The sequence below is a fragment of the Oceanicoccus sp. KOV_DT_Chl genome, from assembly GCF_900120175.1.
Classification (GTDB): domain Bacteria; phylum Pseudomonadota; class Gammaproteobacteria; order Pseudomonadales; family Dasaniaceae; genus Oceanicoccus.
Window position 1 is genome coordinate 173014 of the sequence record NZ_FQLF01000002.1, and the last position, 461373, is coordinate 634386.

General features: G+C 46.4%; 426 protein-coding genes, 2 tRNA genes, 1 other RNA gene, 24 pseudogenes and 1 riboswitch (2 of these 454 cut by a window edge). Of the genes and pseudogenes, 149 read left to right on the top strand and 304 right to left on the bottom strand.

The genetic code is table 11. The features are described 5' to 3' along the window. The 13 genes and pseudogenes from UNITIG_RS04400 to UNITIG_RS04460 form a co-directional block, all read right to left on the bottom strand. On the bottom strand, nt 1-435 hold the 5' end (the start) of the coding sequence (locus tag UNITIG_RS04400) for a hypothetical protein (protein WP_101757293.1). Its footprint begins 708 nt before the window's first position; only the first 435 of its 1143 coding nucleotides appear in the window; it begins with the start codon at nt 433-435; the stop codon falls past the left edge of the window. Between the two features lie 218 nt (nt 436-653). Continuing rightward, complete coding sequence (locus tag UNITIG_RS04405; protein WP_159931087.1) at nt 654-1397, bottom strand: GNAT family N-acetyltransferase; 744 nt, start codon at nt 1395-1397, stop codon at nt 654-656. Nucleotides 1398-1443: 46 nt separating this feature from the next. Further along, nucleotides 1444-3009 carry a TIGR04141 family sporadically distributed protein gene (locus UNITIG_RS04410; protein ID WP_159931088.1) on the bottom strand — a complete coding sequence of 522 codons (1566 nt, stop codon included), beginning with the start codon at nt 3007-3009 and terminating at the stop codon, nt 1444-1446. Between the two features lie 137 nt (nt 3010-3146). Then, a complete protein-coding gene (gene nadS / locus UNITIG_RS04415; protein WP_101757296.1) occupies nt 3147-3437 on the bottom strand; it encodes a NadS family protein in 291 nt (96 codons plus the stop codon). 2 nt (nt 3438-3439) lie between these two features. After that, nucleotides 3440-3724: pseudogene (locus UNITIG_RS04420) on the bottom strand (type II toxin-antitoxin system RelE/ParE family toxin); the annotation flags it as partial. A gap of 248 nt (nt 3725-3972) precedes the next feature. Next, nucleotides 3973-4701, bottom strand: a complete 729-nt coding sequence (locus tag UNITIG_RS04425; protein WP_101757298.1) for a TIGR03747 family integrating conjugative element membrane protein — start codon at nt 4699-4701, stop codon at nt 3973-3975. A 17-nt stretch (nt 4702-4718) separates the two neighbouring features. Then, entirely contained in the window at nt 4719-6773 is a 2055-nt protein-coding gene (gene traD, locus UNITIG_RS04430) for a type IV conjugative transfer system coupling protein TraD (protein WP_101757299.1), read from the bottom strand. After that, nucleotides 6770-7264 (bottom strand): PFL_4695 family integrating conjugative element protein, encoded by a 495-nt coding sequence (locus tag UNITIG_RS04435; RefSeq protein WP_101757300.1) that lies wholly within the window; start codon nt 7262-7264, stop codon nt 6770-6772. Before UNITIG_RS04435 ends, traD begins: the two co-directional genes overlap by 4 nt. Further along, on the bottom strand, nt 7264-7800 hold the full coding sequence (locus UNITIG_RS04440) for a lytic transglycosylase domain-containing protein (protein WP_101757301.1): 537 nt from the start codon (nt 7798-7800) through the stop codon (nt 7264-7266). The genes UNITIG_RS04435 and UNITIG_RS04440 overlap by 1 nt, the downstream gene beginning before the upstream one ends. Beyond that, complete coding sequence (locus UNITIG_RS04445; RefSeq protein ID WP_101757302.1) at nt 7797-8627, bottom strand: TIGR03759 family integrating conjugative element protein; 831 nt, start codon at nt 8625-8627, stop codon at nt 7797-7799. The genes UNITIG_RS04440 and UNITIG_RS04445 overlap by 4 nt, the downstream gene beginning before the upstream one ends. After that, on the bottom strand, nt 8624-9445 hold the full coding sequence (locus tag UNITIG_RS04450; protein WP_101757303.1) for a hypothetical protein: 822 nt from the start codon (nt 9443-9445) through the stop codon (nt 8624-8626). Before UNITIG_RS04450 ends, UNITIG_RS04445 begins: the two co-directional genes overlap by 4 nt. Before the next feature lie 185 nt (nt 9446-9630). Next, nucleotides 9631-9975 (bottom strand): hypothetical protein, encoded by a 345-nt coding sequence (locus tag UNITIG_RS04455; protein WP_200821199.1) that lies wholly within the window; start codon nt 9973-9975, stop codon nt 9631-9633. A gap of 238 nt (nt 9976-10213) precedes the next feature. Beyond that, nucleotides 10214-11080: a phage integrase N-terminal domain-containing protein gene (locus tag UNITIG_RS04460; protein ID WP_101757305.1), complete on the bottom strand. Its 867-nt coding sequence runs from the start codon at nt 11078-11080 to the stop codon at nt 10214-10216. 283 nt (nt 11081-11363) lie between these two features. On the opposite strand from UNITIG_RS04460, the gene UNITIG_RS04465 reads away from it, so the two are divergent. Then, entirely contained in the window at nt 11364-12323 is a 960-nt protein-coding gene (locus tag UNITIG_RS04465) for a YafY family protein (RefSeq protein WP_101757306.1), read from the top strand. Between the two features lie 889 nt (nt 12324-13212). On the opposite strand, the gene UNITIG_RS04470 is transcribed toward UNITIG_RS04465, so the two are convergent. After that, nucleotides 13213-14382 (bottom strand): helix-turn-helix transcriptional regulator, encoded by a 1170-nt coding sequence (locus tag UNITIG_RS04470; RefSeq protein WP_101757307.1) that lies wholly within the window; start codon nt 14380-14382, stop codon nt 13213-13215. 132 nt (nt 14383-14514) lie between these two features. On the opposite strand from UNITIG_RS04470, the gene UNITIG_RS04475 reads away from it, so the two are divergent. Next, nucleotides 14515-14733, top strand: a complete 219-nt coding sequence (locus UNITIG_RS04475) for a helix-turn-helix domain-containing protein (RefSeq protein ID WP_101757308.1) — start codon at nt 14515-14517, stop codon at nt 14731-14733. A gap of 119 nt (nt 14734-14852) precedes the next feature. On the opposite strand, the gene UNITIG_RS04480 is transcribed toward UNITIG_RS04475, so the two are convergent. The 30 genes from UNITIG_RS04480 to UNITIG_RS04660 all read right to left on the bottom strand — a co-directional run bounded on the left by UNITIG_RS04480 (nt 14853) and on the right by UNITIG_RS04660 (nt 37985). Next, nucleotides 14853-16376: an ISNCY family transposase gene (locus tag UNITIG_RS04480; RefSeq protein WP_101757309.1), complete on the bottom strand. Its 1524-nt coding sequence runs from the start codon at nt 16374-16376 to the stop codon at nt 14853-14855. A 386-nt stretch (nt 16377-16762) separates the two neighbouring features. Then, the gene (locus UNITIG_RS04485; protein WP_101757310.1) at nt 16763-17017 is read right to left on the bottom strand and encodes a hypothetical protein; all 255 of its coding nucleotides are present in this window, start codon (nt 17015-17017) and stop codon (nt 16763-16765) included. A 64-nt stretch (nt 17018-17081) separates the two neighbouring features. Next, nucleotides 17082-17687, bottom strand: a complete 606-nt coding sequence (locus UNITIG_RS04490) for a class I SAM-dependent methyltransferase (RefSeq protein ID WP_101757311.1) — start codon at nt 17685-17687, stop codon at nt 17082-17084. A gap of 93 nt (nt 17688-17780) precedes the next feature. Continuing rightward, nucleotides 17781-18035, bottom strand: a complete 255-nt coding sequence (locus UNITIG_RS04495; RefSeq protein WP_101757312.1) for a hypothetical protein — start codon at nt 18033-18035, stop codon at nt 17781-17783. 90 nt (nt 18036-18125) lie between these two features. Then, nucleotides 18126-18572, bottom strand: a complete 447-nt coding sequence (locus UNITIG_RS04500; protein WP_101757313.1) for a hypothetical protein — start codon at nt 18570-18572, stop codon at nt 18126-18128. A 50-nt stretch (nt 18573-18622) separates the two neighbouring features. Then, nucleotides 18623-19018, bottom strand: a complete 396-nt coding sequence (locus tag UNITIG_RS04505) for a hypothetical protein (protein ID WP_101757314.1) — start codon at nt 19016-19018, stop codon at nt 18623-18625. Between the two features lie 110 nt (nt 19019-19128). Further along, entirely contained in the window at nt 19129-19557 is a 429-nt protein-coding gene (locus tag UNITIG_RS04510) for a hypothetical protein (RefSeq protein WP_101757315.1), read from the bottom strand. A 988-nt stretch (nt 19558-20545) separates the two neighbouring features. Continuing rightward, nucleotides 20546-20896 (bottom strand): hypothetical protein, encoded by a 351-nt coding sequence (locus UNITIG_RS04525; RefSeq protein WP_145999088.1) that lies wholly within the window; start codon nt 20894-20896, stop codon nt 20546-20548. A 143-nt stretch (nt 20897-21039) separates the two neighbouring features. Beyond that, the gene (locus UNITIG_RS04530; protein WP_101757319.1) at nt 21040-21288 is read right to left on the bottom strand and encodes a hypothetical protein; all 249 of its coding nucleotides are present in this window, start codon (nt 21286-21288) and stop codon (nt 21040-21042) included. Between the two features lie 25 nt (nt 21289-21313). Beyond that, on the bottom strand, nt 21314-22015 hold the full coding sequence (locus UNITIG_RS04535) for a tetratricopeptide repeat protein (protein WP_101757320.1): 702 nt from the start codon (nt 22013-22015) through the stop codon (nt 21314-21316). Between the two features lie 75 nt (nt 22016-22090). After that, nucleotides 22091-22366 (bottom strand): hypothetical protein, encoded by a 276-nt coding sequence (locus UNITIG_RS04540; protein ID WP_101757321.1) that lies wholly within the window; start codon nt 22364-22366, stop codon nt 22091-22093. A 447-nt stretch (nt 22367-22813) separates the two neighbouring features. Next, nucleotides 22814-23239, bottom strand: coding sequence for a hypothetical protein (locus tag UNITIG_RS04550; RefSeq protein ID WP_145999089.1), 426 nt, complete (start codon nt 23237-23239; stop codon nt 22814-22816). A 143-nt stretch (nt 23240-23382) separates the two neighbouring features. Next, on the bottom strand, nt 23383-24072 hold the full coding sequence (locus tag UNITIG_RS04555; protein WP_101757324.1) for a hypothetical protein: 690 nt from the start codon (nt 24070-24072) through the stop codon (nt 23383-23385). A gap of 88 nt (nt 24073-24160) precedes the next feature. Then, nucleotides 24161-25039: a hypothetical protein gene (locus UNITIG_RS04560; RefSeq protein ID WP_101757325.1), complete on the bottom strand. Its 879-nt coding sequence runs from the start codon at nt 25037-25039 to the stop codon at nt 24161-24163. Nucleotides 25040-25594: 555 nt separating this feature from the next. Then, the gene (locus tag UNITIG_RS04570; protein WP_101757327.1) at nt 25595-26020 is read right to left on the bottom strand and encodes a hypothetical protein; all 426 of its coding nucleotides are present in this window, start codon (nt 26018-26020) and stop codon (nt 25595-25597) included. A 59-nt stretch (nt 26021-26079) separates the two neighbouring features. Then, nucleotides 26080-26415, bottom strand: a complete 336-nt coding sequence (locus UNITIG_RS04575) for a hypothetical protein (RefSeq protein WP_145999090.1) — start codon at nt 26413-26415, stop codon at nt 26080-26082. 100 nt (nt 26416-26515) lie between these two features. After that, a complete protein-coding gene (locus UNITIG_RS04580) occupies nt 26516-26860 on the bottom strand; it encodes a hypothetical protein (protein ID WP_145999091.1) in 345 nt (114 codons plus the stop codon). Nucleotides 26861-26970: 110 nt separating this feature from the next. Next, complete coding sequence (locus UNITIG_RS23040; protein ID WP_159931089.1) at nt 26971-27321, bottom strand: hypothetical protein; 351 nt, start codon at nt 27319-27321, stop codon at nt 26971-26973. 50 nt (nt 27322-27371) lie between these two features. Continuing rightward, complete coding sequence (locus tag UNITIG_RS04585) at nt 27372-27773, bottom strand: hypothetical protein (protein ID WP_101757330.1); 402 nt, start codon at nt 27771-27773, stop codon at nt 27372-27374. Between the two features lie 80 nt (nt 27774-27853). Continuing rightward, nucleotides 27854-28339 carry a sel1 repeat family protein gene (locus tag UNITIG_RS04590; RefSeq protein WP_101757331.1) on the bottom strand — a complete coding sequence of 162 codons (486 nt, stop codon included), beginning with the start codon at nt 28337-28339 and terminating at the stop codon, nt 27854-27856. A 65-nt stretch (nt 28340-28404) separates the two neighbouring features. Further along, on the bottom strand, nt 28405-28824 hold the full coding sequence (locus UNITIG_RS04595; protein ID WP_101757332.1) for a hypothetical protein: 420 nt from the start codon (nt 28822-28824) through the stop codon (nt 28405-28407). 1438 nt (nt 28825-30262) lie between these two features. Then, nucleotides 30263-30979: a hypothetical protein gene (locus UNITIG_RS04615; protein WP_101757335.1), complete on the bottom strand. Its 717-nt coding sequence runs from the start codon at nt 30977-30979 to the stop codon at nt 30263-30265. 21 nt (nt 30980-31000) lie between these two features. Beyond that, on the bottom strand, nt 31001-31531 hold the full coding sequence (locus UNITIG_RS04620; protein ID WP_101757336.1) for a hypothetical protein: 531 nt from the start codon (nt 31529-31531) through the stop codon (nt 31001-31003). A 105-nt stretch (nt 31532-31636) separates the two neighbouring features. Then, nucleotides 31637-32092, bottom strand: coding sequence for a hypothetical protein (locus UNITIG_RS04625; RefSeq protein ID WP_145999092.1), 456 nt, complete (start codon nt 32090-32092; stop codon nt 31637-31639). Between the two features lie 71 nt (nt 32093-32163). Then, nucleotides 32164-33165: an ankyrin repeat domain-containing protein gene (locus UNITIG_RS04630; protein WP_101757338.1), complete on the bottom strand. Its 1002-nt coding sequence runs from the start codon at nt 33163-33165 to the stop codon at nt 32164-32166. Nucleotides 33166-33598: 433 nt separating this feature from the next. Beyond that, the gene (locus tag UNITIG_RS04635; protein WP_145999093.1) at nt 33599-34180 is read right to left on the bottom strand and encodes a hypothetical protein; all 582 of its coding nucleotides are present in this window, start codon (nt 34178-34180) and stop codon (nt 33599-33601) included. A gap of 245 nt (nt 34181-34425) precedes the next feature. Then, complete coding sequence (locus UNITIG_RS04640; protein ID WP_101757340.1) at nt 34426-34746, bottom strand: VOC family protein; 321 nt, start codon at nt 34744-34746, stop codon at nt 34426-34428. A gap of 494 nt (nt 34747-35240) precedes the next feature. Beyond that, nucleotides 35241-35600 (bottom strand): hypothetical protein, encoded by a 360-nt coding sequence (locus tag UNITIG_RS04650; RefSeq protein WP_101757342.1) that lies wholly within the window; start codon nt 35598-35600, stop codon nt 35241-35243. Between the two features lie 713 nt (nt 35601-36313). Next, nucleotides 36314-37618, bottom strand: a complete 1305-nt coding sequence (locus UNITIG_RS04655; RefSeq protein WP_369809142.1) for a Y-family DNA polymerase — start codon at nt 37616-37618, stop codon at nt 36314-36316. Beyond that, nucleotides 37551-37985, bottom strand: coding sequence for a LexA family transcriptional regulator (locus tag UNITIG_RS04660; RefSeq protein ID WP_235015262.1), 435 nt, complete (start codon nt 37983-37985; stop codon nt 37551-37553). Before UNITIG_RS04660 ends, UNITIG_RS04655 begins: the two co-directional genes overlap by 68 nt. Before the next feature lie 30 nt (nt 37986-38015). On the opposite strand from UNITIG_RS04660, the gene UNITIG_RS04665 reads away from it, so the two are divergent. After that, nucleotides 38016-38684, top strand: coding sequence for an SOS response-associated peptidase family protein (locus UNITIG_RS04665; RefSeq protein ID WP_101757344.1), 669 nt, complete (start codon nt 38016-38018; stop codon nt 38682-38684). A 369-nt stretch (nt 38685-39053) separates the two neighbouring features. Beyond that, nucleotides 39054-40139: a tyrosine-type recombinase/integrase gene (locus UNITIG_RS04675; RefSeq protein WP_101757345.1), complete on the top strand. Its 1086-nt coding sequence runs from the start codon at nt 39054-39056 to the stop codon at nt 40137-40139. A gap of 33 nt (nt 40140-40172) precedes the next feature. On the opposite strand, the gene UNITIG_RS04680 is transcribed toward UNITIG_RS04675, so the two are convergent. The 3 genes from UNITIG_RS04680 to ybgF form a co-directional block, all read right to left on the bottom strand. Continuing rightward, nucleotides 40173-40248 (bottom strand) — tRNA-Lys (locus tag UNITIG_RS04680). Nucleotides 40249-40365: 117 nt separating this feature from the next. Then, on the bottom strand, nt 40366-41010 hold the full coding sequence (gene queE / locus UNITIG_RS04685; protein ID WP_101757346.1) for a 7-carboxy-7-deazaguanine synthase QueE: 645 nt from the start codon (nt 41008-41010) through the stop codon (nt 40366-40368). Nucleotides 41011-41056: 46 nt separating this feature from the next. Next, entirely contained in the window at nt 41057-41899 is an 843-nt protein-coding gene (gene ybgF / locus UNITIG_RS04690) for a tol-pal system protein YbgF (protein ID WP_101757347.1), read from the bottom strand. On the opposite strand from ybgF, the gene UNITIG_RS23045 reads away from it, so the two are divergent. Next, nucleotides 41885-42043 (top strand): hypothetical protein, encoded by a 159-nt coding sequence (locus UNITIG_RS23045; RefSeq protein WP_159931090.1) that lies wholly within the window; start codon nt 41885-41887, stop codon nt 42041-42043. The two genes, ybgF and UNITIG_RS23045, sit on opposite strands and share 15 nt — an antisense overlap. Here UNITIG_RS23045 and pal read toward each other — a convergent pair. From pal to UNITIG_RS04760, 14 genes and pseudogenes are all read right to left on the bottom strand, one after another. Continuing rightward, complete coding sequence (pal, locus tag UNITIG_RS04695; RefSeq protein WP_101757348.1) at nt 42035-42547, bottom strand: peptidoglycan-associated lipoprotein Pal; 513 nt, start codon at nt 42545-42547, stop codon at nt 42035-42037. The two genes, UNITIG_RS23045 and pal, sit on opposite strands and share 9 nt — an antisense overlap. Before the next feature lie 223 nt (nt 42548-42770). Next, nucleotides 42771-44060, bottom strand: coding sequence for a Tol-Pal system beta propeller repeat protein TolB (tolB, locus tag UNITIG_RS04700; protein ID WP_101757349.1), 1290 nt, complete (start codon nt 44058-44060; stop codon nt 42771-42773). After that, complete coding sequence (locus tag UNITIG_RS04705; RefSeq protein ID WP_101757350.1) at nt 44057-44785, bottom strand: energy transducer TonB; 729 nt, start codon at nt 44783-44785, stop codon at nt 44057-44059. Before UNITIG_RS04705 ends, tolB begins: the two co-directional genes overlap by 4 nt. Before the next feature lie 18 nt (nt 44786-44803). Further along, nucleotides 44804-45223 carry a protein TolR gene (tolR, locus tag UNITIG_RS04710; RefSeq protein ID WP_235015263.1) on the bottom strand — a complete coding sequence of 140 codons (420 nt, stop codon included), beginning with the start codon at nt 45221-45223 and terminating at the stop codon, nt 44804-44806. Between the two features lie 120 nt (nt 45224-45343). Continuing rightward, a pseudogene (gene tolQ, locus UNITIG_RS04715) lies at nt 45344-46030 on the bottom strand (protein TolQ); the annotation flags it as partial. A 46-nt stretch (nt 46031-46076) separates the two neighbouring features. After that, complete coding sequence (gene ybgC / locus UNITIG_RS04720; protein WP_101757353.1) at nt 46077-46490, bottom strand: tol-pal system-associated acyl-CoA thioesterase; 414 nt, start codon at nt 46488-46490, stop codon at nt 46077-46079. Continuing rightward, the gene (gene ruvB / locus UNITIG_RS04725; RefSeq protein ID WP_101757354.1) at nt 46490-47542 is read right to left on the bottom strand and encodes a Holliday junction branch migration DNA helicase RuvB; all 1053 of its coding nucleotides are present in this window, start codon (nt 47540-47542) and stop codon (nt 46490-46492) included. Before ruvB ends, ybgC begins: the two co-directional genes overlap by 1 nt. Nucleotides 47543-47619: 77 nt before the next feature. Next, nucleotides 47620-48222 carry a Holliday junction branch migration protein RuvA gene (gene ruvA, locus UNITIG_RS04730; protein ID WP_101757355.1) on the bottom strand — a complete coding sequence of 201 codons (603 nt, stop codon included), beginning with the start codon at nt 48220-48222 and terminating at the stop codon, nt 47620-47622. Between the two features lie 91 nt (nt 48223-48313). Beyond that, nucleotides 48314-48835 carry a crossover junction endodeoxyribonuclease RuvC gene (gene ruvC, locus UNITIG_RS04735; RefSeq protein WP_101757356.1) on the bottom strand — a complete coding sequence of 174 codons (522 nt, stop codon included), beginning with the start codon at nt 48833-48835 and terminating at the stop codon, nt 48314-48316. Between the two features lie 164 nt (nt 48836-48999). Continuing rightward, complete coding sequence (locus UNITIG_RS04740) at nt 49000-49746, bottom strand: YebC/PmpR family DNA-binding transcriptional regulator (protein ID WP_101757357.1); 747 nt, start codon at nt 49744-49746, stop codon at nt 49000-49002. A 110-nt stretch (nt 49747-49856) separates the two neighbouring features. Then, a complete protein-coding gene (gene aspS / locus UNITIG_RS04745; protein ID WP_101757358.1) occupies nt 49857-51632 on the bottom strand; it encodes an aspartate--tRNA ligase in 1776 nt (591 codons plus the stop codon). Nucleotides 51633-51710: 78 nt separating this feature from the next. Beyond that, nucleotides 51711-51953, bottom strand: a complete 243-nt coding sequence (locus UNITIG_RS04750) for an FmdB family zinc ribbon protein (RefSeq protein ID WP_101757359.1) — start codon at nt 51951-51953, stop codon at nt 51711-51713. Between the two features lie 306 nt (nt 51954-52259). Then, a complete protein-coding gene (locus tag UNITIG_RS04755) occupies nt 52260-52724 on the bottom strand; it encodes an HU family DNA-binding protein (RefSeq protein ID WP_101757360.1) in 465 nt (154 codons plus the stop codon). A 357-nt stretch (nt 52725-53081) separates the two neighbouring features. Beyond that, nucleotides 53082-53504: an HIT domain-containing protein gene (locus UNITIG_RS04760; protein WP_101757361.1), complete on the bottom strand. Its 423-nt coding sequence runs from the start codon at nt 53502-53504 to the stop codon at nt 53082-53084. A gap of 111 nt (nt 53505-53615) precedes the next feature. On the opposite strand from UNITIG_RS04760, the gene UNITIG_RS04765 reads away from it, so the two are divergent. Both UNITIG_RS04765 and UNITIG_RS04770 read left to right on the top strand, forming a co-directional pair. Further along, nucleotides 53616-55346: a proline--tRNA ligase gene (locus tag UNITIG_RS04765; protein WP_101757362.1), complete on the top strand. Its 1731-nt coding sequence runs from the start codon at nt 53616-53618 to the stop codon at nt 55344-55346. Nucleotides 55347-55351: 5 nt separating this feature from the next. After that, nucleotides 55352-55933, top strand: a complete 582-nt coding sequence (locus UNITIG_RS04770; RefSeq protein ID WP_101757363.1) for a lytic transglycosylase domain-containing protein — start codon at nt 55352-55354, stop codon at nt 55931-55933. Between the two features lie 41 nt (nt 55934-55974). Here UNITIG_RS04770 and UNITIG_RS04775 read toward each other — a convergent pair whose 3' ends face one another. The 8 genes from UNITIG_RS04775 to UNITIG_RS04810 all read right to left on the bottom strand — a co-directional run bounded on the left by UNITIG_RS04775 (nt 55975) and on the right by UNITIG_RS04810 (nt 64315). Then, nucleotides 55975-57129, bottom strand: coding sequence for an amidohydrolase family protein (locus UNITIG_RS04775; RefSeq protein WP_101757364.1), 1155 nt, complete (start codon nt 57127-57129; stop codon nt 55975-55977). A gap of 297 nt (nt 57130-57426) precedes the next feature. Next, the gene (locus tag UNITIG_RS04780) at nt 57427-57663 is read right to left on the bottom strand and encodes a DUF1145 domain-containing protein (protein ID WP_101757365.1); all 237 of its coding nucleotides are present in this window, start codon (nt 57661-57663) and stop codon (nt 57427-57429) included. 66 nt (nt 57664-57729) lie between these two features. Beyond that, a complete protein-coding gene (locus tag UNITIG_RS04785) occupies nt 57730-59025 on the bottom strand; it encodes a PQQ-binding-like beta-propeller repeat protein (protein WP_101757366.1) in 1296 nt (431 codons plus the stop codon). Nucleotides 59026-59380: 355 nt separating this feature from the next. Further along, nucleotides 59381-59860 carry an NADAR family protein gene (locus tag UNITIG_RS04790; RefSeq protein WP_101757367.1) on the bottom strand — a complete coding sequence of 160 codons (480 nt, stop codon included), beginning with the start codon at nt 59858-59860 and terminating at the stop codon, nt 59381-59383. Between the two features lie 269 nt (nt 59861-60129). Then, a complete protein-coding gene (locus tag UNITIG_RS04795; RefSeq protein WP_101757368.1) occupies nt 60130-61539 on the bottom strand; it encodes a hypothetical protein in 1410 nt (469 codons plus the stop codon). Between the two features lie 199 nt (nt 61540-61738). Next, on the bottom strand, nt 61739-62560 hold the full coding sequence (gene queF / locus UNITIG_RS04800) for an NADPH-dependent 7-cyano-7-deazaguanine reductase QueF (RefSeq protein ID WP_101757369.1): 822 nt from the start codon (nt 62558-62560) through the stop codon (nt 61739-61741). A 21-nt stretch (nt 62561-62581) separates the two neighbouring features. Next, nucleotides 62582-63355, bottom strand: a complete 774-nt coding sequence (locus UNITIG_RS04805) for an ABC transporter permease (protein ID WP_101757370.1) — start codon at nt 63353-63355, stop codon at nt 62582-62584. 24 nt (nt 63356-63379) lie between these two features. Beyond that, on the bottom strand, nt 63380-64315 hold the full coding sequence (locus UNITIG_RS04810; RefSeq protein ID WP_101757371.1) for an ABC transporter ATP-binding protein: 936 nt from the start codon (nt 64313-64315) through the stop codon (nt 63380-63382). Between the two features lie 209 nt (nt 64316-64524). On the opposite strand from UNITIG_RS04810, the gene UNITIG_RS04815 reads away from it, so the two are divergent. Further along, nucleotides 64525-64839, top strand: coding sequence for a hypothetical protein (locus UNITIG_RS04815; protein WP_101757372.1), 315 nt, complete (start codon nt 64525-64527; stop codon nt 64837-64839). A 78-nt stretch (nt 64840-64917) separates the two neighbouring features. Here UNITIG_RS04815 and UNITIG_RS04820 read toward each other — a convergent pair whose 3' ends face one another. After that, the gene (locus tag UNITIG_RS04820) at nt 64918-66303 is read right to left on the bottom strand and encodes an aldehyde dehydrogenase family protein (protein ID WP_369809143.1); all 1386 of its coding nucleotides are present in this window, start codon (nt 66301-66303) and stop codon (nt 64918-64920) included. 204 nt (nt 66304-66507) lie between these two features. Here UNITIG_RS04820 and UNITIG_RS04825 point away from each other — a divergent pair, with 204 nt between their 5' ends. Together UNITIG_RS04825 and UNITIG_RS04830 are read left to right on the top strand one after the other, a co-directional pair. After that, nucleotides 66508-67146 carry a hypothetical protein gene (locus UNITIG_RS04825; RefSeq protein ID WP_101757374.1) on the top strand — a complete coding sequence of 213 codons (639 nt, stop codon included), beginning with the start codon at nt 66508-66510 and terminating at the stop codon, nt 67144-67146. Nucleotides 67147-67174: 28 nt separating this feature from the next. Beyond that, nucleotides 67175-67804 (top strand): glutathione S-transferase family protein, encoded by a 630-nt coding sequence (locus UNITIG_RS04830; protein ID WP_101757375.1) that lies wholly within the window; start codon nt 67175-67177, stop codon nt 67802-67804. A 48-nt stretch (nt 67805-67852) separates the two neighbouring features. On the opposite strand, the gene UNITIG_RS04835 is transcribed toward UNITIG_RS04830, so the two are convergent. The 4 genes from UNITIG_RS04835 to UNITIG_RS04850 all read right to left on the bottom strand — a co-directional run bounded on the left by UNITIG_RS04835 (nt 67853) and on the right by UNITIG_RS04850 (nt 73311). Next, a complete protein-coding gene (locus UNITIG_RS04835) occupies nt 67853-68809 on the bottom strand; it encodes a response regulator (RefSeq protein WP_101757376.1) in 957 nt (318 codons plus the stop codon). Between the two features lie 124 nt (nt 68810-68933). Further along, nucleotides 68934-71270: a DUF748 domain-containing protein gene (locus UNITIG_RS04840; RefSeq protein WP_159931091.1), complete on the bottom strand. Its 2337-nt coding sequence runs from the start codon at nt 71268-71270 to the stop codon at nt 68934-68936. Nucleotides 71271-71421: 151 nt separating this feature from the next. Next, nucleotides 71422-72432 carry a tryptophan--tRNA ligase gene (locus tag UNITIG_RS04845; protein WP_101757378.1) on the bottom strand — a complete coding sequence of 337 codons (1011 nt, stop codon included), beginning with the start codon at nt 72430-72432 and terminating at the stop codon, nt 71422-71424. 267 nt (nt 72433-72699) lie between these two features. After that, nucleotides 72700-73311, bottom strand: a complete 612-nt coding sequence (locus UNITIG_RS04850; protein ID WP_159931092.1) for a HupE/UreJ family protein — start codon at nt 73309-73311, stop codon at nt 72700-72702. A gap of 301 nt (nt 73312-73612) precedes the next feature. Between UNITIG_RS04850 and UNITIG_RS04855 the strand changes: the two genes are divergently transcribed. The 3 genes from UNITIG_RS04855 to UNITIG_RS04865 all read left to right on the top strand — a co-directional run bounded on the left by UNITIG_RS04855 (nt 73613) and on the right by UNITIG_RS04865 (nt 76921). After that, the gene (locus tag UNITIG_RS04855) at nt 73613-75073 is read left to right on the top strand and encodes a ferrochelatase (RefSeq protein WP_101757380.1); all 1461 of its coding nucleotides are present in this window, start codon (nt 73613-73615) and stop codon (nt 75071-75073) included. Nucleotides 75074-75125: 52 nt separating this feature from the next. Further along, nucleotides 75126-76175, top strand: a complete 1050-nt coding sequence (locus UNITIG_RS04860; RefSeq protein WP_101757381.1) for an alpha/beta fold hydrolase — start codon at nt 75126-75128, stop codon at nt 76173-76175. 110 nt (nt 76176-76285) lie between these two features. Then, a complete protein-coding gene (locus UNITIG_RS04865; RefSeq protein ID WP_101757382.1) occupies nt 76286-76921 on the top strand; it encodes a nuclear transport factor 2 family protein in 636 nt (211 codons plus the stop codon). Between the two features lie 5 nt (nt 76922-76926). Here UNITIG_RS04865 and UNITIG_RS04870 read toward each other — a convergent pair whose 3' ends face one another. Beyond that, nucleotides 76927-78051 (bottom strand): DUF3524 domain-containing protein, encoded by a 1125-nt coding sequence (locus tag UNITIG_RS04870; protein ID WP_101757383.1) that lies wholly within the window; start codon nt 78049-78051, stop codon nt 76927-76929. Nucleotides 78052-78147: 96 nt separating this feature from the next. Here UNITIG_RS04870 and UNITIG_RS04875 point away from each other — a divergent pair, with 96 nt between their 5' ends. From UNITIG_RS04875 to UNITIG_RS04895, 5 genes are all read left to right on the top strand, one after another. Next, complete coding sequence (locus UNITIG_RS04875) at nt 78148-78939, top strand: enoyl-CoA hydratase/isomerase family protein (protein WP_101757384.1); 792 nt, start codon at nt 78148-78150, stop codon at nt 78937-78939. 206 nt (nt 78940-79145) lie between these two features. After that, nucleotides 79146-81305, top strand: coding sequence for a molybdopterin-dependent oxidoreductase (locus UNITIG_RS04880; RefSeq protein WP_101757385.1), 2160 nt, complete (start codon nt 79146-79148; stop codon nt 81303-81305). Nucleotides 81306-81465: 160 nt separating this feature from the next. Next, a complete protein-coding gene (locus tag UNITIG_RS04885) occupies nt 81466-82503 on the top strand; it encodes an NADP-dependent oxidoreductase (RefSeq protein WP_101757386.1) in 1038 nt (345 codons plus the stop codon). A 34-nt stretch (nt 82504-82537) separates the two neighbouring features. Continuing rightward, nucleotides 82538-83401 (top strand): SDR family NAD(P)-dependent oxidoreductase, encoded by an 864-nt coding sequence (locus UNITIG_RS04890; protein WP_101757387.1) that lies wholly within the window; start codon nt 82538-82540, stop codon nt 83399-83401. 117 nt (nt 83402-83518) lie between these two features. Continuing rightward, complete coding sequence (locus tag UNITIG_RS04895) at nt 83519-83959, top strand: VOC family protein (RefSeq protein ID WP_101757388.1); 441 nt, start codon at nt 83519-83521, stop codon at nt 83957-83959. Between the two features lie 193 nt (nt 83960-84152). Here the strand turns inward: UNITIG_RS04895 and UNITIG_RS04900 are convergent, their stop codons facing one another. Continuing rightward, nucleotides 84153-86234: a TonB-dependent receptor gene (locus UNITIG_RS04900; RefSeq protein ID WP_101757389.1), complete on the bottom strand. Its 2082-nt coding sequence runs from the start codon at nt 86232-86234 to the stop codon at nt 84153-84155. A gap of 125 nt (nt 86235-86359) precedes the next feature. On the opposite strand from UNITIG_RS04900, the gene UNITIG_RS04905 reads away from it, so the two are divergent. From UNITIG_RS04905 to UNITIG_RS04915, 3 genes are all read left to right on the top strand, one after another. Beyond that, nucleotides 86360-86794: a BlaI/MecI/CopY family transcriptional regulator gene (locus tag UNITIG_RS04905; RefSeq protein WP_101757390.1), complete on the top strand. Its 435-nt coding sequence runs from the start codon at nt 86360-86362 to the stop codon at nt 86792-86794. After that, complete coding sequence (locus tag UNITIG_RS04910; protein WP_101757391.1) at nt 86760-87743, top strand: M56 family metallopeptidase; 984 nt, start codon at nt 86760-86762, stop codon at nt 87741-87743. Before UNITIG_RS04905 ends, UNITIG_RS04910 begins: the two co-directional genes overlap by 35 nt. Nucleotides 87744-88091: 348 nt before the next feature. Continuing rightward, complete coding sequence (locus tag UNITIG_RS04915; protein WP_235015264.1) at nt 88092-89690, top strand: succinylglutamate desuccinylase/aspartoacylase family protein; 1599 nt, start codon at nt 88092-88094, stop codon at nt 89688-89690. A gap of 46 nt (nt 89691-89736) precedes the next feature. Here the strand turns inward: UNITIG_RS04915 and UNITIG_RS23415 are convergent, their stop codons facing one another. The 10 genes from UNITIG_RS23415 to UNITIG_RS04955 form a co-directional block, all read right to left on the bottom strand. Further along, nucleotides 89737-90516 carry a glycosyltransferase gene (locus tag UNITIG_RS23415; protein ID WP_200821200.1) on the bottom strand — a complete coding sequence of 260 codons (780 nt, stop codon included), beginning with the start codon at nt 90514-90516 and terminating at the stop codon, nt 89737-89739. Next, complete coding sequence (locus UNITIG_RS23420) at nt 90483-91292, bottom strand: glycogen/starch synthase (RefSeq protein WP_200821201.1); 810 nt, start codon at nt 91290-91292, stop codon at nt 90483-90485. The genes UNITIG_RS23415 and UNITIG_RS23420 overlap by 34 nt, the downstream gene beginning before the upstream one ends. A 22-nt stretch (nt 91293-91314) precedes the next feature. Beyond that, nucleotides 91315-91545 carry a hypothetical protein gene (locus tag UNITIG_RS24060; protein ID WP_235015265.1) on the bottom strand — a complete coding sequence of 77 codons (231 nt, stop codon included), beginning with the start codon at nt 91543-91545 and terminating at the stop codon, nt 91315-91317. Next, on the bottom strand, nt 91542-92603 hold the full coding sequence (glgC, locus tag UNITIG_RS04925) for a glucose-1-phosphate adenylyltransferase (protein ID WP_235015266.1): 1062 nt from the start codon (nt 92601-92603) through the stop codon (nt 91542-91544). The genes UNITIG_RS24060 and glgC overlap by 4 nt, the downstream gene beginning before the upstream one ends. A gap of 36 nt (nt 92604-92639) precedes the next feature. After that, nucleotides 92640-95108 (bottom strand): glycogen/starch/alpha-glucan phosphorylase, encoded by a 2469-nt coding sequence (locus UNITIG_RS04930; protein ID WP_101757392.1) that lies wholly within the window; start codon nt 95106-95108, stop codon nt 92640-92642. Continuing rightward, nucleotides 95101-97179: a glycogen debranching protein GlgX gene (gene glgX, locus UNITIG_RS04935; RefSeq protein ID WP_101757393.1), complete on the bottom strand. Its 2079-nt coding sequence runs from the start codon at nt 97177-97179 to the stop codon at nt 95101-95103. The genes UNITIG_RS04930 and glgX overlap by 8 nt, the downstream gene beginning before the upstream one ends. Next, nucleotides 97179-99395: a 1,4-alpha-glucan branching protein GlgB gene (gene glgB / locus UNITIG_RS04940; protein ID WP_101757394.1), complete on the bottom strand. Its 2217-nt coding sequence runs from the start codon at nt 99393-99395 to the stop codon at nt 97179-97181. Before glgB ends, glgX begins: the two co-directional genes overlap by 1 nt. Then, nucleotides 99389-101482 carry a 4-alpha-glucanotransferase gene (gene malQ, locus UNITIG_RS04945; protein WP_101757395.1) on the bottom strand — a complete coding sequence of 698 codons (2094 nt, stop codon included), beginning with the start codon at nt 101480-101482 and terminating at the stop codon, nt 99389-99391. Before malQ ends, glgB begins: the two co-directional genes overlap by 7 nt. Before the next feature lie 19 nt (nt 101483-101501). Then, nucleotides 101502-101804, bottom strand: coding sequence for an isoamylase early set domain-containing protein (locus UNITIG_RS04950; protein ID WP_101757396.1), 303 nt, complete (start codon nt 101802-101804; stop codon nt 101502-101504). 445 nt (nt 101805-102249) lie between these two features. Next, the gene (locus UNITIG_RS04955) at nt 102250-103227 is read right to left on the bottom strand and encodes a GGDEF domain-containing response regulator (RefSeq protein ID WP_101757397.1); all 978 of its coding nucleotides are present in this window, start codon (nt 103225-103227) and stop codon (nt 102250-102252) included. 200 nt (nt 103228-103427) lie between these two features. Between UNITIG_RS04955 and UNITIG_RS04960 the strand changes: the two genes are divergently transcribed. Both UNITIG_RS04960 and UNITIG_RS04965 read left to right on the top strand, forming a co-directional pair. After that, nucleotides 103428-104018: a hypothetical protein gene (locus UNITIG_RS04960; protein WP_145999094.1), complete on the top strand. Its 591-nt coding sequence runs from the start codon at nt 103428-103430 to the stop codon at nt 104016-104018. Continuing rightward, complete coding sequence (locus UNITIG_RS04965) at nt 104015-106162, top strand: ATP-binding protein (protein WP_101757399.1); 2148 nt, start codon at nt 104015-104017, stop codon at nt 106160-106162. The genes UNITIG_RS04960 and UNITIG_RS04965 overlap by 4 nt, the downstream gene beginning before the upstream one ends. A 36-nt stretch (nt 106163-106198) precedes the next feature. Here the strand turns inward: UNITIG_RS04965 and secF are convergent, their stop codons facing one another. From secF to UNITIG_RS04990, 5 genes are all read right to left on the bottom strand, one after another. Next, the gene (gene secF, locus UNITIG_RS04970; RefSeq protein ID WP_101757400.1) at nt 106199-107146 is read right to left on the bottom strand and encodes a protein translocase subunit SecF; all 948 of its coding nucleotides are present in this window, start codon (nt 107144-107146) and stop codon (nt 106199-106201) included. A gap of 24 nt (nt 107147-107170) precedes the next feature. Beyond that, nucleotides 107171-109039, bottom strand: a complete 1869-nt coding sequence (gene secD / locus UNITIG_RS04975; RefSeq protein WP_101757401.1) for a protein translocase subunit SecD — start codon at nt 109037-109039, stop codon at nt 107171-107173. A gap of 194 nt (nt 109040-109233) precedes the next feature. After that, complete coding sequence (gene purL, locus UNITIG_RS04980; protein ID WP_101757402.1) at nt 109234-113130, bottom strand: phosphoribosylformylglycinamidine synthase; 3897 nt, start codon at nt 113128-113130, stop codon at nt 109234-109236. A 211-nt stretch (nt 113131-113341) separates the two neighbouring features. After that, nucleotides 113342-114097 (bottom strand): serine hydrolase, encoded by a 756-nt coding sequence (locus tag UNITIG_RS04985; RefSeq protein ID WP_101757403.1) that lies wholly within the window; start codon nt 114095-114097, stop codon nt 113342-113344. 14 nt (nt 114098-114111) lie between these two features. After that, nucleotides 114112-114444, bottom strand: coding sequence for a hypothetical protein (locus UNITIG_RS04990; protein WP_101757404.1), 333 nt, complete (start codon nt 114442-114444; stop codon nt 114112-114114). 84 nt (nt 114445-114528) lie between these two features. Here UNITIG_RS04990 and mltF point away from each other — a divergent pair, with 84 nt between their 5' ends. Continuing rightward, nucleotides 114529-115968, top strand: coding sequence for a membrane-bound lytic murein transglycosylase MltF (gene mltF / locus UNITIG_RS04995; protein WP_101757405.1), 1440 nt, complete (start codon nt 114529-114531; stop codon nt 115966-115968). 9 nt (nt 115969-115977) lie between these two features. On the opposite strand, the gene UNITIG_RS05000 is transcribed toward mltF, so the two are convergent. From UNITIG_RS05000 to UNITIG_RS05010, 3 genes are all read right to left on the bottom strand, one after another. Continuing rightward, the gene (locus tag UNITIG_RS05000) at nt 115978-116391 is read right to left on the bottom strand and encodes a GFA family protein (protein ID WP_101757406.1); all 414 of its coding nucleotides are present in this window, start codon (nt 116389-116391) and stop codon (nt 115978-115980) included. A 51-nt stretch (nt 116392-116442) separates the two neighbouring features. Then, nucleotides 116443-117879 (bottom strand): carotenoid oxygenase family protein, encoded by a 1437-nt coding sequence (locus tag UNITIG_RS05005; protein WP_101757407.1) that lies wholly within the window; start codon nt 117877-117879, stop codon nt 116443-116445. Between the two features lie 232 nt (nt 117880-118111). Next, the gene (locus UNITIG_RS05010) at nt 118112-120418 is read right to left on the bottom strand and encodes a TonB-dependent receptor (RefSeq protein ID WP_159931093.1); all 2307 of its coding nucleotides are present in this window, start codon (nt 120416-120418) and stop codon (nt 118112-118114) included. Nucleotides 120419-120669: 251 nt separating this feature from the next. Between UNITIG_RS05010 and UNITIG_RS05015 the strand changes: the two genes are divergently transcribed. Then, nucleotides 120670-121368, top strand: coding sequence for a TetR/AcrR family transcriptional regulator (locus UNITIG_RS05015; RefSeq protein WP_101757409.1), 699 nt, complete (start codon nt 120670-120672; stop codon nt 121366-121368). A 66-nt stretch (nt 121369-121434) separates the two neighbouring features. Here UNITIG_RS05015 and UNITIG_RS05020 read toward each other — a convergent pair whose 3' ends face one another. From UNITIG_RS05020 to npdG, 8 genes are all read right to left on the bottom strand, one after another. Next, complete coding sequence (locus UNITIG_RS05020; protein WP_101757410.1) at nt 121435-122331, bottom strand: DUF6279 family lipoprotein; 897 nt, start codon at nt 122329-122331, stop codon at nt 121435-121437. Between the two features lie 64 nt (nt 122332-122395). Next, nucleotides 122396-122836: a phosphate ABC transporter substrate-binding protein gene (locus UNITIG_RS05025; RefSeq protein WP_235015267.1), complete on the bottom strand. Its 441-nt coding sequence runs from the start codon at nt 122834-122836 to the stop codon at nt 122396-122398. Between the two features lie 10 nt (nt 122837-122846). Continuing rightward, nucleotides 122847-123026: a hypothetical protein gene (locus UNITIG_RS05030; RefSeq protein WP_101757411.1), complete on the bottom strand. Its 180-nt coding sequence runs from the start codon at nt 123024-123026 to the stop codon at nt 122847-122849. A gap of 17 nt (nt 123027-123043) precedes the next feature. After that, nucleotides 123044-124252: a hypothetical protein gene (locus UNITIG_RS05035; RefSeq protein WP_145999095.1), complete on the bottom strand. Its 1209-nt coding sequence runs from the start codon at nt 124250-124252 to the stop codon at nt 123044-123046. A gap of 139 nt (nt 124253-124391) precedes the next feature. Beyond that, on the bottom strand, nt 124392-127577 hold the full coding sequence (gene cofH / locus UNITIG_RS05040) for a 5-amino-6-(D-ribitylamino)uracil--L-tyrosine 4-hydroxyphenyl transferase CofH (RefSeq protein WP_101757413.1): 3186 nt from the start codon (nt 127575-127577) through the stop codon (nt 124392-124394). Next, nucleotides 127577-128572 (bottom strand): 2-phospho-L-lactate transferase, encoded by a 996-nt coding sequence (gene cofD / locus UNITIG_RS05045; RefSeq protein WP_101757414.1) that lies wholly within the window; start codon nt 128570-128572, stop codon nt 127577-127579. The genes cofH and cofD overlap by 1 nt, the downstream gene beginning before the upstream one ends. A gap of 82 nt (nt 128573-128654) precedes the next feature. Further along, the gene (cofE, locus tag UNITIG_RS05050; protein ID WP_235015268.1) at nt 128655-129410 is read right to left on the bottom strand and encodes a coenzyme F420-0:L-glutamate ligase; all 756 of its coding nucleotides are present in this window, start codon (nt 129408-129410) and stop codon (nt 128655-128657) included. A 44-nt stretch (nt 129411-129454) separates the two neighbouring features. Beyond that, the gene (gene npdG / locus UNITIG_RS05055; protein ID WP_101759191.1) at nt 129455-130138 is read right to left on the bottom strand and encodes an NADPH-dependent F420 reductase; all 684 of its coding nucleotides are present in this window, start codon (nt 130136-130138) and stop codon (nt 129455-129457) included. Nucleotides 130139-130388: 250 nt separating this feature from the next. Here npdG and UNITIG_RS05060 point away from each other — a divergent pair, with 250 nt between their 5' ends. Both UNITIG_RS05060 and UNITIG_RS05065 read left to right on the top strand, forming a co-directional pair. Continuing rightward, a complete protein-coding gene (locus UNITIG_RS05060) occupies nt 130389-131165 on the top strand; it encodes an SDR family oxidoreductase (protein ID WP_101757416.1) in 777 nt (258 codons plus the stop codon). 33 nt (nt 131166-131198) lie between these two features. After that, nucleotides 131199-133157, top strand: a complete 1959-nt coding sequence (locus tag UNITIG_RS05065; protein ID WP_101757417.1) for a pyrroloquinoline quinone-dependent dehydrogenase — start codon at nt 131199-131201, stop codon at nt 133155-133157. A 43-nt stretch (nt 133158-133200) separates the two neighbouring features. On the opposite strand, the gene UNITIG_RS05070 is transcribed toward UNITIG_RS05065, so the two are convergent. Beyond that, nucleotides 133201-135564: a response regulator gene (locus UNITIG_RS05070; protein ID WP_101757418.1), complete on the bottom strand. Its 2364-nt coding sequence runs from the start codon at nt 135562-135564 to the stop codon at nt 133201-133203. A 318-nt stretch (nt 135565-135882) separates the two neighbouring features. Between UNITIG_RS05070 and UNITIG_RS05075 the strand changes: the two genes are divergently transcribed. Together UNITIG_RS05075 and UNITIG_RS05080 are read left to right on the top strand one after the other, a co-directional pair. After that, nucleotides 135883-139254 carry a DUF1631 family protein gene (locus tag UNITIG_RS05075; RefSeq protein WP_159931094.1) on the top strand — a complete coding sequence of 1124 codons (3372 nt, stop codon included), beginning with the start codon at nt 135883-135885 and terminating at the stop codon, nt 139252-139254. 77 nt (nt 139255-139331) lie between these two features. Beyond that, nucleotides 139332-140498: a helix-turn-helix transcriptional regulator gene (locus tag UNITIG_RS05080; protein WP_101757420.1), complete on the top strand. Its 1167-nt coding sequence runs from the start codon at nt 139332-139334 to the stop codon at nt 140496-140498. Between the two features lie 341 nt (nt 140499-140839). Here UNITIG_RS05080 and UNITIG_RS05085 read toward each other — a convergent pair whose 3' ends face one another. After that, nucleotides 140840-141742 carry a VOC family protein gene (locus UNITIG_RS05085; RefSeq protein WP_101757421.1) on the bottom strand — a complete coding sequence of 301 codons (903 nt, stop codon included), beginning with the start codon at nt 141740-141742 and terminating at the stop codon, nt 140840-140842. A 195-nt stretch (nt 141743-141937) separates the two neighbouring features. On the opposite strand from UNITIG_RS05085, the pseudogene UNITIG_RS05090 reads away from it, so the two are divergent. After that, nucleotides 141938-143031: pseudogene (locus UNITIG_RS05090) on the top strand (Rieske 2Fe-2S domain-containing protein). Nucleotides 143032-143101: 70 nt separating this feature from the next. Here UNITIG_RS05090 and UNITIG_RS05095 read toward each other — a convergent pair. From UNITIG_RS05095 to guaB, 4 genes are all read right to left on the bottom strand, one after another. Beyond that, on the bottom strand, nt 143102-144223 hold the full coding sequence (locus UNITIG_RS05095; RefSeq protein WP_101757422.1) for a helix-turn-helix transcriptional regulator: 1122 nt from the start codon (nt 144221-144223) through the stop codon (nt 143102-143104). Continuing rightward, complete coding sequence (gene tadA / locus UNITIG_RS05100) at nt 144220-144711, bottom strand: tRNA adenosine(34) deaminase TadA (RefSeq protein WP_101757423.1); 492 nt, start codon at nt 144709-144711, stop codon at nt 144220-144222. The genes UNITIG_RS05095 and tadA overlap by 4 nt, the downstream gene beginning before the upstream one ends. A gap of 33 nt (nt 144712-144744) precedes the next feature. Beyond that, on the bottom strand, nt 144745-146325 hold the full coding sequence (gene guaA, locus UNITIG_RS05105) for a glutamine-hydrolyzing GMP synthase (protein WP_101757424.1): 1581 nt from the start codon (nt 146323-146325) through the stop codon (nt 144745-144747). A 62-nt stretch (nt 146326-146387) separates the two neighbouring features. Further along, the gene (gene guaB / locus UNITIG_RS05110) at nt 146388-147857 is read right to left on the bottom strand and encodes an IMP dehydrogenase (protein WP_101757425.1); all 1470 of its coding nucleotides are present in this window, start codon (nt 147855-147857) and stop codon (nt 146388-146390) included. A 235-nt stretch (nt 147858-148092) separates the two neighbouring features. On the opposite strand from guaB, the pseudogene xseA reads away from it, so the two are divergent. Beyond that, nucleotides 148093-149445: pseudogene (gene xseA, locus UNITIG_RS05115) on the top strand (exodeoxyribonuclease VII large subunit); the annotation flags it as partial. A gap of 87 nt (nt 149446-149532) precedes the next feature. Beyond that, nucleotides 149533-149895 (top strand): annotated as a pseudogene (locus UNITIG_RS24065) (SirB2 family protein); the annotation flags it as partial. A gap of 62 nt (nt 149896-149957) precedes the next feature. Here the strand turns inward: UNITIG_RS24065 and UNITIG_RS05120 are convergent. Further along, nucleotides 149958-150602, bottom strand: a complete 645-nt coding sequence (locus UNITIG_RS05120; RefSeq protein WP_101759192.1) for a Crp/Fnr family transcriptional regulator — start codon at nt 150600-150602, stop codon at nt 149958-149960. Nucleotides 150603-151175: 573 nt separating this feature from the next. Between UNITIG_RS05120 and UNITIG_RS05125 the strand changes: the two genes are divergently transcribed. The 3 genes from UNITIG_RS05125 to UNITIG_RS05135 all read left to right on the top strand — a co-directional run bounded on the left by UNITIG_RS05125 (nt 151176) and on the right by UNITIG_RS05135 (nt 155130). Next, nucleotides 151176-152390 (top strand): adenylate/guanylate cyclase domain-containing response regulator, encoded by a 1215-nt coding sequence (locus UNITIG_RS05125; protein WP_235015270.1) that lies wholly within the window; start codon nt 151176-151178, stop codon nt 152388-152390. 22 nt (nt 152391-152412) lie between these two features. Next, nucleotides 152413-152763, top strand: coding sequence for a response regulator (locus tag UNITIG_RS05130; protein WP_101757428.1), 351 nt, complete (start codon nt 152413-152415; stop codon nt 152761-152763). Nucleotides 152764-152910: 147 nt separating this feature from the next. Further along, a complete protein-coding gene (locus UNITIG_RS05135) occupies nt 152911-155130 on the top strand; it encodes an ATP-binding protein (RefSeq protein WP_101757429.1) in 2220 nt (739 codons plus the stop codon). 188 nt (nt 155131-155318) lie between these two features. On the opposite strand, the gene UNITIG_RS23425 is transcribed toward UNITIG_RS05135, so the two are convergent. From UNITIG_RS23425 to UNITIG_RS05155, 5 genes and pseudogenes are all read right to left on the bottom strand, one after another. Further along, on the bottom strand, nt 155319-155783 hold the full coding sequence (locus UNITIG_RS23425; protein ID WP_255399440.1) for an aldo/keto reductase: 465 nt from the start codon (nt 155781-155783) through the stop codon (nt 155319-155321). Nucleotides 155784-155863: 80 nt separating this feature from the next. Continuing rightward, nucleotides 155864-155950 (bottom strand): annotated as a pseudogene (locus tag UNITIG_RS25465) (hypothetical protein); the annotation flags it as partial. A gap of 35 nt (nt 155951-155985) precedes the next feature. Next, nucleotides 155986-156162, bottom strand: coding sequence for a hypothetical protein (locus UNITIG_RS23430; protein ID WP_200821203.1), 177 nt, complete (start codon nt 156160-156162; stop codon nt 155986-155988). Between the two features lie 138 nt (nt 156163-156300). Then, a complete protein-coding gene (locus UNITIG_RS05145) occupies nt 156301-157002 on the bottom strand; it encodes a PEP-CTERM sorting domain-containing protein (RefSeq protein WP_145999096.1) in 702 nt (233 codons plus the stop codon). A gap of 801 nt (nt 157003-157803) precedes the next feature. Beyond that, nucleotides 157804-158784: a nitronate monooxygenase family protein gene (locus UNITIG_RS05155; protein WP_101757431.1), complete on the bottom strand. Its 981-nt coding sequence runs from the start codon at nt 158782-158784 to the stop codon at nt 157804-157806. Nucleotides 158785-158965: 181 nt separating this feature from the next. Here UNITIG_RS05155 and UNITIG_RS05160 point away from each other — a divergent pair, with 181 nt between their 5' ends. Beyond that, nucleotides 158966-159268: a TetR/AcrR family transcriptional regulator gene (locus UNITIG_RS05160; RefSeq protein ID WP_101757432.1), complete on the top strand. Its 303-nt coding sequence runs from the start codon at nt 158966-158968 to the stop codon at nt 159266-159268. Then, nucleotides 159268-159537 carry a hypothetical protein gene (locus UNITIG_RS05165; protein ID WP_101757433.1) on the top strand — a complete coding sequence of 90 codons (270 nt, stop codon included), beginning with the start codon at nt 159268-159270 and terminating at the stop codon, nt 159535-159537. Before UNITIG_RS05160 ends, UNITIG_RS05165 begins: the two co-directional genes overlap by 1 nt. Before the next feature lie 64 nt (nt 159538-159601). Here the strand turns inward: UNITIG_RS05165 and UNITIG_RS05170 are convergent, their stop codons facing one another. The 5 genes from UNITIG_RS05170 to UNITIG_RS05195 all read right to left on the bottom strand — a co-directional run bounded on the left by UNITIG_RS05170 (nt 159602) and on the right by UNITIG_RS05195 (nt 164488). Next, nucleotides 159602-160282: a transposase gene (locus UNITIG_RS05170; RefSeq protein ID WP_101757434.1), complete on the bottom strand. Its 681-nt coding sequence runs from the start codon at nt 160280-160282 to the stop codon at nt 159602-159604. A 174-nt stretch (nt 160283-160456) separates the two neighbouring features. After that, a complete protein-coding gene (locus tag UNITIG_RS05175) occupies nt 160457-161032 on the bottom strand; it encodes a hypothetical protein (RefSeq protein WP_101757435.1) in 576 nt (191 codons plus the stop codon). A gap of 13 nt (nt 161033-161045) precedes the next feature. Next, nucleotides 161046-161966 (bottom strand): hypothetical protein, encoded by a 921-nt coding sequence (locus UNITIG_RS05180; RefSeq protein ID WP_101757436.1) that lies wholly within the window; start codon nt 161964-161966, stop codon nt 161046-161048. A gap of 555 nt (nt 161967-162521) precedes the next feature. Continuing rightward, nucleotides 162522-163217 carry a hypothetical protein gene (locus UNITIG_RS05190; protein WP_101757438.1) on the bottom strand — a complete coding sequence of 232 codons (696 nt, stop codon included), beginning with the start codon at nt 163215-163217 and terminating at the stop codon, nt 162522-162524. A 290-nt stretch (nt 163218-163507) separates the two neighbouring features. Next, entirely contained in the window at nt 163508-164488 is a 981-nt protein-coding gene (locus UNITIG_RS05195) for a transposase (RefSeq protein WP_101757238.1), read from the bottom strand. Nucleotides 164489-164613: 125 nt separating this feature from the next. Here UNITIG_RS05195 and UNITIG_RS05200 point away from each other — a divergent pair, with 125 nt between their 5' ends. After that, a complete protein-coding gene (locus UNITIG_RS05200) occupies nt 164614-164757 on the top strand; it encodes a hypothetical protein (RefSeq protein WP_200821204.1) in 144 nt (47 codons plus the stop codon). A gap of 705 nt (nt 164758-165462) precedes the next feature. Here the strand turns inward: UNITIG_RS05200 and UNITIG_RS05205 are convergent. The 9 genes from UNITIG_RS05205 to UNITIG_RS05255 form a co-directional block, all read right to left on the bottom strand. Beyond that, nucleotides 165463-165720, bottom strand: coding sequence for a hypothetical protein (locus tag UNITIG_RS05205; protein ID WP_145999098.1), 258 nt, complete (start codon nt 165718-165720; stop codon nt 165463-165465). Nucleotides 165721-165892: 172 nt separating this feature from the next. After that, nucleotides 165893-166726: a transposase gene (locus tag UNITIG_RS05215; RefSeq protein WP_101757442.1), complete on the bottom strand. Its 834-nt coding sequence runs from the start codon at nt 166724-166726 to the stop codon at nt 165893-165895. A gap of 532 nt (nt 166727-167258) precedes the next feature. Next, nucleotides 167259-167576 carry a hypothetical protein gene (locus tag UNITIG_RS05225; RefSeq protein ID WP_101757444.1) on the bottom strand — a complete coding sequence of 106 codons (318 nt, stop codon included), beginning with the start codon at nt 167574-167576 and terminating at the stop codon, nt 167259-167261. A gap of 34 nt (nt 167577-167610) precedes the next feature. Continuing rightward, entirely contained in the window at nt 167611-170286 is a 2676-nt protein-coding gene (locus tag UNITIG_RS05230; protein ID WP_159931096.1) for a transglutaminase family protein, read from the bottom strand. Continuing rightward, on the bottom strand, nt 170283-173978 hold the full coding sequence (locus UNITIG_RS05235) for a putative Ig domain-containing protein (protein ID WP_101757446.1): 3696 nt from the start codon (nt 173976-173978) through the stop codon (nt 170283-170285). The genes UNITIG_RS05230 and UNITIG_RS05235 overlap by 4 nt, the downstream gene beginning before the upstream one ends. Nucleotides 173979-173995: 17 nt before the next feature. After that, a complete protein-coding gene (locus UNITIG_RS05240; RefSeq protein WP_159931097.1) occupies nt 173996-176311 on the bottom strand; it encodes an Ig-like domain-containing protein in 2316 nt (771 codons plus the stop codon). A gap of 413 nt (nt 176312-176724) precedes the next feature. Beyond that, entirely contained in the window at nt 176725-178257 is a 1533-nt protein-coding gene (gene lysS, locus UNITIG_RS05245) for a lysine--tRNA ligase (protein WP_101757448.1), read from the bottom strand. A 95-nt stretch (nt 178258-178352) separates the two neighbouring features. Continuing rightward, nucleotides 178353-179451, bottom strand: a protein-coding gene (prfB, locus tag UNITIG_RS05250) for a peptide chain release factor 2 (protein WP_101757449.1) whose coding sequence is annotated in 2 segments (ribosomal slippage) — nt 178353-179375 and nt 179377-179451 — 1098 coding nt in all. Because the reading frame shifts where the segments join, the coding sequence is not laid out codon by codon here. A 73-nt stretch (nt 179452-179524) separates the two neighbouring features. Continuing rightward, nucleotides 179525-180088: a heme-binding beta-barrel domain-containing protein gene (locus UNITIG_RS05255; RefSeq protein ID WP_200821205.1), complete on the bottom strand. Its 564-nt coding sequence runs from the start codon at nt 180086-180088 to the stop codon at nt 179525-179527. Nucleotides 180089-180350: 262 nt separating this feature from the next. On the opposite strand from UNITIG_RS05255, the gene UNITIG_RS05260 reads away from it, so the two are divergent. After that, nucleotides 180351-181073, top strand: a complete 723-nt coding sequence (locus UNITIG_RS05260; RefSeq protein ID WP_101757451.1) for a hypothetical protein — start codon at nt 180351-180353, stop codon at nt 181071-181073. 111 nt (nt 181074-181184) lie between these two features. Here the strand turns inward: UNITIG_RS05260 and UNITIG_RS05265 are convergent, their stop codons facing one another. The 6 genes from UNITIG_RS05265 to apbC all read right to left on the bottom strand — a co-directional run bounded on the left by UNITIG_RS05265 (nt 181185) and on the right by apbC (nt 185405). Continuing rightward, the gene (locus UNITIG_RS05265; protein WP_101757452.1) at nt 181185-181421 is read right to left on the bottom strand and encodes a TIGR02647 family protein; all 237 of its coding nucleotides are present in this window, start codon (nt 181419-181421) and stop codon (nt 181185-181187) included. Between the two features lie 34 nt (nt 181422-181455). Continuing rightward, entirely contained in the window at nt 181456-182217 is a 762-nt protein-coding gene (locus UNITIG_RS05270) for a sulfite exporter TauE/SafE family protein (RefSeq protein ID WP_101757453.1), read from the bottom strand. 18 nt (nt 182218-182235) lie between these two features. Further along, nucleotides 182236-183156, bottom strand: coding sequence for a haloalkane dehalogenase (locus tag UNITIG_RS05275; RefSeq protein WP_159931098.1), 921 nt, complete (start codon nt 183154-183156; stop codon nt 182236-182238). Nucleotides 183157-183169: 13 nt separating this feature from the next. Then, complete coding sequence (locus UNITIG_RS05280; RefSeq protein WP_145999099.1) at nt 183170-183472, bottom strand: hypothetical protein; 303 nt, start codon at nt 183470-183472, stop codon at nt 183170-183172. Nucleotides 183473-183655: 183 nt separating this feature from the next. After that, nucleotides 183656-184225: a dCTP deaminase gene (gene dcd, locus UNITIG_RS05285; protein WP_101757456.1), complete on the bottom strand. Its 570-nt coding sequence runs from the start codon at nt 184223-184225 to the stop codon at nt 183656-183658. Nucleotides 184226-184310: 85 nt separating this feature from the next. Next, nucleotides 184311-185405 (bottom strand): iron-sulfur cluster carrier protein ApbC, encoded by a 1095-nt coding sequence (gene apbC / locus UNITIG_RS05290; protein WP_101757457.1) that lies wholly within the window; start codon nt 185403-185405, stop codon nt 184311-184313. 223 nt (nt 185406-185628) lie between these two features. Here apbC and metG point away from each other — a divergent pair, with 223 nt between their 5' ends. From metG to UNITIG_RS05330, 8 genes are all read left to right on the top strand, one after another. After that, nucleotides 185629-187674, top strand: coding sequence for a methionine--tRNA ligase (gene metG / locus UNITIG_RS05295; protein ID WP_101759193.1), 2046 nt, complete (start codon nt 185629-185631; stop codon nt 187672-187674). Between the two features lie 183 nt (nt 187675-187857). Beyond that, nucleotides 187858-188436, top strand: coding sequence for an electron transport complex subunit RsxA (rsxA, locus tag UNITIG_RS05300; protein ID WP_101757458.1), 579 nt, complete (start codon nt 187858-187860; stop codon nt 188434-188436). 13 nt (nt 188437-188449) lie between these two features. After that, nucleotides 188450-189058, top strand: coding sequence for an electron transport complex subunit RsxB (gene rsxB / locus UNITIG_RS05305; RefSeq protein ID WP_101757459.1), 609 nt, complete (start codon nt 188450-188452; stop codon nt 189056-189058). Beyond that, a complete protein-coding gene (rsxC, locus tag UNITIG_RS05310; protein WP_101757460.1) occupies nt 189055-191421 on the top strand; it encodes an electron transport complex subunit RsxC in 2367 nt (788 codons plus the stop codon). The genes rsxB and rsxC overlap by 4 nt, the downstream gene beginning before the upstream one ends. Nucleotides 191422-191432: 11 nt before the next feature. Further along, nucleotides 191433-192485: an electron transport complex subunit RsxD gene (gene rsxD / locus UNITIG_RS05315; RefSeq protein WP_101757461.1), complete on the top strand. Its 1053-nt coding sequence runs from the start codon at nt 191433-191435 to the stop codon at nt 192483-192485. Continuing rightward, on the top strand, nt 192475-193137 hold the full coding sequence (gene rsxG, locus UNITIG_RS05320; RefSeq protein WP_101757462.1) for an electron transport complex subunit RsxG: 663 nt from the start codon (nt 192475-192477) through the stop codon (nt 193135-193137). Before rsxD ends, rsxG begins: the two co-directional genes overlap by 11 nt. Then, nucleotides 193130-193843, top strand: coding sequence for an electron transport complex subunit E (locus UNITIG_RS05325; RefSeq protein WP_101757463.1), 714 nt, complete (start codon nt 193130-193132; stop codon nt 193841-193843). The genes rsxG and UNITIG_RS05325 overlap by 8 nt, the downstream gene beginning before the upstream one ends. Before the next feature lie 277 nt (nt 193844-194120). Next, nucleotides 194121-194876, top strand: coding sequence for a tetratricopeptide repeat protein (locus UNITIG_RS05330; RefSeq protein ID WP_159931099.1), 756 nt, complete (start codon nt 194121-194123; stop codon nt 194874-194876). Between the two features lie 68 nt (nt 194877-194944). Here UNITIG_RS05330 and aceF read toward each other — a convergent pair whose 3' ends face one another. The 6 genes from aceF to UNITIG_RS05360 all read right to left on the bottom strand — a co-directional run bounded on the left by aceF (nt 194945) and on the right by UNITIG_RS05360 (nt 205139). Next, complete coding sequence (gene aceF, locus UNITIG_RS05335) at nt 194945-196573, bottom strand: dihydrolipoyllysine-residue acetyltransferase (protein ID WP_101757465.1); 1629 nt, start codon at nt 196571-196573, stop codon at nt 194945-194947. A 65-nt stretch (nt 196574-196638) separates the two neighbouring features. Beyond that, a complete protein-coding gene (gene aceE / locus UNITIG_RS05340) occupies nt 196639-199287 on the bottom strand; it encodes a pyruvate dehydrogenase (acetyl-transferring), homodimeric type (RefSeq protein WP_101757466.1) in 2649 nt (882 codons plus the stop codon). A gap of 282 nt (nt 199288-199569) precedes the next feature. Continuing rightward, nucleotides 199570-200721, bottom strand: coding sequence for a PleD family two-component system response regulator (locus UNITIG_RS05345; RefSeq protein WP_101757467.1), 1152 nt, complete (start codon nt 200719-200721; stop codon nt 199570-199572). A gap of 157 nt (nt 200722-200878) precedes the next feature. Continuing rightward, a complete protein-coding gene (locus tag UNITIG_RS05350) occupies nt 200879-203737 on the bottom strand; it encodes an insulinase family protein (protein WP_101757468.1) in 2859 nt (952 codons plus the stop codon). A 124-nt stretch (nt 203738-203861) separates the two neighbouring features. Continuing rightward, nucleotides 203862-204749, bottom strand: a complete 888-nt coding sequence (locus UNITIG_RS05355; protein WP_369809144.1) for an AI-2E family transporter — start codon at nt 204747-204749, stop codon at nt 203862-203864. 123 nt (nt 204750-204872) lie between these two features. Next, the gene (locus UNITIG_RS05360; protein ID WP_101757469.1) at nt 204873-205139 is read right to left on the bottom strand and encodes a sulfurtransferase TusA family protein; all 267 of its coding nucleotides are present in this window, start codon (nt 205137-205139) and stop codon (nt 204873-204875) included. Between the two features lie 255 nt (nt 205140-205394). On the opposite strand from UNITIG_RS05360, the gene UNITIG_RS05370 reads away from it, so the two are divergent. Then, on the top strand, nt 205395-206852 hold the full coding sequence (locus UNITIG_RS05370) for a M48 family metalloprotease (protein ID WP_235015271.1): 1458 nt from the start codon (nt 205395-205397) through the stop codon (nt 206850-206852). 26 nt (nt 206853-206878) lie between these two features. Here UNITIG_RS05370 and nadA read toward each other — a convergent pair whose 3' ends face one another. The 14 genes from nadA to UNITIG_RS05435 all read right to left on the bottom strand — a co-directional run bounded on the left by nadA (nt 206879) and on the right by UNITIG_RS05435 (nt 219019). Beyond that, nucleotides 206879-207943, bottom strand: coding sequence for a quinolinate synthase NadA (nadA, locus tag UNITIG_RS05375; protein ID WP_235015272.1), 1065 nt, complete (start codon nt 207941-207943; stop codon nt 206879-206881). Nucleotides 207944-208109: 166 nt separating this feature from the next. After that, nucleotides 208110-209030, bottom strand: coding sequence for an RNA polymerase sigma factor RpoS (gene rpoS, locus UNITIG_RS05380; protein WP_369809145.1), 921 nt, complete (start codon nt 209028-209030; stop codon nt 208110-208112). Next, nucleotides 208993-209127, bottom strand: coding sequence for a hypothetical protein (locus UNITIG_RS24950; protein WP_255399441.1), 135 nt, complete (start codon nt 209125-209127; stop codon nt 208993-208995). Before UNITIG_RS24950 ends, rpoS begins: the two co-directional genes overlap by 38 nt. Nucleotides 209128-209272: 145 nt before the next feature. Beyond that, nucleotides 209273-210067, bottom strand: a complete 795-nt coding sequence (locus tag UNITIG_RS05385) for a peptidoglycan DD-metalloendopeptidase family protein (RefSeq protein ID WP_101757473.1) — start codon at nt 210065-210067, stop codon at nt 209273-209275. A gap of 220 nt (nt 210068-210287) precedes the next feature. After that, complete coding sequence (locus UNITIG_RS05390) at nt 210288-211232, bottom strand: DUF368 domain-containing protein (RefSeq protein ID WP_235015273.1); 945 nt, start codon at nt 211230-211232, stop codon at nt 210288-210290. 56 nt (nt 211233-211288) lie between these two features. Beyond that, entirely contained in the window at nt 211289-211954 is a 666-nt protein-coding gene (locus UNITIG_RS05395) for a protein-L-isoaspartate(D-aspartate) O-methyltransferase (protein WP_101757474.1), read from the bottom strand. 34 nt (nt 211955-211988) lie between these two features. After that, on the bottom strand, nt 211989-213059 hold the full coding sequence (truD, locus tag UNITIG_RS05400; protein ID WP_235015274.1) for a tRNA pseudouridine(13) synthase TruD: 1071 nt from the start codon (nt 213057-213059) through the stop codon (nt 211989-211991). Continuing rightward, the gene (gene ispF / locus UNITIG_RS05405) at nt 213056-213541 is read right to left on the bottom strand and encodes a 2-C-methyl-D-erythritol 2,4-cyclodiphosphate synthase (protein WP_101757475.1); all 486 of its coding nucleotides are present in this window, start codon (nt 213539-213541) and stop codon (nt 213056-213058) included. Before ispF ends, truD begins: the two co-directional genes overlap by 4 nt. Further along, nucleotides 213538-214254, bottom strand: a complete 717-nt coding sequence (gene ispD, locus UNITIG_RS05410; protein ID WP_101757476.1) for a 2-C-methyl-D-erythritol 4-phosphate cytidylyltransferase — start codon at nt 214252-214254, stop codon at nt 213538-213540. Before ispD ends, ispF begins: the two co-directional genes overlap by 4 nt. Next, entirely contained in the window at nt 214251-214538 is a 288-nt protein-coding gene (ftsB, locus tag UNITIG_RS05415) for a cell division protein FtsB (protein WP_101757477.1), read from the bottom strand. Before ftsB ends, ispD begins: the two co-directional genes overlap by 4 nt. Nucleotides 214539-214652: 114 nt before the next feature. Beyond that, the gene (gene eno, locus UNITIG_RS05420; RefSeq protein ID WP_101757478.1) at nt 214653-215942 is read right to left on the bottom strand and encodes a phosphopyruvate hydratase; all 1290 of its coding nucleotides are present in this window, start codon (nt 215940-215942) and stop codon (nt 214653-214655) included. Nucleotides 215943-216019: 77 nt separating this feature from the next. Beyond that, on the bottom strand, nt 216020-216871 hold the full coding sequence (gene kdsA, locus UNITIG_RS05425) for a 3-deoxy-8-phosphooctulonate synthase (protein ID WP_101757479.1): 852 nt from the start codon (nt 216869-216871) through the stop codon (nt 216020-216022). Between the two features lie 9 nt (nt 216872-216880). Next, on the bottom strand, nt 216881-218506 hold the full coding sequence (locus UNITIG_RS05430) for a CTP synthase (protein WP_101757480.1): 1626 nt from the start codon (nt 218504-218506) through the stop codon (nt 216881-216883). 240 nt (nt 218507-218746) lie between these two features. Beyond that, nucleotides 218747-219019, bottom strand: a complete 273-nt coding sequence (locus UNITIG_RS05435) for a hypothetical protein (RefSeq protein WP_101757481.1) — start codon at nt 219017-219019, stop codon at nt 218747-218749. 205 nt (nt 219020-219224) lie between these two features. On the opposite strand from UNITIG_RS05435, the gene UNITIG_RS05440 reads away from it, so the two are divergent. After that, nucleotides 219225-219698, top strand: a complete 474-nt coding sequence (locus UNITIG_RS05440; protein WP_101757482.1) for a MarR family winged helix-turn-helix transcriptional regulator — start codon at nt 219225-219227, stop codon at nt 219696-219698. A gap of 95 nt (nt 219699-219793) precedes the next feature. Here UNITIG_RS05440 and UNITIG_RS05445 read toward each other — a convergent pair whose 3' ends face one another. Both UNITIG_RS05445 and UNITIG_RS05450 read right to left on the bottom strand, forming a co-directional pair. Further along, nucleotides 219794-221500, bottom strand: a complete 1707-nt coding sequence (locus UNITIG_RS05445) for a flagellinolysin (protein ID WP_101757483.1) — start codon at nt 221498-221500, stop codon at nt 219794-219796. A 118-nt stretch (nt 221501-221618) separates the two neighbouring features. After that, nucleotides 221619-222239, bottom strand: coding sequence for a YdcF family protein (locus UNITIG_RS05450; protein WP_101757484.1), 621 nt, complete (start codon nt 222237-222239; stop codon nt 221619-221621). 133 nt (nt 222240-222372) lie between these two features. On the opposite strand from UNITIG_RS05450, the gene UNITIG_RS05455 reads away from it, so the two are divergent. The 3 genes from UNITIG_RS05455 (at nt 222373) to csrA (UNITIG_RS05465) (ending at nt 225464) form a co-directional block, all read left to right on the top strand. Continuing rightward, nucleotides 222373-223188 carry a DUF3014 domain-containing protein gene (locus UNITIG_RS05455; RefSeq protein WP_101757485.1) on the top strand — a complete coding sequence of 272 codons (816 nt, stop codon included), beginning with the start codon at nt 222373-222375 and terminating at the stop codon, nt 223186-223188. Between the two features lie 149 nt (nt 223189-223337). Then, nucleotides 223338-224915, top strand: a complete 1578-nt coding sequence (locus UNITIG_RS05460) for an AMP-binding protein (protein ID WP_101757486.1) — start codon at nt 223338-223340, stop codon at nt 224913-224915. 357 nt (nt 224916-225272) lie between these two features. Next, nucleotides 225273-225464, top strand: a complete 192-nt coding sequence (gene csrA, locus UNITIG_RS05465) for a carbon storage regulator CsrA (protein ID WP_101757487.1) — start codon at nt 225273-225275, stop codon at nt 225462-225464. Nucleotides 225465-225535: 71 nt separating this feature from the next. Here the strand turns inward: csrA (UNITIG_RS05465) and UNITIG_RS05470 are convergent, their stop codons facing one another. From UNITIG_RS05470 to fabV, 28 genes are all read right to left on the bottom strand, one after another. Then, entirely contained in the window at nt 225536-226279 is a 744-nt protein-coding gene (locus tag UNITIG_RS05470) for a GDSL-type esterase/lipase family protein (protein WP_101757488.1), read from the bottom strand. Between the two features lie 44 nt (nt 226280-226323). Then, nucleotides 226324-227523: a multidrug effflux MFS transporter gene (locus UNITIG_RS05475; protein ID WP_101757489.1), complete on the bottom strand. Its 1200-nt coding sequence runs from the start codon at nt 227521-227523 to the stop codon at nt 226324-226326. A 95-nt stretch (nt 227524-227618) separates the two neighbouring features. Continuing rightward, entirely contained in the window at nt 227619-228821 is a 1203-nt protein-coding gene (locus UNITIG_RS05480; protein ID WP_101757490.1) for an acetyl-CoA C-acyltransferase, read from the bottom strand. Nucleotides 228822-228941: 120 nt separating this feature from the next. Then, a complete protein-coding gene (locus UNITIG_RS05485; protein WP_101757491.1) occupies nt 228942-230552 on the bottom strand; it encodes a diguanylate cyclase domain-containing protein in 1611 nt (536 codons plus the stop codon). Between the two features lie 183 nt (nt 230553-230735). After that, a complete protein-coding gene (locus UNITIG_RS05490; protein ID WP_101759197.1) occupies nt 230736-231527 on the bottom strand; it encodes an SDR family oxidoreductase in 792 nt (263 codons plus the stop codon). Between the two features lie 17 nt (nt 231528-231544). Then, nucleotides 231545-232696, bottom strand: coding sequence for an acyl-CoA dehydrogenase family protein (locus UNITIG_RS05495; protein ID WP_101757492.1), 1152 nt, complete (start codon nt 232694-232696; stop codon nt 231545-231547). 27 nt (nt 232697-232723) lie between these two features. Further along, the gene (locus UNITIG_RS24960) at nt 232724-232963 is read right to left on the bottom strand and encodes an acyl-CoA dehydrogenase family protein (RefSeq protein WP_255399442.1); all 240 of its coding nucleotides are present in this window, start codon (nt 232961-232963) and stop codon (nt 232724-232726) included. A 97-nt stretch (nt 232964-233060) separates the two neighbouring features. Next, nucleotides 233061-233900 (bottom strand): acyl-CoA dehydrogenase family protein, encoded by an 840-nt coding sequence (locus UNITIG_RS05500; protein WP_235015275.1) that lies wholly within the window; start codon nt 233898-233900, stop codon nt 233061-233063. A 65-nt stretch (nt 233901-233965) separates the two neighbouring features. Then, entirely contained in the window at nt 233966-234850 is an 885-nt protein-coding gene (locus tag UNITIG_RS05505) for an SDR family oxidoreductase (RefSeq protein WP_101757493.1), read from the bottom strand. Nucleotides 234851-234917: 67 nt separating this feature from the next. Continuing rightward, on the bottom strand, nt 234918-236066 hold the full coding sequence (locus tag UNITIG_RS05510; protein WP_101757494.1) for an acetyl-CoA C-acetyltransferase: 1149 nt from the start codon (nt 236064-236066) through the stop codon (nt 234918-234920). A 61-nt stretch (nt 236067-236127) separates the two neighbouring features. Further along, complete coding sequence (locus UNITIG_RS05515) at nt 236128-237180, bottom strand: acyl-CoA dehydrogenase family protein (protein WP_101757495.1); 1053 nt, start codon at nt 237178-237180, stop codon at nt 236128-236130. 10 nt (nt 237181-237190) lie between these two features. Next, nucleotides 237191-238360: an acyl-CoA dehydrogenase family protein gene (locus UNITIG_RS05520; RefSeq protein WP_101757496.1), complete on the bottom strand. Its 1170-nt coding sequence runs from the start codon at nt 238358-238360 to the stop codon at nt 237191-237193. 48 nt (nt 238361-238408) lie between these two features. Next, entirely contained in the window at nt 238409-239170 is a 762-nt protein-coding gene (locus tag UNITIG_RS05525) for an enoyl-CoA hydratase family protein (protein WP_101757497.1), read from the bottom strand. A gap of 20 nt (nt 239171-239190) precedes the next feature. Continuing rightward, entirely contained in the window at nt 239191-239427 is a 237-nt protein-coding gene (locus UNITIG_RS24080) for a hypothetical protein (RefSeq protein WP_235015276.1), read from the bottom strand. A gap of 14 nt (nt 239428-239441) precedes the next feature. Beyond that, entirely contained in the window at nt 239442-240266 is an 825-nt protein-coding gene (locus UNITIG_RS05530) for a nitronate monooxygenase family protein (protein WP_235015277.1), read from the bottom strand. A 90-nt stretch (nt 240267-240356) separates the two neighbouring features. Further along, on the bottom strand, nt 240357-241157 hold the full coding sequence (locus tag UNITIG_RS05535) for a CoA-transferase subunit beta (protein ID WP_101757498.1): 801 nt from the start codon (nt 241155-241157) through the stop codon (nt 240357-240359). Between the two features lie 20 nt (nt 241158-241177). Then, nucleotides 241178-241882, bottom strand: coding sequence for a CoA transferase subunit A (locus UNITIG_RS05540; RefSeq protein ID WP_255399443.1), 705 nt, complete (start codon nt 241880-241882; stop codon nt 241178-241180). Between the two features lie 2 nt (nt 241883-241884). Then, entirely contained in the window at nt 241885-242052 is a 168-nt protein-coding gene (locus UNITIG_RS24965; protein ID WP_255399444.1) for a CoA-transferase, read from the bottom strand. 141 nt (nt 242053-242193) lie between these two features. Next, entirely contained in the window at nt 242194-242658 is a 465-nt protein-coding gene (locus UNITIG_RS05545) for an Lrp/AsnC family transcriptional regulator (RefSeq protein WP_101757499.1), read from the bottom strand. After that, nucleotides 242651-243202, bottom strand: coding sequence for an Lrp/AsnC family transcriptional regulator (locus UNITIG_RS05550; protein WP_235015278.1), 552 nt, complete (start codon nt 243200-243202; stop codon nt 242651-242653). The genes UNITIG_RS05545 and UNITIG_RS05550 overlap by 8 nt, the downstream gene beginning before the upstream one ends. Before the next feature lie 18 nt (nt 243203-243220). Continuing rightward, on the bottom strand, nt 243221-244651 hold the full coding sequence (locus UNITIG_RS05555) for an AMP-binding protein (RefSeq protein WP_369809179.1): 1431 nt from the start codon (nt 244649-244651) through the stop codon (nt 243221-243223). Continuing rightward, complete coding sequence (locus UNITIG_RS24085; RefSeq protein ID WP_235015279.1) at nt 244549-244812, bottom strand: hypothetical protein; 264 nt, start codon at nt 244810-244812, stop codon at nt 244549-244551. The genes UNITIG_RS05555 and UNITIG_RS24085 overlap by 103 nt, the downstream gene beginning before the upstream one ends. A gap of 219 nt (nt 244813-245031) precedes the next feature. Next, nucleotides 245032-245793 (bottom strand): PEP-CTERM sorting domain-containing protein, encoded by a 762-nt coding sequence (locus UNITIG_RS05560; RefSeq protein ID WP_101757500.1) that lies wholly within the window; start codon nt 245791-245793, stop codon nt 245032-245034. A gap of 42 nt (nt 245794-245835) precedes the next feature. Next, complete coding sequence (locus tag UNITIG_RS05565) at nt 245836-246318, bottom strand: hypothetical protein (RefSeq protein WP_101757501.1); 483 nt, start codon at nt 246316-246318, stop codon at nt 245836-245838. Between the two features lie 270 nt (nt 246319-246588). Continuing rightward, nucleotides 246589-246804 carry a hypothetical protein gene (locus tag UNITIG_RS25470; RefSeq protein WP_369809146.1) on the bottom strand — a complete coding sequence of 72 codons (216 nt, stop codon included), beginning with the start codon at nt 246802-246804 and terminating at the stop codon, nt 246589-246591. 29 nt (nt 246805-246833) lie between these two features. Beyond that, entirely contained in the window at nt 246834-247430 is a 597-nt protein-coding gene (locus UNITIG_RS05570; protein ID WP_369809147.1) for an MBL fold metallo-hydrolase, read from the bottom strand. After that, nucleotides 247381-247842 carry a thioesterase family protein gene (locus UNITIG_RS05575; protein WP_101757502.1) on the bottom strand — a complete coding sequence of 154 codons (462 nt, stop codon included), beginning with the start codon at nt 247840-247842 and terminating at the stop codon, nt 247381-247383. Before UNITIG_RS05575 ends, UNITIG_RS05570 begins: the two co-directional genes overlap by 50 nt. A gap of 16 nt (nt 247843-247858) precedes the next feature. After that, the gene (fabV, locus tag UNITIG_RS05580) at nt 247859-249049 is read right to left on the bottom strand and encodes an enoyl-ACP reductase FabV (protein WP_101757503.1); all 1191 of its coding nucleotides are present in this window, start codon (nt 249047-249049) and stop codon (nt 247859-247861) included. A gap of 174 nt (nt 249050-249223) precedes the next feature. Here fabV and UNITIG_RS05585 point away from each other — a divergent pair, with 174 nt between their 5' ends. The 3 genes from UNITIG_RS05585 (at nt 249224) to waaC (ending at nt 252352) form a co-directional block, all read left to right on the top strand. Continuing rightward, nucleotides 249224-249802, top strand: a complete 579-nt coding sequence (locus UNITIG_RS05585) for a tRNA-(ms[2]io[6]A)-hydroxylase (protein WP_101757504.1) — start codon at nt 249224-249226, stop codon at nt 249800-249802. Nucleotides 249803-250254: 452 nt separating this feature from the next. Next, nucleotides 250255-251169, top strand: coding sequence for a hypothetical protein (locus tag UNITIG_RS05590; protein ID WP_145999100.1), 915 nt, complete (start codon nt 250255-250257; stop codon nt 251167-251169). 121 nt (nt 251170-251290) lie between these two features. Continuing rightward, complete coding sequence (gene waaC / locus UNITIG_RS05595) at nt 251291-252352, top strand: lipopolysaccharide heptosyltransferase I (protein ID WP_101757506.1); 1062 nt, start codon at nt 251291-251293, stop codon at nt 252350-252352. Nucleotides 252353-252539: 187 nt separating this feature from the next. On the opposite strand, the gene UNITIG_RS05600 is transcribed toward waaC, so the two are convergent. The 17 genes and pseudogenes from UNITIG_RS05600 to UNITIG_RS05670 form a co-directional block, all read right to left on the bottom strand. Next, entirely contained in the window at nt 252540-253316 is a 777-nt protein-coding gene (locus tag UNITIG_RS05600) for a type II secretion system protein N (RefSeq protein WP_101757507.1), read from the bottom strand. A 2-nt stretch (nt 253317-253318) separates the two neighbouring features. Further along, the gene (gene gspM / locus UNITIG_RS05605) at nt 253319-253795 is read right to left on the bottom strand and encodes a type II secretion system protein GspM (protein WP_101757508.1); all 477 of its coding nucleotides are present in this window, start codon (nt 253793-253795) and stop codon (nt 253319-253321) included. A gap of 47 nt (nt 253796-253842) precedes the next feature. Further along, entirely contained in the window at nt 253843-255072 is a 1230-nt protein-coding gene (gene gspL, locus UNITIG_RS05610; protein ID WP_101757509.1) for a type II secretion system protein GspL, read from the bottom strand. 49 nt (nt 255073-255121) lie between these two features. Continuing rightward, complete coding sequence (gspK, locus tag UNITIG_RS05615; protein ID WP_101757510.1) at nt 255122-256162, bottom strand: type II secretion system minor pseudopilin GspK; 1041 nt, start codon at nt 256160-256162, stop codon at nt 255122-255124. Further along, the gene (gspJ, locus tag UNITIG_RS05620) at nt 256137-256772 is read right to left on the bottom strand and encodes a type II secretion system minor pseudopilin GspJ (RefSeq protein WP_101757511.1); all 636 of its coding nucleotides are present in this window, start codon (nt 256770-256772) and stop codon (nt 256137-256139) included. Before gspJ ends, gspK begins: the two co-directional genes overlap by 26 nt. Further along, nucleotides 256772-257227, bottom strand: a complete 456-nt coding sequence (gspI, locus tag UNITIG_RS05625; protein WP_101757512.1) for a type II secretion system minor pseudopilin GspI — start codon at nt 257225-257227, stop codon at nt 256772-256774. Before gspI ends, gspJ begins: the two co-directional genes overlap by 1 nt. Continuing rightward, nucleotides 257217-257891: a prepilin-type N-terminal cleavage/methylation domain-containing protein gene (locus UNITIG_RS05630; protein WP_101757513.1), complete on the bottom strand. Its 675-nt coding sequence runs from the start codon at nt 257889-257891 to the stop codon at nt 257217-257219. Before UNITIG_RS05630 ends, gspI begins: the two co-directional genes overlap by 11 nt. Nucleotides 257892-257894: 3 nt before the next feature. Beyond that, a complete protein-coding gene (gspG, locus tag UNITIG_RS05635; RefSeq protein ID WP_101757514.1) occupies nt 257895-258365 on the bottom strand; it encodes a type II secretion system major pseudopilin GspG in 471 nt (156 codons plus the stop codon). A gap of 12 nt (nt 258366-258377) precedes the next feature. Next, the gene (gene gspF, locus UNITIG_RS05640; RefSeq protein WP_101757515.1) at nt 258378-259610 is read right to left on the bottom strand and encodes a type II secretion system inner membrane protein GspF; all 1233 of its coding nucleotides are present in this window, start codon (nt 259608-259610) and stop codon (nt 258378-258380) included. A gap of 17 nt (nt 259611-259627) precedes the next feature. Then, complete coding sequence (gspE, locus tag UNITIG_RS05645; protein ID WP_235015281.1) at nt 259628-261199, bottom strand: type II secretion system ATPase GspE; 1572 nt, start codon at nt 261197-261199, stop codon at nt 259628-259630. A gap of 8 nt (nt 261200-261207) precedes the next feature. Next, complete coding sequence (gene gspD, locus UNITIG_RS05650; RefSeq protein WP_235015282.1) at nt 261208-263268, bottom strand: type II secretion system secretin GspD; 2061 nt, start codon at nt 263266-263268, stop codon at nt 261208-261210. A 104-nt stretch (nt 263269-263372) separates the two neighbouring features. After that, nucleotides 263373-264329, bottom strand: coding sequence for a type II secretion system protein GspC (gspC, locus tag UNITIG_RS05655; protein WP_145999101.1), 957 nt, complete (start codon nt 264327-264329; stop codon nt 263373-263375). Nucleotides 264330-264757: 428 nt separating this feature from the next. After that, on the bottom strand, nt 264758-265483 hold the full coding sequence (locus UNITIG_RS24090; RefSeq protein ID WP_235015283.1) for a sodium ion-translocating decarboxylase subunit beta: 726 nt from the start codon (nt 265481-265483) through the stop codon (nt 264758-264760). Continuing rightward, nucleotides 265449-265619: a sodium ion-translocating decarboxylase subunit beta gene (locus UNITIG_RS24095; protein WP_235015284.1), complete on the bottom strand. Its 171-nt coding sequence runs from the start codon at nt 265617-265619 to the stop codon at nt 265449-265451. Before UNITIG_RS24095 ends, UNITIG_RS24090 begins: the two co-directional genes overlap by 35 nt. Continuing rightward, the gene (locus UNITIG_RS24100; protein ID WP_235015285.1) at nt 265591-266052 is read right to left on the bottom strand and encodes a sodium ion-translocating decarboxylase subunit beta; all 462 of its coding nucleotides are present in this window, start codon (nt 266050-266052) and stop codon (nt 265591-265593) included. Before UNITIG_RS24100 ends, UNITIG_RS24095 begins: the two co-directional genes overlap by 29 nt. Nucleotides 266053-266076: 24 nt before the next feature. Beyond that, nucleotides 266077-267889 (bottom strand): annotated as a pseudogene (gene oadA, locus UNITIG_RS05665) (sodium-extruding oxaloacetate decarboxylase subunit alpha). A 59-nt stretch (nt 267890-267948) separates the two neighbouring features. Further along, nucleotides 267949-268194, bottom strand: a complete 246-nt coding sequence (locus UNITIG_RS05670; RefSeq protein ID WP_200821206.1) for an OadG family protein — start codon at nt 268192-268194, stop codon at nt 267949-267951. A 378-nt stretch (nt 268195-268572) separates the two neighbouring features. On the opposite strand from UNITIG_RS05670, the gene UNITIG_RS05680 reads away from it, so the two are divergent. Next, nucleotides 268573-269547, top strand: coding sequence for a tRNA-dihydrouridine synthase (locus UNITIG_RS05680; RefSeq protein ID WP_101759200.1), 975 nt, complete (start codon nt 268573-268575; stop codon nt 269545-269547). A 20-nt stretch (nt 269548-269567) separates the two neighbouring features. On the opposite strand, the gene UNITIG_RS24105 is transcribed toward UNITIG_RS05680, so the two are convergent. The 3 genes from UNITIG_RS24105 to UNITIG_RS05690 are packed head-to-tail and all read right to left on the bottom strand — an operon-like array spanning nt 269568 to nt 271897. Then, entirely contained in the window at nt 269568-270011 is a 444-nt protein-coding gene (locus tag UNITIG_RS24105; RefSeq protein ID WP_235015286.1) for an AMP-binding protein, read from the bottom strand. Beyond that, nucleotides 270008-271087 carry an AMP-binding protein gene (locus UNITIG_RS05685; protein WP_235015287.1) on the bottom strand — a complete coding sequence of 360 codons (1080 nt, stop codon included), beginning with the start codon at nt 271085-271087 and terminating at the stop codon, nt 270008-270010. The genes UNITIG_RS24105 and UNITIG_RS05685 overlap by 4 nt, the downstream gene beginning before the upstream one ends. A gap of 15 nt (nt 271088-271102) precedes the next feature. Then, nucleotides 271103-271897: a class II aldolase/adducin family protein gene (locus tag UNITIG_RS05690; RefSeq protein ID WP_101757519.1), complete on the bottom strand. Its 795-nt coding sequence runs from the start codon at nt 271895-271897 to the stop codon at nt 271103-271105. 194 nt (nt 271898-272091) lie between these two features. Here UNITIG_RS05690 and UNITIG_RS05695 point away from each other — a divergent pair, with 194 nt between their 5' ends. Then, complete coding sequence (locus UNITIG_RS05695) at nt 272092-272844, top strand: flagellar brake protein (RefSeq protein WP_101757520.1); 753 nt, start codon at nt 272092-272094, stop codon at nt 272842-272844. A gap of 103 nt (nt 272845-272947) precedes the next feature. Beyond that, nucleotides 272948-273937, top strand: a complete 990-nt coding sequence (locus tag UNITIG_RS05700; protein ID WP_159931100.1) for a polysaccharide deacetylase family protein — start codon at nt 272948-272950, stop codon at nt 273935-273937. On the opposite strand, the gene UNITIG_RS05705 is transcribed toward UNITIG_RS05700, so the two are convergent. Genes UNITIG_RS05705 through UNITIG_RS05715 form a run of 3 tightly spaced genes read right to left on the bottom strand, consistent with a single transcriptional unit; the run spans nt 273919 to nt 278000 of the window. After that, nucleotides 273919-274761, bottom strand: coding sequence for a glucosaminidase domain-containing protein (locus UNITIG_RS05705; RefSeq protein WP_101757522.1), 843 nt, complete (start codon nt 274759-274761; stop codon nt 273919-273921). The two genes, UNITIG_RS05700 and UNITIG_RS05705, sit on opposite strands and share 19 nt — an antisense overlap. A gap of 39 nt (nt 274762-274800) precedes the next feature. Further along, nucleotides 274801-277293 carry an ABC transporter permease gene (locus tag UNITIG_RS05710; RefSeq protein ID WP_101757523.1) on the bottom strand — a complete coding sequence of 831 codons (2493 nt, stop codon included), beginning with the start codon at nt 277291-277293 and terminating at the stop codon, nt 274801-274803. 2 nt (nt 277294-277295) lie between these two features. Further along, nucleotides 277296-278000: an ABC transporter ATP-binding protein gene (locus UNITIG_RS05715; protein WP_101757524.1), complete on the bottom strand. Its 705-nt coding sequence runs from the start codon at nt 277998-278000 to the stop codon at nt 277296-277298. A 68-nt stretch (nt 278001-278068) separates the two neighbouring features. Here UNITIG_RS05715 and UNITIG_RS05720 point away from each other — a divergent pair, with 68 nt between their 5' ends. Further along, nucleotides 278069-278731 carry an arylesterase gene (locus tag UNITIG_RS05720; RefSeq protein WP_101759201.1) on the top strand — a complete coding sequence of 221 codons (663 nt, stop codon included), beginning with the start codon at nt 278069-278071 and terminating at the stop codon, nt 278729-278731. A 6-nt stretch (nt 278732-278737) separates the two neighbouring features. Here UNITIG_RS05720 and UNITIG_RS05725 read toward each other — a convergent pair whose 3' ends face one another. Together UNITIG_RS05725 and recQ are read right to left on the bottom strand one after the other, a co-directional pair. Beyond that, nucleotides 278738-279472: a M48 family metallopeptidase gene (locus UNITIG_RS05725; RefSeq protein ID WP_101757525.1), complete on the bottom strand. Its 735-nt coding sequence runs from the start codon at nt 279470-279472 to the stop codon at nt 278738-278740. Then, the gene (recQ, locus tag UNITIG_RS05730) at nt 279469-281292 is read right to left on the bottom strand and encodes a DNA helicase RecQ (RefSeq protein WP_101759202.1); all 1824 of its coding nucleotides are present in this window, start codon (nt 281290-281292) and stop codon (nt 279469-279471) included. The genes UNITIG_RS05725 and recQ overlap by 4 nt, the downstream gene beginning before the upstream one ends. 239 nt (nt 281293-281531) lie before the next feature. On the opposite strand from recQ, the pseudogene bioA reads away from it, so the two are divergent. After that, nucleotides 281532-282745, top strand: a pseudogene (bioA, locus tag UNITIG_RS05735) (adenosylmethionine--8-amino-7-oxononanoate transaminase). Between the two features lie 192 nt (nt 282746-282937). On the opposite strand, the gene csrA (UNITIG_RS05740) reads toward bioA, so the two are convergent. Continuing rightward, nucleotides 282938-283141, bottom strand: a complete 204-nt coding sequence (gene csrA, locus UNITIG_RS05740) for a carbon storage regulator CsrA (RefSeq protein WP_101757526.1) — start codon at nt 283139-283141, stop codon at nt 282938-282940. A 194-nt stretch (nt 283142-283335) separates the two neighbouring features. On the opposite strand from csrA (UNITIG_RS05740), the gene UNITIG_RS05745 reads away from it, so the two are divergent. After that, nucleotides 283336-285642, top strand: coding sequence for a TonB-dependent receptor (locus UNITIG_RS05745; RefSeq protein ID WP_145999102.1), 2307 nt, complete (start codon nt 283336-283338; stop codon nt 285640-285642). 39 nt (nt 285643-285681) lie between these two features. Here the strand turns inward: UNITIG_RS05745 and UNITIG_RS05750 are convergent, their stop codons facing one another. Further along, complete coding sequence (locus UNITIG_RS05750; RefSeq protein WP_101757528.1) at nt 285682-287658, bottom strand: 7TM diverse intracellular signaling domain-containing protein; 1977 nt, start codon at nt 287656-287658, stop codon at nt 285682-285684. Continuing rightward, a complete protein-coding gene (locus tag UNITIG_RS05755) occupies nt 287643-288092 on the bottom strand; it encodes a 7TM-DISM domain-containing protein (protein ID WP_101757529.1) in 450 nt (149 codons plus the stop codon). The genes UNITIG_RS05750 and UNITIG_RS05755 overlap by 16 nt, the downstream gene beginning before the upstream one ends. A 196-nt stretch (nt 288093-288288) precedes the next feature. Between UNITIG_RS05755 and UNITIG_RS05760 the strand changes: the two genes are divergently transcribed. The 6 genes and pseudogenes from UNITIG_RS05760 (at nt 288289) to UNITIG_RS05785 (ending at nt 292945) form a co-directional block, all read left to right on the top strand. After that, a complete protein-coding gene (locus UNITIG_RS05760; RefSeq protein WP_101757530.1) occupies nt 288289-288771 on the top strand; it encodes a hypothetical protein in 483 nt (160 codons plus the stop codon). Nucleotides 288772-288911: 140 nt separating this feature from the next. Next, on the top strand, nt 288912-289187 hold the full coding sequence (locus UNITIG_RS05765) for a hypothetical protein (protein ID WP_101757531.1): 276 nt from the start codon (nt 288912-288914) through the stop codon (nt 289185-289187). Nucleotides 289188-289329: 142 nt separating this feature from the next. Then, a complete protein-coding gene (locus UNITIG_RS05770; RefSeq protein ID WP_101757532.1) occupies nt 289330-290007 on the top strand; it encodes a response regulator transcription factor in 678 nt (225 codons plus the stop codon). Between the two features lie 12 nt (nt 290008-290019). After that, complete coding sequence (locus tag UNITIG_RS05775; protein WP_101757533.1) at nt 290020-291357, top strand: ATP-binding protein; 1338 nt, start codon at nt 290020-290022, stop codon at nt 291355-291357. A 245-nt stretch (nt 291358-291602) separates the two neighbouring features. After that, nucleotides 291603-292438 (top strand): annotated as a pseudogene (locus UNITIG_RS05780) (ion transporter). Between the two features lie 96 nt (nt 292439-292534). Further along, nucleotides 292535-292945, top strand: coding sequence for a secondary thiamine-phosphate synthase enzyme YjbQ (locus UNITIG_RS05785; RefSeq protein ID WP_101757534.1), 411 nt, complete (start codon nt 292535-292537; stop codon nt 292943-292945). A gap of 31 nt (nt 292946-292976) precedes the next feature. Here UNITIG_RS05785 and UNITIG_RS05790 read toward each other — a convergent pair whose 3' ends face one another. Beyond that, complete coding sequence (locus UNITIG_RS05790) at nt 292977-293882, bottom strand: diguanylate cyclase domain-containing protein (protein WP_101757535.1); 906 nt, start codon at nt 293880-293882, stop codon at nt 292977-292979. Nucleotides 293883-294092: 210 nt separating this feature from the next. Here UNITIG_RS05790 and UNITIG_RS05795 point away from each other — a divergent pair, with 210 nt between their 5' ends. Both UNITIG_RS05795 and UNITIG_RS05800 read left to right on the top strand, forming a co-directional pair. After that, on the top strand, nt 294093-296189 hold the full coding sequence (locus UNITIG_RS05795) for a TonB-dependent receptor (protein WP_101757536.1): 2097 nt from the start codon (nt 294093-294095) through the stop codon (nt 296187-296189). 492 nt (nt 296190-296681) lie between these two features. Beyond that, nucleotides 296682-297400, top strand: a pseudogene (locus UNITIG_RS05800) (HAD family hydrolase). A gap of 58 nt (nt 297401-297458) precedes the next feature. Here the strand turns inward: UNITIG_RS05800 and UNITIG_RS05805 are convergent. The 3 genes and pseudogenes from UNITIG_RS05805 to UNITIG_RS25280 form a co-directional block, all read right to left on the bottom strand. Further along, nucleotides 297459-297956 (bottom strand): NADPH-dependent FMN reductase, encoded by a 498-nt coding sequence (locus tag UNITIG_RS05805; protein ID WP_101757537.1) that lies wholly within the window; start codon nt 297954-297956, stop codon nt 297459-297461. 22 nt (nt 297957-297978) lie between these two features. Next, nucleotides 297979-298544, bottom strand: a pseudogene (locus UNITIG_RS05810) (YceI family protein). Between the two features lie 74 nt (nt 298545-298618). Continuing rightward, nucleotides 298619-299121, bottom strand: a pseudogene (locus tag UNITIG_RS25280) (cytochrome b). A gap of 126 nt (nt 299122-299247) precedes the next feature. On the opposite strand from UNITIG_RS25280, the gene UNITIG_RS05820 reads away from it, so the two are divergent. Beyond that, entirely contained in the window at nt 299248-299862 is a 615-nt protein-coding gene (locus tag UNITIG_RS05820; protein ID WP_200821207.1) for a LysR family transcriptional regulator, read from the top strand. Between the two features lie 253 nt (nt 299863-300115). On the opposite strand, the gene UNITIG_RS25475 is transcribed toward UNITIG_RS05820, so the two are convergent. From UNITIG_RS25475 to UNITIG_RS05830, 3 genes are read right to left on the bottom strand one after another with little or no spacing between them, the layout of a single operon-like run. Then, nucleotides 300116-300640 carry an MFS transporter gene (locus UNITIG_RS25475; protein ID WP_369809148.1) on the bottom strand — a complete coding sequence of 175 codons (525 nt, stop codon included), beginning with the start codon at nt 300638-300640 and terminating at the stop codon, nt 300116-300118. 13 nt (nt 300641-300653) lie between these two features. After that, a complete protein-coding gene (locus UNITIG_RS25480) occupies nt 300654-301364 on the bottom strand; it encodes an MFS transporter (RefSeq protein WP_369809149.1) in 711 nt (236 codons plus the stop codon). A 55-nt stretch (nt 301365-301419) separates the two neighbouring features. Beyond that, the gene (locus tag UNITIG_RS05830) at nt 301420-301902 is read right to left on the bottom strand and encodes a YajQ family cyclic di-GMP-binding protein (protein ID WP_101757538.1); all 483 of its coding nucleotides are present in this window, start codon (nt 301900-301902) and stop codon (nt 301420-301422) included. Nucleotides 301903-302011: 109 nt separating this feature from the next. Here UNITIG_RS05830 and cobU point away from each other — a divergent pair, with 109 nt between their 5' ends. Genes cobU through cobS form a run of 4 tightly spaced genes read left to right on the top strand, consistent with a single transcriptional unit; the run spans nt 302012 to nt 305020 of the window. After that, on the top strand, nt 302012-302545 hold the full coding sequence (gene cobU / locus UNITIG_RS05835) for a bifunctional adenosylcobinamide kinase/adenosylcobinamide-phosphate guanylyltransferase (protein ID WP_101757539.1): 534 nt from the start codon (nt 302012-302014) through the stop codon (nt 302543-302545). Next, a complete protein-coding gene (gene cobT, locus UNITIG_RS05840) occupies nt 302538-303596 on the top strand; it encodes a nicotinate-nucleotide--dimethylbenzimidazole phosphoribosyltransferase (RefSeq protein WP_101757540.1) in 1059 nt (352 codons plus the stop codon). Before cobU ends, cobT begins: the two co-directional genes overlap by 8 nt. A gap of 7 nt (nt 303597-303603) precedes the next feature. Next, on the top strand, nt 303604-304224 hold the full coding sequence (locus UNITIG_RS05845) for a histidine phosphatase family protein (protein WP_101757541.1): 621 nt from the start codon (nt 303604-303606) through the stop codon (nt 304222-304224). Between the two features lie 7 nt (nt 304225-304231). Further along, the gene (cobS, locus tag UNITIG_RS05850) at nt 304232-305020 is read left to right on the top strand and encodes an adenosylcobinamide-GDP ribazoletransferase (RefSeq protein ID WP_101757542.1); all 789 of its coding nucleotides are present in this window, start codon (nt 304232-304234) and stop codon (nt 305018-305020) included. Here cobS and bluB read toward each other — a convergent pair whose 3' ends face one another. Continuing rightward, nucleotides 305021-305710 (bottom strand): 5,6-dimethylbenzimidazole synthase, encoded by a 690-nt coding sequence (gene bluB / locus UNITIG_RS05855; RefSeq protein WP_101759203.1) that lies wholly within the window; start codon nt 305708-305710, stop codon nt 305021-305023. A 113-nt stretch (nt 305711-305823) separates the two neighbouring features. Further along, nucleotides 305824-306006: riboswitch (cobalamin riboswitch) on the top strand. 144 nt (nt 306007-306150) lie between these two features. On the opposite strand from bluB, the gene UNITIG_RS05860 reads away from it, so the two are divergent. The 8 genes from UNITIG_RS05860 (at nt 306151) to UNITIG_RS05890 (ending at nt 313832) form a co-directional block, all read left to right on the top strand. Continuing rightward, nucleotides 306151-308046, top strand: coding sequence for a TonB-dependent receptor (locus UNITIG_RS05860; RefSeq protein WP_159931101.1), 1896 nt, complete (start codon nt 306151-306153; stop codon nt 308044-308046). A gap of 121 nt (nt 308047-308167) precedes the next feature. Further along, on the top strand, nt 308168-308788 hold the full coding sequence (gene cobO / locus UNITIG_RS05865; RefSeq protein WP_101757544.1) for a cob(I)yrinic acid a,c-diamide adenosyltransferase: 621 nt from the start codon (nt 308168-308170) through the stop codon (nt 308786-308788). Continuing rightward, nucleotides 308785-309621: an ABC transporter substrate-binding protein gene (locus UNITIG_RS05870; protein ID WP_101757545.1), complete on the top strand. Its 837-nt coding sequence runs from the start codon at nt 308785-308787 to the stop codon at nt 309619-309621. Before cobO ends, UNITIG_RS05870 begins: the two co-directional genes overlap by 4 nt. Next, nucleotides 309618-309890 (top strand): hypothetical protein, encoded by a 273-nt coding sequence (locus UNITIG_RS23435; RefSeq protein ID WP_200821208.1) that lies wholly within the window; start codon nt 309618-309620, stop codon nt 309888-309890. Before UNITIG_RS05870 ends, UNITIG_RS23435 begins: the two co-directional genes overlap by 4 nt. Further along, nucleotides 309815-310615, top strand: coding sequence for an iron ABC transporter permease (locus UNITIG_RS05875; protein ID WP_200821209.1), 801 nt, complete (start codon nt 309815-309817; stop codon nt 310613-310615). The genes UNITIG_RS23435 and UNITIG_RS05875 overlap by 76 nt, the downstream gene beginning before the upstream one ends. 8 nt (nt 310616-310623) lie before the next feature. Beyond that, nucleotides 310624-311424: an ABC transporter ATP-binding protein gene (locus UNITIG_RS05880; protein ID WP_101757546.1), complete on the top strand. Its 801-nt coding sequence runs from the start codon at nt 310624-310626 to the stop codon at nt 311422-311424. Between the two features lie 4 nt (nt 311425-311428). Next, complete coding sequence (locus UNITIG_RS05885) at nt 311429-312382, top strand: ketopantoate reductase family protein (protein WP_101757547.1); 954 nt, start codon at nt 311429-311431, stop codon at nt 312380-312382. Next, a complete protein-coding gene (locus UNITIG_RS05890) occupies nt 312375-313832 on the top strand; it encodes a cobyric acid synthase (RefSeq protein WP_101757548.1) in 1458 nt (485 codons plus the stop codon). Before UNITIG_RS05885 ends, UNITIG_RS05890 begins: the two co-directional genes overlap by 8 nt. Here the strand turns inward: UNITIG_RS05890 and UNITIG_RS05895 are convergent. From UNITIG_RS05895 to UNITIG_RS05905, 3 genes are all read right to left on the bottom strand, one after another. After that, nucleotides 313824-314423 carry a hypothetical protein gene (locus UNITIG_RS05895; RefSeq protein WP_101757549.1) on the bottom strand — a complete coding sequence of 200 codons (600 nt, stop codon included), beginning with the start codon at nt 314421-314423 and terminating at the stop codon, nt 313824-313826. The genes UNITIG_RS05890 and UNITIG_RS05895 overlap by 9 nt on opposite strands. A gap of 9 nt (nt 314424-314432) precedes the next feature. Continuing rightward, nucleotides 314433-314798: a response regulator gene (locus tag UNITIG_RS05900; RefSeq protein ID WP_101757550.1), complete on the bottom strand. Its 366-nt coding sequence runs from the start codon at nt 314796-314798 to the stop codon at nt 314433-314435. A gap of 117 nt (nt 314799-314915) precedes the next feature. Further along, nucleotides 314916-315581, bottom strand: a complete 666-nt coding sequence (locus tag UNITIG_RS05905; RefSeq protein WP_101757551.1) for a cyclic nucleotide-binding domain-containing protein — start codon at nt 315579-315581, stop codon at nt 314916-314918. Between the two features lie 410 nt (nt 315582-315991). Between UNITIG_RS05905 and UNITIG_RS05910 the strand changes: the two genes are divergently transcribed. Further along, on the top strand, nt 315992-317278 hold the full coding sequence (locus tag UNITIG_RS05910; RefSeq protein ID WP_159931102.1) for a TonB family protein: 1287 nt from the start codon (nt 315992-315994) through the stop codon (nt 317276-317278). Between the two features lie 61 nt (nt 317279-317339). On the opposite strand, the gene UNITIG_RS05915 is transcribed toward UNITIG_RS05910, so the two are convergent. The 3 genes from UNITIG_RS05915 to UNITIG_RS05925 form a co-directional block, all read right to left on the bottom strand. Next, nucleotides 317340-317915, bottom strand: a complete 576-nt coding sequence (locus UNITIG_RS05915) for a hypothetical protein (RefSeq protein ID WP_101757553.1) — start codon at nt 317913-317915, stop codon at nt 317340-317342. A 330-nt stretch (nt 317916-318245) separates the two neighbouring features. Next, the gene (locus UNITIG_RS05920; protein WP_101757554.1) at nt 318246-318758 is read right to left on the bottom strand and encodes an O-acetyl-ADP-ribose deacetylase; all 513 of its coding nucleotides are present in this window, start codon (nt 318756-318758) and stop codon (nt 318246-318248) included. Between the two features lie 102 nt (nt 318759-318860). Further along, nucleotides 318861-319124 (bottom strand): DUF4404 family protein, encoded by a 264-nt coding sequence (locus tag UNITIG_RS05925; RefSeq protein WP_101757555.1) that lies wholly within the window; start codon nt 319122-319124, stop codon nt 318861-318863. Between the two features lie 152 nt (nt 319125-319276). Here UNITIG_RS05925 and UNITIG_RS05930 point away from each other — a divergent pair, with 152 nt between their 5' ends. After that, on the top strand, nt 319277-319909 hold the full coding sequence (locus UNITIG_RS05930; protein WP_101757556.1) for a TetR/AcrR family transcriptional regulator: 633 nt from the start codon (nt 319277-319279) through the stop codon (nt 319907-319909). 58 nt (nt 319910-319967) lie between these two features. On the opposite strand, the gene UNITIG_RS05935 is transcribed toward UNITIG_RS05930, so the two are convergent. The 4 genes from UNITIG_RS05935 to UNITIG_RS05950 all read right to left on the bottom strand — a co-directional run bounded on the left by UNITIG_RS05935 (nt 319968) and on the right by UNITIG_RS05950 (nt 323967). Continuing rightward, nucleotides 319968-320744: an AraC family transcriptional regulator gene (locus UNITIG_RS05935; protein WP_101757557.1), complete on the bottom strand. Its 777-nt coding sequence runs from the start codon at nt 320742-320744 to the stop codon at nt 319968-319970. Then, nucleotides 320738-321040 (bottom strand): hypothetical protein, encoded by a 303-nt coding sequence (locus UNITIG_RS05940; RefSeq protein WP_101757558.1) that lies wholly within the window; start codon nt 321038-321040, stop codon nt 320738-320740. Before UNITIG_RS05940 ends, UNITIG_RS05935 begins: the two co-directional genes overlap by 7 nt. 52 nt (nt 321041-321092) lie before the next feature. Continuing rightward, complete coding sequence (locus UNITIG_RS05945) at nt 321093-321896, bottom strand: enoyl-CoA hydratase (protein WP_101757559.1); 804 nt, start codon at nt 321894-321896, stop codon at nt 321093-321095. Between the two features lie 190 nt (nt 321897-322086). Continuing rightward, nucleotides 322087-323967, bottom strand: coding sequence for an autotransporter domain-containing protein (locus UNITIG_RS05950; RefSeq protein ID WP_101757560.1), 1881 nt, complete (start codon nt 323965-323967; stop codon nt 322087-322089). A 359-nt stretch (nt 323968-324326) separates the two neighbouring features. Here UNITIG_RS05950 and UNITIG_RS24980 point away from each other — a divergent pair, with 359 nt between their 5' ends. The 3 genes from UNITIG_RS24980 to UNITIG_RS05960 all read left to right on the top strand — a co-directional run bounded on the left by UNITIG_RS24980 (nt 324327) and on the right by UNITIG_RS05960 (nt 325837). Further along, nucleotides 324327-324455 (top strand): hypothetical protein, encoded by a 129-nt coding sequence (locus UNITIG_RS24980; RefSeq protein ID WP_255399447.1) that lies wholly within the window; start codon nt 324327-324329, stop codon nt 324453-324455. 17 nt (nt 324456-324472) lie between these two features. Then, entirely contained in the window at nt 324473-325441 is a 969-nt protein-coding gene (locus UNITIG_RS05955) for a metallophosphoesterase (protein ID WP_255399591.1), read from the top strand. Between the two features lie 90 nt (nt 325442-325531). Further along, nucleotides 325532-325837 carry a hypothetical protein gene (locus UNITIG_RS05960; RefSeq protein ID WP_101757562.1) on the top strand — a complete coding sequence of 102 codons (306 nt, stop codon included), beginning with the start codon at nt 325532-325534 and terminating at the stop codon, nt 325835-325837. On the opposite strand, the gene UNITIG_RS05965 is transcribed toward UNITIG_RS05960, so the two are convergent. Next, the gene (locus tag UNITIG_RS05965) at nt 325834-326244 is read right to left on the bottom strand and encodes a nuclear transport factor 2 family protein (RefSeq protein WP_101757563.1); all 411 of its coding nucleotides are present in this window, start codon (nt 326242-326244) and stop codon (nt 325834-325836) included. The genes UNITIG_RS05960 and UNITIG_RS05965 overlap by 4 nt on opposite strands. A 169-nt stretch (nt 326245-326413) precedes the next feature. On the opposite strand from UNITIG_RS05965, the gene UNITIG_RS05970 reads away from it, so the two are divergent. From UNITIG_RS05970 to UNITIG_RS05980, 3 genes are all read left to right on the top strand, one after another. Beyond that, complete coding sequence (locus UNITIG_RS05970; RefSeq protein ID WP_101757564.1) at nt 326414-328609, top strand: DUF1631 family protein; 2196 nt, start codon at nt 326414-326416, stop codon at nt 328607-328609. Nucleotides 328610-328663: 54 nt separating this feature from the next. Further along, nucleotides 328664-329008 (top strand): PilZ domain-containing protein, encoded by a 345-nt coding sequence (locus UNITIG_RS05975; protein ID WP_101757565.1) that lies wholly within the window; start codon nt 328664-328666, stop codon nt 329006-329008. A 220-nt stretch (nt 329009-329228) separates the two neighbouring features. Next, nucleotides 329229-330515: an aminotransferase class I/II-fold pyridoxal phosphate-dependent enzyme gene (locus tag UNITIG_RS05980; protein WP_101759204.1), complete on the top strand. Its 1287-nt coding sequence runs from the start codon at nt 329229-329231 to the stop codon at nt 330513-330515. Nucleotides 330516-330614: 99 nt separating this feature from the next. Here the strand turns inward: UNITIG_RS05980 and UNITIG_RS05985 are convergent, their stop codons facing one another. Continuing rightward, nucleotides 330615-330965, bottom strand: coding sequence for a DUF1820 family protein (locus UNITIG_RS05985; RefSeq protein WP_101757566.1), 351 nt, complete (start codon nt 330963-330965; stop codon nt 330615-330617). A gap of 249 nt (nt 330966-331214) precedes the next feature. On the opposite strand from UNITIG_RS05985, the gene miaB reads away from it, so the two are divergent. The 9 genes and pseudogenes from miaB to UNITIG_RS25485 all read left to right on the top strand — a co-directional run bounded on the left by miaB (nt 331215) and on the right by UNITIG_RS25485 (nt 340768). After that, complete coding sequence (gene miaB, locus UNITIG_RS05990; RefSeq protein ID WP_369809180.1) at nt 331215-332540, top strand: tRNA (N6-isopentenyl adenosine(37)-C2)-methylthiotransferase MiaB; 1326 nt, start codon at nt 331215-331217, stop codon at nt 332538-332540. A 162-nt stretch (nt 332541-332702) separates the two neighbouring features. Continuing rightward, a pseudogene (locus UNITIG_RS05995) lies at nt 332703-333724 on the top strand (PhoH family protein). Continuing rightward, entirely contained in the window at nt 333702-334205 is a 504-nt protein-coding gene (gene ybeY / locus UNITIG_RS06000) for an rRNA maturation RNase YbeY (protein WP_255399448.1), read from the top strand. Before UNITIG_RS05995 ends, ybeY begins: the two are co-directional and overlap by 23 nt. Before the next feature lie 19 nt (nt 334206-334224). Further along, on the top strand, nt 334225-335079 hold the full coding sequence (locus UNITIG_RS06005) for an HlyC/CorC family transporter (protein ID WP_101757569.1): 855 nt from the start codon (nt 334225-334227) through the stop codon (nt 335077-335079). A gap of 165 nt (nt 335080-335244) precedes the next feature. After that, complete coding sequence (gene lnt, locus UNITIG_RS06010) at nt 335245-336654, top strand: apolipoprotein N-acyltransferase (RefSeq protein WP_235015289.1); 1410 nt, start codon at nt 335245-335247, stop codon at nt 336652-336654. A gap of 34 nt (nt 336655-336688) precedes the next feature. Beyond that, on the top strand, nt 336689-339166 hold the full coding sequence (gene leuS / locus UNITIG_RS06015; protein WP_101757570.1) for a leucine--tRNA ligase: 2478 nt from the start codon (nt 336689-336691) through the stop codon (nt 339164-339166). 31 nt (nt 339167-339197) lie between these two features. Continuing rightward, nucleotides 339198-339746 carry an LPS assembly lipoprotein LptE gene (gene lptE, locus UNITIG_RS06020; RefSeq protein ID WP_101757571.1) on the top strand — a complete coding sequence of 183 codons (549 nt, stop codon included), beginning with the start codon at nt 339198-339200 and terminating at the stop codon, nt 339744-339746. A 3-nt stretch (nt 339747-339749) separates the two neighbouring features. Continuing rightward, nucleotides 339750-340493 (top strand): DNA polymerase III subunit delta, encoded by a 744-nt coding sequence (gene holA, locus UNITIG_RS06025; protein WP_369809150.1) that lies wholly within the window; start codon nt 339750-339752, stop codon nt 340491-340493. Nucleotides 340494-340531: 38 nt separating this feature from the next. After that, nucleotides 340532-340768 (top strand): hypothetical protein, encoded by a 237-nt coding sequence (locus UNITIG_RS25485; protein WP_369809181.1) that lies wholly within the window; start codon nt 340532-340534, stop codon nt 340766-340768. A 49-nt stretch (nt 340769-340817) separates the two neighbouring features. On the opposite strand, the gene UNITIG_RS06030 is transcribed toward UNITIG_RS25485, so the two are convergent. Next, complete coding sequence (locus UNITIG_RS06030; protein ID WP_101757572.1) at nt 340818-341567, bottom strand: SDR family NAD(P)-dependent oxidoreductase; 750 nt, start codon at nt 341565-341567, stop codon at nt 340818-340820. Nucleotides 341568-341701: 134 nt separating this feature from the next. Between UNITIG_RS06030 and UNITIG_RS06035 the strand changes: the two genes are divergently transcribed. The 4 genes from UNITIG_RS06035 to UNITIG_RS06050 all read left to right on the top strand — a co-directional run bounded on the left by UNITIG_RS06035 (nt 341702) and on the right by UNITIG_RS06050 (nt 345342). After that, nucleotides 341702-342364 carry a DUF3313 family protein gene (locus tag UNITIG_RS06035; protein ID WP_101757573.1) on the top strand — a complete coding sequence of 221 codons (663 nt, stop codon included), beginning with the start codon at nt 341702-341704 and terminating at the stop codon, nt 342362-342364. A gap of 196 nt (nt 342365-342560) precedes the next feature. Continuing rightward, complete coding sequence (locus UNITIG_RS06040; protein WP_101757574.1) at nt 342561-343748, top strand: acyl-CoA dehydrogenase family protein; 1188 nt, start codon at nt 342561-342563, stop codon at nt 343746-343748. A gap of 22 nt (nt 343749-343770) precedes the next feature. Further along, nucleotides 343771-344910 carry an acyl-CoA dehydrogenase family protein gene (locus UNITIG_RS06045; protein WP_101757575.1) on the top strand — a complete coding sequence of 380 codons (1140 nt, stop codon included), beginning with the start codon at nt 343771-343773 and terminating at the stop codon, nt 344908-344910. A 33-nt stretch (nt 344911-344943) separates the two neighbouring features. Beyond that, on the top strand, nt 344944-345342 hold the full coding sequence (locus UNITIG_RS06050; protein ID WP_101757576.1) for a VOC family protein: 399 nt from the start codon (nt 344944-344946) through the stop codon (nt 345340-345342). Between the two features lie 36 nt (nt 345343-345378). Here the strand turns inward: UNITIG_RS06050 and UNITIG_RS06055 are convergent, their stop codons facing one another. Next, nucleotides 345379-346797: a hypothetical protein gene (locus UNITIG_RS06055; protein WP_101757577.1), complete on the bottom strand. Its 1419-nt coding sequence runs from the start codon at nt 346795-346797 to the stop codon at nt 345379-345381. Nucleotides 346798-347140: 343 nt separating this feature from the next. Between UNITIG_RS06055 and UNITIG_RS06060 the strand changes: the two genes are divergently transcribed. Continuing rightward, nucleotides 347141-347614 carry a hypothetical protein gene (locus UNITIG_RS06060; RefSeq protein WP_101757578.1) on the top strand — a complete coding sequence of 158 codons (474 nt, stop codon included), beginning with the start codon at nt 347141-347143 and terminating at the stop codon, nt 347612-347614. A gap of 20 nt (nt 347615-347634) precedes the next feature. Here the strand turns inward: UNITIG_RS06060 and UNITIG_RS06065 are convergent, their stop codons facing one another. Together UNITIG_RS06065 and UNITIG_RS06070 are read right to left on the bottom strand one after the other, a co-directional pair. Next, on the bottom strand, nt 347635-349056 hold the full coding sequence (locus UNITIG_RS06065; protein ID WP_101757579.1) for a sigma-54 dependent transcriptional regulator: 1422 nt from the start codon (nt 349054-349056) through the stop codon (nt 347635-347637). After that, nucleotides 349053-350360: a PAS domain-containing sensor histidine kinase gene (locus UNITIG_RS06070; protein ID WP_101757580.1), complete on the bottom strand. Its 1308-nt coding sequence runs from the start codon at nt 350358-350360 to the stop codon at nt 349053-349055. Before UNITIG_RS06070 ends, UNITIG_RS06065 begins: the two co-directional genes overlap by 4 nt. A gap of 240 nt (nt 350361-350600) precedes the next feature. Between UNITIG_RS06070 and UNITIG_RS06075 the strand changes: the two are divergent. From UNITIG_RS06075 to UNITIG_RS06085, 3 genes and pseudogenes are all read left to right on the top strand, one after another. After that, nucleotides 350601-351838: pseudogene (locus UNITIG_RS06075) on the top strand (thiamine pyrophosphate-dependent enzyme). Next, nucleotides 351771-352847 carry an alpha-ketoacid dehydrogenase subunit beta gene (locus UNITIG_RS06080; RefSeq protein WP_200821210.1) on the top strand — a complete coding sequence of 359 codons (1077 nt, stop codon included), beginning with the start codon at nt 351771-351773 and terminating at the stop codon, nt 352845-352847. Before UNITIG_RS06075 ends, UNITIG_RS06080 begins: the two are co-directional and overlap by 68 nt. Before the next feature lie 26 nt (nt 352848-352873). Further along, the gene (locus UNITIG_RS06085) at nt 352874-354136 is read left to right on the top strand and encodes a dihydrolipoamide acetyltransferase family protein (protein ID WP_101757582.1); all 1263 of its coding nucleotides are present in this window, start codon (nt 352874-352876) and stop codon (nt 354134-354136) included. A gap of 57 nt (nt 354137-354193) precedes the next feature. On the opposite strand, the gene UNITIG_RS06090 is transcribed toward UNITIG_RS06085, so the two are convergent. The 8 genes and pseudogenes from UNITIG_RS06090 to rsmI all read right to left on the bottom strand — a co-directional run bounded on the left by UNITIG_RS06090 (nt 354194) and on the right by rsmI (nt 363900). Beyond that, a complete protein-coding gene (locus UNITIG_RS06090; protein WP_101757583.1) occupies nt 354194-354475 on the bottom strand; it encodes a hypothetical protein in 282 nt (93 codons plus the stop codon). 692 nt (nt 354476-355167) lie between these two features. Then, complete coding sequence (locus UNITIG_RS06100; protein ID WP_101757584.1) at nt 355168-355962, bottom strand: hypothetical protein; 795 nt, start codon at nt 355960-355962, stop codon at nt 355168-355170. Between the two features lie 196 nt (nt 355963-356158). Continuing rightward, nucleotides 356159-357562, bottom strand: a complete 1404-nt coding sequence (locus tag UNITIG_RS06105; protein WP_101757585.1) for a M20/M25/M40 family metallo-hydrolase — start codon at nt 357560-357562, stop codon at nt 356159-356161. Between the two features lie 116 nt (nt 357563-357678). After that, nucleotides 357679-358173, bottom strand: coding sequence for an aminotransferase class V-fold PLP-dependent enzyme (locus UNITIG_RS24985; RefSeq protein WP_101757586.1), 495 nt, complete (start codon nt 358171-358173; stop codon nt 357679-357681). Between the two features lie 87 nt (nt 358174-358260). After that, a complete protein-coding gene (locus tag UNITIG_RS24990; protein ID WP_145999105.1) occupies nt 358261-358869 on the bottom strand; it encodes an aminotransferase class V-fold PLP-dependent enzyme in 609 nt (202 codons plus the stop codon). A gap of 538 nt (nt 358870-359407) precedes the next feature. Next, nucleotides 359408-361930 (bottom strand): choice-of-anchor D domain-containing protein, encoded by a 2523-nt coding sequence (locus UNITIG_RS06120; protein ID WP_101757588.1) that lies wholly within the window; start codon nt 361928-361930, stop codon nt 359408-359410. Between the two features lie 772 nt (nt 361931-362702). Beyond that, nucleotides 362703-363087: RNase P RNA component class A (rnpB, locus tag UNITIG_RS06125), an RNA gene on the bottom strand. 32 nt (nt 363088-363119) lie between these two features. After that, nucleotides 363120-363900: pseudogene (rsmI, locus tag UNITIG_RS06130) on the bottom strand (16S rRNA (cytidine(1402)-2'-O)-methyltransferase). Nucleotides 363901-364038: 138 nt separating this feature from the next. On the opposite strand from rsmI, the pseudogene UNITIG_RS06135 reads away from it, so the two are divergent. The 4 genes and pseudogenes from UNITIG_RS06135 (at nt 364039) to UNITIG_RS06150 (ending at nt 367497) form a co-directional block, all read left to right on the top strand. Then, nucleotides 364039-365882, top strand: a pseudogene (locus tag UNITIG_RS06135) (penicillin-binding protein activator). Continuing rightward, entirely contained in the window at nt 365860-366294 is a 435-nt protein-coding gene (locus UNITIG_RS06140; protein WP_101757589.1) for a YraN family protein, read from the top strand. Before UNITIG_RS06135 ends, UNITIG_RS06140 begins: the two are co-directional and overlap by 23 nt. Nucleotides 366295-366328: 34 nt before the next feature. After that, the gene (locus tag UNITIG_RS06145) at nt 366329-366919 is read left to right on the top strand and encodes an SIS domain-containing protein (protein ID WP_101757590.1); all 591 of its coding nucleotides are present in this window, start codon (nt 366329-366331) and stop codon (nt 366917-366919) included. 5 nt (nt 366920-366924) lie between these two features. Then, nucleotides 366925-367497, top strand: a complete 573-nt coding sequence (locus UNITIG_RS06150) for a BON domain-containing protein (protein WP_200821211.1) — start codon at nt 366925-366927, stop codon at nt 367495-367497. A 36-nt stretch (nt 367498-367533) separates the two neighbouring features. On the opposite strand, the gene UNITIG_RS06155 is transcribed toward UNITIG_RS06150, so the two are convergent. The 7 genes and pseudogenes from UNITIG_RS06155 to zapE all read right to left on the bottom strand — a co-directional run bounded on the left by UNITIG_RS06155 (nt 367534) and on the right by zapE (nt 374018). Next, nucleotides 367534-367962 (bottom strand): ClpXP protease specificity-enhancing factor, encoded by a 429-nt coding sequence (locus UNITIG_RS06155; protein ID WP_101757592.1) that lies wholly within the window; start codon nt 367960-367962, stop codon nt 367534-367536. Nucleotides 367963-368068: 106 nt separating this feature from the next. Continuing rightward, nucleotides 368069-368716 carry a glutathione S-transferase N-terminal domain-containing protein gene (locus tag UNITIG_RS06160; RefSeq protein ID WP_101757593.1) on the bottom strand — a complete coding sequence of 216 codons (648 nt, stop codon included), beginning with the start codon at nt 368714-368716 and terminating at the stop codon, nt 368069-368071. A 107-nt stretch (nt 368717-368823) separates the two neighbouring features. Then, complete coding sequence (locus UNITIG_RS06165; protein WP_101757594.1) at nt 368824-370893, bottom strand: ubiquinol-cytochrome c reductase; 2070 nt, start codon at nt 370891-370893, stop codon at nt 368824-368826. Further along, entirely contained in the window at nt 370893-371495 is a 603-nt protein-coding gene (gene petA / locus UNITIG_RS06170; protein ID WP_101757595.1) for a ubiquinol-cytochrome c reductase iron-sulfur subunit, read from the bottom strand. The genes UNITIG_RS06165 and petA overlap by 1 nt, the downstream gene beginning before the upstream one ends. Before the next feature lie 327 nt (nt 371496-371822). Further along, nucleotides 371823-372215 (bottom strand): 30S ribosomal protein S9, encoded by a 393-nt coding sequence (gene rpsI / locus UNITIG_RS06175; protein ID WP_101757596.1) that lies wholly within the window; start codon nt 372213-372215, stop codon nt 371823-371825. 12 nt (nt 372216-372227) lie between these two features. Next, complete coding sequence (gene rplM, locus UNITIG_RS06180) at nt 372228-372656, bottom strand: 50S ribosomal protein L13 (RefSeq protein ID WP_101757597.1); 429 nt, start codon at nt 372654-372656, stop codon at nt 372228-372230. Nucleotides 372657-372906: 250 nt separating this feature from the next. Further along, nucleotides 372907-374018, bottom strand: a pseudogene (gene zapE, locus UNITIG_RS06185) (cell division protein ZapE). A 181-nt stretch (nt 374019-374199) separates the two neighbouring features. Between zapE and UNITIG_RS06190 the strand changes: the two are divergent. Next, nucleotides 374200-374676 carry a YhcB family protein gene (locus UNITIG_RS06190; RefSeq protein WP_159931103.1) on the top strand — a complete coding sequence of 159 codons (477 nt, stop codon included), beginning with the start codon at nt 374200-374202 and terminating at the stop codon, nt 374674-374676. 23 nt (nt 374677-374699) lie between these two features. Here UNITIG_RS06190 and UNITIG_RS06195 read toward each other — a convergent pair whose 3' ends face one another. Then, nucleotides 374700-375461, bottom strand: coding sequence for a Nif3-like dinuclear metal center hexameric protein (locus UNITIG_RS06195; RefSeq protein WP_101757599.1), 762 nt, complete (start codon nt 375459-375461; stop codon nt 374700-374702). A 164-nt stretch (nt 375462-375625) separates the two neighbouring features. On the opposite strand from UNITIG_RS06195, the gene UNITIG_RS06200 reads away from it, so the two are divergent. Together UNITIG_RS06200 and UNITIG_RS06205 are read left to right on the top strand one after the other, a co-directional pair. Next, a complete protein-coding gene (locus UNITIG_RS06200; RefSeq protein ID WP_101757600.1) occupies nt 375626-376765 on the top strand; it encodes a trypsin-like peptidase domain-containing protein in 1140 nt (379 codons plus the stop codon). Nucleotides 376766-376784: 19 nt separating this feature from the next. After that, nucleotides 376785-377567 carry a TSUP family transporter gene (locus UNITIG_RS06205; RefSeq protein WP_101757601.1) on the top strand — a complete coding sequence of 261 codons (783 nt, stop codon included), beginning with the start codon at nt 376785-376787 and terminating at the stop codon, nt 377565-377567. Nucleotides 377568-377585: 18 nt separating this feature from the next. Here UNITIG_RS06205 and hisD read toward each other — a convergent pair whose 3' ends face one another. The 5 genes from hisD to UNITIG_RS06230 all read right to left on the bottom strand — a co-directional run bounded on the left by hisD (nt 377586) and on the right by UNITIG_RS06230 (nt 382053). Then, nucleotides 377586-378890, bottom strand: a complete 1305-nt coding sequence (hisD, locus tag UNITIG_RS06210; protein ID WP_101757602.1) for a histidinol dehydrogenase — start codon at nt 378888-378890, stop codon at nt 377586-377588. Further along, nucleotides 378891-379529 carry an ATP phosphoribosyltransferase gene (gene hisG, locus UNITIG_RS06215; protein WP_101757603.1) on the bottom strand — a complete coding sequence of 213 codons (639 nt, stop codon included), beginning with the start codon at nt 379527-379529 and terminating at the stop codon, nt 378891-378893. It lies immediately after the preceding gene. A 55-nt stretch (nt 379530-379584) separates the two neighbouring features. Further along, nucleotides 379585-380847: a UDP-N-acetylglucosamine 1-carboxyvinyltransferase gene (gene murA / locus UNITIG_RS06220; RefSeq protein WP_101757604.1), complete on the bottom strand. Its 1263-nt coding sequence runs from the start codon at nt 380845-380847 to the stop codon at nt 379585-379587. Nucleotides 380848-380900: 53 nt separating this feature from the next. After that, nucleotides 380901-381134: a BolA family protein gene (locus UNITIG_RS06225; protein ID WP_101757605.1), complete on the bottom strand. Its 234-nt coding sequence runs from the start codon at nt 381132-381134 to the stop codon at nt 380901-380903. Between the two features lie 196 nt (nt 381135-381330). Beyond that, a complete protein-coding gene (locus UNITIG_RS06230; protein WP_101757606.1) occupies nt 381331-382053 on the bottom strand; it encodes a phospholipid-binding protein MlaC in 723 nt (240 codons plus the stop codon). A gap of 203 nt (nt 382054-382256) precedes the next feature. Between UNITIG_RS06230 and UNITIG_RS06235 the strand changes: the two genes are divergently transcribed. The 12 genes and pseudogenes from UNITIG_RS06235 (at nt 382257) to yjgA (ending at nt 392325) form a co-directional block, all read left to right on the top strand. Beyond that, complete coding sequence (locus tag UNITIG_RS06235; protein ID WP_101759205.1) at nt 382257-383249, top strand: calcium/sodium antiporter; 993 nt, start codon at nt 382257-382259, stop codon at nt 383247-383249. Nucleotides 383250-383265: 16 nt separating this feature from the next. Then, a pseudogene (locus UNITIG_RS06240) lies at nt 383266-384235 on the top strand (KpsF/GutQ family sugar-phosphate isomerase). Nucleotides 384236-384410: 175 nt separating this feature from the next. Beyond that, nucleotides 384411-384911, top strand: a complete 501-nt coding sequence (gene lptC / locus UNITIG_RS06245; protein WP_101757607.1) for an LPS export ABC transporter periplasmic protein LptC — start codon at nt 384411-384413, stop codon at nt 384909-384911. Between the two features lie 143 nt (nt 384912-385054). After that, nucleotides 385055-385687 (top strand): lipopolysaccharide transport periplasmic protein LptA, encoded by a 633-nt coding sequence (gene lptA / locus UNITIG_RS06250; protein WP_101757608.1) that lies wholly within the window; start codon nt 385055-385057, stop codon nt 385685-385687. Next, nucleotides 385665-386390 carry an LPS export ABC transporter ATP-binding protein gene (gene lptB, locus UNITIG_RS06255; protein ID WP_101757609.1) on the top strand — a complete coding sequence of 242 codons (726 nt, stop codon included), beginning with the start codon at nt 385665-385667 and terminating at the stop codon, nt 386388-386390. The genes lptA and lptB overlap by 23 nt, the downstream gene beginning before the upstream one ends. A gap of 166 nt (nt 386391-386556) precedes the next feature. Beyond that, nucleotides 386557-388058, top strand: a pseudogene (locus tag UNITIG_RS06260) (RNA polymerase factor sigma-54). 156 nt (nt 388059-388214) lie between these two features. Then, the gene (hpf, locus tag UNITIG_RS06265) at nt 388215-388523 is read left to right on the top strand and encodes a ribosome hibernation-promoting factor, HPF/YfiA family (RefSeq protein ID WP_101757610.1); all 309 of its coding nucleotides are present in this window, start codon (nt 388215-388217) and stop codon (nt 388521-388523) included. Nucleotides 388524-388575: 52 nt separating this feature from the next. Then, nucleotides 388576-389024 (top strand): annotated as a pseudogene (gene ptsN / locus UNITIG_RS06270) (PTS IIA-like nitrogen regulatory protein PtsN). 97 nt (nt 389025-389121) lie between these two features. Next, nucleotides 389122-389988: an RNase adapter RapZ gene (gene rapZ, locus UNITIG_RS06275; RefSeq protein WP_101757611.1), complete on the top strand. Its 867-nt coding sequence runs from the start codon at nt 389122-389124 to the stop codon at nt 389986-389988. A 22-nt stretch (nt 389989-390010) separates the two neighbouring features. Then, nucleotides 390011-390280 (top strand): HPr family phosphocarrier protein, encoded by a 270-nt coding sequence (locus tag UNITIG_RS06280; RefSeq protein WP_101757612.1) that lies wholly within the window; start codon nt 390011-390013, stop codon nt 390278-390280. 150 nt (nt 390281-390430) lie between these two features. Beyond that, nucleotides 390431-391789 carry a magnesium transporter gene (gene mgtE, locus UNITIG_RS06285; protein ID WP_101757613.1) on the top strand — a complete coding sequence of 453 codons (1359 nt, stop codon included), beginning with the start codon at nt 390431-390433 and terminating at the stop codon, nt 391787-391789. 11 nt (nt 391790-391800) lie between these two features. Next, entirely contained in the window at nt 391801-392325 is a 525-nt protein-coding gene (gene yjgA, locus UNITIG_RS06290) for a ribosome biogenesis factor YjgA (RefSeq protein ID WP_101757614.1), read from the top strand. Nucleotides 392326-392385: 60 nt separating this feature from the next. Here the strand turns inward: yjgA and UNITIG_RS06295 are convergent, their stop codons facing one another. The 8 genes and pseudogenes from UNITIG_RS06295 to UNITIG_RS06330 all read right to left on the bottom strand — a co-directional run bounded on the left by UNITIG_RS06295 (nt 392386) and on the right by UNITIG_RS06330 (nt 402039). Then, nucleotides 392386-393234 (bottom strand): carbon-nitrogen hydrolase family protein, encoded by an 849-nt coding sequence (locus UNITIG_RS06295; protein ID WP_101757615.1) that lies wholly within the window; start codon nt 393232-393234, stop codon nt 392386-392388. A gap of 32 nt (nt 393235-393266) precedes the next feature. Next, on the bottom strand, nt 393267-396014 hold the full coding sequence (locus UNITIG_RS06300; protein ID WP_101757616.1) for a YhdP family protein: 2748 nt from the start codon (nt 396012-396014) through the stop codon (nt 393267-393269). A gap of 2 nt (nt 396015-396016) precedes the next feature. Next, nucleotides 396017-397351 (bottom strand): hypothetical protein, encoded by a 1335-nt coding sequence (locus UNITIG_RS06305; RefSeq protein ID WP_101757617.1) that lies wholly within the window; start codon nt 397349-397351, stop codon nt 396017-396019. 18 nt (nt 397352-397369) lie between these two features. Further along, nucleotides 397370-398848: a ribonuclease G gene (gene rng / locus UNITIG_RS06310; protein ID WP_101757618.1), complete on the bottom strand. Its 1479-nt coding sequence runs from the start codon at nt 398846-398848 to the stop codon at nt 397370-397372. Between the two features lie 58 nt (nt 398849-398906). Beyond that, nucleotides 398907-399500, bottom strand: coding sequence for a nucleoside triphosphate pyrophosphatase (locus UNITIG_RS06315; RefSeq protein ID WP_101757619.1), 594 nt, complete (start codon nt 399498-399500; stop codon nt 398907-398909). Between the two features lie 15 nt (nt 399501-399515). Further along, nucleotides 399516-399997, bottom strand: a pseudogene (gene mreD / locus UNITIG_RS25490) (rod shape-determining protein MreD). Continuing rightward, the gene (mreC, locus tag UNITIG_RS06325; RefSeq protein WP_101757620.1) at nt 399997-400884 is read right to left on the bottom strand and encodes a rod shape-determining protein MreC; all 888 of its coding nucleotides are present in this window, start codon (nt 400882-400884) and stop codon (nt 399997-399999) included. The pseudogene mreD and the gene mreC overlap by 1 nt, the downstream one beginning before the upstream one ends. 117 nt (nt 400885-401001) lie before the next feature. Next, nucleotides 401002-402039, bottom strand: coding sequence for a rod shape-determining protein (locus UNITIG_RS06330; RefSeq protein WP_101757621.1), 1038 nt, complete (start codon nt 402037-402039; stop codon nt 401002-401004). A gap of 289 nt (nt 402040-402328) precedes the next feature. Between UNITIG_RS06330 and gatC the strand changes: the two genes are divergently transcribed. The 4 genes from gatC to UNITIG_RS06350 all read left to right on the top strand — a co-directional run bounded on the left by gatC (nt 402329) and on the right by UNITIG_RS06350 (nt 406000). Further along, entirely contained in the window at nt 402329-402616 is a 288-nt protein-coding gene (gene gatC, locus UNITIG_RS06335) for an Asp-tRNA(Asn)/Glu-tRNA(Gln) amidotransferase subunit GatC (RefSeq protein ID WP_101757622.1), read from the top strand. 109 nt (nt 402617-402725) lie between these two features. Beyond that, a complete protein-coding gene (gene gatA / locus UNITIG_RS06340) occupies nt 402726-404189 on the top strand; it encodes an Asp-tRNA(Asn)/Glu-tRNA(Gln) amidotransferase subunit GatA (protein WP_101757623.1) in 1464 nt (487 codons plus the stop codon). A gap of 3 nt (nt 404190-404192) precedes the next feature. Then, the gene (gene gatB / locus UNITIG_RS06345) at nt 404193-405650 is read left to right on the top strand and encodes an Asp-tRNA(Asn)/Glu-tRNA(Gln) amidotransferase subunit GatB (protein WP_101757624.1); all 1458 of its coding nucleotides are present in this window, start codon (nt 404193-404195) and stop codon (nt 405648-405650) included. Nucleotides 405651-405703: 53 nt separating this feature from the next. Continuing rightward, on the top strand, nt 405704-406000 hold the full coding sequence (locus UNITIG_RS06350; RefSeq protein ID WP_101757625.1) for a PA4642 family protein: 297 nt from the start codon (nt 405704-405706) through the stop codon (nt 405998-406000). 56 nt (nt 406001-406056) lie between these two features. Here UNITIG_RS06350 and smrA read toward each other — a convergent pair whose 3' ends face one another. The 10 genes from smrA to UNITIG_RS06400 all read right to left on the bottom strand — a co-directional run bounded on the left by smrA (nt 406057) and on the right by UNITIG_RS06400 (nt 414281). Then, the gene (gene smrA / locus UNITIG_RS06355; RefSeq protein ID WP_101759206.1) at nt 406057-406656 is read right to left on the bottom strand and encodes a DNA endonuclease SmrA; all 600 of its coding nucleotides are present in this window, start codon (nt 406654-406656) and stop codon (nt 406057-406059) included. Nucleotides 406657-406768: 112 nt separating this feature from the next. Further along, nucleotides 406769-407011: a DUF2892 domain-containing protein gene (locus tag UNITIG_RS06360; protein WP_159931104.1), complete on the bottom strand. Its 243-nt coding sequence runs from the start codon at nt 407009-407011 to the stop codon at nt 406769-406771. Between the two features lie 142 nt (nt 407012-407153). Next, nucleotides 407154-407969 (bottom strand): flagellin, encoded by an 816-nt coding sequence (locus UNITIG_RS06365; protein WP_101757627.1) that lies wholly within the window; start codon nt 407967-407969, stop codon nt 407154-407156. Between the two features lie 165 nt (nt 407970-408134). Further along, on the bottom strand, nt 408135-408650 hold the full coding sequence (locus UNITIG_RS06370; protein ID WP_101757628.1) for a hypothetical protein: 516 nt from the start codon (nt 408648-408650) through the stop codon (nt 408135-408137). Nucleotides 408651-408966: 316 nt separating this feature from the next. Next, nucleotides 408967-409176, bottom strand: a complete 210-nt coding sequence (locus UNITIG_RS06375) for a hypothetical protein (protein ID WP_101757629.1) — start codon at nt 409174-409176, stop codon at nt 408967-408969. Continuing rightward, entirely contained in the window at nt 409173-409559 is a 387-nt protein-coding gene (locus UNITIG_RS06380; RefSeq protein WP_101757630.1) for an LON peptidase substrate-binding domain-containing protein, read from the bottom strand. Before UNITIG_RS06380 ends, UNITIG_RS06375 begins: the two co-directional genes overlap by 4 nt. After that, the gene (locus UNITIG_RS06385; protein WP_101757631.1) at nt 409559-409816 is read right to left on the bottom strand and encodes a YkgJ family cysteine cluster protein; all 258 of its coding nucleotides are present in this window, start codon (nt 409814-409816) and stop codon (nt 409559-409561) included. Before UNITIG_RS06385 ends, UNITIG_RS06380 begins: the two co-directional genes overlap by 1 nt. Nucleotides 409817-409822: 6 nt before the next feature. After that, nucleotides 409823-412456 (bottom strand): RND family transporter, encoded by a 2634-nt coding sequence (locus UNITIG_RS06390; RefSeq protein WP_101757632.1) that lies wholly within the window; start codon nt 412454-412456, stop codon nt 409823-409825. A gap of 74 nt (nt 412457-412530) precedes the next feature. After that, nucleotides 412531-413889 (bottom strand): UDP-N-acetylmuramate:L-alanyl-gamma-D-glutamyl-meso-diaminopimelate ligase, encoded by a 1359-nt coding sequence (gene mpl, locus UNITIG_RS06395; protein ID WP_101757633.1) that lies wholly within the window; start codon nt 413887-413889, stop codon nt 412531-412533. A gap of 116 nt (nt 413890-414005) precedes the next feature. Beyond that, nucleotides 414006-414281, bottom strand: a complete 276-nt coding sequence (locus UNITIG_RS06400) for a PilZ domain-containing protein (RefSeq protein WP_235015292.1) — start codon at nt 414279-414281, stop codon at nt 414006-414008. A 229-nt stretch (nt 414282-414510) separates the two neighbouring features. Here UNITIG_RS06400 and ppa point away from each other — a divergent pair, with 229 nt between their 5' ends. Next, complete coding sequence (ppa, locus tag UNITIG_RS06405) at nt 414511-415038, top strand: inorganic diphosphatase (RefSeq protein ID WP_101757635.1); 528 nt, start codon at nt 414511-414513, stop codon at nt 415036-415038. Between the two features lie 65 nt (nt 415039-415103). On the opposite strand, the gene UNITIG_RS06410 is transcribed toward ppa, so the two are convergent. The 4 genes from UNITIG_RS06410 to UNITIG_RS24995 form a co-directional block, all read right to left on the bottom strand. Next, nucleotides 415104-415598 carry a hypothetical protein gene (locus UNITIG_RS06410; protein WP_101757636.1) on the bottom strand — a complete coding sequence of 165 codons (495 nt, stop codon included), beginning with the start codon at nt 415596-415598 and terminating at the stop codon, nt 415104-415106. A 238-nt stretch (nt 415599-415836) separates the two neighbouring features. Beyond that, nucleotides 415837-416625, bottom strand: a complete 789-nt coding sequence (gene cysE, locus UNITIG_RS06415; protein ID WP_101757637.1) for a serine O-acetyltransferase — start codon at nt 416623-416625, stop codon at nt 415837-415839. Between the two features lie 26 nt (nt 416626-416651). Beyond that, nucleotides 416652-417116 carry a M15 family metallopeptidase gene (locus UNITIG_RS06420; protein WP_255399449.1) on the bottom strand — a complete coding sequence of 155 codons (465 nt, stop codon included), beginning with the start codon at nt 417114-417116 and terminating at the stop codon, nt 416652-416654. Then, a complete protein-coding gene (locus tag UNITIG_RS24995) occupies nt 416999-417355 on the bottom strand; it encodes a D-alanyl-D-alanine carboxypeptidase family protein (RefSeq protein ID WP_255399450.1) in 357 nt (118 codons plus the stop codon). The genes UNITIG_RS06420 and UNITIG_RS24995 overlap by 118 nt, the downstream gene beginning before the upstream one ends. Before the next feature lie 103 nt (nt 417356-417458). Between UNITIG_RS24995 and UNITIG_RS06425 the strand changes: the two genes are divergently transcribed. Together UNITIG_RS06425 and UNITIG_RS06430 are read left to right on the top strand one after the other, a co-directional pair. Further along, complete coding sequence (locus UNITIG_RS06425; protein ID WP_101757638.1) at nt 417459-417731, top strand: TfoX/Sxy family protein; 273 nt, start codon at nt 417459-417461, stop codon at nt 417729-417731. A gap of 118 nt (nt 417732-417849) precedes the next feature. After that, nucleotides 417850-418164 (top strand): Rieske (2Fe-2S) protein, encoded by a 315-nt coding sequence (locus tag UNITIG_RS06430; protein WP_101757639.1) that lies wholly within the window; start codon nt 417850-417852, stop codon nt 418162-418164. Between the two features lie 66 nt (nt 418165-418230). Here UNITIG_RS06430 and pnp read toward each other — a convergent pair whose 3' ends face one another. The 9 genes and pseudogenes from pnp to UNITIG_RS06475 form a co-directional block, all read right to left on the bottom strand. Beyond that, nucleotides 418231-420354 carry a polyribonucleotide nucleotidyltransferase gene (gene pnp, locus UNITIG_RS06435; protein WP_101757640.1) on the bottom strand — a complete coding sequence of 708 codons (2124 nt, stop codon included), beginning with the start codon at nt 420352-420354 and terminating at the stop codon, nt 418231-418233. A gap of 135 nt (nt 420355-420489) precedes the next feature. Next, entirely contained in the window at nt 420490-420759 is a 270-nt protein-coding gene (gene rpsO / locus UNITIG_RS06440; RefSeq protein WP_101757641.1) for a 30S ribosomal protein S15, read from the bottom strand. A 211-nt stretch (nt 420760-420970) separates the two neighbouring features. Continuing rightward, nucleotides 420971-421908: pseudogene (gene truB / locus UNITIG_RS06445) on the bottom strand (tRNA pseudouridine(55) synthase TruB). A 6-nt stretch (nt 421909-421914) separates the two neighbouring features. Beyond that, entirely contained in the window at nt 421915-422337 is a 423-nt protein-coding gene (rbfA, locus tag UNITIG_RS06450) for a 30S ribosome-binding factor RbfA (protein WP_101757642.1), read from the bottom strand. A 15-nt stretch (nt 422338-422352) separates the two neighbouring features. Continuing rightward, nucleotides 422353-425036, bottom strand: a pseudogene (gene infB, locus UNITIG_RS06455) (translation initiation factor IF-2). A 49-nt stretch (nt 425037-425085) separates the two neighbouring features. Further along, on the bottom strand, nt 425086-426594 hold the full coding sequence (gene nusA, locus UNITIG_RS06460) for a transcription termination factor NusA (protein ID WP_101757643.1): 1509 nt from the start codon (nt 426592-426594) through the stop codon (nt 425086-425088). A gap of 130 nt (nt 426595-426724) precedes the next feature. Continuing rightward, nucleotides 426725-427180 carry a ribosome maturation factor RimP gene (gene rimP / locus UNITIG_RS06465; RefSeq protein WP_101759207.1) on the bottom strand — a complete coding sequence of 152 codons (456 nt, stop codon included), beginning with the start codon at nt 427178-427180 and terminating at the stop codon, nt 426725-426727. A gap of 197 nt (nt 427181-427377) precedes the next feature. After that, nucleotides 427378-427454, bottom strand: a tRNA-Met gene (locus UNITIG_RS06470). A gap of 201 nt (nt 427455-427655) precedes the next feature. Continuing rightward, on the bottom strand, nt 427656-429242 hold the full coding sequence (locus UNITIG_RS06475) for an NAD(P)/FAD-dependent oxidoreductase (RefSeq protein WP_101757644.1): 1587 nt from the start codon (nt 429240-429242) through the stop codon (nt 427656-427658). A 148-nt stretch (nt 429243-429390) separates the two neighbouring features. Here UNITIG_RS06475 and UNITIG_RS06480 point away from each other — a divergent pair, with 148 nt between their 5' ends. Next, complete coding sequence (locus UNITIG_RS06480; RefSeq protein ID WP_101757645.1) at nt 429391-430614, top strand: phosphotransferase; 1224 nt, start codon at nt 429391-429393, stop codon at nt 430612-430614. Nucleotides 430615-430656: 42 nt separating this feature from the next. Next, nucleotides 430657-431148: a hypothetical protein gene (locus UNITIG_RS06485; protein WP_101757646.1), complete on the top strand. Its 492-nt coding sequence runs from the start codon at nt 430657-430659 to the stop codon at nt 431146-431148. A gap of 87 nt (nt 431149-431235) precedes the next feature. Here UNITIG_RS06485 and UNITIG_RS06490 read toward each other — a convergent pair whose 3' ends face one another. The 6 genes from UNITIG_RS06490 to UNITIG_RS06515 all read right to left on the bottom strand — a co-directional run bounded on the left by UNITIG_RS06490 (nt 431236) and on the right by UNITIG_RS06515 (nt 436301). After that, nucleotides 431236-432771 (bottom strand): DUF1570 domain-containing protein, encoded by a 1536-nt coding sequence (locus UNITIG_RS06490; protein ID WP_101757647.1) that lies wholly within the window; start codon nt 432769-432771, stop codon nt 431236-431238. A gap of 169 nt (nt 432772-432940) precedes the next feature. After that, nucleotides 432941-433432 carry a nitroreductase family deazaflavin-dependent oxidoreductase gene (locus UNITIG_RS06495; protein WP_101757648.1) on the bottom strand — a complete coding sequence of 164 codons (492 nt, stop codon included), beginning with the start codon at nt 433430-433432 and terminating at the stop codon, nt 432941-432943. An 83-nt stretch (nt 433433-433515) separates the two neighbouring features. Next, nucleotides 433516-434340, bottom strand: a complete 825-nt coding sequence (locus UNITIG_RS06500) for a S1 RNA-binding domain-containing protein (RefSeq protein WP_101757649.1) — start codon at nt 434338-434340, stop codon at nt 433516-433518. Nucleotides 434341-434351: 11 nt separating this feature from the next. Next, nucleotides 434352-434654: a Dabb family protein gene (locus tag UNITIG_RS06505; RefSeq protein ID WP_101757650.1), complete on the bottom strand. Its 303-nt coding sequence runs from the start codon at nt 434652-434654 to the stop codon at nt 434352-434354. Between the two features lie 27 nt (nt 434655-434681). Further along, nucleotides 434682-435605 (bottom strand): recombination-associated protein RdgC, encoded by a 924-nt coding sequence (gene rdgC / locus UNITIG_RS06510; RefSeq protein ID WP_101757651.1) that lies wholly within the window; start codon nt 435603-435605, stop codon nt 434682-434684. A gap of 75 nt (nt 435606-435680) precedes the next feature. After that, nucleotides 435681-436301 carry an FKBP-type peptidyl-prolyl cis-trans isomerase gene (locus tag UNITIG_RS06515; RefSeq protein WP_101757652.1) on the bottom strand — a complete coding sequence of 207 codons (621 nt, stop codon included), beginning with the start codon at nt 436299-436301 and terminating at the stop codon, nt 435681-435683. Nucleotides 436302-436469: 168 nt separating this feature from the next. On the opposite strand from UNITIG_RS06515, the gene UNITIG_RS06520 reads away from it, so the two are divergent. From UNITIG_RS06520 to UNITIG_RS06530, 3 genes are all read left to right on the top strand, one after another. Continuing rightward, entirely contained in the window at nt 436470-438293 is a 1824-nt protein-coding gene (locus tag UNITIG_RS06520; protein WP_101757653.1) for an ABC transporter ATP-binding protein/permease, read from the top strand. Between the two features lie 461 nt (nt 438294-438754). Continuing rightward, nucleotides 438755-441040: a TonB-dependent receptor gene (locus UNITIG_RS06525; RefSeq protein WP_101757654.1), complete on the top strand. Its 2286-nt coding sequence runs from the start codon at nt 438755-438757 to the stop codon at nt 441038-441040. Nucleotides 441041-441321: 281 nt separating this feature from the next. Beyond that, nucleotides 441322-441654: a hypothetical protein gene (locus tag UNITIG_RS06530; protein ID WP_235015293.1), complete on the top strand. Its 333-nt coding sequence runs from the start codon at nt 441322-441324 to the stop codon at nt 441652-441654. Between the two features lie 37 nt (nt 441655-441691). Here UNITIG_RS06530 and UNITIG_RS25000 read toward each other — a convergent pair. From UNITIG_RS25000 to UNITIG_RS06555, 5 genes and pseudogenes are all read right to left on the bottom strand, one after another. After that, a pseudogene (locus UNITIG_RS25000) lies at nt 441692-442077 on the bottom strand (efflux RND transporter permease subunit). A 35-nt stretch (nt 442078-442112) separates the two neighbouring features. Further along, complete coding sequence (locus tag UNITIG_RS25005) at nt 442113-443225, bottom strand: efflux RND transporter permease subunit (RefSeq protein WP_159931106.1); 1113 nt, start codon at nt 443223-443225, stop codon at nt 442113-442115. Nucleotides 443226-443331: 106 nt separating this feature from the next. After that, nucleotides 443332-444834: an efflux RND transporter permease subunit gene (locus UNITIG_RS25010; RefSeq protein ID WP_101757657.1), complete on the bottom strand. Its 1503-nt coding sequence runs from the start codon at nt 444832-444834 to the stop codon at nt 443332-443334. Beyond that, nucleotides 444827-446047 carry an efflux RND transporter periplasmic adaptor subunit gene (locus UNITIG_RS06550; protein ID WP_101757658.1) on the bottom strand — a complete coding sequence of 407 codons (1221 nt, stop codon included), beginning with the start codon at nt 446045-446047 and terminating at the stop codon, nt 444827-444829. The genes UNITIG_RS25010 and UNITIG_RS06550 overlap by 8 nt, the downstream gene beginning before the upstream one ends. An 85-nt stretch (nt 446048-446132) precedes the next feature. Next, nucleotides 446133-448544, bottom strand: a complete 2412-nt coding sequence (locus UNITIG_RS06555; RefSeq protein ID WP_159931107.1) for a PEP/pyruvate-binding domain-containing protein — start codon at nt 448542-448544, stop codon at nt 446133-446135. Nucleotides 448545-448806: 262 nt separating this feature from the next. Between UNITIG_RS06555 and UNITIG_RS06560 the strand changes: the two genes are divergently transcribed. Next, the gene (locus tag UNITIG_RS06560) at nt 448807-449061 is read left to right on the top strand and encodes a hypothetical protein (RefSeq protein WP_101757660.1); all 255 of its coding nucleotides are present in this window, start codon (nt 448807-448809) and stop codon (nt 449059-449061) included. Nucleotides 449062-449195: 134 nt separating this feature from the next. On the opposite strand, the gene UNITIG_RS06565 is transcribed toward UNITIG_RS06560, so the two are convergent. Continuing rightward, nucleotides 449196-449819, bottom strand: a complete 624-nt coding sequence (locus UNITIG_RS06565) for a hypothetical protein (protein ID WP_101757661.1) — start codon at nt 449817-449819, stop codon at nt 449196-449198. A gap of 237 nt (nt 449820-450056) precedes the next feature. Between UNITIG_RS06565 and UNITIG_RS06570 the strand changes: the two genes are divergently transcribed. From UNITIG_RS06570 to UNITIG_RS06585, 4 genes are all read left to right on the top strand, one after another. Then, nucleotides 450057-450341, top strand: a complete 285-nt coding sequence (locus UNITIG_RS06570; protein WP_101757662.1) for a hypothetical protein — start codon at nt 450057-450059, stop codon at nt 450339-450341. 52 nt (nt 450342-450393) lie between these two features. Then, complete coding sequence (locus tag UNITIG_RS06575) at nt 450394-451455, top strand: nucleoid-associated protein (RefSeq protein WP_101757663.1); 1062 nt, start codon at nt 450394-450396, stop codon at nt 451453-451455. A 123-nt stretch (nt 451456-451578) separates the two neighbouring features. Further along, a complete protein-coding gene (locus tag UNITIG_RS06580; protein WP_145999109.1) occupies nt 451579-451992 on the top strand; it encodes a CBS domain-containing protein in 414 nt (137 codons plus the stop codon). 11 nt (nt 451993-452003) lie between these two features. Then, entirely contained in the window at nt 452004-452237 is a 234-nt protein-coding gene (locus UNITIG_RS06585; protein WP_101757665.1) for a DUF3820 family protein, read from the top strand. A 342-nt stretch (nt 452238-452579) separates the two neighbouring features. On the opposite strand, the gene UNITIG_RS06590 is transcribed toward UNITIG_RS06585, so the two are convergent. Then, nucleotides 452580-453209 carry a TetR/AcrR family transcriptional regulator gene (locus tag UNITIG_RS06590; protein ID WP_101759208.1) on the bottom strand — a complete coding sequence of 210 codons (630 nt, stop codon included), beginning with the start codon at nt 453207-453209 and terminating at the stop codon, nt 452580-452582. 109 nt (nt 453210-453318) lie between these two features. On the opposite strand from UNITIG_RS06590, the gene UNITIG_RS06595 reads away from it, so the two are divergent. Then, nucleotides 453319-454713, top strand: a complete 1395-nt coding sequence (locus tag UNITIG_RS06595) for an alkaline phosphatase family protein (protein WP_101757666.1) — start codon at nt 453319-453321, stop codon at nt 454711-454713. A gap of 511 nt (nt 454714-455224) precedes the next feature. On the opposite strand, the gene UNITIG_RS06600 is transcribed toward UNITIG_RS06595, so the two are convergent. Then, complete coding sequence (locus UNITIG_RS06600) at nt 455225-455542, bottom strand: DUF3301 domain-containing protein (RefSeq protein WP_101757667.1); 318 nt, start codon at nt 455540-455542, stop codon at nt 455225-455227. A gap of 7 nt (nt 455543-455549) precedes the next feature. Further along, nucleotides 455550-456092: a DUF2058 domain-containing protein gene (locus tag UNITIG_RS06605; RefSeq protein ID WP_101757668.1), complete on the bottom strand. Its 543-nt coding sequence runs from the start codon at nt 456090-456092 to the stop codon at nt 455550-455552. 306 nt (nt 456093-456398) lie between these two features. Here UNITIG_RS06605 and pyk point away from each other — a divergent pair, with 306 nt between their 5' ends. From pyk to UNITIG_RS06620, 3 genes are all read left to right on the top strand, one after another. Further along, complete coding sequence (gene pyk / locus UNITIG_RS06610) at nt 456399-457832, top strand: pyruvate kinase (protein WP_101757669.1); 1434 nt, start codon at nt 456399-456401, stop codon at nt 457830-457832. 10 nt (nt 457833-457842) lie between these two features. After that, nucleotides 457843-458256: an alternative ribosome rescue aminoacyl-tRNA hydrolase ArfB gene (gene arfB, locus UNITIG_RS06615; RefSeq protein ID WP_101757670.1), complete on the top strand. Its 414-nt coding sequence runs from the start codon at nt 457843-457845 to the stop codon at nt 458254-458256. Between the two features lie 163 nt (nt 458257-458419). After that, the gene (locus UNITIG_RS06620; RefSeq protein ID WP_101757671.1) at nt 458420-459691 is read left to right on the top strand and encodes an HDOD domain-containing protein; all 1272 of its coding nucleotides are present in this window, start codon (nt 458420-458422) and stop codon (nt 459689-459691) included. Between the two features lie 52 nt (nt 459692-459743). On the opposite strand, the gene UNITIG_RS06625 is transcribed toward UNITIG_RS06620, so the two are convergent. After that, nucleotides 459744-460199: a hypothetical protein gene (locus UNITIG_RS06625; RefSeq protein WP_101757672.1), complete on the bottom strand. Its 456-nt coding sequence runs from the start codon at nt 460197-460199 to the stop codon at nt 459744-459746. A gap of 288 nt (nt 460200-460487) precedes the next feature. Here UNITIG_RS06625 and UNITIG_RS06630 point away from each other — a divergent pair, with 288 nt between their 5' ends. Both UNITIG_RS06630 and UNITIG_RS06635 read left to right on the top strand, forming a co-directional pair. Then, complete coding sequence (locus tag UNITIG_RS06630; protein ID WP_101757673.1) at nt 460488-461000, top strand: TIGR03546 family protein; 513 nt, start codon at nt 460488-460490, stop codon at nt 460998-461000. A 35-nt stretch (nt 461001-461035) separates the two neighbouring features. Then, nucleotides 461036-461373, top strand: the beginning of a protein-coding gene (locus UNITIG_RS06635; protein WP_101757674.1) for a TIGR03545 family protein. 1351 nt of this gene lie beyond the right edge of the window; the window shows 338 of its 1689 coding nt (coding positions 1-338); its start codon is at nt 461036-461038; the stop codon falls past the right edge of the window.

Consider the following 461373-nt stretch of genomic DNA (forward strand, 5'->3'; position numbering starts at 1 on the left):
AATAAAACCGTTAGTCTGAAAAAGATCATCATTTTGGAAAGAGGAATAGTCATCGGTATATTTAATCAAAGACACTCCCCCATCAGCATGAGAAAATATTTCTGCCCATGCAAAATTTTGAGCTATAGTCTTCGATGTTACATCACCAGCATGCCGCATAACATCTATTGAAAGTTCACCGCCTGCCTTTTTAAAGCATAAAAAGACTGCCTTTTGATCATCATCACTAGATACCAATAATGCTTTATATTGATTAGGGTTTGCTATCGCAGTTCGTATTTTTGCTTCTAGAACCTTCCTCTTTTCCCCGTGAGAAGGAAGGCAAAAATGCTCCGCAATGGAAGTGACCTCTTCACTTGAGGGGCAATGAACATGATACCTTGTACGAGAAATTGAACGGGGGGTATATTTTTCTAGATTTTCGATTTGATCCAATTGAGTGATGAACTCTACAGGACGAAGAGCTGAAATATTACAAACCTCATAGATTTCATCTGCTCTAGCTAAAATGCCAGTATCCAGAGTTATAAAGTATTGAAATCCAGCTGCCGCTGAATAGGCAATATGATGCAGATCAGATCGATCTCTATCCTTTAAATTATCACCCCATAAAGGAAAAAGCTTGTTGCGATAGTTCTCAAAAGCAGTTCTTTTTATTTCAATTTTTTCAAACTTTTTTGCCTGAGAATTACTGACTTTTTTTCTTTGGGGTTCTTTTTTCTTTCTGTTTCAACAAATATTTCAGGTGTGACAAAATACCTTACATATGGTGTCATCGCGTCCGATATTAATGCTAAAGCCTCTTCATTTTCAGCCTTTTCTGGATCACTCATCTTAAACACAATATTGGCATCAATGACCGCCCAAGTAAGGCTGTCATCATCATGTCTAGGCATCATTTCATAAAAGAAATCTGGTATATCAAATTTAAAATACCAAATAGTTAGCTCTGATCCCCCTTTGGCCTTACCTTGCATGTGCCCAGCATGCTCAAAACCAAGGCTAGGCCACATTCTACTGATCTCATAATCACTCCTGCAACGAACCTCAATACCTTTACAGTGTCCATCATCGGCATGCTGCCTAAGAGCCTCGAATAGAATTCGCGCACCACCTTTTCCTCGAATTTCACCTGAAACACAAAGGTGGGAAATTGCTACACGCTGCCGAGCCACCCTGTATAAAAGGTACCCCTTAACTTCACTCCTATCTAAGAGGTATAAAATTAGGTTTTTTCGTGCATGATCTTCAAATGCACCGCGAGGAAATAGCCCTAGAGTTGCTCTATTTACCTTCCATAAATCAATAGCAGCCTCAAAATGCTCCTCAATAGATGAGTCTGCACTTACACTAAAGCTACAGGGTGCTAACGAGTTATCTACTAATTCTTTTGGCATACTGCGTGAGCTAACCCCTAATATATGATGTATAACTATATTCCATTTACTTCCCTTTGGACTTAACTTTATAGTTATTTGAAACATCTATTTTACAAATAGCCATCTGATATCCCAGCAAGTTATTCACATGGTAATAGGCGTTTTTCAACCTTACCTTCGAGAAGAAAGGTAAGGTCAGCACTCCGGCCTTCTCTGAGACAATTGCATATACTATTTTATAATCGCCAGTATCAGGCCGCGCGTTAACATCCTTAATTTTAAGCTCAGTAGGAAGCTTTTTATTTAACGCTGCACGGAACTTCGAATCACTGCTAAATAGCTCGGCTGAAACCTCACCCTGAGCAAAAAGGTGACTTAAACTGCTTGATGCTGTTCCGCGTTTCACATGAATTAAATCCGCTCCATCTTTAATAAGATCGCAATATTCGATACTGCTTCTTCCTCCGCCATGCACAACATTTTTTCTATCCATTAAAACATAGGAATTATGAGTAGCAACAAAATCATTGTATGCGCCCTCACCATCGTGGTCATAAATGGGGAGCTTATGTGTGTAATTATCAATTTTTGATATTGCAGAATTTACTTTATTTACAAAGTCATCTTCAACATTAAACCAGCTTCCATTTTGAAGGATATATAAACTGCCACTGTCATTTATTTCAGCGTATAGGCAGTTATATGCCGACCATGACTTGATAACATTATAGTTATCATCTGTTGAAGATATTGTGTGCTTTCGAATATCTTCAATAAAATATGAATTATTTTTACTATTAATAACCTCTATTAGCTTATTTAGCCTTAGCTCTGGATAATAATTCGTCCTTTTTCCTTTTTTCTCTAAGACGTAAAATGAAGTAGCTTCCCAGTCAATAATTTCTGGTTCAGCCAACCAGCAGTTAGCAGGTATAGGACTTGTTTTTAACAGCTTTAACAACTTCAAGTCCAAATTATCTAGAAGCGCATCATCTTTTATTCGGCGGAAATTATCGACCCAACCAAATGATTTTTTATAGTCGCCTTTTTTATAAAACTTATGCGTTTCTTTAAGTATTCCACAAAACCCATCCAGTCCCTCTTTAACATTTAGAGTTAATGCATCTCTTCCAGTAACCTGCGCACCAAACTTTTCAACCTTTGAGCTGCCTGTTATCGCAGTTAAAAGGTCAACTTCCGTATTCAGAGCTAATTCGAATATATCTACGCCTTTGCTGGCTTGGGTTCTTGAGTTAAGGGGGGTTCTTTCGTGAGATGCTTTATCGATACTTCTGAGCTTATCTTCACCAATACTATTGAGCGCTACCTTTAAACCATAATCTCGTTGAATTAAGCTTTCCTGTATTAAATGCCTCCCCAATCCAAAAGTTATCATAAATTTAGCTTGCTTGAGTTCGATGACTAAAACAGCGCCTGGGGAACTACTATTTCCAATTTCCTTCTTGTCGACATGGCCCGCGAATAAGGTTGCCCATGATGGTGGATGCGGCTCCGCTTTTCTAATATATAAATTAGCTTCCTCAGCACCATCTAAGTTTATTGAGAAACAAGAAAGAGCATCAATATCCTTAATGATTTCCTTATCTGCCTTACTCTTATTCTTTGCCAAATAAATGGTTAGGCGATTAGATTTTTCGCTTGAGATAAGTGCCTCCTTGGGAGCCCTTGCACATCAATCCATTGTATCATTATAAAATTTCATGTCCGCTTTGGGCACACAACAGTCATTAGAATATTTTTATTAATTTATGCACTCAACGCTTGCAAAGCATGCTCTGGATCAGCCTCAACAATCCGTAATAAAGAGCGAGCAGCACCAGTCGGGTGACGACGACCTTGCTCCCAATTTTCAACGGTACGTTTGCTAACCCCTAAAATCATTGCAAATTTATCTTGGGATACGCCTAAGCGTTCACGAATCACTTTTACTTCTGGCTCAGGAAAGTCAAAGCTGCGAGACGCCTTTTTCTTACCTTTGACGATACCATCCATTTCCTGGACACTGGTCATCAGTTCATCGAACATATCTTTTTTCATAGTCACCACTCCTCAACAATGGCTTTTAACTGCGCAACCTGAGCCTGCGTCAAGTTGGCCTGCTTACCCTTTGGGTAAACATACAACATGCGAATATGATCATCGTTCACCACCCAGTAATAGATAGCGCGAACACCACCGCTTTTACCTGTGCCTTCCAAGTTCCAACGAACTTTTCGAATACCGCCTGAGCCTTTAATGAGATCGCCTAAGTCCGGTCGATTCACCAAAGCTTCCTGCAACTCCTTATATTCATCATCACTCATCAATTCCTGAATGAATCTGGTAAATACAGTGGTTTCTACTACTAACCATTATTATCAGCTATATGCCGTTGGCGCACCCTGTCCAGGAGTATATAAAAAAGCAGAATATATTAAGAATAAGGTTAAACCCAATAAAAACCAAATAAACTCAAAGACTTTAGTTCCCTAAGCACGCTATTCAAAGACCAGCCCCGCCACAAAAAGCATTGCTTACGAGCAAAAGCCGCTGAGTGCTTAGAATTTCCCCTATTCAGATCGAGTCGCCCACATTAGAAATACTTCTTTAATCGCTCAAATGTAATACGGACAGCCAAACCAAGCAGAATGGCAAAGGGCAGAATGACAATTACTGGACTAACACCAATTGGTAGGCTGATGTAGACCACACAGGCCGCGATAAAGGCAGGCACAATTGATCTTCTCGCCAGATTGAAAACATTGCTACTTTCACGCCCACCGCCCCAGCGCCTGAGGTCTCGCTCGACTAATCCATCAACACCGCCCACAAGTGCTGCTAGCAAGAAGATCGGTAGTGAAAATACTATGAGCACTAAACGGATGACAAAAGTTTGTGTGACATAGGTGGATGCTTGTAGGTAGTCACGGTATTGCTGATAGAGGTCATGCGCCCATTCCTGAAATACTGCGAAGGTACCCGCCGAAGCACTCGGTACCATTTGAATAATAGTTTCGAACCAGGATTGATGGGCTATCCACGTTACTGCTTGATGAGTAGTGGCAACAACATCATTTTTTATTGGGATGGATTGGTCGTACAGCTGCTGGTTAAGATAGGTTTGATCAGTGGCTAGTACCGCTTTGGCGTGTTCACTGCCCATCTCTGGCCAGAACCAGATCATACCTATCCACTCGATGATGATCGACAGCATCAAACTGATGATTAACCAAACCACCAACTGAACCAGTGCTGAAAATAAGTTACCGAGAAGACCGGGCTCTTTTCTTTTGGGGGGCTGGTACTGTTGTGGCTTGGCCATGGGTTTATCACCCCTGCCTATCGGCCATAGTAGCTGGGCCAATCCACTACAGAGGTATAGCTGCGCCGCATATGCTGGAGCATGTCGCCCAAGTCGTCCGGTAGCTCCTGATCATCCGTTTTGGACGGCATGGGGATACGGATTTTCCACAGTTCACTGCCTCTAAGCAGGACGAAAGCCTGACCTTTGGGTAAAGCGACAATATCCGCAGGTGAGATCATCGGCACACGACTGATGCTTATCCGGTCTTGATTATTCGAGGTAAAACCGCAAACGGACTCTTCATTATCTGTGACACCTGATACTGCCATGATTTCGCTGACGCTCACTTCCGGTAGCTGTTTGGTGAACATTTCACACGTCGCGATTTCTTTCACACCCATGATTAGCATGGTGCCGATATTACCAGCCAGCTGCCCCGCTTTGGCCTCACTGCCCAGTTCCGCAATAGGATCGCTCCAGGTTTGGGTGTACAGGTTCAGCTGGTAGCCAGCACCACCACTTTTGTTGATCAGTGTTTTAAATTGCGGCCCGATCAAATCAGAAAACTCATCACCGTGAATTACTATATCTGGCGGACGTTTGGCTTGGTGACCCGTATTGCTTGGCTCTATACCGTGCTTATAAATATGGCCCGCTAAGCTGGTTAAATCGCTGAACATGGATGCGCCTACGGCGCTGGCCACTTCAGGGTCGGTGAGCGCATCTAAACCCACATAGACCACTGCATTAGAGCGTATCGCTTGCGCCCACTCCAATACTGGCCGCTGATCTTCAGCGTTAGATGTATCCGGCGCCAGAATGGAAGCGATATTACCGGTGGTCAGTTTTTCCAAAAACGGTTTGATGGATACGGTGATTTTTAGGAAGTATTCGCGGTCGTAGCGGAAGGCTGAAATTAGCCCTTCTAACACCTGATCAAAGGTCACATGGGCATTGAGATAACGAACCATCGCCACAGCTTCAAGATCTTTACCCAGATCAATACGCGGCAGTGATTTCAGATTAATGCTGTCCTGTAATTCGCCTAGCTCATCCTGCCAATCGTCGGGGCCATTTTCGGCTAGCCAATGTCGGCCATAAAGAATCAACAGTGCATCAATATCGGTGATATAGCGCCGTATTTTAAGGTAATCCGGCGTTTGACCCATGGCCACTAACGCCACCGCAATCACATTGATAAACTGCCAGGCAAATTCTTTAAATGCACTGGCGTCACCCTCACCAGGTAACTGACTGGCAATTCGGGTGGCGACTTCTGTAATTCGTGAAAAGGAGCCAATAGCATTGTAGCGGGCGCTCAGTTCAGGATAACCCAAATGAAAGATGATCAATTGACGCCCTGCTTTTTGGGACTCAACATAGATACGCTTTAAATAGTCGGCGTCGCCTTTCGGATCTAACACAATCACACAATTGTTACCGCGTCGAATATCCTGAGTGGTTAATACCTCGGCCAATCGGGTTTTTCCATGGCGCGTTCGGGCAATCACCACCATATGCCCCACCCGATCACTGAGCGGCATGGTGGCATTGGTTTCCCCTCTGATCCCGACGCCGTGAATGACGGCATTGCCCCCGATGGCAGGCGGCGGACGGACGGGATTCAGAGGGGAATCTGTTGCGGTTAATCGCATGATCATTTTTAGTAGCGGGACATGTTCCCACTCGATCTCCTTGCGACGAACCCATTGTTTGATCCTTCCAGACTGCAGATAACGCTCAGCCCGTTTATCGCGGGCGGCATAGAGTCGCTCAGTGTGTGCCTGATTCCAGCGAAAACCTCGCCCTAAAAACAACACGGATTGACTCACGGGTACTTGTGACGAAGACATGACATAACGTGGACTGCGTCTAAGGTGACGCTGGTACTGAATCACGCGCCACGCTTGTCGTCCTCGCCACCAGCCAAGACCACCAAGACAAGCTGCGCTGAACAATGCAACAGACGGCGTCATCATTAAGAGTCGTGGTGCCATCAATACCGTTGCCGCACAACTCAGCGCCACTATTGCTGACGATAATTCGACAGGAGGACGTAGTAACACCTCGATTTCGTAATGATCTGTCACTGCTCCCAACCTTCTTTTGATAGCAGAATGGGGTAATGGGTTAAACCCAACTTCGCCGCGAAGCCTTCCGCTGAAGCGGGTACCAGCTTTAATCCTTCGGCAATGGCTAAGACAGATTCAACCTCTTGACGATCCTTTGCCTCAACCAACAGGCCGACAGCACCGAGATGGATAAGCTGTTCGCGTCTTTCGACCAACCAGTCTTTTGATACCTGATCAGCACCCACCAGAAACAAGGGCCGCTGCAAATAAGGCAATGCTTTAGGAGTGACCGCGGCCTTCCCCGGCTGCATCGAAGGGGTGGTGACAGGTAAATTGAAAGGCAACTGGTTTTTCTTTTTCTGGATAAGCGATTTTTCTTGTAACACGGGTTTCGGCAAATAGGGTTCCAGTGGCAAGGTATCCACCGAATCATAAATCACCGTCAGTGGTTCTCTGGCATGAGCACCTAAACACAACAACAGGCACAGCAGTCCGACTAGCCCTCGCATTAGAACCACTCCCGCCAATGCTGTTTTACTCGCTCTCGATAGCGCTGTGCGCTGTTGAGTGATTCCGTATCTTGGCCGGGATCATGGTAACGCCCTACCGCCTCCCACCAATCATTCGTCTGTTCAAACTGCTCATACAAAATGGTGGCACCGGCGCTAAGATTTTTTATAGGCACCAATGAATCATCGATAGTAGAAAACCGCTGTCGGTGCCATCGCCAATTAATCTGCATCAAACCAATATCGACCGACTGCTCTTGCCGGATGGCTTGGGCCACCCGGTGAACTGCCTCTTGCCGGGATTCACAAAAGACACTCCGGCCATCGATATTTAGCGCCCATGGCCACGGCATCTGTTCGCCCTGATAGGGCTTACCACTTTCTGTCAACGCTACGGCATAAAGAATATCCACAGGCACTTGTTGGCTCTTGGCGACAATCCAATAAGCAACGGGCACGTTGTCTAATGCAACCGTAGCGACCGACTGCATCAACGTAACACCCGCAATCAATGGCTTAGCAAAACCATAATTCATAGCCCTAAACTCTCCCTGTTCAATTGAAAAAAACGTCCATTACGTTTCAAAAAAATCGGCATCGCATCTGCCGCCGAACCTGTAGATTGATTCATTAGTCTTTGCAGTAGACCTTCATCCCGGTTCAAACTTAATTGCTCATTATTGAACCATATGGTTTTGATACCGTGTGCCGTCGCCCATACTCTGACAGCCTCATCGTCCTGAGCATCGCGTACATAGACATCGACGCCACTGTGTTGCGTGCCAGACAACAGGCTTACCAACCGGTTGATTGTAGGCAAGCACTGACGGCAGTTCGATGGAACAAATAGCAGCAGGCGATCACTGTCGGCAAAACGCTTTTGAGCTAATCGTTTAGCGTCTCTGGTCGCAGATTTCTGTTGCTGGTGTGCAAAGTAAGGTGCCAGTAATGGTTGATTTAGCATTGCAGTGTTGGGGTACAAACGTTCGAAGGCGACTCGGTAGGCTTGCTGAAATTGCAATGCACGCTCGGTTAAATCAAATTCTTGCTGCGCATATAGCTCGGCATAACGTTGCTCTTGCTGTATCGATGTTGCAAACATACCGAGGGCCAACAATGGATCAAGGTCAGGATTCCACTTGCCTAGCGGACCACGCATTAAACTGAGATAGCGTTGATACTCACTCTGCTCTAGCCCCCAGTGCGTTGCTAAAGTTTTCAACTCAAGGGTTTGGCTGACTGGCGTTTCAGTGTCGGGAGTTTGTGAAACACTCGATAAAGCCTCATTCTTATCTGCATTCGCAGTGCAGACGATTGCCACCATCGAAATCAATATACTTGGTGTAATCCGAAGACTGTTCATGGCGCTACCTCACCCTGACGCCAAAAACGTTTCTTCCATAGGCGATAATGTTCATCCACTAACTGACTGGACTCTACTGCAGTGGGTAACGCCTCAATCTCAACAGGCGGGATCGTTAACATCTCACCTGCCAGTAAATGATTCATATTGTGATTGGCAAACGCCTGAGGATTCGCGCGAAAGAGATGAACCAGAGATTGATCCGTTGTCATCCCGTTGAGATCAAGATTGTTTACGATGGAACTTAAACTATCACCCCGCAGTACGGGGACATAACGTTGCTGCTCGACTGCAATAATCTTCAATTCTTCCGATGACACTGACTCGACTTCCTTCCGTGCTAGCCACTGCTGTTTTGCTTTCTCCGAATCTGTATCGGTAGCGAATTGAGTAAACCCTTCACGCAATTGGTACCTCACCGTGCGTTTAACAGGATTGATTAAAGCTTGAAAACTGTGTCCACCTAACGTGGTAACCGCTTCCATTAGCGTCATCGGCCCCAAACCTCGATGTGGTTCCGGGAGCGCTAACATCAACAAGAGGTACTGTTCATCCGAATCAGGATTTATATCGAGCTGGAATCCATATGGCCTTAACAGGTAGTTCAGCGCTTCCCCTACTGTTGTAATTTTTTCAGGTATGCGTATTTCGATAATGCTTTGTAACAAATCCGTTTGCGCTTGCTCCGGTCCGACCTGGACGGACAGGTAACGGCTCTCAAAAGTACGGCTTTCTGCTATGCCTGCCAACGCACATGGCGAAAGAAATAACACTAGCGCTAAGACCACGCCCAATTTGCCAAAGTCTATCTCTCGCATTAATAACGCCCTCTTCCGTTGATTGAACACGGCCACCAGATTATCGATGGCGGTTTGCTATTAGCAGCGAAAAGCATTCACAGGTAAAAGAAAGAATTGAATGGTGATTTTCATGTTGAGGTGAGAGTTAAAATGATAAAGGTCTGACGGGAGCCAGGCCTTTATCATGGGTGCTATAGAGTACGTTAGTTGGCAAAGACCAGTTGATCGGCCGCCTCCAATCGCATAGCCAGTGTTGGCTGCCAGTGTTTCAGTACCACGAGAGTTTCCCATCTTACGCTTGAAACGCCTATCATCGACGTTTCTGTCAACTGGCCCTGAAGTCGTGCCAACAATCTTCGGGTACTGTAACTTTCTGAAATTGTACCTTCGGCACTAATACTCAGAATGTTTTCCTCAATGCGTATATCGATATAGCCTGCATCGACAAACTCTGTTTCTCGTAACTTATCAAGAACAGAATACACGACAGATTTATCGGCATCCGCTTTGAGTTTTACTGCACCACGCATTTCTAAATACTCCATCATCTTTCTCCTCATCGTGAATAAAAAAGAGAAAGATGTCCCTACGGGAAATCATTTCTCCCGTAGGGTGGCATAACTGGCTAACGCAGCAACTGCTGTTGGCAACGCTTTCAAGTCATGCCGATTTGTTGGCAGCGTAGCTGCTCGTTGCTATTGAGACTGCAATAGCCACAGTGCGATTCGTTATGGAGTTTTAGCGTCAGGGGCAGAGCCCGCTGAGCGTAACGGCCAGACACTGACTTTAACGCCCGAGATACACTGCCGTAATTTGCTCTCGCTCATGACCGAGCTCTTGAGAAATTGCATAACGAGCCACCGTATCGCTAGCTCGCTCTTCTTCACTCAACTCACTACGGATTGGACCACCACAGGCCGGTGCGTGTTTGCCAGTTAGCTCCAGATAGCGTTCTTGTGCATAGCGATGACGCAATCCATGCAGCTTGGATAAGCCTACTTTTTGCGTCTCACGTTCATAGAGTCGCATTTGCTGCACATACATCAGATGCGACGGAATCAATGAACCTTTCCCGGCCACCAATCGCGCCCGCCTTAGAACATCGCGTTGTTCGTCCGTACGTATAGGAATTTCACGCGCACGCCCACCTTTACACCAAGTAGATTTCAATCGAATAAATGTATTTTGGTCTGCGTAGTCCGGACTAAATTTAATCGCCTCTTCCCGGCGGAGGCCAAATACCTTTTGTAGTTCCAGACTTATTTTTAAATGGGGGTCGCTGATGTTTCCGAGCAGTTCAAGATCCAGATCGCGCGCTTTCGACACATTGGTAACAAAAACACGAGAAGCAATCCCGTAAAAGGCATTATCTTTAGCAACGACGTTTTGCTTACCGATTTTTTCAGCCCACCAGCGCAAAGCGGCCAGGCGATTCTTGACCGTACCCGGTGCAAGATTCTCATCGAGGTATTTAGCCACTAATGCATCAACATGTTTTGGCTTGAGTGATTTAGCCTCCATGCGTCGATAACCTAGCTCATTAAGATGACTAGCCATCGTTTGTAACAACTGGAAACGTTCAGCTTGCGTACTGCGACTGCCATCCTGATTACGTTCGCACAGAGTTTTTAGATGATAGTTTAGTTCTTTCACCAACACCTCCTCGTCGAGAATTAAAACATGCTGTTATTCTCGATAAAATGGTGGTCTGAGTCGCGGGTTAATCTTCCATCTAGGAAAGAAAGATCTTCAGGTCAATATTTATTTTCCTATCAATATAAGCTTCATGATATAACAACCAGCCCCTTGTAAAGCAGTAACAAGTTTACAGTCATGCAAGCGACCAATGAAAGATACTAATCAGGTAGTTTTTTCTTCAATAATATCAGTGCGGTTCAATTAGCGGCAATTTCCAGTTTATTTGCCAGAGGGTTTTATGGATAAATTTGATCGAATTCAACAATTACACAGAATATTTAAATGTAATAGAAGACCAGTTCCTTTAACTGATCTATCAAAAGAACTTGAATGCTCTGCCCAAACAGTAAAACGCTCTATTGAGTCGATGAGAGACCATCTGAATGCACCAATTGAATTCAGTAGAGCTGACCATGGCTATCGGTATTTTCCATCAGATCAAGATTACGAACTACCAGGTTTATGGATGACCGGCCAAGAATTACAAAGCCTTGTGGTCATTGCACAGGCTATACACTCTATAGATGAAGGGCTACTGACCAAAGAGTTTGATATTTTTGAAAAGCAAGTTGAGAAACTCATGAGGGCACGAGGAATAGAATTGACCTCCGTCTCATCAAAAATAAAATGGCTTCCATTAGAAAAACATTTTACAAAGGCAGAGGTATTCACAAAAGCCAGTGAGGCATTGCTTTCTGGAGTACGTATGAATTTAAGTTATACCGACTACAGTCAAAATAAGACTAACCGAGAAATAAGCCCGCAGCAGCTAATATATTATCGTGAAAACTGGTATCTCGATGCATGGTGTCACCTTAGGAAAGAGCTGAGATCATTTATGTTAGCCCGCATGAGCAAGGTTGAATTGAATAAAAAAAAATCAAAGGAAGTATTGCATGCTAATCTGATTAATCATTATGCTCAATCTTACGGTATTTTTTCAGGTGAAGCTAAACATGAGGCCAAACTTATTTTTTCTCCCCCAGTGTCTTATGAAGTAGCTAACCAACAGTGGCACCCAGATCAAAAAAGCTGGTGGGAAGGTGACAAGTATCTATTATCATTCCCTTTTAATAAAGATAACGAGTTAGTCAGAGACATCCTCAAGTTCGGCGGATTAGTTGAGGTTCAAGCTCCGCCGGTGTTAAGGGATAAAATCAAAGAGCTCGCGGGCTCTGTCCTTGCGCTCTACAAATAACTGTATATACATACAGATCATATTTTGATAATCTCTTCAAGTATATTTTGCTCACTGCTAACCAATCGGTTGGCACCTATGAGGAGGGATTTATTATGACGGTAAAACACACACCAACTGAAGAGGTACACCAAGGGTCTAAAGGAGGCCAAACAGGATGTGGATTTGATACAACTGAAAATCCTAGCCACTGGGTGGCTAGTTCAGAAAAAATCACATGTGACAAGAATGGATGTAAAAACTGAACTTTTTAACTCTACTCTTTCTCTCATGTACTTGGACCAGACGCTCTTTAAATCATATGTGTTATTTTAAGGTTAAAAGATCTGATTGTCCGAAAAAACGCTTTATTTGTGATTCCTAATTTTTATTTAAATAAGATTGAATTTTCAAATAAGCCCCCCAGCTAAATGTGGTAACGCGGACAACGCCTTTTTACTATTATTACAGACCTTACTATAAACCAATCATAACAGAAGGAATTATTGATATGACCATTAAACCCGGCCCAAGCCAATCGCGGACTCAACAGGCAAGAAAGACAAACGTCAACGCGTGACACCTGAAAACAAACCTAAACATCAAAGCTTAAAAACTCACAAACATAAATAATTTTGACAAGGGAAAAAGCTCTATAATTAGAGCTTTTTCTATATGTTCACATCTCTACATCCTAGCCTCTTAGATCTATTTCAAACATATAGACAGCGTGCTACAAACAGACCTGATCGCTTGGCAAACACAACCTTCGCCGGTAGCTGGGTGAATGCCCCATGGTCAGGCTATTTCTTTTTATTATTCATTCAAGAACTACTCGCCACCAGTGGCTGCGCTCCACCTTAAGTTAACCTGAATCACTCAATGAACCATCTGAACTTGCAGTTCTTTTTTAGGCTAGCAAGGCTACGCTGCCTAGAACCATTCGGACCAACTCTACTTGGCGCCCTACCCCAAGTTTCGCAAAAATACGTTTTGAATACACACGCGCCGTATTTTCAGCAACGTCTAGCTTGAGAGCGACTTCACTCAACGTAAAACCATTGCAAAGTAACATCACCACATGGGCCTCTGTATCAGTAAGCCCAAACAGACATCGGATAAGCTGTGTGGATAAAACGTTATCACGCATTGGGTTACTGAGGTACACGATAACTTTTGGGCTTTTATCACTTTGATACAGTGCCGTATCAATTGACCGTATTAATAAACCAAGCTCCTCAAATCCCGCTGATAACCTGACAGGTTGAATATAGGGAATCGCTGGATGGCTATCACTCGCTGCTATCGCTTCCTGAATTGATTTATCCAAGGCCTCTTTGTCACGCTGAGAAAATAATCGGTTATTGAGTATGGTCAGGCTCTCATGCTTTCTCAGCATATTCTTGGCAACCTCATTACAATCTACTACTTCAGCATGACGATCAAGTAGAATCACTCCCAGTCCCAGTTTATCCAACGCTTGCTCAAACACCGAGCATTCCACTTCGCTGTGTTTGAGTCGAGCCAATACCGCTAGCGATTTTTCGAGGTGCGGCAAGAGCTCTAATAAAATTTCTTTGTCCGTTGAATTAAATGCAGATCGCTCTCCGCCACGCATCAATCCAATGGTACAAACCCAACCACTCGGTTCGGCAAAACACATACCTATTTGATGCTCAATGCCGTAGGGCTTCATTAAGCATTGATAGAAATCGCTTGCCTCCAATGCATCACGCTCAATAACCTCTTCAAGAATAAAGATATCACCAGACTGGCGAAGCAATTGATTGAGTGGGTCATCACCCAATAATCGAGCGTGATCAGCTTGAGCTTGACTGATTTGATTTTGAGTCAGAGGCTGCTCTCGATCCCAAATTATCATTGGTGACAAGTGCTGACTTCCAGTACGGAGCGTGATTGCCGCCACGTCAGAAGCCATAACTTCGCGCAAAGTCACTAATAGCTGCTGCCAAGGACTCTGTTCAAGTAAGCCGCTATAAATTAGAGGTATCAGCGATGACGAGGTATAGAGACCGTCTTCTTCCCGCAGATAATATGAGTTACATCGTTGTGTCAGCATAGGCACATCCTTGAATCTATAAAATGATACTTATAAGTATCATAATAACAAAATCACCTCAATATGCTACTTATAGTCGGTGTACCCATAGTCATCACCACAAGATCATGTAGATCACTTGTGGGAGGCGCAATGACAGATGAGGTTTTAGTAAAATTTGGAGAGTCCGTGAGAGCGCAAAGAAAACTCTGCGACCTAAATCAGGAACAGCTTGCCCATTTAGCGGAGTTGGATCGCACCTATATTGGCGGAGTTGAACGGGGTGAAAGAAATATTAGTTTGAGGAATATTGCTAGAGTCGCAAAAGCCCTTGGCGTACACCCTCGTGAACTATTCAATTTTGATATTTAACACCAAATAAGCTGTAAAATAAGCTGTATTGGTGTCATTACCAAGGGATACTGTCGGTCTAATTACCGAGCGACTTTGTCGTAATGAGCATATCAGCCAGTTGCTAAACTGGCTATGATTCATACACTTTTCTGCCGAGCTTGCGCTTTCTCTACTCGTAACGCAGTGGTGTTCATATTTTGCCTTAGCCATATACCTCTAACGCCATTGGGGCTGATATCAACACCCAGAGCAATTGTGAGCTTAAGTGCCACTTTCTGTTGACCAAGGTGTGGATGCTCAACTGAGAATTGCACAACGGCATCCTCGATTACCTTATCCACACAGTTTTTATGCCGCAGGTTGGGCGTTTCTTGTCGTTTTAAGGCTTCTGCACCGCCTTGCTTAACGAGTTTTAAATGGCGGTAAATAGTATCCCGCGAGACGCCACTTAAACGAGATGCTTCGGATACGTTACCCAGTTTTTCAACTAAGGCTAATACCTCTAACTTTTTCTGTATGGCTAAGTCTTCGGTAGCTAATTTACTTGGTTCAGTGACTTCTGAGACCTTGAGTTGTCGGCCCGCGAAGTGGGCAGTAAAGCCTTTCTTGCTGGTATTTCTGATTTCAATTTTTTGGTTTGCGATTGAATGTTTGAGCGGTGAATCAATAAGATAAAATTTATTACCATAGCTAAAGGTGTGATCATTGCGTATTTTCCGATGATCTTTGATGACGCAGATATCATCAAGGTTAACGTGAGGTGACAGTGGCGTTAATTCCGACTGTGTATGTTTGGTATTGACTTGGATCTTTAATTGCCAGAACTGCGGAATAAACACGTGTTTTAGGTACGCGTTGGCACTTGCCATGTCCTTGATATTATTGAGCCTCAGTTCAGGCACAAGGCGGTCTTGGAAGGTATCGAAGGCACGTTCAATACGCCCTTTTCCTTGCGGTGAATTAGCGAAGATAATTTCAATACCTAATTCCTCACAGGCCCGCTGCATTTGTGAGAAGTTACAACGCTTAGGGCCGCCGAAGATATCTGCTCTATCAACGTAAAGTGTTTTAAATAAGCCCTTCGTTTCAATGCAATCTCGCATGACCTTCAAGCAACCAACAGTGGTTTCAGAGGGGAAGAACTCTGCATGTACTTCGCTGGTGGCATCATCAATCATGGCAATTAAGCAGTGTTTTTTATCACCAAACCAACGATGCGGGCTACCGTCCATTTGCATCATTAAACCTGGCGCTTCCATACGCTCTCTGCGTTTACGAGCCTTACCGCGTCTGCGTTTAGCGCGTTTTACATGATGGATACTATGCGCCCAACCACGTAGCGTCTCGCGCTTTACTACAATGTGTTCGTTAACCTCTAGCTGCTCAGCAAGGTGTAGCAAATTCAAATCAAAATATTTGCCTTTGATTAAGGCTAGCACCGTTTTTTTAATCGAGGCGGGTGTTTTATTAGGCGGTGACTTTCCGCTGTTACCATGCACCGCGAATTGAATGCCGACTTGTTGATACCGCTTTACATAGCGTTCAATGGTGCGTCGAGACTTACTGAGTAATTTAGCTGCATTGGCAATTGTTATTCTGCCTTCAACGACTTTAGCAATTATATCAACGGTGAGTTGAGCTTTAGAATCCATCACAATCATCCTCAACATGCCTCTAGTATTCAAAAAAAGAACACTAACAAACATGTAAAAAAGAGACCGACAGTTTCCCTTGGTAATTAGCGATTACGACAGAATCGCTTGGTAATTAAGATACGACAAAGTCGCTTGGTGTTAACAAAATAAGCTGTATTGGCTCAGACTTGAGCTTACATAACTAAGTGCCTGGTGCATACAACATCGTATAGTCTATTCTCAGTTTGAAAGCAGACTATTTTTCAATAATAAATTGAAATGTACGGCAGTCGCTCTGTGCCAAAAGCGGACCTATTGGCCATATTGCTTGAGGAAAAAGCAGACATAAAACCGGTGTCCGTTTTATCGGGCCAGTTCCCCCGATGGTCCGTTAAACACGTTTTAAATGTTGCTTATTCATGAGCTATTTCTATAGGTTTAATTACACCAGCCATGGCCACACCCATTACACCTGTGAAAAATCCTATAAAAAACCAGCCAATTCTACTACGCCTCTTACCATTAGCAAGATAAGAACTAAGCGCACCAAAACATACCATAGTAAATAGCAACGCTATAGACTTATCGTACTGGTAGAAAAATATTGTGCCTACGAATATAAACGCAAAATACGATAATGCGAAAATAATTCTCTTTGCTGATTCCATTTTCAAAACTTCCTAAGACATTTAACAGTGTGTTTAACAGACCCGATGGTCCGTTAAACACGTTTTAAGCATTTTTCTCTATGCAAGCATAAGTACCTGCCAGTCCTTCCGGCAAAAAGGTGACGTCAACATTTTTTTGCCCAATATCAGTAATTGACCAGCCTTCTGTGAAGGTCGATCTTATATCTGACTCGGTAACTCCGCGGGGCGCGTTTGGAGTGGGTAGCGCAACAGCAAAATTTAGCATGTAGACCTTACCGCCGGGCTTTAATATGCTTTTTAATATATTGGAATATTTGATGCGTGCTTCATCATCAAGCATATGAAAGAAGCAGCAATCTAGTATTGTGCCAAACTTTGTTTCTAGCTCCTCTAGTTTGAAAGCATCGTGCACTTTGAAGGACAAATTATGGTGCGGAGAGGAAAACCTTTCCTTTGCCAAATCTATAGCCCTTGGCGCAAAGTCTACTCCTAGGACTTCAGAGCCTAAGCCCGCCACAAACTCTGATAAATCTCCGGTTCCGCAACCTAGATCCAAGACCGGGGAATCAGGGGCGGACTCAGAAAATACTTCCACGAAATACTTCTGAGGTTTTCCCACATCCCATGCGGGCTGGCCTTCATATTCTTCTTTAAACCGCTCAATCGACATTCCTGCTTGATTGTTCATACTTGCTCCTTGCTGGTGATGCTTAACAGTGTGTTTAACAGACCCGATGGTCCGTTAAACACGTTTTAAGTGTTTGTTGCGTATAACGTGCAATTAATCTGTTCGCTCATTTAAATAATTAATAGCTTTTTCGGTAAGCTCTAATGGTTTTGGCCCACCACCAGTAAGAAAACTAGTCATGTTTCCCGGACAGCCTTCTTTTTTGCCATTCACAAATTCAATTCCATGACCATCTCCACGGAAGTCATGCCAGTAATTAGCGACTAATCGTTTTCCTTGGAAAATTCGATATTGGTAATTACCAATAGCATCTCTATCCTTCTTATTTCTCTCTATTCGAAAGCTCATAACTTACCTACTGGTGACACTTAACGCCTCAATAATGGGCGAAAAAAGCAACGCTTTTTTGTCCAGCCGTAGGCGACATTGATTGACTTGTTAAGGCTTGTAGCCCACGTGATTTAACAATTTTCTTAGATCTTTACCAAAGTTCACATCGGTTCTTTGCGACTGATGGTAAAGAGCCTCCATACTTTCTATTGCTGGCATAAGTTCGATAACCATTGCGCACGGCTTAATTTCATTGCTGCCATATAGATAAACTATGTAACTATAACCAATTGCAAAGTGAGTATACATTGGTGATCTGAGCTGTATTACACCACTTTTATTCCCTTTGATTGGTTTAGCAATGCTGAAATCTACAGCGATTTCTCCACGCCGAACATTACTTTTAAGTTTACCGCCGATAACTGTTCCAAATAAAACATCGCTCGATTTTTCCAAGTGCCTGATTGGATCGAGAGAGTTTGGCGCGTCCAGGCACTCAGTTGCATTAACGGAGCAACTTAAAAGGGCAAATAGTAATGCGATGCTAAATTTCATAGGGCCTTAACAGTGTAATAGTACGGACCCTGCGGTCCGTAGATTAATTTTTATGAGTTGTCGCATATTAAAAACACCATACTTAAAGCACCAATAATTAATAGCACGATTGACCCCCACCACAAATAATAAAGTGCCGAAATAGTGACTCGTGTTTCCAGCTCCATGCGAGTTACGACAATTTTTATATCGTGCTCCAAAGCACCTATTGTGGCGATACCAAAACCATACAGTAGTGATATAGCTACAGATAATACTATGGGAAAATAAAGAGCAAATTGAATATTTGAAACATTTGGGTGCGCAAAATAATACGTAACTATTGAACCGGTGACAGCAAGGTAAAATGCATTGATTTTCAGAGATGTACTGAAATAATACTTATACAAATCCATGTATAGCGCATACCGCTCCCACAACCATCCATTTTTATTTTCGTCATTCATAATGATGGAGCCTAAATTTGATTGTACTCATAACGCCCACATAAAAGGCCGACCGATAGGGAGGTCCAGCGCAACGAAGTGGAGCAGTTTTTGATGTGTTTGTTAAATGTTTACTGGACAAGAAACTCCTTTGGAAGTATTTGCTCAGGTTCAGTTTGGAAAAACATAGATGTAGCACCGACGCCTTTTGCACCACTATAGTAGTTGGCGACTGCAAAAGCCGGCCCATTTTCATACTCAAGAATACCTATGATATAGCATGACTTTGCACCTAAGGCTTTGGTACTTAAAACTGAGGCGCTCTTTAATGGGCCAAAAAATTGCTCTATTTGTCCGAGTGCTTGTGCTTGACTGAGAGATCTTGTGTCGTTTTCCAAAGGGCCGTTTTTGAGAACACGCTTCATGAAGGCTGTCCCGCCTTCTTTTTTATACACTTCAACAGCAGCCGCAAACTCTTTCGAGGCACTATCACAAACACCTGCGGCATGCGAACTTAGACTTAGGACACTTAAAGTAGCTATCAAGAACATTTTCTTCATTTTTATTCCTTTTAGAGTTGTGCACGATTGCTTGCAGATACATTTAACAGTGTAATAGTACGGACCCTGCGGTCCGTAGATTAATTTTTATGCATTTTTAATACGCCTTCACCCAGCCTTTTTTAGCTTTATAAATACTGAATACTACTACAAGTAAAAATAACACAACCTCATAGGCATAGTATTGAGTTTCCTTAATATTAAGGATTAGGACAACCGGGACCCCAACACCAACAGCGTTATAGTACTGCCATAAATGGTAGTTAATTTTACCTTCGGTTGTTTTTATGCCGAAGGTACTTAAATACAATTTCTCAATAAGGACAAGTACTATCCAAAAGCATAGGAATATTGGTATATAAAACTCATTCAGGAACACGATCTTGATTCCATTTTATGCATAACGCCTTTGTAACGGGCAGCATTGCTGCGAAGCAGCGCTTAATGCTGTCCAGCCCGAAGGGCGATCGTTGACAAACTTGTTAGGCTTCATCGTCAATTGTGTACTCGCTACTTGCAACACTACATACCAACAAACCGAATATGATAATGACCATGAAATAAGCGCTTAATTCGATTGCCTCGATAGAACTGAAGCCCGGAAACGAAAAGTCTCTGTTGTGTTTCACATGTGCCAGGTAGAAGCAATAACCTGAAGCCCCATAAAGTGAGGCAACGGCGGTAACGAGTTTTGCATTATGTAAAAATATTCTCCGAGCATATTTGAAGACAAAACACCCAAAGCACATCAATGTCGCTGTTGCGATTAACTCAAGCGAGCCTGATAAAAAACTCATAGGATATAGCGTAAGAAAAAATAGGCAGCTTATGAGAGGCTTAGAATGTATCTTCTTCCCATCATCCAGTTGCTGCTTATATTTCTCTAGATTGAAATATTTCACTATTCAGAGCCTAACGCCGCCATAACCGGCCGGAGCACGCAGTGCGGAGGTCCAGCCAGCTTTGCTGGCGATGGTTGATGGCCTTGTTAGGCATTTGCCACCTCGATTAACTTTGCACTTGGCTTTTTCTCTGATAACACATGAAGAAGATCATTCATGGCTATAAAGGCGAAGTGCGTTACTTTATGATTTTTGTACTCTTCTTCTGTATGCGTGCTTGCTGCATATAAATCAGCCCACTTTGAATCGGGCACAATCAATGTTGGGTATGTCCAGTTAGTGAAAGTATCTTTTGAGCACTTTGGAAGAATATCAGGTAGATCAATTATGCCATATGACTCATCTTCCCATTGCAGGGCAATAGGTTCTGAGAAAGTCAGCTCAAGATCTTTATTGCAACCACCGATAACTCTGGAAAAGTGCATGGTCACAATCAAACGAGCGTCACGCTCAGAAATCCACTGATAAGATATATCTGAACAGGGAACATCCAGCTCTTTAAATGCTTCCCACTTAATGGTTATCTCCCTGTGTGCCTAACAGTGCAATAGTACGGACCCTGCGGTCCGTAGATTAATTTTTATGTGATTGATCGTAGTTTAGCAATAATTTCATTTAATATTTCAACGCCCATTGTTTTAGCTACAAGTTCGTTCATTTCGCCGCCTAGAAACTCCTGCCAAGAAACTATTTTGCACCCTGAACCGTGAGAGTGACGACCATACGCAGAAATAACGGTTTGATTATCCATGATTGATGCCTGATACAGTTCTTTATCTGGCTCATCGATTTTCCAATTTTGAATTGGTTTCGGAGGAATATAATTCATTTTAGTATTTCACATAACAGTGTGTTTAACAGACCCGATGGTCCGTTAAACACGTTTTAGGCCAATTTTCGCTAGGGCCGGAAGGCTGCCAGCTATTTGCGATCTCTTTGGCTTTTGATAGGTCTGTTAGATTTAGAGTACGCTCACAGTAACCAGCGGTATCAGTTGCTGGTTTGTGAGCCAGTGAGCCCGGGCCTCTGCTGTACTTAACAGCACGGAATGTCCAAGCACAACCATTAATCAGGTCTTCGGGGCCAAGCTGGCCCGAGCCATACATTTGACCTAGATTGTGCATTGCTTGAGGCTCTCCGAGATTGGCAGACTTAAGATAAAGCTCGTGGGCTTTTTGGCGGTCTTGAGGTACGCCTAAGCCAAGATCATAGAGGTAGGCGAGATTATTTATAGCCAGCTCATTATTCTGCGCGGCTGCTTTTTCATACCAGAACATAGCTTCATTGTACCGTTCTTCCGCTTGGTAGATACTGCCCATACTATTTTGTGCTTCCGGGTGCCCGGCCTCTGCTGCCTTCTTGTACCATTTCTCCGTTTCTTTTCCGCTACGTGGAACGCCGTAGCCGAAGTCATATAACCCACCTAATTCAAATTGCGACTCTCTATCTCCTGCTTCAGCTTTTTGAATCAACTCTTGTATTTCAGGAGACGGAGGCGTGGCGGCACAGCTCGCAAGAAGTATTATTGATATAAAGAGATATATGAGTTCCTTCATCGAAGCTCGATTCCTTAAGGGGCCTAACAGTGTGTTTAACAGACCCGATGGTCCGTTAAACACGTTTTAAGTGTTTTATCTACGCTGTATGTTTAATCTTAATTTTGCAGCATACGGCAAATACTTACGCTGCATTTTATATTGTATTTCAGTGAGCAATGAATAAAGTACTTCTCGCTCATCAATTTCCCGAACTGCAATTAAACCCATATTCAGTTCCTCGAGGCGATCAGGTGATGATTTTTCTAAAATCACCTCCAAACAGTACTCTAGCTGGATACGAATCATTTCCTGCCACGGCAACTTAAACCTAGCAAGTTCGGATAACGCTTTCTTGATCGATTCTTCCATCTCGTTTGACACTTAACAGTGTAATAGTACGGACCCTGCGGTCCGTAGATTAATTTTTATGTGTTTGAACTATATGCACGCACGACCTCTACAACTTGGACCGTATAGGATTTATACCATTTAGATTGGCCTTTACCTTGTGCAGATAAGTGCTCCGAGTTTTGTTTCCACTTCTTTATTTGTGATTCATTATCCCAGTATGAAATGGCAATCTCAGTATTCCCTTCTGTGCTAGCTATAAATTCCTTGCAGCCGTATTCATTTATAGCGAGGTCTCTCATTCTCTCGGCCATTGCTGAATACTCCGAATCTAGTTCTGAAATCTCTGCCCGAAATATTACAGCGAACATTTATACTTTATTCCTTGTAGACACATAACGCCGCCATAAATTGCCGCTTGAAGCGCAGCGTAAAGCGGTCGATTTGATGGCTTTGTTAGCTTTGACACTACTTAAGTTGAACACCGTTTATACTCATTGATAAATTAAAATATGCTTCTTTGACTGTTTTGGTCATATGTTTTGACGTTTGGTATTTACCAACTCCATTTTCCGTACTCACCAACCAGTATGTTTCGCCATTTATTTTTGGCAATATATGGTTCAGCGGAATCATACGACCTTTAACAATATCGCCACACCAAGGGACCGAAACTTCTACGTTGCCCAGTTTAGGATCAGTAAATTTAAATGAGCTAGTTTGACCTGATTTTTCAGAACCAACCTCCCGAACGTCCCAGTAGTTTCCGCGCTCAGCGCATAAAGCATCGTAGTATTCTTCGCACTTTAATTCCATACTCATCTCCTGCTCTTGGAAGGCAAGGCTAACGATTATGTTTTTATCAATTGGTTTCGGTTCACGCTCTACTTTCATATCTATGCATTCATAGACCCCGCACCCACTTAACACGAGCATTGATAACAATAATAGTTTCTTCATGGCACTCATGACAGCTAACAGTGTAATAGTACGGACCCTGCGGTCCGTAGATTAATTTTTATGAGTGTTCTCGTGCATTACTCGCTCACCATGTCCAATAGCTTTAACCCTAAGTGGGTTGCGGTACCAGATACAGTTTGAGGTTGCACTAAATTGGCTTTCACGGATGTAGTATGATTTGTAACTACATGCCTGCCAGAAACAGCCCAAAATATGTTTTGCCAGTATTCAACATCACCTTGCTCGAAGACTATTGATAACTCACGACCTTGTGCCTGATTGTTCGGTGGGGAGGTATTTGGAACTTTGGCTATTTTATTCGTATAAAGCTCAGGCTTTGAGTAAAAATGAAGGACTTTTATATGAGAAGGAGTGAACTCATTCAGAATATCTAGAAGTACATATAGTTCATCTTCATTGGCGTCTGATTTAAGGGCGACATTAATAATGAAGTTTTTCAGATGCGTAAGTTTATCGTTTTGACTTGTTATTGCAGCGGTTTGAATAGAGCGGAGAACTAGTGCCGAAAACTCCTGTTTGTTGGCAAGCTGCTCAAGATCAATTTTATCTGAATTTGCTAGCACGATCAGGCGTTGTTCAACACTGGCGACCCAGGCCTCCATGCGCTTTTGCACAGGTGGAGAGATCAAGGAATGAAGCACCGCTTGACCTGCTGGAATCAAACTAGTTACAGCTTCAGCTAGCCGGTAGACTTTGTCCCCTTCTGGTTCTACATCGGGAAATACATCAACATCCTTATTCATCATTCAATCTCATTGATACTCATAACGCCGACAGCAGGGGCCGAAAACCAGAGCGAAGCGGCGGTTTTTTTGGACCCTCTGGCTGGCCTTGCTAAGCGGGCTCATGATTGACCCAGCTTATGGAATAATCTGTTTCGCTATCTATTGTCGTTACTGCTTCTCTGCCTACACCTAGAAAGCCAACTCTTATGGGGTTTTTTGCGAGAGGATTATGCACAAGGATGTACCCGCTGCCATTTTTTTCGGCTCTATTGCAACAGTCAGAGTTGGAATATAGTACTGCGCTAATTCCTGCGTAGTCCGGGTTATGGAACATATCAATTGGAACGTTAGCTCCGTTACTTTTTGCCACTGTCTCTTTATAGTGATATCCACCACCAACCACATCACCGGACTCCCTGTCGAATTCTACGTACTGACTCCCTATGGAGAGAAGTGCACTAACTATTCTAGGCATTGGCAGTTCTAAACTTGCTCCCGGAATCTGAGAGCTGTTTAGTGCGATTATATAGGGTTCATCGTTTGTAATGATTCCTGCCTCGATATAGCGATGATATTTTCTATGCTTCTCTTCAACAGATGCCGTATATCGGAGTGCTATAAGATCACTATCAATGGATGTGGCAATTCCCGTAACAATTTCGGGCACCCTATCTGGGCTATCTTCATTGCCCTGAGTTGGCGATATTGCCTCTATCCATATTGAATTATCAACTTTAATGTCAGGCCCTGGCTTTGGGCACTCGATTCCTTTTCCAAGCTCTAACAAGATGCATGTAAGATCCATCTCCCAGAATCTTGCGCTAAAATCTCTTTGAAATTCCGTAACGAAGTGTTCGTCAGCATAAGGCTCATATGTTTTCCACATATTGAGACAAAGCTGGCGAGCGCGAATCATCATAGGAGTATCAGAGTCTCTAACATTCCTATAAATCTGACTGTTTGCTTCGTTGGTATTGAAAAGTTCCATTTTTTCGCTTAACGCCTATGTGCAGCGGCTGGCGGTACGCCAGTCGCGACTGCCACGCATTGTTATGAAGTTGTATTGGCACGATGCTCACTAATGGTATCCGATACAGGCCTCATTGATTCTAGCCACTCTGCTGTGTGCTGCAGGGCACTCCAGTCAAAATCTTTTTGTAGGTAAATACAATGTATATTGACTTTCGGTCTTCGTCGCTGCGTAGTAGAAACGATGGCTTTGTGGGGTACGGAACCGTAGCGCCTCCACCGTGGCCCTCCTTTTTAAGTTGCATATATATACTATCAAGCGAAACTTGAGTCCAGGTGTAGGGATGGCCACCTGTAAACACAGCATACTCGCTAGCCGGATGATTCAGCGAACTTAAAAACCGCTCGAGTTTTCGGGCTGCGCCACTTTGAAATATGCGATAGATATATACGTATAAAACTATCGGCATAGCCACGAAAACCGATATCACTAGGCCAAGAACTATATTCTCCATAAGACCTCATAACAGTGTAATAGTACGGACCCTGCGGTCCGTAGATTAATTTTTATGCCTTACCACCACGATGGAGCCTCACTTGATGCAGAGAAACCAGCTTGGAGAAGGCTATTTAATAAATTGTCATCTTGTACGAGACACATGCCCTCATGACCAATTGTGGCCGCCAACCAAGATGATTCAGAGTTTTTATAGAGTGCTAGGCTATCACAGTTTTTCTTTAGCTCGGAGTGTGCAGAACGAAAGGTGTTAATGCTTGACTCATTAGCTGGGACAAGCGAAGTACAATTGGGCTGAAAACCATTTTCGTATGTGGTGACTGGAATTAGTGATTTAGTGTTTTCAGTTACCTCAAAGCTTGCCAACTTTGATGCTGATGACTCTGGATACAGCCAAGCACAAATAGAAAGCTCAGTAGAGCCTGCTAAAAAAGATAACAATTGAATTTGGCGACTAAAGTCCTTTTCTTCTACGTAAATCATAATTTCCTAAGAGGCATAACAGTGTAATAGTACGGACCCTGCGGTCCGTAGATTAATTTTTAAGTGTTTTCATAGCTTAGTTTAACCATGAACAATTTTATAGCAGCCCAAGTTACCACAACAAATGAACCTATGTGAGTTAAGTTTTGACCATTAATCTCTATGCTGTAACCAATATCTGTTAATAAAGCCATATACCCACAAACTATTACAACTAATTGAAAATACGCGCTCAATTTAAGCATATGCTTGCTGAGCGAAGTTGTATTTTTTACACCCCAAATAGCCACGATATTCCAAGCTATAAAAAACGACCAAAGGACGTGCGTAAAAATCGGATTTGAATTTTGGATTGCCATAGCCTCAGCGTAAATGAATACGAGAGTTGCTAACATATAAATCATGAGGACGAGGTGGGGCATGGTTTTATACACTTAACGCCAAGCTAAATGGACCGAAAAGCCACAGGCTTTTTGTGTCCATTTGAGCGTTTTGTTATGTTTTTTCTCGGCCACTAAAAAGAACCTTGTTAAGTGCCGCACCATTAATATGGCAGGCAATTACCATTGCGACGTATCCAGACCATATAAATAATCCATATCCATCCATGAACTGAATAATAGAGGCTAAATCATCAAAGCCAATACTTTCAAATAAATAATGTAATGCCCATCCCATCGTTACAAACAATAGATATAAGGCGATATTCCATGGCAGCCCAAGCAATGCAAATATAATGAGCACTAACCAAGCAGAGGGTTCAGTGCCTTTACCTTGGAAAATGATCAAAAGGAAAATACTCGCAGGGAGGCTCAATATCAATCCGTTGAAAAACTTCATTACCTGCTTACTCTCCACTCTCTGAAACATAACGCCAAGTGAATGGGCCGCGTTGCTGTGAAACAGCGCTTTTAGCGGTCCAGCCCGAAGGGCGATCATTGCACGTTTTGTTAAGTGTTTGCACCCATTGCCCAAATATCAATGCTGCCGTTAATGGCGAATACAACAGCAGCAACAATTATTGATGTTGAGCTAAGTGCATATGTGCCAATTAATGCGCCGAGATATGACGCACGTTCTTTGCTTGTACCTTGAGCCAATTGTTCAAAGTTTATCAGCTTCATGGCTAGTGGAGAGCTCCTTATTAAGTACAAGCCAACTGCCAAAACAATTGGTAATGAGCTCCACACTAACATTTGATAGAAAACATTGAAGTTGCACTCTATATAGAAACCGCCCCACATTAACCAGAAACAATAGGCGTTTAAAATATTAATAACTATCAAATATGGTAGATGCATGACTGACACTTAACGCCAAGGTAATGGGCAGCTTTGTGGCGAAGCCACGCTTAAAGCTGTCCAGCCGAAGGCGACATTGACCGTTTTGTTATACCTTTTGGCAGATACTCTTTTACACTAGAGAAGCATCTGCCAGAACAGTATGTTGTGTTGTAGTTTTGAGCTTTTTCTAAAGTGCTTATTTCATGCTCGGTTAAATTAGCTTTATTTTCAACGAACCCTTCTATATTTGATTCTATTCGTTCATCCATAACTTCAATGACTTCGCGGATTTCCCCCTTTCTGAGGGCAGTGGCAATACCAATTTGCCAAGATGCATCAATCCAATAATTATCATGATGAATTTTGGCGAGCTGATCAATGGACTCCAAGGACGATCTGCTTTCGAAGTAACCGCCTATGTAAAATCCAATACATAGAAGGATTAACCCACCTGCAATATTATTCTTCAATGATGCTTCATCCTTGTTTTAGGTATAACAGTGTAATAGTACGGACCCTGCGGTCCGTAGATTAATTTTTAATGCCTGGACTAGCAATCTGGACCATCTCGACCAGAAAGGCCACAAACTTCAATATCTTCATAGTAAAACGCAGCCTCCGAACTCCCCATTTTCTTTGCCTTAGCAAAAGATTCAAGCGCAAGCTTTTTACTTTGAGGAATCCCTAAAGTAGCGTTTCCTTTTCGGTATGCTTTACCAATTGTAACTAGGGCATCCCTATTTTCATACTCAGCAGCCATTTTTAACCACATGCCTGAAAATTTGTAATCTCGCTCTGCATAAATTAGCCCAGTTTTATAGAGACTATATAAATTGTACATTTGCTGAGAGTCGCCTAGTGCGGCTTTTTCAAGGGCTTGGGTGCGGGCAAGCTTTATATTTTTTAGTATCTTAGGGTCAGCTTCGACCGGATGAAACTTCAGCTCCGGAGACTGTTTTATTAGCTGCTCAAGAGCAGACTCTGCTAGCACTTGACCGCATAAAACCAAAAATATAAGAACTATAAATTTACGCATATGTTTCGTTACTGTGTGGCATTAACAGTGTAATAGTACGGACCCTGCGGTCCGTAGATTAATTTTTAGGTGTGACTGATTTCATTAAGAAACTCATTTATTGCCACCTTTAGCTCATTGTCGTTTGTTCTGGCTGCTTCGGTATTTGCTTCAGTGGCCAGCTGCTGCGCCTTACTTGTGTTCTTTTGCTCCAGGTAACTTTCCGCCATGGCAAACTTGATTGATGCAGAATACTCTGGGAGAGCGAGCTTAGTAGAGCAAATCAAACCTTGTTGGTAGGCTTGCAGTGCCTCTTCATGACTCTCTGAAAAATCACCTAGAGCTTCCCATTGCAGCGGGTGATCCAGATCACTGCCTTCATGACTTTGGCACAGCTCTTTCAATGCGTCATATGCCTCCGAGTCTGCCTGATCATTTTCAGCTGCAGAAGCATTGGCTATATCTAGTGCTAGACCATGAACTACATCGTAAAGTGGTGCGACCATTTTTTACACCTAACAGTGTAATAGTACGGACCCTGCGGTCCGTAGATTAATTTTTATGTGCTGAATTTGACATACTGAAATACAATTAACCACATAAACCAAAGATTATTAATTAAGAGGCTTAACTGAAAAACCTCGTGTATATATTTTGGTGAATTATTTAATTTGTAGAAATAATTTATTAAAACCAATTCCGTGGCCAACCATGAGAATACAACAAATACTATCGTAAAAGCACCTTCCCATTTAAATGGAAGTGCTTCGTAAAGTGCATACAGCCCAAGCAATACAGGAACTATCGAAATTATCAAATTTCCAATAGTTCGTCTTTTACGAAATGATTTCTCAGCATTATCCTTACTGAAGAAACCAGATAACTTACTCATATTTTATAGCTCGATCTATCCATGACACATAACGCCGGCCACAGCGGTGAGTTAAACTGGCGCTTTTTTTGCGGCTTTTTGCAAAAAAAGTGACAGTTTGACGAGTCCGTTGCTGGCCCTTGTTATGTGCTGAATTTGACATACTGAAATACAATTAACCACATAAACCAAAGATTATTAATTAAGAGGCTTAACTGAAAAACCTCGTGTATATATTTTGGTGAATTATTTAATTTGTAGAAATAATTTATTAAAACCAATTCCGTGGCCAACCATGAGAATACAACAAATACTATCGTAAAAGCACCTTCCCATTTAAATGGAAGTGCTTCGTAAAGTGCATACAGCCCAAGCAATACAGGAACTATCGAAATTATCAAATTTCCAATAGTTCGTCTTTTACGAAATGATTTCTCAGCATTATCCTTACTGAAGAAACCAGATAACTTACTCATATTTTATAGCTCGATCTATCCATGACACATAACAGTGTAATAGTACGGACCCTGCGGTCCGTAGATTAATTTTTATGCATTTGGGCACTCAACGCCACTGCATGACTCATGTGTATTTGATGGCTCAATTTTGACCCCGCATTGCGATTGAAGCTTTTCTTCTACTGCTGCTAGAAACGGATATATTGTATTAATTTTATTTTGATCTGGATAGCAATTAAGGCACGCATATCCATGCCTAAGCTCAACGCTGCCATCAAAGGATTCCCTAAAATAGAAGTTGTTCTCGATATTTTTGTAGGTATACCAATAACGATGGATGATGTCCGGTTTTTCTATGCCGTGCATAGTTAATGGTTTGCTGCCCTCTTCAGTGGAGTACCTTATTGAAGAAACCCCCTCAATAGCGCGCGTGGCCTCCAGGACACACTCCGTACTTGGATACTGATTAAAGGAAGATGATCTAGTCACTCCCCGAACAAAGTCGCAAGCCGAAACCAGAATGCTTAATGTGATGATTAGTATGATCTTCATGGTTTTAGTGCATAACAGTGTGTTTAACAGACCCGGTGGTCCGTTAAACACTTTTTAACTCTTTTATAGCACAGACTTATGCTTATTAAGTTTTTCATCGATACCTACTATTTGAAAGCGCTCTTTCCATATTGTTAGAAATATATCCAATACGCAAACCCCAACTGTCTTAGCCGTTTTTACTGTAAATGCCATAATCTGACCTTCACAGGTTAGATAAGTCTGTTTTAAGTGAGCTTTACCCTTTTCACTTCTATCAATCATCATTGAGCTGAAAACAGATGCTTCATTCGGGTGTGCGCCGTAATCAATGCAGCGGCCATAAAGCTGCCTCGTGATTTCGTTGAGCTTTTTATTCTTTACTGACTTCATTACATTGCCGTGTGAAAATTCACTGCGACATTTATTTGTATCTTTTGGGGAGTTGGGGCGGTCCAGCCAAATTTGAACAGATTGTGGGCGCTTTACCATATGATTAGCATAAAGTGCGTACTCTATTGCTTGCCGCATAACCGTAAAAGACTCTATTTGGTGCCCAGCCATTACTAGATAAATCGCAGAACGAAATGCGGAGTGAGCTCTATAAAAAAGCACTGCTGGCCATATTTCTTCCGGGTTATCTATACTGTTGCCCGCGAGGACAAACAAACCGTCAATTTCTTTTAGTGTATTGTAATCTTCTTTTGAGTTGGCGAAAGTTGCCACTCCATTGGACATTGATATGTCTAGGTATTCGGATAAATCATCTTTCGCCCAGTTTTCTGGCAGAGTTTCATGCATAGAGTTAACAGTGTGTTTAACCTACCAATCATTATCCAAGGTAACTATCTCTTTAGCTTGGCTCGCAGCTCTAATAATTTCGAATACGGTCTTTTTACTATCTCCACCGTAATCGGGTAAACTATATATTTTTTTGTCAAACTCCTCATTATCATATCCGTTATTCTCTACGTCGATATTAATATCTTTATAGCGTATCCACCATCCATCTGCCCCCGAGCATGTTTCGAATACTATAATCTCTGTTATACCCCAAGCTTCAATATTAGAAATTATTGAGTTTATAAAATCATGCAACAAATCGGAGAAACAGATATCAATAACTGTTGGTGAGTTTTCGACAATTTTCGTCGTGCTCATTGAATATATATTCATATCATTGGTGAAATAAGATGCAAACGGCTGATCTATCTCACGCAAAAATTCTTTTTCTCTACTAAAATCTTCAGATTTAGATTTTTCAATATTAAACTCACTGAAAACTGATAAAAACATTTCTTTTCTATCTTCACTTACAAAAGTTACTTGCAATTCTGCATATGATTCTGACACTTTACTCTCCTTTTAGGTTAACGCCCCGCTAAACGGCGAGCGTCAGCGAGTCCGGTGGAGGCCATGTTTTTTGTGGCCGGAACGAATTTGAGCGGTTTGTTAGCCTTAGATGCCCAGCACATGAGATACACTCGAAATAACTTGGTGGGCCAGCTCAGCTTCTTTTTGCGCAACCTTAATTTCACCACTATCGAAGAATGCCTTTTCATGTACCAATTCCTTTCTTGTGGCTTTGAATAAATCAACTTTATCTAATATTTCGGAATCTGAAACACCCAATAAGACAAGCTTTTCTCGATAGGGCTTGAAATCATATTTTTTAAATTGATCATTGCCATGCCTAGAGACAATTAATTGATGGAGTATTGCCTCTAGCCACATGCCCGTAAAAACCACCACTATCATAGACTGTTTGAATGAGTTATGAGTATCGTCATATTTAATAATGTAGCCACCGGAGCCATCATCTTTTGGGGTTCTTCCCTTTTTCAAAAGCAAGCACATTTTTGAATATGCCTCTTCTGCTATTTCCTTATAAATTGATGCATTCGAGTAAATCACTCTCTCTGTTCCTTGTGAGGCTAACAGTGTGTTTAACAGACCCGCGGTCCGTATATTAATTTTTAAACTTTTCACCCTCTCAGTCTTGCAATAAAGGCCGAAAGAATGCTTGGTTTTACTTTGTTTGGGTACAAGCCTTTTACAATATCGCTAACAAACTCAATCATTTCAGGGCTTCCTGACTCCTTAGCAAACTTTTCAAGGTGGCCTTGGTTTCTGGCGTAAACTGACGCTGAAATATCAGAATTAAATTCATCTATAGACGCAGTAAATTTACCACCATGACCTAGAAGAAATTTCAGTATTTGAAGATTCCCATTCTTGATGGCATAGATTAACGGCGTTATCGCCTGCTCTCCAGAGGCCACATTGGGATTTGCTCCATGCTTTATTAGTACTTCAACACAGTCAAAGTTTTCATGCTCAGTTGCTTCTTGCAATGGAGATTTAGGCCCGTGAATACTATGAAAGCTGTTTACAGTTTTCATTTTTATATTTATATTTGATGCAATTAGTAACTTCTCGAGTATGCTTTTATTTCCTATTCTTGACGCCAGTGAAATTGCAATTCTATTTTTTATCCATTTAAAATCAGGCTTATATTCCAATAGTAAATCGACAATTGCCTCGTCAGAATTTTCTACAGCATAATATAATGGTGAATGAGTATCATTGTGGCATCTAAAGTTCTGATCCGCACCGTTTTCAAGCAATAATTTCACCACAGACTGTTTATTTGAGTGCGTTGCCCTGCACAAAGGGGAGCTTGGAATCCACATTCCAGCATGGCGTCCTTTCTCCGGGTTCACATCACACCCATTTAACAACAAGAAACTGACGACTTCAGTATCACCTTGGTGGCATGCGGCTTCAAAAGGAAATCCATAAACCCAAGAAGGCTCTTTTACATCTATGCCGTGTTGCAAAAAAGCTCTAATAACTTCAACGTCCCCTTTATCACAAGCCATTGCGAACAATTTACTTTTAACGATTCGCTGTGAACTTTCGCCATAGATGTAATCACTATCGCCACTTTCAATTGCATTTTCTATATCTGAAAAGTCTTCGGTCATATTTTGAGTTTAACGCCTGCAACACAGGCGGAGCGTAGCGACGTCCAGCCAGCTTGCTGGCGATTGTGCTTGCACTTGTTAAGTGGGGAACTGCTGGCTGAGCTAAGTGCCGCTATGTGTAGCGTTAGCGGAACCGATATTGCCGGTAGCTCTCTGCAAGAAATCTTAGCCAATTTCCATTACCCAATTTCTCTTAGTGGCACACCACATAACGAAGTGATCTTTTGATGTTGCCACATTTGCTGAACGAAGGCACCAAGATGTTAATGCGGTGCTTTAAACTCAATGCTAGCACAATCTAAAATGACCTACAGTGTGAGAACTACAATGCTTGTTGATCATGTAAAAAATATTTTGCAAGCAGAGCCATTTAACAGTGTAATAGTACGGACCCTGCGGTCCGTAGATTAATTTTTATGCATTTCTCCGACCTCTAATCATCACTCATTTCCCCACACACAACACACCGTGCGCCGCTCCATGCAGAGTGACCACATGATGGACAACGAAAACTGCTATGGACGTCTGGGCCGATTGGGCCACCACCGACACCATAAGGCCCCTTCACTAATCGAATGCCATTCTTCTCGCTTATTACCTCAATTAATGGGGAGAGCAATATTGGCTCTTGAGAGACATCAACCTCTCGTTCGGCCTCATGGAACTGACTAAATTCCATAATTTCTTTTTGGATATTCTGTCCAAGACTGCCCGCATCTGCTGCTCTCTTGATGGTATTCCAAGCTCTAGACATTACTTGATTAGAAACAACTTTATTTGCCAGCTCTTCTGCATGAGCAGCTTTCTCCGCTGCTATTTCGAGCTCTAACTGGATTCGAGGCGTTGGCTTAAAGATGCGACTGCGCTTTCGATTGTTACACCTCGCACAAGAGGGAAGCCAGTTTCGATATGACTGAATATCGAAATCGTTAGGCAAATTGAAAGCCTCAATAGTCGCAGCTAGTTCTTCTGGGTTATCTAGCAGAGCCTCAGGTATAACATGATCTACTTGCATAGAATATAAATCCACAGGCTCAGTGCACATATAACACTTTTCCCTGTGAGCAGTATAAACCGCGTATCGCTCTGCATCACTGAATTGACGTTTAGCCACTTGCTATAAAATCCTCATGTGCCTATCTGATTGCATAACGCCTTTAGCATGGGCCGGAGCAAACTGGCGGCTTTTTTGGAACAAAAAAGGTGACAGTTTGCGGAGGTCCAGCACGAAGTGCGAGCATGGCTAAACTTGTTATAGCTTTACTCACTAATTTCTACCTTACGCCCATCTGGGTCTGTAAGTACATATATAGTATTACCTTCAAACTCATATGAACTAGTGACGGTTACATTTTTAATTGTGGTGGCTAGATCTGAAACCTTAAAACCTAACCGATTATTGTCCTGCGGAGATTCACCGTTGTTTGGGTAAAGCTCAAATACAATGCCATCATGCTCACATGAATAATGCGCAGGGCCATTACCATGTTTCTCTTTGACAAAAGACAAACCCAGCAATTGGTAGAAGCCTTTACTTACTTCTATATCTTTGCACCTAATGACTAAGAGAGAAATTTTCAACTAATCTCCAATGGGCTATAACGCGGAGGTAATGGGCAGCTTTGTGGCGAAGCCACGCTTAAAGCTGTCCAGCCGAAGGCGCCATTGACCGTTTTGTTATGACTTTGTTGCATGTAATTCCAGCTTACAATTTTGGCACTCGTTGGATCCTGGACCAAGAATAACTTTTGCAGAGCTACCAAAAGGGGCTTTGCAACGAGGGCACGGAGTATGGGCAGTACGATAAAGCCGATGGTAAAAAAGAGCAAAGGCAGCAATACCAAAAACTGGTGCCATAGCGGGTATAAAGTACTGGGATACCAGACCTGTGATGAGACAGAGAGCTATAGGTGCATCCAGCTTGTACAATTTTTCCCTCTTTTCCTTTATCGTTCGTAGCTCGTGCTCAAATTCCATGTTTTAGCTCTGGGAAGTCATAACGCCTCAATAAAGGGCGCGCGTTAGCGCGTCCAGCCGAAGGCGAACTTTGATTGACTTGTTATGAGTTTTTACACTCAATACCCGAACGTGCTAGGCTCTTCACTACCCGAGCCATGGAACGCCCCCGCAATACCACCTAATACTGTGAATATAAAAACTAGCAAGCTAGGCGCCATCCAAAGCTCAGCATAATAGTATGTACTGATTAGAAACCCTGACATCATACCACCTATAGCCTGCTGTACTTTCAGCTTGAGTGTAATGTTACTACTTGATAACTCTGGGCCAATTACTATTCCAAGCGTGACACCGATTGCTGCAATATGAGAAAGCTCATAAGATTTTTCAATACCGTTGAATATGGCGACAGATGCCAATCCAATTGCTATAAAAATACTAGCGACAACAGTTAGCTTGGCTGGATGCATATTCATGACTCATAACAGTGTAATAGTACGGACCCTGCGGTCCGTAGATTAATTTGTATTGGTTATTATTTACCTCTCTACTTTATCTTAGTTTTCAATAAGTTACTATTTTGATTAATATTTAACCATTCGTAATAACACGAACTATTTGGTCCGTGTTATTACACTCGCCATTTTTGTAAAATGATTATTACCCCTTTTAATCAACGACTTAATCCATACAGAAGAAAACCTAATGAGCAATATGCGGACCCGCATTATTGCAAAATACGATCAGGGGCAAATGCGGACCCCGGTGATGGGTAAATGTCCGCTTTCGGGAGCTAGAAATGAGTAATTGATTAGGCCTGCTTTGGGTCAACAGTGAGCTAAATGGCCAAAGCATGAGCAATGACCGCTCGCCCCTGATTTCAGACCTTATTTATCTTTCATACACCAATCAAGGGAAAGGCTTTGTGCGACAATCTGTCAGAGTAGTTAAGCGGGCTGTTGAAAAGGCCGTCTGAGCTACTACAAATAAGCATATTCACTTTTTTTGGTATTGGGTCATTGACGTTATTCCCCTCTATATATTTACAGTCTATATTTCTGTGTTCTTATTTACAAAGTTACAACGAGCGAAATGCTAAGCTCCCCCTTAACCTCAGGATACTTGCTAGAAATCTCGCGTACTGTCATCTAACTCGCCTAAACAAGTGAAGTCGCTTAGCTTCATCTTATTAACAAGCTATCACCGGAAGATCACTCCATCGAGTTGTATAAGCTGGCGAAGTAAATTGCTGCCGCATATACCACTTTTTGGTGAACCCTTCCGAGGCTAAATGGACAGTGCCTTTACCAAAGCGATGGTTGACCTGATCTAACGCCTTGACCCATTTATCTGTGTGCTCAGATTGCCCTGGATGCCATAAATCAAATTGATGGTGCTTTTTATCAACCATCGCTATCAAACCTACTCCGGCTTTCATAAAACGATGGCCGGGTTTATATAGATTCATTATCGCCTGCTTAGCCGCCTTGGTTATCACTCTTGCGTCATCCGTTGGAAACGGTAGCTGAACCACCTGACTGTTGCTGTAAAAACCGGGTTCAAATGGGGATGTATGAAGAAAAAAATGAATAGTCTGTGCAAGATGTTTTTGCTGCCGTAGTTTTTCAACCGCTCGCCGAGTATATAAAGAGACCGCTTGTTGAATCGGTTCAAGCTCCGTCAATCGGTGACCAAAGCCGCGCGTACAATAAATCTGTTTTTTGGCAGGAGGTAACTCTTCTAATCCATAACACTGCCTGCCATTGAGTTCTTCGATTGTCCGCTCTAAACAAACCGAACTCATTTGACGAATCATTTTGGGGTTGGATGCTGCTAAGTCCCAGGCCGAATAAATGTGATGTTCAGCTAACCGCTTTGCCAATCGACTAGCGATTCCCCACACCTTAGTCACCGGTAATCGTCGTAATACCCACTCCCACTTTTCTGGGGTATCAAGCACACAAACACCATTACCTTGTCGGTGCTTTTTAGCGACATGATTAGCGAGCTTCGCTAATGTTTTACTGGGGGCAATCCCTACACCGACCGGCATTCTTACATGCTGCCACACGGTATCTTTTATACGGTGACCATACTCACTCCAGTTTTCTTGGATACCGGTAAAATCAAGAAACATTTCATCGATGCTATAAATCTCTATTGAGGGGGAATATTGATTCAACGTGTCCATCACCCGGTTTGAAATATCACCGTATAAGGGGTAATTGGATGAGAATATAGTGACACTATGACGGCGAAGAATGTGCTCAATTTTATGGAAAGGCACAAGGTCTTCAATGCCTAAGGCCTTGGCTTCTTTCGATCGAGCCACCACAAAGCCGTCATTGTTACTGAGCACAACGACCGGTTTCCCTCGTAGCTCAGGGCGAAATATCTGCTCACAAGACGCGTAGCAGGCGTTACAATCAACCAGCCCTAACATAGGTATTAATCGCGTGTATAACGACGCCCTCAGTATGAAAATCAGCTCCATCAGGTATCGGGATAGGAGAAAACTCATCATTGCCGCTGAGCAATCGTTGCCGGTGAATATCTAGCACTTTGCATGTCAGCTCCCCATTAATAACGGCGATAACGATGGCGCCATGAATTCGGGCTTCCGCACGATCGACGATTAACAGGCAGCCATCCAAAATGCCAAGCTCTTTCATTGAGTGACCCGAGGCTCGACAATAAAAAGTCGCTGCAGGGTGCCGGATCAAATGTTCATTAAGATCGAGCGTTCCTTCAATATAATCATCCGCTGGGCTAGCGAAGCCTGCTGGTACCGAACAACCAAACAGAGGTAGAGACAAAAAGGTTTTTGCTTCATGCGCTGAAATAGGGATAATAGTAGCCACAACTAAACACCTGTATATAAAAACAGTATTATGTGTACTAACTTTGTCTTAATCAAGAAGAAAAGCATTGTTCAATTAGCAGGCAATTTAGGTGTGAATGCCGACGAATTGCACTATCAACCACACGCCAAACCGGGCGCCGTCATTTCCATTATTACAGCTACCTCGAAAGGCAACACAATCAAAGAGGCTATCTGGTGGCTGTTCCTGAAGCAGACAGAGACTGGGCTGAAGCCGCATCCCGACTATTTCAGCGTGAACACGCGTTATGACAAACTAGCTAGTCGACCTGAATTCCGTACCTCGCGCTGTATCATCCCGGCTACCGCCTTTATGGAGTCACAGGATGGAAAGAGACCTCACCTGCTCGAACCGATTGACGATAGCGCCATTGCCTTTGGCGGCTTGTTTAAAGAATGGACTGATAAGCTCACAGGTGAAGTAGTCATCTCTGCGAGTATTATTACCCTACCGGGGCATCCCGCCCTTGCAAACATCCATCGTAAATCAACACCCTTATGGTTATCAGAAAATCAGTTTGAGCAATGGTTAGATTGTGATGCAACGCCAACTAGCGCCCTCAATGACTTTTTAATTCCCAAATTACACACAGATTTAAAAGCAACACCTATCGATAAAATGAGTACTCGACATCAAATCGGAGAGCCAATACGGCTCGCACAAATGCCCAATCATTAAATAATGGATGCCGCCTGTCGATCAGCCGTTATTTTACTAACTGCTCCAGCGCTAGCTGTCTCTCCATCACTTAAAGAATCTCTAAACGCGTCGACAAACTTTCTTTAGGCTTTGTATCAATATCAGTCATGTTTAATTCTTATCAGTCATAACCTATATCGGTATGGAGCCACGACTAATCAGATTGAGAGACGCACCAAGCTATCTGGGCATGGATAAAAACCGTTTTAACCGTGAGGTAAGACCTGCCCTAGTGCAAATACCTATCGGTAAACAGGGTATCGCTTTCGACAGGCTTGAAATGGATGCTTGGGTGGAGCACTATAAGTCCCGCAACGGGCGTCCCGCTTCTGCTAAAGGAGAACAGATATGGGACGAAAACAAACGTCAGGATTACGAAAACGCGGTGAGTTCTGGCACATTGAAAAACAAGTGCTTGGCCGAAAACTTTTCGAAAGCACTGGCACAAGCAACCTCAAAGCGGCGGAGTTGATGTTAGCCCGCCGGATTGAGGAGGTGAGACAGGCACAAGTATTTGGAGCGCGACCAAAGCGAATATTCAGGCAGGCAGCAACACGCTATCTTGAAGAAAATATGCATTTGGCCACCATCGATAAATGTGCCCATCACCTTAAACAGTTTGATCCTTTTATTGGTGACTTGGAGTTACATCAAGTCCATATGGGAACACTGCTACCGTTCATTACCGCAAGAAAGAAATTGGGCAGGAAAAATAAGAGCGTCAATCTCGCCTTATCGGTAGTGCGTCGAATTTTGAATTTAAGCGCACGCTTATGGCGAGATGAAAATGGCTTAACCTGGCTGGATACAGCTCCACTCATTCAGCTATTACCATTAAATGATGCTCGACAACCTTACCCTCTTTCCTGGGATGAACAATATGCACTGTTTAGGGTATTGCCCGATCATCTAAGTCGTATGTGTTTATTTAAGGTGAATACGGGCTGCCGTGATCAAGAGGTTTGCCAGCTCAAATGGGAGTGGGAAATAGTAGTTCCAGAACTGGATACTTCTGTTTTCCTGATTCCTGGTGAGCGAGTAAAGAATCGGGAAGATCGGTTAGTAGTACTGAATCGTATTGCTCAATCAGTTGTGGACAGTGTACGTGGCCAACATGCAGATTATGTTTTCACCTATCGGTCACAACCGGTGGAACGTATCAACAACAATGGCTGGAAACGTGCAAGGCGGCAATTAAACTTGCCGGTTCGGGTTCACGATTTAAAACATACGTTTGGACGTCGATTACGTGCTGCTGGAGTGCCACTGGAAACCCGAAAGATTTTACTGGGTCACCGCAATGGAGATATTACATCCCACTACTCTGCCCCTGAATTGGAGGAGCTTATAGAGGCAGCAAACAGGGTATGTGAAGGCAAGTCCGGCAAAACTCCGGCACTGGTAGTACTAAGGCATCGCGCAATTAATCACTGATTTGATTAACTACTTGATGTAAAACGAGAAAAATGGTGGGCCGTGCTGGATTCGAACCAGCGACCAATTGGTTAAAAGCCAACTGCTCTACCAACTGAGCTAACGGCCCCGGAAGGAGGCGCATATACTAATGATTTCATTGAAAAAAACAAGTCTTTTTAAGCAGTTAGCTAAAAAAAATCACTGCCTGTTTATTGACCTAAAGGCCCACTATTTGACTGGCAGATCAGTGCCCCGCAGCGTCATTCCACAGGATTTTGTGTAACTGCAGCTGTAATCGTACTGGCAAATTGTCAGCCAAAATCCATTCTGCCAATTCAGTAGCATTCACCTGACCAAAGCTCGGCGAGAACAATATTTCACCGACCCTGCTGGAAAGTTGGTATTCATCCATTTTAAAACGGGCCCATTCGTAATCAGCCCGATCACAAATGACAAACTTCAATTGATCTTTTGCCGCTAGCAAGGCGATATTTTCGTAACGATTTTTGGACATTTCTTGGGAGGCTGGGGTTTTGAGGTCCATCACGGTGACTACGCGCGGATCAACACCTTCGAGGCTAATTGCGCCACTGGTCTCTAGAGATACCTCGTAGCCCTGATCACACAGCGCTGTAAGTAACGGGAGGCAATTGGGTTGCGCCAGAGGCTCACCGCCAGTGACGGTAATATAACGCGGCTTATAGCTTGCTGCTTTTTCGACGATAGCTGCCAGCGACATTTTATCGCCACCATGAAAGGCGTATTCGGTATCACAGTAACCACAGCGCAAAGGGCAGCCGGTTAATCTAATAAAAACCGTCGGCAAACCAACCGTGCGGGTTTCACCCTGTAGCGAATAAAATATTTCAGTGATACGTAAATCGGTCATTGGCACTGGTATTCACTAGAGCGCAACCAGGTAATAACCAGGCCGTTTAGAAATTAGCATTGATAAACTGTTTAGCTTTATCGGCTGAGGAAGAATTAGGTCCGTTACTGTATTCAGTCACCACTTGCTCAAGTAGTTCGCGCGCCTTGCTCTTATTGCCTTTCAGATAATACACCTTACCTAATTTATATTTGGCATCCGGTACTTTCGCATTGCCGGGATACTCACTTAACAATAGAGTAAACGACTGTCTGGCGCCTTCAAGATTTTGCGGCTGAATTACCTGGTATAACTCGCCCATCCAGTAATGACTGTTGGGCGCATAACGACCATTAGGAAAATCAACTAAAAATACTTTGAACGCATCTAACGCCTCATCGAAGCGGCGACTGGTCACTAGGCCATAGGCCGCATCATAAGCTTCTTTTTCACCAGCCATTACGCTAGCCTCAACGGCTGGCCGGGTACTGATAGGCCCAATAGCCTTAGCACCTGCGCCAGAGTTGGCATTCTGCGCACCGCCAGCAGTCAGTTCGCCAACACGACGGTCAAGATCAATATAACGCTCCATGTTCTGCTCTTTTACTTGCTTCAGTAAATACGACTGTTCTTCAACAATACCACGCAACTGCATCACTTCTTGTTGCAGTAATTGCAGCTGGTAAAATATTTCACCTTGAGACGACCCGGAGGCCTGTGCTGTGTCTGCACCAGTATTTGCTTGGGCTGGTGGCGACGCAGCTGCACCCACTTGAGAGCGAGAACTGGAATCGATGCTGGCATCAACAATGGGCGCCTGAGCAATACTAACGCTACTAAAAGCAGATACCAAAAAAACAAAAGCCGCACTAAGGGCTAGCGCGGCAGAATGTTTATGCTGAATAGACATAGAGTTTCTTTCTATATGGCTTACGGTATTAAATGCGGTTTTATTACTACCGCTGTGGCAACTATCGTTGATCAAAACACTGCGGTGGCAGAAAGAATTTATCCCAACACCGCAGCGACACGACAGCGAATTAAATTACTTTAATTCAACGCGACGATTCTTGCTCCATGATGCAGCATCAGAACCATTGGCCATTGGGCGCTCTTCGCCATAGCTAACAGTTTCAACGCGGTAGCGATCGACACCATTGATTATTAAATAATTAGCAACTGCGTTAGCACGACGCTCACCCAGAGCCATGTTGTACTCACGAGTACCGCGCTCATCCGCATGACCTTCCAAGCGAACTTTAGCTGTGCTGTTTTTCAAAATTACGACATGAGCATCCAATGCTGCGCGAGTAGCCGCAGATAAGGTTGCTTGATCGAATTCGAAGTAAAAAACAGTTTCCAGATTGGCAGCAGCTTCAGCAGCGGCTCTCTCTGCAGCAGCTTTTGCAGCGGCAGCTTCAGCAGCAGCTTGCTCTGCAGCAGCGGCTTCAGCAGCAGCGGCTTCAGCAGCACTATCGTCAGTGCTGTTAGAAGCACAGCCGACTAATATAATAGAGGCAAAAATTGCACTCAGCAGTTGGGTCTTTTTGATATCCATGATCAGTCCTAAATGGTTGGTTGTTAAAGGGATCAATTATTAGCGTCAGCCCTATTAGCTGACGGCTTGAGCTATAGTCTAGTCGTTAATCGACAAGTGAGCTATAGCCTAAGACCTATATAATGCAACGATGTTAACTCTATTTCGCGCATTTTACGGTGATCAGGCAAAAAGTCACTAGTCTTTTGGCATCTCTCCTAAATATTTTTCAGTATAGATTGGTTCAATCCAGATAGGGCGACCAACTGGGCTCGCGTACATCACCAAATCGCGAAGGCAATCTAAACTTAACTCCACCATCAAGCGAGACCGCAGCCAGAATACCTTTGCCTTGATATTTAGTCGCATACAGCAGCATCGCGCCGTTAGGGGAGATGCTCGGTGACTCATCCAAATCAGTTTCTGTGAGGATAGTAATGGTGCCGCGCTCTATATCCTGTAAGGCGATATGGTAATTACCCATGGAGCGGTGCACCATGATGATTCCCTGACCGCCCGGTACCACTCTGGCTCGTGCATTATAATCACCCTCATAGGTGATTCGCTCTTCATAGCCGGTTGCGAGGGTTACCTGGTAGATCTGGGGCTTACCACCACGATCCGAGGTATAAATTAGCGATTTACCATCAGGCAACCACGCTGGCTCGGTATCAATAGCAAAATGGCGAGTCACCCGCTGCAGGTTTCGAGTTGCGACATCCATCACATAAATATCCGGGCTGCCATCTTTTGACAACACCATAGCTAATTGCTTGCCATCAGGAGACCATGCTGGCGCGCCATTAAGCCCTTTAAAATTGGTCAATTGCGTACGCACTTTAGTACGCAAGTTATACATATAAATTGCCGGCCGGGTGGTTTCGAAAGAGACATAGGCGATATCTTCACCATTCGGTGACCAGGCGGGTGTTAATAGCGGGGCATTACTCTCATAAAGAACCTGCTCTCTGGCACCATCAACATCGGAACGCAATAATCGATAGGTAAATTCTCCTGCACCACGCTCTACCGCAGACACATATAATAGTTGCGTACTGAACGCGCCTCGAATCCCGGTTAATTTCTGGTAAACACGATCGCTCACATTATGGGCAATGCCGCGTAAATCGTTGACTAATCCATTCGCATTGCCATCCAAAACCATTTGCTGGGTATAAACATCAAATAGTTGATAATGCGCTGAAAAACCGTCGCTGGTGGCAATTAATTTACCTACCAACAAATAATCCACATTTAATGCTCGCCAATCACGAAAATACACTTCACTTTTTTCTGTCGGCAAACCCAGCATATCGCCACGAGACACCGGCGAAAACTGACCTGTACGCTGCAAATCTGCTTCAATAATCTTGGCCACATCTTCTTTGGCAAAACCTGAGCTCTGCCAACCGAAGGGCACAATAGCAATAGAAGTAGGATTATCACGCCCCTGGGTAATCTCAATGGTCAGCTGACCAAAAACCTGTGGGGATAAAACGATAAATACAAAAAAAGTTAATGCTGCGCGAATCACAGACGTAAATCCTCTGGTCTAAATTTCAGCCGTAAACGCCGAAAATATTGTTCAAAAATTCTAGGGGGCAGTTTCTGCAATTCCGGAAAACGCCCAGCTTTTAATACCGCGGCCTCGGCTGATCGATCAAAAGCTGCATTGCCACTGCTGCGAATAATTTTAACGCTCACAACCTCCCCCGTTGGTACCAGCTGCAAGGATAGTTCAGCTTCCATACTATTGCGCGCACTAGGCGGGCGATTCCAATTATTTTGGATCACTTCGGTAATTAAAGCGATAAAACTATTGGCAACTTCTACATCACTAAATGCCTGATTACGCACCTCTTCCTCGGCAATCGCATCTGCTAATTCCTGCTCAGTTTGCCGTTGCATTTGCTCAGCTTTAGCCCGCTTCTGCTCACGTTCCTTAATGCGCTGCTGCTCTAATGCTTGTTGTTTTTTTTGCTGCTCAGCTTTAGCTAATTGTTCTTGTTGCCGCTTTTTCTCCGCAATCTGCTTGCTTTCATCAGGCTTGGGCTTCTCTTTTTTAACCGGTTTGACTGCTTTTTTCGGTTTTTCAACTTGCTTGGGTTTATCCAAAGTCACTAATTCGGCCTGAATATATTTTGTGGCTGCACGCTTTACTATACGTGTGGGTTCAGGCGCATCGATTAAAATAAATGCCAGCAACACCCCATGAAAAAACAAGGTAACCAGTAACGGTAAAGTGAGCGACTTATACATGATATATAGACATCGCGCTTAAGGGTTTTCCGTTACCAGGCCAACAGATGGCGCGCCCGCCGCCTGCAAGGCTGCCATAAGCGCCACCACACTACCATAAGGCACACTTTGATCTCCCCAAACCAGCACGGTGGTATTAGGTTTACGGCGCATTATCTTGCCAACTTTATCCTGAACAACATTGAGCGACTGTGATTGCTCTTTCTCTTTACCTAAATTCAAGTAATAACTGCCATCGGCCTTGATCGACACAATTAAAGGCTCATCATCTTGTTTACCCACAGGCAATGCTGCCGCTTGTGGTAACTCAACCTTTACGCCCTGCATTAACATCGGCGCAGTCACCATAAACACGATTAACAGTACCAACATAACGTCAATATAAGGCACCACATTTATTTCTGCCATTGGCTTGCGGCGTTTAAGTCGTCTGGACATCTCTTAACCTTTTAGGCTGGGACGCGTTGCAGGGTTAGGATTGCTTTTAGGTTTTTCCGCCGGATTTGCGGGCGGCGAAACGGGTCGCTGAGAACCTGTTTGGGTAGCGGCTATTGCTGCTGACGATGTATGGGCTTGCCGGTGCAAAATGCTGTAAAACTCATCGGCAAAGGTATCGTACTTATTTAATAACGTTTCAACTTGGGCAGAATAGCGGTTGTAGGCAACAACGGCAGGTATAGCAGCAAACAAACCCATGGCCGTCGCTACCAAAGCCTCGGAAATCCCGGGCGCCACGGTAGCCAGCGTGGCCTGGTGCATGGTGGATAAACTTTGGAAGGACGTCATAATCCCCCAAACCGTACCGAATAATCCAACGTATGGGCTGGTCGAGCCTACGGTTGCTAAAAAAGGGAGATGTTTGTCCAGCTGCTCTTCTTCGCGCGAATTAGCCACTCGCATTGCTCGCTGCGCACCTTCCATCACCGCATCGGCATCGGCTCCCACTTGCTGCCGCAATCGCGAGAATTCTTTGAAACCGGCGCGAAAAATGCTCTCCATGCCAGCAAAACTGGTTCCAGCCTCAGCCTTTACCGACCCCTGTCGAAACAACTGACTCAGGTCAACGCCAGACCAAAACTGACGCTCGAACTGCTCCATCGCACGCTTAGTTGCCCGAAAATAAAAACCGCGCTGGATAATCATAAACCAGGAAATCACTGATGCAATAAATAGCAGCAGCATCACGCCCTGTACCGTTAGACTGGCGTTGACAATTAAGTGCCATACCGATAATTCTTCTGTCACGCGACCTTCTCCACTGAATCAATTTGTTTATTTTAAGCTGTTTCTGTTATTGCAATGCCAATAATAATGGCTGCGGAATTCGCTGCGGCTTTATCGTATTGCGGTTCACGCAAGCCACTTTGACCGCAGCAGTGAAAAGCAGTTCATTATCCAACGACAGACCTGATGGGCGATACACTTTTTGCTCCATTAGCATAAATGTTTTTCCCATTTCTACTATGCTGGCGGTTGCTAATAGCTGATCGTCTAACCGTGCTGGTTTTTGATAAGCACAATTGATGGAATGCACGACAAACATCAAGTCATTATTAAAGATAAAATCTTTACCAAAGCCCAAATTGCGTAAGTATTCGGTACGGGCTCGCTCAATAAATTTTAAGTAATTCACGTAGTAAACAATACCACCTGCATCGGTGTCTTCTATATAGACGCGCAAAGGCCACTCAAATACCGCAGCCATTATTCTCCCTCATCCACAGACAGCCCAGTCAACTGCTCGCGTTCTTTGCTATGTGGCATATCCAGCCCAAAATGCAAATAGGCACTGCGTGTCGCCATGCGTCCTCGAGGTGTGCGAATAATATACCCCTGCTGGATTAGATAAGGCTCCAGTACGTCCTCGATAGTGCCGCGCTCCTCACTAATCGCCGCAGCAAGACTATCGATACCCACGGGCCCACCATCAAATTTTTCAATCAAGGCTAACAATAAGCGCCGATCCAGATGATCAAAACCATGCTGATCGACATTGAGCATATCCAACGCTCTATCAGCTATCGGTTTGGTGATATTGCCATCGCCTTTAACTTCTGCATAATCCCGCACGCGCCGCAATAAGCGATTGGCGATGCGCGGCGTTCCCCGGGAACGACGGGCAATTTCATGAGCACCTTCCGCATCCATTGCCACACCTAATATAGTCGCAGAACGCCCAACGATATGCGTCAGATCGGCGGTATTATAAAATTCCAAACGCTGCACAATACCAAAACGATCCCTGAGTGGAGATGTTAGTAACCCGGCTCTGGTGGTAGCACCTACCAAGGTAAACGGCGGCAACTCCAATTTAATCGAGCGCGCCGCCGGACCTTCACCAATCATAATATCCAACTGATAATCTTCCATCGCCGGATACAATATTTCTTCAATATTTGGACTCAAGCGATGAATTTCATCAATAAACAACACATCACCTGACTCCAGATTGGTCAGCAAAGCAGCAAGATCACCGGCTTTTTCCAGCACCGGACCGGAGGTTGTTTTTAATGACACCCCCATCTCATTGGCAAGGATATTTGCCAGCGTTGTTTTACCCAATCCTGGCGGCCCAAAAATAAGGGTGTGATCCAATGGCTCGCTACGTAATTTAGCCGCACTCACAAAAATATCCATCTGCTCGCGGACAACCGGTTGCCCAACATAATCCGCTAAGGTTTTTGGACGAATAGCCCTGTCCAGCGCCTCTTCTTTCGGCGCAGCTATGGGGGCAATCAAGCGGTCTTCTTCAATCATGAGTGTTAGCTGTGGGCTCGCTACAAAGGCATTAGCAACAAATGTCGAGAGCCTTTTTTATTGTTAATAGAATAGTGTTAAAGCATATTTTTTAAAGCGCTGCGGATTAATTGTTCGCTGCTGTTGATACTATCATTATTCACTTTGGCAATCGCCCTGCTCGCCTCTTGGGGCTTATAGCCTAGCGCTATCAAAGCACTCTCTGCTTCCGCCAGCATATTTGAGCTTAAATCGATATCAGCAGCACTGCTACCCGTCACCTCGCTGCTGACCTGCCAATCATTCAGACGGTCCTTCATTTCCACCAATAAACGCTCGGCTGTCTTTTTACCAACACCTGGCAAGCGTACTAACGACGCGGTATCGCCGTCACGCACACAGCGCACAAAATCATCGCTTTCTATGCCTGATAAAATTGTTAATGCCAACTTGGGGCCAACACCATTTACCTTGATTAAGGCGCGAAACAAGCGTCGCTCACTGAGCTGGGCAAAACCGTATAGCAATTGCGCGTCTTCGCGCACGACGAAGTGGGTATGCAAGGTCACACTTTCACCAATGTCGGCCAATTGATAGAGAGTGGTCATCGGCACCTGCAGCTCATAGCCGACACCGCTGACATCAACTAAAATTTCAGGTGCCTGCTTCTCCAGCAAAACCCCGCTTATTCGACCGATCACTGCCCCACTCCTCTGTCCATTGGCGTGATCAACAGAATTGCAATACGTCTAAAACAGACAACGCTTAACAGCAGGTTTTTCACCGGATAATTCAACGCATTCTTCCTCGACGTATCCGGCTGACACCGGCTAAATTAATTAAACTGGCACGGGTATGCGCATGACAAATTGCCGCAGCTAATGCATCAGCCGCATCTTCCTGCGGCATAGCTGGCAGCTTCAATAGCGTTTTTACCATATGCTGAACTTGCTCTTTGTTGGCTGCGCCAGAGCCAACAACAGCCTGCTTAATCTGCCGCGCTGAATATTCCGCTACGGTTAATTGTTGAGCGACACAAGCGGCAATCGCCGCCCCTCTGGCCTGCCCCAGCTTTAATGCAGAACCGGCATTTTTTGCCATAAATACTTGTTCTATCGCCACTTGTTGCGGGCAATGAGTTTCAATAATTTCTGCCAAACTATCGATCAAAACTTTTATTCTGTCGGGCAAATCATGCTCTACCGGTAATTTAATCACGCCGCTGGCAACATACTCGTGCTGATCCCGCAGCACATTGATAATGCCGAATCCGGTTTTACGCGAGCCGGGATCAATCCCGAGAATTAAAGACATGGTGGTAACGGCATCAGCTTCAGAATATCTGCTTTTATAGCAATTATAGTGCGCTTATTCTGTCAGGAAGGAACGGTCACCACAATAGTGGCAACCGCTTTTTACTGTATTTTTATTCAGTAGTTAGCAATTAGCTATCGAGAGCCTGTATTGACCACTAGCGGCTAGGAATCGAGCTGCTCTAAAATCTCATCGGAAATATCTGCATTGGTATAGACATTTTGCACATCATCCAGATCTTCCAGCATATCAATCAATGCCAGCGCCTTTTCAGCGCCCTCCTTATCCAGGGCGATAGTGGTTGCTGGTAACATCGTCACTTCAGCGTAATCCGGCGTAAAATCTGCAGCAAGCATGGCATTTTTAACCGCTGAAAAATCTTCGAAGGCAGTCACTACCTCAATCGAACCATCATCATTAGCAAGTACATCTTCAGCGCCAGCCTCTAATGCCACTTCCATAATTTGATCTTCATCGCCTTCAGCGAATCCAAGCTGACCGGTACGAGTAAATAAATAGGCCACTGAACCGTCAGTGCCCAAATTACCACCGCGTTTGGTAAACGCATGACGCACATCCGCAACGGTACGGTTGCGATTATCGGTGAGACATTCAACCAATACCGCAATACCGCCAGCGCCATAACCCTCGTAGGTGGCGGCTTCGTAATTATCTTCGTCATTGGTGCCGGCGCCACGGGCAATGGCTTTATCGATGGTATCGCGCTTCATGTTAGCCGTCAGCGCTTTATCCATAGTTGCCCGCAGACTGGGATTATCATCGGGATTGGGACCACCGGATTTGGCAGCAACGACTAGTTCACGAATGATTTTGGTGAAAACTTTACCGCGTTTCGCATCCTGCGCAGCTTTTCGATGTTTGATATTGGCCCACTTACTATGACCAGCCATAAATCAAAACCTCCGGTTTTTTCTGACACTCACTCGATTGATTATTGTATTTATTGGTAAGCACTTTAGCAGAAGCCAGACACTGCTGACCTCTGCAATAACAAGGGCTACTACTCTGCGGCCTTAGGCTTGTCACGCAATTTGATATGCAGCTCACGCAACTGCTTGTTATCAGCATTACCCGGTGCATCGGTCATGACACAAGCCGCACTCTGGGTTTTAGGAAAGGCGATAACATCGCGGATAGATTTAGCGCCAGTCATTAACATCACCAGACGATCCAGACCAAACGCCAAACCGCCGTGCGGTGGTGCGCCAAACTTTAGCGCATCAAGCAAGAAGCCAAATTTTTCCTGCGCCTCTTCATCACCTATACCCAGCACTTTAAATACCGCTTGTTGCATATCCGGCTGATGAATACGTACCGAACCGCCACCCAGCTCAGTGCCGTTCAACACCATATCGTAGGCGATCGATAACGCCTGCTCAGGGTTGGCGGCAAGTTCTTCTGGTGAACACGCCGGCGCAGTAAATGGATGGTGCAACGAGGTCAAACCACCCTCGCCGTTTTCTTCAAACATCGGGAAGTCCACTACCCACAGCGGCGCCCAATCACCCTCAATCAAACCAAGGTCTTCACCAACCTTAACCCGCAACGCACCTAATGCTTCGTTAACAATACGGGTTTTATCAGCACCGAAGAACACAATATCGCCATCTGCCGCTTCCAGACGGGTCATCATCTGCATAACGATATCGTCAGGCATGAATTTGAGTATAGGAGATTGAAGGCCTTCAACACCGGCGGCGAGATCATTGATTTTGATCCAGGCTAATCCTTTGGCCCCATAAATACTGACGAATTTGGTGTAATCATCAATTTGCTTGCGGCTGATTTGCGCCCCACCAGTCACTTTTAAACCGGCAACGCGACCCTTGGGGTCATTGGCTGGACCATTAAACACTTTAAAATCCACTTGCTGCATCAAATCATTAAGATCGACCAATTCCAGCGGAATCCGCAGGTCCGGCTTATCACTACCAAATCTATCCATCGCTTCGGCATAGGGCATATGCGGGAATTCACCCAACTCAACATCCAACACCTCTTTAAATAAACCACGAATCATATTCTCGGTAATCGCCATGATTTGCTGGTCATCCATAAAGGACGTTTCAATATCAATCTGGGTAAATTCTGGCTGGCGATCGGCGCGCAAGTCTTCATCGCGGAAACATTTGGCGATCTGGTAGTAGCGATCCATCCCCGACACCATCAGTAACTGCTTAAAAAGTTGTGGCGACTGCGGCAGCGCAAAGAACTTGCCTTCATGGGTGCGCGAAGGCACCAGATAATCACGCGCGCCTTCGGGAGTAGCCTTGGTCAAAATGGGGGTTTCGATATCCAGAAAACCGTTGTCATCAAGATAGCGTCGAATTGACGAGGTAATACGCGAACGCAGTTTCAACCGTTCAAGCATTTCCGGACGACGCAGATCAATATAGCGATACTTAAGACGAACATCCTCCCCGACTGCGATATGTTCATCCAACTGAAACGGGGGCGTGGCGGAGGTGTTTAGTATTTCCAGCTGTTTACCCAAAACTTCAATACTACCCGTAGCCATATTGGCATTCACAGTCCCTTCAGTTCTGGCTCGAACCCGGCCTTTAACCTCTAGTACATATTCACTGCGCACTTTGTCAGCACGCTTAAAATGCTCTTCGGTATCGGGATCAAATACCACTTGCACAATCCCTTCGCGGTCACGCAAATCAAGAAATATCACCCCACCGTGATCACGACGACGGTCTACCCAGCCGTAAAGAGTAACTTCTTCGTCGATATTTGCCGAGGTGATGGTGCCACAATAATGAGAACGCATGGTTAAGTTGATCCTTTAAATACTGTCAGTGTTGCAAGCACACAATCTCGGGCTTGCTGGGGTTAATCAGCTGGGAAATCAGCTCTCCGGGCTAGCACTTTTTGGCGCGCTATCGGCGCCGGCCAGATTCTTTTTGTTGCCGGTTTTAAAATCAGTTTCATACCAGCCGCCACCTTTAAGGCGGAAACCTGCCGCTGAAATCAGTTTTTTTAACTGCGACTTGCCGCAACTTGGGCAATCCTTTAAGGGGTCATCACTCAGCTTTTGCAACTGCTCAAACTGGTGCTCACAAGCTGGGCATTGATATTCATAAATAGGCATAGACCGATTACCTTAAAACTACATTGCTATAAAATCGCCCTTAAAACAAAGGTCGCAGGGACAGCTCAGGGCGAAAAATCGCGCGATTATACCCTAAAACCGGGCACACGGCGAAAGCCAATTTGACGGCTGGGAATAGTACCTTATTCATCTGCCAGAAACAGGGCTAATCAACTGAAAATACAGGAAATTTTAATGTAGAAGGGAATACTCAGCACAGCAACATGAGGCTGATTTAGGGGGGAGTAGCAGGATACCCCGGACCTAAGTCGGCCCAGGGGATCCGGAATAGAGAATGCGGCTGGATTAACTAGCTGCGAACTCTTTCAATTTCTTCAAAGGACGAACTTTAACTGCGATGCTGGCAGGCTTGGCTTTGAACATCTGCTCTTCGCCAGTAAAAGGATTGATACCTTTACGCGCTTTCTTAGCTGGCTTTTTAACGGTTGTGACTTTCATCAAACCAGGAATAGTGAATTCACCCAAGCCTTTTTTGCAGATGCTACGACCTACTAATGATTCCAGCTCATCAAACACTGCTGCAACCTGCTTGCGGCTCAAATCAGTCGCCTCACCAATATCGGTGAACATCTGGCTCTTGGTCATTTTTGCTTTGATTGGACCAGCTGCTTTCTTAGGTGCAGCTTTAGCCGCTACTTTCTTTGCTGGTGCTTTTTTCTTAGCAGGTGCCTTTTTGGCCGCTACTTTCTTTGCTGGTGCTTTTTTGGCAGCAGCTTTTTTCTTGGGTGCAGCTTTCTTTTTAGTTGCCATCTTCGTTAGCCCTATGTTGTTTAAATTAACTCAGTTATTAGTCCAATCTTTGTTTCACTCCAAACACCGCACAACCGGAGAAAACCAAATTTTTAAATACGTTTAAACCTATATATACAGTGTCTGCGCAATGTATAGTCCAGAATATACTGCAATACAAGCATTTTTCTTGATTTGACGTACTAAAAAGTAAAAAAAGCCCTTTTTTTACCCTTTCATAACAGATCTGGAAAATTACAAAGCAAAAACGCTGATAAACTAAAATCACTATCGATAACCAAAACAAAATAACTTTAGCCAAAAAATTCTAATTTCCTCCAAAAAAAACAGCTAAAACCGCCATCAAATTGAACTGTTTCAGGGATATTGGAGGCCAAAACCTGACAGCCGTTGCCGTAATTGCTCAAGCCGCTGCGTTAAAAATTGCTCCTCATAAGGCTTTGCTGGAGCTGCTCCCCACACCGGGCGAGGCCAAGCTAAATCAGTTTGATAGCGAGCAATATGATGAATATGTAATTGCGGCACCATATTACCCAAGGCGGCGACATTCATTTTATCGGCTTTAAAATAATCAGCCATCATCTCAGCAACAGCACTAGATTCTTCCAGTAAGGTACTTTGATCCTTTAATTCCAACTGAAAAATTTCCTTGATACCTTCCCTGCGTGGAACCAACACCAACCAGGGGAACTGACTATCATTTAGCAACAGTACTTTGCTGAGACTCAAATCCCCGACCTCAATACCATCCTTTGCTAACTGCGGATGCAACTCAAACATACAAAAACCTCTATTTACAAGCTATGTCGACACCGACACTGTACCCAATGTAGGAACAGACGTAGAATGCGCCTTTCAATTTAATCAACAACACATAGAGCCAGTATACACATGCGCGCCAGCCAGTTCCTTATTGCCACCGTCAAAGAAACCCCTTCAGATGCCGTCGTTATCAGTCACCAATTAATGTTGCGGGCCGGGATGATTCGCAAGTTATCATCCGGACTTTATAACTGGCTGCCTATGGGGCTACGAGTATTGCGCAAAGTGGAAGCAATTGTGCGCGAAGAAATGAATAAAGCCGGAGCGCAGGAAGTCTTAATGCCGGTGGTACAGCCCGCCGAGCTATGGCAAGAATCGGGGCGCTGGCAACAGTATGGCCCGGAATTACTACGCGTCACTGATCGCCATAACAACAGTTTTTGTCTGGGGCCGACCCACGAAGAAGTCATCACCGATATTATTCGCAACGAGATCAGAAGCTATAAGCAACTACCCGCAAATTTTTATCAAATACAAACCAAGTTCCGCGACGAGACTCGCCCTCGCTTTGGGGTGATGCGCTCCCGTGAATTCATCATGAAAGACGCCTATTCATTTCATAACGATCAGGCTTCGCTGCAACAAACTTATGACATCATGCATGCCACTTACACCAATATATTTACCCGTCTAGGGCTGGATTTTCGGCCGGTCATTGCGGACACCGGTTCTATTGGCGGCAATGCCTCCCATGAATTTCATGTACTGGCTGACTCCGGTGAAGATGATATCGCCTTTAGTAACAGCAGTGACTATGCAGCCAATGTCGAAATGGCAGAAGCAATCGCCCCCGCAGGCGAGCGCCCAAGCCCAAACCAGACCATGGATAAAGTCGCAACACCCGGCCAGCATAGTATTGAAGAGGTCAGCACCGGCTTAAAAGTAGCACCACAACAGATAATCAAAACGCTAGTAGTACTGGGTGAAACCGATGACGACACCACACCAGCACCTTTAGTGGCACTAATTGTACGCGGCGATCACGAACTGAATGAAATCAAAGCAGAGAAACTGGCCGGTGTCGCCAACCCGATCCAATTTGCCAGCGAAGAACAAATCAAACAGGCCATTCACTGCTCGACAGGGTCTATAGGCCCGGTAAAACTATCCATAGCAACCATTGTTGATCGAAGCGCTGCCCAGCTCGCAGATTTTGTTTGCGGCGCCAACGAAGACGGTTTCCATTTAACCGGCGTTAACTGGGAACGGGACTGCCACGCCACGCGCATTGAAGATATTCGCAACGTGGTGGAAGGCGATCCTAGCCCCGACGGCAACGGCACGCTACAAATCAAACGCGGTATCGAAGTGGGCCATATTTTCCAACTGGGAACCAAATACTCAGAAGCGTTAAATGCCACCGTACTCAACGAAAATGGTAAAGATCAGGTCATGTTAATGGGCTGCTACGGTATAGGTGTTACCCGTATTGTCGCCTCAGCTATCGAGCAGAATAACGATGACCGGGGTATTATCTGGCCAGATGCCATTGCGCCATTCCAAATCGCACTAATCCCTCTCAATATGAAAAAGTCTGCTGAAGTCGCTGAGCATGCTACCAAGCTCTATAACGAATTAACTGAGCTGGGCTATGAAGTGCTATTGGATGACCGCGATGAGCGACCCGGTGTGAAGTTTGCCGATATGGAGTTAATGGGTATTCCACATCGCATAGTGATCGGCGATCGCGGCTTAAAACAAGGCGAACTGGAGTATAAAGGGCGTGGTGATAGCGATAATCAAGATATAGCTCTGGCCGATATCTTAAATTTCGTACAGCAAACTATCAAAAAAGTGTAATCACCATGTCAATCAGGTTCTACTTCACCTTGATTGTATCGTTAGTGCTGGCTAATGCTGTTACAGCAAGCCAGCCCCACCCCAATGAAAAACAAGAATTACGCGCTTTTTTAAAACAAACTATTAGCAAAGCGGATAGCTTTGAAGATCGCTTCGATGCCGAAGTCTGGCTAGTGGACATGTCTTCACGCTTACAACCGTTTATTAAAGACCCCAAGCAACGATTACATTTGTTAAAAGCGGTACATCGCGAAGCCACTCGGGCTGAGCTAAAACCGGATTTAGTGCTGGCCCTGATTCAAATTGAAAGCCGCTTCGATCAATACGCCATTTCCCGTGCCGGCGCACAAGGGTTGATGCAAGTGATGCCGTTTTGGAAAAAAGAAATCGGGCGCCCTAGTGACATCCTTACCGATATTAATACCAACCTCAGTTATGGCTGCCGTATTTTGCAATTCTATTTACAGAAGGAACAAGGTAATTGGATGGAGGCGCTGGCGCGATATAACGGCAGTTATGGGAAATACTGGTACCCGGAACGGGTTATGGATGCCTGGCGCGACCGCTGGTATGTTAACGAGCAGTAGCGCTTAAGGATTTAAGCAGAGTTTATCTTTAGTAGCCGCGATCAATCCGCGGCTACTGCTGTCTGAATTTGCGATAATTCAGGACCAACCCGATCAGCAACTGAACGAAGTTGCGACAGATCAAACCCAAACACTTCAGCAGCTTTTTCTCCGAGCATACTACGAACCTCTAATTCCGGCACAGTACCGAAAGATTGCTGCAAAGCAGTCATAGTATTTGGCCAAGTCCCTTCCATATGCGGATAATCCGAGCCCCACATAATTTTGTCTACACCAATTTTATACCGCTCCTCCATCTCCAGCGGGCCAATAAAGGAAGCCCCCATAAAACAGTTGCGCTGAAAATATTCGGTAGGGGTTAGATTTAAGCCCTTTTTGAAATACGCAAATAAGGGGTTTTGCGCCTTGTGCTCTAACCAACGCAAAGACTCGCTAATCCAGGCACAACCGGCTTCAGTAAAAATTAATTTCAAGTGGGGGTGACGCTCAAAAGCGCCACTCCACACCATGGCGGCGAATGGGCGGCGCGCCCACATATCAACTTCAGTGATATACATTGGCGTAGCGGCAGGCACATCACCATAATCAGGTGACCAACCAGAATGCGTATGAATTGGCATTGCCAGCTCTTCACACACTGCCCATATAGGTTCGTAGCGCGGGTGATGATAATAAGGGTGTTGGCCAGTACTGGTTGGCAATAAAACGCCTCCAAACAAACCGGCTTTTCTTGCTTCACGAATTTCCTGAACGGTGACAGCAATATCATTCACATCGATAAGTGCAACACCGGCATGACGCCCTGGATTGACCTTGCAAAAATCAGCCAGCCACCGATTATAAGCGCGAATACCCTGTAAACTTTGCTCGTCGGTGACCGCGTATCGGTATTGCATTAAGCCCGCGCCAAATGGCGCCATCTGTGGAAAAATTACTTCTCCGGCTAAGCCGTCATCTTCCAGTTCCTGTAAGCGCACTGCAGCATCAAATTCCCCACGGCGCGGCGCAAAGGGGCTTGACTCATCACTGAGCATTGCCATTAACTGCTCATCACTTAATTCTTTAGACTCATTGAGCGCGCCTTGTTGAAACTTGGCATTGCCCTCTTCTCCCGCCATCTGGGTAAATTTTTCCACTTCTTCCTGATCAAAAAAGTACCCATTCGACCAATCATCTCGCGCGTATAATTCACCCACCAGCTATTAGCCTCTGCGTGAAAAGCGGATGGCATATAATCGTTATACATATTGGGCAATGCCCCTGCATGACAATCAGAACTAATCATCAACAACTTACTCATAGCCGTCGGACCCTCAAAAAAGACAAAATTTAATGACCTTATAACAAACACCTTAGAGCATTTTTCGACCAAGGTATAATGAAACAATGTTAAGAAAAGCACAGCGGACGCAGCGCTAAAACACTACTCACTAAAAACTAATAACACACATCAACTTCTTCCCTGAACAACGATTCCACTCTACATCAGTCTGCTATTTTGGCAGCGTTTGCGCATGCACCACGCCAAAGATAAACACCTGGATAAAGTGCCATAACTTATTGCCTTCAGCTTTCATTACACGCTTGGCAAAAACCACACATTCAATAGTATGCGCCACCAATAAAAACAGCGTAACCCAATAAAAAATGGTGTTTAACGGACCTGGCATAGCCACAAAAAAACTGGCAACACAAACGGCCCACACGGCGATGACGATTAACTTAACCATTATAATTTCCTCAAAAATTATTCTTATTAAAACAGCCAGACCTATAACGACGATGGTAACCAGACGTTAAGGCGACAACTCAAACACTAAAAAAACATTACCCTCGCGACCACCGGCACTAACCATACCGCCATAGCCGGAATTGGTTAATAACAAGCCGTCGCTAACGACTACACCACCAGCATCCAACGTGCCGCCGCTCCCCAATAAACCATTCACTCCCTGATAATTTCTCTTGGTATCATAGCTCCATAATTCAATACCTGTATCGGTCGCATAAGCATGAATCACTCCATCCAGACCGGGCGCAATAACCGCACCATCTATCAGCGTTATTGCTGCGGACAAACCATTGCGACAACCTTTAATTGCCTCTCCGGACTTATCTACACAAGAAAAATTCACTTTAGTCTGCCAAATAAGCTCACCGGTATTTACATCCAACTTACTGATCGATGGATTAGGCTCTCCTGCAATAACTTTACCCATTAAATCAGCGTCGGATATCGGCACATAAAGCGCATCATTAGCTGCAGCCATTCCCCAATGCACACCACCCAGGATGCCACCGCGACCCATTTTCTTTGACCACACCACTGCACCACTATTGGCCGGATCTAGCGCATACACCATGCCAGACTTTTGACCGGCCAAAATCATGTCTCGTCCCTGACTGGTTTTAATCAGTATTGGAGGCGCACCAAAATCAAAATCTGGCCCCTCCTCATCGGGACAATTGACTGAGATCCCACCTATGCAGGCCACGTTCCAAATATCATTGCGAAGCAGTTGCTGCTTCCAACGCAGCTCACCTGTTTTTAAATCCATTGCCATAATAGCATCACTGCCACCCTCTGCAGGCTCGCTGTAATTTTGGCCCGAACCGACATAGAGCACTCCGCGCTCAACATCAATAGTGGGTGCAGACCATACTGGCGCCCCGGACGGGCCATATTGCCGCACAAAAATCACATTTCGTTTTACCGGTTTGGGCGGCTGAGTAATGGTATGGGTCTTCCACACAGACCTACCGGTGTTGGCGTCCAAGGCATTGACGCCGCCGCGGAAGGTACAGCAGTTGTAAAAAGGATTGAGCGCATGGCCCGCTTCAAAAGAAGAAAGGGGGAAATAAACCATACCCTGATAAAATACCGGCGAGCCCGTAATCATGACGATGGGATGTGCATCCAACATCACTTTCCAATGTTGCCGGCCATCCTGAATGTTTATCGCGTATCCCCAACCATCCTGATCACCAAAAAATACCAATTGTTGACCATCGACACTACCGATTTCAATTGCAGTACGCACCTCGGCCTCAGCCTGGTAACGCCAGTAAACACAACCAGACTGGCGGTCCAACGCAAATACCGCCCCTCTTCACTCCCCACAATAATCATCTGGTCAGTCACTGCTGGCACAGAGCGGGGATGCACAGTATCATCAAACACAAAGCTCCAGCGTAAACTTAAGCTCGGCAAATCGGTGGCCCCAATGCCTGCCACCGCTAAGTCGCGATATCTCGTCTGCACTAAATCATCACTCCACCCCGTACTCAAAAGCTGCTGACTGGCAGTGACCGTTTGTGTACACCCCTCATACTCGGTCTGTGCACTAACAGTCAACGTTACTGCCATCAACACTACTATTTTAAAAAGCATTCTGGTTTTTCTATAGATCATTCCATGTACCCACTTAGCCCTTATCCAGTAATTATTTAAGCCTGTTTTTTCTCTTGGAGAAGTTTTTCGCGCACATTCATCAACACCACACCGTATTGATTATCTCCTCTGCGGTCGCGGCCACACCCCCAATAATAATCATACTGGCTATTTTCCACTAATTTTCTGTTATCGGTTGCCAACAACTCCTCGGCAATTTCAGGATAAGTTCGGCACTTGGTATAAACCGCGCGCGTCATTACAGTAGTTTTAACTCGCTTCCAATCCGCACGCAGTTTTTTAAACCGGCTACGCCCCATTTTACGGGCTTGCTTGGGATGTGCCGCCAATCGAATTTGCTCCTGCACCGACTCATCCTGGAACTTCATCGCCTGAAAATAATGCTCCACTGACGGCCACAGCTTTCCCTCCAACTGAAAGTTGTGTCTGGAAAATGTGCCCAATACATTACTGACATCTGCACGGGAAAGATAAATAGCGCTTTCGTCGCTCTCAGGGAAAATACCTGATGACATAGCAAAGAGTCCTTCAAAAAGTTAACCGAGTGTAAACTATTTTTACGATTGGGTTCGCGAGTATTACCAGCTTGTAAGCCTTGCTTAATAAAATGATCGCTACAGTCAAATCAGGCAGAAACGGCAGTAGTAGATGAGCAAAACTTGCCCAAAGGGGTGTGAAATAATAAAGGACTTGGGCCTAACGATAAAAAAGGAGACAGCTTGCAATGACCACTATTGAGCACTTCTACAATTAAGCAGCTACTACCTCATCAATGACTGAGCGCTCACTCCTGACTTTCTTTCAGCTCCATATAGCGCTCTTCCAATTCGATATGCTGGGTTTGCAAATTTAATAATTCTTGCTGCATTTCTTCCAGCTTGGACTTAAGGATTTCAACATGACCGGCTGTCGCTCCATCATCACCACCTGCAGCCTCCAATTGAAATTTTAGGCCTTGGTTTTCTTCCTCCAGTGCAGCAATGGTGCTCAGCATGTCCTTGCCTTCATTGGTCAATTCATTCACCACCGATTCAATTTGAGAAATCTCTTCATCTGAAGAATCAGCATCTTTTTCTGTTGCTGGATTTGCACTAACACCCTGCTCAAGCTTAGCTCTTAACTCTTCATTTTCCTGCAGCGCACGATCAAGTTCATCTTCAATCAATTGGGTACAGGTTTCTGCTTCTTGTAGGAAACGCTGCTGTTTTTCTAGCTGCTCGCTTAACTCAGCCATGGTTTGCTGCTGTTCTTCCTTGCTATCAGCACCTTCCAGTTTTTTCCTTAATTCTGCGATCACTTTTTGTTGATCAATAGACGCATTCCGTAAGCGCTGCACTTCTTTCTGATGCGCAATGATTGCCTGACCAACATTTGTTCCCGAATCAGGCTTGGTATCCGAAGTTAATTTATCACCGTCGCCACCCAGCATATTGCCAAGCTCATCAAAGGCAGAAGAGTAACTCTCCATCAGCGCATCAAATTCCTTGCCCGCTGATAACTCTCTACTCATTTCCATTAGCTGTTCGTAATAAACATCAGCTTGCCGCTTGGCTGCTTTCCACTTGGATTCAAGCCCTTCAGTCTTATCCTTATAACGTTGCAGCGCTTCAATTTCTTCGGTGTACTTGGCAATGAGTTTGGCATTACTCTCTTTGTCACTACTGTCCGTGCTTTCATCACTGGCGCTTGAGTCTTCCGATTCCGGCTCTTCAGCTTTGGCTTCCGGTTGTGCACTTTGATAAAACTGGATTATCTGTTGAAACTTGGCCTGTAACACATCCCAACTTGACGTTTCTTCACCACCGGCATAACGGGCTTCTTTTTCGGCAATTAAAAAAGCATGCCGCAATGAAGCTGCTTGACGATCCAGCGGGGTATCCGGGGCAATATCCAGCACGATATCGCGATCAGGGTTTAACGAGTTGTGATGCTCACGGGTCCCCTCAATTTCTTCATCCATATAATCCAAAAAGGCTTTCGGCTTTACTTTTTCTTTGGCCGCTAATTTTTTTAGCGCTTTCTTGGTTTCTTTCCGTGATTTACCGAGCGTCTGCCGCAGGGCAATCAATTTCGCTTCAAGCTCAGCAATCAGCTTTTTTAACTTACCCACATGTATCAATAAAAAACCACAGAGTAGTAGCAGCAAGACAGCTAACTCGGCAGAGATATACAGGAGAATATTTGAATCAGGCATAGAGTGTTCCATAGCACAGTAGCCAGCCAGCTTGATGATCAATTACCAATCTTACTTCAAGCCCGAAGAACTCTAGCTAAGCCACTGAAACTATACATATTTTATAATTCGGTAAGTATGGTACAGACGTATGGATTTAGCCACTTTAAAGCGGTCAATATTCAATCAATTGGAAATAATCCCAAATCCTTGCTGCCGATTACTGTCGAAATAAACGCAGATTCCTAGGGTTTTGCTCTATGGAACTTCTGAACGGGTTAATATCCAGGCCACCACGGCGGACATACCGCGCATAAACAGATAACTGCCGCGGCTTACACTGAGCCATAATGTCGCAGTAAATTCGTTCCACACATTGTTCGTGAAACTCCTGATGCTGGCGATAACCGACGATATATTCCAATAAACCCGCTCGCTCAATCTTAGCCCCTGAGTAATGAATCAGTAAGCTGCCCCAATCAGGTTGACCGGTCACTGGGCATAAAGAACGCAGTAAATGACTGCTTAATTGCTCCTCAATATGCTTACTGGAAGTCCTTAACAATTTAGGATCCGCGCTATAGCGAGTAATCTCAATGTCCAACGCATCCAGGCACTCTCCCGGTACATTACCTGGCGCTAATCCAGCATCGCTCACTGGCAACAAGCTGACACTAACAGCAGCCCCGGCACAGGCGGATAAATCCTGCACCATTAATGCTTGCACTTGCGACCAATCGGTAAATTTGGTCTGGTTAAAAGAATTGAGATAGAGCTTGAATGATTTCGACTCAATAATATTCGGTGATTGGCACGGAACATAAAACTCAGCACAGGCCACTTGCGGCTTACCTTTATTATTCAGCCATGACAATTCATAGGCATTCCATATATCAACGCCATGAAACGGCAATTGCGCGTCGTGAATACCCAAAGTGATTCGAGAGTCTTTTCTAGCGATGGCAAACAACAGCGCAGGCGTATACTGATCAACGTAAGCTACCGCTTTACCTAACAAAATCTCCGAATTCTCATCACTCATCTTAGCAACCTTATCGCTGTACTACTGACGCAAGCGCTTGCCCGAATTAAGTAAATGAACACTGAACACATAAGCGATCACCGTAAATACCAGTACCATAATTAATGACCATGTGACATTCACATCACTAATCCCCAATACCCCATAACGGAAAGCATTAACAATGTATAAGATAGGATTAATCTTTGAAACGCCCGCCCAGAAATCAGGCAGTAAATCCGTTGAATAGAACACCCCACCGAGATAAATTAAAGGGGTCAGTAGAAACGTTGGAATAATAGAGATATCGTCAAAGGAATTAGCATAGACCGCGTTGATAAAACCTGCCATCGAAAAAAACACCGAGGTTAAGACCACTATCGCAATAGTCACGGTATAGCTGTGAATTTGTAGGTCAGTAAAAAATAAAGCAACCAACGTCACAATAATCCCCACGCCTAATCCACGAGCAACGCCCCCCATCACATAGCCCAACAAAATAATATAATTTGGCGTAGGCGATACCAGAATTTCTTCCACAAAACGCTGAAACTTGGCACCAAAAAACGATGAGACAACATTGGTATAGGAGCTGGTGATCACCGACATCATAATTAAACCAGGTACCACGAATTCCATATACGTCACACCAGCCATGGTACCAATGCGACTGCCAATCAAATTACCAAAAATAATAAAATACAGGGTGATCGTAATAACCGGCGGAACTAAGGTTTGCGTCCAAATCCGCATAAAGCGTTTAATTTCTTTGCGCACCAAAGTCATTAACGCAATTAACTGTTCTTGAAAACTCATTATATATTCGCCGTTATAAAATAATTAAGACTGTTCGGTAGCGCCATTAGCTACCAAATTAACAAACAACTCTTCTAAACGATTAGCCTTATTACGCATACTGGACACCGCAATACCCTGCTTGTTAAGCGATACAAATAAATCATTTATGTTTTGTCCTTTGGCCACATCCACTTCCAGAGAACTGCTATCCGTTGAAGACAAAACACAATTAAAGCCCTCTATTTCAGGGACCTCGGTTAATGGCTGTGTCACATCCAGAATAAGTACTTCTTTATGCAGTTGCGATAGCAAACTTTTCATACTGGAATTTTGCACGATGCTGCCATGATCAATAATGGCAATATTGCGACACAGACTTTCAGCCTCTTCCAGATAATGCGTAGTTAAAATGATGGTAGTACCCTGATTATTCAGTTCTCGCAGAAATACCCACATAGAGCGGCGCATCTCTATATCTACGCCGGCGGTGGGTTCATCCAAAATCAGCAACCGCGGTTCATGGACCAAGGCTCTGGCAATCATTAAGCGGCGCTTCATGCCACCAGACAAATTGCGCGCAGCTTCAGATCGCTTTTCCCATAGGCCCAGCGCTTTCAGATATTTTTCACTACGCTCGGTAGCTAATTTTTTCGGTAACCCATAGTAACCGGCCTGATTAACGAGAATATCAATCACTTTTTCAAAATTCGGGAAGTTAAACTCCTGCGGAACAATACCTAATTCTTTTTTCGCCAGTGAGAAATTTTTGTCGATATCGTGACCAAATATTTCTACCTGACCTCCGGTTTTCTTCACCAGTGAACAGATCACCCCTATGGTCGTAGACTTACCCGCCCCATTGGGGCCCAACAACGCAAAGAAATCCCCTTGCTCCACTGTCAAATCAATGCCTTTAAGCGCCTCAAATCCATTGCCATACACCTTGGCCAACTGCTTAATTGATAATGCGGTGGTCATTGTCCTACCTGTCGTTGTATTTAGTCACGATTTATAAATCAAAGGAGATAGATGGTACCACGAAGTGCTTTTTTCAAGGCCGGAAACGATTTTATCTGACGACGCGCTGTGTTGAGGAAAATACCGCACGGCCACCAAAAAGAGCCAGTAAAGCGTTATACTAGCCGCGCTACTATCCTCAAAGACAATGACTACAAGGTTAGCACCCAATGATCAGAGCAGAAATTGAACAAGCATTAAGAACACTGCATCAGGCCATAGCCCAAGCCATACCTGAAGATGACAGCGGCAACGCCATCAACGCACAATTTGAACATTTATTTAGCACCTTTGACAGCAGCGAAGACTACACCTTTATTGCGCAGGAACTACTCAATAACTTGATAATGTTTTATCCAAACTTTACCCCGGCAATCCCCAGGGAACTACTATGGTCAGTCGGTGGATCCTGTATGCACTATTTGTCCGAAGAGGAAATGGAGCAATTTGCCGCTGCTGATACTGAGGAATCGACCAGGCACTAAGCACACGGTAATGCGTAAAAGCATTCGAAGCTGCGCCAACTTTTAGCTAAGCGCAGCCTCAATTTAACCACCTCTACTTTACGCCAACCCTGAAACAGCCTTCACTTCCAAAAAGTCGGCAAAGCCATGAGCGCCCCACTCGCGACCATTACCTGACTGTTTATAGCCACCAAACGGTGTCAGCAAATCTCCAGACTGACCATTGATATTGATATTACCCGCGCGGATACGTGAAGCGACTGCTCGCACCTGTGCCATATCATCACCCTGAATATATCCGGCCAGACCGTATGGGGTGTCATTGGCGATAGCGATGGCTTCTTCAATATCGTCATAAGGCAAAATCACTACCACCGGACCAAAAATTTCTTCCTTGGCGATAGTCATCTCATTATTTACATCAGCAAAAACCGTCGGTTTAACAAAATACCCATGCTCTAGCCCTTCCGGCTTACCGACACCACCACAAACCAATGTAGCCCCTTCATCGATACCCTGTTGAATCAAGCTTTGTATTTTATTGAACTGCACTTCGCTCACCACTGGCCCCATAGTAGTACCTTCCGCTTTGGCATCACCGACCACCAAGTCTGCGGCAAATGCTGCCGCAATAGCTGCCGCCTGCTTCATTTTAGCGGCAGGAACCAACATTCTCGAGGGCGCATTACAAGACTGCCCGGTATTCCTGAACATAACCTCCATACTGCGCGTAACGGCCGCCTCCAGATCCACATTGTCCAATACAATATTGGGAGACTTACCACCTAATTCCTGCGCTACCCGCTTAATCGTTGGCGCAGCATTTTGCGCGACCAACGCACCGGCACGAGTAGAACCAGTAAACGACATCATATCTACTTCGGGATGAGAGGACAGTGCGGTACCCACGCCCGGACCATCACCATTAATCATATTGAATACACCTGCGGGAACGCCAGCCTCCTCCATCACCTGGCTAAATATATACGCCGATAAAGGCGCTACCTCTGAGGGTTTTAAAATAACTGTACAACCAACCGCCAGCGCTGGGGCTACTTTGCAGGTAATCTGATTGATTGGCCAATTCCAGGGTGTTATCAAACCACATACGCCAATCGGTTCTTTCATCACTAAACTATTGCCGACTGCTTCTTCAAAACTATAATTTTTGAGTATTTCCATAGCTGTACTCAAATGCCCGATTCCCGTTGCCGCTTGCGCCTCTACAGCCAATTTCGTAGGCGCACCCATCTCTTCGGAAATGGCATCGGCAATATCGCTATAACGCTTTTGATACACCGCACAAATCGATGCCAGTAATTCGATGCGAAATTCACGACTACTATAACCATAAGTATTAAATGCCTGCCTGGCCGCCACTGCCGCTTTATCCACATCGGCCGCCGAACCAATGGAAATCGTTGCGCACACTTGTTCGGTTGATGGATTGATCACCTCTAACGATTTTGCTGTTACTGGAGCCACCCACTCGCCATTGATAAAAATTTGTCATAGATACGCATTACTCTCTCCTATCCACTTAAACATTGACGCAAATATCTGCGGACAACTATTAGACAACTTCAACCGTATTTTAGCCAGTGCTACAAGCTTACTTTTTGTTTAACTACTATGAACACAGTGTTAACCTCAGCCTGCATAAAACCCTTGGGTCAGGAGATAACCACAATGCTTTCACAAAAACTATCCCCCAGTAGTTTCATCATAACCACTATTATATTGATCACAGCTTGCTCAGACCCCACAGCGCCTGATCCCACAGCTACAGCCCCCAAAAGTACAACGCAATCTGCTAAAGCTTACGACTTTAGCGCACTCGAAGCAGCTATCAACGCCGGTGACGCCATTCTCGCCCAGCAACTCCTCGCGCAAGCCCAGCAACAAACGTCAACCTCTGCGGATAGAATTGCCGAATACCAGATACAACTGGATAAAATTATAGCCAGCGCAGCCCAGCGCTATTTAGAACAGGCCCAGCAGCTAATGGAAGTCGCCTATCAACCGCTGGAATCCGGCCAGACAGACCAACCACGGCAACAACTCCAATCTGCCCATGAAGCCATTCAAAAAGCCAAAAGTCTGGAACAAAGCAACCCGGGCATTCAACTGGCTCTTAACAATCTTGAGAAAAAATATCTCTCTATGATTGAATCCGCAGCCGATGATCGCGCCTACAATCGCGCCAAAAGCTTTATCGAAGATTCGCTGACTATGGAGCTTAAGCAAGAAGGTATTCTGGCTAGCGGTGCCACTATTGATAAAGCCATTATGCGCAAGGCCAGATCGATCAATCCAATGCCCATGTAAACTCACCCACTGATAAAGGATCAACAATATGATTACTGTCTATGGCTACCCCAATACTCGCTCACTGAGAGTCTGCTGGATGCTGGAAGAATTAGCACAGCCTTATGAATACTCGCTGGTGGATTTTAGTAAAGGCGAATCCCAATCCCCGCAATTTTTAGCGGTTAATCCGGCTGGTAAAGTGCCCGTAATAACCGATGGCGATTTACTGCTAACCGAATCAGCTGCGATTATTACTTATTTGGGAGACAAACTGGGCAATGGAGATCTGGTTCCCAAGGCTGGCACCCCTCAGCGTGGCCATTACGACCAGTGGTGTCATTTTGCTATGTGCGAATTAGAACAGCCATTATGGACAAGGGCCAAACATAAGTTTGCCCTACCCAGTGAGCATCGGATTAAAGAAATTTTCCCTACTGCGGACTGGGAGCTGCAAAAAGCACTGAATTTATTCAGCCAGGGGCTGGGTAAGAAGGACTATATTTTAGGTGATGCCTTTAGCGCCGCCGATATTTTATTAGGCCAAACACTGCAATGGGCTATTAGCTTTAAGCAGCAGGTGCCACAACAAAACCTGCAAGATTACTCACAACGCCTGCGCAATCGTCCCGCTTTATTAAAAGCACAACAACGGGAAAAAACCGAGGCCGGCATTTAAACTTGGGGCCGTTATGTAACTACTTAATAACGGCCCAACCCATTAAGCTTAAAGCCCCAAACAGCGGGATAAAATGGCCGGGGCAGTATCACTATTCAAGGGCTTGATGACAAAACCCTGAATACCTAAATTTTGACAGTTACTAATGACACTACTGTCAGTGACCGAACTCAGCATCACAATCGCCACATCCTTATTGCTCATCCTGATTTTTTCCAACGCAATGTCGCCGTTCATCTTGCCCATAACAATATCCATAAAGAGGAAGTCAGGGTTTTGCGCAGCAACAATATCGACTGCCTCATCGCCATCACTGGCTTCTAGAATATTGTTATATCCCAATTTATCGAGGTAGCGGCTTAATGCTTTGCGAATCAGCGGAGAATCATCTACCAGTAAAATTTTAGCATCGTTTGGCAATGGAGCTGCCAAGGGTGTGATCGTGGTTTCAACCGTATCTTTGGCATCGACCATTTTTTCAATAGAGTGGTCAGTGGCTGTTTTCCGAATTAATAGATTAAAAAAGTAACGTCCGACGCCTTCAACATGAATAGGAACAGTAACAATTGTTTCAACGCCCTTAAGGTACTGACTCATATCATCAAGATTGACGACAGTCTGCGGTGCAGAAAAACTAAAACCTAAATTATGTTTGGCCAGCAAATCTGTTGCCCGCCCTACTATCGTGTTTCCCCACTCTGCCAACGCATCAGATAAATCCTGATTCAGCGATTCAATATTACTGGCGGCGGCTCCGGCAAAACCTTCATATACACTGGCGCCAATAGCTAGAGCGGTCTCTTCGTAGTGGTGCATTAAAATCACTCCGTCCAATTCACCCTGAATCTCGGAGCACACGGCATACCCTTTGAAACGAAAATCATCGACGCTATCTTCAAAAATATCGCCTGCCTTACTGTCCATATGCGTCATTGCAGACAATGAATGGATGGATTCTTTGATAAATGGATGAAGAATGATTTTATGAATAACTTCGATAGACATGGGCAACAGCTCCGCAATGATTTCCTGAATGAATGAGTTGCGGATGAAGAGTGCGCATCCAGCCCTTCTAAATTAGTTGGAATTTGCGAAAATACAAAGCGCAGTGATAAAAAACTGAACTGCATCACATCGAAATTAGTACCCCGGCAATAGCGCCGTCCTGATAAACGGCCTTACACCGGTATAGCCGCTTGGCATCGACACCTTGATCTATCATATAGCGCTGCAGTGCTTTGCTGCGCTCACTGGCTAATAACAATAATTTATCCTGCAGCGATGCATCAGCGCTAACAACCGATGACTGCATCGCCAACATGGCTTCTTTATCTTGCAAATTGCTGCTGCCACACAAGTTTAAACTCAGACCTTCACGCGCCTTTAACACGCTCACCAGCTTATCGGCATATTGTTGCTGCGACCCGGACCAAGCCACCGCGTTCGGCTCCGCCAGCACTGGTTCGAAAGCGATCGTCCCCGCTTGCTCGGCGATATAACCCGCTGCAAACGCAATTGCGCCATAGGGTTGTAATGCAAACTGAAGATAACTGACCGAGCCTTTTTGCAATGCCTGGCTTAAAGCCTTGTTGACCAATGAATTCAAACCCACACTGGGATCGCTTAAATCCCCCTTAACTGGCACCGACAAATCAATATGGCCATCGCTATCCTTTAAAATGTTGAGTGCCATCGGTAACGGCATCGGCAAAGTAGCTGCCAAAGATTCTTTTGCTGGATTTTTCAAACCTTCCATTTCAAGTCGTCGTATATCCAATTTATTGGTCATATCAATTTGCTGCTGTTTCAGCGCCAGATCAAATTGATAATCCAATTGGCCCGTGGAAAACTGATAGCCCAGTGCCGGTTCGATATAAGGGGATAAATCCGGCAGCGATATAGAATGAATATCACCCTTTATTTTCATTGCAGGGTACTCCGCAAACAAAGCCACTTCACCACCAATATCGATAGTAGCAAACTCACCCCATCCGGCTTTTATCTTCATTGGTGAATACTGCTCAACACTCGACTGATCTATTTGACTAAGTGACAAGGTATCAATGATTAAATCATTGGCCGATGATTGCTGAAAGCGTTTATCTCGCAATTGAATCACACTGCCTTTGGAAACTGAAAAGTTCGCCAGGGAAACGCTATAGCCTGGTTCGTTGGCAGCACCTGCCTGCTCTGTAGCGGGCTTAGCGTCGCCATTGCTTAAATTATCCAAGCTGGATTGCAACAACGCCAAGCCATCCAGTTCACCCTGTTCAGTCATCAGCAAATGCATAGCCAGACCATCCAAATTTAAACTATCAACATGGATTTTTTTATCGCCGCTAGCTGACAACTTAGACAACAGTAAATTCTTTTGCTGCCATAACGCTTGTTTGGCGTCTGCAGGCTTAACCGCCAGCAAACCCTCAATTGTCAAACTATCCCATTGCGCCCTAATCGTTTCATCCGCTTGTAACTGCTTAATCGCCAAAGTGTCCCAGGCCAATAACAAGAGCTTATTATCCGCGTCCACCACCGATAATTGATCAATAGTTTGTGTCGATGCGATTGAAAACCTGAGCGGCTCAGCCAATAGCAACGCATTCATCTCACCCTGCCAGTGAAATTTTTCACTGTTTATTTGTAATTGCTGATAATCCAATTCCAAACGATTAACCGTTATATTTCCAGCTACCTTCAACGGTATACTATCGTCACTTTCGCGCTGTGCCTGAATCGATAAATCAACATCCACAGCGCCATTGAACTTGCCAACGGGTGCAACTAACAAACCATTAATTGACGCCAATGGAAAATCTTTAATGACTAACTTTCCATTCAGCTCCGGCTTTGTGGCTAAGGGTTGCGCCTTTACTTCTAAAAAAATGGGTGCCCCAGCCCAACTAGCGTCAAAGGTCAATTCAGCCACGCGATCTTCCCAGGTTGAAACTCTGGTTAACTCTAATTGTTTAATGATCAGCGGAGCACTGGCAAACCGTGTGCGGACATCTATATGAACGTTGGATAATTTCACTACTTCCACATCAAGCTGCGGCAAAGCTATTGAATCTGCTTGTTCCTCGCTGGTAGCCGACGCATCTTCAGGATTGGTATTTAAGGGCACTATAATTTCAAACTGGCCATCATCGCTTTCAATGACCGCAAAATTAGCATCACGAATTTCCAGCGATTCGATCACAATGCCACCGCCAAAGAATCCATTCCACGCAAATTTTATACCCAGATAAGCAAACTCCAGTTTGTCTTGCTGTTGGTTGCGGAGTTGTAAATTATCGATCTCGATATCGCCCGCAAATAAATTGATATCCATATCTTCTATGACAGATTGCTCAAAATCCGAATCCCGCAGCACCTTGACCAAATACCATTTAACACCCACCGGGAGTAGCGAGATAAACAAAACAAAAGCCACAGCAATCGCTAGCAATTTGTTTTTATGACGAACCATAAACTGAGTACTTGAATGAGTCATAGCGAAGACATTATTAATAAATAAGAGCTAACTAGTGTAGGGGTATGTGATGTCATTGCCAATAGCTTTGCCCCCATAGTAAAAAAGCCGCCAGATGGCGACTTTGTTATTGAACAACCGATAAAAACTAGGACAGGATTGGTGCAATACCCACTGCGGCACGGACCTTCTTCAGCAAGCCAGAAGCATAACTCCGAGCTTTCACTGCGCCTTTTTGCAATTCTTGCTCGATATATGCGCCATCGGCCATCAGTTCCTCATAGCGTGCTCTAGCTGGGCCCACTTCGTCATTAATCAAACCGAACAATTCCTTTTTCGCCTGTCCCCAAGCAATGCCGCTGGCAAATTGCTCACGCATGTACTGGCTCTGCTCTTCAGTGGCAAAGGCCTGCCAAATCTGAAACACCGTCGAGTCATCAGGGTCTTTCGGTTCCCCCGGCTCCAATAAATTGGTTTTGATTTTATTAATGTGCTTTTGCAACTGTTTCTCAGTTAAAAACAACGGAATCGTGTTGTTATAGCTCTTACTCATTTTACGGCCATCCAACCCATTCAAGACCGCCACATCCTCGCTCACTTCAGCCTCGGGCAAGACAAACAAATCATCAAAGTGATGATTAAACCGCTGGGCAATATCACGCGCCATTTCAACATGCTGAATTTGATCTTTACCAACAGGAATTTTCTTCCCATTGAACATCAAAATATCAGCAGCCATTAAAACCGGATAGCTGAATAAGCCCATAGTAATAGCGTTATCAGGATCTTCCCCGTCCTCTTCATTAGCCTGTACTGCAGCTTTATAGGCATGTGCACGATTCATTAAACCTTTGGCAGTCATACAAGTCAGTATCCAACTGAGTTCGGTAATCTCGGGGACATCAGACTGACGATAAAACGTACTATTGTCAGTATCCAGCCCCAAAGCCAACCAAGTGGCAGCAATTTCCTTAGTGGATTGACGCACCTGCATAGGGTCATGACATTTAATCAAGGCATGGTAGTCCGCTAAAAAAAAGTAGGAATCCAAGTCACTGTTATGGCTGGCGGTTATGGCTGGCTTGATCGCTCCCACATAATTACCCAAGTGCGGCGTGCCTGTGGTGGTGATACCGGTTAAAATACGTTCTTTGGTCATAATGGTAACTGCATGATTTGATAGATGAAAAACGCGGTCATGATACTGCCTGAAGCAGATGCTGGCTAGCTCAACGAGGGAAATGGGTGGTTTTTAGCCGACCTTTAATTAGCCTTCAAAAGTCAGAATGGACAAAACAACAAGATAGGCGGGCCAGCACAATGGGGGCGCAAGCAACCCCTGATGATATTGAACACCATGCCTACCCATCACCGGTGGCGCAATTTAAGTACGAGTGATATAACATCAGCCTTTACAACTAGGCTACTACAACACAGCTCGCTGATAAAACCAGAACAAACCGACGCATCCTATCGCTACAGATGCAGGGATACTCACCCACTGTCGATACCAATGTTTATTGCGCATTAACCATACTGCGCCCAAAGCGATTAGCACTACTGCTATTTGCCCAAATTCAACACCAATATTAAAGGCCACCAAGGCCGTCCACTGTGCGTCAGCGGGCAGGCCCAACTCAGCAAGTACACCGGCAAAGCCCATACCGTGAATCAAGCCGAAAATAAATATCACCAAAACACGCCATAGCTTTAAATCCTTGCGATAGATATTTTCAAATGCTACTACAGCAATCGATAATGCAATAAGCGGCTCCACAATCTCGGGAGAAATAGCAATCACACCAAAGATGGTCATTGCCAGCGTAACGGAATGCGCAAGGGTGAATGCCGTCACCTGCCAAAACAACACTGACATCTTCAAACTCAGAAAAAACAAGCCCAGCACAAATAGAATATGATCCATTCCTTTAGGAATAATGTGGGTAAATCCCAACCCAATAAATTCGGGAATAATACTTACGCTGGCTGTCATTTCCTCAAAAACAGCCACAGCTTCATCCAAGGGGTGCGCCTGCACACTTACGCTGCTTGCTAGCATTATTAGTAAAATCAACAGCCTATTATTAGCAGGCTTAAAGCCATTAATTTTTCTCATTGTGCTGTGCTACCTTGGCGTCAAAATCAAAAACAGAGTCATAAGATAACAGCAAAACAATAACACTCCCCTACACCGCTACCAATACAGCTTTTACGACGCGTTTTTAGCGACGGATCACATTTTTATGATCTAAACAATTAACCCGGACGTATCTCAGTAAATGATCATTAAAAGCAGCGTAGTCGACACAGGCTAACGTAGTTTTAAGCGGGAGGTAGCAGTGAAAACGTGGAAAAAAATAGGCCTATCAATAGGATCGGTAATAACTATCTCCGCTATTGGCTTATACGCCACCTATACGCTGAAAAATGCCCCGGCTGAACTTCAGGAACCTAACTACTACAGCTATTACCAACAACAAGACACTCAACCTGAAGGGAAGGTAGGAATCTATATTTCGCAGATGATTTTGCCTGAAACATATGATGAAGAAGTCTACTACAACGTTTTTTTCAAGCCGCTGAAAATAATTCCCTGGCCAATTAGAGAACTGCTTAAAGTGGATAATGGCACCCCACTCTATGATGCAGAACGTTACTTTGAGACAAAAGAATTTACCCCTACCCGTCTAGTTGACCACAATGGCAATGACACTGACACTGATGGCCTAAGCTATGTAGAGAAATACCATCAGGGGAAAATAAGCTTTGTAGAAGGTTCCGATGCAGCCACACCAGGATATTTTCTATTCAAAGAACGCAAAGCAGGCATGCCTACCCGGGCGGCATCATTTATGGCTAAAGCACAAGTCTATTACCACCGCGCTGGAGCCGGCTTGGCCGATGGCAGAGTACCTGAGGAAGCGGGGATTAAGGCACTGGTAGCTGCCACCATGCAGCAGGTTGAAAAAAAATACGGCGCTGTTAGCTGGCGCTGGGCAAACACCGAAAAATACAGCGAAGCTCGCAAAGCCATGTTCGAGTTATTAAATGGCGGCGCCAACACCATCGTCTTTGCACCACCACGTCCTATTATGTCTCACTACGAAGAATTTAATGCTTCAGTTAGATTAGGCATGGAATATATAAAAGAGTGGGAAAAACAGCACAACAAAGAAATCAAAACCATTATTGCCCCACAGCTAGCCGACTTCCCTGAATTAAGACAAGCCTACCTAAACCTATTACGCGACCAATTAGCCAGCATCCCAAAAGACAAATCAGTCAAAGTGGTGGCGTCTTTTCATGGTATGCCGTGGGAGATGGTCGAAAACGAAGCATGGCTGCAATTATCTAAACCCTACCTCAGTGCGATGCAATCCGACATCACTAAAACCCTACAAGAAGAACACAATTTTGCGCGCACTGAAGTCATTATTGCGCAAGATTATTTCGCTGAAATGACGGATATGTACCAGTCTACTAACGACGCTTTTTGGCAAGGCATCGAAGATAATTATGATTACGTAATCAACCTACCGGTAGAGTTTATTACTGAAAATACAGATACATTATTCGCTCATGCACTGATGAACTTCCAGGGATTTGATGGCTACGATGTTTACCAAACCATTGATTACACAAACTGGGATGAGCCGCTAGCCCGTGAATTTAAACAGGGCGATACCACTATTATTTATACCAGCGTGCCGGTTGGAAAATATCGCCAACCCTTAGTTCAGGCCCACTTTAAATCCATCGACTCAATATTATCGCAAGGTATGACGCCCACCTCCATATAGAAACCCTGGCTATCAATGTTCCCCATAATAAATCCAGAACCGGAGCGTTAAAATGAAAGAAATCGCTGACGACACCGAACAAGCGACGAGACCTTTAACTGCGGGATTTTCTCTAAGAGAAAAAGCTCGCCGTGAAGCACGCCCTACCGAGGGGAAAATGGCACTCTATAAATCGGAGCATGGTTTTAATGAAATCATGGACTGGTATGAGGGTTTGGTAGATAAAATCAACATCCCTTTTAACTCCCGGTTTGTAAATACCCGTTTCGGCCGTACTCACATGCTAGTTTGTGGTGCTGAAGATGCCACACCGCTGATTCTGGTTCAGGCGGCTGCAGGCAGTGCGCCGTTATGGCGCAACCAACTACCGGCTTTTGCCAAACACTTTCGAGTCTATGCACTGGATACCGTGGGCCAACCCGGGCTAAGTGACCCAACCCCACCTTCCTATCTAAACAACGATTATGTCGATTGGCTTACAGATGTCATCGACGACCTGCATATCGAAAAGGCCCATTTTATCGGCGTCAGCGCCGGCGGCTGGCAAGTAATGCAAATGGCTATTCAAAAGCCAGAGCGCGTTAACAAGTTGATCATGCTTAGCCCTATGGGTATTTCCCATGCGCGCTTACCAATAAAAATATGGCTCACCAAGGTCTTGCGAAAAAGCAAAGACGTCGATTCATTAGAAAAGGATTTAACTGCAAAATCTGTAACATCTAAAAGCCCCGGAGGCTCCTTTGGTACCTTCGACCGACAACTCGCCAGAGCGATGGCGCTATGTACTCGTCACTTTCGATTAGACCGCTCCCTGGGCGTATATGGTGAGAACAGTAATAAAATCAGTTTCATTAAAGCGTTAAAAGTGTTGCGAAAGTTCTTTTTATCCGAGCCCAAGTCCTTGCTACGTAAAATGCAAAGTGAGGCACTGGTGGTATTTGGTGAGCACGAAGTATTATATAACCCTTACAAAGTTGCCAAGCGTGCAGAAAAACTAATGCCCAATACCCGCGCCGAGGTGTTAAGCGGTGCCGGCCACGCCGTAATTTATGATCAGGTTGAACAAGCTAATACCATGATTGTGGACTTTTTAAATAAATAGTATGGTTCACTCTTATGCAATAATCAGAAACCACACAGCCCTATCAATACTGGCTGATGCTAGTGGTACTATTACTCGACCAATAAAAAAAATAATAATTGGAGTTTATTATGTTCAAGAACCTGACTTTTCTCTTGCTGTTATTTCTTCACTCACTAATGACGTCTGCAGGCGGTCACAAAGAAATACTGCCTATTGTAAAAATCGACATTGACCCACAAGTAGAAGCCGAAGTCACCGCCGTTATTCATGAAACTGCAAAGCGCTGGAGTTCCCAGCAGTTTTCTTCAGTGCTTGAGTTATGGGATCCCAATGAACCCTACCCAACTTATTTGGGCGAAGAGCAAGCACAATGGTTTGTCGGTTGGGATCGTTTAAAAGCTTATTTGGATCCCGCCAGGCCTAACCCCGCAGTTGAGGCTATTCGTCAGGAAATGTTTGACGTGCAAGTGAAACAAATAGCACCTGATTTGGCGATTGCGTTTTTCTACATGCACTTTGAAATGAAAATAATTAAAGCCAAGCCCTTTGGCGAGGATATTCGCGCCAGTGCGGTTTTAAGAAAAACTGATAAGGGCTGGAAATACATTCACTGGGCCAAATCGCCCAAAAACCCGAAAGTCTATATAGAAGATTTGTTCGAGCAAGATGTTGAGCCCGGCTGGGATGAGTTTTATCAGCAAGCGCAAAAAAACAAAAAAGCTTACTGGAAGAAAAAACGGGAACTAAAAAAACAACAGAAATAACGCCATCACTTAGTAGAACCCTGCTCCTTCAGTAACCCGGAGAATAATTGCTTATATACCGGAATTAATGAAGACAGCAGCAGGGGTTCCAAAGCGGGCGGCTCAGGCAAACACTGCTGCTGCTTCAGCGCAATTAATTCTAGCAAGCGGCTAACCAGGGCCTCTGCCTCTTTGGCTGGCGCATCCACATCGGACAGATAAAGATAATCTGAGCTAAACCACTCCGTATAGCACAATCGGTCAGGCACGAGAGGAATACAACCCGCTGCCACCGCTTCCAATACTGACAACCCCTGAAAATCATGCACCGCTGTGGACAAGACTACATCCGCCGCCGCCAAACAACGGCCATACTCTGCAGGTTCCTCAATATAGCCCCAGTGTTTCAGCGCAATTGATTGCTGTTGCTCCAGTAAAGTTTTTAATTCAGCCATCGCTGCAGGTTGCTGCCGGAACTGTTGACCGACAATATGCAAATCCACATTTGCTTGCCGTGAAACCAATAACTTAACCGCCGACAATAACCGATCAGGGCCTTTGTCGTATTCCCATCGGTGATTCCACAGCACCTGTAATCGCTGATTGGGTATACGCTCAGCCAGGGGTGACACTGCACGAATAGGTACCGGTATTATCTGGCTGCGCGCGGTTAATTGCTGAACCAACCCCGCAGGAACTTGATCGGGCATTTTCGCTAACAATTGGCCCGCGCCAATTAAAAAGGTATCGCGATTATAAGCACTGTTAAAAACGATCGTATCGGCAGCCAGCGCGGTGTATATATTCAACATCCTGGGTTCAATCGATGCAAACTGTTGTTCATTCGCCGGGTAGGCGAACTGATTTTCATGGAAATAGACAATAGTCGGTATAGCTGCCAAGTGCGGGACAAACCCTCGCAACGCAGACAAATCCACCATCGACGTCGCTAACACCAAATCGTACTCACCCTCTAACACCTGGCGCTGACCAAAAGCCCAGGACAAACTATTACCACGCAAGCGCCAACTAAAATATCGCGGCGGCAGTGCCAACACCGTCCACTCTATATCAACAAACGCTGCCATCAATGTTTGGTACCAGCGGCGATGACTTTCGGCATCGTAGGCTGACAGCAACAATATTTTCATCTTTACCCTTCTTAAATAGCACTCTGTTGACGCTCAGAAGTCACTCCTCTAAGCTCAGCGACCAATTTATTCATTCTATATCACAGGACCCCTAGCATGAGCGACTTTGAAACCCTGATCTTCGAGAAAAAAGACGGCGTTGCCAAAATCACCTTAAACCGCCCTGATGCAGCCAATGGTATCAACCTCACGCTAGCGAAAGAGCTGATGGCAGTGGCTAGCGATTGTAATGATGATCATTCAGTGCGTGCTGTGCTCATCACCGGCAATGGCAAATTATTCTGTGCCGGTGGTGATCTGAAAAGTATTGGCGCAGCCGAAGGCTCAATGAGCGGGCTACTGAAAGAAATCACTTTTTATCTGCATGGCGCTCTTAGTCGCCTGGCACGAATGAATGCACCCGTTATTATCGCGGTTAATGGTACTGCAGCAGGTGCAGGTTTCAGTTTAGCGGTTGCGGGTGACTATGTTCTAGCCGCTGAATCAGCAAAATTCACCATGGCTTATACTGCTGCTGGTTTAACACCTGATGGTAGCGCCAGCTACTATCTACCGCGCTTAATTGGTATGCGCAAAACGCAGGATCTGATGCTGACCAATCGTCGACTGACCGCGCAGGAAGCGATGGAATGGGGCGCAATTAATCAAGTCGTTGCCGATGACCAACTGCAAGCGGAAGCTCAGGCTTTAGCTGAAAAATTTGCCAATGGCCCAACCCAGGCGTTTGGCGTAGTCAAAAAATTATTACATTGCACGTTTAATAATGGACTCGAAACCCAGCTCGAACTTGAAGGCGCCGGCATCGCAGCCATGAGTACTTTGGCCGACGGCCAGGAGGGGATCACTGCGTTTTCTGAAAAGCGCGCACCGGTTTTTACTGGTAAGTAACCACTACATTAGCGGTATCCATTCCGGCTGCCGCCATGCTTCCTACTTGTTTGATTCCACCCTAACCTACCCCTTATAGCGTAGGTTTTCTTACCATTTTGTCACTTCAGACCTCTCTAGCCCTCTCCCTGTATGCAAGCGCAAGCAGTTCCTCTAAAGTAGCCTTGATGTTAATTGTTTGCTCAATAAAAAAATAGGGTTAGCCCATGAACAATAACAAAACCGTTAAAACCTTCTGCAAAATATGCTCTGCCTATTGCGGCATTGAAGTCGATGTTGCCGACGAAAAAATTCTCGCTATTCGCGGTGATCAATCCCACCCTATGAGCAAGGGCTATACCTGTGTCAAAGGTCGACAATGGGCGTCCCAATATCATAATGACAATCGCTTATTGAGCGCCCACAGCCGGGCTAGCCGCGATCAGGACTTTAGCCCGCTTGGTAACGAACAGGCGCTGGACGAAATAGCCGACAAACTCAACAACATCATCGACAAACACGGCCCGCGAGCTGTCGCTATTTATCGCGGTAATGGTTTGTCGGTCAGCTCTAATGGCAACCAAGTGGCACAAGCCTGGCTGGCTGGTATCGGTTCAGAAATGGACTTTAGCAGTATGACTCTAGACCAACCGTCTAAAATTATTGCGGTCAGTAGACACGGCGTATGGGGCGGTGGCGCCCACGGTTTTGCTGGCGCCGATGTCTGTATGCTGATTGGTAATAACCCTATTATTTCAGCCTTGAATATGACCGGCGCACCACCGGGCTGGAACCCAACCGCACTCAAGGAAGAAAAAAAACGCGGCCTGAAATTAATTGTGATTGACCCAAGACGCACCGAGACTGCGGAGCATGCGGATATTTATTTGCCTGTTCGGCCGGGTGAGGATGCCGCTCTACTCGCAGGCATGGTACGCATCATTATCGAGGAAGAATTGTACGACAAAGAATTTGTTGATGCCGAAACCGAAGGCTTTACCGGGTTAAAAGCCGCAGTAGAAAGCTATACGCTCGATTACGTCGCCGCCCGCTGTGATTTACCAGCAGATGACATTGCCGCAGCTGCACGATTATTTGCCAACTGCAAAAGAGGTACTGCCAGCTCAGGCACCGGCCCGGACATGGCCAGCTTCCCGCATTTGTCCGAGCATCTAATTCTAGCCCTGAATACTCTATGTGGTCGCTGGAATCGGCAAGGCGATCCGGTATCAGCACCCAATTTATTACTACCCAATATTGCCCCTCCCGCGCAAACGTTGCCCGCAGAATTTTTACCCGCCATGTTAAACCCGGCAATGGATACCAAAACTTCGCGCATTCGGGGTATCAAGCAAGTCTTTCAGGAAATGCCCACGCCCGTTGCCGCTGAAGAAATTTTGCTGCCCGGAGAAGGTCAGGTAAAAGCACTGATTGTGATTGGTGGCAACCCGGTTATGTCATGGCCAGATCAACAGAAAACACTGCAAGCATTAGCCGCTTTGGATTTATTAGTGTGTATTGATATTGGACATACAGCCACCACCAAACACGCAGACTATTTACTCCCCGCTGCGCATGCATTTGAACGCGATGGCCTAGCCGAATTTACCGACCGCCTTTATGACAAACCGTTTGGCCAATACAGTAAGCCAGTGCTCAAACCGCAAGGTAACGTACAAGAAGAGTGGCGATACCTGGCCGGTTTAGCGAAGCGATTGGGTACTAAAATTGAGCTCGCCGGCGGCCCAATTGATGTTGATAATGCGCAATTAGAAACGATTGATATTCTGGAACTCATGTTTCCTAACGATTTAGTCAAGGTGACGATCAGAGAACTGGCCAAACACGAAGGCGGTAAACTCTATGAAGAGTTTGCGAACATCAAAGTGGCAGCACCTTATGAGGGGATGGACGCTAAATTAAAGCTATTGCCAGCAGAAGTTGCGCAGGACTTAATCGACCTGTACGCCACTCCAACCTACGCTGAAGGTCAATATGGTAGCGATGGTAGCTATACCCACTTGCTGACGGTACGGCGAGTAAAGCATGTTTATAATTCCTCCTGTCATGACTTCCCGAAAAACCCGCCGGGCAACCCAGCCTACCTGCACCCGGATGATATCAGCGCGCTGGGGCTCAGCAGCGGCCAGATGGTCAAGCTTCAATCAGAAACTGCAGATATTAAAGTCTTGCTTGAAGCCGATAGCTCCTTGCGCCGAGGGATTGTGTCTATGTCTCACTGCTTTGGTGGCGACCCAACCGGTGTTGAAGATATTGCGCAATTTGGAGCCAGTGCCAGCAAACTTGTTGCCGTGGACAAAGATTTTGACCCGCTTATGGGGATGCCGAAAATGACGGGTTTTCCGGTAAAACTAGCCGCGCTTTAAACCTGACGCGCTAGTACTGACCCGCCTTGGAATCACAACCACGCAGCGGGGTAAAATGACGATCCTGTCATAAGCAGCGCCTGCGAATTCACTCAGCTTTATCATCGTGCTAGCCTTGCCGCGCAATGCGTAAACCGGTTTACTCACAAGGCTAACACTCATGACAGCAAGCAACGCCCAGTGGCTATTAAGACGCCGCCCTCAAGGTATGGTCACACTCGACGACTTTGAATATAAAGAATCCCCTATGCCCAGTGCAGACTTAGCGGCTGGCGATGTGCTGGTTAAAAACCTGTACCTCAGTTTTGATCCTGCTATGCGCGGCTGGATGGATGATGCTCCCAGTTATTTACCCCCTGTTGCCATTGGTGAACCGATGCGCGCCAGTGCCGTGGGCCAAGTTATTGCTTCAGAAAATACAGCAATGCCAGTGGGTTCATTAGTCCAGGGCATGTTTGGCTGGCAACAATATGCTGTCTCTAAAAGCAGCGATTTATTTCCGGCGATGGCACTGCCAGAAGGCACACCGCCTACCATGCCGCTATCCATTTTTGGCGGCACCAGCCTCACCGCCTACTTTGGTTTACTGGACGTGGGACAATTGCAAGCGGGTGATACCGTACTGGTATCCGGCGCCGCTGGCGCAACAGGCTCAGCCGCCGCGCAAATGGCGAAATTAAAAAACTGTACGGTCATAGGTATCGCTGGCGGTGAAGAAAAATGCCAGTGGTTGCGCGACGAATGCAAACTGGATGCGGTTATTGATTACAAGAGTGAAAACATCGAACAGCGCATCGGTGAAATTTGTCGGCAACTGGACTGCGAGGGTATCAATGTTTTTTATGACAATGTCGGCGGCGACACCCTGGAAGCCGGCATCGAACATATGGCCAAAAAAGGTCGCATCGTGCTGTGCGGACAAATCTCAGCTTACAATGATGAACAGCCACAACCCGGCCCGAAAAATCTGATGAAATTAGTCGTCAACAGCATCCGCATGGAAGGTTTTGTGATGATTGATTTTATGGATCGTATCGATGAAGCGATGAACGACATTGTGACCTGGGTGCTGGAAGGAAAAATTGCCTATCGAGAAGATATCCAGGAAGGGTTCGATAATATCCCCGCGACCTTTTTCCGTTTATTTGCTGGTCAGAATACCGGCAAGCAATTACTGAAAATCGCCGATCCCGAATAACGTTTTTAACAAGTATAAATAACGAGTAAAAAACATGAAAACATTTAACAACAAAGTCGCTGTTATTACCGGTGCTGCCAGCGGTATCGGTTTAGGCCTGGCACGCCATGCCGCCAAACTGGGCATGAAGTTGGTTATTGTCGATATTGAAGAGCTACCACTTACTAACGCCCAGCGCGAACTTGAAGCATTAGGGGTAGAAGTACTCGCCATGAAAACCGATGTTTCCGATGCTGAGCAAATGGACCAGCTGGCTAACGAAACCATTAAGCGGTTTGGCACAGTCCATCTGCTATTTAATAATGCCGGGGTTGGTGGCGGCGGTGCTATTTGGGAATTGGATACCGATTATTGGGAATGGGTACTGGGAGTTAATCTTTGGGGGGTTATTCATGGCATTCGCACCTTTACCAAACACATGGTGGCACAAAAGGAAGGCCATATTATCAATACAGCGTCTATCGCCGGTTTGATGTCTGCACCGAGCACAGGACCTTATACTGTATCCAAACACGCTGTGGTCGGTTTATCCGAAACATTATTTGGCGACCTTAGGAATGCCGAAGCCAATGTTGGCGTCTCTGTACTTTGCCCGGCCTTTGTTGATACCAAGATCTATGCTGCCGAGCGCAACCGTCCCATGGATGATGCGCTAAAAAATGATCCCGCCCGCATAGCCGAGCAACAAGCCATTGAAACAATGGCTGCCGACTTTTTCAGCACCACCCTGTCCCCGGAAGCGGTTGCCGAACAGGTATTTAAAGCGATTGTAGAGGGTGACTTTTATATTCTTACTCACCCCAAGGGTTCAAAAGTACAAATCGAAAAACGCATGCACAGTATTTTGCAGAACGGGCACCCCACTGCAACCGGGCCGGAAGATTTCCCGCTGGAATAAATGTCGCCTGCAAGCATGTACTGCAGCGCATTCAACAAGTAGCATATCGCCCTGATATTAGACCGATAACTGTGAGATTCCCGCTGCTGCGGGAATTTACCGCCAAGGAAATTGAGCATGCGCTATTTGCACACCATGGTTCGCGTCAGCAACCTTGAACAATCATTAAATTTTTACTGCAATCAATTAGGTTTGGTTGAAGCCGACCGTTGGGACAATGAAGCTGGTCGCTTTACGCTGGTATTTCTGGTTGCCCCTGAAGATACTGACAGTTTTGATGCTAACAAAGCGCCCGCATTGGAGCTCACCTGGAACTGGGATGAATCAGGTTATACCGGCGGCCGCAACTTCGGCCACCTCGCCTTCAGAGTCGAAAATATTTATGACACCTGCCAAAAATTAATGGATAGCGGCGTTACCATCAACCGCCCTCCTCGCTGTGGCCATATGGCATTTGTAAGATCACCGGATAATATTTCAATTGAGTTACTGCAACAAGATGGCTCACTTGAACCGATGGAGCCCTGGCTGTCTATGCCCAATACGGGTGAATGGTAAGTAAAAAACCACCCCCAAACTTGATTTGCACAAGCCGATAAACCATTGCAACAATCAGCGGGTGACGAAGTAAATAGGCTATTGTTTAAGCGAAATAGTAACGCTAACCGTACGTCATAGAGGGGTGACAATAAATCATCAACCCCTCCACTGCTTTATGTAACTGTCAGACGTCTAGTTGAACTTTTTTCTGTTAAAACGAATAACCCACCGATAATCTAACAGTCCGAGGTTCGATCACGTGATAGTGGATATCTTCCACGGCCTGCGTTTCGCCAGCTAACTGGGATTCATAAAAGTAATCAATATCGTGATCGTTGCTATCGAGCAGGTTTAAGAGGTCAGCTTTAACTGTCCAGTTAGAGAGCTGTCGAGCAATGCGAAGATTAACCACTGTGCTGGAATCTGATTTGACCGAAGCATCTTCAATCAATGGGCGTTCGCCAAAATAGCGTACCCGTAGGCTACCAAACCATCCAGAGGGTAATTCAGCACTGATGCCGGCCTGTATGACGTGCTCAACAGCACCCGGGATGTGGTTGCCTTCGGGAGCATCATCGGTGAATTCTGCATCGGTCCAGGCGTATTCAACATCCAGGGTTAAGGCTTCTGTGAGATTGTAGTAGGCGGTGACTTCAACACCCTGTCGCTCGGACTTCCGGCTGGCCTCGGTATTACCGGCATCACCTACAAAGAGTAGCTCGCTATCCAGGTTTAATTGCCACAGGGCAATGGAGGTGTTGAGTTTTTCCATCCAATAGCCGCGCAGCCCAAGCTCGTAGCCTAATGAGCCCACTAAAGGATCTACACCTGAAACGGAACTACCATCCAAAGGGTCAACCGTAATAGTCGTGCCGCGAGCATCGTTAGAGTGAAAACCCTGGCCTACAGAACCATAAATTTCCCAGGCATTGTCCAGCGTATAAATTAAGCTACCTTTGACTGAGATAATATCGTCGTCAGCGGTTCCACTGTTTGGCTCAAGGTTGACGCCGTAATTGTTGATGCCGATATCACTCGTCACATCGAAGTCATAATAGTCGTAGCGCGCACCCACTATCGAGCGCAGTTTGTCGGTCAACTTAAGCTGATTTTCCCAGTAAATTCCAGCGCTAAATTCATCGGCGGTGTCCTTGCGGATAGTGCCTGTACGTTGTCGCTCAGTCGTGCGATAAAGCCCTACTTCATCGATTTGATCGTAGCGCAATTCGGTACCAATTCGGTTTGTCATCGGTTTTCCAGCGAAGGAACCTTCAAATTGATAGGAGGCCTGGCCACCATAAATCCAGCGTTTGTCGACCTGTTCAAACTGATCGCCATTAATTGGATCATCAAGAAAGTAAGTGAAATTTGACCATAGCTGTAGGTCATATTGTGTGGCATACGCTGATACCTGAAACTGATCTCCTCGCCAGGATGTGCTGAGGCTGTTGCGACTGGATTCACCACCGGCGGTATCGTCTATGGAGCCCAGTTCGTCAATTAAACCATTGCTAACTGCTCGAGTCGGAATTTGGTCGGCGCTATTCCAGCTGTTGTCATAGCCCATCAGGGTAATATCAAACAAGCCTTCATTAACCATTTGGCTGTACTTCAGTAGAAGGTTGGTTTTTTTCAGATCTTCATCGATATCGGTCCACGGGCCATCATATTGATTAACTTCCAGTGCATAGAGTAAATCTCCCTGGTCAATTTTTACACTATCCATCGTTACTAGCCTGCCGTAACCATCTTCACCGAGAGTGACTTCAATCAAACCCTTATCTAACCGGTTGAGTGTTTTGATAGATGCGCTGCCAGCACCGCTAAAGTCGCCAACATCAGCATAGTAAGCGCCTTTTTTATAGGTGATTTTCTCCACCAGTTCGGGAATCAGTGGGTTAAGGTCGGTGTAACCCTGACCGTGTCCGTGGGTGCGCATATTCAAAGGCATACCATCAACAAACGTAGCAAAGTCGGTACCGTGATCCAGATTAAATCCCCGTAGATAATATTGATTAGCCTTGCCAGTGCCACTGTGTTGCGTGACTACCATGCCTGGCACCATTTCCAGCACCTCACCAGTGCGCAATAGCGGTCTTAGTGCAATTTCATGTTGTCCAATGACACCCTGTGAAGCGGAAATAGCATCGCCCACCAGGTTTATTTTTCGGCCCTCAATGAGCATTGTTTCCAGTGTCTGGGCTACAGATGTTTGTGGTAGAGCCAATTGTGCTGATAAAATACCGGCCGTCCAAAGAATGTGCCTATGCTTTACTGATATCGCTTTAAACATTTTTCACCTTTTATTGTCGTGATGAGTGTGGCTTACATGCCATGTGACGGGTTTGACCCATATAGCCTAATCCTGCGTATTTATAGCAACAGTTATCAACATCGATAAGAGGTCGGTTTTAAATTATGAATAAATTGAAGGCGATACCAGGTTGGCTGGGCCTGTTAAAAAAATTCAGTAATACCCCGGCACTGGGCGAGCGTGAGCTATCAGTGCTGGAGGTGTTATGGTCCGGGCCTTCTTGTTCCGCTCAACAGGTGCTGGAAAGCATGCCCGATGCCGGCATTAGCCTTAGCACCGTACAAAGTACGCTGGAACGCTTGCACAGGAAAAAATTACTCAGCCGAACAAAAAACATCAGAACGTATTTTTATCAGCCGTTAATTACTCGAGAACAGATTATCAGCTCACTGCTTAGTGATATCACTCGCGAAATAGCAGGCGGGGATATGGCACCCATGATTTCCGGTTTTAAGGCTTTTATGGGAGAGGAATTACCGCTAAAAGATAGCCCGGTTGATCCTCATGTTGTTGAAGCTGACCGTGATCCTGATGCTTGAGCTATTTCTATCCAGTGGACTTGATCTTATTATTACCTGGCTTGTTGTTACGGTCATCGCTTCTTTTCTAGCGGCAATTATTTACCCTCTATTTAAAAAACTAGTGCGGCTTAATGGTTCGCAGACTCAGCCATCGACTTTATTTGTCTATGGTATTCTTCCCCCCTTGGCGGCCGTATTGGTTGTGGTTATGCTAGCGCATCCCGATTTATCCAGTCGATTAGTTCCAGAGCACTGCCATCCTGATACCTGCGCGCCACATTTACCCGAAATTGTTTTTTCATCCGAGGTCGGGCTGACGTTGGTAACATTAAGCTTATTGACATTATTGGCGATCATTCTTTTAGTTAAATTCAGTTTAAGTAAATCCAACCGACTGTTACAGATGCTTAATAGGCTGTCCGAGAATAGCCCTGATATCAATTATCGCGTGATTGATAGTCCTGAAATGTTAGCTTGGTGTGCCGGTATCTGGCAGCCCAATATTTATCTATCGCGTGGTTTGGTCGAAGCGTTAACCAGGCAGCAATTACAGGTTGTAGTGGTGCATGAATTAATACATATTGCCCGCCGGGACAATTTAAAAAAGTTTATGCTTCGATATACAACACTATTTTGGCTGCCCAAGTTACGCGCGTCTTTTCTATCTGATTTTAGCGAACATACAGAGCAGGCTTGTGAATATATCACCGCCACCAAGTTTAATGACCCAGCCCTAGTTGCCAAGGTGATGCAACGGGTATGTGAAAAAGCAGATAACCACGGTTCCAAAACAGCGGGATTTTTTGAAGAGAAAAAGCTGGCGATAAATCATATGTCACTTTCCTCTAACCATGAAGTGGCACGCATTAATCTTTGGAGCTGGTTGTTTGTTGTTACTTTCTGGATGCTGCAAATAATCTTATTGACCGGCATAACCCATCTTGGTTTTGAGTGGGCAACCGGTTGATGGTCTGCAATACCGACTGCTAAAACATCCCCCTACTTTACCGTGAGTAAACTCACTATAATTTTTCGTTGCCTTTTACATTCCAGCAGGCATCCAAGTTGCTATACCTCCAGCAAACCCGATGGTCTCGATTATCAGCTGTCTACAGGTCAACAAATAACTCCATTAACAATGGTTTGCATGTTGATCGTGCAAACAGCACAATATACTCGCCCCCAGTAGCCAGAGAGTAGCAAGTGATTTTTATAAACCCATATTCCTTCGTCCTGGTAATTATGCGAACGCAGTCTATTCACTTACCCCCAATTAACTTTTAACCTCGGCGATTACGATTGTATGATAGTGCCTATGAAAAAATTCATCCTTGCTGCAAACACCGGGCTACTAGCGTTAACTATAATTTTTTCTCCTCTGCTGTTTGCAGAAGCAACAAACACCATGGCCGCTGTGGCTGAAAAAACCTCGCAGCCAGAATCAAAACAAAGCAATACCCCTACTAAAAAAGCTGTTATTTCAACCGAAAAGCAATCACCATCCAGTAGTCCGGAAGCCGTAAATCAAACCACGCAGGTGACATTAGCCACAAACGATACGCCTAGCCAGACAAACAACACTGAGACCGGACAGCCATTGCTCACTGAAGAGCAGGCAAGCCCCGAAAACCCACCTAGCCATCAAGCAAAAAACATTGATTTAAAAGAAGTCATTGATGCGCCAGCGGCAGTCTTATTTCCAAGCAGCCCCGATGACATTAGCGATGATCTGGTCGAAGACAACAGCAACAGTGCCGAAATGGCTAACGGCCCTAAAGTGGTATTGAGTGCAGAAGCGAAAGCAACCACACCCAATTATGTACGTCACCTGCTTGATGTAGATATTCCACCAGGCACGACCACTCGTGTTAACTGGAGCCCCTCCCGTTCGTTCGCAGGTATAGCAGTAGATACACCGGTGCTGGTAGTTAACGGCGCTATGGACGGTCCTACATTGTGTCTAACGGCAGCGGTACATGGCGACGAGCTAAACGGCATTGAAATGGTACGCCGTATACTCTACAACCTGGATCCCAACCAATTGCACGGCATGGTGGTAGGTGTACCAATTGTAAATTTGCTCGGATTTTCACGAAATTCACGTTACCTCCCCGACCGCCGCGATCTCAACCGTTATTTTCCAGGTAACCCCACCGGATCTGTAGCAGCACGCTTAGCGCATACTTTTTTTAACGATGTAGTTAAACACTGTAATGCACTGGTAGATTTGCACACTGGCTCATTTTATCGCACTAACATTACCCAATTACGCGCCAACTTAAACGTGCCAGCAGTTGCCGAATTCGCTGAATTATTTGGCGATATTCCAGTACTGAATACCGTAGGAAACCACAATTCCTTGCGAGCCGCTGCGGTACGCGCAGGGATTCCCACAGTAACGCTTGAAGCCGGCGAACCCATGCGCATGCAGACCGAAGTGGTTGAAGAAGGCGTGATCGCTATTAAAACATTGCTTGAAAAAAACGGCATGTACCCAAGCTTTAGCTTGTGGGCCAAACCCAGCCCGGCGTTTTATCGCTCTGCTTGGTTGCGTGCCAATGCATCAGGAATTTTATTTAGCAGTGTCGCACTAGGGGAAAATGTCAAAAAAGGCGATATTCTAGGCCAGGTTATCAACCCCATCAGCAATGAAAAAACACCCATTATTTCCCGCTATCAAGGCCGGGTGTTAGGGATGGCGCTGGATCAATTCGTACTGCCAGGTTTTGCCGCTTACCACATTGGCATTCGCGAGCGTGACGCTAAAAAGCTTATCGAAACGCCAACAACAATTATCAATGGACAACTGGATACTGAAGAACCAAATGATCATGACAGCGACTCACTCGATAACATTAACAAACCCGAAAAAAATGGCGTGATTACCAATATAGATGAAGGTTTTGATGATTGAGGGCAATCAGTTTACCAATAACAATTAAGTCATGCTTACTCACAACTTAAATGCTTTGTTGATAAAGTTTTTTCACATACAGCTCCACACTCGCGGACCAATCAAACCGACTTTTTTTCGCCCCCAAGGCGATCTTCTGCCAGACTTTTGGCTTATCATTCAACAACTGTAACGCCCCATCTACACACTGCAGCAATTGGCTGCCCTGCTCAACCAGGTCGTCACCGCTAAAAGTAAAACCATTTTTATTATTCACAATGGTGTTTGCCAGCCCCCCTACCGCATGAGCAATACAGGGCTGTCCTGCGCGCATCGCCAGCATTTGACTAATACCACAGGGCTCAAAAGAGCTCGGCATTAAAAACAAATCGCCCAACTGATAGAGTTGTTCAGATAAACGCTCACCGTAAAGATTTAAAAAAAGAAAATTACTGTAACTGCCTGCCAATTCTAAAAACTCTTTCTCGATTGCAGCATTACCTGTACCCAATATAATTAGCCGGGCATTTTTGGCTGCAAGCCGGTTCAACAACTCAGCCAATAGACACTTCCCTTGATAATCTTGCCGTAATAATAAAACCTTTTGGTCTGTAAGCCGACCAATACTGGTTAATAACGGTCCCGAATGTTGCGCCCAGGTTTCAAGCCGCCGCAAGGCAATATAATCAACTGAACGCAGCTGGCTATACTTACCGATTGATTGCATTACGGCACTCTCTGCGGCGGCACAAAAACCTTCCAGCGATTGAGTATTAGCTGTTTCATCCGGATAATCACAGCCATTAAGAATGCCTACCAAACGCCCCTGCTGCTGCGCGCACTGCAAATCATACTCCAGCCCTCACCACCAAAAAAACCTAGCTCATGATCACTGGCCAGCAGGATTTCTTCCGCATAGCGAGGAGAAACCACATGCACCCGGTCAACCAGATTTAAACCCGCCCGCATAGGATTAATACAATGCCTTGCCGCAGGGTCACAAATTAATTCGCCATCATAGGCAATATGGGGAAACCACGTTTCGAATGCTGACTCATCATGCCGCAACGGGCGAGTACCCTGTAACGCTAAATTATGAATAGTAAAAACGGCATGCAACGATTGCAGCGATTGATAATCCGGATTAAATGCAATTAATACTGCGACTAAAGCTGTGTGCCAATCGTGCAAGTGCAACACATCCGGGCTGGCAATATGTGCTGCCACTAAACACTGGGCAACCCCTGCCGAGAATAAAGCAAATTTGGTCGCATCTGTTGAGAAGGGACGATCAGCAGGGTCATCACAATAAATTTTGCCTGCACCCGCCACTGTAAATAATGGATGTTGCAATAAAAACTGCCTGACACCTGGTTGAGGTGTCAACGGCAGCCACTCATATAACTCAACCGTTTCCAAGTGGCCAGCAAAAGGCACCTGTAAGCTTGTTAGATGTTTAGCCGAATCAAGCAGCCCCGGTAAATCATAGGCTGGCACCAATACGTCTACAGCATGGCCTTGCTTGCACAAAGCCTTAGGCACATCGCGCACAACATCGGCGACCCCCCCCACCTTCATACCAGTTATTGCATCATTTTCAGCGGCAACCATTAATATCCGCATGTTTTATTATTTCCTTAGCAATTTATGCAGCGGCATGTTGTTTTTTCTTTTCCTGTAAATTGGCAATCATTTCTCTGGTTACCAGTACTATGCCTTTTTCAGTAATTCGAAAACCGTTGTCTGCGTCTTGCTTGCCATCATAGCCTATTCGTAAACCATCGGGGATATCTACGCTGCGATCGATTATTGCACGCTTGATATGACAGCGTTGCCCCACTTTAACGCCAGGCAGTAATACCGATTCTTCAATCACGCTGTACTCCCGCACAGTGACCTTGGAGAATAACAATGATTTTCGAATCGATGCCCAGAAATAATACAACCACCCGCAACGGTTGAGTCTACAGCCATACCTCGGCGACCGTCATCATCATTGAATACAAATTTTGCCGGAGCATATTGCTCCTGATACGTCCATATCGGCCAGTTCTCATCGTATAAATCCAGCTCAGGCTCCGGCGATACCAGATCTATATTCGCCTCCCAAAAAGAATCCAAAGTTCCCACATCACGCCAATAGGATTGTCTACCAGCTTCAGGGTCACGAAAAGGAAAGGCCTGGACTTTATGATCTTTAATTATCGACGGAATAATATCATTACCAAAATCGCGACCGGACTCCTCACGCTGCGAATCTACTTTTAACTGCTCGGTTAAAAATTCAGTGTTAAAGATGTAATTACCCATTGATGCCAATGTCATACCTGGCATACCTGGAATTTCATCGGGTTGTTCAGGCTTTTCAACAAAGCGGGTGACGCGGCTATCTTCATCTACTGTCATCACACCGAATCGACCAGCTGCTTCTGCTACCGGTATTTCTATACAACACACAGTCATATCAGCACCTGACTCAACATGTTTTGCCAGCATCGCGCCATAGTCCATACGGTAGACATGATCACCTGACAAAATCATCACATACTTGGGTAAATCATGGCTGATGATATCAATATTTTGAAACACTGCATCAGCAGTACCGGTATACCATTCATCACTATGACGCTGGGACGCAGGCAAAATTTCCACCGACTCGCCTAACTCCCGTTTGAAATGTCCCCATGCACGATTCACATGACGAATCAGCGAATGCGATTTATATTGCGTTGCAATACCAACACGCCGCACGCCTGAGTTAATACAGTTTGATAGCGGAAAATCTATAATACGAAATTTACCGCCAAAATAAACTGCTGGTTTTGCTCGCCACTCCGTTAACTCTTTTAGACGACTACCACGCCCACCCGCCAGAATAATGGCGTAAGTATCTTTGGTCAGATTACTAATATAACGATCCTGAGGTCTAAGCATGGCAATAACTCCGGTCAACATTCATTGACGATTCAATTATAAATTCCAAATATTTTCGCTGTATTCACGAATAGTTCGATCACTGGAAAAAGGACCACTGGCAGCGGTATTAAGGATGCTCATTGACGTCCATTGGCTTTGATCGAGATACACCTGATCAACGCGCTGCTGCGCCTCGATATAACTGGCAAAGTCATACGCTGTCAGCCAAGGGTCTGTGGGACTGCGGATGGCATCAATTATGGGTTGAAAAATACCCGGCTCAAATAAATTAAAATGACCACTTTCAATCAATCGCAGCACTTCCTTTAACTCAGGGTCTGAAGCTATTGTTTGATTCGGTGAGTAGTCTGAGAAAATATCATCGAGCTGCTCGATACGCGCCCCAAAGAGAAAGAAATTTTCCTGACCTACTGCCTCCAGCATTTCAACATTAGCACCATCCAGGGTGCCAATAGTCAAACCTCCATTCATCATAAACTTCATATTACCGGTACCCGATGCTTCCTTACCGGCTGTTGAAATTTGCTCCGACAAATCAGTGCCTGGACAAATTTTCTCCATCGCAGTGACGTTGTAGTTAGGGAAAAATACAACGCGCAAATAGGGCTTCACGGCTGCATCTGCATTAATGGTTGCCGCCACATTGGAAATGAGCTTGATAATGGTTTTAGCCATAAAATAACCGGGCGCAGCTTTACCACCTATCAGCACACAGCGCGGTACCATATTGTCAGTATCACCTAAGCGAATACGCTCATAGCGATGAATGACATGCAGGATGTTGAGTAACTGGCGTTTGTATTCATGAATACGCTTAACCTGCACATCGAATAACATCGCCGGATCAAATTCGACTCCCGTCGCCTCTTTTACCAATAAAGCCAAGCGCTGCTTGTTTTTAAACTTCGCCGCTTGCCACTGCTGCTGAAATTTTTCGTCAGCATGAAAAGGGGCTAATTGATTTATTTTACTAAAGTCAGAGACCCACTCAGTGCCAATTTTTTCACTAATCAGCTGCGTGAGAATTGGATTACAGTGATGCAACCAGCGCCTGGGAGTGACTCCGTTAGTTTTATTATTAAATTTTTCCGGCCACAGTTGATCAAAGTGATTAAATAATCCTTCTCGTAATAATCGGGTATGTAACTCTGCAACACCATTGACAGAAAAGCTGCCGACAATAGCCAGGTGCGCCATACGGACCTGAGGCACATCCCCTTCTTCAATAATTGACATCGCCGCTTGCTTATCAACATCTCCCGGCCACTTCATTGCCACTTGCTGTAAAAAGCGTGCATTAATTTCATAAATTATTTCTAACAAGCGCGGCAACAACTTTGCAAACAACCAAACCGGCCACTTTTCCAAGGCTTCGGGCAGCAAGGTATGATTGGTATAGGCCATTGTGGCGGTAGTGATATTCCATGCAGGCTGCCATGACATACCATACTCATCCATCAGTAAGCGCATCAATTCAGCAACAGCAATACTGGGATGGGTATCGTTTAACTGAAAAACGTGTAGCTCACTGAAATAGGTAAAATCCTCGCCATAACGCTCCACCCATTGCACTAAAATATCCTGCAAGGTTGCTGAGCTTAAAAAATATTGCTGCCGTAAACGTAACTCTTTACCATTTTCACTGCTGTCATTGGGGTATAACACCATAGTGATTTGTTCTGCTAAATTTTTCTGTGCAACCGCTTCACTATAACTACCAGCATTAAATTCTGATAAATTAAATTCATCAGTGGCTTCTGATTTCCATAAGCGCAAGGTGTTGACAATATTGTTTCTAAAGCCGGGCACGGGAATATCATAGGGCACTGCCAGCACATCACGGGTATCTACCCACTGATGATGTTGACGACCGTTTTTATCTTCATACACCTCTACCCGACCAAAAAACTTAATCCGTCGACAATCATCCGGCGCTTTAATTTCCCAGGGATAATCTTCACGTAACCAGTTGTCTGGCTGCTCAATCTGGTGGCCGTTATCAATCGACTGATTGAACATGCCATATTCATAGCGGATACCATAACCCGTCACTGGCAAACCCAGGCTGGCACAACTATCCATAAAACAAGCGGCCAATCGACCTAAACCGCCATTCCCCAAACCCGCGTCATGCTCCGCAGCCTCAACCTCTTCCAGCTCACAACAATATTGCTCTAATGCTTCACGCACCCGGTCTTCCAGATCCAAATTTAACATGGCGTTATTCAACGAACGCCCCATTAAAAATTCCAGCGACATATAAGCCACTTGCCGATGCGACTGACTGCGATGATCATCTCGACTGGCCCGCCAGCGGCCAATCAATTGATCCCGAATACTCAGCACCAGTGCCTGATACAAATAACTTCGGGAAGTCCCAACTTTATCTCTACCCAAGGTGTAATAAAAATGACGCGTCAGGTCATCCTTGAACGTTTCTTCATTGATTGCAGGGCCATCATCCCGTCGAATCACTTCACAAAACGAAGCTTTATCATTCATTCGCTGTACCCTCACTGAAGTTTGCAGTTAACACCCAGGCAGATTGCGCATCTATCGACCAGAGACTGTTGGTTTGGTCTATCGTTTGAACACTGTTTTCGGCTACGGTGGATAAGAGTACCGTCCATTGATTAGCTGTTGGCAATCGTACTGCAACCGTTTCGGTATGCGCATTGAACAAACAAAGTAATTGCTGTGACTGGCCACTATCACACACCCAATAACCTAAAAATAAATTACTGTGGGCAAACCAATCAGCTTTTTGCATAGGCTCCCCCTGCCGATTCAACCAGCTGATACGGTAAGGTGTATTACCTTCATGAATAAAATCAGGATGCCGTAAACCTGGAAATTGCTGCCTAATACTAATCAGCTGACTAATAAAATCTCGTAAATCCGTATGCGGCGCTTGTTGCCCGGTCCAATCCATCCAATTACACTCATTATCCTGACAATAAGCATTATTATTGCCGCCTTGACTATGGCCTATTTCATCGCCACCGCGAATCATCGGTACACCCTGTGACAACATTAATGTCAGCAACAGATTCTTTTGCTGCTTAAGCCTGAGGGCATTGATCGCTGGATCATCGGTTATACCTTCCTCGCCATAATTAGCTGAAAAGTTTTCTGCATGACCATCGCGGTTATCTTCACCATTTTGCAAATTATGTTTCTGCTCATAGCTCACCAGGTCACGCAATGAAAAACCATCGTGGCTGGTAACATAATTAATACTGGAAAATGGACTGCGGCCATTATGTTCAAAAATATCACTGGAGCCATGCACACGGCGAGCAAACTCTGGTAGCAAGCCTAAATCTCCGCGCCAGAATCTGCGTACTACATCGCGATAGCGATCATTCCACTCGCTCCACGGAATTGGAAAAGCTCCCAATTGATAACCACCAGGACCAATATCCCAAGGCTCGGCTATGAGTTTCATTTGACTCAATACCGGGTCTTGCAAAATGGCTTGAAAAAAACCGCTGGTGGTAGAAAACCCCTCGGGCTCACGGCCTAATATTGGCGCTAAATCAAATCGAAAACCGTCAACGCCCATGACTTGTACCCAGTAGCGCAGACTATCCATAACCATTTGCAAGCAACGTGGATGATTTAAATCCAGTGTATTGCCACAACCGGTATCATTGATGTAATAACGCGGCTGCTGTGATTGCAATCGGTAATAGCTGAGATTATCGATGCCGCGCCAACTTAATAACGGCCCCAATCGATCAGCTTCGGCAGTATGGTTATAAACCACATCGATAATCACCTCGATGTGGTGCCGATGAAAACTGGCCACCATTTGTTGAAACTCACTAATTTCACCCGTTGCTAAATAGTCACCATGGGGAGTAAAAAAATTAAGCGTGTTATATCCCCAGTAATTACTTAAACCTTTTTCCTCTAGCCCCGCTTCGCTAATAAATTGCTGTACCGGCAGCAATTCCAGAGTGGTCACTCCTAATTGCTTTAAATGATCAATAAATGCCGGTTGACAGAGACCGGCAAACGTACCGCGTAACGCATCGGGAATATCCGGGTGTAAGCGGGTTGCACCTTTTACATGGCATTCATAAATAACCGTTTCTGACCAGGGAATCTCCGGCCTTAGTGCTTGATACGGTGTCATTGCAACCACTTCGGCTTTAGGAATAAAGGCCGCGTTGTCCTGTCTGTTTTCAAAATTATCTTCTTCCCGATGACCTATCAAATAGGGAAACTGTTCAGCAGACCACTTAAAATCACCCACCAGTTTTTTAGCATAAGGATCAATTAATAATTTTTGGCTGATATAGCGCAAACCCTGGGACGGTTGATAAGCACCGACAACGCGATAGCCATACACCTGCCCAGGCCGACAATGTTGTAGATAACCATGCCAAATCTGATTGCTGCGGGCAGGTAATTCAAACCTGGCAATTTCTTTAAGCCCTGCTGAATCAAATAAACACAGTTCAATTTTTTCAGCATGGGCAGAAAACAATGCAAAATTAACCCCGTGCTGATCGGGCGTGCTACCTAAAGGAAAAGGACGACCTGCGCTCAGTTTAAAAGCAGACATCAACACGCTCCCCAAGCAAACATCACCGTTGCTAACGGCGCCAGTTCAATATTAATACTGCAGGGCAAACCATGGCTGGCCAGTGGCTCACTGGTCACTTGCTCCACAACGGCACTACCCGAGCCGCCATAACATTGTTTATCACTATTAAATACTTGGCGATAACTGCCTTCAAATTCAACACCCAAGCGAAAGCCCGAATACGTCGCAGGCGTCATATTGACTACCACCACTACCGCGCGCTGCTTATCCTTACTATAACGAATAAAACTGAACACACTTTGATTGGCATTGCCGCTATCTATCCAGCGAAAACCTTGCTGATCACAATCCAGCTGATACAAAGCAGGTTCAGCTCGATAAAGCTGATTTAAATCCTTGACCAATTGTTGCAAACCCTGATGATGGCTTTCGCCAAGCAAATGCCAGTCAAGACTCTGGTCGTGATTCCATTCACTCCACTGACCAAATTCACAACCCATGAATAATAATTTTTTGCCGGGGTGTGCCCACATAAATCCATAATAGGCACGTAGGTTGGCAAATTTTTGCCAGTCATCCCCGGGCATTTTATTAAGCATTGAACCCTTACCGTGCACGACCTCATCATGACTGATCGGTAAAATATAATTTTCACTGAATGCATACACCATCGAAAACGTTAATTGGTGGTGGTGATGGCTGCGATACAGCGGATCACGCTGCATGTAGGATAGGCTGTCGTTCATCCAGCCCATATTCCATTTATAACCGAAGCCCAAACCGCCCTGATCCACATAAGCAGTGACACCTGGCCAGGCGGTAGATTCTTCAGCCACCATCATCACACCGGGATGTGAGTGATAGCATTTAGCATTGACCGATTGCAGCAAGGAAATAGCATCAAGATTTTCACGACCACCGTGCTGATTAGGCAACCATTCTCCTTCCTTACGGCTATAGTCCAGATATAACATCGACGCGACCGCATCGACGCGCAGGCCATCCAAACCACATTCATCCAACCAGTAGTTAGCGCTGGATAATAAAAAGCTACGGACTTCATTGCGACCATAATTATAAATATGGGTATTCCAGTCAGGATGAAAACCCAAACGAGTATCCGCATGCTCATATAAATGGCTGCCATCAAAGCGCGCCAACCCATACGCATCGGAGGGGAAATGCCCCGGCACCCAATCCAGTAACACGCCAATTCCAGCTTGATGAAATTGCGCTACCAGGAAAGCAAAATCGTTAGCATCGCCAAAGCGTGAAGTCGGTGTAAATAACCCTACCGGCTGATAACCCCAGGAGCCATCAAAGGGATATTCAGACAGGGGCATGAATTGCACATGGGTAAAACCCATGTCTGCCACGTATGGCACCAACTCCTCCGCCATCTGCCGATAACTCAGATAGCTGTGTGGATCGACGCTATTACGCCGCCATGATCCCGCATGCACCTCATAAATTGAAATTGGTTGATCCACTTGATTGATTTGGTCACGGCGCGCTAACCATTTTTGATCAACGGTTGGTGATTGCGATTTAAATAATATTGCCGCCGTTTGCGGTGGACGCTGCATTGCTGCTGCAAACGGATCCGCCTTTTCCATCCGTTCACCGGTAATACTGACGATAGAAAATTTATAACACTGCCCCGCTTGTAGTGCTGGAATAAATAATTCCCACAAACCCGACGCGGGATGTTTGCGCATAATATGGCAGCAAGGATCCCAATGATTAAAATCCCCAACCACAGAGACACAGCGTGCATTGGGAGCCCAAAGACAAAACCGTACCCCATCCACAGTTTGCTGCTGAGTAAACTGAGCCCCCAAATGGCGATAAGCCTGCTGCAAATTCCCTTCATTGAATAAATAAACAGCGGCCTCATCCAACCCGGATAGAAAGCGATAAGGATCAACAAGCTCTACACTCGTACTTTCATATTCAATATGTAACAGGTATTCAGCATCAAAGTCTTTTGCAGAAATGCTAGCGATAAATAATGCGGAATCTGCAACACGCTCAGCGTTGACAACGCCGTTTACCGACGTCACGCTAACGCGTACAGCTGAGGGTAAATAGCAGCGCACTTGATATTCACCCTGCGCATTTAAATGTGGGCCAAGAAAGCTGAACACATCCTCAAAACACGCTTGTTCTAACGCCGCAAGAGAAGCTTGATAAGGCATAGGTATCATTTCCGTTGACGGATTAGGTGTCAGCATGGGCTTTGCCGCGCTTGTTGTAAACTAGCCCAAAAAACCTGATCGGATAATAGCTCAGGTAGGGTGAGAGATAGTCGACGACGCCAGTTAGGATATTGTTTATCCGTGCCAGGAATATTTACAGGCGCAGGCTCGGCATCCAGATCCTCCAACTGCACTGCAAACAAACTTACCGGTGACCCAGCCAACTTTACTGCCAGTTGTTTAAATAGTTGCTGTGCTGACTGCGGCTCACTCACTACTGCCTGACTGTGATCAGCAGCGCCCAGCCAGCGCAACAAAGCGTCTTTATCGCGCTTGCGTTGTTGCAAGGCAGCTTGATAATCCTGTTCATCAGTAAATAAATTCAGCGTTTGCCGCAAGCGTAAATCATCAGTTTGCCACCAACAGGCAAACGGTGGTACATCATGGTTAGCTATCATCATTAAGGCGCGGGGGGTTATATGTGATAACGGCCTAAACTCACCCTGATGATCCTGTTCAAAATAAAATAATAGATTCGAGTAAAGTTGCCCGGCAGCCATGCCTTCTTTTACTTGTTCTGGAACGATACCCAAATCCTCTCCAATCACCACACAGCGATTGAGTACACTTTCCAATTTTAAAATTTCCATTAATTCGGCAAATGGATAATAAACATAGCATCCATTGACTTCACCATCGGCCGCTGTGCCACTCGTTGGCTGATTTTCCAAACACCACCACAAGCGCAATAAACCCATGACATGATCAATTCGTAAGGCACCGCAATCACGCATATTAGATGCGACTAACTGCATAAAATGCTGGTAGTTATCCGCTTTAAGTTGCAGCGGATCAATTGGCGGCAAGCCCCAATTTTGACCCTGCGGGCCTAGCGGGTCAGGCGGAGCACCAATACTGGCACTGGTCACAAACAGTGCAGCATGACGCGCGACTTCACTGCCATCGCCAGTGCAGCCTACAGCAAGATCACGTATCAAACCCAGCTGCATCCCACTGGCTATTGCTGACGCCTGTACATGCGCTAATTGTTGATGCGCTATCCATTGCAAATAAAACGTAAACTCCGGCATGTTATCCGTAGCCGCCATTGCGCCTGGCAGGCACTGACTCAACCAATCCGCGTGAGTGCTTAAGCGCGCGTGATGCAGGTCACAAAAAGTATTAAATTCTGATTCCCGAACAGAGCCGGAGCCTAACTCCTGCGCACAAAAATGTTCAAACATCAGGCCAAACAATGCATATTTAAGCTTCACAACTGCACTGTAATCAATCCAGTCGGCGCTGCGTAGCTGCTTTAACTGCTGCTTAAAAGCTTGCGTCTTTAGATGAGCGTTTACAGCAGCACTAGCAGTAAAATCGACTACATCATCAGGAAAAATATACACCGGATTCAATAAAAACCGATCACTGGGGCTGTAGGGACTAGCCCGTTCCGGCTCATGCGGAAACAGTGCATGCAGTGGATTAAGCATCACAAAATTAGCGCCGGCACTGCCCGCTCTGCGTACCAACTCGGTCAAATCCCGAAAATCACCAATGCCATAATTGTCATCGCTTCGCACACTATAAAGCTGCGTTGAAAGCCCCCAAAATCGCTGGTCCAAGTAGGGGTTATAAGCTTGATCCGGGCTAACAATCAGTAAAGCTTCAGCAGATTCACCATTCACTTCAATGCGGTAACGATAATAAGCTGGCGCTAACGCATTGAGCGACCAACTGCGCTCAATATAAAGCTCTGAGCCAATTTGATAACGCCCGGTTTCTTGCTGCAAGCTCGCGTCAACTTCACCCTTGACCACCAGATCATCGCCAGCAAATATTGACCAGTGCACCATTGCCGGTTGCTGGGACTGAGCTAAGCGGATTAGTAACTTTGGTGCTGAAGCCCTGACAAATACCGTGGCAGGTAATAAATCCTGCCAGGGTTTGGCATCCAGTAAGAAATTACTATTAGCTATAGCAGCAGCATCTTTGATGTCATGACCACAAGCGGCTAGCACTGACTTACGGGTTGAGTCAGCTATCCGACATAAGTTGCCACTATAGTCACGGTAATCAAGCGCAACGCCTTGCAAATACATCAATTGCTCAATTGCAGTCATCGCTGCTTAGCCTCTAGGTTTACCTGGCAACCTGCGTATAAACAACACTGTTGTCAGTGCCAAAATTATTAGGTATATACGCATCGGCCTGATAATCATTTTCCCACTCACTGTCATTTAATAAGTAGCGAAAATAAAAAACTTCGTCTTTTGGTAATTTAACTTTTGCCCTGAACACTTTATCCTTTCGGCTAAAGCTCATATCCAATGGCTGCCAGTCATTAAAATCGGCTACCAAACTAACGGATTCAATATCTGCTCTTGAAAATTCAAACGTCACTTCAGTTTGATCTTTGGACTTGATAAATTTCTTTTTCAACATGAGGCTGCTCCCGGACTAATGTAATGATATATAAATGAACCTATTGCCATTTTTAGAGCACGACTTCTGAATCATACTGAGTGGATCACGAATTGGGCAGATCCGCCAAGCACTATATCGGGGCACAGCAACAGCATTTCGCTACAAAAAAGAGCTAAAATATGCAGCCACCTTATTTCACGTGACTCATTAATGAACACAGCAAAAGTAGAGCCATGTTTCAGTATTACACTGAAATAATTTTTCCCACAGCCACTCTTAGCCATCGACATCTAAAGCATGAAGAGCAATAGTCGCATTGCTTAAAGGTAAGTTATTGATTTTTTATATAAACGTTAGAATAGCAGTGCGCTGGCAACCATTTCGCAACCGGGACTGCCAACAATAAGCTAGCTGGATGAACAGCCTGACTGAAATTATTGATATCGACAAAAGGATCTATCAACTAGAGTAAGTAGCTGCCATTTTTCCCTGCTTCTTTTACCCGGTACATTGCCGAGTCAGCAAGATTCAATAACACTTCTGCGGTTAACTCAGCTTCGTGTTTAACGTCAGGAAAACACACCACACCAACCGAGCAAGTAAGCTCTAGCGTTTGTTGCTCAATTACCATTGGCTCAGTGCAATGCTGCAATAGGTGATCAGCTATTTGTTGAGCATGGGTTTCATCCACACTTGCTAGCAAGATACAGAATTCATCACCTCCCAGTCGGGCCGCCGTATCCGACGAGCGTACAATGCTAGTGAGGCGATCAGAAAATTCGACCAATAAAGCGTCACCGACTTTATGCCCATATTGATCATTAATGATTTTAAAGTTATCCAAATCGATATACAGCAACGCCCATCGCACCTCTATTCTTCCGGCTAAGGCGATCGCCTGATCGATACGGTCTACCAATACCGACCGGCCCCACAAACCGGTTAGGGCATCGTGATGCGCAAGATGCATAAGCTTGGAGAAAATAAAATTATTATTGACGGCGTAACGAATAGCCCTTTCAAGGTTACTCGCACTGAGTTCAGACTTAGGTAAATAATCTATACAGCCAGCATAGATAGCCTGTTGATCAACATCAATAGAGTTTTGTTGGGAGACTAAAATAATTGGAAAATCAATTTCTTTTGAACCCAGCATCCCAAACAAAGCCAGGCCTTGCTGGTTACCCATATTGTAATCCAGCAAGGCGACATCATAATCATGCATCAAGATAAGCTCTTCAGCACGCTCAAGGCTAATCGCATGATCAACCGTGTATTGGGTATAATCAACTCGCAATAAATAACGTTTGAGAATTTCGATATCCTGCTCATTGTCATCAATAATCAACACTCGCAAATGCGCATGCAAGGTAGCTCGAATACCATTGGGCCTGAAAATCGAGGGCTGCTTTTTACTTAATTTATTATCAAAGTCTGTCATTTACTTTTTGCTACCTCATTAAAGTAACGGTCAAAAGCTCAAACTTATTCCACAAGACTAGCCAATATCAGTATAAGCATTAATTCGCTTTAGGTCACACCCCGGCTAACGCTTCTTTCTTCTGTAAACTATTACTTACTTAGCAATTATGTATCAACGTACTATGCTTATTAGCGGTAACACACCATAGCGGCACCGCCGTGAAAGGACAAGAGGATAACCCCATGTTGCAATGGCTCAATGACTTATCCAACCCTGCATTTATGCCTCACGGCCATTGCTATTTGTGGAGGCCCGATATCCTGGGGACGCACGTCATCTCCGACCTCAGCATTGCCATGGCCTACTATGCCATCCCTGCCGTACTGGCGATTGTGCTATATAAACGACGCCAAAACATCCCCTACCCGGAAGTATTAGCGCTTTTTGTAGCCTTCATCTTTCTTTGTGGCACTACGCATCTGATCAATATTTATGTGACATGGTTCCCAGCCTACGAAATACAAGGCTGGGTCAAAGCACTGACTGCTGTAGTGTCTGTCGCCACAGCCTTAACCCTAATCCCTAAGCTGCCCGCGCTATTAAATCTGCCAGGGCTCAAACAAGCTTATGAGGAAAGCCAGCAAGCACTACAATTACTCAACGAAAAAAATCAACAGATGGAAACGATGTATGCCAATGTCATGGAACGGGAAAACCGCCTTCTGGAGCTAAAAGAAGAAGTCAATAAATTACTGGAAGCACAAGGCGAAACACCTAAATACTTGCAAACCCCAGGCACGGCTCCATGAGACTTCTGCAATTATTATTATGTGTACTGCTATTGGTCATAGCGATTACTTATAACTATACCCACCGGCAAAACAACCTGACGGCGGTTCAAACAATATCGTCGCTAAATGAAGTCCTTGGCAATCGCGGCCGTCTCCGTAACAGCATGGTCAATGCCTATGCTTCACATCTTGAAAGAGAACGCCAAGGAATAAAGGCCCCTTTTATCTTTACTATTCAGGCCAATCATCTCCCCCTTTCTTACGGGCTATCTGATCCACAACACGAACTTTGGCCGCAAGCAAAAGAAATCCTCCGTCAAAATGCCCGCTTGCAATCCATCTTAAAGACTCTGGAAATTAAAATACAGCAACAACATTCCGACCAAGCCTCAGTGGACATTAAAAAAACAATTGATGAGGCCATTGAGGTTATAGATCACTTGCAGCAGCTAGATATAGAAAAAACCCAGTTGCTTGTTAACTTTTTACTACAACAACAAACCCGGGGATTACTAATAAATGCAGGACTAATCGTCCCTGCACTGTTGTTACTGTTCTGGTTTAGTTTTACCCGACAAAAAAATGCTCTCAATCATAGCAACGAGCTAAATAAAGCGCTGAACAACAAGCAATCCGAACTCGTTAAAGCCCAGAAAATAATGACCAGCATTCTGGAAGACACCAGAATCGAAAAAGAACTAGCGGTTAAACTTGCCAAGCAAAACGAATTACTTGCAAAAATGGTCGCTGAGGCTTCTGATGCCATGTTACAACTCGCCCCTGACGGTAAAGTACTAATTAAGAATCATGCAGCGGAGAAATTATTTAATTTGAAGAACAACAATAACCCAGACCTCAATATCAAATCATTTTTTACCCCTGATCAAGCTATCGATATTCAGGATACGTTAACCTCTACTATCAAACACCATCAAGCTATATCAACGACTATAAATGGCGATACTCTCGGCCGATTAACTAGAGAAAAATACCTGTTAAATTTTTCACCAATGAGTGGCGAAAAGGCCAATAGCAATAGTATCTCGCTAATTATCCACAACACTACGGCACAATATGAAGAACAGGAAAATTTAACCTTATTGATTAATCAGGCACCCATCGCACTGATTGTTGCCGATGAAGACGGGAACATAACCTTTGCCAACGCTCAAGCCGACCAGCTATTTGGCTATCAACCTGAACAACTCCAGCAACTCAAAATTGAAGCTCTCGTTCCCGATAACGTAAAATCCCAGCACCCGAAAAATCGACTCAACTTTCGCAAAAACCCCGCCGCTCGTGCAATGGGAGAAGGTAGAGATTTAAAAGGACTACGAAAAAATGGCACCGAAATCCCGATAGAAATAGGTCTGAGTCCCTTAACAACAGCAACTGGAAATTATGTTGTCGCGTCTATAATAGACATTACGGAAAGACGTAATGCGCAGAGTAAGCTCGAAACACTCAATGAACAGCTAGCCACTAAAAATAAGGAACAAAAAGCTTTTTGCTATAGTTTGTCGCATGATTTCAAAGCATCGATCAGACGGATAGACCAGTGGACCCAATTACTGGAAGACGATTTAAAACATCGGGCAAGCCTAAACGAAAAAGATGCAGAAACCTTCGACGCAATCGCCACCAACATCGATCAAATTAATAATCTCGTGGAGAATTTGTATCAGCTACTGTATGCAGAAGCCGATGACCAGCTCCCCCAACCCGTTGACCTGAATCGTATATTGCAAAGAATAGAACAAGTAATGCGCAGCTATCCTGAGAGAGAATTTGATATACAAGCTGCCCCCCTTCCTACTATCACCGGCAATGAAGCACAGCTACTAATACTGTTCCAGAACATTCTCAGTAATGCTATCAAACACAATGATAACGTAGTCCCCACAATCACAATCACCGCCGAATTGGATCGCAACACGTCAACTCAGCGAATTATTTTTAGCGATAATGGACCTGGTATTGAAGACGAGTGGATTGAAAGAATTTTTGAGCCCTTTTTCCGCGCTGAAAAAAGCCATTACAATGGTGGCACCGGCTTGGGGCTCAGTATTTGCACGCGCGTTATGGATTGGCATGGAGGCTCGATCAAGGTCAAAAGCCAAATAGGAAACGGCAGCCAGTTTATTCTTAATTTTCCTGCGTAATCAACCATCGCCAAATACAGAAGTTAGATATATAAACTATGGCCTGCCATCATCTTCGGCTTCATCACCTTCCTTCACTGGTAACATAAGATCTTCTTTAGAAATCCCTAGCAGCAATAAAATATTGGCAGCAACGTAGATGGATGAATAAGTCCCTACCATCACACCGACAATTAACGCACTGGAAAAGCCATGGATTAATTCGCCACCAAAGATAAATAAAGCTACCAGCACCAATAAGGTGGTCAATGAGGTTACCAACGTACGACCCAGCGTTTCGCTCAAAGAAGTATTAATGACTGACACGGGATCTGCCTTGCGAATTTTACGAAAGTTTTCGCGAATCCTATCCGACACCACGATGGTATCGTTCAAAGAATACCCCACTACGGCCAAAATTGCGGCCAGCACTGTTAAATCAAAGTCTAATTGGAAAAAGGAAAACACCCCTAATGTAATAAGCACATCGTGCACAAGGGCCGAAACAGCTCCTACTGAAAACTTAAGCTGGAAGCGGAAAGTGATATACAGCATCACCATCCCTAAAGCCATTAGCATTGCTAAACCGCCCTGCTCTTTCAGTTCGTCTCCCACCTGCGGGCCGACAAACTCGACCCTGCGCAAATCAAGATCGCCTGCAAAGTCTTGCTGTAACGTAGCAATTAATTCAGCACCCAAGGTGTCGCTGTAACCTGCAGGCAATCGTACTAAAATTTCGGTATCTGAACCAAACTGCACCACTACAGCATTGTTATAACCGGCATCGGCTATGGTTTTCCTAATATTAGTTAATGGCTCGGGAACGCTGTAACCCACTTCAACCAGAGTGCCTCCGGTAAAATCCAAACCAAAATTCAAACCCTTGGTTGCGAGTGAAGCTATCGAGCCAATCATTAACAGCAAAGAAAATAAGGCTGCAATTTTACGCTGCCCCATGAAGTTAATGATTTTCGTGGTTGGCTGTGTATCTTGTTCGTTAGTCATAAGCTGCTTCGTTTTACCGATGAATTAAATAGAAAGCTTGGTAATTTTTCGGCCACCGTAGACCAAATTAATCATTGCCCGTGAGCCGACAATAGCGGTAAACATGGACGTTAAAATCCCTAAACCGAGAGTCACGGCAAAACCTCTTACCGGACCAGCACCAACTGCATACAAGATAAGGGCTACTAACAAGGTTGTTATGTTGGCATCCATAATGGTGACAAAAGCTCGGTCATAACCCGCATTTATCGCTTGCTGCGGCGACATCCGATTTTTCAATTCTTCTTTTATTCGGGAGAAAATAAGCACATTGGCATCTACCGCCATACCCACTGTTAATACGATCCCTGCGATACCAGGCATGGTGAGCGTTGCCGATAAAATCGACATCAAGGCGATCAGCAAAATCATATTAGCCGCCAAACCAGTCACCGCTGCAACACCGAACAACCGGTAGTAAAACACCATAAATACTGCGACCAAGGCTAAGCCTAGCTGTACTGATATCACCCCAAGCCGTATATTTTCTGCGCCCAATGATGGCCCTACCGTGCGCTCTTCAACAAAATCGATAGGCGCAGCCAGTGCACCGGCGCGTAATAACAGCGCCAACTCCGAGGCTTCAGCGGGATTGTCCAAACCGGTAATACGAAAGCGTACACCCAGCGCATCCTGAATCGTGGCTAAGCTAATGATTCGCTCTTCATTGTAAGGCACTTTAATAGCGACTTCTTCGCCGTCAGCATTGGTTTCGTAGCGGGTACGACTTTTACGCTCAATAAATAACACCCCTAAACGCCGCTGGATATTATTGCGTGTCACCCGGTGCATTAACGCACCACCATCGCTATCCAAATTAATATTAACCTGTGGCTGACTACTCTGGGCGTCAAAACCAGCGGATGCGCCGGCCACACTTTCACCGGTAATTACGATATCCCGTTCTAAAAAGGCCGTATTCTGACCGCGATCAGGATTGCGGAATTTAAATTCTTCTTTAGCCGAGTTAGGTGCATCAAACTTGGCTTCCAAACGAAACTCCAGATTTGCTGTTTTACCTAAAATTCGTTTTGCCTCGGCGGTATCCTGAATACCAGGCAACTCAACTACAATACGATTGCGACCTTGACGCTGCACTAAAGGTTCAGCCACACCTAATTCATTCACTCGGTTACGCAGGGTCGTCAAGTTTTGACCAACGGCATAATCTTCTATTTCTTTAGCCGTGAAGTCCGCCAACGTTAAATACAGATAAAAACCATCTTCAGCGTCAACTTCTTCACGCACCAGCTCTCCGTACTCAGAACGAATTTTACTTTTTGCTGCAGCACGCAACTCGCTGGTTTTAAACTTACCAGCTATACGGCCGTCATCCTGAAGTTTAATAAAACCGCGAATCTTATCTTCTCGTAATACCCGCTTGATACCATTGGTATAAACGTCCATACGTTTTGCAACCGCTGACGCAGTATCCACTTCTAACAAAAAGTGCACGCCACCACTCAAATCCAGACCTAACTTCATTGGTTCGGCACCCCATGCCTGCAACCATTCAGGCGTGGTTGACGCTAGATTTAGCGCCACAATGTAACCATCACCTAAAGCTCGCTGAATAATTTTTTGCGCTGGTAATTGCTGCTCACGATCCTTTAGTCGAATCAGTCCGCTGCTGCCTTTTTCGCCTATCTCTGCCCCAAAAAACTCAATATTGGCTTCAGTCAGCGCATCACCCAAAATATCCAGGGCTTTTTCGTCGATGATCATGGCGCTGTTTTCACCTGAGATCTGCACAGCGGGATCAGGGGCATACAAATTGGGCGCAGCATAGATAAAACCGATACTGATAATAAACAGCACCAAAAGGTATTTCCAAAGAGGGTATTGATTCAACATAGAGATTCCGTCAGATTCTATCTAAAGTTCTTTAGCTATGATGCAAGGATTAACTAGTACACCACTGAATAATTACTGCTGTTTTATTGACCACTTATTGCAGCTGGGCATTATATAGTATTTAACTCACCGTTATATGTGGTCAATTGCCAAAAATACAATGCATCCGCTGTTATTTGTTTGACTGCACGTTATTAACCCAGCCAATGACGACCATTACGGAATAATCGCATCCAGGCACCATCCTCGGCCCAACCTTCAGGCTGCCAGGAATTCTGTACCGCCCTAAATACCCGCTCGGGGTGCGGCATCATGATAGTGACACGGCCATCGGCGCTACTGACGCCACTGATACCCGCTGGCGAACCATTAGGATTAGCCGGATATTGTTCGGTAATGTGCAAATGATTATCGATGTATTGCAATGCCACCTTGCCACTATCAGCCATAGCCTGCTGGTGTGCAGCGTCAGTAAACTCAGCACGGCCTTCACCATGAGCAATAGCCACCGGCATATGTGAGCCCGCCATTCCCTGAAAAAGGATAGACGGAGACTCCGGCACTTGCACCAGCGCAACCCGCGCTTCAAATTGCTCGGACAAATTGCGCACAAATCGCGGCCAATGCTCAGCACCAGGTATTAACGATTTTAGATTCGACATCATCTGGCAGCCGTTACACACACCTAAGCTAAAGGTATCTTCACGCTGGAAATACTGTTGGAATTGATCCCGCGCGCGACTATTAAACAAAATCGTTTTTGCCCAACCTTCACCCGCTCCCAGAACATCACCATAGGAAAAACCGCCACAGGCAGCCAAGGCTTTAAATTGATCCAGTTCCACCCGACCAGCGAGAATATCACTCATATGGACATCGACAGCATCAAAACCCGCGCGATCAAAAGCCGCGGCCATTTCCAGCTGACCATTAACCCCCTGCTCACGTAAAATCGCCGCACGGGGACGAGCACCTTTATTAATCATTGGCGCAGCGATATCTTCGTTTTGATCAAAGCTCAGCTGTACCGACAAGCCGGGATTATCTGCCAGCAAGCCATCAAACTCTTGCTGTGCGCACTCAGGGTTATCGCGCAAGGCCTGGATGCGATAACTGGTTTCACTCCACATGCGCTGATAATAACTGCGATCATTCTCTAACAATAACGTTGTGCCGTTAACGATACGAACTTTATCATCGTGATTTACCGAACCAATGGCAGTCACCGCCGCCGCTAAACCATGCTCGGCAAATACAGCCATCACCGCCGCGTTATCGCTGCTGCGAATCTGAATAGCCGCGCCTAATTCTTCACTGAACAAAACGGCAATAGCATCAGCACCTAGCTCACCAATATTGATATCAATACCGCAGTGACCAGCAAAGCTCATTTCCATCAAGGTGGCTAATAAACCACCATCAGAGCGGTCGTGATAGGCCAGTAATTTTTCTTCTTCCAGCAATTGTTGAATGGCATTGAAAAAACCTTTCAATACTTCCGGACTATCAACATCGGCTGCTTGATTACCAATTTGGTTGTACACCTGCGCCAAACAGCTCGCGCCGATCCGGTTTTGACCGAAGCCCAAATCCACTAACAGAATATCCGAGTTACCCTGATCTTCACGCAACTGCGGGGTTACCGTTTTACGTACATCCTGAACCGGAGCAAAGGCGGTGATAATTAAAGACATCGGTGCAGTCACCGATTTATCTTTGCCATTCTCCTGCCAGGCCGTGCGCATCGACATGGAATCTTTACCCACTGGAATAGTGATACCCAACGCGGGACACAACTCCATACCTACCGCCTTGACCGTATCATAAAGCTTCTCGTCCTCGCCCTCATGCCCCGCCGCACACATCCAGTTAGCGGATAAACGCACATCAGATAATTTTGCAATTCGACTGGCCGCAATATTCGTCAGCGCCTCAGCCACGGCCATGCGACCTGAAGCCGGCGCATCAATCAAAGCCATCGGGGTGCGTTCGCCCATCGCCATCGCTTCACCGCAATAGGAATCATAGGCCACGGTAGTGACGGCACAATCAGCAACAGGTACCTGCCAGGGTCCCACCATCTGATCACGGGTCACCATTCCGGTGATTGAGCGATCACCAATGGTAATCAAAAAGTTTTTACTGGCGACGGTGGGCAGTTGCAAAATACGCTCTACTGCATCGTTTAATTCGATTCTTGCGGTTTTAAATGGCGGTTTATTATATTTTTTACGCTCGATGTCACGGTGCATTTTTGGTGGTTTACCAAACAACACCGACATAGGTAAATCCACAGGATTATTTTCGAAATGACTGTCACCCAAGCGCAGATGTTTTTCATCCGTGGCTTCACCGACAACCGCAAAAGGACAACGCTCACGTTCACAAATAGCGGTAAACATTGCCAGATCTTCTGGTTTCACCGCTAACACATAACGCTCTTGGGATTCGTTACACCAAATTGCCAATGGCGACATACCAGGTTCATCATTAGGCACATTACGTAACTCAAAATTACCGCCACGGTTACCGTCTTTTACCAGCTCAGGAAACGCGTTAGATAAACCACCGGCACCGACATCGTGAATAAAGGCGATTGGGTTGTGATCACTCATCGCCCAACAGCGGTCAATCACTTCCTGACAGCGGCGCTCCATCTCGGGATTTTGTCGCTGCACCGAAGCAAAATCCAGATCTTCGCTGGAGCTTCCCGATGTCATGCTGGACGCGGCCCCGCCCCCCAAACCAATCAACATGGCAGGGCCACCCAAAGCAATCAAGTGACAACCGGCCGCAAATTCCGGCTTGTCGACATGTTCGGCTTTGATGTTGCCATAACCACCCGCAATCATAATCGGCTTGTGGTAACCACGACGTTCGATACCCGCAGCGCCATTCAGCGTTTCTTCATAGGTACGAAAATAACCATTCAAATTGGGACGACCAAATTCATTATTAAAAGCGGCACCACCAATGGGGCCCTCAATCATAATATCCAGCGCAGTAACAATACGGTCGGGTTTGCCGTAATTTAATTCCCAGGGGTGGTGATAGCCATCAATCTGTAAGTTGGATACGGAAAAACCAGTAAGACCGACTTTCGGTTTCGAGCCACGACCCACTGCGCCTTCATCACGAATTTCTCCACCAGAGCCCGTGCCTGCACCTGAAAAAGGCGATATCGCAGTGGGATGGTTATGCGTTTCTACCTTCATCAGTAAATGAATATCTTCCTGATGATAACGGTAAGTGTGGCTTTCCGGATCCGGGTAAAAACGACCAGCGTGGCTACCTGTAACCACGGCCGCATTGTCAGAGTAAGCCGACAACACGCCTTCACCACCCAGCTCATGCGTATTGCGAATCATTTTAAATAAAGAATGGGATTGTTCTTCGCCATCGATGGTCCAGCTGGCATTAAAAATTTTATGGCGACAGTGCTCAGAATTAGCCTGCGCAAACATCATCAATTCAACATCGGAGGGATTCCGCCCAAGGTCGGTAAAACTTGTCACCAGATAATCAATTTCATCTTCTGCCAGCGCTAAACCCAGCTCCGTGTTGGCATCGACCAAGGCCGCGCGTCCGCCCGATAATATATCTACCAGCGTCATGGGTGCCGGTTGTTCGTGACGAAATAGCTGCTCGGCCGCCGCCATATCCGTTAACACCATTTCGACCATGCGATCGTGGATAGCGCCAATAATCGTCTGTTGCTGTTCCCCGGTTAGCGGCTTATCGGCACTAACGTAGTAGGCCACCCCGCGCTCAATACGATTAATCAATGTCAGACCCGCATTATGCGCAATATCTGTCGCTTTGCTGGACCAGGGCGATATCGTGCCGGCCCTGGGTACCACTAACAACAACTCACCGCTGGCATCAACCGCCTCAGCTTTGGGGCCATATTGCAGTAACTGCTCTAATACTTGCTGTTGCTCTTCAGATAATTCAGCCCCTGACTGCAGCTCGGAAAAATGCACAAACTCCGCCGCGATTGCGGTTAAATCAGAAATTGATGTTTGCAGGGAGGAAAGCAACTTTTGCAACCGGAAATCAGACAGCGCCGGTGCGCCACGGGTAATTAGCATTTTACTAAAGAGCCTTTTGAGAAAGGGTTAGATACATAGGTGGTAACAAGGCCGTTATTCTACTGGAAGTTGACCGCAGACTTAAGCCCGCAGCCGTTTTAATTTGCCGTATCCGGCGGTTCAATGCCACGGATGATGGTATTCACCAGGCGCGCATTGTCCCAACCGGGTTTTAGTGCCTGATATCCGGCAAATGGCCCCAGCCTGACGACTACCAAATCATGTTCAACGGAGACATAAACCCGCTGCCCGCTATAGCCCAACAATAAAAAAGGTCGTCTACGGCAAAGGCCTCTGATTGCCAATATTCATATGCGCCGGGTTTATCGGCTATCTTTTGGTCTGCAAACGCTTTTAAGTCTTTCCCCAGCCATGTGAAATACCCATAACTGCTATTCAATGTGGATGGCGTCAGCATAGCTGTGATCCAATCACGAGGAATAATCTGCTTGCCATTGAGCTCACCGCCATTTTTCATCAACAGACCGATCCGCGCCCAATCCTGAGCAGGTGCCAATAAACAACAGGCCGTCATTGCCAAGCCCTGCTCATGATCCAACCATACTTGCGCCGCTTGTCCGCCCATCGGCTGCCATAATTTTTCTTGTAGATAATCCCGGTAACGCATGCCGGTAGCACGCTCCAATAGCAACCCTAATAATTGCGCATTGATATCGTTGTAATCATATGTTGCTTGCGGTTGCCAGCGCTGCACGGTGGTCAGCGCCACTCGCTCACGATCACCCGCGAACAAAAACCGGAAGGCACTCTTGCCCGCAAACGGGTTGAGGCTAAAAGGATATTGCTCCAGACCACTGCTCATGGTCAATAAATCACGGATAGTGATAGCACCACGGGAGTCAGCTGCCCACTCGGGAAAATAACGCACCACCTTATCGTCGACCGAGCCAATCGCACCGTCAGCAATAGCGACACCTACTAGCAATGCCACCACTGTTTTATGCATGGACTGCGACTGCGTTAAACGATCACTATCCCAGCCCTCGTTATACCACTCGCGCTGAATTTGACCCGATGTATGACCAGCAAAGCAAAGGAATCAAATTCCCTGGCATACGCTTGCGCCTGATCCAACGCCCCCGCCGCAATCGTGCTCTGTTTCGCCTCCGGGATAATAAATGGCTCAGTACTGGCGACCGTCTCAACCGGTTTATAATTCATATACGCGGGATCCAAATGCGTCACCAGATCCCACCAGCGCCGCCAGAATATGGGGTCTTGCCAATAACTCACATTTAAATGAACAAAAATCAGCAATAGTGCAGCGATAAAAACACGTTTTATAATTGTCATTTTGAGAAGAATTTCGCCATTATTTACAAGAAGTCAGATGGCACAGCATATAGAATTAAGCTTCGCGAACCAACTCAGGTAACCATGCAAAGCATCCGCCAATTAATACCCCTTAGCCTTCTACTCCCGGTACTGTTACTGGCGCTTCTGGCTGGCTGCACAAAAACCGATCAAGCTCAACCCATCAAACAAAGCGGCAGCTTAAAAGTGATCACTCGCAACGGCCCTACCACTTACTTCGAAGATCGTAGCGGTCCTACCGGATTTGAATTTGAACTGGCCCATTTATTTGCCGATTATTTGGATGTGGAATTGGAACTGACTGTTGCCCATAGCCTTGAAGATATTTTTACCGCACTCGAAAATAATGAAGCTCACCTGGCTGCTGCCGGTCTCACTGTCACCGCAGAGCGGTTAAAGCGATTAAATTTTTCCCCTGGTTATATGGAGGTAAAACAATACGTCCTTTATCGCGCCGATCAGATTAAACCGCGCAGCATTAATGATTTAGTTGGGAAAAAAATTACCATCATGGCCAATAGCAGCCACGATGAAATCCTGCAGACAGCACAGCTACAGTACCCGGATTTACATTGGCGCAGCGCTACCGATGTTGAAACTATCGACTTACTGGAACTACTAGCTGACGCCGAAATTGACTACACCATTCTCGACTCCAATGAATATCTAGCCAACCGTGGGTTTTATCCACGCTTAAAAATTGGCTTTGAAATTGGAGAGCCGGGACAACTTGCCTGGGCTATTCCCGGTAACAACATTACGCCAGGGCTCAATCAGCAACTGGAAAAGTTTTTTGAAAAAATAACTAAAGATGGCAGGCTTAGGCATCTGGAAGAGCGTTTCTATGCCCACAGCAAACAAGTGGATACCATTGGTTCTCTCACCTTTAGCCAAGCAATGGAAAGACGACTTCCCAAATACCGCGATTTAATTCAACAAGTGGCAGAGGAATACCATATTGACTGGCGTCTATTGGCCGCCATTAGCTATCAGGAATCCTATTGGAACCCAAAAGCAAGATCGCCGACCGGCGTGCGTGGCATTATGATGCTAACACTGCCCACCGCCAAAGAAATGGGGATCAAAAACCGGCTCGATGCCGAACAAAGTCTTCGTGGTGGCGCCCGCTATTTTAATAAAATTCACAACCGAATCCCTGACCGAGTGGCGGAACCGGATCGTAGCTGGTTTGCACTGGCTGCATACAATGTAGGATTGGGGCATTTGGAAGATGCAAGAATCATCACCCAACAACGCGGTGGCGATGCCGACAAATGGGCTGATGTAAAAGACAGTTTGCCGCTGCTAAGAAAGCGCAGCTGGTATAAAAATACCAAATATGGCTACGCCAGAGGAGATGAACCGGTGGGCTATGTTCATAACATTCGGCATTATTATAATTTACTAACCTGGGTAGACAGGTCTAAAGCCAGAACCCCACCACCGCAACAAGTTGAACAGTATCTACCGGAAAGTTTGCGCCAAAATTTTCAAGCGCTGTAAAAACATCTATCAGGAAGGACTGCGTGCAAATCGCGGTATAGCATCTTCTATCTGTACCCAAGGTTGCGCGCTGTCACACCAAAAATGCATAGTAGGTTTAAGCCAGGAGTGATCATCCAGAGTACCGGCTTTTATTATTTCGAGATCCGGCGCACTCTCTACAATTGATAAAAGCGGAGAACCGCAGTTGCGGCAAAATTGCCGACGCACAACGCCGCCACTCTCGCCCTTGTCCATATATTCAGCAACATTGTCTTTACCCTCAAAAACAACCGACTTCGCAGGCACACCAATGATGATAGAAAAAGCCGTTCCCGATTGGCGCTGACAATTGCGGCAATGGCATACCGCCGTCATAATGGGCTCAGCAGCACAGTGATATTTAACCTGCCCGCATAAGCAGGCACCTGTCATTTTTGACATAGGAACTCCTTTAACACTATATACACAGTAAATGGTAGCAATCGACAGCCACTAAAGCGTCATTCCATTCATCCAGTTGGCATGAAAACCATTTGGAACCCGCACCGGAATACTAATTTTTGCTAGCGGCCCCCGCGTTAAATCACCAGCACTTAAAATTGATAAATAAGCACCTTCTTCAGGACTATTGACATAACACATCAAATAACCATCTTCTTCCTTCGCACTATCAGGGCTGGGAACATGCACAGGCTCACCCGCATTTGCACCCACGCCATAATCCCATAACTGAGAATGGCCACTATCCATATCGTAGGCTATGGTAGCGTTATAACCATGATTGGGATCGTCAGCCCAACTTTGGGTAGACGCAGCCGCAAAACCATAACGATAGGACTGACCGCAACGACGGCTATCCGCCCGGGGAAATTCACAATAGGTTGTCCCCAATTTTTCATCACTTAACGTCTGTGTCTTTAAGTTCAGAGTCAGTCGGTGCATATTGCGCATTTGTGCTTCCACACCTGTTCCCAAATCATTAGACACCGGCATGCTGTCCATCCAGACATAATCGATATACAAGTTCTCGCCACTTTGAAAACCATTGCAAAAATGCCAGCTAAAAAAAGTGGGGGCCTCGAACCATAGCGGCTCGCCCGCTTCGCGGTGAACTACAAAAATACGGGTCGCTCTATCGGCCTCCCAAACAAAAGGATTTTCACCTCTCATTGCCGCTTCAATATCCGGAAATGCAGGCGCAAAAAAGCCGACAATATAATCGCCGCAAATTTGCATATCGTGAATCATTGCCCGCCGGTGCATACCATGAATGGGTATTGAGCGTTTATGACGACCGGATTTATCAAAAATCTGTACGGTAAAATACGGTGCAGAAAACGTTTGAGTATTGGAAATAAGATCGCCGTTTCGACTGCAAATTTTAGGATGTGCAGTGAGTCCGTCACCTGCTTGCAACAAACCATCATAGTCGTATTCACCGACAGTTGTTAAATCACTATTCAATAGATGAGGAAAGCCGGCCTCGAATAGCGCAAATAATTTATCACCGTGAAAAAGCACATTGGTATTTGCCGGATTTTTCAGCGGGTTAGGCGAGCCACCCGCAGCAATGACCTCTTTATCAATGAGATGCGGTTTGCCGTGGCTGCCCCAACATGCGCGTTGAAATTGCGCCTCTATTTTAAACGATTGGGTCTGCACCCAACGGTTACGATAATGAACCCGACCATCTTTGATATAAATAGCATGAATCATTCCGTCCCCGTCAACAGGGTAGACATAATGATCGGGCTGCCATGCGACATTGGGGCCATTGCGCATAAAGGCCCCGGTGATATTAGCAGGGATGGTTCCTTCTACACGAAGCTCCCCTTCGCCCTCATTTAAAGTCGACTCTTCTAACACTGGCGCATAGTTTCCCTGTAAATAAGGAAACCGCAGCAAATCCATTTCAGGGCGGGTCGTCATCAGCAAAATGCTCCGTATTGAATTTGATTTAATATCTAGAAAAAGTTACCGCCTATCAATTGATGGGCGGTAACAAGAGAAACCTCTCGCGAGGTGAGAAATAAAAACGCGGCGATAGCAGCAGCGTGTATTTAACAAACCGGTTAAGTTCTAGCGGGACACCAGTAGTGACAAAAAACATCTGACGCCCTGATTGAAACTTATGCGGTTAAAAATATTAACCACACCCTCACTAGAACTCGTAGGTTAACTCTACACCGTAGTTACGCGGAGCATTGTACTGACCAAAATGAGTAAACCCAGGGATGATAACTACCCGCGCATAACGCTCATCGGTTAAATTACGTCCATAAATACTTAACTTATAGTTTTCCTTGAACCTTAAATCAGCACTCGCATTGTGTATGCCTTGCGAATCCACTTTACCTAAAGGGTGATTTCTAAATACCGTTTGGTACTCATCAGCCCAGCGGTAGTTATAGTGAAGACCCAATTCGCCAACGCTCACATCTGTCACATAATCTGCGCCAACAGCAATCGTTTTTTCGGGGGCATTACGAAGTTGTAAACCGGAATTATCAGTGGCAATACCATCACCACTGATATCAGCGACAAAATCGGAATACTCACTATCGAGATAACCGACATTCATATAGACACCTAAGCCGCTGCTCACCTGTGCCGTCAACTCCAACTCAAGACCTTGTATTTCAACATCCGAGGCATTACGCACAACCGTATTAGCCGATAACTGCTCCTGGATAAGAACTTCTTCCTGCTTATCTTTGTAGTCACTCATGAAGGCAGTAACATTTAAACGTAAACGCTTATCGAGCCACTCACTTTTCATACCCAGTTCAATAGTCTCAACTGTTTCCGGGTCAAAAGCGTTACCATCAACCTGTGTCGAACGGGCAAAATAACCGCCACTCTTAAAGCCTTTTGCATAAGAACCAAAGAACATCAGATCATCGGTTAAGGTGTATTGCAACGCTACTCGCGGAGAGAATTCCTGCCAATCGTCTTTAAATGTCTGCACCTCACCATCCGCAAAAAACAAGTTCACTAAGGGCTGCGAAGCGGACACCCACCCTGCATTACCGGCGGCATACGTTTTTTCCTCGTCGGTGTAACGACCACCCAAATTCAATGTCAACTGATCAGTTAACTTCCAATCCAGACTGGCAAATGCAGAATATGCTGTATTGGTACCTTTATTATTGAGTGTCTGTGTCACATCACCAGGTGGCAGTGGTGCCCAACCGGGGAAACCAATTTGCGGGATAGGTGACATACCATCAGCACCAAAAAGAAACTCTTCGCCAGCACCAAAGCCAAGGTCAATCGGAATATAGAACCACATATCGAAGCCGGTTTGGGTCTGCTTATATTCTGAATCCCAGTAGTACAACCCCGCCGTTACATTCATATTGTCATTGATATTGCCATTGATACGAAACTCCTGACTGAATTGTTCATACTCACTGGCACTCAATATATAAAGAAACTCCACGCTACTGGAGTCATACTCTAAACGTGCATCCTCTTCGCGATCAACGGTCCCGGTAATCGAGGTTAGCTGCCAATCACCAATCAACCAGTTCATCGTTAAGCTGACAAAATCATTAGTCACTTCTGCACTGTTAGGTGCATTCATTGAACTATTATCTTCGCCGCTGTTTGGGTCGGTACCGAAACAAACTGCGCCACCAGAAAGTAAACAAGGCACTGTCGTAGCATCATTGAAATTTGACCAGGCACCCCAGTCAGAATCATCTTCGATACGCTCAACGGTAAGAGCAACATTAAAGCTATCGGTAATATCAAAAGCCACAGTGGCACCTAGCTGCTGAAAATCAACGACACCAACATCCGTATCAGCCACGTCATTTTCCATATAGCCGTCATGCTCGGACTTATTGGCATACAGTTTTAGACCACCCGTATCTGTGAGCGGGGTGTTAATTACCGCTTTAATTTCCTGCTTGTCCCAATCACCTACTCCCAGCTGTACCTTACCGCCAAACTCTTTAGTAGGTGCGGTACGAATGACATTGATCGCACCACCAATCGTATTTTTGCCAAATAAGGTACCCTGTGGCCCGCGCAATACTTCAATACGCTCAATATCAAAATTATTCAGAATCTGGCCCGCAGCGGTACCGATATAAACACCATCCAGAATCACGCCAACGGGTGGATCAAGACTCTTATCCGGCTCCTGAAAACTGATACCCCGAATTGAAATAGACGCAGAAGTACTGGCTGGAGTCGAATCTATCGATACATTAGGCACAAAGTTCTGCAAATCTTTCAGGTTTTGCACGGCTGAATTCTGCAACTGCCTGCCAATCGCGGTTACGGTAACCGGTACATCCTGCAAGGATTCCTGTCGTTTTCGAGCGGTAACAATCACCTCTTCTAACTGAATTTGTTGTTCCTGAGCCTGAACAGCGAGCGGCACAGAGGCAACAGGCAGTGCAGCAGCACAGGCTAGAGCCAGAGTTTTAAGTTTGAATAATGGATTAGAGTTTTTCATTTTTAGTTTTCTCATACCTCTTATTGAACCGACTGAATAGCAGAAATGCAGAGCTTTATTTGCATCGCTGCCCTTATTTTTGTAAAGACTTAACAGCAGAAAACAGAGTCTAAACCGAATAAAAAAAATATAAACAGTCATGGCGGTTTTTTTTAGCCATTTCTGGCTTTTTTGACTGGGCATCGCCTTTCCGGTACCCTCGCGGCGGACTCCAGCAGACAATTATTCGCCATTAGAAGGAACGTGACCCAATGTCACCCACAAAAGTAATGCCAGACGAGAGCCCCGAGATCGCGCTAAATTGGCAAGCACAAAAAAGCGCTTTAACCAGAGATCGAATCCTGGACGCGACTATCAGCGGCTTTATTAAACTCGGGTATAACAAGCTCTCTACCACTCAAGTCGCAGATATGGCTGGCATATCACGGGGCGCAATGCGTCACCACTTCGATTCTAAAAAAGAGCTGATTCAAGCAGCCATTGAGTATCTGCATCAAAAATTACTAGAGGAGTATCTGGAGAATATTTCGCTTATCCCTGAAGCACTTCACGGTAGCGGCCGGGCGCTTATTCGTGCGCGGCTCGATGCCTTTTGGAATTATCTTAATAGTGACCTCAATCTGGTCTACCAAGAACTTACCATGACCGCCAGAACTGACCCTGAACTTAAGGACTCACTGGACAGATCAATCAAAAATTTTGATCAGATAGGTCGCCAATCGGTATTACGCTTATTCAGTGATTGGGAAGGAAAAGGTGAACGGCTATTTTTTATCATCGATACAAGCCGGGTAGTACTGGAAGGGCTGATTCGGGTGCAATGGCAAACTGCAGCTAATCGAGAGCAATTTATTGAACGCCAATTGCATTATCTGACGCTCTGCATAGAACAAATCGTCAACGATGATGGCAACACGGAAATATCCCAATTTTTTAACGAATCAGAATAATCAAAGCTCTATAACAATTTTAGGCTTCGCCCTTTAAGTAGCCCATAATTACTGTGTATTTCAGGATCACCACGCCGGTAACTCTTCAATAGTTTTTAACCATTGCTCCAACTCATCCAGCAAATGCTGCTGTTGTTTTTCAGACAAACTTTGCTGAAAGGCAATGGCCAAATCTATGCCGTGATTCATATTGTCAGTAGACACCTGCTGGTACTCCGCACTCCATAAGCTTTGTGGCTCAACGAACAGCTGATGTATTTGCTGAGAAAATCCAGGCTCCGCCCTCGAGTTTAATGCCTGCATAAACTTTGTATTCCAGCGTTTTCTGCTTTCGAGCCAAAGCTCGCTTCCCGATACCTGCTGTTCCCAAGTTGCTATCATCCCCAACTGTTCTTTGCTGAGCTTTCCTAACATACTCGTAGCAAACTTTTTAACAGATTTAATCCTGCGACTGGATTGCTGGTCCGCACTCTCTTGTAAATATTTCTTTTCCAGCTTTTCGACCGCCGATGCTAAATTCTTCTCAACGTCCAACACTTGTTTATCACTTAAACTGGACAGCAAGGCCACCGCATCTGGCTGCACTCTGGTTAGTAACTGCGTGAACAGCACCTCTGTTTGGTCAACGCGCTGTACCAACAGCTCTCTAACCAGGGGTTGCTGTACATCCTCATGTAACTGTCGCAGCAAACCCGCATACTGTGGCACTAGCTCAGCGTGATGCCAGGCCAATAGCACCTGTACGCGCTGATCAAAATCCACCTGCTGCGACCTATCCCAGTCCACGTAATCATCCACTGACCAAGCTACGACCCAATCAAGAAAACGGTAAGACGCTTTAGCTGTGCAAGAAGTGACAAATATCGACGCTAACAACACCAAGCTGAGAACTTGAATACGCTTGGCTATTGGCGAACTGACGACTGCAGTCAAGCGGGAAAAAACAGAGTGTATAAAGGCCATAACAGATCTCTATAGAGTTACTAATTGCCACTCTTTTACGTACAGAAATCAAAAGTAGATGTGATTATTTCACCAATAAAACAGCTTTGACAGAGGCGTCAACCAATTGGGCATCAATATAACCGATCATATTGGGATTTTGCGAAACTAATAACTTCACCTCACTATTATCCATAATAGACATTGGTGGCTCACCCTGACCAGTGAAAACTTGCCGCGCCCAATAGGCTTTTAACTGTGAAGCTGATTTATTGGCGGCGAGCCGATAAAACTCATCCCGCACCGAGCTTCCCGCTTGCTGATCCAGGGGAATTAATCGAGTACCATTGCGCAACTGCCGCGTCTTACCAAGAAAAACATCAATCGCTTCACGCTGCGTGATAGCCGTCACAGCCGAGTCAGGGTGCACAATGACAGCAACATCAGCCATCAATGTGGAACAAGCAAATAATAAAATCAAACCGAACAATGTTGTTTGCCGAGGGTGAAATTTAAATAACATCATTTCCCCCCCCTTAAAACACAGCGTCAATTAAAAAGGTGTACACATCTACCGCATCAAAACTCTCACCACTAACGAAAGCGTCAGGACTTTCAAAGGGCCCCGACGTGCCTTTAAAATCATAAAAGTGATTCCACTCCAACTTCGCTGCAATACCCGGGGTGATATCATAACGCAAACCGACAAAATTCAATTTGTAATCTCGGTCTTTTACCCGGGCAAATAAATTATCCGGGGCAGAGCATCTTTATAATACTCGCGACCATAACCGCCGTAAGGCATCCATTTATCGAAACGATGACCAAGCGTCAATACCCCCAACACTTCATCACCGATAAAATTTCCTTCACTGACGTCCTGAACTGAAACTTCCAGAATCGCTAACCAATCGCCATCGTCATAGGCAGCCCCATAAGTGTAATAATCGATATTTTCTGACAACTGTCCCTCAAAAAATATCGAGTCTCCAGTAGTGACGGTTGAACCCGGCACCAGGGCGTCGGTATCAATAACACCAAAATTACCCCCTAGACGATTAAAATCCTGCTGCTTGAAACTCGCCGTAGTGCGTAGATGGGTATAAGCAAGGCGAAAAGTCCAATCCTGCCAGTAAGTTGTCCAGTTAAGCCCTAGTACATCATCACCTTCAACTTTTGCATCTAAATTGACACTCTTTTCTTCAAAGGCATAACCACCATAGTAAGCCGAAACCCGGTGATTCATTTGACCATCGTTAAAGCGATAAGTGACATCAAATCCATCGTAATCACTGATTTCGGTAATATAAAGACTCAGTGGCGGTCGCACCCATGGATAGGTATACCCCACATCCAAAGATTCTGAAAAAAGGTAAATGGGCAACCGCATACGACCAGCACGCACTTCCCAATGTTGATCAAGCTCGTACGCTAAATAGGCCCAGCCAATATCGGCATCCCAGCCATCCCAGCCATTGGCCACAATTTGAGTCACCACTTTAGCCTGATCATTGATGCGAAAATTCATTTGCACACCAAGCACTGCATCCGACTCAAAATCAGAACCCATATTAAAATCATATGGCCGATGCTTTAAGCCCCCACTTTCATCATTAGTGGTGAAACCTGCAGACAAAAAACCATTGATTTTAATTCGGTCACGGTCCTGACCAGCAGATTGTTCAAATCGATCCATACGTCTGGCGACTTCAAGCTTGCTTTTTTCGTTGGCAGTAATGCGCTGTTCAATCAGCGGAGAGGAAGGATCTATACCTTGTTGCTTAAGCAGTGATTCAACCTGCTCAAGCTTTTTTCTGAGGGTATTATTTTCTTGTTCAAGCTGCAGAAAGCGACGCTCGATGTCTTCATCAGTCAACGCATTCGCTGATGAATTAACCGCCAACACCATTGCAATTGCGAAGAGCCTTAAGACTCTATGCATGTATTCCCCCAAGCTATCTATTTTTATAATTTTGATAAAAAACCGGCGACCAACAATTGAACATTAGGCACCTCTTTTCGCCGAAACTATGCCCCATCTAGAGTTGATATGCAATGGTTTTGTGACAGCTGCCTCAGGGCTAGGCGTTAGCAATAAGTTCTATGCGCCCCCCCTGTTTTCGATCATATTTTTTTACCGGTGTGTTCACCACCTCCGCTAACGGCAGGGCATTAACCGCGGCCTCAATTCGTTCCGCAGGCACTGGACCATAAACAGTTGAACGCTGTCGATATTGACGACCAGCCAGAGCTATTAAGCGCTGCATTTCCACTGGCGAACACTCCTGACCGTGATCAGCACCCGCTGCACGCGTGATAGTCTCATTCATCAAAGTACCGCCTAGATCATTAGCGCCGGCCTGTAAACACGAGACAATTCCCTGCTCCCCCATTTTCACCCAGGAGGTTTGAATATTCTGAATAAAAGGAGACAACACCAACCGCGCGACTGCATGCATCAAAATAGCTTCACGGAAAGTAGGGCCTTTGCGCGCCCTACCCTTGAGATACAGCGGCGCCTCCATATGCACAAATGGCAGTGGTACAAACTCGGTGAAACCGCTGGTTTTTTGCTGCAATTCGCGCAGCTGTAATAAATGCCGGGCCCAATGAGGTAACTTTTCAATATGGCCATACATAATAGTGGCGGTGGTTTTAAACCCTTGTTCATGAGCATCAGTCATTACCGATAACCACTGCCCGGTATTGATCTTATCCGGACACAAATCCGCTCGAACTTCATCATCCAAAATTTCAGCAGCGGTGCCCGGCAAAGAATTCAAACCGGCTTGCTTTAATTGCTGCAAAAATTCTGCCACAGAAATCTTTAAGGTGGCGGCACCCTGCCATACTTCCAACGGAGAAAATGCATGTACATGCATATCCGGCGTTACAGTTTTAACTGCATGTAAAATATCGATATACGTTGCACCAGTATATTCAGGATGAATCCCACCCTGCATACATACTTCTGTAGCTCCGCGCTGCCAAGCCTCAACACAGCGGCGTTCGATTTCCTGATGCCCTAAATCATAAGGGCGCCCGCGTAAATTTTCGCTGAGCTTACCTTTTGAAAACGCACAAAACTGGCACTTGAAATAGCAAATATTGGTGTAATTAATATTGCGGGTGACCACGTACGAAACGGTATCGCCATTCAACTGCTGACGGAATTGATCAGCTTGTTGACACACATAAGAAAAATCTTCACCGCGAGCCTGAAACAACCGCACCACATCCGCCTCTGTTAACGCCTCACTGGCCCGGGCACGCGCAACAATTTGTTTGATTTCTGCGGATACATGATTAAGTGTGGATGCGGATAATTGCTCGACAATTTCTGCTGGTGGCGCAATGACCTCCCCCGGTGACCAGTCATCAACTCGAGGAAAACCTTCGGTATCAATCATCTGCAAAACTGCCGTCTGCAGAGCAGAATCCAGCCAGCGCTTGCCTTCAATGGCGTAAGCCGGATAAATCGTTAACCGCTCATGCAGATATTTGCCACTGACTGCCGTTTCTTTTGCTAACTGTTCAAGGTGCGGCCAAGGTGCTTCCGGGTTCACATAATCAGGGGTAATTGGCGATACGCCACCCCAGTCATTAATACCTGAGTAAACCAGTTTCGGCAGCACTCCGGGGCTTAAGTTAGGTGGCGCCTGAATACTCATGTCCGGCCCAAAAATAATTCGGGTTACCGCAATAGTCCACAGTAATTCATTGAGATCAGGCTCCGGTGCCTGCGACATTTTGGTATTGTCCTTGGCGCGAAAATTTTGCACGATAATTTCTTGCAAATGACCATACTGGTGATGCAAATCGCGCAATGCCAATAATGATTCAATACGTTCACGCCGGGTTTCACCGATGCCAATTAAAATACCTGAAGTAAAAGGTACATTTGCCACTCCTGCGCGCGCGATCGTTTGCAAACGTACCGCCGGGTCTTTGTCAGGCGAACCATAATGCGGCATACCTTTTTCGCATAAGCGGCTAGATGCGGACTCCAGCATAATTCCCATAGAGGCCGATACTGGCCGCAGCTTGGCGATTTCCTCTTCTGTCATGCAGCCAGCATTGATATGGGGCAACACGCCAGTTTCTTCAAACACAATTTTGGCGACATGAGCGACATAATCCAGCGTCGAGTCAAAACCCATTTCCGCCAAAGCATTACGTGCCGCACTGTAACGCAGCTCAGGCTTCTCACCCAAGGTGAATAGCGCTTCCTTACACCCTTGCTCGGCACCTGCTCTGACTGAAGCCAATACGTCTTCAACCTTCATATACGGCGATGGAATATGTTTTGGTGTTTGCGCAAAAGTACAATAGTGACAAACATCACGACATAAATGAGTTAACGGAATAAAGACTTTTCGCGAATAAGTCACAACATTGCGGAACCCTTGGTCGCGTATAGCACTGGCTGCAGTCATTAACTGCTGAGTAGTTTCTTCGCCAGCAAACATGTCATCTGCCAATGACAACGCTTGCTGATTAGTCAACATCGTACCAGCATGGACCTGGTTCAATAACGCAGTCATATTTTTATTTTCAGCCGTTGAAATATTAGTGGCAGTCATCATTGCGATAACTCGATTAGCGATGCCACTTTCTTGCAGATAACGCAGCGTATGTTTTGTTTTATCGGTTTCCTGACAGAGTAAAATCAGATCTTCAGGGTTATCAATATCAGCTGCTGCTCCCGTTAACGTCAGGATATTAACAGCCATTTTTTTTTGCTGTGCTTGCTCGCAATGTTTTTGAAAACTGTAGGCGCCATATTGGAAGTTCAACGCCGCCGGCGGAGACACGATAAGACAATTACTCCCCTCTTTTACCGTATCGGGGGCAATAGTCATACAGGGAGATAACGACGCCTGATGTTGATCAATTAACTGCTGTATTTCGGTGGCATTAATTAGCGGCAAATCACCGTGAATAACTAACAAGGAATCAACGCCCTGCTGCTGTATTTTACCAGCAGCCGCATCCGTCACCGCAGACAAACCTTTAGTATTATCTGCCGACGCCAGCAGCGAACTTTCATCCCAGCAGCTGACACCGTAATGCTCTGCCAACAATTCCGCACTGGGATCATCAGAGACAATAACCACATGATCAATAGCCGGATGAACGGACAATACATCCAGCACATCCTCCACCATAGTGTGAAATAAATGTCTACGCTCGTGTGCTGCCAGCACACCGGATAAGCGCTGCTTGGCGTTAACAAAATCTTTTAATGGCAATAAGGCCCACAACATTAGTGTTTTCCAGCAATAGAGTCAGTGAATAATTGATCAGCAAAGGATAGCACTGCTGTTGCCAGATCAATACGATCGTCCAATGTTTTCATAATGGTCGGCACCACTTTAGTGGCTAAGCCCAATTGATCAATCTCTGTCTGTAACGATTGATCCGATTGATCGAGTACAAAACCATCCAGCAAATCACCATAATAAGCGGCAACCGCCGTAGCAGTCGCAGGTATTGCGAGCTCTGTCATCATTTTTGCAGCCGGACCTTTTATCGCTAAACCCGCCACAATCGGCGAAACAGCAATCACCGGTGCAGCACTGGCCTTCATTGCAGCACGCACCTGTGGCAACTGCAACATGGGGTCGACACTGACAAAAGGGTTGGAGGGACAAATAATAATCGCCGCCAGATCCTCGCTCTGCAATAAATCCAACCACTGCGGCTGTGGCTGTGCGCTGTCAATCCCCGCAAAATAAAAACCCTGCACCGCTGGCCGGCATTGCTCGCGGACAAAATATTCCTGAAATGCCAACTCACCGCCTGCCGTTTTCACCCGGGTGCGTACCGGGTCGTCAGTCATCGGCAATAGCGTGTGCTTAACCCCCAAACGATGACATAAATACGTGGTCACTGAGGATAAACTTTCCCCCGCGGCCAGTTGTTGGCTGCGCACCAGGTGCGTCGCTAAATCACGATCACCCAAGCGAAACCAGGTATCACCACCTAATGCACTCATAGCATCCATAGCCTGCCAACTTTCGTTGGCCAAACCCCAACCCAACTCCTTGTTATTTAAGTCAGCGAGGGTGTACATCACTGTATCCAGATCAGGAGAAATAGTTAATCCCAAATGAGTAAAATCATCAGCGGTATTAGCAACAATAGTTAATTGCTCGGGAGCTAATACCTTGGCCAAGCCAAGTGCTAATTTGGCGCCACCAACACCACCAGACAGAGCCAATATTTTTTTCGGCTTATCGATATTGTTAGATTTATTCATTACTGGAGGCACCACGTTGCTAGCTATTATTATTGCGTTATCTGTTTACAGCGATAGTAAAAAATTAGTCCGCCTTTGATCGTTAGCGAAAAAGGTCTTTCGATTTTTCACGAATCAAACTGCTTGAACCGGTTTCAGCCGAACGTAGATTAGCACCACGAATTAACACGACTGGACAGCCCTCTGCAGCCTGCCCCATCAAAAAAGAAGCCGCTGCAGCCAACTCATCGGCCACTGCGACTTCTGTCACTTCTAATACTTTTTTAAATAGATCCTGGTCACCCACCATGTCAACCAAGGGTTCAAAACCGGCGGTACCAATCGCCATGCCGACAGTACCATTGCGCCAGGCACGGCCCGCACTGTCATTGATAATGACAAACGTCGAGCGGCCTGTTTGGGCTTTAATTTGTGCGCGCAGTTGCTGTGCGCTCTTGTCAGAATCCAGAGGCAATAATAAGACCCGGGGATTGTCTGGATTAGATTCAATATTGGACTTATCAATACCGGCATTAGCATGAACATAGCCAAGCCGATGCTCAACCACAACCACGCCGGGGCGCTGTCGAACAACTTCATTGGATTCGGATAATATTAACTCGATAATGCGGGGATCTTTATCCACTTGCTGTGCCAACACGATAGCTTCTTCGCTTGGGCTTACCTGATTCAGATAGCCATAGCGGTTTTCTGCTTTGGACACAATTTTTTGCGCTAATACCAACACATCATTGTCTTGTAACGACAAGCCCGCACGCGTTAGTGAAAGCAGTATCTGCTCCAGCAAATTATCCCCGGGCTCAACCATGGGGAAATCCGGTAGCGCTGTTAACGTCATTGAATTCATATCACGACAAATTTAAAGCAGAAGTCAGAATAACATTACGCCTTGTCATCCAAACCAGTAATACTGATACCGGCATGACAACCGTATTGCTTGTTGATAAAAATCAGCACCGAGGTTAATGCCTCTGTCGCCGCCGAGTTTGCAATGCTGCCGCCATGAAAACCGCGCATGCCTGCAGCTTCAACTAACTCAATCACTTTAGCGCGTGCATCTTTTTTATCACCGCAGACGATCACATCACAACTCAGACCCTGGCCTTCTTGCAAATGATGGGCGGCGACATTCTGAAACGCTGAAACAACTTGAACGTCCTCACCTAAAATCTGCTGGGCAATTTGACCGGCAGAACCCTGCTCGGGCAGTTGCACCCGCGCGACCTTGGGCGGTACCAGCGGCACAGTGACATCAATTAAAATTTTGCCTTTTAGCGCCTCTTTCACTAATTCGAGGGTACCCGTTTGATGCGCAAAGGGCACCGTCATTGCGCAAATGTCCGCCGCTTCAGCAGCCGCCAAATTTTCCATCGCCCGCACATTAACGCCGTCGATGCCACGCGCCTGCATGACCGCCTTCAAATCTGCGGCTGCTGCCACGGCTTTATCTTCAGTGCGCGAGCCGATAATGACTTGATAGCCTGCCTGCGCCCAGCGCCGTGCCAAACCGGTACCTAAATCACCGGTACCTCCCAAAATTGCAATAACCGCTAAAGAATCACTCATAACTAATAAAATCTCTCTCTTAGAACAAACCGCTCGATCATTAAACGGGGACACGTCAGTAGCAGCAATAGCCAAAACAGCCAACACTGACAACATTTCAGGCCAGCGGCATTGTGCAGCAAAGCCCAACGACTGTGAAGGCTTATACTGACTTAAACATCGGTAATCTCGTCCATTTAAACCATGCTTTTTGACGCTCAAACTCTATAATAAAGGCCTTTAGAATGTTGCAACGTACAAAAGGTAAATTATGGATAAGCAATTGGATTTCAGCGGCAAAGTCGTCATCGTCACTGGTGGCGGCAAAGGTGTTGGCAAAGGTATTAGCCAGCGCTTTCTCGCCGCCGGTGCCGATGTCATTATTTGCGGGCGTAATGCCCCAGAAGAGCTACCCCAAGCCGGTAACAAACAGGCCATCTTTACCACAGTGGACGTCAAAGACGTAGAGCAAATACAGGCCTGTGTCGATTTCGCTGTTGAGAAGTTTGGTCGGCTGGATGTATTAGTGAACAACGCCGGTGGGGCGCCAATGACCGATGCCGCGACCGCTTCCCCACGCTTCTCGGAATCTATTATCCGCCTCAACTTGCTTGCGCCGCTGAACTTTTGCCAGGCCGCCAATGCAGTCATGCAGCAGCAAGCCGAGGGCGGAACTATCGTCAATATCGCCAGTGTCAGTGCTATCCGCCCCTCGCCTGGCACTGCAGCATACGGTGCCGCCAAAGCCGGCCTCGTCAACTTAGCCACATCCTTAGCAGTGGAGTGGGCACCCAAAGTCCGGATCAATAGTGTGATTGCCGGGCTGATTCGTACCGAGCAATCCCATCTGCATTATGGTGATGAAGACGGTATCGCAGCGGTAGGTGACACTATCCCTCTGGGACGGATGGCCGAGCCCAAAGACATTGGTGATGCCTGCCTGTTCTTATCCAGCTCACTATCAAGCTATATCAGTGGTTCAACCGTTACCGTACATGGTGGCGGCGAAAAACCGGCATTTTTGGATGCGGCTAACACTGACAAGTAAGCCATTGTCATTTTTACACCCCAAGGAATACCTATGCGTATCGCTGTATCATTACTGCTACTCACTTTTATGCTTATAAGTGGCTGTCGCATCAGCAGCAATCCGGTCATTGATTTCGATGGCCCCACTGCCGAGTGGTCATCCTTTGGAGGCAATGAACAAGCCAACCGCTATTCGCCGTTGAATCAAATCGATCTCAATAACGTCGATCAACTAACACTGGCGTGGAGCCATAACTCGGGAGACTTCGCCGACGGCTCTGGCGAATGGGCGTTCACCTCGATGCAAGTCACCCCGATTGTCACTAACAACACACTCTACTACTGCACGCCCTTTGGCCGGGTATTTGCACTAGACCCTATCAGCGGCGAGGAACTCTGGGTATTTGACCCCAAAGTGCAGAATAAAAAAGGCGGCTACTACCCCGCCGTGTGTCGTGGCGTCTCCTACTGGCAAGCAGAATCCGCTAGCGACCAAGCCTGCAGTAAGCGTATCGTCTACGGCACCCGTGATGCCGAGTTGATCGCTCTCGATGCCGATAGCGGCAAGCCCTGTGCGGGTTTTGGCAATCAAGGGCGGGTGGCTTTACGGGAGGGGATCAGCCAGTCAGAACCCTGGGAGTATTACCCGACCTCCCCCCCCATTGTGATGAACGACACCGTAGTGATAGGTGCGCTGGTGCCCGACAATAATCGCACCGATGCCCCCAGTGGCGTCGTCCGCGCCTTTGATATCCGCAGTGGTAGTTTGCGCTGGGCCTGGGAGCCGGTCAGTGAAAACTACAAACAGCGCCACCGTCAAACCGATGGCAGCGTCGAATATCTACAGGGGACGCCGAATGTGTGGGCGCCAATGTCTGGGGATTATCAGCGCGGACTGATATACGTCCCCACCGGCAATCCCTCCCCCGATCTTTACGGCGGCCATCGCGATGGTATTGATGAGTTTGGCTCATCGGTGGTAGCTCTGGATATTACTAACGGCAAACGGGTATGGAATTTCCAAACCGTCCATCACGACTTATGGGATTATGATGTTGCATCGCAACCGGTCTTGTTTCAGCTACCTGGCGTCGCTGAGGGCAAAGCTGGCGTTCTACAACCCACAAAAATGGGTCATATCTTTTTATTAGACCGCGAAACCGGAGAGCCACTCTATCCGGTAGAAGAACGACCTGTTCCGCAAAATGGCGTCCCCGGTGAACAACTCTCCGCCACTCAACCCTTCCCAACGCACCCTAAACCACTGCATTTACCCGCTCAACTGAACCACGACAATGTCAGTAATATCGTATGGTTTGATCAACAATCGTGTCGGGAAGAGTTAAGCAAGTACCGCTCTGAGGGCCTGTTTACACCCCCCAGCTTTGAAGGCAGCGTGCTGTACCCGTCAACTGTGGGCGGCATTAATTGGGGCAGCGTCTCCGTCGACGCCGAAAATGGACTGATGTTTGTCAATCAAATGCACATGGCCGCCGTGGTACAAATGATCAAGCGTGAAGAGTTTGATGCCCGCAACCCGCAAACCAAATACCCCGACGAATATTTTGCAATGACCGGCACCCCCTATGGCGCCAAGCGCTTTCCCTTGATGTCCAGTTTGGGGACGCCCTGCAACCCAAGACCCTGGGGCTCGTTTGCTGCAGTCGATTTGAAGAGTGGCGAGGTCATTTGGCGAGTACCGCTAGGCACTACCCGGGATCTAGCGCCCTTCCCACTCTGGTTTAATTGGGGTACGCCAAACATCGGAGGTTCGGTCACGACTGCAGGAGGGTTAGTGTTTATCGGGGCGACAGCGGATAAATATTTCCGCGCATTTAATACCAAAACCGGTGAGGAAGTTTGGAAATACCGTATACCCACCACTGCCAACGCCAACCCATTAACCTATCGAATCAACAAGGATGGCAAACAATATGTGGTGGTCGCTGCGGGAGGACATGGCTGGTCAAAACCGGGAGACTGGCTACTGGCCTTTGCACTGCCTGATTAACTGCCGCTAGCGAATGAGTATATCTATAAAAAAACCAAAAGCCTTAAAGCAGCCCTTTGGTGAAATCGACAATCACAGCTTCCAGATCACTCACCTTAACCGGTTTGGCAATAAATCCGTCCATACCTACTTCAGCGCAGACTTGAGCTTCACCTTCCATGGCGTTTGCAGTTAACGCGACAATCGGGATATGGACACTGCCATTTTCGATACTGCGAATTTCACGGGTAGCCTGATAGCCATCTTTTATTGGCATATGGCAATCCATAAAAATCAAATCATATTTTGATTGCTGCCACATGCTCACCGCCTCTGCGCCATCTACAGCGATATCGACATTACAGCCCAGCCTTTCTAACATACGCACCGCCACCTTTTGATTAACCAAATTATCTTCGGCCAATAAAATACTCACTTGTCCACTGGTGCGAGAGACTGTGCTCTCTTGTGGGCGGGTAAAGGTATAGGGCGTTATAAAAGCCTCACTGTCTTTGGACTGCTGTTGGCGGTTAATATGTTGTAAGGTCTTCAACAATTGCGACTCTCTAACCGGCCGGGTTAAGTAACCTGTGTACCCAGCCTCTTCAACCAATTTAGCTTTATCACCACCGGAACTCACCGCCATAAAGATCAGTGATAAACCTGCTAGTGCCGGATTCTGTCGAATGCTCTTCGCCAAATCGAGGCCACTATCAAAGCCGACAACTTCATCAACAATCATCACCTCAAAAGGTTGGGATTGCTGAATCGCCTGCTCAACTGCAGCTAGCGCTTCATCAGGCGCCTCTACAGAGAGCACATCCATTCCCCAACGACGGCACCAGTCGCTGGTTAACTGATAACGTCCAGTAACATCACCGACAACCAATACGCGTAAATTAGTCGCTTGATCTGCCACTACCACAGGTAACTGTGCAGCCGGCGTTAATGGTAACTCCAGTACCAACGTGAAAACCGATCCCTTTCCTTCACGACTTTCTACTTCCAAACGGCCATTCATCAACTTCGCCAGCAGTGACGAAATACTCAGACCAAGGCCTGTACCACCGTATTTACGCGTCGTCGAACTATCAGCCTGAGCAAATTCCTCAAACACATAATCCAGTTTCGATTGTGAAATACCGATACCAGTATCTTCCACCGCAAAACGATATTCACATACACCAGCTTTTAATTGACGCGCCGATACATCAACCATCACGCCACCAGTGGAGGTAAATTTAATCGCATTGCTAATAAAATTGGTGAGGACCTGACGAATTCTACCAGGATCACCTTTAACATATTCTTCAACACCTTCGGCGAAGCGTAACTGCAAAAAAATATTTTTCTCTACAGCTTTTAGCTTCATCGACTCGACCATGCCCTCAAGCACTGTCCTGAGATTAAATGGAATCAACTCCAGATCCATTTTACCCGCTTCAATTTTTGAAAAGTCCAAAATATCATTAATAATGCCCAGCAAGGCATCGGCAGAACTTTGAATAGTATCGGTACTATCGCGCTGTTCTTCATCTAGTTCCGTACCGGCCAATAATGAGGCCATACCGATAACGCCATTCAATGGCGTTCGAATCTCATGACTCATTGCAGCTAAAAACTGGGACTTGGAGCGTGCCGCAGCTTCCGCTCGCTCCATTGCAATCGTCAGTTCGGCAGTACGCTCTTTTACTCGCTGCTCCAATAAATCTCTGGAATTGGCCAGCTCGCGGTCACGATCCTGCACCTGTTGCAACATGGTATTAAAAACATTCGTTAATTGACCGATATCATCATCATTGATTACCGGCGCACGAACGCCATAATCACCTCGGTCGGACACTTGTTGGGCGCTAGCTGATAGCGCTTGAATAGGATCGGTAATACTGCGCTGAACGCGATGCGCGAGAAATACGGCTAACAACATCGCAAGGAGGCCAACCCCCATATCCAGCAAAAAGACCTCTACTAACAAGGCGTAAGACTCAGACATATCGTAGCGCAAAAAAATCATGCCGATATTGTCGCCATCGAGAATGATAGCCTGATACAAATCTACATGGTCACCTTCAAAATAATATCCCTCAGGCCTAACCTCCGGCGCTTCCAAACCAGGCTCACCAACATAGCTGGCAAACAATTCGCCACTATCACTATAGATAGCTGCGACCACAATACCGGTGACTACTTCCAGGGATTTTAAAGACTCACGAGCGCTAAATGGCTCATCAAAAACGATAGCCGCAGTATTATTACTGCCGATCACTTTGGAGTGGCTATCCATTAGACTAACGACTTCACTTTGCTGATTGAGGTAGTCGTTATACATGCCCGCTATGGTAACAACTATAACGGCAAGACCGGTCGCCAACAGGATCAATTGATTCAGCTTAGCTGCTACCGTGCGCTGATTTCCCCAAATATTCATTTACTGCGAATACTCCGATTCGAGATGTTGAACTTCCAAGTAAGACACATGCTTATTATATGACGCAACAAAGTATAGTCTATCAGGGTTTATTTCCACTTAAATTAGGTATTTACCCTAGTGTTGTGCCTCAGCCGGAAGCACTATGCTACCACTAGCGACCATCCCCCACTTAAAGCGACCCTCCGCCCCCTTAAATAGCAGTAAATGGTATTTTTTATCCACTCTAGTACAGAATTTTGACTACTATAGAACTAGGCGGTATGAATTTAAAACAGAAATTCTAACAACCCCAGAATGAGAGATAGAATCCAAAGCATGGAAACACCAATAAAGCCCCATTTCAACACTATTGTCGATGAGTTAAATGATATTACGCTGACTCAAATTGCCAATCTCTTCGAGCAGTTCTTGCGAGAGGCTGACAATCAACTCTTCCAATTGGCCGAGGTCGCCGACAATAACGAGCATCAAAACCAATTATTTGAAGCCAAAGCCATGATACGCCAGCATGGCGAACAAATTCGAACCAAGTACTGCACGCTTTTGGAGCAACGTCTAAGCGGCAATACAACTGCGCAACCGGCTACCAAGACAGCAGAAATCCACGAAAGTATGCAACTGGTTGATCTGAAAGAATTCGAAGACTGGCTGTCAGCAGAAACCATTATTCGCAGAGCCAATTCACGCTATTACAAAGGTGTTAGCTGTTTGGAACAGCGTTATAGTCAATTGGTTAACCAAGACATCTGCGGCGAAGCGCTGCCTTTTAGTATTGATAATATCTGTCACGCAATGCAGGACACTTTCAGGGACTTAACACTGTCACCAGAAGTACAACCGATCTTATACCGCTTATTCGATCACGCTATCATCAATCAGCTAGATGACCTATATGACACGTTAAACAGCCGCCTGAAAAGCCGCGGTATTTTACCCAATATCGAATCTCAAGTACTGCGCGAGCGCAAACCAATAGCTAAAGATAACAACGCATCATTTAACGGGCAGTTACCGGCCCAGCAAAAAGCTGCTAACTCGCCCGCAATTCTTGATGCGGCCCAGAATGTACTCGCACTATTGAGGCAATCTAACCCTGAGGTAAATGTCAGCAATACAGGCAATGTAGTTCCGGCCAGTATTAACGACATTATTAATCAGCTAAACACATTGCAAACTGATAACAACGCCATTGAAAATGTTGGTGCCAACGTATCACTCAGCGAATGGCTAGAACAACAAAGCCAATTAGTACTCGACCATCAAAGCCGGGATTTAATGACGTTAACCGACTCAATATTTCAAACGCTTAACGAGTATCCACAAATATCCGAAGCACTCACCAATCAAATAAAACGCTTGCAAATACCTATCGCTAAAGCAACTTTGTTAGACCACAGTATTTTATCCAACAATCAGCACCCCGTTCACGCCCTGCTCAATCAATTAATTGAGCTATGTGTAAATAGCGATATGCCTAACCAAACCTTAGAGAAAAAATTTGATACTGCCATTAGCAATATCACTACAAACTTCCAGCAAGACCCGTCCGTATTCACTCAAACACTGGAAGACCTATCCGGCATTGCAAGCCAGCAACACAATGCCAGTGAACGCAATACCATGCGCATCGCTCAAACCTATGAAGGGCGGCAGCGTGTAAAACAAGCACAAGAAGCCGTTGATCGTGAAATCCAGCGCAGAATCTCACCGCCACAGGCGCCGGAAGTCGTGCTTAAACTCATCGACAATGGCTGGCGTGAACTATTAAAACTCACTTACCTCAGGTCCGGTCAGGACAGCGACCTCTGGCACGAGCAGCTCGCTACGCTTGACCAATTATTACTGTGGATTAGCGACATCAATAGTGATGAAAATTTATCACAATCTACCATCCAGCGTGATTTAGAAGCAGATTCATTCGCCGACCTGATCAATCAGCAATTGCAGGATATATTCCCTGGTGACTACCGTTTTCAGGATACCGTTGAACACATTTGTGACACCCTTAAAGGCGAACGTCCAGCCACAATGGTGACACTCAAAGAAGCTTTAAGCAGCGAACGTAATAGCCATGAATTGCAAAAGGAATTAGAAGCCGCAAACCCGCAACTTAACCGCTGGTTTAAGCGGGCAAAGAACCTTAAAGCTGGCGACGAGTTTTCCTATTTAGGCGATGCAAGCGGCCAGCGCAACATAAAACTGGCATGGGTAAGCGACAATCGCCAGCACTTTGTATTTGTTAATAACCGCGGACAAAAAGTGCTGGATTATGACCTGGTAGATCTGGCCAATGAAATGTCAAAAGGGCTGTCGCCAGTGACTGAAAAATCTGAATGGCCATTAGTCGAACGCAGTTTATATTCCACTGTACAGGAAGCCTACCAGCAACTTGCCTTTAAAAGCAGCCATGATGAACTTACCAACCTTCTCAGCCGCAAAGAGTGTGAAAAAATATTAGGCAACACATTGCTTGATGCCAAAAGTAAAAGTGAAAGTCACTGCTTGCTTTATATCGATATTGATAAGTTTTCTCTCACAAACAATCTTCATGGTCACGTAGCTGGCGACCAACTCATTATAGATACCAGCAAAGTTATTGAAGAATGCGCACCAGAAAATTCTATAGTTGCAAGAATGGCAGGCAATGAATTTGTAATGCTATTACAACACCGGGATACACAGGACTCACATCGTATCGCTGATGAAATTCGTAAGACAGTAGCCAATCACAACTTCGGCTGGCAAAAACATAACATAAACTTCACTATCAGCATTGGCCTTAAAGCCATCAATAAGTACACCGAAAATGTTGTCGACTTATTACGCAACGCGGTCTCAGCCTGCCAGGTAGCCAAAGACAATGGTGGCAACCGTATTCACGATTCCAGTGAAGATAAAGAACTTCATAGCCGACGTGAAAAGCTATTAGCCTGGATCGATAAACTTAACAGCGTACTGAGCAGCGATAAATTAGTTCTTCGCGGTCAAAAAATTTGCCCACTTAATGACCGCGAGGCTGAACCTCATTATGAAATATTAATTGCACTAAAAGATGATAATGGCGAATTGATTTCACCGGTCGAATTTATTGAAGCGGCCGAATGCTACAACCGTATGCAGAAGGTAGATCGCTGGGTAATAGAAAACACATTCCTATGGCTACAACAATTAGCACTGGCTAATCAGGATGCCCCTGCAGTATCAATTAATTTATCCGGAAATAGTCTCAACGACGACCAATTCCTGGACTTTATTCTGGAACAGTTTGCGCAATACAAAATCCCTACCACCAAAATTTGTTTTGAAGTGACCGAAACGGCAACCATCAACAACCTCACAGAAGCCGCTGATTTTATTCGCGAAATAAAACGTGTTGGCTGTAAATTTTCGCTAGATGATTTTGGTAGTGGCAATGCATCTTACCAATATTTAAAGCATCTGCCGGTAGACTATTTAAAAATAGACGGCATGTTCGTTCAGGATATCGTCAACAATAAAAACGATTACGCACTGGTTAAATCGATTAACGAAATAGCGCATTTAATGGGTAAGAAAACCATCGCTGAATATGCTGAAACAGAAGAAATCATCACAGTATTGAAAGAGATCGGCGTTGATTATATTCAAGGCTATGCCATTTCCAGACCTGAATTACTGACGCAGATAGCTACGGCGCCTAGCACTTAGCACCCGACCATTTCACTCACCTCGAAAAAACCGTAAACTGCGCTCTTAATTAACCAGCGCCAACACTGAGAACACCCTTGCTCAATTCTGATCTCATCCACTATGACGCACTTATTAGTGCTATCTATCAAGGCCCATTGGAAGCCACTCCATGGCAACAATTTTTACCGCTGTTAAGTCAGCGACTGGATGCCTTTGCAGTGTCATTGGTATTACGACCGCCAGCCATTGGCGACTCCGGACTGATCCTTAATTATCAACGCCCTGCAGCTGGCGAACAAAGTAAAACTGAATTAGCTGACCCTGAAGATTGGCAAGCCTCAGCCTATAAAGAGCAATTTTTTGCGCTGGACCCTTTCGTCAATTTGCCCATCGGCGAAGTTGTCACCCTGGCAGAAATGGTAGCGCAGGATCAATTGGAAACCAGCGAATACTATATTCAGTATCTTCAACCCGCCGGGGTCTACCACATCATTGGTGCCGACACCCGTGAACCGGAAGGACTGGTGGCCTGCTTACGTGTTTGCAGAGGCAAGCAAGAACAGGCTTTTAACAGCGAACACAAGCAATTGATTGCGATGATTATGCCGCACTTGAAACGGGCTATTCAGTTCCACGCGCGGATCAATCGCATTGAATCTGAACGTGACCTCTATGCCCACGCCGTTGATAAACTCGCTGTGGGCACCATCATTCTCGATGAACAGGGAAAAATTCTTAGCACCAATCCACTGGCAGGACAGCTGCTGGCTGAAAAAGACGGTCTATTCCAAAAGCAACAGCAATTACACATCAGCAACACCCTGCAGGCCACAGAACTACACACAACTGTAACCAATATACTGGCTCAGCGGGATAGCGCAAAACCGGCCATGGCCGAAGCGATGCGAGTACAGCGTCCCTCGGGCAAAGCGGATTTAGGCCTGGTTATCCGCCCCGTACCGAGTTCACAGTGGTCTGAAGGACAAGCGAGCCCAACAGTCGCTATATTTATCAGTGACCCGGAGCAGCAATCGGAAACATCGCAACAGGTTATTACTCGTCTATTCGGCTTCACGCCCGCCGAAGCGGCTTTAGCGCTGCTACTGGCGAAAGGCCGCTCTCTAGCTGAGGCTTCCGAGCAACAACATGTCAGCCAGCACACCGCCAGAGCCCAATTAAAGTCAATATTTTCCAAAACTGGTGTATCAAGACAAGCTGAACTGGTGCGCCTGCTAGTCAAAAGTGTGGCGAACCTAGGCTAAATAGCGCCAAATGGTCCTAACTACCACCAATAACGCTATTGAATATGCCTTTTATTGCATTTTGGTCATAAAATTTGATTGAAGAGTTATAAATGACTGCTAATCTTAAATTTACCTAATGGATTTTCTGCGGGATAAGGCAGTCCTTGGGAGAGCTATCCAGGTCGAACTCAAATGTAACGGATGTCATTATGCGGAGAGGGCAATACCCTACTCCGCTTTTTTTATCCCCATGGATGGGGAGTATGCCGCGGTTGCAGGAGCATTGAGCGGCGATCCTCATCGGCGGGAAGCCTGTAGTGGATGCAGGAGCATCAAAAGACGCTCCCTCTCACCCCTCATCACATACTAAATTTATGCCCCCACAAACTCGGTAAAGTACTGACAGTTGGGGTATACCCCTCCCAATTCATCTGCAAACCGCCGGTACCAAACTCCAACGCAAAACCCGTTGGCGTTGCCATATAAAATGACAACATACGATCATTGGTATGACGACCCAGAGAGGAAATAATCGGCACGTCTTTGGCTTGTACCCGATCCAGACAGTAACCCACCTCATCAACATCAAGAACTTCCAGCATCAGATGCACACAGCCCAGCGGGTTATTCGCATCCTCGTATAACGCCAGACTGTGGTGGCGAGGGTTGTTAACATGCATAAAGTGCAGCCCCTGACCAGGATCATTGGCGTCATCAGTAAATTTGAAATGCATATAATCAGTATCACCAAAACCTAATAAGTCACGATAAAAAGCATGCGTCTCTTTTAACTTTCCGCAAGGCAGCACTGCATGACCAAAACCCATATCTCCGTTAAATCCGGTTTCAAAACCGGCAATACCCAGTGGCGAGACGAATTTGGCATAGTCCAGGTCGGCTCCCCAATACAACTCCAGAGTATTCCCGGAGGGGTCTTGTAAGCGAATTAAGTCTCGCACCCGACGTAACTGGGCAAGCTCTTGATCAGCCTGCTCAAAAGCCACCCCAGCAGTTTGCAGGTGCTGTTTAGTTTGCTCGAAATCAGCCTGACTGCTAAGTTCCCAACCACAAATTGCCAGGCGATCAGTCTCAGCTTTATTAATCGCAAACCGGAACGGGCGTGCATCCATTTTCAAGTAGACATTACCATCGTCAGGCATACCCGGCGCCACCATCAAGCCTAATACTTCGGTACCATAACTTAACCATTGCTGCGGATCAGCGGCATCTATTACTACATAGCCTAAGCTGCGAACATCCATCTTTTACCCCTTGAGTTTGTTTATACATTATTAAAACTGGTACTTAATATTGAACCAATATCGATAATCAAAGTGTCTCACAAGCGAATTATTACGCCCTCATCCATTCAGACGACCCTGAAAAAGTGATCATCGATTATACTCATGCTCGAATCGACTACCATTAAAAATAACTTAGGTACTGGAGACAGTGTTATGGCAACAGCAACAGATTACGGACTTGGTCCAGAAACATTTCCACGGGGCTGGTTTATCGTCGCCGAAGCCAAGGAATTGAATGAAACCCCGAAAGCAGTACGGTTTTTTGGTCAGGACTTTGCCCTCTATCGCGGTGAGAGCGGCAAACCGGTGATGCTGGATGCCTACTGCCCACACATGCAAACCCATATTGCGGCAAGTACCACGGCCCATATCGCCGCCAACGGCGAGCAGATTGAAGGTGATTCCATTCGCTGCCCATACCACGGCTGGCGCTTTGATGCCGATGGTCAGTGTGATGATATCCCTGGCTACGATGGCCCTATTCCACGTTCAGCCAAATTAAAATCCTACCCAGTGCAAGAAGTCATGGGAACCATCATGGTGTGGTGGGACCCGGAAGAAGGTGAGCCCATGTATCCGGCACCCGGCTTAAAAGAATGGGACAACCCCGACTGGGTGCGCTGGCAGGGTATTGACCACCTAGGTTCCATCCCCATACACGGCATCGAAATTTTGGATAACATGGCCGACTGCCAACATCTGGGCCCCACCCATGGCGCGCCTTGCGAATTTTTGAAAATGAATTCCGCGATCATATAGTTATTCAACGTCAGGGTGGATATCACAAACTCTATGATGCGCAGTTGAACACGGTAACCTGGTACACCGGCCCGGGAATTTTGTGGTCAAAGCAAAATTTTGGTGAAGCAACGATGTACGAGTTGATCGCCAACACACCAGTTGATGATGGTGTTACGCAAGCCTGGCACGCGGTCTTGTTATTTGGCGGTGGCATGCCAGCCGACGTAGCTCAAGCCGCGCAAATAGAAGCCCAAGCTGGGGCCCTTGCCGCTTTTTCCGCAGACTTTAATGTGTGGGCGAATAAGAAACCGGCGATTCGCGTACTGCAGCTAAAACATGACGGACCTTTTAATATGGTGCGTAAATGGTACAAACAATTTTTTGACAGCCGTGAAAGCCTGAGTAAGCATCACCAGGAGGTCAACGGTCTCTACCATATCGAAAACTTCGCTAAGCCAGGTGCTGATACCGTAAAACTGGAAGAGAGCATTGAATCGCTGGCTTAAGTACAGACTGTATAATTAGCACAATGCAAAAGCCCGGCAACAATGCCGGGCTTTTTTATACTCTATTTTCTCACGCCAGCGAAGCGACACTTTTTAAAATCAACCGTACCAACATAGGTTGTCGACTCACACCGGTTTTGGAGAATACCGCCCGCAAATGTGTTCTCGCCGTATTGCGACTGACTGATAATTGCTCCGCCGCTTCATCCAAACTTAAACCATTTGCCAGTAACATCGTCAATGCAGCTTCAGTTGGGGTAAGATCAAATAGCCGGGTAATAATTTGAACCGGGGCCTCTGACTGCTGCTCAGGATCGCTAACAAATATCGCTACCGAAGGCACTGCCTGCCCCTCAGACCATTCGTTAGTGGGGATAGGTCGAATCACAAACCCTAAATCCGCCAGCCCCGATGGCCGCTGAACTTTCATAGCCTGCACCACCGCCGGTAAACCTCGGCGTTGATTTTCCAAGACTTCCGCAATCAATTTTTGTAATTCTACGGTTTGATCGCGCGTTGCCAACTGCAAATTATTTTTGTGCTGGAGCAGGCCATCTTTAGCGGCAATCAAACGAGCCGCCATCTCATTTGCATTCAATACCCGGCCATTTTCATCGAGAATAATACTACCCACTGATAGCTGCTCAACTACACCCGCATATAAAGCGCGCTCCGATTCCATTTTATTCAACCGCGCATGAATACTGATCGCCCGCTCAAGATGCGGTAATAACGTTTTCACAAACGTTTTATCGTCATCCGCGAACGGTTTTGCGCCTTTAACTCTGGCTACGCGAAGTCGGGCTTCCATCACCCCGGCCACATTTAAATCTGCACCTAAACTATGATGCAAACCCGCCGGCGCCATACATACCTGGTAGAGTTCACTGCTTAACAAGGCTTCTTCACTAATAAACTCGGACAAGGTTTTAACTTCGCCAGGCTTCAAATCAATAAAAGGGTCATGCACGAACATGCTTTCATTATATGTCGCTATCCCCTCCATTGAACCACCATCGGTAAGCAACACCCCCTTGCCGCGATCTGAGGGCGGACGTAATACCAAGGTGGTATTCACCGCAGCCATTTCCTCGCGCAACAAGGCCAAAAAACTTTGCCACGGCTGCTCTTCCAGCGCGCCCTGATAAATAGTCCCCAGCAGCTGACTAAAATCTTTATCCAACACCATCATAGTTTTGGTGCCTGTTTATTTTCACGCTGATGCTGTCGGCGGCGCTGGAAAAAACCAGAAATCAGATCCGAACACTGCGCTGCCAACACACCACCAATCAATTCCACTTGATGATTCAAGTGTGCACCTTGAAAAATACAGCCGTTGCTTTCTGCCACACCTGACTTAGGCTCCACCGCACCGTAAACCACACGGCCGATACGCGCATGTACCAACGCTCCCGCACACATAGTGCAAGGTTCAATAGTGACATAAAGAGTGGCTTCAGGAAGACGGTAGTTGGCTAGCTTTTTAGCCGCATTACGCAACGCAATCACTTCCGCATGGGCGGTGGGGTCATGACTACTGATAGGTTGATTCCAACCTTCGCCAATAATTTCATCATTGAGTACTACCAGTGCACCTACCGGCACCTCATCAACAGCGGCTGCTTTTGCTGCTAACGCAAGTGCGTGATGCATGTAGCTTTCATCCTGGCTCGAATACATGTAATAAAGCCCAGTAAATAATAGCCGGGCAGGCTATTCCCACTCAATAGTAGCTGGTGGCTTACTAGATACATCATAAGTAACCCGCGACACACCACTGATTTCATTGATGATACGGTTAGACACTTTTTCTAATAATTCGTAAGGCAGGTGCGCCCAGCGCGCGGTCATAAAATCAATCGTTTCAACGGCACGCAAAGCAATTACGTATTCATACCGCCGTGCGTCGCCGACCACACCCACTGACTTCACGGGTAAAAATACGGCAAAAGATTGGCTGGTTTTATGATACCAATCAGCGGCGTGCAACTCTTCGAGAAAAATGGCATCGGCTTCACGTAAAATATCAGCGTATTCTTTTTTCACTTCACCCAGAATACGCACACCTAAACCCGGACCTGGAAATGGATGGCGATAAACCATGTCGTAAGGCAAGCCCAATTCCAAACCGATTTTTCTGACTTCATCTTTAAATAATTCACGCAGCGGCTCTACCAATTCAAACTGCATATCATCCGGCAAGCCACCCACATTATGGTGTGACTTGATCACATGGGCCTTGCCGGTTTTAGCGGCGGCCGACTCAATCACATCCGGATAAATAGTGCCTTGCGCCAACCATTTTACATCCTGTATTTTCGACGCTTGCTGATCAAAAATATCGATAAAGGTACCACCAATAATTTTACGTTTTTTCTCAGGATCCGCTTCACCCGCCAATTTACCCAGAAAAATATCGGCAGCGTCAGCGCGAATCACTTTCACCCCCATATTTTTAGCGAACATGTCCATCACTTGATCGCCTTCGTTTTTACGCAGCAAACCATTATCGACAAATACACAGGTCAGCTGATCGCCGATAGCACGATGCAACAAAGCCGCTACTACTGAGGAATCTACGCCGCCAGATAAGCCCAACAACACCTTATCGCTACCGACTACATTGCGTACGGTATTAATAGCGTCTTCAACAATATTCGCTGGTGTCCACAAGGCATCGCAGGCACAGGTTTCTAACACGAAGTGTTCAAACATACGTTTGCCTTGCAAGGTATGGGTAACTTCAGGGTGAAACTGTATACCAAAGAAATTTTTCTCCGCTTGATACATACCAGCAATAGGGCACGAATCGGTAGACGCCATTAACTGAAAACCTTCCGGCATGACGGTCACTTTGTCACCGTGACTCATCCACACATCTAACAGCGCAGCGCCGTCATTGCTATCAACATGGTCTTTAATATCATGTAGCAGTGCCGACTCGCCCTGTACTTTAATTTGCGCATAACCAAACTCACGGATATCCGAAGAGGCTACCTTGCCACCTAACTGTTCAGCCATGGTTTGCATGCCATAACAAATACCCAATACCGGAACACCCAATTCAAATACCACCGCAGGTGCCCGTGGCGAAGAACCTTCAGTCACCGATTCAGGGCCGCCAGCCAAGACAATACCCTTGGGGTTAAATGCTCTGATCTCGTCTTCGGACATATCAAAGGCACGAATTTCTGAAAACACCCCAATCTCGCGCACACGACGGGCAATCAATTGAGTATATTGGGAGCCGAAATCTAAAATCAGAATTCGTTGGGCATGAATATCAACAGACATAGTAAATTCTCAGTAACTTGAATAGTGTCATTCCCACTGACGCAGGAATGACCAAAGATAGGCTAGGCTCTTGGGTAGTTTGGCGCTTCTTTAGTGATGCTAACGTCATGCACATGGCTTTCACTCATTCCCGCCGCTGTCACTTTCACGAACTGTGGACGACTGCGCATGGTTTCCATATCCATACTACCGGTATAGCCCATAGCTGATCGCAAACCACCTAACAGCTGATGAACAATGGCCGCCAGCGGCCCTTTATAAGGCACTCGCCCCTCAATGCCTTCGGGCACTAATTTTTCGGTTCCGGCTTCGACACTTTGAAAATAGCGATCACTGGAACCCTGGGTTTGCGCCATCGCACCCAATGACCCCATGCCGCGATAAGACTTGTAGGTACGCCCCTGATACAACTCCACTTCACCTGGCGCTTCTTCGGTACCTGCAAACATACTGCCCATCATAATGCAGGAAGCACCGGCAGCGACTGCTTTGGAAATATCCCCCGAGAAGCGAATACCGCCATCGGCGATCAAGGGAATATCTGTCTCTTTTAACGCCGCAGCCACATTGGCAATAGCAGAAATTTGCGGAACACCGATACCTGTTACGATACGTGTTGTACAGATTGAACCTGGGCCAATGCCGACTTTAACGGCATCTGCTCCCGCTTCGGCTAACGCCAACGCAGCTTCAGCAGTAGCAATATTGCCACCAATCACTTGCATTGCGGGGTATTTCTGTTTGATCCAACGCACCCGGTCCAACACATTTTTAGAGTGGCCATGAGCAGTATCAACCACTAACACATCCACACCAGCTTCAACCAAAGCGGCAACACGGTCATCGGTATCGGCACCGGTACCCACTGAAGCCCCGACCAATAACTGGCCAGAAGTATCTTTACAGGCATTGGGGTAAGTTTGCGCTTTATTAATATCTTTAACGGTAATCATTCCACACAGACCAAAGTCGTCATTGACTACCAATACTTTTTCAATGCGATTTTTATGCAGTAACTCTTTAACCATATCCAGATCAGCACCTTCCTTGACGGTGACCAGCTTATCTTTTGGTGTCATAATGCTGGAGACAGGGTGATCCATATGGGTTTCAAAACGCACATCGCGACTGGTAACGATGCCAACCAGGTTGCCTTTATCCAATACCGGTACGCCGGAAATATTATGTTCCTGACGAATTTCAAATAGCCGATGGATGGGCGCAGACGCATCAATAGTAATCGGGTCTTTAACGACACCACTTTCGTGTTTTTTTACTGCCCGCACCTGATAGGCCTGCTTTTCGATGCTCATGCTTTTATGAATAATACCGATGCCGCCTTCCTGCGCTAGCGCAATAGCTAAACGGGATTCGGTCACGGTATCCATCGCCGCAGAAAGCAGCGGAATATTTAGACGGATATTACGAGTAAGTTGAGTTTTGAGGGAAACATCTTTTGCGGTCACTTCGGAGTAGCCAGGCAATAACAAGACATCATCAAAAGTAAGGGCTTCTTCGGCAATTCGTAGCATTTGTACATTCCAATTAGTAATAGCTCGCCGCCGAAATGCTGTCACATCACGATCAAACGAACTTAGCCAGTGGGACCCAAGACAGAGTGTAGAGCATACCCTGCAAGAATTATAACCCGGTATTTTAAGCGATTGTTTTTGTTCAGTAAATCAATAACTTTGATTATCTCGCCAGTAAACCAACATCCTTGAGAAAGCGCAGACAGCCGCGCAGCTCTGCCCTACAATACCCGCCATGCAAAATTATCAACCAGCAAAGTCTCCCCCCAAGCGCGACACGCTTACTATCAGCCAGCTCAACCGGCAAGCAAAAAGACTGCTGGAAGGCCACTTTGCCTCGGTTTGGGTGGCTGGCGAGATCTCCAATTTATCGCAACCCTCCTCCGGCCATTGGTACTTCTCCTTAAAAGACAGTGGCGCGCAAGTGCGCTGCGCCATGTTCCGCAGTAGCAATGCGCGCTTGCGCTTTAAGGTAGAAGCAGGACAGCAAGTGCTCGCCCGCGCCAAACTGAGCCTGTATGAACCGCGCGGTGACTACCAATTAATTGTTGAGCATTTAGAGCCCGCCGGTGAAGGTGCGCTAGCCTTAGCCTTCGAACAACTGAAAGCCAAACTGCAACAGCAGGGCTGGTTCGATGCCAGCTATAAAAAAGCCATCCCCAGCCTACCTCGGCATATCGCCGTCATCACCTCGCCTACGGGCGCCGCTATCAGAGACATTCTGACGGTACTGGGCAGACGCTTTGCGGGTATCCAGGTTACAGTATTACCGGTGGCAGTACAGGGACAGGGCGCCGCCGCCGAAATAGCAAAAGCCATTAATACTGCCAATGAACAAGCCGAGGTTCTCGGCTTTGATGTTATTTTAGCGGGCCGTGGTGGCGGCTCCATCGAAGATTTGTGGGCCTTTAATGAAGAAGTGGTGGCTCAGGCAATTTTCCACAGCCAGCTACCCGTAGTCAGCGCGGTAGGCCACGAAACCGATTTCACCATTGCCGACTTTGTGGCCGATATACGCGCCGCCACCCCATCCGCAGCGGCCGAATTGCTCAGCCCCAACAGCATTGAAATGATGGCCAGCTTTAATGGCTACGAACAATTACTGCGCCGCAATATACAGCAAACCCTCACTGACAAGCGGCAAAAATTGGACTGGCTGCAATCCCATATTCGCCACCCCGGCAGTCGCCTACAGGAACACAGTCAGCGACTGGACGAGCTGGAGCTGCGCCTACTGAATGGCTGGCGCAATCACAGCCAACAGACTCAAATGGGGATTGATCTGCTAAAGTCGCGGCTGCAACAACAAACGCCCAGGCACTTGATTCGACAGTTGCAGCAAACAGCGAGTAACTTGCTACAGCGACTGGAAAAAAACAGTCAACATGCGCTACTTAAAAAGCAACAAAGACTTGCCTCGGCGATACACTTACTGGAAACAGTGAGCCCGCTGGCCACACTCAAGCGCGGCTATGCCATCACTACCGATACCGCTGGCAAAGTCGTTAGACAAGCCGATGAAGTCATTATTGGCCAGACCTTGCTGACCAAGCTGGCCAACGGCAATGTAGAGAGCACCGTCACCGCAACCAACCCGGCGCCCAGCCCACAAATAATCCAGGCGAAAAGCAACAAGCTTGAGGGCCACATGGACTTGCAACTTTACCCGTTGATAAAACTGCTACACATGGCTACCGCCACCTTCACCATAAGCTGTTTTATCTATCGGGGTAGCTTGAAATTAATCCGCGAGAACTATAAGCCTACCGGCTGGTTACGCTATGCCCCGCACCTTAATGACACCGTATTATTCAGCTGCGCTATTTTTCTTGCCTGGCAAAGCCATCAATACCCATTCAGTACAGATTGGGTAACTGCCAAGCTTGTCGCTTTATTGCTATATATTGGCTTGGGGATGGTCGTGCTGCGCTTTGGGCGCAACCGACAGCAACGGGGTGCGGCTTTTGTGATGGCTTTGCTGTGCTTTGGCTATATTGTCGCAGTCGCCATCAATCGCACACCCTTACCGGGCTTTTAAACCATCATAAAAAAAGCCCCCGTAGCTTGGCACTACGAGGGCTCTTAAACAGTGCTCACTACTTAGTAATTATCAGGCAATTTGCCATTGATAATAATATTGCGTCCTTCAAATGTAATGTACTCACCGATGGTTAAATCTTTCAAAATACGGGCAACCATTTCCCGTGAGGCACCAACACGATCAGCAATATCCTGCTGAGTCAGCTTTTCAGGGATGATCGAAGTATCGTCATCCCGTGGTGTCGCCAGCGTGGTCAACACAGTTGTAACGCGGCCATAAACATCTTGCAGCGCCAGTGCTTTAACATCCTTGGTCAATTTACGGACTCTGCGAGTTAAATTACGGATCAAAATCGAAGCAATATTTGGCTGCTGCTCTAACACCTGATTAAAGTCTTCTTTATAGATAATACAGAAGCTGGATTTCTCCATAGTACGTACCGATGCTGAGCGCTTGTCATCATCAAGCAAGGCCAACTCACCGAAGTAGTCACCGGCCTGCAAGGTGTTCATGATAAATTCTTTACCGTTTTTATCGCTGCAATACACCTTCACCTTACCGCTCTCGATAATATACAGAGAATCGGCATGGTCATTTTCATTAATAATCACTGTATTTTTGGGGCTTCGCACTACACTGCTCGCCGCCAGAGCTTCCAGCTCCGCTTGAGACAGTCCATCAAAAATTTCTACTTTGTCGAGTATCATCGGGTTTTCGCCATTGGTTAATAATTGCTGTTATAGTTATTGACCGCCTAAACCACGCTATTGAAAAGTTTAACGTTCAGGCAGTTAGCTAAGCATATGCGCTTTTTACTGCCTAAGGTGGTTAGCTATAGACAGCAGGTCGTATCGTCATGCAATATAGCACAGGAATGGTACTTTTCCAGTTGACAAGCCGACATTTTCCCTGTGCTGATATATACTTAGGCCAGATTAATAACAAAATACTGTAATGCAAAATACTCTCCCCGCGATCAATACCCCAACTGGTTACCACTGTCCAGACTATTACTGGAACAGCTTAATCAACTGGAATCAAAGCTCTCTGGCAGTTATAGCGAGGAGACCAATAACGACCTGCAAAAGCTCATCGCTGTCGGCGGCAAACTGCAAGAATTTAACGCTGCCGTCATTAACCTCGAAATAACCACGCAAAGTAATATCTGGCACGACCTTAGAAACATACTCGGCACATTAATAGGTTACTGCGAGCTGATTGACGAAGAAGTCTCCTACCTCGACGACCACTCACTTAAACCGCAACTGCAAAAGCTGATGGTATACAGCCAACAATTACTGGAATTGGGTGAAAATCCCAGCCAGGAAAGTACTAACAGTCAACAGATCATTGCTGCTGGCACCTCAGGCACTATTTTAATCGTCGACGACCAACAGGAAAGCCGGGAAATTTTGCGTCGCTATTTACAGCAAAGCAAACACAAGGTGGTTGAAGCAGCCGGCGGTAGAGAAATGTTCGAATGCCTAAAAACAGAGGTGATTGATCTGATCTTACTGGATTTAATCCTGCCTGAGATGGATGGCGATGAACTATTACAACAACTTAAACAAGATGACGTGTTACGCGCTATTCCAGTAATCGTAGTTTCAGGCAACAAGGATACTGCCCGTGTTATTCGCTGCATTGAAGCAGGAGCTGAAGATTATCTGTTCAAACCATTCAACCCAGCCCTTCTCCACGCCCGCATTAGTGCTGGCGTTGATCGCAAACTTTGGCACGACAAAGAAAAATTGTATCGCGAAGAATTAGAGCGTAATCAAACCTTTATCCGTAAAGTTTTTGGTCGCTATTTATCAGAAGAAATAGTATCCAAATTATTAGAAGATCCCGATGGTCTGGAGATGGGTGGCGAGCAACGCAAAGTAAGTGTACTAATGGCAGACATTCGCGGCTTTACTACTATCGCCGAACAATTATCTCCGCAACGAGTGGTACGGTTACTGAATAATTATCTTGGCACGATGAGTGAAATCATTATGAAATATAATGGCACCGTCGATGAATTTATCGGCGATGCTATCCTTGCCATCTTTGGCGCACCGATTAGTCGTGAAAACGACACTGACCGCGCCATCAGCTGCGCCATTGAAATGCAAACGGCAATCAGTGCTATCAACCAACGAAACCGCGCGGAAAACCTGCCAGAAATCAGCATGGGCATCAGTATCAATACCGGCCTGGTTGTCGCTGGCAACATAGGCTCAGAAAAACGGACAAAATATGGCGTCGTCGGCCACGCCGTTAATCAAACTGCAAGAATCGAAGAGCACTGCGGGGCTGGCAACATTTTAATATCTGAAGCAACATTGAAAGATTGTCAGGCCACACTGCGCACTGGTGAAAGCAAAACGATTCAAGCCAAAGGCATTCTTCAATCAATAAAAATTTATGAACTACTAGGCATTGAGTCCCCCTCTGCGAATACCGACGACTACCCCACATCGACACCTACCAGTGACATCAACGGGTAATTAGCATTCAAGGAGCTTCCCAATGAAAACAATTTTACTGGTAGAAGATAACGAAATGAATCGCGATATGTTATCGCGCCGACTTATAAGACGGAACTATCACGTCATTATTGCTGAAAATGGTGGTACTGCAGTTGAAAAAGCCATTAGTGAACATCCCGATATCATCCTGATGGATATGGAACTACCGGTAAAAGACGGCTGGACTGCCAGCCGCGAAATAAGCCAACAAAGTAACATCCCGATTATAGCGCTCACCGCACACGCACTATCAGGTGATAAAGAAAAAGCCCTCGCTGCAGGCTGTAGAGACTACGCAACAAAACCCATTGATTTCCCTGCGCTACTCGCCATTATTGAGCGGTATCTATAATGTCAAAGTGCGCTTTTTTGAAATCCAGTAAAAACAAGTTGCCATGAGCTTACGCGAACGCCTGGTTCTGTCCATTACAACTATATTGATTTTTTTTCAATCAATCTAGCCACTGACTCGTGGAGTAACAGCACCCGCAACGCCAGCTTGCTCGAATTACGCCAAGCAGTTACCGGCCAACTACAAGCTTCTTCGCTAAAACAAAATCTAGATGACCTACATAAAGCCATCCTATTATTAAGCTCACTGCGCAGCACCTTGGACGAAGAGCTTACACAGCAAGAAACGGCACAAGCGCTGAATGAAATTGCCTCGCTACAAACACAAATTCAACAACTAGGCCTAATCTCCCAGGAAAGTACGCGCGTAGCGTTCAAATCACTGGAAAGCAGTTTTCTTGAACTTGTTCCCCACTGGCAGAGTTTTTACCAGCAATACAATTTCGATGATTATGATCACTACGAAAATAGTGACTACCGTGAACTGGTCTTCAAACAAGTTATCAATGACTTGGAATTTTTGAGAAAAAAGCAAGTTCGTGTTGCCGACCGTCAAGCGGTCGAAATCGAAGGCATAGAACAACTGACAAACCGCATCACCTTTACCGTATTCTTTACCTCTATTGTGCTAACCATCGGTCTCGGCCTATTTCTTATTCGCTACACCGATAACGCTTTCCGCCAACTGAAGAAGGGGACCATTCTCATTGGCAGCGGCGATCTCGACTATCGTATTCCAATGAAAAATCGCGACGAAGTCGGTGAAGTCGCCGCAGCATTTAATGCCATGTCGGCTAAACTATTGCAGGCTGTCACAGAAGTCCGACACGCTAAAGATATTGCCGACCAGGCTAACCAAGCCAAAAGTGCCTTTCTCGCCAATATGTCGCACGAACTTCGCACGCCATTAAATGCCATCATCGGCTACAGTGAAATGATGCTGGAAGATATCGAACTCAATGAAGCCGACATAAAAGCACAAAGTAATGACCTGGCAAAAATATTAACTGCCGGCAGGCATTTACTTAATCAAATTAACGACGTGCTCGACTTTTCAAAAATTGAAACAGGAAAAATGTCGGTCTATAACGAGAACTTTGATAGCGTCGCGGTGATTAATGAAGTTATCTCAACCATCACACCGTTAGCACAAAAAGGAAATAACAGCCTGTCGTTTGACAATACTGGCAATCTGCCACAACTCTTCAACGACATCACAAAATTTCGACAAATATTTTTCAACCTGTTGAGTAATGCCTGCAAATTTACCGAGAATGGCCATATTAGCCTTCACGCTGAATACGATACTTCGCGATTCCCAGCCATATTGAGATTTGTAGTGTCCGATAACGGCATCGGCATGACCGAAGAACAAACCAAAATAGTCTTTAATGCCTTTATTCAAGCGGACTCTTCCACCACCCGCAGATATGGCGGCACCGGATTAGGCTTGGCACTTTGCCGACAATACTGCGACCTTATGGGCGGCAGCATAGACGTGACAAGTAACAGCGGACAAGGCACCACATTTACCGTGGAATTTCTGGCACCCACCACAGAAAAACCGTTAAATACCTCACCAAAACTACCCAAACCTAAAGCTGACCCAAACGCGATTACAGTATTAGCTATCGATGATGATCCTGTCGCTCTAGCACTCACTGAGCGTTTTCTTCACCGCGGCAACTATAAAACGCTATTAGCAGAAAATGGCAAAAAAGGCATCGAACTCGCACAGCAACAGCAACCCGACATTATCCTGTTAGACCTGATGATGCCCGGCGTTGATGGTTGGACAGTTCTCTCATTACTGAAAGAAAATCCCAACACGCAAAACATACCTACTATTTTATTATCCATGCTGGATGAACAAAAACTGGGCTTGGAAATGGGGGCCGTAGATTACCTGCGCAAACCTATCGACTGGGATAAACTTGCCGAAGTATTTGCTCAGCTCAAACCGCAACAAGAACTTAAGCAACTGCTATTAGTCGATCGCAAATCCATTCAGCGTGACATTCTTATTAACACCCTAAATCGCAATGGCTGGGCCGTTAGTAATAACGACAACCCTAGCAACGCCTTACAACAACTAAGTAATGGCGAACTGATTGGCCACACCAGCGACTCTGAATTAGCTGCCATCATTATTGCCGCTTCCGCTTTCAACAACGGACAAGCAACAACCATCAGCGACTTTATCAAACAGATAGAACAACAACTGCCTGCATCAATCCCGATTATCGTATTAGACAATAGCGTGCAAGCAGAGCAGATCCACGCCAACGCCATTCACGTACAGCGCGATGGTTTGCACACCCAGCAAATTGTTGCTGCACTAACGCAATCTATGGAAACTGAAGTCTGAAAAGTTTCGGGAATTAATACGGCTGCCTTCCAGGTTTGCATTGATAACCCAAAGCCCAAAGAAACCACTCACACTCTGAGCCCAATCTCAGAACTGAGTTTTTACTCTGACCCCGAACTCAAGACAACACGTTCAGCATCTTCGCCCGCAATGCCTGATCAGGTAATCGACCGAAGCCCGCGGCCATATTATCTAGCATATGATGCAGTTTGGCAGTGGCCGGTATGTCGCGGTAACGGCCGGATGAGAAACCACAAACTTGAGAAAAAATTGACCCAGCTAGCGCAATCGAACTCTGCTGCCCACACCGGTAAAGATTGGTGTTTAACTTTTTTAAATAAATCACCACGTTGAAAGGCACGATTAGTTAGCACAGCAATCCCTTTATCAGCAGCCAGTGGTAATAATCGATTTTCAACTGCACGGTCGGCCAGATTGTAACTCAGCTGAACAAAGTCAAAAGCTTCGGCTTTTAGCGCTTGTTCGAGTTCGTCGTGCATGCGGCCATGGGATGTAGTGATACCAATATAGCGAATCTTTCCTTGCTCCTTCCATTCTCGCAACGTTTTAATATGAACCTTCCAGTCACGTAAATTATGAATCTGCATAAGGTCCATGGTTTCAACACCCATACGCATAAAAGAGCGATCCATTTGCACCACGCCTCTTCCTTACCGTCAGTCCACACCTTGGTGGCGGCAAAAACAGCTGGCTTACTATTGAGCTGTTTTATCAAATCGCCAGTCACCTGTTCAGCATTCCCATACATGGGGGATGAATCGATCAGACTGCCACCACGCTCGAAAAATGCAGCGATCACATCCTGCAACTGGCCATCCAAAGCGCTGCGAGTAGCTACATCAAAAGTACGGGAAGTACCAATCCTATAACAGGGAGCGATTCCCCCGATACCGGAATCACTTTATGAATAGCCTTTTGTGTACCAGCAAATGAGCCCAGCGGTGACAAGGAGATAGCACCCAACGCAGCGATAAATTGCCGACGGTTAATAGCAAAAGTATTTTTATTCATACTGTCTCCGTGTATACGGGAAATGTGAAGTTTGTTAGACAGTTACCTTTAAGAAAATGCACAAACGTTATTGTTTATTAACGCCGAAATTATTTAAAAACCCATCACGAGGATGGGCTTCTGAAATTTTTTTTTGGTTTAAACAGCTTGTTTTCGTCTCACCCACCCCAAAGCTACGAGACCCGAACCGAATAGCCAAATGGCTGCGGGGACTGGAATAGCCGAGGTACGAACAAGGTAGCTTCCAATGAACGGGTCAGAAGCAGTTTCTTGTTGTGCGGTCCAGATGCTGGCCACGATATCCGGACGATCTCCGGGGTTGCCACTGGGCACATAATAATCCTGTTGATCAAGGATCATGCCGATGTCGCGGTAACCCGGGTAACCAGCCGAGCCGGCAGTAGAACCTAATATTCCATATGTGTAACCGGCACCACCAGCCTGAAGATCGTAATAGCCAAGCAGGTTTTCATCAACAAGATACTGGTAATAAGTATCACCCAAAGTCTGGATCATGGTTTCGATGAGATTGTTGTCACCCGGTAGCGAGTTGTCACAATAGACCTGACCTAGAGAGCAGGGCGTGATGACAGGACTATAGCCGAAACCAGCAATCAACTGGTCGAGTTCGGAATAAGTTGCATAGCGCCAACCTTGCCATGTACCCCCAGCACCCAACTGAGCAGAAACCTGATTGTAGGACAAACCGATGGTGGCTGTTACATCCAGCCATTCAAGCCCAGTAGCGGTATCAAAAGTGGTGCCACCAAGGTTAACGATGGCCGAATGAGATGACAATGAAAATGTCAGAATTGAAATCGTCAGAATTCGCTTAAACATAGCTGACTCCGAAAAAGTCCAAATTGAAGTTTTAGTATCCGCAATATCCAAGCTTTCTTTGCGCTTGGCCTCTAAAAATGCCCAATAATCCCCTCAATGTAAAGCCGCGATTAGCCCGAATATCAATAAATTCGATAAGTCATAACTTTCGTGTACCCGGTTAAGCCGCATAACCAGTTTTAAGATTTGTTCGCTACAAAAATTGCATTTTAAAATAACGAATCAGAATTAAAAAATCAGAAGTTCGGGGTCAGAGTAAAAACTGATCGGGATTGAACGATATAGATTTTACTCTGACCCCAAACTCTGTGTTAACTTTTAGTGCCCCATATTTTTGACACTGCACCTTTTGATCCAAGCGCACCTACAACGACGGCTACTATACCGACACTCCCGAATATTATTACAGGCAGAAGTGCACCTATATCACCAGTTGAATTCGCAGCACCAAAGGATACCAGTGACAGGAATATAAACAGCGTGCCTAATACATTTAGCGCAACTCTATGTGACTTTTTATAGTTAGCCGGGACCTTTCAGTCTCGAAGAACTGAAGTATTGGCCAGAATATTTTCGTTAATGTACTTTTCATCATTTTCATCACTTCACCATCAAACAATTTTCAATTCACTCCCACACATAACGTCGCGCTAAAGGCAGAATCAATATATTTTCATCATAGTTTTTACTCTGACCCCGAACTCGATAGTGATTTAGGTGCGATGTGCGTATTGATCAAACTATCGTTATATCGGAGAAATTGGCAGACGCTCATCCTTATGTACCTGCCACTTCAATAAATTATACCGCGTAAGCCTTCTGCGCTACGGTAATTTCTTCGCTGAGTTGCGCAATTATTTGGCTAACAGGCCTGATCGCTTGAATTCGAGCCGCTTCCGTCCCCATCGTTAGCGCCATCAAATCTACATCGCCTTGCGTATCAGCCATAGGTAAAATCGCAGAGTAACGTGGCATCTCGATCGGCTGCCCGCCGATGTAGGACGTACCAATACAGTCGATATGGGGATGATCAACTTTTCCACCCAGCGCTTTTACCGCAGTATTTTGATAAACACGCATTGGTTGATCCGGCCACTCCGGCCCAAACGCCGTGCTTATCTGGGTCTGGCCAGCCTCACAATCAATAACTTTCTTTTTGTAATCAGGATGAGCATTGGCTTCAACGGATGCCAGAAAAACAGTGCCACACCAAACCCCCTGAGCACCTTTATCCAACGCTTGCTTAACATCTAAACCATTTACGATGCCACCAGCGATAATCAACGGAATATCAGGGAGCGCATCGTAGGTCGCTTTAAATAATTCCTCAACACTGAGGCTAGCCTTGTTGTGCCCTCCGGCTTGCGATCCCTGTAGCACTATCGCATCTGCCTGCAGACTTTGTGCATGCCTGGCTTCCTCCAGACTATTGACGATAGCCCATACTCGCGTGCCCTGCTGTTGAATGGTCTGCAATTGTTCAGCTTCAGGCAAGCCAAAAAAGAAAGCAGCCACCGCTGGTTTCTCGGACAAAATAAACGCAAGATGATCTTCGGTGAAGAATGGCATTAGAAAGTCGACACCGATTGGCCCTTGATGACTTGCACTCTTCGCTGCCTTATACTGCGCAGAAACTAGAGGAACCGGGAGTATGCCTGCGCCCAGAAATCCCAACCCACCCGAATTTGTCACGGCCGAGGCCAATTCCGGGCCGGCGATAAAGGCCATTCCCGCATTAAAAATCGGGTAGTGTATATCCAGTTCTTGTGTCAGCGTGTACATATCCTTGTCCTCTTTTATCTGGTTTTTATCTGGTTTGTTTGAAATCTGGTAAACCTAGTATATGTAGGTTGCTACAATAAAACTCAGCCTTTGTTAATCAAAAGCAGGACATTGTTTAACAGAGTGGATAACCACAAAATTATCAAAGGCTTATGACGTATAAAATTCCCTGGAGTTAACCATGAGTGAGTCAAATGTTCGAGAGCGAATTCTGCAGGCCGCCGCCAAGTGCTTTCTGGAGAACGACTATAAAAAAGTGACTACGCGGGAAATTGCCAGCCAGGCCAATGCTAATGTTGCCATGATTTCCTATTACTTCGGCAACAAGTCACAATTGTTCGAAGCGGTGATTACGGAGTACTTTGCAGAAATCTATCAGAGCCTTGACGTGTCAGGCAAAGAGGCCTCCTTAGAGGACGCGCTGCTCGAATCCTGGCAAGTCTACTACAGCGTTATGATGAAAAATCCGGAACTCCCCGCTTAATGGTCCGCGCTCTGGTTTATAGCGATGTACCCGGTCATGACTATCTCGTGGAAAATATATTGGGCAAGAAAATGGATGGTTTCGTCAATAAACTCAAAAAAGGCCAGGAAAATGGCCTTTTCCGCAATGACATCCCAGCAAAACACATCTGGTTGATGTGTGCATCGATCGCCATGATGCAGTGGTGTTTCGTTCCATCATCGGACCGCTGCTGGGTAATGATGAGGAAGCTGAGCTGCAAACTCTATCGGAAACAGCAAGCCAAGTGATAGCGAAGGGATTGACGCTTCATTTGTAAACCACTCAAAGAGTTCGGGGTCAGAGTAAAAACTACTAATTCTTCGGGCCGGGCTTTAGTAATCGCTGCCTCCGGCTTCCAAGACTCTCAACTCTATCCTTAAAGTGCTCTGAGCCAAGCGCCAAACCTCTTTGGGTAGATTGCCTGATATCTGTTATTAATTCACCATCAATCTCAGTTTCGAATAACTGTCTGTAGCAAGACTGCCGCTCGATAGCGATCCGTCCCAATCTTAAATACTCAAAATGGGGAGACCACAAACTCATGGCTTTACCAAACGCATTGGCACAATAGCTCGACCAGCGGTAATCGGCAGGATCACTAACCATCCCCGCACGCACAGGGTTCAATTCAATATACCGAAGACAAACTAAAAAGTACTTCTCTGTCTCTACTGGACAAGATTTAAATCGTCCCTCAAAAAGAGTACCCGTCCGTCCATATTCACGATTAAAGTATCGTACATAATGCCGCCCCAAAAACTGCATCATCCGTGAAATAGCATCGTCATTCTTAGGGGTTGCAAGTAGATGCACATGATTATTCATAAACACCCAACCATGAATAGCAACATCATACTTCTCCGCTCCTTTTGACAACCAATGGGCATAAGCAGCAAGATCAATGTCCGATGTGAAGCATACCTGGCGATTGTTACCGCGCTGAATAATGTGTTGAGGTATACCGCCTGGTGTATAACGACGTAGTCTGGCCATCCATTCATCCTTGAATAATTTTAGGTTTTTAATAATGTGAGGGGGACATTAAAAAACAAATGTAGCTTTATTATAGTTTTTACTCTGACCCCGAACCCCTAAATCAGCGACTCGACCTCTGACCAACACTATCTCCGATCTATTTTAAAATATTGTCTAACAAATAAGTTCTACTTACTTAAATAAATCATAAGCTATTAAACATAAAACCGGTACACAAAGATAAACAGTATACATAAAGCTGGGGTGGCGTATTTTCCATAACAACTTCATCAAAGCCATTTCACTAAGTTTTTCTGCTTCTTTAAGGCGTGGTAAAACCCATTTTTGTAACTCATCACGATCAAACAAATAGCCAACCTGCGGGCTACCCATCATGGAAATGACAACATTCCCATCAATAATCATGCGAGTTGTATATTTAATTTCCGAAGGGTAAAAACGACTTTCATCACCTTTATTATTGCGGAGAATAATATGATCACGACTCACGCCTACACCGATATTTTTTATTGACTGGCTAACAGTACGCACAATGAAATAAATCGCTGTAAAAAAAACCAGCATCATTGTGACTATAATCAAGGTGAAACGGTCAAATTCTTTTATGCCAAACAATATTGATAGTGCCCCTAATACAGCTAGACCTACTATTAAATAACAATAGTAGGTTGTTTTTTTTATGAACGAAGTGTTTTTCGATACCCAGAAATCACCTTCACTGGGGGTAAATAGCTTCAGCCTGTTCATCAACGCTTATAGATTATTCCTGCTTCTTTTTCATTGCAGTTAAATCACCGCGTTTAATACCGACAATAATTCCCAGAATAAATAGAACAATAGCTATCCCAATACAAAAGTACACAACATTCATCATAAAGGCACTATGCTCACGCGCAGCAACTAACACCTTATCCATAGCCGGGCTATAAAGCTCACCCAGAAGCTCTCCAGATTGATCGTAAATATATAAACGCTTATTTACATAATCAGAAACTAAAATATCACTACCAAGCTTCTTAAGTAAAAAAGGCTCCGCTCCCTCCGGCATTGATAAAGCACCTATTAATTCACCTTCATCGTTATATCGATAAATCAATCCATGCTGCCATCTATCGCCGAGAATATTGACCCACCAACTCCCTTTTGGTTCAGTAGCAACATAACCAAGTGGATAGCGCTGCGTCCTGCCTTGTTTAAACTTTTGAAAATCTTTAGTCGAGAGATTGTTGTTAATATCAACTGACAACAGCATTGCCCGGTTTGTTTCCATTAATAACAATTCATCATCGATTAACTGTAGTGGTCCAGGCTGACGAAAACCTCCTACTTCAACCAAAATCTCACCCTTCCTGTCTAGTTGATACAAGGCATCATTACTAACATGCGAGATAAATAAATTCTCTTTTTTATTATCATACAAAGAAAACCAATGTCGACGAATCGCCGGCATGTCAGTTTGGAACTTTAGGCATTTTTTCTCACTTAAGTCACACTGATATAGGCCCGATTCTTCATTCTTGCCACCAAGACTGTTAACCAAAAAAGTAGAGCGTTCTAAAAACTGGAAATTACCCCAACTATAGAATAATCCTAAGTCACTAATTTCAATTTCTCTAACAACAACTTTATCATCAGAAAATTCTGTTAATAGGTCATCAGTACGGACAATAGTCGTCCCCACTCCGTGCGCTGCATATAATCAACTGAGACAGAGTCAAAAGCTTGATCATAGGCCCAAAAACCTCCACCACCCAGAATAATAAAAAGAGTTAATATAACTGTTGTTTGAAGAGGTGTTAAATCACTTCCCATGAGAACATTCCTTTATATGAAAATTTATTTAAGTTTTATAAAAAGTAGATAACAATTAATTTAATTAATTGGGCCAGAGTCACTGACCCTCCGCGCCTAACAAGAATTCCTCTCATTTCCTATCGCCCCTTTTACTGGGCACGGCACACCTACCAGTTTTTTCTTCGATTTTCACTTTAAAGCGATCACTTCCTAATACCCAGGATTTATTTGTAGCCTCCTTGATTGCAGCATCGTCACAAAAACAAGCCTCCCGATTATTACCACGCCGAATCACATACTGAGCACAGCCCTCCAAATAAAGTCGAGGGAATCGTGCCACCAGAAAATCCTTTCTCCAAAGTAGTAAAATGATATTGAAGACTAACCAGCCTAGGTGTCGATATCAATGACTCTGACCCTGATGAGTCCTGATAGCGGTCTTTTATTTATTGCCCAGAAGCTCTTTTTGTAATAGCAATAAATCCCTTAGATCTACTAACCCATCGTTATTAATATCACTGCTCGTGCCTTCCTCAGCACTTATTACAATATTATCAAGCTGATGATAGCTTGATAATGTGGTACCTTGGTTAGTCCATTGAACATACTTTAAATTGCTAAATTCGCTCGAAAAATAGAATGTTTGTCCACCCCACGTACGATCGAGTAAAAATGATTGAGTTACTAGATTGTTATCCTGGTCGGTTCCGTAATAGGTAATTGTTTGGGGGGATTGTGTAAATCCGCTCCAATGCTCCCATAAATCTACTGAAATGAGCGTGAAGGGCCTCCTATCGCTTCTAGCCATTCTGGTGCCAATAGAACTACCACCACCAAGATTTTGGCGAAAAGCGCTCTGGCCTGTATACCTAATACCGGCATTACTACCCCATATACCGTAATAGTTATCAAGCTGAGACTTCGCAAGAAGGCCATTCGTGGCCTCAAAAATATAACCTTTGCTGGTAAAACCTGACGAAAATATCAAGCCTTCGGCACCAGCATCAAATTCTTCGAAGTCCAGAACAGTTATTACATCGTCAGAATAAACCACTGGTGTGTACAATATATTGAAAGTTAATGCTATAAAGAAAATTTTATCTAATTTCATATTTACCCTTAATTGTTGCGATTCCATTTAACGCTTCGCTTTGAGGCAACCGAATCAGAGCGAAGCGGCGAGTAGGCTACCCCAACCGCGTATGCCCTCTGCTGACTTCTGTAATGCGATCACAGCGGATCTCTCCACTGTCACTTTTTTCCAGCAACACACTACAGACCTCCCGGGGTAAGTCACTTAACTTTCATCGCGTAGACGCTTGATTTATAAGAAAACATATCCCGATTAGAGCTCCAGGGACAGTTTACTTAATTCTACGGTAGTTCCCGGGCAATTGGGAGTTCCCGGGCAATTGAGTCAAAAAGGGGTCAAGTCTGTTTTATAATAGCCAAACCCTTTTCCACCGCCGACAACTCCCTTTTCAACTCACCCCGCGCCACCCTTCTCTTAATGTCCGCCACTGCCGGTGACACGCTACCAGAATGGGACAATCCGAAATACACCGCGATAACATTTAATGGCATAGCCCCATAGTGCTGACAACAATAGATGGCCAGCTTACGCGGAAGATTCGCCGCTTGCCTTCCTGATTGTCGAGTAACAAGGCTGGTTCCCTTGACCTTACAGACCTTGGCCACAACCGAAATAATACGATCTGCATCGGGACGCTCTATAAGCATTTGCAGTTTATCCGTATCCAATTGCTGTTGTTGCATGAGCTGAGCCAGTGACTCTTTGAATTCACTCCCACCTAACAGGCTCGCCAAATTGCCTTTATTGTAAAACTGCAACAACCCTTCATCGTTACCTGCTTCGATATAGGCCTGATACCCTTTATAACGCTGTCGCTGCCCCAGCATTTGATAGGTTTTTTCCCGTATTAACCACCTAGGTAAGGGTGCTCGATTAATATAAGCCAAATAGCTCGACCAAGGGTAGGTGGATAGCACATCAGAAACGGCGCCTTTGACTTCGGCCGGATTGCGATGAATGTAGCGACTGAGCTGCAAAAGGTAATTATCTTCATCCACAATAATAGCTTTGTAACGCCCTCGAAACAGGGCGCCATCAGTGTGTTTGAGACGGTTATAGCGCTGGGTGTATACGCCGTTGATATGGCGCATGATGCGATCTAAATTGGCGCGCGGTGTTTCAATGAGCAAATGATAGTGATTACCCATCAAACAATAAGCATGTATCTGCGCATCGAAACGTTGATGCGCTTCCGCCAATGTCTGCAAAAAAGCCTGGTAATAAGCTTCACTGTGAAAGATTGCTTGGCGTCCCCGACCACGATTCATTACATGGTAAAAGGCGTGCTCATATTGAAGGCGCTGAGGTCTTGGCATTAACGGAGTATAACAAGGGTTTGATCATTATAAAACAGACTTGACCCCTATTCCCTTCCCATGTTAGCAGTGCCTGTCCCTTATGAATGTTCTCTAGTCCACAACTGGTACGGTGGAAGCCACCAATGGAAAGCGCTTTATCCCTTGAAGGCTTGGAAGAATATGAGCCACCTAGCAATGGTGATGCTCGTTACGTAAACAAGCTTGGTGTTGCATTGGTATATATTGGAAAAATCCGGGGCTGGGTGGCGCTGACGCATTGTGCATAACCCGGCACAACCAATCGTGGCATCCTTGCCATAACGACCTCCTAGTGTTTTTTTCTTTCTATTGTGAAAACTAATACTAGGTTATTAATTAAGTAAACTGTCCCCGGAGTTCTCGGAATTCTCAATCATTGAGCCAAAACAGGCAGGCCACACTTTTTACATGCCTCTGGCATCGGAAAACAGATAAGAGAAATTTCTTCAATTTTTTCATTACACTTAGGGCATCTAGCTGTGCACGCATCGTTAAAACGACTAGAAATAATAAGTCCTAGAGGTAACGATATGGTCGCAAAAAAAATCATAGTGGGGAGGTAAAAATTACCTAAAATATCTTTCATATCTATAGATATAAATAAGGGTAAAAGCAACAAGCAGCCTATAACCGCCAATAAACTATTGACCCTTCTCGCAGTTTTAGTTCGCTCAAATGCGACTTCAGACAAGTTATTCATTAGGGTTGGTATACAGATCTGAAAATAAATACAAGAAGATCATAAATAAAAACCTAACCTCCAACCTCTACTTAAGTAAATCATAAACTATTAAACATAAAGCCGGCACACAAAGATAAACAGTATACATAAAGCTGGGGTGGCGTATTTTCCATAACAACTTCATCAAAGCCATTTCACTAAGTTTTTCTGCTTCTTTAAGGCGTGGAAAAACCCATTTTTGCAACTCATCACGATCAAGTAACTCAGGGGGTCAGGTCTTGCCTTTTGCCATCGTAATTATTCTACTAACCCTCGAATAATGCAGACCAAAATATTTTCCTATTTCTTTCATGCTAAAACCACCACTCGCATACGCTTGTACCATCGCATCATTACGATTCTGGGCGTGTTCTTGATATTCAGTTAATGTTTTAGGTATTGGTCGTCGCTGCTTTAACGGTATCTCTGATAGTTCTTGCGTATCATCAATATGATTGAGTATCCGACCCACAAATTCATCACTGCCCAAATACACTTGGTTTTTTAAAAAAGGGGTCAAGTCTGTTTTATAATAGCCAAACCCTTTTCCACCGCCGACAACTCCCTTTTCAACTCACCCCGCGCCACCCTTCTCTTAATGTCCGCCACTGCCGGTGACACGCTACCAGAATGGGACAATCCGAAATACACCGCGATAACATTTAATGGCATAGCCCCATAGTGCTGACAACAATAGATGGCCAGCTTACGCGGAAGATTCGCCGCTTGCCTTCCTGATTGTCGAGTAACAAGGCTGGTTCCCTTGACCTTACAGACCTTGGCCACAACCGAAATAATACGATCTGCATCGGACGCTCTATAAGCATTTGCAGTTTATCCGTATCCAATTGCTGTTGTTGCATGAGCTGAGCCAGTGACTCTTTGAATTCACTCCCACCTAACAGGCTCGCCAAATTGCCTTTATTGTAAAACTGCAACAACCCTTCATCGTTACCTGCTTCGATATAGGCCTGATACCCTTTATAACGCTGTCGCTGTCCCAGCATTTGATAGGTTTTTTCCCGTATTAACCACCTAGGTAAGGGTGCTCGATTAATATAAGCCAAATAGCTCGACCAAGGGTAGGTGGATAGCACATCAGAAACGGCGCCTTTGACTTCGGCCGGATTGCGATGAATGTAGCGACTGAGCTGCAAAAGGTAATTATCTTCATCCACAATAATAGCTTTGTAACGCCCTCGAAACAGGGCGCCATCGGTGTGTTTGAGACGGTTATAGCGCTGGGTGTATACGCCGTTGATATGGCGCATGATGCGATCTAAATTGGCGCGCGGTGTTTCAATGAGCAAATGATAGTGATTACCCATCAAACAATAAGCATGTATCTGCGCATCGAAACGTTGATGCGCTTCCGCCAATGTCTGCAAAAAAGCCTGGTAATAAGCTTCACTGTGAAAGATTGCTTGGCGTCCCCGACCACGATTCATTACATGGTAAAAGGCGTGCTCATATTGAAGGCGCTGAGGTCTTGGCATTAACGGAGTATAACAAGGGTTTGATCACTATAAAACAGACTTGACCCCTATTCCCTTCCCAGACTTGACCCCTATTCCCTTCCTCATTTGTCACCGACCCCATTTATCTTCGACCCGTTTATCAATGACTCCCCCCTTTTCGACCTATGCGACCTCCATGTGAATTTCGCAGCTAAGCTTAAGTGTTTGAACAATGTAAGACCTGACCCCGTTGGCTTGTGTTGGTTTGTTCGTTATTGATTCTGTTCACCCTTTAATTACAACCTTACTCAATCGCGAACTACATATTTTTTGTTAAAAAATAAATACAGAAGCAGGAAAAACCCCAATATAAATGGAAGATAAATACTTATTTCGATAGTCAAAACAGTACTTATTACAACAAGAGATCCAACTTTAATAAGTTGAACTGGATCATCCCCAAGGCTAATATTGCAGGTACCACAATTAAATTTGGATTTTAAGCGCTTAGCACCAGTTATCTTGGCACCACAGCTAGGACACTCTGGTCTATGTAGTTTCATAGCAACCTCTAACATCTATTTGCAATTATATCTTTCGTTGCATAGTAAGATAATACCGTAAGCAAAACTAAAGAAGCGATCAAAATAAAACCACCGACACCTAACGTAAAAAGTATCGCCGGCCATAAAGTCGTTAGGAGAAGCGTAGGAAGCATTGCTACTAAAACATTTCCCCCAGAACAACTAGAAAAGGCTTGAAATGTGCTCATCGCCAAAGCAACTCCAGAAATTATTTTTCCGAATATAGCAGGAACTCCAGAAATCAATTCGTCTAATACCGACAAGCTCAAGTCTAAAATTGTTGAAAGCAGACCTAAAGCATTCATAACTGGCCCTGGTAATGAGCTTGCCTCCCCACCATCAGCCCCCCACTAATCTTATACCCCCAGCCCCAGTCTCCGGATCCACAATCGTATACCCAGCCCCAGTCCAACCCGCATAACTAATCGGATTCTGATGCACCGTAGCCACCATTCCATTCTCCACCTGCGCGCGAATTTCATCAACCGTCCCTTGATCAACCGTTAAATCACTTAGGTACTGTAGGTTATCCTGCGTAAAGGTATAAATCCTTTGGCCTTGTTGACTGGCAATCGCCAACGCCTTCACTGCACTAATCCCTTCAACCGGTTCTTCATCCGTAGAAAACAATTGCTCCGGCACCAAATGCTCATACGCCGAATAGGTACTGCCCATCTGCTGATTAAAGTCCCGCCAGTTACCCCAACAATTACTTTTACATTCAGTGCTGAATTTCATGGAATCCATATCCATCAGTAATCCAGTCATTTCTACATTGGTAACCGTACCCAACAAACCGTTTGTTTTGGCATTGGTTTGAAAGGTACCGTAACTGGGTTCGCGGTAGTAAACAATATCCGAGCTTTGTGCGGCAAGTCGCGATTGCACGTCGGTAATGGCCATATAGCTCATCACACCGGATTGCATTAAATCCCCCACCACTTCGTGTTTGGTGAGGCCGGTAAATTCTTCTGCTTCCAGTTTGGCTTTGGTGGCTTCAAGGCGGGTTTGCAATGCTTGTAACTGCGCAGGTGATATACCGTGGTAATCCAAGCCAATGGCTTGATACTCGCCGGTGATGATGGGATTAATGGTCGTACTCCAACCACGGCCTGGCACAAAATAGCCTTTTTCTGTTTGCAGTACCTGCCCAAAACTCATGGCAGCGCTGCTGGCGACGACTTGGCCACTGGCAGTTAACTCACCGACTACATTCATTAAACCTGCGGGGATGATATTGGGTAAATCCTCTGCACTTTGTGGGTTGTCGGGTAAGTAATCCAATAAGGCTTGTTCATCTGCGGCTGTGGCGGGGTTGAATGAGATTGCCAAGGATTGGCCAGCCAGCTCAACGGTAGTCGCAGTATGGCTTAGTAACTCACCACCAAATTGGTCCTGTAGTTTGAAGGTGAACTTATAGCGCAAGTGGTCAGGAATTTCGGTGAGCGCCTGACTGACAACGATTTGGTTGTAGGGCAACTGCGTGGGCAATGATACGCTGGTGGTTTCTATAATCGTTTTACTGCCGATGACGTCGCCTACTGTCGCCTCGGGTTGTTGATTCGTTAAATAATCTTCCAGCGCTTGCCGGTAATCCTCCAGTTCTGTTTCGATAAAGGCCTGATTCACATTTTGCACCCAGCCTTCGGTTTCATTAACGGTAGCCGTGCTTTGCAAGGTATTGGCAAACGCTTCAGCATCAAAACTAACTTCGCTTTGTAAATCCATGCCCTCGGTGTATTGGTACTGTTTAAAGCTAGGGTCCACCTCTACCCACTGGCTACCATCCCACAGCTGCACCCAGACGTGCTCCATGGTCATGAATTTATTTGTTCCATTAACTGATAATAGTGCGCTGGGAATCCCCCCTTGGCCAAGTAGGTTTTGTGCCGCCTCGTACACACGAACACCGCCTACCCAGTTCATCACTTCATCTAAAGTGATCCATACATTACCGTACTGGTAGCGCGCGGGAATATTCGCTGCACGCAGCAAGGCAACTAATAAACTGGCTTGGTCAAAGGCATTACCACGACGGGTTTGCAAAGTGTAATCGGCACCCTGCAATGAACCATAACTGGGAATAAATTCGATGTTGTTATGGACCCAGTTATAAATAGCGACTTCATCATTGCTTAAATCATTAGCCAATTGTTGAATGGCAGGGCTAATGGGCGCATCTAAGGTGGCAGTGGTATCTGCGGCAACGGGGTCACCGGTAACAGGTGCCACACCCAGCATGCTTTCTAATGCCGCTGCGCTGTTAACCGGTGCGCCACTGACGGCATCCAACGGACCAAAAGGCATGGTTTGGTCGTAGGGATGTTGGATTGGATTATATAAACGTGCAAGCAATGCAGTAGCGAGTCGCACTTCCTGCTGTAACGCTGGACCTTGCACACGATCAATCCGTTGCAGCTGATCTTGCAAGGTTGCCATTTCACGCTGGTAGCGTTGCTGCTTTTGATCCAGTACTGTTATGGCTCGCTGTGGTAATTGCTGCTGCGTGTAATATCGTCGCTGATCAGCAAAGTAATCGCTGGCACCCTCATCGAGATCACTGAAAATTTCACGCTGCTGGCTAATCGCCTTTTTCAGGATAGCCAAGCCCAAATGTTCATTCGTATTTTCACCTGTTTGCTTCAACGCAATGGCAGTTTTCTGCAAGAGCTGCTGCGTTTCTGCAAGCGCACTATCCATTTCAGAAAAAACAGGATAGTCAGGTTTATAACGTAAGTACTCATCAATAGATTTAACCGTGGCATTGACTGCCGGCGAGTAAAACACCACAGCAAAACAACACAGTACAACAATAGCTGTGGCGCGCATGAATCGGTGCCCTTCACGAAACTGAGTTAACAACGGCTTATTATGATTCAGTGCGTAATCACTATTACTATATACGACGTCCATTTCGTAATCCTTTTTTTGCGCTATTGTTTGACCCATTGAAACCAAACGCAATGCCATTAATCGAAGACTAAGCGCCGTGAGACTTTTTATTAACGCGCTCATTGGCATAACCTCCGGTTCCATGGTCCGGGTGCAGTCACTACCAACTGATAAAATTGTTGATCACTATTACCATCACTATCACTGACCTCAATTTCTACCGAGTGCACACCGATATTTTCTACTGTCGGTGACCAACTCACTAAACCGACATCATCGATCGTCATACTGTCTGGCGCGGTGACGAGCTGATAATTGATAGTGTCGCCCTGAGGATCAGTCACTGTTAGCTGATAGCTATAACCCTCTTCCGTTTTAGTCGACGTTATCGCATCACTGGTAATGACTGGCGAAAACTCATCTTCAATCACAAATATTGCAAACTCATATACCGTACTTGAGCCCTGTGCATCACTAATGCGAAGACTAATTAAATGTCTCCCCAATTCAACGGCGGCCGGTTGCCACTCAATCAAACCGCTATCAGCTAATGTCATTGTGCCCGGCGCGCCTAGCAATTGATAATTCAGGCTGCCCCCCTCAGGATCAAAGGCTTGTATTTGGTAGCTATACAACTGATCGACAAGAGCGGTTAAGGGCGCATCTGAAATAATAAGCGGCGCTTGATCTACCGTCACCAACACACTGAAATTTTGAATCGTACTTAGCTTGCCATCAGTCGCTTCCACGGAAATTGCTTGCACACCTAATTGCTCAGAAGCGGGCACCCAAGTCAGAGCGTTACCGTCTAGCGACACGCCTTCAGTATTACTGACCAAGCTATAGCAGACAGGGTCATTTTCTAAATCCACTGCGTTGATTAGATACTGATAGACAGACCCAATAATAGCTACATTACTCGGCTTGGAAGTAAAAACAGGGCCCGTCTCTGCATAAACCGATAGCGAGTAACTCTGCTGCGCATAGCCCCCACGACCATCGAGCACACTAACGACAATCGTCTTATCGCCCACCTCATCTAAAGAAGACTGCCAACTAATAAGACCGGTTGAACCGATACTCATCGCTGTTGGCGCAGAATCTAATGTATAAGTTAACAGATCGCCATCTTCGTCTGTCGCTATCAATTGATAGGTATAAAACTGCCCAGCGGATAACTGCCTGCTGGGAGAGCTACTTATTGAGGGCGCTGTGTTTACTGCAATTTCAGCAGCCACCGTAATAGTAAAGTTTTGAGCAACTGCGTTAACACCATCGTCGATATTGAGCACAACATTATGATTACCCACTTGTGACAGCGACGGCACCCATGTAATTAGACCCTCTGAACTAAGTTCCATACCATCTGGCATGATATCTAAAGAATAATTTAACCTATCATCTCTATAATTATGCGCCGTAACTTGGTAGTAATAACCCTGACCAAAATAGGCATTTATCGCGGGCGAGCTGGTGACTTGCAAACTGTTACTAGCGTAAACAGTAAGCTCAAAACCCTGGGAAAACTCAATTCCTTGATTATCTTTAACGGAAAGTAATACAGCATGAACACCGACATCCTCTGCCGTTGGCACCCAAGTGATATGCCCAGTATCCGTAATATTCATACCGACTGGTGCTGCAGATAATTCATACCCAATAACTTTGCCAACTGCTACCACCCGGTAGTGATAGAGTTCTGAATCATAGGTGACCGCAGACGGACTAGACGTAATTGATAAGGACGGCACTACCTCTATAAAGAAACTCACGGTAGAACTTTCTTCAGAATTAGAAACCTGGACCACAACTTCATGATAACCAACACTCAGTTCACCGGGTGCCCAGCTAACGACTCCGACCTCATTAATTATCATACCGTCTGGTGCAGTAGATAGTGAGTACAGCAACGTGTCACCCAGTGGATTCGTGGCGTCAACACTAATCTCAAAATTTTGATTTACTGCAAGCGCAACAGAATCGATAGCCGACACTAACGGAGAGTTATCGTTATTACTTTGCAGATATATATTTACCCCCCAGTTATGAATAGTGACAGCGCCATTGGAGTCAATCATTTCAATCACTAAAGTGCTATAACCCTCTCTTAATTGAACCCATTCATAGGTTTCAATAGTCGGCGTCCAAGTAATTCGATAGTTCTCATCGATTTGAAAAGCACCTGGCTCCGTGGAATCACCCTCAGTCAAGATAGTAATTTCATCACCATCCGGATCAACCACCTCAAGCTGGTAGACATATTCCTCACCGACAAATGCATCAATAGGCGGCACTGAAACAACCACGGGCTTTTGATTATCAGGGAGATCTAATACCGTTACCGCTGCTGTTTTTACTACATCCTGACCAGAACCATCGGCTACACTCAGAGTAAATATATGCTGGCCAACATCTGTATCCATCGTCTGCCAGCGCACTTCTCCTTCCGCATTTACCGTAGCGCCATTAGGCGCACCTATTAACTCGTAAACGTAATTACCATCACCACCAAAAACTTCCGCATGATAAATATAAACAGAACCATCATAAATTTTTTCAGGGAAATCATTAGATACTTCCAAATGATCATTATCACCGGCCACCCAAAAATCCTGCGTGGTAATAACCCCTAAAGCAGAGCGCGCAAGTAGTTTAAAGTAGTACAGATCGAGAGCTTGGTTACTCGTATCGCATTCAAGTGCCACGCTATTATTGTAATCAATTTGAATGCGCACATTACCAGTAATTGGGCGCCCAACATCAACCGAATAACTTGATGTACCTGAAAGCCCAGCAACATCAACTTGTCCAATAACTTGATAGGCGTTATTAACCTCTTCATAAACTCTAACGGCAAAAGCACCTGTCGCTACCAACCCTCTATTACTGAGATCAAATTTCACCACACGTGAATTTTCAACATAGGCATCCACTATTGCTAAATCAGCCAACCATAAACTGGCCTGTGGCAGCTCATTGGTAACGCCATATTCACCCCAATCATTATAGACACAAGCTTCCCACGAATTATTTTGCTGACCAGTGATAACCCCAAAGTTATTCTCGCTCTCGCAAACATTATGTGACCGCCGAGCAGCCCACGTATCATTGTGAAATGCTAACGCCCTTTCCTCATCGTTAGCCCTAGGCCTTGAATAAAAATTACTACCTTTAGAAAACCCCAAATCCCCACCCTGCGCATCAGGCACAACCAAGCGTGTCAACACTCCACTCCAGCTCGGTGCAGCGGTGGTGTATTCGAAGGTATTATCAAAGCCCCATTTTTCTCCTGCGGCAATCCTTGCCAAAGTTCCTAATGAAATTTGATTATCTATATCAGACGTATCACTTACAGTCGGCGATATCACTTCATACAGCGTAGGGAAACGTACTGAATCATAAAAACTTTCTATATAGAGGGAAAATGCACCATACGCACCGATAACAAAATCATCATAATTAATACAAGACTGAAGTCGAGTATCTTCTTCCAACGTATTTTCGGTGCTTATAGGCCGCCAAAAAATCTCACCTCCTAATAAGGAGACCCCCTCTGGCCCCGCAACTATTTCATATGTAACTTCATCATCAGGGTATGTTGTTTCAGGAAAATATTGATAACCCGAAATGGTAGAAGCGCGTGTAGCCGGTATCGATGTTATAACCAACTCAACTGTAGGTGGTTCGATAACGCTAACTACAAAACTTTGACTAACTGTATTTTCAACATCCTCAATATAAATAACAGTGTTGTAATCACCAATCTCCGCCGATGACGTATCCCAGACGACTGAACCAAACTGGCTGACTGTCATTTCATCCGCAGCCGAGTTTAAAAATAAACTAGCTCATCACCATCGGCATCAAAGGCCTCGACATCATAGGTAAAAGTCTCCCCACTAATGACGGTAGTAGTGAATGGAATGCTGGTAATTATTGGCGCCTGGTTACTTTCATTTACAGTAAAGTTGACCGTAGCTATTTCTGAATAAAATTCAGCATCGCTTACATAGAATGTTAGCGAATCAGTACCATGATAATTGGAGTTAGGAACATAAATTAAATCTGGAGGACTACCTAATAAAGTGCCATACTCAGGCTCAGTCAGCAGCGTGAATATTAATGCATCACCATCACTATCAGTTGCTTGCAACAAGAAATTTTCAGCACCACCCTCCAGCACACTCACACTGTCCGGCACCGCAATAGGCGCTTGATTAGTATTGCTAATGGCAATTAGAAAGCGCTGACTAATATTGACATCACCATCTGTAACAACAACCTCAATAGCTTGTTCACCAGCACTATTGATATCCGGAACCCAAGATATCAAGCCCTCTGTTGAAATTATCATTGATGAGGGTGCTATTGCTAATCTATATGAGAGCACATCGCCGTCATCATCACTGGCTGCTAGCTGGTATTGATAAAGAACATTTTCTTTAGCAATCAACACCGGCACGGAAGATATTTGGGGGTCACGGTTGGTACTACTGACATTGAGCGTAAATGCATGATTACTACTTCCCCCTTTACCATCCAAAACGTTTATCGCAACATGGTATTGTCCTTCATCGTCATAACCGGGAACCCAACTGATCAACCCTTCACCATCAATCGATAAACCTGCTGGCCCATCAACTAAAACGAAATTTAATGGATCACCATCAGCATCGTTTGCTTCCAGCAGATATTGATATGCTTGGCCTTCGGCTATTTCAACCACAGGGATGGAGGTAATTTCAGGATCGCGATTGGTATCCGCTACTATGACCGTAAAACCTTGGCTAGCGGTGCCACCCTGACTATCGCTAACAGCTATCAACACACTGTGTTCACCGGCATCACTATAAGTTGGTATCCAACTGATAGTATCTCCGATAACTGTCATCGACACAGGTGCAGTGACTAAACTAAAAATAAGCGTATCGCCATCGGGGTCGGACGCGGTCAATATATATTGATAGTGACTGCCTTCCGATGCATTTGTTAAAGGAACTGTAGTGATGGACGGCGCAGTATTAGGTTTGGGGGAAATAGCCAATGTGTAGGTCTGCTCCACTACGATTTGACCATCACTGACCTGCAAAATAATATCATAACTACCTGTGCTACCAACCGCTGGTGACCACTGAACAAGCCCATTAGAACTCACCGACATATTTTCTGGCGCCAATACCACGTTATAAACCAGTGCATCACCCTCTGCGTCACTGACTTCGATCTGGTATTGATAGGCCTGCCCCTCAATGCCGCTCAAGACGGGAGTTGAGGTGATAACTGGTGCATTATTTGGTCGCGGCGAAACAATTAAAGTGAATAACTGTTCAGCACTACCACCGCGACCATCATCAACAGTAACCATAATTGAATGGCTACCAATATCTGCCGTGCCAGGAGTCCAAGCTATTTCACCTTCACTACTAATCGTCATACCAGCTGGGGCTGTTTCAAGTAGATAACCCAGAACATCATCATCGGCATCAGAGACTGAAACAACATATTGATACGCCACCGATTCAGTGGCAGAGGTAATTGCAGTGCTGGTAATCTCGGGACTGGAATTATTACCTTCGCGGCAGGCTACGCCTCCTTCAAGAGAGGGATAGAGCTTACCCTCATCCTGCGCTTTACCGTGCTTATGGTGAGGCACTTCAACCGCAACGCTACCACTACAACTCTCACCCGCAGCTTCGTCGTGGGCAAAAAAATCAATATGATAAACGCGGCCATTACCGCCACCGGCCCGCTCTTTACGCAGCGAGATTCTATTATCTGACAACCACTTAGCATCATAAGCTGTATTGCTATCCCCCTGTCCATTCACAGGCTCGTCTTGAGATACACACTGGATGATAACCACAGGCTCTACACCACTAGCGGTGCTTAAACCTTTTATAGAGACAGTTTTAAATTTATGGTTTGCTGGCCATAGAACACTAGGCGAGGCGTAAGCATTTAAACAATTAAGTGATGAGTCTGAGCGGTCGCGATGATGATGCTTCCCCTTGGTATTACAACCTTTATGCGGGCCACTCCATCGGGTATGACCTTTTTCATTATTATGTCGGCCACTATGGGCATCATGATGACCATAGCCATTTTTATAACCAAAACCTCTCTGTAAATCTTTGTCACCACTAGCCATCAGTGACTGACTAAGCACAACAGCCAGAAAACAGAGCCCCCACCTCAACATGACTAAATTTGAAGTAAGCTTCGTTTTAGCAGCAAAGTTTTTCGAAAATACAGGCAGGCGAAATAGATAACAGTCCATTGTTATTTAAAATCCATTTAAAGAGAAAATTATCGTGGCCCATCAACATGAGCCAACTCTTGACGAATCCTAACAAAGTTTTTTGGGGGATTACTAGTACTAATTTACAAGAATTGGAAAATCATCACTCACGAGCTTAAGTTACGAGGAAGCTAAACCAGCCTTCCAATTCAAAAATAATAATTTGAAATAAAAGAAATAACGAACGCCGTTAAACGCAATCCAGCGTTAACGGCGCCCTATTGGGGAGATTTGCAAGCCGCCATCAAAGCGACTAATAGAGATTAACCCTGCGCCCGCATATGCGGAAACAACAACACATCGCGAATCGTCGGTGAGTCACTAAACAACATCACTAACCGGTCAATACCAATCCCCTCACCCGCCGTCGGTGGTAAACCGTATTCCAGCGCGGCGATATAATCAGCGTCGTAGTGCATCGCTTCATCATCACCCTCTTCTTTATCGGCAACCTGCGCAAGAAAACGCTCCGCTTGATCTTCGGCATCATTCAGCTCGGAGAAGCCGTTAGCTAGCTCACGGCCACCGACAAAAAACTCGAAGCGATCGGTTACGAAAGGATTATCATCACTGCGACGTGCTAGTGGTGATACTTCGGTCGGGTATTCGGTAATAAACGTGGGCTGATCCAAACGGTGCTCTACGGTTTTATCAAATATTTCAATTTGAATTTTACCCAAGCCATAACTGTCTTTAAGCGGGATATGTAAAGACTCTGCCAACTTGCGTGCGGCTTCCAGGTTATCGATATGCTCTGCTTTTATTTCTGGATTGAAATGCAAAATAGAATCAAATACGGATAAACGTCTGAACGGCTGCGATAAATCATATTCGGTGGTTTGGGTGACTTCACCCTCTTCATCACGCACGGTACTGACCAGAGTGGTTGTACCCAACAGCTCTTGCGCCATTTTGCGCAGCATATCTTCGGTTAAATTCATCAGGTCATGGTAATCGGCGTAGGACTGATAAAATTCCAACATGGTGAATTCAGGGTTGTGACGGGTTGATAAACCTTCGTTGCGGAAGTTGCGGTTAATTTCATACACCCGCTCAAAACCACCGACGACTAAACGCTTTAAATATAATTCCGGTGCAATACGCAAATACATATCCATGTCGAGGGTATTGTGGTGAGTGATAAAAGGACGCGCTGCGGCACCGCCGGGGATGACATGCATCATTGGCGTTTCCACTTCCATAAAATTGGCAGCATCCAAATAGTTGCGCATAAAGGTGATCATTTTTGAGCGCAGGGTAAATACGCTGCGCGACTCTTCACTCATAATCAGGTCAACATAACGCTGACGGTAACGCATTTCCTGATCTTGCAGGCCGTGAAATTTGTCTGGTAAAGGGCGCAGTGATTTGGTGACCAGCTCTACCGATTCCATATAGACATAGAGATCGCCTTTGCCGGATTTATGGACCGGGCCTTCACAGCCAATGATGTCGCCGATGTCCCAGGTTTTAATTTCGGGCAGTAATTCTTCTGGCAGTTTTTTCTTATCCACATACGCCTGAATGCGGCCGGTCATATCCTGCAATACCAAAAACGGGCCACGCTTGGCCATGATTCTACCGGCGACAGCGGCTCGGCGATTCAGACCTTCCAAGGTTTCTTTATCCTTTTCACCCAACTCTGCCTGTAAATCCTTGGCATCATCAGTGCGACGAAAGCTGTTAGGAAACGCATTGCGTTTTTCACGAATGTCTTTCAGCTTGGCGCGACGTTCAGCGATTAATTTGTTTTCTTCGGCGGCTGATTCGTTGGTGGTGTTTTGCTGTTCTGACATGGGTAAACTCTTGTGTATATAAACTTTGATTTGAGGGTTAGGGGGGACAGAGCTGAAGATCTGTCCCCGGCTTTAAAAAAGGCGTCAAGCCTTTTTTAAAGCCCCATTTTTAACGATGCTTCAATAAATAAATCTAAATCACCATCCAGTACGTTGTTGCAATTACTGGTTTGCACATTGGTGCGCAAATCTTTGATGCGCTGATCATCCAATACATACGAGCGGATTTGACTGCCCCAACCGATATCGGATTTGCTGTCTTCCAACGCCTGCGATGCTGCCGAGCGCTTTTGCATTTCCATCTCGTACAGTTTTGCTTTTAATTGCTTCATTGCCGAGTCACGGTTTTGATGTTGCGAGCGCTGGTTTTGACACTGCACCACAATACCCGATGGCTCGTGGGTAATACGCACCGCCGAATCGGTTTTGTTAACGTGCTGACCACCGGCGCCACTGGCGCGATAGGTGTCGGTACGGATATCGGCCGGGTTAATTTCGATATCGATATTGTCATCCACTTCGGGAGAGACAAACACCGAACAAAAAGAGGTGTGGCGACGGTTTCCCGAATCGAAGGGCGATTTACGCACCAAGCGATGGACACCGGTTTCGGTACGCAGCCAACCGTAGGCGTATTCACCACTAAACTGGATGGTGGCACTTTTAATACCGGCAACGTCGCCATCGGAGGCTTCCATTAATTCGGTTTTAAAACCCTTGGCTTCGCCCCAGCGCAAATACATGCGGCAGACCATCTCTGCCCAGTCCTGGGCTTCGGTGCCACCAGAGCCAGACTGAATTTCAAGGAAGGCGTTATTCGGGTCCATTTCACCGGAGAACATCCGGCGGAACTCCAGCTTGGCCAAATGCTGGTCCAGTGTCTCCAGCTCGGCTTCAACCTCAGCAACGGTGTCGGCATCATCTTCTTCGAAAGCCATTTGCAGTAATTCGGCGACATCGGAGACACCACTGGTTAAGGTATCTATAGTGCTGACCACTGACTCCAGCGACGCACGCTGTTTACCCAGCTCCTGTGCTCTGGCGGGATCATCCCAAACCGCAGGTTCGCCTAACTCCAACTCAATTTCAGCGAGTTGCTCCTGCTTGGTCGCATAGTCAAAGATACCCCCTAAGGGTTTCAGTCCGCTCAGTGAGATCTTTGATGGTTTGCTTAATGGCGCCGACTTCAATCATGCTTGGGTGCTGCCTAGGGTGCTGGTGTATGAGAAAGCGCGGCATTTTACAGCAACAAACAATGCAGGTAAATTCAAACCCTGCGCAGAGTGCTGTTATCGGTGTGATCAAATTCCCGACCATAAATATCTAAAAACGTGGTTTGCGAGTATTCCATAGCATCACCGTTCACCGATAACTGCATTTTAAACCCCTTGGTTTTTGCGTTATCGCGCATGAAAGGCGACTGTGCCACGCCCCAATCACTGCCCTCTGCGGATTCCACCGTCAAGGTAGCGGTCTCCCCATCAACATCGGCAATACCACCCGCAACTAAACTTACCCCGCGCGGTATTGATAAGGTAAACATGACGCGCTGATCGTCCGCATCCCAGATCCAATAGCCGATTTGATCGTGAAATTGCTGACCATCACTCACACGAAAAACTTTTTGGTGATAGCGCAATACCGCCAACCTCTGTTTTTCAGCATTAGTGGCACCGCCTGCCACTTCAATCAATAACTCCTCATAATAGGGGTTGGCTTCCTTCGAACCATCTGACTCAGGGGCGATATCCATACCTTTATCCCCTTTCCACAATCCTACCAATCCAGCCAAGGGACCAAAATCCACACTATTGATTATCGTACTCGACACAGTCATTCCTCCTTACTTTTGTCGTGACTGTTAATTTAACCCAGCAGCCATCAAAAAACGAAATAAATGCCGCAGTGACTGGCTTAATTATCGCTATCATCGCGCAGCCAAGGCCTTGAGACAAGCGACTCAAACCACCATTAACAATTCACCTTTTTTACACAACTGGTTTCCTTTCCCCTGATTTACAGTAGGATAGCGGGCGAAATTAAAATAATAATTTTAATAACCACCTATTAATGATGACCATGGGGGAATTTTCATGTCAGCGTATGACTTAACGCTACTCATTCATATCGTGCTTTTTTGCTATTGGCTAGGCGGCGACGTGGGGGTATTTTATTCAAGCAAATTTGTAGTGGACCCATCCCTGCAACGCGAAACCCGATTGATAGCTACCAAGATCATGATGGGCTGCGATTTGATCCCCAAAATCTGCATGACGATGATGCTCACCGTTGGTGGGATACTCAGCGAATTTCACGGCATCACTCACCCTACCTGGCAGATGGTCGGTATCGTTTTATTGGGGCCATTCTGGGTAAGTATTGTCTTACTTCTGCACTTCAAACATAACGCCAGCTATATTCCTCTGCTGACCAAATTTGATTTTTATTTGCGCTGGTTAATCGTCATTGGCTTGATTGTCTCAACCAGCTATTCCTGGATGACTGGCCGCCTGGCAGATGACCCATGGATGGCTGGCAAACTGATTGTCTTTGCCGGTCTGGTATTTTGCGGGCTAATGATTCGTGTTGGCTTAAAAGATTTTGGCGCCAGCTACGGTAAAATTATTGCTGATAAGGTCACTGACGAAGACAACCAAAAAATGATCGCCAGTCTGGACCGGGTTAGACCCTGGGTTTACACCATTTGGATTGGGCTGTTGATTGAAGCCACACTGGGTATCGTACAGCCTGGTAGCCCGGACAGTCTCGGATATGTCCCCGCGACGGAAACTATCGAGCAACACGTTAGCCGCTAATTAAGCAATGCCCGGATGGGAGAAGGTTCTCAGCGGGCACTTTCAATAATGCAGACAATGGCGAGCGTTAGTCAGCAAGACCGCTTCAGCTGGCCAACAAGTAACACGCGTTTATTTATTGAGTATAATCAGTAGGTTTTGCGCATGCTCGGCAGCATCCCTACCCAACCCCGTTAAATAACCGCCATCCTGTTGCGAGATCAGCCCCTTATTAAACAAGCGCTCAGTGGCAGCCACTACTTCATTGGCAGCCTCGCTGGTGTGCACTTTGATTCCCTCTTGGGTAGTGTCCAGGTTATAGCGTGCAAGTATATTGAGCTCTTCAATAATTTCCGCTGAATAGAGCATATTGGATCCTCACTTGGGATTATCTAACCCATTATTATTCGAAGTACAGTGCAGCCACACTACCACATAAAGTCATCACAAATAAAAACCATTTTAAGGTTTCCGGCTTGGCGCTGATGGCAAATTTAACGGCAATTTGAGCACCCACCATGGTGCCACAAGCCAAAATCAAACCCGGCACCCACAGCACTTGTCCGCGGGCGATAAATAAACCCAACGCCAGTACGGTAAAGGCCAGGGTACACACGACTTTTAAGGCATTAGTGCGGACCAAATCATAACGCAGTGAACCGGCCAAGGCGGTAATTAAAATAAAACCCACACCGGCCTGCACAAATCCGCCATAAAAACCGGCAACCGCCAACCACCACCACGCCGATGGGCGCTCTTTCATTTTAAACGGGACGGTGCCGGCTGGCGGCGAAATAATCCCGGGCCGTACCAACATGATGACAGTCATACTCAGCATCATGCCCAACAATAACGGCTTTAATAAATAGGCAGGCGCGTAGGAAGCAGCGATGGCACCGAGCACACCGCCGAACAATGTTGGTATCAGTACTGGCACCAAATCATCAGTAGGTAATTTATCGTGCTGATGAAAGCCTCGCATAGCAACCAGGTTTTGCAAAGCAACACCAATACGGTTAGTGGCATTGGCAATATCGGCCGGCAAGCCCATCACCATCAACGCTGGCAAGGTTAAATTGGAGCCGCCACCCGCCAAGGTATTGATTACACCCGCCACCAAACCGGTCGCTAATAACAGCGCAATAAATTCAATACCTATATCCACAAAATCTCTCTTGGCAACTCAAGGAACCGATGACGATTGAATAAAGCCCAGCACATGTTCGGCTAATAATTGCGGGTAATCTTCAATGATAAAAAAACCAGCGTTGGCAATGGTAGCATGGGGCTGATTATTTGTGCCGGGGATATGCCGATGAAATTCTGCGGGATTAAAACCACGGCGCGCTAAACGTTCGCTGACTAAGGTTAGCGTCGGTTTCGTCCACTGCGCTAACTGCTGCCAGGCTTCACGATTAGTCGCAGTCGCCGGGTTCAGTCCAGTGGCAGGAATCAACAGGGGGAACGCTCTTGGTCCCGCCTTAAACGATTCATCCGGGAACGGTGCATCCAGCCCCTGTAAAGTAGTTGGTTCTAAATGAGTATCCGTCATCCGATCAACCATCGCGGCGACGGGAAAAACCGGATCTTTTAAAATATGGCGCCGCCACCAGGCAATCCATAAGGCATTTAGCAGACCGTTAGCACGCGGCAAGGTGGTATTGACCAATACCAAACGAGAAAATAAATCCGGCTGTCTGGCCGCTAGCGGCAAACCAAAATATCCGCCCCAATCGAAGAAAAAACCAGTGGCATTGCTAACGTCTAATTGCGTCAGTATTGCTGCTAACCAATCGACATGTTGCTGAAAGCTGTAGTCTTCCGAGCGCGATAGTTTATCGGAGCGACCAAAGCCAATAAAATCTGGCGCTATTACCCGTAAACCAGCGTTGACTAACAGCGGTATCATGTGGCGATAGCTGTAACTCCAGGTGGCCTGCCCATGCAGCAACACTATAACCGGCCGCCCCACTTCACCTTCATCAACATAGTGAACCCGCAGCGAGCCATGTACGTCGTCATCGATAAACATGTACTTAGGCTGATAACTACAATCACTCAAGCCAGCAAAACGAGCATCCGGTGTACGTAAAATTGAGGCCATAAGGTTTTCGTGGTTAAGGCAGATAGGTTTTAAACATTTCGCCCAATTCATTATCAGAATGCGCGGGTACACGGTAGTAGGTTCGAATCATGACAGAGCCATCGTCATCAAAACGATAGGTTTCGATACTGTGACCAATGGAGATTTCACCCCCCGAATCAATATGATTTTCTAACAGCCAAGCCACTTCATTATCACAAACAAATAATGAGCCGGGATAAATTCTGAATTGAACATTGGCTTGAAATAAGTCGAATGAATCCAGCGCGCAATGCTGGAAGCCTACTTTTTCCGGTGTACCCACCGGGTCGAGCATTCTGAACTCCCCGGTGCGACACTGCGCCAATTGGCCGCCCAACCTTCACGGTCACCGGCATTCCAAAGCGCGACATAATTGTCCGCCCACTTTAATAATTGCTTCGTCGTTAATCTGGCCACGAACACTTCCCCTTTGTTGTTATTCTCAGGTTGAGATGAGCGGCTAAGTTTGGCTATAACCCTAGGTTTTAGGCAGTGTTACGCCAGTTTGCCCCTGATACTTACCGCCGCGATCTTTATAGCTGACATCACAAATCTCATCGGATTCAAAAAACAGCATTTGTGCCACGCCTTCATTTGCATAAATTTTTGCTGGCAAGGTGGTGGTGTTAGAAAATTCCAGCGTCACATGCCCTTCCCATTCCGGTTCCAGCGGTGTGACGTTAACGATAATACCGCAGCGCGCATAAGTAGATTTGCCTAAACAAATCGTTAATACGCTACGGGGGATACGAAAGAATTCGACGGTGCGCGCCAAAGCAAAAGAGTTAGGAGGGATAATACATTCATTGGCTTTAACATCGACAAAGCTGGCTTCATCAAAATTTTTCGGATCAACCGTGGCGGAATGCACATTGGTGAAAATTTTAAATTCATCAGCGCAGCGCACATCATATCCGTAGCTGGAGGTCCCGTAAGAAATCAAGCGGCCACCGGCCTCGTTATAACGAACCTGTCCCGCTTCAAAGGGCTCGATCATGCCCTCATTTTCAGCCATGCGACGAATCCAGTGATCTGATTTAATGCTCATACTTGGTCTATCTCAAAAAGGAAAAATGTTTGCTACAAAAGGCCGCCATCATAGCGGCTCGCGCCGCTAGATTCCAGAACCTGCCTTAGTCGTTGTTAATGACGATATTGGGGAAAGCCGACGCGGTACTAGCCGTTTTTGCCAGCTCCACTGCGATATTGCGAGCGATATCACCGTACAATAACGCTTCATCACTCTCCGGCTCAGCCACTACCGTGGGCGCACCGGCATCAGATTGTTGACGAATTTTCAGCGACAGCGGCAAGGAGCCTAGTAAAGGCACATGGTAATCAGCAGCGATACGACCACCACCGCCTTCACCAAAGACATGCTCTTTATGACCGCAAGCGCTACAGATATGGATCGCCATATTTTCCACCACACCGAGTACTGGCACTTCCACTTTATTAAACATCTCGATACCTTTTTGTGCATCGAGCAACGCAATATCCTGCGGCGTAGTCACAATAACTGCACCCGCAACCACTGCCTTTTGCGACAGCGTCAGCTGGATATCACCGGTACCCGGCGGCATATCAATAATCAGATAATCCAGCTCGCCCCACCAGGTTTGAGCGAGTAATTGATTCATCGCGCCACCGGCCATAGGGCCGCGCCATACCATCGGTGTTTTATCGGTGACCAAATAGCCCATCGACATGGTTTTCAAACCGTGCGCCTCAATCGGCATTAAATACTGCTGACCTTCCTGTTCCGGCCGCGCACTTTTATCCACCCCCAGCATTAGTTGTTGGCTGGGACCGTAAATATCGGCATCCAACAATCCCACTTTGGCACCATCACGCGCCAGCGCCAGCGCCAGGTTTACTGAGGTGGTCGATTTACCGACCCCACCTTTACCTGACGCTACCGCAATAATATTTTTCACTTTATCCATATTGCGTAAATCGCGCTGGCTTTTGATCGCCGCAATCTGCCAGCTGATATCGATATTGACGCTATTAACACCCGGAATTTGAGTGACCAAATCCACCAGCGCTTTTTGCATCACCGCCTTGATAGAAGCGACCGCAAACCCGAACTCGATGGCGATAGTGACCATACCGCCATCTATAGCGATGGACTTGATCACATTGGCAGCTAACAGGTTTTGGTTCAGGTGTGGAACGGTATAGTGTTGCAGGGCTTCTTCAACTTGCACCTGAGTGACTTCAGACATGGATTCTCCAGATTAACCATTAAGGTTTGCCAATAGTGGCCTTATAAAACGAGGGTCGCCGCAGCGAAAACCTGAGCATTTTACTCAGGCTAGCGACAAAGCTCAAAAATAATAGCGGAAACAGCGCGCCAGCACAGCTACTAATAATGAAATAGCGGCTCAAAACCGCTATAGTTCGCGCTTTTATCAAGCGGAAATGATTCAGCCCAGCTGCCAACAAACTATGACATCAACTAAGCCAAGAAAAATACTCGTTACCAGCGCCCTACCCTATGCCAATGGCTCGCTGCATCTGGGTCATTTGCTAGAAACCATCCAAACCGATATTTGGGTAAGATTTCAACAACAGCGCGGCAACGACTGTATTTATGTCTGTGCAGATGATGCCCATGGCACGGCGATTATGCTGACCGCTGAAAAAAACGGCATTAGCGCTGAACAACAAATCGCCAACGTGCAAGCCGAACACGAGCAAGACCTCGCTGGTTTTTTAATCAATTTCAATAATTACCACTCCACTCATAGTGCCGAAAACAAACACTATTCCGAATTGATTTATAAAAGACTACGCGACAACGGGCATATTGCCAGCCGCGAGATCACCCAGTTATTCGACCCGGAAAAAGAACTGTTTTTAGCCGACCGTTATATCAAAGGCAGCTGCCCCAAGTGCAAAACCGCTGACCAGTATGGCGACAATTGCGAAGCCTGCGGCGCTACTTATAGCCCTGCGGATTTAATCGAGCCCAAATCGACCATCTCTGGTGCGACGCCGATTGAAAAAGCCTCCACCCACTACTTTTTTAAACTGCCAGAATTCAGCGAGATGCTGAAGACCTGGACTACCAGCGGTCGCCTGCAAAAAGAGATCGCTAACAAATTAGGTGAGTGGTTAGAGGCCGGCTTACAGGAATGGGATATTTCCCGCGACGCGCCTTACTTTGGTTTTGAAATTCCCGATGCTCCCGGCAAATATTTTTATGTCTGGCTGGACGCGCCTATCGGCTACATGGCCAGCTTCCAGAATTACTGTGATCGCGCCGGATTAAACTTTGACGATTACTGGGCAGAAGATGCCAGCACCGAGCTTTACCACTTTATCGGCAAAGACATTATTAATTTCCACGGTCTGTTTTGGCCGGCCATGCTGGAATCAGCAGGTTATCGTAAACCCGATGCGGTTTATGTACATGGTTTTGTCACCGTCAATGGTCAGAAGATGTCAAAATCACGGGGCACATTTATCAAAGCCTCGACCTACTTGCAGCATCTGGATGCCGAGTATCTGCGCTACTACTATGCGGCAAAATTATCCGCCGGAGTCGATGATATCGATCTGAACCTGGAAGATTTTGTGCAGCGGGTGAATTCGGACCTGGTCGGCAAAGTCGTCAATATCGCTTCCCGCTCGGCTAAATTTATTAGCAAAGGTGCTGCTAATGTGATGTCTGCCAAACTCGCTAACGAGGCACTGTGGCAACAAGCCGTAGCCAAAAGCCCCGTTATTGCCGGGTTTTATGAGCAGCGCGAATACAGCAAAGCGATCCGTGAAATTATGGCGTTGGCCGATGCCACCAACGAATACTTTGATTCGCAAGAACCCTGGAAACTCGCCAAGCAAGAAGACCAGCAACAGCAAGTGGTAGCCATCGCCTCGCTGTGTATCAACCTGTTCCGCTTAATTGTGATTTATCTACAGCCTATCGTACCGGCCACGGGCGCTAAAGCGGCGGCTTTTTTAAATGCTGAACTCAACTGGAATGACGATTTACAACCTTTACTGAATCACCAACTGAATGATTTCACGCCACTAATGACGCGCATTGAAAAAGACAAGGTTGCCGCTATGGTTGACGCTGGCAAAGAAGCGCCCGCTGCGAAGCCCGCCAAAAAAGCGAAGAAATCCAAACCCGCAGCAGAGGCTACCGGCGCTAAGCCCGAAACCATCCAATTCGAAGACTTTGCCAAAGTCGATTTACGGGTGGCAGAAATTATTGCTGCCGAACATGTCGAAGGCGCGGACAAGTTATTGCAGCTAACCCTTAGCTTGGGTGAAGACGGCACCAAGAATGTCTTCGCCGGTATTAAAGCTGCATACCAGCCTGAAGATCTGGTTGGCAAGCTGACAGTAATGGTTGCCAATTTGGAACCCCGTAAAATGAAATTCGGTATGTCCGAAGGCATGGTGATTGCCGCCGGCCCCGGTGGCGCCGACATCTGGCTACTGGAACCGGATCAAGGCGCCAAAGCCGGAATGAAAATTAAGTAATATCAAAGAGTTAAACATTAGTAATATGTCCATATTAGTAACTATTTACGGCCGTTTTAGCTAGCAGCTAAGGTGGGCATCCATGCTAAACTACAGGCCATTAGTTAACAGCGAAGCTCTACTTTTTGACGCTACGTTTTTGGTAACACCGTTACACTGATAAGAAAAAGGTAAAGACAACAGATGCTGGCAGATTATTCACTGCTACTGATCGGAGCGATTCTGGTCAACAACTTCGTACTGGTACAGTTTTTGGGACTGTGCCCGTTTATGGGTGTGTCCAATAAACTGGAAACAGCGATTGGCATGTCCAGCGCCACTACCTTCGTACTCACTCTCGCCTCTATCGTCAGCTGGCTGACGTATAACTGGTTGCTGCTGCCGCTAGGGCTGGAATACCTGAAAACCATCGCCTTCATTTTGGTGATTGCCGTGGTCGTGCAGTTCACTGAAATGGTAGTCCGCAAAAGCAGCCCCATGCTGTACAAAGTTCTTGGCGTATTCCTGCCACTGATTACTACCAACTGCGCCGTGTTAGGTGTCGCATTACTCAATATCAACAAGCAAAACAGTTTTCTGGAATCCGCCTTCTACGGCTTTGGTGCGGCACTGGGCTTTTCACTGGTGCTGATATTATTTGCCGCTATGCGTGAACGACTGGCCGTTGCCGATGTACCCACTCCCTTTAAAGGTGCTGCCATTGGCATGATCACCGCGGGTTTAATGTCTTTAGCCTTTATGGGCTTTGCTGGATTGGTATAGGCGGTAGTCAAGCGTGATTGAATTTATCAACCAACAACCCTTTGTCGCCGCACTGATTGCCCTGCTTATTTTGGGCGTGCCTTTTGGTGCCTTGCTGGGCTTTGCCGCAGTAAAATTTAAAACCGAAGGCGACCCCATTGCCGATCAAATTGAATCTTTGCTGCCACAAACACAGTGTGGTCAATGCAGCTACCCTGGCTGCCGTCCTTATGCCGAAGCCATTGCCAATGGCGAAGCCATTAATAAATGCCCACCCGGCGGTGAAGCTACTATCAACGCCTTGGCTGATCTGTTAGATGTTGAAGCACTGCCGCTGGATGGCGAACACGGTGTCGAAAATGTAAAAAACGTTGCCTATATTCGCGAAGACGAGTGCATCGGCTGTACCAAATGTATTCAAGCCTGCCCAGTCGATGCCATTCTGGGTGCCGCCAAGCAAATGCACACGGTCATCAGCAGTGAGTGCACCGGCTGTGACCTCTGTGTTGAACCCTGCCCTGTTGATTGTATTGATATGCTGCCGTTACAAACCACGCTGCAAACCTGGAGCTGGGATTTGCCCAAACCCGCTGAAATTATTGCTACCGATTTACAACCCAAAACGGATGAGGCGGCGGCATGAGTGCAGCTCGCTCCAGAAAAGTATGGGATATTCACGGCGGTATTCATCCCGCAGAAAACAAACAGCAATCAACACAGCTGCCGATTACTGCTGCCGGTATCCCCGATGAGCTAATTTTTCCTTTATCACAGCATATTGGCGCGCCTGCTGCAGCTATCGTCGAGCCAGGACAAAAAGTATTAAAAGGTGAAATGATTGCGGCCGCCAAAGGCTTTGTCAGCGTGCCGGTACATGCTTCCACTTCCGGTGAAGTGATAGCAATAGAGCAACGACAAATTCCCCACCCCTCGGGAATGAGCGCCCCTTGTATCATTATCAAACCCGATGGTCTCGACCAATGGGGAGAACGAAAAAGTATTGCCGATTATCGCAATACCGATAAAAAAACATTACTCGACCACATCCGCGAGTCCGGCATTGCCGGTATGGGTGGCGCCGGATTCCCCTCTGCCATTAAGTTAGGTACGCGCGACGACCAGGTTATAGAAACACTGATTATCAATGGCACCGAGTGTGAACCTTATATCACCTCTGACGATATGTTGATGCGGGAACGCGCTGAACAAATTATTGCTGGTGCCAACATTCTTAAGCACCTGATCAACCCCAGCAAAGAAACGCTGATTGGGGTAGAGGATAATAAACCGGAAGGTATTGCCGCACTGCGCAAGGCCGCCGAAGGTTTCGACATAGAAATCGTTAGCTTCCCCACTAAATATCCCTCCGGTGGCGAAAAGCAGTTGATTCAAATTTTGACTGGTAAAGAAGTCCCCTCAGGCGGACTGCCAGCAGACGTCGGTATTGTCTGCCAAAATATCGGCACCACTGTGGCAATCTACAAAGCCGTTGAATTTGGTGAACCCCTGATTTCCAGAATCACTACTATCACCGGTTTTGCCTGCGAACAACAACGCAACTTTGAAGTATTGTTAGGCACACCGGTTAACTATTTATTAGAACGTTGCGGCTATCAAGCCAAAAAATGTTCACGCTTGATTATGGGCGGTCCCATGATGGGGTTCACCTTACTCAGCGAGCAAACTCCGGTAGTGAAAACCACCAACTGTATTCTGGCCCCTACTGCCGAAGAGATTGCCCCACCGACACCAGCACAAGCCTGCATCCGCTGCGGTCTATGTGCAGAAGCCTGCCCGGTATCATTATTACCGCAGCAAATGTACTGGTTCGCCCGCGGCAAAGAATACGACAAGCTGGAAGCACACAATCTGGCTGACTGTATTGAATGTGGCGCTTGCTCTTATGCCTGCCCCAGCAATATACCGTTAGTGCAATATTATCGGGCATCGAAAGCCGATATCCGCGAGCAGAAACAAGACGCCATTAAAGCTGAACAATCCAAAGCGCGCTTTGAAGCCAGACAACTTCGCCTGGAACAACAAGCCGCAGCCAAAGAAGCCAAACGCGCTGAACGCAAAGCAGCGGCTGAAGCCCGTGCCGCCGGCAACGCCGCTACCGGCAAGGGTGACGCTATCCAAGCCGCTGTCGATAGAGCAAAAGCCAAAAAAGCCGCCGCCGATCCTGCCCAGGCAGCTATCGAAAAAGCCAAAGCCAAGCGTGCCGGTGGTGCTGAAGAAGCACCCACCAAAGAATCTTTGGAAAAAGCCTTGGCCGCGGTAGAAAAACGTTTAGCTGCAGCCACAGAAAAATTACAGCAAGCCGAGCAACAAGGCGCTGATACCGTAGACGCCTTTAGAACCGGCGTTGAAAAAACCAAGGTAAAATATGAGCAAGCTAAACAGGCGCTAGCCGAGTTTGCTGCCAATAACCCGACTGCCACAACAAACAATGTCAGTACCGATCCTGCACAACAAGCGATTGAACGCGCCAAACAAAAACGCGCCCATCAAGGTGACCAATCACCACAGGAAAAAGCGCAGCAAGCAGTCAGCTCGTTACAAACCCGTCTGGAAAAAGCTGAGGCTAAACTAAAAACAGCGACCGAAGAGAATGCCGATAATCTGGACATTTTTAGTAACACGGTTAACAACCTAAAAGAAAAACTGGCTGCCGCTGAACAAGAGCTTGCCAGCTTGCCTGCAACGGAACCGGAGCAGCAAACAGATCCTCAGCCTGGTGCCACTGGTGATGCCGCTCAGGATGCAATCGCCCGCGCTTTAGCCAAGCGTGAAGCAGCGTCTAAAATGACCGATGAAGAACGTTTACAAAATGCCGTCGATTCAATCGAAAAGCGATTGGAAAAAGCCAAAGAAAAACTGGCGAGCGCCGAACAGGAAGGTAGTGACAATATCGAACTACTCACCGATGCCGTCGCCAAAATGAAACTGAAACTGGTCGACGCCAAACAAGCTTATGCTGAATACCAGCAAACGAAAAACGGATAAAGAAACCGGATATGGCACTGCTAAAAGTCACTTCACCTCACGCTACCGGGCCACTCAATACTGCCAGAGTGATGCAGCTGGTATTGCTGGCGACTATTCCCGGTATTCTGGCATTGAGCTGGCATTTTGGCTGGGGCACACTGGTTAATATCTGCTGGGCTAGCTTAACGGCCATCGCATTTGAAAGTGCCGCTTTAAAATTACGTGGTCGCCCTATTGGCTTTTATCTCAATGACTACAGCGCGCTGGTCACCGCCTTTTTATTAGCTATCGCATTGCCACCTTACTCGCCTTGGTGGCTCATTACTGTCGCTATTGGCTCGGCAATTTTAATGGCTAAACATCTTTACGGAGGCATGGGCTACAACCCGTTTAATCCAGCCATGGTCGGCTATGTCGTAGTATTAATTTCCTTCCCGGTAGAGATGACGACCTGGACCGCACCGACCCAAGCCCTTGCCGGCGAGCTACCCAGCCTGCTTGATGCTGTTAGTGCTTTATTTGTAGGCCGCGAAGCCGTTGCCGCGTTTGCTGTTGATGGCTTAACCATGGCCACACCGCTGGATGTACTAAAACAGAATAACTCACTCTTAATTGCAGATTTATGGCAGCAATCACCACAGTTTGGACAGTGGGCTGGTTTAGGCTGGGAATGGGCAAACCTTGGCTTTCTTGCCGGCGGGTTATTTTTACTGTCACAGCGAGTATTTACCTGGCATGCGCCACTGAGCATGCTGGCCAGCCTCACCATTTTATCCGCCATCTTTTATGATGGTGGCAGTTCAGCATCCGGCGGCTCGCCACTGTTCCACCTGCTCAGTGGCGCAACGATGTTTGGCGCCTTCTTTATTGTTACCGACCCAGTCACTTCAACGGTGTCTAATAGAGGCCGAATGATTTATGGCGCACTCATAGGGGTACTGCTTTATATTATTCGCGTCTGGGGTAACTACCCTGACGCTATCGCCTTTGCGGTACTGCTGATGAACTTTGCTGCGCCGCTGCTAGACTATTACACTCAACCCCGCACGTACGGTCATGGGGTAATCGCTAATGCTAGGTGAGTCGATAAGTCGTAACGCCCTATTGCTGGGATTCTTTGCCGTCATTAGCACCGCGATTATTGCCGGTACGTTTTTAAGTTCGCAGGAAGCCATCAAGGAAAACATTCGTCAGGCTGAAGAGCGCGCGCTGATCCAAATAGTACCCAAGTCGCGTCATAACAATTCCATGTTGGATGATGCTCACGCCATCAGTGACAATGAACTTCTTGGACTGCGTAGCGAAAAACACTATTACATTGCCAGACAAAACAATGAGGCTGTCGCTATTATTTTTCCGGCAACCGCCAGAGAAGGCTATACAGGGGATATTGATTTAATTATTGGTGTTAATGTAGACGGAACTGTCGCGGGCGTAAGGGTACTATCGCACCGTGAAACACCCGGCTTAGGTGATGCAGTAGATTATAAAAAGAGTCAGTGGGTCGATGGTTTTATTGGGAAGTCACTGGTCAATCCCGGCCTGGATTTATGGAAAGTAAAAAAAGACAAAGGCGTATTTGATCAGTTTACCGGGGCCACGATTACCCCAAGAGCTGTGACCAAAGCAGTCTTACAAACGCTGCAGTATTTCGATCAGTACCAGCATAAAATTTTAGGCGGCAAAGCTGACGCTAAAGCTGAAATAATTAATGAGGCAAGCAGCCATGAGTGATGCAAACTATAAAGAATTATCACTAAATGGGCTTTGGAAAAATAACCCCGCCATCGTACAACTGCTAGGCCTTTGTCCGTTATTAGCGGTTACCGGCTCGGTAATTAACGCCATCGGCATGGGTTTAGCCACAACACTGGTACTGACTATTTCCAACAGCTGTGTGTCTTTAGTTCGTGGGGTAGTGTCAGATGCGATTAGGCTACCTGCTTTCGTCATGATCATTGCGGCTGCAGTAACCTGTATCGAACTACTGATGCAAGCGTATACTTACGAATTGTTTCAAATACTCGGTATTTTCCTGCCACTCATTACCACCAATTGCGTCATTCTGGGCCGCGCCGATGCCTACGCTTGTAAAAATTCTTTAGCACCTGCAATGTATGATGGCTTTATTATGGGTGTTGGCTTTACTGTGATATTAGTTTTATTAGGTGCCATTAGAGAACTGATTGGTACTGGCGCATTATTTAATAACATGGATTTACTATTTGGCGAATCAGCCAAGCATTGGAAAGTTGTAATTTTCAATGACTACAAACAATTTTTACTTGCTATTCTTCCACCTGGCGCGTTTATCTTTACCGGATTAATAATCGCTTGCAAAAATTTAATAGACGCCAACATTAAACAACGACAAGATGCGCTCAAGGAAAAGCCAGTTGCAGGTTCAAAACGCGCCAGAGTTACCGGTAATATTTCATAATTATTTTTGCTGCTGAAACTTTAGTAAAAAATAACAAAAACCTTGTTAGGTATTCTCCTCTGTTTTTTGTGAACTAGCGCACAAAAACAAGCTGTTTTTATCGCACTTTTACTACCTCTCCCTAGTTTTTAGAGTATTTAAGCACATAGGTTGAACTACCTATATTAATGACTATGTTATCTACATACATTGATGAACAATGGATCCTTCTCGACATGATGCCGCAATAAATTCAGGCAAAGAAGGCAAACGGAATGAACAAAGCGAGGTTTTCAACATGCAACTATTGAAACCAATTATTATCGCCTTAACAGTGGTGCTGTTAAGTAGCACAGCTATGGCGAACGACCCACTATTTAGCAAAGGTTTGATTGCCTACCATGAAAATGATGGTAAAAAGGCTGTTAAATACTGGAAGCGTGCTGCGAAACACGACAATGTTTCGGCGATGTACAGCTTAGGACTCCTGTATTCACAAGGCAAGATAGTTAAACAAGACCTGGATGAAGCAGAAAAGTGGTTTGGCCGCGCTGCCAAAAAAGGGGTTCCTGAAGCTCAATTCCAATTAGGGCAATTAGACGCCGATAAAAACAAGTATGAGGACGCCGCAAAGTGGTATATGCGCGCGGCGAAATCTGACTATGCCAGAGCCCAGTTTGAATTAGCGCTCTACTATGAAGAAGGTAAAGGCGTTGAAAAAGATCTAGAACAAACAGAATTCTGGTTACTAAAAGCCGGAGAAAATGGTTCTGCTCCCGCCCAATTTAAATTAGTTCTGATTTACATGAAAGGCCTCGGCGTAGAACAAAATAATGCCAAAGCTTTTTATTGGGCAACTAAAGCGTCAGAGTCCGGAGACGCCAATGCAAAATACTTGCTGGGCTATATGTACTTAACTGGAACAGGCACAGTACAGAGTGATCAAATGGCGGGGATTTGGCTGGAAGACGCTTTGGATAATGGCCAGGAAAAAGCGCAGCAATTATTGGACGAATTAGAAAAACGTGCGAAAAAGCAGCTTTCGTCTATCTAACTTTTCAAGCAGACACAAAAAAGCCGTACTGAATGACTTCAGTACGGCTTTTTTACGCCAATACTTTTCTATAACACCAAACGTCGAATATCCGCTAGCAACTCACCTAAGTAAGTCATAAACCGCCCACCATCACCACCATTTATAGCCCGGTGATCATAGGACAATGCCAATGGCAGCATTTTTCTAGGTACAAACTCTTTTCCATTCCAATGCGGCTTAACCGCTAGTTTGGATATACCCAAGATTGCCACCTCTGGTGTATTCACGATAGGGGTAAACCCCTGACCGCCAATCCCGCCCAAGCTTGAAATGGTAAAACATCCGCCTTGCATTTCAGCTGGCTTTAATTTTCTGTCCTTGGCTTTTTGCGCCAGTTCGACAGTTTCTGCCGCTAAATCCCAGATAGATTTTTTATCGACATCCCGTATTACCGGTACCACCAAGCCAGCCGGAGTATCAACGGCCATCCCAATATGAACGTAATGCTTAAACACCATGTTTTCGCCATCACTATCCAGCGACGCATTGAATTTCGGGTGATCAAGCAAGGCCTTGGCACAGGCTTTTAATATAAAAGGCAATGGCGTAATTTTTACCCCTCGACGCTCAGCTTCCGCCTTCAAAGACTGACGAAAATCTTCCAAATCAGAAATATCGGCGTCATCAAACTGGGTAACATGCGGCACATTCAACCAACTGCGATGCATATTTTGGGCGGTGATTTTATGAATTTTGGTCAACGGTTCAATGGTCACGTCACCAAACTTGCTAAAATCCACCGCCGGCACTGCAGGTATACCGCTACCGCCAGAGCTGCTCGCTTTATTCGCTAAAGCCGCTTTCACATGCGCTTTTAAATCATCTTTGGAGATACGACCTTTGGGGCCACTCCCCTTAACGTCAATTAAAGGTGCGCCCAATTCTCGCGCCAAACGCCGAACGGCTGGCCCAGCGTAAATAGACGGATCAGAATCTGCGGCTGGCGGCTTCGAATCACTTGATTGCGCAGCCGGGGCAGGAGCACTGGCAACTACCGGTGGCGGCGAAGCCACGGCCTCAGCCGGAGCTGGGCTAGAAGTAGTCTCTGTAGCTGGCTCAGCGGCTGCAGCCATCACCTCCAACTTTAAAATCTCGCCACCTTCAGAGATTGTATCGCCCTCTGCTACCGCGAGTGAAATGACTTTACCTGCCATTGGCGCTGGCACTTCCATAGACGCTTTATCAGTCTCCAGCACAATAAGCGAATCACCTTCGGCCAAGTCATCGCCGACTGCAACACAAACCTCAATGACATCAACATTAGCGGCACCACCAATATCAGGCACCTTTATGGTTTGGGTAGAAGCGGCAGCTGCGTTATTTTCATTGACACTTGGTGCCACAGGTTCGGGGTCGGGTTTTACTTCTGCAGACGCTTGCACAGGGGCGTCTTCTGGTTCGGCAACAGCCTCCCCAGCCTCAACCTCCAATTCAAGAATCACATCACCCTCAGATAGCGAATCACCATCCGAGATCATGATTGCAGACACTGTCCCCGCCATAGGGGATGGCACTTCCATTGAAGCCTTATCAGACTCGAGCACAACCAACGAATCTTCAGCAGCAATCTGATCACCTACTGCCACACAAATCTCAATCACCTCGACGCCTTCTGCGCCGCCAATATCAGGCACTTTAATTATTTCTTTACTCACACGAATTTCCTGTAGTTAAGTGGCTAGACTTTTTATGCATCATTCCCATTTATATGACTCTTAGACTAACATCCCATCGGGTCCCTTTTATCGCTACTAATGCCAAATTTTTTGGCCGCATCAACGGCTACCGAAGCATCCAACTTATCTTCATCTACCAAAGATTTTAAAGCCGCCAAGACCACGAAATAACGATCTACTTCAAAGTGGTAACGCAACATTGCGCGCGTGTCAGAGCGACCAAAGCCATCAGTACCTAACACCCGATACTGGCGACGAATAAACGGCGCTATTTGCTCACCATAAGACTTCATATAATCGGTAGCGCAGATAACCGGCCCTTCACAATCCTCTAATTGCTGTGCCACATAAGACTTACGTGCAACCTTCTCTGGATTCATTAAGTTCCAGCGATCAACAGCCATACCCTCGCGACGTAACTCATTGATACTGGTCAAACTCCACACATCAGCATCAACATCATAGTCATTACGTAGAATTTCAGCAGCAGCCTGAACTTCACGTAAAATCGCGCCGCCACCCATCAACTGTACAGTATGCGTCTTGCCGTGGGTCGCCTGCTCAATTTTGTACATACCTTTGATAATGCCTTCTTCACAATTTTCAGGCATTTCAGGGTGATGATAATTTTCATTTTCAACGGTGATGTAATAAAAACAGTTCTTCTTCTCTGCATACATCTGCTGTAAACCGTGCTGAATAATCACTGCAAGCTCATAGGAGTAAGTAGGATCATAGGCGACGCAATTAGGAATCATATTAGCCATTAACAAGCTATGGCCATCCTGATGCTGCAGGCCCTCACCATTCAAAGTAGTGCGTCCTGCAGTAGCGCCCAACAAGAAACCTCGAGCCTGTGTATCACCCGCCGCCCAGGCTAAATCCATAATGCGCTGAAAACCAAACATGGAATAAAAAATATAAAACGGCACCATGGGGTAGCCGTGATTACTGTAAGAGCTCGCCGCAGCTAGCCAGGCTGAAAAAGCCCCTGCTTCGTTGATACCCTCCTCCAAAATCTGACCTTTTTTATCTTCCTTGTAATACATAATTTGATCGGCATCGTGTGGCGTATAACGCTGGCCTTGCGATGAATATATACCCAGTTGGCGGAACATCCCTTCCATCCCAAACGTGCGCGCCTCATCAGGCACGATAGGGACTACACGCTGGCCAATTTTTTTATCTTTAGTCAGGGTTGAAAGCAACCGTACAAACGCCATCGTGGTAGAAATTTCGCGCTTGCCGCTGCTCTTTAACTGTCCGCTAAAACTTTCTAGTGATGGCACTTCCAGCGCTTCAAAATCATCTTTGCGCGAAGGAATAAAACCACCTAACTCTTCCCTGCGTTTGCGCATATAAACCATTTCAGGACTATCGTCAGCTGGCTTGTAATACGGGACATTTTTTAATTCATCGTCATTGATAGGAATACCAAAACGATCGCGGAATTTTTTCAAGCTCTCGATATCCAGCTTTTTCAACGAGTGCGTTTCATTTTGCGCCTCGCCGGAATGGCCCATACCATAGCCTTTCACTGTCATTGCCAAAACCACTGTCGGGCGTTCTACCGTTTCTACCGCCTGCGCATAAGCTGCATACATTTTATAAGGGTCATGACCCCCACGATTTAGATACATAATATCGTCATCGGATAAATCTTTAACCAATTCCAACAGCTCTGGGTACTTGCCAAAAAAGTGCTCACGGGTATAAGCGCCGCCATTGGCTTTATAATTTTGCAATTCACCATCGCACACTTCATTCATGCGCTTTTTCAACAAGCCAGTTTTGTCTTTCTCTAATAGTGCATCCCAGTGGCGGCCCCAAATAACCTTGATAACATTCCAACCAGCACCGCGAAACACCCCTTCTAATTCCTGAATAATTTTGCCATTGCCACGTACCGGACCATCCAAGCGTTGCAAATTACAATTTACAACAAAAATGAGGTTATCCAGGCGTTCGCGTCCAGCCAACGCGATAGCACCCAAGGATTCGGGTTCATCACACTCGCCATCGCCCAAAAAGGCCCATACTTTACGACCACTTTGATCAAGCAGTTCACGGCTGTGTTGATACTTCATCACGTGTGCCTGGTAGATCGCCTGAATAGGGCCCAAGCCCATCGAAACAGTAGGAAATTGCCAATAATTAGGCATCAACCATGGGTGTGGATAAGAAGACAAACCATTACCACCTACTTCACGGCGGAAATTATCCAGCTGATCTTCGCTTAACCGCCCTTCCAGATAAGAGCGCGCATACATGCCAGGTGCGCTGTGACCCTGATAATAAATAAGATCGCCATGGCGATCATCATTACCTTTAAAGAAATAATTAAAACCAATATCGTAGAGAGTGGCTGCGGAAGAAAATGAGGATATGTGCCCACCCAGTCCATCATCATTATCGTTGGCACGCATCACCATGGCGAGCGCATTCCATCGAATCAATGAACGAATACGGCGCTCCATAAATAAATCACCAGGCATACGACGTTCATCCGTAGGCTTGATGGTATTGCGAAAGGGAGTAGTGATTGCAGAGGGAACCTGGCTACCGGACTGAGCTACCTCCTCCGCCATGGTCTTTAACAAGAATGTTGCCCGCTCGGGACCACCATCCTGACCAAGCACATCGGAAAGTGCTTCCAACCATTCTGCTGTTTCGATTGGATCATTGTCTTGCATAAAACTCCCCTAAAATACATGTATAAGCCAATGCCGTGCGGCTGCAGACACCGGGCTACGAATAAAGATAGAACACCGGATTAATCAACAGCGTTAGCCAAAAACCACTATTTCATTACCGGAGACAGGATTTTTGAACAGCCAAACTACCTGCACGACGTAAAAACCGGCACATCGTAGCACATTTTTTAAATAAATACTGGGAATAACTCAAGAAAATATAGCTCTATCTCACTGTATTTAATGGATAAATCTCTAAAATCGGGCCAAAAATGCCACTCATTAATCTGACAACAACACAAATTTGACCCGGTTATTTTTCAGCGCAACAGCATTCCAGTCCCCGCTGGTATTACCTCTTAAATCATCAGGGTAGGGAAATAGAGGGTTTGAGGCACCGAACGGAAGCATTTCGAGACGGATATCTTTGGTTATCGCGGCTAGATCCTGAACATACTCCGAAAACTCATCACTTTGCTCAATGGATGCCGCCAATGCTTGCGCTGTAGACAAACCTATCACATCGCACTCTAGTAACGGTAGGTCTGCGGCCGGCAACATAAACACCTCGGAGCCATCACCTAAGGCCAATAGCGACAAACAGAAATCCCCCACATAACCCTCCATTCGAATCACACCTTTAAAACCTGCCACCTGCAAGCGCTCAACCACGCCTTTGAGCAACACCAAGCGATCTCCCGCCAATGGCAACTCGCCATAATCATACCCTGGCTGCTGATTAAGCAACCACTCGATCGACTCAACAAAATACCCCTGTTGCCGCTCAAACTGCTGTATTTCTTGCTGCTGTTCAAAATAAAGATTTAACAACCAAAGAATAGGCATTAACCAAATAACAACTACCAACCACTGACGCACAGAGCCCCAAAAAGAAGTCCCAACAACCATCGGCTCGGGCTCTACGTCGACTGCTTGCGGAGCCGCTAACGGCCTGTCGAATGATTGGGTCACTATGGGAATGCCACCCGTGAGCGCCATTGGGTCTATCGGCAAATTCTGATCGACAAGATTTAACTCATTCTGGCTTATCTCCTGATTAGCGGCGCCTGCATCGCTATTAACCCTATCCAATACCGCCAGTAAATCCTGATCTTTGGCTGGCTTGGCCAAGATATCAATAGCGCCTAGCGCTTTAGCCTGCCCCAAATAAATATCACCCTGCTTAGTGGTATGCATCACGATGGGAATGTTAGCCGTGACAGGATTAGATTTGATAGCTTTTACTGCACTAAAACCATCCATACCCGGCATCATATGATCCATAAAAATTACATCGGGCTGATGTTGCTGCAGATAGTCCAGCGCCTCCTGTCCAGATTCAACCATTGCCACTTCAATGCGATGCTTATCCAGCATTTTACGTAGCATAAAACGTGCAGTTTTAGAATCGTCAACAATTAAAGCCAGTTGCACAGTGTAGTATTCCCATAAAGTTATCAGCCGCAGCTACTACCAGACCCCCGTACCTTTCACTGATTTATTAGCGAGCAGCGGCAGTCCGAACCTCTTCATAGGATAGCTGGAATAACATAATTTTCACTATTCCAGCACGGATATGAGCGATAAAGTTTTATTGAAAGGAATAACTGGGTAACGACTCTTTAAACGCTTCAACATCGACAACGGGCTGACCAGAAACCTCTCCCGCCTCCACAAACTGACCTTCAGAGAAAATGACCATCCTGCGAGGGTTTTCAATGACATCATTTACAAAATAATCACGCCACTGCTGAAAGGTCAGACTTTTCATCGCGGCAATTAATTGCGCTCGAAAATCAAATTGTTCATAATTTTGGCTAATATCACGCCAATACAACTCAGACTGATCTAATAAATTTTGTGGCGCTTCTGATAAGCGCGACAATACTGCTTTGCGCTGAGTTTCAAACTCGGCAACAGTTACACCCTCTAATGTCTGTAGACGATCCTTTAAAAATCGGTCGATCGCTCCCTGCAATTGAACCGGCCCCGCCACCGGCGACTGTACCAGGAAAAAAATTCCAGGCACATCGATTTGCGGATAGGCACCTGAGCTAACAATATATCCAAGCTGCTGCTCTGTTCTTAGCTTGGTATAAAAGTCTGCCCGCAGAACTTGGGCAGATACGCCCATGGCCGCACGACTCAGCTTATCGGTAGATGCTGACTGTATGTAGAGCGCATAAGAAGAATCCGCGTAATCACTTTCGAGTTTTCGAGAAAATTTTTGTTCAGCTAACTGCGCTATCAACACCGGTGGAGCTGCTATATTTTTATCCAGTAACGCTATTGCTACTTGCTTCGCATATTGCTCAGCTTGAGCCTGCTGATAATTTCCGTGAACCAACATATCAATTTGGCCTTTTGAAAATAGCCGCTGTTGGAAAGCCTTAATATCCTCAAGAGTGATATTACGGTATACATCCAGCTGCTGCTCAGCTGTCCATGTTTGGTGATAAAGTAACTCTGGCAACGCAGCCATCACTAAATGATAAGGCTGTAGTTTATTTCTGTTCTCTAACGACCGGACGTGTTCGCGCTTTATATTTGCAAAGCGCTCAGCATCAAACTGCGGCTGGGACAAAACCTGCAAAACTTTTTTCAGCAATAAAGGCTGTTTATCACTAAAGCCATTAACTTTAATCGATAGTCCCCGCATATGCGGCTGTAATGAATAATTTAATCCAGCCAAAGTAGCTGCATAGGAAAATTCATTTAACTCATCTGCCAACACGTCAACCAGTAAAGTCAAAGCGACTTTGTGCTCAATCGTATCAGCCGCAAACGGAGAACGATAACTGACAAAAACGCTACCTTTTGGTGTATTAAATTGCCGATCTTGCCGATACCACAAGCTTACACCCTCTACCGTCGAGAGCTTACGAGGAATATCACTTTGAGAATCCCCAGTTACTATCTCCAAACGTTCTGCAATAAAAGCATTTTTCTCAGGCAGAGTAATAGCTTGATTAATTCCAACAGCTGACCAGCGCTGCAACCTTTTGTTATCGACCTTAGCCACACTGTAATCTGTTTGATAGAAATAACTGGTTCGGTCAACCTTTGCCGAGGGAGCAGTGAAGGTGATAACGGCATTTTCCGGCGTCAAATAACTTATAAAACGCTCCACCAGCAACGCGTTGTAGCTCTTCATCAAATAATCACCCCGCAGTACATCTTCAAGCGGGTAGTAATGCATATTAGAGGCCAACGAAACCGCATAATGTGCCGATGCCTGTTTTTCCTGATAACGAAAATGCTGTTCAGCAATGGCTTTTTGCTCGGCAAACAACCACGCCTTATTAGGCGAATTTTTAATACGATTAATCGCCTGGAATACCGCTTCAATCACTTTATCGCGATCTTTCGCCCCTGAATCAGTCAACTTTATTGAAATATTAAAGCTGCCACCACCACGATACTTTATGCCTTGACCAGCACTAAGTCCTTCAGCCCACCCCTGCTGCTTTAAATAAGACAATAAGCTGCCCTTACCCTCATGCCCCAAGATATTACCCAGATAATGTAACGGCTTTTCAGCATAAAAGGCCGACGTATCTTCGGTAAGAAATGCCAGTGACAACGTACGCATCGACTTTTCAGGTTTAACTTCAATCAATAACGGTAGACGCTGCGACTCTATTAGCGGCGCTGAAATATCGGCAATGTTAGTCTTATTATTTTTAATTGCTGAAAACCGGCTGCGGGCCATTTGTTCTAACTGATCGAGCGACTCACTACCAATCAGGACCAAAGTCATTAAATTCGAAGAGTAATACTGCTGATAAAAATCCAACAGCTGCGCCCTTAAACTGGCCTGAGTTTCTTCATTGACAGTCAAGGTCTCCAAATTACCCACACTTAATTTTGCAAAAGGATGCTGAGGGTTGATTACTTGCTTAAATACATCTATCCCTCTGCGCTGCTCATCTTTAATTTTCGACGTATACTCAGAATGCACAGCATTTTTTTCGCGCTCTACATATGCTTCATCGAACAAGGGAGCAATGAAAAACTGTGCAAACCGATCCAAGCCCTGCTCAAAATACTCCGGGGAAATATCGAAAAAATAATTGGTATGCTCAAAGGAAGTATAGGCGTTATGGCTGCCACCATGTGCACTGATGTATTGCTGATAATCACCTGCTTGAGGATATTTTTCGGTACCCAGGAACAGCATATGCTCCAAAAAATGCGCCAAGCCCTGAGCATCTATTGGATCCTGCTGACTTCCCACATGCACATCCAGCGAGGCAGCCGACTTTTCAACATTCACATCTGAAACTATCAGCACCTTTAATTGATTTGGCAACTCTATATATCTATATTCCCTGGTATCATTATCACTTTTAATAATCTGCTGCGCAGAGTTATCTAAGGGGAGAACACCACAAGCGGCCGCCAGGAAAAATGAAAATAATAAACACCAACCAAACCAACGTTTAGCCATAATAAACAACCTGTAAAATTAAACTGCGGACTTAAAGTAGAGAAATAGAGCAAACATCGCTATGTATGGATATTTAATGGCTCGGATTTTGGCCACGCATTCAACACAGCCTTGATTAAGGTGGCTAAAGGAATTGCAAAAAACACCCCCACAGCCCCCAGAACCCACCAAAAACCAGCACAGCAAGAATAATGGCTACCGGATGTAAATTTACCGCTTCAGAAAATAATAGCGGCACCAATACGTTACCATCCAATGCCTGAATCACAGAATAGACAATAAATAAGGTCAAAAAATCCGCCCCCCAGCCCCACTGAAAGTAACCAATTAATAAAACCGGCAAGGTAACCACTGCCGCGCCAATATAAGGAATCACTACAGACAAGCCTACTAGCAAGCCGAGTAGCGCCGCATAATTTAACCCCAGCGCTACAAAGGACAAATAACTAACTGAGCCAACAATAAGAATTTCAATCGCCTTACCCCTGACATAATTGGCTACCTGCTCATTCATTTCCTGCCATATTTTACTCAGCATAGGGCGTTCAGCAGGCAAAAAAGACTTTAGCCATAACAGCAATATCTGCTTATCCTTAAGAAAAAAGAACACCAAAATGGGAACTAGCACCAGGTAAATTAACAACCCGAAGACATTAAGAAGATTTGCTATAGAAAAGGATACTAGCAGCTGCCCTAACTGCCCCAATTCAGCACGTGCCAGCTTCATCCACTCTTGAATTTGAGCCTCAGAAAAAATATCAGGATACCGCTCTGTCAACACTAGCAATAGCTGCTGCCACTGCAACAACATACGCGGCAGCTCATTAAACAAGTTAGTCATCTGGTTCCACGCCAAGGGCAAAACCACAAACAAAATGACGAAAAAACTCCCCACAAAAATCAAGAATGCAATACTGACAGCCATCCACTGCGGCACATTTCGCGCTATTAGTTGCGCAATTAAACCCTGCATCAAAAAAGCCAAAATAATACTGGTAATAACCGGAGCCAACACCCCCCCATCGTCATCAACAGCACTAAACTGGCCACAATTAACAACAGCAGAATAATGGATTCCTCTTCAGCAAATATCTGGTCTAACCACTTTTTGATAACTTTAAACATAAAAATTCCGCTAATTAGCTGAGCCGGAACGGCAACAACTGTAAAAATTATTTTTCTGTAGCAAATAACGATAGATACCATTATCGAGCTGCCGATCCAGCAACAGATGACCACTTTGTTCGGCAAACACCTGAAAATCTCGCCACGAACCCTGATCAGTTGCGCTCACCTGCAACTGTTCCCCGCTATTCATTCGATTCAGCGCTTGCTTGGCTTTTAATAAGGGCATTGGACAGCTTAAACCACAGGTATCGAGCTGATGGATAGTTGCAACCATGGTTAGTTAATTTCTGAGACCGTATTTACATTATAAGGTTCGCATTATATCCCCAGCCAAGCCTATACCCAAGATTTTAGTGACAAACAAACCGGATGGAATTTTTTTCGGGTTACTGCATCCAATACTTTTTGAAAGCCTCATAACCCCCCCGGGGTCGATAGCATAAAGTGACATAAACAGGTAAAGTTTGAACAAATCGTCAGCTATCTTACTGATTATTACACCATGCAATCTAAAGCAGAGCCTCGATCATTGAATATTTTTACAAAAACAAAACAGCTGGCTCTTTTTTTAACATTGGCCTCCGCCATACCCGCTCTGTCACAAACCCAGCCCGAAATAGAGCTTCCTGACCTTGGCGACTCTAGCTCTGGCACTATTTCACTGGCTCAGGAATACCAGCTCGGCAGGATTTGGCTAAAATCTTTTCGCAGCCGGGTGGATATCGTCTCAGACCCACTGCTGCAGGATTACGTCGAGGAATTCACCTACAAACTCGCTACCTATAGCGAGCTTGATGACCGCAGGCTAGACCTAATTGTCGTTAACAACCGTACTATCAATGCTTTTGCTGTACCCGGGGGGGTGATTGGCATCCATAGCGGGCTCATTCTTCAAGCGGAAACAGAAGCACAATTTGCATCCGTTATGTCACACGAATTAGCCCACCTCAGCCAACGCCATTTTGCCCGCGGCGTAGAAGCGCAAAAACGTAACGCTATACCGAACATGGCCGGACTACTAGCCGGTATCATTCTCGCGGCAACAGCCGGGGGCGACTCCGGCATGGCAGCCATCGCAGCCACCCAAGCGGCTAGCCTGCAAAATCAACTCCGCTATAGCCGACTGAATGAACAAGAAGCCGACCGTGCCGGCATGCAAACTATGGCACGGGCAAACATGGACCCAAATGGTGCCGCCGCCATGTTTGAAGTTATGCAACGCACATATCGCTACGCCAGCAATCGACCACCAGAATTCTTGCTTACCCACCCGATAACAGAAAGCAGAATAAGTGATGCACGCAATAGAGCCAGACAATACCCAAAAAAAATGTACAGCGACAATCCCATCTACCACCTTATGCAAGCACGGGTTGCGTTGAGCTTTATTACCAACCCCAAAGAAGCCGTAAAACAGTTTCGTAGTAAACTTGCCGACAGTCGTTATCACCCTGATGCCAATCAATATGGACTGGTGCTGGCACTGACTGCAAATGGAGAATTTGAGGAAGCCCAACAGCGATTAAATCTGCTGCTAAAAACCGCCCCCCATGAAATTAGTTATGTAGTTGCGCAAGCAGAGCTCGATATGGCAGCAGGCAAACTACAAGAAGCAATCTCGATACTGTCTGAAAATCTGGACCTCACTCCCGGCAATCACCCGCTAACCATGACCATGGCTAAAGCGTTACTAGCAGCCAATCAAGCACATAAAGCGGAAGCATTGCTGCTGACACATTCCAGACGTAAACCTAATGACCCATCAGTATGGTATTTATTAGCAGAGACTCACGGCTTAGCTGGAAATATTGTTGGTGTACATCGGGCTCGGGCCGAATACTTTATTTTAAATGGCGCGCTAGACATGGCGGCCAAACAATTAAACTATGCGCTACCACTGGTTAGCCAGGACAACTTAACCACGGCTAAAATCCAGGAGCGCATTATTCAAATCAAGAAGATGGAAGCACAAATGAGGAATCTATAGGGCGACTTTTCCCGCCCTTCTAGCCTCTAATGATTCTTAACTACCAGTAGAAAATTTAGCATCCGGGTCAGCGGTTTCATCGCCTGCTCACCCAAGGTAACATCGACTAACACTTCATTTGAGCCTTGCTCTAAGGACTCCAATAAATTATCCAGCGCATTCATCCCCATCCAGGGGCAGCTGGCACAGCTGCGACAAGTCGCACCACTGCCAGCAGTTGGCGCCACAATAAGTTCCTTATCGGGAACCTGTTGCTGCATCTTATAAAAAATACCCTGATCGGTAGCGACAATAAATTGCTTATTAGGCATAGTCACTGCGGCATTAATAATCTGTGAAGTAGAGCCCACATGATCGGCCAGTTCAACCACCGATTGTGGTGATTCCGGGTGCACTAAAATCGCAGCATCAGGATAGACCGCTTTTAAATCCAACAATGCTTTCGCTTTAAATTCTTCATGAACAATGCAAGCACCATCCCACATCAACACATCGGCACCGGTCTCACGCTGCACGTAACTACCCAAATGTTTATCCGGCGCCCACAAAATCTTTTCACCCTGAGCATCCAGATGCTCAACCACCTTCAATGCAATACTGGACGTGACCACCCAATCCGCTCTGGCCTTAACAGCCGCCGAAGTATTAGCATACACCACCACCGTGCGATCAGGGTGCTGGTCACAGAAGGCCGCGAATTCATCCGCAGGGCAACCAATATCCAGTGAACAAGTCGCCTCTAGCGTAGGCATCAATACTCTTTTTTCCGGTGATAAAATCTTAGCGGTCTCGCCCATGAACTTAACGCCGGCCACGACCAAGGTCGTGGCCGGATTGTCACGCCCAAAACGAGCCATCTCCAAAGAATCCGACACACAGCCACCGGTCTCCTCTGCCAGCTCCTGAATTACTGGATCAGTATAGTAATGCGCTACCAATACCGCATTTTCCCGCAGCAACAAGGCTTTAATGCGCTGCTTTAATTCAGCTTGCTGCTGCGGAGAAACCTCGTCATGCGCAGGGATTCGGTTTATATAATCACGAACCAACTGCTGATCAGCTGCATCGTGGGACATAATGGCATCTGCCATAGGGGAATTTACCTCAAATAACGGAACATCAATAATGCGGGGATTTTAACAGATATCACGGCCAAAATACTGCCCATTGGCAGCCAAAATTCACTCAAAAGGCAGAAAATAGCAGACATAAAAAAGGCGACCAACGCCGCCTTTAAACAAATTACTCTAGACTAAATCAACTGAAAACAGATTCGCTACTTAAACCCTGCTTTTCCAAAATATCACGCAGGCGCTTCAACGCTTCAACCTGAATCTGACGAACTCGCTCGCGGGTTAGACCAATCTCACGCCCCACTTCTTCCAAAGTACTGGTTTCATAGCCCCTGAGGCCGAAACGGCGCGCTACAACCTCGCACTGCTTTTCACTAAGCTCACCCAACCATTCACCAATACTGGCACGCATATCGTCATCCTGAAGCATCTCAGCAGGATCTGAAACATGAATATCAGGAATAGTGTCCAATAAGGATTTTTCGGAATCCGGGCCCAACGGGGTATCAACCGAAGTGACTCGCTCATTCAAACCAAGCATACGCTTGACATCATCAACCGGCTTATCAAGCAGATCTGCAATTTCTTCTGCTGACGGTTCATGATCTAGCTTTTGAGTCAATTCACGCGCCGCACGCAAATAAACATTTAATTCTTTAACCACGTGAATCGGCAACCGAATGGTACGCGTCTGATTCATAATGGCCCGTTCAATGGTCTGACGTATCCACCAGGTAGCGTAAGTAGAAAATCGGAAGCCGCGCTCAGGATCAAATTTTTCAACCGCACGAATCAGACCTAAATTACCTTCTTCAATTAAATCCAGTAGTGAAAGACCTCGATTCACATAGCGACGTGAAATTTTCACCACTAAACGCAAGTTACTTTCGATCATGCGTTTGCGACCCGCTTCTTCACCACGCATAGCCATACGTGCGTAATAAACTTCTTCCTCTGGACTTAGTAGCGGTGAAAAACCAATTTCATTGAGATAAAGCTGCGTAGCATCAAGTGTTTTTTGAAAACGATCGGCTGTTACTTTTGGCTTTGCCGCCGCGGCCTTTTTCTTAGCGGGGGATTTTTTCTTTTGCCTTGACCGGCTCACTCTCAGCATCATCAGTCATTGCATCAAAATCAATGTCAGCAGCTAACAGATTATCAATCTCAGTCGCTTTTGTCTTTTCTTCAGCATGAACTTCCATAGGTCTAACCTTTATTTTTGTCGGAAGACTCAGTCATCTCTCATTAAAAAGCGATGACAACCCAGCATCAACGATTTACTGCTCAATTCCATAATTAGTCTATAGGGATATTTACTTAGCACCTAACGACTAATACTTACCCCAATTATTTTGGCAATAAACCTAACGGGTTAATTGGCTTACCATCGCGACGAATTTCAAAATGAAGCTTCACTTTATCCGTCCCGGTGTCACCAAACTTGGCAATTTGTTGCCCCACTTTGATCAGACTTCCCTCTTTGACCAACAACTGACTGTTGTGGCCATAAGCACTCAGATAATGATCATCATGTTTAATGATTAACAACTTACCGTAACCCACCAAACCACTTCCAGCGTAAACAACTTTTCCGCTGTTGGCAGCATGTACAGGCTCTCCCAATTTGCCATGAATATCAATACCTTTATGAACATTGCTTGAGTGACTGTAAGCGCGCACTACTTTACCCCGCGCAGGCCAGCGCCAAACAAATGGATAGTCTTTTTTACTTAAGCCGGTAAGGTCAGATGATACTTTCGTCGTTGTTGTTTTTTCTATTAACGGAGCGGACTTGGCTGACATATTTTGCGACTTAGCTGAAGTGTTAGTCGCGGCAACAGAGTTTACTGCGGAGGTGGATTTTACGGCGCGGGGAGTATCCGCCAGAAGAATTTTTTGACCGGGATAAATAGTATAGGGCGAACTCACACCGTTAGTACTCGCTAACCCCCTAAAGTCCAAGTTATAACGCCAAGCAAGAGAATATAGGGTCTCACCACGAGAGACTATATGCGTCTCAACCTCTGGCTTAGGGCGGTCTTGCGCCTCAACCACAGGCGCATACTGCCCGCCGCCCGTACAACCCGCAAACACCAGACTGATTAAAATCAGCAGTAAAAATTGTAGATCCCGACCTTTCAAAAAGTGATCACTCTATAACCAATTGGACTATGCAAGATAGCGATGAAAAATCATTCTCTTTATTAAGTTTTGGTCTTAATAGCATGATTTTATTCAAAAAAACCATAATAGCAGAGAATCAAAATAATGCGGAAAGCAGTCGTTTTAATATATAAAAATGAATTAAAACATTATTATATATTCTAAAATATTCTAAAAAATATACGTTTATTTTCTTGCTCTAGGCCTTGGCTGCGAGCGAATCACCCCATTTCTCTAGCAAAATCACCAAAAGCAGCCCCACCAACATCAACATAAAGCAATAAACTCCCTGTGCGGGCACACCCACTAACTCAGAATAATGCCACGGCAATACGTTTTGCTGAGTCAATGCCAGACTCTCACCTTTGCTATTTTGATAGTAACTCAAGGTTTGTTTCCAGGGCCAAACCAGATTGAGGGAGCCAATCAAAAAACCCGTTAGCAAAGCCAATGTCAGATCGTGGAAGCGCCGAAATAACCAGGAGAGGAAATGAGCAAAGCTGAGCAAGCCAATGCCACACCCAGCAGCAAAAACCATTAAGGTAAGCCAATCAAAGCTCTTCACAGCAGCTAACACATGTTGGTACATCCCCATCAGCACCAAAATAAAACTGCCAGAAATACCAGGCAGAATCATCGCACAGATAGCAATCGCACCCGCCAAAAAATAAAGCAGCAAGCTCGGGGTTAACTCCGACGGTTTAATCTCGGTGATAAAACAGGCAATCAATCCTCCAAGCAGTAATACCCCCACCGTTAGCGGTTGCCACTGCTTAATCTGCCGCCCCATATGTAAAGAAGACGCCGCTATCAACCCAAAGAAAAAAGCCCACAATAACAAGGGCTGATGATCTAATAAGTAACTGATCACTCTGGCCAAAGAAACAATACTGGTGAAAACACCCAATAGCAGGGCTAGCAGAAAACCACCATTTATATAATGCCAGCACGCTTTTGGGCCTTGCTTAACCAACACCATCAGTGCCGTCGGGTTGATGGACTTAATGGCATCAAGTAGCTGTTCATAGATGCCAGTAATAAACGCAACTGTACCTCCAGACACCCCCGGCACCACATCAGCAGCCCCCATGGCAACACCGCGGATGAACACGCCAAATGCGGAGGGTTTTTCTGCACTACTCATAGTTACTCCAAATCGCGGTTTCAGGCCGTCTTATTTAAAACGTGACCACTTAACCGCTAACTTATAACCCCGGACTTCAGTGGCACAAAGAAAGCTGGCTCTACTACGGTCGTAGTTACGCCTTCTTCTGTTTTAACCACTAACATTAATTGTTGTTTGAGATGATCGCCAACGGGAATAACCAAGCGTCCACCGACAGCAAGCTGAGCGATCAACTCTTCAGGCACTCGCTCTGGTGCGGCGGTAGAAATAATGCCATCGAAAGGGCCTTTGTCCGGCCAACCAAAGCCACCATCGGCATGTTTTAGGTGCACATTACGAGCGCCTAAAGTGCGCAATCGCTGTCGCGCCTTCTCTTGTAACGGCTTAATTCGTTCAACGCTGTAAACCCGCTCTACTAATTGCGCCAATACGGTGGTCTGGTAACCTGAGCCAGTGCCAACTTCTAACACACGCTTTAAGGGGGCGTCAGCCAATAACAACTCGGTCATTCTGGCGACAGTATAGGGTTGCGAGAGTGTTTGCTGAAAACCTATCGGTAAAGCGTCATCTTCATAGGCTCTATGGGCTAGCGCTTCATCAAGAAAAATATGGCGAGGCGTAGTGCGCATAACATCCAGCACTTCAAAATTGCTTATACCCTGGTTACACAGACGCTGAACCAGACGATCACGGGTTCGCTGCGAGGTCATGCCAATCCCAGCGAGATTTAACTTAGTCACCCATAACTCCTAACATTATTATTGTGTATCAAGCTCAGGCTTCCCTACCTGCTACTTGATAGTTTAGCAATTCTCGCATAACAGCAGTAGCGAAACAGCCACTTGTTAGCGAAAAACGACACTCTAAAACATCAGCATCCAGTTGGTATTCAAAATTTTCAGGTATTAATCGCAGGGCGCGGCGCTCAGCTTTCAAGCCCGCTTTTTCCAAACCGGCAAGTAGCTGCGGATAGCTATCAAATAAAGCTTGTTCCAACACCGCCACTTGTTGCTGGCAATGCTTATTACCCTGCCCAGGCTTACCATATAGCGGACCTGTTAGATGAATATCCCCATCTAACAACCGTTGCGCAAGTTCAGGATCATCATCTTGCGGAAAGACACTATGGCTACCCGCTAGCATTAACAATTCACCCCCAAGCAACTTATTCCACTGTTGATTAGCAACCCGCTGCGATAACAACTGATTAAATAACCATGAGCGAGCTGCTGATAAATAAATACCTTGCTGGTGCCGCTTAGGTTTGAACTCACCCGCAAACCACTGCTGTGCTTTGCGTAAATTAGCACCATCAAAACCAAAGCGCTGCTCACCAAAGTAGTTAGGTACACCAGTGCCTGTAATGGCAGCAATACGCTGTGTGAGTGAATCCGTAGCGCCCTGTAAATTTCTGGCGGTAATTACAAAACGATTACCCCGATGAACACCACGACGTAATTTCCTTAAATGCCTGGTCGATGTTAACAATTTAATTTGGGGAGAATTAATCGCCTGCCAATCTATATTATCTGCACCAGGTAAATGTACGCTAAACCACTGCCGCGTGATTGCATTTTTATCTTTCATACCGGAGAAGCTGACTTGTCTGGCAGCTACATTTGCCAATTTAGCTAAAGCATCGGCAACTTGCTGGGTATTCAAAGCGGTTTTTTCTACCCACAGAAAAACATGTTCACCTTCACCTTCAGGCTCAAATCCCAAAATTTCTTCTACCCGAAAGTCTGCCGGCTGCTGACGAATAATCGCCATTAGCTCCGGCCGTCCATTGGCATAGGCCAGCGGCGTCAGAGATAAGTGTTCCGCAGGATAATTTAGCTCAGTCACAAATTTTTAGCTTCTAATAACACCACCGCATAAACTGCAATGCCTTCCTTACGACCAGCAAAGCCCATGTATTCAGTAGTGGTCGCTTTCACATTCACCTGCTCAATATCAACAGCTAAATCTGCCGCTATATTAGTCCGCATTGCAACTATATGCGGCGCCATTTTCGGGGCTTGGGCAACAATAGTGATATCAGTATTACCCAAACAATAACCTTTTTCCTGCACTAATCGATAAACATGTTGTAGTAGTTCACGACTATTGGCCCCTGCATAGGTCGGATCAGTATCAGGGAAATGCTGACCAATATCCCCCAAAGCACATGCACCAAGTAAGGCATCAGCCAGAGCATGTAATGCCACATCGCCGTCCGAGTGCGCCACCAATCCCTGTGCATAGGGAATCGCCACGCCGGCCATCATGACATGATCGCCTTCACCGAAACGATGAACATCGTATCCATGCCCGATCCGTAAACTCATACTATTGCCCCCCGCTGTAAATAAAATTCCGCCAAAGCTAAATCGTTAGGGCGGGTAATTTTGGGATTGGGATAAAGTGCTTCTACAACTTTGCCACTTAGGCCGGCCATTTCAATTGCCGAAGCCTCATCGGTTATTAACAAACCTTGCTGCACAGCATCGACCAAAGCATCTAATAGTAATTGATAGCGGAACATCTGTGGTGTTTGTGCCTGCCAAATTGCCTGCCTATCAATAGTATGGCTTACCTCAGCCTGCCCATTCACTTTTTTTAGTGTGTCACTAGCTGGCACCGCAAGGATACCACCCACAGGATCTTCACTTAAATGATCAATAAGACGAGAAATATCTGTAACTGAGAGACAAGGACGAGCAACATCATGAACTAACACCCAATCCTGCGCCGAACAAACCTGTGCTAAACTTTGCAGCCCACTAAGTACTGAATCGCTCCGTTCAGCTCCACCAACAACAACACTAATACGAGGATGTTTTAAAATTTCGAGAGTTGGCCAAAGTGTGTCTTGAGCAGCAACCGCCACCACAATTTGCCGCAAGCGCGGCTCCGCCAGCAAGCGACTTAAGGTATGTTCAATGACTAATTTATCTAACAGTGGCAAATATTGTTTCGGCTGATCAGTACCCATTCGACGACCGACACCCGCAGCTGGCACCACCGCATAAAAAACATTGCTGGTTGATTTTACGGTCACTGGATAGATTTCTCTTTATCAATGATCAAGTAAAAAGTTTCGTCTTTTTTGATCAAACCCAGATCGGCCCTAGCCCGCTCTTCGACGCTATCCATACCGCTCTTTAAGTCGCGCACTTCGTTTTCCAGCACCAGGTTGCGATCACGTAACCGTTGATTTATGAGTGTTTGCTGCTCGATCTCACGCTCTAGTGAGGCGATCTGCTCCCAACTACCCTGCCCAAACCACAGCCGAAACTGTAGTCCGAATAAAAGCAGCAGTAAGACAAGTAAGATCCAGCGCATACAACCAGTAAGACAATATTTTTAACAAGACCAGCAAACTAGCATATTTAGCTGTACGGATAAACGAAAAAGGAGCGGACTAGCCACTCCTTTTAAGATAATAATAATTAGAGCTTACGCTTTAAATTCTGCGCGCCCTCGGTAGGGGGCCGCTGCTCCCAACTCCGCTTCAATTCTTAGTAAACGGTTATATTTTGCCACCCGATCAGAACGACACAGCGAACCCGTTTTAATTTGACCCGCTGCAGTAGCCACTGCCAGGTCAGCAATTGTAGTATCCTCTGTTTCACCAGAACGATGAGAAATAACTGCTGTATAGCCTGCATCCTTGGCCATTTTGATGGCATCCAGTGTCTCAGTCAGCGAACCGATTTGATTGAACTTGATCAGGATAGAGTTTGCGATGCTTTTATCGATCCCCTCTTTCAGGATTTTGGTATTGGTAACAAACAAATCATCACCGACCAATTGTATTTTATGTCCCAGTTTTTCAGTTTGATATTTCCAACCATCCCAATCCGACTCATCCAGACCGTCTTCAATAGAAATAATTGGATACTGCTCGCATAATTCGGCCAGATAGTCACTGAAACCTTCCGAAGTGAATACCTGCCCCTCACCAGCTAAATCATACTTACCGTCCTTATAGAATTCAGAGGCCGCACAATCCAGTGCTAAAGTAATATCATCACCCAGTGTATATCCCGCATCCGCCACAGCTACTTTGATCACAGCCAAGGCATCGGCATTAGATGTCAGGTTAGGCGCGAAACCACCTTCATCACCGACTGCCGTATTCAAACCTTTATCCTTTAAGACTTTTTTTAGGGCATGGAAAATTTCAGCCCCCATACGCAACGCCTCAGTAAAGGACTTGGCCCCTACCGGCTGCACCATAAATTCCTGAATATCAACATTGTTATCCGCGTGCTCACCACCATTGATGATATTCATCATCGGTACTGGCATGCTGTACTGACCGGGAGTGCCATTCAAATCGGCAATATGTTGATACAAAGGAATACCTTTTTCCACAGCAACTGCCTTAGCCGCAGCCAAAGACACCGCCAATATCGCATTAGCACCCAGATTGGATTTGCTTTCAGTACCATCGGCATCAATCATTAATTGATCAAGCGCGCGCTGATCCGCAGCATCTTTACCCACTAACAGATTCTTAATAGTGACGTTGATATTCTCTACCGCTTTTAACACACCCTTACCCAAGTAACGCGACTTATCACCATCACGTAATTCAAGCGCTTCGCGGGAACCGGTAGACGCACCTGAAGGCGCACACGCACTGCCTACAGCACCGGATGCCAAAATCACATCAGCTTCTACAGTAGGGTTACCTCGAGAGTCCAGTACTTCAAAGGCTTTTACATCAACGATCTCAGACATTACTTTTTACTCCGTAAAATGTCGGATGTCAGTGGCCAAACGCCTGCGGATTAACGCTCACGTTCAACATAACTCCATTACTTAATATTTAATTCAGGCAGCGATTTCACCAAATCGTCAATCGCTTTCATTTCGGTTAAAAAACCTTCCAGCGCAGCTAACGGCAACGCTGAGGGGCCATCGCATTTTGCATTATCCGGATCAGGATGCGCTTCTAAAAACAAGCCTGCTAATTTTTGTGACATGCCGGCCCGCCCTAACTCTGCCACCTGATGACGGCGGCCACCTGACGCTGCGCCCATAGGATCGCGGCACTGCAGGGCATGCGTGACGTCAAAAATAATCGGGGCCCCGCCGCTGACCTCTTTCATGGTGCGAAAACCCAGCATATCCACTACTAAATTATCGTAGCCAAAATTACTGCCGCGCTCGCACAACATCACCTTGTCATTACCACACTCGGCAAATTTATCGACAATATTTTTCATTTGTGGAGGGCTTAAAAACTGCGGCTTTTTAATATTGATCACATTGCCGGTAGCAGCCATTGCGGCCACTAAATCTGTTTGTCGGGCTAAAAATGCGGGCAATTGAATAACATCACAAACCTCAGCAACCGGCTTGGCTTGATCAATTTCATGAAGATCCGTGATCACCGGGATGTTAAACGTTTCTTTAACTTCCTGAAAAATTTTCAATCCTTCTTCCATTCCCGGTCCACGAAAGGAATGTATTGACGAGCGATTAGCCTTATCAAAGGATGCCTTGAATACATAAGGTATTTTCAGCCGGGCACAAACCTCGACATAATGCTCAGCAATTTGTAAAGCCAAATCGCGAGACTCCAATACATTCATGCCGCCAAATAAGACAAAAGGTAAATCGTTAGAGACTTGAATAGAACCTATGCTTAACGTTTTCTGCTTCACAACGGCGACCTATTTAGAGTATGCAACTGCTGCATTAACGAAGCCACTGAATAAGGGGTGACCATCGCGTGGAGTAGACGTAAATTCGGGGTGAAACTGGCAAGCGATAAACCAGGGGTGGTCAGGTATTTCGACCACTTCTACCAAAGAGTCATCAGCAGACCAACCACCAATTTTTAAACCAGCCTGCTGCAATTTATCAACATAGTTGTTATTGACTTCATAACGGTGGCGATGACGCTCTACAATAAGTTCGTTACCGTAGCTTTGTGCCACATTAGAGTCAGCCACCAAGTGACATTCCTGCGCCCCAAGACGCATAGTCCCACCCAAATCAGCAGACTCATCGCGAATTTCTTTACTACCATCCGCATCAATCCACTCAGTAATCAAGCCAATGACGGGGTGCGGACTATTTTTCTCAAACTCGGTACTATTTGCGCCAGCTAACCCCGCCACATTACGGGCATATTCAATCACCGCAACCTGCATACCTAAACAAATCCCCAAATAGGGAATTTTGTTTTCACGGGCGTAGCGCACGGTAGCAATTTTACCTTCAACGCCGCGATTACCAAAACCACCTGGCACTAAAATACCATCGACGCCAGCTAATAAATCCAGCCCTTCTTCTTCAATACCCTGAGAATCGATGTAGCGAATATTCACCTTGGTACGAGTAGTAATGCCAGCATGCAACAAAGCTTCATTCAAGGATTTGTAAGCATCAATTAATTCCATGTACTTGCCGACCATGGCGATGGTCACTTCCTTATCAGGATTTAATGCGCCATCTATTACCCGATCCCATTCTGACAAATCGGCGGCAGCACACTCCAGACTAAACCGCTCAACAATAATGTCGTCCAAACCACGCTGCTTCAGTGCCCCCGGAATACGGTAAATGCTATCGGCATCCTGTAGCGGGATAACTGCCCGCAGCTCAACGTTAGTAAAGGAAGATATTTTCTTTAACGAGCCTTCGTCAATTTCATGATCAGAACGGCATAGCAGTATATCCGGCTGCAAACCGATGGAACGCAACTCTTTAACGGAGTGTTGAGTAGGCTTGGTTTTGGTCTCACCGGCAGTGGCAATATAGGGCACCAGTGTCAGGTGCATTAGCATGGCGCGAGTAGGACCCAGATCAACTTTCAACTGGCGAGCGGCTTCAAAGAATGGCAAGCCTTCTATATCACCAATGGTGCCGCCAATTTCGACAATCGCCACATCCGCATCACCGGCACCTTCGATAACGCGGCGCTTAATTTCATCAGTAATATGGGGGATAACCTGAACGGTGCCCCCTAAATAGTCACCCCTACGCTCTTTGCGCAGTACTGTTTCATACACTCGGCCAGTGGTGAAGTTGTTGCGCTTACCCATTTTGGTACGGATAAAGCGCTCATAGTGGCCTAAATCCAAATCGGTCTCTGCACCATCTTCGGTGACAAAAACCTCACCATGCTGAAAGGGGCTCATGGTACCTGGATCGACATTAATATAAGGATCCAGCTTTAGCATGGTCACCTTTAAACCGCGAGCCTCAAGGATTGCGGCCAACGAAGCTGATGCAATACCTTTACCCAAAGACGATACAACGCCGCCGGTGACGAAGATAAATCGAGTCGCCATGAAAAACTGTCTCTTGTATGTATGTTGATGTAGCTACTTGTGTAACAACAATGCCTGAAAAATGATCGATGACATGGTTATTAAGAGGGGGCTAAAAACCAAGATATTATCGGCTTTGCAGACCGCCCTGAGATGGGACGCCAGTTTAACAGGGTTACTCTGTCGGCTCAATCATTGAATAATCTGAAGCCACTTTAAGGCAGCACATCTTCTTCCACTAGCCGAAGGGTGCGCCGATAGCTACTGATAATACTGCCAGCGCTTAACCCTCATGCAGAATTCCCTGCCATCCTCATGCTGCGGTTTCATTTCTGAGTGCCAATCTTCCAAAATAAACAACATGAATTTAGCTTGATCATCATCCTGTTTAGCGGCGCTGAGATCAGCCAACAATTTCTGTTTCATTTCGGTGTAAGTTGGCAAGTCTGGCTCATCCACCAGCTGCTGATAAACATACTGGTAACGCGCGCAAAAATGTTCATTGTCAGACTCGCAAGCCACAAGCAACAACATAACTAGCACTATAATGCTGCCCCTGAAACAACGCTTGAATATTATTGTCAAACACCCTCCTACTTAAATCGACTTGCAAACACTACAATGGGTAACTGTAAAACCAGCGTCTATAATGCTCGCTAATAAAACATTGCGACTGCACTATAGGCCGGACTAGCAACTCCGCGCAAGCCATTACCCGCCCTCAATAACAGAGGATATTATGAGTCATACCCCTATGGACGTTCGACAAGTAGAATACCTATACCGCAGCAACGGCGCGCGCTTACTTGACAATGTTTCCGAAGATTTCCATCGCCGCTTGCGGGATAAGTTGCTGACCAAGGGCTACCCCGGCTTGAGACTCTCTTTTGCGGCCATACTCGGTCACATGTCCTTTAGCGGGACGAGATTGATAGATATTGCCGAGTTCAATGGCATGACCAAACAAGCGATCAGCCAAATCGCCAATGAGATAGAAAGCTTAGGCTATATCAAACGAATCCCCGACCCTCACGATGGCCGAGCCAAAAATGTGGTATTCACCGAGCTGGGTATTGAAATGATTCAAGCGTCAATCGACGCGGTGAATGAAGTTACAGAGGAATATGCCGCTCTTATTGGTCACGAAAAAATGCAGCAGCTGGACAGCATATTAAGCGAACTATCCGATAAGCTAGCGCCACAACCGATATAAACCAAGTATTAAAAGCCACTAACGATTCCGCAGAACATAAGCAGCTGTAATCAATGGATGACGACCGATAGTTTTTTCAATTGAATAAATAAAGACTAGGCCAATAAACTCAACACAGCCTGTGGCTGGGCATTGGCTTGTGAAAGCACGGAAAAGGCTGCTTGCTGAATAATTTGGCTTTTTGCCAACTGACCAGTTTCCTTCGCGTAATCAGCATCCAACACTCTGGAGCGACTGGAGGTCACGTTTTCAGCCGTGCTGGTTAAATTATTGATAGTACTTTGCAAACGGTTCTGCACTGCCCCCATATCCGCCCTGGTAGTGCTTATATAAGAAATAGCGTCATCGATAATGCTAATAGCCGCATTGGCATCAGAACTGACATCGATATCAGCAATACCCAGCGTGTCAGCACTGGCCCCCCCAACGGAAGCGGTAATAGTCTCATTCGCTTGCGCACCGATTTGGTATTCAACTTCTGTAGCAATCAGCGTTGAGTCAGTGTTGTAATTGACCGTAACATTGTCAATTGGCTGATCCTCAAAAGCCAACACATTGGGAAGAATGGACGTTGCGGTGAGTTCGGCGCCACCGGAAGCATCCAGACCACCAATCGCACCGGTGTCGTCATTAGACAGATTCATCGCTGCAAGAAACGTTTCACCATCACCGCCACCGGCTTTAAAGTTGGTTTCAAAATCTGACAAGCCGCTATAGCTGGTTCTGTTGGCAATGGCGGTGTCCAGAGTACTACCGCCTTTGAGGTCAGTCATAATATCGATAATGCCGTTACCACCGTTATTATTGATAATATCCTCATGCATGAATGCGACGGCGACATACCCGGCTGCGTAAGTTCCAGTCACATCGTTGTCATTTAGTTTGGCCACTAATTCGTCTCTGGTATCGCCGTCACCACTATCAGTGAGGCTGGCCAAAGCGGTGGTGACCCGCTCATCAGCACCGTGTATAAATTCAGCAGTCCCTTCTAAAAACCAGCTTCCCACACTGCCATTAAGGGTTTCTGCGCGCACACTATTGGCATCAAACTCTCGATACATCATGGCATGAACCATTTCATGAGCAATGATCCGGTCATTATAGACCGGTCCGGTGCCGCCATCAGGTAAATTAGGTGGGGTAAAACTATCGATATTAATAGACAGGGTTTGGGACTGTAAAACACCGCTTACGGTACCACTAATGATAGCGGCCGCGTACGACTCGCCGGAAGTAAATTCAACCTCCAGATCCACACTGCTGGATGATGAATCCAGGCCATAGTAGGTACTAACTCGCTCTGCTGCTTCCCGCAACCAGTAATTCTTCAAACCCGTCACAATCTCTTGTTGATCTTCATCGACAATCGACCCGGATACGCCAGCAAACAGTTTTTGGCTACCAAAACTCGTCGTCTCCGCTACCCGATCAATTTCTGCTATCAGTTGGGCCACTTCCTTTTGAATATTGGCTTTATCCTGGCTTGATAAAGCACCGTCATTAGCCGCCTGAATAGAGAGCTCACGCATCCGCTGCAAGTTGTTAGTCACCTCATTAAACGCCCCTTCCGCCACCTGCAAAAACGAAATAGCATCATTGGCATTGCGGGCCGCCTGATCAAGGCCGCGAATCTGCGAGGTAAAACGATCGGCTATAGCCAAGCCAGCTGCGTCATCTTTGGCACTATTAATACGCAAACCAGAGCTCAACCGCTGCAAACTGGTAGCCAGCGCAGTGCTATTGCCATTCAGCTGCCGCTGGGCATTTAACGAGCTAATGTTGGTATTGATGACTAACGCCAAGGCGCAACTTCCCCTAATCAGAGTTCTACTAGTTATCTAACGGCCAAGACGGGGATAACTTTAACGCGAATGAAGCCAAACGGATTAAAAAATAACAGCCAAAACAACAGCTTACGATCTAGAGTTTGCTCGATAGATAAAACCAATGGATATAAAACGCTTCTTTTAACCACCGTAGCCAGTAACCAGGGGAATAATTCATTACCGGTTCCGCCGCTACCAGATGAATCCGCATAGCTAATGCACTCGCCATCAGACTCAACCTGGGCAAGTGGTAGCGATTCGATACCAGCACCAGCTTTTGCTCGGCAGTCACCAATGCCCGCAGCTGCCATAAATTTTCCAGGCTGTGCTTAGAGCGTTGTTCCAAAGTTATCTGTGAGGATGGCACGCCTTGTTTCTCTAACCAATTTTTCCCCGCCTGCGCCTCCGTTATGGTCGCCGCATTACGGCTACCTCCTAGCAAATAAATCTCGGCGGAATGCTGCTGCCAGAGCTGCCAACAGTGTTGTAAGCGTAAAGAGAAATCGTCATCGACTAAATCATTTTTTAATTGCTTGCCAGGCACAACATAAGCAAACTCACCAGTGATCTCGCAGCCATTTGGCGCTTGACTCGCCCGCCGCAAAGTCCACCACAACACTAAAATATAAGAAGCACCTAACGAACCAACAATTACAATAGCTGTCAGTAATAAAGTGCTAACGGGATGCGGCCCTACTCGACTCTTCGATATCATCGATTGTTAGTTATTATCATTTATGCGGTTAGCGGGTTAGTGGACATAGTCTAATATACACAGTATATCCCTCAGGATAACAGTGCTAGTCTATCAGCAGACCATAATCCTAAAAACTATTTGGAATTTACTCATGAATAATAAAAACCTGCTCGGTATAGGAGCAGTGGTATTAGTGCTTGCACTCATTGGTCTAGGGGCTTTTCTCTCCAAAGATAAAACCGAAAGCACCGCTGCCGCTCCCGAGATGTCTAAGCCAGAAGCCGTAATCCGTAATTTACCAGAGCCAACTCCCGCCTATGTGCCTGAACAGGACTGGCCAAAACCAGAGCCAATGGCTGAACTCAACCAACCTGAAATAAAAATCGTAACCCCGCCAACTGCTCTGGAAAACAGTGATCCGCAGTTTCTATTAGCCGCTGCCGATTTAGCGCCAGAATTAAGTCAATGGCTATTACCTGACGAACAGATCCGCAAATGGGTACTGGCACTGGATCTTATGGCCGAAGGCAAATTACCTAAACGCTATCGCCCTGTCGACTACCCTATGGACAAATTTGCAGTCGAGCCAATGGGACTGGATACCGTGGCTGCTGAGGACAACCAGCAGCGGATGACTTCACTGATTGACACAATCACTGCGATCAAGCCCGCGCAAGCCGCAAGCTATTATCGCGCATGGCTACCCATTATTGAAAAAGCCTACGATGAACAAGGTAAAAACAACAGCGTCGACCAACGCCTGCGCCAAGCTATCAGCCAAGTCCTCGCAGTTGATTCGCTAGAGCAGCCCGCCGCCCTGATTCGCCCCAGCGTACTCTATAAATTCGAGGACCCTGTACTGGAAGATGCCAGCGATATAGAAAAGCTGCTGTGGCGCATGGGCCCTGAAAACGCTGAAAAGCTGCAAAATTTTTTGCGGGATCTACGCGCAGAATTATATCAATAGGCCCATCCATCTCACTCACCGGTCACCGGCAACTGTGTCGCTGACCGAATTGCCTCCCCTTGCTCCAGACCTTGCAGAATCTTAATTTTCTGCAGCCTCTAAAAGCCATAGAATAAGCATCATCAAATACCAATAAAGATGGATTAACTATGACTGCCAACGCTATTCACAACCCGCCTTTACTCGCTGACCTGATCATCGACGGTCTAAACCGCTATGACGATAGACCCTGCTTACACCTGGGGGAAACCATAGCCAGCTATCGAGAAGTCCGTGAACAGACCAGCCGCTTTGTGCAAGTCCTCCAGTCCAAAGGCCTGGGGCCAGGCTCCCGTGTTGCCATCGTCTCTGGTAACCGTCCTGAAGTCCTTTACAACCTGGCGGCCATGCAAATAACCGGTTGCTGCGGCACCACACTGCACCCTATGGGATCATTGGATGATCACGCCTATGTCTTGGGGGACGCAGAAGTCGAAACTCTGGTCTACGACGCCAGCTTGTTTGATCAACGCGCACAGGAATTAAAAGCCCTGCTGCCAGGCTTGAAAAACCTGTTAGGTTTTGGCCCGACTGAGGCTGGCGATGATTACACCGCGCTTGCTGCCAACTATGACCCTAAACCCTTGGTTGCCCCCGCAGTAGACCCTGATGATGTTGGCGCTATTGTCTACACAGGCGGCACCACCGGCAAACCCAAGGGGATATTACAAACCTACCGGTCAGCAGCGTATATGACCATGATACAAATGCTGGAATGGGATTGGCCTGAAGAGTTGCGGATGATGATAGCGACGCCGCTCTCACATGCAGCTGCTGCCTTTTTTGTCCCCACTTTACAAAAAGGGGGATGTATCTATGTGCCAGCGGGTTTCGACCCTGAATTGATTTTCACAATGATCGAAGAACATAAAATTACCGCTACCATGCTGGTACCGGTAATGATTTATTATTTAATGGATCACCCTAGGGCAGCTACTGCTGACATGTCCAGCATGGAAACTATTTTCTATGGCGCATCACCGATGAGCCCAGCCCGCCTCAAAGAAGCAATAGAAAAATGGGGACCTATCTTCTATCAATTTTATGGCCAATCAGAAGCCCCCATGGTGTTAGTCAATATGAAACGCGCCGACCACGATCTCAATAAACCTGGCCGTCTCAGCGCCTGTGGTAAACCCACGCCGTGGATTACTTTTGCGTTGCTGGACGACAAAGGCGAACCGGTCGCCGCCGGGGAGCCTGGTGAGATTTGTGTGCGCGGCCCACTGGTAATGAAAGAATATTACAAACTTCCCGAGCAAACAGCAGAAGCAATGACAGGAGGCTGGATGCATACCGGCGACGTTGGCCGCTTCGACGAGGATGGTTTTTTATATATCGTTGACCGCACTAAAGACATGATCGTTACCGGCGGATTCAATGTTTTCCCAAGAGAAGTAGAAGATATCATTGCCGAGCATGAAGCAGTAGCTCAGGTTGCAGTAATCGGTGTCCCTAGCGAACAATGGGGCGAGGAAGTAAAAGCAGTAGTGGTCTTGCGGCCTGATGCGGAGGCTTCAGAGGAACTGAGTGCAAGCATCATTGCCGCAGTAAAAAACGCAAAAGGTTCAGTCCAGGCGCCTAAATCAATCGACTACGCAGCAGCTATTCCTGTCACGGCAGTAGGTAAACCTGACAAAAAAGTACTGCGGCAGCAGTATTGGGAAGGCCATGAACGTGCTGTTTGATAGCATGGTGCTATCTATCAAAAAATGACCACAGTGTAGATAGCGGTCTACCAACCGCTATCTAACAATAACACTGTGCATTTAATCAAACCCTGCACACCAAAAACCTCGCAAAAATATTCAAACAAACTCTCAGACCGTAGGAGGATAAATGTATACCTCACTATTTAATTTTAACTTCACCTAACCCTATCAGGCTATAAGCAGATATAATGGCAATACCCCTGTGTATTTTTAAATACACAGGAACTAAGAAGCTACAAGTACTCTTACTGTATAACAATTTATGTTTACGCTAATGTCATTACCGCACTTATAATTTCACGACCTAACAACTAAGCATAAGGGAGCTTATAAATGTTAATTTTAACCAGAAGAATTGGTGAAACTTTGCGAGTAGGTGACGAAGTCAAAGTCACCGTTTTAGAACTCCAGGGTAATCAGGTAAGAATAGGGATCGAAGCACCACGCAGTGTTGAAGTTCATCGTGAAGAAATCTATCAGCGTATCCAGAATGAACGGCGCAACGAAAATGAGGGCAATCGTTAATATCACCCTCGTCTGTAAACGCTAAATCAGTCCTACTTAATTGATAAAAAGCAGTGCCGCGGCGCAAAAAATTATTGCGCCGATGTAGTCTTTAACGCATCCAGCAACTGTCGTTTAATCTCAGCACCCCATACCTGATAACCCTTGTCATTCATATGCAGCCGATCATAAGTCATCAAGCTGGCATCCGGCTCACCCGCAGCAGTAAACAATTGTTCGTTGGCATCAATAAAAGTAACTTGTGGGTCGGCCATAGCAAGCTGGGCTAAAAACCCATTAACCGCTAAAAACTTTGGCCATAAATGCCACAAGGCTGAACTGGGTTTAAGCGCAATAAAAAATATTTCTGCGCCAGGAGCGGCCCATTTCAATCGTTCAATTAATTGCTGATACAGCGGTTGTAATTGTGCGGGCGTTTTCGGTACATTGCCGAATAAATCACTCAAATCATTACTACCGATATAGACCACAACTGCCTGTGGCTGATATGGCTCCACAATTTGACTGACATAATAACTAACATCCATTGCTTTAGCGCCGCCAAAGCCCCGCCCAAAGACAAGCAATGGCTGCATGTCTTCTTCCAAACTATCCCAAAAACGAATACTCGAGCTACCTATAAAAACTACAGCGTTGCGAGGTGGCGGCTTGACCTTATCCTGCTCTGCAAACCCGGCAATTACCGGCTGCCAAACTCGTGGGTCTTCGCTAAAGAAACGATCACCTTCCAATTTTATCTGTAGATATAAATACGTTAACCCCATCACCAGTATCAGTGACAAAATAATCGAAATCCGGATGGCTTTCATACTCATTTAACTGACCCCGTAATGGCTCCCCTGCCTACTGTAGATGCTTATTACTCATCATTTATAGTAACGGTATTTTTTTCCAATCGATAAAAAAGCAATCCGGAGAGTACTGCACAGGCCACTAAGCAGATTGCCAAGGGCGTAGGTTCACCTGTTAATATTAACCCTACGACTGTCGCGACCAAACCCGCCACACCCATCTGAAAAAAGCCCATCAATGCCGACGCCGTTCCTGCCATATCCGAGAATGGCGTCAACGCAACTGCCATTGCTTGTGGCACCGCAATCCCCATCGCACTGGTATAAATCGCGATTGGCAATACAATACTTAAAGGATGATAAATTTCCAACACACATAGAACGATCATTACCAGGCTCGCCACCACAGCCAAACAAGCACCACCATACATTAACCGATAACTATCAAAATGCTGCGAGAAACGTGCGGTAAATAAATTACCCAGAATGTATCCAACCACTATAAACGCAAACCAATATCCAAAGCTCTCACTGGGCACACCCATAAACTCAATCAGGATATAGCTCGACCCCGTAACAAAAGCAAACACCCCTGCATACAAGAAAGAAGCAGCCAAGACTGCCAAACGGAAATGCCTATTCCTTAACAGCAAGACATAATTAGCCAGCACATTTTTCAGCCGTAAGCTTTGTCGCTGCGTTAACGATTCAGGTACTTTTAAACAAAGCATTAATATAGCCACCGCCGCATAACATGCGAGAAAAGTAAAAATACTCGGCCATGACCAAACTAATAACATCCAACCGCCAATAATCGGCGCGACTACGGGTGCTAGCGCCATAATGGCATTCATTCCTGCCAGCGCACTCGGCAATTTTTTCACGCTATACATATCGCGTATTATTGATCTCGCCAAAGTAGGGCCCACACACGCCCCTACACCTTGCATAAAACGCCAAAAAATCAGTGATTCAACCGACTGCGCATTAGAACAACCAAGACAAGACAATAAAAAAAGCAACATGCCGCCAATCAACACAGGCTTGCGGCCGAAGCGATCCGACAAGGGGCCACACACTAAATGAAATAACGAAAACCCCAGCAGGTATATCCCCAGAGTAAGTTGTACCTCGGCTATTTCCGCATCAAGTGTCGCCACCATCAGTGGCATCGCCGGTAAATACATATCGGTTGATAGCGGCCCCAGTGCTGCGAAGGCTGCTAGCAAAAAAAGTAACTGAGGAGATTCACGCTTAAAAAATGTCATCTATACCGCTTTTTGTAAGCTAATAAAAAAGGGCTAGAAAATTCCAGCCCTGCACATGATGATGTTACTGAGATACTTGAACTAACCAATACTAATCATGCAACTTCAAATAAACCTGCCGCCCCCATACCGCCACCGATACACATACTGATGACGACATACCTAACTCCGCGGCGCTTACCTTCGATTAATGCATGTCCGACCATCCGCGCACCTGACATACCAAAAGGATGACCAATAGAAATGGCACCGCCGTTCACATTCAAGTTTTCGTTAGGGATGCCCAGCTGGTCACGACAATATATAGCTTGGCACGCGAAAGCTTCATTTAACTCCCACAAACCGATATCCGCCATTGTTAAACCCGTTCGCTGCAACAGTTTAGGAATCGCAAACACGGGGCCAATACCCATTTCATCCGGGCCACAACCCGCCACCGCCATACCTCGATAAATCCCCAATGGCGCCAACCCTTTCTGCTCCGCCAATTTTGAATCCATCACCACACAGGCCGAAGCACCATCAGACAGCTGGGAGGCATTACCCGCAGTAATGAACTTACCTTCCGGTACTACTTTTCCGTCTTTCCATACAGGCTCTAGCGCAGACAAACTCTCCAAAGTTGTTGAAGCACGATTGCCCTCATCTTTAGTCAGCAAAGTTTCTTCATAGCTGGTTTCTTTAGTCTCGCGATCAAACACAGATTTAGTGGTCGCCATCGCTACAATTTCATCATCAAACGCCCCCGCCTGTTGCGCGGCGGCGGTACGCTGCTGACTTTGAAAAGCAAACTCATCTTGCGCCTCACGGGAGATGCTATAACGATCCGCCACAACTTCAGCAGTTTCTATCATCTGCATATACATATGGGGAGAATTCGCCAACACCGATTTCGAGATGGCGCGATGGCTATTTTTATATTTGTTTTGTACCAGGGATATAGACTCTAAACCGCCTGCAACAATAATATCCTGCTCATTCGTCATAATCGCTTTTGCCGCCAGTCCAATCGACATTAGACCTGAAGAACACATACGATCAACCTGCATCCCCGATACGGTTTCAGGCAGACCCGCAGCCATCGCACTTAATCGACCAATATTATAACCCTGAGTCCCTTGCGGAGCGGCCAGACCTAAAATCACATCATCAACTGAAGCAGGGTCTATACCTGCACGGGCTACCGCCTCCTTAACAACATGGCCACCCATGGCCGGTGCCTCAGTATCATTAAATGCTCCTCGGAAGGCCTTACCAATGGGTGTACGTGCTGTCGAAACTATCACTGCTTCTTTCATAACTTTTCCTCTTTAATACTTGCTAAACCACTATCAACAATGAACAGAAATGCCGCAGCTAATGCGATAAGTATTCAGAATTATGGCTACTAAAATTAGAATATTTTAAAACCCGTATTATCACCGAGTGACGGGTTGAAAGACACCCTGTTTAACATGGTCTGGATCAAAATCATAAACCACACCTTGATTTCTACCCTGCGCTTTTGCTTGGTATAGTGCTTTATCAGCAGTACGTATCATTTGCCCGATAGTCAGATTTTCTGAGGGAATCATCGTACACCCACCCAAACTCACCGTTACATGCGAGCAAATTTCAGAACCCTTGTGCTCCAGCGCCAATTCATTTATCACCTGATTACAACGAGCTATTAATGTTTCATCGACTAATACTGTTGCCGGCAATATAGCAGCAAACTCTTCGCCACCGAATCGTGCTACGACATCTCCCGAGCGAGTAAAACAGCTACGAAACGACAGCGCTACCTGCTGCAAACAAACATCACCATCGGCATGCCCATAATAATCATTATATTTCTTGAAAAAATCCACATCGCAGAGAATTAACGATAACGGTTTTTTATCCCTCATGGCACGAAACCATTCGGCCTTCAAAGTATCATCAAAATGTCGCCGATTAGCTAATAGCGTCAACGAATCAGTACGTGACAACTTCTCTAATTTTTCATTAGCTGTTTCCAGCCTGGCCGTTTGCTCTTTTACCAAACGCTGGACAGTCGCATTACGGGTACGCAAATTGTAGATATAGGCGGGCAGTAAAAAATTAATTATTAGCCCAATTGCTATCGCCGACTGCCAGGAGTTCGAAATAACTAACGCCATATATTGGTTTGTAGGCTCTGCCATCACCACCCAACGTCGATCACCTGCTAACTGCATTTCCGTCACGTATTCGTATTCGCTTAGCAGCTCACTTTCATCAAAATCATCACTGAGATTTAAGATAAATGTGCGTTTATCGGTAGTCATATCCGCAACCACTAAATCGATATGGCGATGGCGCTCATCAGATAGAAAGTTAGCCAAAAGAGGTTGGATACTAATACCCCCTATCAGCAAACCTGTAAAATTTTGCGCACCGATCTCATTCTTTTGATAAATCGGCATGAATACCGTCAAATAATACTCAGCCTCTTCATCTTTTTTTAGCTCTTTAGAATAGTCGGGCAACATATCAACCAGATAATTCTCAGGCCCTAATTCTTCCAGTGCTGTCTTAAACCGGCCGTAGGAAAGATCCAGTCCAACACTTGAAGTGTCCTTGCTACGTGAGAGCTGATACATAACAGGCAAGTAGAAATCCTTAACCCCGGCGGTAACGAGTTGCTCACCATTCTGCTCTTTAAATTCAAATCCAGGGACCGTTTCCTGCTTGGACGCCTCGTAACGCGCCCGATCCGCATGTGCTACCAATGGCACCCAGGCCACACCTTGTAACTGTGGATAATTATCCAAAGCCTCTTCTGCCAAACTATCAAATCCATTACGCCGAATAGTACTGACTTCCAGTAGGTTTTTTAATGTCATCAATAGCGTCAATGAACGCTCGGATTCTACTTTGATAAAACTGGCATACTTCTCAACATCACTATGAAATAGCTGCAAAGCATTGCTTAATTCTTTTTTGTACAGGTAATGTGCGGTATAGAATGTCGCCGAAACACTGACCAGAAAAATCAGCACCGTAACTTTATCGAACCGAATACCCATGTCGGACCCATATTAAAAAGTTGTAATTTAATAGTTATAGCAAAACTGGGCATTATTGCTTGAATAATCACTCAGAATTGCAAAACCCCTGACAACTAATTAACAATAAAGCAAAATTACGTTACCTAAATCAAACGACTTTATTTAACCACTTAAGGACTCTAATCCGATATAACTACCTTGTTAGCTACGTTGACTGGAACAGGAAACAATCTCTCCGGTCATGTAACTGGAATAATCAGAAGCGAGGAACATCATGACATTGGCTACCTCCCAAGCCTCAGCCGCACGACCGTAAGCTTCAGCGGCTTCCAATTCGGCCAATAATTCCTCTGATGCCGATTTACGCAACATAGGGTGCAACACAATAGACGGTGCCACCGCATTGATTCGCACACCAAAATCTGCCGCCTCCAGTGCGGCGCAGCGTGTCAGTGCCATCACGCCAGCTTTCGCTGCGGCATAGTGCGCCTGTTCTTTTTGCGCACGCCAGCCTAACACCGATGCGTTATTAACAATCACCCCACCCTTGCCCCGCGCCTGCATGACTTTCATCATATAGCGGGTCATTCGCATAGTGCCATTCAAGGTGACATCAATAACCTTATTCCACTCAGCATCCTCCATCTCAACCAATAACCTTGAAGTACCCAAACCAGCGTTATTAATCAAAATGTCAACGCCGTCCATTTTCTCGACGGCAAAATCAATCAGCGCTTGTACATCCTCTTCTACCGCGACATTACCAACTTTACCGAAGACCGACTGCAAACCTGTTTCTGTTTTTAACTTTTCAACCGAGGCTTGCAAACGCCCTTCGTGGATATCGCTGATCACAATCGCCCGACAACCTTCTTCAACCGCTTTGGTGGCTGCTGAAAAACCAATTCCAGCGCCAGCTGCCGCGGTAATTAATACCGACTTACCTTCAATCAGGTTATGACCTTTTACATATTCGGGGACTTTAATATCCATCATCATTCTCTTAGCTGTTACTTCATTAAAATTTTCGGTTCTTTGGGCATACCCAAACCGCGCTCAGCAATAATATTTTTTTGAATTTCGTTCGTACCGCCATAAATCGTATCGGAGCGCACAAACAAATACATCGACTGTAATCTCGTTAAATTGTAGGGGGCGCTCTCTAGCATTTCGGCTTCCGCGCCTAACACGTCCATCGCCAATTCACCCAAATCTCTATGCCAAGTAGCCCAGTACAGCTTATAGATCAGTGCTTCTTTTTGCAGGCTGCCATCAGCGCCACCCGACAGCATCCGCATACTGTTATAGCGCATAATCTTTAAACCAATATGAGCACCGGCAATACGCTGTCGAATAACAGGATCTTTGGCAGCACCATTTTCCTTGGCGATAGCCATGATTTGATCCAATTCATTTTGAAACTGCATTTGCTGACCCAGCGTCGACACACCACGCTCAAAACCCAGCAAGCCCATCGCCACTTTCCAGCCTTCACCGGGCGCACCTACAATATCGTCCGCCTCACATTCGGCATCATCAAAAAATACTTCGTTAAATTCTGACGTGCCAGTAAGCTGCTCGATACCACGTACCTCTATACCGGGCTGATCCATTTTCATTAAGAAAAACCCAAGCCCCTTATGCGCTACAGAATCAGGATCCGTTCTAGCGATGACAAAAATGAAATCCGATTCATGAGCCAACGAAGTCCATACCTTTTGGCCATTAATAATCCATTTACCTTTAGTTTCATCAAAACGGGCTTTGGTTTTAACATTAGCCAAATCAGAACCAGCACTCGGCTCCGAGTAACCCTGACACCAGAGCTCTTTACCAGCAACTATACCCGGCAGATATTTTTGCTTTTGCGCCTCAGTACCAAACGCAATAAGTGTAGGGCCAGTCAAACCTTCACCAATATGACCAACATGACCAGGCGCACCCGCACGCGCGTATTCTTCATTGAAAATAACTTGCTGCTCAATGGAACAACCACGACCACCGTATTTCTTGGGCCAGCCCACACAGGTCCAACCGCCTTCGGCTAGTTTTTGTTCCCATTTTTTCCGTTCTTGCGGAAACATATGTTCATCGCCGGGACCACCACGAAACTTTAATTGCTCAAATTCACCGGTTAAATTGTCCTTTAACCACGTCGCCACCTGCTCACGAAATAGTTCATCCTCGGGCTAAAACTTAATTGCATTACAATTCCCCAATAATAGCGTGGCAATATTTTCCCGATGCTGGGAACCATTACCTAAAAATAATTGTGATGATTTTGCACGCTTAAAAAATAAATGCACGTCGTATTCCCAGGTAAAACCAACACCACCATGCAACTGAATTGCAGTACCCGCATTATGATAAAACGCATCTGAACAATATGCTTTAGCAACACTGGCCGCCTCTGCCAATTCAGCCGCCAAAGGCCACCTATCATTGCCTCTTGTGCTACGCAGGCAGCATAATAAACCGCTGAGCGCGCAACTTCCGCTTGCAACATCATATCCGCTGCCTGGTGTTTTACTGCTTGAAAACCCGCAATAGGGCGACCAAACTGCACCGCTCTTTGGTGTAATCCACCGTCAAATCCAACACCTGCTGCGTGCCACCCATCTGCTCGGCACTAACCGCGACTGTTGCTAACTGAATAATTTTTTCTAACTGTGGCCAGGCTTGACCCTCTTTCCCCATCAATGCAGAACCGGGTATAGACACATTGGATAAAACAATTTCTGCCTGCTTACGCGTCTGATCCATAGTCGGCAACCACCGACGCTGAATGCCTGCAGTGTCCGCTGGGACAGCAAACAAACTAATACCCTGTTCGCCTTGCGATCCTTGCTGACGGCCAGCGATAATTAACAAGTCCGCGGTATGGCCATCCGGCACATAGCGTAACGTACCATTTAATAAATAGTTATCACCGTCTTTTGTTACCTGCAGTTCAACCGCATCGGTATCCCAGCATCCGCTGCAACCAGTATAAGCCAACGTTGCAGTCAAGCTGCCGTCAGCTATGCTCGGCAACAAATCATTTTTTTGTTGCTCTGTTGCAGCTATTAATAAGGCGTTGGCACCTAGGCAAACAGTAGAAAAGAACGGCGAACATAATAGATAGCGACCCATTTGTTCCAATATCGCGACCAACTCAACATAGCCCAAGCCCATGCCACCATACTGTTCAGGAATATGGATGGCCTGCCAATACATGTCAGTACAAATGCGCTGCCAGACTTCATCTTCATACCCCTGTTCTGTGACCATCGCCCGGCGCACTGCTTCAGAGTCAGATATTTTGGCAAGAAATGCGTCCGCGGTATCACGAATCATTTGTTGCTCTTCTGTAAAAGCGAATTCCATTAACTCAACTCCGCTTGCGCAATAGGCCTGCTAACTGACCGAAAGCGCGATTAAATAATTTAAAATCAGGCACCGTAGACCGGTTGCGCGGGCACCCCTTCAGCTATCAGTTGATCTACTGCAGCTTTTAACTCTGATGGCTGCCACTGCTCACCTTTATCCAAACCTTTGGTGGTACGCCAACCATCAGCAATAGAAATTTTTCCGCCTTCCGACTCAAAGCAGCGACCAGTGACATGTGCCGACTCTGCCGAGCCCAAAAAAGCCAATAACACTGAAACATTTTCCGGTGCAAAATAATCAAAGCTTCCATCTTCCGGCTTTGCCATGCGGGTGGCCATTGCCTCAACCGCAGTAGTCATACCAGTACGCGCAGCCGGCGCAACACAATTGGCAGTAATGCCATAACGCGCCAACTCAGCAGCCTGATTTAACGTTAAAGCGGCAATACCGGCTTTAGCGGCTGCATAATTAGACTGGCCAATCGAGCCCTGCAAGCCCGCACCAGAGGTGGTATTAATAATACGCGCATCGACTGCAACCCCTTCTTTCGATTGCCCACGCCAATAATGCACTGCGTGCGAGCTAATACAAAAATGCCCTTTTAAATGCACTGACATAATAGTGTCCCACTCGGCCTCGGTCATGGAGGCAAACATGCGGTCACGATTAACACCGGCGTTATTCAATACAATGTGTAAGTCACCAAAGCTATCGATAGCTGTTTTTACTGCATTGAGACTGTCATCGTAATTGGTAATATCAGACGTGTTTACCACCGCTTTGCCGCCAGCAGCAATAATGTCATCTACAACCGTTTGTGCCGCTGCCTGATTAATATCATTAACCACGACTGCACAACCTTCAGCAGCGAAAACTTTGGCATGCGCCGCCCCTAAACCGCCACCTGCACCCGTAATAATCGCCACTCTGTTATCTAAAATACCCATGGTAAAAATCTCCAAATTTTATCTAACGCTTAAATTAAGCGTTAATTACTAAACTGTTCTGCGGCATTTATAACCGTTCAATAATGGTGACATTCGCCTGGCCGCCACCTTCACACATGGTTTGCAAACCATAGCGACCACCGGTGCGCTCCAGTTCATGCAGCAATGTAGTCATCAACTTGGTGCCCGTCGCTCCCAATGGATGGCCCAACGCAATAGCGCCACCGTTAACGTTGGTTTTGGCGTGGTCGTAACCGGTATCTTTTAGCCAGGCCATCGCAACCGATGCAAAAGCTTCGTTAATTTCTACCACATCAATGTCATCCAAACTCATGCCAGCTTTTTTCATCGCGTAAGCCGTAGCAGGAATCGGAGCGGTTAACATCCAGATAGGATCTTCGGCGCGAACACTCATGTGATGAATACGCGCGCGAGGCGTTAAGTTATAACGCTTTAATGCTGCCTCAGAAACGAGCAATACTGCTGATGAGGCATCGCAGGTTTGGCTGGCAACACCGGCAGTGACTTTGTCGCAGCCAAAAATACCTTCCAACTCAGCCATTTTTTCCAGCGTACTTTGACGAGGCGTTTCATCCATCGTTACGCCTTCCAGCGGCACGATTTCGCGATCAAAACGGCCGTCGGCAATCGCCTTGAGGGCACGTGAGTGCGACTCCAAAGAATATTTTTCCAAATCCTGACGACTAAACCCCCACTTATCAGCAATCATTTGTGCGGAATTAAATTGCGTAGGTGGATTGTTTCCATAACGAGCAACCCAGCCTTTGGAACCCGTAAACGGATCAGAAAAACCCATCGGTTCGGCTGCTATCATTGCTGAGGAAATAGGAATTTGGGTCATCGTTTGCACGCCGCCCGCCACCACCACATCCATACAACCAGACATAATCGCTTGCGCGGCAAAATGCACTGCTTGCTGTGAGGAGCCACACTGACGATCGATCGTTGTACCTGGCACTTCCTCAGAAAGACCGGCACACAACCAAGCTGTGCGAGCAATGTCACCTGCCAATGGACCAATGGTATCGACACATCCAAAAATCACATCGTCGTATTCGTTATCCGGGATGCCATTACGATCAACAATGGCTTTCAATACATGGGCACCTAAGTCGGCACCGTGTACATGAGCCAATCCACCTTTACGACGACCGGTGGGGCTGCGAATTGCATCAACGATATAGGCTTCAGCCATTTTCAATCTCCGTTTGTCAAATGCTCCAATAATTTTTGGTAGCAATGACTTAAATTTTAAATTAATTTAAAAATGTATTACCAGCACCCAGCGGCGCATTATCAGCGAAAACAAAATTCGCCACCCGCGCCTTATGAAAAGCGTCATCACCCCAGGTATTATTAAAGGCCCACGCCTTTTTCATAAAAATATGCAGGTCGACTTCCCAGGTATAACCCATAGCCCCATGCACCTGAATGCAATTTTTTGCGGCTAAATCGGCTGCTTCGCAAGCCACTAGCTTGGCATGGGAGACATTAGTGCCGGCACTAGCAAGGTTGTTGGTAATAGCATAAGCCGCCCGGTAAACAGGGGCTTTGGCATACTCCCAGCGTACGGCAATATTCGCCATATGATGCTTCACCGCTTGAAAGGAGCCAATGGGCTTACCGAATTGATGTCGATCGGTGGTATAACTCACCGATATATCCATCATTCGCTGCGCCAGACCCAAAGCCTGAGCGGCGCAGGCCAATGCGCCACGATTCATTGCACCTTCAATCAGCGCCTTTGCTTGCGCGCCAGTTGCTACGCAGCTATCGCTTGTCGCTGACCATTCAACCGCAAATAATTTACGCGAGGGGTCGATGGATTCGTTGTGCCGCAGGCTAACCTGATCAGCTGTCAACGCATGCAACTCATCACCTTTCTGCAAAATGAGTAAATCGGCAATATGTGCATCTTCTACCAAAAAGTTTTCTGTCAACCCAACAACCACTTTCGCTTCACCGGCGGCAATTTTAGGTAACCACTCACTTTTCATTTCAGCGCTCAAGGCATTAAGCAATGGCACTGCCACCAGCACGTTGTGCACTAAAGGTTCAGGTAAAGCAACGTAACCACACTCTTGTGCCAGCAATACAAAATCCAGCTCAGTCATACCCAAGCCGCCAAATTCTTCTGGCACGGTTAAACCGGTCAAACCTAATTCAGTTAGTTGCGACCATAGCGCATCGCTGCGGCCAGTTTCCGCCTCCCAACCCGCGCGAATATTTTCCGGGGTAATTTCGTTTACTAAAAAATCCCGCACCGAATCCTGAAACAACAATTGATCTTCTGTAAAAGTAAAATCCATCAGAGACTCCTTAGCGCGGCATGCCGAGCATACGCTCAGCAATAATGTTGCGTTGAACTTCGTTGGTGCCGGCATAAATGGGGCCGGACTGGGCAAACAGCCAACCGTCCAGCCAACTACCAACGCCTTGTGCGTCTGGCGCATGAGCAAGTAATTCAGCCCGCGCACCGAGAATACTCATTGCGGTTGCGTGCATTTGCCGATCCAATTCTGACCAGAAAATTTTATTAGTCGATGATTCCGCACCAATTTTTCCGCCCTTGATTAAACGGCAAGCGGTTTGGTAGGTAGACAGGCAATAAGACTCTGCGTCCATATAGGCTTTTAATACTGCATCGCGAATAGCGGGGTCACGATCCGCACGGGTTTGATTCTCTTTATACAACTCTACTAAGCGCCGCGCTGTTTCCTGAAAACGAGCGGGTGAACGCAGCATCAAACCACGTTCAAAGCCTGCGGTAGCCATTGCCACTTTCCAACCTTCACCTTCGCCACCCAAACGGCGATTGACCGGTACTTTTACATTGTCGAAAAATATTTCGGCAAAACCGGGTAGACCATCTAATTGCGGAATGGGATTAACAGTGATCCCTTCCAGATTTAATGGCACTAAAATAAAGGTTAAACCGCGATGCCGCTCCGAATCCGGATCGGTTCTAAACATACCAAAACATTGATCCGCCCATACCGCCCGCGTCGACCAGGTTTTTTGACCGTTGATAATGTAATGCTGACCATCTTCAGTCAGCTCAGCCTTGGCGCGTATGGCCGCCATATCCGAACCCGCATTGGGTTCTGACCACCCCTGCGCCCACACTTCCGTGCCGTTAGCCATTTTGGGTAAGATCTCGGCTTTCTGCTCGGCGGTACCGTATTCCATCAGCGTGGGGCCTAATAAAAATATCCCGTTCTGATTAACCCTGAGCGGCGCTTTGGCTTTGTAGTATTCGTCTTCAAAAATTAACCACTGGATAAGATCAGCATCTCTGCCGCCCAATTCAGAAGGCCAGGTCACCATACCCCAGCGACCTTCGTTTAATTTGGCTTCCCATTCACGGTGTTGCTGAAACCCCTGCTCAGTATCAAACGTTTGCAACGGCTCATCGGGAACGTTAGCCGATAGCCAGCTGCGAATCTCTTCGCGAAAGGCCTTGTGTTCATCGGTATAAGCTAAATCCATAATCTTTGTCTCACAGTTATGAAGTCTATGGTCAAATATTCAAAACCATTATTTATCTGCAAAGCTGGCATCGCGTTTATCGACAAAAGCATCACGTGCTTCCTGCGAATCACCCATGGTATAAGCCTCATAGGTGAAGCCTTGCTCCCAGCGGTATTTATCTTCCAGATTGCCATCTTCAATACCGGTTAGAGATTCTTTGGCTATACGCACCATCGCTGGAGATTTGCTGGCGATAGTGGCAGCGATTTCACGGCACGTAGACAATACCTGATCACGCGGCACGACTCGCTCTATAGCACCTAGGCGATAGGCTTCCTGCGCATCGATAAACTCGCCGGTAAAGTACATATAACGAACTTTTTGTACCGGAAACATCCGCTGCAAATGCGCGCCACCGCCCATCGCGCCCCGATCAATTTCCGGCACACCAAAACGGGTACATTCCGATGCCACCAAAATATCTGCTGCACCGCTGATACCAATACCGCCACCTAATACAAAACTATGCAGGCCGACGATAACCGGCTTGGAGTTGAGATGAATCGCCTTAAAAGTATCGAAGTTACCGCGATTTACTTTCAAAATTGCACTGCTGTCGGCGGCCAATTCCTTGATATCAACACCGGCGCAAAAACCCTTACCCTCGGCAGCAATAATAATGACACGCACATCATCGTTAGCGCCCAGAGCATTAATTTCTGCAGCGATGGCAAACCAACCAGCACTGTCAAAAGCATTTACCGGCGGCGCATCCAAAATTATTTCGGCAATACCATCGGCAATCGTTGTACGAAACGGGGTAGACATATTATTTCCTCTCGTTAAAACTAAGCTCTGTCACCAGCAGCCAACTTGGCCAATACTTGTAAACGCGCTTCAGCTTCAGCCACAATACTGTTAATAATTTCTTCACAACTTAATAGTTCATCGATAACGCCAGCGACCTGACCCGATGGCAATACCCCGACATCAGGCTCGCCATCCACCATCGACTTTTGAATAATCATTGGCGCATTGGCTGACATAATGGCTTGCGCGGGCGTAATGTCACCGCTCTTTGACATTGCCAAGGCTGACTTCAATAAATCGAAAATACTAGCCCGGTAAACTTGCGAAACTTTAAGCCGTTGATCAGTGCAATCATTAATTTTTTCGGCGCACTGGCGCGCTCCAACTCCGCTAACATTTGATTCAATATCATTCGCTGCGGTAAACCATCCAGCGCCTTGGAAACAATAATCTCGGCAGGGTTGTGACAATCCACATAGCGACCTTTAGTGACTGCAGGTACAGGCGATTCTTTCGTCATCAGGAAGCGCGTGCCCATGGCGATACCTTCAGCGCCCCATGCTAACGCTGCCACTAAGCCGCGACCATCTTTGAAACCACCCGCAGCTACCACAGGGACTTTGCCGGCAACTGCATCGACCACTTGTGGTATCAATAAAGAAGTAGGGATTGAACCGGTGTGACCGCCGCCCTCACCACCTTGTACGGTTACAGCGTCTGCACCCATTTCAATTGCTTTCAATGCATGCTTGGGTAAACCGATGGTTGGCATACAAACTACGCCATGATCTTTTAACCGCGCCACCATTTCTTTGCCGGGTGAACGCGAGTAACTCACCGCTTTCACTTTATGCTTTATAACCAATTCGACAATCTCTGCCGCATTGGGTTGATACATATGAAAATTGACCCCAAAATTTTTATCGGTCAGTGCTTTGGTAGCAAGAATATCCCGCTCCATTTCTTCCGGCGGAATCGTCGCCCCCGCTAAAAAACCAAAGCCGCCAGCATTGCAGGTACCTGCGGTTAACCTGGGATCTGCCACCCAACCCATCGCTGTTTGCACAATGGGGTATTGGCAACCCAGTAAGTCTGTTAGTTTGGTTTGCAACATATCAATACTCGACTTTTTTCACTTCCGATTTTTTAAAACCGGAATCAATGACAGCTACTGCCCCTGCTAATACAGGGGCCACTTCATCACTTAGGCGCGATTACCCGGCGGGTTATCTTTCAACTGCAGCGCGCGCTGACCATGCGGATCCAGCTGGGCAATGATCGCCAATTGCTCTTCCGTAGGTGCTGCGGTCACAGGTACTTCGGCAGGAATATGAATTTCAAAGCCGGTATTTTCCACCACCTGCTCCACATTGATTCCCGGGTGCAGAGACACTAGGCGCACCTGATGATTCGGCCCACCAAAATCCATCACACATAGATCAGTAATAATCTGCCCGATTTCCACATCATCCAGCGAGCGCCCCTTTGGCAAACGCCCGGGATTGAAACCAATCGATGAAACAAAATCCACTTCACCATCGACAAAAATGCGGGTGTTATGGGTTGGAATTAAAAAACTATTGCTGTGGCTGATGGAATTCCCTGGAAAACCGCGCGCACCTAACATCATGACTTTGGGAGCTTCGTAGGTGCCACCCAAAGCAGAAGTATTCGTCTGACCAAATTTATCAATTTGAGTCGGCCCCAACATCGCATGGCGCTTACCGCTCCACACATTATCGAAAATACGGGAGAAACCCATCCAGGTTTCATTTTTCTGAATAAAATCGGCAGGTCGCGCCCAAATAGGATTCGGCTCTGATAAAAGGAAGGCTTCAGAATCCGTCATCATCAGATCTGTATTGAACGTTTTCATGGCCAAACTTGCACCCAGGCGCGGGATCACCCCGATACCAGTGGCTAACACTTCCCCTTCATGGCGAAATGCTTCCGCGGCGGCACAAATCATTAATTCGGCCAATGTGTAGTCTGTTGCTGCAGTCATATCTATTCTCCAGGCCTCAATTAATAGGTTGGCTGTGGCAAAGCCTGGATTGCATCCAAGCCGCCCACCAATTGTTGATAGTCCGCTTCGGTTTTGCCGTTGATATATTTATCCGCGTAAGCACTGAAACCACCGTCTTTTGCACTGGCGCTGTACTCTTTGAAATGAGGTATATCAAAACCATAAAGCGGCTGACTGGAAGACGGATGGGCACCACCAGGGATGTGCACCACACCAGTAGTTGCACTACGCTCCCAATGCACTAAGCGCGCCTGAGCAGGATCGTTAAAGTAATCTGACTCGACCAATTCGTCACAACTGACGTAAGTTTTGTTAGCCGCGCGGGCAATCCAATCATCCAGATAGTGATCGGGGCCTGAAATCTGGCACACTCCGCGAACATCAGCATGATCTGCATGCAATAAAGCGGCATCCAATTTTAAGGCCGGCATCGCTACCCACTCTTTATCATCATAGGGACTATCGATGACTTTTAAATCGGGGTTTTTAGTAATGATGTCAGTCCCCAAACCCACCTCGGTAGGAATAAAAGGCACGCCCCACGCTGCGGCACGCAGACCTAATAACATCATGCCTTCGTCCAATTCCATCACCTCGATTGCCCCTGCCTGACGCGAGGCCCGAAAGTAAGGCTCCAGCGGAATAAAATCCAAAGAGACAAAAGCGAACACCAGCTTTTTCACTTTACCGGCGGCACATAGCATACCTACATCGGCACCCCGTAAGCGACTACGGTCAAATCTTTTAAATCAGAACGCAGGATTTCACGAATTAAAGCCATCGGCTTACGACGCGGTCCCCAGCCACCGATACCAATGGTCATACCATCTTTAAGCTCGGCGACCACCTGTTGTGCGGTCATTTGCTTGTTCATGCTGTTTCCTCTAGATAGCTGAGTCAATTCAGAGAAAGAATTGTACTCGGATTACGCAATATTGCGATAATTCTACTAAAAACTACTTAATACCATCAATTAAAGCTTGTTAATTCTACGCATAGCAACTCAAGCAAACCATCAAACAATGCGACTCATTCGGTAATCATGTTTGATAAAATTCACCCCCAGCGAACATTCAGTGCGCCTGACGCCCTCGATCCCACTAATAGTACTGTGCAAAAAACTGGCTAACTGGGCATTGTTCTGCACCATGGTGATCGCCAATATATCCGAGCGCCCTAGCGTTTTAGCGACAAAACCGATCTCCGGGATAGCGGACAATGCCTGCGCCACGTCATCGGTTTGACTACTCTTTTCTACTTCAATCCAGATGTACGCCAAGGTGGGGTTCGCTAACCGGTTAATATTACTGATTGCAGTAATACGAATTTGACCCTCATCCTCCATACGCTTGATCCGTGCCCGAACCGTACCCTCGGTGACTCCCAGCTCGATGGCAACCTTTCGATTGCTGATGCGTGCATCTTCCGACAACCATTCCAGAATACTTAAATCCAAATCATCTAATTGACGCTTAGTCATCTCCAGCCTCGCTTAATGGCAAGCGCTTAGCATTGCTATCGAAGGGCACCCAGTTGGGCTGATTTTTTAATACATCCATCGCCAGTGCCGGAAAAATTCGGCGCACACCAGCAACTTTGGACAAGCGACCCGAAAGAAATTCGCTAAGCTGCTGCTGGTCGCGCGCCACCACCAACAATTCAATATCGAGACTCCCTACCACCTGACACGCTGAAAACACCTCTTTAAAAGCAGCAAGATCCCGGGCAACTTCATCAGCGGGACGCCCCTCAACCTGCAAACCTACCGCGAGCATCAAATCAAAACCAACAGCTTCATAATCAGTCACCGCCACCACGCGCATTGTGTCGCTCTCTTCCAATCGCCTGACTCGGGCACGCACTGTTGTTTCAGTAACGCCTACCAATTTTGCCAAGGCGCGATATGGCATACGCCCATCTTTGCGCAACAGAGCAATAATTTGATAATCAATATCATCAAGGGTAATTGCACTGTCACTGGCAATTCGCTTAGCGACCGAATCTTTAAAAGTTGACTCTGACAACAGCTTATCCTTTATTAGTTAAACAGCTTTGCCCAGCAACTGCTGTGCTTGTTGCTTTAGCGCAGGCTTTAACACCTTACCGGATGCATTTAATGGCAAAGCATCTACAAACTTAATATAAAAAGGCACCTTATAACGAGCTAGCTTAGCGGCACAAAAATCCTGAACTTTTGATTCATCAATCTCTGCAGACTTCGTTTTTACAATAAACGCCATACCCACCTCACCTTGCGGCTGCTTGGGAACACCGATGACAGCGACTTGCGCAACCCCCGCTAAGCCATAAAGCGTTTTTTCAACCTCTGCTGGATAGACGTTCTCACCGTTCATGATATACATGTCTTTCAGCCGATCAGTAATGCGGATATAACCACGCTCATCCATGGTGCCGATATCACCAGTACGCATCCAACCTTCTGCAGTAATAGTTTCAGCAGTCGCTTCCGGCATATCAAAATAACCCTGCATCACGTTATAACCGCGCACCCACAGTTCGCCCTCTTCGCCACGCGGTACTTCTTCAGCAGTAGCCACATTGACGCACATCACTTCAATACCATCCAATGCGCGACCGCAGGTACCAGCAATAATGTCGGCATCATCTTCTGGCCGACAAATACTGACCATGCCGGTGGATTCCGTTAAACCGTAGGCAGTCACCACCGTTTCAAAGCCCAATTCATTGCGCATATCCTCAACCAGCTTTACTGGCACTGCAGCACCACCAGTGGTGCAAACGCGCAAACTGGAAAGATCATAATTAGCCCGCTGCGGATCATTAAGAATCATTTCAAACATAGAGGGCACACCGGGCATAACGGTGATTTTATCGCGCTCGATCTGCGCCATAACCTGTTCGCGATCGAACGCTCGCGCCGGAATGATTTTGCAACCTTTGATGATCGCTGCCAGCCAACCGGCCTTGTAACCGAACGAGTGAAAAAAGGGATTGATGATCAGGTAATTATCTTCCGGTCTTAAACCTACCGTATTACCCCAAATGGTAAAGACCTGAATATTTTGTCGATGGTTACACAACACACCTTTAGGTTTACCGGTAGTACCCGAAGTAAATAACATATCCATAATGTCATCAGGGCTAACCTGATCAATACGTTGCTGTAATTGCAGATCACTGACAACATCACCCAAGGCCAAAAAAGCCTCCCAGCTAAGCGCACGATCATCAACATCCTGGAGTAACACTTGATGCTTTAAACTGGGCAGTTCGTGAGCGGCCAGCATCTCCAGCGGTGATCCATTTTCAAGACGAGGAAAGGTCAGTAATACACGGGCGCTGCTTCTGCGCAAAATATCTGCCGCCTCATGCCCCTGCAAACGATTGATCAACGGCACCAAAATTCCACCAATACTTTGCATACCGATAGCGGCAATAATCCACTGATAGATATTGGGCGCCCAAATAGCTGCGCGCTCCCCATGTTGCAGGCCGCCGCCATAAACGCTTTTGCTGCAGCTCTGCCCGCCAAATGTAATTCGCTGTAGGTGATAGTGACATCACCATCCTGAATAGCGATGCGATCGGCAAAGACGCTGGCCGAAGACGCAACCAGCTGCGGCAGGGTTTGTGGCGGGGCAGAAAGCGACATTGAAACGGGATACTCCTGACGGCTGACTCCAATAGGGTGCCTATACTAGAAGCTGGCGGGGTACAACGCAACCGCTTTGCGTAGATAGTTAATCAATATTCTACGCAATATGGATATCATTTACTTATAAACCCCACCTTTCTTAGCATTTATCCATACTACAGGCATAAAAAAACCCGGCTAAGCCGGGCTATTTTTATGCCTGTTATAGATAGCAGGTCAAACAAAACGCTTGCGAGACACCCCTAAAGCGACCAACCCTAAAGCCAGCAACGCAATACTGCCCGGCTCAGTAACCGCTGCTGAAGGTATAGAATACACCCCTTCAATAACATCATTACCGCAAGTCATTACCCAGTGAAAACCAATATCATCGCCAGGAGCTAAGCCCAATAAAGCGTAATCAAACACATAGGTGTATTCATAATCCCAAATACCCGAGCTTGACGCCTGTGCGCCAGAGTAGCTAATACCAGCGCCGGTATCACTACCACCGTCCACATTAACTTCTTGCCCAAGCCGACAACATTCGCCTTCGAGGTCACTGAGAATATTGATGGTACTACCATCATCCAGTGCGACTAACGCCCCCAAATCACTATCGTATGCAAACTCCCAATCCTCACCATTGTCAGCGTTATCAAAATCATAAGCACCACCGCCGTAAGGGTTCCAACCATTGCTGCTGATAAACAGGTCACCTGCTACATAGCCGCCAGTATTAGCTGCATCCGTGGCAATAAAATCGGTATTGATGGTCACCGACATGACGGTGCCCACAGTATCGACATTCATGCTGTAGACTTCGTAGAGCGGACCACCGATCACATCGCGAGAATACCCCAAATGCTGGGTGTAAATTGAATCAGCAGCACCGGTATATTCATCAGCGATCAATACCGCATTAGCTGTAGCAGCCGACAAAAGAACGCCAGCAGCGATACCAGCACGAACAAAATATCCTATAGTTTTTCTTAACATTACAACCTCAACTGATCAGGTATTCATTACCCAATCTATATCTTATTTCCTGGAAACTCGAGAACCCAATAAACCTAATGCAGAAGCAAATAACACCAAAGCACCTGGTAATGGAACTTCACTTGACGGAGTCAAAAAGCCGCTCCACTCTTTGTTATTATAGGTAGGGGTAACCGACAGACTAAAATCAGCCGTCTGGTAACTTAAAGCAACCAGCTGACCGCTATCCCAAGTTGCCGTGGCGGGTGCAATAGCATCCGACAAATCATAAACAGAGCCACTAACATCGACCTGGATACCCACAACATCGAAGGTGCCTGATGTACCCGCAAGCCCCCAGGTAATTGCTTCAGCAACTTCTACACTACTGTTGTTCACTGGCACAAATAAAGGTGTACCGGCGCCAACTGCACCGCCATCCCATAAAAATAGATCGTAAACAACAGCATTAGCAGTAGACACTAAACCACTCAGCAGAGCACAACAAAAAGCGGCAGGGAGAACGTTTCTTTTAATTATATTCATAACAATATTACTCTTACTTATAGTTTTAGACTTTGTATAGCAAAATTCAGGCCACTACAAAAAAACCAATAAAATCATAAACTTAACAAAACACAAAATCAGCACTATGTAAAATAACCCGACATTTACCGGGCCTCAGGACTATGCATTCAGGTTTTTTTTGGGGGGGGTCAGATGACGCCCAAATAGAGAAACCGATTAGGCTCCAAGCTCATAATGCAAGCCCGACCAAAATACTCATGCAAATCAGCAAAAATCATGGCTGTACACCTAGGCTAATGACAACCACTCATCGCCTACTTTTTTAGCAAGCCCATCTTTTTCCGATTTAATTAGATGCGCCAACAAAGAATACTCAGCAATGGGGTGTAGCGCAGGATCCACATCATCATAGACTAAAGGAGTGAGCCGCTTAACACTACTCTGGCGCTGCTTACTCAATACCGCCAGCACCTTGGCCTCCCGTCCCAAACGATGATCAATCAATCGCTGGATTTCGGCCGTTGGGTTCTCGATTAGCAGTCCATGCCCGGCCCCAACGCTGTAAGCGGATAATCCAGCAGCAATTGCAACGAGCTGATGTAATCCTTCATATCACCATGCGGAGGAATAATAACGACAGTGGAACCCTGCATAATGTGATCGCCGGTTAACAGCAAACCATCCTCTTCCACCAAATAACAAAGATGATTATCGACATGACCGGGGGTATAAATAGCGCGAATAGAGAACTCTTCAGTGGTCAGGCATTCATCATGGTCAAAACGCCTGCCAGGGCTAAAGCTTTCATCCTGAAAGCCATCATTGTCAGCCAACTTATTACCTAACACCTCAGCACCACTGGCGGCAGCTAAAGCTGCAGCTGCGGGAGAATGATCAGGATGCGTATGAGTCACTAAAATCCAGCGGAGATTGTCGCCGCAGGCCGCCAGTATTGCGGCGATGTGCGATGGATCTGCCGGCCCAGGATCAACCACAGCAATATTGTCATCGCCCACCAAATACGTATTGGTGCCCGGCCCCGTCATCGGGCCAGGATTGGGAGCCGTAATACGTCTAACCCTATCGGATAATTGATAGATTTGCCCGACAACAATTTCGCCCGTGGTCATTGATCTTCACCCTGCACGCGCTAAGCCAAAAGCTGGCGCAAAAAATCCGGAGCGGGAATAGGCCGCCCGTCACCCTATCCACCCAGACGCAAGTCAAATCGGACTCAGTGTAGAGTGCATCATCATCGCGGCCGCGCAACTGCTGCGCCAGGGTATAACTGGTATTACCCACTCGCTCGACCCGAGTGACAACCTTTAAGCGATTGGGATAAATCACCGGCAGATGATAAAGCGTGGTCGACTTTAACACTACCGGCCCCACCTCACCGCCAACCAGATGTGACCCCATACCCTCAAACCATTCGACCCGAGCTGACTCAAAGTAACGCAGGTACTCGGTATTGTTTACATGCCCCAGCGCATCCATTTCACCCCAACGTACATCGATGGGGTATTCATGATGATTCTGCATAATAACCAGAAACGCCTTACGCTAAATTGGCAATGGGTACTTCGGGGTTAACATCGGCATCATAATCCACACCGTCAATTTCAAAACCGAATAACCGCAAGAACTCTTGTTTGTAACCGGCCATATCACTGATCTCATCAAGGTTTTCATCGGTGATTTTGGCCCATAACTCACCCACCTTTGCCTGTATCTCCGGCTGCAGCTCTTTATAGTCAGCACGTAAACGACCATCCGCATCCAGCCGCGGCGAGCTACCATACAAGCTCTCGCGAAATAATAAGTCGATTTGCTCAATACAGCCCTCGTGATTACCGGCTTCTTTCATCACTTTGAATAACAAACCCAAATACAACGGCATTACCGGAATAGCCGAACTGGCTTGCGTGACTACTGCTTTCAATACTGACACCCGGGCATCTCCACCCGTCGCCGCTAACGTGTCACGAATACCCAGCACCTTTTGATCAAGATCTTTTTTCGCCTGACCGATGGTGCCATCCCAATATATGTCGTGAGTAATGCTTTCCCCGATATAGGTATAAGCAGTGGTCTTGGCTCCTGGCGCTAAAACATCAGCAGCATGCAATGCATCAATCCACATTTGCCAATCTTCGCCGCCCATCACCGCTACGGTGTTGTCGATTTCTTCCTGAGTGGCCGCTTCAATATCAAATTGTTTCAGCAGTTGTTTGTCGGTATCGATACCTGTTTGCACAACATTCTTGCCAATAGGTTTTAAGGTAGAGTTATGCACCACGCCAGTAACCGGGTGTTGACGACGTGGTGATGCCAAACTGTAAACTACGAGATCCACCTGACCCAAATCCTGCTTGATAACGTCAATGGTCTTTTGCTTAATCTCATCAGAGAACGCATCACCATTTATGCTTTTAGCGTACAAGCCTTCCGCTTCAGCGTATTTATGAAAACCCGCGGAGTTATACCAACCCGCAGTGCCTGGTTTTTTCTCTGATCCTTCTTTTTCAAAAAACAAACCCAGCGTCGCAGCGCCACTACCAAAAGCGGCGGTAATTCTAGACGCCAACCCGTAGCCTGTAGACGCACCAATCACCAACACTTTTTTGGGACCATTCTCAATTGCACCATTGGCTTTGACATAATCAATCTGGCTTTTCACGTTGGCCTCACAACCTACTGGGTGAGTAGTTACACATAAAAAGCCACGAACACGGGGTTTGATAATCATAAAAAGTCCTTGCGCTATCTTTTTGGTATCGGAGGAATTGGCGGCTATTATAACCAGTCTTGAAAAATGCTCCAGCTGACAAGCACATAAACCCAGTAAGTTAATCTACCGCTGATCTTGCACCACCCATTCAGCCCCTTATAATGCGCCCTCATTCAATATTCAAAGAGATTCATGAGTAAAATCAAGCTAGCTTATAGCACCTCCAATGAATGGACGAAAACGGTCCTCGCTGATTTTGACGCCTTTTTGCTCGATCATGCCGCCGCTGAGAAAAAAGCCTCGGGCATGGCGGTATCCATGCTGTCCCACTATCCCAACCGGGTCGAACTAGTCGAAGCCATGGCCGAGCTGGCAGTAGAAGAAATGACCCATTACCGCGAAGTCGTCAAACTCATCCACAGTCGCGGCAATATCACCAGCAAAGATGAAAAAGACCCCTACGTAAATCAATTTCGATTGGCATTGCGCAAAGGTAGCGACGAATATTTCCTTGACCGGCTACTGCTAGGCGGCATCATCGAAGCACGCGGTGCTGAACGCTTTGGCTTAATTGCCAAAGCACTGGAACCCGGCCAATTGAAAAACTTTTACAACTCTATAACCCGCTCTGAAGATCGGCATAAAGACCTGATGGTAGATTTAGCTCTATTGTATTTCGACCACACCATAGTCAACCAACGCCTAGCTGAACTGATTGCCATTGAAGCGGACATTGTCGAACAATTGCCCTTACGCGCAGCTTTACATTAAAACCTACCCATGACGGCATTAACAAAATACTTAAACCAATATGCCGAAACAGAAACTCTGGCCTTAGCCGAATTTCCGGCAACATTTCAACAGGCGTAGTCATCCCTTTTTATCGTGAGAGCGCAGCAGCAATAGAAAGTTTTGTCACCTTCGCCGAGCAACACCCTGGCACCTTAATTATTGCTGTAATCAACCGCCCCATCACAGATTCCGACACACAGTGGGCCAACCAACTGCTGAACCTCGCTCATTTTCAGCAAACACCAAGCTGGCAATCAGCGGATCGCCAACTGCGATGCTATGACTTAGACGCTAGAAAAAACAGCCTCCGCAGCGCAATATTAATCGTTGATAAAGCACTTAACGGACGTTCAATACCTGACAATCAGGGCGTAGGACTGGCCAGAAAAATCGGCGCAGATATTTTATGTCGTTTGATCACAGAAAAAAAAGTGCAATCACCATGGATCGCTAACACCGATGCGGATGTTAAATTGCCCAGCGACTATTTCGACGCACTCACCCCGCTTAGTACAACCAAAATTGCTGCCGTTATTTTTCCTTTCACCGCTTTATTATCCGACAAGCTCGCACCACTACCTACATTACTCTACGATTTCTCGCTGCATTATTACGTCGACGGCCTGGCATGGGCAGGCAGTCCCTATAGCTACCAAACCATCGGCAGCACTATAGCAGTACACTTTAACCACTATGCGCAAGTGCGCGGCTTCCCCAAGCGCGCTGCTGCAGAAGATTTTTACATACTCAATAAGCTGGCTAAAACTGGCGAGATAAAAAAACTTAAACACCCACACATAAATATTATCGCCCGACACTCAGACCGCGTACCCTTTGGCACTGGGCCCGCTGTCAGCAAATTAGCACAAGCCGACAATCCATTAGCCATGCCGCTGTACCACCCTGATTGTTTTCTTTATTTAAAATATTTTCTACAGTTACAAACGTCACTATGTCAGGCCGAAAATTTTGCTCAGGACAATATCCAGCTACACTGCCAACGGCTATTTAACGATCAGACAAACAGCCCACAGGTAAACACGCTGTTACTAGCTGCCGAACAATTCAAATTAGCGGCCGCACTTAGCCATTGCTTTAAACAGGGAGCAACACCAGCAGCCAGAACGCAACATTTGCAACATTGGTTTGATGGTTTTAAAACACTAAAATTTATTCACTGGTTACGCGATCAACAGCTAGGCATGCTGAATTTTCAATACTGGCTGGAACACCAGCAAGAATATGCATTACCGATCACCGCAGCAATGCAAAGCCTGATTAAACAGATTCAATCCAGTGCAGCAGCTAAACCTGTATTTTCAAGCACTCCAACAAGCAATAACTAAAAAGCTGATTGGTAACAAATGATCAGGTATACTCTACGCCAACATCAAAAGGGGGCTCACCAGCCCCCTTTTTTACTATCAAACCCTATCAATTAAACATTACCAATTAAACACTGACTTTATGAGCAAACGGGTACTCCTAATCAAATTGACCTCCATGGGCGATTTAATGCATGCGCTACCCGCGCTTACCGATGCCAGCCGCGCCTTCCCTGGCATTCAATTTGACTGGGTGATAGATGAGGCGTTTGCCGACGTTGCTAGCTGGCACCCATCAGTAAACCGGATCATCCCCAGCGCCCACCGTCGCTGGAAAAAAAATCTTCGCCAATCAATTATCAACGGTGAGTTAAAGCATTTTTATCAACAGCTAAATCAGGATGACTACGATGTCATTATTGATGGGCAAAACAATATTAAAAGTGCTACCACTATCCTATTAAGACGCGGCAAGGCCCATGGTCTCGACAAGTTCAGCATCAAAGAAAAACCGGCCAGCTGGGCTTACCACATCAAACACCGCGCAGATCAATCGCTGCATGCAATTAGCCGACAACGCTTACTCTTTGCCCAAGCGATAGGTTATGACCTACCTGACACCATTGCTGATTTCGGCATAGATAAAAACCGGTTAGTGCTACCGCCGGACTTTGAGCTTCCAGAGCGCTATTTATTTTTTGTACACAATGCCAGCTGGAGCACCAAGCTTTGGCCAGACTCACACTGGGATACACTCATCAACCAAGCCAGCAGTGCTGGCTATCAGGTACTGCTCCCCTGCGGAAACGATGAGGAATTACTGCGCGCGCAGCAGCTAGCCGCTAGCCACGACAACGCCATCAGCTTACCCAAATTACCGCTTACCCAAGTCGCGGCAATATTAAACAAAGCCGCAGGCGCCGTTTGCTGCGATACCGGGCTTTGCCATTTAGCGGCCCTGTTAGATATTCCAGCGGTAAGTTTATATGGCCCAACCGATGCCAAACTCATTGGGGCTACCGGTCTAAACCAACAGCATCTCATAGCCAACGACACAGAGTTCCCTTGCAGCCCATGCTATAAACAGGTTTGCAGTTGGTACGATAGCGACCAGCCAATGTCAGCTTGCATGCAATCATTGCAACCGCTAAAAGTCTGGGACAGTCTTTCAAGCTTAATCAATAACCGCGATCAACAGCATTAAGTCCCAACTCAGCCAATCAGCACAAATCATCCTCGCGATACGGGATACAGACTGCTCGAAATCAATACCATGCTGATAGAAATATTTTAAGAATGAATACGAAACGATATATCAAATAAATTTTACGTAATTCGCGTCATGTTTTTTTTGGATCACTTTTTTGAAGTGGTAGGACTTCGTGCGACGATCAAAACCGACCACGCTTATTAATAGTCACTTCACCATTGGCTCCGCGTCTTCCTAACCAGGCAATAGTCTCGATAACTTCAGGCGCCAATCCCTGACGTGGTATTAACGTAGCTTTGAAGGTATAGACACCTGATGGGGCAACGGACAACAAACCGTCCAAGCCTAAAGACGCGGCAAAATCATTTAGCTGGAACTGTACATTATCTTGTTGCAAATAAATTTGCGCCATATAACTACCCAGCGGCATATCACGATCGCCTCCCAACCAATCTACATACTCAAGGTTGAGAACACCGTCAATTGATGTCAATCGCTGTTGCTGCAATACGATTTGACCTACCACAAAAGCAATGTCGCCTTTAACCAACATCGGAATCCAGGGCTCTAACTTGCTAATCGGAAAACGCCCCTCAAGATTGTTGATTCTGACCTCACCCTGCTCATTAGCCACAACCAACGCTGACACCCGATGATCATCCGCTATCGCTTTGACTTGCAGCACAGCCAGACGATCCAGTAATGCGAAGGCATCCAACTGCCAGGACAATTGACCTAAAGAAAAGGTAACGCCATCGAGAGTCAGTTGCGCCTGCGCACTACCCTGCCAAACCGTACCCTGGGTTTCGGCTAATAATAATCGTGGACTGTTAGGCGGTAATAACTGACGAGTTTCAATTTCAGCTAATGCCAATGGCAGCAGACTCGCTGGCGCCAACCTCACCGCTAATGCTACTACAACCACGGCAGCGATAAGTAAACCCAAAAACCATTTCATGCTTATGCATCCTGCCGCAAACGCACCGACACATTGACATAACCGGAATCGGAACCAGGGGATACCGATAAATCTTTAATCACCACGCCTTGTTCATTTTCGAGCTCATGAAGCCAGGCAACGATATTGTTAAAGGCTGCATTCTCAAAACGCACCTGCACATCACCCGAGGAAGACGGCTGAAAGCGACTCATCGCTAAACCGTTTTTCTTCACTGTGTTATCGATCAGTCGAGTCAAATTTTGGCTTTGGTTTGAAACGGCATAGCCTTTTTGCTTTAAGGCTTCATATTCAGCAGCCAGTGCAGTGACACTGTTAAGTGTTTCCGCTGCGCGCTGATTTTGCACTTCCAATTGTGCAACCGATGACGACATAGGCTGTAGTATCAATACAAACAGTACGTAAAGTATTACTGAAGCGCCTCCACACAAAAGCAGTAATTGCTCCTGACGCGTTAGATTGTTAAACCATTGTTGCATTACGCTTACCTTCTGTTGTTTTGCTACTGCTAACCAAAGACTACCGGCTAAGAACGGACCTTTAATCTTGCCCGAGTTTTATCCCCTTCAGCGTTACTGCCAGTGAGTTCGGCTTTTAATCCCAGCTTTTCCAATTTAGCTCTGGCGGTTTCAACATCATTGAACCCTGCAGCCAATATCGTTAACCGTATTTCTGAATCTTTCTCTGTGTAATTCAGGCTTTGCACACTCAAGCCATCGATTGACGCTACTACTTCACCCACTTGCGCCAATAAACCAACAAAACCGGTGCCAGCACTTCCTTTCAAACTATTTACTTTACGCCGCAGTTGCTTTTCCGCATCCATGACTGCGCCGACAGGTACCGCAGATCGATAAGCGCGTTCAATTTGCGCGCGCAGCTCTACATTTCTGGATTCAAGAATGGTTTTCTGGGTGTACACCGAGGCGAACTGCAATACCGTCACCGCCAAAAACATAAACCCGGCAATACGCCAATGCATCCACCATTTTTTCCACGGCAAACTGGGCGCAAAATCACCCTGCAATAAATTTATAGCTTTCGCTTTAAGTTGCGATTGCATGACACCATCAGCAATGATCTGCCAGTAATCCTGAATCTGAAAGTCGGCAATACCCCTTAGCATTTCAGGCAGTTGATTTAGCACCGCCTGCTCTCTATCGGCAGCGCAATACACGGTCAATTGCAGAGGTAATTCTTCTGCCTCATCTAATAATAATTGCAGCGCAAAACTTGCCGTCTCAGCATCCATGGCAAAACCGTGGTATGCCCCAACGCGAACCAGCCAGCGATCAGCCTCCACCATCAATGTCCAGGAATTATCTGCTACTGGCAAGTAAAAAAGCTCGGACACTAATTGGGTAATAGCTATCTCTTGCCGCTCTAGCCCAGCTAATGACTCTTCTATAATGCGGCGTGAAACCAATGCCAACGGTACCGTGGACTCACCCACTTTACCCAGAGCAAAATGCACATTATCAACATCCTCCAGGCAATCTTCTTCCAAGGTATAGGGAATAGTTTGTCTTAACAGTTTGCGCTCGTGCTCGTCAAAAGCGACTTCTTTAATACTAACCGCTTCCGCAGCCACTAAAAATACAGCATCCGAATTCGCGGCACAGGCTTGCGCCAAACGCTCACCATCACCCACCTGCAACTCCGCCAGCGGATCGCCTACTATCGTTTGCTTTTGGTCGATCGACAACCACTCATAATTATCGATGCCACACGGTTTTATTAATAATGTTGACGCCACTGGTTACCAACTCTTGTTATCAATTAATACAATCACAACGTATCTATCACTATTCCGCTTCACACTCACCTAAACCACTCCGCGCTCTGGCAATAGTTTTTATGTCACCATCTTTATTACGATGCAGCACACTATACAATCGTGCTTCTCTATCCAGAAAAATGGTTTCTGTTTTCAACAGAAAAAAACTACTTTCAACTGCCAGGTCAATACCCGGCAAGGCGGTAGCGGGATGGGCATCTACAAACTTTTCCACATCATCAAAACCACCGGCTTGCTGCGCGGCTAACTCTACCGACACATCGCCATCACGGTCACTCTTAATACTTTCTGCATCGCCCTCTGATAAAGGCTGCAAATCGCCATCCACATTAATGGCACGCAACAACTGTGGATCGGCAGTATTAATATTTAACGAAACACCGGCAGGGAGTGCAACCACCAAGGGGGCCAACGCCTTGAATATGTCCGCATTGATACCCTTCACCCAGCGCAGCTCAGATACCCGATGTAAATCCTGATTGCCCGGCCGCATCGGGACTTCTAAATCGGCATAATCGCTATTCTCAGCTCCGCTATTGATACTAATATCATCCGGATCAATCCAGTCCGTCACCGCCTGCGTTAACTCTTTGGCCTGAAATTCATCCAACGGATTTTCTAATTCCAAGGTCTGCAGCAAGCGAATAAATATTTGCTGATCCGGGCTAAACCCGGTAGTAGCACCACGCAAATTATTCAGATTAAACCGCCCCTGCAAATCACACAAGGTGCCGGCAATTGCCCCTTGATCCATTGGAAACTCAATCCGTTGCTGCAACCAACCTTCACTGCGATGATCTTTTCCCGTCTTGGCAATATGGTCCTCCTGCAATACTTGCCTGGCGATACCCTCAGCACCCCGCAAATAGGCAAAGGCCTGTTTGCCGTGCAATTGATTTTCAACGCGCTTAAAGGTCACTAAAAAATCACTGTTTAAACTACTGGCGATCAATACCACCATCACCACAATGACCAGCGCTAAAATTAATGCGGCGCCTTGTTGCCGCTGAGGCGCTGAACCTTTACGGTGCGGGGATGCTATATACACGCCGCACCTCGCCAAAATTTTCCAACTCCAATTTAATTTCGATAGCGCGAGGTAAGGTACTCGGGTTATCCCACTCGTCGACCCACTCACCACCAATCGGGCTGACTTGTGATGAACTGGAGCCGGAATCCAAAAAAGCCAGCTGTAAATTCTCTACACTTTTCAGTAATAATGTCCGCTGCTGACCATCTGCTTCCGACAAGCGATCCAACACCGACCAGCTTTCGCGCCACAGCTCATCACCCTGCAAATAATAACGCACCCGCTGCAAATCACTGCGTGGCAATTGCCGCGGATTATCCCAACCACTGCGAGTTAGTATCAAGGGATAATCATTAAACGCCCCACCTTTTAGTGGCGCTTGTGTATCTCCGTATTCATCCTTGATTGAACGGGCGACCGCATGCCTGATATCACGTTCAATCACTGTCAACGGCAACTGGATCTCTGCAATTTGCCGGGCTTGCTTTTCATGTACCTCGGCAGCATTAATGGAGGTACTTAAACCACTGTAAGCCAACAAGGCAATTAACGAGGTAATCACCATCGCCAATAATACTTCGACTAAAGTAAAGCCGTGCGACGCATTGAACAACTTAAGTTGCGACATCAGTTGCCACCCAGCCGGTGGTACTGATCCAGTACTATCCGCAAGCTGACAACATTGGATGTATCTTCTTCCTTTTCCCTTACCGTGATTTCTATTTGTTGAAAATTATTATTTTCTGTGACAATTTCCAACGGCTTGGCTCGCCAAAACCATTCCCTTCCTGCCATCTCTTCTTTGCCACTACGCTCCGTACGCAGAATACGGTTGGTATGTTCATTCTCTAAAAACAATAATTCCTGTTGATTTAACGCCACCCAATGGGCAATGGTTTTATCGCGCAAATAAGCGGTGTTATCGATGGTGCTCATCATTTGAAACAATAGCGATGAAATAGCCACAGCTACAATTAACATCGCCACCATCACTTCTACCAGCGTAAAACCCTTTGCCGACAAACGCCCGCGATGCTGCGACCGCTCTGTTATTGATGTCAGTAACAAACGCTTACTCGTCATCGTTATCACCGGGAAGCTTTAACGCGATCCGACCTAATTCATCACCGACTACCGTAACCTTGTTATCAGGGTCATCGATAATATACAGCTCCATCGAAAAGGCGCTCATTTCGCCACTGGACAGCAACCACAGCGCGGGTTCAATAGGCTCACGCTGATTGCCCTGCTCTAATTGCTCAACGACTGATGGCCTCTCTTCGTCTTTAGGCTGGGCCTGCAGCATGGGCTTTATTGTTTCAATATCACGTTTATTCGGTATCTCAATAGGTTGATCTGCCCCCTCCAACGATATGCGCAAACCAATAAAGGGGGAAAATACAAAATCAACCGGTCGATGACTATCCACGGCTAACTGCCAGTCGCCATCATCATTGCGAATTAACCAGCGATAACCTAACTGTTCAATCCCCTCTTCAAGCTGCCGGTAGATATCAACGCCCCATTGCCGGTTACTAAGCACCGCCTCTTCGGCGATCAAGCTGGTATTGTTAGCAAATTGTCTGGCTTCAACCTGTAACTGCTGGCCATCACTGCTGCCAACATTAACGCTAACCAAACTAAATCCTAAACCGATAATCAACAGCACTACTAACAACTCGACCAAACTAAAGCCGCGGCGCTTACCGCGAAAAGTTTGCTTTGATAACACGAGCTGGTTACGCACTAATTACTCTTTTTCTCCAGCTTTCATCCAGCTGCCAATATCCGCGTTTTGATCTTCACCACCAGTGACTCCATCAGCACCCAGGCTATAAATATCGTATTCACCCTCACCAAATTCTGACGGGCTTAAATATAAATAAGTACGCCCCCAGGGATCCAACGGTAGATCTTCCAGGTAGCCATTCTTTTTCCAGTTACCAGGAATAGGATCAATCGTTGGCTTGTCCACCAAGGCCTCCAGGCCCTGCTCACTGGTCGGGTAATTATAATTATCCAAACGATACATTTTTAGCGAAGTAGCAATCGCCGCAAAATCGGCCTGTACTTTTTGCACCCGCGCCTCATCGGCACGATCCAATACATTGGGAGCAACAATACTCACCAACAGTCCGATAATAACCAACACCACCATAATCTCGATCAAACTAAAACCCGACTGTTTGATGCCCTGTATTTTGTTTAGCTGCAGTTTCATTTATTTTTCCAACTAGGTAATTAAATTATTCATTTCAATAATCGGCAGTAATATCGCAAACACAATGGTACAGACTATCACCGCCATCACAACAATCATTAATGGCTCCAAAATAGCCATTAAGTTCCCCAAGGTCATTTCCAACTCACGTTGCTGATTGGTCGCGGAACGGGTCAGCATGGTTTCTAATTCTCCACTGGCTTCACCGCTTGCCACCATGTGCACCATCATTGGTGGAAATACTTCCGCCTGCTCCAGCGCCCGGTGCAAGCTACCGCCCTCCTGGACCGAAATTGCGACCGACTTACTGGCCTCGCGCAGACGTAAATTACTTAATACCTGCCCAGCGATACGTAAGCCGTCTAACAGAGGCACACCACTGGAAGTTAAAATACTCAGCGTAGAGGCAAACCTCGCGGTATCCATCGACGTCACAAGACCGGAAATAAACGGCATTTTTAATAACAAGCCATGCCACACTTTACGTCGCGCAGGACTCTTCAGGAATTGCTGCGCACTGATCACCAAGGCAAACATAAAGACAATAACCAGCCACCATTTTTCGGTAAAAAAATCACTGGTGGCGATCACCATTTGCGTCAATACGGGTAACTTCTGGTTAGTATGCTTAAACATACCCACCAAATCCGGCACCACAAACACCATCAAAATGCCGATCACCCCGACCGACAATACTACGAGAATAATCGGGTAAATCATCGCGCCTTTCAATTTTTGCTGGGTGTATTGACTGCTCTCGGTATAATCGGCCAACTGTTCCAATACCGTACCCAAAAAGCCTGCATGCTCACCGGCTTTTACCATTGAGCAATACATCTCGTTAAACACCAGCGGAAAATCACCGAGGCCATAAGCCAAGCTATGCCCCTCCAGCACACGGGCTCGCACCTGCAAAATCAAACTTTTTATTCGGGGTTTGCGCGCCTGCTGGGCAGTCGCGGTTAAGGCTTCATCCAGCGGCATATTGGATTGTACTAGCGTCGCCAGCTGCCGGGTGACCAGGGCTAAATCCGATTGACTGATGCGCGGCTTAAACCAATTAGCGTAAAAAGGCGTATTTTTATCGTTCGCTTTTGCCGACTTTTCATTGGACTCAGTAACTGAAACCGGTTTCAACTGACGCGAACGCAACTGACTTCGCACTTGCCGCTCTGAATCACCTTCCAGCAAGCCTTTGACCATTTTGCCCTTGGCATCGAGTGCTTTGTAACTAAATGCTGACATCGTTTAACACTCCAGCATCAGGCTGCGGTAACCCGCAGCACTTCTTCGACTGTGGTCTCCCCTGCCAACACCCGACGACGACCATCATCCAAAATGCCCCCGGACTTTTTACGTGCTTGTTCCAGCATCTGCTGTTCGCTAGCGCCTTCATGAATCATGGAACGCAAGGCATCATCTATCATGATCATTTCATAAATACCGGTACGACCTTTATAGCCCGTGTGATTACACTGATCGCAACCGCCAGCACGACAGATAGTCACTTCACTGGCGTCATCAGTAATCGCTAACAATAAACGTTCAGCCTCACTGGCAACATGATTCTCTTTACACTGTGGACACAGCACCCGCACCAACCGTTGCGCCATCACCGCAATCAAGCTTGATGATAATAAAAACGGCTCGACACCCATATCCTGCAACCGGGTAATAGCACCGACGGCGGTATTGGTGTGCAAAGTGGAAAGTACCAAGTGACCAGTCAAACTGGCCTGTACTGCAATTTCTGCGGTTTCTGTATCGCGGATTTCACCCACCATCACCACATCGGGATCCTGGCGTAAAATAGCACGCAAACCACGGGCAAACGTCATCTCTACTTTGGCATTAACCTGGGTTTGACCAATGCCGGGTAATAAATATTCCACCGGATCTTCAATGGTTAATATATTTCTGCTGGTCTCGTTTATTTCTGTAAGACCGGCATAGAGCGTGGTTGTTTTACCGGAACCCGTTGGCCCGGTCACCAGAATAATCCCATGAGGAGTAGACAGCGCTTTTTTATACGCGGTATTGGCCTGCTCATTCATTTTCAGCTGGCGCAACTCTAATTGCCCGGCTTGTTTATCTAACAAACGCAGTACCACGCGCTCGCCATGGGCAGAAGGAATAGTGGATACCCGGATATCCACCGCATGCCCCGCCAATCGAATGGAGATACGACCATCCTGCGGCACTCTTTTCTCGGCGATATCAAGCTTGGCCATCACCTTTAACCGCGAAACCAGCAACGGTGCTAACAAGCGTTTGGGGGATAGCACTTCAGTTAACACACCATCAATACGAAAACGTACAGTCAGGCGATCTTCAAAGGTTTCTACATGAATATCCGAGGCCTGCTCTCTTACGGCCTGTGACAACACTGCGTTAATTAAACGAATGACCGGCGCGTCATCCTCCGCATCCATCAAGTCGGCAGTATCGGGAATATCATCGGCCAGGCGACTTAAATCAAAGTCGGAACCCATATCTTCTGCGACTTGTATCGCTTCATTATTATCTTTTTGGTAGACCTTGGTTAAGCGCGTCTGAAATAGTTTGTCACTGATTTCTTCAGTCGTTAGCGCGACATCGAGCACCCGACGCAACTCAATCAGTGTGGCTACGCGCAAACCACTACGGTAGTAAATTTTCGGCTGATCCTGCTCGTATTCCAGCAACACACCGTGAGTCTGGGCGAAAGTAAACGGCAACCTTTTTAGCGGGCCATCACCTATCTCATCTTCACCAATAGCATCAAGGTTAACGTCTAGCGGCGGGGCCAGATCAGCTTCCAATTCCACCATAGCTTTGTCAGTACTTTCGCTCATTATTCAGCTCACAAGCTACTGTTAGAATCTTTGACATTCACTTCAACGGCATTGGGAGCAGCGTCCTCTCTGATCACCTCTAATGCTTCTAATTGCTGCTGCCACTCGGGTAACAAAGGCAAGTTTTTATCGTCAAGTAAATCCACGCCCTCGTCAATTTCTTCAAGCTGCTTTTCTCGAATCAATCGGTATTTTCCCGCAGTCACATCATCCATTTGTTTTTTATCGCGGACGATAGTTGGGCGAAGAAAAATGAGTAAATGTTTTTTCCCATGGGTAGTAGAGGTACTTCTGAACAAAGAACCAATGATCGGGATATCACCTAACACAGGCACTTTTTGCACCCTCTCGCTGATGTTATCCTCGATCAAACCACCCAGCACAATAGTTTGACCGTTATCTGCCAGTATTTTGGTATCAATTTTTCGTTCACTGGTAATGGGATTGCTATTTAATACGGCACTGGTCCCCACCACATTGGAAACTTCTTGTGAAATAGCCAATATCAGCGAATCACCCTCATTAATTTGCGGCGTTACTTTGAGAGTGATACCGACATTTTCACGCTCTACCGTTTGAAACGGATTATCCGGGTTAGATGAGCTAGTACCCGTAGCGGTATAAGAGCCAGTAACAAAGGGAATACTTTGACCCACGACAATAGAGGCTTCCTCGTTATCCAGCGTCATTAATGACGGCGTGGATAAAATATTTGCTTCGGTATTTTGTTGTAATGCGTTAATAACCACATTAAAACTTAGGTCATCGGCTAACCGCCCTATTCCTAACACTTGCCCTGTGGCGCTACCAACCACACCAGCAATACTAGCGCGTGTATCTACAGGGTCACCATTATCATCGGTTTCAAAACCGGCAGCCGCGATAGCACCACCCAGCCCAGAATTATTAGAGCCACCATATGCACCGCTATCGTTAATAAATAACCACTCAATACCCAAATCACGGCCATTATCATCTGTCATTTCAACAATAATCGCTTCAACCAGCACCTGCGCCCGACGAATATCCAAACGCTGAACCACCGACAATAGCGACTGCATGGTGTCGGCTTCAGCGGTGATAATTAAGGAATTGGTACCCTCGTCTGCCTCAATGGTCGACGTATGCTTTTTAGCCGCATTGGCAGATTTATCCTGAGAATTCATCTGCTCGATATTCTGCACCACCTTACTTAACACCTCAGATAAATCTTTGGCTTCGGCGTACTCCAAATAAACGACTTTGACGTTGCCACTTTGTGCAAGAGGAGTATCCAGATAATCAATCAGCGTTTTTACTCGCTGCCGCTCTAATTCATCACCGGTCACTAACACACTATTAGTCCGCTTATCCGCGACCAACACTAGTTTTTTGGTCTCCGCCTGAGCTTTACCACCACTATCTTTTGCCAGCTGCTCTAACATGCGAACCACTTCTTCCGCCGCCGCATGCTCAAGGGTGACTACATCGGTTTTTTGAATAGCCGATAAATCGATACTGTTAATGACTTGTTTGATACGGGCAATATTGGCTGCGGTATCGGAAATAATAATGGCGTTGCTGGGCGCATAAGCCGCCATGTGTGCTTGCTGCGGAGCCAATGGTCGCAACACAGGAATTAATTTTGCTGCAGAAATATTCTCTAACTGAATCACCTGGGTGATAATTTCGCTGTTCGCCGCAACATCATTCGTAACCACTTGCACCGGAGCGGTTCGTGCGTCTTTCATTGGAATAACACGCACCACCTCACCTGACTCTACAGCGGCAAACCCCTGTATTTCCAGAATTGATAAAAACAAATCATAGAGTTGTTTGCTATTCACCGGCTTAGCAGAAATAACCTGCACTTTACCTTTAACCTGCGAATCGATGATGATGGTTTTCTGAGTAGCTTTGGCAACAAAGCGAATTAGCTCATGAATATCTGTCTCTTTAAAATTAACAGTCCAGGTTTGCCCATCATCACTGTCAGGCTGCGCATTAACCGTTAAGCAAACACCTAAACCCAAAACTAAGCCTAATGCGAGCACACGACTATTCGCCACCCACTGCTTGAATAAAACCATAAACTCCATACCCAATTAAATAATAAACCCCGAACCAACGGGATCAAAATACTGTACTTATATTTTATGTTGATACTGACCACACCGTGCCAGCAATCAACACCTTATTCTTCCAATGCCACTAACACTTCAACTGAGGCGCCATTACGATCAACAACAAAAGATGCCTGCGTTGCGGTGCGCATTAACTTATAAATTTCCAGCGCCTTCGACGGCTCATTCAACTCAATACCATTGATCGATGTCACGATATCATTAGTTTTAAAACCCAAGCGGGAAAACTGTTGCCGATCACGACCGGGGCTAACCCGATAACCTACCATTTGGCCGTCTCTTTGCGCCGGAGAAATCCTTAACACTTCAGCCAGCGAACTCGGGTTCTTATACAAGCGATCCCGATAATCAGCTGCTAGATCAGTGGCTTTGGTATCATTACGTTTGTCGGTAACCCCCGGCCTTTTATTGATTCTAGTGACCACACTGGGTGTCGACTTTCCATTAGATTTTTCTTCTGCGTACAACCAGAGCGACTCATAGCTGCCAACATTATCGAGAATCACATGATCCAATAGCACTTTTGCCAGCACCACTTTATTACCTACTGGCAGCTTGTCGCCCACCGCATATTGATCCTGCTTACCTTGATAGACAATTACTGCCACCGAGCCGGTTGCATCTGGGGTATGCACAATACCCTCAAGAGTTAAATTTAATTTGGTCACCGCCGCATCAATTTCAACTTCGTCACTGGGCATGGAATTGACTACTGGCTCTATCAGACTGCCCACCTGACCAAACAAGTCCAGCGCCTGCAGTTTGGCAACATCGACACTCTTTTCGACGGGTGCTACGACCACACTTCCACTATCGGGAACTACCGATACCTCATTGGCCGGGGAACTGATAAGTACTGTGGCTAGCTGGACCAGAACCACTAGCAACCAGATACCAATAACCGCGCAAAAAGCATTATGGATCTGCTTGCTTGGCAAGGCTGCGGCAGTGCCTGCCAATTGCTGCGCCATCGACGTTAATCGCGCCGTCACATGCTCTGCGGTCAAACCACCACCTCTATCATTATAATTAGGGCACCATTATATGGGCCATACCAAGGGAGTGGAACCCTGCAAGCCATACCAAAATGCGGCAAATTCACACCTTACTGGAAATCAGCAAAACATCGCCTAGTATTAAGAACCCTGCTGCTCACTTTCTAAGCACTAGCAACAAGCAATACCGGCTATAAATAACAACAAACCATCTTAAATCAACAAGATAACAGTAATATGACACATCGATTTTTCATTAATCGCCGCACTGGCCAGGATCGTAGAGAAGGCTGCGAAAAACGCCGAAACCCAAGACTGGACTTGAGCCATAAGCGTCGACGCCAGTTTACTGACCGACGTCAACATAATCGCAGCTTAACAGAAGACTTTCAGGCCACTAGTATAATTATCAACCGTGAAAATCCCAGACACTCCAAGCACTAGCCTCCAACCAGACTAATCATCACCCCGGCAGCTACCGCAGAGCCGATAACACCCGCTACATTGGGGCCCATTGCGTGCATCAGCAGAAAATTTTGCGGATCTGCATCCAAACCAACTTTATTAGACACTCTCGCAGCCATCGGCACCGCTGACACCCCCGCCGAACCGATTAATGGATTAATCGGGCTGGATGAGAGCCGATTCATCAATTTAGCCATCAGCACACCGGTGGCGGTGCCAATACAAAACGCCACCACGCCCAGTAATAAAATCCCCAGCGTATTTAAATCCAAAAACTTGTCCGCACTCAGTTTGGAGCCCACTGACAAGCCGAGAAAAATAGTGGTGATATTAATTAATGCGTTTTGCGCAGTGTCACTTAAACGATCAACCACACCACATTCACGCATCAGATTTCCGAGACAAAACATTCCCAATAAGGGTGCTGCTGAAGGCAACAACAAGGCCACCAATATTAACAAGACTAATGGGAAACAGATTTTTTCAACTTTGGAGACGGTCGCAGCTGCACCATCACGATTTTGCGCTCGGCTTCGGTGGTCAACGCTTTCATTATCGGTGGCTGGATCAAAAGGCACCAACGCCATATAGGAATAGGCCGCCACTGCAATTGCACCTAACAAATCCGGGGCTAACAAACTTGCCACATAGATAGCCGTAGGGCCGTCAGCACCACCCGATAATACCAATCGCCGCGGCATCCGCGAGACTAAAATCCATCCAGCCTATTGACGTTAAGCCAACCGCCCCAAGCACAGTCGCAAAAATACCAAACTGGGCAGCAGCTCCCAAAAATAGGGTTTTAGGGTTAGCCAGCAAAGGACCAAAATCCGTCATCGCCCCTACGCCCCATAAAAATAACGAGGGGTGCAACGCCGCTGGCAATCGCCACGGTATAAAAGTTGTAGAGCATGCCGTTACCAAAGCCATGGTCACCGGCAACCTGCACCGCCGCCACATGGGCTGCACCCGCTGACGTTTCATAAGCATGGTAAAGCTCTTTGCCGGCCTCCCAGCTGGCAACACCCAGGCTTTTGGCGATCTCCGCCAAGACTTCCGGATCACCAGAATTGATGGCGTTTTCCACTGCTGAAAAAGCCATTCCCGCGCCCGGAATATTGGCCAGAATGCCGCCAAAACCAATGGGAACTAATAGCAACGGCTCAAACTTGCGGTTGATCGCCAGATAAAGCAACAGCAACCCAACCACCACCATCACAAACTGACCGGGGACTATCTGGTAAATTCCGGTGTCATACCAAAGCGACAATAACTATCCATTACAAGTTCCCGCTTAGGCGATGGTTAATAAGATATCGCCGACAGAGACAGAGTCCCCCTCTTTGACACTGATTGCGCCCACCACGCCCGTCTGGGCCGCGCGAACTTCCGTTTCCATTTTCATGGCCTCTAAAATAATAATCACATCGCCTTGCTGCACCGAGTCACCGGCAGCGACATTGACCTTAAATATATTGCCGCCAAGGGCGCGATCATCGGTTTGCCAGCACCATCCGCAGGCGCTGCTGCCGGGGCAGACGCTGTAGCAGCAACGGGAGTGATGTTGGAAATATCACCACCCTCAGCCACTTGCACAACGTAACTCTGACCGGAGACCGATACGGTATAGACCGATGGATCGCAGCAGCCGGCGCAGGTGCGGCAACCACTTCGGCACCTGTTGGTACCGGCTCAAAGGCTTCAGGGTTATTGCGGTTTTGTAAAAACTTCAAACCTATTTCAGGAAACAACGCGTAAGTCAGCACATCATCAATTTCATTCTCACCCGCCGCCAAAGTGATTTTGTCGCTGCGACCCGCTTTAATTCTGTGGTTAATCGTTCAACTTCCGGTGTCAACAAGTCAGCTGGGCGGCAGGTAATCACTTCTGCACCATCCAACACCCGTTGCTGTAACTCAGTGTTAAACCGGTGCCGGCGTCGCGCCATACTCGCCTTTCAGTACACCCGCTGTTTCTTTTGAAATAGACTTATAACGCTCGCCAAAGATGACATTCATTACTGCTTGAGTACCAACGATTTGCGAAGTCGGTGTCACCAACGGAATAAAACCTAAATCTTCACGCACTTTAGGGATTTCTGCTAAAACCGCATCCAGTTTGTCAGCAGCCCCCTGGTCTTTCAGCTGGCTTTCCATATTGGTCAACATGCCACCCGGTACCTGCGCTACCAAAATACGCGAGTCCACACCGCGCAATGCGCCTTCAAATTTGGCGTATTTTTTCCGCACTTCACGGAAATACGCGGCAATTTCTTCCAACAAATTAATATCCAAACCGGTGTCACGATCTGTGCCCTCCAGCATGGCCACTACCGACTCAGTGGGCGAATGACCATAGGTCATACTCATTGAAGAAATCGAAGTGTCTACATTATCAATGCCCGCCTCAATAGCTTTTAATGCCGTGGCGGTTGAAAGACCAGTTGTCGCGTGACACTGCATGTGCACAGGAATTGATAATTCCTTTTTCAAGCGGCTGACCAATTCAAAGGCAACATAAGGCTTTAACAAACCCGCCATATCCTTGATTGCTATAGAGTCGGCTCCCATCGCTTCAATCTGCTTGGACAATTGTACCCATAGCTCGATGTTATGCACCGGGCTTAAGGTATAGGAAATCGTACCCTGTGCATGTTTACCCACTTTGCGTACTGCTTTAATCGCCGTTTCCAGGTTGCGCGGATCATTCATTGCATCAAATACCCGAAACACATCGACGCCATTGACCGCTGCACGCTCAACAAAACGCTCCACTACATCATCCGCATAGTGGCGGTAACCCAAAATATTCTGGCCGCGGAATAACATCTGCTGCGGCGTATTAGGCATCGCCTTTTTTAATTCACGAATGCGTTCCCAAGGATCTTCACCCAGATAACGGATACACGCATCAAAAGTCGCACCGCCCCAGGACTCCAACGACCAAAAACCAACTTGATCCAACTTTTCTGCAATGGGCAACATATCATCCAAACGCATACGAGTAGCAAACAACGATTGGTGCGCATCCCGCAGCACCACATCAGTGATACCTAGCGGACGTTTTTTACCAGAATCAGAATTAGTGGCTGTAGTGCTGTCACTCATGATCAAAACCTATATGTGGGAATGGATAGATAAATCTAAAAAATGTAATCGGTACTGAATTATTTGTTATCTTTTGAACGGTGCTGATGAATAGCAGCACTAATTACCGCCACCAGCTGATCATTATTTTGCTTACCAGCCTGAGCCGATGGCCGCTGCGCAACAACAGGCTCCGGCTTGACGAACCGCTGCAATACCGTGGACATAACGCCAGTCAGCACGACCAGCAAGGCTAGAAATACAAAAACAGTACCCATGCCAAACAGCATCAGCTCTACACCTTGCTGCATCAAAGTACTTTGCATGTTTTCTCCCCTGCGGAACTGATTAAGTCTGACTGGATGATCTCGTCTAACAACGTGCTAGCAAACCGCGCCCAAGTAGATGGTGGCGACAGTATAAAAGTGAGGGTCAATTTACAGGTAAAGAACCGTTTAGGCAATAATAAAAGGCCCACTTATGCAAAAGTAAAAAAACTACAAAGCCTTTGTTTTCAGGGGTTTATACACACATTCAGCCACCCGCATACGACTAAAATAATCGCATAGCAACTATTGTTTCTACAGCAAAAGTCTTGCATAGCAGCTTGGAGTTCTGTAATTTTTTTACTTATCGGCAGCAGCGACCTTCCCGCCATTGACGACACGGGTATAATGCCGCCAGCAAAAACCGATGAGCAAACCATGCGAATTTTTTTAGCCCCGATGGAAGGGGTCGTTGATCACACCATGCGCGACATGCTAACCCGAGTGGGCGGCATCGATCGCTGCATCACCGAGTTTGTTCGCATCACCGATCACAAACTGCCACCGCGGGTGTTTTATCGCTACTGTCCGGAACTAATCAATGGCGGACGAACAACAAGTGGCACCCCGGTTTATATCCAGTTACTCGGCGGAAAACCCCAGGCTATGGCTAGCAATGCCCGGCAGGCTGCCGCACTGGGTGCTCCAGGTATCGATATAAATTTCGGCTGTCCCGCCAAACAGGTCAATCGCAGCGATGGCGGCTCGGTACTGCTAAAAGAACCACAACGGTTGTTCGATATCGTCAGCGCGGTACGCATTGCAGTGCCTGATAACATTCCCGTTACTGCAAAAATCCGCCTTGGCTTTGAAGACCGCTCACTGTTAACAGACATCACCCAAGCCATCTTTGCCGCCGGCAGCAATGAGTTAACCATCCATGCCCGCACCAAAGCTGATGGCTATAAGCCCCCTGCCTATTGGGACGCCATTGCCGATATCCAGACGAATAGCCCGATACCCATTATTGCAAATGGAGAAATATGGACGCCACAGGATGCGCAAAACTGCCTACAGCAAAGCGGCTGTGACGACATCATGTTAGGCCGTGGATTATTAGCTCGTCCGGATTTGGCACGACAAATCAGTGGTGAACAGCGCCAACAAACCACTGCAAGCATGCTCTGGTCAGACGTGCTGGTACTGCTGCAACAATTTTGCGTAGTGACCGAACAAGAATACGAACCTAAATATGTCGGTAATCGCGTTAAACAATGGCTGGGTTATTTGCGGCAACACTATCCAATGGCCGCGGTATTATTCGAACAGATCAAACGGCTGAAAACACCAGAAGATATTGCTGAAGTGATTACTGCACAACGTTTAAATAAGTGCGATCAAGCGGTCGCCTAAGCCCCCTCACACAGAATAAACTAAACGGAATACTGTTGCCGCAAAATATTTTTTTGTACTTTACCCATCGTGTTTCTAGGCAGCTCAGCAAGCTGATAAATTTTTTTAGGTACTTTATAAGTTGCCAATTGCTGCTTAGCCTGAGCAATCATTTGCAGCTCATCAATGTCACCGTCAGCAACAACCACTGCGACTACGGCTTCACCCAAGTCACTATCAGACACACCAATTACCGCAGATTCAATAACACCCGGCAGCTGATCCAATACCAACTCCACTTCTTTAGGGTAAACATTGTAACCACCACTGATCACCATATCTTTGGCGCGACCAACAATGGCAATATAACCATCCTCACTAATGACACCCTGATCGCCAGTGACAAAAAATCCATCGCCGGTAAATTCCTCGGCGGTTTTCTGCGGCAGCTGCCAATACCCTTGAAACACATTAGCGCCTTTCACCTGAATTGAACCCACCTCCCCACTGGCATCGGCGTATTAATGTCATCGACAACTCTTACCTCAACACCTGGTAATGGCAATCCAACCGTGCCAGCGCGACGCTCACCAATTAAAGGATTGGAAATCAACATGCCGGTCTCTGACATACCATAGCGCTCTAGAATACGATGGCCGCTACACTGCTCAAACTGCGCGTGGGTTTGTGCGAGCAACGGCGCCGAACCAGAAATAAATAAGCGCATATCCTTACACAACTCCGCACTAAAGGCAGGGCTATCCACTAAGCGCGTGTAAAAAGTAGGAACGCCCATCAACACGGTTGCTTGCGGTAACTGCTCAATCACCTTACCGACATCAAACTTTGGCAACATAATCATTGCCGCACCCGCCGCCAGTACACAATGACAGGCAACAAACAAACCATGCACATGAAATATCGGCAGGGCATGAAGCAATACATCCCGGCTCGTCCATCCCCAACAATCCTTTAGCGTCAGTGCGTTACTGGTTAAATTGTGATGACTTAGCATCGCCCCCTTGGGGCGACCGGTGGTACCCGATGTGTATAATATTGCGGCCAGATCATCAGCCCGACTTAACACTGTTGAAAAACAATCCGGCTCAGCGGCGGCTCGCTGCTGCAAGCTGCCATTGCCATCAATAGCCAGGGATTCATAACGGGATTGATACTGTCCAGCTAATTGTTGTAATAAGCTTTGCGTTGATGTATCGCGAACTAAGGGTAAATCACCAACGATAAGGCTGGGACTGGCATCTTCAAAAAAATACGCTAACTCCGTTGCGGTATAACCCGTATTAAGCGGCAGGTAGACCAAGCCAGCTCGCACACAAGCCAAATACAACATCAACGCCGCAGCTGATTTTTGCAACTGCACCGCAACTCGCTGACCCGGCTGCAAACCTAACGCCACCAAGCTATTCGCCAACTGCGCAGAGCTGGCCTCCATAGCAGCATAACTTACTGCCTTACCATCGACAGCGATAATAAATGGCCGACTACGATCCGCTGGAAAATGCTGCTCAAAAACGCTGTATAAATTGTGATTAACCGACATCAATAAAACTCAAGACTAATCAAACATATCGGGTTGTTCAGCAGTAATCACACTATAAAGCGGCTGAAAACTAAACCAGCCGGCCAAGCTACCTCCCAATACATCGTAAGTTTGCTTCGCACTTTCAGCATTAATTAATTTCGGTGTGCCAGCGGCCTCTGCCAATAACTGTGCCTGACAACTGCGCTCCATAGTGATAAACCACCAAGCGGCTGCTTCGATAGTATCTGCAGCTGTTAACAACCCATGATTTTGCAAAATACAGGCTTTGTTATCACCCAAACCAGCAGCGATACGCTCCCCCTCTCCCAAGTCCAGCACTACCCCGGTAAAATCCTCAAACACCACATGGTCCTGATAAAATGCACAGGAATCCTGTGTAATAGGGTCTAGCAACCGCCCTAGACTTGACCAGCTCTTGCCATAAATGGAATGCGCATGGGCTGCTGCATTCACATCGGGTCTCGCTGCATGTATTTTTGAATGAATGGTAAATGCAGCGCCATTTAATAAACCCTGCCCTTCAACGACCTCGCCAGCATGATTCACTTTTAGCAACTGTGACATTTTTAGTTGCTTAAATGAAACGCCCATCGGGTTAACCCAAAAATGATCAGTATGCTCTGGATCTCTTACAGTGATATGCCCCGCCAAACCCTCATCAAAACCGAATTTACCAAACAAGCGAAAAGCGGCGGTCAATCGCTGTTTGCGATGCAAACGCTCCTCCTCAAACGAAGCGAAACTTTCCGGGCCAAAATTCGCATTGGCGCCCCTATTCATTACAATGTCTGACTGCGTATCTGTCATGGTCACTCCTTTATATGTATCACTGAATGGTATTGACTACTAATCACACGTATTTTCACGAATTATTTAATCGCATCATATTACAGATTGCAGCCTTGTTGCCGATTAAATACTATGGGCAATCGAAACTACAAACTGGCTATAAGCATTCACCGACAAAAAAACCAAGCCAAGAGAATTAAGCCCTTAGCGCTATGTCATTTTTAAAATCATTAATCCATCGTGTCTTCAGCGATAACGACGCCGATAAAAGCGAAACCGATGACCGCTATGCGCAGCTGGAACAGCTACGCATTGACCACGACTGGATTAACGTCAACATAACCAAAACCGACCAGACTTATCAAAGCCTTATAGTCACTATTGATATTGAAAATGGTGAGCTGATTATTGATGACTTGTACCCTCCAGAAAATCTGGACCAGCTCGAAGCCGGTGACACCATCGAAATTTTCAGCCAATCCCGCACCAAACTTGTCAATTTTTATACCCGGATTCTGGCACGGGAATTTCACGATGGTAGCCCCAGTTGGCGCTTGGAACTGCCAACCGAAATTGGCCGTAACCACAGCCGTGGCGCTTACCGTATTTATGTTGAAAGCGAACAGGGGCTCGAGCTCGATATCTACCATGACAATGAACCAATACCAGACGTCCACATCATCAATCTCTCGGCAGAGGGATTGAAGCTCAGCATAAGCCAGCAAGCAGAAGGCATTCTAAAAACCAACCAACATTTCACCAACTGCATAATACGCTTACCCAGTGGCTTCGATGTCGATTGCGATCTGGACTTACGCAATAGCTACCACATCCGCACACCAACCCCACATATTCTGGCAGGAGGAAAGCTCACTATCCACAACCCGCAACAACGGGTGAAACTGCAGCAGTATTTAGCCGCAGTGCAGCGTCACCAGCGGCGACGGGAAATGCGAGTTAATTAAAGTGATAGTAAAAAAGATAGTTATCAGCCTAGCGCTTTTTATCTGCTTAGCCGCCATCCATAGCCAAGCCAACACTCAGCTGCCTCCCAGTCATGCAGTTGTTTTGCTGTACCACCATGTTGCCGAAGACACCCCGGCTATCACCAGCATAAAACCTGAACACTTCAAACAACAGCTGGCCTATTTAAAAGCGCAGGGCTTTAAGGTGTGGCCACTTGCAGATATCGTTGCAGCATTACAAAAAAACATCGCCATACCCGACAAAGTTATCGCGATCACTTTTGACGACAGCTACCAGTCAGTCTACGACACCGCCTACCCGTTATTAAAAAGTTACAATTGGCCTTTTACTATTTTTGCTAGTACCGACTCCATTGACAGCGCCTACAACCATCAAACCAGCTGGCAACAACTACGAGAAATGGCCGCTAATGGTGCCACCATTAGCAATCACAGCGCCACTCACGGCCACCTACTAAAACGCCAGGACAATGAAAGTGACGCGCAGTGGCAGCAAAGAGTCAGCAATGACATAACAAAAGCACAGAAGCGAATTAAACAAGAGATCGGTACCGAGAACTTTCTATTTGCATACCCCTATGGTGAAAATAACCAGGCACTGCGGCAACTAGTAAAAACATTAGGGTATATTGGTTTCGGCCAGCAGTCGGGCGCCGTCGGCGAACACTCTGACCCACTGAACCTACCGCGTTTTCCATTCTCGGGACACTATACTGATCTGGAAGATTTTGCTTTAAAGGCACACACATTAGCTCTGCCAGTCATTGCGACAACTGGTGAAGACTATCTCCTCAGCAATACCCAACGCCAACCGAAATTACAACTGACATTGGCTGATAGTTTTACCCGCAAAGATGCGTTGCAATGCTTTGCCAGTAATCAAGGGCCTATTAAGCTTGAATGGATGAATAATAATCGCGTCAGCATCACCCCGAATAAGGATATACCGGTAGGGCGTTCCCGCTATAACTGCACCGCTCTGTTTAATAGTAACAATCAACCAGCACGCTATTACTGGTATTCCCATCCCTGGCTCCGGTTGGGCGAAGACGATCAGTGGCCGGCTGAATAAACCAGCGCACTTTCCATTTCACCTTGCGGTGGTAACTCTTCAGCGATATCAAACCTGGATAATTTATTTATTCTCATCATCCGCCGCACCTCTTTAATATAGTCTTCACCACGCTCGGAGTAGCTCATTAAACCGGCGGCTAATTCATAGCCCGAAATAGGCTGCTGCTCCTGTCTTAACTGTGCTCTGATACTCCGTAAATCCTTATAGGCACGACCTGCATTGATATTTCTAATATAGGATTCAACTGATTGCTTGGGACTATCGAAACTAGCCACCTCATGCATAGCCCCGCTTATCCGGCCATCGGGAATAAGGCCACAACCTTTCGAAAAACACCACTGACCAAAAAGATTATTACCCTCTATGGCAAAACGTGAGGTACCCCAAGCCGATTCATTTGCGGCTTGCGCCAGCGCCAATGAAGGTGGTATCTGATCGACCCTAAGGGTCAATTCAGCAATCACCCTGGTCATGGCTTTAGCTTCCACTTTTACCCGATAGTACTCGGCAAGTGACTTAAGCCAAATACGCTCTTTTTGAGTTAATTGTTCACTGTTTTGTTGCAAGCGAAGCAACGCCTCTCGAAGTTTCGCGATACGACGGTTTTCTTCTCGCACAAACTGCAACACGAAATTAAAGAACGCGGTTTTTTTCTCTTTTACCGATTGATAAACAGCAAAGTCAGGCAGTTCCGGGTCAGAATAAGATGCCTTTGGTTTTACTCGGGGTAAATCCTGACTATCTGCTGGCAATAAAACCAAAATCAATAACAAACAAAAAATAACACTGCAGGCACTGAACAGCCAGGAATTGCGTGACATATGAATTAGATCCTTTTATTTTGAAAATCAATACCGCTTTTATAATTCTCGTAATACTTGAATCGGTGGCGTGTTGACCACTTTACGGCACGTTACCATACCAGCCAAGCCAATCAAAATGGCTCCGATGACTGGCCCAATCAACCATACCCACGGATGGGCAATATAATCCATCCGCAATACAAATTTTTGCAAGGCATAAACGGAGAGTTCTGCTGAAAACGAAGCCAGTATTCCAGCCAACATACCGAGCACAGCAAACTCAATGGCCAAACTACCTAACACCAAACCGCGCTTGGCACCCAGTGTTCGTAAAATAGCACTTTCCTGAAAGCGACTATCCAGACTCGCTTGCACACTCGCGATTAATACCAATAAACCACTCACTACAATCAAGCCCAACACCAATTCAATGGCGCTACTAACCTGTTTGATAATCGTGCGTATTTGTTTAATCACCGAATCCATCTCAATAACACTAATCGTCGGAAATCGACGTAAAAACTCATTTAAAAATCGCTTTTGCTCTTCAGGCAAATAAAAACTTGTCATATACGTCGCGGGGTATTGCTCCAACAAACCCGACGGAAATACCATATAAAAATTGGGTTTCATCGTATCCCAATCCAGCGCACGAATACTGCTAATGGTCACTACCAATGTTTGCGAACCAATCATAAACGTTAACTGATCTCCCAAGCTGACTTGCAAGCGAGTAGCCAGCCGCGACTCAATCGATACTTGCGACTCCTGACTGCCTGGCCCCCACCACTGTCCCTGCAACAAAACGTTGTCACTGGGCAATTGATCAGACCAAGTCAAATTCATTTCTCTATCCATACTGTTAGCCAAACTCGGATCCGTATTCGCGATCTGTTCACTAACATCAATCTCGTTAACTTTAATGACTCTACCCCGAACCATCGGATAAATTGGCTCGCTAACCAAAGACTCCCCTTGTAACAATTGCGCTAAAGCGTCAACTTCGTCAGTGGCAACATTGATCAGAAAATGGTTAGGCGTGCCTTCCGGCAACTGTACCTGCCACTCTTCAATTAACGAGGTCCGCACCAAACCCAACATCAGCAGCAACATAATCGCCAATGAAAAGATCACCACTTGTGCTGCGTTCTGCAACCCTCGACGGCGCATCGACGCCAATGCCAGGCGCCAACTACTGCCCGCCTGCATTCCCACTTTGGTAGTACCGCGAAGTAAATACCAGGCGAAAAAACCGACAATCAAAAAGGTCAGCAATACACCACCCAATACTGCTACCGTTAGTTTGATATTACCGCTATACCAAAACATCAGCAGTGCAATACCGATGACACCAATAATATAACTGACTGTATTGCTCAAACTGTTATGAGCCAAGTCGCGGCGCAGTACTCTTAACGGCGAAATACCTTGTAAACTTACCAGCGGCGGCACCGCAAAAGCCAATAAGCACACTAAAGCCGTCACCGAACCAATCACAAAAGGCTTAATGGTAATGCCCGGAATAACGGCAACTGCCAAATATTCCTGTAACACCCCAATAAAAATTTCCTGAATAAGCCAGCCCATGGCACAACCTAAAAACAAGGCCACAACACCTAATACAAATAAATTGGTAATGTAGATAGTCAAGACTTTAGCGCTGGTTGCACCCAGTGATTTCATCATTGCCACATAATCGTAATGGCGTTCACTGTATCGTCGCGCAGCAAGGGCGATGGCTATTCCCGCCAGCCCCACACCCAGCGACCCCGCTAATAGCAAAAACTGCTCTGCGCGTTCCAAAGACTGGGAAATACGTGGCTGCGTATCCTTTAAACCCAACCATTTATGCGAAGGCTGCATTTTTTTCTGCAACCACCGACCGTATCGCTCTAAAGCCGCATTATCCCCGGCAAACAAATAACGATAACTGACTCGGCTACCTGGCTGGACAATATTAGTTGCTTCAATGTCAGAAAAATTCATCATCAGACGCGGACCAAAACCAAACATTTCAGCACCACGATCCGGCTCACTCACCACTACTTTGGTGATCAACAGCTTAGCCTCACCAACATAGACATAATCGCCGACAACGACATTCATCAATGGCAGTAGCCGTGGATCCAACCACACCTCGCCCGACTTTGGCGCCGCCTTGCTTTTAATACCTGTGGTAAATGCCTGCTCACTTAACTCCACCTCACCTCTTAGCGGGTAGGCATCACTGACCGCTTTGATAGACGCTAACTGCATCGGCGCATCAACGGTTTCACTGGCATAGATAACCGATTGAAAAGATAACACGCTGGCTTGCTGTAAATTTAGTTCGCTGGCATATTGCAACCACTCGGACTCAATAGGATGAGCACTTTGCAACACGCGGTCAGCGGCTAGAAAATGACTGCTCTGCGCGGTTAACCCCTGTTGCAGGCGATCAGCAAATAAAGAAATACCAGTTACGATAGCCACAGCAATGACGATGGCGGCTGTCAGTATTCCCAACTCGCCACCGCGCCAATCACGCCACAATAAACGTAGACCAAACATAGCTATGCCTCAGTCTGAATCGGTGGCACTGCAGGTGATTGCAACGAATCAGCCACAATTTCCCCTGCATCTAGCGTGATACTGCGCTGACAGCGTTCGGCCAATCGCTGCTCGTGGGTTACCAGCACCAGAGTCGCACCTTCTTCCCGGTTTAGATCAAACAGCAAGTCGATGACATGGGCACCGGTAGTAGTATCCAGATTGCCTGTAGGCTCATCGGCAAATAAAATTTTTGGCTGTGAGGCAAAGGCTCTAGCAATAGCTACTCGCTGCTGTTCACCCCCGGAAAGCTGGCGAGGATAATGATGATAGCGGTGATCGAGACCCACTCTTTGCAAATACTTCTCTGCCAACTGACGAGCTCCAGCCACACCATTTAACTCAGCAGGCAACATGACATTTTCCAGCGCCGTTAGACTGGGCAGTAATTGAAATGATTGAAATACAAAACCGACCAAGTCCGCACGCACCTGCGCCCGCTGATCCTCATTCAAAGCAGTAATTTCAGTACCGCCTAAAATAATTGAACCTTTGCTGGGCACATCCAATCCCGCCAACAATCCCAACAATGTAGATTTACCCGACCCTGAAGAGCCCACAATAGCCACCGATTCACCCGCATTTATCTGACAATTAATGGCATTTAAGATACAAAGAGAGCCTTCAGAGGTCTCAACACTTTTTTCTACGGCTTGGGCTGTTATCATGCAAATAAGATCCTGAAATTAACGACTACGATAGACAAAATAGGCAAACTAAAACGGTGTTGATATTTATGCCCACTAAGTCTCTATTAAAAAAACTAAAAAGTAACTGGCAGCTAATGCTATTACTGTTGATCCTCTGCAACAATCCATTGGTCCATGCGGACAATCAACATACCATTATGGTATTAGGTGACAGTATCAGCGCGGCATTTGGTATCCAGCGTGAACAGGGCTGGGTCAACTTGTTAGATCAACAGTTAAAACACGACTACCCGGATACCAAGTACCCAGTGATCAACGCCAGCATCAGCGGAGAAACAACGGGTGGTGCTTTACGTCGCTTGCCACAGCTGTTGACGCAACACAAACCGGCAGTAGTCATTATCGAATTAGGCGGCAATGACGGCTTACGCGGCTACCCAATTACCAACTTTCGCCAATCTCTACAGCAATTGGTGACACTCTCGCAGCAGGCAAATGCTGCGGTTTTATTGACCGGCATGCAAATACCGCCCAATTACGGTCCACGCTATACCCAACAATTCTACGCAAGCTACGCCGAAACGGCTCAACTTTTTAACATTCCTTTAGTGCCATTTTTGCTAACCGACATCGCCTTAACACCGGGGCTAATGCAAGGCGATGGCATTCACCCTACAGCCGCCGCGCAGCCACAGATACTACAAAACGTATTACCGCAGTTGAAGGCAATACTGGATAAGCTGAATTAAGAATTGTTAACTCAGCTGCTCGATTAATGCTTCCCGCACACGCCAATCCGGCAGGATACTGGCTAACAGGCGATAAAATTCTTTGCCATGATGAAAAGCATGCAAGTGACATAGCTCGTGAACTATAACGTAGTCAATACAATCCAGTGGCATCTTCATTAACCACAAATTCAATGTCACCTCACCCTTACTGGAACAACTGCCCCAGCGCCGGCGCATTTTACGGATAGTAATTTCAGGTATTCGAAACTTATCCTGAAACCAATCAGGAAAGGATTCAAAGCAGGCAAACATACGTTCCTCAAAAATAGCTTCGGCCTGCTTTCGATACCACTGCTGTAACGCTTGCTCAATTTGCTGACTGTCACTCGGCTCGCGCACCTTAATCAGCAGCACTCCATCTTTAAACTGAGCACTGCTACGCCCAGCCCGCTCTATCCACAACGGAAAAGTCTCTCCTAAAAACGGATGGTATTGGCCATGCTGAAAGCGGGGTTTTGTTGCCGATTTAGCCAGTACTTGTTGGCGTTGATTAACAATCCAGTCAGCGCGCTGCTCTACAAAATCAACTAATTCATATTTTGGCAGCCATTTAGGCGCCCTAACCTCAACAGTGCCATCGGGCAACACATGCACCGCAATAGTTTTACGTTTTTGCCTCTTGATGACATAGTCAAAAGTCTGATCAACGACTAAGGGCAATTGATCTGCAGGTTTGTCAGTGACATCAAAAGCGCTCATTCCAACGCTAACTCCGCATGCCGGGAAATCACTTCAATAAATTCACCGCCATATTTTTCCAGTTTACTTTCACCCACACCGGTAATGGTTAACATATCCATCCGCGACATCGGCTGTACCTCTAACATTTCTTTCAAGGTGGCATCATGAAAGATGACATAGGGCGGCACATCAAATTCTTCCGCCAAACGCTTGCGGCAATCCCGTAATGCCTCCCACAAGACTTCCTGCTCAGGTAACACCGGCGTTTTACTGCGGGATTTTTGCCCTGACGAGCGTGAATTTTTACCCGCAGGTTTTAACTCATCTACCCGTAGATGCAGCGACTGCTCGCCACGCAACACCGGGCGACACTCATCAGTTAGTTGCAATGCGCTATAGCCTTCAACATCAACGCGTAGCAAACCCCGCACCACCAACTGCCGAATCACTGACCGCCACTGCGCTTCGCTGTTATCTATACCAATTCCAAAGGTGCTGAGCTGATGGTGCTCATGCTGCAATACCTTTTCGGTTTCCTTTCCCAATAGCACATCAATAACGTGAACTACGCCAAAACGCTGGCCGGTACGATACACACAGGACAACACTTTTTGTGCAGCTTCACTCGCATCCCAGGTTTGTGGAGGGATTTGGCAGTTGTCGCAGTTACCACATTGCTCGGCTGACTCATCGGCAAAATAGTTAAGTAATACTTTGCGCCGACAGCTGGTGACCTCGCATAGACCCAGCATCGCATCCAGCTTATGTCGTTCACTGCGTTTAAATTGTTCGTTCGCCCCTTCGGACTGCATTTGTTGCAAGCGCACCACATCCTGCAAACCGTAAATCATCCACGCTTCCGCTGGCTGACCATCGCGACCGGCACGACCGGTCTCCTGATAATATGCTTCGATACTTTTGGGTAAATCCAAATGCGCAACAAAACGCACATCCGGCTTGTCGATGCCCATACCAAAAGCGATAGTGGCAACAATAATGACGCCCTCTTCACGTAAAAACCGGCTTTGATGCGTTTCACGTAATTGCGGCGACAAACCTGCATGATAAGGCAAAGCGGTATAGCCCTGCGTCGTTAACCATGCGGCGGTGTCCTCCACTTTTTTTCGCGACAGGCAATAAACAATACCCGCCTCTTCTCGACGATTTTGTAAAAAACCTAGCAACTGTTTACGAGGGTTTATTTTATTGGCGATGGCATATCGGATATTAGGACGATCAAAGCCGCTGATAAACGCCTGCGCATTCACCAGCGCCAAACGCTGAATAATTTCTTCACGGGTACGCTGGTCTGCTGTTGCCGTTAAGGCGATGCGCGGCACACTAGGAAACAGTTCATGCAACATATTTAGCGACAGATAATCCGCGCGAAAATCATGCCCCCATTGCGATACACAGTGCGCCTCATCAATGGCAAATAAAGCGACTTCACAACGCTTTAGCAAGGACTGGGTACGCTCCTGAACCAGTCGTTCGGGAGCAATGTAGAGTAAATCTAACTGGCCATCGATCAATTGTTGCTCGATCAATTGCTGCTCGTTTACTGATAAAGTGGAATTGAGAAACGCGGCATGCACCCCCAATTGCTGCATGGCATCGACCTGATCCTTCATCAACGCAATCAAAGGCGACACGATAATGCCAGTGCCTGGCCGCAACAGTGAAGGGATTTGATAAAACAAAGACTTACCGCCACCGGTAGGCATTAACACCAAAGCATCGTGGCCATTCACTAATTGCTCAATAATGTCGGCTTGTTGACCACGAAAGTGCTCATAGCCATACACCTGATTGAGAATTTCTATTGCGCTGTTATACATGGATGCCTTGCTGATTGAAGCATTGGTTGAAACTTGATCACTAATCGAATTCATCGCGACGGACTCCTTTCCGTAAAATTATGAAAGGTGATTTAAACAGGGGGCCGCATCTCATACAATAGCCACCAGCCAACAATCCCCCTGAATAAGAGATCTTCGCCACCAATGCCCCGTCAGAGTTAAGCGAACAGCAACTTTTAGCCCTCGATAAACAATATATCTGGCACCCCTATGCCTCGATGATTGATGCGCCACCAGTATTTCCCGTGGTTTCTGCACAAGGCGTTAAACTCAAACTCGCTGATGGTCGCGAGTTAATTGATGGCATGTCATCCTGGTGGTCGGCGATCCACGGCTACAATAACCCAGTGCTGAATCAAGCGGCAAAGGATCAGTTGGATGATATGTCCCATGTGATGTTTGGTGGTATCACTCACCCACCGGCGGTAAAACTGGCAAAATTACTGGTTGATATTACCCCCCGACTTTAAATAAGGTGTTTTTCAGTGACTCGGGGTCCGTGGCCGTTGAAGTGGCCATCAAGATGGCCATCCAATACTGGTACTCTATCGGCCGCCCGGAAAAACATCGATTACTCACTCTCAAAGGCGGCTATCACGGCGATACCTTTGGTGCGATGGCGACCTGTGACCCTGTCACCGGCATGCACCATATGTTCAGTGATGTGCTGCCACAGCACTTTTTTGCTGACAGACCCCAAAGCCAATTTGGCCAGATACTGGCTGATGGCGACATAGATAGTTTTAAACACTTAATCGAACAACAGCACCACTGCCTGGCAGCGGTGATACTGGAGCCTATCGTACAAGGGGCTGGCGGCATGCATTTCTATGCAGCCGAATACCTCAGGCAAGTACGACAATTATGTGACCACTATGACGTGTTATTAATATGCGATGAAATTGCCACCGGCTTTGGACGTACCGGCAAATTATTTGCCTGCGAACATGCCGCAATCGAACCGGATATTTTGTGTTTAGGTAAATGCCTTACTGGCGGCTATTTATCACTGGCTGCCACACTGTGTAACGATAAAGTCAGCACAGGTATTTGTGAGGGTGAAGCGGCTGCATTAATGCATGGCCCCACTTTTATGGCCAACCCGCTGGCGACAGCCATTGCGTTTACCAGTGTAGAGCTATTACTCGCGCAGGATTGGCAGGGGGTTGTAGCGAATCTGGAAGCCCAACTAACAGCCGGCTTAGCGCCAGCCAGAGCGCTACCAGGCGTTGCAGATGTCAGAGTCTTAGGAAGCCTGGGAGTAATCGAACTCAAACAAGCGGTGGATATGGCAGATATTCAACAGCGTCTGGTCGACCAGGGTATTTGGCTGCGCCCCTTTGGTAAACTGCTGTACACCATTCCGCCCTACATTATTTCGGACGAAGAAATACAGCAATTATGCGCGGGCATGATTGCGGCTATACGTTGATTATTTATCTAACACTTATTGCCAATGACTACACTGAATACACAAATCATTATTGTTTTATTGGTATCGATAGTAATTAAGCAATGTTTCGACAGTGAACCGGAACATCTAAAATGATTTCACTTTTTAAAGAGACCAGAAAAAGCACTTCTAGCAAATACACCTGTTAACAACGCTCAAACAGTAAAAACGTTAGAGATTACCGTTGGCTTCCTGATGTGCTTCGCCGCTCTTTTCCAGCTGAATACGCTTGTAGATCTCTTCACGGTGAACTTGTACGTGTTTTGGCGCGTCAATGCCAATACGCACTTGATTCCCTTTTACACCCAATACGGAAACGGTTACTTCGTCACCGATAATCAGGTTCTCACCAATCCTACGCGTTAAAATTAGCATGCAATTCTCTCTTTTTTTGCGAGTTACGCGGCCAGTATATATTGACTGTTCGCCACATTCACCTAAAAGTTACATGTGAATAATGGTGATTAAAAAAAGTTTTTTATTACCTTCTCACTAAACAAGACTACTCAATTTCGGCAGCCAACGTGTACACTGGCGCCCTAAAAATAACCAATGCTGGTGATCACTGCTTGTTACTTAAAGTCCAAATTTCGCTTGCTATTGCAACCTGGTGGCGCACCTGCCTGACTGGCAAGGCGTTATTACTAGCGGTACTAACTGGTCAGCCATTGCTGGCCACGGCGTCGCAATTGGAAGAAGTGACTGTCACTGCTCAAAAAAGACCACAAAATGTACAAATGGTCCCGCTAGCTATCACTGCTATAACCGCCGCTGATCTTAATAAAAATCGCATCCAGACCCTCAGCAATATTACCGCTATGACCCCCAACGTCCAGGCGGCGCTACCCAATGGCGAGGTTCTCCCGATATTCTCTATCCGGGGTATCTCAATGGCTGACTACAGCGTCAATCAATCCAGTCCGATTGGTGTTTATCTGGATGAAGTATATCTCAGTAGTAATTACAGCCACGGGCTGCAAACCTTTGATGTAGACAGAATTGAAGTATTAAGAGGACCGCAAGGGACCCTATATGGCAAAAACACCACGGCAGGCGCTATAAATATTATCAGCAAAACGCCAGACTTTAGCGCAGATGGCTTTCTGACGCTAGGCATCGGTAACTACCAGCAGCAGACGATCGACGCGGCTTACGAAACACCACTGATCGAGCAGCAATTGTCTGCGCGACTAGCCCTTAGCGCCAAACAGGCAGAGGGCTTTGCAGAAAATCATACCCCCGGAGCGAAAGATTTAAGCGCTACTGACCGGCATGCGTTAAGACTTACAATCAATTATCAGGCCAGCGAACAGTGGTCTGCCGTACTGAAACTAAACAGCGGCCGCAGCCAGCCGGAAACCCAGGCGGTAATTCCCAATGCGACCTTTAATGGCATTGATTATCTCAGCGCACAACTTGCAGCGGCCAATCAGCCGTTTTATACCCGCCCCGACAGTTACGACAGTTTTGATGCAGACTCCAATAAAGTTGACACCACCGACATCAAAACCGATGGTGGCTCGTTAACCGTTAGTTACGATAGTGGCCAGCATACCTTAACGTCTATCAGCGGTTTTTATCGTGGTGATTATGATCACCGTGCCGACAGTGACGGTACCCCGCAACAACTATTGGAGATTGATTATCTCAGCGAACTCAAGCAGTGGAGTCAGGACCTTCGTATCAGCAGCAACCACTCCGATACGCTGTGGTATACCGTAGGTTTGTATTTCAATAAAGAACAAATCGAGACTGACGTTAGCTATGATTATTATCACGGTTTGCAATCCATAGTGCCTAACTTTGTTGCACCACTTACTGGTATTGTTAGTGGTTTCAGCCAAATTCAACGTTATGAGCAAGAGCGCAGCAGCCAAGCGATATACGGGGAAATGAGCTTTAAACTGAACACGGCAGCTACTCTTACCAGCGGCCTGCGCTATACCGAAGATAAAAACAGCCAGTTTAATGTTCACAGCTATATCACTGACTACGATCAAATACCGCAGTTTGGCCTAATCCCTTTCACTGCCCCTTACGACCCTAATGCCGTTCATCCGAGGCAACAATTTACCGACCGGGAATGGAGCGGCAAGCTGGCACTCGATTATCAATGGGATGATCGGCACTTGTTCTATGCTAGCTATAACCGCGGTTATCGCAGCGGTGCGTTTAATGGTGCCGCCACCACTGATGCCTCCGAGTTAACACCGGTAGAGCCGGAATACGTCAACGCCTATGAACTAGGAATAAAAGGCGAAACGGAAAATGGCAGAGTCCGTTATAACACTGCTTTGTTCTACTATGACTACCGCAACCAGCAATTTATTAATGTAGTGGGTACACGACAGTTACTGGATAGTGCAGACCGCTCCACCGTCCGAGGTCTAGAGCTCGAATTGCATGCCATCGCCACTTCCGCGCTAACGATTCACCTAGGTCTTGGCTGGCTGGACTCAGAATACAAAAACGGCCCCAATCTGGATGCGCAAGGGCAAAGTTGGGATTTATCCAGTAACCAACTGATCGCCGCCCCCGATTACAATGCTAACCTCGCGGCAGACTATGCACTCGATCTGGCAAGTCTTACCCTCTTTGCCCACCTTGACCTTAATTATCAAGACCAACAATGGTTTACCGCTTTTAATGACACTGCCGGTTACGAAGACATTAGCCAAGCTAGCTACACATTGGTTAATGCGCAACTAGCTATCCAGCCACATAATAGCCCGCTAATAATTACGGTATGGGGTAAAAATCTGGGTGATAAAAGCTACAAAACTTACGCTATTAACCTCAGCGAAAGTTTTGGCTATCACTATACAATGTACGGACCTCCGCGGACATTTGGCATTGATGCTAGCTGGCAATTTTGATTCGAAACTGACATTTTATACACGCTGTGAGCACGCCGCTCAGCTGGATTGTCGATCAGAATATTGCCGCTCCAACACCCGCTGTAAATCCGCACGCCGCACTGGCTTCACCATAAAATCATTCATACCAACCTCCATACAGTGCCGCCGCACCTCAGGGTCACTGTTAGCTGTCACGGCAATAATAGGCGTGCTGATACCGCGCTGGCGAATCCAGCGGGTAGCAGTGATACCATCCATTACCGGCATTTGGACATCCATCAAAATCAGGTCATAAACGCAATCTGCCAAACGCGCTAGCGCTTCCTGGCCAGAATGAACCACTTCGACCTCGTAACCCAAATTGCTAACTAAACGCTGCAGTACCTGCGCATTAATCACATTATCTTCAACCACCAACAGTGTGCCTACAGGCTTCCCTTCCGCAACCGGAACCTCAACCCTTTCAGTATCCAGCGACAGCGGTACACGAATATGCACATTGGTACCAGCACCGGGCTCTGAATCAATCACAAAGTCAGCAGCCAATAATTCACTGATGCGATAACACAGCGTTAAGCCCAGCCCCAACCCTTCTGACTGACGTTCAAGGCCTCGGCTCACTTGCACAAAAGAATTAAACATTTCCTTTTGTTGCTCGTTGGTCATTCCACAACCAGTATCCCTAACATCAATATTGAGCGCCTGATCCACCTCGTTCCAACTAACACTGAATTCAATCTGCCCCAGCTCAGTGTACTGACAAGCATTTTCCAGAACCGACCGCAACATATGCTCAAGAAAATAGGCATCACCGGTCACCACAGCAGGCAGTTGCCCACCAGCATCGGCTGGTAGTAAATAGACGAAGTTGACCTCGGGATGTACCTGATTGGCAACAGCGGCAGCCAACCGATCCAATAACGGCCTGATCTCAAAATCTACTGTAGTCAGCTGTAAATTTTCGTCATCGGTTTCAGCCAGTAACACCAAATTATCAACCTGCGTCCGCAACCGTGCTGCTCCATAGCTGATATAGTCCAGAAGATCTTTTTTAAGAAATTCATCTTCGCTATCATTCCATTGCTCAACCGAGGACACGATAGAGTGAAGGGGCGTTCGCAGCTCATGACTCACCATCCGCAAAAAATCACTTTTACGTTGGTTTTCCTCCTCCGAAATCTTCAAGGCTGCCTGCAACTTGATATTAGCCTGCTGCTCGGTAGCCATCGCCCTATGCTCTACATCTATAGACTGTTGCAGCGCAACTTCCTTCTGCTTCCTAAGCAGCGTAATCCTATCGGCCAGGGCCAACGCTAACAGCAGCATATCAAACGTTTGCGCCACCACTGTCACCAGATAGCTGTCACGTACCAACGGCGGAAACCCGAACAAATGCAGAATTGAGACCACAGTTCCCGAAAATAAAATCAAAAAGGCCGCGACAAAATAGCGTGCAGGTTTATAGCCTTCACTTAATCGCAGCAGACCGACAAAGAGTCCAAATATAATCCACACAGAACTGCCGATACCATACAACACCATATACTGGCCGGGTGACATAAAGGGCAAACAAAACAACAGTAAAAAGCCAATTGCAACAAATGTATAGGCAAACTTGGTCAGCCACGGATGATGCTTGGGCAACTCTAGAAAGTGAATAAAATACAGGGTATTAAAAGTAATCGTGAGAAAAAAAGTGGGGATAACCAAGGTATAGCTATACCAATTAAATAACTGTGCAAAGCCATTAAATGTACCTGACCAAGCAATAAACGAACTCGTCAGATACGCAGCATAATAGAGATAGCTTCTATCTTTTATAGATATACCGATAAATAAATTATAAAGCGCCAACATCACCATAGCGCCTAAACAGCCGATAATAATTAAATTATTATTCGAAATTGCCTGCTGATAATGCTGTCTGGCGACGACTTCAACAACAGGTAAGCCAGAAAAATACCGGCTTTCAATTAACATTAAAATTTCTAACTGCTCACCTGGCTGCAAATCAAAATCTACACCATAGTGCAAGTTGTACTGGTAGGGTAAAGATATCCCGCATGGAAATGACTGACACCCTGCGGGCGATAAAGATAGACATGAACGCGATCAATCAGAGCATTAAACGGGCTAAGTACCCACTCTTTATTCTTAGTCTGATTATCTATTTTTGTATACAACCAGTAACTGCCACCCGCGACTTGATCTACCTGATCGACCTTTTTTAAATTGGCAACAAACGCAGCGGGGTCAACTGGAGCGATGGGGGCATCCGTGGCTACATCAGACATTTCACGACTGCCGGGCGCAGCTAAATACAAGCCCCCGGAGCGGGCTAATATTTCTATTTCCGTATCCGTCTCGGTTAGCACAATGGCCGATTCAGTGCCGTAAACTGAAAAAGACAGTAGCAGAAATAAATACATTAAATTGCGATGCAACATTGACCAACCTTTATTCTGCATCTCACTCTATAATGTCACTCAAGTAAGATAAATAACCACCTAACAAAATAGCTCCTATATTTGACTAGGGGCAATGCTAATGCAAGCCCAGTTCTCATTGTTGAGCGGGCGGGCTACTATGTTACATCGACAAAAACAGCAGTCTCGGTGGTAACAAGATTAACAAGCAACGGTAAACAGCGGTCAGTTTTAATCCATGGATAATTTAGCCACTTACAACCGGGTTCCCTCACTCGAATCCAAAACCATCAAAGCGAGCTTTATTTTAGTTTACAGTCTATTGCTGCTGGCTATCATCGGCAGCTTGGCTGCTACCTTAGTCTTTCCTGATATTTCACACTATCTAATCTCAGGTGCAATCGCAGCAACCATTCTCTACAGCGCTATCGCGTATCTCGACGCCAGACGAAAACGGCATTGCCAGTTTTGTAAACAAACACTGAGCTCCGTCATCCGCCCACTACTACTCAATTCACAATACCTGAACATGCAGGGTAAAAAACATGGGGATTACTTCATCACTCACGGTTCCTGGGGCTTAATCCCATTCAAAAAACGCTGGGTAAAAATTTCCAATCATTCCATGAGCTGCCACCATTGTCGACTGATTGAAGAGGGCTACAAACCAATGTACCAACCTTTATCCCCGGAAGAACTGGCTAAATTTCAATCGAAATAGCCTATCTGAAGCCAAAAATCTGAAATTTATCAAAAAACCTGTATTTCATTCAGCTTGCATTCAGTTTCGGTAGTCCATAATCCTTTCAAACTTAAACGAAACCAATAAATTTAACGACTTACCCATCTGGAGTGTTAACAATGAAACTATCAACTTTTAGCAAAGCGATTATTACAGCTGCGGCTTTAACGGTAAGCGCTGGCGCTTTTGCTGCGAAACCAACCAGTATCAAGTACATTGAAGACATCGTAGTCTCCAATGACCTGATTTATTCACACTATGTTGTTAAATGTTCTAATGGCGTAGATGCTGACATCTCTGCCTGGGATAACCGTAAGAAATGGTGCGTAGGTAAAGGCGGTCAGGACGACTGCAGCAAAAAGCAAATCAAGACTGCCAAGGCTGTTTGCAAGTAAAATTCCTAGCTACAACCGTATGTAAAACGGCAAGCCTCCATGGCTTGCCGTTTTTTTATGCTCTGAAGCCGCTACGAGTCCCCGCAACACCCTGCTACAATCAAACAAAACCCATCCATAACTCGAAAAAGTCTCAATCCTAATGCGCATATTGATCGTTGAAGATGAACACCATATCCGCCAGCAATTAAGCGCTGCATTACAAAGTAATGGCTTTGCTGCCGACGCTGCGGCAGATGGCAAAGAAGGCCTGTTTATGGCTGACCAGTACCCCTATGATCTGGCGATTATTGATATAGGCTTGCCAGGCATGACCGGTATCGAGCTCATCCGGACAATTCGCCAACAAGGTAAAACTTACCCGGTGTTGATATTAACCGCCAGGGGTGACTGGCAGGATAAAGTGGAAGGACTGGAAGCGGGTGCCGACGACTATGTCGTTAAACCATTCCACATGGAAGAAGTGATCGCCAGAGTCAATGCGTTGCTCCGCCGGAGTGCCGGTAGCGCTACCCCGATACTCGAATACCCTCCACTAACCATTGATACCGCCAGCAAAACCGCGCATCTCAATGGCGAAACGATGACCCTTACCAGCTATGAGTACAACACTCTGGAGTATTTAGCGCATCATGCTGGTAAAGTGATATCAAAGACGGAGCTAACCGAGCATCTCTATAGTCAGGACTTTGACCGTGATAGCAACGTAATCGAAGTCTTTATTGGGCGCTTGCGTAAAAAGATCGATCCAGACAACCAACTCAAACCCATCGCCACCATTCGCGGCCAAGGTTATCGATTTACTCTGGAACCGAAATAAGAGGAAAGGTAAATGCTTAACACTCTGTTTGGCCGTTTGTTTATTTCCAGCCTATTGGTACTAGGTTTATTTTTCGGATTTATTGCCTATATCATTCATCAACTTAACCTTGAACACACCTACAGCACAAAACAGGAGCAGCTACGATTACAAAATTATGTACTGGTTTCTTCTGCCAGTCTGGGCGATGACAACATTGAGTTACCGGATGAACTACGGGAACCACGTTTTGATGACTTTGAATCCGGCCTCTACGGTTTTGTCAGCAGCGGCAATAAAATTTACTGGTCATCGTACTCCGCTCACAACCTGGAACTGGATACGCAACTGCTCAAAACGGATTTCACCCAATCCGGCCAAAACCAATTCGTCATTAAATCCCATTATTTTATTTATCATTACAGCGTACAGTGGGAGCTGGAAAATGATGAACCGCAATTATTTACTTTTAGCGTGCTCGAAGACAGCCGCCCCACTATGGAAACGCTGGAAGATTTTCGCGGCAGCTTACACCGCTGGCTAGTAGCCATCGGCATACTACTGATTACTATCCTGCTGCTTATTATGCGCTGGGGTACAAAACCATTGCGCCAGCTAGCAAAAAATTTAAAACAAATAGAAAAAGGCGAAAAAGACACTGTAGAGGGACACTTCCCCAAGGAATTACACCGCATTACCAGTAACCTCAACCAACTCATCAGCACGGAACGATTACAGCGGGAACGTTATCACAACACGTTGGCCGATCTGGCTCACAGTCTTAAAACACCGCTGGCAGTTATTCAAACAGAACTCGAGAGCAATACGGATACCGACAAAGCGCTCATCGCAGAACAAACCCAGCGCATGGATGAAATCATCACCCATCAATTGCAACGCGCTGTATTGGCCAGCTCCCATCAGCTCATTGCCAGTGTTGATGTTAAAACCTGTGTCGATCGATTAACCAGCGCAATGGCTAAAGTGTATGCGGAAAAAAATATTCAGTTCTCTCTCGACCTAAACCCCAATAGCCAATTCAAAGGTGACCAACGCGACCTGATGGAAATACTGGGCAACCTGCTCGACAATGCTTGCAAGGCCTGCCAACAACAGATCAAAATAAAAACCACCATCACTGCCAATATATTGCGTATAGAAATACATGACGACGGCAGAGGCATTGCTAAGGAACAGCGCCAACTATTAGTACAACGCGGGCAACGAGCCGATACCCGCCACACTGGGCAAGGCATTGGACTTGATGTAGTCAGTGATATTGTCGATAGCTACCAGGGAAAGCTTCAAATTGAAGAATCTGAGTTAGGCGGCGCATTGATTAGTATCGAGCTACCCACAATGGTGGATTAACTCGCAACTTGGTAATTTTAACAACTTCGACTGTCATCGGGCTCAACATGCTTAGATCGTTCTTTTGCAATCAACATTGAATGCGAAGCAAAACCTTTTTTGGGCTAATATTTTTAGTCGTATTTTTTAAAATGGCCCACACATCAGCTATGCTCTACCTTGATAAAAAAACAAAGATAAAAAATAGGCCTCGGCTGACGAAATTAACAGAAAATTGCCCGCAGAAGCAACGATAGGCGCAGTATATGCACACAACGGAAACACCCAAACAAAAACTATACCGCATTATTTTTGGCACAGACACCACCAGTGGTCGCAGTTTTGACATCATGTTAATTGCTGCAATTTTGTTGAGTGTATTAGTAGTGACACTGGATTCGGTAGAAACTATCCATCAACATTACGGCATTTATCTGCTCGTCGCGGAATGGTTTTTTACCATTATTTTTACCTGTGAATATATTGCCAGACTATATTGTTCCCCAACCCCAAAGCCTACGCCACTAGCTTCTATGGTACCGTTGACCTGCTGGCGATTTTACCCAGCTATATCTCATTAATATTCCCAGCAGCCCAACTGTTGTTGATTGTCCGCCTGCTTAGGGTACTGCGAATATTCCGCGTACTGAAATTATTTCAGTACAGCAGCGAAGCGAACATTTTACTGCGCTCGCTACTGATGGCGAGACGAAAAATATTTGTTTTTTTATTTTCAGTGCTGGTCGTGGTAACCATCTTTGGCTCGCTGATGTATATCATCGAAGGGCCAAGGTATGGCTTTACTAGTATCCCACGCAGTATTTATTGGGCGATCGTCACTGTCACTACCGTAGGCTACGGCGACATCACCCCCAATACACCACTGGGTCAAGGGATTGCTGCACTCGCGATGTTAACAGGTTACGCAATTATCGCTGTGCCTACAGGAATAATTAGCGCTGAACTGATATCAGAAATGCAACGTGAGCGCGGTATTAGCCGTTGCAGCAATTGTGAAAAAATCGGCCATGAGGCCGACGCCAATTTCTGTAAATTTTGCGGTGGAAAATTAACTTTCCCTGCCGAAAAAACCAACCTATAGAGATCCTCAAGAAACAGGTGCTGCGGCGAATATTCAAGTAAGTAAAACTATTCAAACTTACCGCTGCCTCACGGCTAAGGATAATTGGAACCGTTCATGACTATTCGTACCTTAAACATTGCTGTCAACGGCCAGGGCCTTTCAGCGTTCACCACGCAAGTGCAACAAGTCGTACACGACAGCCAAATTCAGTCGGGGTTGTGCACGCTTTTTATCCAGCACACATCTGCGAGTTTATTAATTCAGGAAAACTACGACCCCTCTGCGCAACGGGATCTGGAAAGCTGGCTTAACCGATTAGTACCTGAAAACGATCCACTGTATACCCACACCCTTGAGGGACCGGATGATATGCCTGCGCATATCAAATCAGCGTTAACGGCAACAAGCTTGTCTATTCCCGTCATTGCCGGACAACTAGCGCTAGGTACATGGCAGGGAATTTATTTATGGGAGCATCGCCATTACAGCGGCGAAAGAAATGTGATTATCCATTTATCAATCTAAGGGTATCGACCCGAATGGGGCTACCGGGCAACTACAGTGAAACACCCTGCGTTTGATTGCCTCCTTGTTGCTGGGCACTGTCCAGCATCTCATCAGCCTCGTCGAATAAGTCCTGGACTCGCTTATCTCTTGACGGCTCAATCGTCGCCACACCAGCACTAATCGTTAATACGCCACTGTCCGAGTCTGGGTAATCAATGGCCAGATCAGCAACCGCTTGCACCATACGCTCAGCGACAGCCAAGGCATTTTCCAATTCTATTGCTGGCAGCAATACTACAAATTCATCATTTTCATAGCGAGATACCATATCGGCAGCCCGCTGGCAGTTGTTTTGTAATACCTTGGCAATACGCTTTAGCGCAGCATCACCCAGACCAATACCCTGAACATCGTTGAAACCTGTAAATTGGTCGATATCAAACTTGATTAGCGAGAGCGGGTAGTATTCCCGCAAGCTACGACGCCACTCAATATCCAGGTACTCTGTTAACCGTTGCTTATCAGCCACCGAGGTTAATGCATCTAATGAGGCCACTTCCGCCAGCAATTCTGTTTTATAGCTCAACTCCAACAGGGTATTCACTTTGGCAGTCAATAGCTCCACTGGGAAACCCGTATCAAACACATCAGCAACACCAATGTTCAACCAACGCCCAACCACCGCTGCTGTTAGCTCAGAACTTAATACAACAACGGGTAAACTACGAACCTCTGCATCACTCTTCAGCCACATACAGATTTCAAAAGCAGCCTCCCCCATACTTTCACTATCAACGACCACTAGCTGCACCTGTTCATCAGTAGTGATATCGATAACCTGATCCGCATTCTGGGCGTGTAATACCGCCACTGCAGCCTGCAACTGCTGAAACAATGGCGCCTGAATAACGTCTGCAGAAGCAATTAGTAATACCTGGGGGCTAGTGGTAGACATACCTCATCCTTATTAAAATACGAACCCGAAAAAAACTTATCCTAATAAATTAGATGACATTGCCGGTAGATTCAAATTTTAAAGCCGAAAAACTAGCCATATACAAACAATGGATAAATAGTCACGGTTTTTTCGGGCAATAGCACAGCAGCGTACTGAGGTATTCGTTATACTCCTCAGCCAAAATATCACTGACCAACCACTGCTACCATGCCAAAAATATCCAAAGCAAAACCAGCCAGTCCACACTCCAATCTATTACAGCCGCTGGCAGCACTGCTAATACTTTTAGCCAGTAGCTGCATTCAGGCTGAAGCCATGGAGACTGTCGTGGTTATCGCCAGCCGAGTAGCACAGCCATTAGAACAAACCACTAGCAGTGTCTCGGTGATTGACCATGAGCAGTTATTGCAAATTAATGCTATCCACATTGCCGAAGCACTCGCCCGCGTCCCCGGTGTGTGGATCAGTCGAGGCAATGGCCAGGAACATCTTACCGCTATTCGCTCTCCGGTACTGACTGGCGCTGGTAGCTGTGGTGCTTTTACCATCGCGGAAGATGGTGTGCCTGTTCGCGCCACCGGCTTTTGTAATGTTAATCAGCTATTTGATATCAATACCGAGCAAGCAGAGCGGATTGAGGTGCTAAGAGGACCTGGCACAGTACTACATGGCTCTGATGCCCTGCATGGCGTTATTAATGTAATTAGTCGGGCTGCGCCCCCTGAACAGCAAACCACACTCTCTATGGAAGCAGGAGCTAATGACTACGGTCGGGTAAAACTAAGCCACGGCACTACTAACGAGCAACATGGCTATCGTCTCAGTTTTAACGGCGCAAGCGACGGCGGCTATAAAGACGACGCCGGTTTTGACCAACAAAAATTCAGTGCGCGACATGACTTTGCTGGCGATGACATCCAAGTGAACACACTGCTAAGCCTTAACAACCTGAATCAGGAAACCGCCGGCTATGTCAGCGGTAAAGATGCATACAAGGATGATCAGCGCAAAAGAGAAAATGGTAATGCTGAAGCCTTTCGCGATAGCACTTCAGCACGTTTACAAACCCATATCGAAAAAGCCACCTCAGACCAAGGGGTATTTATTGCCACACCTTATATCCGCATCAGTGACATGGAATTCTTGCTGCACTTTTTACCCGGCGACCCGCTGGAAAAAAATGGCCAACAAAGCATAGGCATACAAACCGCCTACTCACGCCCTATCAACAAACAAGTCACTCTCATCAATGGTTTTGACACTGAATTTACCGATGCTTACTTAGAGCAATCCCAAGTAGGCGGCTTTGCCAGTTTTCCAGCGGGCAAGCAATACGATTATGAGGTTGGAGCCCAACTCTACGCGGGCTTTGTCAGCGCAGATTATCAATGGCGCCCCAGCACCACCCTCTCCGCCGGCACGCGCTATGAATACTTGCGGTATGACTACGACAATAAAATGCTAACTGGCAATACCGATGAAAACGGTAATAGCTGCACCCCTAACCCGTGTCGTTATAGCCGCCCGGCCGATAGCAAAGATGCATTTGATAACTGGTCCTTCAACGCCAGCCTTAATCAGGAATTTAGCAGCGAAAATACCGGAATCATTCGTTTAGCCCATAGTTTTCGGGCGCCGCAAGCCACTGAAATGTATCGGTTACAGCAAGGGCAGTTAACCGCGCAGCTGGATTCAGAAGAACTACAATCGATAGAATTAGGTTTTCGCCACAGCGATGAAATGATTAGTTACCAGCTCACCACTTTCTATATGAATAAGTCCAATGTCATTTTCCAGTCCTCGGACCGACTGAACCTGGATAATGGTAAAACCCAGCACTATGGCATTGAATATAATGTGTTTTGGCAAATCAGCCCCCGCTGGGATATTAACCTGGCCGGTACGTTTGCCCGCCACCTATACGACAGCAATGTCGCACTGTTTGGCGCAACCAGTGACCTTGCTATCGACGGCAATGATATTGATACCGCTCCACGTAGAAACAGCGCAGTACAATTAGGTTGGACCGCCACCGAACACACCAGGGTTGAACTGGAATGGGTATCGATGGGTAAGTACTACACAGATATCGATAACCTGCATAGCTATGAAGGCCATGACTTGCTCAACCTCAGAGTCCGTCAACAGCTTAATCAGGCGGTTAGTCTGGGTTTGCGGGTTACCAACCTTGCAGATGAAGATTATGCAGAACGCGCTGATTACAACAGCTTGGCAGCTGAGGGCGACAGGTATTTTATCGGCGAGCCCCGCGCAGTATATGGCGATATAAGCCTGTCTTTTTAAGCCTCATTGCCTGGACAAAACCACCCGACATTTAATTTACGCGCTTATGAGTAAACACCACCAATTGCCCGTATTGCTTACTATTTATGTCGACCTCATCACATCTACCCCAGCAACCAGGGTTAAATCGGATTATTACTGTGAAGGAATACACAAAAACCGCCCCCCCATCTGGCAGATAATAATCAGCACACTATATTGCTTATAACAGCGTTGCACATACTCCCCCTCAACCTGCAACGTTGCTGTTCTACTTTTGCTCCCCCTCGAGTAAAAGTCAGCCGCCCTCCGGGGCGGCTTTTTTATAAACCGTATTTCGCCAACACATGGCCATCCACATAGGTGAGCCACACTCAAGATCACTGCCCGCAATCGACTAAATGCAATTTGCATTAGTAATGTTAACCGGTATAGTTTTTAGCAATCGCAGTTTAACTACTCCAGCCACTTACACGCAGCCTATAGATCATGATCAAAGCACTGTTCCTCGATATGGACGAAACCCTCTGTGACACGCTAGGGGCAAATGAACAAGCCAAACAGCGCTTAGCCAGCAACCTACAACAAACACTAGGCGAACACTTTGACGGCCCCTTATTCGCTGAGCAATATGTTAAAGGCATGTACCGGGAATGGACCGATGAGCAACGCCAGCGTTATACGCCTATTATTGAGCAACAAAGTGAAGGGGCTTTTCGTCGGCAACTCATCCATGATCTGCTTGCTAAACACGGTAGCAACAATAGCGACGACCATTTTGCGCAAAACATTCTTGACCAATTTGACCAACACCGCATAGAGGCCTTTGATTTTTACCCAGGCATCACTGATTTTTTACTCAGTGCCAGAAAATTATTTAAACTGGTGGTGATAACCAACGGTCCCGAGTATTCCCAAATACCCAAAATCAAAAAACTCAATTTAAGCGACTATGTCGATCACATCCTTATTGGCGGCCAGCAACCGGAACAAAAACCAGCCCCTCTATTTTTCTAAAAGCACTGCAACTGGTTAACTGTGAAGCCCATGAAGCTATTCATGTTGGTGATAGTTTAGCGGCCGACATTGCCGGAGCAAATAACAGTGGTATTACTTCAGTCTGGATTCAACACCAACAACCACTGGATGCCGAACTGGGAATTAACCCCGACCATACGCTGTTGCATCCCGATGAGATTCCAGCCTTGATTCAGCAGTTACACGCTCAATAAAACCACCGCTAATGAAAAAAACCATCCTCACTATAAGTATAACTGCGCAACGCCTGCGCTAGTTGCTCGCGAATCTCGGGTTGCTAATTTCACCGTTGTCACTATCAAAGTGCTGGTAAAAACTAGCGACAGATAAAGTCGCTTTTACCTCGCCACCAAAATGCGGAGCCGAAGTTTGTGCCGCATTCAACACATTCCGTGCCCCTCCAGGGCCTGGCGACGTTGCCAGCAATACCATCGGCTTAGCTTGATACACTTTAGGATTAATACGCGAAGTCCAATCAAATAGATTTTTGTACGCCGCAGTATATGAACCATTATGCTCGGCGAAGGCAATAATCAAGGCATCCGCCCAGTCAATTTTTTCCCTGAACTGATGGGCTAATGCTGGAATTCCACCCTGTTCCTCACGGTCGCTGCTGTACAGTGGCATTTCATAGTCATTGATATCAAGCAACTCCGCATCACCCTGCTCTATCAATGTCAGCGCGTATTGCAGCAACTGTTTATTGATAGACTGACTACTATTACTGGCGGCAAAGGCAAGAATTTTCATTATTCAATTTCCTCAACAATAATTATTGGCGAATACCTTCGACACTTAAACGCAAATCTACATGCGTAGACGCCGGCCCCAAATCGGTAGTGATACCAAAATCCTTAAGCGCTATGGTGGTCGTCCCTTCAAAACCACGACGATAGCCACCCCAGGGATCGTTACCGTGACCAACCGGCAGCACATCAATAGCAATCGTTTTGGTCACGCCATGCAATGTCAATTGACCCGTCAGCACCGCACTGCCATCGGCAGCTTCAGCGTAACTCTGGCTGACAAAACTCGCCTGAGGAAATTTATCTACTGCTAAAAAATCCTTACTGCGTAAATGTTTGTCACGCTCAGCATGATTGGAATCAATACTCGCGGTATCAATAACCACACTGACCTTTGAGGCCGCCGGATTTTTTTGATCATAGCTGAACTCACCATCAAATGTATTAAAGCGGCACTTAACCAGCTATAGCCTAAATGCTTAATTCTAAACTCAATAAAAGCATGAGCTCCCGCCACATCAATTTTGTAATTTTCTGCGGCAGTTAACGCTGACACCAACAACAGTAGCGAACCTACCAAGACTTTTTTCATTGATACATGTTTCATTTTTTACTCCGTTAAACGTATTAAACGTTATTGTTGCGAACCGTTACGACCTAACATTCTTAAAAGAGGCCATCTTTATCTAGCAACTGATGTTTCAAGGCACCCGCACTATGTAAAACCACCAAACTGATTAAGGTACAAGCTGCCCACCAGTGAAACTGTCCAGCAACATCTTCCTGCTCCTCAATACTGTGCAACGTGGCCGGTATTTCAAACAAATTAAACACACTAATCCCGCGACCATCGGCAGTCGAAATCAAATACCCACTGATAAATATTAATAACAGTAGAAAATACAGCAGCGCATGCACCCACTTTGCCAGTCTCTTTCCCAAGGTGTATGGCTGGCAACAGGGTCAGGTATGCGATCCATTTTCCGCCAGGCCAATCGAACCAGGACCACCATCGCTAATAACAAACCCATACTTTTGTGGATAAAAGGTGCCTGCTTATACCAAGGGTCATAATACCCAAGCTCGGTCATCCACCAGCCTAGAGCAAACAACCCGACTACTGTAACCGCCACCAGCCAGTGTAATAGCACCGCTGTCAGCCCCAGCACTGTGCCTGATTACGCCACTGCATACTGAATCCTCTTTCTTAATTAACTGGCTTACTTATTAGCTGATGGCGCTATTATCCATAGGCACAATTGAACATAAACAGGATTTATGCAAAACTCCTGTGCATGAGCGCACAGATAAATGATTGGAGTGATATTCACTTTGCCTATCAGGTCGCCCGTCACGGGACACTTTCGGCTGCAGCCAATGCACTCAATGTGCATCACTCTACCGTTCTGCGGCGTATCGATGCACTGGAAAAACGGCTGAATACCCGTCTATTTCATCGCCATGCACGTGGCTACACCACGACAGATGCCGGCCAATTATTACTAAAAACGGCCAGCCAAACGCAAGAGGATTTTGACCGACTACTCGGTCAGCTAGAAGGCGCCGATGAGCAACTCAGCGGTACTCTGGTTATCACTACCGTGTCAGCATTAATGCCACTGGTTAGCCCTTTAATTGCCGAATTCCAACAGCACAATCCTGAAATCCGAATCGACCTGATCGTCGACTCGCGAATTTTTAAACTGGAACACGGTGAAGCGCATATCAGCCTGCGGCCGGGCGCTCAACCTAAAGACCCGGACTATTGTTCAGCACCTACAAACCATAGCCGCAGATCTCTACGCCTCCCCCGTTTATATCAAGCGCTTTGGCCGCATGAAAAATCTGCAGGATTATCACGATCACCGTTTTTTGGTAGCAGCCGCAGCATGCCAATATCGCTTCATTAAGCTGGCTGGAGCACACCATTCCACCACAGCAAATTTATTTTCGCTCCTCCGATATGCTGGCGTTGCAGTATGCCGCCGAACAGGGGATTGGCATTGCCCCCCATCACTGATTGGAGTGCGGCAACAATCCAAAAACTGCAATGTGTACTTCAAGGACCAAAAGAATGGGAAACAAATTTATGGCTGGTAACCCACCGGGATATGCACCGCACAGCAAAAGTGCAGGCTTTTAACCAATTTATAAAAAGTAAACTTAGCGTTGTTCGGTAGGTGTATGGTCATGCCAGGGTGCGACTTTAAATAACAACAGCATGCCGGGCACCGCCAGTGCCGCACAAAAAAAGTAAAACTGAGTCCAGCCCATATTTTCCACTAATACCCCGGATAAGGCGCTGGAAAACGTCCGTGGCACTGTCGCCAACGCTGATAGCAACGCAAATTGCGTCGCTGCAAACACCGGATTGGTCGCCCGCGCCATAAACGCAGTAATCGCCGCCGTCCCCAAACCAACCCCTAAGTATTCCAGTGAAATAACCAGCGCCAGCACCCACGGGTTGTCACCCATTTCTGCTAATAACGCAAAACCAAAAATAGTAATAATTTGTACTCCGCCAAACCACCATAATGCGCGATTAATACCAATTTTTATCATCAGCACCCCGCCCAATAAACCACCCACAATAGACGGCCACAGCGCGGCGTTTTTAGCGATCACACCTATTTCAGTCAAACTAAAGCCCAGGTCGATATAAAACGGTGTCGCCAACGCCACCGCCATGTTATCGCCTAGCTTATAAAAAAAAAAATGCTAACACCAACAAGCCACCCTGCCAGCTATTACGCTGAAAAAAATCTTTAAACGGCGTAATGATAGCCTCGCGCAAACCTTTGGGTACTAATGGTTTAACCATGGCCTCCTTGATAACCAGGGTCATTGCCACCCCCACCAACATAAATCCTGCGGTGATAATAAATACCGACTGCCAGGGTAGATAATCCGCCAATATCAAAGACAGCGCGCCAGGAATTAAGCCGGAGATACGATACGCTTGCACATGAATAGAATTACCCAAACCCAACTCAACATCGGGTAATAATTCACGCCGATAAGCATCCAGCGTCACATCCTGGGTAGCACTAAAAAACGCCACCGCAACACTGAGCATAGCTATAGTGCTCAATTGGCTTAATGGTGAGAAAAAACCAAGGCAAGCAACCAGCACCAACAACGCCAACTGTGTGATTAACATCCAACTGCGCCGACGACCAATTGATAACGGGGTATAACGATCCAATAAAGGCGCCCAGACAAACTTCCAGGCATAGGGCAGTTGAATTAACGAGAAAAAACCAATTTCTTTAAGGCCAACACCTTCCGTACGCAACCAGGCCGGTACTAACTGAAACAAAATATACAACGGTAAACCTGAAGCAAAACCGGTAAAGACACAAATCAACATTCGTCGGTTAAAAATGGTTTGCTTTAACTCTTGGCTAATCAATGCATATTCCGTTTATTGTTTTGAGTGGGGTTTAAACTGATCAACAGCCTAAAACTTAATCTCTGAAATTATTAAACTGCAACGCTTGATCCAGTTTTTCTTCACGTAACATTGCCATGACTGACTGCAGATCATCACGCTTTTTACCGGTCACCCGTACTTGCTCACCCTGGATTTGGGACTGTACTTTTAATTTTTTATCCTTGATCAACTTGACGATCTTGCGGCTTAAATCGGACTCCAGACCATTCTGCATGGTAACCAGGCGCTTTACCTGCTTACCGGCGGTTTCGATGTCTCCAAGCGTCATTGCTTTAGGATCGATTTTGCATTTAATTAAGGCGCTACGGAGCATATCTTCCATTTGATCTACTTGGAAATCCGATTCGGCAAAGATCACAACGGTTAACCCATTGCGATCAAATTTGGCATCAACACCTTTAAAGTCGAAACGGGTTTCAATGATTCTACCGGCTTGATCTACGGCATTACTAAAAATATGTAAGTCCACTTCGGATACAATATCGAACGATGGCATAACTTTTCCTCAATACAATCTTCTATTGGCGGCTAATGAATGTTGGCAGCCAGTACTTTATACTCGCTAGTTACTCCGTTAGTCCCGCATTATAAGTTGACTTGGTAATATGAAACAATTAATCCTCGGCGGTGCCCGCTCCGGCAAAAGCAAACTGGCAGAACAACTCGCCAGCCGTAGCGGCAAGCAAGTCATTTATATTGCTACCGCTGACCGCAAACACAATGATCGGGAAATGGATCAGCGTATCAGCCACCACCAACAAAGTCGCCCCGCACACTGGCAAACTATAGAAGCACCCCATCAATTAGCAACAACGCTGACTACGCATGCTGATAATGACAGCTGTTTATTGGTCGATTGTCTTACCCTGTGGCTAAGCAACTGCCTTTGCAGCGAAGATCAGAATTGCTGGCACCAAGAGCAACAACATTTGCTCGACACGCTGGCAACGCTTCCCGGAGATATTATTCTCGTTAGCAATGAAGTCGGCCACGGCGTTGTGCCACTGGGTGAAATCAATCGGCGCTTTGTCGATGAAAGCGGCTTTTTACACCAAGCCATTGCCGCACTCGCTGACCGGGTTGTGTTTACCGCTGCCGGTTTACCATTAGTACTCAAAGGAGATGCACTAAATGGATAACACCCTGGATTGGCTGCAAGCAGCAGTGAAATCACCTTGCCAGCAAGCGTTACAGGGCGCCTTGGCACAGCAACAGCAACTCACCAAACCGCCCGGGTCGCTAGGGCAGTTAGAACAGTTAGCAACTACTCTCGCCAGCCTGCAACACACTAACACTCCACAGATAGAACTAATAACCATCGTAATATTTGCTGCCGACCACGGTATCGCGGCGCAAGGGGTTTCTGCCTTTCCACAAGCGGTCACCGCCGAAATGGTAAAAAACTTTGCCAGCGGTGGTGCCGCTATTTCGGTACTCGCGAAACAATTACAAGCCACTTTACAGGTTTGCAATGTAGGCACTGTTGCAGAGCTTACCCCCAATGTTGGTGTATTGGATTGTCGTTTAGGCGCAGGCACCCACGACTTCAGCCAACAAGCGGCAATGAGCGAATCGCAATTGCAGCAAGCGCTCGCGATAGGCAAACAGCAAGTGGATATGGCCCACACCAGCGGCTGCGATCTGTTTATTGGTGGCGAAATGGGGATTGCCAATACCAGCTCTGCCAGCGCTTTAGCCTGCGCATTATTGCAGTTACCAGCCAGTACACTGACCGGCCCGGGCACAGGCATCGATTCGCAAACCATGCAGCATAAACAAGCCGTTATTGAGCAGGCTTTACAACTACATCACTTAACCCAAACTTCACCGCCACTGGATTGTTTACGTCTAGTCGGCGGCTTTGAAATTGCCGCACTAGTCGGTGCTTATCTCCGTGCAGCCCAGCTTGGCATCCCAGTACTCATTGATGGTTTTATCGCCTCAGTAGCAGCTTTAGCCGCACAGCAATTTCAACCAAAAATTGCACCATGGCTGCTACTGGGCCATCAATCCGCCGAACCTGGTCACTCAGTCATCGTCAAGGCGCTAGATAAAACGCCACTGCTACAATTACAAATGCGCCTTGGTGAAGGCAGTGGCGCTGCTTGTGCGGTACCGCTATTACAACTCGCATGCGCCCTCCATAATCAAATGGCCACATTTGCCAGCGCCGGCGTCAGCACCCAATAGGTTACGCATGACACACCACGACATCACTACGATTGATTTACTACGCCACGGCCAAACTCAAATGGATGATATTTTACGCGGCCGTATTGATGTCGCCTTATCAGATAACGGCTATCAACAGATGCTACAACGCGTTGCGCCTTTTATTAGTGAGAGGTTACCTTGGCAGCAAATTATCAGCTCGCCACTAATTCGCTGCGCGCAATTTGCCCGCGACCTAAGCGCGCAACACAATACCGCGATGTTAATTGATGATGGCTTTCTAGAAATGGATTTTGGTGATTGGGACGGCCGCAGCTTTGACGAACTTAAAGCAGAAGACCCAGAGTTATTCGCTAATATTTGGCGCCAACCACAGCACTATCAGCCACCGGGTGGAGAAACCTTTGCGGGTTTTTCCACGAGAATTAATAACGCCTGGCAAAAAATGTTAACCCAACACGCGGGTAAACATATTTTATTAATTTGCCATGGCGGTGTTATTCGATCCCTACTTGGCAATGTGATGCAAACGCCGTTAAGTTCACTATCGCGAATAGAAGTACCCTATGCCTGCCTGAGCCGTATTAAAATTTATCAACAAGCCGGTAGCGAACACTGGCCCCAACTGGTTTTCCACAACCCCTGATAATCCTATGATGTCAATTTGGTTAAAAGCGTTTGCCACCGCCTGTATTTTTTTAACACGGCTGCCAATGCCGACTCTAAAAACAATTGCAGCCGAAGACGAAGGTAGAGCACTACTGTGTTTTCCTTTCGTTGGCGCAGTCATTGGTTTATTGCTATGCGCCTTGGCTATCGTCTCTGTAGAGTTATTTTCGCCACTGCTATTAGCGGCAATTCTGTTAGCAGTGTGGGCAGCGGTAACCGGCGGCCTGCATCTTGATGGTTTAGCCGATAGCGCTGATGGCTGGCTGGGTGGACTAGGCGATATAGACCGCACACTGGAAATCATGCATGACTCCCGCTGTGGCAGCGGTGCATTAAGTACTGTGGTCTGCCTGCTTATCGTTAAATTCGCAGCCCTAACCACTATCATCTCACAACAGTATTGGACAATTTTATTCATTGCCCCTATTTTGGGCCGCTGTGTAGGCCCGTTATTATTTGTGCCGGGTAAATTCCCTTATCTACCCTATGTACAACCCAGCGGTATCGCCAAGCATTTTATTGACCACTGCCCCAGTGTCGCCCGCACTATTTGCTGGCTAACGGTTGCACTGTGCGGACTGTTATTGGCCAACACGCAAATCGCAGCAATAGTGCTCGGCAGTTGCTTGGTGATGTTGTATTTATTAAGAAGAATGATGCTAAAACGTTTGCAGGGAGCTACCGGTGATACCGCGGGTGCCAGCACTGAAATTATTGAAACGGTGGTATTAATTGCCGGCGGTGTCGCTATTAAAATGGCACCGATAATATAACTACGAGCTCCTCTTGCGCTGATGAGATTGTTCAGCGCTAGCGCTGTCCCACTGATTTTCCATCAACACATTGTCAATATCGCCCGCATTAATCCAGCCTTCTTGCTGCAACATCGGCTCATCATAAAAATGATCGACGTGACCCACACATAAAATAGCAACTGGCTTACTCCCTTCAGGCATAGCCAACAGCGTCGCTACGGCTTGAGGCTCAAATAAAGACACCCAACCTACGCCAAGGCCTTCAGCCCGCGCGGCCAGCCATATATTTTGAATGGCGCAGGCAACTGAAGCCAAGTCCATCTCAGGTAATGTCCGGCGACCAAACTGATATTCTTCCCGCCTATCCATTAAACCAGCGACTAGCAACTCACCACATTCCAACATGCCTTCGACTTTTAATCGCATAAATTCCTGCTCGCGCTCACCCAGCGCTTTAGCCGTCTGCACCCGCTCCTGCTCAACCAATTGATGCAAAGCAATGCGTAACTCCGGATCAGTGATACGAATGAATCGCCACGGCTGCATCATGCCAACACTGGGCGCGGCGTGAGCTGCGTGCAATAATTTATCTAACACCGCTGCGTCGACCGGCTGCTTAATAAAATGGCGCATATCACGGCGTTGATAAATCGCTTTATACACGCCCGCTTGTTCTTCTTCACTGAATTTATGTGCTGATGTTGTCATGTCGCCACTTGTATTTGCTGATAAATTTTCGACCATAATGCTGACCGCGCCGGATTATAACAGCCTTAACTGACAATACTTCAACTTGACTTTAGCGCACCATAATCATAGAGTGCGCTCCGTCTGTAGCAGGTGTTGATTAATTGCTTGTTTAAATTAATCACTGAAATGGGAAGTCCGGTAACATTGATGACTAGCTCGCTAGTCAAACAATAGTCCGGCGCTGCCCCCGCAACGGTAAGGCTTTTTTAATCAAAAGCCACAGCCCGATACCAGCCTTTTGCAGCTCATTGTTAACTAATACTGAAAATTATTAGCGCGCAATGAACACGATGATGCGGAGGGCGTCGTCGGTGGATAGCAAGCCTACCTACTTTTCCCTCCCTCATTCGTTTTTATTTTTTAGTCATATTTATGGCAAACGAATTGAGGTGAACCCTATGAAATCAAGCGCTATTAAAGGCTTTGTCCTACTAACTGCTGCGAGTCACTTATACGCGGCAAGCAACACCATAGAACAACTGACGGTAAAAGGCACTCGCTCAGAGCAACCTAGCATTGAATTGCCCGCCAGTATCAAAATCATCAGCAGCGAAGAAATTACCATCAGCGGTGCAAATACAATAGCCGACGTGCTAAGAAGTCAGCCCGGCATTCAGGTTTCTGATGTCATTGGCGCCGGCAATCGCGGGGTAACTATAAGCATGCGCGGCATGACATCCAATGCTGCTAACAACGTATTAATATTGGTCGATGGCCGCAAACTTAATAATGCCTCGCTAGCTTCGCCGGACTTATCCAGCGTCTCGTTAAATAATGTCGAACGAATAGAAATTATTGAAGGCAGTGCCGGGGCGCTATACGGTGATCAGTCAACTGGCGGCGTCATTAATATTATTTCCAAGCGCCCTGCTAAAGAACAACAAATACAACTCGAAGCCAGTAGCGGCAGCAATGACCGGGAAGAATTTTCTGGCAGTATCAGCCAGGGGTTCGACAATGGTTTAAGTTATCGAGTTGCCGCTAAAAATAGTAATAGCGACAATTATCGCGACCACAATGAATCAAAGTATGATAATTATTTTGGCTTGTTAACATATAAAACCGACAACTTAAGCGTTTTTATTGAAGGCCAAAATATTTATGACAAGATGAATTTAGCTGGCGCACTTGACCTCGCGCAAGTACGGGAGGATAGAAAACAAGCCGCTTCGCCAGGCTTTGACGACCGTAAAAGTGATATTTTTCGCACCGGCGGGCAATACCAAATCAATCAATCATGGAGCATTGCTGGCGAATACACCTATCGGGACACCGATGCTATTACCAGTTATAGCGTATTCAGTGAGCGCTTAACCTCTATCAATCCACGCTTATTGGGTGAAATCGCTAGCGCCAACGGCACCACTCTTATTACTCTTGGTGTAGACAGCAGCGAGTCAACTTATCTATCAGCAGGCTCATATGGTAAAAGTAACGAACAGGATATTTTCGATGTCTATGGGCAGATTATTTATCCTATTACTACAAAAATTAAAGTTACTGCAGCCTATCGCAATAGTGAACTCGACGACAGCAACAAAACAACCTCGGAAAGTCATAGCGACGATCAAAGTGCCGGTCAGCTTGGTGTTAGTTATCAAGCTAACAAAGCCCTGCGCTTATTTGCGCGCCTGGATCAAAGCTTTCGGTGGCCTAATGCAGACGAAAACGGATTGGTGTTAACTGGAATTGAATTTCTAAAACCACAAACCAGCAACTCTTTTGAAATCGGCTTTGACCTTGACCGCAACGACCTTCGACTATCCACTGTGATTTACGATTTAGATATTGATGATGAGCTGTTTTACAATCCCAGCTTATACGCCAATATGAATCTTGAAAGCTCCAACCGCCGCGGCATTACCATTGATGGCAATTATTACCTCAGCGATCGATTAACGCTATCTGCTAACTTTAGCTATATCGATGCCGAATTATCTGCAGGCTTATTTTCCGGCAATGACGTTCCTTTTGTCGCCGATACGCTGGCAGGATTCGCTGTTAGCTATCAGTTCAGTAGCAATCTATCGCTATTCATCGATGGCAAATATACCGGGGAACGCTACCCGATTGGAGATGAAGCCAATAGCACTGACAAATTAGGAGGCTATACCGTTTACAATGCCAATATTCGCTGGGCACAGGATGATTGGTATACCAATCTTCGCGCCAACAACCTAAGTGGTAAAGACTATAATGGCTACACTGGTACCTATGACGCCGGCGGTCCGGTATTTTATGTTTACCCTGCGGCCACAGCGGAATTCGAAATCACTATTGGCTATACTTTTTAAACGGGTAAGCGATAACACTTTGATCCAGGCGATTTTGGTTAAAGCCTCCTGAATCAAGCCCATTAGATTAAGGCCCCAGCGGGCCTTTTTAAATCACCCATTAAAGCAAGGTATGTGCTTCATGACAGACTCTGATACTAGCGACCGTAAATCAGCCAAACACAAAGCTGCAATGGAGAAACAAAAAAACAAAGTCGATGACAATATTGCCAGGGCCGATGAAGAACGCGGTGTCATGATATTGCTCACCGGTGATGGCAAAGGTAAATCCAGCTCTGCTTTCGGTATGGTTATGCGTAGCATTGGTTATGGCCACAAAGTCGGCGTGGTCCAATTTATAAAGGGCGTGCAGCTATCTGGTGAAGAAATATTTATTCGGGATAAACACCCTGAAGTTGATTTTTATCAAATGGGTACCGGCTTCACCTGGAACACCCAAGATAGAAGTGGTGATATTGCTGCCGCAGAAACAACCTGGAAAGAAGCTCAGCGTATGTTGCAAGATGAATCACTGCGGTTAGTGGTGCTGGACGAGCTGACCTATATGCTGGCGTATAAATATCTTGATGAGGAAATGATTCTGGATGCCATTCGCAATCGTCCTGTGGAGCAGAGTGTGATTGTTACCGGTCGGGGCGGCGGTTCTGCAATTCGAGATTTGGCTGATACTGTTTCTGAAATAAAAGATGTAAAACACGCCTTTCGTGCAGGCGTAAAAGCGCGAGCAGGTGTTGATCTGTGAGAACAGGGTTTTCCCTATCATTCCTTCTGCTGAGTTTATTAATTCAGCCGACAAGCTTTGCCAATGAAACCAGCAAGCCACAGCGGATCATCTCGCTAACACTGTGTACCGATCAAGTGTTACTGCAATTAGTAGACAAAAACCGTATTGCTGCTGTTACCTATTTAAGTATTGATCCTGTCTATTCTGATCAATGGCAACAAGCACAAGGCGTAAAAACTCACGATGGTTTAGCTGAAACACTGGTACCGCTGCAGCCGGACCTGATCATCGGTTCCAAATTCACCAGTGGCAGCACCGTACAAATAATGGAGCAGTTAGGTTATCAAATGACCTTACTGGATGCCCCGACTACCCTAGCAGAAGCCGAACAATATACCCGTGAAATTGGCATCGCTGTTGGCGAATCAGAACGAGCAGAAAAACTTATACAATCCATGCGAGCCGATATCACCAAGGCTAAAAATTTAGTCAAAGATAGACCTCAGCAACTGGCTATTAGTTATGGTCCTAACGGTTTTACTGCGGGAACACACACGATGAAAAACACTATTATCACCACTGCCGGCTATCGAAATCTGGCTAGCGAGTTAGGGATCGATTACTTCGGCAATATTTCATTGGAGCAACTCATATGGTCTAGCCCGGATGTTGTGTTAATCGATGAAGAGATTCCCAACCAAAATTCATTAGCACAAAATTTCACCCATCACCCGGTATTAAAACAGTTTTTGGCCAACCGTGATTTGCCGCGCATTCCAACCAGCCACTGGATCTGCCCGGGACCGCTAGCAGGCAAAGCCATTTTGGCACTGGCGGAACAGCGACAATGAAAATAATTCCGTCTCGTATATTACTGCCAACGCTTACTGTTTTAACGCTGCTATTTTTTTTGGCCGCGCTGCAAACGGGCGCCGCCAACATTGATGTACTGCAAGCCATACAAGATAATTTACAGCAAAAACACACGCTAGCAGCGCTGATTTTTCATGAAATTCGCCTCCCCGTGCGTTACTCGCTATTACCGTGGGCGCAACACTGGGACTTGCTGGCGCGGCCTTACAAGGACTGCTTCGCAATCCTTTGGCTGGACCTGGTTTAGTCGGTGTATCAAACTGCGCCGCGCTGGGCGCTGTTATCGCGCTTTATTTTGGCTGGAGTAGCGTGCTCTGGTTCGCCATACCGTTGGCAGGGATGATCGGTGCCGCCATATCGGTAGTCTTAGTATTTTTATTAGCGGGTCAAAAAAGCAGTATCACTACGCTAATACTTGCAGGGGTAGCCGTCAATGCAGTCGCCTCATCGTTAATCTCTCTAGCTTTGAATTTTGCACCGAACCCTTACGCCATGTCTGAAATTGTATTTTGGCTTCTCGGCTCATTGGCAAATCGTAGCATGGCTGACTTTTTACTTGCCTGCCCATTAATGATTATTGGTTGGCTGTTAATTTTAAGCAGTCGACGGTTTTTGGATGCACTGAGCCTTGGCGAAGAAACTGCACAATCACTAGGCTTTAATTTAGCGCAACAGAAAACTATTATCGTAATTGGTGTCGCTTTCTGTGTCGGCGCAGCAGTCTCGGTAAGCGGCAATATTGGTTTTGTCGGTTTACTAGTACCCCACTTGCTTAGGCCATTAGTTGGCTATGAACCGGGGCGCTTATTAACAGCGAGTTTATTGGGTGGCGCAATCATGGTGCTAATTGCAGATATTGCAGTGCAACTTATTTCCCCTGATCAGGAATTGAAACTGGGTGTTATCACCGCCTTAGTCGGAGGCCCATTTTTCCTATATTTGATTATCAAAACCCGCAACACTCTGGTATAGGTTACGCAATGGAATTACAAGGCAAACAACTTTCGCTCGCGATTGAAAGTAACCCTATTTTAAAATCCGTTGACATTGATATCCGCGCAGGAGAACTTATCGGGTTGATTGGCCCCAACGGTGCGGGCAAAACATCGCTATTGAGGATACTGGCAAATTTACAGGCAGCGGATAGCGGCGGCGTCACTTTGGATAATCAACCACTAACCCGCATCCCTCGCAAACAACTAGCGCAACATTTGGGCTACCTTGAACAAGGCGCACCAGCACACTGGCCACTACAAGTTCGCCGTCTGGTGGAACTGGGGCGGCTACCTTACCTGAGCCCCTGGAGCAATTTATCCGCTGCCGATGCAGCTATTGTAGATACTGCAATGCAACAGGCGGAGGTTGAACATTTGTCCCAACGCATCATCAGCACACTCTCTGGCGGCGAACGACTACGCGTTTTAATCGCTAGATTATTTGCTAGCCAACCGAATATTATTTTAGCTGACGAGCCTATTGCCGCGCTGGACCCTTATCACCAATTGCACACCATGGAATTATTGCGCACACACTGTGACCAAGCCGGCAGTGCTGTAGTAGTAATGCATGATCTCAATATGGCGGCTCGCTTTTGTGATCGACTTATTTTGCTTCATCATGGCGTGGTCGCCGCGCAAGGCAGTGTAGAAAGCGTTTTAACTACCGATAACCTCTCTTCAGTCTATGGCATTCAAACGCAATTATTTTATCATCCGGATAGCGGAGTTACCGTTATCCCTACCACGCGATTAAAACACTCAACTGAAATACCCATAGGGTAACCAGATGAACAATGACTCATTTTTAATAAACGCCGATCCGCTGATGAATACTGACAGACTCTGGTACATATTAGGTGCGGGCGCAATAGGTTGTCTTTGGGCGGCCTATTGGCGAAAGAGCGGAATGCGTGTTGTGCTGATAAGTCAACATCCCAGACCTGAGCTACCACTGACATTAACAATCAATGAAACAGCTGAACAATATTCAGTGCCAGTGCTAACGCCGCAGCAATTAATCGAAAAAAAAATTCAAATCGACCAACTTTTAATTAGCTGTAAAGCACAGCAAACACTGGAAGCCTATCACTCGATTCAATCTTGTATCAGTGATGACGCCACAGTAATACTGCTACAAAACGGTATGCCCTCGCAGCAATTCATCACCGAAATGGCACAAAAAAAATTATGGATCGGGATAACCACCGATGGCGCATATCGCACCGACAGCATGAGTGTTGTCCATGCCGGTAAAGGGCAAACCTATATTGGTCAATACAGCGCAAATAATTCCAGTGAAAATATTTTATCGCTACTGCCACAGGTAGGGCTAACTATTAGTAATTGCCACAACATCATCCAAAGACAATGGCAAAAATTTGCCATCAACTGTGCGATTAATGGCTTAACAGCCATTTACCAATGTCGCAATGGTGGATTACTAGAACACCCTGAAGCCATTCAACGTATGCAAACAGTGTGCGCAGAATTAACCCAACTTGGCCACGCACTCACCCTCAGCCAACAATCAGCAGAAGACCTCTATGAAGAAGTTGTTACCACCTTGCAACTCACTGCAGCCAATTATTCATCCATGTATCAGGATGTCAAACAACAGCGAGCAACTGAAATAGATTATTTAAATGGTTATGTGTGTGAGCAGGCCCAGCAACTGAATATTGAACACCCTGAAAACCTCCGCATTTTGCTCGCTATTAAAAGTTTCCCCTCATATGACTAACAAAACACTTATGGTGCAAGGTACAACTAGCGATGCCGGAAAAAGCGTCATTACCGCGGGACTGTGCAGGGTTTTTGCTCGTAAAAAAATTAACGTTGCGCCATTTAAACCACAAAACATGGCATTAAATAGCGCCGTCACTGAAGACGGCGGCGAAATTGGTCGCGCACAAGCAGTGCAGGCACAAGCCTGTTACCTTAAAGCGCACACCGATTTCAATCCGGTACTGTTAAAGCCGAATACAGATACCGGGGCGCAAGTCATTATCCACGGTAAAGTCGTGACGGATATGAATGCAGTGGATTACCATCACTATAAAACCACCGCGAAGGCAGCGGTGCTGGAATCCCATCAACGCCTATGCGCGCAATACGATGTCATCGTTGTTGAAGGTGCTGGTAGTCCAGCTGAAATTAATTTGCGCGACCGGGATATTGCCAATATGGGTTTTGCCGAGGCGGTAGATTGCCCCGTTATCATTGTCGCCGACATCGACCGCGGTGGTGTATTCGCTCACTTGGTAGGAACGTTAGAATTACTCTCCGCGTCGGAACAACAACGCGTTATTGGTTTTATTATTAACCGCTTTCGCGGTGATATGGCTTTATTGCAACCCGGTATTGACTGGCTGGAGCAATACACCGGCAAGCCAGTGCTAGGTACCCTGCCCTATTTACAAGGCTTCCATCTTGAAGCCGAAGATGCGATCAACAGTAACCAAACTGAGCCAAACAATGCACAACTCAAGGTTGCAGTGCCGGTGCTAGCTCGAATCAGTAACCATACTGATTTTGATGCACTGCGATTACACCCTCAGGTAAATTTACAATTTATCGGCCCCGGCCAATCAATCCCGCCCTGTGATTTAATTATCATTCCAGGCAGCAAGTCAACACGACAGGATTTGCAATGGTTACGCGATAATGGCTGGGATAAATCGATAACAAAACACCTGCGCTATGGTGGCAAAGTATTAGGAATATGTGGCGGTTTTCAAATGCTGGGACAAGGTATTCATGACCCTTTAGGTATTGAAGGCCAAGCTGGCTCCAGTGACGGCCTGGGCTGGCTGGAATTTTCTACCGAAATACAAACAGAAAAACAGCTACATCAGGTGAGCGCACAGCTGGCAGCGAACAATAAAACCATCACCGGTTATGAAATCCATGCAGGCATTAGCAGCGGCCCGGCGCTGGATAAACCATTCGCGAGGATAAACCAGCGAGCTGACGGTGCTATCAGTGAAGATGGCAATATTATCGGGACTTACTTACACGGTTTATTTGATCACGCTGAAGCTAGAGAGTATTTATTACAGTGGGCAGGGTTAGCTAATGTCGAGAGTTTTGATTATCAGGCGCTACAAGAACAAGAAATTAATCGCCTGGCGGACTGTATTGAAGCGCATATCAATCTGGGGGAAATTAACCGGCATTTAAACTTAGGCTAATAGCTCATCCAGCCGTTGCGCCATCGCCGCAATTGCCTGGTCCGGAAATAACAATAATAAATCGCCATTAAATGGGCGACCTTCTAATTGATAATTTATTTCAACCAGCAATACATTCTTCCAGCCGCCAACCAATGAGTTACACACGGCTTGCAAGGATTCGTGTTCAACCACCGAAGGGGGCTCCGGTTTAAAATTTAATTCCCACTGTTCAGAGAGCGCATCAAGACAGGTCTGTGCCATATGCCGGCACGTTTCTGCAACCATTTCATTGGTCGTCGTCAACCCAGGAAGTAGCTCATGCAAGTCACCAATACTGCCCTCGGACAACATCACCAGCGCCAAGCCGGACAAGGCACTACCATCGCTTTTGGATGCAAATAACTGACTAACAGCATAAATACCGGATGTTGAATTCAAGCTTTGCAGGGAGGTCGCTAAGTGTTTGGCTTCGATGATACTGATAACCGGAATCGGTAAGGTAACAAAAACACCCAATTTACGTGCCAGTGAATCGCCTGCCTGGCCGAGCGCCACATTGCAAATTTCCTGCAAACAATCACGCTGGTCTTCTGAATATTGAAGCAGCATTGATAACCCCTAGAACAAACCGTATTGCTGCAATACACCCAGTAGTTTTTCAGCGTTGACCGGTTTGCGGATGAATTCGAGGGCACCCAGACCAATAACCCGGTCCCGTGCCTCTGGTTGGATATCCGCCGAAATGACTATGACCATGCATTTTAGACCTTCTGCTTTAATCGCTTCGAGTACACCATAGCCATCTATCTCTGGCATGGTAAGGTCAAGAAACACCATCTCCCCCTTACCTGCACGAATAGCTTCCAGACCTTCTGCGCCATTAGTCGCAAGCGTAACCTCAACTTCCCACCCCGGCGGCAAAGACCGCGCCACTTGCTTGCGGGCCATATTTGAGTCATCACAAATGAGTACAGGTATGGTCATGGACTACTTCAATCCTAGGTCATTGTTGAAACATGAGTTAGCTAGTATAGCCAGAAGTTGCCGATTCTACCCCACTCAGATGTTAATTTTTACTTAGATTTATAAGGCCTTGCTCAACTACTGCGCGGCATTGACTACCATGACATCCTGAATATGGCCTCCGTCGCTATTCCAACGATCGAGCACATCCGCAAGATATTGTGCTTGCCGCGCCAGGGAATGCAGCTCGTCTTTAGTCCCCTTTGCCCCACTATGAACCGGCACTTGCCGCAATTCATTAGTTAATTTGTGGCTGGGATCTTTCATCCGGTTGACTTCTAAGCGCCAGCGAATGCTGTGCACCATAGTACGATAAAACGTTAATTTGGTCTCCAGATTAACCATGCTGAAATTGTTCAAATCGCCAAAGGGCTTAAAGTCAGTGGCGAACAACAACGCATTCTTGCTGCCTCGTTCCGCCGCTACGGTGGCCTTTCGCTCATGATCACACAATAGCGCTAAATCACCGAACAACTCCCCCGGGGTGATGGTATTCAAAGGCTCAGCGTCATTCTGATCCCAGTAAACCGATAGCCGACCCTTGATCAAAAAATAGAGCCACGATCCTCTATCGCCACGCCGCATGATGGTTTCACCTGGCTCCAGATCCACCACACAGGAATACGTCAACATGACCTCCAGCTGCTCCTTACTTTGTAACTGCAACTCCTTAAAGAAAGGAATGCGACTCAGCAAGGACTCAAGCTCATGCTGCTGATAACCGGATAAGTCCGTGATATTCATTAAATAATTAAACCTTAATTGCTAAATACAGAATTAGTAAGTGCTGCCGATAGATACCCAGCCGGTTGAAATCTTAAACTAAACATTAGGTATAGTAAGTTCTGAAAGAATTGCGATGCCAATTCACAGAATTGTTAAATAGGCACGCTTTTATGCCCGCTAACTGTTTAATATTAATACAAAAGCTGCTGTTCCCCTTAGGAGCCGCACTTTACTTTCAGCTATCCTAGACTACATTGATAAAATGTATTTGAAAGGGACAGAAAGCGACCTTCGAAGCAAGGAGCCATGCATTGAGGCTATTAAATCTTTGCAACGCGGCTAGTGGCTCAATAATTACTATGAACAACAGCCTACCCAGATTGCAAACCGGCTGTAAACCTTTGATCACTATTTACAAAATAATAAACATGAAAATAATGTTAAAACGACTACAACGCTATGCGACTTACACCCTCACTCTGAGCTTGCTGCTGGGCGGGCTGTCACTTCCTGCAAGTGCCCAGGAAGACAGTTTTGATGAGCTGCCACTTAACGGTCTGGCTGCTTTTATCCAATTGCGCAATGAGTATTATATCGGTGCATTGTATCTTGAGAGCTTGAGCCAGGATTCGGGTTCGGCTTTTAATTTTAGCGGACGCAAGCGCATGGACATACGCGTCACTATCGATAAATGGTCGCAGCGGAGCTTTGCCAAACAGTGGAACCAGCTTATTTTGATCAACAATGAACAAGAAAGACTGGAACAATTTACTGATCAAATACTAGCTTTTACGGACCTGCCAAAGGACGATCTTTTAGTAGGCGATACGATCACCATCGATATGCACCCCAGTAAGGGTACGACCATTTATCTGGATGGTAAAAAAGCAATACATACTGACGATAAAGAATTTTTCGATATTTTATTAAACACTTGGATTGGGCAACGCCCGCCTTCATCTGACTTTAAAAATGACATTCTGACCCTGCCTACCGATCAAGCAGGAACTGAGCTACTGGTGCGCTATCAAGCACTTGCGCCCAGTAATGAGCGCAGCAATAAAGTTGCCGGCTGGTTTAAATCTCAATCCAGCAATAAGGCAACAGCAACCAAATCAGCCAATGCGGGTGTAGCGCCACCCTCTTCGGATACAACAGTCACCGCCAAACGTGAAACCAGTACCGCAAAAACTTCAACTAACGTCGCCATTGCGGCAGTCGCTGTAGCGGCACCTAGCACCAAAGTTGAAGTCACTAAACCCAAACTGTCAGCACCTGCAGAACCCAAACCCGCAGCTAAACCAGCGCCGGCACCTAAACCTGAACCTGAACCTGAGCCACCCAAAAAGGTAGCAGCTAAACCAGCACCTGCACCTGTTGCAAAAGTAGAGACGCCAAAAGTTTCTGCAAAAGAAGCAGAGCAAGCAAAATTATTAAAAGCTTACAGCTCCAACGTGCTTAAACTTACCTACCTCAACACCCAGTATCCGAAGCGGGCAATGGACTTTAAACAACAGGGCTTAGTACTACTCACGGTGAAAATTAATCGCAAAGGTAAACTGATTGATATTATCGAGACAACTACCTCCGAGCATAAACTACTCAATAATGCAGCGCGTAAAGCGATTAAAAGCACAGCGCCATACCCTGAAGTACCGAATAACTTGGAAGGCGAAGAAATCTCAGTGGATCTGCCCTTTAACTTTAAGCTATAGGCCACTTCTACAACCCAATAAAAAAGGGCCTATCGGCCCTTTTTTATTGTCTCAATTTTAGTTACTGGATATTCGGCAATTTTTCCGCAATAGTATGCAAAATATCTTTTCTTTCCAAAGCAGACCGACCACCTAATTTATCCAAGCGAATACTATGTAAATGCAAGGCTGGTACTTTATTTTCAATCTCACGTAAATCACCTTTCATCAGAATTGGTAAAAAGGGCTTATCCGCTGGACGGCGCTGATTAATTGCTCTTAAACCAGCCTGTAGAGGAACCACGCGATACTTTTTCTTACCGCCATCACTGCTTTTCAGCGGAATGGTCAGGTGCAAGCCCTGCTTGCCTATCAACTCCCCTGGCACAATAGTCAATCCAGTCATTTGAATAGCATCTTCAGGCACGCCCTGAAATGTATCGTGATACGCATAAGGGTTAGGGAGGATAACCATCTTGCGGCCCTCCTCCTCTGGAAAGTAAATATTATAGTTACTGTATAACTGTTCTACGGAGCCAGAATATACACAGAGTTTATTTTCAAACCGCTTTACAAAATCAGTAGCCAACTGCCGATGTTGGAATTCATCCATATCCCATACAAGATCGTTATTACTTTGCTCATTTTCAATACTCATCGCTGATACCGCTCCGTGATTACTACTACCACATCAATTTCGTTACACCAGGGATTCACCCGGATTGTCCTTAAAAGCTCAAAGTCACTTTTGTCTGCTATTTTATTGACAGAAAACAGCTCAAAAACCACAGAGAATTGGCATTATATTACAAAAAAAAGCTTTATAAACAACAACTTATTTAGAAATAAACGTCATAAGATTGACGAAAAAAGACACTCACAACCTGTTATCAATAACTATTTGAAATTGCTAGCAATTACTCTTATAGCTAAAAGTAGTCATTAATTAGCTTTTAAACAATATTCTCTGCCAAAGAACATCAATGGTTTAACGCGCCAACTGCTGCTGATAGCAATTCATTATCTGCTCGCTGGAACAGACAAAGAGCACTTTCTCAACCCGATCCGTTTCCTGCGATTGCAGTGTTTGCTTGACAGTATCGACCGCTACCTTAACGGCATCTTTAATGGGATAGGCGTAAATGCCACAGCTAATCGCGGGAAAAGCGATCGATTTATAGCCTTGCTTTACTGCCAACAGCAAACTATTTCGATAACAGGACGCCAACAATTCAGGCTCTCCGGCACCGCCTCCCGTCCAGATTGGGCCAACTGCATGAATCACTGCCTGACAAGGCAAATCAAAAGCGGCTGTTAATTTTACCTGCCCAGTCTGACACCCCCCCAAGGTGGCACATTCAGCCAACAATGCAGGACCCGCAGCGCGATGAATAGCACCATCAACGCCACCACCTCCTAGCAAGCGGTTATTGGCTGCATTGACAATGACATCAACCTCCAGCTGAGTTATATCTGCCTGCACGACATTCAATAAAGCCATCTACTGCACCCCCGCAATATTAGCAAGGCGAGTTGACCCCGCGAGCTATGAGGAGCGCTAATATACCGCCCCTAAATTTGTAAGCCTTGGGGAATCCCGACGCTACACCCCCATACTGGTTAGGGTCACCATAATATTATTTAGAATGCCCGCTACCGTAGGGTGGTCGCGCTCAAACGCCGATACCATAGAATCCACTTGCTCCACCAAATCAGTCGGCTCAGCGTCTATCACGGGATCTTGTAGCTGCTGCTCAATACCAATAATTAAATCGTTTAACTGATCCTTGCTGGACTCGGGTACTGATAATTCGTCAATCGCCGCATTTAGCTGATCCAGATGTTCACGTAATTCCTGTTGATTCATCATCAACTCCTCAATAACAATGTTCAATTCATAACGGAATAATAACAGCTAAAGCCGACTATCTCCCGAGCATAATCAATAGAAAATTTCGTTGCGAAAAATAATAGTTACCACTATGGTTACCCCAGTGTAAACGAAACAATTAGCAAGCCATGAGCCCTGATCAGAAAGCACCCAAGCCCACAACCAAGCCACCGACCAAGCGCGGTGCCGCCACCCAATCAAAGGTAATCGCTGCTGGTATTAAGTGCATAGCAGAACAAGGACTTCACCATACCAGCACCAACAAAATTGCCAAAGCGGCTGGCGTTACCTGGGGAACCTTGCAACATCAATTTGGCGATAAAGCTAGTCTGTTAGAAGCAATACTGGAATACTGTTTTAACGAACAAATGCAACAGCTAGCACAGGCGACTGTCGCTAAAAATACACTTGAGCAACGCATTGAAGCCATTATTGACGCCATTTGGGAAAACCAACAGAGCCTAAGTAGCCGTGCCATGCAGGAAATTTTACTCGGTGTTCAAGGGGATAAAGTATTCAGCCAGCGAACTTATCCCACATTAAAAAAATTGCGCGATCTCTACAATCAACAATGGCAATCTTTTTTTGCAGATGTCGATCTTTCCGAACGGCAAATGGAGGCAAGCAAACAGTTTGCCTTTGCGACATTACGGGGGCTGACCTTCGATTACTCAGTACGCAGCTCTCACCAATCGGTCGATGACGCCAAGCAATTACTCAATCAAGCCTTACTCGCCATTTTCACCTCTAATAAACGCTAACACCGCTACCAAGTGACTCCAACTAAATCCGCTAGTTTCAACCGGCGCCTAACACAGATTAACGAAACTCACCGGGAGACAAACCCGTCCAGCGCTTGAATGAACGATGAAACGCACTCGGGTCACTAAATCCCACTAACTCTGCAACATCACTTACTGTCAGCTTTGAATTATTTAAATACTCAATCGCCGCATCTCGACGCGCACTATCTTTTATTCGTTGATAGGAGGTGCCCTCTTTATCTAGCCGGCGGCGCAACGTACGAGCGGACATATTTAACACCTTGGTCAGCTGCTCAAAGGTGGGTAAATCTTCATGCAAATCACTGCCAATAATTAATCGAATGCGCTCTGCCACTGACTGCTCATTGGTTACCGGCTTAATCACCACATGGTAAGGGGCTACTTTCAGAAAAATGTCTAAATCACTCTCGCTGCGTACTATTGGCGCATCCAAATGGGACGCTGAAAATCTCAACCAATTACAGCTCTGATCAAACTCGATGGGGCAAGGTAGAAAATGCTGTAATCCGGCCCGATTGGCCGGGGAAGGGCTAAAACAACCGGCAGCGACTACTTCAATATTTTTTCCAATCAGCCAGGAGCACACCCGTAACCAAATAGCCATACTACATAACACACCATCCTGAGGCGCGTCCTGCCCAGCAATGGCGGTAGACAAATATCGCAAGGTCACTGACTTATCGTCGGCAGAAACCAGCAGCTCGTGGATTAATACGCTATCCGCACGTTCGCGACAAACCGCGTTAAATTCGATAGCCCGATCCATCGCATCACGTAATTTCTGACAGTGAATGATCGAGTAAGTTAGCATTCTGGTCGCGCCAACAGGCGTGGGACTCCCTGAATAATACCTCCCGATTCATCCTGTAACACATCAAACAATTCCAGACACAATCGACTGTATTGTTCCACACTAATTACAGCATCATTAACCGAATCGCTAGCCAGCGGGTTTATTGGAAACCCTGCCGCTTGTATTACGGCATCAACATCGCGGCCAAATGCCCTGGCTTGCACTAACAAGGCTTTCGCGAAAGACAGCGGCACCTCATCAGCGACAACCTGATCATGAGCAAGGGTGGAATTGGATACTGATGTAAGAACCATAATATCGTTGCTAAACCTAGCTCTCATTTCATCGCAACAGTATTGATGCTGATTAATCCTTATATTCAGGCTTGCGTTTTTGCTTGCGCGCCCTGATCGCTTCTTCAAAATTTTGAGTCGTCATCCTAACAAATAATTGCGCATTCGCTTCATGCTGCATATGTGAATCCATACTGCTCGCTTCAATACCTGACCACAACATCTGCTTAGTCATTTCAACACCTAAACGACTGAAACCGACAATGCCTTCTGCTAACTGATAACACTCCTCTAATAACTCATCGTGTGCTACCGCCCGTGACACAATGCCAATTCTCGCCGCCTCTTCAGCATCAACGTCCCGGCCGGATAACATAATTTCAAACGCTCTGGATGTACCTATGGCGCGCGGCAAAATATAACTTAAGCCCAACTCCGCCGCTGTTAATCCATTATTAATACCCGCTGGCCGAAAATAGGCACGCTCTGAAGCAATACGAATATCTGCCGCCATGCTCAAACAAAAACCGCCACCTATCGCGGCGCCATTGACCGCACAAATCACCGGTTGATGCATTGAGTGAATCGATTTGATCACATCCTCCAGCACCCCCATTGCCCGACGCGCAATACCGGGCATGGTCAAACCATCAAATATAGGTAAATATCCCGAGTCTTCCAAATCAGCCCCTGAACAAAAGCCCTCACCTGCTCCGGTCAATATCACCGCCCGAGTATCGTTATCATAACTGACCTCCTGCAATGCTTGATGCAACGGCACCATGACATCAAACGCCATCGCATTCATACGCTCGGGACGATTTAGCGTAATTTGAGTAACAAAGGGGCGAGGCTTGCTTACTGCGATAAAAGACACACTCTATCTCCTGCTATTTATTATGGGTTCGGAGAGTAACGTGAGTATCACAGCTTAACAAGTGATCAGATTTACCATTCGGTAATGGAGTTTTACTGCCAGCGCCGTCAAAATTATTAAACATAGCGAATAAAAAAGCCCCTGACCATAATCCGGAAAGGGGCTTGGGCTGCAACCTTAAAAACCAACACTACATAGGCATAGAGTAACTCAATGCGACATGCTCAAAACCATCACCACGATCGCTATAGTTAACGGTTAAGTTCAAATTTGCATTCTCTAATATGTGTAACGAGCCACCCAGCGTAGCCTTCATAAAGCTATCATCCTGCGCTTGAAAACTGGGTAATTTATACGTCGAAAAACCCAAATTAGTATTGCGAATATTTAGAGTTTCATTTTCATCTTCCTGTTCTTGCACAGCAAATACTTCAGCAAAAAGACGAATACCATTACCGATTTGCAGCCCTGATACCACACCCACACTTAACTCAAGACTTTTCCGGTTTTGCTCGCCCCAAGCGTAATTTGAAATAGCGCCACCTGATTCAGTAAAACTATCAACCGTACTATTTAGATACTGCATCCCAATTGCAGGAGCGATATGCCAATTGTCAGCAGATAATGCCTTATAAGCCGCCAGCAAATCTATATTCCAGACATGGCCATCGGTATCGCCCTCTGCAATGATTGTTTGGTCACCAAACCTAAAGTCCCGCTCTAAATCATCATAGCTCAGTACTGTTAAGCCAATATTGGCATCAATAAATACATTGTCCTTTCGATAACCTAACAACCCGCTTACGCCCCAGGAATCTGCCTCATAGTCGACCGCATCAACATCCAGCTCCTGCTGGCCAAGACTAATCGCCGCACCATAAATTAGCGTATCCGAGGCTTTGAACGTACGGCCGACGGTGAGACTACGATTTTCAGCTTCAGAAGAGGTTGTGTCTTCATATTCGCTAGTCGACATATCGCCCGAAATAAATAACTGCCCTTCGCCTATTGCCCAGCGTGACTGCCGTAACTCATTTGTCACCGCAGCAGCTTGAACTCTACCAGCCGCTAAAGCCAGCTCAGGTAGCAAACCCACTTTTTGAGGAGCGACAATAATATCATTTAAATAATCACCGAATAATTCACTGGTCGCTTCCGCAGGGTGCAAGCCATCGTTAAAAAATACCGCGCGAGGATCGGGATCCGTACCACCAATACCGTAGGTGGGATGCTCGATACAATCCGTATTAGTGGGGCCATCGTTATAACACATTGAAAATTGATTCACTGTGTTCGAACCTACCACCAGATCCCCAACGGCAAAGCCGTAGGTGTCAGCATTGGCGAACACATAATTGACAAAACCTTCAATATCCACAGGAATAAGATTAACGCCAGCTAGCGATAAAGCCGAAAAAGTTTCAACACCACCGTTATAGCCCGCCGATGTCTGCGACAAACCATCTGCAGCACCCGGTACAATCGTTTCAAAATATTGAGCCGCAGGGGTGATACCGACGTCAGGTGCATTGGCCACCATAATGTATTGTGCTCCAGCATCTGACAGCGCCTTAATAGCAGCAATATAGGTCTCTGCAGTGCTACGCACAGCTGCAGGAATATTCTCAGGTGTACTGCTATTAGCTATGACAATATCGCGAATATCATTACCGCCACCGTCCATTAAGATCAACGTATCCGCAGATATACGACCGTTTACGTTAGTAAGATAGGCATTAGCGCTGCCCGCCGAAGTGCTCACGCCAGTACCTGAAATTGAATTAAGTACATCAGCAACGCGATAACCCCCAACAGCGTAGTTAGTACCGCCGTCAATGGCAGGTGATAACGTCAACCCCAAATCCGACGCTAGAAAATCCGGCGCGATCGGCGCATAAACACCAGGACTTAATTCACTGGTAAAACGCGTGCCTCCGCCAAAGTTACCGGTATCCATCAAACTATCACCAAACACCACTAACTCATTAAAGGCTGTATCAGCCTGAACTGGTGCCGCAATCAGTATTGACGCTGACAAGCCAGCCGTTAGAACCACCATTTTTTTTAACATGCATCCCCCCGGGCGCCTAAACGCCTTATATTTATTACTTTTAACTCATTAAGATTGTAGCGCGATAGCCTCACACTGCGTACAACCCCTATCGATAAGCGTAGAACACCCTTATCAATCCAACAATAACGCATACATCCACTCAAGCTATCAATAACAAGCAGGTTAACGCTATAGCTGGCCGCGTAAAAAATCACTTAAACTACAAAAATTTAATTTTCCCCAACACAGGGTCATGTTGTATGGTCTGCCATCGGCCAGCGCATTACTCGTATAACCTGCGGATAAATAGGCCCACGTTAAAAATTAGCTGATTATTGCTGGCTACACCACCCTTCTTCAATTGTTCGGAGTTTCCTATGCTACAACGTTTCGCCATCGTGCTTGTTATTAGTTTTGTCAGCGCCTGTGCTTATAACAAGCCCACTAACGAAACCCCTATATTAATGCCAACATTGAACCAGCAGCAGCGGCCACCGGCCAATTAAAACGACGAGTCCTGCTGCTGGGCGATGCTGGTCACTCGTCAATTGACCCGCTACAAGCCAGCTTGCAAGTAGCCCTGGATCGCGCCAAATTAGCCCCCGAACTGACCAGTGTGGTGATGCTGGGTGATAATATTTATTATTTTGGTTTCCCCAATAAAGATGAGGACCAAACTGAATATACAGACAGCCAACTGGAAGACATCAGCCATCTTGAAGCACAACTACAAATTGCAAAGCACAGCGGTGCCGAAATTTTTGTGGTACCGGGTAATCATGACTGGTATGCCGAACAGGTAGATTCACAAGCACAATATATTGAAGACTATGCCAGCACACACAATATCAAAGCCCATTTTGTCCCCCATCAATTAGAACAAGACCCGCTACCTGAAATCATCCACCGCGAAAGCGTCAGTATTATTTTTATCGATAGCATGTGGCTAATCAAGGCCGACGATGAACAGTATCAAAAGGCGTTGAGCACACTCAATCAGCTCATGCTAGAAGCCAGGCAACAATATCCTGACAACCTTATATTAGTCACCGCCCATCACCCCATAGAAACTATGGGGCCACACAACCGCTATTACACCAGCTTTGCCTATCATGCCTTCATAGCCACCGTTGAGTTATTTATGGAAAATGATCAGGATACCGATCACCCCCGCTATCAACGAATGATTACAGGTTTAGAACAGTCCTTGGCTCAGTTCGATAAAGTAGTCTTTGCCGCTGGCCACGATCACAACCTGCAAATTTTTAAAAGCCCTGAGGACAAAGCCCCGGAGTATCGCTTAGTCAGCGGTGCCGCCAACACCTCAAAAATCACTGGAGTAGGCACTAACGAGAATTCTCAGTTTGCTCTGGCCCGTGAAGGCCTGATGGAAATGGAGATCTATGACAACGGTATATTGCTTAACGTTTATGCCATTGACCAAACCCAACCGGTACACCAGCAGTGGCTATGGCAATCGCCCGCACAATAACACTATAATTTGCCCAACTTGAGCAAATTGCCATTTATCAGCCCGCATCACTGATAATTTAACCTGTAATCCATAGCTTCCGCTGAGAATATGCATACCTACGCCAAGCAATGCGACAAATCACTGAAACAGCAAATAGATGTTGTCGCTGAGTACTATGCGCATAAAATTCAGCCGCAACGAATAGCGTATCGCACCGGTATCGATCTGGAATTAGTGACACAACTCATTAACGGCGAGAACCATCAGCGACTGTTTAAAGCACTACTATCACGTCACAAAAAAGCGCGCCGCGATCAACGCTTAAAAAAATCCTTACGTCATCGAGGCATTACCCAATCGGACCTACAGGATAAAATTGAACAGGAATACCAACAATCCTTAGTGGATAGCTAATCTGGATGTTGACCACCACATAACACTTCAGTCACCAATTCTGTATCCATATACTCTTTTAACTTCAATACTTTACCATCACAAAATTCGAATAAAAAATGGTACAGGTTGTTATACACAACGCCCGAAACATGCATTCCTTTTGACTCAGCCTCCACAGCAACCCGGTCGCCCTCGGCAGTCATTGCCGTAATCGTAAAGACCAATCCAGCAGGAAAAGCCTCAAAGATGGCCCCCGCACCATGAGTAATCTGCGCCAACGACATGGTCCCTGATATCAAGGTGCTACCAGAGGTCCAACAAACACCTTGTGGATGATATAACCGCAAAAAGCCCGCTACATCACCCTGATTCATCGCAGCAAAGAACTGCTCTACCACTTTTTTATTCTGCTCTACACTAGACATCTCACTTTCCTCATTTACTCATCTGCCAATGCTATCTGAACACTATTCATCACTTGAAACTCTATATAACCGATAATTCAAGTCGCAGCTACCGCGACTATGCTTGAGCTATAATGGAGGGTATATTAGCAATAGAAAAAACAACTCTCATTATGAGCCCTAATTTGTCATGGATATGCAAGACACGCCCAACGCAACAGAGCGGACGAAAATTCTGGCTAGCTGCCGCCAACTGATTCAGGACTGGTCTACACAGCAGTTTGATGAGTATACCAGCACACTCATCAAGCAACTCGTTAAACGCTCAAACAGCGCTGATAACAACGAAGATAAAAATAGATATTTTCAGGCCCATGATGAGATCAATCAGAACCAAACAATCATCAAGCAACTGTTTCTCCAGCACCTAAATCAAGCTTTCGACCTTTATTGCAAACAACAATATACTGCCACCGACTATACCAATGAGCTTGCCATGCAACAGCAGCTCGCAGAACAGCACGACACCTTATCGCTGCTGGATAATAAAGTGCTGGAACAAAAGTTAGCGATCGCAGCGATGAGCCGCAAAGTCGCCACCCGCCACTCGGAACAGCTCTATGCACTCAATCAGCGTTTATCGGTACTCACAGGCGGAAAGAAAATTACCGATCAGGGCAACCCTGTAGCTCCCGCTGTATTAGGCGAAGGCTTACAGCAAGCAATCTGTGAATTATCACTGGATGATCCCACTCAACTGTTTATCTATAAAATTTTTGAAACCAGCTTCGCAATCAAACTGGCCCAGTTATATAACCAACTGAATCTGAGTTTGCTACAGCAAGGGATTCTGCCGCACCTCACCTACCATATTGAAAAAGATGCTGCGGATACAGCAGATGCAAGCCACCAAACAGCAGGGACTAATGACACCGCCGACTCCGGATTACCCGAAGAATTGCAAGCCCTCACTAATGCGCAAACACTTAGCAAACAAATCCGCTTATTTGAAGCTATCCGCCAACTGCAAGCGCGGTTGCAACCGCAAGCCAGAATACAACGACCTGCAGGCACCATCTCAGTACCCGCCGCTCAGATTCTCGCCGGCATTCAGCAGTTACAACGCAATGCTGGCGCTATATTGAAGGCACTGGAATCGCCTCAGGCTGTTGCCAGCAGCAGCCCCCAGCAATTGCGACAACAAGCCGAACAAGAAGCCAGCAAAACTGACGATGTAGACGCCCATGTCATCGAAATAGTCGGTTTATTATTTGAATACATGTTAAATGATCAACAACTACCGGATACAGTTAAAGCACTACTCAGCTATCTACATACTCCCTTCTTGAAAATTGCAGTAGTCGACAAAGACTTTTTTGATCACCCGGAGCACCCGGCCAGACAACTACTCAACAGCCTGGTAGCTGCTGGAGAGCGCTGGGTTGAGCCTACAGGCAAACATAAGAGCGATGTTTTCCAGCAAATAAAAACTATTGTAGAGCGGCTATTAAATGAATTTGATAATGATGTAAGACTGTTTTCAGAATTGGCATTCGATTTTAATCACTATTTACGCCAGCACGCCAGGCGCATCCGGCTTGCTGAAAAACGCGCCATGCAAGCCGCTCAGGGCGAAAACAAACTCAAAGAAATCAGGCTAAAGGTGCGCACCTACCTGCAGAAAAAAACCTCCAAAATAAAACTATCGCCCACTATCCATACCCTACTATTTGAACCCTGGGCCAACTTTCTCTCCTTTAATTTATTGCGCTTTGGCTCTCGTAGCGAGCAGTGGCGGGAAGCTGCTCACGCCGTCGATGACATTCTCTGGTTTTGCCAGCCACACAACCCGAATAACCTACCGGAAGTGCGGCGAGCACAGGAATTAAAACAAACCTTGCCTAAAATTTTACAGGCAGGTTTTAATACTGTCGGCTATGACAGCGCCCAAGCAACAAAATTATTACAAGCCCTAATCGAATACCAGCATCAAATGCCAGCAGCCAAGAGCAACATCAGAACCATAGCCAATAATACTATGGCTGCCAACATAGATGATGTCGATTTAGGCAAGCAAGCAGAAGCGGCCGCAAAAGCAGACGACCTCCTAAAAACCTTAAAACAAACCGAGTCTGGCACCTGGTTTATCTTTAACGCCAACACTGACAACCCGCAGCGGGTTAAACTAGCTTGGGCAAACACTAACACCCTACACTTTATGTTTGTCAATCGCCTTGGCCAACAGGTCGCCGTCAGTAGTGGCCAGCAATTAGCCGCAGATATTAGAGCCGGTAAAACCCAAATTCTAAAACCACTGGAAGACAAACCGTTCTTTGAAAAAGCCATGGAAAGAGTACTGGAACAAATCCGACAACGAGAACATTAATGGTCTACACTTGCTTCGTAAAAGTACGAAGTAATAAAAACAAAAGGCATAAACATGACAGATCAGGTAGAACGCAAACATCTACGGGTAGAGCTCAATAAAACTATCCCTATTATTGATGTTATTAATGGTGGCAATTTTGGCGAGCTCGTCAACGCTACCGTTGAAGGCATTATGATTATTACCGATCAGGAAATAGATACGCATTCCATCTACCAGCTAGCTCTGAAACTACCCGTAGAAATTGAGGGTAGCATGTCTGTAGATGTAGGTGCTGATTGTCTCTGGTGTCGTAAAGTTGAAAATTTCCATCGTTACTGGGCCGGCTTTCAGATCATCGACGCTTCGGATACCGCCCTCAAACAGATAGAAGAACTCATTGCGCATTACAGCAAGTAATACCCAAAAGCCCACTGCGGAGTAAATAAGTAAAATTAATCTTTATTTTGACCCAATCCACTGGGCAAAATGATTAACCCATAGCCAAAATGCAGGTATAATTCCCGCGCAAGGTCAGCCCCGATTTCAATTCTCGTTGTTTTAACAGCCCTGCAACCACAAACTATTATTTTCCTGCAATTCTGCAGGCCACCTTGATGACTTAAAAGAGGATCAAATGTTGCGTCTTGATCAGGCAACTCCGGAACAACTACGCGAGTGGCAAACAGCCCTAAACGAACAATACAAAAGTTTACAGCAGGCCGGTCTCAACCTCGACCTGACCCGCGGTAAACCCAGTGCCGAACAGCTGGATTTATCCAATGCGCTGGATGGTATTTTAAACGGTACCTATACCGACGACAGCGGCACTGACTTACGCAACTACGGCGGACTGGATGGCATTCCTGAAGCCAAACAACTATTTGCACAAATAATTGATGTAAAACCGGAAGAAGTGATGATCGGTGGCAACGGCAGTCTGACCCTAATGTACTTTGCAGTGCAGACCGCCCTACAGCACGGTGTTGCCGATGCCGATAGCGCCTGGATAAAAGAAAGCGCTGGCGCCAGTATCAAATTTCTCGCCCCGGTACCTGGCTACGACCGTCACTTTGCCCTTTGCGAGCACTTGGGTATTGAGTTAATTCCGGTAACCATGAATGCCGATGGCCCTGATATGGATCAAGTCGAACAGCTGGTTAAAGCTGATAGCAGTATTAAAGGGATCTGGTGTGTACCCCGCTTCTCTAATCCGACCGGTACCGTTTATTCCGAGCAAGTCGTTCAACGCATCGCCAAACTCGGCACTATTGCCGGCGCCAACTTCCGCGTATTTTGGGATAACGCTTACGCCGTCCACACCCTGCAAGAGAATGCGACGGCACTCCCTAATTTAATGGATTATTGCCGCGCAGCGGGCACTGAAGACAGCGTTTACCTATTTGGCTCTACTTCTAAAATCACCTTCGCCGGTGCCGGCGTTGCTTTTATGGCTAGCTCTCCCGCCAACCTGAATGTACTAAAAAAACACCTGAGTTTTAACACCATTGGCCCAGACAAAGTAAACCAGTTACGTCATGTAAAATTTCTAAAAGACATGGGCACGTTGAATCAGCATATGGCCAAGCATGCCGCCATTATGCAACCCCGCTTTAACGCAGTGCTGACCTCGCTACGTACTGAACTGGGTGATAGTGGCATGGGTAGCTGGACTGAACCGGAAGGCGGATATTTTGTATCCTTCGATTCCCGCCCTGGACTAGCGCGAGAAATTGTCAAAATGGCTGCCGGTGCGGGCGTCAAACTGACGCCGGCGGGAGCCACATTCCCTTACGGCAATGACCCACAGGACAGTAATATTCGCTTGGCACCAACTTACCCCACAGTAGCTGAAATCGAAAAAGCAATGGCCGTGTTTGTATTGTGCGTAAAACTAGCCTCGATCAATCAGGCGCTCGCGGCATAGCCCATCAGGCGTCGTGCTTAATGATGTTTTTACCCCATAAAAAAACGCCAGCATCAAGCTGGCGTTTTTCGTTTTGAGCTAGTGGCAGCTAAGCGATCATTAATCGATATCACCACTGATAGGTCTGGCGCCTGAAGGCAGAGGAAATGCCGTGACGTTGCTACCAGCACCACCGACCGCATCAACTATTTTGCCGGTGCCTTCCTTTTCAACCTCATCAATACGAATAACCGAATGCATGGGCAGATATGAACGTGATACGCCTGAAAACTCTGTTTTCAGCTTTTCTTCAGCCGGATCAACAATCATCTGGCTGCGCTCACCAAAGACAAAATCTTCAACTTCAATAAAACCGTACATTTCACTCTGATAGATAGCCTTGGCATAAAGCTCATAGACCTTATTCTGGTTGAGAAAAATAACTTTATAGATGGGTTCACTTTCTGACATAGATGTTTCTACTACCTTAGAGGGTTTACTGCTAGCGTTTACTGTCTAATAAGGCCCCGATAATTGAGCAATTCACAGCGATAACTAATTCGCTGCAATATTATCATACTGTGGTCAATAAATACGCCATTCTGTATAATCTCCCGCCCTAATTTCAAGTGCGGTAAGCAGTACATGAGCAACGTCATAGCAACTGACAAAACTACGGCTAAACCAGTCGTCATTAATACAGGCAACGGCCAACAACCGATGAAAAAGCTGTATATCAAAACCCATGGCTGTCAGATGAATGAGTATGACTCGGACCGACTACAGGACTTGCTGGGGGTCAGCCACGGTGTAGAAACCACTGATGATCCGGAACAAGCAGACATTTTGCTGTTAAACACCTGCTCTATCCGAGAAAAAGCTCAGGAAAAAGTGTTCCACCAACTGGGCCGCTGGAAGCACCTCAAAGAGCAAAACCCCGATGTTATCATCGGTGTGGGAGGCTGTGTGGCCAGCCAGGAAGGTGAAGCCATCGGTAAACGCGCCCCCTTCGTCGACGTTATTTTCGGCCCGCAAACACTGCACCGCGTACCTGAAATGATTGATGCCAGCAAACCCAATGGCCCAGTACTGGTGGATGTAACTTTCCCTGAAATTGAAAAATTCGACGCGCTACCGGAACCATCCGTCGACGGCCCCAGCGCTTTTGTCTCCATTATGGAAGGCTGCTCCAAATACTGTACCTTCTGCGTCGTCCCCTATACCCGCGGCGAAGAAGTCAGCCGCCCTTTTGATGATGTCATTGCTGAAATCGTCAGCTTGGCAGATAAAGGGGTTAGGGAAGTAAACCTGCTAGGCCAGAACGTCAACGCCTACCGCGGTGAAAATCATGAAAGCGAAATTGTCGACTTCGCTGAACTGCTTTATTTTGTCGCCGCCATCCCCGGCATAGACCGCATTCGCTACACCACTTCACACCCGGTGGAATTCAGTGATGCCTTAATTGAAGCCTATAAAGATATTCCCGAGCTAGTCAGCCACTTGCATTTACCCGTGCAAAGCGGCTCCGATCGTATTCTGGCGGCTATGAAGCGTGGCCATAACCGTGACGAATATATTGCCAAGATGAAGCGCCTGCAGGCTATTCGTCCCAATATCAGCTTCTCTTCAGACTTTATTATCGGTTTTCCCGGTGAAACTGAGCAGGACTTTGAGGACACCATGCAACTCATCGCCGAGATTGGGTTTGATACCTCATTCAGCTTTATCTACAGCGCCCGCCCTGGCACCCCCGCGGCAGAGCTCGCCGATGACACACCCGAAGCGACCAAGAAAGAACGTCTACAGCTACTGCAACAGCGTATTCTGCAGCACGCCCAACAAATCAGTCGCCAAATGGTTGGTAATCAGGAGCGAATTTTAGTCACCGGTGTTTCCCGCAAAGATCCAGGCCAGCTACAAGGACGCACCGAAAACAACCGAGTAGTGAATTTTTCTGCTACAGATCAATCACTTATCGGAGGTTTTGCTACCGTTACCATCAGCGAGGCACTACCCAACTCTTTACGTGGGGTACTGATTAATTAAGAATCGTGCCACTAAACAGCAGCTGATAGTCTTTTAGGCAATATGCTGGAAGCTAACAGCAGTAAGCTACAGGATTGACTCAATTAGAGATTGACTCAACCCCCGTTTACTCAATATCCTAAGCGCAAACTAACAGCCAAAAGACGGCCTAGAAACAACAATTTGAACATAGCAACCCCATCGCAACAGGTTCTGACTCTGGAACCTAACGACTCCCAAGCCCTTGCCAGCCTCTGCGGCCAATTTGACGAGCACCTTCGTCAGATCGAGCAACGTCTGGCTATCAAGGTCAGCAACCGTGGCAATCTGTTTACCGTAGAAGGTGAAAACAGCGCAGTCGCCTCTGGCTGCCGTTTATTAAGCAACCTGTACCAGGACGCTTTGGATGGCATTAGCCTGAGCGCCGAAACTATCCACCTGAACTTGCAGCAGGCCGGTATCGAAAACCTGCAAGAGTCAAACAGCACCAGCGTAGAAGCTATCACTCTGATCCATACTAAAAAAGTGACTATAAAACCGCGCGGCAAAAATCAGCAAGGCTATGTCCGCTCGGTGTTAAACAACGATATTAATTTTGGTGTTGGTCCTGCAGGTACCGGTAAAACCTATTTAGCCGTGGCCTGTGCCGTTCAGGCGCTAATCAATGAGCAAGTACAGCGTATTTTACTGGTACGACCCGCAGTAGAGGCCGGTGAAAAACTGGGGTTTTTACCCGGTGATTTGGCGCAAAAAATTGATCCGTATTTACGCCCCTGTACGACGCCTTATATGAAATGTTAGGCGTTGAGACAGTCACCAAAATGATCGAACGCAATGTGATTGAGATTGCGCCATTGGCTTATATGCGTGGCCGCACCTTAAATGACTCTTATATAATTCTCGACGAAAGCCAAAATACGACCAAAGAACAAATGAAAATGTTCCTAACTCGAATCGGCTTTGGTTCAACAGCAGTCATTACCGGCGATGCCACGCAAATTGATCTCCCCAAAGGTACCCAGTCGGGTCTCACTCACGCTATTAAAGTATTAGAAAATGTCGAAGGCATCAGTTTCACTTATTTTTTATCCAAAGATGTGGTGAGACATCCGCTGGTACAGCGAATAGTTGATGCTTACGAAAAAATTGAGAACACCGCCAAACCTATCGACAGTAAATCCAGTGGGGAGCAAAACCCCAAATGACCGTGCAACTGGATCTGCAAATCGCAGCGGAAGACGACGACCACCCTCCCCGGCTAAATTACAGCAGTGGGTAGAGCTGGCTATTGCCAAACATAAGACTGAAGCCGAACTCACTATCCGACTCGTCAATGAAACTGAAATAAGCCAACTCAACAACACCTACCGCGGAAAAGATAAATCCACTAATGTCTTATCGTTCCCAGCCGATCTACCAGAGTTTATTGAACTGCCATTACTCGGCGACCTGGTAATATGCAGCTCTATAGTGGCGCAGGAAGCACACGAACAAAATAAAGTCAGTGAACATCACTGGGCCCATATGGTCATTCACGGCACCCTACACCTTTTAGGATATGACCATGTCGAAGAGCACGATGCAGTAATAATGGAGGCATTAGAAATTGAACTGCTTGCCAGCCTTAATATTGCCAACCCCTATCTCGACACAGCTTATATAAACAACACAGCAACAAACCTTTAGGAGGGTTGAACCCAAAGCCATGACAGATGACCGAACTACCGAGCCAGAAGAAAAATCCTGGCTCGAAAAAATAGCTCACATTTTTTCTACTGAGCCAAAATCACGCAGCGATGTAATGGATGTACTCAAAGTCGCGCAACACAATGAAGTGATTGACCATGACGCCTTGCAAATTATCGATGGCGCCATGCATGTCTCAGAAATGCAGGTGCGCGAAGTCATGGTACCGCGCACCCAGATGACCGTCATAAAAGCCGAGCAACCGCTAAGTGAATTCCTACCCACAGTTATTCGCACAGCGCACTCGCGCTATCCAGTCATTGGTGAAAACTCCGATGAAATGCTGGGGATTTTGCTCGTCAAAGATTTGCTCCCGCTGCTACTAAATACCGACGGTGAGTCCTTTGATATTAAATCGATCTTACGACCGGCCACGGTAGTACCAGAAAGCAAACGTTTAAATGTGTTGCTGCGTGAGTTTCGCGAAAACCGCAACCATATGGCCATTGTTATCGATGAGTACGGTGGCGTTGCCGGCCTGGTCACCATCGAAGATGTGCTGGAAGAAATTGTGGGTGAAATTGAGGACGAGCACGATATCAGCCCCGACAGCTATATTAAAAAATTAGCGGAAAATGATTACATCATCAAAGCACTGACGCCGATTTATGAGTTTAACCAATACTTCGGCTCTGAATTGAATGATGAAGAGTTCGACACTATAGGCGGTATTATTCTGCAACAATTTGGTCACTTGCCCCGACGTAATGAAATAGCGCTAATCAATGGCTATCAATTCCGGGTTCTGAATGCCGACAACCGGCAAGTGCATCTATTACGCATGTGCGAGATTGATGATCCCGGTGATGATTAAGCGGGCACCCGCAATAATAAAACGTTAGGGGACGATGGCCTTGAAGGCTTTACAACGTGGTTGGACTGGCCACTTGCTAGCGCTCGTTGCTGGCGGTTTGGTAACGCTATCGCTGGCTCCCTTTACGCTGTGGCCACTGGGTATTATCAGCTGCGGGCTCCTGGTTTGGCTGCTAAACGACCTCACCCCGGCGCGGCTGCCAAGCGCAGTTGGTTTTATGGTCTGGGCTTATTCGGTTCAGGCACTTCCTGGGTCTACGTCAGTATTCATGTCTACGGCTATGCCCCCGCCCCATTAGCCAGTTTTCTGACCTTACTGTTTAGTGCCGGGTTAGCGCTGTTTAGCGCCGGCACCGGCTATGCTTATGCGCGCTTCCTGCGACACAAGCCACTGGGCCGTACAGTGGGATTTGCCGCGATTGTGGTACTGGGTGAATGGTGGCGCAGCTGGTTTTTAACCGGTTTTCCCTGGCTCTATCTTGGTTACGCACATATCGACACCCCTCTGGCCGGATGGGCGCCGGTAGCAGGAATTTACACCCTGAGCTTTATTGTCGCCTTAACCGGCGCGGTGCTTGCGCAAATCCTGCAGCAGCGAAACAACGAAGTAAAATCATCGCTGGTGGCCGCTTTAGGTGTAGTTACTCTGTGGTTACTAGGTGCCGGGCTAAACATGATTAACTGGACCAGGCCAGTTTCTGATCAAGCTGTCTCTGTCGCCATGGTGCAAGCCAATATCCCGCAAGAAATAAAATGGAACAGAGATCAGTACCTGCCCACTTTAGCCATGTATAAAAACAGTAGCGCCCCGCTCTGGCCAACTGCCGATATCGTGATCTGGCCAGAAGCAGCCATCCCTGCCTACTATCAACAGGCAAAAGGGTTTGTCGATGACATGGCTCAACAAGCCAACCAATATAATGCCACCCTGATTACCGGCATACCCTATTTGTACCCTGCCACTGACCAGCAAGCCCGCCGTTATCACAACAGCATTATGGCAGTTGGGGCCGGTAGTGGCACTTACCACAAACAGCGGCTGGTGCCTTTCGGAGAATATGTGCCTCTGGAAAACTTATTGCGCGGCTTGATTCAATTTTTTGATTTACCGATGTCTGCCTTCAGTGCCGGCCCCGCAAATCAACCCGCTATCAAAGCCGGCAAGATTTCACTGGCTCCATTCATTTGCTACGAAATCGTCTATCCGGATCTGGTTTCACAATGGCTGCCCGAGGCAGATATGCTGATTACCATCAGCAACGACGCGTGGTTTGGTGCCTCCATCGGCCCATTACAACATCTTCAAATGGCACAAATGCGCGCGCTGGAAGCCGGTCGTTATTTACTCCGCGCAACGGGTACCGGTATTAGTGCAATTATCGATCAACGCGGACAGATCACTGTGCAGGGCAAACAATTCCAGCGCGAAATCATTCGCGGGCAGGCCTACGCCTATCAGGGCATGACCCCATTCGCACTCGCTGGCAGCTGGCCCATCCTATTAATCTGCTGGATAAGTTGTCTGGCGGTTTATAGCTATAGTTCAGGGCTTTTTGCTGCTAAAATGCGCGACTAATTTTTTCGCCGCAATAAATTCAGTAAGGCCCACAATGCAAGAGCAATACAACCCCAAGACCATCGAACAACAGGCACAGCAATTTTGGGCCGACAACAACAGTTTTGTCGCCAACGTTGATACCAACAAAGATAAATATTATTGCCTGGCTATGTTTCCCTACCCCAGCGGCAAACTGCACATGGGCCATGTGCGCAATTACACCATTGCCGATGTTATCTCCCGCTATCAACGCATGCAGGGCAAAAATGTACTGCAGCCCATGGGCTGGGATGCATTCGGCCTGCCAGCGGAAAATGCCGCAGTAAAAAACAACACAGCACCGGCACCGTGGACTGATAGCAATATCGATTATATGCGCGACCAATTAAAGCAATTGGGCTTTGCCTATGACTGGTCAAAAGAATTCGCCACTTGCAAACCCGATTACTACCGTTGGGAGCAATGGTTTTTCACTCGTTTATACGAAAAAGGTTTGGTGTATAAAAAAACCTCGGCTGTTAACTGGTGCCCTCAAGATGAAACCGTATTAGCCAACGAGCAAGTTATCGACGGCTGCTGCTGGCGCTGTGACACCCCTGTTGAACGCAAAGAAATTCCGCAGTGGTTTATTAAAATCACCGAATACGCCGACCAATTATTAGCGGATCTTGATCAACTGGACGGCTGGCCCGAACAAGTCAAAACCATGCAACGCAATTGGATTGGTCGCAGCGAAGGCGTAGAAATGCGCTTTGATCTGGAAACCAGCATTGCTGACATCAGCAATATCGAAGTCTATACCACCCGCCCCGATACGCTGATGGGTGCCACTTATGTCAGCCTCGCTGCCGAGCATCCAATTAGTCTGGCGTTAGCCGGGAGCAACCCCGAGCTACAAGCTTTTATTCATGAATGTAAAACCAGTTCTGTCGCTGAAGCTGATATGGCCACGATGGAAAAAAAGGGGATTGCCACCGGCATTAATGCCCTGCACCCACTAACCGGCGAACCAGTTCCCGTGTGGATCGCTAACTACGTGCTAATGGATTATGGCTCCGGTGCGGTGATGGCTGTTCCCGCCCACGACGAGCGCGATTTTGCTTTCGCTAATAAATATCAATTACCTATCAAGCAAGTCATTGCCAGCAATAACGACAACGACACCGCTTTTGATACTGGCACTTGGCAAGACTGGTATGCCCGCAAAGACCATACCCTCACCATCAACTCTGCAGAATTTGATGGTCTGGATTTTAATGGCGCCTTTAACGCCATAGCCGATAAGTTAGAAAGTATTGACCATGGTCGCCGCACGATTAATTATCGCCTTCGTGATTGGGGTGTTTCCCGCCAACGTTACTGGGGCGCACCGATTCCGATTTTTAATTTGCCTGACGGCGGTGAAATCGCAGTCCCAGCTGATCGCCTACCCATTTTATTGCCTGAAGACGTGGTAATGGACGGCGTCAGTTCACCGATCAAAAGTGATCCTGAATGGCGCAAAGATGAATTCAATGGGCAAGAGGTAGAACGTGAAACCGATACCTTCGATACCTTTATGGAATCTTCCTGGTATTACGCCCGCTTCACCAGCGCCGATTACAAAGACGGTATGCTAGACCCCGATGCCGCTAATTACTGGTTGCCGGTCGATCAATATGTCGGTGGTATCGAGCACGCCATACTGCACCTGTTATACGCCCGCTTCTTTCACAAGCTGATGCGTGATGAAGGTCTGATCAACTGTGACGAACCCTTTGACCGTCTATTGTGTCAGGGCATGGTATTAAAAGATGGCAGCAAAATGTCCAAGTCCAAGGGCAATACTGTCGATCCGCAACAACTCATCGAACAGTACGGTGCCGACACCGTGCGTTTATTTATCATGTTTGCCGCGCCACCGGAACAATCGCTGGAATGGTCAGACTCTGCGGTAGGCGGCGCTCACCGCTTCCTTAATCGTTTGTGGAACCGCGTATTCAATCACCTGCAGCAGACTGATATTCCTGCATTGGATAGCAGCAACCTCAGCCGTGAACAACAGGATTTACGCCGCAAAACCCATGAAACCATCGCTAAAATTACCGATGATTACAGCCGCCGCTTAACCTTTAACACTGCCATCGCCGCCATTATGGAGCTAACTAACGATATTGCCAAGTTGCAGGACAATAGCGGTCAGGGACTAGCAGTAGAACGAGAAGCATTACAGGCCATAATCATCATGCTTGCACCTATCACGCCACATTTCTGCCATGAACTCTGGCGCGCACTGGGTAATACTGGCGCGGTTATTGATACACACTGGCCTACCGTCGACGAGGCGGCACTGGTTCGAAATAGTATTGAGCTGGTAGTGCAGATTAATGGCAAGGTTCGTGGCAAAATTGAAGTAGCCGCCGATGCCGATGAAGCCACTGTTTTTGAACTAGCCTTTGCCGACAGTAACGTGCAAAAATTTACCGACGGCAAAGAAATAAAAATGAAAAAATATATTGTGGGCAAACTAGTTACCATTGCCGTTAAATAGTTATTAATTCACGCTCTGAACTGGAAATAGCATGCCGCATTATCTGAAAGCATTTGTCCTTATTAGTAGCCTGCTGGTCAGTGCCTGTGGCTTTCATTTACGCGGCAATATAAATTTACCTGCAGGGGTTGAACCCATCATCATCACCGGCCTCCAGAATTCTGGCTCTCTTGCCATTGAGCTGCGCAATGAACTCATGGCCAACGGTATAACAATCACCACTGCCCCCGAAGAAGCAAACTACCAACTAGCGATAAGTAAAGCAGCTAGCGACAAGCGCATCACTGCGGTTGGCGAGCGAGCCAGAGCTATCGAATACCAGCTGGAACAAACAGTCGTCTTTGAATTACTAAACGCTAAAGGCCAGCGCGTACTTGGACCTAGCACTATCATTGAACGACGTATTATGCCCAATGACCCTAACAAAGTGGTCAGCACTTATCAGGAAGAAGCGATATTACGGCGTGAAATGTTAAAAAACCTGGGGGCAAAGATTGCCCGGCAATTACGCTCATTTGATTATACGACTGAACCTCCAATGGCTGAACCCACCGCTGCAACCACCTCATTGGTGCAATAAAAAATGCGACTCCGCCCGGATCAACTTAAACAAAACCTCTCAAAAACCCTGCTACCCATCTATATCGTCAGCGGCGATGAAACCTTGCTAGTACAAGAATGCTGTGATGACATTCGCCTAAGCTGCCGCCGACAGGGTTTTAGTCGTGAAGTTTTACATGTAGAAACCGGCTTCGACTGGAACGAACTATTAGCCTCCGCGGCAGCCATGTCGTTGTTCGCCGAACGGCAATTAATTGAACTGCGCATGCCAACCGGCAAGCCCGGGGATGCCGGAGGCAAGGCTCTTACCGAGTACGCCGCAAATGCCTCGCCCGATAATGTCCTGCTGATTATTTGCAATAAATTGGAAAGCGCTAGCACCCGTACCAAGTGGTATAAAAACATCGAGGCCGCCGGTGCCTCAGTGCAGTGCTGGCCGATTGAAATGGCGCAATTACCCCGCTGGATCAACAACCGTTTGAGCAGGTTGGGCTTGAACGCCAGCAGCGAAGCCATCCAAATGCTGGCCGAGAGAGTGGAAGGTAATTTATTGGCCGCCGCTCAGGAAATAGAAAAACTAAGGCTCTACACCGATGGCGATACCATCGATGCCGACACGATTACTGCGGCGGTAGCGGATAATGCTCGCTATGACGTGTTTGGTTTAGTCGATCGCGCGCTGGAAGGTAATGTCAGTAGCTGTTTGAAAAATTTGCAGGGGTTAAAAGCTGAAGGCACCGAACCCCCGTACTGCTATGGGCATTAACCAGAGAACTACGCACGCTGTATCATTGCGCCACCCAAATCGAACAAGGTAATGGCATTGACCGTGTGCTACAAAGCCAACGCGTGTGGGATAAACGTAAACCATTGGTCAGCAACGCGCTGCGCCGGCTCAATGTCAAACAGCTAACCCGCATGATTAAAACCGCTAACACTATTGACCGGTCGATCAAAGGCTTGAGTAAAGACAACAGCTGGGATTTATTAGAACAGCTGGTGATGGCAATGGCGGGTAGAGAATTACTTTTACAACACTAATACACTACCCACACTACAAAAACACCCGTTTAAAATCTGGCAAACGTTATCAGGACAAGGTCCCACCATCCATACGAATATCTTCGCCGGTAATATGGGCGCCATCTTCCGATGCCAACATCGCAATGACCCCGGCCACTACTTCAGGCCCTTTGGGCCCGGTAATCGAACTAATCCGCCCCAGCAAGTCGTAATCATAATCATCCGGCATACTGATATTTGCTGTCATATTGGTTTTAATATCACCAGGACAGATGCAGTTAGCGCGGACTCCACGCTTGGCATATTCCACCGCAATAGAACGGGTCATCGCCAGCACGCCACCCTTAGTTGCTGAATAAGCGGCACCAGAAGGCAAACCTGCCAGCGAAGCAGTAGACGCCGCATTCACAATATTGCCCTTGGTTTCTAACAGATGTGGCAAGGCCGCTTTGCACAGTAAAAACGTACCGGTTAAATTTACATCAATAATTTTTTGCCAGGTCGCCAGATCCAATTGGTGAGTGGAATGAAAACCTAATATACCGGCCATATTCACTATCACATCCAACTTGCCATAGATATCAATAGCCGCTTGCACACAGTTATTAACCTGCTCTTCATTACTGATATCAAAAGCATGGGCAGCAGCACTACCTCCCGCGGCAGTTATCGCTGCCACCGTTTCTGTTAGTGCTTCTGCATTTAAATCTGTACACAATACGCTGGCACCTTCGCTGGCCAAGCGTTCAGCGGCAGCACGACCTATGCCCGATGCGGCCCCGGTAATTAAAGCGACTTTATTGCTAAAACGTTGCATGGTTTACTCCCAATTTTTATTCGCATTGAGCAGAGCTTGAACGCTAGCGCTATACAGGTCAACATTCAAACCCTACACTAGCCAAACGGTACAACCTATTAGACCGATACAGCGCAAAAAACAGGAGTCATATTATGAAATCAATCGCATTCATCACAGGCCTCTTACTGTGCATGACATTCTCTGCCTGTAACTCACCTAATCCTGAATTTGGCTCACCTACCGCGCAGGGATTAACGCCGGTTACTAACAGCAGTTTCGATCAGCTACTGATCCGTGCCAACATTGATTTCAATCGCTATCGACGCATCAACATCGAGCCACTAAGCATTAGTTACAAAAAACGCTCCGCGGCAGATTTATCTTTCTACCGCGAACAGGACTTTCAATTTGATGAAGCTGAGCGCAAAATATTTAACGAGCAATTTGTCAAAGCAGTAAGCAAACAGTGGCAGCAGCAATTTGGCTGGCAGCTCACCACTGAAACCGGTGATGATGTGCTGTTAGTAAAAACAGACATTAGTGACCTCTACCTCACCGCATCGATAAAAAATGATAAACCCCTGCGCCAGACTACTGTCGTCAACGAAAGCAGCAGCATGACCATCAAACTACAGCTATTTGATAATAGCGGCCAAATACTACTCGACAGTGTAGGCGAGAAAACCACCGGCCAACGTGGTAGTGGTGTTAGCACCATGACCCGTGTGAGCAGTGTGCGCTACTGGAGTGATTGCCTTCAGGCTTTCAGACAAGTGGCTACCCTGATTGGCAACCAGATAGAAACCAGCCCATAGCCAACAGCAACTCCACTAACACCCCCCATCATTCAGGGCCAGCACTAGCTGACCCTAATTGTTAATCAGATCGCAACCTCAAGCTATTGAGTTTCAGCCCCCAAGCTCTAATATCTATTACCATTCTGCGACCGCGGTTAAGGTACTATTCCCCGCGAAACAGCCCATTTAATTACCTTTACCGAAGGAGGTCCGAGTGGACGCTTTGGAAACATTTCGTATTGAAACCCGTGCCTGGTTGGAAGCCAACTGCCCGCAATCCATGCGTTCACCTGCCAGCAGCAAAGAACAAGTATGGGCGGGACGCAATAAAACCTTTCCCAGCCAGGATGCCAAAGACTGGTTAGAGCGCATGGCCGACAAAGGTTGGACTTGTCCGGAATGGCCATCTCAATATGGCGGCGGCGGCTTGAGCCCCGAGCAAGGAAAAATTCTTACCGAAGAAATGAAAGCGATTAATGCGCGCAAACCGCTGTTTGATTTGGGCATCTGGATGCTGGGGCCAGCTTTATTGGAGTATGGCTCGGAAGAACAAAAACAAGAACATATTCCTAAAATTGTCCGCGGTGATATTCGCTGGGCACAAGGCTACTCGGAACCCGGTTCCGGTTCAGATCTAGCCAGCCTGAAAACCAAAGCTGAAGATATGGGCGACCACTTTTTGGTAAACGGTACCAAGCTGTGGACTACCAATGCAGAAAAATGTGACTGGATTTTTTGTTTAGTGCGTACCGACCCCGACGCCATCAAACAGCAGGGTATTAGTTTTTTATTAATCGACATGGAAACCGAAGGCGTCACCGCGTCTCCCTACGCCTTAATCAGCGGTGAATCAGAATTTTGTGAAACCGTATTCGACAACGTTAAAGTACCAAAGAAAAATCTGGTCGCTGAAATTAACACCGGCTGGTCGGTAGCCAAAGCGCTGTTGAAACACGAACGGAAGTTAATGAGCGAAATGGGCGACGCACCCAGCGTTAGCTTTAGTCCCGCACAAGCGGCGATCGACTATGTAGGTTTAGGTGCTGACGGCAAATTAAAAGACGCCGCGCTGCGCACGCAACTGGTAGAACACGAAATGCGTTTTCGGGCAGTGGGTCTCACCCACTTCCGTAGCTTTGAAGAACGCATCAATGGTATTAGCGACAGCAATGTACCGATGATCATGAAATATGTCGGTACCGAAGAACAAAAAAACAAGGAAGAATTATATGTCGCCTTATTAGGGGCTCGCGGTATTGGCTGGGATGAAAACTTCAGCGACGATGAACGGCTTGCCACACGTAATATGCTTTTTTCCAAAGCCTTATCCATCGCCGGCGGCACCTCTGAAGTGCAATTAAATATTATTGCCAAGCGCGTGCTTGGCCTACCCGACGCGTAAGCCGAATAAAGAGGAATACAACATGGCTTTAGTACTGAATGAAGAACAGCGTCTACTTAAAGACACCAGCAAAGAATTTTTAACCGCTAACGCACCGGTAGAAGCACTGCGCCAATTGCGCGACAGCAATGACCCGATCGGCTATAGCAAATCACTGTGGACGCAGATGGTTGAATTGGGCTGGGCCAGTATTATTTTGCCCGAAGCCTACGACGGTCTGGATTTTGGTTTTATGGGGCTAGGCGCCATCATTGAAGAAAGCGGTCATACACTTACCGCGTCGCCATTATTTAGCACTGTTGTGCTCGGGGCCTCCGCATTAATACTGGGCGGCAATGATCAACAAAAACAACAACATTTACCCGCGGTAGCTGCTGGCTCTTTAACGTTGACGCTAGCACTGGAAGAAACCAACCATCACAACCCAAGCCATGTCGCGTTAACGGCTGCCGCCGATGGTGCAAACTATGTCCTCAACGGGGATAAAGTTCTGGTATTGGATGGTCACACTGCCGACAAAATTATTGTCACCGCTCGCACCAGTGGCACCACTGAAGACGCTAACGGCATCACACTGTTTTTGTTAGATGCTAACAGCGCCGGAGTGGAAATCACTCAAACCAAAATGATTGATAGCCGCAATGCCGCCAATATCCGTTTTAATAATGTGGCAGTGGCTGCTGACGCAATCATCGGCACTATCGACAAAGGCTTTGATATTTTAGAACCGGTACTGGATCGCGGTCGCGTGTGCCTGGCGGCAGAAATGCTCGGCGGTGCGCAGGAATGTTTTGATCGCACCGTCGCCTACCTCAAGGAACGAGAACAGTTCGGCGTAAAAATAGGGTCATTTCAAGCGTTAAAACACCGCGCAGCCATTATGTTTACCGAACTCGAATTATCCAAATCCGTGGTACTGGATGCACTCAGCGCCATCGATGAAAATCGCCCTGGCGCTAACCAAGTAGCCAGTCTGGCGAAAGCACGGTTAAACGATGTGTATAAACTGGTCACTAACGAAGCGGTACAAATGCACGGTGGTATAGGCGTAACTGATGAACTGGAGATAGGCTTCTTTTTAAAGCGCGCCCGTGTTGCCATGCAACTGCTGGGCGACAGTGGTTTCCACAAAGACCGCTACGCCACTTTGGCAGGCTATTAAACCATTAAAAATAGATAACATCCGGAGCACTCCATGCCAATAAAATTATTAATTGATACCCCCGAATTTGCGGTAGTAACGACAAACATGGACGCCATGCGTGATTTTTATGAACATATTCTAGGGCTGGAATACCAATCCAAACTAGAGTTTGCTGGCGGCTATATGCACCGCTATCAATTTGGCAGCAGTGTTTTAAAACTCGTGGCTTATGACACTGCTCCAACGCAAACTGCCATTGGCGGCGAAATGAAAGCAGCTACCGGTTATCGATACTGCTCACTGGTCGTTTCAAACTTAAAAGAAATTATTGCCGAAGTGGCAGCAGCGGGACTTAGCACGAGTGAAATTACCGAATTCGGCGACGGTATTGCCTTCGCTTTTGTGCAAGACCCTGATGGTAATAATATTGAATTTGCCGGGACACTTTAACCACCCCCCATTAATCAACAGCCATCACTCCCGATTTTAATGCCGTTGCTCGGTAGCTGCGGCAGCCAATCGTAATGCAGTCACTTTATTAGGCTCAGAGGCTTCAACCGCCAGCGTAACCGCCGCGTCCATTTTTGCCTGCTGACGCTGCTGCCATTGCTGCTCTATCAGTAGAGGTACAAAAATAATCGCATCGTAAACATGAATTAACATCCGCGACAGTTGCACAATAGCAGACCCCACCAATCGCAGTAACAACGTTGATATATGCAGCATTACTTGAAGCAGGCTACCAAACACTGGCCTTACGGTGTGTAGCATATACTCCAAGGGAATAACCACTAACGCCAACACCAAGGGGATTAAAACACCTAACACCACCAATAAAATCTGCGAAGCTCCAACCATTTCAGTGGCAGCTAGCTGGATAGGTGAACCTAGTAATGCCAACGCTTCGCCAGCCGTTAATGCGACCAGTAGCGTAGTACCAATCACCACCATTACTTGCCGACCATATCGAGTCATTGCCGACACCAAGGGAAATAAATGGGTAATACGTAAACTCTCGGACACCATAGTTGCAGCTACCAATGTCACTGCTATATGCAAGCCAGTGACTACTGCCGCCAAGGGCAGCTCACCAGCCTGTACGGGCAACAGCGCGCTAATCGGCTGTAATAATAGCTGCCAGTTAATCCAGGCAGCCCCCACACCCACCAATACAAAACACAAGGAAGAAACAAAGCGCATCAACATTGAGGCCATAATGCCTTGACCCGAGCCCGCCGTAATCATTTCGAACTGGCTCATGTGTTGATCCACCTGCCGCAACCGGTGACGCAATACATCAATATTGTTATCGATATGCTGCAGCATTTTGCCAAGCTTGCGCCATTGTGGTTGCAAGCCGGATAACACTTTATGCCGGGATGACACTGTCCAACGGTGTTCACGCAAGGCTTCGCGTTGATGCTCTTTCACCGTTTGGTGCATATCCTCCAAAATTTTATTCATCACATCGCTATTGCGTTGATCGCCTTCCAACGCCGAAATAGCTTCTACCGCTGCCACCCACTCGGGTGAAATATCCGGTACCTTGGCACTGGCGATATAGTCTTCATCAACGGCAGTAAGCTGGCGATTAATATCTGCTGCCAAATGTTGGTAATTGGCGAGATCTCTTTCGACTAATTTTTCGATACGCATAAAACGCCGCTCTAATTGGCGTTCTAATAAAGCCTCGGCAAGGGCTTTGGTTATTTCATGGTTACGACGGCGAATACGTTGCGCAGAATAAAGGCAGGCACGGGATAATAAACGCAATTGGGCATGACATAGACGGGCACTGCGTAAAATCAGGTGATGGGCTTGTTGCCGTAAAAAATACATCAGCACCCATACCAGCAGCCCTGCGACCACCAGAGAAAACACTGGATACTCTGAAAACATCCCCATAATATCTATTCCTTTCAATTACTTAGCATATAAACCCATGCCAAACTCAGCAGCTGCGGGAGAACAGTTTCGTTAGGGATACTTTGTACCATGCTCCGCCATATCGACCAAGATACGAATACGGCCAAGATTCACGATTTGAGAACTTGCCAACAACAATTCTTAAACTTTCAGGGGCTTAGCGGCTAAATCAATAAATAAAATGAGAATAATCGAATAAATGCTTAAAAAATCAGCAAAAAACTGGCGACAAGCTCTTTTTCCGTCTAAATAGGTGTAGAGGTTTCACTTTTATATCCAGCGAGCAATAGGGAACAGCAACTCCCGCGTAGTAGAGCTAACCATGACCATCAATGCCGTAGATTTAACCGAACATGTGATCAAGCCCACCTTAGAGTATCTCGGTATGCACACCCCTGCCGCAGAGCGGTTATTGCTTGGCACCGCAGCCCAGGAATCGGGCTTTGACCCGTTCTGCCAACACAATCAAGGCATTGGTATTTATCAAATCAGTTCAGTTCAGCACTGGCAAATATGGGATGAGTATTTAGCCTTTCAGCCCGACCTGGCCAGCAAAGTTCGCGGTCTGGCTAGCCAGCATCAATTCCTGCAAGACCCTGATCAGGAACTCAAAACCAATCTATCCTATAGCACTGCCATTGCCTGGATTATTTATCTGCGCAGTGAAAACCAGCTACCGGCAGCCGATGATATTGAAGGCTTGAGCCACTTCTGGGACAACCATTTTTGCCACCAACAGCAACACCATCCTCAGGATTTTGCCAGCTGGATTAACGCTCATACCTTTGCGGCTTGAGCGCATTGGCTAGCTCGACTTCAAGCGTTTTGCAGTACCGCTTCCACATTGATCCCGATATCGCGCATGCGGGCAATTTTGTAACGCAGGGTTCTGGCGCTGATACCTAATTTTTCAGCGGTATTTTTTCGTGAGCCGCCTTCATTGCGCAAGGTATCGACAATAATTTCAAACTCCCGGCGCTGTAAATCCCCTTCTAACACATTACCTGTGTTGCCCGGCATTGATTCAGCTGGCTGCTCATTAGTGATTGACGCCGGTGCGGATGCCGGAGCAATGTTCATCGCCGTGGTCGCAAAGGGATCCAGCCGCAGATGGAAATCAGAAATCACCGTACCAGGCTGCATGATCAGCGCGCGCTGAATGACATTATCCAACTCCCGCACATTACCCGGCCAGTTGTGTGCGCGAATAGCCATCACTGCAGAGGCATCAATATCCACCGGAGGACGGCCCATTTTTTTGGTGTGCATCTGCAGTAATTTTTGCGCTAGGGGCACAATATCCTGCAAGCGTTCACGCAGCGGCAACCACTGCAAAGGGAATACACTTAAGCGGTAAAATAAATCTTCGCGGAAACGGCCTGCTCTAACTTCTTCCGCCAGATTACGATTAGTTGTTGCAACAATACGCACATCAAGATCAATAGTTTTGCGCCCCCCCAAACGCTCGACTTCACGTTCCTGAATCACCCGCAAAATTTTAGCTTGCAAGCCCACATCCATTTCTGAAATTTCATCGAGTAACAGCGTGCCGCCGTTAGCCTGCTCGAACTTTCCGGGCGCACTAGTATAAGCACCGGTAAACGCGCCTTTTTCATGACCAAATAACATACCTTCCAGCATATTTTCAGGAATAGCCGCACAGTTTATCGCCACAAAAGGCTGTTGCGCACGAGGGGATTGCTGATGCACATAGCGCGCTAATACTTCTTTACCCGTACCTGACTCACCACAAATCAAAACTGTTGAATCGGTTTCTGCTACCCGCTTGGCCAATTGCAACAACTGCAAACTTGAAGGCTCTACCGCCACTGGCTGATCTTCTTCACTGACACTGGCAATGCCGACATAGCGCCCTACGGTTTCTACCAACAACTGTGGCTTAAACGGCTTAACCAGGTAATCCACCGCGCCATTGCGTATAGCCTCTACCGATGCACTGATACTGCCATAGGCCGTCACCAACAATACCGGCAACTGCGGATAATGCTGGCGAATTTCTTTTAATAAGGTCAGCCCATCCATGGCGCCCATATTGATATCCGACACCACCATATCCAATGCGTGTTGCGGGATTAACGCCAATGCTTTTTCCGCACAATCTGCCTGCACCACTGAGCAACCGGCAATTTCCAAGGTATCCACCAGCGCTTCACGTAAATCACAATCGTCCTCCACCACTAAAATAGTGGCCGTTAATTTTAACGCTTTCTGACTCATGACAACGATCCTCCAGAGGCTTCAGGAGTAATAGTGTGATTAAAATTTGCAGTCGTTTTTGTACTAACAGATTCACTAATGGGAAGTGTTAACACAGCCGTCGTACCTTCACCCAATGTCGATTGCAATTCAAATAAACCATGATGGGCTTCAGCCACTGCCCGCACCACCGTTAACCCTAAACCGGTACCTTGCGACTTGGTGGTAAAAAACGGCTCCTTTAAATTTTGCAGAACAGTCCCATCAATACCGGGACCATTATCACTGATAATTATTTGCAATTGGCCAACACCATTGGCAACCACCCGAATATCCAAGGCCACGGCTTCAAATTGGGATTGAATGGCATTGTTAACCAAGTTCATTAACGCACCGACCATACTTTCGCGATTGCAATGAATCATCGCGCCAACACAATCGTTATTGATTTGGTATCGGGATTGACTGCTACTAATGGACACTTCCATCGCCGCTTCTAACTCAGCCAATAATTCATCTACCGCAATAGTATCGGTGAGTTTCACATCGCCCTTTACAAAAATCAGCATGTCTTTCACTTGCTGATCAAGGTGATGTAAACGCGACAAGACTTTTTCTGAAAAACGCCGGGTTTGATCGCGACTTAATTCCGAATCACATAAGTGACCGGCATATAACATCGCTGCTGATAATGGCGTGCGAATTTGATGGGCCAGCGACGACATCATCCGTCCCATTTCTGACAAGCGTCGGTGGCGATCCAAACGTCGCTGCAATTCACGGGTTTCAGTCAAGTCGGTCAGTAAGATCAACTGCCCCGGTTCACCTTCCATGGAACGCGTCAACATACTGATACGCCGTCCATCCTTTAATGAAATTTCGTGGCCATCATCCAACTGCGGGGCAAAGGAGCGCCGAATTACATCACGCCACACTTCACCCAATAGCGGTTCACCTAAAAAATCGGCAGCGGCGGGATTGCACTCGGTCACGACACCTTTGCTATCCAACACCACTACCCCGGCAGGGAGCAGATTCAATAAACTTTCCAGGCGACTACTGATGCGTTCTTTCTCGCGCAATTCTTGCAAGCGCTGTTCAGCTAGCTGGTGCAACTCCTGATTCAACGAGCCGACCTGCTGTTCCATATCATGATAGGTTTCAGCCAATTGGTTTGAGACGTTATTAAATACCTCAAAGGCAGACATCAGTTCTTCGCGGCTGCGAATACGTGAGGATGAGTCAGCACCCGCCTGCAGCGCGGCCAAGTCATTCAGGGACTCGGGTAAAACAGACTGGCTATTATCCAGGGCAGTGCTTGGCATAGAGGCTCCACTTACAACATAAGCTACCACGCGACAAATACGTGACGTTTATGCTGTCCACTGCAAACACCGTGCCTATTTAAAAAATCCTTTTAATACAAATAGTTAAAGAAGCCGAAATGGATGAAGGTCAAGTATTTGGCAGCGTTGCTCAGCTCTAACTGCTGAGCAGTGGTCCAATCCTTAGATAACGCCAAGGTGAGCTATAGTTAAGTAAATCGCTAAGCAATAGAGGTCAGCATGGCCACAGAATTTAGCAGTCGTCTCCATATTCCCAAAGCCCCCTTCCGGCCTGATGAGGACCCGGATTTTTCCTATCTGGATATCCCCAGCCCGGAGTCTTCCAGTAAACCCGAATGTTTGATCGACCCCAATGCCATTCGCCACATGGCCTATGGCTTGGTGCGGGTGCTGGATGACGACCATAAGGCCAAGGGCGAATGGCACCCGCAATTGAAGCCGGACGTGTTGCGACAAGGCCTTAAAAAAATGATGCATGTTCGCGCGTTTGACGAGCGTATGTTCACCATGCAGCGGCAGGGGAAATTATCCTTTTATATCAAAAGCACTGGTGAGGAAGCCGTTTCGATCGCCCAGGCAATGGCGCTTGATCCCGAGGATATGTTTTTCCCCACCTACCGACAGCAGGGACTGTTATTTGCCCGTGACTGCCCTGTCGTCAATCTAATGTGCCAATGCCTGTCCAATTCCCACGACAGTTTAAAAGGTCGACAGCTGCCCACTTTATACAGCTGGAAGGAAGGCGGCTTTTTTACCATCTCAGGCAACCTCGCCACCCAATATTGTCAGGCGGTTGGCTGGGCGATGGCGGCGGCCTATAAAGGTGAAAAACATATTGCTGCTGCCTGGGTCGGTGATGGCAGTACCGCCGAAGCGGATGTGTATCACGCGCTGCAATTCAGCTCCACCTATCAGGCGCCGGTCATTTTAAATGTGGTCAATAATCAGTGGCCATTTCCACCCCGCAATCCTTTGCCGCCTCCGGCACGACCTTTGCTGCCCGCAGCCTGGGGTTTCATATTCCCGGCATTCGCGTCGATGGCAATGATTTTTTAGCGGTATATGCCGTCACTCAATGGGCCGCCGAACGAGCGCGTAAAGGTGGCGGCCCCACCTTTATTGAATTGTTTACTTATCGGGTAGCCAGCCACTCCACCAGCGACAACCCCGACGCCTATCGCTCCCCTAAAGAAGCTGCATGTTGGCCACTGGGCGACCCCATCGAGCGCTTAAAAAATCATTTGATTGCACTTGGGGAATGGAGCGAACAACAACACAAAACCTTGCAGGATGAACTGACCAGCAGTGTTGCCAAGAACTGGAAAGAAGCGCTGTCTTACGGCTCATTGGAAGAAGGCCCGCACTGGCCAGTCAGCTCCATGTTTGAGGATGTGTTTAAAGACGTGCCGGAAAACCTGGCCCGGCAGCGCAAAAAAATGGAGCATGGCCATGACTAAAATGAACATGGTCCAGGCGATTAATTCTGCCCTCGATATAAAAATGTCCGTCGACCCCACGGTATTAGTGATGGGCGAAGACGTCGGCTTTTTTGGCGGCGTGTTTCGTTGCACCCAAGGGCTGTATCAAAAGCACGGTGCCCATCGCGCACTGGATATGCCGATCGCCGAAGGCGGCATTATCGCTACCGCGATTGGTATGGGAGTAAACGGATTGCGACCAGTGGTGGAGATTCAATTCGCCGATTATATTTATCCCGCTTTCGATCAAATCGTCAGCGAATTAGCGCGGCTGCGGCACCGCAGTGGCGGTGAATTTTGGGCACCCGTTACTATTCGCACCCCCTGCGGCGGCGGTATTCGTGGCGGCCAAACGCACTCGCAAAGTCCCGAAGGAATCTTTACCCATGTCTGTGGCTTAAAAACCGTGATGCCCTCCAATCCTTACGACGCCAAAGGTTTATTAATCAGCGCCATTGAAGACGACGACCCGGTATTATTTTTTGAACCCAAACGCATCTATAACGGCCCCTTTGATGGCGACCACAATAAACCGGCGATAGGTTGGGGCAATCATCCGCTGGGCGATGTGCCCGACGGCTACTACAGTATTCCAATTGGCAAAGCGGAAATCACCCAGGCCGGTAACGATGTCACCGTGCTGGCCTACGGCACCATGGTGCATGTCGCGGCCGCCGCTATCGAACAAAGCGGCATCAATGCCGAACTGATTGATCTGCGCAGTCTAGTTCCCCTGGATGTAAACACCATTACCCAATCGGTTAAAAAAACTGGCCGCTGCGTCGTCATTCATGAAGCCACCCGCACCGGCGGCTACGGTGCCGAATTAGTTGCCGAAGTACAGGAACAGTGTTTCTGGCATTTGCTCGCCCCCATCGAACGCGTCACTGGTTGGGACACGCCTTACCCGCACGGCTTTGAATGGGAATACTTCCCCAGCCAGGAGCGCATTATCGAAGCCCTGCAACGCACACTGGAAAATCACTAGCGAAGAATGATTGAAGGACGCCGTAAATGACTGAATTTAGTTTTAAGCTGCCCGATTTAGGTGAAGGCATCGTTGAGTCAGAAGTTTGCCAGTGGTATATCCAGGTCGGTGACGAGGTTACCCAGGATCAACATATTGCCGACATCCAAACCGACAAGGCCGTGATTGAAACCAGCTCGCCGGTGAATGGAAAAGTTTTAAAATTAGGTTGTGACGCCGGCGAAGTATTAGCGGTTGGCAGTCAACTGGTTTTATTTGAAATCACCGATAGCAGCAAGGTCAGCGCCGACACTGAACAGCTCACTGTTAAGCCAGTAGCGAACACTTCCAACTCCAGCACAACGATAGAACCACAAGACCAAAACATTGAACGCCATGACCATAACTCTGATGGCACAACAATATTAACCTCACCCTCGGTGCGTTTAAGGGCGAGACAGGAGAATATAGATTTACAACAACTCAGTGGCACCGGCCCCAAAGGCCGCATTACCCATAACGATTTGGATGCAGCCACAGGCAATAATAATGTTAGCCCTAAACAACAAGAAAATATTATCGCCGATAAAAAAGCAAAAAATACTGACAGCAATGACATTTTAAAACAGTATCCACTGACAGGCACCCGCCGCGTCATCGCCAAAAAAATTCAACACAGCGCCCAGCAAATACCGCAATACACCTATATCGAAGAAGTCGATGTCACAAAACTGGAACAGCATCGCCATCAGCTAAACCAACAACAATCACAAAAACTCACCCTGCTGCCCTTTATCGTGCAGGCATTAAGCAAAACCCTGCCGCAATTCCCGCACTGCAATGCCCACTTCGACAATGACAACAATCAAGTCACTGAATTTAAAGCTGTACACATAGGCATCGCCACCATGACCGACAGCGGACTAATGGTACCGGTGATAAGGCACGCGCAAAACCTTAGCTTATGGCAATGTGCAGAACAGATAGAACAATTAGCCACAGGCGCACGACACAACCAACTCACAACGCAACAACTCAGCGGTTCGACCATTACCATTACCAGCTTGGGGAAACTTGGCGGCATCGCCTCAACCCCGATTATCAACGCACCGGAAACCTGTATTATCGGGATTAATAAAATTCAACAGCGGCCGGTGGTGATTGATAATGGTATTGCGATACGGAGCATGATGAATATTTCAGCGACGTTTGATCATCGCATTGTGGATGGGTTTGATGGGGCGAGTTTGGTGTTGGAGGTTAAGAATTTGTTGGAACATCCAACTACGCTAACTGAAATAGCACCGTAATAGATTGGCTGTTTTCTAATTACGGTGCAGCCAGCTTAACCCCCCGTCTACAGGATTTTATTGCGCTTTTTGTATCGCTGGTAACAGCAACGCTTTTGCTGGTGGCTGGGTATCAGCCAACTCTTTATCCTGCGCCATAGGTGTACTTTTATCTAGCGGCTTGATGATACTGACCGGCTTATGTTGACGCTTACCTGTCGGTAATCCGCTAGCCGGCTCGGCCGTTTCAGTTGCCTCACCTTTAATATCTCCCAGCTTGATATAACCTGCTGCCTGTGTATTAACACTGACTGTCAAAAATAAAGCTGTCATGGTCAAAATTTTAAATAAAGAATTCATCACGCTATCCTCTCTGTTAATTTGCTTGTACCTGTCTGTCGTAAGCTTTGCCACATCGGTTCATTCTTTTGGAAGTATTTTAAAAAGTGGGGGCAGATGAAACTTTCTCAATGGCTCCCACCCTGTCTGAAAAAGGTTATCTAATTAAACTCTGTACCAACGGTTTCTAGCTGGGGACAGAGCATTAATTCTCATTTTGGACATATTGCTTAACTAAATTAAGTTCTTCTTCTGATAACGAGCCATAAAACCGTGGATAGCTCCAGCCGTAACCCCACCGAAAAGTAGTCGGGAAGAAGGGGGATCCACCTACTCTCACCCCGGCCAACATCAACAAGGCGATTTCAGGTTCACCAACGCGCTCAACACAGATCCGAAGTTCATCATCAGCATTTTTACGATCTTGATAAGTGCCACCCTGCCAATAGGCATAATCATGGGCAGTGCAACAGGCCAGCCACAGCTCGTTTTACACAAGCGTTCCATCAGGAAAGGCACTGCAACCATCAGAGGTGAAGGGTTTTAGTTCATCAGAAAATGCCAATGTAGAGGTCAGCATTAGACCTAATGCTATAAAGCCCTTATCGATCAATAACATCTTTTCTCATCGCAACAGTGTCTTCACACGAAGTAGTATTATAAAAATTTCACTCAAATCTACCCCTGATTATAAGCTGGCCCACTACGGGTTACTAATTTAAAGATGGCCACGGTTGAGGCACTTTTCCTGATAGTGCTTTCTCTAGCTCTACATTAAACGCATCGGAAGAAAAAACCTGTTTAGACTCATTAGCAACTTTGAGCGCTTCATCTGTTCTTCCATTAATTGCCAGAATTGCTACTAAAGTGGTTGTCTGATTGATATAGCTGTATTGAGCAGTTTCTTCGAGCATGCTTGCTTCTTGAGGCATTGTTTTAGCTACCTCTATCGTATTCCGATACATAGCAACTGACTTTTCAAAGTCTGCTCTTGGCTTTATGTACTTTCCCATAAGAAGATATTCATTGGACTTCACCAACGCAGCTCGAGCGAGACTAAAAGCTTGTTCTGCCTTTAGTGGATCATTCGCTTCAAGCCACTTAAATAACTCCACCGTTCTACCACTGAGGCCCAGTACATCGTTAATAGAAGCAAAGTCATTAAATTCATCCCGGCAACAACTGGAAGAATTTTTTACAGATCTCTCTGCTTGATCAGCGTGTTCTAGCAGGGATAATTTTGCCGGCTCATACACATTTGCCAGTTCAACCCAGCCCATTAAGGCAAACGACAAGCGAACACCATAGAACGATCTATCTATCTTAAGAGCGTTATTATGGAACCAGATATACTTCTCGAGTGATAACTGATACTGCTTATTACTTTTATCTTCGGATGCTTCCGTGAGGATAACCTGAAGGTCCGGCTCCTTTGGAGGCAACCATTCTGAGTAAACCAAAGTACTAATGAGTAAAAGTACAACCCATAAGATAAATCTACTTGGCATTTTCTTTCCTTATATTTTTATAGTTATTTAGTTATGGCTCATATTCTAAGTATGTCAGCATGACAGTAACTAGACAGTCAAGACTATTTTTTTCACAAACAATCTGACAAGCCAACAAAAGAAACTTGGATAGACGTGACAAAAAAGGGCTGGAGTAATTAACATTCAACCACCCACACTGGATCAAACAACTCCCTTACCGTCTCCCCACTTCACTAATCAACGCCTTCGACAAGGCCACCGCAGTCACCATAGCCTCAATAGCAATACGCTCATTAGTCCCATGCACCGAACTACTATCTTCCATCTGCACAGTAAACGGATGAAAGCGATAAATGTTTTCAGTTAACCCTACATAGTGCGGCGTATCCGTACTGGCAGTCAGTAAGCCCGGCGTCACCAGCGCGTTAGGTAACACACTATTGATAGCTGCTTTTATGCGCTGATAACCAGGGCCATTGATATCAGCTACTGGTGGATTAGTCTTCCAGTCGCTGGCACTGATTTCAATTGCGGGATCATCAATAATTGTTTTCACCGCGGCAATAAGTTGCGCGGGGGTAAAACCAGGCAGCAGACGAAAATTGACCTTGGCTTCAGCCTGCTGGGGAATCACGTTTTCTTTGATGCCTGCATTGAACATAGTAACCGCCGTGGTATTACGCACCATGCCCTGACTAGCGGAATCTTTGCCCATCCCATAGGCCAGCAGCGGTGCACTGAACCATTGATTGCGCATCAAAAAACCCTTCACACCATCAATTTCCTCGCCCAGTACCGCCAACATATCGCTGACCGGCGCAATTAATTCTGGCGCAAACGGCGCTTCATGCAGGCGAGTAACCGCTTGCGATAAATGAATAATGGCATTATCGGCAACGGGCCGAGATGAGTGGCCGCCTGCGCCGCTTGTCTTAAGCGTTAGAGTGACATAGGTTTTCTCCGCCAGCGATACCATCGCCAGGGGTTTGTTTGGCAGCAACGGACTTTGGGTCACCACCATGCCACCTTCCCCGACCATATACTGCAAGGTGACACCACGCGCTTTGAGGTGAGCCGCAACCTTAGCCGCGCCTTCATTGCCACCAATTTCTTCATCATGGACGATCGAAAATAATAGGCTGCGCTGAGGTTGATAGCCACTGGCTAAAAGAGCTTCAATTGCTTCCAACGTCGCAATAACGGCGGACTTATCATCAAGCGCGCCACGCCCCCAAATATAGCCATCAGCAATCACGCCCGCAAAAGGCAACTGTGTCCAATCAGTTTCGGTACCCGGCTCAACCGGTACCACATCATAATGCGCATCCAGCAACACCGGCTTAAGCTCAGCTTGAGTACCAGGCCAGCTGAGCAACAGACTGTAATCGCCCACTACTTCTACTTGTAAACGAGAAAAAGTGGTGGGGTAGGTATCGCGAAGAAACTGATGAAATGCACTAAAAACGCTGTAATCAATAGTGCTAGTGTCTTGATAACTCACTGTTTGGTAACGAATAGCCTGAGCTAAATGTCCTACTGCTGGTGAGAGTGGTGAGGCGGTCAAAAACTCTGCAAAAAATACTAGCGACGCGATCAATGGCAAATTAATAGATTTCATAGTTGAAAGTTCTTCGGCTATTTGAGTGAATCAAAACAGATGGGAGACAGCTTCGCTAATTACGATTAGATAAACTGCGCACTGACAAGCCAAACGAAAACGCAGAGATAAGCTCGTCAACTAGCGGCCAACTCGGCAATCGTTTGCACGCAATATTCGACTTCTTCAGCCGTATTGATCAAACCTGGAGCCAAGCGTGCGTAAGAAGGGTTGTACGGTGCTTGAGTGGCAATAATCCGGTGTTTTTTAAAGGTCGACACGGTATCCATAGGCCCTACCTTATCGACCTCAAACGCCACGATGCCCGACGTGAGGCGCTGATCAACCGGTGTGTGTAAATGAACGCCTTTAATGTTAGCCAACCCCAGCTTAAGCTGACGGTTTAAGTCGTGTATACGACTGCTTACCCGCGCTTTGCCAATCGCCAGATGAAAATCAAAAGCCTCGTTCATAGCCCAGCGATGCTCAAAAGCATGAGTGCCACCTGGCGTTAGCGCAGTGGCAGGGTTGATCGGTTTTTCCGGCAGGAATTTCATCCACATTAAAAACGCCTGCTGATCGAAGGTCGGAATGATCGGTGATACCGCCGGCCAAGCATGTTCCGCCCCCATAAAATACCGGTACCACGTGACCAAACATCCACTTGTGGGTACCGGCGATAAAAAAATCACAACCCATCGCTTGAATATCAATATCTTCTACACCAAAGCCGTGGACGCCATCAACACAGAGTAATGCCCGATCGCCTCACTGCGGCCACGATTGGCTTCGGCAACTAACTGGGAAATTTCGGCAATCGGCAACTTTATCCCGGTGCCCGAATGCACCCAGGTGATGGCGATAATACGCGTGCGGGCATTGATCGCCCGTTTAATACGCCCGAGGATTTCATCAATACTGGCTAAGGCAGGTTTATCGTAAAGTGCGATACGCGAAATACTGGCACCGCTACGCTGGGCACTAAAGGCCAGCGAATTATAGGTCGCATAATGATCGTGTTCGGTGGTGAGAATTTCCTGATCGGCGCGAATACTTAAGCCACCATACAAAAGCCCCAAGCCCTCCGTGGTGCTTTGCATCAGAGCAATATCCTGCGGCCGCCCATTAATATAATTCGCCGCAGCGGCCAGCACTGCTTGCTCAGCAGCATGCTCTTCCTCCAGCAAATAACTGGCCGGATTGAGATCGAGCGCACGACGGTGTTTGTCGATAGCGCGAGTTACCGCTAGCGGCTGTGACGCCAGCAGAAAACCGCTCATATGAACCCACTGCGGATCCAGCGGAAACTGGCGCGGATTTGTGCCCAATTGGCAGCAGCTAAATCGGTGGTGGCTAACAGGGGAGTATCAGCAGCGGTTGCAGAAGCTGCTCCGGCTAAAGCCGCTGCCCCAAAGCCACGCTGGTGTTTTTGATAAAATCTCTACGATGATTGTTTACATCAGCCATCAGTTGATCCTTGGTTTTTTTATTATAGGCAGAATAACAAGTCATGGCTTCAACCCTCTATGAAAAACTGGTAGCCAGAAATCGTTTATCCAAGTTGCGCCCAAATCATAACTTAAAGGGGGAGTAATCAAAGGGAGCGTAACTAATATTTAATGATCAACGTGGAGTCAGATGAAAGTGGGGTCAGATGAAACCTTTTCTGCAGAGTCCAGTCTGGACTGATAAAGGTTTTCTGATTAAACACTGTGCCAACGGTTTCTAACTGGGGGACAACGCAAAATATTGACCTGTCCCCGCACCGGCCGCGTTGAGTTCAGCCGTATACTTAACTTACTTACAGCCATAAAAAAAGCCCCACCCAAAAATGTTGGCGAGGCTTAAGGGGGGGTAACTTAACTATTAACTGCCGCAGATACTGCTAATTTTATTAAGCTCAGTTTCAGCGCCACCAAAGGCATAACTACCACTATCGCTCACATAATAAAATATGGCGCCGTTAGGAAACATCACCACGCCAATACCACCGTAACCAGACATATAACTAACCCATGAACCTACAGGACATAGAGGACTAGAACGCTGCCCCATATCATATGTCCACACTCCGTTGAGGTATCTTGATTCCGAGCCGTAGGTTTCCAAACCCAGATCACCACCCTTAACCAGCATGTCATCCATAATGTCGCCATCGAGTACTTGCTGGCCATTAATCACACCACGATCATTAATCAACTGAGCCAACTTCACCATGTCATCACTGTGCCATGTCATCCCGTGACTCCAATAGGGGTCGGCCAGCGAATCTTCAGTACGAACTGTGGTGTAGGTAACCGGGCTAAGTTTCAGCGGTTTATAAACCTCATCAACTAACTTGTCGAATAGATCGCCAGAACTGTAGTTATCCATTGCCAAACCAGCTATGTAGGTATCTGAAGAGTGATAAGAAAAATGCGTATTGGGTGTGTCTTTACGTATATATCGTTCACATGCATGAGCGATTTTTTCATCATGGGTAAAGGTTAGGAAAAACTGATTAACCACCGCGCTGCTACCTTCATCACCCTCATAAGAGGATAAGCGATAGTTACCGGTTGCCATGTCCAATGCATTTTCTACCGTTACATCACTCCAGACAGAAGCAGTCCCATTAATACCATCCTGACATTCAGCAACATTAGTGGATACCATGATATTGCGGGCACTGCTGTTTTGTTTTACCAGCAAGGCGAAGGCAAAATTTGCAACAGCGGTTTTGGCCGTAGAGTAAGAAGGCAAACCCATCACTTCACAAAAAGGGTAATCGCCATGCCGCGTACTGCAGGGTGCCGCATAGTGAATGCCGTTATAAAACACACCATGAGTAGTGGGGGCTGACAACTGCTCAGTAGCAAAATTTGCCGCAATAACATTGGGGTAGTCGTCACTTATTTCAGCAAGCGGTTTTACCGGCAAACGATTAAGCACTTCCGCTTCATAATCTGTAATTAGGCTAGCCGCTGCCGAAACACTACCAGCAACATATTGGGCAGGGACTAAACCCCACAAATCATACTGAAAGTATAAACAGGTTTCGCCGCCCACTTGCACGGCTACATTGGTGATTGAACCATCGTCTTTAAAGGCAAAAGTTAGCACGCCATTATGGGTGCAGTTAGCCTGATTTTCTTGTAACGCAAACGGTATAGCAACACGACTATAGCCATTATCATTATTTTCATCCCAAACTCGGCCGGGTTCTAAAATATAGCTCCAGTCTTGATAATCTGGCGCACCAATTTTACCGCTCACGCTTAAACCGCGTGTTTTAGGAATAATGTGTGAACCTACTTGCACAAACTCAAAATCAAACGCCGGCAAAGTGCCTGGGCTATTGTAGTTACCCGCCTGAGCACGACCTGATGTGGTTTCATTAAAGTTCATCACGGTTGGATTGCCGCCATTGAGAACCAAACGACCCTGAAACGTATTAGTGGGCTCTTGCGCGCTAGAATTATCAGCATCAATTTCAGCCACACCGTGACTGTATTGAGAAAAATCCATCACGCTTAAGCTAGAGCCGTTTAATTGACTAAGGGTTAAGGCAGTACGCGCAACATTACCGTCACCGCTAAATACATGCAGGTCACCTGATGGCGTGGGTGGATCGGGAGGTGTGCCTACCCCTGTACCACTTAGAGAAACGGTTTGATTACTGTCGTTATTAGCAATAGTCAGTGTCGCACTAAAACTGGTTTCTGCGTTTGGCGTAAACACCAAATCAAATGAACAGTCATTACTGGCAGCAACCGTTGTGTTGCTACAGCCATCATTGACCAGACTAAAGGGCGTACTAGCGCCGCTAATAGTGGTCACATTTAAACCGGCATTACCGCTGTTAGTAATGGTAACGGTATTCGTTGAGTTCTCACCCACCAACACACTGCCAAAAGCACCACTACCCGCTACATTAATACTTGGCACCGGCACACCAGCACCAATAATACTAATGCCATCGGCATAGCAGTAATCTGCAGCGGAACCGGTTTGCACATAACGGATATGGGTTGTGCCACCATTGGTGGTAGTCATAGCCGTGGTAAACGTACCGTTATCCTGGACCTTATTCAAAGTAATTAATGAATTACCCCAGTTAACACCATCCTCAGAAACATAGACATCACAGTAGTTATTAGTTTCCAAACTGGTTGCAGCCAGAGCGACGGTCACATCACCATCAGCCGCAAAACTGCGTTCTGCGGTAGCTCCACCCTTAAGTCGCATGGAATAAGCACCGATTGTTTTACTGGTATTTATTGTTACAGTGCCCGATGTATTCCATCCAGCAAAATCGCCATCTTCAAAATCTTCGGTTACATCAGCTACCACGGCTATCGACATTGTCGATAAGATAAAGGCCAATGAATGTTTTTTTATCGTATTCATATTTGATCCTCAATTAGTTATTTCCTGACTCAATCAACACTTGTATCCATTACAAATGAAAATAGTTTGGGCTAACCAATTTGATCAAAATCCAACACACACCCGCCCTCTACATACCAGTAATAAAAAGTAGGTAGCTATTTTTTATTATTTGAGAATGGTTGTAATCAAAATGTGGAATCGATACTAACCAGCCTATTTTTTAAAAATAGAGCCAGTTAAACATAGGGTATGGGGCCAGAAATCAAAGCGGTCGTAATGAATTTTTATTGATCAAGGTTCAGTGAGATAGTTTTTTCAATTTAGAAGCTAAAATTTTTTCAAGCTGCGTTCGTTAAAAAGTGGGGGCAGATGAAACTTATAAGTAGATCCCACTCTGACTGATAAAGGTTTTCTAATCAGGCGCAGCGCCAACGGTTTCTACCTGGGGACAGAGCAAATTTTGCGGTCAACGCAAAATCTTGGTCTGTCCCCGCACCGTGCCGCGTTAAGAGGGTTCTTCCGGATAGGTGGTACTAACCGATGACTGCGACCTTGACCGGATAAAGAGCGGATCGGGCGTAGCCCGTGACAGAGCCCTGCGCTCCGAGTTTTGTTAAAGCTGTCGCAACCACAGGATAAAGCTGAAGTTTTAAAAAATTAAGTGAGCCAGCCATAAGCCCGATTTTGACTTTATAAAAAGCGGATCGGGCGCAGCCCGTGACAGAGCCCGGCGCTCCGAGTTTTGCTAAAACTATCGCAACGACAGGATAAAGCTGAAGTTTTAAAAAATTAAGTGAGCCAGCCGATAAGCCGGGTTCTGTCTAGGACAGTCATTCATCTACGCATTACGTCACCGCAACACTTTAGCAACCTACCCGCCCTCAGTGCGGGTACACACCTATAGAGGGCCTATTTGGTCTTGCTCCGAACGGGGTTTACCGTGCCACGAACTGTTACCAGTCGCGCGGTGCGCTCTTACCGCACCCTTTCACCCTTACCTGTGTCCTTGCGGACCATCGGCGGTCTACTCTCTGCTGCACTGGCCGTAGGCTCGCGCCTCCCAGGCGTTACCTGGCGTTCTACCCTATGGAGCCCGGACTTTCCTCTCGACCCGCCCCGTTTAGCCACATGTGAAAAAACAGAGTACAAGGTCCAGCGACTGCCTGGCTGGCTCGGCGGCGAGTGTACTCTTAATCCTGCTTAGAGGCTATGGCTTCTGCTGGTCCAAACCATATTGATAGAGCGTGTTCTTTTTCACCCCGGTGATTTTGGCCGCCAGCGCCGCTGCTTGCTTCAGCGGTAGCTCTGCCGCCAACAAATCAAACACCCGCTCACCTTCACTATTCCATCACTAATTTTGCTGCAACCGCGCACTAACAACACACATTCACCCTTCTGCTGATGGTGATCAGCGGCCACCCATGCGGCCAATTCGGCCACTGGCAGGCGTTTGATGGTTTCAAAGGTTTTGGTGAGTTCGCGGGCCATCACAACTTCCCGCGTAGCACCAAATACGGCTGCCATATCCTGCAAACAGTCCAGTAACCGGTGCGGTGCTTCGTAAAAGATCAGCGTGCGGGTCTCTTCCATTAGTGCCTGTAGCTGTTTAATACGGGCTTGTTGCTTGGCATTAAGAAACCCTTCGAATACAAAGCGGTCTGAAGGTAAACCCGCGGCACTTAAAGCGGCGATAGCGGCACTGGCACCGGGAATGGGAATAACCTTGATACCCGCAGTGAGGGCCGCATCAACCAAGCGATAGCCAGGATCAGAAATTAAGGCGTGCCGGCATCCGATATCAGCGCAACACTATTGCCGTTGCGCACGCGCTCGATCAAATTATCAACAGTCACCGTGCCGGAGTGATCGTGGTAGGCAATCATCGGGGTGCCGATATCGAAATGCTGCATTAAACGCTTGCTGTGACGGGTATCTTCGGCAGCAATGACATCTACCGATTGTAGTACCGCCACTGCACGCGGTACCATGTCGGCTAAATTTCCGATGGGTGTTGCAACTACATATAATGCACTCTCTATCACGGCCAACTCTCGCTATTGAATATCGCTTTAGCCTAACAATGTAGAGACAATGAGAACAACTTTTTATTAGTATTGATCAGTTTTGTGTTGTTATCCTGCGGCGGCCAACCCCGCCAGGACGGTAAGCAAACACCGTCGCTCAGCAGTGCTGAAACTATTCAGCAATTACTCACTCAAGCCGACAACAGCCCCAGCCCGCAAAAAGAAGACCTGTTGCTGGCTGCAGCCGAATTGTTGTTACAGGAAGGCAAGCGCGATCTGGTTGAGAGCATCATCAATAATTTACAAACTGAATCTCTGCCACTGCGACAGTTTGCCGACTACACCGAAATCAGTTGCCGCTTGCAAATCCAACGCGGCAATTATGAAGATGCGCTACAGATTCTTGAACATCAACGGCTACAGCAAAACCTCGATAATTTACCGCAACACAATCAACTCACACTGAGTTTATTACAAGCCGAAATTCTGGCGCGCCTGGGCAGCCATATTGCCAGCGCCCAGCAGCGGATTTATATCAACCCGCTACTTAATGCCGAAGATCAAATAAGTAACCGCGAAGCCATCTGGGACTCACTGATGTATGTGCCGATGGAAGATATTAAACATTATCTGACCAGCAGTTTTCGCGGCGAGTATCAGGGCTGGCTACAACTGGCATTAATCGCCAAAGAAAATCAGGGCGATCTGGATTTACAAGTGGCGCAATTAGAACAATGGAGACAGCTGTGGCCAGAACATCCGCTAATCAGCAACTGCCCGGCGGGTTAGCGCTAATTCAGGAACTGGCAGCTAATCGCCCGCAACATGTAGCGCTGCTACTGCCACTCACCGGCAACTTGGCGCCCTTTGGTAAAGCCGTACGCGATGGCTTTATTGCGGCCAGCTATGACACGGCTAGTCGTGGCGGCAAAGTCCCCCGCTTAACTATCTATGACACGGAAAATCACGCCGACTTTATTGCCCTCTACAAGCAAGCAGTCGCCGATGGCGCCCAAATGATTGTAGGCCCACTGGAAAAAGAACGACTGCGCTTATTATTTGATGAAGTAAGTTTGCCTGTGCCCACCCTGGGGCTGAATAGAATCGAAGATTATGGCGAGCCGCCAGAGCAATTATTTCAGTTTGGTTTAGCGCCACAGGATGAAGCCCACCAAATCGCAGAAATTGCCCGACTGGAGAATAAAAAACAGGCTTTGATTATCAGCCCACAAGGGGAATGGGGAGACATCAATAGCAAGGCATTTTCCGACTACTGGCAACAGCTGGGCGGCACCACTATTGGCCGCAGTATTTACAGCGGCCAAGACGATTATTCCAGCTCAACAAAAGATGCCTTACACCTGCAACAAAGTGAAGATCGCGCCAAACGTATCGAGAAAATTATCGGTGAGCGCATTGAGTTCAACCCTCGCCGCCGCCAGGATATCGACATGGTGTTCATGCTAGCCCGGCCACAGGAAGCCCGCTCACTAAAACCGTTATTAGCTTATCACTATGCTGGCGACATACCCGTCTACGGCACCTCCCGTATGTACACAGGCTATGAAGACAAAGTCAAAAACCGCGACCTCGACGGTATACGCTTTACCGACATGCCCTGGGTGTTAGAAAAACCCTCAGCACTGCATCAACTGATCGACAAGGAAATTGAGCAGAGCAAACAATACCAGCGCATGTACGCACTCGGTATCGACAGCTTCCAATTACACCCGCGTCTGCGACAGCTACAGGAAATGACTAACAGCCGCGTCTACGGCCAGACTGGACGACTAAAATTAAATGAACAACGCGAAATAGTACGACAAATGTTATTTGCTAAAATCAGCTACGGCAAAACTAAAATTATTCCGATGGCTAGCCAAAGCGTAAACTTGCAACTTTCAACCAAGGATGGTGTCAACAATGCTGGAGCGATGGCGAACTAAGCGCAAACAAGATAACCGTGCAACTTCTAACACCAGTACCACGGGCGCACATATAGAGCAACAAACCGAACACTGGCTGACACAACAAGGCCTAAGCTCGCTGCACCGCAACTACCGCTGCCGCGAAGGTGAAATAGACTTGATAATGCGTGATGCCGAGCATCTGGTGTTTGTCGAAGTACGCTATCGCAAACGGCATCAATATGGTGACGGTTTGGAAAGTGTCGATTGGCGCAAGCAACAAAAATTACAAAAAGCGGCAGCACATTATTTATTGCGATATCCGCAATACAATAATTATCCCTGCCGTTTTGATGTAGTGGCAGTATGCCCGCAAAACAAAGCGCAACAAGCGACTAACAACAATGCTAAACTGCATTGGTCGTGGATAAAAAATGCCTTCAGCGGTTAATTTATCCACACCTGAATAACACCGAGAATGTTTTATGGATTTGGATCAACAGGTAATAGAGCTGTTCCATAGCAGTATCGATACCACCATGCGCACGCTTGACGAGCAAGCAGCCAGGGTTACTGACTGCGGCACATTGCTTGCCCAATGTCTTTTAAGCGAGAACAAAATCCTCTGTTGCGGCGAAGGCATTAGCGGCGCATTAGCACAGGTTTTTTGCTCACACCTATTAAATCGTTTTGATTATGAGCGCCCTGGCTTACCGGCGATCAATTTGAGTGCCGACGCCACCACACTGATGTCGCTTAGTAGCGATAGCCACTTTAAAGATATCTTCGCTCATCAAATCCGTGCACTGGGCCAGCGCAGCGATCTATTACTAATCATTACCAATAGCGATGCTTCTGGCACCAGCCTTGAAGCGATTAAAGCCGCTCATGACAGGGAAATGATTGTGCTGTGTTTAAGCGACCAAAGTAGCAATGATTTCTCCGCGCTACTGCAACCCGAAGATATAGAATTATGCGTACCCAGCTCCAATCGAGCGCGGGTGGCAGAAGTCCACTTGAAAATTATTAATTACTTATCCGAACTTATTGATCTACAACTTTTTGGGAGCCACTAATCACCGTGAATAGACTCATACCTATCATCGCTATTTTATCAACGCTGGTTTTTATCCAGAGCTGTAGCTCTATTATTTCTGCGACTACGGCTGACCCGATTAAAGAAAATGAAGGCGAACGCACTAGCGGATCCTATCTGGATGATGAAATTATTGAAACTAAAGCGCTGGTCAATATCGACAAAGCTGATCCCGAATTAGCCCAGTCGCATATTGTAGTGGTGAGCTATAACCGCATTGTGCTACTAGCGGGACAAGTCCGCAGCGAAGAACTACGACAACTTGCGGCAGCGACAGTAGCGAAAATAGGCAATGTACGCCGAGTGAATAATGAAATCACTGTCTCAGGTACTTCATCATTAGTCGCCCGCTCCAATGACAGCTGGATCACCACTAAAGTAAAAACCAAACTACTTGCCGATAGCGCTATTGAAGGTGGCCGGATTAAAGTAGTTACCGAAAACGGTGTGGTTTATTTGATGGGGCTGGTAACTAAAGACGAGGCTAGCCGCGCGGCAGAAGCAGCGCGAACCACCGCCGGGGTACAAAAAGTAGTACGGATTTTTGAATACTTCTAACGGTCGGTATTAAATTTAATAGCGCTCAATCGAGCGCTATTTCACTACCCGCAAACCAGGCTTCTTATTACCCAACGCCGTCACTTTGGCATCAGACTTTGGCTTGGCTTTAGGTGCCGGATCGTCACCACCTGGCGGCGGCTCGGTGGGATCATCCAATTCAAAAATCATGCCCTGACCGTTCTCGCGCGCATAAATACCCATCACCGCCGTCATTGGCGCATAGATATCCATAGGTACACCCCCGAAGCGGCCGTTAAAATTCATCGCCTCGTTAGTAAGCAATAAATCCATCACCGCAGTCGGGGATATATTCAAAACAATCTGGCCATTTTTGACATACTGCTGGGGTACTTGTACACCATCAGCCATCGCATTGATTAAAATGTAAGGCGTACAGTCGTTCTCCAGTATCCACTCGTAGAGAGCTCGAACTATATAGGGACGACTCGAAGTCATTGCCATAATCTTATCCAGACCTGTTAGCAGTAACACTGCAATACACTGTATAAATTTAGTCTATCCAAACAAAAAAAGGGGTGAATCATCACCCCTTTTAACTGCTAATTGCTTAAGCTGGTTGAGGGGTGCGCATATCGCGCTCCTCTTCCGACAAACTAGCCTGAAACGATTCACGCTCAAACAGCAAATCCATATAGGCTAATAGTGGTTTAGTTTGCTTGGTCATTGGAATTTCAATGCCCATGACCGGCAAGCGCCATAAGATGGGCGCCATACAGCAATCCACCAAGGTAAATTCTTCATTCATAAAGAATGGCTTTTCAGAAAAGATTGGCGCAATAGCAATCAAACTTTCCCGTAATTCTTTACGCTGCTTTTCTAACGTCTTTTCGCTCGCAGTGCCAGCTAACAGGCTGTCTACCAGTACACACCAGTCGCGCTCGATACGGTAAATATACTGACGGCTAGCACCACGAGCTACTGGGTAAACCGGCAACAAAGGCGGATGTGGAAAACGCTCATCCAGATACTCCATCATCACTTTTGATTCATACAACACCAACTCGCGGTCTAACAACGTCGGCAAGCTGTTGTAGGGGTTTAAATCAGCCAACTCTTCTGGAATATTGGCAGGATCGGATTCGATAACATCAACAGTCACACCCTTTTCAGCCAGAACGATACGTACCCGGTGGCTATAGTGACTGGCACTATCAGAAAAGAACGTCATCGAAGATCGCTTGGTAACAACACCCATTTGGTTTTCCTCAGCTGAGATCAGCTTTCATTACTACATTTTTACAATGAGGTCACTTAGGAAGGGATCGCGAATACCGCCAACCCAACCGACAACTTTAACTAAAGTCAGTGAACATCCTTCCAGTATTCGCGGTTTAACAAATAGGTAAACACGAAGAATAAAGCGATAAACAACAACACATAAACACCTAAGCGCTTACGATCCTCTGCCATTGGCTCAGCAACATAAGCCAAAAAATTAACCAGATCGTAGACCGCCTGATCAAATTCCTCAGGTGACATAGCGCCTTCCTGAACGACTTTGATGCGACCACAAGGGTTTAGCGCATGACCATCGGCATCGAATAAAACTTCTTCACCGGTGAGTTCATCACGCTTGATACCACCATTAGCCGCATGAGACGAACCCGGTGCGCATTCGGTAACACCCTGTAATTCAAGCAATACATGGGGCATACCGACATCTTTAAAAACCTTATTATTCACACCGTAGGGACGGCTGGGGTCAGTGTGAAACGTGCGCAGATAGGTATAAAGCCAATCGGGATTACGCGAGCGAGCGACCAGAGTTAAATCCGGTGGCGCCGCGCCAAACCACTTTTTTGCCAGCGCTTCCGGCATCGCGTTTTCCATCAAATCGCCAATTTTGTTACTGCCATTGATTTGATTCGACATACCTTCAAACTTTAGATGCTGCTCAAACAAATCTACCGGCACACCGATATCATTAGCGGTACGCTCATAACGAGCGTATTTCATGGAATGACAACCCATGCAGTAGTTCATATACATTTGGGCGCCGCTTTGCAGCGACGCCTTGTTGTTTGCATCGACTTCAATATGGTCCAGTTGGACGCTTGGCCCCTCAGCACCCACCGCCTTCAGTGGCAGCACCGTCAACGCCGCGATCAAAAAGAATACACCCCAGGCTTTCCAGAAACCCATACCGCCATCATCGGTGGTGCGCTCTGGTACTGGCGTGGTCTTCTCAATCGATGTCCATACTGGCATAAAGATAAAGAAGCCGAAGTAAATCACAGTACAGATCTGTGCTAGCAAAGTACGCTCAGGGGTTGGGCTCTTAACACCCAGCACACCGAGGATGATAAAAGACGCAGTAAACACCACTAACATCACTTTACTGGCCAAACCTTTATGGCGAATTGACTTCACCGGGCTGCGATCGACCCAAGGCAATACAAACAGAATGGCTACCGATGCCGCAAAGGCGATAAAGCCTAACAACTTATCGGGAACCGCTCGCAGTACCGAATAGAAAGGCGTGAAGTACCACACTGGCGCGATGTGCTCAGGTGTCTTCAAAGAGTTGGCAATTTCAAAGTTTGCATACTCTAAAAAGTAACCACCCATCTCAGGCGCGAAGAAAATAATCGAGCAGAAGGCAAATAAGAATACCGCCACCGCCTGCAAATCATGCACGGTGTAGTAAGGGTGGAAAGCCACACCATCTAACGGAATACCGTTTTCATCTTTCTTCTTCTTGATATCAACGCCATCGGGGTTATTTGAACCCACTTCGTGCAATGCTAATAAATGTAATACTACCAGCGCCAACAAGATGATCGGCAACGCCACTACGTGTAAGGCAAAGAAACGGTTCAGGGTAATACCGGAGATCAAAAAGTCACCCCGAATCCACTGCACGATATCTTCACCCACCACCGGGATAGCACCAAATAAGGAGATGATTACCTGCGCACCCCAGTAAGACATTTGACCCCAGGGTAATACATAACCCACGAAGGCTTCAGCCATCAGTGCAACGAAAATAACCATACCGAACAACCACACTAATTCGCGCGGCTTTTGGTATGAACCATAGAGCAAAGCACGGAACATATGCAGATAAACCACCAGGAAGAACGCGGACGCGCCAGTGGAGTGCATATAGCGAATAATCCAGCCGTAATCGACATCACGCATGATGTACTCGACGGATTTAAAGGCCTCTTCAGAACTAGGGGTATAGCTCATCGTGAGCCAAACACCGGTCAGTAACTGGTTAATCAATACCAGCAGCGATAACACACCAAAGAAGTACCAGAAATTAAAGTTTTTAGGCGCGTAGTAGGCACCCATATGGGTATTCCAGGCGCGCATAATTGGTAGACGATCGTCAACCCAATCTCTCAACCCAACTAACATATTGATCATTAGACTGTCTCCTGGTCGACGCCGATAACAATCACGCTATCGCTTTCAAAGGAATAAGGAGGTACTAGCAAGTTAGCCGAAGCAGGCACACCTTTATAAACCCGGCCAGACAAATCAAACATAGAACCGTGACAAGGGCAAAAGAATCCACCAATCCACTCACTACCGTCTGATGTTGGCACCGTGCCGACTTCCGGACGATATTTGGGCGCGCATCCCAGATGGGTACACAGGCCCACTAACACCATAAATTCAGGGTTAATTGAACGCTCAACCCCAGCGGCATACTCGGGCTGCTGAGTCACAGCTGCAGATTCCGGATCTTTTAGTGATCCATCCAATCCCTTCAAGTCCGCTACAGCTTGCGCAGTACGACGCACCACATACACGGGCTTACCACGCCATTCAACGACTTTCATTTCACCAGGCTCAAGCTTACTAACATCAAACTTAACTGGTGCACCAGCGGCTTTCGCCTTGGCACTGGGGTTCCAGGAACCCACGAAAGGCACAGCAACACCTACTACTCCAGCAGCACCCACAACCGAAGTTGATGCTGTTAGAAAGCGTCGCCGCGTAGTATTAACACCGTCATTACTCATGACGCATCTCCCCTACAAATCTGCAATATTTAAAGCTTACCGCCGAGTAACAAGTCACCAAGCCGTAAACTATTGAAAAGCTTTCGAAAACCGCCAATCTCACGATTCAAGTGGGGCCAAATAGTAAAGAAGTTGGCCACTGCTTACAAGAATTAACCCTAGAAAATTCAAGGGCTTCGCGATATATATTCAATAATTGGTCAGGTTTTTCAAATCATTGACTACCACCAGTGTAGCAGTCATAAAAAAACGCCCAGACTGAAGCAATCGTGGACGTTTTTCTGTGGCTGGATGAGCCAGTCAACCAGCCAGCCAATACACCAACAATTAACGCTTGGAGAACTGTGGCTTCTTACGTGCTTTACGCAGACCGACCTTCTTACGTTCAACCTCACGAGCATCGCGAGTAACGAAGCCTTCAGCGCGAAGTGCCGCACGTAATGTTTCGTCATACTGCATCAATGCACGAGTGATACCGTGACGAATAGCACCGGCCTGACCGAAGCTACCACCACCAACAACCGTAATGTTAAGGTCGAATTTTTCATTCATCTCAACCAATTCAAGTGGCTGACGAACGATCATGCGAGCAACTTCACGGCCAAAGTACTGGTCTAAAGTGCGTTTATTAATAGTAATGTTACCGGTGCCTGATTTAAGGAACACGCGGGCGGTAGAGGTCTTGCGACGGCCTGTACCATAATATTGAGTAGCTGACATAAGACTTATCCGTTATACATTCAATGGTTGTGGCTGTTGAGCAGCATGAGGATGCTCTGAACCTGCGTAGACTTTAAGCTTCTTGAGCATAGTGCGACCTAACGGATTATGAGGCATCATACCTTTAACCGCGATCTCTATTACACTCTCAGGGGCTTTATCAATGAGCTTGTCGAAGCTGATTGATTTCAAGTTACCAACATAACCAGTGTGACGGTAGTACATTTTGTCTTTTGCTTTATTACCCGTTACCTGGATCTTTTCGGCATTAACAACAACGATATAATCGCCCGTATCAACATGCGGAGTGTATTCCGCTTTGTGCTTACCACGTAAGCGATGTGCGATTTCTGTAGCCAAACGACCCAGGGTTTTGCCATCGGCATCAACCACGAACCAATCACGCTGTACAGAATCCGGCTTTGCACTGAAGGTTTTCATCTTACTTCCTCAACCTATGAGGGGTGCTACTAGCTTTAGAGCTGGGACCCGTATTTATAGAGGCGCGAATTCTACAGATGAGGCTAATTTTTTACAAGGGGTATTTAGGTGTTAACAAGGGGTTTAGCAGCTTAATCACCACTTTAATCAGCCAATTAGCGGAGAGATTGCAGCAGAAGCCGAAAAGCGGCTACTAAAAGCCAGCTTCATACTGATTCTACCACCCATAATCCGGGCCTCGACCCTGATGCTAGGGCCGATGACCTTTCGCTAAATAGTCATGGGACTGCATTTCCAGCAAGCGGCTTTGGGTACGCTCAAACTCGAAATTCAGCTTGCCACCGGTATAGAGATGACTTAGCGCCACTTCGGCAGACAACACCAACTTAACGTTACGGTCGTAAAACTCATCGACCAAATTAATAAAACGACGAGCCTGATCATCGGTACTCACAGACATCTGTGGTACCGCACTAATCAACACGGCATGAAACTCACGTGCCAGCTCAATATAATCATTTTGACTGCGCGGGCCATCACAAAGCTCTTTAAAATCAAACCACACCACATCATCGGAAACACTACGAGCAACAATCGGGCGCCCTCTACCTGCAACGACTCATTGTGAAGAACATGCTCAACATCGGGATTCAAACTGGCGAAAGATTTAGCCAGACTAGCATCCGCCTCCGCGCCCAAGGGATAGTGATACAGCTCAGCCTGCTCCAGAGCGCGCAACCGGTAATCAATGCCACCGTCAACATTAACCACCTCGGTATGTTGATTGATTAGCGCAATAGCCGGTAAAAACCGCGCGCGCTGCAAACCGTTTTTATATAAACCGTCAGGTACAATATTAGAGGTGGCCACCAGAGTGACCCCATTAGCAAACAGCTGCTCAAATAAGCTCCCCAAAATCATGGCATCAGTGATATCCGAAACAAAGAACTCGTCAAAACAGATCACTCGAGCTTCCGAGGCCAACTGTTCAGCTATAGACGTTAAAGGATTTTTTTTACCTGCCGAGGCCTTGAGTTCGTTATGCACCCGCTGCATAAAACGGTGGAAGTGGGCGCGCATTTTTTGCTCAAAGGGAAGGGAGTCGTAAAAGGCATCCATTAAATAGGTTTTGCCGCGCCCTACGCCGCCCCAAAAATACAAACCCTTCACTGGCTGCTTTGGTTGATCCCCCTGCAAGCCAGCGAATAACCGTTTAACCCAGCTGCCATTTTGCTTGGGTGATTCAGCCGCCAGCAAGCGCTCGTATAAATCCTGTAATAAATCCACCGCCCGCTCTTGCGCCGGATCATAGGAAAAATCCGCCTGGGTCAAATCTGACTGATAACGCTGCTTGGGTGTCATACTATTAATAACTTGCTGTTTTTGACTGTGACACAGGTAAACCTAAGGGGCGCCACTTTACCGAGATCATTTGCTATTGGCAATCTATCAAAGTTACCGCACAATCGACACTTCAGCGTCGACCGCTTCGGCGTTATACTACTCGCAACTTGCAACTATAAAGGTTTATCACGTGTATTCTTTGGAATTAGTAATTACGGTTGGACTTGCTGCCACAATCATTGGCGCACTGATTGGTTTTTTTATCGCACAAAAAACAGCCCCTTCACAACAGTCACAAAAACTGATGGAGACTCAGCTGAAAGAAATGCAATTACAGCAGGAAAATTATCAACACGAAGTGGCTGAACACTTTGTTGAAACGGCAGACTTATTAAATCACCTGACCAATAGCTACCGAGATGTCCATAACCACTTGGCCAAAGGCGCGCAATCACTTGCCGGCGAGCATGCCAGTGAAAATTTAAAAGCAATACCCGTTACCACCTCGACCGCCAAGAAAAAACCGGACACTGTAGAAGAACATACCATGCCACCACTGGACTACGCCCCCAAGACACCCAATCAACCCGGTATGCTTAATGAAGAGTTCGGACTGGAAAAAACCAAGCGACAAGAAGAACTGGAAGTTATTCTTAGTTCTGAAGACCGGATGTAATCACTAACACCCGGACCTTACCTTCAAGCTGGACTATCAATATCAATATACTGATAGTCCAGATCAAATTTTTCAGCGAGATACTCGGCTACAGCCTGCACCCCATAGCGCTCAGTGGCATGGTGGCCAGCGGCAATGTAATGCACCCCCAGCTCGCGGGCATCGTGTACGGTAGCTTCCGATATTTCACCGGACAGATAGGCATCAACCCCACGCGCCGCCGCCTGCCCAAGATAGCTTTGTGCACCACCAGTACACCAGCCAATGGATTTAATCAGATGATCACCAGCATCGACTAACAACGGCTCGCGCTGCAATACTCGCCCTATCCGCTGACAAAAATCCTGGGCTGACATCGCTTCAGCCAGATACCCGATATTACCCACCGAATTTGGATTCCCCATCTCCAGACCATCGGCAATGGTAATGCCCAGCAACTGCGCCAAGCGCGCATTGTTTCCTAGCGTCGGGTGAGCATCCAGCGGTAAGTGATAGGCAATCAAGTTAATGTTATGTTCCAGCAAGGACTGGATTCGACGAAATTTTACTCCGGTAATACAGGGATCTTCTCCTTTCCAGAAGAAACCATGATGCACCAGAATTGCATCCGCTTTTTGCTCTATCGCTCGCTCGATTAACGCCTGGTTAGCGGTCACACCTGCCACTAGCGTGCTAATTTTTTCCACCCCCTGCACTTGCAAACCATTAGGGCAATAATCACTAAACTCACCCGGAGTTAGTAACTCGTTACAGCACTGCAATAACACTTGGCGATCAACAGACATAGTAGGCTTCCAGAAAAGAGTCATAACCGCGACAGTAATTCAATGAAACAAATAATTGCAGTACGCAGCGATTCACAATTAATGGTAGGCTACAGCAACTTACTAAAATCTCAAGCGCCAGACTAAACGCTAGCTCGGCTCGGCAATAGGGACAACACCAAATCATGAAGGCGGTTTTTCAATTCTTACAGTGGCCCGTTATTTGTGGACTATTGGCTGCGATTATTATTCTGGACCACTTTCCCTCCCTTTTTGGCATCGATAACCATAACAATCAAAGCCAGCAAATTACTGCACCAGCAATGTCGCAGGGACCATACTCGTACTCACAGGCGGTGATGAGCGCAGCACCTGCAGTAGTTAACATCTACACCAGCAAACTGGTCAAAGAGCAATTGCCACCGCAATTTAGTGACCCCTTTTTTCGTTATTTTTTGCAGCGTAACAATATCCGGCAGAAAGAAAGGGTACAGCGCAGTTTGGGCTCGGGAGTAATTATCAGCCCCGAGGGCTATTTACTCACTAATCACCACGTTATCAATGAAGCCGATGAGATTTTGGTATTACTTCAGGATGGTCGCGAAGCTTTAGCTACCGCCATTGGCAGTGACCCTGAATCAGACCTGGCGGTACTGAAAATCAACCTGGATGATTTGGAAAGTATTCCTGTGGGCGACCCTGCTTCGGCAATGGTAGGGGATGTAGTCCTCGCCATTGGCAATCCTTATGGCTTTGGGCAAACAGTCACCCAGGGCATTATTAGTGCCACTGGCCGCTATGGCTTAAAACTCAGCACCTATGAAAACTTTATCCAAACTGATGCAGCCATCAACCCCGGTAACTCTGGCGGTGCGCTCGTTGATGCACAAGGTAATCTGTTAGGGATCAACACCGCCATCTATTCCAAAACTGGCGGCTCTCAAGGTATTGGGTTGGCGATCCCTTCAGACCTGGCGCTACGCATCATGTCCGACTTGGTCCAGTACGGCAAAGTCATCCGCGGCTGGCTAGGCATTGAAGTACAAGCCATACCTGCAGCGTTAGCACAGGCAAACCAACTACAAGGTAACAATGGCGTGGTCGTTACCGGCACTTATCCAAACGGTCCCGCTGATCAAAGCGGTTTAATTAGCGGCGATATCATTACCCGTATTAATAACCAGCCGGTCGGCGATGGTCATGCCGGCATGAACTTTATTGCGGCCACCAGGCCCGGTGAATCCGTTGCTATCGAGATTATCCGTCAGGGCCAAAAGATGAAGATAGACACTGCCGTAGGTACACGCCCCGAAGCCGAAAATTAATACCGACAGGTAGCTGGCAATGGAACTCGATCTAGTCACTTTGCTAGGCTTGGCGCTAGTCGGACTGCTGGCGGGAACAGTAGATTCCATCGCTGGCGGCGGCGGTTTAATTACCTTGCCAGCGCTACTTGCTACCGGCATGCCGCCCGCAGCCGTACTGGGCACGAATAAGCTGCAAAGTTGCTTCGGTGCTTTTTCAGCCACCCGTTATTTTTTTAAGCAGGGACTCATTGATTTAGTCGCCATGCGGCAGGCGATTATCTGTACGTTTGTCGGCAGCGCAATCGGAACGCTGACGGTACAAGCGATCGACAGCACCTTACTCAGTAAAATGCTGCCATTCTTATTGATGATTTTTGCCGTATATTTTTTGCTAACCCCCAGACTAAACGAAAGCAGCTCCCAGCAAAAAATATCAACATCGATGTTTGGTTTTTTTATCGGCAGCAGTATCGGCTTTTACGACGGTTTTTTTGGCCCCGGCACCGGATCCTTTTTTGCTATCGCTTTTATTTTTTTGCTGGGCTATGGGACTACGAAAGCGACCGCTAACACCAAGCTTCTGAACTTCACCTCCAATATCGCTTCGCTGATATTTTTTGCGCTGGGCGGTCACGTTGTCTGGACGATAGGCTTAACCATGGCGGTAGGCCAGGTCATTGGTGGCCGAATCGGTTCAGGGTTAGTCGTTAGTAAAGGTGTGCGCATAGTAAAACCGTTATTGGTCTCGGTCTCACTCATTATGTCACTACGATTGCTGCAGCAGGATTATCCAGAATGGTTCAGCGCATTCACATTTTAAAATGCCAGCGCAAGAAAATTATTTTTTAATACGATATTCCGCAGAACGAGCGTGGGCAGTCAAGGATTCACTGCGCGCCAATACCGAAGCAATCTTACCTAATTCGGAAGCACCTTCAGCAGAACAGTGAATAATCGAGCTACGCTTTTGAAAATCATAAACCCCCAGCGGCGATGAAAAACGCACCGTGCCGGATGTAGGTAATACGTGATTGGGGCCAGCACAATAATCGCCCAGCGACTCTGAGGTATAGCGTCCCATAAAAATCGCCCCAGCATGCTTGATGTGCGGCAATAATTGATCCGGATTTTCTACGGATAGCTCCAAGTGCTCTGGTGCAATACGATTACAGACTTCTACCGCCTGCGCCAAATCGGTCACGGTGATTAATGCGGCACGATTCTTTAGTGACTCAGTAACAATGTCTTTACGCTCCAGTGTAGGCAGCAGCTTTTCAATACTTTGTTCAACCCGCAGGATAAAACCCTCATCAGGACAGACCAAAATTGACTGGGCATCTTCGTCGTGCTCAGCTTGTGAAAACAAATCCATCGCAATCCAGTCCGGATCGGTTTGGCCATCACAAATCACCAAAATCTCTGATGGCCCGGCAATCATGTCCAAGCCGACCTGACCAAATACCTGACGCTTGGCAGTCGCCACATAGATATTGCCCGGCCCGACGATTTTGTCCACCTTGGGGATAGACTCAGTGCCATAGGCCAGCGCCGCTATCGCCTGCGCACCACCCACTGTAAATACCCGATCAACACCGGCTATTGCGGCCGCCGCTAATACGATGTGGTTAAGTTCACCATCAGGCGTAGGGCTGGTCATAATAATTTCACTGACGCCCGCTACCTTGGCCGGAATCACATCCATCAATACCGTAGAAGGATAAGCCGCTTTACCACCGGGTACGTAAACGCCGATTTTTTCCAGCGCGGTAATTTGTTGCCCCAGTACCGTGCCATCCGCTTCGGTATAGCGCCAGGATTCCTGTTTTTGATGTTCGTGATAACGCCGAATTCTGGCCGCTGCTTGTTCCAAAGCCGCGCGCTCTTCCACGGATATTTTCGCCAGTGAGTCGGCAAGCTGTTGTGCCGACATTTCTAACACATCCACCGAGGCTGCATTCATCCGATCAAAGCGATTGGTGTACTCCAACAACGCTTTATCACCATCCGCCTTGACCGCGGCAATCACTTCACCAACCACAGTCACTACCGCCGCGTCAGATACAGACTCCCAAGCCAGTAGCTGATTCAGCCGCCGCTCAAAATCTGCAGCGTTTGCATCTAATTTGGTGATATTCAGTGACATTTACTTTGCTGCCTCAACCGCCTGCCGCAAGCTTTCAATTAATTGTTTGATTCGCTGATTTTTACGCTTCATCGCGGCTCGGTTGACCACTAGCCGCGAACTAATATCTGCAATTAAATCACGCGGCTCCATGCCATTCGCTCGCAGTGTATTGCCGGTATCAACAATATCTACAATCATGTCAGCCAAATCCATAATAGGCGCCAACTCCATCGCACCATATAATTTAATAATATCGGCTTGAATACCGCGCTGAGCACAATATTGTTTGGCGATATTGGTAAATTTAGTGGCGATACGAATACGTCCTTTAGGTAATGCTCTATCGACCATTGCCGCTGTCATCAACCGACACTTTGAAATATTTAAATCCAGAGGCTCGTATAAGTCGGCGCCACCAGCTTCTAACAGCATGTCTTTACCAGACACGCCCATATCAGCAGCCCCATGTTGCACATAGGTTGGCACATCGGAACCGCGAATCACCAATAACCGCACATCAGGCTGATTGGTTTCAAAAATAAGTTTGCGACTCTGGCTAATATCTTCAGCTGGCTCAATACCTGCTGCAGCCAGTAGAGGCAGCGTTTCTTTTAAAATTCGGCCTTTGGTTAAGGCGATAATAATTTCTTGATCCATAATTTTGCGATAAATATTGTCGTTGCCAGCACCTGCTTCCAGACACCGGACAGAATTAATTTGGCAGGCGACGAATATTCGCCCCCAATAATTGTAATTTCTCTTCAATACATTCGTAGCCACGATCAATGTGGTATATCCGATCAATCACCGTATCTCCTTCCGCTACCAACCCAGCGATGACCAAACTGGCTGAAGCACGTAAATCAGATGCCATTACCGGTGCAGCTCGTAACTTCTCAACACCTTCAATGATTGCCGTATTGCCCTCGATGGAAATACGAGCGCCCATCCGGTTCATTTCCTGAGTCTGGTTGAGCCGATTTTCAAATACCGTTTCAGTCACACGACTAGTACCAACAGAAATCGCATTCATGGCGGTAAACTGCGCCTGCATATCCGTAGGAAATGCCGGATAAGGTGCTGTTTTAATATTGACTGCTTTCGGTCTACGACCTTCCATATCCAACGTAATCCAATCTGGACCGGTCTCAACTTTAGCGCCAGCTTCTTCCAACTTAACTAATACCGCCTCTAATATATCCGAGCGAGTATCTTTCAATTTAATACGACCACCAGTGGCTGCCGCCGCTACCAAATACGTTCCAGTTTCAATACGGTCAGGCATTACTGCATAGGTACAACCATGCAAACGCTCAACACCTTCAATAGTAATAGTCGGCGAACCATGGCCACTGACCTTACCGCCCATGGCATTGATACAGTCAGCCAGATCTACCACTTCAGGCTCACGCGCTGCATTTTCAATGACGGTAGTTCCTTCAGCCAGAGCTGCCGCCATCATAATATTTTCAGTGCCGCCGACCGTAACGGTATCCATCAGGATATGCGCGCCTTTTAAGCGACCGTCCACTTTCGCGCGAATATAACCTTCGTCTACTTCGACAACTGCCCCTAGCGCTTCCAGACCTCGCAAGTGCAAATCAACCGGACGACTACCTATCGCACAACCACCAGGGAAAGATACATTAGCCTCGCCAAAATGCGCCAGCATCGGCCCTAACACCAAAATCGAGGCGCGCATGGTTTTTACCAATTCATAAGGTGCGGTCAGGTTTTGAATGGTATTGGCCTGCACTTCAATCGATAACTTTTCATCAATCACCACATCCACTCCCATACAACGCAGTAACGCGATCATGGTGGTAATGTCGTGTAAGTGGGGCAAATTGCTGATAGTAATGGGCTCATCGCACAGCAAGGTGGCAGCCAATATAGGCAACGCAGAGTTTTTGGAGCCGGAGATCCTAATTTCTCCATCCAATCTAGCGCCACCTCTGATTAACAACTTATCCATCAACAATACCTATTTATTGGGTGTGCGACTTTACTCAAGAGCCTAGCAAGCATTTACTCAGCAGCTTCGGAGCGAGTTTTAGTCTTCATGTTCACTGCATGTACGGTGCCATCAGCGATCTGGGCATTTAAGCCGGCATAAACCAGTTGCTGTCTTTTCACGGCATTTAAACCCTCGAAAACATCACCAACGACGACTAAATCAAAATGGCGGCCATCGCCCGTGACTTCAATATCACAATCAGGCAAATGCGCCTGTAGAATTTCTTTAACTTGTTCCGGCTGCATAATTAACTCCAATTACCTACAGACAGCGATTGATCCCAAAGCAAAGATTAGCAGAGTATCATCGATTAATAATCGCGTTTTGGGGGGTCGAATTGAACTGATCGCCACACAACACAATAGCAGGGGTAGAAAGGCGGGGAATTGTACGAAAATCACCAGCCAATAGCGAGGGGGAAAGCCGAAAAGGCCAGAGGTATTAACCCTCAGCCTCGGTATCACTGTCGTCGGCGGCATTGCTGTCTGCACCTGGTTCAACCGACCAGTTATCTATGACTTTATCAATATCACCCTGATACTGACGAACAGCGGAACTAAATTGGCTCTGGTATACCTTGCCCAAATTAATCGCCTCGATGGTGACATTGCGCAACTTCCAGTCACCCTTACTGTTCTGGCGCATCTTATATTGCACCTCGTAAGGCTTCTCGGCATCGCCATGAATATGCTGAATTACAGTAACACTACCTTCACCTTCAACATCACTGGCTGCCGGTAGCACTTCAATTTTATTACCATTAAAGGCCAACAGCCCCTTGGCATAAGTTTGCACCAAACCATCTTTAAAGGTACTGCTAAAACGTACCATCCGCTGCTTGAATGCCTCTTTTTCGGCACCGGTTTTGAGCGCCATATAGGCTTGCTTACTGGCATAAGGTCCCATCACACCCCGGGCAAAACTATTGAAGTCCACCACATCGGAAAGCACACCTTCAATTTCGTCGTAAAAACGCTGCGGCTCTTTGTCATAATAAACTTGCGCTTCCACAATAATTTTCATCACCCGGTCAGTCGTAGCCTGTACCACTTGATGCGCGGTTAAGTCTGCCTTTTCCTCAGCCTGTAACCAGCCAGCACTTGTCGCTAAAGCCACCACAGCCAGGCCCAACAAACTTGAACGCAGTGATTTAAATAACCTCATAATTCTCTTCCCAAATAAAAACACGGCTTAACTTGCAGCCTTAAAATCCGACTAATGTAACGAAAATCTCCGCTCGGTAAAAGTAAACTTTCATCGCTGATTATTTTTAGCCACATTAAATCCTTTATATCTGATTTTAGGCCGATATAATGCAGCCTCATTTTACCTCGGCCAACACAGGCCCAAACAGACAGAAAACCTCTATGACGACAGCTATTTTTGCCATTCTTGTTGGTTTTGCCGGACTTATATGGAGTGCCGACCGCTTTGTCGCTGGCGCTGCGGGGATTGCCAAAGGACTGGGTATGGCGCCCATAATGATTGGACTGACTATTGTCTCCATAGGAACCTCCGCACCAGAAATTATCGTATCAATCAATGCTGCACTAGAGAACTCTGGGGCTTTGGCAGTAGGCAACGCGATAGGTTCAAATTTAGCCAATATTGGTTTGGTACTGGGTGTAACGGCACTGATTGCCCCCATCCCGATTGCCAAAGGTCTGATCAAACGCGAAATACCTCTGCTGTTAGCAGCCACTCTCGCCGTCATCTTTTTTGTCAATGATAATTATTTGAGTATGTCTGACGGCGTCATTTTTCTACTGATGCTCGCCGCCATTTTTTATTATTTAGTCACCAGCAAATCTCATCAACCGGATGCAGAACATGAAGCCGATGTTGAAAATATCCCTGATATCGACAGCAAAAAAGCCTGGCTGCTGTTTATCATTGGCTTAGTGCTGCTGATTATCAGCTCTCGCATTTTGGTGTGGGGAGCCAAAGACATTGCCGTATCTCTCGGGGTCAGTGAATTAATTATCGGCCTCACCATCGTCGCAGTGGGTACCAGCCTCCCTGAGCTGGCTGCTACGGTTGCCAGCGCTCTGAAAGGCCATCACGATATTGCAATTGGCAATGTCATCGGCTCTAACCTATTCAATTTATTAGCGGTGATGGCGATGCCGGCACTAATCAATCCAACCGCATTAGAACCCGAAGTATTTAATCGCGACTATCTTGCGATGACGGCAATTACACTGTTGTTAACCGCACTGCTATGCGCCCATTATTTCTTCACGCCCGATCGAGCTAAACAAACTGCGTCCACCAGCGTCGGTCGTATTGGTCGAGTCGAAGGCGGGCTACTACTATTAGTCTATGGTGCTTATTACTACCTGCTGTTCCCTATGAGCTAATTTCCGGACCATCACTATGTCAACGACTAGTTACAAGCAATCAGCCATCCGCACAATCACAATGGAACGGGATGCTGTTGACCAATTGACCCATCGCATTGATGCCCAATTCGACAAGGCCTGCGAGTTAATGCTCGCCTGTAAGGGCGTGTAGTGGTTACCGGCATGGGGAAATCAGGGCATATCGGCACTAAAATAGCGGCAACACTTGCCAGCACCGGTACCCCTGCCATGTTTGTTCACCCAGGCGAAGCCAGCCATGGCGATATGGGGATGATTACTGCCAATGACGTTGTGCTGGCGCTATCTAATTCCGGCAGCACATCCGAAGTGGTTACACTGCTACCGCTACTAAAAAGAATGGGCACTCCACTTATCAGCATGACCGGCAATGCCGACTCGATACTATCAAAAACCGCCGATGCCAATCTCGATGTCAGTGTGCTGCAAGAGGCTTGCCCGCTGGATTTAGCACCTACTTCCAGCACCACCGTCACATTGGTCATGGGTGACGCCTTAGCCATCGCACTACTGGAAGCGCGCGGTTTCAGTGCTGAAGATTTTGCATTTTCTCACCCGGTGGAGCGCTGGGACGCAGACTGCTACTCAAAGTTGAAGATATCATGCATACCGGCAGCGAAATCCCGGCTGTTAACCCAGAGACCAAACTGAGTGACGCGTTGATGGAAATCACCACCAAAGGGCTTGGAATGACCACCATTCTCGATAGCGACGGCAAGCTAATCGGTATTTTTACCGATGGTGATTTGCGACGAACACTGGATCAAAGTATCGATATTCATAACACGCTGATTGCAGACGTCATGACCCGCAACTGCAAAACGGCCAACGCCAATATGCTAGCAGCTGAAGCGCTGGCGATCATGGATAATGGCAAAATCAGCGTACTAGCCGTAGTTGATGAGAACAACCAACCTGTTGGCGCAATTCATCTACACGACTTATTAAAAGCTGGAGTGGCTTAATTCAATCAATAACCAGTAGATACTGAAGCTAAACTGCAAGACACCCTACGCAGCAACCACTTCAGCTATATTGAAGACCACGACACGGGGAACTTTACCAAGCAAACAGTTACAATAACTATAACGACTTGGCCTTCACCTCATTTTTTGAACTCATTGGATAGCGCTCAAGCTTATGCAGCTGCTGAATAGACGACGTAAAAATACTCTGGGTTTGGTCATCGCCAGCTTAATACTTGTGGTGTTTTTATTTATTTATTCTGATACCGGCAGCCCGCCGGCATTCAACGAAACTGCTGACGAAAACCGGGGCTCGGAATTTTATCTCATCCACGCGGCAAGTCGTCAATATGACGAAGCGGGCAATATAGACACCACTATTAATAGCAGCCAGATTAAACACAACCCAGTGAACAACAGCATCAAAATAGCTGATCCCCTGATTATTCTTCACGATCAGGGCTTAACGCAATGGCAGATTAGCGCCCAATCCGGCGTAGTCTATAACGAAGGTGAGAAAATCGATCTAAGTCAACAGGTCGTTATTGTCAGCAACGACGAAACCACATCGCTAAAAACACCACAGCTGTTTATTTATCCAAATCAAAAACTTGCCGATACTGAGCAGCCGGTAACATTGCATAGCGCCAACGGATTTACCCGCGCATTGGTATGAGTGCAAATCTTGCCAATAAGTCAATTACATTACTCCATCAAGTAAGAGGCCAATATGAACCTGATCGCAAAAATAGCGAAGCCCCCTCGATTGACTCAACGCTATAGCCACCCTCATACTCATTAAACCAATAAGTAACCATTATGACCCAATTGATACTCCAACTTACCACACTAAGCCTCATCGGCTTCCTAGTAAGCCTGCCGACTCAGGCCTTGCCAGAAGATAGCGGGCAGCCAATCAATATTGAAGCTGACCGTGCCAGTCAGACAACCAAAAAGAATATTGAACTAACCGAGTACGTAGGGAACGTGCAGATTATTCAAGGCTCACTTAAAATAAATGGGGATCATATTATTATTCGCAGTGAAAACCGTCAGGTAATATCAATGGAGGCAAAAGGCAACCCAGTGTTTTTTGAACAACAGTCTGATCCCACCAAACCACCAATGAAAGCTAACGCAAGCAAACTTGTCTACCAGCTTAATAAAAATTTAGTAGTACTAAGCGGCAACGCCAGCATAAACCAAAATGGCAATATCGTTAGCGGGGAAAAAATCGAATACAATACGTCATCGGAACAGGTAAAAGCGAGAGGCAGCAAAAAAGAGTCTACCCGTGTGCGCATGGTGCTGGTGCCGGAGCCCAAACCAGACAATACTGATACGCCAACCACTACCGCTGTTGAGACTAAAGCAACGACTGAAGCCACAACCGCACCTGATTATAATCAAGCAACACACAAGGACACTGATGGCAGTTCTGAAGGCCAATAATCTCGCCAAAGCTTATAAGGGCAGACCGGTAGTCAAAGATGTATCCCTTGAAATTCGCAGCGGACAAGTGGTGGGGTTACTAGGACCCAATGGCGCCGGTAAAACGACATGCTTTTATATGATCGTGGGTATTGTTAGCGCAGATAGCGGTAATGTAATGCTCAACCAAACAGATCTAACCGGCCTTTCCATGCACGGTCGTGCGCGCGCTGGTCTTGGCTACCTCCCTCAGGAGGCCTCTATATTTCGCAAGTTATCAGTGGCCGATAACATTAGCGCTATCCTGGAAACCCGCAAAGACCTCAATCGTCAGCAGCGCAAAGATAAACTGGAGAAACTACTACAGGAATTCCACATCACCCATATCCGCAATAGTCTGGGTATGGCTCTATCGGGCGGCGAGCGGCGACGAGTAGAGATTGCGCGGGCGCTGGCCACAGAGCCCTCCTTTGTGTTGCTGGACGAACCGTTTGCCGGGGTTGATCCAATCTCGGTGACGGATATCAAGCAGATCATCAATCATCTTAAAGATATGGGTATTGGTGTCCTTATCACCGACCACAATGTACGCGAAACGCTGGATATTTGTGAGAAGGCCTATATCGTCGGCGAGGGCTATATAATTGCCGAAGGTGATGCTCAAACGGTACTCAGCAACCAAAAAGTACGAGATATTTACCTCGGCCATCAATTTGTATTGTAAAATTTGGGACTATTACGCAAAATCGGTATAAGGATTGCTTGTAGCAAAAACCATAGCTACACTGCCAGTAAGATTCGTTAAAACCCATATCTCTAAATATTCAGTTAATAATCTAAAACTACTGAAAAAACAATGAGATATGCAGTATGGGTACACCCAACAGCCTATGAAACAATCGCTACAGCTTAAAATTGGCCAACAGCTGACCATGACGCCTCAGCTGCAGCAGGCCATCAAGTTATTACAACTTTCCACGCTTGATCTGCAACAAGAGATCCAACAGGCGCTCGAAAGCAACCCGATGCTGGATGCCAACGAAGAGCTTGAACCAGAGACCGTTAGGGACGCGAACACAGAAGCCAACGAACTGGTCGACTTCAGCCAAAGCACTGAAACCAAATCCAGTAGTAATGAAGACTCGGAGGGTCCTGCCGCTGATAGCGAATGGCAGGACAGTATTCCTGAGGAGCTGCCTGTAGATACCCAATGGGATGACGTCTACCAGTCCAGCAGCCCCGTCAGCAGCCAATCCTCAAGTGATAGTGGCGACTACGATTTCGACTCCCGCAACAGCGTCACAGAGTCCCTTCAGGACCACCTCCAGTGGCAATTTAATTTAACCCGCATGTCAGACACTGATCGCGATATAGGCATAGCCATTATTGATGCCATCGATGAAAACGGCAGGCTCACGCAAACACCTGACGAACTTCACAGCAGCCTGGTGAAAGATAATGCCGAAATAGAGCTGGATGAAGTCATAGCAGTGCTACATTGTATCCAGCAATTCGACCCTCCAGGTGTGGGTGCCGTGGATTTGCAAGAATGCCTGATGATTCAGCTCAAGCAACTGTCTAGTGATACCCCGTGGCTAAAGGAAGCCAAGCAAATTATCGACCGCCACTTATCTTTATTGGGTAACCGCGACTATGCACAACTGATGCGCCGTACCAAGCTCAAAGAGCCTCAACTCAAAGAGGTATTGGCACTTATTCAAAGCCTCACACCCAACCCGGGCGAGATTATTACGTCGGACAAAACTGAATACGTGGTACCCGATGTCTATGTCAAAAAAATTAAAGATCGCTGGGTGGTAGAACTGAATCCGGACATAGCGCCCAAATTACGGATTAACTCGGATTACGCCGCGTTAGTAAAAAGGGCCGACAACAGCGATGACAACAATTATTTACGCGACAACTTACAAGAAGCACGCTGGTTTTTGAAAAGCCTGCAAAGCCGCAATGAAACCTTAATGAAAGTAGCTACCAAAATTGTAGAACACCAACGTGGCTTTCTGGATTACGGTGAAGAAGCGATGAAACCACTGGTGCTGCACGATATTGCCGAAGCGGTTGAAATGCATGAATCCACTATTTCCCGCGTGACAACCCAAAAGTACATGCACACCCCCAGGGGCATTTTCGAGCTAAAGTATTTTTTCTCCAGCCATGTCAATACCGAGTCTGGTGGAGAATGTTCATCCACAGCTATCCGCGCCCTGATCAAGAAACTGGTCGCTGATGAAAACCCGAAGAAACCGCTCAGCGATAGTAAAATTACTTTAGTATTAGGCGATCAAGGTATTCAGGTCGCCCGACGGACTATTGCCAAATACCGGGAGTCATTGATGATACCGCCTCCAATGAACGGAAGCGCTTGGTATAACATTTAACCAGCACCCCGCTCTTGGCCAGCACCAGTCAGTCATATCTTTGCTATAGTGAATGTAAGAAGAAAAAATTAATACCGATAAGCCTTTTTTGACTCGACAGCTAGGTACTCAAAGGAGTACCTTTATTAGCACAACTAGAGGAGCAGCTTATGCAAATTAATGTTAGCGGACACCACGTAGAAGTCACCCCCGCACTGCGCGAATATGTAAATACTAAACTCTCTAAATTACAGCGACATTTCGATAACATAACCAACACTGATGTAACTCTTACCGTAGATAAGCTAGTACAAAAAGCTGAGGCCTCTGTCCATGTTGCTGGCGCAGATTTATTTGCCGCCAGTGAGTCTGAAGATATGTATGCAGCAATCGACAATCTCACTGACAAACTAGATCGCCAGCTACTCAAACACAAAGAAAAAAACATCAATAGAAAACAAGGTGCAGCATTCCGCTAACGCTGCGGATAACGCGCCTATTCAACCTAAATAAGTACCGCAGTAATCAAACATGCAATTAAATTCCATCCTAAGCCCCGGTCGCACCCTTTGTGGTGTACCGGGCAGTAGTAAAAAACGCGTTTTGGAAAATATCGCTCAGGTCATTAGCGAAGACATCCCAACATTAAATCCGGATCAGTTATTCGACCACCTCATCGCCAGAGAGCGCCTGGGCAGTACGGCCTTGGCCATGGAATTGCCATCCCCCACTGCCGCATCCCCAATTGCGATCAAATACTTGGCACACTGATTAAACTTGAACAAGCAGTAGACTTCGACTCTATCGACAGCAATCCTGTCGATTTACTATTCGTGCTACTGGTTCCTGAACAAGCGCATGACGAGCACCTTAAAGTCCTCGCCAAAATAGCCGAAATGTTTAATGACGAGGGCTTCTGTCAACAGTTACGTGAAGCTGACAATAGCGAAGCACTTTATGCCCTGGCCGCTACCCACTAGCCAAAAGAAATCATTGCCAAACCAAACAGTCATTTGATAGCTTAACCACTTAGAAAACCCTATAGTTCGCGACCGATTTATAGATCAAGGTAAATCCATGAAACTGGTTATCATTAGTGGCCGCTCGGGCTCGGGCAAAAGCACCGCCCTCAACTTGCTTGAGGACGAAGGCTTTTATTGCATTGATAACCTGCCAGTAGTATTAATTCCACAAGTAGTGAGCTACATGCAGGATAGCACCGCCCGCGAACACAATCAGGTTGCCATCTGCGTTGATGCGCGCAATGCCAGCCAGGATTTATCCCAACTCGTCGCGCTACTACAAAACAAACCCGACAATCTGGACATGGAACTGCTGTTTCTGGATGCTGACAACGAGCGCTTAATAAAACGCTTCAGCGAAACTCGCAGGCGGCATCCACTCAGTAATAAGCATACGGCTCTGACTGAAGCTATTATCAATGAGCGCAAAATATTAGAACCCATTGCGAATATCGCCACCTTGACCATTGATACCAGCAGTATGAACTTGCATGAACTGCGCACCTTAATCAAGACCAGAGTATTGGAAAAATCCGGCTCTGGAATATCGATCTTATTTCAGTCCTTTGGCTTTAAACAGGGCATTCCCGTCGACGCAGATATGGTTTATGACATCCGTATCCTACCCAACCCACACTGGGACCCAAATCTGCGCGCCTTGACCGGGCAGAATCAACCGGTGATTGATTTTCTCGCCCAGCAAGCAGAAGTAAACGAGATGTTCAGCGACATTCAACAATACCTGCACAAATGGCTGCCGCTGTTTGAACACAACAACCGCAGCTACATAACCGTGGCGATTGGTTGCACCGGCGGTCAACATCGCTCAGTATACATGGCTGAACGCCTGGGCAAGCACTTCGCGGCATCATACGAGAATGTGCAAGTTCGCCATCGCGAATTACACCGGCAAAAAATATAACAACAATTATATTAATAAACCTATGATCACCAGCAAAATTACGATTATCAACAAACTAGGCCTGCATGCCCGAGCCGCCTCCAAGTTTGTCAGCACCGCCTCGGCTTTTGGCTGCGATATCAAAGCGGGTAAAGATGGCAAGCTGGTTGACGGCAAAAGCATAATGTCGGTAATGATGCTGGCTGCAAGCAAGGGCACCGAACTGGACTTACAATGCGACGGTAGTGATGAAGCAAGAGCGATGAACGCACTCACCGAATTAATCAATAATCGCTTTGAAGAAGCCGAATAAAGAAATCCTCCTAGCAATTACACCAAATCTGTTATTTCTTGTATTGTTGTCTAAGCCGCTTTTCTGGATAATTGGCGGGCATCACCTAAACTGCCATTAGCACTTTTCTTCGCCGCTGTTAGCACCGGCAATTTCTCGGAATCAACATCAATGCCAGCCACCGCTGACAACAATCAACAGCTCGCGCACTTGGACGATTTAGTTCAAGCGCTTGAGAACGGCACGTCAATTCAGGTGTTGCGCATGCTTAACGGCTTGCCACCACCTGATGTCGCACACGTTATTGAATCATCGCCACCAAAAACCAGAGCGGTCATTTGGCGGCTGATTGATATTGAACGCGAGAGTGAAATATTCCCCTACCTAAGTGACGAAATCCAAAGCCAGTTCCTCAGGAATATGGATACAGAAGAAGTCGCAACGATTACCGGCGGCTTGGAACCTGATGATATAGCCGATATTTTGCAGCAATTGCCTGACAGAGTATTGCGTGAAGTTTTACAGTTAATGGACCAGCAAGATCGACAGCGGGTAGAGCACGTACTGGCTTACCCTGAAGACACTGCTGGCGGTATGATGAATACCGATGCTATTACCGTGCGTCCGGAAACACCGATGGACGTGGTACTGCGCTATTTACGCTGGCATGAAGAATTGCCGGAAATGACTGACAACTTAATCGTTGTGAATCGGCGCGACCAATATATCGGCCTGCTCTCGTTACGTAAAATTCTGGTTTCTGACCCCTCGGTAACCGTCAGGGAAATTATGGATACCGAACTGGACCCCATTCCTGCAACCATGGACGATGGTCAAGTTGCACAATTATTTGAGCGCAATGACTGGGTGTCTGCGCCAGTTGTTGACGCTAATGGTAAATTATTAGGCCGTATCACCATCGATGATGTCGTAGATGTTATCCGGGAAGATGCCGACCACTCACTTATGAGTATGGCCGGCCTGGATGAAGACGAAGATACCTTCGCCCCGATCTTAAAAACTGCCCCACGCAGAGCAATATGGCTTGGTATTAATTTACTCACTGCATTCTTAGCTTCAGCGGTGATTAACGTCTTTGAAGGCACGATTGAAAAAGTAGTAGCACTAGCGATATTAATGCCGATTGTAGCCAGCATGGGTGGTATCGCCGGCACCCAAACTTTAACGGTTGTTATACGTGGTATGGCGTTAGGCCAAATAGGTAGCAACAACACCGGCTGGCTTATCAGCAAGGAATTAATGGTAGGCGCCATCAACGGCTTAGCCTGGTCGTTAGTCGTCGCCTTTGCAGCCGCCATGTGGTTTGATGACTCTATGCTGGGTGTCATTATTGCTAGCGCGATGATTATTAACTTAATCACCGCGGCATTCGCCGGAGCGATAATTCCACTGGCATTGCGGAAAATGAAAATTGATCCTGCTTTAGCCGGGGGCGTAGTACTGACCACCGTAACTGACGTAGTTGGCTTTATGTCCTTTCTGGGATTGGCCACCTGGTTTTATATGTAGCGTAGAAAATTATGAAAAACAAAGATAAAGACCCGTTTGCTGAACCAGAAGAAATTATCTACGTCAGCAGAACTGAAATGAAAAATGACATGCTCAAATTACAAGAGCTGGGCGAAAATATTGTCAAACTGAGTAATGGGCAGCTGGCCACTATTCCACTTGATGACCCCATACTTGCAGAAGCGATTCACACCGCTCGCAGAATCAAACACAAAGAAGGTCTACGCCGGCAGATGCAGTACATCGGCAAACTCATGCGCAAAACTGATACCGAGGCGATGAGTGCTGCTTACCAAAAACTATTAGATGGGCGCAAAGAAGATGCCAAAGCATTTCACCAACTGGAACAGTGGCGCGACCAATTAATTGAAAATGGCCCCAATGCGGTTGAAGAAGTGATGGCCAAATTCCCACAAGCCGAACGCCAGCATCTGCGTCAATTAGTAATACAAGCCAATAAAGAAAAAACCAATAATAAGCCGCCCGCTGCTGCGCGCAAATTATTTCGCTATTTGCGCGAATTAGCGGATATATGACAACAGAATTGAAGCGCGCGGCAGCTTAAAAAAACTGAGCTACTACTAGTCACCAGACTATTAATTTTTAACTACATTAAAGCGCTGCTGTTGATGAATAGGCATTGCCCGCCGCCACTCAGATAACGCCTCTAAATTAATATCCGCCGCAACATAGCCCTCACCCATAGCCATATCCGCTAACACTGTACCCCAGCCATCGATAATCACCGAGCCACCCGAGGTACTGCGTTTGGCACTATGTTCACCGCCTTGATTGGCACCAATGACATAACACTGGTTTTCAATCGCCCGCGCCCTTAACAGCGTCAACCAATGGGCTTGCCCGGTCAGTAAGGTAAAAGCTGCGGGTACCGCTATAATATCCACTGATTGTGCAAACATCGCACGATAAAACTCAGGAAAACGCAGGTCATAACAGACTGACAAGCCCAGCCGCCCGAAAGGGGTATCGACAACCACGACTTGATCACCAAATAAAAAAGTATCCGACTCCCGATAACTACCCTGTTGATCCGCCACATCGACATCGAATAAATGCATTTTATTGTAGCGGGCAACTTCTTGCCCCTGTGTATTAAAAACCAAACTTGCTGAATAGACTTTATTATTATCCCGATCATCATTGGCCTTACCATCAGCCATGGGGATGCTACCAGCAACAATCCAGATCCCCAGATCTTTAGCAAGTGCAGCAATAAAAGGCCTAACAACAGCAGCGTTTGATACTTCCTGAACACCCAGGCTGTACTGCCCTTTGGCGCTGAACATTGCAAAGGTTTCTGGCAACACCACTAACCCGGCCCCAGCTTGCGCAGCACTGGTTACCAGCCGTTTCACCGCTGCTAAATTTAAGTTTAAATTATTTCCACTCACCATCTGAATGGCGGCGACACGAGAATTTTTCACTTTCTGTTCCTACTCTTTAATCGTTTCAATTACTAGGGTAGTACATCTCCAGCGCTGGCCTCACTGTTAACCTCACTATCCGCATTTTCTGCCGCCTTTTCTGCCGCTTTATCTGCCGCTTTTTTTGCAGCCTGTGCATGAAAGGATTTACTATCGTCAAATACCCGCTTAAAGGTTAACGCCGGATCATTCCAGTCACCTTTTACGCTATAAACGGCACTGGAAAATCGATCCACCTGCTTTTCAAATATTTTACTCGCCACATACACACCCGCCGCCGTCGGCAAGCCACCCGCCAAAGCTGCAATCCAAGGTAGATTGCTAGCCACGGGTAAAGTGACTGATAAATCCATATCCAACTGCTTTGCCAACATATCCGCATCGCCACGCAACGCAAAACTACTTGAAGGACTTTTGATTACAAGGTCATCAACAATAACTAACCGGGAATCTTCCAAAATTGCCTCACCCTCAATCTGATCAAAGGCAATTCCCTTATTAGAGACATCCGAAAAATCCAACTGCAAACGTCGCAAGATATTAGTAAAGTTAACAATGCCCACTACTTTTAATGTCCCTGAAGCAGTCCCGGAGGCCTTCAAAAATCGACCGTCCTTAAGTTGAAGATAAATAGAACCCTCAGAATGATTAAGACTCCATTCATTCGGAGCGCCAGGCCAGGTAAAATCCACTGAAAGCTGACCTCGTTTTGACTCTACAACTCGCTCATAACTCCACTGTTCCAATGAGTCTCCAATGTTGGCAAACTCCAATAATCCGGAAAAGCGAGTTTGCTGGCCAGTTTCTGTGGACATCCACTCCATCGTTGCTGGATTATCCGGCGAAATTTTTAGACCGCGTATATCCATCGACAAATTATTTATTAATAACTGTTCTTCACTACCACGAATATTCCCAGCAATACTGCCGTAATCCTGCTCTCCAAAACTGAGCTGTTCAATATCCAAGTCCAAATTTAGCGCACTAAATTTTTGTGGCTGCATTGCAGCCTCGCTCGTTTCATCATCAGTTACTGCAGCTGCCACAGCCGTCGCTTCAGTCGTTTTCTCTGGCTCTATTTCATTTTCTTCTAAACCAGGCAACTTCAAACGCTGCAAGTTTGCCCTCAATGGCAAACTTGCATCATCAGCAATAACTAACTCGCCCGCCAGCACTTCATTTTCAACGGCCAGCCACCAGGTATCTGATTGACGAATAGCATTGATTATCGAGCTTTCAAACTGCAATTCAAAACCATCAAATTGTGCGACAGAAAAATCGCGTACCTTTACTGACATCACTGACTCTTCCGGCAACTCAATCCGAGTTTCTGCCAATGCCTTGTCAGCATCCAAATAACGATTAAATACTGGCTGCCACTGATCATAATTCATATTATCAATCGCGCCCACGACTGTTAGAAAGCCCTCTTCGTGTTGTAAACTCTGAGCTTCACCCAATACAACAACGCCGCTGGTTACGCCATCATCAGCAATAATTAATTGCAACTCCGCTGTCTCTGCCAGCTTCATTGTTAGTAAAGACGGCAACTGACCTATCGGCAATTCTAACAAAAACGGTAAAGCACTCTCTGCCGTTTTAGCATACGGGGCGGGTAAATCTATAGCAACACCAGCTAAATCAGATTGTATGGTAAACAAACTATCACCACCTTCAGGTGCCACTCTGACCTGTGCGTTAAAGTCTGCCACACCACTGGTAAAGCTTACTGCCGCTTGCTGACTCCAGCTCTGCACATCACGCATATCTACACTACTGTTAATATCAACCACCACTACATTCCCGTCATTTTGAGCAACTTGCAACTGTACTGGCTTTTCAAAAAAACGCGCAGTAATGCCCACTGCCGAAATACCTTTTCCGGTGTTGTAATTCAAACGACCATTCAGATGATCAAATTTAACGCGATAATCAGGAATGGATAATGTCGAAGCGGATAAATCAACTGCCACATCAATCACTGGCTGTTCATCAGTGCCTGCAAGAGGAATATCAAGCTTTATAGCTGCATCCGCTTTACCAGCCAATTCCCAGCTATTAAATGCTCCACCTACAAAATTATTGATCATACTCTCATTGACAATACGCAAGGCGTCTCGACTATCACCTACTGCTTGCGCAGCTACCGTCAACCATAAATCCTGCTCTTCGCGAGTACTCACATGCACTTCAGCACTCGCCACATCCAGTCCGAAAATATTAGCCTTTCTTCCTAAAACATCGACATCAGCGTCATCAATCACCACCACCCCATCAATTGCCGTTAATCCAGGCCAATCAGGATGATAATCTAACTCCGCATCAGCGACGTTGAAGTACAGCTGCACAGTTCGATTACCCGTATCACCCTTACGCAAGGAACCGCGGTATAAGAAAGCGCCATCGATAACCTGGCCTGCGGTGATACTAGTTGCCAACCACCGCCGAAAGTCTTCGCTTAATATGTACGGAATATAACGATCACGGTAAGCGGCAGGAGTATCACGAAGACCAATTGTTAGATCCATGGTAGGCGGCAACTCATCATCCGCCTCAGTTGGTAAATCCAAATCCAACAATGCCGTGACGGGGCCGTGCTCGGTTGAAATATTCAACGGACCGCTATCAACAAATACACGGTTATTTTCCAGTCGCCATTGCAACCTACCAGTGGCTGACTCAAACGGGAGCGGCTGCTCATAGACTAAAGGGAACGCCATTGACAACTGTTGACTATCAAGCTCCACAACACCGCCAATATCACCATTATCAATAGCCACCTCTACATAACCACTGACATTGCTGGCACCCGGGCGCCCTTCCAGGGAGCCAAGCCTATATTGAGCAAATTCGCCTGTACTTGAAATTTTTCAGCAAGTTTTTTCTCTGTGGGTTTAACTTGCCGCAACACTTTTCTGCTATTTTCTTTAACTGCAACTGCAGTTTCCATACGCAATCGAATATTTTCCAGCATTCCAGTAAGCGCCAGCGTCGACAATGTTTCTTTAATTTTTTCGCCCAGCAAATCAAGCGCTAATAGCTGCTGCATCCCCTGCTCAACATTAAATTCTGGCATTGATATTGATTGCTCACCCGGAGAAGCGGCGAACTGTATATTCTCAAATTCAAAATGCTGTTGCTGCCACTGCGTACTCAGCTTAGGAATCCATCCTTGCCAGCTACTGCCAGACTTCTCCGCCCTAAAGGCCAGCTCAAAATTCTCCAGCGGTGCCAACGACTCACCACTAAACGCGGCAATATCTACGAAAGGAATATCAATATAGCCTTGCAGTAAAATTTCCGTATTAGGCTGCCAGTCCAGCCACAACTCGCTATTAACAGCAGCTTCCTGAAGATCAATACCCAAACCCTGTAGTAGCGGTAACTTTGATTTGAAATCTAATTGATCCAGATTAATGTAGGCCTTTGCGGAAAAAACATCTTGCTCTCTAGGGTCTCCACTCGCTTCAACAATTGCCACCACGGGCTTGGCAGATTCATCCATAAGTAACTGCAAGCGCATACGCCTGAAATTCTGATCCCTATTCAACGATAATTCGTTAATAACTAACGCTGACTCACCTTCATCCTCATAGCGTAGTTTTATTTCCGTTTTTACCAGCTCTGCGTCCTCAACGGTGAGCAGCAGATCAATCAGGTTATCAAGATCAATAGTCGTTTCTACGCCACGATCGCCAGTACCATAACCTTGTAATCCCCAATGTCCCGGAGAATCCTCTAACAAAGAAACTCTGGCATCGTTAATTAATAATTTTCTGATTTGAATACTACGACTTAATAAACTATCGATTAAATCAAGTTGTACACTGAAGTTTTCAATTACCAATACCGCTTGCTGCCGATCTTCAGGAGCGGCTAATACGACTGACTCCATGGTGAGGACTGGCGATAATTTCGACCACTCGCCGTAAAGTCTGGCAACCGTTACCGGCAGGCCGGTAATATCCACAAACTCAGCGACTAACTGCTGCTGGTAATCTTCTACATACCGAATGTAGTAACGCCCGACGCTAATATACAACGCAAACAATACCAACAGCGTGACTATTACAGTCCACAACACACGGTTAATGATGATGGCGCCTTGCTTGAGCATAAGAATTAATTAAATCCGCTACAATAAGATCACATCAAACTGTTCCTGGTTGTACATGGTCTCAACCTGAAACTGAATACTTTTACCGATAAACTCTTCTAAATCTGCCACGCTGGCGGATTCTTCATCAAGTAACCGGTCAACCACCGACTGCGACGCCAGCACTAATAATTTATCGTTGTCATAGGCACGGGCTTCGCGCAATATTTCACGAAATATTTCGTAGCAAATAGTCTCAGCCGTTTTAACTGAACCGCGAGCCTGACACACGGGACAATCCTCACACATCACATGCTCAAGACTTTCCCGCGTACGCTTGCGAGTCATTTCAACCAAGCCCAACTCTGAAACACCAGTGATGATGGTTTTGGCATAGTCGTGTTCCATGGCTTTTTCTAACGCCCGATGAACCTGCCGGCGATGTTCAGGGTCTTTCATATCGATAAAATCAATGATAATGATTCCACCCAGATTACGGAGCCGCAATTGTCGTGATAAAGATGTAGCCGCTTCCAGATTGGTTTTAAAAATCGTCTCTTCCAAATTTCGATGTCCGACAAAACCACCGGTATTAACATCGATGGTGGTCATTGCTTCGGTTTGATCAATAATCAAATAACCTCCGGATTTTAGCTCAACCTTTCTACCCAGCGCTTTTTGAATTTCATCTTCAACGCCATATAGATCAAAAATTGGTCTTTCACCCGGATAGTATTCAATACGATCTTCTATGGAAGGAATATAATCTTCAGCGAACTGCTTTACATTTTGAAAACTTTCCCGGGAATCAATACGAATTTTTTCCATTTCCGGCCGTACCAGATCTCGCATTGTCCGCATATATAAAGGGAGGTCTTCATAAATAATGGAGGGCGCAGAACGCTCTTTTATTTTTCTCTCTAACGCTGCCCATAAGCGTTTAAAGTATTGAATATCAGCTAGCACCTCATCACCACCGGCACCTTCAGCAGCCGTGCGCAGAATAAATCCGCCCAATTTCTCCATACCTTCGGTGGCAATACATTGCTCTACTAACTCACGCAAGCGATTGCGCTCAGCCTCGTCATCAATTCGCTGCGAAACACCTAAATGACGTGTGTGCGGCATATAAACCAGGTAGCGGGATGGAACTGATAAGTGAGTGGTCAACCGAGCGCCCTTGGTGCCAATAGGGTCCTTGATAACTTGCACAATCAAGCTCTGCCCTTCCCACACCATACTACGGATATCCAGCGCCTCATTACTGCGCTGTTCGACACCATCTTTATCAATACTGGCGATATCCGAAGCATGAATAAAGCTGGTGCGCTCTAAACCAATATCAACAAATGCCGCCTGCATACCTGGCAACACACGTACCACTTTACCTTTATATATATTCCCAACAATGCCTTTGGTAGCCGCCCGCTCGATATAAACTTCTTGCAGCATACCGTTTTCAACTATCGCTACCCGGGTTTCAGTGGGCGTTATATTGGCTAATATTTCTTCGCTCATCGCAGACTTCACTGTAGGTATTAGAGTATTAATATTGGAATCAAACGTTTAAACAGTTTCATTTCCGCACGTTAATTTTTTGTAGTAGCTGATGCGTCTCCAATAATGGCAAACCCACCACGGCTGAATAACTGCCCCGAATTTGCTCGACAAATACGGCGGCCAAGCCCTGTATAGCATAGGCACCGGCTTTGCCTTTAGGTTCTCCAGTATCCCAATAATCCTGAAGCTCCTGCGGGGTTATGGGCCGAAAAGTCACCGCGGTCACACTAAGTGCCGAAACGAGCTGTTGCTGATAACAAAAACTGATTGCCGTCATCACTTGATGGGTATTACCCGCTAGCTTCGACAGCATCATTAAGCCATGCTCACGATCAACGGGCTTACCCATAATTTCACCCGCGTAGATAACTGTCGTATCCGCACCCAACACGGGTAAAGCTGGCAACCCGGACTCCTCCACTAACTGCCACCCCGATTGCGCCTTTGCCAAGGCTACTCTGCTGACATAGGCTTCGGGCAGCTCACGGTCCAATGGCGTTTCATCTACGGTTACATCCAGCTTGGTAAAGTGTACCCCTATTTGTTGCAGTAGCTCGGACCGTCTCGGAGATTGAGAGGCTAAGTAGATTGGTGTTAAACCAGAATCCATCGACAGAGCCTACACTTAACTGACATAGTAAGCTCTGCGTAGTAAGCGCAGAAACTCAGAAAGCAAAGGCCATAGTAATGCACTCACTAAGGCAGGCAGCAAAAACTTTAAATCTGGAGAAACTGTACCGTGTAAGGTTTGCACCCAATTGCCAAGCAACTGATTCAAACCAATTAAAACAAACACCACCATGGCTTGTTGTATTGGGGTAAACATCCGCAGGCGTTGATATAGAATCAATGCCAAATAAGAAAGTACCGCCAATGAAAATGCATTTTGCCCCAACGGAGCCCCGTCACTACATCCTGCACGATGCCAACTAACCAAGCGATGCCAATACCCACCCGCTCAGGCAACGCGATGACCCAATACAATAACACCATCGCTACCAATGCTGGCCGCCCCCATTGCGCCCACAGTGGTAATGGCACAATCGCCAACCACAGCGCCACAATCAAGCTTAACGCAATCACCCCGCGCCCATTCGCCCGATTCATTAGCGCTGCCCCCCCGCCGCTGTTGCTGAGGCCGCTTGATTAGCGGATTCATTGCCCGCTTGTTTATTTTTATTACTGAATACTAATAACACATGACGACTGCGATCCAGAGCAGCGCGTGGCGTAGCCTTCACCGTGGCAAAAGGCTGCCCCGGATCAATGGTCACTTCAGTGACAGTAGCAACAGGATAGCCCACCGGAAAACGCTGACCTAACCCTGAGCTCACTAAAAGATCACCTACCTTGATATCCGTGGTTGCTGCTACATGCTGCAACACCAACTCATCCAATAATCCCACACCCTCGGCAATACTGCGCACACCATTGCGGTTCACCTGCACTGGTATGGCATGAGTCGCATCGGTAATCAGTAAAACCCGGCTTTGTAGCGGGCCGACTTCGACAATTTGCCCCATCAAGCCCAGCGCATCGATAACCGGCTGGCCAATATATAAACCAGCCGTTTCACCTTTGTTAACAATGATTTCATGATGCAAAGGGTTCGGCGATACGCCCATCATCTCAGCAACCAACACACTGTCATTCAATAATGCTGAGGAATTAAGCAGCTCTCGTAAGCGAACATTTTCTGCTTCCAGCGAAGCTAGCTTTTGCACTTGCGCTTTCAGCAGCAAGGTTTCTGCCCGCAGTTTTTCATTATCATCCACCAGGTTTTCGCGGCTGCGAATATTGAGCTCGCCCCATTCGGAAATTTTGGCAGGAATATCAGACACCCAATAAAAAGGCGTAGCGATCACGGAGAGTTTGGCGTCTATTTGCTGAAACCAGGCATAACGCTGGCCAGCAAAAATCAGCACAAAAGCGATAGCACTCAGCAATAACAAGCGAGTACCAATGGAAGGACCTTTTACGAATAGCGGCTTAATAAGTCGACCCCGTACTTTAAATAATCAGGCACACGGCCCTCAGGTCTAGCTCTGAATATGCGGTTCTTACCAACACATTGAGAGTTAACTTATCCCGTCAGCTTTAGAGAGAACAATTTATTCAGTCGATAACAGATCAATATTATGACGATCCATAATCTCCAATGCCTTACCGCCACCACGGGCTACGCAAGTCAATGGATCATCCGCTACCAACACCGGCAAACCCGTCTCATCAGAGATTAAACGATCGAGGTCACGCAACATGGCGCCACCACCAGTCAACACAATACCGGTTTCGGCAATATCTGCTGCCAATTCCGGAGGAGCTTGCTCCAGCGCGCGCTTAACCGATTGCACAATAGCCGTTACCGGCTCCTGTAAAGCTTCAAGAATTTCGTCACTATTAAGAGTAAAGCTTCTGGGCACACCCTCAGCCAAATTGCGACCACGAACATCAATCTCCCGAAGCTCACTGTCTTTATGCGCACAGCCTATCTCTTTCTTGATTCGCTCTGCGGTGGCATCACCGATGAGGCTGCCATAGGCCCGACGAACATGAGAGACGATCGCCTCATCAAAACGATCGCCACCGACCCGCACCGAATCTGAATAGACCACACCATTCAGTGAAATAATAGCAATCTCGGTGGTACCGCCACCAATGTCTACCACCATTGAACCTGTGGCTTCTTCCACCGACAAACCGGCACCAATCGCAGCGGCCATAGGTTCTTCAATCAATCGCACCTCACGGGCACCCGCACTCAGAGCAGATTCACGAATGGCACGGCGCTCAACCTGGGTCGATTTGCAGGGCACACAAATTAACACCCGAGGGCTAGGACGAATAAAACTGTTTTGGTGAACCTTGGAGATAAAATGCTGCAGCATTTTTTCAGTCACCTGAAAGTCTGCAATAACGCCGTCTTTCAGAGGCCGAATGGCAGTGATATTGCCAGGAGTACGACCCAGCATCCGCTTGGCATCGGTACCTACCGCCTCTATTGTTTTTTGGCCATTATGAATACGAATGGCAACAACCGAGGGTTCATCCAACACGATGCCCTGCTCACGTACATATATCAGCGTATTTGCAGTGCCTAAATCAATGGACAAGTCGTTGGAAAACAGACCTCTTAATCTTTTAAACATCTAAATAATTCACCTTGGGCGCAACCACAAATTGACAGCGGCACGCACTAAAATTCAAATACTGTCATGTATTTGGCGAAAGCACAGAAAAATCGCCTATTATTGGTTTTTGGCGACAGCTTTTGGCCATCTTTTTCACAGCCTGCAATAAATTTGCCACTCTAACAACGGCAGGGATTTAGAGCAAGGCAGAAATGTGATAAGTTTAGCGTTTATAATGACTTATCGCCTCCTTTGAGCCAGATAAATTTCAAAATCAGAACCCGCACGATAAACAGAGCCTGTAGCAATGTCCGTTGAAAACTCCGAGATAGAAAAAATAGCCACGCTGGCCCGTATCCATGTGGACGACAACCATGTCCCAGAGCTGGCTGCACGTATCAATGACATCCTTGCGATGGTGGACCAAATGCAAGCAGTAGACACCTCCGATGTAGAACCTATGGCTAACCCCTTGGATGCCAGCCAGCGCTTACGCGCCGACCTTGTTGCAGAATCCGACCAACGTGACGGATTTCAAGCCATTGCCCCCCAAGCAGAAAACGGCCTTTATCTGGTACCCAAAGTTATTGAATAGCGATTGAATTCTGTCATTTATAATGGGGCGACTGTAATCACACAGCCCTTAACTCAATACCCCGCGTCCGCCAAAGGCAAAGACGCCCGATATCCCTAAGGGAAACTTCATGCACAACAAAACACTGGCTGAACTGAGCAACGGTTTAGCCAACAAAGAATTTTCCAGTGTCGAGCTAACCCAGCACTTTCTTAATCGTATTGAGAAAATGGACGGCAGCTATAACAGTTTTATCACCGTCACCCCTGAACTCGCTCTGACCCAAGCAAAGGCCGCCGATAGCAAGCGCGCTAACGGCGAGGCTGAGGCGCTTACCGGCGTGCCACTCGCGCATAAAGATATTTTTTGTACCGCTGGCGTAAAAACCAGCTGCGGTTCAAAAATGCTGGATAACTTTATTCCGCCCTATAACGCCACAGTCATAGAAAAATTCAATCAGGCAGGCACCGTCTCACTAGGCAAAACCAATATGGATGAGTTCGCCATGGGCTCTTCCAATGAATCCAGTTTTTATGGCGCGGTTAAAAACCCATGGGATGCCGAGTGCGTACCTGGCGGATCTTCTGGTGGTAGTGCCGCTGCCGTTGCTGCGCTACTAGCACCTGCAGCAACCGGCACCGATACTGGCGGCTCTATCCGGCAACCCGCCGCGCTGTGTGGTATTAGCGGGATTAAACCAACCTATGGCCGAGTTTCACGCTACGGCATGATTGCTTTCGCTTCCAGCCTGGATCAAGGCGGCCCGATGACTCGCTCCGCAGAAGATGCCGCACTCATGTTAAATGTAATGGCGGGATTTGATGAGAAAGATTCTACCTGTATCGATCAACCAGTACCGGATTACACCGCCACCCTTAATGATGATTTATCGGGGTTAACCATTGGCCTACCCAAAGAGTATTTCGGTGACGGCCTTAACCCTGCTATCGAGCAAGCTATACAAGCCGCTATCAAAGAATACGAAGCCTTGGGCGCCACTGTGAAAGAAATTTCGCTACCCAATACTCACCTGGCTGTCCCCTGCTACTATATTATTGCGCCCTCGGAAGCCTCAGCAAATTTATCGCGTTTTGATGGTGTCCGTTATGGCTATCGCTGTAAAGACCCAAAGGATTTACACGATTTATATACCCGCACTCGTGAAGAAGGGTTTGGTGAAGAAGTTAAACGTCGCATCTTAATTGGCACTTATGCCTTGTCGGCGGGCTTCTATGATGCCTACTATCGCAAAGCGCAACAAATTCGCCGCCTAATTAAAAATGATTTCGTCACCGCTTTTAACGACGTCGATATTATTATGGGGCCGACCGTACCCAACACAGCATTTAAGCTGGGAGAAAAATCCAACGACCCGGTATCGATGTATCTGGAAGATATTTATACCATCTCCACCAACCTCGCTGGTTTGCCTGGCATGTCAATTCCAGCTGGCTTAGTTGAAGGTAAACCTGCCGGCTTGCAATTAACCGGTAATTATTTTGCGGAAGCAAAAATGTTAAATGTTGCGCATAAATTCCAGCAAGCCACCGACTGGCATCAACAACAACCAGTAAACATTCAGGTGGAGGGCTAAATCATGGAATGGGAAACCGTCATAGGCCTTGAAGTGCATGTACAACTGGCCACTCAAAGTAAAATATTTTCTGCTTCCAGCACGGCTTTTGGTGCCGAACCCAATACCCAGGCAAGCGCGGTAGATCTGGCGATGCCGGGCACTTTACCGGTATTAAATGAGCAGGCGCTGCGCTACGCGATTATGTTTGGCTTAGGTATTGATGCCGACATTAATAAACGCTCGGTGTTTGATCGCAAGAATTACTTTTATCCGGATTCACCTAAAGGCTATCAAACCACCCAAATGGATTTTCCCATTGTTGGTGCTGGCACCGTAGAGATTCAACTAAAAAATGGCAGCAGCAAAACCATCCGGATTCACCATGCCCACTTGGAAGAAGACGCAGGTAAATCTTTACACGAAGGGCTTAGCGGCGACAACCACGGCAGCTCCGGCATTGATTTAAATCGCGCCGGCACACCACTGATTGAAATTGTTTCTGAACCGGACATGCGCAATTCAGAAGAAGCCGTCGAATTTGCTAGAAAACTGCACTCGATTGTCACCTCGCTAGGCATCTCTGATGGCGAAATGTCTCAGGGCTCGATGCGCTTTGACGTTAATATATCAGTGCGCTTAAAAGGCGAAGAGGAATTTGGTACTCGCACCGAAACTAAAAACCTCAACTCATTCAAATTTATGGAAGAAGCCATCGCCCTTGAAGTTGAGCGACAAATTGAGATTCTGGAAGACGGCGGTAAGATCATTCAGGAAACCCGCTTATACAATGGCGACACCAAACAAGCACGCTCTATGCGCAGCAAAGAAGAAGCCAACGATTACCGCTACTTCCCCTGCCCCGATCTGTTACCCGTCGAAATAGATGACAGCTATATCGAAGCTATCCGCGCGCAACTGCCAGAATTGCCTGCCGCTCGCCAAGCTCGATTCATAACCGACTACAGCTTGTCAGATTACGATGCCGGACTATTAAGCGGCGATGCCAATTTAGCAAACTACTTTGAATCGACCAGTGCCAGTTGCCATGACCCCAAACTTGCTGCCAACTGGATACTGGGTGATGTATCGGCAAAGCTTAACACTGACGAATTAAAAATCCGGCAATCACCGGTTAGCGCCGAGCATCTTGGTGAGCTGATTACCCGAATTAAAGACAATACAATCTCCGGAAAAATTGCCAAAGAAGTCTTTGAAGCCATGTGGAGTGGCGAGGGTGACGCCGATACCGTTATTGAAGCCAAAGGCTTAAAGCAAGTGTCAGACACTGGCGCTTTGGAAGCCATGGTAGACGAAGTAATAAACAGCAACCCCGAGCAGGTCACTAATTATCGCAATGCAGACGCCGATAAACGAAAAAAAATGACTGGCTTTTTTGTTGGTCAAATTATGAAAGCATCAAAAGGCCAAGCCAACCCCGGCATGGTCAACAAAATACTGATGCAAAAATTAAACTCCTAATCCTCATTGTACGCCGCAAGCACAATGACTGAAAGCAAACCAGGTAAACGACTATGGCACTTAAGAAAGACAAAGAAAAAGTACTTGACGAAGTATGGACAGAACAGCGAGTTAAAGATTTTTTAACCGTACAAACTGCTGAAGGCAGCGATGCCGACTTCCATGTATTATTAAAAGCCTACCAATCCATGCGATTGGAAAACTTTGAAGAATTTATTGGTTTTTTTGTCGCCGAAGGCCGCAATCTCAACGCTACCGGCCCTGCAGGCGATACGGTATTATCCATCATCAAACAGCATCGCAAATCTGCCGACTATACTGCCGTGCTGACAAGCAACGGCGCTATATAAAAAAACGGGCGCTTACACGCCCCCGTTTTTAATATTCTCTACTACTAAATACTACATCAGCCTGCCAGTGTTCGCCCGCGACTGATGCGATCGCGATTTTCCTGCTTCTTCTTTTCACTTTTACGCAACAGCACATAAACTGCCCCCAAACCACCATGCTGCGGCTGCGCGCTATTGTAGGCCTGCACTTCATCGAGATCAGGCAACCACTTATTCACATAACTTTTTAATAACGCAGCCTCGGATTGACTATGACTGCCCTTGCCATGAACAATAATTAGCGAACGCAAATCGTAGGACATTGATTCTTTAATAAATTGGAACACCGCTTGACGAGCATCTTCCACTGTCATTCGGTGCAAATCCAAACGCGCTTCAGCGGGATACTTGCCCTGTTTCAACTTTTTAAACACCCCATGTTGCAAACCGGGGCGCTTAAACTCCAGCGGGTCATAAGGTGCTAATAAATCAACGTAATCGCTAGCTAGATGATTACTATCTTTCTCCAGCGATTGAGTAGCGGCTTCACGACGAGCTTGTACCGCCAACCCAGAGGCGGTATTGCGATTTAAGTTGACCTTTTTCTCTACTTGCAAGGGCTTAACATCACCCATTTCCTGTAGAAAAATATCGTCTTCAGCCTCATCAGCGCTCATCAAAATACTACCCGAACTAAATAATACTGACTGTAATGCTGACAACCAAACAGGTCAACTCTTTACTAACGACATAACTAAATTACTAATATTCTCGAGTAAAAAAACCGTTTTAGTTACTACCCAGTGATTGCTGGCAGTTGCTATCAGTGCTGTTACACGTGTTCAAGTCAAGCACATACCAGACATAACACCGCGAGAAAATACCGTTGAGCATCAGCATGCTAGCAATGGCTACCACGAACCATTCAATACCATTCATATATGGCTGACTAAACGCCCAAGCTAAAAACAAAGACCCCAGAGATAAACGGATAACCCGCTCCATGTTGCCCAAGTTACGTTCTATATTCAAATTTGAGTTTCCCATTATCTAGCCCTCAATTTAGTAGTGATACTTAGTCATATTTACGAGGAGTACTAAAAAACAGATCACTGGAAACGAGAACAGCCCGAATAATCGGGCTGTTTCTGGGGTGGTTAAACAGGCAGGGCAATCAAGACAGCAATCTTAAGATCAACTCCGCATTCGTATTAGCCTGGGCTTGAACGGCAATACCTGACTGCTGCTGAATATTACCTTTGATTAGCTCACTGGTCTCTTTAGCAAGATCCGCATCCTCAACGCGACTCCGGGCAGCCTGGGTATTTATACGATTATTCTGTAAATTATCGATGGTGGATTCAAAACGGTTAGCTACTGCGCCAAAATCTACCCGCTGATCATTGAGTGCATCCAATGCCGGATCAATATTAGCCAACGCATCCTGTGCACCGGCCTGTGTTGAAATATCAATATCTACTACGGCCGCTAAATCTGCGCTTAAATCTTTAGTAGAAAGCTCAATGGTATCGTTAGCATTAGCGCCAACCTGAAAACTAATTTCCGCATCGGTTTTAAAAATATCAACGCCGTTAAATGAAGTCTGATCCAGACGTCTGGAAATCTCATCCTGTAATTGCCCAACTTCCGATTGCAAGTTTGATCGATCACTGTCACTTAAAGAACCATTGGCAGCCTGAATAGACAGCTCACGAATCCGCTGTATATCTTCTGAAATAGAACCTATGCCCGACTCTGCAACCTGACTAAAAGAAATACCATCACTGGTGTTACGTATAGCCTGCCCCGCGCCATCTATTTGAGACGCGAAACGCTCGATAATCGCCAGACCTGCGGCATTATCGGCAGCACTATTCACCTTCTTGCCTGAACTAATACGCTCTAAAGCCGTTTCTTGCGTGCTCTGAGCGCGATTCAAACCCTGTAACAAGCCCGAGCTTAAACCATTGTTATTGATGCTTTGTACCATAGGAATACTCCTTGCCTCAGCATTGCCGTTCGATATGCTGGGCACTTAATAGTCGATTTTAACACTACTTGCGTAGAGAAGAATGTGCGGCTTATACCAGTTTGGCACTAACACACGCAGGTTATAACCAACCAGATAGATCCACAAAGGGCGTCTTACATGAGCTTAGCAGGCTCTTTTACGCTCAACACAACGGGCAGTCTGGTAAAAAGTGTGCTGCAAAATTAACGCATCATGACTGGCACGATGACGCCTAAACCCCAATTCTTTAACCACTTTAGCCTTTGTATCGTGCCATATTTCCAGTTGGCTATCTGATAATAGGCTACGCAAGGACTCCAATTTAAATCGCTGTGGTAATTCTGCCACATCAAATAACAAGGCAATCCAGCTACTGTCATTGCCCCACGCATCGCTATACACCGTCTGCCCAGCTAAATAATGGTTAAGCATAGCGGCGACTTCCATCGGCGTCTTACCATAATGGTCAAGTGTCTGCCTGCTAATACCATGCAACCGCTCCGCTTGGGGATCCCAATACTCCCATTCTGACTCACGCCGAATAATAGCGCAGTGGCTTTTGCCGTCGGCTAACACGAACCCTGCTTCCACCGGATAACTACCACGCCCCAAGCCTGAAGCCTCTACATCGAGAATTATGGGTTTCATACTTTCGCTCATGCGATATCGCCCGATAAAAGCACCCTGATAGAAGGGAGTCATTATTAAATTATGAAAAAATTATAGCAGGCTGGTGATTTTTTGCGCAGAGATGAATGAATAGTAAGGAATAGAAAAAGTAGATCTTTCACTAGAGGATCAGCATTTAATCGCTTGATATTATTCTGTCGGCCCAGTTTCGAGGCTTATATTAACTATCAAAATTGTCAGACATACTTAAGTTGTTAGTCATGGGCGGAAGGTAGCAACTAATTGAAGTTGCTCTGCTGTGGGACAGGAATTCAATAAAGAACTACCACTTGGGTATTGATTATAATTACTGGCTGTACTGCTCGAGCAAGGCCATTAACCGCTCCATCCGCAGTACGGGCTGCGTCATTTTCAATAACTCAAACTTAAAATTTTCTTCAATGGGTAGCAGCTGTGCCAGCAAATATCCAAGAGTACCCATATCTTCTACTACCGGATCAAGTTTTAGTCGAGCAATATGCGGATGATCGAGTAATTGCAGCAGCAGCGTTTTCATTTCATCACTCTGTTCGGGCAAGGCCACATACGACTCGGGTTCAATCCATTCAACATCAGCCAAATGCAAATTATCTTTCTGTTGATAACTGGAAAGCACACGAAATTTTTATTGCCTTCAATGGTAATACCTAACAAACCATTAGGTAACGAATCCCAATCAACAATAGTGGCATAGCAACCCACTTGTGCAAAACGAGGATCAACGGCTTGCTCCGGTTTGTGCACCTCACGCCCCTGACGCAACCACACCACACCAAAACCGCTATCATCTTTCAAGCAACGACTCACTAAATCCAAATAACGCGGCTCAAAAATCTGCAACGACATACGACCTTGCGGAAATAACACTGAGCCTAAAGGAAAAAGAGGAATCGTCGCCATTAGTAATTTGCTGTCGCCAGCTCCAAAGCAGAAATTAATTGTAAAGCATGGGTGCGGTCATTACCGCAGACATCAGGAGCAGCTTTAAACTGCTCGCACAACGCCGGCCGCTCTTCAGTCCCAAACAATTGGCACCGGTAATCATCATCCAGATTAATACAAACAACACCAGCAGGCTTTCCCTCCGGCATGCCCGGTAGCGGCAAAGTAATCGATGTAGCTATACAACAAGCCCCACAGCCATTGCGGCAATCCATAATAGCTCAACCTTTGTCGTTAGCTAAGGGCTGATTCGGGCCCAGCGGTTTAAAGGTGATTAACAGTTGTGGCAGTAATAACAACGAACCGATTAATGCTGCAAACATAGCGGTACCGGTCAACAATCCAAAATAAATACTTGGGTTAAAATTTGACAGTGCCAATATAGAAAACCCAATAATCACGGTGATAGAAGTATAAAACATCGCCTTCCCAATCGAGCGGTGACAGCGATACATGGTCGCCAAATAATTGTGATCAAGTGGGAATTCGGTACGGAAACGATGCACATAGTGGATAGTATTATCCACCGCAATACCGACTGAAATAGCCGCTATGGTCACGGTCATAATATCTAACGGAATTCCGGCCAGCCCCATACCGCCTAACACCAATCCAGCTGCTAATAAATTTGGCGCAATCGCAATAAGCGCCATCGATAACGATCTAAACAACACCACGAACATCAACACGATGGCAATAAACACCGCTCCAATCGTTAAAATTTGAGAGCGATACAAACTTTGTAACATGTTGTTATATAACACCAACATACCAGTTAAATGTACCTGCTCGGGCTGAAAACCCAACTCGTCTACCAAGTGACCCTGAACTTGCTTTAACAAATCAGCGCGACGCAAGGTGTGACTGGTTTCTTTTACTCTGACAGTAATTCGCGCCTGATCAATTTCTTCATTCAGATAAGGATCAATTAAAATATTATTAATATCGGCAGGAAGACTGCGCTGAATTAATGTTAATTGTATATCGTCGATCCCGGAGGTTAAACCGCGTAATACTTTATAAGATGTTGCCAGTGACATCACTTTGCCGGTTTCATCCAGACTATCGACATAGTCATGAACTTGCTCAATCCGGCTCAATCCGGAACGATTAAACCAGTAGCTTGGTTCTTCGCTATCGGCATCATCGGAGGAGAAATCGTCGCTAAAGTCTTCTGCAAACTCATCAGTAAAAAACTCATCATCTGCGCTCTTGGTCGCAGTGTCTGCAGAAAAATCGTCACTAATATCTTCAGAAAATATTGCGTCAAACTCTTCCGCGTTTGCTTGCGCCTGCTCCGTGTTGGCCACCTCTGGCACAGCGGCGACAAAATCATCCGGCACTGCATCCAGAATAATTTCTAAAGGGATGGTGCCACCCAACTGCGCATCTATTATTTCCATGCCCTGATAAATTTCCGTACTTTCGTGGAAGTAATCGATAAACCGGTTTTCCACTTCCAACCGGGTAACACCCACAATACTAATAACGGTTAATAAACCCGCGGTCCATAGAATCAAGCTACCATGCCGCTCAGTTAAAGCCGCAAACTGTAACGTCGCCGGAGTTTCGTCACTGACCTTTACTAAGCCTTTGGGCTTTTTCAATAGCATCAATGTACAAGGTAAAATAATAAACGAAATGACCAGCGCAGCCGTCACCCCAACGGTCATCATCCAGCCAAAATCAATGACCGGTCGGATGCCACTAATGACCAACGAAGCGAAGGCAACCATTGTCGTTAATGCAGTATATATACAGGGTTTTATCATGAAAAATGCAGTTTGAGTAACCAATTCACGCTGACTCAATTCGGGAAAACCAGCCACCATTTCACGGTAGCGCACTACCAGATGAATCGTGATAGACAAAGTAATAATTAATAACAGCGCCACAAAATTGGACGATATCACGGTCATCCGCCAATCCAGCCAGGTAATCAAGCCCAACATAAAGGCAGCGGATAACAAACAGGTTACCAACGGCAATAAAACCCAAGTGGGGCGACGGAATATAATGGATAAGGTAATAATAATAAAAACAATAATACCGGTACCAAAAACCACCAGATCACTTTTTACAAAACTAATCATATCGGCGGCAATCATAGGTACCCCGCCAAGAAAAACCTGCGCATCTTCACGGTAGGGAATTAATATTCCCCTAACGGCATCAACCAACTGACTTTGTTTCTGGTTAACACTGGCTGCGTACTCTCTAAACTGCTGCTCAACTTCAACTAGTTGTGCTTGCTCGACGTTTGACAATAATTTCTGCGCTTCGCGTTCGCGCAATGACTCCCGACGCACTAACAGCGCTTGATACTTTTCGTCGCGCTGTAAATTGACTTGTAGTGCGGTTGTTTGACCATCAGCACTGGTCAATAAGTTTTCGTAAATCGGGCTATGGGTCAACTCTGCTAGCACTAATTCTTTATCTATACCGGGAGTGCGCAAGCTACGAAGCCCATCGCCACCTGCAACCTCGTCCAGCGTCACTTTAGGACTTTCCAGCAATGGTACATCCAATATAGTCACCACTGAAGAAACACCCGGTAGTGCAGCTAACTCTTGGCGCAATTTGTCCAAAGTAGCCAATGAGTCGTCAGCCAATAAATCTTGTTGCGGGCGATAAGTGACGAGTAAAAAGTCTTCGGAGGCGTAGCGCTTACTAATTTCGCGATAATATTTCAGCGCCTGATCACCTTCCAGTACCAAGGAATCAGCTGATGCATCAAGTTTAAAACTGGGAATATGGGTCGAAAGCCAACCAATAATCAGCAGCGAAATTAATAAAGTGATCAATGGACGACGCAAAATAATGGCTTCATAAGCCGCGAAAAAACGATTTTTCAAACTAACTGTCCTTATTCTATTTAGCGAACATAAATTTAAGCTTAAAACTTACCAGACTTATTCCGTTACGATACCTAAGCTAACGCATTAATTAACTGTTGATGAATACCACCAAAACCGCCATTGGACATAATCACGATGTGGTCACCGCTACGAGCCTGAGCCACAACGCTGGCAATGACCTTGTCAATACTTTGCTGCAGTTCAGCTCGATCACCACTGGCCTCGATAACACTTCGCAGAGACCAATCAATACCATCAGGTTGATACCAGATTACCCGGTCCGCAGCAGCTGTCGCCGCAGCTAATTTATCCAAATGGCTTCCCAAACGCATGGTATTAGAACGTGGTTCGATCACAGCAAAAATACGCTGCGCCCCCACTTTGGCACGCAATCCTTCCAAGGTTGTTTCGATAGCGGTGGGATGATGCGCAAAATCATCATAAACAGCAATGCCATTAGGCTCAGCTAATAGCTCCATCCGCCGCTTTACGCCCTGAAATTCGCTCAAAGCTGCCACAGCTGTTTCGGGTCTGACACCCACATGCCTTGCCGCCGCAATAGCAGCTAAGCCATTATAAATATTGTGCTCGCCGGTCAACGTCCAACCCACCATACCGGCGGCCTCGCCCTGAAATGACACCGTGAACTCGCTGCCGTCGGCTTGATTTTTTTGTGCCAACCAATCGCCTGTTGCATCATCAATGGCAGTCCGCTCTAACTCAGACCACAACCCCTGCTCTAACACTTGGGCTATATTGCGATCATTCGCAGGTACTATCACTCGACCATTACTTGGAATGATACGGACTAAATGATGGAATTGACGCTGGATTGCAGCTAAATCATCAAAAATATCGGCGTGATCAAACTCGAGATTATTCAATATGGCGGTGCGGGGGCGGTAATGAACAAACTTTGAACGCTTATCAAAGAATGCACTGTCGTATTCATCTGCTTCAATCACAAAAAAAGCCGAGTCACCAATATCGGCCGATAAGCCAAAATTGCCGGGCACGCCACCGATCAAAAAGCCGGGTTTCATACCCGCATATTCCAGAATCCAGGCCAACATACTGCTGGTAGTGGTTTTGCCATGAGTACCCGCTGCAGCGAGTACCCAGCGGTCCTGCAATAAATGTTCAGATAACCATTGCGGCCCTGAGGTATAACGCAAACCCCGCTCAAGCATATATTCCACTGCCGGATTTCCACGAGACATGGCATTACCGACTACCACCAAGTCTGGCGCGGGATCCAGCTGCGAAGGATCATAACCTTCGGTAAGCGTAATACCCTGCTGTTCCAACTGGGTACTCATGGGCGGGTAAACATTGGCGTCAGAGCCCGTTACCGTATGACCAAGCTGACGGGCAAGTATGGCTAAGCCACCCATAAAGGTGCCACAAATACCCAATATATGGAGATGCATCAATGATCCTTGGTGTTTTTATCGGCGCAAATAGTAACATTGGCCAATAGGGAAGCCTATACAGAAGTTGCTAACGCCGGGCTCTGGATCGACAAATAGTAGATTGAGGCTATGACTTAATCGTTGGGCATAAATTCCAGACCGATACCATCCTTATCAATGCGGACAATACGCATTTCCAGAATAGGCGCTTCACCGCCACCAATTCCCTGCACCTGAACTTTGACTACCTCACCTATCTCCGGTAATTCCTGCCCCTCGGCTAGAATGTAAACTCCTCCGTCGGATATATCACCGGTACGCAGACTGAGATCGCCAATCTCTGGATGCGTCACCTTAATATCAGCCCGTAGCTTTGTTCTGACATGACGGCGATTATTGCTATCAGACACCTTTATGCTTCCTATTTTCGAAAAATACCGTCCAAGATTAGCACAGCATTTACAAAATCGCATAAATTCAGCTACTTAGCTCCGCCGTCAGATAAACAAAACCGGCAAAATATTGGTATTCATCACTGGTCGGTTTATAATCGCGCCTTCAAAATTTTTACTGCTAGCCACTACTCTCGCTAGCTATCATTAATGACTTAAATTTTTAACTCCAACCTGGACATTAACCATGAGCTTTAACAATATTCCCGCCGGTAAAGACCTGCCTAACGATATGTATGTCGTCATCGAAATCCCTGCAAACCACGACCCTATCAAGTATGAAATCGATAAGGATATGGACTGCTTACTGGTTGACCGCTTTATGGCGACACCAATGTTTTACCCAGCGAACTATGGCTACATCCCTAACACGCTATCTGAAGATGGCGACCCACTCGATGTATTGGTAGTGACTCCTTACCCGGTAGCGCCAGGCTCAGTCATTCGCGCGCGTCCTATTGGAATTTTGAACATGAGTGACGAGGCCGGTCAGGATGCAAAATTATTAGCCGTACCTCATGACAAACTCACCAAGCTTTACACCGAAGTAAAAGAACCTGCTGACTTGCCACAATTATTGATCAAGCAAATTGAACACTTCTTTGAAAACTATAAAGATCTGGAAGAAGGCAAATGGGTTAAGGTTGACGGCTGGGCTGGCAGTGATGCTGCAAAAGCTGAAATCATAAAGGCTGAAGCAGCCTATAAAGGCTAATTTTCAGCTTACCGCATAAAATAACCGGGCTAAGCCCGGTTATTTTATGCACAAAAGATAGTGATCTAACCTGCCTTTCTAGTTTTCTTTACTTTTGGCATTGAGGTAACCAGCTTTTTATACAGCTTGGACTTTTTACTGATAAGTTTATGCTTAGCATAGGCTTCAACTGCATTTTTCCAAGCCAGCTCTTTACCATGTGCATTCAATGAAAAGCTGGTACACACAATTTTATTTTCAAGTTCCGAGGCGATACCTATTTGAAAAATAGGTGTCACGGTTCCACTTTTTTCGGTCTTCAACAAATAACTAATGCCTTTAACCGTACCATCAGAATTGAAACAACGATCACCTTTAAGTTGTTGTTTAACCTTCTGCTGGTCTGCAAGTAGCTGCTGGTCACGATGCCGAGCTTCTTGCTCAACTTCTTTACGTAACTTGGGGCCCAACCGCTTGCCGCCGTTTTTCAGGGAAAAATACTCCTGATAAAGTTTACCACCGACAGTGCGACGAACCCTGTAGCCATAAAAGGCTTCGTTATCCAGTAATTTAACGCTCACTTTTACTACCTCTCCGATGTTGTATAAGTCAATAAATCATAGCACGTAACAGCACTATATTTTCAATCTTACTTTTTAGCAATTGCGCAACGACAATCAAGGCTAATGGTTAAATCTGTAGTTCCAAATAGGAAGCACTATGTCATAAATAGTAGATGTCTTTTTGCTAAAGGGTTAGACGTACAACACACATTCCATTATTACCCCATACTGACAGCGTTATGGCATAAGAAATTAATTATTTAAGCTGCTGATTCATATTAAATGCTGGCTCTTGTTCCGCAGGTACACCGATTTCCTTAGCCGGTACTCCCGCCACCGTGGTATGTGCTCTTACATCTGCCAACACGACACTGCCAGCGGCTATCTTGGCGCCATTTCCTACCTTGATATTACCGAGCAATTTAGCACCAGTGCTAATCAGCACGCCTTCGCCTACCTGCGGATGACGACTAGACTTACCGCAGCCCGACCCACCCAAAGTCACCGCATGTAATAGTGACACATTATTTCCAACCGTTGCCGTTTCTCCGATCACTATACCGGTAGCATGATCCATCATAATACCGTCACCCAGGACCGCAGCAGGGTGGATATCCACATCAAAAACAGCAGAAATTCTATTTTGCAAAAACAAAGCAAAATCTTTCCTTCCCTGTAGCCACAAATAATGGGCCAATCGATATGCCTGTAAGGCATGGTAACCCTTAAAGAACAAAAATGGTCGAGAATACAAATCACACGCTGGATCACGTTCGAAACACGCTTGAATATCCAGGCAGGCTGAAACGATCAGCGCTGGCTGCTGTATCAACGCCTGATCAAATTCCTGACGAATAATAGCCGATGATAAAACCGGGCTATCCAGTTTATTGGCAATAAACGCTGCCAAAGCGCTGGCAAAGTTTTGATGACTTAAAATCCCCATATAAAAAAAACTAGCCAACATCGGCTCACTACGGCTTTGTTGCTCAGCCTCGCTAACAATATGCTGCCATAAATTTCGTTCCAAATTATTGCTATCCACTAAATACTCCACCCCTTATCCAATACCTAAACCTGTTTGTCTGTATCAGGATATAACGCCGGCGACACCCACACATAGCGCTGGATAATTTCCTCAATATGTTCCAACACCACAGATTTCAAAGCCATGCTCTGTTCTGACAACTGCTCTATTAGCACATCCACATTCCAGCCATGCTGGTATTCTATTGCCACCGGCGCGAAGCTTAAATGCCAACGCTCGGGTGCAATGCCGCCAAGATCCGTTTGATAAGGCCGAAAAAAGCCATCCGCATTACCCTTCTGGATCTGTTGATCCAACCATTCATGCATCGCTACAAAAGGGCCACCACCGGTCACCTCACTTGCAGTTAACTGCAACGTATAATCTGCTGTCACCGCAGCCGCATCATACACATCCACATCCGTTCCCCAATGATGTCTGGACGCTCCCGGCAAAGCCGACCAGCGTAAAATCGCTTGCACCTGCTGCCAAGGATCCAACTGCGACATATCAAGTACTTGTCCAGCCTCATCCAAAACCGGCCGCTGCCCTCCGCCTTACCATTCCAAATCAACAACTGACGTTCGAAACTGCGATAAGCACTAGCCACCTGCAACTCAAAACCGGCTGAAGCCGCCCTCTGCTGCAATGAGGCAAACGCCGCTAGCGCCTGCCGATGTATAGGAAACTTAGTTGTGTGATGATCAATGTAACAATCATCCAACCCATATAAATAAAGCTTGTCCATTCGATCTGTTCTCGATAGCAAATAGGTGATTGATCTAAGAATGAATATATATTATAAATTAAAGCTATAACCAAAAAATAATAACGAACTCTAGAGTCCTGCTATGGCAAGCGATCTACTTGAACTAAAAAATTTAGGTAATACTTCTATTAACTGGCTGCGTTCCATTGGCGTCAACACTCAGGCCGAACTTCAGGAAAAAGGCGCCGTTGAAGCCTATCATGAGATTAAGCAGCGCGGTATTCGAGTATCGAAAGTGCTGCTCTACGCTCTCCACGGCGCTATGACAGACACACACTGGAATGATATCGACGACGCCACCAAACAACATTTACTGCAGTTAGCAGAAGAATTATGTGACACCAACCCAGCCTAGTAAAATACCAATAAAGCGACAACATGTTTTTGCTATCGCTAATTATTGACCCCGTATTTAGTTGCTTTATCATTACGCTTCATTTTATCCACTAACACTTTTACTTAGTCTAATTATTATGACCGTACTTTGTCACATCAACGATATAGCCGATGAAAAATCCAAAGCTCTCGAACACGGCGATGAACGCTTATTTGCCGTAAAAAAAGACGGCCAAATCTATGTTTACCGCAACCATTGCCCACACCTTGGCGTAGAACTAAACTGGCTGGAAGATCAATTTCTGGACTCAGACGGTGCGCTCATCCAGTGCACTACTCACGGTGCGCTTTTTTTAATTGAAGATGGTGAGTGTGTTGCAGGGCCTTGCATGGGACAGAGCCTTGAAGCCATACCCTTCGAAATAATTGATCAGCAAATCACTTTAATCTAATTAGCCTTAGCTTAAATGACAGACACAAAAAAGGGAGCCATTGGCTCCCTTTTTATCTAGCAGAGTTTATTCCGCGTCTTGCTCAGCTTCAGCCGCTGGTGCAGCCTCTTCCAGCTCTTTCATTGAAAGTTTAATACGGCCACGTTGATCAACGTCCAGTACTTTCACTTTCACTACCTGACCTTCACTCAGGTAATCGCTAACGCTTTCCACTCGCTCTTGAGAAATCTGAGAGATGTGAACCAAGCCGTCTTTACCCGGCAAGATGTTAACGAAAGCACCAAAGTCAACGATACGGGCAACCGTACCTTCGTAAATGGCACCTACTTCAGCTTCAGCCGTAATTTCCTGTACTTTGGCCACTGCCGCATCGCGAGACGCCGAATCAGAGCCATAAATACGGATAGTACCGTCATCGTCGATATCAACAGTCGCGCCAGTGTCTTCGGTAATAGAACGGATAGTCGCACCGCCTTTACCGATAACATCACGAATCTTGTCAGAATCGATTTTGAACGTCGCCATTGATGGCGCATTATCAGAAACCGTAGTACGTGAAGTACTAATGACTTCGTTCATCTGACCCAGAATATGTAAACGCGCTTCAAGGGCCTGACCCAGAGCGATATCCATAATCTGTTCGTTAATACCTTCGATTTTGATATCCATCTGTAACGCAGTAATACCATCAGCAGTACCAGCTACTTTAAAGTCCATATCACCCAGGTGGTCTTCATCACCTAAAATGTCGGTCAATACAGCAAAGCGTTCGCCTTCTTTAACCAGACCCATCGCGATACCCGCTACTGGTGCTTTTAACGGCACACCGGCTTCCATCATCGACAAACTGGCAACACAGGCACTGGCCATTGAGCTTGAACCATTAGACTCGGTGATTTCAGAAACCACACGAATGGTATAGGGAAAATCTTCAGGCTTTGGCAATACCGCAGCAACACCGCGACGAGCCAAACGACCATGACCAATTTCACGACGGCTAGTAAAACCGATACGACCACACTCACCGACTGAGTAAGGAGGGAAGTTATAGTGCAGCATAAAGTTGTCTTCACGCTTGCCTTCCAATGCATCAATCAACTGCGCATCACGGGTAGTACCTAACGTAGTAACACCGATTGCCTGCGTTTCACCGCGAGTAAACAAGGCTGAACCGTGAGCTTTATCCAACACACCTACTTCAACAGTGATAGGGCGAACGGTGCTGGTATTACGGCCATCGATACGCGCTTCGCCATTCAGAATGCGCTGACGAACAATCGATTTTTCCAATTTCTTGAAGACATCAGTAACATCCGCCGCGTCATATTCAGCATCATCACCGGTAGCCAATTGCGCAATAGCCTGCGACTTAACATCAGACAACTTGCTGTAACGCTCTGCTTTATCAGTAATGCGGTACGCATCGCCAATACCTTGTTTGAAACCGTTAGCAACAGCCGCTAATAGTGCAGTATTTTCAACATCTGGCTGCCAATCCCAACGTGGCTTGCCAACTTCGGCTGCCAGCTCAGCAATCACTTTGATGACTGTCTGCATTTCCTGGTGAGCAAATAACACTGCACCAAGCATTTGGTCTTCGCTTAACTCCTGGGCTTCAGACTCAACCATCAGTACGGCATCAGCTGTACCTGCAACCACCATATCCAGCGAGCTTTCAGCCAGCTTGGCGTAGCCAGGGTTTAAGATATAACCGTCTTCAGCAGTAAAGCCGACACGAGCACCACCGACCGGGCCATTAAATGGCACGCCAGAAATAGCCAATGCAGCCGAAGTACCAATCATCGCGGCGATATCTGGATCAGTATCCTTATCAGCCGACATAACCGTACACACTACCTGTACTTCATTCATAAATCCGTTTGGAAATAATGGACGAATAGGACGATCGATTAAACGTGACGTTAACGTCTCTTTTTCAGATGGACGCGCTTCACGCTTGAAAAAACCACCGGGAATTTTACCTACTGCGTAAGCCTTTTCCTGATAGTGAACACCTAGCGGGAAAAAATCCTGACCAGGCTTGGATGATTTGGCGGCAACAACTGTACAAAGAACTTGTACGCCACCCATTGTGACCAATACTGCGCCAGTTGCCTGACGAGCGATGCGGCCCGTTTCTAATGTGATCTGATGATCACCGAATTGAAATGTTTTTGTTACTGGATTCACTGAAGAAATCCTCCCTTGTGGGATGGTTATAAAAAGCTCCGGAGCTTTTTACATTCATAATCTAAGCCTAAACCTACATCACCGGAGCTTCACGACTATAGCTAGTTATCCTTACAACTTAACTAACTATCTTTCTTAGCGACGTAATCCTAAACGCTTGATCAGGCTGGTATAACGTTCAACGTTTTTGCCTTTCAAGTAGTCCAATAATTTACGACGCTGGTTTACCATACGAATCAAACCGCGACGCGAATGGTGATCATGTTTGTGATCGCCAAAGTGGCCTTGCAGTTTTAAGATGTTGGCTGTTAACAGAGCGACTTGTACCTCTGGAGAACCAGTATCACCTTCTGCTGTTTGATACTCTTTTACTACACTTGCTTTTTCAGTGGCTGAAAGTGCCATTGTTGTTTCCTCATTAAAAATTAATATGCGAAAGCGAGTTATAAAAATATAAGCTCACCGATCAATTCAGCCTGACCGCGCATATTTACAGACAGGCTATTAATGATTTAAAAGCCAGGCTTTCAAATCCATTGAATGGCTAACGTGATACGTCGACCGCTCAAACTTTTTTGCATCTTTCTTCACTTAAGCGAAGAAAAACACTTAATTACTAATTAGTAGCAATCAACCGCTTCGGGCCAACCCTACCATCATCCAAAATTTCGCCGATGCCCAATAAGGCGCCGGTCTCGGCATAAATTCTGACTATGCCATCGGTCGGCGCATTCGCTACCTGGACCGCATGACCATGCAACATGTACTCGGTTGATGATTCAACCAAATGCACCGCTGGAAAATCCATCAACGCACTGTCCACCGGCTGCAGTAACGCATCAATGGCACTAAAATCATCCGCTCCCGCCAATGCCTCTAACGCGTCCAACGACACTGCCTGAGGCTCATAAAAAGGCCCCGCTTTCACGCGGCGCAGCATTGTAACATGAGCACCACACCCTAAAGCCAGACCTAAGTCCTCAGCTATCGAACGCACATAGGTGCCTTTACTACAGTGCACATATATATCTACTTCTGGTTCCGCGCCGGTTTGCTCGGCACTGCGAAACGCTTCCAGTGTCAGCTCAAACACTGTCACCTGTCGAACCTTACGTTCAACTTCCAAGCCCTGTCTGGCTAACTTATACAAGGGCTGGCCATTATGTTTTAACGCCGAAAACATTGACGGGACTTGTTCTATGTCGCCTTTAAACTGCTCTAGCGCAGCCTCGACTTCAGCCTCTGTTACCGCTGATGCATCACGCCTTTCCAACACTTCGCCATCAGCATCACCACTGGCGGTAATAACCCCAAGCTAAACGTACTCTTATAGGCCTTATCCGAATCCAGCAAAAACTGCGAAAACTTGGTAGCCTCACCAAAACACAGCGGTAACACACCCGTTGCCAATGGATCCAGACTGCCGGTATGCCCTGCCTTTTTTGCATCGAATAATCGCTTGGCAATCTGTAACGATTTATTCGAGCTCTGCCCAGCCGGCTTATCCAACACCAAAATACCGTTTAACGCTCTACCACGACGATTTTTTGCCACTAGCCGCTAAACACCGTCATCTTTATCGGACAAGGCTTCATCTGCTGCTTCGGCATCACCGGCAAAGGCTTTATCTGCCGATACTGCGCGATCTATCAAGCTCGACAAATGCTGACCACGACCGACACTACTATCAAAATAAAAACGCAATTTAGGCGTGGTGCGAGCATTATTACTACGCGCTACTTGAGTCCGTAAAAAACCTGCCGCCTTATTTAATGCCTCAATCGACTCAGCCGCATCCGCTTCGCTTTCTTTACCCAGTACGGTAATGAATACTTTGGCGTGCGACATATCGCGACTCACTTCCACATCGGTCACACTGACCATACCAACACGGGGGTCACGCACTTCAAACTGGATCAGGGTAGCCAATTCCTGTTTAAGGAAATCGCCTACCCGCTGGGTCCGGGTATATTCTCTAGGCATTATCGTTACTCTTTATCAAAGAGTCCGCGCCACTTCTTTCACCTGATAAACTTCAATCTTGTCACCAGGTTTAACGTCGTTATAGTTTTTCACGCCGATACCACATTCCATACCGTTGCGAACTTCAGTAACGTCATCTTTAAAGCGACGAAGAGATTCCAATTCACCTTCGTATATCACTACATCATCTCGCAGTACACGAATAGGGTTACTGCGGAACAAAGTACCTTCGATAACCATACAACCTGCAATAGCACCAAACTTTGGCGAAGTGAACACGTCGCGCACTTCGGCGGTACCGTTAATTTCTTCACGCAACTCAGGACTTAACATGCCTGATAGCGCCTGTTTTACATCATCAATCAAATCATAGATGACGCTGTAATAACGCAGATCAACACCTTCGTCTTCAATGACTTTGCGGGCAGAATTATCAGCACGTACATTAAAGCCAAATACCACAGCATTAGACGTCACCGCCAAAGTCACATCAGTTTCGGTAATACCACCAACACCTGCTGACACTACATTGACCTGAACCTCTTCGTTACCCATGCTAAACAGCGCGCCCTGAATCGCTTCCAAAGAACCGCGAACATCAGCTTTGAGTACTACATTCAACGACTTAACTTCCGCCGCGCCCATACCGGCAAACATATTTTCCAGTTTCGCAGCATGCTGACGTTTCATCTTGTTTTCACGATCACGCACATTACGGTATTCAGCAACTTCGCGAGCACGCTTCTCATTTTCGAGCACGACGAAAGAGTCACCCGCATCTGGCGTGCCGTCCAAGCCTAAAATTTCAACAGGTATAGAAGGACCTGCCTCTTCAATAGGCTGGCCATTTTCATCCATCATGGCACGTACACGACCGAAACACTGGCCGGCTAACACCACATCACCTTTGCGTAAGGTACCCGCCTGAATCAGCACCGATGATACTGAACCACGACCTTTATCCAGACGCGACTCAATCACAATACCTTTGGCCGGAATATCAGCAGGCGCTTGTAGCTCAAGTAGTTCGGCTTGCAACAATAGCGCTTCTAACAATTCATCAATACCCAGACCAGAATGTGCAGACACATGAATAAACTGGGTATCACCACCCCAATCTTCTGGAATAACGTCTATCGCGGCTAATTCACTGCGCACACGTTCGGGGTCAGCGCCTTCTTTATCCATTTTGTTAACAGCTACAACTAACGGCACACCGGCGGCGCGAGCATGCTGTGCAGCTTCTGCCGTTTGTGGCATAACACCATCATCAGCAGCAACCACCAAAATTACGATATCGGTACTCTTGGCACCGCGAGCACGCATGGCAGTAAATGCCGCGTGCCCAGGAGTGTCCAAAAAGGTGATCATGCCTTTATCAGTTTCAACATGGTAAGCACCGATATGCTGGGTAATACCACCCGCCTCGCCACTCGCCACACGAGATGATCGAATGTAGTCCAGTAACGAGGTTTTACCGTGGTCAACATGTCCCATCACCGTCACTACTGGCGCGCGAGGTGCAATGGTGCCTTCGTGCTGACTTAAGGAATCTTCCAATGCCTCTTCAACTTCCTCGCCGGTAACTAATTTCACCGTATGACCCAGCTCTTCAACGACTAACTGCGCCGTTTCCTGATCCAGGCTTTGATTAATAGTGGCCATCACGCCCAATTTGATAAGCTCTTTAACAACAACAGCGCCTTTTATATTCATGCTTTGCGCTAATTCAGAAACCGTAATCGCCTCTGGAATTGCCACTTCATGAACGGTCTTTTCGGTAGGTGCTGAGAAGCCATGTGTCTTCGCCCCTTCAGGCAACTTCAATACTTTTAATTTACGACGGCCGCGTGAATCCAAACCATCGCCATCAACAAAGGCATCAACATTTTTGATGTTATGAACACGGTTTTTACCGCGGGTTTTCGGAGCAAGCTTACCTTTAACTTTTTTCTTCTCGCCGCGATCATCATCTTTTGAATCAACAGCAGCCTCATGGCGACGACGCGGTGCTTTTGCTTCACCCTCTGCTGCTTTGGGTGCTTTAGCCGTACGCTCTTGCTCAGCTTGTTTTGCCGCTATTGCTGCAGCTTGTAACTCTTTATCCTTGGCTTCCTTCTCCATACGCTTGGCCGCAGCCTGCTGACGGAGAACTTCAGGATCCATTTTAGATCTATCAACAACTTCTTCAGCAACAAACTCTGGCTCAGCAACTGACTCTGCGTCATCTGCAGCCACCGGCTCAGGTACGGCAACTTCTTCAGCAATCAGCTCCTCTGTAACTGCAGGCGTATCTGCAACAACTGGTTCAACTGCCGTTGTAGTAGCCTCTTCTACAGGATTCTCAGCAGCGGCTTGCTCTGCTGCCAACCGTTCCGCCTCTTCCGCTGCCAACTCGGCAGGATCACGCTTCACATAGGTACGCTTTTTACGCACTTCAACATTAACGGTTTTCTTGCCTTGGCTGCCGCTGGTTTTTAACGTACTTAAGGTTTTTCTTTGTAGCGTAATTTTTTAGGCGCAGCGGTGGATTCACCGTGGCTGCTTTTCAAGAACGATAGCAATATATGCTTGTCCTCATCAGACACCGCTTCATCAGCCAAAGTGTGCTTTAAACCCGCTTGTTTCATCTGTGTTAACAGACGATCAACCGGCGCACCTACTGTTTCGGCCAACTGGCTTACTGTAACTTCTGCCATTCAGTTTTCTCCCGTACCTTTCTTAGATACCAATTCGATACCAGCTCGCTTACTGCTGATTCTGTTCTTCTTCAGCTTCAGCGAACCATGGGGCACGCGCTGTCATAATTAATTCACCAGCCCGTTGCTCATCAAGGCCTTCGATATCTAACAAATCATCTACACCTTGCTCGGCAAGGTCTTCCATCGTCACCACACCCTTGCTTGCTAACACAAACGCTAAATGGCGATCCATACCATCCATTGTTAACAAGTCTTCGGCGGGCTCAGATTCACCCAACTGCTCTTCGCTAGCTATCGCTTGAGTCAACAGCGCATCCTTAGCGCGGGCACGTAATTCTTCGGCGATGTCTTCATCAAAGCCATCGATGCCCATCAACTCTTCCAGAGGCACATACGCCACCTCTTCCAAAGTAGTGAATCCTTCATCTACCAAAACTTCTGCCACGTCCTGGTCAATATCCAGTTTTTCCATAAAGCTGCTAATAACCGCACCGGATTCCTGCTCGTGTTTTTCGGCAGCATCTTCAGTGCTCATAACGTTAATAGTCCAGCCGGTTAACTGTGTTGCTAAACGTACGTTTTGACCACTGCGACCAATTGATTGAGCCAGATTATCTGCCGCGACCGCGACGTCCATTGAGCGCGAATCCTCGTCGACAATAATCGATTCAACTTCAGCAGGTGACATCGCATTAATAACCAACTGCGCCGGGTTATCATCCCAAAGGATAATATCGACACGCTCGTTACCCAACTCACCAGATACAGCTTGTACCCGTGAACCACGCATACCAACACAAGCGCCTACAGGATCTATACGACCATCATTGGTTTTAACTGCAATCTTGGCCCGTGAACCCGGGTCACGAGCAGCTGCGCGAATTTCAATAACTTCTTCAGAGATTTCAGGAACCTCTACTTTAAATAACTCGATCAACATTTCCGGGCAAGCACGGCTTAAAAACAACTGCGGACCGCGAACTTCAGGACGAACATCTTGCAAAATAGCGCGAACTCGGTCGCCCATTCGAAATACTTCGCGACCCACCAACTCTTCACGAGGCAATAAACCTTCAGCATTATTACCTAAATCAACAATAATATTATCGCGAGTAACTTTCTTCACTGTCCCGCTAATTAATTCGCCAACACGACTTTGATATTCATCAACGATCTGGGCGCGTTCCGCTTCACGGACTTTTTGTACGATAACTTGCTTGGCAGTTTGCGCGGCAATACGACCAAAACCAACATTAGGTATCTGCTCTTTAAAGACATCGCCGATCTGTAATGAGGTGTCCTTCTCTGCGGCTTCTTCAGTGGTAAATTGAGTACCCAGTAACGCCATCTCATCATCGGCGACTACCAGCCATTGACGGAAGGTTTCGTAATCACCAGTTTCGCGATCGATCACGACATAGATATCCGAATCTTCGTCATAAAGCTTTTTCGTCGCAGTGGCCAAAGCCTGCTCGATAGCTTCAAAAATGATGTCTCTGGACACCCCTTTTTCATTGGAAACTGCTTCAGCTACCAGCAAAATTTCTTTAGTCATTGTTCGCCTCGTTTAAACAGAACTTTTGCAACAAGTTCAATATTCTATCGTCTAATTAAAACATTCATGTGACTGATTTCAGTCGTCACTTAATCGCTTACGACCAAGCACCTAACTCACGTTAAACCTATTAAAAGGTCGGAACTACATTCGCCTTATCGATCAGATCGAAAGGCAACAAATATTCATCTTCATCAACAGCTACGACAACATCTTCGCCTTCAACCGCCGTTAATTGACCCGCAAAATTTCTGCGTCCATCGAAAGGAGAGCGTAAACGTACCTTCACTTTTTCACCCACGTATTGGCCAAACTGCTCAAGGGTAAATAGCGGCCGCTCCATACCCGGTGAAGAAACTTCCAGAGTGTATTCACCCATGATAGGATCTTCGACATCAAATACACTGCTAACCTGGCGACTCACCTTGGCGCAGTCATCGACATTAACGCCATCAGGCCCATCAATATAAATACGCACGATAGACTCTTTGCCCTGGGAAATATATTCGACCCCCCAAAGCTCTACACCTAGCGCCTCAGCTACCGGAGCTACTAACTCGGTGAGTTGAATATCCTTACCTGCCAAAGCTGCTACCTCTAAAAGAACACCGCAAAAATTCACCAACAAAAAATGGGCACTAGGCCCACTTCTCAAGCGATCAACCTGACTCCATATCAGCCAGATCACCGCAGATAACAAAAAGCCCCTAAACAGGGGCTTTTTGCGTTCGCATCACTTAATGCCCGGCAAAAGCCATAGACACCAGTAACACTGAATAAAATTGGTAGCGGGGGCCAGATTTGAACTGACGACCTTCGGGTTATGAGCCCGACGAGCTACCAGGCTGCTCCACCCCGCACCTACATCGATATGCCCCTTAGACATATCAGGTTCGATTCACTGCTTCCCTGTTGGAAACCCAGCAAATCGAGTGGTGCGGATTATAGGGATATGGCCTGCATCGGTCAATAAAAGATACCAAGTATTTAAATATCAGCACTCAAACGGTTGCCACTCAGCCTAAATTTAAGCGGCGTAAATATCTGATCTGCAAGTAATTTCATGAACACATCACCTCATGCGCGCAACTATACCCGGGCAAAAAAGTCACCCCCGGCCCTGGATGACAGGAGGAACCGCACAGGAACAAATTGCCAACCGGCGTTTTGTGTGCCGACCCAGCAACCATACAGCGATCAGCCATCATGTATTCAGGATGCAAGCTGCCGTGTGTCCAATCGCCCTGAGTCGCGCCGTGCATGCTGGCAAAATGATCAGAAGAAAATATCGCCTTATCGGTAATCAGCTCCGCAAAATTGGGGTAGTACTCACTGATATGCGCAATAATCCGCTCCGCCATTTGGTCGCGCAACTTGCCGCGCTGCTCCTTGGGCGCATCGCAGGGGAAGTAAAAGCCATAAGCACTGGCGATATGGGCGCCCGCTGGAGCCAGACTGGCGTCCATCACGGTCGGCATTTGAAACGCCAGCGGCACCTGTTCTGGCAGTTCACCGCGCAAACAAGCCTCGTAACACTGCTGCAACTGCTCCGGCTCCAGCACCATGGCACCACCAAATTTAGCGCCCTCAACCCGGTTCAGATAATCAAGGGATTGCACATAATCGGGCAAAGCTTTTAATTTGAATAACATATGTACAAAAGCGCCATGATGCTCAACCCGATCCAATCGCTGCTGGTAGACTGGCTCCAATGGGGAATCTGACATTAACCCGGCAAATGTTGCCGGCTTATCCAGGTTGGAAATCACTTTAGCCGCCCGGATAAGCTCACCGGTTTTCAGCTCCACCCCAACCGCCTGACCATCTTCGACCACAATACGCTTAACCTGTTGCTTCAAACGCACTTCAGCACCCAATCGCTCCAGCTCAGCCACCAGCGCTTCAGACAGCTTTCCCATGCCACCTTTTACCCGCTGCATCAAACCGCCAGAGCCTTCCTGCGCCAGCGTATAGATCAAACACATACCAGAACCTTCGGTGTACGGCCCTTTATAGGTTGCCTGCACTGCAGCAAAGGCCATATTGGCACGCAGTTCTTTATGCTTGATTTTATCCGGCAGAAATTTATCAATAATATCCATAGCCGAACCGGTAAACGCCAACTCAAGCTGTGCGCGCTTATGTGCATCAGGAGCCTGATCAATAATCTGCTGCAGGCTCAAAGGCACTTTGCGCGCCGTAAACCGATGCAACATATCCGCCGGATATTTACAAAAAGCCATCAATCGAATAAAGCCCAACATGCCACTAAAACCAAATTGGGAAAAAATATTAAACGCCAGCTTCAGTGGGTTTTTATAAAAGATCAGCGGCCGCCCCTTAGCACCACCACATAAATTCACCGCCATAATGGGCAAGGGGATAAGCTCTACGCCCAATGCTTCAAAATCGAAATAGGCTTTAACTTCTGCTGACAAAGGAAACAGACAACTCGCCCCCACCTCATTGCGACAACCCTTTAAGATCTCACGCGTGCCACCCATACCGCCGACATAGTTATTTTTTTCCAGCACTAATACGGAATGCCCATGGCGGGCTAAAACCGTCGCTGCCGCCAACCCGTTGTGACCAGCACCAATCACAATCGCATCATATATAGAAGCAGTAGTCGCTGCGGAGTCTGTCATTATTATGTCTCCCTCATGCAAGCTTGCCCATTCCAGCCCAATAACTGAATGAGCGAAATTTAACTACTCCGGTCAAGCCGCTGCAAGTTACACTAAATTCATTAACTACAAATGCACCAAACAATAATAATTAGACCGAGATCAGCCCATGGCGATTTCCCAACAACTCAGCGTGGCCCTGACAGTTATCAAACAAGGCCTGTTACTCGTCCGCGATGCTATCGGCGACATAACAGGGCGCAGCCTGACTTACGACAGCCTGCGCTTTATACAACCCTCACATTTGAATCAACGATTGCGGCAACATCAGGCCAATATTTCTCAAAGCCAGTTGCTGAATATTGCATCACTCAGCAGCAACTGTAATAACAGCATAGTGCAAATTGAACAGACCAACGCCACCCTACCAAAGCCCCTACCCGACACCCTGTTCATTAAACTACCCAGCCCATCGTTAATTACCCGCTGGTTTTTTGCCGTTATTGGATCGTGGCAATTGGAGACTTATTTTTTCCAGCATGTCGCACAGCATACCCCCATTCGCACCCCCCGAACCTTTGCGGCGATTAACCAGGGCAGCCGCTTTGCGCTCATTCAGGAAAATCTCCATGCCGACAACAAGGTCCAATTATTTTCCAATCTCGATATGCTGCAAGGCCCCTCGCTAGCACTCAGCAAACGCTGCCTGGATACCTTTGCCCGACTACACAGCGCACATTGCGAGCTAAGCAAAGCGCAGCAGCTGGCAATCCTGCCACTGGACCTGCACCCGTTTCTCTCTCCCACCACGGCGGTGATTGCCAAAGTACTCAACCAGCAAGCGCTGGCACCCTGCTTGAAAAAACACCCGACATTAATTCCCGACCACGTCATACGCAGCCATCACAAAACCCTGCAACACTGGGAAACCCTGATCGATTACTGGTTTTCCGGGCCGCTCTCGCTGCTGCATGGTGATAGTCACTTGGGGAATTTCTTCGTCAGCGGCGATGATATGGGCATGCTCGACTGGCAAGCCGTACACTGGGGCAACGGCATCCGCGATGTACAGTATTTTTTGATCAACTCGCTACCCATTGACGTACTGGCCAGCCATGAGCAAGAACTCATTGCCTACTATGTTGAACGCAGAGCCCACTACGGCAGTGCTATCGACCTGAAACAAAGCCGCCAACAGTACCGCAGCTTCAGCTTTCACACGTTGATGACGATTATTGTTTCTATTGGTTTTGGCGCCATGAATGCCGAACAAAATGCGCTAATGGAGGAAATTTTAAAGCGCGCAGTAGCCGCCATCGAAAGGCTGGATTACAGTGACTGGCTCAGCACATTCCTCACTAAACCCCACGCGGCAATTCTGATAGACTGCTGAGCACAAAGCCCAACATTCACACAAGCAAGAGCGGAACCCCGAATGAGCGAAAAGAAAAACATCGACCTTAATCTGGTAGAACTGGTTAATCTGGCAGCCAAGATACTCGATCAAATGTTTATTAAAGCCAGCAAAGAAAAAGCCAAGCCGATCTTTAAAGAGCTCAAGCAAGGCAAAGCCTATCCATTAGGCAAAGTGAAGATTCAGGATATTTTCGAGCCCAATCTGGTGCTGACTCTGGATTACAGCGAGTTTTGTGGCCCCGGATTTAACTACGATATTTTCGTGTCGGCAATAAACGGCATTCTGGCCCAAATCAGTCAAAAGTTTCGCGCCAAAGCCGACCTGAATATTATGTCCAATGAAAACAATTCATCGATTCTAGTCCACCTGCCAGGCATGGTACAACTAGACGACCAATTGAACGTAATGGTGATGGCGTTCGAGCTGGGCGATATGAAAACCCTGAACATCAAACTGATGTTTGTTGAGCCTTCGCAATATGATGCGGCAAGGAGAGAAGCTAAATCTTAGCTGATTTGATCGAGAGGTGCCTTTTAGTTAAAAGAAGGCATCTGACCGAACGCCTCGTCATTTCCGACTCCGATCGGGAACCCAAAGTTACACCCCCTTCAGCTTGTCGTTTGATTCTTCTAAGCTCTGTTCAAACTCTGCCAGCCAGGTGCTAGCTATATGCGGGTTCGCCCGCAGCCAGGCTAACTGGGAATCTGCTTTGGCTTGCAGGCCATTGCGGGTATATAGCTGAATTTGATAGACCTTTAGCGGAATCAATGATGGCGCATAAGAAGCAGCCGCCTCTATTACTTCAATCGCCTTATCAGATTTGTTCATCCTCTCATAAATACGCGCCGCACTGATTAAGGCCTCAATATTGCCCGGCTCTTTTGACAGCGCAACCCCATAGGCCTTTAGCGAACTTACAATATGCACCATATCGACAGCGTTCTGGTTACTAGCCCAGGCTTTCCGCTGATAGACATGCCCCTTGATGATATTCACAAAAATCGAGTCAGGAGCCAATTGATAGGCTTTATCTGCTAACTCCAGATAACCTTCAATGTTTCTGATCAGGTATATGTTGGCCAAGCCGGCTTTAGCAGAAGCATTATCCGGATTGATTTTTAGCGCCTCTTCAAAAAACGCCATAGCCTTATCGAGCTCCGATGTGCCGTTAAGAAAAAACTCTCCAATTTCAAAAAACAACTCATCCGGAGCCGGTTGTTTAAAAGTAACTTCGCTATCCTTAAATGAATTGGATAAATCCAATTGCTTGTACTGGAATTTTTTCTGCCGTGAGTGAGAAACTAACAGATCATCGAACTCCTCAAAACTCACTCCAAATGCCACAACAAATGCCTTATCCGCACTCTCTCCTTCCGATAGCAATTCGATATAACGCTCTAACTGAGCTGATAAGGAAGGAGCCGACTGCAAGTAGTGGTAGGTTAACCAGGATTTAGCGTAAAATTTTGCCACCTTCTTGTGAGAATAATCCTCCAATGATACGGTTTTCAAAAGCTCTTCGGTATCTGGCTCATCTGCACCAGCTCTATAATTATAAAATCGCGACTCATTGGGAAGCCCAACACTAGCCAATCCAGCATCAAACTCTACGGTACTAAAATAATCCGCGATACCTTCGCTATACCAACGAGGGAAACTGGCTTTCATGCCCTGGGCAACCAGATAGTGCACATACTCGTGATAAAGAGTGGCAACCGAATCATTCTTCGATAAATTAACGGCTCTTGATATTTTTAATACCGAATAATTACCGTTAATATTCTGTTTAAAAAAACCGGCATATTTTTTAGTATCAATTGAAGAGCCTGCAATAATCCTGAACGCCTTCTTTCCCTTGGCAGCGATGATTTTTACAGGGCGATCGTGCTGACTCAGCGGAATATTAGTGACGATTTGTATGGTTTTTCGAAATTGCTCCAAGCTTTTTGCAAGCTCAACCACCAACTTCTGCTTATGGTTACTGACAATAATAAAATTAGGCGTTTTAGCCATTGACCACTTTTCAGGCTTCAATTCGAAAGGATCGATAGATTCGCTTTCTTCAGCCCCTCCCCAAGACGGGAAAATAGCAATCGTTAATACAAAAATAAAGGCAGGAAATTTAAAGGGCATAATTATGAATTAGAGTTATTTTAAGTTATCCAAACTCTATATAAATTATCAACAAGTTACCATACTGCTTTGTAATTATTGTGTAACTGACTTATACAAAAACTCTCGGACAGTGAAGAAATAAATACACAAATAGGAAACACTAGTCTGGCCCTTGCTAAAAAACACCTCACACCTCAGAACAAACAAACACCGGAATATTACGATCAGTCCGCGCCTGATACTCATCAAAATCAGGATACAAACTTAATAGATGCGGCCACAGTTCGCGCTTTTCGTCATCATCAACTTGCCGTGCTACCATCTGTCGCGTAGTGCCGCCGACAGTGACTTCAATATTGGGATTAGCCTTGAGGTTGTAATACCACACTGGGTGCGTATCCATGCCGCCCTGTGAGGCCACTAGTAATACGTCATCGCCTTTAGGTAAATGGATCAGGGCGACTTCACGAAATTTACCGGATTTTTTGCCGGTCATGCCCACCACACAGATGGGATAGCCACCGATAAAATTTTTCCACAGCCGGCCTTTCGACGCTTTAAATACCGCGACATTTAACCGGGTCAGCCAGCGTATAACGACTTTTGCCTTTTCCTGACTAGCGGGAGGGATCGCCTGTATATCTTCACGGCGGGTTTTTACGTAATCAAATTGGGTCATGGGTAGTCACCACTGTCATTTTTTATGCACCCAATCATAAAGGACTGGCAGTTAAAAACCAGAGCGCGCTGATTACCAAAGGATTAATCCTTGAGCAGTCGAATACCCTTTTCTTCAATAGTGATACGACGCTGCTTGTACAATACGCCAATCGCTTTTTTAAAGATCTTTTTGCTGACTTTAAAAATTGAATAAATCGTTTCCGGCGAACTTTTATCGCTGACCATGATATAGCCGCCATGCTCTTTCAATGTGGCAATAATCTGATCGACTAACTGTGGCACTTGCTCAGCCGCAGGCGGCAACAGCGTTAAATCCAACCGCTTATCTTCCCGGACACGTTTGATATACGCCGTCAGGCGCTGGCCTTTACTCAACTTGGTGTTTAAGTCGTTGTGAAATAACATACCCCAAAAGCGGTTATCGACAATCGCTTTAAACCCCAAGTCAGTAGTATCAGCCACTAACACATCCACTTGCTGGCCAGGTTTATATTCTTCCGCCTCATGCTGTAAATAACGATCCAACCGTGTGGAGGCAGCGATGCGCTGGCTATTATCCAGATAGACCCGCACCATTACCCGCAGCCCGACTTTGGGTTCGTACTTTTGCTCAGCAAAAGGCAGCAATAGTTCTTTATCCAAGCCCCAATCGAGAAATGCACCGACTTGATTAACTTCAGATACCGTCAGCCAGGCAAACTCACCTACCTGTGCATACGGGCGCTTGGTCGTTGCCACCAGCGCAGCGTCTGCAGAGGGATATATAAACACCTCAATTGATGACGCCAGCTCTGACTGGCGTGCCTTAGGCAGTAATACCTCACCCAGCGCGCCACCATCAAGGTAGACGCCAGCAAGGCTTTCTCGCACTACCGCTAATGTATTAATGCGGCCGATTTCAGCCATGGACAATCACCCTAGACTTCATAGTCAATCAGCCTGCGCTCACTGATAATACTTTTAATAAAAGGCAATACCGCTTTGTGCTCAGGATGACCTGCATATACCGTCAGGGCCTCTCGGGATTCAAATTCGGAGTACAAAGTCATATCAGCAGAATCCGCCGATGCGGAAAAATCCGCCCCCACTTCCACTTTGATTAAGCCGGGGATTTTTCCATTCATACCTTCGATCAACTGCTTGGCTTGAGCAATACTTTCAGCTTTGCTACGCCCTTCTACACCGTCTTTTATTCTGAACAATAAAATATGTTTAATCATTATTCATCCTCACTGTTGTTTATTGTTTTAGGCCGCATCCAGCGCTTCCTGATTTTCTCCACCAAACGCATCGGTGATGGCTGCAATTAATCCCTTCAACTCCAAACTCATTATCGAAAAATCCACATCAAACTGATCGGCGGCATCCTGAGTTTCCACTTGCGCCGCTTTCTCCTGAATCAAATCGTCAAAACTCAAACGCTTTATCGCCAATTGATCGTCTAACAAAAAGCTTATGCCGCCCTTCCAGCACAAACCCAACTTGCTAACATACATGCCTGACTTCAAATGACTGTTAATTTCTGCCGAACTCAAGTCCTGATGCTTGCAGCGAATTACTCCGCCTTCGTCGGAAGGATCGCGCAATTCACATTCATGACCCAATTCAAATTGCGCCGGAATCTGCCCAGCATTTAACCAGGCGGTCATCGTATGCTGCGGAACATTATTTGCCGTTAAGGGAATGACAGGCACACTGCCAATCGAGTCCCGCAAAAAACTGATTAACTCTTCTGCACGCTTGGCCGAGGCTGAATTCACCACCAACAAACCTTCGTGCGGTGAAATATAAGCAAACTGCAAACTGGAGCGAGCAAACGCCCGCGGCAATAACTCAAAAGTGATATCTTCTTTTAATGTCTGCCGCTCTTTGCGGCCTACGCCGCGCCCTTCCTGATTTTGTATTGTCGCTACCCGCTCGGCCAACGCTTCATTGACTACCGCAGCCGGTAACACTTTATCCTGTTTTTTGGCGCAGATCATAATATAGCCGCTGGTCACATGGACATACTCGGCATCCGGCTGCCCCAACGGCGGCACCCACCCATAGCGTGACACATCCTGGCTGCCACAGGGCTGAAACGCTTTAGGCTCCAGCTGCCCGGCTAATGCGTCCGCCGAGAGATCAAAGGGCTTGGTAAAACGATAAACCTGTAAATTCTTAAACCACATTACAACACCTTAAACAAAATACCCGCACACAAGCACATTGTGAGCGGGTATTGGATAGCTTGACTGAACCTACGCTTAGCTGACAATCGCCAGCAATTCGACTTCAAATACCAATGCCGCGTAGGGGCCGATAGCACCACCAGCACCACGCTCGCCGTAGGCTAGCTGGTAAGGCAAAAATAAACGCCACTTTGAACCCACACCCATCAACTGCAATGCTTCGGTCCAACCAGCGATAACGCCATTGACTGGAAACTCGGCGGGTTCACCACGATCCACGGAGCTGTCGAACACAGTGCCGTCAATTAATGTACCGTGATAATGGGTTCTAACGGTTGAGCTGGCAGTTGGCTTGTCACCATCACCTGCCGCCATGACTTCATACTGCAAGCCGCTAGCAGTGACAGTAACACCCTCGCGCTTGGCATTCCCGGCCAAAAACGCTTCGCCATCTGCTGCTTTAGTGCTGGCCTCTTGCGCCTGTTTGGCTTCCATCCGCTTGGTGATTTCAGCAAACGCCGCTCTGATTAAAGATTCATCAACTGCACTTGGCTTGCCGCCCAAGGCATCCATCACACCCTGCGCTACGGCTTCACTATCAACGCCATCAAATGCCTGACTAGCCAGCTGATCACCCATTTGACGACCAACGCCGTAACTGGCGTGCTGCTCTATTGTGGAATACTTCTCTGACATAATTCGCTCTCTTCGATTCAAAAGCCGGCATTCTAGCACGCTCACCACCAACTCCCTAAACAGAAAACACCAAAATTGATCGCTATTGGCGCCACTCTCGCCAGCGCTTTTCCCCTATACTAGGCCGCAGCAGCGATTAACCAACGATCAACCTACGCGGAACCCTTTATGCAGCACGGTAATTTTGATAACGAGCCCAACGCCTCCATTAACTGGCACGTTATTAAATTTATCTGGCCATATTTATTGCTGCATAAACAGCGGGTCGGCATAGCGCTGATTTGCATGCTGCTGGCCAAGGTCGCCAACGTTGCCGGACCCTTCCTGCTCAAACACGTCGTTGATGCACTGAATACTGAAAACCTTAGTAACACCCTTATCGTGGTGCCGATTGCACTGATATTAGCCTATGGCTTTGCCCGCTTTTCCAATGTATTGATGGGTGAGATTCGCGACACGGTGTTTGGTCGCGTTACCGAGCGCGCCATGCGCCGCATTGGTTTACAGGTGTTTCGCCACATTCATGCGCTGGACCTGGATTTCCACTTAAATCGTCGCACCGGCGGCTTGGCCCGGGATATTGAGCGTGGCACTACTGGCATTAGTTTTTTAATGCGCTTTTTTGTGTTTAATATTTTCCCCACCCTGATTGAAGTGCTAATGATTGCGGCTATTTTGTTTTACAACTACGGCATCGGTTTTGCGCTGATTATTTTAGTGTCGGTGGTTCTGTACGTAATCTTTTCTATTATCGCGACCGAGTGGCGCACCCAGTATGTACGCGAAGCCAATATTGCCGACTCAGCGAGCAACACCCGCGCCATCGACAGCCTGTTGAATTATGAAACCGTCAAATACTTTACCAACGAAGACTTTGAAGCCAATCGCTACGACACCGAACTAGAACGCTGGGAACACGCCCGTCGTAAAAACAGGCTATCGCTATTTACTTTAAACGGTGGCCAAGCGCTGATTATTGCCACCGCCACCACCGCTATGGTGTGGTTAGCTGCCAGCCATGTCAGCACTGGCGAAATGAGTATTGGTGATTTTGTCGCGGTCAACTCGTACATGATGATTCTGTTTATGCCGCTCAATTTTCTCGGCTTTGTCTATCGTGAAATTAAAGGCTCCATGGCCAATATCGAAAAGATGTTTGAACTGCTAGCGATTCAACCCAAAGTCACCGATAGCGACAATGCCAGCGAGCTGACATTAAGCAAGGGTGAGATTCATTTCAATCAAGTCAGTTTTGATTACCGCGCGGACCGCGCCATTTTAAAAGATGTTAGCTTCACCATCGGCGCCGGTCAAAAAGTGGCTGTCGTCGGTGCCAGTGGCGCCGGCAAGTCCACCCTGGTAAAACTATTATTCCGTTTTTACGATAGCACCGCTGGCAATATCACCATCGATGATCAGAACATAAAACACGTCAGCCAACATTCGCTACGTAAAGCTATTGGTATCGTGCCGCAAGACACGGTGTTGTTCAACGACAGTATTTTTGAAAATGTACGCTACGGCCAAACCGATGCCAGTGATGAAGAAGTAGAAGAAGCTATTAGACTGGCACATCTGGATACGTTTATTAGCCAGTTACCCGAAGGCCGTAACACCCGCGTCGGCGAGCGCGGGTTAAAATTATCCGGCGGTGAAAAACAACGTGTCGCCATTGCCCGTACCATTCTTAAACGGCCACCGATTCTGGTCTTTGATGAAGCCACTTCATCGCTGGACAGCAAATCCGAGCAAGCCATCCTCAAAGCGATTAATGAAATTTCCCAGAACCATACCAGTCTGGTTATTGCTCACCGCCTCTCCACTATTGTGGATGCAGACAATATTGTGGTTCTCGACCAGGGCCAGGTGGTAGAACAGGGTAACCATCAACAGCTACTGGAAAAAAACGGCCGCTATGCTGATTTATGGCAAACACAGCAAAAGCAAAAACAACCGCTGCAAGCTCCGCCCGAGCAGTTACCAGAACCATAGCCCCTCAATAAAGTCCGAGTAATAAACACACGCCCTTATCAGGCATAGCGATTTAATTGACGATAAAAGACTCGTTGGAAATCACTACATAGTAGCGACAGCAACCGGCCAATCACTCCGGAAATGAATATGTTGACGCTATATGACCTACTGTAAGCACTGCCATACTTCTATGATGCCCCGCTCACGAAGGATAAGCCTTTTATCCAGGAAGTATTGGGGGTCAGCTGCTGTTAACCCCAACGGTCAAATGATAAATAGCCGTACTTCTTCTTACCCTTACTCCTCGTGCGTTCCGTTTCAACCACTCTCGATTATGCAAACAGCGTATTAACGATAGCGACAAGGAAGAGCTTTATTATTTAAAGCAAACACCTCTATAAAAAGCGTCAGGGAGACGAGCTATTAAATATTTTAATCGCTATCAATGACCTATAAATATAACGACAGAGCTATACACCATGACAAATACCAAGCAACAAAAAACAAGCCCGCCAAGGTTAGCAAAAACCCTGATGGCGGCCGCAATAACCATTGCGAGCAGTCAGCTAATCGTGCCTCATACTATGGCTGATAACATCGTTCTGGAAGAGATCATTATCACCGCCCGCAAGCAATTTGAAACCGTTCAGGATGTGCCGGTATCGGTGAGCTCTATTGGTTTTGAAAACCTGCAAAAACAAAATATTACTAATCTGGAGGAGCTCAGTGCCTCGATGCCTAATGTCACCATCGCCAAAACCGGCGCTGATGACAGTCTGTTTATTCGTGGCGTTGGCTCGGGCGTTAATCTGGGCTTTGAACGCTCAATCGGCACCTATGTTGATGGTGTCTATCTAGGTCGCGGCAAGCAATCGCGAGCGGCCTTTTTAGACCTACAGCGGGTCGAAGTATTAAAGGGGCCCCAGGGCATCCTATTTGGTAAAAACACCATCGGTGGTGCGATTAACATCACCAGCGTAGAGCCTACTATCGACCTGAGTGGTTATGTGGATACGCTGTATGAACCCGATGCCGAAGAATGGGATACCCGCTTTGCAGTATCGAACGCCTTAACAGATAACGTGCGCGGTCGTATTGCCGGTCGCTACCACACCATGGATGGTTTTCTGGAAAACCAAATCGCAGACACCTCCGAGCCGGATATGGATGAATACGCACTTAGAGGTACTTTGATCTGGGACGCTACCGATGAACTGGAAGTTGCCTTTAGAACCGAGCAGACGGACTTTGATGAAACCGGCAGCAGCGAGCAGCTGTTTCGAGTTGACCCCATCAACCCCTTCGATGGCTTCGGTCATCTGATTGGCCCCAGCGACGCCACTCTGGACGATAAGAGTGAAAATAACACCCATGCCAATGGCGATATCTTTACCGGCACAGAGATCAAAAGTCAGCTGTACGCGCTCACGCTGAACTATCAGACCGACGATATTACCCTCACCAGCATTACTGCGTTTAGCGCTTACGATGCCGATATTATTGCCGATGCCGATTACAGTATTCGCGATGTACTTGATCGCACCACCGAGGAACAATTCGAACAACTCAGTCAGGAGTTTCGAGTGCTGTATCAGCCCTCTGGCGACTTCGAATATTTAGCGGGTGTTTATCTGGAGCAAACGGAGTTAGAAATTACCGATATTTTTACTGCTCGTCTTTTGCCTGTTTTTGTTACCGGCTCCGCAGTCAATGCATTTGATCAGCAAGGCGAAACGTTAGCCCTGTTTGGCCAAGTCGACTGGAGCATCAATGACAACCTCAGCTGGTCGCTGGGTTTACGTTATGGTGACGACAAAAAAGAGATTGATAAAACTGTAGATACCGACATCCTTGTCACATCGTTTGCCGCCGACCATGCCGTCAGTGAAAAACGCGATAATGCAGAGGTAACCTGGTCATCGATTTTGAAATACAACGTCGATGAAGATGTGATGATTTATGGCTCGGTAGGTACGGGTTATAAAGATGGCGGCTACGATCAATTTTATCTCGGCACCTACGCCGCAGGAGGTACCGGCTTAGCTACATTGGAATTCGGCGAAGAGACGGTGGAGTCCATTGAAATTGGCATGAAGTCAACATTGCTGGACGGCGCAATGACCTTAAATATGGCCATGTTCCGCAGTGAGTATGAAGACTTGCAAACCAGTGCTTTGTCCGGCGTAACCTTTGTGGTCGTCAATGCTGGCGAATCCGTCACCCAAGGTGTCGAGATGGATGTTCGATACGCTGTCAATGAACATTGGATAGTCGGCAGTGCCTTGTCTTATCTGGATGCCAGTTACGCTGACTTTAATAATGCCGCCTGTACCGTTGGCCAAATTTCGGCCTCCGTACCTGGCAGCGATTGTGCCCAGGATCTAACCGACGCCCCCTTGCAGTATGCGCCGGACTTTTCCGGCAATATCAATATCGAGTGGGTGACCTATGTCAGTGACCGCCTCGAATTTAGTGCCCGCGCCGATATCAACTACAGCGATAGCTTTTTTACCGCCCAAGACGAAGATGCGCACACCGAAATTGATGCGTTTACCAAAATTAATGTCCGGCTAGCGCTGGCCCAGATTGATGGTACATGGGAGCTGGCGATTATTGGCAAAAATCTCACCGATGAAGAGACCAGCAGCTACATCAATGATGCGCCAATCAATATTATTAATGAAGGTGACCAAGGCAGCGAAAGCTACTTCGCCAGAACCGATCGTTTTCGCACAGTTGCGATACAGGGTATATACCGCTTTTAGATTTAGTTAACTCAGCTCGTGGTCTTAACCGGTATCGTCCGCGATGCCGGTTTTTTTATGCCCGCTTAACAAGCGCACCAAGTTATAGATATCCGCTCTATCTAGCGGCATTGACGCCTCTCATTCCTTTTATGAAAACCATAATGAGGCCGCGCAAACTACCCCGGAAAAACACCTGGAAATCGACCACAAGGAGATCGAGCAGAATAATAGCGCTTAATTTGTTATGCTACGCAACTGGCCTACATTTTATTCAATAGTAAAGACAAAGAATTCTTGTTGTGAAACGACCCGTTAGCAAATCTGATATCCGCAACGAAATAGAGCAGCAAATGGCTGACTATCTCGATCAAGGCGGCGCTGTGCAAGAAGTGGAGCGTGGCTTGAGCGGCCGGGTTAACCCAAATGGGCCATTAAAAAGTGATAATGCAGTCTTTCAGCAACCCAAAACTGGCCGCACATATGTACCAGAAGTGATTGCGGCCATTGATGCTCGACGTAAACCAGCAGCCCCGCCACAAAACCCGGCACCCGCCGTCCCCGCAAAAAAATTATCTATGATGATTTTGGTGAACCATTACGTGAAGTTTGGGAATAACTTGCAAGATCGATAGTAGCAAGCTGCCCGGGCACTTTACTCAAACGACCACTTCAACTATCAACAACCGCTTTAGCACGATGGCGATACTGTCGAATATCATCCACAATAAAACACAGCACTGGCACCAGAATAAGTGTCACAGTAGTAGCAAACAACACTCCAAACGCCACCGATACTGCCATCGGTTTCAGAAATTGCGCCTGAATAGAGGTTTCTAACTGAATTGGCAACAAGCCCATAAACGTCGTCAGCGACGTTAGAATAACCGCACGAAAACGACGTACTCCCGCTTCCATGACCGCATCACACCAAGCCAAACCCTCTCTACAGCGGTGATTGATATAATCCACCAGCACAAGCTATCATTTACCACTACGCCACTTAGCGCGATAATACCGATAATTGAAATAACGCTCAGCGGCAAACCAAAAATCATATGCCCTAAAAAAGCACCCACTACACCAAAAGGAATCACCGCATAATAATCAGGGGCTGGGCATACGACTTAAGCGGAATCGCCAACGCGGCATAAACCAATATCAACATCACCAGCGTACCAATCAATAAACTATTGGTATTCTCTTCCTGCTCTTCTGCCTCACCGCTCAAGCGGTATTTTACTGCAGGATGACGAGCCAAAACTTGTTCCATCACTTCCTGCTCGATCGTATTAACGACGGCACTGGAACTGGTTCTGGTTTTATCGACATCAGCCTGCACATTTACCACACGATGACGATTTATCCGTTTAATGGTACTCACACCGGTACTTTCAACAATCGTCCCGACGACATCAAAAGGCACTTTACTGCCGTCCGGCAACTGCACCCACATCGAGCGCAGCGTTTCCAGGCTTTCGCGCTGTTCTTTGGGGAAACGCACATAAACACGCACTTCATGGCGACCACGTTGCAAGCGTTGAATCTCGGCACCAAAAAACGCCTGCCTTACTTGCCGCGCTAACTCAGCCTGACCCAGCCCCAAAGCCTGCCCCTCCCGAGTAATACGAATATCAACTTCAGGGCCGCCGGCGTCAAAAGTGTCACGCACATCGAATACACCATCAAAGGTTAACAATTCCAGCTTGATTTCGTCCGCCGCTAACCGCAGCTGATCTAAATCGTCAGACTGCAATTCAATATTGACTGGCAAGCCACTAAAACCGGCACTGGCATCAACAGATAAGGCTTTAACTCCAGGTAGTTCACCAATCGCCTGACGCCAGCGGTTTGCCAATGCCACCGACGTTACATCGCGCTCGGTACTAGACACCAACTCCGCCATTATCCGGGCTTCATTATCCGCCTTTGCTTCAACCTCGAGCGCAGCAATCACATCCTTACCCCATTGCTTGCGGTATTCCTCGTTGACCTGTAATGCAGCCTGCTCAATGCGCAAAGCATATTCATGGGTTTTTTGATAAGAGGTGCCCTGCGGCATTTGCAACGTCACTTTCATTGAGTTGGCAGGCACACTGGGGAAAAATACAAAACGTAAAATACCTGACTGTAAAAAACCTATCACAATAATAAAAACAGCAATAAATATTGCCAAGCTCACATAACGATGTTTAACAGCCTTCACCAACACTGGTTGATAGCGATACTGGGCAAAGTTTTTAATCCCAGGCTTACTCGTGCCTGCACGATTCCCAACCGTTCCAGCACGCCGTTTTTAGGCGAGTCTGTATTCAACTGTGTCTGCTTTCGCACCACCAAGTGCCGCAAATGAGCGGGTAAATCAACTTGGTCTCGACCAGCGAAAACAGCAAACAAATGATAATGACAGGACCGGTAAAACTGAATAAATGACCAATACCTTCTTTCAACAATAACAGCGGCATAAACGCCAATATTGTTGTCAACACACCAAATATAGTCGGCACCGCCACCTGTTTAACGCCGCGAATAATACTTTCGACACCCTCCCCTTCTTGTTCTAGCTGATGATAGGCACTCTCCCCCGTGACGATGGCATCATCTACCAAAATCCCCAGCACCAAAATAAAACCAAACAGGGACAAAATATTAATCGACAAATCTACGGCCGGAAAACTCATTACCAGCAGCGTACCTAATATACAAAAGGGCAGCCCCATCACCACCCAGAAAGCGACTGTGGTTTGTAAAAATAACGTCAACGTAATCATCACTAACAGCACACCCTGTGCTGCACTTTTTAACAACAGGTTCATCCTGCTTTCTAAAATTTTAATGCGATCAGCCCATACACTGACTTCAACGCCAGCCGGTAAACGTTGGCTGACATTTTCCGCATAGCGATATACCCGATCACTGGTCTCCAGCGCGCTTTGCTTACCCACCCGCATTATTTTTAAGGTAATGCCGGAACGCCCATTCAAGCGACGCAATAAGGGCTGATCTTCAAAACCGTCGATAACAGTCGCCACATCACCTACGCGCACACGAGTGCCGTCGGGACGATTGATCAATGTTAAATCGGAATATTCCTGTGCAGTATACGCCTGCCCCATTGAACGCAGGCTGATGGTTCCCGAATCAGTGCGCAGCTTTCCGCCGGGTAAATCTTTTGATTGATTTCGTACCGCATTAACCACATCATCAAATTGCAGACCGTATTGACGCAGTGACACATTAGACACTTCTACCGCGATTTCATAGTCGCGACTACCGCTCACCTCTACCTGGGTAATACCCGGCAATGCCAACAATTCATCACGCATTTCATCGGCTAAATTTTTTAGCTGTGATTCATCAAGCTCACCATAAAGTGTAAGATTAATAACGCGCGGCCGATTCAAAACCTCTTCAATAATAGGCGGCTCTGCATTGGCGGGAAACGAATTAATACTATCAACCCGAACTTTGATTTTATTAATGGCGGCCGACATATCCGTGCCGGGATCGAATTCAACGGTGACAACACCACTGCCTTCACTGGCGGTAGAAACAATCTCTTCAATGCCGACAATATCCTGAATATTTTCTTCGATTTTAATCAGGATTCCCTGCTCAACTTCCACTGGTGAACTGCCGGGATAAGGCACAGTAATGGTGATCATTTCATTGGAAAAAGTGGGATAAACTTCTTTTGTAATGGTGAATATGGATTGAATGCCAGCAACCATAACCACCAGCATCAACAAATTAGCCGCCACAGGGTTGCGTGCCATCCAGGCAATAATCCCGGTCTCCAAGGGCAGCTTACTCATTATCAGATCCTGCTGACATCGCTGGCGGTTCTTTCGCTTCAGGTATTACACTATCCGGTGTCTTCGTCGGCATCACCATAACCGGCATGCCATCCACCATTAAATCCAATTTGGTCAGGACTAGTTGATCACCATCATACAAACCATCGGTGATCACCACACTATCGACTTCGCGCCGTGCCACCGTCACTCTTCGTTGTTTTAACTTCTCATCTTCGACTAAATACACATATTGATTATTGTGTATGGCATCGCGACGAACACGAACGCCACTAGCTAATTTTTCCGCCTGAATATTCGCGTCAACAAACAAACCTAGCGACAGAGGAACTGCATGTAAATTTTCGTCGTAAGGGCTATCTACTTCAGCAACGACAAAAAAAGTGCGGGTTGTACTATCGACTCTGCGCTCTACACGTACTATTTTTCCCTGCCAGGATTGCAGTACATGACCAAAACTCGCGTTTAACTGCACCGGCGCATAATCATTGTCACCCGCCTTGGGCAGGTGAATAAAACCTATATCTGTCGCCGTAATCGGCAACCGTACTTCTACGATATCGGTGCCCAGTAAATTAAATAATGTAGCGCCTGCAGAGATGTACTGACCTAAATCAACTTGTTTCTTGTCAATCACACTGGTAAATGGCGCAGTAATCTCAGTCGCTTTTAGATCAGCCTGTGCCTGCCGTAATTTTTCCTGCGCGGCTTTCACCAGTGCTTCAACTTGCTCCAACTTAGGCTGGCGTAAACTATTATTATCTGCTTGCTGATTGCTGGACCGGTAGGCATTCCCACGCCGTAATTCGCTACGTTCTTCAGTGAGGGTTAAATTAGCATCGGCCAAGCTGGATTGCGCCTGCGCAACAGCCACTTGATAATCAATAGGATCAAGCTTTAGTAACAACTGCCCCGCGGCTACTGCCGCGCCTTCCACAAACTCTGGCGCCACCCAAGTTACCCGGCCCGCCACCTTGCTTGCCCACTCAATACTGCGCTTGGCTTGCACAGTACCCTGCGAATTGACAGTTAATTGAATGGGACTGCGCTGAATGGTGAGGACTTCGACATGAGGACGAGGCTCAACTCTGACTTTTTTTGCCGGCGCGGATTGCATGAGCACCATTCCCCGACCGATTAGAATCGCAGCAATGATGATCAGCACTGGTAAGAATCGTTTTAATCTGGAGTTTTTTACTACCGAAGCATGCATTCAAAATTCCCTATCAACCAACCTATATAATGGGCCGGCATTATACGCTGTTATTCGCGGGATTTAGAATGGCAAACTTAATTACCTAAGCACGCTCTAACAGAGTCACTGAGCCTGTATCTCCATCCAATCTCACCCTATCACCCGTATTGAAATATTGCGTCGCCTGTCTCGTATTAACGACGCAAGGCAAGCCATACTCTCTGGCAATAACCGCACCATGTGAAACAGAACTGCCCAAGTCAGTGGCCAGCCCGGCAATCAAACTAAAATAAGGTGTCCAGCCAATATCGGTAATGGGCGTAATCAGAATTTCTCCGGCTTGCAATAGCGCCGCCTGCTCCAGATTAACCGCAACTCTTACCACACCTTCGACTACACCACGGCTAGCAGGTCGCCCCACCATGACCCCATCTTTAACGTCAACGGGCCCCTGACGCACCGGCTGCGGTAAACCCACGGAAACTTCGGGCAACTGTAAGCGCTGCTGGAATGGCAGTGCATCTCGCCGACTTTGTGCTTTTGCCACCCAATAGGCTTTACCGTCCGCTGTGCATAAAGCGGGCACCACCTCAGCCAATTCTTCCAGACTGAAGAAACAGACCAGATCCGCGTCCGGCAATTTACCCTCTTCAGCTAGCAATCCACCCAAATGCCGAAACGCCCGCTTAAAACGATGGGAGCTATCCGCCAGTAGGGATTTAGTATGTTCACGGCGACGGATCGCCGCATGGGCTTTCGGTAAAACCCAACGCAAACCTCGACTCAGTGCAGCGTAATCGATTTTCTCTGCTTGCATCGCTCTACCGGAACCGGTCAATAAGCGACCAGCAACCGCAGCCTGCATGCTTTGAATTAGTGGCTGCGGGTTATCTCCCCAAGCCGGGTCACGCATACACAGTTCGCGATAGCCACGATGGCCATGCCGCTGTAGAAATTCAGCAAATTGAAAACTTAACGGCTGGGTTTGCCGCAACCAGCTGAGGGCCTGCTCTGTATTTGCTTGTTGAAAACTAGCCGCAGCGTCCGGGTGTTCAGCAATGCGATCAACTAGCGCATCCAATTGCTCGAGCATCACCGCACTTTCAACGTTTTCAGCACCAGCTAATAAACGCACAGTTTCGCCCTGTTCCTCCGCACTGCTGTCGTTGGATTTACCAGACACCATATTTTCCACGATCGATGACAACATTCCCGATAGTGCCGAGGTTTGTAAGTGCACCGCCATCGAATATTCATAAAAGCTCACTTTGCCTGCAATTTCTTGCCACATGGATTGGCTATCAGCGCGTTTTTCCAACTGAAAGTGACGCATTTTTTCAGTGTATTGACGACTGGCTTTTTCTGCACCCATGACATAGCGGAACAAACGCAGCATGTTGATACAGCGCTTCCAGAATGGCATGGGTGGAAAATCTTTTAGCTCGGGCACCAAGCGCCCACACAAGGTTTGCCCGGTTCGTGCTGCATCGGAACCAAAGATACCGGCACTCATCACCGTATTACCGGTCAGATTAATTAACAAATGGCCGTAGGCTGCGGAGGTAATTTGCCAATTCCTATCAATTTTCTCCCGCGCGCCCACCGTCACTTGCATGTGCTGGCAACCGTAATCAATCCCCCAACCCGTAAAGCTTTGAGTCAACGGAGATACTGCACCAGGCATCATTTCGCTGACATTACTAATCGTTACTACGTCATCGGGTCGCGGTAGCTCTACATCAAACTCATTAAGATCAGCGGGTAATGTGGTAATGGGGCGAGCCTGCAACCAAAACAGCTCACCACTTTGATGGATCGCCCATTCCAAATCGAGCGGCTGTCCTTCATGCGCTACCGCCAACTTGGCCTCACGCCAAAGGCTATTAATTTCGTGATCGGAGAGGATTGCTTCAGTACCGACCAACTCTCGCTCCACAATGTCGCCGTTGCGGTCAACTTCATAGTGATCAGGTGTGGCCTCACCGCTAACCAGCGCTTCACCTAAACCCGCCACCGCATCTATCACCAGTAAATCACGTCTGGCACTCACTGGGTCCGCCGTGAACACCACGCCAGCTGCTCTGGCCTCTACCATCTGCTGGACCACCACATTCATCGCCACCTTACTACCCGTATCAGCGCCAGCATCCTCACGATAAGCCGCCGCCCGGGCACCGCTAATCGATGCCACACATTGATCGATAGCCTGCCTTAAGGCTTGCGGCCCGAAGACATCCAGTACGGTCTCATACTGCCCGGCGAAAGAGGCGTCTTCACCGTCCTCCCCTTGCGCAGATGAGCGCACCGCCACCTTACCTGCGCCGATCCGGGCATAACATTCATCCAAATCAACCGGATAGCACCCCGTCTGGGCATTACAGATAACAAACCCCGCAGGTACCGCCAACCCCATGGCCTGTAATCGCGAAAGACCGTATGCCTTACCGCCAACATCGAGGTTATCTATTTGATTAAACTGATAAATTTTAGGTTCAGCTGGTGAAGTCTCTGACATCTTCATACGCCCTTAATCATTATTGGCCACTGGGGTCAGTCGCCGCACAACCGTCACTATACGATCGTATAATGAAAAAAATCAATATTTTTTATTAAAAAACTTGCTGTATAAGCATCCAGTACTAATATGTATAAACATACAGTGCTGATCATAAACACATGTATGACTATTGATACAGTACTCGAACTATAACGAATACAAGCAGTAAACCAACGCATTCAATAACGCAGATTAAAACTATTTATAAAAGGACGAAACCATGAAATCAGCACAGCAAAGCAACCGCGTATTCACCCAAGTTGATTATCGCCAGTTCCGTCAGCACATGGCTGACACCTACACCAAGCAGGTAAAAGGCAAAGGGTTTGAAACCACAATTTATGACCAACAAGGTGATATTCAAGCAATTATTCATGCTGCTTCTATCGATGAAAAAGGCAACTGCTACCCAGCAGAATACTTTATTCGAACCAGCGCCATGGTAACTGAAATGGATTGGCAGTTTGCGGCATGAATAGCCAACTGCAATTAATGAAAGGGGATGCTCTGCCTGCTGTTAATGGCAGAGCGTCAACACCGAAAAAGCATTAAAACTAAGCACGCACAGACAGTGACACTGCAGGCGACCTGAACGCATTGAACACGAACCTAAAGCGTTTGCCCTAAAGCCCTTTTACGACCCAGCAAGCTCAAGCCAACCATCGCCGCCGCAAAAAAACCTGCCGCTGGTGGTAATGGCACCTGACTAGGTGCAACCACCGATACGGACGCGGGTAAACCATTCACCAAATAACCACTGCGGTTAACAGTGCGAATAGAAAAGTCACTACCATCAGCCCAAACACCTGTCAGAAACTTGCCGTTATAAGCTACGTCTGTAGCTCTGAAGTTAACCTGAGTATTACCAATCAAGACCAGCCGCTTGAGGTCTGACACATTATCCAGACTCAGCAGGCTATTACCACGCACGCGAATTTTACCAATACTGCTATTTGTCACTGAAATGGCCGCTGCACCGCGACCTATCAATTTCTCAATATCACCACCATCGATGTCCATTGATGCGTTACGGGCCACAATCGCTTTATTAATAACCGCCAGTGGCTCGATCCATACTTGACTATTGCCTTTAGCAACAACCCGGTTGCGGGCATCATTAATAGTCAACATATCATCAAACCGCACGGTAACGGCAGAAGCCATACTAGCGAAAACCAGCAATACAAAGGCCAGAGCAAACTTATAAGGTGAGAAGGGAAGAAACATAAACATCGACATCACTACTAAATTAACAACCGCGCAATAATATAGATCAACTAATTAGCCTCCTATGGTAATAGTTCACAAAACAGGAGAAATGTGTACTTTTTAAGCGGTTTATACCCAATTAAACCCAACTATCTTGCCGCCACATCCTGCTCTTTATCATGCTATGATGCCCGCCCGCAAAGAAAGCCTGATCCGGCAACTTGCTCAACCTATTAATTCCAACTTAAGACCACGACAACCATGTACGTTTTTTCTGCCAATGCACGCACCCTTAAAGCGCTAGAAGACTTCCCGGCTGGCGCAGAAGTCCCCTTTATTTTGTATATCAATTTCAAAGATTTGTATGGTGCTGAACAGCTCTGCAAACTCTATTTGCTGCAACAGGGGTTTGAACGCCCCATCATTGAAAAACGCAAACTTATTGAAGAGCGCTTTCTCGTTGATAACAAATTAATCAACGCAGACCCGGCACTAAAAGAAGCACTGGAAACCGGATACTCTATTCAAATTTTTAGCGCGCACTAAATTAAACGCCACCCTATTCTAATAACCCAAAATATAACCACTCGCCATCACTATGAGTTTAAAACACTGCATCATCCACCATATCGAACGCGCAGTCCCCGGGGCTGAAGTCATCACCACTTTGCGGGAACAAGAAAACAACTGCTCAGGCGCGGCCTACTCACTGTTTGAACAACTGAAACAAAGCTACCAACGCAGCAGCCAAAAACAATATGGCCACTTTGACCGCGAGCAAACTGATAACCCGGTACCAGGCTGGCTACTGGAGCACCTGCAAGGTAAAACACCGTTTGCCCGCAACTCCCAGCGCTTGTTAGAGCACTTGCAGCAGAAAATGGGCGCCAATGATGAAGCGTTTAGCGCACATATCATGATCGCGCTAGAAACGGTTATGGAGCAGGATCAACTCTATATATTCTGGATCAATCATGTCGATGCCAACGTCATTGACAGTAATATGGATGTCGGTGCAGCCCGATATATCGACAGCAGTAAAATGCAATTTGGGATTCGGTTGTTTGTGGAAGAATGGCAAGAACAGGATTCGCAAAAATACCTCTCTATCATCACTAGTCGCGGCAACAAAAATCTCAGCGATGGTTTTGAGGGTTTTATCGGCTTTTCATCCGGTATAGATATAGTCGAAGAAACCAGCGAATTCCTGCATATTGTTGATGAGTATGCCAGTTCGCTGCCGTCAGACAAAGTCAGCGAGTACAAAGGCAAAATTCTTGACTACTGTGTTGCTCAGGACAAACAAGGCTCACCAGTAGTGTTTGAGGACATTTCTTCAGAATTAAACGAACAAGAACCCTCAGCCTTTGCTCAGTTTGTAACTACCAATCAACAATCACCCAAATCAGAGATTTATACTGACCGTAGCAGTCTCAAACGCTATGTCCGTTTTTTTGGCCGCGATAAGAACATGAGTATCAGTTTCTCGGCGGATATGATGGGCCAGGATATTATTTTCGATGAAGCCTCGGGCACTCTCACCCTGAAACAAATCCCCAAGTCCCTACGCCAGCAACTAAAGCAATCCAAAAATGCACCAATACCGACCAATTCAGCTGCCAATACCCCAAAGACTGAAACAGAAAACTCGGCAGAGTAAGCAGTTTAATAACTTTGTGCTATAAATAATAAACTAAAGCTTCTATTTTCATAGTTGGCTTTGGCGATCGCTTTAAATCTGAAACTAGCCTGTTTTAATAATACAGAAAACGGACACAAGCTTATGCGTGATGTATGGATCACTGATGTTATGACCCGAGAGGTCACTACCTGCATGCCCAACACCTTACTAACTGATGTAGTAAAGCAACTGCATACCAAGAAATTTTCCTGCCTGGTTGTTATCAACGAACATCACAAACCCGTCGGTATTATCACCGAGCGCGATATGGTCACCATCCTTGCAGACATGCTCGCAGATGTTAGCTGGGACTCACTATCCGTTGAAAACTTTATGACACCCGATCCACTGACTATATTGGAAGACCACACCTTATTCGAAGCAGTAGAGCTTATTCGCGAAGAAGGTATCCGTCGCGCGCCGGTCGTCAATCGCAATAACGAATTAATCGGCATTCTGACCCAAACCGATATTATCAATGGCTACTATCATGCCAGCGTAGCGATGGCTGAATAAGCCCCTCTTCCATGTTTGAAAAAGAAGATTTACTAAAAGTCGCCAATATGGCCATGCCCTTTGGTAAATACAAAGGGCGGCCATTAATTGATTTACCTGAAGACTATTTATTGTGGTTTGCCAACAAAGGTTTTCCCGAGGGGAAGCTGGGGATGCTACTGCAATTAACACTGGAAATTAAAATTAATGGGCAGGATGATGTGATTCAACCCTTGAAGGAATCGAAGGGGCGGAGTCGCTATTAATACGCAAAGTTTATTCTTGGTATGTGATGCCAACGGTTTTTAAATAGCGAATAGCACACCACCGTATTTATTAAAAAGCTTGTTCCAGCATCACGGAACGCGTGAGAGTCTCGGCCATCCAGACGACAACAGGCATCAAAAAAATGGACGATGCCGATAAGGAATTGGCGAACGGCCATGAACCGGTTTATGATTGAGTTCGAAAACAGTTTAACTGATTATATTTAAGCCTTGGCAGTTACACCGAATTATTTACAGTCTCGACTTCTAATATCGATTTAGATGTTAATCCAGGCCCGACAAGCACCTTCTGAAAAATTGGTAACGGTCAGACCTGAATTACTACGAATTACCCTGTTCTTTCAGTCCTGATAAGAATAACCGCATCGCCCCACTAAAACGTTTCCTCAGTTGTTTTTCGGTCGCATCATCGTCCATTAGCCAGCGACCCACAATATCATTGCGCATTGCATCATATAAGTGACAGATTTCGGTAGCTTCTATGTCACTTCTGACGCTTCCCTGCTGCTGGGCTTCACGCACTCGGGTTAAGCGATTCTGGAAGTGACTCGCCATATAAGGCGTCACCGACGGGTCGGGTGTTTCAGAAGAGGCGCTGAAGTTGTTGAACAGTTGGGAGTGCTGAACAACCATTTTAAGGAACTTGCGATGCTTGATGATCACATCTAAGCGCTTAGTTAATTCTGGCGGTGTGACGGCTTCTGGGGTGCCTTCACCACCGATCATGATTTCGAACAGCGCACTGTGGTGGTTAAGCCAGTCTATTGCCAGTGCTTCCAGCACTTTCTCCTTGCTGGCAAAATAGTTAAAAAATGTCATTCGGCTTATATTTGCCTGGGCAGCTATTTCGTCAACGGTGGTGGCTTGAAACCCCGCCTGATCAAATAAAGTGGCCGCGACTGCCAGCAAGCGCTGACGGGTTTGTTGTTTTTTCTGTTCTCTTAATCCCACTGCGGTCTCTATCTGGCTGTTTTGATTATGTCGCGATTGTAACACAAGTAGGTTGTTTTTATACTTGGTATAATTTTATACTAAGTATAACTTAAATGGAGTAAACCTTATGCTTAAGTACCTTTTGACCATGTCCTACCTATTGCTGGGGGCGTCCGCAGTCGTCTGGGCTGAAAAACCGGAACAACAATACGTCATTATGATTTCAATCGATGGCTTGCGTCCCGAAATCTATCTGAACCCAGATGCCAAGGGGCTAAAGGTGCCGAACCTGAGGGCATTGGCGGCGTCAGGTACGCGAGCGGAGCGGATGATCAGCGTTTTTCCATCGGTGACCTATCCAGCCCATACCAGTCTGGTAACCGGAGTTAATCCGGCTAACCACGGTATCGTCAACAATTTCAAGGGGCAGAGTGTCGAATGGTATTTACAGGCTGCAGATATCAAGGCCCAGACCCTCTGGCAATCCGCTCAGCAGCAGGGCCTGCAGACGGCGATTGTGACCTGGCCGGCGACTTATGGGGCAAATGTCGATTATCTGGTGCCAGAAAATCTATCGTTTGGGTTGAGTAATCCCGTTGAGGCGATAAGGCAGGGTAGCACCCCGGGTCTATACGAAGCGCTGGCTGAAGAGGGAGCGCCAACATCTATCGCCTCCTTTGATCATCCCGATGGAGGTCAGCAGCTGGATGAGCTGACAACTCATCTGGCAGTCAAGCTGATCCAAAAGAAAACCCCCCAGTTATTGTTGGTTCATTTTCTGGATGCAGATCACCGCCAACATTTTTCAGGTCCCGACGATGCAGGCTCAATGCATTCCTTTGAATTGATCGACCAGTCTATCGGCAAACTGCGGGATGCGGTCAGGCAGGCCGGTCTGGAGCATAAGACCAACTTCATCATTGTTGGTGATCATGGTTTTGTGCCGGTACACACCGGCATCAATGTCTATGCTCTGCTGAGGCAGTTGGCCGGCGGTGACCGCGCGGCTATGGCCTCATTAACGCCGATGGTGCTGGGTGGATCCGGTGCATTTTATCCCGGTGAGCAGGCGACTCCAGAGCAGGTAGCGGAGATGACTGCAAAGTTTAAGCACTTCACCGAAACGAAACTTCGCCACCTTGTTTCATTTGTCGCCAAAGATGATCTGGAGAAGATGGGATCTTACCCCGGGGCCGCATTTGCGCTGGCAGCGGCATCAGGTTATATGCTCACCGGCGCAAAAACACCGGAAGTCTTTCTTCCTCTGCCTGCCATTAAGGGCATGCATGGCTATCTCCCTGAGATGCCTGAAATGGCAACAGGTTTTATCGCCTCAGGGCCGGCTTTCAGAGAGGGCTATACTATACCTTTCATTCGTATGATTGATGTTGCACCTACCATTGCAAAACTATGGGGCGCCAAACTAGAGGAGGCTGATGGTGTAGCTGTGACCGGAATTTATCGTCAAACTAATGCCATATCTGATGATCCAATGGGCTTTAAAATGGGTAATGACCACTGAGGCTATCTGTGCATCGGGATAGTGTATCCTGGTGCACTAACATATTAAGTTTGCTTGTCAGAATGCATATACCGATGAGATGAGCAATGTCGGTTATTTTCTTAAATCTACGTATCTGACAGACTCCTGATGGCACCTTTGAGCCCACACAACTCCCTACAAATATGTCATCATAACGTCCGTTATCAAACCTGAAGCGTTCATCTCCCACATTAAATAATCATTTTTCATTTCAACGAGCATCAATATTTTTAACGTCATTGGACTAGCAGCTAATTGACGGCATGAGCGCTTACAGCAAGACACTATGGATCGCCCAATCGGGGCACGTTTTACTCATCAGCAAAATTCAGATTGAGCGGAAGGCTGTCTGAGCTTCGCGAGTTCCTGGAGCGCTGAATTTTACTGATGAGTGTGACCGGGTGATCCATAGTGTCTTTCTGTAAGGGCGGGTTAATACTGCCGGACTTATTGACACAACCCTACCATATTTAAATCATACGGCATCCACTCAATGTACTCGGTACGCATCCAAGTGAATATTTTCCACTCTTCGCCCCAGCAATATAATTTGGCCCTTATAACGCTCATTACCAGTGGAGGTGAATTCAAAATTATAGGAGCGCCACAAACGAATGCTGCCGCCAGCATCGCGCTTTAACCAAAAACCTTTCAACACCACACCATCATCGAGCAATTGCACATCCAGAGTTTTACAGTGACGCCTTACCGCCGACAGTGCTGTTTGTTTTATACCCTGAGCGTTCCACCACAACATCATAAAACTGATAAAAATGGTAAAAACCAACAAGTCCTTAAGATCAAACATCAGCCTATTACCACATTAGATCATCAGGAATTTGATATTGAGCATAGGGATCATCTTCATCCAGCTGCTCAGTGACAGCTTCATTACAAACTATTACACGATCGGGCAAACGTTGACTAATTTTTTCAGCAACCGCGGCAGGTACCAGTTCATATTTACCTTCAAGACTGACAATCGCCAACCAGCCCCTGCTCAGTTGCTCCAACATCACCGGGTTGACCAATATTTTTTTTATTTTTTTCTGATCAGTAAAATTATAATCCACTTCACCGCCACTGCGTTCAATACGATTAACGGTAATCAATTGTTTGACTTGAGCTGCTATAGCTTTTTTATCCGCCTCAGCTTTACGCTGCTCATTCAATTCACGATCACGCTGGACTTTTTGCTCTCTTGCTTGCTGCACCTGTATTTTTGTTTCATCGATGGTATCAACTTGATTTTTACGCTGCTGTTTAGCCTGCTTACTTTTATCTTTGTTAATCTTTTTGGCTTTTTTACTGTCCGCCAAACCTGCTTTTAGCAATTGATCCTGCAAGGAACCCGCCATGATCTATTCTCCAACCACTTTTCACATAATTAAACTCTATACTGGGCATGATAGCTGACAGTCTTAACTGAGATAATTTTTTTGTTATTTTGACTCACCTGTTTTGCACCAATATGATTCGCTGCACTTACGATTACTGACACGGAAAAATCAACGCATCAACACAGCAAATCAAGGTAACCGAATATACAGTGTTAAATCATTGATTTACACTATCATTAATAACTATCAAAGAAAGCTTTAAGCTATATTTTGATACCTCGCACCAAAACTGAATGTACAGCCAGCGTTCCAAAGGAAAGTTAAATGGGTAGAAGAACCAAGATTGTCGCTACTATCGGCCCTGCTTCAGGCAGCCCTGAAATGATCGCCACATTGTTAGACAAAGGGGTAAATGTCTTTCGGTTAAATTTCTCGCATGGTTCCGCGGATGGTCACCGCAAACAAGCCGGCATTATCCGCCAGGTTTGTGCCGAAAAAGAAAAATACGCCGCCATCCTGGGTGATTTACAAGGCCCCAAAATCCGAATTGGTGACTTGCATGCAGACACAATAGACCTTAGCGATGGCAGTGAAATCACTCTGACTATTGATGACACTAAAACCAAAACCGATAGCTGCATCAGCGTTGGTTATAAAGCGCTGCCGCAATCAGTGGCTGCTGGCGATACCCTGCTCCTGGATGACGGTCTAATCCAGCTAAGCGTATTATCAGTGACCACTACCGATGTTCAATGTCGAGTCCTGATGGGCGGATTGTTAAAATCCCGTAAAGGCTTGAATCGTTTGGGTGGAGGCTTATCCGCTCCAGCTATTACTGCAAAAGATTTGGATGATATTACTCTCGCCATCGAATTGGAACTTGACTATCTCGCGGTATCCTTTCCAAGCCATGCAGCTGACTTAAACCCGGTCAAAGACAAGCTGAATGAACATAATGCCAATATCAAAATTATTTCAAAAATTGAACGGGCCGAAGCCGTAGCCACTGATGAAAACCTGAAAGAACTTATTCTTGCCTCTGACGGTGTAATGGTAGCGCGAGGGGACTTAGGCGTTGAAATTGGTGACGCTCAATTAATCGGTGTACAGAAAAAAATTATTCGAATGGCCCGCCGTGCCAACCGTCCGGTAATAACGGCCACTCAAATGATGGAATCCATGATTAACTCCCCGGTGCCTACTCGTGCAGAAGTCTTTGATGTCGCCAACGCCGTGCTGGACGGCACCGATGCAGTTATGCTGTCAGCCGAAACTGCTACGGGCAAATATCCGGCAAAAGTAGTAGCAGCGATGGCTGATGCTTGCTTAGGCGCGGAGCAACATCCAGACACCCGTATCTCTCGCTATCGTGTGGATAGCAATATTGAGCGAATAGAAGAATCCATTGCACTGTCAGCCATTTATGCGGCAAACCATTTAGACAATGTGAGCGCAAGTATCTGTCTGACGGAATCCGGCGCTACCGCCTTAATCATGTCAAGGCTCAGCTCCGGGTTACCTATCTTTGGAATTTCACGACATTTATCGAGCTGTCGTCGGATGGCGCTTTACCGCGGTGTAATACCGATTTATTTTGATGTCACCGGCCATGGCGAAGATGTTTACCATCAAGCTTTAGCCAAAATTGGCGCGACCGGCGCCATCAAACCTGGTGACAGAGTCATTATTACCTGCGGAGATATCACCGGCTCCGGCGGCATGACTAACAACCTGAAGATTCTTGAATACAGCGTGTAGGGACGACAGTGTGTTAAAAATAACCAACCATGTCAGTATCAGCACCGAAGAACTTGAAATAACGGCGATTCGAGCACAAGGAGCCGGCGGTCAAAACGTTAATAAAGTGGCAACTGCCATCCATTTACGATTTGACTTTCGCGCCTCCAAGCTGCCGGTATTTTATAAAGAGCGCTTAACTGAGTGCAAAGACCAGCGTATAACTAAAGATGGCGTGATTATCATCAAGGCTCAACGTTTTCGTACCCAGGAAAAGAATCGTGAAGATGCCCTCTCACGACTTGCCGAACTGATTAAAAAGGCAACCACGGTTAACAAGGTCCGACGTGCAACAAAGCCGAGCAAATCTGCCCGCAATCGACGCATGGATAGTAAAACCAAACAAGGCAGGACCAAATCACTACGTGGCAAAGTGGATATTTAATCAGCACAGTTATCAGTAATAGCGTATAAAGAAAGTTCTCCGGTAAAATCCTCAACAAAGCTGTCTATTTAATTCTATAATAGTAGCCATATTGCAATAGACCTTGCTAAACCTCCTCGTTAGAGGGATGCGCCCCCCAAGTGACCCAGGAACTAAAAACGTCATGACAGACAATCAATCATCATCCTCTCTGCTGGAGTTACTCCGACATTACTCCCCCTTCGACAATATTGATGACAAATTGTTACAAATGCTGGCTATGGGCATAGAAGTCAAAACGGCGTCACAGGGTTTTACCCTGTTCAGCAGTGGCGATTACGACGCTGACGAGTTTTACCTGCTTAATGGCACCATCAATCTAGTCGCTAACGACGGTAGAGAAAACACCATTAATTCGGAAGATCCGAACACCCGTTTTCCCATTGCGCGTTTACGCCCCCGTATGTATACCGCCAAAGCGGCTACAGATATTCGCTACTTTGTGGTTTCAGCTTCGGTACTGGATGAATTACAGCGCAGTACCCGTAGCTCTAACAGCAATGTTATGGTGCAAGAAATGCAACAAAAAGCTGGCGAAGATGGTCATTCGCTGGTGTACGAATTTGAACAAGAACTAAAAACCGGCCGCTTTGTATTGCCCAGCCTGCCAGAAGTCGCATTTCGTATTCGCGAACTAATAGACAACCCCGAATGCAGCATGAATGACTTGGCTAAACTGGTAAACACTGATCCAGCCATCGCCGCCAAATTAGTCAAAGTAGCCAATAGCGTTATGTATCGTGGTGTTAGCCACTGCGACAACACGCAAGACGCCATCTCACGCCTCGGTTTAATCACTACTAAACAGCTAGTCACCAGTTTTGCGGTATTGGCGTTGTTCAATAGTAACTCACATACTTTTAAAGACCATATGCACCAGCTGTGGAGAAAGAGCGTTGAAGTTGCCTGCTATAGCTATGTACTGGCCAAACAACTGCCACGTTTCAATGAAGAAGAAGCGTTATTAGCCGGCTTAATTCATAGCATTGGCGAAATTGTGGTACTGACTTATGCTGAGCGCTTTTACGATTTATCAACCGATGCAAATCGCTTGAATATGGCTGCCAGTAGCTTGCGTGGCAAGCTGGGAGATATGGTATTAACCAAGTGGGACTTTAATGAAGAACTGATTACCGTAGCTCGAGAATCCCACGACTGGATGCGCAACGATGGCAACATCGCTGAAGATGGCTCCGACTTTGATTACTGTGACTTAGTACAGATCGCTATTCTCTACACCCTGCAAGGCACCGAACAACCGCCGTCATTACCCGAGATGACAACCATCCCCGCCTTTCAAAAATTGGCAAAAAGACAGCTTACCTCAGAACAAACGACTGCCATTGTGCAGGAAGCCGAGCAACAAATTGAAGAACTGCGCTCAATTTTTAACTAATCACAAGGTGCAGTATTTTCAGCGTAAACTATCACCCCTTTCGCCAAAGCTATTAACCTGTTGCCAATAGCTGGCCAATATAATCTGCTTCGTTATAAGGCAGCATTTCCGCCGTTAACAATGGCAGTTGCCTAACATTATCAGCAAGCTCAACCTCAGTTTGAACCGCCGTTTTATCAACTAAACTATCAATAAATGCCATCACCATAGCATCCACCTCAGGTCCTTGTTGCTGAAATAATTCATCTAATCGAGCCTTAAGCGCCGGACATGCAAGCGGCATAGCCTCTAACGTTTTAATAAAGCCGTTTTCATCAATAGATAATGTCCACAATTTGGCATGCTTAATCTGTTGCCGCTGGAAGCCTAACTCACCCACAGTAATTTGTTGACCACTAAAGTGAGGAAAGGGTAATTGACTGGAGAGCATTTGCTTCCAAAGATGATTAGTAATGTTACGCAGAGTGCCGTTATCACGCAGTAAAAAACGATAGGCTTTGTTTTTCATGTCACCACCAATCTAATCAGTATTTCATACTGTGGGTTGAAGGGTACTGCCATTACGTCTTACTATCGTTTTCAGTATAGCCAAGAAATCAGAAAAACCAGTATCCAAGACCAATAACTTTTAAAAAATTCTTTTTAAAACAAAGAGATAAGTAAAAATACCTATCTATTTCAAGCCGCGCATTCGATAGCTGCACAAGCAAACGCTATGAGGCTTAAGAAAGAAAAATCAGAGATTATAAAATATCGAACAACAGGCTATAGTGTTGCCTGTTAAACGGAGAAACCAATGATCACGCTGTTAGCAAAATTACTTAAAATTTTAAACTCGGAAGATAGCCCTGCACAGATCGCGCTGGCGGTTGTATTAGCCGCTATCATCGGCCTTACGCCATTGTATTCAGTACACAATATTGGCTTATTTTTAATTGTGTTAATCGTACGACTAAACCTGTCGATGTTTCTCATCAGTTTCGCTGTATTCACGCTACTGGCTTTTATCCTCGATCCATTGAGCCAGCTTTTAGGCCAGTACCTTTTATTTGCTGATAGTTTACAAGCGCTGTGGACCCAGCTTTATCAAAACAGCCTCTGGCGCTTACTGGCCTTTAATAACACTTTAGTGATTGGTAGTTTTTGCTTAGCACTTTTACTAAGCCCTATAATCTTTTTTGCTACGCGTTATATCGTGCTGCAATATCGTCAACAATTAATCGGCTGGGCTAAACAAACCCGGTTAGCTATTTGGCTCAAAGGCGGCAAGATTGTTAATGCCTATCAGTCACTGCAACAATATAGCTAAGTACAATTTCACTACCAATAGAGAGGATCAGTTTAATGCGTCAATGGATACGCTTTTGGGGGTTAGGTGCAGTCATCGTGATCGCCCTAACCTGGTATTTATGTATCGACTGGATTGTTAAAGCCAGCATTGAAACGCTGGCAACCAAAGCCAATGGCGCCAAAGTGGAGCTGAACTCCGCCACTCTGACGCTGTGGCCAACTAGCCTGAAACTTGCAGGTTTACAAGTTACCAACCCCGACGCCCCGATGACTAATTTATTCAGTGCCGGTGAAATCTCAACCCAGCTCGATGGGTTGATGCTATTACGCCGCCAACTGATTATCGATAACGCAACGCTGAACGGCCTTAGCTTCAACAGCCCCAGAAGCTC

Excerpts from the sequence above, each read along its gene's own strand:
- rapZ (WP_101757611.1), top strand. The coding sequence starts at position 389,122 with ATGAAACTGGTTATCATTAGTGGCCGCTCGGGCTCGGGCAAAAGCACC.
- csrA (WP_101757526.1), bottom strand. The coding sequence starts at position 283,141 with ATGCTAATTTTAACGCGTAGGATTGGTGAGAACCTGATTATCGGTGAC.
- UNITIG_RS06505 (WP_101757650.1), bottom strand. The coding sequence starts at position 434,654 with ATGATTAAACATATTTTATTGTTCAGAATAAAAGACGGTGTAGAAGGG.
- aspS (WP_101757358.1), bottom strand. The coding sequence starts at position 51,632 with ATGCGTTCTCATTATTGTGGCACCATCACCTCGGCAAATATCGACGAA.
- UNITIG_RS05360 (WP_101757469.1), bottom strand. The coding sequence starts at position 205,139 with ATGGTTGCAACTATCCATCAGCTCGATACCTGTGGTTTAAGCTGTCCA.
- UNITIG_RS05575 (WP_101757502.1), bottom strand. The coding sequence starts at position 247,842 with ATGCAGAATCATCATGAATACCCCATCGATGTACGTTGGGGTGAAATG.
- UNITIG_RS04455 (WP_200821199.1), bottom strand. The coding sequence starts at position 9,975 with ATGATGGAGTATTTAGAAATGCGTGGTGCAGTAAAACTCAAAGCGGAT.
- UNITIG_RS05330 (WP_159931099.1), top strand. The coding sequence starts at position 194,121 with ATGCAACTATTGAAACCAATTATTATCGCCTTAACAGTGGTGCTGTTA.
- cobS (WP_101757542.1), top strand. The coding sequence starts at position 304,232 with ATGATGTCAATTTGGTTAAAAGCGTTTGCCACCGCCTGTATTTTTTTA.
- UNITIG_RS06140 (WP_101757589.1), top strand. The coding sequence starts at position 365,860 with ATGCTGGAGCGATGGCGAACTAAGCGCAAACAAGATAACCGTGCAACT.
- pal (WP_101757348.1), bottom strand. The coding sequence starts at position 42,547 with ATGGATATCAAAAAGACCCAACTGCTGAGTGCAATTTTTGCCTCTATT.
- UNITIG_RS06350 (WP_101757625.1), top strand. The coding sequence starts at position 405,704 with ATGGCACTTAAGAAAGACAAAGAAAAAGTACTTGACGAAGTATGGACA.
- UNITIG_RS04840 (WP_159931091.1), bottom strand. The coding sequence starts at position 71,270 with ATGGTTCGTCATAAAAACAAATTGCTAGCGATTGCTGTGGCTTTTGTT.
- UNITIG_RS06420 (WP_255399449.1), bottom strand. The coding sequence starts at position 417,116 with ATGTCGCAGTTGGATCCTTGGCAGCAGGTGCAAGCGATTTTACGCTGG.
- UNITIG_RS04425 (WP_101757298.1), bottom strand. The coding sequence starts at position 4,701 with ATGGCCAAGCCACAACAGTACCAGCCCCCCAAAAGAAAAGAGCCCGGT.
- mgtE (WP_101757613.1), top strand. The coding sequence starts at position 390,431 with ATGCCAGCCACCGCTGACAACAATCAACAGCTCGCGCACTTGGACGAT.
- UNITIG_RS05015 (WP_101757409.1), top strand. The coding sequence starts at position 120,670 with ATGTCACCCACAAAAGTAATGCCAGACGAGAGCCCCGAGATCGCGCTA.
- UNITIG_RS04580 (WP_145999091.1), bottom strand. The coding sequence starts at position 26,860 with ATGAAGTTTTTCAACGGATTGATATTGAGCCTCCCTGCGAGTATTTTC.
- UNITIG_RS05895 (WP_101757549.1), bottom strand. The coding sequence starts at position 314,423 with ATGCTGCTTCAATATTCAGAAGACCAGCGTGATTGTTTGCAGGAAATT.
- aceE (WP_101757466.1), bottom strand. The coding sequence starts at position 199,287 with ATGCAAGACAATGATCCAATCGAAACAGCAGAATGGTTGGAAGCACTT.
- UNITIG_RS04765 (WP_101757362.1), top strand. The coding sequence starts at position 53,616 with ATGCGCGCCAGCCAGTTCCTTATTGCCACCGTCAAAGAAACCCCTTCA.
- UNITIG_RS05785 (WP_101757534.1), top strand. The coding sequence starts at position 292,535 with ATGACTATTCGTACCTTAAACATTGCTGTCAACGGCCAGGGCCTTTCA.
- UNITIG_RS06165 (WP_101757594.1), bottom strand. The coding sequence starts at position 370,893 with ATGATCAATATGTTAGTTGGGTTGAGAGATTGGGTTGACGATCGTCTA.
- UNITIG_RS05155 (WP_101757431.1), bottom strand. The coding sequence starts at position 158,784 with ATGTACACGCTGACACAAGAACTGGATATACACTACCCGATTTTTAAT.
- UNITIG_RS06565 (WP_101757661.1), bottom strand. The coding sequence starts at position 449,819 with ATGTTTATGTTTCTTCCCTTCTCACCTTATAAGTTTGCTCTGGCCTTT.
- UNITIG_RS06155 (WP_101757592.1), bottom strand. The coding sequence starts at position 367,962 with ATGGCAATGACTTCGAGTCGTCCCTATATAGTTCGAGCTCTCTACGAG.
- UNITIG_RS05690 (WP_101757519.1), bottom strand. The coding sequence starts at position 271,897 with ATGACAGATACGCAGTCAGACATTGTAATGAATAGGGGCGCCAATGCG.
- queF (WP_101757369.1), bottom strand. The coding sequence starts at position 62,560 with ATGAGTGATGAGAATTCGGAGATTTTGTTAGGTAAAGCGGTAGCTTAC.
- queE (WP_101757346.1), bottom strand. The coding sequence starts at position 41,010 with ATGACCGATTTACGTATCACTGAAATATTTTATTCGCTACAGGGTGAA.
- UNITIG_RS05485 (WP_101757491.1), bottom strand. The coding sequence starts at position 230,552 with ATGGGTATTCGGTTCGATAAAGTTACGGTGCTGATTTTTCTGGTCAGT.
- cobO (WP_101757544.1), top strand. The coding sequence starts at position 308,168 with ATGACAGACTCTGATACTAGCGACCGTAAATCAGCCAAACACAAAGCT.
- UNITIG_RS06425 (WP_101757638.1), top strand. The coding sequence starts at position 417,459 with ATGGCAAGCGATCTACTTGAACTAAAAAATTTAGGTAATACTTCTATT.
- gspD (WP_235015282.1), bottom strand. The coding sequence starts at position 263,268 with ATGGTTTTATTCAAGCAGTGGGTGGCGAATAGTCGTGTGCTCGCATTA.
- UNITIG_RS05890 (WP_101757548.1), top strand. The coding sequence starts at position 312,375 with ATGACTAACAAAACACTTATGGTGCAAGGTACAACTAGCGATGCCGGA.
- UNITIG_RS06575 (WP_101757663.1), top strand. The coding sequence starts at position 450,394 with ATGAGTTTAAAACACTGCATCATCCACCATATCGAACGCGCAGTCCCC.
- smrA (WP_101759206.1), bottom strand. The coding sequence starts at position 406,656 with ATGAGCGCTGATGAGGCTGAAGACGATATTTTTCTACAGGAAATGGGT.
- UNITIG_RS06385 (WP_101757631.1), bottom strand. The coding sequence starts at position 409,816 with ATGGATTGCCGCAATGGCTGTGGGGCTTGTTGTATAGCTACATCGATT.
- UNITIG_RS05790 (WP_101757535.1), bottom strand. The coding sequence starts at position 293,882 with ATGTCTACCACTAGCCCCCAGGTATTACTAATTGCTTCTGCAGACGTT.
- UNITIG_RS04560 (WP_101757325.1), bottom strand. The coding sequence starts at position 25,039 with ATGGAACTTTTCAATACCAACGAAGCAAACAGTCAGATTTATAGGAAT.
- UNITIG_RS05760 (WP_101757530.1), top strand. The coding sequence starts at position 288,289 with ATGGATAATTTAGCCACTTACAACCGGGTTCCCTCACTCGAATCCAAA.
- UNITIG_RS06595 (WP_101757666.1), top strand. The coding sequence starts at position 453,319 with ATGCTTAAGTACCTTTTGACCATGTCCTACCTATTGCTGGGGGCGTCC.
- UNITIG_RS05545 (WP_101757499.1), bottom strand. The coding sequence starts at position 242,658 with ATGACTAAGCGTCAATTAGATGATTTGGATTTAAGTATTCTGGAATGG.
- UNITIG_RS06055 (WP_101757577.1), bottom strand. The coding sequence starts at position 346,797 with ATGGGGATGTTTTCAGAGTATCCAGTGTTTTCTCTGGTGGTCGCAGGG.
- UNITIG_RS05860 (WP_159931101.1), top strand. The coding sequence starts at position 306,151 with ATGAAATCAAGCGCTATTAAAGGCTTTGTCCTACTAACTGCTGCGAGT.
- UNITIG_RS05705 (WP_101757522.1), bottom strand. The coding sequence starts at position 274,761 with ATGTCACGCAATTCCTGGCTGTTCAGTGCCTGCAGTGTTATTTTTTGT.
- UNITIG_RS05215 (WP_101757442.1), bottom strand. The coding sequence starts at position 166,726 with ATGCCAAGACCTCAGCGCCTTCAATATGAGCACGCCTTTTACCATGTA.
- pyk (WP_101757669.1), top strand. The coding sequence starts at position 456,399 with ATGGGTAGAAGAACCAAGATTGTCGCTACTATCGGCCCTGCTTCAGGC.
- rsxA (WP_101757458.1), top strand. The coding sequence starts at position 187,858 with ATGCTGGCAGATTATTCACTGCTACTGATCGGAGCGATTCTGGTCAAC.
- UNITIG_RS05095 (WP_101757422.1), bottom strand. The coding sequence starts at position 144,223 with ATGATGGTGTTGGATAAAGATTTTAGTCAGCTGCTGGGGACTATTTAT.
- gspI (WP_101757512.1), bottom strand. The coding sequence starts at position 257,227 with ATGACGAGTAAGCGTTTGTTACTGACATCAATAACAGAGCGGTCGCAG.
- UNITIG_RS04875 (WP_101757384.1), top strand. The coding sequence starts at position 78,148 with ATGAGCGACTTTGAAACCCTGATCTTCGAGAAAAAAGACGGCGTTGCC.
- UNITIG_RS05535 (WP_101757498.1), bottom strand. The coding sequence starts at position 241,157 with ATGACTGCAGCAACAGACTACACATTGGCCGAATTAATGATTTGTGCC.
- ybgC (WP_101757353.1), bottom strand. The coding sequence starts at position 46,490 with ATGGCTGCGGTATTTGAGTGGCCTTTGCGCGTCTATATAGAAGACACC.
- tolR (WP_235015263.1), bottom strand. The coding sequence starts at position 45,223 with ATGTCCAGACGACTTAAACGCCGCAAGCCAATGGCAGAAATAAATGTG.
- UNITIG_RS24085 (WP_235015279.1), bottom strand. The coding sequence starts at position 244,812 with ATGTCGCTTTCTGCCCCGCCACAAACCCTGCCGCAGCTGGTTGCGTCT.
- UNITIG_RS06235 (WP_101759205.1), top strand. The coding sequence starts at position 382,257 with ATGACGACAGCTATTTTTGCCATTCTTGTTGGTTTTGCCGGACTTATA.
- bluB (WP_101759203.1), bottom strand. The coding sequence starts at position 305,710 with ATGACAACATCAGCACATAAATTCAGTGAAGAAGAACAAGCGGGCGTG.
- UNITIG_RS05125 (WP_235015270.1), top strand. The coding sequence starts at position 151,176 with ATGGTATACAGCCAACAATTACTGGAATTGGGTGAAAATCCCAGCCAG.
- rbfA (WP_101757642.1), bottom strand. The coding sequence starts at position 422,337 with ATGCCTAGAGAATATACCCGGACCCAGCGGGTAGGCGATTTCCTTAAA.
- UNITIG_RS04495 (WP_101757312.1), bottom strand. The coding sequence starts at position 18,035 with ATGAGCTTTCGAATAGAGAGAAATAAGAAGGATAGAGATGCTATTGGT.
- fabV (WP_101757503.1), bottom strand. The coding sequence starts at position 249,049 with ATGATTATCAAACCCCGTGTTCGTGGCTTTTTATGTGTAACTACTCAC.
- ppa (WP_101757635.1), top strand. The coding sequence starts at position 414,511 with ATGAGCTTTAACAATATTCCCGCCGGTAAAGACCTGCCTAACGATATG.
- UNITIG_RS05600 (WP_101757507.1), bottom strand. The coding sequence starts at position 253,316 with ATGAAATGGTTTTTGGGTTTACTTATCGCTGCCGTGGTTGTAGTAGCA.
- UNITIG_RS06045 (WP_101757575.1), top strand. The coding sequence starts at position 343,771 with ATGGCTTTAGTACTGAATGAAGAACAGCGTCTACTTAAAGACACCAGC.
- UNITIG_RS06230 (WP_101757606.1), bottom strand. The coding sequence starts at position 382,053 with ATGAGGTTATTTAAATCACTGCGTTCAAGTTTGTTGGGCCTGGCTGTG.
- UNITIG_RS06605 (WP_101757668.1), bottom strand. The coding sequence starts at position 456,092 with ATGGCGGGTTCCTTGCAGGATCAATTGCTAAAAGCAGGTTTGGCGGAC.
- waaC (WP_101757506.1), top strand. The coding sequence starts at position 251,291 with ATGAGCAAACGGGTACTCCTAATCAAATTGACCTCCATGGGCGATTTA.
- UNITIG_RS04825 (WP_101757374.1), top strand. The coding sequence starts at position 66,508 with ATGCTTTCACAAAAACTATCCCCCAGTAGTTTCATCATAACCACTATT.
- purL (WP_101757402.1), bottom strand. The coding sequence starts at position 113,130 with ATGCTAATTACCCGTGGCGCACCGGCGCTGTCTGATTTCCGGTTGCAA.
- rpsI (WP_101757596.1), bottom strand. The coding sequence starts at position 372,215 with ATGTCAGCTACTCAATATTATGGTACAGGCCGTCGCAAGACCTCTACC.
- UNITIG_RS05900 (WP_101757550.1), bottom strand. The coding sequence starts at position 314,798 with ATGACCATACCTGTACTCATTTGTGATGACTCAAATATGGCCCGCAAG.
- UNITIG_RS06060 (WP_101757578.1), top strand. The coding sequence starts at position 347,141 with ATGACCATCAATGCCGTAGATTTAACCGAACATGTGATCAAGCCCACC.
- UNITIG_RS04655 (WP_369809142.1), bottom strand. The coding sequence starts at position 37,618 with ATGGAGCTGATTTTCATACTGAGGGCGTCGTTATACACGCGATTAATA.
- UNITIG_RS05460 (WP_101757486.1), top strand. The coding sequence starts at position 223,338 with ATGACTGCCAACGCTATTCACAACCCGCCTTTACTCGCTGACCTGATC.
- UNITIG_RS24090 (WP_235015283.1), bottom strand. The coding sequence starts at position 265,483 with ATGCCGCGGCGATTGGTATTATCGGGTGGTGCTGACGGCCCTACGGCT.
- UNITIG_RS04665 (WP_101757344.1), top strand. The coding sequence starts at position 38,016 with ATGTGTACTAACTTTGTCTTAATCAAGAAGAAAAGCATTGTTCAATTA.
- UNITIG_RS04635 (WP_145999093.1), bottom strand. The coding sequence starts at position 34,180 with ATGCAAGTAGATCATGTTATACCTGAGGCTCTGCTAGATAACCCAGAA.
- gatB (WP_101757624.1), top strand. The coding sequence starts at position 404,193 with ATGGAATGGGAAACCGTCATAGGCCTTGAAGTGCATGTACAACTGGCC.
- UNITIG_RS05720 (WP_101759201.1), top strand. The coding sequence starts at position 278,069 with ATGCCCACTAAGTCTCTATTAAAAAAACTAAAAAGTAACTGGCAGCTA.
- UNITIG_RS04955 (WP_101757397.1), bottom strand. The coding sequence starts at position 103,227 with ATGACAGACTTTGATAATAAATTAAGTAAAAAGCAGCCCTCGATTTTC.
- UNITIG_RS25475 (WP_369809148.1), bottom strand. The coding sequence starts at position 300,640 with ATGGCGGTGGCGTTGGCGACACCGTTTTATATCGACCTGGGCTTTAGT.
- gspG (WP_101757514.1), bottom strand. The coding sequence starts at position 258,365 with ATGAAACTGCAGCTAAACAAAATACAGGGCATCAAACAGTCGGGTTTT.
- UNITIG_RS04880 (WP_101757385.1), top strand. The coding sequence starts at position 79,146 with ATGAACAATAACAAAACCGTTAAAACCTTCTGCAAAATATGCTCTGCC.
- UNITIG_RS04575 (WP_145999090.1), bottom strand. The coding sequence starts at position 26,415 with ATGTTAGCAACTCTCGTATTCATTTACGCTGAGGCTATGGCAATCCAA.
- UNITIG_RS04990 (WP_101757404.1), bottom strand. The coding sequence starts at position 114,444 with ATGACAATTATAAAACGTGTTTTTATCGCTGCACTATTGCTGATTTTT.
- UNITIG_RS23425 (WP_255399440.1), bottom strand. The coding sequence starts at position 155,783 with ATGGATCGCTCTTTTATGCGTATGGGTGTTGAAACCATGGACCTTATG.
- glgC (WP_235015266.1), bottom strand. The coding sequence starts at position 92,603 with ATGCTTAGACCTCAGGATCGTTATATTAGTAATCTGACCAAAGATACT.
- UNITIG_RS06580 (WP_145999109.1), top strand. The coding sequence starts at position 451,579 with ATGCGTGATGTATGGATCACTGATGTTATGACCCGAGAGGTCACTACC.
- UNITIG_RS04705 (WP_101757350.1), bottom strand. The coding sequence starts at position 44,785 with ATGTATAAGTCGCTCACTTTACCGTTACTGGTTACCTTGTTTTTTCAT.
- UNITIG_RS04885 (WP_101757386.1), top strand. The coding sequence starts at position 81,466 with ATGACAGCAAGCAACGCCCAGTGGCTATTAAGACGCCGCCCTCAAGGT.
- apbC (WP_101757457.1), bottom strand. The coding sequence starts at position 185,405 with ATGTCTGAAGTCACTCAGGTGCAAGTTGAAGAAGCCCTGCAACACTAT.
- UNITIG_RS05710 (WP_101757523.1), bottom strand. The coding sequence starts at position 277,293 with ATGTTTGGTCTACGTTTATTGTGGCGTGATTGGCGCGGTGGCGAGTTG.
- UNITIG_RS24985 (WP_101757586.1), bottom strand. The coding sequence starts at position 358,173 with ATGGGGGCGGAACATGCTTGGCCGGCGGTATCACCGATCATTCCGACC.
- UNITIG_RS06225 (WP_101757605.1), bottom strand. The coding sequence starts at position 381,134 with ATGCAGCCGGAACAAGTTAAAGAAATTCTACAGGCGCATTTGCCTGAT.
- UNITIG_RS04555 (WP_101757324.1), bottom strand. The coding sequence starts at position 24,072 with ATGATGAATAAGGATGTTGATGTATTTCCCGATGTAGAACCAGAAGGG.
- UNITIG_RS05235 (WP_101757446.1), bottom strand. The coding sequence starts at position 173,978 with ATGACAGTCAGCCAGTTTGGTTCAGTCGTCTGGGATACGTCATCGGCG.
- UNITIG_RS04795 (WP_101757368.1), bottom strand. The coding sequence starts at position 61,539 with ATGCCTGATTCAAATATTCTCCTGTATATCTCTGCCGAGTTAGCTGTC.
- UNITIG_RS05940 (WP_101757558.1), bottom strand. The coding sequence starts at position 321,040 with ATGGTTCTTACATCAGTATCCAATTCCACCCTTGCTCATGATCAGGTT.
- ybgF (WP_101757347.1), bottom strand. The coding sequence starts at position 41,899 with ATGTCTATTCAGCATAAACATTCTGCCGCGCTAGCCCTTAGTGCGGCT.
- UNITIG_RS06555 (WP_159931107.1), bottom strand. The coding sequence starts at position 448,544 with ATGTCAGAGACTTCACCAGCTGAACCTAAAATTTATCAGTTTAATCAA.
- UNITIG_RS04595 (WP_101757332.1), bottom strand. The coding sequence starts at position 28,824 with ATGGTCGCACCACTTTACGATGTAGTTCATGGTCTAGCACTAGATATA.
- UNITIG_RS05510 (WP_101757494.1), bottom strand. The coding sequence starts at position 236,066 with ATGGCTGAAGCCTATATCGTTGATGCAATTCGCAGCCCCACCGGTCGT.
- UNITIG_RS05325 (WP_101757463.1), top strand. The coding sequence starts at position 193,130 with ATGAGTGATGCAAACTATAAAGAATTATCACTAAATGGGCTTTGGAAA.
- UNITIG_RS06200 (WP_101757600.1), top strand. The coding sequence starts at position 375,626 with ATGAAGGCGGTTTTTCAATTCTTACAGTGGCCCGTTATTTGTGGACTA.
- UNITIG_RS05830 (WP_101757538.1), bottom strand. The coding sequence starts at position 301,902 with ATGCCATCGTTCGATATTGTATCCGAAGTGGACTTACATATTTTTAGT.
- UNITIG_RS05715 (WP_101757524.1), bottom strand. The coding sequence starts at position 278,000 with ATGATAACAGCCCAAGCCGTAGAAAAAAGTGTTGAGACCTCTGAAGGC.
- UNITIG_RS04615 (WP_101757335.1), bottom strand. The coding sequence starts at position 30,979 with ATGCATGAAACTCTGCCAGAAAACTGGGCGAAAGATGATTTATCCGAA.
- UNITIG_RS05925 (WP_101757555.1), bottom strand. The coding sequence starts at position 319,124 with ATGAATCAACAGGAATTACGTGAACATCTGGATCAGCTAAATGCGGCG.
- UNITIG_RS05725 (WP_101757525.1), bottom strand. The coding sequence starts at position 279,472 with ATGAGCGCTTTTGATGTCACTGACAAACCTGCAGATCAATTGCCCTTA.
- UNITIG_RS04760 (WP_101757361.1), bottom strand. The coding sequence starts at position 53,504 with ATGTTTGAGTTGCATCCGCAGTTAGCAAAGGATGGTATTGAGGTCGGG.
- nadS (WP_101757296.1), bottom strand. The coding sequence starts at position 3,437 with ATGAAAAAAGATATGTTCGATGAACTGATGACCAGTGTCCAGGAAATG.
- UNITIG_RS04475 (WP_101757308.1), top strand. The coding sequence starts at position 14,515 with ATGACAGATGAGGTTTTAGTAAAATTTGGAGAGTCCGTGAGAGCGCAA.
- cofD (WP_101757414.1), bottom strand. The coding sequence starts at position 128,572 with ATGAATAAATCTAACAATATCGATAAGCCGAAAAAAATATTGGCTCTG.
- UNITIG_RS05430 (WP_101757480.1), bottom strand. The coding sequence starts at position 218,506 with ATGGCGACTCGATTTATCTTCGTCACCGGCGGCGTTGTATCGTCTTTG.
- UNITIG_RS04440 (WP_101757301.1), bottom strand. The coding sequence starts at position 7,800 with ATGAATTATGGTTTTGCTAAGCCATTGATTGCGGGTGTTACGTTGATG.
- UNITIG_RS05145 (WP_145999096.1), bottom strand. The coding sequence starts at position 157,002 with ATGTTTAAGCGAATTCTGACGATTTCAATTCTGACATTTTCATTGTCA.
- UNITIG_RS05085 (WP_101757421.1), bottom strand. The coding sequence starts at position 141,742 with ATGGATGTTCGCAGCTTAGGCTATGTAGTAATAGATGCCGCTGATCCG.
- UNITIG_RS04870 (WP_101757383.1), bottom strand. The coding sequence starts at position 78,051 with ATGAAAATATTGTTGCTGTCAGCCTACGATGCCGAAAGTCATCGCCGC.
- UNITIG_RS04810 (WP_101757371.1), bottom strand. The coding sequence starts at position 64,315 with ATGACCACCGCATTATCAATTAAGCAGTTGGCCAAGGTGTATGGCAAT.
- UNITIG_RS06585 (WP_101757665.1), top strand. The coding sequence starts at position 452,004 with ATGTTTGAAAAAGAAGATTTACTAAAAGTCGCCAATATGGCCATGCCC.
- UNITIG_RS06030 (WP_101757572.1), bottom strand. The coding sequence starts at position 341,567 with ATGCAACGTTTTAGCAATAAAGTCGCTTTAATTACCGGGGCCGCATCG.
- UNITIG_RS05020 (WP_101757410.1), bottom strand. The coding sequence starts at position 122,331 with ATGGCCTTTATACACTCTGTTTTTTCCCGCTTGACTGCAGTCGTCAGT.
- UNITIG_RS05435 (WP_101757481.1), bottom strand. The coding sequence starts at position 219,019 with ATGTTGTTGCTTGTGGCTTGCGAGTCTGACAATGAACATTTTTGCGCG.
- petA (WP_101757595.1), bottom strand. The coding sequence starts at position 371,495 with ATGAGTAATGACGGTGTTAATACTACGCGGCGACGCTTTCTAACAGCA.
- UNITIG_RS06205 (WP_101757601.1), top strand. The coding sequence starts at position 376,785 with ATGGAACTCGATCTAGTCACTTTGCTAGGCTTGGCGCTAGTCGGACTG.
- UNITIG_RS06525 (WP_101757654.1), top strand. The coding sequence starts at position 438,755 with ATGACAAATACCAAGCAACAAAAAACAAGCCCGCCAAGGTTAGCAAAA.
- UNITIG_RS05060 (WP_101757416.1), top strand. The coding sequence starts at position 130,389 with ATGGATAAGCAATTGGATTTCAGCGGCAAAGTCGTCATCGTCACTGGT.
- UNITIG_RS05560 (WP_101757500.1), bottom strand. The coding sequence starts at position 245,793 with ATGTTAAGAAAAACTATAGGATATTTTGTTCGTGCTGGTATCGCTGCT.
- UNITIG_RS05775 (WP_101757533.1), top strand. The coding sequence starts at position 290,020 with ATGCTTAACACTCTGTTTGGCCGTTTGTTTATTTCCAGCCTATTGGTA.
- cobU (WP_101757539.1), top strand. The coding sequence starts at position 302,012 with ATGAAACAATTAATCCTCGGCGGTGCCCGCTCCGGCAAAAGCAAACTG.
- UNITIG_RS05920 (WP_101757554.1), bottom strand. The coding sequence starts at position 318,758 with ATGGCTTTATTGAATGTCGTGCAGGCAGATATAACTCAGCTGGAGGTT.
- UNITIG_RS04755 (WP_101757360.1), bottom strand. The coding sequence starts at position 52,724 with ATGGCAACTAAAAAGAAAGCTGCACCCAAGAAAAAAGCTGCTGCCAAA.
- UNITIG_RS04865 (WP_101757382.1), top strand. The coding sequence starts at position 76,286 with ATGTTCAAGAACCTGACTTTTCTCTTGCTGTTATTTCTTCACTCACTA.
- hisG (WP_101757603.1), bottom strand. The coding sequence starts at position 379,529 with ATGGATCAAGAAATTATTATCGCCTTAACCAAAGGCCGAATTTTAAAA.
- UNITIG_RS04480 (WP_101757309.1), bottom strand. The coding sequence starts at position 16,376 with ATGATTGTGATGGATTCTAAAGCTCAACTCACCGTTGATATAATTGCT.
- UNITIG_RS05010 (WP_159931093.1), bottom strand. The coding sequence starts at position 120,418 with ATGAAAAACTCTAATCCATTATTCAAACTTAAAACTCTGGCTCTAGCC.
- UNITIG_RS04910 (WP_101757391.1), top strand. The coding sequence starts at position 86,760 with ATGTTGTTGAAGCTGACCGTGATCCTGATGCTTGAGCTATTTCTATCC.
- UNITIG_RS06105 (WP_101757585.1), bottom strand. The coding sequence starts at position 357,562 with ATGAAATCTATTAATTTGCCATTGATCGCGTCGCTAGTATTTTTTGCA.
- UNITIG_RS06280 (WP_101757612.1), top strand. The coding sequence starts at position 390,011 with ATGATCACCAGCAAAATTACGATTATCAACAAACTAGGCCTGCATGCC.
- UNITIG_RS04900 (WP_101757389.1), bottom strand. The coding sequence starts at position 86,234 with ATGTTTAAAGCGATATCAGTAAAGCATAGGCACATTCTTTGGACGGCC.
- UNITIG_RS04505 (WP_101757314.1), bottom strand. The coding sequence starts at position 19,018 with ATGAATGACGAAAATAAAAATGGATGGTTGTGGGAGCGGTATGCGCTA.
- gspF (WP_101757515.1), bottom strand. The coding sequence starts at position 259,610 with ATGTCAGCATTTAGTTACAAAGCACTCGATGCCAAGGGCAAAATGGTC.
- lptE (WP_101757571.1), top strand. The coding sequence starts at position 339,198 with ATGCCGCATTATCTGAAAGCATTTGTCCTTATTAGTAGCCTGCTGGTC.
- ruvB (WP_101757354.1), bottom strand. The coding sequence starts at position 47,542 with ATGATTGAAGAAGACCGCTTGATTGCCCCCATAGCTGCGCCGAAAGAA.
- UNITIG_RS04500 (WP_101757313.1), bottom strand. The coding sequence starts at position 18,572 with ATGAAATTTAGCATCGCATTACTATTTGCCCTTTTAAGTTGCTCCGTT.
- UNITIG_RS05450 (WP_101757484.1), bottom strand. The coding sequence starts at position 222,239 with ATGATATCGAAGAGTCGAGTAGGGCCGCATCCCGTTAGCACTTTATTA.
- lptA (WP_101757608.1), top strand. The coding sequence starts at position 385,055 with ATGACCCAATTGATACTCCAACTTACCACACTAAGCCTCATCGGCTTC.
- UNITIG_RS06630 (WP_101757673.1), top strand. The coding sequence starts at position 460,488 with ATGATCACGCTGTTAGCAAAATTACTTAAAATTTTAAACTCGGAAGAT.
- UNITIG_RS05025 (WP_235015267.1), bottom strand. The coding sequence starts at position 122,836 with ATGATGTTATTTAAATTTCACCCTCGGCAAACAACATTGTTCGGTTTG.
- UNITIG_RS06195 (WP_101757599.1), bottom strand. The coding sequence starts at position 375,461 with ATGTCTGTTGATCGCCAAGTGTTATTGCAGTGCTGTAACGAGTTACTA.
- UNITIG_RS06480 (WP_101757645.1), top strand. The coding sequence starts at position 429,391 with ATGGCGATTTCCCAACAACTCAGCGTGGCCCTGACAGTTATCAAACAA.
- UNITIG_RS04570 (WP_101757327.1), bottom strand. The coding sequence starts at position 26,020 with ATGATTTACGTAGAAGAAAAGGACTTTAGTCGCCAAATTCAATTGTTA.
- UNITIG_RS24080 (WP_235015276.1), bottom strand. The coding sequence starts at position 239,427 with ATGTCAAAGAGCGGTGACATTACGCCCGCGCAAGCCATTATGTCAGCC.
- UNITIG_RS05770 (WP_101757532.1), top strand. The coding sequence starts at position 289,330 with ATGCGCATATTGATCGTTGAAGATGAACACCATATCCGCCAGCAATTA.
- gatA (WP_101757623.1), top strand. The coding sequence starts at position 402,726 with ATGCACAACAAAACACTGGCTGAACTGAGCAACGGTTTAGCCAACAAA.
- hpf (WP_101757610.1), top strand. The coding sequence starts at position 388,215 with ATGCAAATTAATGTTAGCGGACACCACGTAGAAGTCACCCCCGCACTG.
- UNITIG_RS05540 (WP_255399443.1), bottom strand. The coding sequence starts at position 241,882 with ATGCTATGTGCCGCCGGTAAAGTGAAAAAGCTGGTGTTCGCTTTTGTC.
- UNITIG_RS04630 (WP_101757338.1), bottom strand. The coding sequence starts at position 33,165 with ATGACCGAAGACTTTTCAGATATAGAAAATGCAATTGAAAGTGGCGAT.
- UNITIG_RS04740 (WP_101757357.1), bottom strand. The coding sequence starts at position 49,746 with ATGGCTGGTCATAGTAAGTGGGCCAATATCAAACATCGAAAAGCTGCG.
- UNITIG_RS05965 (WP_101757563.1), bottom strand. The coding sequence starts at position 326,244 with ATGTCTAGTGTAGAGCAGAATAAAAAAGTGGTAGAGCAGTTCTTTGCT.
- UNITIG_RS05190 (WP_101757438.1), bottom strand. The coding sequence starts at position 163,217 with ATGGAATCGCAACAATTAAGGGTAAATATGAAATTAGATAAAATTTTC.
- rsxG (WP_101757462.1), top strand. The coding sequence starts at position 192,475 with ATGCTAGGTGAGTCGATAAGTCGTAACGCCCTATTGCTGGGATTCTTT.
- UNITIG_RS05970 (WP_101757564.1), top strand. The coding sequence starts at position 326,414 with ATGGATATGCAAGACACGCCCAACGCAACAGAGCGGACGAAAATTCTG.
- lptB (WP_101757609.1), top strand. The coding sequence starts at position 385,665 with ATGGCAGTTCTGAAGGCCAATAATCTCGCCAAAGCTTATAAGGGCAGA.
- UNITIG_RS04860 (WP_101757381.1), top strand. The coding sequence starts at position 75,126 with ATGAAAGAAATCGCTGACGACACCGAACAAGCGACGAGACCTTTAACT.
- UNITIG_RS06330 (WP_101757621.1), bottom strand. The coding sequence starts at position 402,039 with ATGTTTAAAAGATTAAGAGGTCTGTTTTCCAACGACTTGTCCATTGAT.
- UNITIG_RS05070 (WP_101757418.1), bottom strand. The coding sequence starts at position 135,564 with ATGAATATTTGGGGAAATCAGCGCACGGTAGCAGCTAAGCTGAATCAA.
- UNITIG_RS06370 (WP_101757628.1), bottom strand. The coding sequence starts at position 408,650 with ATGAGCGAAAGTATGAAACCCATAATTCTCGATGTAGAGGCTTCAGGC.
- UNITIG_RS05805 (WP_101757537.1), bottom strand. The coding sequence starts at position 297,956 with ATGAAAATTCTTGCCTTTGCCGCCAGTAATAGTAGTCAGTCTATCAAT.
- gspM (WP_101757508.1), bottom strand. The coding sequence starts at position 253,795 with ATGCAACAATGGTTTAACAATCTAACGCGTCAGGAGCAATTACTGCTT.
- yjgA (WP_101757614.1), top strand. The coding sequence starts at position 391,801 with ATGAAAAACAAAGATAAAGACCCGTTTGCTGAACCAGAAGAAATTATC.
- UNITIG_RS04490 (WP_101757311.1), bottom strand. The coding sequence starts at position 17,687 with ATGAACAATCAAGCAGGAATGTCGATTGAGCGGTTTAAAGAAGAATAT.
- miaB (WP_369809180.1), top strand. The coding sequence starts at position 331,215 with ATGAAAAAGCTGTATATCAAAACCCATGGCTGTCAGATGAATGAGTAT.
- UNITIG_RS05505 (WP_101757493.1), bottom strand. The coding sequence starts at position 234,850 with ATGGGTATTTTAGATAACAGAGTGGCGATTATTACGGGTGCAGGTGGC.
- UNITIG_RS05915 (WP_101757553.1), bottom strand. The coding sequence starts at position 317,915 with ATGAGTATTGAAAATGAGCAAAGTAATAACGATCTTGTATGGGATATG.
- murA (WP_101757604.1), bottom strand. The coding sequence starts at position 380,847 with ATGGATAAGTTGTTAATCAGAGGTGGCGCTAGATTGGATGGAGAAATT.
- ruvC (WP_101757356.1), bottom strand. The coding sequence starts at position 48,835 with ATGTCTTTAATTCTCGGGATTGATCCCGGCTCGCGTAAAACCGGATTC.
- UNITIG_RS04675 (WP_101757345.1), top strand. The coding sequence starts at position 39,054 with ATGGGACGAAAACAAACGTCAGGATTACGAAAACGCGGTGAGTTCTGG.
- UNITIG_RS04535 (WP_101757320.1), bottom strand. The coding sequence starts at position 22,015 with ATGAAGGAACTCATATATCTCTTTATATCAATAATACTTCTTGCGAGC.
- UNITIG_RS05910 (WP_159931102.1), top strand. The coding sequence starts at position 315,992 with ATGAAAATAATGTTAAAACGACTACAACGCTATGCGACTTACACCCTC.
- secF (WP_101757400.1), bottom strand. The coding sequence starts at position 107,146 with ATGACTAACGAACAAGATACACAGCCAACCACGAAAATCATTAACTTC.
- UNITIG_RS05200 (WP_200821204.1), top strand. The coding sequence starts at position 164,614 with ATGGAAAGCGCTTTATCCCTTGAAGGCTTGGAAGAATATGAGCCACCT.
- UNITIG_RS04405 (WP_159931087.1), bottom strand. The coding sequence starts at position 1,397 with ATGCCAAAAGAATTAGTAGATAACTCGTTAGCACCCTGTAGCTTTAGT.
- UNITIG_RS04470 (WP_101757307.1), bottom strand. The coding sequence starts at position 14,382 with ATGCTGACACAACGATGTAACTCATATTATCTGCGGGAAGAAGACGGT.
- UNITIG_RS05520 (WP_101757496.1), bottom strand. The coding sequence starts at position 238,360 with ATGGATTTAGCTTATACCGATGAACACAAGGCCTTTCGCGAAGAGATT.
- UNITIG_RS05035 (WP_145999095.1), bottom strand. The coding sequence starts at position 124,252 with ATGCATAGAGTCTTAAGGCTCTTCGCAATTGCAATGGTGTTGGCGGTT.
- UNITIG_RS04650 (WP_101757342.1), bottom strand. The coding sequence starts at position 35,600 with ATGAATATGCATCCAGCCAAGCTAACTGTTGTCGCTAGTATTTTTATA.
- leuS (WP_101757570.1), top strand. The coding sequence starts at position 336,689 with ATGCAAGAGCAATACAACCCCAAGACCATCGAACAACAGGCACAGCAA.
- UNITIG_RS05960 (WP_101757562.1), top strand. The coding sequence starts at position 325,532 with ATGCATACCTACGCCAAGCAATGCGACAAATCACTGAAACAGCAAATA.
- UNITIG_RS04550 (WP_145999089.1), bottom strand. The coding sequence starts at position 23,239 with ATGAAAGTAGAGCGTGAACCGAAACCAATTGATAAAAACATAATCGTT.
- UNITIG_RS04830 (WP_101757375.1), top strand. The coding sequence starts at position 67,175 with ATGATTACTGTCTATGGCTACCCCAATACTCGCTCACTGAGAGTCTGC.
- UNITIG_RS06080 (WP_200821210.1), top strand. The coding sequence starts at position 351,771 with ATGTGTTTAAAGACGTGCCGGAAAACCTGGCCCGGCAGCGCAAAAAAA.
- UNITIG_RS05765 (WP_101757531.1), top strand. The coding sequence starts at position 288,912 with ATGAAACTATCAACTTTTAGCAAAGCGATTATTACAGCTGCGGCTTTA.
- UNITIG_RS05525 (WP_101757497.1), bottom strand. The coding sequence starts at position 239,170 with ATGTCTACCCCGTTTCGTACAACGATTGCCGATGGTATTGCCGAAATA.
- UNITIG_RS05240 (WP_159931097.1), bottom strand. The coding sequence starts at position 176,311 with ATGGCTAGTGGTGACAAAGATTTACAGAGAGGTTTTGGTTATAAAAAT.
- UNITIG_RS05515 (WP_101757495.1), bottom strand. The coding sequence starts at position 237,180 with ATGGATTTTACTTTTACAGAAGATCAATTGTTGTTTCAGGATTCGGTG.
- UNITIG_RS24980 (WP_255399447.1), top strand. The coding sequence starts at position 324,327 with ATGCTACAACGTTTCGCCATCGTGCTTGTTATTAGTTTTGTCAGCGCC.
- UNITIG_RS04445 (WP_101757302.1), bottom strand. The coding sequence starts at position 8,627 with ATGAACAGTCTTCGGATTACACCAAGTATATTGATTTCGATGGTGGCA.
- UNITIG_RS06085 (WP_101757582.1), top strand. The coding sequence starts at position 352,874 with ATGACTGAATTTAGTTTTAAGCTGCCCGATTTAGGTGAAGGCATCGTT.
- UNITIG_RS06160 (WP_101757593.1), bottom strand. The coding sequence starts at position 368,716 with ATGGGTGTTGTTACCAAGCGATCTTCGATGACGTTCTTTTCTGATAGT.
- rplM (WP_101757597.1), bottom strand. The coding sequence starts at position 372,656 with ATGAAAACCTTCAGTGCAAAGCCGGATTCTGTACAGCGTGATTGGTTC.
- UNITIG_RS04845 (WP_101757378.1), bottom strand. The coding sequence starts at position 72,432 with ATGACCAAAGAACGTATTTTAACCGGTATCACCACCACAGGCACGCCG.
- UNITIG_RS05500 (WP_235015275.1), bottom strand. The coding sequence starts at position 233,900 with ATGGAATTCGCTTTTACAGAAGAGCAACAAATGATTCGTGATACCGCG.
- UNITIG_RS06050 (WP_101757576.1), top strand. The coding sequence starts at position 344,944 with ATGCCAATAAAATTATTAATTGATACCCCCGAATTTGCGGTAGTAACG.
- UNITIG_RS05130 (WP_101757428.1), top strand. The coding sequence starts at position 152,413 with ATGAAAACAATTTTACTGGTAGAAGATAACGAAATGAATCGCGATATG.
- UNITIG_RS06100 (WP_101757584.1), bottom strand. The coding sequence starts at position 355,962 with ATGCCAAGTAGATTTATCTTATGGGTTGTACTTTTACTCATTAGTACT.
- cofH (WP_101757413.1), bottom strand. The coding sequence starts at position 127,577 with ATGTTGTGGGCCTTATTGCCATTAAAAGATTTTGTTAACGCCAAGCAG.
- mpl (WP_101757633.1), bottom strand. The coding sequence starts at position 413,889 with ATGCATCTCCATATATTGGGTATTTGTGGCACCTTTATGGGTGGCTTA.
- UNITIG_RS05065 (WP_101757417.1), top strand. The coding sequence starts at position 131,199 with ATGCGTATCGCTGTATCATTACTGCTACTCACTTTTATGCTTATAAGT.
- UNITIG_RS06625 (WP_101757672.1), bottom strand. The coding sequence starts at position 460,199 with ATGAAAAACAAAGCCTATCGTTTTTTACTGCGTGATAACGGCACTCTG.
- glgB (WP_101757394.1), bottom strand. The coding sequence starts at position 99,395 with ATGCTGACACCTAATCCGTCAACGGAAATGATACCTATGCCTTATCAA.
- UNITIG_RS05880 (WP_101757546.1), top strand. The coding sequence starts at position 310,624 with ATGGAATTACAAGGCAAACAACTTTCGCTCGCGATTGAAAGTAACCCT.
- UNITIG_RS05390 (WP_235015273.1), bottom strand. The coding sequence starts at position 211,232 with ATGAGTAGTGCAGAAAAACCCTCCGCATTTGGCGTGTTCATCCGCGGT.
- UNITIG_RS05585 (WP_101757504.1), top strand. The coding sequence starts at position 249,224 with ATGAGTAAAATCAAGCTAGCTTATAGCACCTCCAATGAATGGACGAAA.
- rdgC (WP_101757651.1), bottom strand. The coding sequence starts at position 435,605 with ATGTGGTTTAAGAATTTACAGGTTTATCGTTTTACCAAGCCCTTTGAT.
- UNITIG_RS05565 (WP_101757501.1), bottom strand. The coding sequence starts at position 246,318 with ATGAATATAATTAAAAGAAACGTTCTCCCTGCCGCTTTTTGTTGTGCT.
- UNITIG_RS05000 (WP_101757406.1), bottom strand. The coding sequence starts at position 116,391 with ATGTCAAAAATGACAGGTGCCTGCTTATGCGGGCAGGTTAAATATCAC.
- dcd (WP_101757456.1), bottom strand. The coding sequence starts at position 184,225 with ATGAGCATTAAATCAGATCACTGGATTCGTCGCATGGCTGAAAATGAG.
- UNITIG_RS04915 (WP_235015264.1), top strand. The coding sequence starts at position 88,092 with ATGAAAAAATTCATCCTTGCTGCAAACACCGGGCTACTAGCGTTAACT.
- UNITIG_RS06305 (WP_101757617.1), bottom strand. The coding sequence starts at position 397,351 with ATGCTCAAGCAAGGCGCCATCATCATTAACCGTGTGTTGTGGACTGTA.
- UNITIG_RS05755 (WP_101757529.1), bottom strand. The coding sequence starts at position 288,092 with ATGCAGAATAAAGGTTGGTCAATGTTGCATCGCAATTTAATGTATTTA.
- UNITIG_RS05930 (WP_101757556.1), top strand. The coding sequence starts at position 319,277 with ATGAGCCCTGATCAGAAAGCACCCAAGCCCACAACCAAGCCACCGACC.
- UNITIG_RS05265 (WP_101757452.1), bottom strand. The coding sequence starts at position 181,421 with ATGCTCTATTCAGCGGAAATTATTGAAGAGCTCAATATACTTGCACGC.
- UNITIG_RS06365 (WP_101757627.1), bottom strand. The coding sequence starts at position 407,969 with ATGGTACAAAGCATCAATAACAATGGTTTAAGCTCGGGCTTGTTACAG.
- UNITIG_RS04750 (WP_101757359.1), bottom strand. The coding sequence starts at position 51,953 with ATGCCTATTTATGAATATCAATGCCCAGCTTGTGAGCACCAGTTTGAG.
- UNITIG_RS05530 (WP_235015277.1), bottom strand. The coding sequence starts at position 240,266 with ATGTTGCAAACCAAACTAACAGACTTACTGGGTTGCCAATACCCCATT.
- UNITIG_RS23040 (WP_159931089.1), bottom strand. The coding sequence starts at position 27,321 with ATGCATCTACCATATTTGATAGTTATTAATATTTTAAACGCCTATTGT.
- UNITIG_RS04965 (WP_101757399.1), top strand. The coding sequence starts at position 104,015 with ATGAGACTTCTGCAATTATTATTATGTGTACTGCTATTGGTCATAGCG.
- UNITIG_RS05905 (WP_101757551.1), bottom strand. The coding sequence starts at position 315,581 with ATGAATATCACGGACTTATCCGGTTATCAGCAGCATGAGCTTGAGTCC.
- csrA (WP_101757487.1), top strand. The coding sequence starts at position 225,273 with ATGTTAATTTTAACCAGAAGAATTGGTGAAACTTTGCGAGTAGGTGAC.
- ftsB (WP_101757477.1), bottom strand. The coding sequence starts at position 214,538 with ATGCGCTGGATCTTACTTGTCTTACTGCTGCTTTTATTCGGACTACAG.
- UNITIG_RS05455 (WP_101757485.1), top strand. The coding sequence starts at position 222,373 with ATGAATAATAAAAACCTGCTCGGTATAGGAGCAGTGGTATTAGTGCTT.
- UNITIG_RS06570 (WP_101757662.1), top strand. The coding sequence starts at position 450,057 with ATGTACGTTTTTTCTGCCAATGCACGCACCCTTAAAGCGCTAGAAGAC.
- UNITIG_RS05165 (WP_101757433.1), top strand. The coding sequence starts at position 159,268 with ATGGTCCGCGCTCTGGTTTATAGCGATGTACCCGGTCATGACTATCTC.
- recQ (WP_101759202.1), bottom strand. The coding sequence starts at position 281,292 with ATGTATAACAGCGCAATAGAAATTCTCAATCAGGTGTATGGCTATGAG.
- UNITIG_RS05470 (WP_101757488.1), bottom strand. The coding sequence starts at position 226,279 with ATGAGTATGAAAGCCATCCGGATTTCGATTATTTTGTCACTGATACTG.
- UNITIG_RS04450 (WP_101757303.1), bottom strand. The coding sequence starts at position 9,445 with ATGCGAGAGATAGACTTTGGCAAATTGGGCGTGGTCTTAGCGCTAGTG.
- UNITIG_RS06550 (WP_101757658.1), bottom strand. The coding sequence starts at position 446,047 with ATGCATGCTTCGGTAGTAAAAAACTCCAGATTAAAACGATTCTTACCA.
- UNITIG_RS23435 (WP_200821208.1), top strand. The coding sequence starts at position 309,618 with ATGAAAATAATTCCGTCTCGTATATTACTGCCAACGCTTACTGTTTTA.
- UNITIG_RS04435 (WP_101757300.1), bottom strand. The coding sequence starts at position 7,264 with ATGCGAGGGCTAGTCGGACTGCTGTGCCTGTTGTTGTGTTTAGGTGCT.
- UNITIG_RS24950 (WP_255399441.1), bottom strand. The coding sequence starts at position 209,127 with ATGGAAGTTCATGCTGAAGAAAAGACAAAAGCGACTGAGATTGATAAT.
- UNITIG_RS05480 (WP_101757490.1), bottom strand. The coding sequence starts at position 228,821 with ATGAAAGAAGCAGTGATAGTTTCGACAGCACGTACACCCATTGGTAAG.
- UNITIG_RS04485 (WP_101757310.1), bottom strand. The coding sequence starts at position 17,017 with ATGGAATCAGCAAAGAGAATTATTTTCGCATTATCGTATTTTGCGTTT.
- UNITIG_RS06145 (WP_101757590.1), top strand. The coding sequence starts at position 366,329 with ATGGATTTGGATCAACAGGTAATAGAGCTGTTCCATAGCAGTATCGAT.
- UNITIG_RS04805 (WP_101757370.1), bottom strand. The coding sequence starts at position 63,355 with ATGAGTTTTCAAGAACAGTTAATTGCGTTAATGACTTTGGTGCGCAAA.
- UNITIG_RS05350 (WP_101757468.1), bottom strand. The coding sequence starts at position 203,737 with ATGGCTAAACGTTGGTTTGGTTGGTGTTTATTATTTTCATTTTTCCTG.
- UNITIG_RS05260 (WP_101757451.1), top strand. The coding sequence starts at position 180,351 with ATGTCAGCGTATGACTTAACGCTACTCATTCATATCGTGCTTTTTTGC.
- UNITIG_RS04465 (WP_101757306.1), top strand. The coding sequence starts at position 11,364 with ATGGATAAATTTGATCGAATTCAACAATTACACAGAATATTTAAATGT.
- UNITIG_RS06380 (WP_101757630.1), bottom strand. The coding sequence starts at position 409,559 with ATGGCGACGATTCCTCTTTTTCCTTTAGGCTCAGTGTTATTTCCGCAA.
- UNITIG_RS05170 (WP_101757434.1), bottom strand. The coding sequence starts at position 160,282 with ATGGCCAGACTACGTCGTTATACACCAGGCGGTATACCTCAACACATT.
- UNITIG_RS05695 (WP_101757520.1), top strand. The coding sequence starts at position 272,092 with ATGTCATTTTTAAAATCATTAATCCATCGTGTCTTCAGCGATAACGAC.
- UNITIG_RS04895 (WP_101757388.1), top strand. The coding sequence starts at position 83,519 with ATGCGCTATTTGCACACCATGGTTCGCGTCAGCAACCTTGAACAATCA.
- UNITIG_RS05490 (WP_101759197.1), bottom strand. The coding sequence starts at position 231,527 with ATGGATATTAAAGTCCCCGAATATGTAAAAGGTCATAACCTGATTGAA.
- UNITIG_RS04890 (WP_101757387.1), top strand. The coding sequence starts at position 82,538 with ATGAAAACATTTAACAACAAAGTCGCTGTTATTACCGGTGCTGCCAGC.
- UNITIG_RS06485 (WP_101757646.1), top strand. The coding sequence starts at position 430,657 with ATGAGCGAAAAGAAAAACATCGACCTTAATCTGGTAGAACTGGTTAAT.
- UNITIG_RS25010 (WP_101757657.1), bottom strand. The coding sequence starts at position 444,834 with ATGAGTAAGCTGCCCTTGGAGACCGGGATTATTGCCTGGATGGCACGC.
- rsxD (WP_101757461.1), top strand. The coding sequence starts at position 191,433 with ATGGCACTGCTAAAAGTCACTTCACCTCACGCTACCGGGCCACTCAAT.
- UNITIG_RS04530 (WP_101757319.1), bottom strand. The coding sequence starts at position 21,288 with ATGAATTATATTCCTCCGAAACCAATTCAAAATTGGAAAATCGATGAG.
- UNITIG_RS24965 (WP_255399444.1), bottom strand. The coding sequence starts at position 242,052 with ATGAACAAGCAAATGACCGCACAACAGGTGGTCGCCGAGCTTAAAGAT.
- UNITIG_RS05440 (WP_101757482.1), top strand. The coding sequence starts at position 219,225 with ATGAGTCATACCCCTATGGACGTTCGACAAGTAGAATACCTATACCGC.
- lysS (WP_101757448.1), bottom strand. The coding sequence starts at position 178,257 with ATGTCAGAACAGCAAAACACCACCAACGAATCAGCCGCCGAAGAAAAC.
- UNITIG_RS05280 (WP_145999099.1), bottom strand. The coding sequence starts at position 183,472 with ATGCTCGACCCGGTGGGTACACCGGAAAAAGTAGGCTTCCAGCATTGC.
- gspE (WP_235015281.1), bottom strand. The coding sequence starts at position 261,199 with ATGAGCGAAAGTACTGACAAAGCTATGGTGGAATTGGAAGCTGATCTG.
- UNITIG_RS05950 (WP_101757560.1), bottom strand. The coding sequence starts at position 323,967 with ATGTTAAAAAAAATGGTGGTTCTAACGGCTGGCTTGTCAGCGTCAATA.
- UNITIG_RS05230 (WP_159931096.1), bottom strand. The coding sequence starts at position 170,286 with ATGAGCGCGTTAATAAAAAGTCTCACGGCGCTTAGTCTTCGATTAATG.
- UNITIG_RS24995 (WP_255399450.1), bottom strand. The coding sequence starts at position 417,355 with ATGGACAAGCTTTATTTATATGGGTTGGATGATTGTTACATTGATCAT.
- guaB (WP_101757425.1), bottom strand. The coding sequence starts at position 147,857 with ATGCTACGAATTGCCGAAGAAGCCCTTACTTTTGATGATGTCTTGTTA.
- UNITIG_RS06070 (WP_101757580.1), bottom strand. The coding sequence starts at position 350,360 with ATGCCAAGCACTGCCCTGGATAATAGCCAGTCTGTTTTACCCGAGTCC.
- UNITIG_RS04770 (WP_101757363.1), top strand. The coding sequence starts at position 55,352 with ATGTCAATCAGGTTCTACTTCACCTTGATTGTATCGTTAGTGCTGGCT.
- UNITIG_RS06600 (WP_101757667.1), bottom strand. The coding sequence starts at position 455,542 with ATGTTTGATCTTAAGGACTTGTTGGTTTTTACCATTTTTATCAGTTTT.
- UNITIG_RS04835 (WP_101757376.1), bottom strand. The coding sequence starts at position 68,809 with ATGTCTATCGAAGTTATTCATAAAATCATTCTTCATCCATTTATCAAA.
- UNITIG_RS05680 (WP_101759200.1), top strand. The coding sequence starts at position 268,573 with ATGCGAATTTTTTTAGCCCCGATGGAAGGGGTCGTTGATCACACCATG.
- UNITIG_RS06005 (WP_101757569.1), top strand. The coding sequence starts at position 334,225 with ATGACAGATGACCGAACTACCGAGCCAGAAGAAAAATCCTGGCTCGAA.
- UNITIG_RS23045 (WP_159931090.1), top strand. The coding sequence starts at position 41,885 with ATGCTGAATAGACATAGAGTTTCTTTCTATATGGCTTACGGTATTAAA.
- UNITIG_RS06430 (WP_101757639.1), top strand. The coding sequence starts at position 417,850 with ATGACCGTACTTTGTCACATCAACGATATAGCCGATGAAAAATCCAAA.
- UNITIG_RS06515 (WP_101757652.1), bottom strand. The coding sequence starts at position 436,301 with ATGTCAGAGAAGTATTCCACAATAGAGCAGCACGCCAGTTACGGCGTT.
- UNITIG_RS04590 (WP_101757331.1), bottom strand. The coding sequence starts at position 28,339 with ATGCGTAAATTTATAGTTCTTATATTTTTGGTTTTATGCGGTCAAGTG.
- UNITIG_RS06495 (WP_101757648.1), bottom strand. The coding sequence starts at position 433,432 with ATGACCCAATTTGATTACGTAAAAACCCGCCGTGAAGATATACAGGCG.
- guaA (WP_101757424.1), bottom strand. The coding sequence starts at position 146,325 with ATGTCTGTTGATATTCATGCCCAACGAATTCTGATTTTAGATTTCGGC.
- UNITIG_RS23430 (WP_200821203.1), bottom strand. The coding sequence starts at position 156,162 with ATGAATAAAAATACTTTTGCTATTAACCGTCGGCAATTTATCGCTGCG.
- UNITIG_RS04790 (WP_101757367.1), bottom strand. The coding sequence starts at position 59,860 with ATGTCATCAGGTATTTTCCCTGAGAGCGACGAAAGCGCTATTTATCTT.
- lptC (WP_101757607.1), top strand. The coding sequence starts at position 384,411 with ATGCAGCTGCTGAATAGACGACGTAAAAATACTCTGGGTTTGGTCATC.
- tadA (WP_101757423.1), bottom strand. The coding sequence starts at position 144,711 with ATGTATTCGAGCCAGGATGAAAGCTACATGCATCACGCACTTGCGTTA.
- gatC (WP_101757622.1), top strand. The coding sequence starts at position 402,329 with ATGTCCGTTGAAAACTCCGAGATAGAAAAAATAGCCACGCTGGCCCGT.
- UNITIG_RS05885 (WP_101757547.1), top strand. The coding sequence starts at position 311,429 with ATGAACAATGACTCATTTTTAATAAACGCCGATCCGCTGATGAATACT.
- glgX (WP_101757393.1), bottom strand. The coding sequence starts at position 97,179 with ATGTCTGCTTTTAAACTGAGCGCAGGTCGTCCTTTTCCTTTAGGTAGC.
- UNITIG_RS06315 (WP_101757619.1), bottom strand. The coding sequence starts at position 399,500 with ATGGATTCTGGTTTAACACCAATCTACTTAGCCTCTCAATCTCCGAGA.
- UNITIG_RS05670 (WP_200821206.1), bottom strand. The coding sequence starts at position 268,194 with ATGCAAAGTACTTTGATGCAGCAAGGTGTAGAGCTGATGCTGTTTGGC.
- npdG (WP_101759191.1), bottom strand. The coding sequence starts at position 130,138 with ATGAGTGATTCTTTAGCGGTTATTGCAATTTTGGGAGGTACCGGTGAT.
- UNITIG_RS04780 (WP_101757365.1), bottom strand. The coding sequence starts at position 57,663 with ATGGTTAAGTTAATCGTCATCGCCGTGTGGGCCGTTTGTGTTGCCAGT.
- UNITIG_RS05160 (WP_101757432.1), top strand. The coding sequence starts at position 158,966 with ATGAGTGAGTCAAATGTTCGAGAGCGAATTCTGCAGGCCGCCGCCAAG.
- UNITIG_RS04815 (WP_101757372.1), top strand. The coding sequence starts at position 64,525 with ATGATCAGAGCAGAAATTGAACAAGCATTAAGAACACTGCATCAGGCC.
- nadA (WP_235015272.1), bottom strand. The coding sequence starts at position 207,943 with ATGGCAGATGCCATTATGTCCCACGATGCAGCTGATCAGCAGTTGGTT.
- UNITIG_RS04540 (WP_101757321.1), bottom strand. The coding sequence starts at position 22,366 with ATGGAAGAATCGATCAAGAAAGCGTTATCCGAACTTGCTAGGTTTAAG.
- nusA (WP_101757643.1), bottom strand. The coding sequence starts at position 426,594 with ATGACTAAAGAAATTTTGCTGGTAGCTGAAGCAGTTTCCAATGAAAAA.
- UNITIG_RS05795 (WP_101757536.1), top strand. The coding sequence starts at position 294,093 with ATGCCAAAAATATCCAAAGCAAAACCAGCCAGTCCACACTCCAATCTA.
- UNITIG_RS06490 (WP_101757647.1), bottom strand. The coding sequence starts at position 432,771 with ATGCCCTTTAAATTTCCTGCCTTTATTTTTGTATTAACGATTGCTATT.
- eno (WP_101757478.1), bottom strand. The coding sequence starts at position 215,942 with ATGTCTGAGATCGTTGATGTAAAAGCCTTTGAAGTACTGGACTCTCGA.
- UNITIG_RS04510 (WP_101757315.1), bottom strand. The coding sequence starts at position 19,557 with ATGAAGAAAATGTTCTTGATAGCTACTTTAAGTGTCCTAAGTCTAAGT.
- rsxC (WP_101757460.1), top strand. The coding sequence starts at position 189,055 with ATGAGTGCAGCTCGCTCCAGAAAAGTATGGGATATTCACGGCGGTATT.
- UNITIG_RS05975 (WP_101757565.1), top strand. The coding sequence starts at position 328,664 with ATGACAGATCAGGTAGAACGCAAACATCTACGGGTAGAGCTCAATAAA.
- UNITIG_RS05225 (WP_101757444.1), bottom strand. The coding sequence starts at position 167,576 with ATGAATGCTTTAGGTCTGCTTTCAACAATTTTAGACTTGAGCTTGTCG.
- hisD (WP_101757602.1), bottom strand. The coding sequence starts at position 378,890 with ATGTCACTGAATATCACCAAATTAGATGCAAACGCTGCAGATTTTGAG.
- UNITIG_RS05075 (WP_159931094.1), top strand. The coding sequence starts at position 135,883 with ATGGAAACACCAATAAAGCCCCATTTCAACACTATTGTCGATGAGTTA.
- UNITIG_RS05685 (WP_235015287.1), bottom strand. The coding sequence starts at position 271,087 with ATGTCGGTTAATCACAATTTATACAGCGTTTTTGAGCAGCATTTTCCA.
- UNITIG_RS06065 (WP_101757579.1), bottom strand. The coding sequence starts at position 349,056 with ATGAGTCAGAAAGCGTTAAAATTAACGGCCACTATTTTAGTGGTGGAG.
- UNITIG_RS04950 (WP_101757396.1), bottom strand. The coding sequence starts at position 101,804 with ATGTTGAAAAAGAAATTTATCAAGTCCAAAGATCAAACTGAAGTGACG.
- UNITIG_RS06475 (WP_101757644.1), bottom strand. The coding sequence starts at position 429,242 with ATGACAGACTCCGCAGCGACTACTGCTTCTATATATGATGCGATTGTG.
- UNITIG_RS05985 (WP_101757566.1), bottom strand. The coding sequence starts at position 330,965 with ATGTCAGAAAGTGAACCCATCTATAAAGTTATTTTTCTCAACCAGAAT.
- UNITIG_RS06035 (WP_101757573.1), top strand. The coding sequence starts at position 341,702 with ATGAAATCAATCGCATTCATCACAGGCCTCTTACTGTGCATGACATTC.
- UNITIG_RS05175 (WP_101757435.1), bottom strand. The coding sequence starts at position 161,032 with ATGAACAGGCTGAAGCTATTTACCCCCAGTGAAGGTGATTTCTGGGTA.
- UNITIG_RS05195 (WP_101757238.1), bottom strand. The coding sequence starts at position 164,488 with ATGCCAAGACCTCAGCGCCTTCAATATGAGCACGCCTTTTACCATGTA.
- gspJ (WP_101757511.1), bottom strand. The coding sequence starts at position 256,772 with ATGTCGCAACTTAAGTTGTTCAATGCGTCGCACGGCTTTACTTTAGTC.
- UNITIG_RS04905 (WP_101757390.1), top strand. The coding sequence starts at position 86,360 with ATGAATAAATTGAAGGCGATACCAGGTTGGCTGGGCCTGTTAAAAAAA.
- UNITIG_RS06500 (WP_101757649.1), bottom strand. The coding sequence starts at position 434,340 with ATGGCTGAAATCGGCCGCATTAATACATTAGCGGTAGTGCGAGAAAGC.
- UNITIG_RS05275 (WP_159931098.1), bottom strand. The coding sequence starts at position 183,156 with ATGGCCTCAATTTTACGTACACCGGATGCTCGTTTTGCTGGCTTGAGT.
- UNITIG_RS05005 (WP_101757407.1), bottom strand. The coding sequence starts at position 117,879 with ATGACGACCCGCCCTGAAATGGATTTGCTGCGGTTTCCTTATTTACAG.
- malQ (WP_101757395.1), bottom strand. The coding sequence starts at position 101,482 with ATGACTGCAATTGAGCAATTGATGTATTTGCAAGGCGTTGCGCTTGAT.
- UNITIG_RS24095 (WP_235015284.1), bottom strand. The coding sequence starts at position 265,619 with ATGACGGATTTTGGTCCTTTGCTGGCTAACCCTAAAACCCTATTTTTG.
- UNITIG_RS05570 (WP_369809147.1), bottom strand. The coding sequence starts at position 247,430 with ATGACCACGGGCGAAATTGTTGTCGGGCAAATCTATCAATTATCCGAT.
- UNITIG_RS06090 (WP_101757583.1), bottom strand. The coding sequence starts at position 354,475 with ATGAATTCTTTATTTAAAATTTTGACCATGACAGCTTTATTTTTGACA.
- ispF (WP_101757475.1), bottom strand. The coding sequence starts at position 213,541 with ATGAGTTTACGGATCGGGCATGGATACGATGTTCATCGTTTCGGTGAA.
- secD (WP_101757401.1), bottom strand. The coding sequence starts at position 109,039 with ATGTTGAATCAATACCCTCTTTGGAAATACCTTTTGGTGCTGTTTATT.
- UNITIG_RS06520 (WP_101757653.1), top strand. The coding sequence starts at position 436,470 with ATGCAGCACGGTAATTTTGATAACGAGCCCAACGCCTCCATTAACTGG.
- holA (WP_369809150.1), top strand. The coding sequence starts at position 339,750 with ATGCGACTCCGCCCGGATCAACTTAAACAAAACCTCTCAAAAACCCTG.
- UNITIG_RS06375 (WP_101757629.1), bottom strand. The coding sequence starts at position 409,176 with ATGAAAACGCTGCTGCTGCAATTACTCGATCATCCGCATATTGCTCGA.
- UNITIG_RS06620 (WP_101757671.1), top strand. The coding sequence starts at position 458,420 with ATGACAGACAATCAATCATCATCCTCTCTGCTGGAGTTACTCCGACAT.
- cobT (WP_101757540.1), top strand. The coding sequence starts at position 302,538 with ATGGATAACACCCTGGATTGGCTGCAAGCAGCAGTGAAATCACCTTGC.
- mltF (WP_101757405.1), top strand. The coding sequence starts at position 114,529 with ATGCAAAGCATCCGCCAATTAATACCCCTTAGCCTTCTACTCCCGGTA.
- cofE (WP_235015268.1), bottom strand. The coding sequence starts at position 129,410 with ATGACGTTAACAGCGCTACCGGATTTCCCCATGGTTGAGCCCGGGGAT.
- UNITIG_RS04930 (WP_101757392.1), bottom strand. The coding sequence starts at position 95,108 with ATGAATGATAAAGCTTCGTTTTGTGAAGTGATTCGACGGGATGATGGC.
- UNITIG_RS05475 (WP_101757489.1), bottom strand. The coding sequence starts at position 227,523 with ATGACATTTTTTAAGCGTGAATCTCCTCAGTTACTTTTTTTGCTAGCA.
- UNITIG_RS05820 (WP_200821207.1), top strand. The coding sequence starts at position 299,248 with ATGAGCGCACAGATAAATGATTGGAGTGATATTCACTTTGCCTATCAG.
- UNITIG_RS05935 (WP_101757557.1), bottom strand. The coding sequence starts at position 320,744 with ATGCTAACTTACTCGATCATTCACTGTCAGAAATTACGTGATGCGATG.
- UNITIG_RS05845 (WP_101757541.1), top strand. The coding sequence starts at position 303,604 with ATGACACACCACGACATCACTACGATTGATTTACTACGCCACGGCCAA.
- rng (WP_101757618.1), bottom strand. The coding sequence starts at position 398,848 with ATGAGCGAAGAAATATTAGCCAATATAACGCCCACTGAAACCCGGGTA.
- UNITIG_RS04985 (WP_101757403.1), bottom strand. The coding sequence starts at position 114,097 with ATGCATAAAACAGTGGTGGCATTGCTAGTAGGTGTCGCTATTGCTGAC.
- rpsO (WP_101757641.1), bottom strand. The coding sequence starts at position 420,759 with ATGGCACTTTCAGCCACTGAAAAAGCAAGTGTAGTAAAAGAGTATCAA.
- UNITIG_RS23420 (WP_200821201.1), bottom strand. The coding sequence starts at position 91,292 with ATGCGGATATTAATGGTTGCCGCTGAAAATGATGCAATAACTGGTATG.
- UNITIG_RS06560 (WP_101757660.1), top strand. The coding sequence starts at position 448,807 with ATGAAATCAGCACAGCAAAGCAACCGCGTATTCACCCAAGTTGATTAT.
- UNITIG_RS06120 (WP_101757588.1), bottom strand. The coding sequence starts at position 361,930 with ATGAATACGATAAAAAAACATTCATTGGCCTTTATCTTATCGACAATG.
- metG (WP_101759193.1), top strand. The coding sequence starts at position 185,629 with ATGACATCAACTAAGCCAAGAAAAATACTCGTTACCAGCGCCCTACCC.